This window comes from Thauera butanivorans, from assembly GCF_048398245.1.
GTDB classification, from domain to species: domain Bacteria; phylum Pseudomonadota; class Gammaproteobacteria; order Burkholderiales; family Rhodocyclaceae; genus Thauera; species Thauera butanivorans.
Window position 1 is genome coordinate 2,893,837 of sequence record NZ_CP183038.1, and the last position, 453,563, is coordinate 3,347,399.

Annotated in this window: 427 protein-coding genes, 9 tRNA genes, 1 rRNA gene, 3 pseudogenes and 1 riboswitch (2 of these 441 only partly in view); of the genes and pseudogenes, 185 read left to right on the forward strand and 255 right to left on the reverse strand. The window is 66.4% G+C overall.

Annotated features, from left to right (window positions below):
* Positions 1–356: ribosomal RNA gene (locus ACNQFN_RS14020) — 16S ribosomal RNA — on the reverse strand (it extends 1,180 nt beyond the left edge of the window).
* Positions 357–1,093: 737 nt separating this feature from the next.
* Positions 1,094–1,182: riboswitch (glycine riboswitch) on the forward strand.
* 233 nt (positions 1,183–1,415) lie between these two features.
* On the opposite strand from ACNQFN_RS14020, the gene gcvT reads away from it, so the two are divergent.
* The 5 genes from gcvT to ACNQFN_RS14045 all read left to right on the forward strand — a co-directional run bounded on the left by gcvT (position 1,416) and on the right by ACNQFN_RS14045 (position 10,878).
* Complete coding sequence (gcvT, locus tag ACNQFN_RS14025; protein WP_068639259.1) at positions 1,416–2,507, forward strand: glycine cleavage system aminomethyltransferase GcvT; 1,092 nt, start codon at positions 1,416–1,418, stop codon at positions 2,505–2,507.
* Between the two features lie 75 nt (positions 2,508–2,582).
* A complete protein-coding gene (gene gcvH, locus ACNQFN_RS14030) occupies positions 2,583–2,969 on the forward strand; it encodes a glycine cleavage system protein GcvH (RefSeq protein ID WP_068639260.1) in 387 nt (128 codons plus the stop codon).
* 29 nt (positions 2,970–2,998) lie between these two features.
* Positions 2,999–5,893 carry an aminomethyl-transferring glycine dehydrogenase gene (gene gcvP / locus ACNQFN_RS14035; RefSeq protein WP_068639261.1) on the forward strand — a complete coding sequence of 965 codons (2,895 nt, stop codon included), beginning with the start codon at positions 2,999–3,001 and terminating at the stop codon, positions 5,891–5,893.
* Positions 5,894–6,008: 115 nt separating this feature from the next.
* Positions 6,009–7,661 carry a beta-1,6-glucan synthase gene (locus ACNQFN_RS14040; RefSeq protein ID WP_418646804.1) on the forward strand — a complete coding sequence of 551 codons (1,653 nt, stop codon included), beginning with the start codon at positions 6,009–6,011 and terminating at the stop codon, positions 7,659–7,661.
* 601 nt (positions 7,662–8,262) lie between these two features.
* Positions 8,263–10,878 (forward strand): glycosyltransferase, encoded by a 2,616-nt coding sequence (locus ACNQFN_RS14045; protein ID WP_068639263.1) that lies wholly within the window; start codon positions 8,263–8,265, stop codon positions 10,876–10,878.
* A gap of 69 nt (positions 10,879–10,947) precedes the next feature.
* Here ACNQFN_RS14045 and ACNQFN_RS14050 read toward each other — a convergent pair whose 3' ends face one another.
* The 7 genes from ACNQFN_RS14050 to ACNQFN_RS14080 all read right to left on the reverse strand — a co-directional run bounded on the left by ACNQFN_RS14050 (position 10,948) and on the right by ACNQFN_RS14080 (position 16,093).
* The gene (locus ACNQFN_RS14050) at positions 10,948–12,210 is read right to left on the reverse strand and encodes a 6-phosphofructokinase (RefSeq protein ID WP_418646805.1); all 1,263 of its coding nucleotides are present in this window, start codon (positions 12,208–12,210) and stop codon (positions 10,948–10,950) included.
* A gap of 85 nt (positions 12,211–12,295) precedes the next feature.
* Positions 12,296–12,949: an adenylate kinase gene (gene adk / locus ACNQFN_RS14055; protein WP_068639265.1), complete on the reverse strand. Its 654-nt coding sequence runs from the start codon at positions 12,947–12,949 to the stop codon at positions 12,296–12,298.
* Positions 12,950–13,048: 99 nt separating this feature from the next.
* Positions 13,049–13,852: a 3-deoxy-manno-octulosonate cytidylyltransferase gene (gene kdsB / locus ACNQFN_RS14060; RefSeq protein ID WP_418646806.1), complete on the reverse strand. Its 804-nt coding sequence runs from the start codon at positions 13,850–13,852 to the stop codon at positions 13,049–13,051.
* A gap of 11 nt (positions 13,853–13,863) precedes the next feature.
* Positions 13,864–14,055: a Trm112 family protein gene (locus ACNQFN_RS14065; protein WP_068639267.1), complete on the reverse strand. Its 192-nt coding sequence runs from the start codon at positions 14,053–14,055 to the stop codon at positions 13,864–13,866.
* Positions 14,036–15,034, reverse strand: coding sequence for a tetraacyldisaccharide 4'-kinase (gene lpxK / locus ACNQFN_RS14070; RefSeq protein ID WP_068639268.1), 999 nt, complete (start codon positions 15,032–15,034; stop codon positions 14,036–14,038). The genes ACNQFN_RS14065 and lpxK overlap by 20 nt, the downstream gene beginning before the upstream one ends.
* A gap of 21 nt (positions 15,035–15,055) precedes the next feature.
* A complete protein-coding gene (locus ACNQFN_RS14075; RefSeq protein ID WP_068639269.1) occupies positions 15,056–15,475 on the reverse strand; it encodes an ExbD/TolR family protein in 420 nt (139 codons plus the stop codon).
* Between the two features lie 9 nt (positions 15,476–15,484).
* Positions 15,485–16,093: a MotA/TolQ/ExbB proton channel family protein gene (locus ACNQFN_RS14080; RefSeq protein WP_068639270.1), complete on the reverse strand. Its 609-nt coding sequence runs from the start codon at positions 16,091–16,093 to the stop codon at positions 15,485–15,487.
* A gap of 443 nt (positions 16,094–16,536) precedes the next feature.
* Between ACNQFN_RS14080 and xseA the strand changes: the two genes are divergently transcribed.
* The 4 genes from xseA to tal all read left to right on the forward strand — a co-directional run bounded on the left by xseA (position 16,537) and on the right by tal (position 20,846).
* Positions 16,537–17,889 (forward strand): exodeoxyribonuclease VII large subunit, encoded by a 1,353-nt coding sequence (gene xseA, locus ACNQFN_RS14085; protein ID WP_418648923.1) that lies wholly within the window; start codon positions 16,537–16,539, stop codon positions 17,887–17,889.
* 253 nt (positions 17,890–18,142) lie between these two features.
* Positions 18,143–18,727, forward strand: a complete 585-nt coding sequence (locus tag ACNQFN_RS14090) for a superoxide dismutase (protein ID WP_068639271.1) — start codon at positions 18,143–18,145, stop codon at positions 18,725–18,727.
* Between the two features lie 118 nt (positions 18,728–18,845).
* Positions 18,846–19,643, forward strand: coding sequence for a pseudouridine synthase (locus ACNQFN_RS14095; RefSeq protein ID WP_068639272.1), 798 nt, complete (start codon positions 18,846–18,848; stop codon positions 19,641–19,643).
* Positions 19,644–19,766: 123 nt separating this feature from the next.
* Positions 19,767–20,846, forward strand: a complete 1,080-nt coding sequence (gene tal, locus ACNQFN_RS14100; RefSeq protein WP_068639273.1) for a transaldolase — start codon at positions 19,767–19,769, stop codon at positions 20,844–20,846.
* A gap of 72 nt (positions 20,847–20,918) precedes the next feature.
* Here the strand turns inward: tal and ACNQFN_RS14105 are convergent, their stop codons facing one another.
* The 11 genes and pseudogenes from ACNQFN_RS14105 to ACNQFN_RS14155 form a co-directional block, all read right to left on the reverse strand.
* Complete coding sequence (locus ACNQFN_RS14105; protein ID WP_174524554.1) at positions 20,919–22,814, reverse strand: chemotaxis protein CheA; 1,896 nt, start codon at positions 22,812–22,814, stop codon at positions 20,919–20,921.
* A gap of 90 nt (positions 22,815–22,904) precedes the next feature.
* Positions 22,905–23,765 (reverse strand): protein phosphatase CheZ, encoded by an 861-nt coding sequence (gene cheZ, locus ACNQFN_RS14110; RefSeq protein ID WP_068639275.1) that lies wholly within the window; start codon positions 23,763–23,765, stop codon positions 22,905–22,907.
* Between the two features lie 67 nt (positions 23,766–23,832).
* Positions 23,833–24,228 (reverse strand): annotated as a pseudogene (cheY, locus tag ACNQFN_RS14115) (chemotaxis response regulator CheY).
* 29 nt (positions 24,229–24,257) lie between these two features.
* Positions 24,258–25,217, reverse strand: a complete 960-nt coding sequence (locus ACNQFN_RS14120; protein WP_068639277.1) for a chemotaxis protein — start codon at positions 25,215–25,217, stop codon at positions 24,258–24,260.
* Positions 25,218–25,226: 9 nt separating this feature from the next.
* Positions 25,227–26,198: a chemotaxis protein gene (locus tag ACNQFN_RS14125; protein WP_068639278.1), complete on the reverse strand. Its 972-nt coding sequence runs from the start codon at positions 26,196–26,198 to the stop codon at positions 25,227–25,229.
* A 93-nt stretch (positions 26,199–26,291) separates the two neighbouring features.
* Positions 26,292–27,326, reverse strand: a complete 1,035-nt coding sequence (motB, locus tag ACNQFN_RS14130; protein ID WP_068639279.1) for a flagellar motor protein MotB — start codon at positions 27,324–27,326, stop codon at positions 26,292–26,294.
* Positions 27,327–27,370: 44 nt separating this feature from the next.
* Positions 27,371–28,225: a flagellar motor stator protein MotA gene (motA, locus tag ACNQFN_RS14135; RefSeq protein ID WP_068639280.1), complete on the reverse strand. Its 855-nt coding sequence runs from the start codon at positions 28,223–28,225 to the stop codon at positions 27,371–27,373.
* A gap of 361 nt (positions 28,226–28,586) precedes the next feature.
* Positions 28,587–29,957, reverse strand: a complete 1,371-nt coding sequence (ltrA, locus tag ACNQFN_RS14140; RefSeq protein WP_418646661.1) for a group II intron reverse transcriptase/maturase — start codon at positions 29,955–29,957, stop codon at positions 28,587–28,589.
* Between the two features lie 453 nt (positions 29,958–30,410).
* Complete coding sequence (gene flhC / locus ACNQFN_RS14145; RefSeq protein WP_068639693.1) at positions 30,411–31,001, reverse strand: flagellar transcriptional regulator FlhC; 591 nt, start codon at positions 30,999–31,001, stop codon at positions 30,411–30,413.
* A 9-nt stretch (positions 31,002–31,010) separates the two neighbouring features.
* Complete coding sequence (gene flhD / locus ACNQFN_RS14150; protein ID WP_418646807.1) at positions 31,011–31,328, reverse strand: flagellar transcriptional regulator FlhD; 318 nt, start codon at positions 31,326–31,328, stop codon at positions 31,011–31,013.
* A 144-nt stretch (positions 31,329–31,472) separates the two neighbouring features.
* Complete coding sequence (locus ACNQFN_RS14155; protein WP_068639691.1) at positions 31,473–33,440, reverse strand: diguanylate cyclase; 1,968 nt, start codon at positions 33,438–33,440, stop codon at positions 31,473–31,475.
* A gap of 211 nt (positions 33,441–33,651) precedes the next feature.
* Here ACNQFN_RS14155 and ACNQFN_RS14160 point away from each other — a divergent pair, with 211 nt between their 5' ends.
* From ACNQFN_RS14160 to ACNQFN_RS14255, 20 genes are all read left to right on the forward strand, one after another.
* A complete protein-coding gene (locus tag ACNQFN_RS14160) occupies positions 33,652–34,194 on the forward strand; it encodes an NUDIX hydrolase (protein WP_068639690.1) in 543 nt (180 codons plus the stop codon).
* 78 nt (positions 34,195–34,272) lie between these two features.
* Positions 34,273–34,857, forward strand: a complete 585-nt coding sequence (rsxA, locus tag ACNQFN_RS14165) for an electron transport complex subunit RsxA (RefSeq protein ID WP_068639689.1) — start codon at positions 34,273–34,275, stop codon at positions 34,855–34,857.
* A gap of 16 nt (positions 34,858–34,873) precedes the next feature.
* The gene (gene rsxB, locus ACNQFN_RS14170; RefSeq protein WP_418646808.1) at positions 34,874–35,425 is read left to right on the forward strand and encodes an electron transport complex subunit RsxB; all 552 of its coding nucleotides are present in this window, start codon (positions 34,874–34,876) and stop codon (positions 35,423–35,425) included.
* Positions 35,422–37,023 (forward strand): electron transport complex subunit RsxC, encoded by a 1,602-nt coding sequence (gene rsxC / locus ACNQFN_RS14175; RefSeq protein WP_083953531.1) that lies wholly within the window; start codon positions 35,422–35,424, stop codon positions 37,021–37,023. Before rsxB ends, rsxC begins: the two co-directional genes overlap by 4 nt.
* The gene (locus ACNQFN_RS14180; RefSeq protein WP_418646809.1) at positions 37,020–38,024 is read left to right on the forward strand and encodes an RnfABCDGE type electron transport complex subunit D; all 1,005 of its coding nucleotides are present in this window, start codon (positions 37,020–37,022) and stop codon (positions 38,022–38,024) included. The genes rsxC and ACNQFN_RS14180 overlap by 4 nt, the downstream gene beginning before the upstream one ends.
* Positions 38,021–38,695, forward strand: coding sequence for an electron transport complex subunit RsxG (gene rsxG / locus ACNQFN_RS14185; protein ID WP_068636332.1), 675 nt, complete (start codon positions 38,021–38,023; stop codon positions 38,693–38,695). Before ACNQFN_RS14180 ends, rsxG begins: the two co-directional genes overlap by 4 nt.
* The gene (locus ACNQFN_RS14190; protein ID WP_068636333.1) at positions 38,692–39,402 is read left to right on the forward strand and encodes an electron transport complex subunit E; all 711 of its coding nucleotides are present in this window, start codon (positions 38,692–38,694) and stop codon (positions 39,400–39,402) included. The genes rsxG and ACNQFN_RS14190 overlap by 4 nt, the downstream gene beginning before the upstream one ends.
* 13 nt (positions 39,403–39,415) lie before the next feature.
* Positions 39,416–40,048 (forward strand): endonuclease III, encoded by a 633-nt coding sequence (nth, locus tag ACNQFN_RS14195; RefSeq protein WP_068636424.1) that lies wholly within the window; start codon positions 39,416–39,418, stop codon positions 40,046–40,048.
* A 105-nt stretch (positions 40,049–40,153) separates the two neighbouring features.
* Positions 40,154–40,585 (forward strand): DUF1841 family protein, encoded by a 432-nt coding sequence (locus tag ACNQFN_RS14200; RefSeq protein ID WP_418646810.1) that lies wholly within the window; start codon positions 40,154–40,156, stop codon positions 40,583–40,585.
* Between the two features lie 108 nt (positions 40,586–40,693).
* Positions 40,694–41,047, forward strand: a complete 354-nt coding sequence (locus ACNQFN_RS14205; RefSeq protein WP_068636335.1) for a PepSY domain-containing protein — start codon at positions 40,694–40,696, stop codon at positions 41,045–41,047.
* A 3-nt stretch (positions 41,048–41,050) separates the two neighbouring features.
* Positions 41,051–41,710 carry a response regulator transcription factor gene (locus ACNQFN_RS14210; RefSeq protein WP_418646811.1) on the forward strand — a complete coding sequence of 220 codons (660 nt, stop codon included), beginning with the start codon at positions 41,051–41,053 and terminating at the stop codon, positions 41,708–41,710.
* Complete coding sequence (locus ACNQFN_RS14215) at positions 41,707–43,038, forward strand: ATP-binding protein (RefSeq protein WP_418646812.1); 1,332 nt, start codon at positions 41,707–41,709, stop codon at positions 43,036–43,038. The genes ACNQFN_RS14210 and ACNQFN_RS14215 overlap by 4 nt, the downstream gene beginning before the upstream one ends.
* A 244-nt stretch (positions 43,039–43,282) precedes the next feature.
* The gene (locus tag ACNQFN_RS14220; protein WP_068636338.1) at positions 43,283–44,875 is read left to right on the forward strand and encodes an ABC transporter substrate-binding protein; all 1,593 of its coding nucleotides are present in this window, start codon (positions 43,283–43,285) and stop codon (positions 44,873–44,875) included.
* Between the two features lie 240 nt (positions 44,876–45,115).
* Positions 45,116–46,096 (forward strand): ABC transporter permease, encoded by a 981-nt coding sequence (locus ACNQFN_RS14225; RefSeq protein ID WP_068636339.1) that lies wholly within the window; start codon positions 45,116–45,118, stop codon positions 46,094–46,096.
* Positions 46,097–46,106: 10 nt separating this feature from the next.
* A complete protein-coding gene (locus ACNQFN_RS14230) occupies positions 46,107–47,015 on the forward strand; it encodes an ABC transporter permease (RefSeq protein ID WP_068636340.1) in 909 nt (302 codons plus the stop codon).
* Positions 47,012–48,070: an ABC transporter ATP-binding protein gene (locus ACNQFN_RS14235; RefSeq protein WP_068636341.1), complete on the forward strand. Its 1,059-nt coding sequence runs from the start codon at positions 47,012–47,014 to the stop codon at positions 48,068–48,070. Before ACNQFN_RS14230 ends, ACNQFN_RS14235 begins: the two co-directional genes overlap by 4 nt.
* Positions 48,067–49,056 carry an ABC transporter ATP-binding protein gene (locus ACNQFN_RS14240; protein ID WP_418646813.1) on the forward strand — a complete coding sequence of 330 codons (990 nt, stop codon included), beginning with the start codon at positions 48,067–48,069 and terminating at the stop codon, positions 49,054–49,056. Before ACNQFN_RS14235 ends, ACNQFN_RS14240 begins: the two co-directional genes overlap by 4 nt.
* Positions 49,057–49,161: 105 nt before the next feature.
* On the forward strand, positions 49,162–50,289 hold the full coding sequence (locus tag ACNQFN_RS14245) for an aminotransferase class V-fold PLP-dependent enzyme (RefSeq protein WP_068636343.1): 1,128 nt from the start codon (positions 49,162–49,164) through the stop codon (positions 50,287–50,289).
* A 388-nt stretch (positions 50,290–50,677) separates the two neighbouring features.
* Positions 50,678–50,950 carry a type II toxin-antitoxin system ParD family antitoxin gene (locus tag ACNQFN_RS14250; protein WP_040828871.1) on the forward strand — a complete coding sequence of 91 codons (273 nt, stop codon included), beginning with the start codon at positions 50,678–50,680 and terminating at the stop codon, positions 50,948–50,950.
* Positions 50,951–50,957: 7 nt separating this feature from the next.
* Positions 50,958–51,263 carry a type II toxin-antitoxin system RelE/ParE family toxin gene (locus tag ACNQFN_RS14255; protein WP_068636344.1) on the forward strand — a complete coding sequence of 102 codons (306 nt, stop codon included), beginning with the start codon at positions 50,958–50,960 and terminating at the stop codon, positions 51,261–51,263.
* Between the two features lie 304 nt (positions 51,264–51,567).
* Here the strand turns inward: ACNQFN_RS14255 and ACNQFN_RS14260 are convergent, their stop codons facing one another.
* The 4 genes from ACNQFN_RS14260 to ACNQFN_RS14275 all read right to left on the reverse strand — a co-directional run bounded on the left by ACNQFN_RS14260 (position 51,568) and on the right by ACNQFN_RS14275 (position 58,166).
* Entirely contained in the window at positions 51,568–54,795 is a 3,228-nt protein-coding gene (locus ACNQFN_RS14260; protein ID WP_418646814.1) for an efflux RND transporter permease subunit, read from the reverse strand.
* Positions 54,788–56,344: an efflux RND transporter periplasmic adaptor subunit gene (locus ACNQFN_RS14265; RefSeq protein WP_418646815.1), complete on the reverse strand. Its 1,557-nt coding sequence runs from the start codon at positions 56,342–56,344 to the stop codon at positions 54,788–54,790. Before ACNQFN_RS14265 ends, ACNQFN_RS14260 begins: the two co-directional genes overlap by 8 nt.
* On the reverse strand, positions 56,341–57,663 hold the full coding sequence (locus ACNQFN_RS14270) for a TolC family protein (RefSeq protein ID WP_083953533.1): 1,323 nt from the start codon (positions 57,661–57,663) through the stop codon (positions 56,341–56,343). Before ACNQFN_RS14270 ends, ACNQFN_RS14265 begins: the two co-directional genes overlap by 4 nt.
* A gap of 119 nt (positions 57,664–57,782) precedes the next feature.
* Positions 57,783–58,166 (reverse strand): copper-binding protein, encoded by a 384-nt coding sequence (locus tag ACNQFN_RS14275; RefSeq protein WP_068636346.1) that lies wholly within the window; start codon positions 58,164–58,166, stop codon positions 57,783–57,785.
* Between the two features lie 179 nt (positions 58,167–58,345).
* Here ACNQFN_RS14275 and ACNQFN_RS14280 point away from each other — a divergent pair, with 179 nt between their 5' ends.
* From ACNQFN_RS14280 to ACNQFN_RS14290, 3 genes are read left to right on the forward strand one after another with little or no spacing between them, the layout of a single operon-like run.
* Entirely contained in the window at positions 58,346–59,041 is a 696-nt protein-coding gene (locus ACNQFN_RS14280) for a heavy metal response regulator transcription factor (RefSeq protein ID WP_068636347.1), read from the forward strand.
* A 3-nt stretch (positions 59,042–59,044) separates the two neighbouring features.
* Complete coding sequence (locus ACNQFN_RS14285) at positions 59,045–60,460, forward strand: heavy metal sensor histidine kinase (protein ID WP_418646816.1); 1,416 nt, start codon at positions 59,045–59,047, stop codon at positions 60,458–60,460.
* The gene (locus ACNQFN_RS14290; RefSeq protein ID WP_418646817.1) at positions 60,457–60,912 is read left to right on the forward strand and encodes a DUF411 domain-containing protein; all 456 of its coding nucleotides are present in this window, start codon (positions 60,457–60,459) and stop codon (positions 60,910–60,912) included. The genes ACNQFN_RS14285 and ACNQFN_RS14290 overlap by 4 nt, the downstream gene beginning before the upstream one ends.
* 29 nt (positions 60,913–60,941) lie before the next feature.
* On the opposite strand, the gene ACNQFN_RS14295 is transcribed toward ACNQFN_RS14290, so the two are convergent.
* From ACNQFN_RS14295 to ACNQFN_RS14310, 4 genes are read right to left on the reverse strand one after another with little or no spacing between them, the layout of a single operon-like run.
* A complete protein-coding gene (locus tag ACNQFN_RS14295) occupies positions 60,942–61,412 on the reverse strand; it encodes an aspartate/glutamate racemase family protein (RefSeq protein ID WP_418646818.1) in 471 nt (156 codons plus the stop codon).
* 21 nt (positions 61,413–61,433) lie between these two features.
* The gene (locus ACNQFN_RS14300; protein WP_068636350.1) at positions 61,434–62,408 is read right to left on the reverse strand and encodes a DNA-3-methyladenine glycosylase 2; all 975 of its coding nucleotides are present in this window, start codon (positions 62,406–62,408) and stop codon (positions 61,434–61,436) included.
* Positions 62,405–63,445 (reverse strand): RNA methyltransferase, encoded by a 1,041-nt coding sequence (locus ACNQFN_RS14305; protein WP_068636351.1) that lies wholly within the window; start codon positions 63,443–63,445, stop codon positions 62,405–62,407. The genes ACNQFN_RS14300 and ACNQFN_RS14305 overlap by 4 nt, the downstream gene beginning before the upstream one ends.
* A 34-nt stretch (positions 63,446–63,479) precedes the next feature.
* On the reverse strand, positions 63,480–64,088 hold the full coding sequence (locus tag ACNQFN_RS14310) for a c-type cytochrome (protein WP_418646819.1): 609 nt from the start codon (positions 64,086–64,088) through the stop codon (positions 63,480–63,482).
* Between the two features lie 182 nt (positions 64,089–64,270).
* Between ACNQFN_RS14310 and ACNQFN_RS14315 the strand changes: the two genes are divergently transcribed.
* From ACNQFN_RS14315 to ACNQFN_RS14325, 3 genes are read left to right on the forward strand one after another with little or no spacing between them, the layout of a single operon-like run.
* On the forward strand, positions 64,271–65,122 hold the full coding sequence (locus tag ACNQFN_RS14315; RefSeq protein WP_418646820.1) for an AAA family ATPase: 852 nt from the start codon (positions 64,271–64,273) through the stop codon (positions 65,120–65,122).
* 15 nt (positions 65,123–65,137) lie between these two features.
* Positions 65,138–66,532: an EAL and HDOD domain-containing protein gene (locus ACNQFN_RS14320; RefSeq protein WP_418646821.1), complete on the forward strand. Its 1,395-nt coding sequence runs from the start codon at positions 65,138–65,140 to the stop codon at positions 66,530–66,532.
* A 25-nt stretch (positions 66,533–66,557) separates the two neighbouring features.
* Positions 66,558–67,736, forward strand: coding sequence for a vWA domain-containing protein (locus ACNQFN_RS14325; RefSeq protein WP_418646822.1), 1,179 nt, complete (start codon positions 66,558–66,560; stop codon positions 67,734–67,736).
* Positions 67,737–67,767: 31 nt separating this feature from the next.
* Here ACNQFN_RS14325 and ACNQFN_RS14330 read toward each other — a convergent pair whose 3' ends face one another.
* Complete coding sequence (locus tag ACNQFN_RS14330) at positions 67,768–68,529, reverse strand: hypothetical protein (protein ID WP_418646823.1); 762 nt, start codon at positions 68,527–68,529, stop codon at positions 67,768–67,770.
* A 404-nt stretch (positions 68,530–68,933) separates the two neighbouring features.
* Here ACNQFN_RS14330 and ACNQFN_RS14335 point away from each other — a divergent pair, with 404 nt between their 5' ends.
* From ACNQFN_RS14335 to ACNQFN_RS14360, 6 genes are all read left to right on the forward strand, one after another.
* Positions 68,934–70,967: a TonB-dependent receptor plug domain-containing protein gene (locus ACNQFN_RS14335; protein WP_418646824.1), complete on the forward strand. Its 2,034-nt coding sequence runs from the start codon at positions 68,934–68,936 to the stop codon at positions 70,965–70,967.
* Positions 70,968–71,048: 81 nt separating this feature from the next.
* Complete coding sequence (locus tag ACNQFN_RS14340) at positions 71,049–71,603, forward strand: DUF2478 domain-containing protein (RefSeq protein WP_068636428.1); 555 nt, start codon at positions 71,049–71,051, stop codon at positions 71,601–71,603.
* A 19-nt stretch (positions 71,604–71,622) separates the two neighbouring features.
* On the forward strand, positions 71,623–72,654 hold the full coding sequence (locus ACNQFN_RS14345) for an ABC transporter substrate-binding protein (RefSeq protein WP_068636356.1): 1,032 nt from the start codon (positions 71,623–71,625) through the stop codon (positions 72,652–72,654).
* Complete coding sequence (locus ACNQFN_RS14350; RefSeq protein ID WP_418646825.1) at positions 72,651–73,643, forward strand: FecCD family ABC transporter permease; 993 nt, start codon at positions 72,651–72,653, stop codon at positions 73,641–73,643. The genes ACNQFN_RS14345 and ACNQFN_RS14350 overlap by 4 nt, the downstream gene beginning before the upstream one ends.
* Positions 73,640–74,437: an ABC transporter ATP-binding protein gene (locus ACNQFN_RS14355; RefSeq protein ID WP_245650883.1), complete on the forward strand. Its 798-nt coding sequence runs from the start codon at positions 73,640–73,642 to the stop codon at positions 74,435–74,437. The genes ACNQFN_RS14350 and ACNQFN_RS14355 overlap by 4 nt, the downstream gene beginning before the upstream one ends.
* Before the next feature lie 62 nt (positions 74,438–74,499).
* On the forward strand, positions 74,500–75,312 hold the full coding sequence (locus tag ACNQFN_RS14360) for a TOBE domain-containing protein (RefSeq protein ID WP_068636358.1): 813 nt from the start codon (positions 74,500–74,502) through the stop codon (positions 75,310–75,312).
* A 13-nt stretch (positions 75,313–75,325) separates the two neighbouring features.
* Here the strand turns inward: ACNQFN_RS14360 and ACNQFN_RS14365 are convergent, their stop codons facing one another.
* A complete protein-coding gene (locus ACNQFN_RS14365) occupies positions 75,326–76,519 on the reverse strand; it encodes a multidrug effflux MFS transporter (protein ID WP_418646826.1) in 1,194 nt (397 codons plus the stop codon).
* 92 nt (positions 76,520–76,611) lie between these two features.
* Complete coding sequence (locus ACNQFN_RS14370) at positions 76,612–78,795, reverse strand: malate synthase G (RefSeq protein WP_068636360.1); 2,184 nt, start codon at positions 78,793–78,795, stop codon at positions 76,612–76,614.
* Between the two features lie 237 nt (positions 78,796–79,032).
* Between ACNQFN_RS14370 and ACNQFN_RS14375 the strand changes: the two genes are divergently transcribed.
* The 3 genes from ACNQFN_RS14375 (at position 79,033) to ACNQFN_RS14385 (ending at position 81,241) form a co-directional block, all read left to right on the forward strand.
* Positions 79,033–79,428, forward strand: a complete 396-nt coding sequence (locus tag ACNQFN_RS14375) for a Fur family transcriptional regulator (RefSeq protein ID WP_068636361.1) — start codon at positions 79,033–79,035, stop codon at positions 79,426–79,428.
* Between the two features lie 119 nt (positions 79,429–79,547).
* Positions 79,548–80,474 carry a GTP-binding protein gene (locus ACNQFN_RS14380; protein ID WP_418646827.1) on the forward strand — a complete coding sequence of 309 codons (927 nt, stop codon included), beginning with the start codon at positions 79,548–79,550 and terminating at the stop codon, positions 80,472–80,474.
* On the forward strand, positions 80,471–81,241 hold the full coding sequence (locus ACNQFN_RS14385) for a hypothetical protein (RefSeq protein WP_418646828.1): 771 nt from the start codon (positions 80,471–80,473) through the stop codon (positions 81,239–81,241). The genes ACNQFN_RS14380 and ACNQFN_RS14385 overlap by 4 nt, the downstream gene beginning before the upstream one ends.
* A gap of 51 nt (positions 81,242–81,292) precedes the next feature.
* Here ACNQFN_RS14385 and fliE read toward each other — a convergent pair whose 3' ends face one another.
* The 3 genes from fliE to ACNQFN_RS14400 all read right to left on the reverse strand — a co-directional run bounded on the left by fliE (position 81,293) and on the right by ACNQFN_RS14400 (position 84,415).
* Entirely contained in the window at positions 81,293–81,616 is a 324-nt protein-coding gene (fliE, locus tag ACNQFN_RS14390) for a flagellar hook-basal body complex protein FliE (RefSeq protein ID WP_068636379.1), read from the reverse strand.
* Between the two features lie 142 nt (positions 81,617–81,758).
* A complete protein-coding gene (locus tag ACNQFN_RS14395; protein WP_418646829.1) occupies positions 81,759–83,198 on the reverse strand; it encodes a sigma-54-dependent transcriptional regulator in 1,440 nt (479 codons plus the stop codon).
* Positions 83,195–84,415, reverse strand: a complete 1,221-nt coding sequence (locus ACNQFN_RS14400) for a sensor histidine kinase (protein ID WP_418646830.1) — start codon at positions 84,413–84,415, stop codon at positions 83,195–83,197. Before ACNQFN_RS14400 ends, ACNQFN_RS14395 begins: the two co-directional genes overlap by 4 nt.
* A 112-nt stretch (positions 84,416–84,527) precedes the next feature.
* On the opposite strand from ACNQFN_RS14400, the gene fliF reads away from it, so the two are divergent.
* From fliF to fliR, 13 genes are all read left to right on the forward strand, one after another.
* Positions 84,528–86,273 carry a flagellar basal-body MS-ring/collar protein FliF gene (gene fliF / locus ACNQFN_RS14405; protein WP_068636382.1) on the forward strand — a complete coding sequence of 582 codons (1,746 nt, stop codon included), beginning with the start codon at positions 84,528–84,530 and terminating at the stop codon, positions 86,271–86,273.
* On the forward strand, positions 86,270–87,271 hold the full coding sequence (gene fliG / locus ACNQFN_RS14410; RefSeq protein ID WP_068636383.1) for a flagellar motor switch protein FliG: 1,002 nt from the start codon (positions 86,270–86,272) through the stop codon (positions 87,269–87,271). Before fliF ends, fliG begins: the two co-directional genes overlap by 4 nt.
* Positions 87,272–87,307: 36 nt before the next feature.
* A complete protein-coding gene (locus ACNQFN_RS14415) occupies positions 87,308–88,096 on the forward strand; it encodes a flagellar assembly protein FliH (RefSeq protein ID WP_418646831.1) in 789 nt (262 codons plus the stop codon).
* The gene (fliI, locus tag ACNQFN_RS14420; protein WP_418646832.1) at positions 88,093–89,490 is read left to right on the forward strand and encodes a flagellar protein export ATPase FliI; all 1,398 of its coding nucleotides are present in this window, start codon (positions 88,093–88,095) and stop codon (positions 89,488–89,490) included. Before ACNQFN_RS14415 ends, fliI begins: the two co-directional genes overlap by 4 nt.
* 117 nt (positions 89,491–89,607) lie before the next feature.
* Positions 89,608–90,072 carry a flagellar export protein FliJ gene (fliJ, locus tag ACNQFN_RS14425; protein WP_068636386.1) on the forward strand — a complete coding sequence of 155 codons (465 nt, stop codon included), beginning with the start codon at positions 89,608–89,610 and terminating at the stop codon, positions 90,070–90,072.
* A 76-nt stretch (positions 90,073–90,148) separates the two neighbouring features.
* Complete coding sequence (locus tag ACNQFN_RS14430; protein ID WP_418646833.1) at positions 90,149–91,420, forward strand: flagellar hook-length control protein FliK; 1,272 nt, start codon at positions 90,149–90,151, stop codon at positions 91,418–91,420.
* A 93-nt stretch (positions 91,421–91,513) separates the two neighbouring features.
* Positions 91,514–92,086, forward strand: coding sequence for a flagellar basal body-associated FliL family protein (locus ACNQFN_RS14435; RefSeq protein WP_068636388.1), 573 nt, complete (start codon positions 91,514–91,516; stop codon positions 92,084–92,086).
* Between the two features lie 14 nt (positions 92,087–92,100).
* The gene (fliM, locus tag ACNQFN_RS14440; protein WP_068636389.1) at positions 92,101–93,111 is read left to right on the forward strand and encodes a flagellar motor switch protein FliM; all 1,011 of its coding nucleotides are present in this window, start codon (positions 92,101–92,103) and stop codon (positions 93,109–93,111) included.
* Positions 93,104–93,577: a flagellar motor switch protein FliN gene (gene fliN / locus ACNQFN_RS14445; RefSeq protein ID WP_068636390.1), complete on the forward strand. Its 474-nt coding sequence runs from the start codon at positions 93,104–93,106 to the stop codon at positions 93,575–93,577. The genes fliM and fliN overlap by 8 nt, the downstream gene beginning before the upstream one ends.
* 13 nt (positions 93,578–93,590) lie before the next feature.
* Complete coding sequence (gene fliO, locus ACNQFN_RS14450) at positions 93,591–94,079, forward strand: flagellar biosynthetic protein FliO (RefSeq protein WP_418646834.1); 489 nt, start codon at positions 93,591–93,593, stop codon at positions 94,077–94,079.
* Positions 94,069–94,866, forward strand: a complete 798-nt coding sequence (fliP, locus tag ACNQFN_RS14455; protein ID WP_088178859.1) for a flagellar type III secretion system pore protein FliP — start codon at positions 94,069–94,071, stop codon at positions 94,864–94,866. Before fliO ends, fliP begins: the two co-directional genes overlap by 11 nt.
* A gap of 25 nt (positions 94,867–94,891) precedes the next feature.
* Positions 94,892–95,161, forward strand: coding sequence for a flagellar biosynthesis protein FliQ (gene fliQ / locus ACNQFN_RS14460; protein ID WP_068636391.1), 270 nt, complete (start codon positions 94,892–94,894; stop codon positions 95,159–95,161).
* 22 nt (positions 95,162–95,183) lie between these two features.
* Entirely contained in the window at positions 95,184–95,993 is an 810-nt protein-coding gene (gene fliR, locus ACNQFN_RS14465; protein WP_418646835.1) for a flagellar biosynthetic protein FliR, read from the forward strand.
* Between the two features lie 14 nt (positions 95,994–96,007).
* Here fliR and ACNQFN_RS14470 read toward each other — a convergent pair whose 3' ends face one another.
* The 12 genes from ACNQFN_RS14470 to flgB all read right to left on the reverse strand — a co-directional run bounded on the left by ACNQFN_RS14470 (position 96,008) and on the right by flgB (position 107,425).
* Positions 96,008–96,550, reverse strand: coding sequence for a hypothetical protein (locus ACNQFN_RS14470; protein WP_418646836.1), 543 nt, complete (start codon positions 96,548–96,550; stop codon positions 96,008–96,010).
* An 8-nt stretch (positions 96,551–96,558) separates the two neighbouring features.
* Complete coding sequence (gene flgL / locus ACNQFN_RS14475; protein WP_418646837.1) at positions 96,559–97,761, reverse strand: flagellar hook-associated protein FlgL; 1,203 nt, start codon at positions 97,759–97,761, stop codon at positions 96,559–96,561.
* A 23-nt stretch (positions 97,762–97,784) separates the two neighbouring features.
* Entirely contained in the window at positions 97,785–99,824 is a 2,040-nt protein-coding gene (gene flgK, locus ACNQFN_RS14480; RefSeq protein ID WP_068636395.1) for a flagellar hook-associated protein FlgK, read from the reverse strand.
* Between the two features lie 96 nt (positions 99,825–99,920).
* Positions 99,921–100,967 (reverse strand): flagellar assembly peptidoglycan hydrolase FlgJ, encoded by a 1,047-nt coding sequence (flgJ, locus tag ACNQFN_RS14485; RefSeq protein WP_068636396.1) that lies wholly within the window; start codon positions 100,965–100,967, stop codon positions 99,921–99,923.
* 9 nt (positions 100,968–100,976) lie between these two features.
* A complete protein-coding gene (locus ACNQFN_RS14490) occupies positions 100,977–102,104 on the reverse strand; it encodes a flagellar basal body P-ring protein FlgI (RefSeq protein ID WP_068636397.1) in 1,128 nt (375 codons plus the stop codon).
* A 12-nt stretch (positions 102,105–102,116) separates the two neighbouring features.
* Complete coding sequence (locus ACNQFN_RS14495; RefSeq protein ID WP_068636398.1) at positions 102,117–102,794, reverse strand: flagellar basal body L-ring protein FlgH; 678 nt, start codon at positions 102,792–102,794, stop codon at positions 102,117–102,119.
* A 10-nt stretch (positions 102,795–102,804) separates the two neighbouring features.
* Entirely contained in the window at positions 102,805–103,587 is a 783-nt protein-coding gene (gene flgG, locus ACNQFN_RS14500) for a flagellar basal-body rod protein FlgG (RefSeq protein WP_263460145.1), read from the reverse strand.
* A 181-nt stretch (positions 103,588–103,768) separates the two neighbouring features.
* Positions 103,769–104,503 carry a flagellar basal-body rod protein FlgF gene (gene flgF / locus ACNQFN_RS14505; RefSeq protein WP_418646838.1) on the reverse strand — a complete coding sequence of 245 codons (735 nt, stop codon included), beginning with the start codon at positions 104,501–104,503 and terminating at the stop codon, positions 103,769–103,771.
* 47 nt (positions 104,504–104,550) lie between these two features.
* The gene (flgE, locus tag ACNQFN_RS14510) at positions 104,551–105,870 is read right to left on the reverse strand and encodes a flagellar hook protein FlgE (protein WP_418646839.1); all 1,320 of its coding nucleotides are present in this window, start codon (positions 105,868–105,870) and stop codon (positions 104,551–104,553) included.
* A gap of 15 nt (positions 105,871–105,885) precedes the next feature.
* The gene (locus ACNQFN_RS14515) at positions 105,886–106,554 is read right to left on the reverse strand and encodes a flagellar hook assembly protein FlgD (RefSeq protein ID WP_418646840.1); all 669 of its coding nucleotides are present in this window, start codon (positions 106,552–106,554) and stop codon (positions 105,886–105,888) included.
* Between the two features lie 38 nt (positions 106,555–106,592).
* Entirely contained in the window at positions 106,593–106,997 is a 405-nt protein-coding gene (gene flgC, locus ACNQFN_RS14520; protein ID WP_263460141.1) for a flagellar basal body rod protein FlgC, read from the reverse strand.
* 11 nt (positions 106,998–107,008) lie between these two features.
* Entirely contained in the window at positions 107,009–107,425 is a 417-nt protein-coding gene (gene flgB / locus ACNQFN_RS14525) for a flagellar basal body rod protein FlgB (protein WP_418646841.1), read from the reverse strand.
* Between the two features lie 265 nt (positions 107,426–107,690).
* Between flgB and flgA the strand changes: the two genes are divergently transcribed.
* From flgA to vapC, 6 genes are all read left to right on the forward strand, one after another.
* Positions 107,691–108,434 (forward strand): flagellar basal body P-ring formation chaperone FlgA, encoded by a 744-nt coding sequence (flgA, locus tag ACNQFN_RS14530; RefSeq protein WP_418646842.1) that lies wholly within the window; start codon positions 107,691–107,693, stop codon positions 108,432–108,434.
* Positions 108,435–108,531: 97 nt separating this feature from the next.
* A complete protein-coding gene (gene flgM / locus ACNQFN_RS14535; RefSeq protein WP_418646843.1) occupies positions 108,532–108,828 on the forward strand; it encodes a flagellar biosynthesis anti-sigma factor FlgM in 297 nt (98 codons plus the stop codon).
* Between the two features lie 61 nt (positions 108,829–108,889).
* Positions 108,890–109,375, forward strand: a complete 486-nt coding sequence (locus ACNQFN_RS14540; RefSeq protein WP_418646844.1) for a flagella synthesis protein FlgN — start codon at positions 108,890–108,892, stop codon at positions 109,373–109,375.
* Positions 109,376–109,479: 104 nt separating this feature from the next.
* Entirely contained in the window at positions 109,480–111,468 is a 1,989-nt protein-coding gene (locus ACNQFN_RS14545) for a DNA topoisomerase IV subunit B (RefSeq protein ID WP_068636403.1), read from the forward strand.
* 96 nt (positions 111,469–111,564) lie between these two features.
* Complete coding sequence (locus ACNQFN_RS14550) at positions 111,565–111,795, forward strand: antitoxin (protein WP_068636404.1); 231 nt, start codon at positions 111,565–111,567, stop codon at positions 111,793–111,795.
* Positions 111,792–112,232 (forward strand): type II toxin-antitoxin system tRNA(fMet)-specific endonuclease VapC, encoded by a 441-nt coding sequence (gene vapC, locus ACNQFN_RS14555; RefSeq protein WP_068636405.1) that lies wholly within the window; start codon positions 111,792–111,794, stop codon positions 112,230–112,232. The genes ACNQFN_RS14550 and vapC overlap by 4 nt, the downstream gene beginning before the upstream one ends.
* Before the next feature lie 16 nt (positions 112,233–112,248).
* On the opposite strand, the gene dmeF is transcribed toward vapC, so the two are convergent.
* The 4 genes from dmeF to ACNQFN_RS14575 all read right to left on the reverse strand — a co-directional run bounded on the left by dmeF (position 112,249) and on the right by ACNQFN_RS14575 (position 114,428).
* On the reverse strand, positions 112,249–113,250 hold the full coding sequence (gene dmeF, locus ACNQFN_RS14560; RefSeq protein WP_418646845.1) for a CDF family Co(II)/Ni(II) efflux transporter DmeF: 1,002 nt from the start codon (positions 113,248–113,250) through the stop codon (positions 112,249–112,251).
* Positions 113,247–113,519: a metal/formaldehyde-sensitive transcriptional repressor gene (locus ACNQFN_RS14565; RefSeq protein WP_418646846.1), complete on the reverse strand. Its 273-nt coding sequence runs from the start codon at positions 113,517–113,519 to the stop codon at positions 113,247–113,249. The genes dmeF and ACNQFN_RS14565 overlap by 4 nt, the downstream gene beginning before the upstream one ends.
* A gap of 208 nt (positions 113,520–113,727) precedes the next feature.
* On the reverse strand, positions 113,728–114,120 hold the full coding sequence (locus ACNQFN_RS14570) for a type II toxin-antitoxin system VapC family toxin (RefSeq protein WP_068636408.1): 393 nt from the start codon (positions 114,118–114,120) through the stop codon (positions 113,728–113,730).
* Entirely contained in the window at positions 114,117–114,428 is a 312-nt protein-coding gene (locus tag ACNQFN_RS14575) for a FitA-like ribbon-helix-helix domain-containing protein (protein ID WP_245650885.1), read from the reverse strand. Before ACNQFN_RS14575 ends, ACNQFN_RS14570 begins: the two co-directional genes overlap by 4 nt.
* A gap of 148 nt (positions 114,429–114,576) precedes the next feature.
* Here ACNQFN_RS14575 and parC point away from each other — a divergent pair, with 148 nt between their 5' ends.
* On the forward strand, positions 114,577–116,940 hold the full coding sequence (parC, locus tag ACNQFN_RS14580) for a DNA topoisomerase IV subunit A (RefSeq protein WP_418646847.1): 2,364 nt from the start codon (positions 114,577–114,579) through the stop codon (positions 116,938–116,940).
* Positions 116,941–116,946: 6 nt separating this feature from the next.
* Here the strand turns inward: parC and motD are convergent, their stop codons facing one another.
* The 9 genes from motD to ACNQFN_RS14625 all read right to left on the reverse strand — a co-directional run bounded on the left by motD (position 116,947) and on the right by ACNQFN_RS14625 (position 126,569).
* Entirely contained in the window at positions 116,947–117,831 is an 885-nt protein-coding gene (gene motD, locus ACNQFN_RS14585; RefSeq protein ID WP_418646848.1) for a flagellar motor protein MotD, read from the reverse strand.
* A gap of 9 nt (positions 117,832–117,840) precedes the next feature.
* Positions 117,841–118,581, reverse strand: a complete 741-nt coding sequence (locus ACNQFN_RS14590; protein WP_068636411.1) for a flagellar motor protein — start codon at positions 118,579–118,581, stop codon at positions 117,841–117,843.
* A 32-nt stretch (positions 118,582–118,613) separates the two neighbouring features.
* On the reverse strand, positions 118,614–119,375 hold the full coding sequence (locus tag ACNQFN_RS14595) for an RNA polymerase sigma factor FliA (RefSeq protein WP_068636412.1): 762 nt from the start codon (positions 119,373–119,375) through the stop codon (positions 118,614–118,616).
* Positions 119,376–119,500: 125 nt separating this feature from the next.
* Positions 119,501–120,292, reverse strand: a complete 792-nt coding sequence (locus tag ACNQFN_RS14600) for a MinD/ParA family ATP-binding protein (protein ID WP_068636413.1) — start codon at positions 120,290–120,292, stop codon at positions 119,501–119,503.
* Between the two features lies 1 nt (position 120,293).
* Positions 120,294–121,724 carry a flagellar biosynthesis protein FlhF gene (gene flhF / locus ACNQFN_RS14605; protein ID WP_418646849.1) on the reverse strand — a complete coding sequence of 477 codons (1,431 nt, stop codon included), beginning with the start codon at positions 121,722–121,724 and terminating at the stop codon, positions 120,294–120,296.
* Between the two features lie 232 nt (positions 121,725–121,956).
* Complete coding sequence (gene flhA, locus ACNQFN_RS14610) at positions 121,957–124,059, reverse strand: flagellar biosynthesis protein FlhA (RefSeq protein ID WP_068636415.1); 2,103 nt, start codon at positions 124,057–124,059, stop codon at positions 121,957–121,959.
* 23 nt (positions 124,060–124,082) lie between these two features.
* Positions 124,083–125,225 (reverse strand): flagellar biosynthesis protein FlhB, encoded by a 1,143-nt coding sequence (gene flhB / locus ACNQFN_RS14615; protein WP_068636433.1) that lies wholly within the window; start codon positions 125,223–125,225, stop codon positions 124,083–124,085.
* A gap of 154 nt (positions 125,226–125,379) precedes the next feature.
* Complete coding sequence (locus tag ACNQFN_RS14620) at positions 125,380–125,829, reverse strand: DUF192 domain-containing protein (RefSeq protein ID WP_068636434.1); 450 nt, start codon at positions 125,827–125,829, stop codon at positions 125,380–125,382.
* Positions 125,830–125,834: 5 nt separating this feature from the next.
* Positions 125,835–126,569: a pseudouridine synthase gene (locus ACNQFN_RS14625; protein ID WP_083953544.1), complete on the reverse strand. Its 735-nt coding sequence runs from the start codon at positions 126,567–126,569 to the stop codon at positions 125,835–125,837.
* Here ACNQFN_RS14625 and ACNQFN_RS14630 point away from each other — a divergent pair.
* The 7 genes from ACNQFN_RS14630 (at position 126,568) to ACNQFN_RS14660 (ending at position 133,372) form a co-directional block, all read left to right on the forward strand.
* Complete coding sequence (locus tag ACNQFN_RS14630) at positions 126,568–126,828, forward strand: hypothetical protein (protein ID WP_418646850.1); 261 nt, start codon at positions 126,568–126,570, stop codon at positions 126,826–126,828. The two genes, ACNQFN_RS14625 and ACNQFN_RS14630, sit on opposite strands and share 2 nt — an antisense overlap.
* A gap of 24 nt (positions 126,829–126,852) precedes the next feature.
* Complete coding sequence (locus ACNQFN_RS14635) at positions 126,853–127,431, forward strand: hypothetical protein (RefSeq protein WP_418646851.1); 579 nt, start codon at positions 126,853–126,855, stop codon at positions 127,429–127,431.
* 210 nt (positions 127,432–127,641) lie between these two features.
* Positions 127,642–128,196 (forward strand): sigma-70 family RNA polymerase sigma factor, encoded by a 555-nt coding sequence (locus tag ACNQFN_RS14640; protein WP_418646852.1) that lies wholly within the window; start codon positions 127,642–127,644, stop codon positions 128,194–128,196.
* Positions 128,193–129,176, forward strand: a complete 984-nt coding sequence (locus ACNQFN_RS14645; RefSeq protein WP_418646853.1) for a FecR domain-containing protein — start codon at positions 128,193–128,195, stop codon at positions 129,174–129,176. The genes ACNQFN_RS14640 and ACNQFN_RS14645 overlap by 4 nt, the downstream gene beginning before the upstream one ends.
* Positions 129,177–129,272: 96 nt before the next feature.
* Complete coding sequence (locus tag ACNQFN_RS14650) at positions 129,273–131,720, forward strand: TonB-dependent siderophore receptor (RefSeq protein WP_418646854.1); 2,448 nt, start codon at positions 129,273–129,275, stop codon at positions 131,718–131,720.
* 4 nt (positions 131,721–131,724) lie between these two features.
* Positions 131,725–132,924 carry a hypothetical protein gene (locus ACNQFN_RS14655; protein ID WP_418646855.1) on the forward strand — a complete coding sequence of 400 codons (1,200 nt, stop codon included), beginning with the start codon at positions 131,725–131,727 and terminating at the stop codon, positions 132,922–132,924.
* Positions 132,925–132,946: 22 nt separating this feature from the next.
* Positions 132,947–133,372, forward strand: coding sequence for a hypothetical protein (locus ACNQFN_RS14660; RefSeq protein ID WP_068636421.1), 426 nt, complete (start codon positions 132,947–132,949; stop codon positions 133,370–133,372).
* Positions 133,373–133,836: 464 nt separating this feature from the next.
* Here the strand turns inward: ACNQFN_RS14660 and ACNQFN_RS14665 are convergent, their stop codons facing one another.
* The 8 genes from ACNQFN_RS14665 to ACNQFN_RS14700 form a co-directional block, all read right to left on the reverse strand.
* Positions 133,837–134,553: an RES family NAD+ phosphorylase gene (locus tag ACNQFN_RS14665; RefSeq protein ID WP_245650886.1), complete on the reverse strand. Its 717-nt coding sequence runs from the start codon at positions 134,551–134,553 to the stop codon at positions 133,837–133,839.
* Positions 134,546–134,941, reverse strand: coding sequence for an MbcA/ParS/Xre antitoxin family protein (locus ACNQFN_RS14670; RefSeq protein ID WP_068636423.1), 396 nt, complete (start codon positions 134,939–134,941; stop codon positions 134,546–134,548). Before ACNQFN_RS14670 ends, ACNQFN_RS14665 begins: the two co-directional genes overlap by 8 nt.
* Positions 134,942–135,026: 85 nt before the next feature.
* The gene (locus tag ACNQFN_RS14675) at positions 135,027–135,188 is read right to left on the reverse strand and encodes a hypothetical protein (RefSeq protein ID WP_174524558.1); all 162 of its coding nucleotides are present in this window, start codon (positions 135,186–135,188) and stop codon (positions 135,027–135,029) included.
* Positions 135,189–135,218: 30 nt separating this feature from the next.
* Complete coding sequence (locus ACNQFN_RS14680) at positions 135,219–136,472, reverse strand: Zn-dependent hydrolase (protein ID WP_418646856.1); 1,254 nt, start codon at positions 136,470–136,472, stop codon at positions 135,219–135,221.
* Positions 136,473–136,563: 91 nt separating this feature from the next.
* Positions 136,564–137,853 carry a hypothetical protein gene (locus ACNQFN_RS14685; RefSeq protein ID WP_068639354.1) on the reverse strand — a complete coding sequence of 430 codons (1,290 nt, stop codon included), beginning with the start codon at positions 137,851–137,853 and terminating at the stop codon, positions 136,564–136,566.
* A 129-nt stretch (positions 137,854–137,982) separates the two neighbouring features.
* Positions 137,983–138,372, reverse strand: coding sequence for a RidA family protein (locus tag ACNQFN_RS14690; protein ID WP_068639353.1), 390 nt, complete (start codon positions 138,370–138,372; stop codon positions 137,983–137,985).
* A 94-nt stretch (positions 138,373–138,466) separates the two neighbouring features.
* Positions 138,467–139,633 (reverse strand): M20 aminoacylase family protein, encoded by a 1,167-nt coding sequence (locus ACNQFN_RS14695; RefSeq protein WP_418646857.1) that lies wholly within the window; start codon positions 139,631–139,633, stop codon positions 138,467–138,469.
* Between the two features lie 52 nt (positions 139,634–139,685).
* A complete protein-coding gene (locus ACNQFN_RS14700) occupies positions 139,686–140,906 on the reverse strand; it encodes a diaminopropionate ammonia-lyase (protein WP_418646858.1) in 1,221 nt (406 codons plus the stop codon).
* Between the two features lie 149 nt (positions 140,907–141,055).
* On the opposite strand from ACNQFN_RS14700, the gene ACNQFN_RS14705 reads away from it, so the two are divergent.
* The gene (locus ACNQFN_RS14705) at positions 141,056–141,532 is read left to right on the forward strand and encodes an Lrp/AsnC family transcriptional regulator (protein ID WP_068639351.1); all 477 of its coding nucleotides are present in this window, start codon (positions 141,056–141,058) and stop codon (positions 141,530–141,532) included.
* On the opposite strand, the gene ACNQFN_RS14710 is transcribed toward ACNQFN_RS14705, so the two are convergent.
* The 6 genes and pseudogenes from ACNQFN_RS14710 to ACNQFN_RS14735 all read right to left on the reverse strand — a co-directional run bounded on the left by ACNQFN_RS14710 (position 141,479) and on the right by ACNQFN_RS14735 (position 144,221).
* Complete coding sequence (locus ACNQFN_RS14710) at positions 141,479–141,805, reverse strand: hypothetical protein (protein WP_418646859.1); 327 nt, start codon at positions 141,803–141,805, stop codon at positions 141,479–141,481. The genes ACNQFN_RS14705 and ACNQFN_RS14710 overlap by 54 nt on opposite strands.
* Positions 141,802–142,038 carry a PIN domain-containing protein gene (locus tag ACNQFN_RS14715; RefSeq protein ID WP_418646860.1) on the reverse strand — a complete coding sequence of 79 codons (237 nt, stop codon included), beginning with the start codon at positions 142,036–142,038 and terminating at the stop codon, positions 141,802–141,804. Before ACNQFN_RS14715 ends, ACNQFN_RS14710 begins: the two co-directional genes overlap by 4 nt.
* A 327-nt stretch (positions 142,039–142,365) precedes the next feature.
* Positions 142,366–142,557, reverse strand: a pseudogene (locus ACNQFN_RS14720) (hypothetical protein); the annotation flags it as partial.
* A gap of 61 nt (positions 142,558–142,618) precedes the next feature.
* On the reverse strand, positions 142,619–142,909 hold the full coding sequence (locus ACNQFN_RS14725) for a type II toxin-antitoxin system RelE/ParE family toxin (RefSeq protein WP_068639349.1): 291 nt from the start codon (positions 142,907–142,909) through the stop codon (positions 142,619–142,621).
* Positions 142,906–143,214, reverse strand: coding sequence for a CopG family ribbon-helix-helix protein (locus tag ACNQFN_RS14730; protein WP_157659228.1), 309 nt, complete (start codon positions 143,212–143,214; stop codon positions 142,906–142,908). Before ACNQFN_RS14730 ends, ACNQFN_RS14725 begins: the two co-directional genes overlap by 4 nt.
* Positions 143,215–143,288: 74 nt before the next feature.
* Complete coding sequence (locus ACNQFN_RS14735) at positions 143,289–144,221, reverse strand: DMT family transporter (RefSeq protein WP_068639355.1); 933 nt, start codon at positions 144,219–144,221, stop codon at positions 143,289–143,291.
* Positions 144,222–144,416: 195 nt separating this feature from the next.
* On the opposite strand from ACNQFN_RS14735, the gene ACNQFN_RS14740 reads away from it, so the two are divergent.
* Positions 144,417–145,544, forward strand: coding sequence for a VIT1/CCC1 transporter family protein (locus ACNQFN_RS14740; protein WP_068639347.1), 1,128 nt, complete (start codon positions 144,417–144,419; stop codon positions 145,542–145,544).
* A 63-nt stretch (positions 145,545–145,607) separates the two neighbouring features.
* Here the strand turns inward: ACNQFN_RS14740 and ACNQFN_RS14745 are convergent, their stop codons facing one another.
* From ACNQFN_RS14745 to ACNQFN_RS14760, 4 genes are all read right to left on the reverse strand, one after another.
* Positions 145,608–148,118 (reverse strand): penicillin acylase family protein, encoded by a 2,511-nt coding sequence (locus ACNQFN_RS14745; RefSeq protein ID WP_418646861.1) that lies wholly within the window; start codon positions 148,116–148,118, stop codon positions 145,608–145,610.
* 226 nt (positions 148,119–148,344) lie between these two features.
* A complete protein-coding gene (locus ACNQFN_RS14750) occupies positions 148,345–148,755 on the reverse strand; it encodes a hypothetical protein (RefSeq protein ID WP_418646862.1) in 411 nt (136 codons plus the stop codon).
* Positions 148,756–149,005: 250 nt separating this feature from the next.
* On the reverse strand, positions 149,006–149,926 hold the full coding sequence (gene yddG / locus ACNQFN_RS14755) for an aromatic amino acid DMT transporter YddG (RefSeq protein ID WP_418646863.1): 921 nt from the start codon (positions 149,924–149,926) through the stop codon (positions 149,006–149,008).
* A 175-nt stretch (positions 149,927–150,101) separates the two neighbouring features.
* Positions 150,102–150,701, reverse strand: coding sequence for an aldehyde dehydrogenase family protein (locus tag ACNQFN_RS14760; RefSeq protein ID WP_418646864.1), 600 nt, complete (start codon positions 150,699–150,701; stop codon positions 150,102–150,104).
* 3 nt (positions 150,702–150,704) lie between these two features.
* Between ACNQFN_RS14760 and ACNQFN_RS14765 the strand changes: the two genes are divergently transcribed.
* On the forward strand, positions 150,705–150,869 hold the full coding sequence (locus ACNQFN_RS14765) for a hypothetical protein (RefSeq protein ID WP_418646865.1): 165 nt from the start codon (positions 150,705–150,707) through the stop codon (positions 150,867–150,869).
* 126 nt (positions 150,870–150,995) lie between these two features.
* Here the strand turns inward: ACNQFN_RS14765 and ACNQFN_RS14770 are convergent, their stop codons facing one another.
* A complete protein-coding gene (locus ACNQFN_RS14770; protein ID WP_418646866.1) occupies positions 150,996–151,280 on the reverse strand; it encodes a hypothetical protein in 285 nt (94 codons plus the stop codon).
* Between the two features lie 5 nt (positions 151,281–151,285).
* Positions 151,286–151,561: a DUF1778 domain-containing protein gene (locus tag ACNQFN_RS14775; RefSeq protein WP_418646867.1), complete on the reverse strand. Its 276-nt coding sequence runs from the start codon at positions 151,559–151,561 to the stop codon at positions 151,286–151,288.
* A gap of 307 nt (positions 151,562–151,868) precedes the next feature.
* Between ACNQFN_RS14775 and ACNQFN_RS14780 the strand changes: the two genes are divergently transcribed.
* The 9 genes from ACNQFN_RS14780 to ACNQFN_RS14820 all read left to right on the forward strand — a co-directional run bounded on the left by ACNQFN_RS14780 (position 151,869) and on the right by ACNQFN_RS14820 (position 156,845).
* Complete coding sequence (locus ACNQFN_RS14780; protein ID WP_418646868.1) at positions 151,869–153,116, forward strand: tyrosine-type recombinase/integrase; 1,248 nt, start codon at positions 151,869–151,871, stop codon at positions 153,114–153,116.
* Between the two features lie 79 nt (positions 153,117–153,195).
* On the forward strand, positions 153,196–153,432 hold the full coding sequence (locus tag ACNQFN_RS14785; RefSeq protein WP_418646869.1) for a hypothetical protein: 237 nt from the start codon (positions 153,196–153,198) through the stop codon (positions 153,430–153,432).
* On the forward strand, positions 153,429–153,803 hold the full coding sequence (locus tag ACNQFN_RS14790; RefSeq protein ID WP_418646870.1) for a hypothetical protein: 375 nt from the start codon (positions 153,429–153,431) through the stop codon (positions 153,801–153,803). Before ACNQFN_RS14785 ends, ACNQFN_RS14790 begins: the two co-directional genes overlap by 4 nt.
* 372 nt (positions 153,804–154,175) lie before the next feature.
* Entirely contained in the window at positions 154,176–154,370 is a 195-nt protein-coding gene (locus ACNQFN_RS14795; protein WP_418646871.1) for a helix-turn-helix transcriptional regulator, read from the forward strand.
* Positions 154,371–154,381: 11 nt separating this feature from the next.
* Positions 154,382–154,825 (forward strand): hypothetical protein, encoded by a 444-nt coding sequence (locus ACNQFN_RS14800; RefSeq protein ID WP_418646872.1) that lies wholly within the window; start codon positions 154,382–154,384, stop codon positions 154,823–154,825.
* Positions 154,826–154,828: 3 nt separating this feature from the next.
* Positions 154,829–155,263: a hypothetical protein gene (locus ACNQFN_RS14805; protein ID WP_418646873.1), complete on the forward strand. Its 435-nt coding sequence runs from the start codon at positions 154,829–154,831 to the stop codon at positions 155,261–155,263.
* 277 nt (positions 155,264–155,540) lie between these two features.
* Positions 155,541–156,284 (forward strand): hypothetical protein, encoded by a 744-nt coding sequence (locus ACNQFN_RS14810; RefSeq protein ID WP_418646874.1) that lies wholly within the window; start codon positions 155,541–155,543, stop codon positions 156,282–156,284.
* Between the two features lie 115 nt (positions 156,285–156,399).
* Positions 156,400–156,573: a hypothetical protein gene (locus ACNQFN_RS14815; RefSeq protein ID WP_418646875.1), complete on the forward strand. Its 174-nt coding sequence runs from the start codon at positions 156,400–156,402 to the stop codon at positions 156,571–156,573.
* Positions 156,574–156,632: 59 nt separating this feature from the next.
* On the forward strand, positions 156,633–156,845 hold the full coding sequence (locus ACNQFN_RS14820; protein ID WP_418646876.1) for a hypothetical protein: 213 nt from the start codon (positions 156,633–156,635) through the stop codon (positions 156,843–156,845).
* Positions 156,846–157,462: 617 nt separating this feature from the next.
* Here the strand turns inward: ACNQFN_RS14820 and ACNQFN_RS14825 are convergent.
* From ACNQFN_RS14825 to rlmD, 9 genes are all read right to left on the reverse strand, one after another.
* Positions 157,463–157,552: transfer RNA gene (locus ACNQFN_RS14825), tRNA-Ser, on the reverse strand.
* A gap of 51 nt (positions 157,553–157,603) precedes the next feature.
* On the reverse strand, positions 157,604–158,995 hold the full coding sequence (locus ACNQFN_RS14830; protein WP_418646877.1) for a cytochrome P450: 1,392 nt from the start codon (positions 158,993–158,995) through the stop codon (positions 157,604–157,606).
* Between the two features lie 103 nt (positions 158,996–159,098).
* Positions 159,099–160,115, reverse strand: coding sequence for a biotin synthase BioB (bioB, locus tag ACNQFN_RS14835; RefSeq protein WP_418646878.1), 1,017 nt, complete (start codon positions 160,113–160,115; stop codon positions 159,099–159,101).
* The gene (bioD, locus tag ACNQFN_RS14840) at positions 160,112–160,837 is read right to left on the reverse strand and encodes a dethiobiotin synthase (RefSeq protein WP_418646879.1); all 726 of its coding nucleotides are present in this window, start codon (positions 160,835–160,837) and stop codon (positions 160,112–160,114) included. The genes bioB and bioD overlap by 4 nt, the downstream gene beginning before the upstream one ends.
* Positions 160,838–160,931: 94 nt before the next feature.
* A complete protein-coding gene (gene bioC / locus ACNQFN_RS14845) occupies positions 160,932–161,720 on the reverse strand; it encodes a malonyl-ACP O-methyltransferase BioC (RefSeq protein ID WP_068638198.1) in 789 nt (262 codons plus the stop codon).
* Complete coding sequence (locus tag ACNQFN_RS14850) at positions 161,713–162,444, reverse strand: alpha/beta fold hydrolase (RefSeq protein ID WP_068638200.1); 732 nt, start codon at positions 162,442–162,444, stop codon at positions 161,713–161,715. The genes bioC and ACNQFN_RS14850 overlap by 8 nt, the downstream gene beginning before the upstream one ends.
* Entirely contained in the window at positions 162,437–163,663 is a 1,227-nt protein-coding gene (gene bioF / locus ACNQFN_RS14855) for an 8-amino-7-oxononanoate synthase (RefSeq protein WP_418646880.1), read from the reverse strand. The genes ACNQFN_RS14850 and bioF overlap by 8 nt, the downstream gene beginning before the upstream one ends.
* Complete coding sequence (gene bioA / locus ACNQFN_RS14860) at positions 163,629–165,110, reverse strand: adenosylmethionine--8-amino-7-oxononanoate transaminase (RefSeq protein WP_418646881.1); 1,482 nt, start codon at positions 165,108–165,110, stop codon at positions 163,629–163,631. The genes bioF and bioA overlap by 35 nt, the downstream gene beginning before the upstream one ends.
* A gap of 69 nt (positions 165,111–165,179) precedes the next feature.
* Complete coding sequence (rlmD, locus tag ACNQFN_RS14865) at positions 165,180–166,481, reverse strand: 23S rRNA (uracil(1939)-C(5))-methyltransferase RlmD (RefSeq protein WP_418646882.1); 1,302 nt, start codon at positions 166,479–166,481, stop codon at positions 165,180–165,182.
* Positions 166,482–166,617: 136 nt separating this feature from the next.
* On the opposite strand from rlmD, the gene ACNQFN_RS14870 reads away from it, so the two are divergent.
* Together ACNQFN_RS14870 and ACNQFN_RS14875 are read left to right on the forward strand one after the other, a co-directional pair.
* A complete protein-coding gene (locus ACNQFN_RS14870; RefSeq protein ID WP_418646883.1) occupies positions 166,618–167,793 on the forward strand; it encodes a JmjC domain-containing protein in 1,176 nt (391 codons plus the stop codon).
* 155 nt (positions 167,794–167,948) lie between these two features.
* Entirely contained in the window at positions 167,949–168,356 is a 408-nt protein-coding gene (locus tag ACNQFN_RS14875; protein ID WP_068638212.1) for a hypothetical protein, read from the forward strand.
* 104 nt (positions 168,357–168,460) lie between these two features.
* Here ACNQFN_RS14875 and ltrA (ACNQFN_RS14880) read toward each other — a convergent pair whose 3' ends face one another.
* The 4 genes from ltrA (ACNQFN_RS14880) to ACNQFN_RS14895 all read right to left on the reverse strand — a co-directional run bounded on the left by ltrA (ACNQFN_RS14880) (position 168,461) and on the right by ACNQFN_RS14895 (position 173,379).
* Positions 168,461–169,831, reverse strand: coding sequence for a group II intron reverse transcriptase/maturase (gene ltrA, locus ACNQFN_RS14880; RefSeq protein ID WP_418646661.1), 1,371 nt, complete (start codon positions 169,829–169,831; stop codon positions 168,461–168,463).
* A gap of 459 nt (positions 169,832–170,290) precedes the next feature.
* Positions 170,291–171,430, reverse strand: a complete 1,140-nt coding sequence (gene bamC / locus ACNQFN_RS14885; RefSeq protein WP_418646884.1) for an outer membrane protein assembly factor BamC — start codon at positions 171,428–171,430, stop codon at positions 170,291–170,293.
* A gap of 27 nt (positions 171,431–171,457) precedes the next feature.
* Positions 171,458–172,336 (reverse strand): 4-hydroxy-tetrahydrodipicolinate synthase, encoded by an 879-nt coding sequence (gene dapA, locus ACNQFN_RS14890; RefSeq protein ID WP_068638215.1) that lies wholly within the window; start codon positions 172,334–172,336, stop codon positions 171,458–171,460.
* A 116-nt stretch (positions 172,337–172,452) separates the two neighbouring features.
* Positions 172,453–173,379: a histone deacetylase family protein gene (locus tag ACNQFN_RS14895; protein WP_068638218.1), complete on the reverse strand. Its 927-nt coding sequence runs from the start codon at positions 173,377–173,379 to the stop codon at positions 172,453–172,455.
* A 179-nt stretch (positions 173,380–173,558) separates the two neighbouring features.
* Here ACNQFN_RS14895 and ACNQFN_RS14900 point away from each other — a divergent pair, with 179 nt between their 5' ends.
* The 5 genes from ACNQFN_RS14900 (at position 173,559) to ACNQFN_RS14920 (ending at position 179,378) form a co-directional block, all read left to right on the forward strand.
* Positions 173,559–174,476: an AAA family ATPase gene (locus tag ACNQFN_RS14900; protein ID WP_068638222.1), complete on the forward strand. Its 918-nt coding sequence runs from the start codon at positions 173,559–173,561 to the stop codon at positions 174,474–174,476.
* Positions 174,477–174,481: 5 nt separating this feature from the next.
* Positions 174,482–175,471: a DUF58 domain-containing protein gene (locus ACNQFN_RS14905; protein WP_068638224.1), complete on the forward strand. Its 990-nt coding sequence runs from the start codon at positions 174,482–174,484 to the stop codon at positions 175,469–175,471.
* Entirely contained in the window at positions 175,468–177,459 is a 1,992-nt protein-coding gene (locus ACNQFN_RS14910) for a transglutaminase TgpA family protein (RefSeq protein WP_418646885.1), read from the forward strand. The genes ACNQFN_RS14905 and ACNQFN_RS14910 overlap by 4 nt, the downstream gene beginning before the upstream one ends.
* Positions 177,456–178,550, forward strand: coding sequence for a lytic murein transglycosylase B (gene mltB, locus ACNQFN_RS14915; protein ID WP_083953680.1), 1,095 nt, complete (start codon positions 177,456–177,458; stop codon positions 178,548–178,550). Before ACNQFN_RS14910 ends, mltB begins: the two co-directional genes overlap by 4 nt.
* A 156-nt stretch (positions 178,551–178,706) precedes the next feature.
* Complete coding sequence (locus ACNQFN_RS14920) at positions 178,707–179,378, forward strand: DUF2189 domain-containing protein (RefSeq protein ID WP_245650955.1); 672 nt, start codon at positions 178,707–178,709, stop codon at positions 179,376–179,378.
* A 33-nt stretch (positions 179,379–179,411) separates the two neighbouring features.
* Here ACNQFN_RS14920 and rpoS read toward each other — a convergent pair whose 3' ends face one another.
* From rpoS to ACNQFN_RS14975, 11 genes are all read right to left on the reverse strand, one after another.
* On the reverse strand, positions 179,412–180,344 hold the full coding sequence (gene rpoS / locus ACNQFN_RS14925) for an RNA polymerase sigma factor RpoS (protein ID WP_068638230.1): 933 nt from the start codon (positions 180,342–180,344) through the stop codon (positions 179,412–179,414).
* Positions 180,345–180,358: 14 nt separating this feature from the next.
* The gene (locus ACNQFN_RS14930) at positions 180,359–181,237 is read right to left on the reverse strand and encodes a peptidoglycan DD-metalloendopeptidase family protein (protein ID WP_245650956.1); all 879 of its coding nucleotides are present in this window, start codon (positions 181,235–181,237) and stop codon (positions 180,359–180,361) included.
* A gap of 14 nt (positions 181,238–181,251) precedes the next feature.
* Entirely contained in the window at positions 181,252–181,905 is a 654-nt protein-coding gene (locus tag ACNQFN_RS14935; protein WP_245650957.1) for a protein-L-isoaspartate(D-aspartate) O-methyltransferase, read from the reverse strand.
* Positions 181,902–182,645: a 5'/3'-nucleotidase SurE gene (surE, locus tag ACNQFN_RS14940; RefSeq protein WP_068638232.1), complete on the reverse strand. Its 744-nt coding sequence runs from the start codon at positions 182,643–182,645 to the stop codon at positions 181,902–181,904. Before surE ends, ACNQFN_RS14935 begins: the two co-directional genes overlap by 4 nt.
* Positions 182,646–182,813: 168 nt before the next feature.
* Positions 182,814–184,121, reverse strand: coding sequence for a haloacid dehalogenase-like hydrolase (locus ACNQFN_RS14945; RefSeq protein ID WP_418646886.1), 1,308 nt, complete (start codon positions 184,119–184,121; stop codon positions 182,814–182,816).
* A gap of 52 nt (positions 184,122–184,173) precedes the next feature.
* Entirely contained in the window at positions 184,174–184,722 is a 549-nt protein-coding gene (locus ACNQFN_RS14950; RefSeq protein WP_068638236.1) for a BMC domain-containing protein, read from the reverse strand.
* 1 nt (position 184,723) lies between these two features.
* Positions 184,724–186,052: a 4Fe-4S dicluster domain-containing protein gene (locus tag ACNQFN_RS14955; RefSeq protein WP_068638239.1), complete on the reverse strand. Its 1,329-nt coding sequence runs from the start codon at positions 186,050–186,052 to the stop codon at positions 184,724–184,726.
* Between the two features lie 43 nt (positions 186,053–186,095).
* Positions 186,096–186,743: a BMC domain-containing protein gene (locus ACNQFN_RS14960; RefSeq protein ID WP_418646887.1), complete on the reverse strand. Its 648-nt coding sequence runs from the start codon at positions 186,741–186,743 to the stop codon at positions 186,096–186,098.
* A gap of 50 nt (positions 186,744–186,793) precedes the next feature.
* A complete protein-coding gene (gene eutL / locus ACNQFN_RS14965; protein WP_068638244.1) occupies positions 186,794–187,450 on the reverse strand; it encodes an ethanolamine utilization microcompartment protein EutL in 657 nt (218 codons plus the stop codon).
* Between the two features lie 29 nt (positions 187,451–187,479).
* Positions 187,480–188,355: an ethanolamine ammonia-lyase subunit EutC gene (gene eutC, locus ACNQFN_RS14970; RefSeq protein ID WP_068638246.1), complete on the reverse strand. Its 876-nt coding sequence runs from the start codon at positions 188,353–188,355 to the stop codon at positions 187,480–187,482.
* A gap of 19 nt (positions 188,356–188,374) precedes the next feature.
* A complete protein-coding gene (locus tag ACNQFN_RS14975; RefSeq protein WP_068638248.1) occupies positions 188,375–189,736 on the reverse strand; it encodes an ethanolamine ammonia-lyase subunit EutB in 1,362 nt (453 codons plus the stop codon).
* Positions 189,737–190,082: 346 nt separating this feature from the next.
* Between ACNQFN_RS14975 and ACNQFN_RS14980 the strand changes: the two genes are divergently transcribed.
* The 13 genes from ACNQFN_RS14980 (at position 190,083) to ACNQFN_RS15040 (ending at position 202,276) form a co-directional block, all read left to right on the forward strand.
* The gene (locus tag ACNQFN_RS14980; RefSeq protein ID WP_068638249.1) at positions 190,083–191,168 is read left to right on the forward strand and encodes a helix-turn-helix domain-containing protein; all 1,086 of its coding nucleotides are present in this window, start codon (positions 190,083–190,085) and stop codon (positions 191,166–191,168) included.
* A 307-nt stretch (positions 191,169–191,475) separates the two neighbouring features.
* Positions 191,476–191,820: an ethanolamine utilization microcompartment protein EutS gene (gene eutS, locus ACNQFN_RS14985; RefSeq protein WP_068638251.1), complete on the forward strand. Its 345-nt coding sequence runs from the start codon at positions 191,476–191,478 to the stop codon at positions 191,818–191,820.
* 10 nt (positions 191,821–191,830) lie between these two features.
* Complete coding sequence (locus ACNQFN_RS14990; protein ID WP_068638252.1) at positions 191,831–192,325, forward strand: EutP/PduV family microcompartment system protein; 495 nt, start codon at positions 191,831–191,833, stop codon at positions 192,323–192,325.
* Positions 192,309–193,112: an ethanolamine utilization acetate kinase EutQ gene (gene eutQ / locus ACNQFN_RS14995; protein ID WP_068638298.1), complete on the forward strand. Its 804-nt coding sequence runs from the start codon at positions 192,309–192,311 to the stop codon at positions 193,110–193,112. The genes ACNQFN_RS14990 and eutQ overlap by 17 nt, the downstream gene beginning before the upstream one ends.
* A gap of 24 nt (positions 193,113–193,136) precedes the next feature.
* A complete protein-coding gene (gene eutT / locus ACNQFN_RS15000) occupies positions 193,137–193,970 on the forward strand; it encodes an ethanolamine utilization cob(I)yrinic acid a,c-diamide adenosyltransferase EutT (RefSeq protein WP_418646888.1) in 834 nt (277 codons plus the stop codon).
* On the forward strand, positions 193,961–195,007 hold the full coding sequence (locus ACNQFN_RS15005; protein WP_068638257.1) for a phosphotransacetylase: 1,047 nt from the start codon (positions 193,961–193,963) through the stop codon (positions 195,005–195,007). Before eutT ends, ACNQFN_RS15005 begins: the two co-directional genes overlap by 10 nt.
* 35 nt (positions 195,008–195,042) lie before the next feature.
* On the forward strand, positions 195,043–195,330 hold the full coding sequence (eutM, locus tag ACNQFN_RS15010; RefSeq protein WP_004333389.1) for an ethanolamine utilization microcompartment protein EutM: 288 nt from the start codon (positions 195,043–195,045) through the stop codon (positions 195,328–195,330).
* Positions 195,331–195,515: 185 nt separating this feature from the next.
* Entirely contained in the window at positions 195,516–195,800 is a 285-nt protein-coding gene (locus tag ACNQFN_RS15015) for a EutN/CcmL family microcompartment protein (RefSeq protein WP_068638259.1), read from the forward strand.
* Between the two features lie 71 nt (positions 195,801–195,871).
* Positions 195,872–197,290 (forward strand): aldehyde dehydrogenase family protein, encoded by a 1,419-nt coding sequence (locus ACNQFN_RS15020; protein WP_418646889.1) that lies wholly within the window; start codon positions 195,872–195,874, stop codon positions 197,288–197,290.
* Between the two features lie 8 nt (positions 197,291–197,298).
* A complete protein-coding gene (gene eutJ / locus ACNQFN_RS15025; protein ID WP_418646890.1) occupies positions 197,299–198,165 on the forward strand; it encodes an ethanolamine utilization protein EutJ in 867 nt (288 codons plus the stop codon).
* Positions 198,162–199,409 (forward strand): iron-containing alcohol dehydrogenase family protein, encoded by a 1,248-nt coding sequence (locus tag ACNQFN_RS15030; RefSeq protein WP_068638263.1) that lies wholly within the window; start codon positions 198,162–198,164, stop codon positions 199,407–199,409. The genes eutJ and ACNQFN_RS15030 overlap by 4 nt, the downstream gene beginning before the upstream one ends.
* Positions 199,410–199,492: 83 nt before the next feature.
* Entirely contained in the window at positions 199,493–200,734 is a 1,242-nt protein-coding gene (gene eutH / locus ACNQFN_RS15035; RefSeq protein WP_068638302.1) for an ethanolamine utilization protein EutH, read from the forward strand.
* Between the two features lie 102 nt (positions 200,735–200,836).
* Positions 200,837–202,276 (forward strand): ethanolamine ammonia-lyase reactivating factor EutA, encoded by a 1,440-nt coding sequence (locus ACNQFN_RS15040; protein ID WP_068638265.1) that lies wholly within the window; start codon positions 200,837–200,839, stop codon positions 202,274–202,276.
* A gap of 38 nt (positions 202,277–202,314) precedes the next feature.
* Here ACNQFN_RS15040 and ACNQFN_RS15045 read toward each other — a convergent pair whose 3' ends face one another.
* Genes ACNQFN_RS15045 through ACNQFN_RS15070 form a run of 6 tightly spaced genes read right to left on the reverse strand, consistent with a single transcriptional unit; the run spans position 202,315 to position 207,155 of the window.
* Positions 202,315–202,959, reverse strand: a complete 645-nt coding sequence (locus ACNQFN_RS15045) for a PulJ/GspJ family protein (protein ID WP_068638268.1) — start codon at positions 202,957–202,959, stop codon at positions 202,315–202,317.
* The gene (locus ACNQFN_RS15050; protein ID WP_068638270.1) at positions 202,956–203,336 is read right to left on the reverse strand and encodes a type II secretion system protein; all 381 of its coding nucleotides are present in this window, start codon (positions 203,334–203,336) and stop codon (positions 202,956–202,958) included. Before ACNQFN_RS15050 ends, ACNQFN_RS15045 begins: the two co-directional genes overlap by 4 nt.
* A gap of 4 nt (positions 203,337–203,340) precedes the next feature.
* On the reverse strand, positions 203,341–203,733 hold the full coding sequence (locus tag ACNQFN_RS15055; protein ID WP_068638272.1) for a prepilin-type N-terminal cleavage/methylation domain-containing protein: 393 nt from the start codon (positions 203,731–203,733) through the stop codon (positions 203,341–203,343).
* Between the two features lie 7 nt (positions 203,734–203,740).
* The gene (gene gspG, locus ACNQFN_RS15060) at positions 203,741–204,196 is read right to left on the reverse strand and encodes a type II secretion system major pseudopilin GspG (protein ID WP_068638273.1); all 456 of its coding nucleotides are present in this window, start codon (positions 204,194–204,196) and stop codon (positions 203,741–203,743) included.
* Positions 204,193–205,398: a type II secretion system F family protein gene (locus tag ACNQFN_RS15065; protein WP_157659184.1), complete on the reverse strand. Its 1,206-nt coding sequence runs from the start codon at positions 205,396–205,398 to the stop codon at positions 204,193–204,195. Before ACNQFN_RS15065 ends, gspG begins: the two co-directional genes overlap by 4 nt.
* A gap of 11 nt (positions 205,399–205,409) precedes the next feature.
* On the reverse strand, positions 205,410–207,155 hold the full coding sequence (locus ACNQFN_RS15070) for a GspE/PulE family protein (protein ID WP_418646891.1): 1,746 nt from the start codon (positions 207,153–207,155) through the stop codon (positions 205,410–205,412).
* 172 nt (positions 207,156–207,327) lie between these two features.
* On the opposite strand from ACNQFN_RS15070, the gene ACNQFN_RS15075 reads away from it, so the two are divergent.
* Both ACNQFN_RS15075 and ACNQFN_RS15080 read left to right on the forward strand, forming a co-directional pair.
* Positions 207,328–207,582 carry a type II toxin-antitoxin system CcdA family antitoxin gene (locus tag ACNQFN_RS15075; protein WP_068638280.1) on the forward strand — a complete coding sequence of 85 codons (255 nt, stop codon included), beginning with the start codon at positions 207,328–207,330 and terminating at the stop codon, positions 207,580–207,582.
* The gene (locus ACNQFN_RS15080; protein WP_418646892.1) at positions 207,579–207,908 is read left to right on the forward strand and encodes a CcdB family protein; all 330 of its coding nucleotides are present in this window, start codon (positions 207,579–207,581) and stop codon (positions 207,906–207,908) included. Before ACNQFN_RS15075 ends, ACNQFN_RS15080 begins: the two co-directional genes overlap by 4 nt.
* Before the next feature lie 285 nt (positions 207,909–208,193).
* On the opposite strand, the gene nadS is transcribed toward ACNQFN_RS15080, so the two are convergent.
* The 4 genes from nadS to ACNQFN_RS15100 form a co-directional block, all read right to left on the reverse strand.
* Entirely contained in the window at positions 208,194–208,481 is a 288-nt protein-coding gene (gene nadS, locus ACNQFN_RS15085; protein ID WP_068638304.1) for a NadS family protein, read from the reverse strand.
* Between the two features lie 5 nt (positions 208,482–208,486).
* Entirely contained in the window at positions 208,487–208,870 is a 384-nt protein-coding gene (locus ACNQFN_RS15090; protein WP_418646893.1) for a type II toxin-antitoxin system RelE/ParE family toxin, read from the reverse strand.
* 58 nt (positions 208,871–208,928) lie between these two features.
* Positions 208,929–209,804, reverse strand: coding sequence for a DUF2569 domain-containing protein (locus ACNQFN_RS15095; RefSeq protein ID WP_418646894.1), 876 nt, complete (start codon positions 209,802–209,804; stop codon positions 208,929–208,931).
* Positions 209,805–210,055: 251 nt separating this feature from the next.
* Positions 210,056–210,619 (reverse strand): hypothetical protein, encoded by a 564-nt coding sequence (locus ACNQFN_RS15100; RefSeq protein WP_418646895.1) that lies wholly within the window; start codon positions 210,617–210,619, stop codon positions 210,056–210,058.
* A 169-nt stretch (positions 210,620–210,788) separates the two neighbouring features.
* Here ACNQFN_RS15100 and ACNQFN_RS15105 point away from each other — a divergent pair, with 169 nt between their 5' ends.
* On the forward strand, positions 210,789–211,799 hold the full coding sequence (locus ACNQFN_RS15105) for an IS30 family transposase (RefSeq protein ID WP_418646786.1): 1,011 nt from the start codon (positions 210,789–210,791) through the stop codon (positions 211,797–211,799).
* Here the strand turns inward: ACNQFN_RS15105 and ACNQFN_RS15110 are convergent.
* The 6 genes from ACNQFN_RS15110 to ACNQFN_RS15135 all read right to left on the reverse strand — a co-directional run bounded on the left by ACNQFN_RS15110 (position 211,776) and on the right by ACNQFN_RS15135 (position 223,712).
* Positions 211,776–213,497 (reverse strand): RHS repeat-associated core domain-containing protein, encoded by a 1,722-nt coding sequence (locus ACNQFN_RS15110; protein ID WP_418646896.1) that lies wholly within the window; start codon positions 213,495–213,497, stop codon positions 211,776–211,778. The two genes, ACNQFN_RS15105 and ACNQFN_RS15110, sit on opposite strands and share 24 nt — an antisense overlap.
* A gap of 90 nt (positions 213,498–213,587) precedes the next feature.
* Complete coding sequence (locus tag ACNQFN_RS15115) at positions 213,588–213,944, reverse strand: hypothetical protein (protein ID WP_418646897.1); 357 nt, start codon at positions 213,942–213,944, stop codon at positions 213,588–213,590.
* A gap of 15 nt (positions 213,945–213,959) precedes the next feature.
* Positions 213,960–216,767, reverse strand: a complete 2,808-nt coding sequence (locus tag ACNQFN_RS15120) for an RHS repeat-associated core domain-containing protein (protein WP_418646898.1) — start codon at positions 216,765–216,767, stop codon at positions 213,960–213,962.
* A 140-nt stretch (positions 216,768–216,907) separates the two neighbouring features.
* Positions 216,908–217,213 (reverse strand): hypothetical protein, encoded by a 306-nt coding sequence (locus ACNQFN_RS15125; protein WP_418646899.1) that lies wholly within the window; start codon positions 217,211–217,213, stop codon positions 216,908–216,910.
* Between the two features lie 2 nt (positions 217,214–217,215).
* Complete coding sequence (locus ACNQFN_RS15130; RefSeq protein WP_418646900.1) at positions 217,216–223,323, reverse strand: RHS repeat-associated core domain-containing protein; 6,108 nt, start codon at positions 223,321–223,323, stop codon at positions 217,216–217,218.
* Between the two features lie 161 nt (positions 223,324–223,484).
* Entirely contained in the window at positions 223,485–223,712 is a 228-nt protein-coding gene (locus ACNQFN_RS15135; RefSeq protein WP_217999680.1) for an RHS repeat domain-containing protein, read from the reverse strand.
* Between the two features lie 162 nt (positions 223,713–223,874).
* Between ACNQFN_RS15135 and ACNQFN_RS15140 the strand changes: the two genes are divergently transcribed.
* Genes ACNQFN_RS15140 through ACNQFN_RS15160 form a run of 5 tightly spaced genes read left to right on the forward strand, consistent with a single transcriptional unit; the run spans position 223,875 to position 228,883 of the window.
* Entirely contained in the window at positions 223,875–224,957 is a 1,083-nt protein-coding gene (locus ACNQFN_RS15140; RefSeq protein ID WP_418646901.1) for a PilN domain-containing protein, read from the forward strand.
* On the forward strand, positions 224,954–225,538 hold the full coding sequence (gene gspM / locus ACNQFN_RS15145) for a type II secretion system protein GspM (RefSeq protein ID WP_418646902.1): 585 nt from the start codon (positions 224,954–224,956) through the stop codon (positions 225,536–225,538). The genes ACNQFN_RS15140 and gspM overlap by 4 nt, the downstream gene beginning before the upstream one ends.
* Before the next feature lie 7 nt (positions 225,539–225,545).
* Positions 225,546–226,043, forward strand: coding sequence for a hypothetical protein (locus ACNQFN_RS15150; protein WP_418646903.1), 498 nt, complete (start codon positions 225,546–225,548; stop codon positions 226,041–226,043).
* Positions 226,036–228,120 (forward strand): type II secretion system secretin GspD, encoded by a 2,085-nt coding sequence (gene gspD / locus ACNQFN_RS15155; protein WP_418646904.1) that lies wholly within the window; start codon positions 226,036–226,038, stop codon positions 228,118–228,120. Before ACNQFN_RS15150 ends, gspD begins: the two co-directional genes overlap by 8 nt.
* Entirely contained in the window at positions 228,086–228,883 is a 798-nt protein-coding gene (locus ACNQFN_RS15160) for a hypothetical protein (protein WP_418646905.1), read from the forward strand. The genes gspD and ACNQFN_RS15160 overlap by 35 nt, the downstream gene beginning before the upstream one ends.
* A 124-nt stretch (positions 228,884–229,007) precedes the next feature.
* On the opposite strand, the gene ACNQFN_RS15165 is transcribed toward ACNQFN_RS15160, so the two are convergent.
* From ACNQFN_RS15165 to azu, 28 genes are all read right to left on the reverse strand, one after another.
* Positions 229,008–230,531, reverse strand: a complete 1,524-nt coding sequence (locus ACNQFN_RS15165; RefSeq protein ID WP_418646906.1) for a Fic family protein — start codon at positions 230,529–230,531, stop codon at positions 229,008–229,010.
* Between the two features lie 261 nt (positions 230,532–230,792).
* Positions 230,793–230,869: transfer RNA gene (locus ACNQFN_RS15170), tRNA-Pro, on the reverse strand.
* A gap of 70 nt (positions 230,870–230,939) precedes the next feature.
* Positions 230,940–231,320: a MerR family transcriptional regulator gene (locus ACNQFN_RS15175; protein ID WP_418646907.1), complete on the reverse strand. Its 381-nt coding sequence runs from the start codon at positions 231,318–231,320 to the stop codon at positions 230,940–230,942.
* Positions 231,301–231,609 carry an integration host factor subunit alpha gene (locus tag ACNQFN_RS15180; RefSeq protein ID WP_068637068.1) on the reverse strand — a complete coding sequence of 103 codons (309 nt, stop codon included), beginning with the start codon at positions 231,607–231,609 and terminating at the stop codon, positions 231,301–231,303. Before ACNQFN_RS15180 ends, ACNQFN_RS15175 begins: the two co-directional genes overlap by 20 nt.
* A 1-nt stretch (position 231,610) precedes the next feature.
* Positions 231,611–234,001 carry a phenylalanine--tRNA ligase subunit beta gene (gene pheT, locus ACNQFN_RS15185; protein WP_068637067.1) on the reverse strand — a complete coding sequence of 797 codons (2,391 nt, stop codon included), beginning with the start codon at positions 233,999–234,001 and terminating at the stop codon, positions 231,611–231,613.
* Between the two features lie 64 nt (positions 234,002–234,065).
* On the reverse strand, positions 234,066–235,097 hold the full coding sequence (locus ACNQFN_RS15190) for a phenylalanine--tRNA ligase subunit alpha (RefSeq protein ID WP_418646908.1): 1,032 nt from the start codon (positions 235,095–235,097) through the stop codon (positions 234,066–234,068).
* A 111-nt stretch (positions 235,098–235,208) separates the two neighbouring features.
* Positions 235,209–235,568, reverse strand: a complete 360-nt coding sequence (gene rplT / locus ACNQFN_RS15195) for a 50S ribosomal protein L20 (RefSeq protein WP_004333413.1) — start codon at positions 235,566–235,568, stop codon at positions 235,209–235,211.
* A gap of 12 nt (positions 235,569–235,580) precedes the next feature.
* A complete protein-coding gene (rpmI, locus tag ACNQFN_RS15200; RefSeq protein WP_002923845.1) occupies positions 235,581–235,778 on the reverse strand; it encodes a 50S ribosomal protein L35 in 198 nt (65 codons plus the stop codon).
* Positions 235,779–235,919: 141 nt separating this feature from the next.
* Positions 235,920–236,441: a translation initiation factor IF-3 gene (gene infC / locus ACNQFN_RS15205; protein ID WP_083953600.1), complete on the reverse strand. Its 522-nt coding sequence runs from the start codon at positions 236,439–236,441 to the stop codon at positions 235,920–235,922.
* 27 nt (positions 236,442–236,468) lie between these two features.
* A complete protein-coding gene (gene thrS / locus ACNQFN_RS15210) occupies positions 236,469–238,385 on the reverse strand; it encodes a threonine--tRNA ligase (RefSeq protein ID WP_418646909.1) in 1,917 nt (638 codons plus the stop codon).
* Positions 238,386–238,573: 188 nt separating this feature from the next.
* A tRNA-Val gene (locus tag ACNQFN_RS15215) sits at positions 238,574–238,650 on the reverse strand.
* 68 nt (positions 238,651–238,718) lie between these two features.
* Entirely contained in the window at positions 238,719–238,961 is a 243-nt protein-coding gene (locus tag ACNQFN_RS15220; RefSeq protein WP_068637063.1) for a GlsB/YeaQ/YmgE family stress response membrane protein, read from the reverse strand.
* Positions 238,962–239,064: 103 nt separating this feature from the next.
* Positions 239,065–239,853 (reverse strand): 3'-5' exonuclease, encoded by a 789-nt coding sequence (locus tag ACNQFN_RS15225; protein ID WP_418646910.1) that lies wholly within the window; start codon positions 239,851–239,853, stop codon positions 239,065–239,067.
* Positions 239,853–240,260 (reverse strand): YdbL family protein, encoded by a 408-nt coding sequence (locus ACNQFN_RS15230; RefSeq protein ID WP_068637061.1) that lies wholly within the window; start codon positions 240,258–240,260, stop codon positions 239,853–239,855. Before ACNQFN_RS15230 ends, ACNQFN_RS15225 begins: the two co-directional genes overlap by 1 nt.
* 26 nt (positions 240,261–240,286) lie before the next feature.
* Entirely contained in the window at positions 240,287–240,484 is a 198-nt protein-coding gene (locus ACNQFN_RS15235; RefSeq protein ID WP_068637060.1) for a hypothetical protein, read from the reverse strand.
* Positions 240,485–240,522: 38 nt separating this feature from the next.
* Positions 240,523–242,595 (reverse strand): hypothetical protein, encoded by a 2,073-nt coding sequence (locus ACNQFN_RS15240; protein ID WP_418646911.1) that lies wholly within the window; start codon positions 242,593–242,595, stop codon positions 240,523–240,525.
* A 16-nt stretch (positions 242,596–242,611) separates the two neighbouring features.
* Positions 242,612–243,502 (reverse strand): cysteine synthase CysM, encoded by an 891-nt coding sequence (gene cysM, locus ACNQFN_RS15245; RefSeq protein ID WP_068637058.1) that lies wholly within the window; start codon positions 243,500–243,502, stop codon positions 242,612–242,614.
* Between the two features lie 68 nt (positions 243,503–243,570).
* On the reverse strand, positions 243,571–244,746 hold the full coding sequence (lapB, locus tag ACNQFN_RS15250) for a lipopolysaccharide assembly protein LapB (protein WP_068637057.1): 1,176 nt from the start codon (positions 244,744–244,746) through the stop codon (positions 243,571–243,573).
* A gap of 15 nt (positions 244,747–244,761) precedes the next feature.
* Positions 244,762–245,076: a LapA family protein gene (locus ACNQFN_RS15255; protein WP_068637081.1), complete on the reverse strand. Its 315-nt coding sequence runs from the start codon at positions 245,074–245,076 to the stop codon at positions 244,762–244,764.
* Between the two features lie 165 nt (positions 245,077–245,241).
* The gene (locus ACNQFN_RS15260; protein ID WP_068637056.1) at positions 245,242–245,526 is read right to left on the reverse strand and encodes an integration host factor subunit beta; all 285 of its coding nucleotides are present in this window, start codon (positions 245,524–245,526) and stop codon (positions 245,242–245,244) included.
* A gap of 10 nt (positions 245,527–245,536) precedes the next feature.
* Positions 245,537–247,240, reverse strand: a complete 1,704-nt coding sequence (rpsA, locus tag ACNQFN_RS15265; RefSeq protein ID WP_068637055.1) for a 30S ribosomal protein S1 — start codon at positions 247,238–247,240, stop codon at positions 245,537–245,539.
* Between the two features lie 88 nt (positions 247,241–247,328).
* Positions 247,329–249,281, reverse strand: coding sequence for a bifunctional 3-phosphoshikimate 1-carboxyvinyltransferase/cytidylate kinase (locus tag ACNQFN_RS15270; protein WP_068637080.1), 1,953 nt, complete (start codon positions 249,279–249,281; stop codon positions 247,329–247,331).
* 171 nt (positions 249,282–249,452) lie between these two features.
* Entirely contained in the window at positions 249,453–250,358 is a 906-nt protein-coding gene (locus ACNQFN_RS15275; protein WP_418646912.1) for a prephenate dehydrogenase, read from the reverse strand.
* Positions 250,358–251,455: a histidinol-phosphate transaminase gene (gene hisC, locus ACNQFN_RS15280; protein ID WP_418646913.1), complete on the reverse strand. Its 1,098-nt coding sequence runs from the start codon at positions 251,453–251,455 to the stop codon at positions 250,358–250,360. The genes ACNQFN_RS15275 and hisC overlap by 1 nt, the downstream gene beginning before the upstream one ends.
* A gap of 59 nt (positions 251,456–251,514) precedes the next feature.
* Entirely contained in the window at positions 251,515–252,585 is a 1,071-nt protein-coding gene (pheA, locus tag ACNQFN_RS15285) for a prephenate dehydratase (RefSeq protein WP_068637052.1), read from the reverse strand.
* A gap of 15 nt (positions 252,586–252,600) precedes the next feature.
* On the reverse strand, positions 252,601–253,698 hold the full coding sequence (gene serC, locus ACNQFN_RS15290) for a 3-phosphoserine/phosphohydroxythreonine transaminase (protein ID WP_418646914.1): 1,098 nt from the start codon (positions 253,696–253,698) through the stop codon (positions 252,601–252,603).
* Entirely contained in the window at positions 253,698–256,361 is a 2,664-nt protein-coding gene (gyrA, locus tag ACNQFN_RS15295) for a DNA gyrase subunit A (RefSeq protein ID WP_068637050.1), read from the reverse strand. Before gyrA ends, serC begins: the two co-directional genes overlap by 1 nt.
* 301 nt (positions 256,362–256,662) lie before the next feature.
* Positions 256,663–257,109, reverse strand: coding sequence for an azurin (azu, locus tag ACNQFN_RS15300; protein ID WP_068637049.1), 447 nt, complete (start codon positions 257,107–257,109; stop codon positions 256,663–256,665).
* A gap of 275 nt (positions 257,110–257,384) precedes the next feature.
* On the opposite strand from azu, the gene grpE reads away from it, so the two are divergent.
* The 3 genes from grpE (at position 257,385) to dnaJ (ending at position 261,217) form a co-directional block, all read left to right on the forward strand.
* Entirely contained in the window at positions 257,385–257,951 is a 567-nt protein-coding gene (grpE, locus tag ACNQFN_RS15305) for a nucleotide exchange factor GrpE (RefSeq protein WP_418646915.1), read from the forward strand.
* 125 nt (positions 257,952–258,076) lie between these two features.
* A complete protein-coding gene (gene dnaK, locus ACNQFN_RS15310) occupies positions 258,077–260,005 on the forward strand; it encodes a molecular chaperone DnaK (RefSeq protein ID WP_068637047.1) in 1,929 nt (642 codons plus the stop codon).
* Between the two features lie 96 nt (positions 260,006–260,101).
* Entirely contained in the window at positions 260,102–261,217 is a 1,116-nt protein-coding gene (gene dnaJ, locus ACNQFN_RS15315; RefSeq protein ID WP_068637046.1) for a molecular chaperone DnaJ, read from the forward strand.
* Positions 261,218–261,329: 112 nt separating this feature from the next.
* On the opposite strand, the gene cysS is transcribed toward dnaJ, so the two are convergent.
* Positions 261,330–262,715: a cysteine--tRNA ligase gene (gene cysS / locus ACNQFN_RS15320; RefSeq protein ID WP_068637045.1), complete on the reverse strand. Its 1,386-nt coding sequence runs from the start codon at positions 262,713–262,715 to the stop codon at positions 261,330–261,332.
* A gap of 218 nt (positions 262,716–262,933) precedes the next feature.
* Here cysS and ACNQFN_RS15325 point away from each other — a divergent pair, with 218 nt between their 5' ends.
* From ACNQFN_RS15325 to ACNQFN_RS15345, 5 genes are all read left to right on the forward strand, one after another.
* Positions 262,934–263,527, forward strand: coding sequence for a peptidylprolyl isomerase (locus ACNQFN_RS15325; protein WP_068637044.1), 594 nt, complete (start codon positions 262,934–262,936; stop codon positions 263,525–263,527).
* Positions 263,528–263,569: 42 nt separating this feature from the next.
* Entirely contained in the window at positions 263,570–264,064 is a 495-nt protein-coding gene (locus ACNQFN_RS15330) for a peptidylprolyl isomerase (protein WP_068637043.1), read from the forward strand.
* Positions 264,065–264,133: 69 nt separating this feature from the next.
* Positions 264,134–264,862, forward strand: a complete 729-nt coding sequence (locus tag ACNQFN_RS15335; protein WP_418646916.1) for a UDP-2,3-diacylglucosamine diphosphatase — start codon at positions 264,134–264,136, stop codon at positions 264,860–264,862.
* 14 nt (positions 264,863–264,876) lie between these two features.
* Complete coding sequence (gene xrtH, locus ACNQFN_RS15340) at positions 264,877–265,383, forward strand: exosortase H (protein WP_068637041.1); 507 nt, start codon at positions 264,877–264,879, stop codon at positions 265,381–265,383.
* Positions 265,376–265,999: an exosortase H-associated membrane protein gene (locus ACNQFN_RS15345; RefSeq protein WP_068637040.1), complete on the forward strand. Its 624-nt coding sequence runs from the start codon at positions 265,376–265,378 to the stop codon at positions 265,997–265,999. The genes xrtH and ACNQFN_RS15345 overlap by 8 nt, the downstream gene beginning before the upstream one ends.
* Positions 266,000–266,225: 226 nt before the next feature.
* Here ACNQFN_RS15345 and ltrA (ACNQFN_RS15350) read toward each other — a convergent pair whose 3' ends face one another.
* From ltrA (ACNQFN_RS15350) to fdxA, 26 genes are all read right to left on the reverse strand, one after another.
* The gene (ltrA, locus tag ACNQFN_RS15350; protein WP_418646661.1) at positions 266,226–267,596 is read right to left on the reverse strand and encodes a group II intron reverse transcriptase/maturase; all 1,371 of its coding nucleotides are present in this window, start codon (positions 267,594–267,596) and stop codon (positions 266,226–266,228) included.
* Positions 267,597–268,036: 440 nt separating this feature from the next.
* Positions 268,037–269,221 carry an O-succinylhomoserine sulfhydrylase gene (locus tag ACNQFN_RS15355; protein ID WP_068637039.1) on the reverse strand — a complete coding sequence of 395 codons (1,185 nt, stop codon included), beginning with the start codon at positions 269,219–269,221 and terminating at the stop codon, positions 268,037–268,039.
* 23 nt (positions 269,222–269,244) lie between these two features.
* A complete protein-coding gene (gene purF, locus ACNQFN_RS15360; protein ID WP_418646917.1) occupies positions 269,245–270,780 on the reverse strand; it encodes an amidophosphoribosyltransferase in 1,536 nt (511 codons plus the stop codon).
* Positions 270,781–270,791: 11 nt separating this feature from the next.
* Positions 270,792–271,283, reverse strand: a complete 492-nt coding sequence (locus ACNQFN_RS15365; RefSeq protein ID WP_068637037.1) for a CvpA family protein — start codon at positions 271,281–271,283, stop codon at positions 270,792–270,794.
* Positions 271,284–271,293: 10 nt separating this feature from the next.
* The gene (locus ACNQFN_RS15370; RefSeq protein ID WP_068637036.1) at positions 271,294–271,977 is read right to left on the reverse strand and encodes an SPOR domain-containing protein; all 684 of its coding nucleotides are present in this window, start codon (positions 271,975–271,977) and stop codon (positions 271,294–271,296) included.
* A gap of 12 nt (positions 271,978–271,989) precedes the next feature.
* On the reverse strand, positions 271,990–273,306 hold the full coding sequence (gene folC, locus ACNQFN_RS15375; RefSeq protein ID WP_068637035.1) for a bifunctional tetrahydrofolate synthase/dihydrofolate synthase: 1,317 nt from the start codon (positions 273,304–273,306) through the stop codon (positions 271,990–271,992).
* Positions 273,306–274,184, reverse strand: a complete 879-nt coding sequence (gene accD / locus ACNQFN_RS15380; protein ID WP_068637034.1) for an acetyl-CoA carboxylase, carboxyltransferase subunit beta — start codon at positions 274,182–274,184, stop codon at positions 273,306–273,308. Before accD ends, folC begins: the two co-directional genes overlap by 1 nt.
* Entirely contained in the window at positions 274,181–275,005 is an 825-nt protein-coding gene (trpA, locus tag ACNQFN_RS15385; protein ID WP_068637033.1) for a tryptophan synthase subunit alpha, read from the reverse strand. The genes accD and trpA overlap by 4 nt, the downstream gene beginning before the upstream one ends.
* Before the next feature lie 46 nt (positions 275,006–275,051).
* Positions 275,052–276,260, reverse strand: a complete 1,209-nt coding sequence (gene trpB / locus ACNQFN_RS15390; RefSeq protein ID WP_174524537.1) for a tryptophan synthase subunit beta — start codon at positions 276,258–276,260, stop codon at positions 275,052–275,054.
* Positions 276,253–276,876, reverse strand: coding sequence for a phosphoribosylanthranilate isomerase (locus ACNQFN_RS15395; RefSeq protein WP_068637031.1), 624 nt, complete (start codon positions 276,874–276,876; stop codon positions 276,253–276,255). Before ACNQFN_RS15395 ends, trpB begins: the two co-directional genes overlap by 8 nt.
* Positions 276,877–277,674: a tRNA pseudouridine(38-40) synthase TruA gene (truA, locus tag ACNQFN_RS15400; protein WP_068637030.1), complete on the reverse strand. Its 798-nt coding sequence runs from the start codon at positions 277,672–277,674 to the stop codon at positions 276,877–276,879. It lies immediately after the preceding gene.
* Entirely contained in the window at positions 277,662–278,294 is a 633-nt protein-coding gene (locus ACNQFN_RS15405; RefSeq protein WP_068637029.1) for a CbiQ family ECF transporter T component, read from the reverse strand. Before ACNQFN_RS15405 ends, truA begins: the two co-directional genes overlap by 13 nt.
* 141 nt (positions 278,295–278,435) lie before the next feature.
* Complete coding sequence (locus ACNQFN_RS15410; protein ID WP_369404208.1) at positions 278,436–281,489, reverse strand: FimV/HubP family polar landmark protein; 3,054 nt, start codon at positions 281,487–281,489, stop codon at positions 278,436–278,438.
* A 219-nt stretch (positions 281,490–281,708) separates the two neighbouring features.
* Positions 281,709–282,842, reverse strand: coding sequence for an aspartate-semialdehyde dehydrogenase (gene asd, locus ACNQFN_RS15415; RefSeq protein WP_068637078.1), 1,134 nt, complete (start codon positions 282,840–282,842; stop codon positions 281,709–281,711).
* A gap of 54 nt (positions 282,843–282,896) precedes the next feature.
* On the reverse strand, positions 282,897–283,961 hold the full coding sequence (gene leuB, locus ACNQFN_RS15420; RefSeq protein ID WP_068637028.1) for a 3-isopropylmalate dehydrogenase: 1,065 nt from the start codon (positions 283,959–283,961) through the stop codon (positions 282,897–282,899).
* Between the two features lie 36 nt (positions 283,962–283,997).
* A complete protein-coding gene (leuD, locus tag ACNQFN_RS15425; protein ID WP_068637027.1) occupies positions 283,998–284,636 on the reverse strand; it encodes a 3-isopropylmalate dehydratase small subunit in 639 nt (212 codons plus the stop codon).
* Positions 284,636–284,749, reverse strand: coding sequence for an entericidin A/B family lipoprotein (locus ACNQFN_RS15430; protein ID WP_263461381.1), 114 nt, complete (start codon positions 284,747–284,749; stop codon positions 284,636–284,638). The genes leuD and ACNQFN_RS15430 overlap by 1 nt, the downstream gene beginning before the upstream one ends.
* Before the next feature lie 41 nt (positions 284,750–284,790).
* A complete protein-coding gene (gene leuC, locus ACNQFN_RS15435) occupies positions 284,791–286,200 on the reverse strand; it encodes a 3-isopropylmalate dehydratase large subunit (protein WP_418646918.1) in 1,410 nt (469 codons plus the stop codon).
* 80 nt (positions 286,201–286,280) lie between these two features.
* Entirely contained in the window at positions 286,281–287,096 is an 816-nt protein-coding gene (locus tag ACNQFN_RS15440) for a M48 family metallopeptidase (RefSeq protein WP_068637024.1), read from the reverse strand.
* Positions 287,097–287,111: 15 nt separating this feature from the next.
* Positions 287,112–288,269, reverse strand: a complete 1,158-nt coding sequence (locus ACNQFN_RS15445) for an MFS transporter (protein WP_068637023.1) — start codon at positions 288,267–288,269, stop codon at positions 287,112–287,114.
* Between the two features lie 181 nt (positions 288,270–288,450).
* The gene (gene aroC / locus ACNQFN_RS15450; RefSeq protein WP_068637022.1) at positions 288,451–289,581 is read right to left on the reverse strand and encodes a chorismate synthase; all 1,131 of its coding nucleotides are present in this window, start codon (positions 289,579–289,581) and stop codon (positions 288,451–288,453) included.
* Positions 289,582–289,684: 103 nt separating this feature from the next.
* Positions 289,685–290,005 (reverse strand): acetolactate synthase small subunit, encoded by a 321-nt coding sequence (gene ilvN / locus ACNQFN_RS15455; protein WP_068637021.1) that lies wholly within the window; start codon positions 290,003–290,005, stop codon positions 289,685–289,687.
* Complete coding sequence (ilvB, locus tag ACNQFN_RS15460) at positions 290,005–291,672, reverse strand: acetolactate synthase large subunit (RefSeq protein WP_068637020.1); 1,668 nt, start codon at positions 291,670–291,672, stop codon at positions 290,005–290,007. The genes ilvN and ilvB overlap by 1 nt, the downstream gene beginning before the upstream one ends.
* Positions 291,673–291,981: 309 nt before the next feature.
* Entirely contained in the window at positions 291,982–293,652 is a 1,671-nt protein-coding gene (locus ACNQFN_RS15465) for a long-chain-fatty-acid--CoA ligase (RefSeq protein WP_068637019.1), read from the reverse strand.
* Between the two features lie 224 nt (positions 293,653–293,876).
* The gene (locus tag ACNQFN_RS15470; protein ID WP_068637018.1) at positions 293,877–294,326 is read right to left on the reverse strand and encodes a CBS domain-containing protein; all 450 of its coding nucleotides are present in this window, start codon (positions 294,324–294,326) and stop codon (positions 293,877–293,879) included.
* A 107-nt stretch (positions 294,327–294,433) separates the two neighbouring features.
* Positions 294,434–294,757, reverse strand: a complete 324-nt coding sequence (gene fdxA / locus ACNQFN_RS15475) for a ferredoxin FdxA (RefSeq protein WP_068637017.1) — start codon at positions 294,755–294,757, stop codon at positions 294,434–294,436.
* A gap of 282 nt (positions 294,758–295,039) precedes the next feature.
* Between fdxA and trxA the strand changes: the two genes are divergently transcribed.
* Complete coding sequence (gene trxA / locus ACNQFN_RS15480; protein WP_068637016.1) at positions 295,040–295,366, forward strand: thioredoxin TrxA; 327 nt, start codon at positions 295,040–295,042, stop codon at positions 295,364–295,366.
* A 175-nt stretch (positions 295,367–295,541) separates the two neighbouring features.
* Positions 295,542–296,801, forward strand: a complete 1,260-nt coding sequence (rho, locus tag ACNQFN_RS15485) for a transcription termination factor Rho (RefSeq protein WP_281178443.1) — start codon at positions 295,542–295,544, stop codon at positions 296,799–296,801.
* 94 nt (positions 296,802–296,895) lie between these two features.
* Here the strand turns inward: rho and ACNQFN_RS15490 are convergent, their stop codons facing one another.
* Positions 296,896–297,750, reverse strand: a complete 855-nt coding sequence (locus ACNQFN_RS15490) for a 3-hydroxybutyryl-CoA dehydrogenase (RefSeq protein ID WP_068637076.1) — start codon at positions 297,748–297,750, stop codon at positions 296,896–296,898.
* Positions 297,751–298,005: 255 nt separating this feature from the next.
* On the opposite strand from ACNQFN_RS15490, the gene ACNQFN_RS15495 reads away from it, so the two are divergent.
* Positions 298,006–300,945 carry an EAL domain-containing protein gene (locus tag ACNQFN_RS15495; RefSeq protein ID WP_418646919.1) on the forward strand — a complete coding sequence of 980 codons (2,940 nt, stop codon included), beginning with the start codon at positions 298,006–298,008 and terminating at the stop codon, positions 300,943–300,945.
* Between the two features lie 170 nt (positions 300,946–301,115).
* On the opposite strand, the gene ACNQFN_RS15500 is transcribed toward ACNQFN_RS15495, so the two are convergent.
* From ACNQFN_RS15500 to ACNQFN_RS15560, 13 genes are all read right to left on the reverse strand, one after another.
* Positions 301,116–301,192: transfer RNA gene (locus ACNQFN_RS15500), tRNA-Asp, on the reverse strand.
* A 67-nt stretch (positions 301,193–301,259) separates the two neighbouring features.
* A tRNA-Glu gene (locus ACNQFN_RS15505) sits at positions 301,260–301,335 on the reverse strand.
* 30 nt (positions 301,336–301,365) lie between these two features.
* Positions 301,366–301,441, reverse strand: a tRNA-Ala gene (locus tag ACNQFN_RS15510).
* A gap of 90 nt (positions 301,442–301,531) precedes the next feature.
* A tRNA-Asp gene (locus tag ACNQFN_RS15515) sits at positions 301,532–301,608 on the reverse strand.
* Between the two features lie 67 nt (positions 301,609–301,675).
* Positions 301,676–301,751: transfer RNA gene (locus ACNQFN_RS15520), tRNA-Glu, on the reverse strand.
* A gap of 30 nt (positions 301,752–301,781) precedes the next feature.
* Positions 301,782–301,857 (reverse strand) — tRNA-Ala (locus ACNQFN_RS15525).
* 60 nt (positions 301,858–301,917) lie between these two features.
* Positions 301,918–303,342, reverse strand: a complete 1,425-nt coding sequence (locus ACNQFN_RS15530; protein WP_418646920.1) for an FAD-binding oxidoreductase — start codon at positions 303,340–303,342, stop codon at positions 301,918–301,920.
* Between the two features lie 56 nt (positions 303,343–303,398).
* The gene (gene rssA / locus ACNQFN_RS15535; protein WP_068637013.1) at positions 303,399–304,361 is read right to left on the reverse strand and encodes a patatin-like phospholipase RssA; all 963 of its coding nucleotides are present in this window, start codon (positions 304,359–304,361) and stop codon (positions 303,399–303,401) included.
* A 29-nt stretch (positions 304,362–304,390) separates the two neighbouring features.
* On the reverse strand, positions 304,391–305,722 hold the full coding sequence (gene rimO, locus ACNQFN_RS15540) for a 30S ribosomal protein S12 methylthiotransferase RimO (protein ID WP_068637012.1): 1,332 nt from the start codon (positions 305,720–305,722) through the stop codon (positions 304,391–304,393).
* A 63-nt stretch (positions 305,723–305,785) separates the two neighbouring features.
* Positions 305,786–306,385, reverse strand: coding sequence for a polyhydroxyalkanoate synthesis repressor PhaR (gene phaR / locus ACNQFN_RS15545; protein WP_068637011.1), 600 nt, complete (start codon positions 306,383–306,385; stop codon positions 305,786–305,788).
* Positions 306,386–306,516: 131 nt separating this feature from the next.
* The gene (locus tag ACNQFN_RS15550) at positions 306,517–307,257 is read right to left on the reverse strand and encodes a beta-ketoacyl-ACP reductase (RefSeq protein WP_068637010.1); all 741 of its coding nucleotides are present in this window, start codon (positions 307,255–307,257) and stop codon (positions 306,517–306,519) included.
* Positions 307,258–307,492: 235 nt separating this feature from the next.
* On the reverse strand, positions 307,493–308,233 hold the full coding sequence (phbB, locus tag ACNQFN_RS15555) for an acetoacetyl-CoA reductase (RefSeq protein WP_068637009.1): 741 nt from the start codon (positions 308,231–308,233) through the stop codon (positions 307,493–307,495).
* A 110-nt stretch (positions 308,234–308,343) separates the two neighbouring features.
* A complete protein-coding gene (locus ACNQFN_RS15560) occupies positions 308,344–310,089 on the reverse strand; it encodes a PHA/PHB synthase family protein (RefSeq protein WP_418646921.1) in 1,746 nt (581 codons plus the stop codon).
* Positions 310,090–310,190: 101 nt separating this feature from the next.
* Between ACNQFN_RS15560 and ACNQFN_RS15565 the strand changes: the two genes are divergently transcribed.
* On the forward strand, positions 310,191–310,406 hold the full coding sequence (locus ACNQFN_RS15565) for a hypothetical protein (RefSeq protein ID WP_068637007.1): 216 nt from the start codon (positions 310,191–310,193) through the stop codon (positions 310,404–310,406).
* Here ACNQFN_RS15565 and pgeF read toward each other — a convergent pair.
* A complete protein-coding gene (gene pgeF, locus ACNQFN_RS15570) occupies positions 310,400–311,221 on the reverse strand; it encodes a peptidoglycan editing factor PgeF (RefSeq protein WP_418646922.1) in 822 nt (273 codons plus the stop codon). The genes ACNQFN_RS15565 and pgeF overlap by 7 nt on opposite strands.
* The gene (gene rluD, locus ACNQFN_RS15575) at positions 311,218–312,174 is read right to left on the reverse strand and encodes a 23S rRNA pseudouridine(1911/1915/1917) synthase RluD (RefSeq protein ID WP_418646923.1); all 957 of its coding nucleotides are present in this window, start codon (positions 312,172–312,174) and stop codon (positions 311,218–311,220) included. Before rluD ends, pgeF begins: the two co-directional genes overlap by 4 nt.
* Before the next feature lie 13 nt (positions 312,175–312,187).
* Between rluD and ACNQFN_RS15580 the strand changes: the two genes are divergently transcribed.
* A complete protein-coding gene (locus tag ACNQFN_RS15580) occupies positions 312,188–312,997 on the forward strand; it encodes an outer membrane protein assembly factor BamD (RefSeq protein ID WP_068637005.1) in 810 nt (269 codons plus the stop codon).
* Positions 312,998–313,056: 59 nt separating this feature from the next.
* Here the strand turns inward: ACNQFN_RS15580 and nadE are convergent, their stop codons facing one another.
* The 8 genes from nadE to ppk2 form a co-directional block, all read right to left on the reverse strand.
* The gene (nadE, locus tag ACNQFN_RS15585) at positions 313,057–313,848 is read right to left on the reverse strand and encodes an NAD(+) synthase (RefSeq protein WP_068637004.1); all 792 of its coding nucleotides are present in this window, start codon (positions 313,846–313,848) and stop codon (positions 313,057–313,059) included.
* Between the two features lie 273 nt (positions 313,849–314,121).
* Positions 314,122–314,619 (reverse strand): MarR family winged helix-turn-helix transcriptional regulator, encoded by a 498-nt coding sequence (locus ACNQFN_RS15590; protein ID WP_068639594.1) that lies wholly within the window; start codon positions 314,617–314,619, stop codon positions 314,122–314,124.
* Positions 314,620–314,886: 267 nt separating this feature from the next.
* Complete coding sequence (locus tag ACNQFN_RS15595; RefSeq protein WP_068639595.1) at positions 314,887–315,840, reverse strand: branched-chain amino acid ABC transporter permease; 954 nt, start codon at positions 315,838–315,840, stop codon at positions 314,887–314,889.
* Positions 315,841–315,874: 34 nt separating this feature from the next.
* On the reverse strand, positions 315,875–316,756 hold the full coding sequence (locus ACNQFN_RS15600) for a branched-chain amino acid ABC transporter permease (protein ID WP_068639596.1): 882 nt from the start codon (positions 316,754–316,756) through the stop codon (positions 315,875–315,877).
* A 71-nt stretch (positions 316,757–316,827) separates the two neighbouring features.
* A complete protein-coding gene (locus ACNQFN_RS15605; protein WP_068639601.1) occupies positions 316,828–318,042 on the reverse strand; it encodes an ABC transporter substrate-binding protein in 1,215 nt (404 codons plus the stop codon).
* Between the two features lie 58 nt (positions 318,043–318,100).
* Positions 318,101–318,823, reverse strand: coding sequence for an ABC transporter ATP-binding protein (locus ACNQFN_RS15610; protein WP_068639597.1), 723 nt, complete (start codon positions 318,821–318,823; stop codon positions 318,101–318,103).
* An 18-nt stretch (positions 318,824–318,841) separates the two neighbouring features.
* Positions 318,842–319,609, reverse strand: coding sequence for an ABC transporter ATP-binding protein (locus ACNQFN_RS15615; protein ID WP_068639598.1), 768 nt, complete (start codon positions 319,607–319,609; stop codon positions 318,842–318,844).
* A 324-nt stretch (positions 319,610–319,933) separates the two neighbouring features.
* A complete protein-coding gene (gene ppk2 / locus ACNQFN_RS15620) occupies positions 319,934–320,875 on the reverse strand; it encodes a polyphosphate kinase 2 (RefSeq protein WP_418646924.1) in 942 nt (313 codons plus the stop codon).
* A gap of 181 nt (positions 320,876–321,056) precedes the next feature.
* Between ppk2 and ACNQFN_RS15625 the strand changes: the two genes are divergently transcribed.
* The 9 genes from ACNQFN_RS15625 (at position 321,057) to ACNQFN_RS15665 (ending at position 330,505) form a co-directional block, all read left to right on the forward strand.
* On the forward strand, positions 321,057–321,539 hold the full coding sequence (locus ACNQFN_RS15625; protein ID WP_217999678.1) for a type I restriction-modification system subunit M N-terminal domain-containing protein: 483 nt from the start codon (positions 321,057–321,059) through the stop codon (positions 321,537–321,539).
* Entirely contained in the window at positions 321,497–322,900 is a 1,404-nt protein-coding gene (locus ACNQFN_RS15630) for an HsdM family class I SAM-dependent methyltransferase (RefSeq protein WP_418646925.1), read from the forward strand. Before ACNQFN_RS15625 ends, ACNQFN_RS15630 begins: the two co-directional genes overlap by 43 nt.
* 181 nt (positions 322,901–323,081) lie before the next feature.
* Positions 323,082–324,062 carry an Abi family protein gene (locus ACNQFN_RS15635; protein ID WP_418646926.1) on the forward strand — a complete coding sequence of 327 codons (981 nt, stop codon included), beginning with the start codon at positions 323,082–323,084 and terminating at the stop codon, positions 324,060–324,062.
* On the forward strand, positions 324,059–324,433 hold the full coding sequence (locus tag ACNQFN_RS15640) for a DUF1016 N-terminal domain-containing protein (protein ID WP_418646927.1): 375 nt from the start codon (positions 324,059–324,061) through the stop codon (positions 324,431–324,433). Before ACNQFN_RS15635 ends, ACNQFN_RS15640 begins: the two co-directional genes overlap by 4 nt.
* Before the next feature lie 12 nt (positions 324,434–324,445).
* Positions 324,446–325,747: a restriction endonuclease subunit S gene (locus tag ACNQFN_RS15645; RefSeq protein WP_418646928.1), complete on the forward strand. Its 1,302-nt coding sequence runs from the start codon at positions 324,446–324,448 to the stop codon at positions 325,745–325,747.
* Between the two features lie 14 nt (positions 325,748–325,761).
* Positions 325,762–326,034 (forward strand): hypothetical protein, encoded by a 273-nt coding sequence (locus ACNQFN_RS15650; RefSeq protein ID WP_418646929.1) that lies wholly within the window; start codon positions 325,762–325,764, stop codon positions 326,032–326,034.
* A 111-nt stretch (positions 326,035–326,145) separates the two neighbouring features.
* Positions 326,146–327,087 carry a DUF5655 domain-containing protein gene (locus tag ACNQFN_RS15655; protein ID WP_418646930.1) on the forward strand — a complete coding sequence of 314 codons (942 nt, stop codon included), beginning with the start codon at positions 326,146–326,148 and terminating at the stop codon, positions 327,085–327,087.
* 52 nt (positions 327,088–327,139) lie between these two features.
* Entirely contained in the window at positions 327,140–327,532 is a 393-nt protein-coding gene (locus ACNQFN_RS15660; protein ID WP_418646931.1) for a 50S ribosome-binding protein YggL, read from the forward strand.
* Positions 327,533–327,616: 84 nt separating this feature from the next.
* Positions 327,617–330,505, forward strand: coding sequence for a hypothetical protein (locus ACNQFN_RS15665; protein ID WP_418646932.1), 2,889 nt, complete (start codon positions 327,617–327,619; stop codon positions 330,503–330,505).
* A gap of 14 nt (positions 330,506–330,519) precedes the next feature.
* On the opposite strand, the gene ACNQFN_RS15670 is transcribed toward ACNQFN_RS15665, so the two are convergent.
* The 4 genes from ACNQFN_RS15670 to greB all read right to left on the reverse strand — a co-directional run bounded on the left by ACNQFN_RS15670 (position 330,520) and on the right by greB (position 335,387).
* Positions 330,520–330,732 carry a DUF1778 domain-containing protein gene (locus ACNQFN_RS15670; RefSeq protein ID WP_418646933.1) on the reverse strand — a complete coding sequence of 71 codons (213 nt, stop codon included), beginning with the start codon at positions 330,730–330,732 and terminating at the stop codon, positions 330,520–330,522.
* Between the two features lie 169 nt (positions 330,733–330,901).
* Positions 330,902–332,836: a molecular chaperone HtpG gene (gene htpG, locus ACNQFN_RS15675; RefSeq protein WP_418646934.1), complete on the reverse strand. Its 1,935-nt coding sequence runs from the start codon at positions 332,834–332,836 to the stop codon at positions 330,902–330,904.
* A gap of 92 nt (positions 332,837–332,928) precedes the next feature.
* The gene (locus ACNQFN_RS15680; RefSeq protein ID WP_068639630.1) at positions 332,929–334,560 is read right to left on the reverse strand and encodes a methyl-accepting chemotaxis protein; all 1,632 of its coding nucleotides are present in this window, start codon (positions 334,558–334,560) and stop codon (positions 332,929–332,931) included.
* Positions 334,561–334,832: 272 nt separating this feature from the next.
* Complete coding sequence (gene greB / locus ACNQFN_RS15685; protein WP_068639629.1) at positions 334,833–335,387, reverse strand: transcription elongation factor GreB; 555 nt, start codon at positions 335,385–335,387, stop codon at positions 334,833–334,835.
* A 169-nt stretch (positions 335,388–335,556) separates the two neighbouring features.
* Here greB and ACNQFN_RS15690 point away from each other — a divergent pair, with 169 nt between their 5' ends.
* The 3 genes from ACNQFN_RS15690 (at position 335,557) to ACNQFN_RS15700 (ending at position 337,488) form a co-directional block, all read left to right on the forward strand.
* Positions 335,557–335,772 (forward strand): YdcH family protein, encoded by a 216-nt coding sequence (locus tag ACNQFN_RS15690; RefSeq protein ID WP_068639628.1) that lies wholly within the window; start codon positions 335,557–335,559, stop codon positions 335,770–335,772.
* 46 nt (positions 335,773–335,818) lie between these two features.
* Entirely contained in the window at positions 335,819–336,613 is a 795-nt protein-coding gene (locus ACNQFN_RS15695; RefSeq protein WP_418646935.1) for an alpha/beta fold hydrolase, read from the forward strand.
* 68 nt (positions 336,614–336,681) lie between these two features.
* The gene (locus ACNQFN_RS15700) at positions 336,682–337,488 is read left to right on the forward strand and encodes a DUF2189 domain-containing protein (protein ID WP_068639626.1); all 807 of its coding nucleotides are present in this window, start codon (positions 336,682–336,684) and stop codon (positions 337,486–337,488) included.
* 30 nt (positions 337,489–337,518) lie between these two features.
* On the opposite strand, the gene ACNQFN_RS15705 is transcribed toward ACNQFN_RS15700, so the two are convergent.
* On the reverse strand, positions 337,519–338,373 hold the full coding sequence (locus tag ACNQFN_RS15705) for an endonuclease/exonuclease/phosphatase family protein (protein WP_068639625.1): 855 nt from the start codon (positions 338,371–338,373) through the stop codon (positions 337,519–337,521).
* 141 nt (positions 338,374–338,514) lie between these two features.
* On the opposite strand from ACNQFN_RS15705, the gene ACNQFN_RS15710 reads away from it, so the two are divergent.
* Complete coding sequence (locus ACNQFN_RS15710; protein ID WP_418646936.1) at positions 338,515–339,369, forward strand: HDOD domain-containing protein; 855 nt, start codon at positions 338,515–338,517, stop codon at positions 339,367–339,369.
* A 53-nt stretch (positions 339,370–339,422) separates the two neighbouring features.
* Here ACNQFN_RS15710 and ACNQFN_RS15715 read toward each other — a convergent pair whose 3' ends face one another.
* The 3 genes from ACNQFN_RS15715 to ACNQFN_RS15725 form a co-directional block, all read right to left on the reverse strand.
* Positions 339,423–340,934 carry an aldehyde dehydrogenase family protein gene (locus ACNQFN_RS15715; protein ID WP_418646937.1) on the reverse strand — a complete coding sequence of 504 codons (1,512 nt, stop codon included), beginning with the start codon at positions 340,932–340,934 and terminating at the stop codon, positions 339,423–339,425.
* A 61-nt stretch (positions 340,935–340,995) separates the two neighbouring features.
* The gene (locus ACNQFN_RS15720) at positions 340,996–343,077 is read right to left on the reverse strand and encodes a PQQ-dependent dehydrogenase, methanol/ethanol family (protein ID WP_418646938.1); all 2,082 of its coding nucleotides are present in this window, start codon (positions 343,075–343,077) and stop codon (positions 340,996–340,998) included.
* Between the two features lie 70 nt (positions 343,078–343,147).
* A complete protein-coding gene (locus tag ACNQFN_RS15725; RefSeq protein ID WP_418646939.1) occupies positions 343,148–344,059 on the reverse strand; it encodes a transporter in 912 nt (303 codons plus the stop codon).
* 287 nt (positions 344,060–344,346) lie between these two features.
* On the opposite strand from ACNQFN_RS15725, the gene ACNQFN_RS15730 reads away from it, so the two are divergent.
* The 3 genes from ACNQFN_RS15730 (at position 344,347) to ACNQFN_RS15740 (ending at position 350,249) form a co-directional block, all read left to right on the forward strand.
* Complete coding sequence (locus tag ACNQFN_RS15730) at positions 344,347–346,311, forward strand: sigma-54-dependent Fis family transcriptional regulator (protein ID WP_418646940.1); 1,965 nt, start codon at positions 344,347–344,349, stop codon at positions 346,309–346,311.
* Positions 346,312–346,529: 218 nt separating this feature from the next.
* A complete protein-coding gene (locus ACNQFN_RS15735; RefSeq protein WP_418646941.1) occupies positions 346,530–349,403 on the forward strand; it encodes an adenosylcobalamin-dependent ribonucleoside-diphosphate reductase in 2,874 nt (957 codons plus the stop codon).
* 87 nt (positions 349,404–349,490) lie between these two features.
* A complete protein-coding gene (locus tag ACNQFN_RS15740) occupies positions 349,491–350,249 on the forward strand; it encodes a LysE/ArgO family amino acid transporter (protein WP_418646942.1) in 759 nt (252 codons plus the stop codon).
* Between the two features lie 110 nt (positions 350,250–350,359).
* On the opposite strand, the gene ACNQFN_RS15745 is transcribed toward ACNQFN_RS15740, so the two are convergent.
* Positions 350,360–350,959 (reverse strand): helix-turn-helix domain-containing protein, encoded by a 600-nt coding sequence (locus ACNQFN_RS15745; protein WP_418646943.1) that lies wholly within the window; start codon positions 350,957–350,959, stop codon positions 350,360–350,362.
* A 143-nt stretch (positions 350,960–351,102) separates the two neighbouring features.
* On the opposite strand from ACNQFN_RS15745, the gene ACNQFN_RS15750 reads away from it, so the two are divergent.
* From ACNQFN_RS15750 to ACNQFN_RS15775, 6 genes are all read left to right on the forward strand, one after another.
* Positions 351,103–352,056 carry an ornithine cyclodeaminase family protein gene (locus tag ACNQFN_RS15750; RefSeq protein ID WP_418646944.1) on the forward strand — a complete coding sequence of 318 codons (954 nt, stop codon included), beginning with the start codon at positions 351,103–351,105 and terminating at the stop codon, positions 352,054–352,056.
* A 220-nt stretch (positions 352,057–352,276) separates the two neighbouring features.
* Complete coding sequence (putP, locus tag ACNQFN_RS15755) at positions 352,277–353,779, forward strand: sodium/proline symporter PutP (protein ID WP_418646945.1); 1,503 nt, start codon at positions 352,277–352,279, stop codon at positions 353,777–353,779.
* A gap of 135 nt (positions 353,780–353,914) precedes the next feature.
* Positions 353,915–357,646: a trifunctional transcriptional regulator/proline dehydrogenase/L-glutamate gamma-semialdehyde dehydrogenase gene (gene putA, locus ACNQFN_RS15760; RefSeq protein ID WP_418646946.1), complete on the forward strand. Its 3,732-nt coding sequence runs from the start codon at positions 353,915–353,917 to the stop codon at positions 357,644–357,646.
* Between the two features lie 55 nt (positions 357,647–357,701).
* On the forward strand, positions 357,702–359,042 hold the full coding sequence (locus ACNQFN_RS15765) for a Glu/Leu/Phe/Val family dehydrogenase (protein ID WP_418646947.1): 1,341 nt from the start codon (positions 357,702–357,704) through the stop codon (positions 359,040–359,042).
* Between the two features lie 435 nt (positions 359,043–359,477).
* On the forward strand, positions 359,478–360,281 hold the full coding sequence (locus ACNQFN_RS15770) for a tetratricopeptide repeat protein (RefSeq protein WP_418648924.1): 804 nt from the start codon (positions 359,478–359,480) through the stop codon (positions 360,279–360,281).
* A gap of 676 nt (positions 360,282–360,957) precedes the next feature.
* On the forward strand, positions 360,958–362,214 hold the full coding sequence (locus ACNQFN_RS15775) for a putative Na+/H+ antiporter (protein ID WP_418646948.1): 1,257 nt from the start codon (positions 360,958–360,960) through the stop codon (positions 362,212–362,214).
* 57 nt (positions 362,215–362,271) lie between these two features.
* On the opposite strand, the gene ACNQFN_RS15780 is transcribed toward ACNQFN_RS15775, so the two are convergent.
* Positions 362,272–363,135 carry a transporter gene (locus ACNQFN_RS15780; protein WP_418646949.1) on the reverse strand — a complete coding sequence of 288 codons (864 nt, stop codon included), beginning with the start codon at positions 363,133–363,135 and terminating at the stop codon, positions 362,272–362,274.
* A gap of 492 nt (positions 363,136–363,627) precedes the next feature.
* Between ACNQFN_RS15780 and ACNQFN_RS15785 the strand changes: the two genes are divergently transcribed.
* The 3 genes from ACNQFN_RS15785 to ACNQFN_RS15795 all read left to right on the forward strand — a co-directional run bounded on the left by ACNQFN_RS15785 (position 363,628) and on the right by ACNQFN_RS15795 (position 367,338).
* Positions 363,628–365,277: a flavin-containing monooxygenase gene (locus tag ACNQFN_RS15785; protein ID WP_418646950.1), complete on the forward strand. Its 1,650-nt coding sequence runs from the start codon at positions 363,628–363,630 to the stop codon at positions 365,275–365,277.
* A gap of 20 nt (positions 365,278–365,297) precedes the next feature.
* The gene (locus tag ACNQFN_RS15790; RefSeq protein ID WP_068638650.1) at positions 365,298–366,065 is read left to right on the forward strand and encodes an SDR family NAD(P)-dependent oxidoreductase; all 768 of its coding nucleotides are present in this window, start codon (positions 365,298–365,300) and stop codon (positions 366,063–366,065) included.
* 220 nt (positions 366,066–366,285) lie between these two features.
* Positions 366,286–367,338, forward strand: coding sequence for an alpha/beta fold hydrolase (locus tag ACNQFN_RS15795; RefSeq protein ID WP_068638652.1), 1,053 nt, complete (start codon positions 366,286–366,288; stop codon positions 367,336–367,338).
* A gap of 68 nt (positions 367,339–367,406) precedes the next feature.
* On the opposite strand, the gene ACNQFN_RS15800 is transcribed toward ACNQFN_RS15795, so the two are convergent.
* The 5 genes from ACNQFN_RS15800 to ACNQFN_RS15820 all read right to left on the reverse strand — a co-directional run bounded on the left by ACNQFN_RS15800 (position 367,407) and on the right by ACNQFN_RS15820 (position 373,242).
* On the reverse strand, positions 367,407–368,309 hold the full coding sequence (locus ACNQFN_RS15800; RefSeq protein ID WP_418646951.1) for a helix-turn-helix transcriptional regulator: 903 nt from the start codon (positions 368,307–368,309) through the stop codon (positions 367,407–367,409).
* A 374-nt stretch (positions 368,310–368,683) separates the two neighbouring features.
* A complete protein-coding gene (gene glyA / locus ACNQFN_RS15805) occupies positions 368,684–369,955 on the reverse strand; it encodes a serine hydroxymethyltransferase (protein ID WP_418646952.1) in 1,272 nt (423 codons plus the stop codon).
* 10 nt (positions 369,956–369,965) lie between these two features.
* On the reverse strand, positions 369,966–371,150 hold the full coding sequence (locus tag ACNQFN_RS15810) for an aspartate aminotransferase family protein (protein ID WP_418646953.1): 1,185 nt from the start codon (positions 371,148–371,150) through the stop codon (positions 369,966–369,968).
* Positions 371,147–372,004: a YggS family pyridoxal phosphate-dependent enzyme gene (locus ACNQFN_RS15815; RefSeq protein WP_418646954.1), complete on the reverse strand. Its 858-nt coding sequence runs from the start codon at positions 372,002–372,004 to the stop codon at positions 371,147–371,149. The genes ACNQFN_RS15810 and ACNQFN_RS15815 overlap by 4 nt, the downstream gene beginning before the upstream one ends.
* Positions 372,004–373,242, reverse strand: coding sequence for a benzoate/H(+) symporter BenE family transporter (locus ACNQFN_RS15820; RefSeq protein WP_068638660.1), 1,239 nt, complete (start codon positions 373,240–373,242; stop codon positions 372,004–372,006). The genes ACNQFN_RS15815 and ACNQFN_RS15820 overlap by 1 nt, the downstream gene beginning before the upstream one ends.
* A 112-nt stretch (positions 373,243–373,354) precedes the next feature.
* Here ACNQFN_RS15820 and ACNQFN_RS15825 point away from each other — a divergent pair, with 112 nt between their 5' ends.
* The 4 genes and pseudogenes from ACNQFN_RS15825 to ACNQFN_RS15840 all read left to right on the forward strand — a co-directional run bounded on the left by ACNQFN_RS15825 (position 373,355) and on the right by ACNQFN_RS15840 (position 376,572).
* Positions 373,355–374,893: a PLP-dependent aminotransferase family protein gene (locus tag ACNQFN_RS15825; protein WP_418646955.1), complete on the forward strand. Its 1,539-nt coding sequence runs from the start codon at positions 373,355–373,357 to the stop codon at positions 374,891–374,893.
* A 35-nt stretch (positions 374,894–374,928) separates the two neighbouring features.
* A pseudogene (locus ACNQFN_RS15830) lies at positions 374,929–375,606 on the forward strand (HupE/UreJ family protein); the annotation flags it as partial.
* 34 nt (positions 375,607–375,640) lie between these two features.
* Entirely contained in the window at positions 375,641–376,273 is a 633-nt protein-coding gene (locus ACNQFN_RS15835) for a transmembrane anchor protein (RefSeq protein ID WP_418646956.1), read from the forward strand.
* Positions 376,274–376,308: 35 nt separating this feature from the next.
* Complete coding sequence (locus ACNQFN_RS15840; protein ID WP_418646957.1) at positions 376,309–376,572, forward strand: hypothetical protein; 264 nt, start codon at positions 376,309–376,311, stop codon at positions 376,570–376,572.
* A 236-nt stretch (positions 376,573–376,808) separates the two neighbouring features.
* On the opposite strand, the gene ACNQFN_RS15845 is transcribed toward ACNQFN_RS15840, so the two are convergent.
* Both ACNQFN_RS15845 and ACNQFN_RS15850 read right to left on the reverse strand, forming a co-directional pair.
* Positions 376,809–377,390 carry a hypothetical protein gene (locus ACNQFN_RS15845; protein ID WP_418646958.1) on the reverse strand — a complete coding sequence of 194 codons (582 nt, stop codon included), beginning with the start codon at positions 377,388–377,390 and terminating at the stop codon, positions 376,809–376,811.
* Positions 377,391–377,484: 94 nt separating this feature from the next.
* Positions 377,485–379,047, reverse strand: coding sequence for an MFS transporter (locus ACNQFN_RS15850; protein WP_418646959.1), 1,563 nt, complete (start codon positions 379,045–379,047; stop codon positions 377,485–377,487).
* A 201-nt stretch (positions 379,048–379,248) separates the two neighbouring features.
* Here ACNQFN_RS15850 and ACNQFN_RS15855 point away from each other — a divergent pair, with 201 nt between their 5' ends.
* Positions 379,249–379,923 carry a ceramidase domain-containing protein gene (locus tag ACNQFN_RS15855; RefSeq protein ID WP_068638664.1) on the forward strand — a complete coding sequence of 225 codons (675 nt, stop codon included), beginning with the start codon at positions 379,249–379,251 and terminating at the stop codon, positions 379,921–379,923.
* On the opposite strand, the gene ACNQFN_RS15860 is transcribed toward ACNQFN_RS15855, so the two are convergent.
* Both ACNQFN_RS15860 and ACNQFN_RS15865 read right to left on the reverse strand, forming a co-directional pair.
* Positions 379,878–380,162 carry a VF530 family DNA-binding protein gene (locus ACNQFN_RS15860; RefSeq protein ID WP_068638666.1) on the reverse strand — a complete coding sequence of 95 codons (285 nt, stop codon included), beginning with the start codon at positions 380,160–380,162 and terminating at the stop codon, positions 379,878–379,880. The two genes, ACNQFN_RS15855 and ACNQFN_RS15860, sit on opposite strands and share 46 nt — an antisense overlap.
* Before the next feature lie 11 nt (positions 380,163–380,173).
* Complete coding sequence (locus ACNQFN_RS15865) at positions 380,174–381,994, reverse strand: ABC transporter transmembrane domain-containing protein (protein ID WP_418646960.1); 1,821 nt, start codon at positions 381,992–381,994, stop codon at positions 380,174–380,176.
* 268 nt (positions 381,995–382,262) lie between these two features.
* Here ACNQFN_RS15865 and ACNQFN_RS15870 point away from each other — a divergent pair, with 268 nt between their 5' ends.
* Positions 382,263–382,736, forward strand: a complete 474-nt coding sequence (locus ACNQFN_RS15870; RefSeq protein ID WP_068638670.1) for a universal stress protein — start codon at positions 382,263–382,265, stop codon at positions 382,734–382,736.
* 63 nt (positions 382,737–382,799) lie between these two features.
* Here the strand turns inward: ACNQFN_RS15870 and ACNQFN_RS15875 are convergent, their stop codons facing one another.
* Entirely contained in the window at positions 382,800–383,738 is a 939-nt protein-coding gene (locus tag ACNQFN_RS15875) for a LysR family transcriptional regulator (protein ID WP_418646961.1), read from the reverse strand.
* Between the two features lie 170 nt (positions 383,739–383,908).
* Between ACNQFN_RS15875 and uraH the strand changes: the two genes are divergently transcribed.
* The 9 genes from uraH to ACNQFN_RS15920 all read left to right on the forward strand — a co-directional run bounded on the left by uraH (position 383,909) and on the right by ACNQFN_RS15920 (position 391,739).
* On the forward strand, positions 383,909–384,259 hold the full coding sequence (gene uraH / locus ACNQFN_RS15880; protein ID WP_068638674.1) for a hydroxyisourate hydrolase: 351 nt from the start codon (positions 383,909–383,911) through the stop codon (positions 384,257–384,259).
* 63 nt (positions 384,260–384,322) lie between these two features.
* The gene (locus tag ACNQFN_RS15885) at positions 384,323–385,516 is read left to right on the forward strand and encodes a urate hydroxylase PuuD (RefSeq protein WP_418646962.1); all 1,194 of its coding nucleotides are present in this window, start codon (positions 384,323–384,325) and stop codon (positions 385,514–385,516) included.
* Positions 385,517–385,599: 83 nt separating this feature from the next.
* On the forward strand, positions 385,600–386,154 hold the full coding sequence (gene uraD / locus ACNQFN_RS15890; RefSeq protein WP_418646963.1) for a 2-oxo-4-hydroxy-4-carboxy-5-ureidoimidazoline decarboxylase: 555 nt from the start codon (positions 385,600–385,602) through the stop codon (positions 386,152–386,154).
* Between the two features lie 24 nt (positions 386,155–386,178).
* Positions 386,179–387,117 (forward strand): allantoinase PuuE, encoded by a 939-nt coding sequence (puuE, locus tag ACNQFN_RS15895; protein ID WP_418646964.1) that lies wholly within the window; start codon positions 386,179–386,181, stop codon positions 387,115–387,117.
* A 91-nt stretch (positions 387,118–387,208) separates the two neighbouring features.
* A complete protein-coding gene (gene alc, locus ACNQFN_RS15900; protein WP_418646965.1) occupies positions 387,209–388,255 on the forward strand; it encodes an allantoicase in 1,047 nt (348 codons plus the stop codon).
* A 215-nt stretch (positions 388,256–388,470) separates the two neighbouring features.
* Complete coding sequence (locus tag ACNQFN_RS15905; protein ID WP_418646966.1) at positions 388,471–388,986, forward strand: ureidoglycolate lyase; 516 nt, start codon at positions 388,471–388,473, stop codon at positions 388,984–388,986.
* 44 nt (positions 388,987–389,030) lie between these two features.
* A complete protein-coding gene (locus tag ACNQFN_RS15910; RefSeq protein ID WP_068639508.1) occupies positions 389,031–389,810 on the forward strand; it encodes a class II aldolase/adducin family protein in 780 nt (259 codons plus the stop codon).
* A gap of 98 nt (positions 389,811–389,908) precedes the next feature.
* Positions 389,909–390,097 carry a 4-oxalocrotonate tautomerase gene (locus ACNQFN_RS15915; RefSeq protein WP_068639507.1) on the forward strand — a complete coding sequence of 63 codons (189 nt, stop codon included), beginning with the start codon at positions 389,909–389,911 and terminating at the stop codon, positions 390,095–390,097.
* A 229-nt stretch (positions 390,098–390,326) separates the two neighbouring features.
* Positions 390,327–391,739, forward strand: a complete 1,413-nt coding sequence (locus tag ACNQFN_RS15920; RefSeq protein WP_418646967.1) for a nucleobase:cation symporter-2 family protein — start codon at positions 390,327–390,329, stop codon at positions 391,737–391,739.
* Between the two features lie 211 nt (positions 391,740–391,950).
* On the opposite strand, the gene ACNQFN_RS15925 is transcribed toward ACNQFN_RS15920, so the two are convergent.
* Both ACNQFN_RS15925 and ACNQFN_RS15930 read right to left on the reverse strand, forming a co-directional pair.
* Positions 391,951–393,303: an NCS2 family permease gene (locus tag ACNQFN_RS15925; RefSeq protein ID WP_418646968.1), complete on the reverse strand. Its 1,353-nt coding sequence runs from the start codon at positions 393,301–393,303 to the stop codon at positions 391,951–391,953.
* Between the two features lie 246 nt (positions 393,304–393,549).
* Complete coding sequence (locus ACNQFN_RS15930) at positions 393,550–394,302, reverse strand: GntR family transcriptional regulator (RefSeq protein WP_418646969.1); 753 nt, start codon at positions 394,300–394,302, stop codon at positions 393,550–393,552.
* Between the two features lie 360 nt (positions 394,303–394,662).
* On the opposite strand from ACNQFN_RS15930, the gene xdhA reads away from it, so the two are divergent.
* Genes xdhA through guaD form a run of 4 tightly spaced genes read left to right on the forward strand, consistent with a single transcriptional unit; the run spans position 394,663 to position 400,976 of the window.
* The gene (xdhA, locus tag ACNQFN_RS15935; RefSeq protein WP_418646970.1) at positions 394,663–396,216 is read left to right on the forward strand and encodes a xanthine dehydrogenase small subunit; all 1,554 of its coding nucleotides are present in this window, start codon (positions 394,663–394,665) and stop codon (positions 396,214–396,216) included.
* Entirely contained in the window at positions 396,213–398,564 is a 2,352-nt protein-coding gene (gene xdhB / locus ACNQFN_RS15940; RefSeq protein ID WP_418646971.1) for a xanthine dehydrogenase molybdopterin binding subunit, read from the forward strand. Before xdhA ends, xdhB begins: the two co-directional genes overlap by 4 nt.
* The gene (xdhC, locus tag ACNQFN_RS15945) at positions 398,561–399,607 is read left to right on the forward strand and encodes a xanthine dehydrogenase accessory protein XdhC (protein WP_418646972.1); all 1,047 of its coding nucleotides are present in this window, start codon (positions 398,561–398,563) and stop codon (positions 399,605–399,607) included. Before xdhB ends, xdhC begins: the two co-directional genes overlap by 4 nt.
* A 58-nt stretch (positions 399,608–399,665) precedes the next feature.
* Positions 399,666–400,976 carry a guanine deaminase gene (gene guaD / locus ACNQFN_RS15950; protein ID WP_418646973.1) on the forward strand — a complete coding sequence of 437 codons (1,311 nt, stop codon included), beginning with the start codon at positions 399,666–399,668 and terminating at the stop codon, positions 400,974–400,976.
* A gap of 148 nt (positions 400,977–401,124) precedes the next feature.
* On the opposite strand, the gene ACNQFN_RS15955 is transcribed toward guaD, so the two are convergent.
* The 15 genes from ACNQFN_RS15955 to ACNQFN_RS16025 all read right to left on the reverse strand — a co-directional run bounded on the left by ACNQFN_RS15955 (position 401,125) and on the right by ACNQFN_RS16025 (position 414,750).
* Positions 401,125–401,841: an aspartate/glutamate racemase family protein gene (locus ACNQFN_RS15955; RefSeq protein ID WP_418646974.1), complete on the reverse strand. Its 717-nt coding sequence runs from the start codon at positions 401,839–401,841 to the stop codon at positions 401,125–401,127.
* A gap of 12 nt (positions 401,842–401,853) precedes the next feature.
* On the reverse strand, positions 401,854–403,353 hold the full coding sequence (locus ACNQFN_RS15960) for an NCS1 family nucleobase:cation symporter-1 (RefSeq protein WP_068639499.1): 1,500 nt from the start codon (positions 403,351–403,353) through the stop codon (positions 401,854–401,856).
* 229 nt (positions 403,354–403,582) lie between these two features.
* Entirely contained in the window at positions 403,583–404,533 is a 951-nt protein-coding gene (gene puuE / locus ACNQFN_RS15965; RefSeq protein ID WP_418646975.1) for an allantoinase PuuE, read from the reverse strand.
* A gap of 117 nt (positions 404,534–404,650) precedes the next feature.
* On the reverse strand, positions 404,651–405,406 hold the full coding sequence (locus ACNQFN_RS15970; protein WP_418646976.1) for a GntR family transcriptional regulator: 756 nt from the start codon (positions 405,404–405,406) through the stop codon (positions 404,651–404,653).
* Between the two features lie 63 nt (positions 405,407–405,469).
* A complete protein-coding gene (locus ACNQFN_RS15975) occupies positions 405,470–405,742 on the reverse strand; it encodes a hypothetical protein (RefSeq protein WP_418646977.1) in 273 nt (90 codons plus the stop codon).
* A gap of 297 nt (positions 405,743–406,039) precedes the next feature.
* On the reverse strand, positions 406,040–406,801 hold the full coding sequence (locus tag ACNQFN_RS15980) for an ABC transporter permease (RefSeq protein ID WP_068639563.1): 762 nt from the start codon (positions 406,799–406,801) through the stop codon (positions 406,040–406,042).
* Positions 406,798–407,754, reverse strand: a complete 957-nt coding sequence (locus tag ACNQFN_RS15985; protein WP_068639562.1) for an ABC transporter ATP-binding protein — start codon at positions 407,752–407,754, stop codon at positions 406,798–406,800. The genes ACNQFN_RS15980 and ACNQFN_RS15985 overlap by 4 nt, the downstream gene beginning before the upstream one ends.
* A gap of 14 nt (positions 407,755–407,768) precedes the next feature.
* Positions 407,769–408,287 carry an OmpA family protein gene (locus ACNQFN_RS15990; RefSeq protein WP_418646978.1) on the reverse strand — a complete coding sequence of 173 codons (519 nt, stop codon included), beginning with the start codon at positions 408,285–408,287 and terminating at the stop codon, positions 407,769–407,771.
* A complete protein-coding gene (locus tag ACNQFN_RS15995; protein ID WP_068639560.1) occupies positions 408,284–409,567 on the reverse strand; it encodes a sensor domain-containing diguanylate cyclase in 1,284 nt (427 codons plus the stop codon). Before ACNQFN_RS15995 ends, ACNQFN_RS15990 begins: the two co-directional genes overlap by 4 nt.
* Positions 409,564–410,109, reverse strand: a complete 546-nt coding sequence (locus ACNQFN_RS16000) for a YfiR family protein (RefSeq protein WP_418646979.1) — start codon at positions 410,107–410,109, stop codon at positions 409,564–409,566. The genes ACNQFN_RS15995 and ACNQFN_RS16000 overlap by 4 nt, the downstream gene beginning before the upstream one ends.
* Before the next feature lie 216 nt (positions 410,110–410,325).
* Positions 410,326–410,988, reverse strand: a complete 663-nt coding sequence (leuE, locus tag ACNQFN_RS16005; protein WP_068639558.1) for a leucine efflux protein LeuE — start codon at positions 410,986–410,988, stop codon at positions 410,326–410,328.
* Positions 410,989–411,066: 78 nt separating this feature from the next.
* Positions 411,067–411,963: a toll/interleukin-1 receptor domain-containing protein gene (locus ACNQFN_RS16010; RefSeq protein WP_418646980.1), complete on the reverse strand. Its 897-nt coding sequence runs from the start codon at positions 411,961–411,963 to the stop codon at positions 411,067–411,069.
* A 73-nt stretch (positions 411,964–412,036) separates the two neighbouring features.
* Positions 412,037–412,924, reverse strand: coding sequence for a DMT family transporter (locus ACNQFN_RS16015; RefSeq protein WP_174524564.1), 888 nt, complete (start codon positions 412,922–412,924; stop codon positions 412,037–412,039).
* 130 nt (positions 412,925–413,054) lie between these two features.
* Positions 413,055–413,810, reverse strand: coding sequence for a GntR family transcriptional regulator (locus tag ACNQFN_RS16020; RefSeq protein ID WP_068639555.1), 756 nt, complete (start codon positions 413,808–413,810; stop codon positions 413,055–413,057).
* Between the two features lie 283 nt (positions 413,811–414,093).
* Entirely contained in the window at positions 414,094–414,750 is a 657-nt protein-coding gene (locus tag ACNQFN_RS16025) for a GntR family transcriptional regulator (protein WP_068639564.1), read from the reverse strand.
* A gap of 315 nt (positions 414,751–415,065) precedes the next feature.
* Between ACNQFN_RS16025 and ACNQFN_RS16030 the strand changes: the two genes are divergently transcribed.
* The 5 genes from ACNQFN_RS16030 (at position 415,066) to ACNQFN_RS16050 (ending at position 420,852) form a co-directional block, all read left to right on the forward strand.
* Positions 415,066–416,442, forward strand: coding sequence for a C4-dicarboxylate transporter DctA (locus ACNQFN_RS16030; RefSeq protein ID WP_068639554.1), 1,377 nt, complete (start codon positions 415,066–415,068; stop codon positions 416,440–416,442).
* Positions 416,443–416,545: 103 nt separating this feature from the next.
* Positions 416,546–417,592, forward strand: a complete 1,047-nt coding sequence (gene alc, locus ACNQFN_RS16035; protein WP_418646981.1) for an allantoicase — start codon at positions 416,546–416,548, stop codon at positions 417,590–417,592.
* A gap of 215 nt (positions 417,593–417,807) precedes the next feature.
* Positions 417,808–418,338 carry an ureidoglycolate lyase gene (locus ACNQFN_RS16040; protein WP_418646982.1) on the forward strand — a complete coding sequence of 177 codons (531 nt, stop codon included), beginning with the start codon at positions 417,808–417,810 and terminating at the stop codon, positions 418,336–418,338.
* Between the two features lie 73 nt (positions 418,339–418,411).
* Complete coding sequence (locus ACNQFN_RS16045) at positions 418,412–418,927, forward strand: AmiS/UreI family transporter (protein ID WP_068639146.1); 516 nt, start codon at positions 418,412–418,414, stop codon at positions 418,925–418,927.
* A gap of 425 nt (positions 418,928–419,352) precedes the next feature.
* Complete coding sequence (locus tag ACNQFN_RS16050) at positions 419,353–420,852, forward strand: nucleobase:cation symporter-2 family protein (RefSeq protein WP_068639145.1); 1,500 nt, start codon at positions 419,353–419,355, stop codon at positions 420,850–420,852.
* 168 nt (positions 420,853–421,020) lie between these two features.
* On the opposite strand, the gene ACNQFN_RS16055 is transcribed toward ACNQFN_RS16050, so the two are convergent.
* Positions 421,021–421,941, reverse strand: coding sequence for a LysR family transcriptional regulator (locus ACNQFN_RS16055; protein WP_418646983.1), 921 nt, complete (start codon positions 421,939–421,941; stop codon positions 421,021–421,023).
* A 116-nt stretch (positions 421,942–422,057) separates the two neighbouring features.
* Here ACNQFN_RS16055 and gcl point away from each other — a divergent pair, with 116 nt between their 5' ends.
* The 6 genes from gcl to pyk all read left to right on the forward strand — a co-directional run bounded on the left by gcl (position 422,058) and on the right by pyk (position 428,050).
* Positions 422,058–423,833: a glyoxylate carboligase gene (gene gcl, locus ACNQFN_RS16060; protein WP_418646984.1), complete on the forward strand. Its 1,776-nt coding sequence runs from the start codon at positions 422,058–422,060 to the stop codon at positions 423,831–423,833.
* Positions 423,834–423,942: 109 nt separating this feature from the next.
* Positions 423,943–424,722 (forward strand): hydroxypyruvate isomerase, encoded by a 780-nt coding sequence (gene hyi, locus ACNQFN_RS16065; RefSeq protein ID WP_418646985.1) that lies wholly within the window; start codon positions 423,943–423,945, stop codon positions 424,720–424,722.
* 43 nt (positions 424,723–424,765) lie between these two features.
* Complete coding sequence (locus tag ACNQFN_RS16070) at positions 424,766–425,650, forward strand: 2-hydroxy-3-oxopropionate reductase (RefSeq protein WP_418646986.1); 885 nt, start codon at positions 424,766–424,768, stop codon at positions 425,648–425,650.
* A 143-nt stretch (positions 425,651–425,793) separates the two neighbouring features.
* The gene (locus tag ACNQFN_RS16075) at positions 425,794–426,216 is read left to right on the forward strand and encodes a DUF3830 family protein (RefSeq protein WP_068639140.1); all 423 of its coding nucleotides are present in this window, start codon (positions 425,794–425,796) and stop codon (positions 426,214–426,216) included.
* 2 nt (positions 426,217–426,218) lie between these two features.
* A complete protein-coding gene (locus ACNQFN_RS16080) occupies positions 426,219–426,635 on the forward strand; it encodes a GlcG/HbpS family heme-binding protein (protein WP_418646987.1) in 417 nt (138 codons plus the stop codon).
* Positions 426,632–428,050 carry a pyruvate kinase gene (gene pyk, locus ACNQFN_RS16085; protein ID WP_418646988.1) on the forward strand — a complete coding sequence of 473 codons (1,419 nt, stop codon included), beginning with the start codon at positions 426,632–426,634 and terminating at the stop codon, positions 428,048–428,050. The genes ACNQFN_RS16080 and pyk overlap by 4 nt, the downstream gene beginning before the upstream one ends.
* A 106-nt stretch (positions 428,051–428,156) precedes the next feature.
* Here pyk and ACNQFN_RS16090 read toward each other — a convergent pair whose 3' ends face one another.
* The 14 genes from ACNQFN_RS16090 to ACNQFN_RS16155 all read right to left on the reverse strand — a co-directional run bounded on the left by ACNQFN_RS16090 (position 428,157) and on the right by ACNQFN_RS16155 (position 443,379).
* On the reverse strand, positions 428,157–429,263 hold the full coding sequence (locus tag ACNQFN_RS16090) for an NAD(P)H-dependent flavin oxidoreductase (RefSeq protein ID WP_418646989.1): 1,107 nt from the start codon (positions 429,261–429,263) through the stop codon (positions 428,157–428,159).
* A gap of 125 nt (positions 429,264–429,388) precedes the next feature.
* Positions 429,389–429,838, reverse strand: a complete 450-nt coding sequence (locus ACNQFN_RS16095) for a bacteriohemerythrin (RefSeq protein ID WP_418646990.1) — start codon at positions 429,836–429,838, stop codon at positions 429,389–429,391.
* A gap of 41 nt (positions 429,839–429,879) precedes the next feature.
* A complete protein-coding gene (locus ACNQFN_RS16100) occupies positions 429,880–430,452 on the reverse strand; it encodes a hemerythrin domain-containing protein (protein WP_068639136.1) in 573 nt (190 codons plus the stop codon).
* Positions 430,453–430,483: 31 nt separating this feature from the next.
* Complete coding sequence (locus ACNQFN_RS16105) at positions 430,484–431,197, reverse strand: ABC transporter ATP-binding protein (protein WP_418646991.1); 714 nt, start codon at positions 431,195–431,197, stop codon at positions 430,484–430,486.
* Complete coding sequence (locus ACNQFN_RS16110; RefSeq protein ID WP_418646992.1) at positions 431,190–431,966, reverse strand: ABC transporter ATP-binding protein; 777 nt, start codon at positions 431,964–431,966, stop codon at positions 431,190–431,192. Before ACNQFN_RS16110 ends, ACNQFN_RS16105 begins: the two co-directional genes overlap by 8 nt.
* Entirely contained in the window at positions 431,963–432,928 is a 966-nt protein-coding gene (locus tag ACNQFN_RS16115; protein WP_418646993.1) for a branched-chain amino acid ABC transporter permease, read from the reverse strand. Before ACNQFN_RS16115 ends, ACNQFN_RS16110 begins: the two co-directional genes overlap by 4 nt.
* Positions 432,929–432,932: 4 nt before the next feature.
* The gene (locus ACNQFN_RS16120) at positions 432,933–433,799 is read right to left on the reverse strand and encodes a branched-chain amino acid ABC transporter permease (RefSeq protein ID WP_418646994.1); all 867 of its coding nucleotides are present in this window, start codon (positions 433,797–433,799) and stop codon (positions 432,933–432,935) included.
* A gap of 76 nt (positions 433,800–433,875) precedes the next feature.
* Positions 433,876–435,048: an ABC transporter substrate-binding protein gene (locus ACNQFN_RS16125; RefSeq protein ID WP_418646995.1), complete on the reverse strand. Its 1,173-nt coding sequence runs from the start codon at positions 435,046–435,048 to the stop codon at positions 433,876–433,878.
* A 110-nt stretch (positions 435,049–435,158) separates the two neighbouring features.
* Positions 435,159–435,947 (reverse strand): 2-oxo-3-hexenedioate decarboxylase, encoded by a 789-nt coding sequence (gene dmpH / locus ACNQFN_RS16130; RefSeq protein WP_418646996.1) that lies wholly within the window; start codon positions 435,945–435,947, stop codon positions 435,159–435,161.
* A gap of 28 nt (positions 435,948–435,975) precedes the next feature.
* Entirely contained in the window at positions 435,976–436,758 is a 783-nt protein-coding gene (dmpE, locus tag ACNQFN_RS16135; RefSeq protein ID WP_418646997.1) for a 2-oxopent-4-enoate hydratase, read from the reverse strand.
* Positions 436,759–436,769: 11 nt separating this feature from the next.
* Complete coding sequence (locus ACNQFN_RS16140) at positions 436,770–438,230, reverse strand: 2-hydroxymuconic semialdehyde dehydrogenase (protein ID WP_068639128.1); 1,461 nt, start codon at positions 438,228–438,230, stop codon at positions 436,770–436,772.
* Between the two features lie 141 nt (positions 438,231–438,371).
* Entirely contained in the window at positions 438,372–439,301 is a 930-nt protein-coding gene (locus tag ACNQFN_RS16145; RefSeq protein ID WP_418646998.1) for a catechol 2,3-dioxygenase, read from the reverse strand.
* Between the two features lie 129 nt (positions 439,302–439,430).
* A complete protein-coding gene (locus ACNQFN_RS16150) occupies positions 439,431–439,721 on the reverse strand; it encodes a 2Fe-2S iron-sulfur cluster-binding protein (RefSeq protein WP_418646999.1) in 291 nt (96 codons plus the stop codon).
* A 115-nt stretch (positions 439,722–439,836) separates the two neighbouring features.
* Positions 439,837–443,379: an indolepyruvate ferredoxin oxidoreductase family protein gene (locus ACNQFN_RS16155; protein WP_418647000.1), complete on the reverse strand. Its 3,543-nt coding sequence runs from the start codon at positions 443,377–443,379 to the stop codon at positions 439,837–439,839.
* A gap of 282 nt (positions 443,380–443,661) precedes the next feature.
* On the opposite strand from ACNQFN_RS16155, the gene benA reads away from it, so the two are divergent.
* The 6 genes from benA (at position 443,662) to ACNQFN_RS16185 (ending at position 449,124) form a co-directional block, all read left to right on the forward strand.
* On the forward strand, positions 443,662–444,990 hold the full coding sequence (gene benA / locus ACNQFN_RS16160; RefSeq protein WP_418648925.1) for a benzoate 1,2-dioxygenase large subunit: 1,329 nt from the start codon (positions 443,662–443,664) through the stop codon (positions 444,988–444,990).
* A 26-nt stretch (positions 444,991–445,016) separates the two neighbouring features.
* A complete protein-coding gene (benB, locus tag ACNQFN_RS16165) occupies positions 445,017–445,505 on the forward strand; it encodes a benzoate 1,2-dioxygenase small subunit (RefSeq protein ID WP_068639149.1) in 489 nt (162 codons plus the stop codon).
* A 121-nt stretch (positions 445,506–445,626) separates the two neighbouring features.
* Positions 445,627–446,637, forward strand: coding sequence for a benzoate 1,2-dioxygenase electron transfer component BenC (benC, locus tag ACNQFN_RS16170; RefSeq protein ID WP_068639124.1), 1,011 nt, complete (start codon positions 445,627–445,629; stop codon positions 446,635–446,637).
* Positions 446,638–446,659: 22 nt separating this feature from the next.
* Positions 446,660–447,439 carry a 1,6-dihydroxycyclohexa-2,4-diene-1-carboxylate dehydrogenase gene (locus ACNQFN_RS16175; protein WP_068639123.1) on the forward strand — a complete coding sequence of 260 codons (780 nt, stop codon included), beginning with the start codon at positions 446,660–446,662 and terminating at the stop codon, positions 447,437–447,439.
* Positions 447,440–447,742: 303 nt separating this feature from the next.
* Positions 447,743–448,723, forward strand: coding sequence for an AraC family transcriptional regulator (locus ACNQFN_RS16180; protein ID WP_068639122.1), 981 nt, complete (start codon positions 447,743–447,745; stop codon positions 448,721–448,723).
* Positions 448,720–449,124 (forward strand): RidA family protein, encoded by a 405-nt coding sequence (locus ACNQFN_RS16185; protein ID WP_245650984.1) that lies wholly within the window; start codon positions 448,720–448,722, stop codon positions 449,122–449,124. Before ACNQFN_RS16180 ends, ACNQFN_RS16185 begins: the two co-directional genes overlap by 4 nt.
* Before the next feature lie 24 nt (positions 449,125–449,148).
* Here ACNQFN_RS16185 and ACNQFN_RS16190 read toward each other — a convergent pair whose 3' ends face one another.
* The 6 genes from ACNQFN_RS16190 to ACNQFN_RS16215 all read right to left on the reverse strand — a co-directional run.
* The gene (locus ACNQFN_RS16190) at positions 449,149–449,721 is read right to left on the reverse strand and encodes an antibiotic biosynthesis monooxygenase (RefSeq protein ID WP_418647001.1); all 573 of its coding nucleotides are present in this window, start codon (positions 449,719–449,721) and stop codon (positions 449,149–449,151) included.
* Positions 449,722–449,796: 75 nt separating this feature from the next.
* Positions 449,797–449,988: a 2-hydroxymuconate tautomerase gene (locus ACNQFN_RS16195; RefSeq protein WP_068639119.1), complete on the reverse strand. Its 192-nt coding sequence runs from the start codon at positions 449,986–449,988 to the stop codon at positions 449,797–449,799.
* Positions 449,989–450,048: 60 nt separating this feature from the next.
* Positions 450,049–450,837: a 2-oxo-3-hexenedioate decarboxylase gene (dmpH, locus tag ACNQFN_RS16200; RefSeq protein WP_418647002.1), complete on the reverse strand. Its 789-nt coding sequence runs from the start codon at positions 450,835–450,837 to the stop codon at positions 450,049–450,051.
* The gene (dmpG, locus tag ACNQFN_RS16205; protein ID WP_418647003.1) at positions 450,834–451,865 is read right to left on the reverse strand and encodes a 4-hydroxy-2-oxovalerate aldolase; all 1,032 of its coding nucleotides are present in this window, start codon (positions 451,863–451,865) and stop codon (positions 450,834–450,836) included. The genes dmpH (ACNQFN_RS16200) and dmpG overlap by 4 nt, the downstream gene beginning before the upstream one ends.
* A gap of 26 nt (positions 451,866–451,891) precedes the next feature.
* Complete coding sequence (locus ACNQFN_RS16210; RefSeq protein WP_418647004.1) at positions 451,892–452,815, reverse strand: acetaldehyde dehydrogenase (acetylating); 924 nt, start codon at positions 452,813–452,815, stop codon at positions 451,892–451,894.
* Between the two features lie 63 nt (positions 452,816–452,878).
* Positions 452,879–453,563, reverse strand: partial view of an SDR family NAD(P)-dependent oxidoreductase gene (locus ACNQFN_RS16215; protein WP_068636207.1) — the 3' portion only. The gene runs 110 nt beyond the window's last position; 685 of the gene's 795 nt are visible here — the last part of the coding sequence; its start codon lies beyond the right edge, outside the window; its stop codon occupies positions 452,879–452,881.

A 453,563-nucleotide genomic window follows, 5' to 3' on the forward strand; every position in this document is an offset into this window, starting at 1 on the left:
CCCCACTGCTGCCTCCCGTAGGAGTCTGGGCCGTGTCTCAGTCCCAGTGTGGCGGATCATCCTCTCAGACCCGCTACAGATCGTCGCCTAGGTGGGCCTTTACCCCACCTACTAGCTAATCTGACATCGGCCGCTCCAATCGCGCGAGGCCCGAAGGTCCCCCGCTTTCTCCCTCAGGACGTATGCGGTATTAGCACATCTTTCGATGTGTTATCCCCCACGACTGGGTACGTTCCGATGCATTACTCACCCGTTCGCCACTCGCCGCCAGGCCGAAGCCCGCGCTGCCGTTCGACTTGCATGTGTAAAGCATGCCGCCAGCGTTCAATCTGAGCCAGGATCAAACTCTTAAGTTCAATCCTACAAAGTACTCAAAATACTGACTTGCAGTATGAGCACCCAATCATTGTGAAACCGTGGCACAACGCCACTGGACCACAACCACCAAGCACCCACACTTATCGGTTGTTCAAGTTGTTAAAGATTCGTGCCGTCAGCACAGAAGCGAAATTATGATCAACAAACAAAACCTTGTCAACCTCCCGAACCGCTTCCCAAAAAACACAATCACGGAAAACGCCGGAAAAACCTCACCCCCAATACCGCCGCAAACCCCGCCGCACCCGCCAAACAACCACCGGCGCCGCGAGAAAGATCGGCATTATAGACAACAAAAATAAACCGTCAAGGCAAAACTTCAACAGAAATACTGATCAGCCCATGAAACAGAAAACACACCAATCCATGAACAAGCAATCCGCTCGCCCGCCCCCCAGGCACGCAGGCCCGTCACGCCGCCACTACGCCGCAGACACCACCGCCAGCCTGAACCACAGCGCGTAAAGCGACGGCACGAACAACAGCACAAGTAGGATGGGTAGAGCCTAGCGAAACCCATCATTTGCGGGGCGCAGAGGTGATGGGCTTCGCCTGCGGCTCCACCCATCCTACGGCTGCCGTCAGAAACCCTGGCCGCCCGCGTAGTTCTCGAAGTACTGAAGGCCTCGGCTGTCGAGAGATGTCTTCGGAAACCCCGTCCAGGCGTCGCGGCTCATCGAGGTGCTCACGATTCACCAACGATGTGTTATCGTCCGCGCGACACGCGGGAGAGAACTCCCGACTTGGAGTCGCCGAAGGCGCAACCCCCCGGAACCGCTCAGGCAAAAGGACCGCGTGCGAAGTGCAAGTCTGGAGAGCGGTGCGGACGCCCGACGGCGTGACGCACCCACCGAAGGGGCACCGTCCGGGTCTTTGCCGCGCTCAGCGTCCAGGAACATCTATCTACTATCTATATATAGATGCGTTCGGCGCAGCGGCTCAGGGCGAAATCTCTCAGGTACAAGGGACAGATGGGGCGAATCCGGCAAATTGGCCGCGTTCGCCCTTTTTCGTTCACGACTACCGGAGCCGCAACGATGAGCACCTCTTCCAGGCACACCCCGCTCCACGCAACCCATGTCGCCGCCGGCGCACGCATGGTCGACTTCGCCGGCTGGGACATGCCGGTCAACTATGGCTCGCAGATCGAAGAGCACCACGCGGTACGCCGCGATGCGGGCATGTTCGACGTATCGCACATGCTGGCGCTCGATCTGAGCGGTCCTGATGCAACACCTTTCCTGCGCGGCTTGCTTGCAAACGACGTCGCCAAGCTGAGCAACCCGGGCAAGGCGTTGTACTCCTGCATGCTCAACGAACAGGGCGGCGTCATCGACGACCTGATCGTCTACCGCTTCGGCACCGACGACTATCGCATCGTCGTCAACGCCGGCACCGCCGACAAGGACGTCGCCTGGATGCGCACACGCATCGCCGGCACCGGCGCCAACGTGACGCTAGCCAGCAGGCGCGACCTGGCGATGATCGCAATCCAGGGCCCGCAGGCGATCGAACGCGCCCGCAGCGCGATTCCCGAACTTTCCGCGGGACAGGAGATTCCCTCGCCGTTCAGTGCGATTCGCGCTGGCGAACTGCTGATCGCACGCACCGGCTACACCGGCGAAGACGGTCTCGAAATCACCCTGCCGGCAAGCCGCGCGGAAAGCATGTGGCAAGCTCTCGCCGCCGCTGGCGTGAAGCCCTGCGGCCTGGGCGCGCGGGACACACTGCGCCTGGAAGCCGGCATGAATCTGTATGGGCAGGACATGGACGAAAGCGTTTCGCCGCTGGATTCCGGCCTGTCCTGGACCGTCGACCTGAAGGACGAAAACCGCGACTTCGTCGGCCGCGCCGCGCTGGAAGCCGCGCCTGCCAGCCGCCGCCTGATCGGCCTGATCCTCGAGGACAAGGGTGTGCTGCGCGCCCACATGAAGGTCTTCACCGCCGCAGGCGAAGGCGAAACCACCAGCGGCAGCTTTTCGCCGACGCTCGAACGCTCCATCGGCTTCGTCCGCGTCCCGCTTGCGACGCAGGCAGGCGAAGACGCCGAAGTCGAGATCCGCGGCAAACGGCTGAAGGCCCGCACCGTCAAGCTTCCCTTCGTGCGCAACGGCAAGCCGCTCGTCTGAGCATACACGCATCATTCCACAGGGCCGGCCGCCAGACCGCCGGCCCTTCATTCGATCCAGTCCGGAGAGTCCATCATGAGCAACATCCCCAACGAACTGAAGTACACCAAGTCCCACGAATGGATCCGCGTCGAAGACGACGGCAGCCTGACCATCGGCGTCACCGACCACGCCCAGGAGGCGCTGGGTGACGTCGTCTTCCTCGAGTTGCCTGAAGCCGGCCGCAGCGTGAACGCGGGCGAAGCATGTGCCGTGATCGAATCCGTCAAGGCTGCTTCCGACATCTACGCACCCGTCGCCGGCGAAATCATCGCCGCCAACCAGGACGTGGCCGATGCACCCGAAAGCGTCAATGCCGACGCCTACGCCAACTGGCTGTTCAAGCTCCAGCCGGCCAATGCCGCCGATATCGATGCCCTGATGGACGCTGCCGGCTACGCCGCCGAAATCGCCCAGGCCTGAACGCCCACGCCCGAGTTTTCCAACCGACCATGACCGATTCCCTGCTTTCTGCTCCGCTTGCCCGGCTGGAGCAGCACGATGCCTTCATCCATCGCCATCTCGGACCGAACGCCGACGAGGTCGCACGCATGTGCGCGACACTCGGCGTCGGCAATCTCGACACCCTGATCGAGCAGACCGTCCCTGCGGATATCCGCCTCGAATCGCCGCTGCCACTCGCCGCGGCGACGCCGGAGCACGAGGCGCTCGCCAGGCTGAAGGCTATCGCCGGCCGCAACGTCGTTAACAAGTCCATGATCGGCATGGGCTATTACGGCACGCACACGCCGGCGGTGATCCTGCGCAACGTCATGGAAAACCCGGGCTGGTACACCGCCTACACCCCCTACCAGGCCGAAATCTCGCAAGGCCGCCTCGAAGCCCTGCTGACCTACCAGCAGATGGTGATCGACCTCACCGGACTGGAACTGGCCAACGCCTCGCTGCTGGACGAGGCCACCGCTGCCGCCGAAGCGATGACGATGGCACGCCGGGTGTCGAAGTCCAAATCGAACGCCTTCTTCATCGACAAAGCCTGCTTCCCGCAGACGATCGACGTGGTCCGCACCCGCGCCCACTATTTCGGCTATGAACTGGTGTTCGGCAAGGCGGAAGATGCCGCCATGCACGAGGTATTCGGCGCGCTGCTGCAGTACCCGAACGCCCACGGCGAAGTCACGGATCTGAGCGAAACCATCGCTGCAGCCAAGGCCAAAGGTACCGTCGTTGCCGTCGCCTCGGACCTGATGGCACTGGTGCTGCTCAGAAGCCCGGGCGCCATGGGCGCGGACATCGCGCTCGGCTCGGCGCAGCGCTTCGGCGTACCGATGGGCTTCGGCGGCCCGCACGCCGCATTCTTCGCCACCCGCGAAGCCCATGTGCGCTCGATGCCGGGCCGCATCATCGGCGTCTCGAAGGACGCCCGCGGCAAGACCGCACTGCGCATGGCGCTGCAGACACGCGAACAGCACATCCGCCGCGAGAAGGCGAACTCCAACATCTGCACCTCCCAGGTACTGCTCGCCAACATGGCCGGCTTCTACGCCGTCTATCACGGCCCGCAGGGGCTGCGCACCATCGCCGCGCGCATCCACCGCTTCGCCGCGATGCTCGCCACCGGCCTGCGCGATGCCGGTTTCGATGCCGGCAGCGATGCCTTCTTCGACACTCTCGAAGTCGACACCGGCCCGCGCACTGCGGCCATTGCCGACGCCGCGCTTGCCGCCGGCTACAACCTGCGCCAGGTATCCGCTACCCGCCTCGGCCTGTCGGTCGACGAAACCACCACCCGCGAGGACATCGCCGCAGTGTTGAGCTGCTTCGGCGCCATCGCCGACATCGATGCGCTCGATGCGCGCGTGGCCCGGGCCGGCGGCAAGCTGCCGCCGGCGCTGCTGCGCGACGATGCGGTCCTGTCGCATCCGGTGTTCAACACCCACCACACCGAGCACGAGATGCTGCGCCATCTGAAGAAGCTGCAGAATCGCGACCTCGCGCTCGACCATTCGATGATCTCGCTCGGCTCGTGCACGATGAAGCTCAACGCCACCAGCGAGATGATCCCGGTGACCTGGCCCGAGTTCGCCAACCTGCACCCCTTTGCGCCGCGCGAGCAGGCTGCGGGCTATCTCGAGATGATCGAAGGCCTGGCCGACCACCTGCGTGCCATCACCGGCCTCCCGGCGGTCTGCATGCAGCCCAACTCCGGCGCCCAGGGCGAATACGCCGGCCTGGTGGCGATCGCGCGCTACCACGCCAGCCGCGGCGATGCGCAGCGCACGGTCTGCCTGATCCCGCGCTCGGCCCACGGCACCAACCCCGCCACCGCGCAGATGTGCGGCATGCAGGTGGTCGTCGTCGATTGCGACGACAACGGCAACGTCGATGTCGCCGACCTGAAGGCGAAGGCGGAGCAGCACGCCGCCAGGCTCGCCGCGCTGATGATCACCTACCCCTCGACCCACGGCGTGTTCGAGGAGTCGATCCGCGAGATCTGCGCAGTCGTCCATGCCCACGGCGGCCAGGTCTACATGGACGGCGCCAACCTCAATGCCCAGGTCGGCTTGACCTCGCCCGCCACGATCGGCGCCGACGTCACCCACATGAACCTGCACAAGACCTTCTGCATCCCGCACGGCGGCGGCGGGCCGGGCATGGGGCCGATCGCGCTGGCGGCACACCTTGCGCCCTTCATGGCCGACCACGTCGTGCAGCCGACCGGCGACGCCGGACGGGCCAATCTCGGCCAGGGCGCCGTTTCCGCCGCCCCCTTCGGCTCGGCCAGCATCCTGCCGATCTCGTGGATGTACATCACGATGATGGGCGGCGAAGGGCTGAAGCGTGCCACCGAGGTGGCGATCCTCAACGCCAACTATCTCGCCGCGCGGCTGCAGCAGCACTACCCGGTGCTCTACACCGGCAGCCAGGGCCGCGTCGCCCACGAGTGCATCCTCGACATCCGCCCGATCAAGGCGGCGACCGGCATCAGCGAGGTCGACATCGCCAAGCGCCTGATGGACTACGGCTTCCACGCGCCGACGATGTCCTTCCCGGTGGCCGGCACCATCATGGTCGAGCCGACCGAGTCGGAAGACCTGCACGAACTGGAGCGCTTCGCCGACGCGATGATCGCGATCCGCGAGGAAATCCGCCAGCTCGAGAACGGTACCTGGCCGGCGGACGACAATCCGCTGAAGAACGCGCCGCACACCCAGGCCGATTTCGTCGGCGAATGGTCGCGCCCGTACTCGCGCGAACAGGCGGTGTTCCCGCTGCCCTGGGTGGCGGAAAACAAGTTCTGGCCCAGCGTCAATCGCATCGACGACGTCTATGGCGACCGCAACCTGTTCTGCGCCTGCGTGCCGATGAGCGACTACGAAAGCTGAGTCCGGTAGAATCCGCTGCTGTCGCACCGAAGCCACGCCTCGCCTGGGGCGTGGCTTCTTTTTTCCCGGCAAGCCGTTTCACTCTCCTCCGCCCGCCTCTGCAGACCGATCCGCCATGCCGACGCTCCACGATGACCGCAAGCCCCTCTGGCTCGCCCTGCTGCTTTGCCACCTGGCCCTGCTCGCCGGCCTGCTCGCATGGGCCGGCTGGCAGACCCGCCCGGTGGACATGCACGATCTTCGCCTGGCCGATGGCGAAAAGCTGAAGTGCGTCTCCTACGCCCCCTACCACCGTCCCAGGCAGACCCCCTTCGATCCGGACCTGCGCATTTCCCGCGAGCAGATCCATGCCGACCTCGGCGCCCTGGCCAAGATCACCGACTGCGTGCGCCTGTATTCGGTCAATCAGGGGTTGGAACAGGTACCCGAGGTCGCGCGTGAAGTCGGCATCCAGGTGCTGCTCGGCGCCTGGATCGGCTACGACCGGGACATGAACGCTGCCGAACTCGACCGCGCAATCGGGCTTGCCAATGCCAACACCGACGTCGTCCGCGCCCTGATCGTCGGCAACGAAGTGCTGCTGCGCCGCGAGCGCAGCGAAGACGAAATGCGCGCGCTGATCCGCGAAGCCAGGGCGCGCGCCAAGGTACCGGTCACCTACGCCGACGTCTGGGAGTTCTGGACGCGGCATGACAGCCTGGCGCAGGAAGTCGATTTCGTCACCGTCCACATCCTGCCCTTCTGGGAGGACGAGCCGGTCGACATCGCAGATGCGCTCGAACACGTCGCCGCAACCCGCAGGCACGTCGGCGAACACTTCGCCGGCAAGCACGTCCTGATCGGCGAGACCGGCTGGCCGAGCCAGGGGCGCCAGCGCGAGGAATCGCGTCCGTCACAGGTGAACCAGGCGCGATATGTAAGGGAATTCGTCCACCAGGCGCATGCGCAGGGCTGGGACTACAACCTGATCGAAGCCATCGACCAGCCCTGGAAACGCCGGCTCGAAGGCACGGTGGGCGGCTTCTGGGGCATGCTCGACGCCTCGACGCTGGAGCCGAAATTTCCGTTCGCCGGCCCGGTGGCCGAGCGTTCGGGGCTGGCCAGCGTCATCGCCGGCCTCGCCGCCGGCGCGGCGGCAGGCCTGCTGCTCGGCCTCGGCACTGCCTGGGGCGGCCCCCTGCGGCGGGCCGCGCTGATCGTCCTCGGCGCCACCACCGGCCTCATCGCCGTGCTCCATGCCGAGCACGCACGCCTCGCCTACCGGGATGCGCTCGAATGGATGGTACTCGGCGCTGTCGCGCTGCTCGGTGTCCTGCTCGCCACAAGCTTCGCCGCATGGCGCGGCTCCGCCATCCCCAGCGCCGAACAGGCATGGCGGACGCTGCGCCGGACTCCCGCCGGCTACTGGCCGGACGGCGCGCTCGGCCTGCTGCGCGGCCTGCTGCTGTTCGCCGCCGCCATCGCCGCGCTGCTGCTGTTCGTCGATCCCCGCTATCGCGACTTCCCGACCCTGCTCTATCTCGCTCCCGCAGCCTTGCTCGGTGTGCTCGGCTGGACGCAGGCTGCGCACGGCCGCGCCGAGCGCATCTGCGCGGCAATCATCGCAATCTCGGTGATCGGGCGCTGGTCAAGCGAGCCGGCCAATCCCCAAGCCGTCGCCTGGCTGGCCACCGGCCTCGTCCTTGCCACCCCTCTCCTTGCCACCCCTCTCCTTGCCCTGCCCCTTCTCGCCCGCTCGCTGTCCGGGGCGGGCAAGCACCAGCAGTGACAGCAGGCTGCCGACCGCGGCCGGATCATGGCTGTACAGCACCAGCCCGGCCAGCCCGCTCAGCCAGCCGGCCCAAGCCAGCCAGCGCCGGCCCAGCACGAAGGCCAGGCCACCGCAGGCAAGGCTGAACCAGCCCATGCGCTGATGCAGGAAACTCTCCACCAGAACCGTCTTGAACAGGCACAAGCCGCCGTGCGCATCGGGCAGGGTGCAGTCGCGCGGCAGCAGCCCGTTTTCCAGCAGGCCATGGCGCACCCCCCAGGCCGAAGCCAGCACCAGCAGGGCCGAAAGCAGGATTGCTGCAACACCATATTTGCCCGAATTATTCCATTCCATCCCGCCTTTTCCTTGTAAATCAGACCTTCGGCAACGATATCGCACGATGTTGCAAATTGGCACTGGATGTGGCTCGTAAGCAGCTGAAAGCGTGCATAGAATGCCGGCACCGAGCATCTGCAACAGAATCTTCGGTTGTCTGCCGAAATCGTTTGCGCAGTGCAGCAATTCTTTCAGCAGGCCCACGCAACCGCGCAGGCCTTTCCGTTTTGTCAGCGTTTTACCCGTTTTCCGGCGTCATCTCCACGCCGCTCAGGATTCGAACATGAAACAGGCCGCCTCGCTCCTCTATCGCATCGCGATCGCACTTGCCATCGCCGCGGGCGTCGCCTTCCTCCAGCACTGGATCTGGCAGCAGTTCAACCGCGGCGCCGAGTTCATCAGCACCAACCAGAGCATCAAGGGCTTCGCCTACAACGGCTTCCAGCGCGACCAGAGTCCGCTGAAGGGCACTTACCCGACGACGGAAGAGCTCGCCGCCGACCTCGACCTGCTCGCCCGCACATCCGACGGCCTGCGCACCTACGGCGTCACCGACATGCCGGTCCTGCTGACGCTCGCCGGCGAGCGCGACATGAACGTCACCGCCGGCGCCTGGCTGGACCCCGACCTGGAAAAGAACGAACGCGAGATCACGGCGCTGATCGAAGCCGCGCGCAAGATGCGCCACGTCGAGCGCCTGATGGTCGGCAACGAATCCATCCTGCGCGGCGACCTCAAGCCCGAAGACGTCATCGGCTACCTCGACCGCGTGCGCAAGGCCGTGCGCAAGCCGGTGTCGACCGCCGAACCCTGGCACGTCTGGCTGCGCTATCCGGAACTGGTCGAACACGTCGACTACATCACCGTCCACCTGCTGCCCTACCACGAGGGCGTACCGGTGGAGGCCGCTGTCGACTACGCTTTCGAACGCTACGACGAACTGGCCAGGACCTTCCCGCGCAAGAAAATCGTGGTCGGCGAAATCGGCTGGCCGAGCAAGGGGCCGACGCTGGGCGCCGCCATTCCTTCGCTCGACAACGAGGCGCGCTTCATCCGCGAGTTCCTCGCCCATCCGCGCACCGCGCGCATCGACTACTTCCTGATGGAAGCGATCGACCAGCCCTGGAAAGTCGATGTCGAAGGCTGGGCCGGCCCCTACTGGGGCATGTACAACGCCGACCGCGAACAGAAGTTCGCCCTCGAGGGTATCGTCGAACGCGATCCGCACTGGTCGAAGAAGGCCATGAATGCCGCGGCACTCGCCTTCCTGCCGATGTTCCTGGTGGCCTTCTTCCTGTCCGACTGGAACGTCTTCGGCCGCGTCTTCCTTGCCGGCCTGATCCAGGCCTGCGTATCGACGCTGATCGTCGGCCTCAACGTGCCGGTCGACTACTATCTCACCCAGCGTGACCTCATCGGCCTCGGCCTGCTGATCGGCGCCACCATCCTCACCGCCGCGGTGCTGCTGTCGCACGGCTTCGAGTTCGGCGAGATGCTGTTCAAGAAGCAGTGGCAGCGCCGCTTCATGCCGCTGCCGCCGCACGCCCCGGACCAGCAGCCCTTCGTCTCGGTGCACCTGGCCTGTTACAACGAGCCGCCCGAGATGGTGATCGCCACCATCGACAGCCTGGCCAAACTGAACTACCAAAACTTCGAGGTGCTGATCCTCGACAACAACACCCGCGACGAGGCGCTGTGGAAGCCACTGGAAAAGCGCTGCGCCGAACTCGGCCCGCGCTTCCGCTTCTTCCATCTCGCCAACTGGCCCGGCTTCAAGGCCGGCGCGCTGAACTACGGCCTCAAGGTCACCGACCCGCGCGCCGAAGTGGTCGGCGTCGTCGATGCCGACTACGTCGTCGATCCGGACTGGCTGGCCAGCCTGATCCCGCACTTCGACAAGCCCGACGTCGCCGTCGTGCAGGCGCCCCAGGCCCACCGCGACTGGGAAGGCCAGCCTTTCAAGCGCATGTGCAACTGGGAGTTCGACGGCTTCTTCCGCATCGGCATGCACCACCGCAACGAGCGCAACGCGCTGATCCAGCACGGCACCATGACGCTGGTGCGCCGCCTCGCGCTCGAGGAAGTCGGCGGCTGGTCCGAATGGTGCATCTGCGAAGACACCGAGCTCGGCCTGCGCCTGATCGAAAAGGGCTACGACACCCGCTACGTGGACCACGTCCTCGGCCGCGGCCTGACACCGTCGGGCTTTGCCGCGATCAAGAGCCAGCGCTTCCGCTGGGCCTTCGGCGCGATGCAGATCCTCAAGGCCCACCTGCCGCACATGATCGGCCGCAGCAAGCTCAACCTGGCACAGCGCTATCACTTCCTGACCGGCTGGTTCGCCTGGCTGGGCGATGCGCTGCAACTGGTGTTCGCCTTCGGCAGCCTGCTGTGGACGCTCGGCATCCTGCTGTTCCCGAAGGCCTTCGGCCTGCCGGTGACGGCGCTGGCGCTGCCCATCCTCGGTTTCATGGCCTTCAAGGCCGCGCTCGGCCCGATCCTGTACCGCCGCACCATGGACTGTCCGTGGAAGGACATTCTCGGCGCCTCGATCCTGTCGGTGGGCCTCGCGCACGCGATCGCCCGCGGCGTGTTCGCCGGCCTGGTCAAGAAGAAGGGCGTGTTCGTCGTCACCCCCAAGGGCTGGCGCGGCGGCGGCGCACTCGCCTTCTTCAACCCGATCCGCGAGGAAATCGGCATGCTGGTGGCGCTGCTGCTCGGTGCCGTCACGCTGGTCGCCCAGCGCGGCGCCGACAACCTCGAGACGCAGCTGTGGGTCGGTATCCTGTGCCTGCAGTGCATCCCCTACCTCGCTGCGATCCTGTGCCAGATCGCGGCCTACATGCCGGAGCGCCCGGTCGCGGCCAGCAAGCCCGACGCGCTGCCCGCCGGCGCCTGAACCCCCGCCTCCGGACGGCTCAGCAGGCGCCGGAAGCCGGCGCGGACCTGCGTCGGCAAAGCGTGATGGCTACGCCTGCCACGGCGGCAGCCGCCGCGCGACAGGCTGCAAGGCGAGCGCGCCGTAATCGGGCAGGCCACCCGCGGTGGGCTGCGGCACCTCGCCCTCGATCAGCGGCCGGATGTAGTCGCGGGCCGCCGCGGTGACGTGCAGGCCGTCGGTACGCATGAAGGCCACCGGCAGCGTGCGCTCCAGGTTGGCGATGGCGGCAGCGTCCTCGGTGCCGACTTCCCAGCGATAAGGCGCTTCGCCGAGCCGCCGGATCGCCGGAAAGCAGCCATTGCGCCCGTCGAGCGCCATCTCGACCGCTGCCCGCCCGACCGCCAGCGCCTGCTCGCGGTCCACCGCCGACAGCCAGTGTCCGCCGGCGCGCTGCAGATAGTCGGGTATCGCCCAATGGAACTTGTAGCCCAGGCGCTCGTGGATCATGCGCGCGATGGCCGAGCCCGCACCCCCCAGTTGCACATAGCCGCCTTCACGCGATTTCTCGACGATGGGGCTGCCATCGGCACGACGGATGCCCTCGGCGACCGTGATCGTGCAGTAGCCCAGGCGCTCGGTGACGCGCCGGACTTCGGCCAGGAAAACCTCCTCGTCGAAGCCCGCTTCCGGCACCAGCACGATGTGCGGCGGCGCATCGGCGTCGCCGCCGGCGGCCAGCGCGGTCGCCGCTGCGAGCCAGCCGGTGTTGCGCCCCATCACTTCCATCACGAACACGCTGCCCCGGCTGCCGGCCATGGAGCGGATGTCCAGCCCGGCCTCCAGCATCGAGGTCGCCAGATACTTCGCTGCCGAGCCGAAGCCCGGGCAGCAGTCGGTGCCGACGATGTCGTTGTCCACCGTCTTCGGCGCGCCGATGCAGACCAGCGGATAGCCGCGTTGCTGCGCCGCATCGCGCAGACGCCCGACCACGTCCATCGAGCCGTTGCCGCCGTTGTAGATGAAATGGCCGATGTCGTGCGCGGCGAAGACTTCGAACAATCTGTCCATCACCCGCCTGCCGTCCGCCGTAGCGGTTTGCGGCAAATCGAAACGGCAGGAGCCGAATACCCCGCCCGGACGCAGCGACAGGCGCTGCAGCGCCGCTTCGTCGAGCGCGGCGGTCTCGATCAGGTCTTCCGCCAGCACGCCGAGAATGCCGCGATGGGCGGCCAGGACCTTGCCGATGCGTTCCGGATGAGCCCGTGCGGCACCGATCACCGCACTGGCCGTGGCGTTGATGACGGCGGTGACGCCGCCGGAATGAGCGTAGAGAAGATTCGATCGCGCCATGATGGAAGCCGCCAGGCCTGAATCAGCAAAACGAAACGGCCGGCCCCACCACGGGAGCCGGCCGTCAGGAATGTGGATTGCGCGCTTACTTCAGCGCTTCGAACGCACGCGCGGTGATGTCCTCGACCGCACCCAGGCCTTCGATCTTGCGCACCTTGGGCGCCTTGGCGTCGCCCGAAGCCGCCCACTTGCCGTAGTACTCGACCAGCGGCTTGGTCTGGGCGTGGTAGACGTCGAGGCGCTTCTTGACCGTCTCTTCCTTGTCATCGTCGCGCTGCACCAGGTCTTCGCCGGTGACGTCATCCTTGCCTTCGACTTTGGGCGGGTTGTACTTGACGTGGTAGGTGCGGCCCGACGCCAGGTGGGCGCGGCGCCCGCTCATGCGCTCGACGATCTCGCTGTCGGGCACGTCGATTTCGAGCACGAAGTCGATCGGCACGCCGGCGTCCTTCATCGCATCGGCCTGCGGAATGGTGCGCGGGAAACCGTCGAACATGTAGCCGGCCTGACAGTCGGGTTGCTGCAGGCGATCCTTGACCAGGCCGATGATGATGTCGTCCGACACCAAGCCGCCCGCGTCCATCACCTTCTTGGCCTCGATGCCGAGCGGCGTGCCGGCCTTGACCGCGGCGCGCAGCATGTCACCGGTCGAAATCTGCGGAATGCCGAACTTCTCCTTGATGAAGTTGGCCTGCGTACCCTTGCCCGCTCCCGGCGGCCCCAACAGAATCAGTCGCATACACCCTCCCGACGAAAAGAATATCGGCCGTGCGGCACGGCCACTTGTTTGTACTGTTTATGCGAAACCCTGCGAAATTAACCGACACATGGCCGGCGGTCAAACCCCTTCGATGCGAAACGACTGCCTGACGCGCGCCAGATCCTCCGGCGTATCGACGCCGGCAGCCGGCGCCACCGCCAGCTCGAGCACGCGGATACGGTAGCCGTGCCACAGCGCGCGCAGCTGTTCCAGCGCCTCCCAGTGCTCGATCGGCGAAGGCGCCAGACCGGCATAGCGGCGCAGGAAGCCCACGCGGTAGGCATACAGGCCGACGTGGCGCAGCATCGGCAGGCCTTCGGGCAAGAGACCATCGGGCAAGGCATCGCGGCCGGCGGCGAAGGCATCGCGCGCCCAGGGAATCGGCGCGCGCGAAAAATACAGCGCACGGCCGGCGGCATCGCACACCACCTTGACCACATTGGGGTTGAAAGCCTCCTCCGCGCCGGCCAGCGCATGCGCCGCGGTGGCGATCGCGGCGTCGGCATCACCGGCCAGCGCAACAGCCACCGCCGAAACGATGGCGGGATCGATCAGCGGCTCGTCGCCCTGCACATTGACGACGATGTCCTCGTCGCCCCAGCCGCGCTGCATCGCCACTTCGGCCAGGCGGTCGGTGCCGCTGGGATGGTCGGCACGCGTCATCACCACCTCGCCGCCGGCGGCCAGCACCGCGTCGCGGACGCCTTCGTGGTCGGTCGCCACCCACACTTCCTGCGCGCCGGCGGCACGCACGCGTTCGAGCACGCGCACGATCATCGGCTTGCCGCAGATGTCCGCCAGCGGCTTGCCCGGCAGGCGGGTCGACGCATGGCGCGCCGGAATCACGATGCGGAAAGGCGTTGTCAGCCCGGGCGTTGCCATCTCGGCCCCCGTCACGCGCGCAGGGCGTCGACTTCCTCTGCGCTCATCGCGCGCGCTTCCTCGTCGAGCATCACCGGGATGCCGTCGCGGATCGGGAAGGCGAGCCGGTCGCCCTTGCACACCAGTTCCTGCTTGTCCTTCAGGTGGTCCAGCGGACCCTTGCACAGCGGGCAGACGAGGATTTCAAGCAGACGTGCGTCCATGCTCCAGTTTCTCCAGAATGCGTTCGGCGGCGCCCGAACCGATTTGCGCCTCGACCGGGAACTCCCAGCAGTCGTCGGGCGCGAAAGCCCGGCATTTTACCGCATCCTTGGCCGTCATCAGGATCGGCGCGGCTTCGGCAAAAGCCAGATCCGGCGGGGTGAAGACATGATGATCGGGGAAGGGATGCCTCAGCACCACCAGGCCCGCGGCTTCGAGCTGCTCGAAGAAACGCTGCGGCCGGCCGATTCCCGCCACCGCATGCACGCGGCGGCCACGCAGCGCCTCCAGTTCGAGGGTTCGCTGCGGCTCCCCGAGCGCACGCAGGGCGCCGCCCCGCAGTTGCATCGGGAAGACCGGCACGCCGCCGAGGGCCGCGGCCAGCGCCGGCGGCAGCGTGCCGTGGGCGATCACGGCGTCGACTTCCGCCAAGCGCCCGAGCGGCTCGCGCAGCGGCCCGGCCGGCAGCAGCAGGCCATTGCCCAGCGTGGCGGGATCGACCACCGCGATCTCGACGTCGCGCCCGAGACGATAGTGCTGCATGCCGTCGTCGGCCACGATCACGTCGCACCCGGGATGCAGGCGCAGCAGTTCGCGCGCCGCCGCCGGCCGGTCGCGGCCGACCACCAGCGGGCAGGCGCAGGTGGCGGCCAGCAGCACCGGTTCGTCGCCATGGACTGCGGGATCGCCATCGGCCGGCACTTCGGCGACGCCCTCGATCCGGCCGCCATGTCCGCGGCTGACGATGCCGGGCCGACGGCCCGCCGCGCTCAATTGCGCCACCAGCCACTGCACCACCGGCGTCTTGCCGCTGCCGCCGACGGCGATGTTGCCGACGACGATCACCGGCACCGGCAGCCTCTCCGGCCGTGCCCGCCGCCGACGGCGCCGCGCCAGCGCACCGAACAGCCAGGACAGCGGCTGCAGCAGCCGGGCCGGCAGGCCGCGCCTGTGCCAGAAGGCCGGAGCCTGGGCCGCCATCGTCCGCGCCCCTTCAGCGGCTCACTGCGCCGGCGCCTGGGTGGCGAAGGTCACATGGCCGAAACCGGCGCGCTGGGCCGCCTGCATCACGTCGATGACGCTCTGGTGCGCCGCCTTGGCGTCGGCATTGATGACGATCACCGGCTCGCCGCCGCCCGGTGCGGCCTTGCCCAGCGCCGCGGCCAGCGATTCGACGCTGGGTTCCGCAACCGGCTGGCGGTTGACCAGCACTTCGCCGGCCGCGGTCACGGCGACGAGGATCTCGTTGGGCACCGCATCCACGCCGTCCGCTTCGGCCGACGGCAGATTGATCTCGAGCCCCGACACCTTGGAGAAGGTCGTCGTCAGCATCAGGAAGATGATGATGACGAGCACCACGTCGATCAGCGGGATCAGGTTGATCTCGGGCTCTTCGTTGCGGCTACCGCGACGGAAGTTCATGCCGGACCCTCAGCCGCGCCGCTCGCCATGCGCCACTTCGACCAGCTTCACCGCCTGCTGCTCCATGTCGATGACGAAGCTGTCGACGAGGGCGCGGAAATGGCGCCAGAAGATCATCGCCGGAATGGCGATGATCAGGCCGAGTCCGGTGGTGTACAGCGCGATCGAGATGCCCTGGGCGAGCTGGGCCGGATTGGCCCCGCTGACGCCCTGCGAGGCAAAGATGTCGATCATGCCGATGATGGTGCCGAACAGCCCTAGCAGCGGGCTGATCGCGGCGATGGTGCCGAGCGTGGTCAGGTAGCGTTCGAGTTCGTGCGCGACCGCACGGCCGGTTTCCTCGATCGATTCCTTCATGACCTCGCGCGAACTGCTGACGTTGCGCAGGCCCGCCGCCAGCACCCGGCCGAGCGGGGAGTGCGCGTTGACGCGCTCGACCATCGCATCGGACACGCCCTGCCTGCGCAGATCGTCGAGCACGTTCTGCAGCAGGCCCGGCGGCACCACGCGCGAGCGCCGCAGGGAGGCCGAACGCTCGATGATCAGCGCCAGCGCCACGACCGAAGCCAGAATCAACGGCCAGATCGGCCAGCCCACTTCCTGGATGATCGCGAACACGCTGGCAGCTCCCCTATTCCGCAAAAGCGGAACTTTAGCGCCCGCAAGCCAGCGGCGACAAGCAAGATGCGTGTCGAAACGTGGAATATGCCCACCTCGTGCCCCACCCCGACTTCCAGACGGGATATGCCGAACCGGCCCCCGCCCTCCTCCCCCAGGACTCCGGCCAACCCGGCAAGCAATCCACAGAAGCTGTGGATAAGTTTGTGGGTTGTTTCTGGATGTGGGCCTCAAAGCCCGTCGCCACAAGCATTCAGACACTCCGATGAAAATTTGTGCAACATATATTTTTCAATTAAAACAGGCACTTATTTTTTCACCCCTTGTAGATCAAGGACTTGCCGCACGGCCCTTGACAGCCTGGCGGAGCTGTGGATTCCGCTACAATCCGCGCTTCTCCAAATTTCCCCAGCGCCCCTGGCGATGTCATCCGCATGACTGGAATGCTGTCCGCTCCGATACTTACCGTGTCCGCGCTCAACCGCCTCGCCCGCCAGGCGCTGGAGGCGGCCCTGCCGCTGATGTGGGTGGGCGGCGAAATCTCCAATCTCACCCGGGCGGCCTCCGGCCATCTCTACTTCACGCTGAAGGACAGCGACGCGCAGGTGCGCTGTGCGATGTGGCGCAACCGGGCCCAGCTCCTCCCCTTCCGCCCCGAAAACGGCATGCGGGTCGAAGTGCGCGCGCTGGCGACGCTGTACGAGGCGCGCGGCGACTACCAGCTCAATATAGAAAGCGTCCGCCGGGCCGGCATCGGCAACCTGTTCGAGGCTTTCAACCAGCTCAAGGACAGGCTTGCCGCCGAAGGCCTGTTCGATGCCGACAACAAGCGTGCCCTGCCACGCTTTCCGCGCGGCATCGGCCTCGTCACCTCGCCTGCCGCTGCGGCGCTGCGCGACGTGCTGGTGACGCTGGCCAGGCGTGCACCGCATCTGCCGCTGGTGCTTTATCCGGCGCCCGTGCAGGGCGCCGACGCCGCGCCGCGCCTTGCGCAGGCGGTCGCCACGGCAGGCAGGCGCGCCGCCCTGGACGGTATCGACGTGCTGCTGCTGGTGCGCGGCGGCGGCAGCCTGGAGGATCTGTGGGCCTTCAACGACGAAGCGCTCGCCCGCGCGCTGCGCGCCTGCCCGCTGCCTGTCGTCAGCGGCGTCGGCCACGAGACCGATTTCACCATCGCCGACTTCGCTGCCGATCTCCGCGCACCGACGCCGACCGGCGCGGCCGAACTGGTCAGCGCAGGCTGGCATGCAGCGCACCAGGAGATCGCCGTCCTCGGCCCGCGGCTCGAGCGCGGCATCGAGCGCCGGCTCGAAACCCTGGCCCAGCGGCTGGACAGGGCCTCGCTGCGCCTGGTCCATCCCAGCGAGCGCCTGCGCCAGACCAGGGCCGACATCGATGCCCGTGCCGGCAGGCTGGCGCGGGCCATGAAGCACCGGCTCGAACAGGCGCGCTTCCGCCAGACCGCGCTCGGCCTGCGCCTGGCCCGCCTGCAGCCGGAGCTGTCCGGCACCCGGCAGCTCGTCGCGCAGTTCGGCCACGAGCTGCAGCGCGCCGCACAGACGAGCCTGCGGCAGCGCCGGGAACGGCTCGAAACCCTGGCATCCCATCTGCAGCACCTCTGTCCGGAATCCGTGCTCGCGCGCGGCTACGCCATCGCCCGCGACAGCCGGGGCCGTGTGCTGCGCTCGGTCGGCGAGGCCAGTGCCGGCATGGCAGTCGACGTGCAGTTGGCCGACGGCACGCTGCATACGCGCGTGACCGGGGCCGGGCCGGACGAAGTCGGACAGAAGGACTGAGCCAGGCCTTTGCCGCGTCGATCCCGACGGGAAGGATGGACCGCCCCGGAGCTTCGCCAGGAGCCCCCCAGGGAACCCGCCCAGCGCTGCCCGCGGGGGCTTCACTCTCGACAAGACCGCCGCCGGAAGCTGACAGGCGCCCGCTCGTGCGCCTATGATGTCGGCCGCGAGCGTTTTCGCCGGACGCGAATCCCGCCCGGACTCGTCGGGCTTCGCACGAGTTTGCAGAACACCTTAACAAGGAGAGATACGCATGGAACACACCCTGCCCGCCCTGCCCTATGCCAAGGACGCCCTGGCCCCGCACATCTCGGCCGAGACCCTGGAATTCCACTACGGCAAGCACCACCAGGCCTACGTCACCAACCTGAACAACCTGATCAAGGGCACCGAGTACGAAAACCTCGAACTCGAAGCCATCATCAAGAAGGCACCGGCCGGCGGCATCTACAACAACTCCGCCCAGGTCTGGAACCACACCTTCTTCTGGAACAGCATGAAGCCCAACGGCGGCGGTGAGCCGACCGGCGCGCTGGCCGACGCGATCAAGGCCAAATGGGGTTCCTTCGACGACTTCAAGAAGGCCTTCCAGGCTTCCGCGGTCGGCAACTTCGGCTCGGGCTGGACCTGGCTGGTCAAGAAAGCCGACGGTTCGGTCGACATCGTCAACATGGGCGCCGCCGGCACCCCGCTGACCACCGGCGACAAGGCCATCCTCTGTATCGACGTGTGGGAGCACGCCTACTACATCGACTACCGCAACCGCCGTCCGGACTTCGTCGCCACCTTCCTCGACAAGCTGGCCAACTGGGACTTCGCGGCGCAGAACTTCGCCTGATGCATCCCGGCCTTGCCCCGGCCTCGGCCGGGCAAGGCAAACCTGCGGAAGCGGCCCTTCGCGGCCGCTTTCTTTTTCGCAGCGCCCCGCAGACGGGGCACCGCGAATCCGACAGCCCATGCTCGACATCCTGTATCGCGACGAATGGCTCGTCGCCATCGACAAGCCCTCCAGCCTGCTCGTGCACCGCAGCCCGATCGCCGCACACGAGGAACGCTTCGCCGTGCAACTGCTGCGCGACCAGATCGGCCAGCGCGTCCACCCAGCCCACCGGCTCGACCGCGGCACCTCGGGCGTGCTGCTGTTCGCGCTCGACCGCGACGTCGCCGCCGCGCTCGGCAGGCAGTTCGAGGCCCATGCGGTCGACAAGCGCTACGTCGCCATCGTGCGCGGCCATCCGCCCGAAGAAGGCATCATCGACCATCCGCTGGTACGCCGCCTGGACCCGATCGAACGCAGGCAGGGCTACGGCGCCGGCCTGCGGGACGGCCTGCCGGAAGACGAGGAAACGGACCCGGACAGCCGCGCCGGACCGGCAGGCAGCGAAATCGCCCTGCCCGCGCTGACGCGCTTTCGCCGCCTGGCGACGGCCGAACTGCCGCATGCGGTCGACCGCTATCCGAGCAGCCGCTACGCCCTGGTCGAGCTGTGGCCGGAAACCGGCCGACGGCACCAGTTGCGCCGCCACCTGAAGCACATCTCGCATCCGATCATCGGCGACGCCACCTACGGCAAGGGCCGGCACAACCGCCTGTTCCAGACCCTGTTCGGCAGCCGTCGCCTGCTGCTGGCCTGCACCCGGCTGGGCCTGCAGCACCCCGTCAGCGATGCAAGGCTGAACCTGCAGTGCCGCCCCGGCGATGACTTCAAGGCCGTCAGCCGGGCGCTGGGCTGGGACGACACGCTGCTGGGCTGAGCCGCTGCCGCGCCCTCCTCCCCCGCGCGGCGATTTCAGGGCACAATCGGTTCCTTCCCGGCAATGCTCTCCTGCACAGGATGCAGGCATGTCCGATCACTCATGCACACTCCAGGTACATCGATGAACCCGCTGCTCCAGGTACGCCAGCACGGCCAGCAGATCTGGCTCGACAACCTTTCCCGCACCCTGCTCAACGACGGCCATCTCGCGCGCTTCATCGCCGACGACGGCATCGCCGGGGTCACCACCAACCCGGCGATCTTCCACAAGGCGATCGCGGATGGGCGCTATTACGAGGACGACCTGGCCGCCCTGAAAGCACAGCCGCTCAGTGCCGAGGCACGTTACGAAGCGCTGGTGATTCCCGACGTGCAGCGGGCCTGCGACCTGCTGGCGGCGCTGCACCGCGACAGCGGCGGCGATGCCGGCTACGTCAGCCTGGAAGTCTCGCCCGCGCTGGCCCACGACGCCGCCGGCACGCTCGCCGCCGGCCTGCGCCTGAAAGCCGCGGTGAACCGCCCCAACCTGCTGATCAAGGTGCCGGCCACGCCGGCCGGGATCGACGCCATCGAGCAGTTGATCGGCGCCGGTGTCAGCGTCAACGTCACGCTGATGTTCTCGCTCGCCCACGTCGAAGCCGTCGCCCAGGCCTATCTGCGCGGCCTCGAACGCCTGCTTGCGGCTGGCGGCGACGTGGCGCCCGTCATGTCGGTGGCGAGCCTGTTCCTGTCACGGGTCGACACCCTGATCGACAAGCAGCTCGAGGAACTGGGCGGCACGGCGCTGGCCCTGCGCGGCAAGAGCGCGGTGGCCACTGCCAGGCTCGCCTACCTGCGCTACCGCGAACGCTTCAACGGCCCCGATTTCGCTGCGCTGCGCGCAGCCGGCGCACGGCCGCAGCGGATGCTGTGGGCGAGCACCGGCACCAAGAATCCGGCCTACAGCGATCTGCTCTACGTCGAACCGCTGATCGGCGCCGAAACCATCAATACCCTGCCCGACACGACGCTGGACGCACTGCGCGACCACGGCAAGGTGGCGGCCGACACCGTGGGCCAGGACATCGAGGATGCGGCGGCGCAGTACGCCGCGCTGGAGCAGCACGGCATCGACCTGAACCAGGCCGGCGAGCGCCTGCAGCAGGAAGGCCTGCGGCAGTTCGAACAGGCGTTTGCCGCGCTGCTCGAACTCACCGCCTGAACGCTGCCGGCAGAACGAAACCGGACCTTTCGCGTTCAGCACGCGAAAGGTCCGGCTCCGGCTTGCGGCCGCTCAGGAAGCCAGCGCCAATGCTTCCTTGCTGCCGCGCATCAGCGTGGCGCGCGGCACGCCGCGGTGGTCGCCGGCGGTACCGAGCAGTTCCTTCATGTCGAGGATCAGCACGATCTGGCCGTTCGACAAGGTGGTCACGCCGGCGACGCCCTTCGGCCGGAAATCGTCGAGCGACTTGATCACCGCGTCTTCGCGGCCGGCAAAGCTGTCGATCGCCAGGATGAAGGACAGTTCGGCGGCCTGCATCAGCACGCCGTACTGCGGCGCCCGCTCCTGCGGCCAGCCGAGCAGCGAGGACAGCGGCAGGATCTGTAGCACTTCGCCGCGCACCACCATGGTCGCCTTGCCGCCGACGTCCTGGATCATCGACGGATCGATCGGCAGGATCTCGCGCACCATCGCCAGCGGCACGGCGAAGGGCTGCTCGCCCAGGCGCACCAGCAGCACCGGCAGGATCGCGAGCGTCAGCGGCAGGCTGATGATCAGGGTCGTGCCCTTGCCCTGCTGCGAACGGATCTCGATGCTGCCGTTGAGCTTCTGGATGTTGGTGCGCACCACGTCCATGCCGACGCCGCGGCCCGACACGTCCGACACCTGCTCCGCCATCGAGAAGCCGGGCTGGAAGATCAGGTTGTAGCTCTGGCGCTCGTCCATGGTGCTGGCCTCCTCATCGGTGATGAGGCCCTTGGCCAGCGCCTTGCTGCGCAGGCGCTCGGCATCCATGCCGCGGCCATCGTCGGCGACGAGAATGACGATGTGATCGCCCTCCTGGCGCGCCTCGAGGCGGACGATCGATTTTTCCGGCTTGCCGGCGGCGATGCGGCCGGCGCGGTCTTCGACCCCGTGGTCCACCGCATTGCGAACCAGGTGGATGATGGGGTCGGACAGATCCTCGATCATCGTCTTGTCGATCTCGGTCTCCTCGCCGACCAGCACCAGCTCCACATCCTTGCCGAGGTTGCGGGCAAGGTCGCGCGCGATGCGCGGATACTTCTGGAACAGCCGGCCGATCGGCTGCATGCGGGTCTTCATCACCGCGTTCTGCAGGTCGGAGACCAGCAGGTCGAGCTGGCTGACGGCGAGATCGAGCGCATGCAGCGTTTCGGAATCGTTGCGGCCGCTGAGGATGTCGCTGCGCAGCGCGTTGAGCCGGTTCTTGGTCAGGCCGATCTCGCCGGAGAGGTTCAGCACCTGATCGAGGCGTGCGGTATCGACGCGGATCGAGTTGTCCCGCTGGCGCTCGCTGTCGCGCCGGCCGACCGGTCCGGAAACACCCGGCTTGTCGGTGGCGCGCCGCCCGATCGCCGCCTTGATGATCTCTTCGGCAGGCGCGGGCCTGGCCGGCGCAGCGGCCGGGACGACCGACGATGGCGCCGCGGCAGCGGCCTCGGCCGCAGGCCTGCCGGCCACGGCCGCGTACAGCAGATCCCATGCCGGCTCGCCCGGCAGCGGCAGGCCGACCCCCTCCGCCGCTTTCGCCGCAGGCTGCGCGGCCGCGATCGACTCGCCTGCCAGCGTGGCCTTCAGACGCGCCATCAGATCGGGATCGGCCGGCGGCGGCTGGGTCCCGCTTTCGAGAAAGCCGAACATTTCGCGCACCGCGGAGGTGGCGGCCAGGATCACGTCCATCGCTTCGGGCGTGATCGACAGCTCGCCGTTGCGCAGCTTGTCGAACAGGTTCTCGGTCAGATGGCACAGGCTCACGAGCTCGGCCGCATTTAGGAAGCCGGCGCCGCCCTTGATCGTGTGAAAACCGCGGAAGATGTCGTTGAGCAGGCCACGATCCTCGGGCGAGCGCTCCAGATCGACCAGCTTGTTGTCGACCCCGGACAGCAGGTCCCCGGCCTCGATGAGGAAGTCCTGCAGCAGGTCTTCCATTCCCGCAAAATCACTCATGCTCTTCTCGCTCCACTTTTTCCACTGCGGACGTGCGGTCTTCCCGGTCCGTCCCCATGCAAGGCCCACTCGCCGGCAGACATGCCCGGTTCAGAAACCCAGGCTTTCGAGCAGATCGTCGACCTGTTCCTGGCTCGTCACGATGCCATCAGCCGTCTTGCCGTCGATGACCGGCCCGTTCATCAGGCTGCCCGCGCACTCGACCTTCATCGCCGGCGGCGCGGTCTCGATCAGCACCTCCAGCAACTGGGACTCGAGCGCCTGGGCGGTCTGCAGCACGCGCTTGATGACCTGGCCGGTCAGGTCCTGGAAGTCCTGCGCCATCATGATGTCCATCAGTTGCGCGCCGGTCGCCGCGCTGTCGGCTTCGGCCTGGCCGAGGAAATCGCGCGTCTCGATGCTCAGCAAGCGAAAGTCCGCCGGCGGCATCCTGCCGGCGAACACCTCGTCCCAGCGCGTGCGCAAGGCCGCCGACTGCTGCTGGAGCCTGTCCTGCAGTGGACGGGCGATGTCGGTGGCATTGAGAACGCGGCTCGCCGCCTGCTCGGTCATCTGCGCGATGTAGTCCAGCCGCTGGCGGGTATCGGGAATCGCCTGCGCCGCCTCCTGCAGACTGGCATCCAGCCCGAGTTCGCGCAGTGCATCGTGCAGTTGGCGGGTCATGTGCCCCAGGCGGTTGAAGACGGCGCGATCGCCGTCGCCATCCTGCTGCTCCCCGCCCGCATTCGCGGCCGGCGGCACCTCGGCGATGCCGGTCTCTGCCGACACTGCGTCGAACAAGGCCTGCAATTCGTCACTGTCCCCAGCTTCGTCGCCAGCGGCCGCCAATGACACCGTCTGTGGCGCCGCAGCGGCCGGGGAAACCTCGGCAGGTTGCGCGGCAATGCTGTCGAACAGTGCCTGAAGATCGTCCGAGTCGCCCGACTCGTCGAATTTAGGCCGTTTACTCATGTCCAGACTCCATGCTCGGGATACGCAAGCGTTCAGGTGGTGTGCCCTTCGGCCGGGCCGGACGCCTTCATGCCGGGCGTCCCATCTTCTCGAAAATCTTCTGCAGCTTTTCCGCCAGCGTCGCCGCGGTGAACGGCTTCACGACGTAGCCGCTGGCGCCGGCCTAGGCCGCGGCGATGATGTTCTCCTTCTTCGCCTCGGCGGTGATCATCAGCACCGGCAGGTGCTTGAGCTGCGGCGTGCGGCGGATCGTCTGCAGCAGCGTCAGTCCGTCCATGTTCGGCATGTTCCAGTCGGTGACGACGAAGTCGAACTGCCCCGCAGTCAGCTTCTGCAGCGCGATCGCACCATCCTCGGCTTCATCGACGTTGGTGTAGCCCAGCTCCTTGAGCAGATTGCGGACGATCCGCCGCATGGTCGAGAAATCATCGACGACGAGAAATTTAAGTTTGGGGTCGGACATTCCAGGTTCTCCATTCATTCCTGCTCGGCTCAGGCTGCCCGGCGCGCGCGCGCGAGCAACGGCCTCAGGGTTTCGGCAAGTACGTCAGCGTCGAATTTTGCCACGTACGCATCCACCCCCACCCGCTTGCCCATCGCCCGGTTGGCCTCGGACGACAGCGAGGAATGCATCACCACCGGAATTCCGCCGAAGCGCGTGTCGGCCTTGATGTTGCGCGTCAGCACGTAGCCGTCCATCTCGGGCATTTCGGCATCGACCATGATGAGGTCGATCTCCTCGGCGACCGGGCGGCCCGTATGCTCGGCGTGATCGGCGATGCCGAGCAGGCGCGTCCATGCCTCGAGGCCGTTCTGCGCGTACTTGTGGCGCACGCCGAGCTTGTCGAGCACTTCGGTGATCTTGCGCCGCGCCACGCCCGAATCATCGACGAAGAAGACGTTGACCTCGTGGCCGTTGCCGATCGGCTCGATGTTGCCGACCACCGCATCGCCGAAGGTGTTGGCCAGAATGCTCTCGACGTCGAGGATCGACACCAGGCGCCCGTCCGGCAGTTCGGTGATGGCGGTGATGTAGGCATGGCTGCCGCCCGACACGTTCTCGGGCGTGCGCACCTTCTCCCAGTCGACGCGGATGATGCGATCGACTTCCTCGACCAGGAAACCGAGCGTGCGCTTGCTGTACTCGGTGACCATCATCGAGCCTTCGTTCAGCGTGCCGGGCTGGGCGATGCCGAGGATGCCGGCCAGCGACAGCACCGGAATGACGTTGCCGCGCAGGGAAATCAAGCCTTCCACGCCGGTCGGCATGTTGGGCGTGCGGGTGATGAAAGGCGTCTTCGAGACTTCGCGCACCTTGAACACGTTGATGCCGAAATGCTCGGTGGTGCCGAGCGAGAACAACAGGATCTCCATGCAGTTGGAGCCTGCGAGCTGGGTGCGGCTGACGACCGAGTCGAGCAGCGCGGATTCTTCCTGGGCAAGGTTCAGCATGGCGGCTCCTCAATCCTGCGCCTGCGGCGCGACACCTTCGAGCAGCAGGCGGCTCAGGGTCTGCGCCAGACGCTGCGGCTCGAACTTGGGCACATATTCATCCACCCCCACCGACATCCCCAGTTGCTGGTTGGAGTTGCCCGACAGCGAGGAATGCATGATCACCGGAATGCCCGCGAAGCGGCGGTCGGACTTGATCTGCTTGGTCAGGATGTAGCCATCCATCTCGGGCATCTCGACGTCGGTCAGCACCAGGCTGACGAGATCGCCGATCTTGCGTCCGCTGGCCTCCGCATGGGCCGCGGCGCGCTTCAGCTCTTCCCACAACTGCCGGCCATTGACCGCCGAAACATAGCGCACGCCCATGGCGTCGAGCGTCTGCTGGATCTGGCGCCGCGCCACCGAGGAGTCGTCGGCGAAATACACCACGCGGCCATCACCATCCGGCAGCTGGACGATGTCCTTGAAGATGTATTCGTTGTCGTAGCGGGTCGTCTCGGACAGCACTTTCTCGACGTCGAGCATCATCACCAGCTTGTCGCCCGGCAATTCGGTGACGGCGGTGACGAGGCCGCCCATGTTGGCCGTCAGCATCTCGGGCGGCACCCGCATCTGCGACCAGTCGAGGCGCAGGATGGTATCGACGGCCTCGACCAGGAAACCCTGGGTGTGGCCGTTGTACTCGGTGACGATCATGATCTCGCGCGGTGTCTCGACGCTCATGCCGATGTAGCGCGCCAGATCGACCACCGGCACCAGCATGCCGCGCAGGCTCACCATGCCTTCGACCGATGCCGGCATCTCGGGCGCGGCGGTGATGCTCGGCGTGCGCATCACTTCGCGCACCTTGAACACGTTGATGCCGAAGGTCTCGCGCCGCCCGGTGCGGCCATCGGTACCGAGGGTAAACAGCAGGATTTCGAGCTTGTTGGTCCCGGCCAGCCGGGTACGCGCGTCGATGTTCTTCAGAAGGTCGGACATGTTCCCCCCTGTCTGGGGCAAGAATCGGTTATCGCATTTGCGACGGTATGGATTCGATATCGGCCGGATTCGCCAGGACTTGAGCCCATCGGCTCAACTCGGCGGCGGTGGAAGCCCCTGGATCAGGCTGCCTCGCGGCCCGCCCGGCGGCGGCACCGGGACGTTGCTGCCGATCTGCTCGCCGATCGATTCTCGGCTGTCGGCAGCGTCGACATCGACGCCGGCCGTGCTGGTCTGGCTGCGGATCGCATCTTCGGTCGATTTGTTCAGCACGATGATGCTGATGCGCCGGTTGGTCGGGTCGTAGGGGTCGGCGCGATTGAGCGGGATGGTGTCGGCCAGGCCGACGACGCGGACCATCTTCCCGGCTTCGAGCCCGCCCGCGACCAGTTCGCGGCGCGATGCGTTGGCCCGATTCGACGACAGCTCCCAGTTCGAGAAACCCCGTTCCCCTCCGGCGTACTGGGTCGAATCGGTGTGTCCCGACAGGCTGATGCGGTGATCGACGTCGTTCAGCGCACCTGCGATCGTGCGCAGCAGTTCGCGCGTATAAGGCCTCAGCTCGGCGCTCGAAGACGTGAACATCGGCCGGTTCTGCTCATCGACCAGCTGGATTCGCAGGCCTTCGGTGGTGATGTCCATCAGGATCTGGTTCTTGAACTGGCGCAGCGAGGCGTTGGCCTCGATGATCGCGTCGAGGCGGCCCTTGAGGTCGATCAGGCGTGCGCGCTCCCGGCGCTCGGCCAGCCTCTCGGCGCTGACTTCGGCCTCGCTCTTGCGCTTGCCGCCCGCCGCATCCATGTTGATCGAGCGGGAGCTCTCGACATCGCCGCGCCTGACCTGGCCCACCGAGCGCGTCAGGTCCTCGCCGCCGCCCGAAATCACGCTCGAACTGTCGCCCGTGCCATCCCCACCCACCATCGACATCTTGAGCGGGTTCTGGAAGTAGTCGGCGATGCCTTCCAGATCGCCCTGGGCGGTGGAGCCCAGCAGCCACATCAGCAGGAAGAAGGCCATCATCGCCGTCACGAAGTCGGCATAGGCGATCTTCCACGCGCCGCCGTGCGCGCCGCCACCGCCCTTCTTGATGCGTTTGACGACGATGGGTTGCTGGGTGTCGTCGCTCACGCCGCGCTCCCTTCACGTCCCTGGCCGATCTGCGTTCGCATCGCTCAGCCCTTGCGGTTCTTGAGTTCCTGCTCGAGCTCGACGAAGCCGGGCCGGTCGGTGGAGTACAGCACCTTGCGGCCGAACTCGACCGCGATCTGCGGTGCGTAGCCATTCATGCTGGCGAGCAGCACGACCTTGATGACCTGGTAGATCTTGCCGCCTTCCTCGACCTTCTGTTCGAGCTGGCCGGCGATCGGCGCGACGAAGCCGTAGGACAGCAGAATACCGAGGAAGGTACCGACCAGCGCGCCGCCGATCATCTTGCCCAGCACCGCGGGCGGCTGGCCCACCGAGCCCATGACGTTCACCACCCCCATCACCGCGACGACGATGCCGAAGGCCGGCAGCGCATCGGCCACCTTGGACACGATGTGGGGCGCCTGGTGCGCCTCGGTATGGTGCGTTTCGATCTCCATGTCCATCAGGTTCTCGATCTCGAACGCATTCAGGTTGCCGCCCACCATCATGCGCAGGTAGTCGGTCAGGAACTCGATCGCGTGATGATCGGCGGTGACGCTCGGGTACTTGGAAAAGATCGGGCTGGACTCCGGATTCTCGATGTCCCCTTCGATCGACATCAGGCCTTCCTTGCGGACCTTGGCCAGCAGTTCGTAGAGCAGCGCCAGCAGGTCCACGTACATGGCCTTGTTGTACACCGAGCCCTTGAATACCGACGGCAGCGCACCCATCGTGGCCTTGATCGCCTTGCCGCCGTTGCTCGCGACGAAGCCGCCGATCATCAGGCCGACGATGGCGAGATACTCCATCGGCACCCACAGCGCGGCAAGGCTTCCATGCACCGCGTAGGTGCCGAGCGAGGCGGCCAGGATGATGACGTAGCCGATGATCAGGAACACAACTCACTCCAAGATGAGAACACCGCGGCACAGCCTAACCGCAACGGAATCCAGAACCCGTGACTTTTATCGTCAGGCACCGGAAAAACTTGAATCCAGCGACATGGGCCGTGCCGAACGGCACGAAAATGGCCCCCACGCTCCCCCACTTCGTGTGGTCGCAAGAGGGCCAGCTTTGCACAGCCGGCCCGTTCCGCAGGCGCGGAGCAGTGCTCCGCGAAACCCCTGCTCCCCCCCCCCCCCCCGAGGGGGCGCTTTTCATCTGGGCGCACATCGGGATAGGGGCGGCCAGCTTACCCGGCCGACCCCTCCCACACCACCCGGCATGCGGGTCCGCACCGGGCGGTTCGAGTCGTTGAGGTTATGAGAGCCGAGGGACGCCGAGTCGGTCGAAGTAAGCGACAGGCATCGCGCGGTTCAATCGCATGCGGCTGTTACGCCACCAGCACCGACTGTTCGCCGCCACCTTGCGGGCATCCTCTTCCGAGGCGCCCATCGCTTTCAACTCCCGGTACATCGTCGTACCCCGACGCCAGTGCTTGAGCTGCACCGCACGCAGCCGGTGTCTTATCCACTTGTCGAGTTTGCGGAACACCTTGGGTGTCTGCGCAAGCTGGAAGTACGTCTTCCAGCCCGGCATGTAGGCCCGCAGCCGTTCGGCAATCTCGGTCAGGTTGCGCCCACCCGAGCGACGCGTGAATTGCCGGATGCGTTGCTTGAAGGTCTTGAGCGCCTTGTCGGCCACCCTGCACTTGACCTGTCCGCCCGGGCCGTACCAGAAGGCGTAGCCCAGAAACTTGCGGCCCGAGGCCGGCGCAACGGCCGTCTTGGCGTCATTGACCTTCAGGTGAAGTCGTTCGTAGAGCTTGGTCAGGCCCGCCAGCACCCGTTCGCCTGCGCGACCACTGCGTACATATACATTGCAGTCGTCGGCATAGCGAACGAAACGGTGGCCCCGTCGCTCCAGTTCCCGATCCACCTCGTCAAGCAGCACATTGGCCAGCAGCGGCGACAGTGGGCCGCCTTGCGGCGTCCCCTCGTAGCGCGCCATGGCCACGCCGCCATCCATGATCCCGGCCACGAGGTAACGACGGATCAGCCGCAGCACGGCCTTGTCCTCGATTCGCCTCGACAACCGTTCCATCAGGATGTCGTGATTGACTCGATCGAAGAATTTCTCCAGATCCACATCGACCACCACCCGGTAACCGTCCTGCACGTAGCGCTGTGCATCGAGCACCGCGTCGTGGGCACGGCGTCCCGGCCGGAAGCCGTAGCTGTGTTCAGAGAACGTTGGATCAATCCTGGGCTGCAAGACTTGCAGCAGGGCTTGCTGGATCAGCCGATCCGTCACCGTCGGAATCCCCAATTCGCGCACCCCACCATCGGGCTTCGGGATCTGGACACGGCGCACCGGCAGGGGCCGGTAGCTGCCATCCAGCAAGGATTCCCGAATCCGGGGCCAGTGCGCTCTCAGTTGCTCCGCCGTCTCGGTGATCGACAACCCATCCACCCCAGCACTGCCGCGATTGGATTTGACGCGTTTCCACGCCGCCTCCATGTTCGCGCTCGCGAGCACCTGCGCAAGCAGGTCATCTCGCCCCGGGCTTCCAGTTCCATGCCGCGCCGTCCGTGCTTCATCACGCACTGCTTCGGACGCGGCTTCACCGAGCCCTCCCGCATTGCGCCCCGGCTCCCCGAGCTTCTGATGCACTTCACGTCCGAGCAACACGGCCTTCGGCCCTCCTACTCGTTCGGCCCTTCGCCCCAAACCAGCGGCTACTACGGCCTCTGCTGACTTCTCGCTCCGGTTAAGCGCCGTCGCCCTTTCAGGCACAAGGCGAGACCTCCCCAGGTAAGAACGCACTCCTTCGCTGCACAACCGCCGGATCTACGCCACTTCGCCTTGATCACGAGAGCTTCGCGATTACGTGCTCGCTCGCCCTGCTCCGCAGCGCCTTCTATCCGATTCTTGTCCATCGGCTCGCAGCTTATGCTCCACGCTTCCTCCCCACGCTCGGTCACCCTCACGCAGTTGCGCTTCACTTCGTTCGCTGTGATCAACTTACGGCGGGACTTGCACCCGCAGGAGGGCGCCCATGCTGGGCGCACACGAAAAAGGGCTGCCCCGGCCTGCGGGCAGCCCTTTTTCCATGCCGCCCCTGCGGGCGGTGAATCCTCTGCTTCAGGCCGTCTCGGCAACGGCCCGGTTCGCCGGCTTGCGCTTGGCCACCGCCTTCGGCTTGGCCGCGCGGGTCCTGGTCGAGCCGGACTTGCCTGCGCGCGACGGCATGTTGCACAAGCCGCATACGTAGTCATGCACCGGGTCGTGCGCATGCGCGACGAAACCGCCGCCGCACGAGCGGCATGCCGCCATCTGCAGCAGATCGGCATCGAAGAAACGGACCAGGGTCCAGGCGCGCGTCAGGCTCAGTGCCGGTTCCAGCGCGCTGGCTTCGAGATGGTCCAGATAAAGGTGGTAGGCCTTGATGATCGCATCGAGGCCGCTCAGCGCGGCGCGCTCGACGTAGAAGCGGTACAGCGCCATGAACAGCGACGAATGCACGTTCGGCTGCCAGGTCATGAACCAGTCGGTCGAGAACGGCAGCATCCCTTTCGGCGGCGAAACACCGCGCACTTCCTTGTAGATGCGCAACAGTTTCTCGCGGCTCAGCCTGGTCTCGACTTCGAGCATCTGCATGCGCGCGCCGAGTTGCACCATTTCCACCGCACGGCGGATGTCGTCCGCCTCGTCGAGCACGCTCTTGTTCTTCATGTCCGTTCCTCAGGCCGCACCTTCGGCCGTCTTGCCTGCGGCGATGATCGCGGCGTGCAGGCCGGCGCTCACCGCATCACGCCCCTCGCCCGCCATCAACCGGGCAAGCCGGGCATCATCGAAGCGGAAGCACGGCACCAGCATCTGGCTTCCCGCCATTCTCACCAGCTTGGCCGCACTCATCGTCGCGATCAGCTCGGCCAGTTCGTCGCCGATGCCGAGCCGGAACATCGCCGTCGCCCGATCGCTGCGCAGCATCTGCTGGGCGAGCATCAGATAAGCGAGGTTCAGTTCACGAATTTCGGCCTGGAAGTCGGGTCGGTCCATAAAATTTCCAATCCCTTTCAGGGACGAACGGCGCCGAAGTTAAAGTAAATTATCGGTTGCAGCAAGTTACAAAGTCACACTGGCGCGCAATCGGATAGCATCGGCGTTGCCCCGAAACAACAGCAGGGGGTCACGGCCGGCAGCTCAGGGAGCCCGGCCGGCCAGCTGCGGCGCCACGACGCAGTTGCGCCCGCGCGCCTTGGCAAGGAAAGCCCCACGGTCGGCGAGCTTGATCAGCGCCTTCATCGCCGGCATCGATTCGTCGCGCACTGCCAGGCCGATGCTGACCGAAAGGCGCAGCTGCGGGCCGCCCGTTTCGATCTCCAGATTGGCCGCCGCCGCCCGCAGGCGCTCCGCGCAGGCGAGCGCCGCATTCAGATCGGCATCCGGGCAGATGACGAGAAACTCGTCTCCGCCCATGCGGCAGAGGACATCCTGCGCGCGCAGTTCGCCGCGCAGCACCTCCGATACCTGGCGCAGGGCCATGTCGCCGACGTCGTGCCCGTGCGCGTCGTTGATCTCCTTGAAACCATCCAGGTCCGCGACCATCACCGTCAGGGGGCGGCGGTGGCGGGCGCATGCGGCCCACTCCATGTACAGGCGATCGATGGCATAGCGCCGGTTCGGCACGCCGGTCAGCACATCGGTCATCGCCACTTCCTGCAGGCGCCGGTTCGAAATCGCCAGCTCGGCAGCGAAATGCCGAAGCTCCTCGCGCTCGTGTTCGAGCCGAAGCTGCAGCAGGATCGTGCGGCGCCCCGCCTGCATCCGCAGCGCCAGCGCGCTCGGGCATACCGGCCTCACGAGAAAATCGTCGGCCCCCGCTTCGGTGGCCTTCCTGAGGGTTTCTTCGTCCAGGTGGTCGAGCAGCACCAGCAGATACAGCGAGCAGCCGAAACGGGTGTCGCGCAGCGCCCGGATCCAGTCGGCCCAGCACCCCGCATGCCCCCAATCGACGACCATCAGCTGCGGCTGTATGTCGATCGCCCGCTCGATGCCCTGGTCGTAATCGTCCTCTTCGGTGATCAGGAAGGTGTCCGGGTCCAGCGTCGAACGCATGCACGCGCGTTCGTCCTCGTTCGCGCCGATCACGAGCACGCGAACCGCTTCGTCGTCCCTGAGCTCGTCGCCTGCATCCGGGCCCTGGCCGGCACCGTCCGGCGGACGCCGGGCAGCTTCGGCGACGGGCGCTTCCTTCGTGGACGACAGCCGGGAAAACGCGGGTGCCTGCCTGGTCTCGAGCAGCAGCAATTTGCCCCATTCTCCCCATTCGCGCCCGACGTTCTCGCACAATGCGATGAAATCGCCGTGCGATATCCCGAGCCGGTTCGCCAGCCGCAGCATCGGCGGCATCAGGTTCGCATGCTCGGACTCGGGCGAGAGGCATAGCCGGGCGATCGCCCGCGAGAGCACCAAGCATTGCAGCACGCCGGCTTCCCGGCTGGCCTCGGCGAAGCCGGCCTGCTCCGGCGTTTCGTAGCACTGCACCGGAGCGACCATGACTTCGGGCAAGCCCCAGTCCAGCAGCATCGCGGCACCGAGTTCGCAATGCGTCATGGCGAAGGCCTTCTCCTCGAGCTCGAGCTGGTGCAAGTCCGGCGTCGCCGCGATTTCGCGCAGCACGCCGCCGAACTCGGCCGGATACAGCGTCGCCAGGGCCAGTTCGCCGACGCGTGCGAGCAGGCCGACACTGAAGGCCTCGTCCGCGGCGAACACGCGCACGCGCAGCGCCAGCGCCTGCATCGACAGCGCCATCACCAGCGAAAAGGACCAGAAATGCTCGTAATCGAAAGCTCCGCAGGCGCCCTTGCGATAGTTGGACAGCAGCGAAAAGCCCAGCGCCATCGTGCGCACGGAGGGCAGGCCGAGCACCATCAGCGCATCCTTCACCGATACCACCGCGCGCTTGCCTGCACCCAGCGAGGAGTTGGCCGCCTTGACCAGGCGCCCGACGAAAGCCGGGTCGCCCCTGATCGCCCGCGCCAACTCGGCCGCCGACACGTTCGGAGACTGGGTGAGCCGAATGATCGCGATCGCCACGCCACGCGGCGATGGAAGATCTCCCGCCGCCTTGAGCTGTTCGAAACGCTTCATGTCAATCGGCTGCCGCATGAAATGATTCTCCTGACATATCTTGTCGTCACTGCGAGGGCGCGGTTCAGGGACGCGAAAGCGCCATTCTTCCCTTTCTGCAAGGTCACCGCCACGGTCACGGAAAAAATCTTGACCGATCTTATAAGCATACGCGGTATTTCCGTTCCGATCAGTGCAGAAAAGCACGCTAGAATCAAACCTGAAAAACGCCTCCCCCCTTGCCCATTCAATGAACTTCTGCTCGAACTGCGGCGCCCCGGTCGAAATCCGCATCCCCGCGGGCAACAGCCATCCACGCCACGTCTGTCCGCAGTGCGGCACGATCCACTACCAGAACCCCAAGCTGGTGGTCGGTGCGCTGGCCGAATGGGAAGACCGGATCCTGCTCTGCCGCCGCGCGATCGAGCCGCGCCATGGCTACTGGACGCTGCCCGCCGGCTTCATGGAAAACGAAGAGACGACCGCCGAGGCGGCCGCGCGCGAAACCGCCGAAGAAGCCTGCGCGCGCATCGCGGTGGGCGAACTGTATACGCTGATCGACGTGCCGCATATCAGCCAGGTCCATCTGATCTACCGCGCCCGCCTGCTCGACCTGGATTTCCGCGCCGGCGAGGAGTCGCTCGACGTGGCCCTGTTCCGCGAAGAAGACATCCCGTGGGAGCAGATCGCCTTTCGCAGCATCGGCCTGACGCTGCGCCACTTCTTCGACGACCGCCGCCGCGGCCACTGGTCCTTCCACAGCGCCAGCCTGGCGCCCCCGCCGGCCGCCTGAGCGCCCGGCCGGGCTCCGAGGCTTGAAGTGCCTTCGCCCCGCGGGCGATAATCCGCCGTTTATTTTCCCCGGCGGATCATGGCCAGCTACATCTTCGTCGTCATCGGCGCCGTCCTGGTGAACAACGTCGTCTTCGTCCGCATCCTGGGCCTGTGCCCCTTCATGGGCGTATCGAAGAAGCTCGACACCGCGATCGGCATGGGCGCGGCGACCACGTTCGTGCTCACGCTCGGCTCGGGTTCGAGCTACCTGATCGACCACTACCTGCTGCAGCCCTTCGACCTCGGCTATCTGCGCACGCTGTCCTTCATCGTCGTCATCGCCGCCATCGTCCAGCTCACCGAACTGGTGATCCAGAAGACCAGCCCGCTGCTGCACCAGGTGCTCGGCATCTACCTGCCGCTGATCACCACCAACTGCGCGGTGCTCGGCGTGCCGCTGCTCAACGTCGGCATGAACCACGACCTGCTCGAATCGCTGCTGTTCGGCTTCGGCTCCTCGGTCGGCTTCACGCTGGCGCTGGTGCTGTTCGCCGGCATCCGCGAACGCCTCGACGGCGCCGACGTGCCGGTGCCGTTCAAGGGCACGGCGATCGCGATGATCACCGCCGGCCTGATGAGCCTGGCCTTCATGGGCTTCGCCGGCCTGGATCGCTTCCAGTGACGAAAAGGCACCGCCGATGCTGACCGCCATCCTCGCCATGACAGCCCTCGCCCTGGTGCTCGGCGCCGCGCTCGGTTACGCCGCGGTGCGCTTCAAGGTCGAAGGCGACCCGCTGGTCGACAAGATCGACGCCATCCTGCCGCAGACGCAGTGCGGCCAGTGCGGCTACCCCGGCTGCAAGCCCTACGCCCAGGCGATTGCCGGCGGCGAGGCCGACATCAACCAGTGCCCGCCGGGCGGCGAGGAAGGCGTCCGCAAGCTGGCCGACCTGCTCGGCCGCGAGTTCAAGCCGCTGTCCGAGGAACACGGCACCGAGAAGCCCAGGGCCGTCGCCGTCATCGACGAGCAGACCTGCATCGGCTGTACGCTGTGCATCCAGGCCTGCCCGGTCGATGCCATCGTCGGCGCCGCCAAGCAGATGCACACCGTGGTCGCGCCGCTGTGCACCGGCTGCGAACTCTGCCTGCCGCCCTGCCCGGTCGATTGCATCGCCATGGAGCCGGTCGCCGAGACCGTCCAGAGCTGGAAATGGAAATACCCGGTGATCGACATCAGGAAAGCCGCATGATCGCGCGCCTGTTCAAGTTCCACGGCGGCGTCGCACCCGAAGGCCACAAGGACGAATCCGCCGGCACGCCGATCCGCCGCGCGCCGCTGCCCTCGCGCCTGGTCGTGCCGCTGCGCCAGAGCCCGCGCACCACCGCGCGCTGCTGCGTCGAGGTCGGCCAGAAAGTGCTCAAGGGCCAGCGCATCGGCGAAGCGGAAGGCGGTTTCGGCACCGCGGTGCACGCGCCGACTTCAGGCACCGTGGTCGATTTCGCTCCCTACCCGATGGCCCACCCTTCGGGCCTGCCGACGCGCTGCGTCGTCATCGAACCCGACGGCGAGGAGCGCTGGATCGAGCGCACGCCCTTCGACATCGACGCTGCCGGCCGCGACGCCGCGCTGGCCTGGCTGCGCGACTGCGGCGTCGTCGGCCTGGGCGGCGCCGCCTTTCCCAGCCACGTCAAGCTCGGCAGCAGCGGCGGCGTCGATACGCTGATCCTCAACGGCGCCGAATGCGAGCCCTGGATCACCTGCGACGACCGCCTGATGCGCGAACGCGCCGCCGAGGTGCTGGCCGGCGCGCGCATCCTGTTCCGCCTCATCGGCGCGCGCGAATTGCTGATCGGCATCGAGGACAACAAGCCCGAAGCCATCGCAGCGATGCGCGCCGCCGCCCGCGATGCCGGCGACGAGGCAAGCATCCTGCCGGTGCCCGCGCTCTACCCGATGGGCGGCGAAAAGCAGCTCATCCGCGCGCTGACCGGCATCGAGATTCCCTACGGCAGGTTTGGCGCCGAATACGGCGTGCAATGCTTCAACGTCGGCACCGCCCACGCCGCATGGCGCGCCATCGTCCACGGCGAACCGCTGGTGGATCGCATCGTCACCCTCACCGGCAACGTCGCCCATGCCGGCAACTGGGAAGTATTGATCGGCACCCCGATCGACGAACTGCTGGCACTCGCCGGGCCCGCAGCGGACACCGACCGCTGGCTGATGGGCGGCCCGATGATGGGTTTCGCGCTGCCGCGGCTCGACGTGCCGGTGATCAAGGCCTGCAACTGCATCATCGCCGCCTCGCCGACGCTGATGCCGCCGCCGCCGCCCGAACAGCCCTGCATCCGCTGCGGCGAATGCGCACGCGCCTGTCCGGCCGAACTGCAGCCTTTCGAGCTGTACTGGTTCAGCCGCGCGCGCAACTTCGACAAGGCGCGCGACTACCACCTGTTCGACTGCATCGAATGCGGCTGCTGCGCCTACGTCTGCCCCTCGCACATTCCGCTGGTCGATTACTACCGTTTCGCCAAGAGCGAGATCGTCGCGCGCGAGCGCGACAGGAACGCCGCCGACCAGGCGCGCGAACGCTTCGAATTCCGCAACTTCCGCCAGGACCGGGAAAAGGAAGAAAAAGCCGCCCGCTTCGCCGCCAAGGCCGCGGAAACCCGTGCCCGTGCCGCCGGAGAAGCCACGGCAGAAACGCCCGCCGCCGGAGCGCCGGCCGCGGCAAGTCCCGGCGATGCGGCGGACAAGAAGAAGGCCCTGATCGCCGCCGCACTCGCCCGCGCCCAGGCGCAAAAGGCCGCGGCGGCGGCGCACGATACCGAAGACCCGGCCCCATGATCCACTCCCCCTACATCCGCAAACCGGCCAGCGTCCAGCGCGTGATGGGCCTGGTGCTGCTGGCGCTGCTGCCCGGCATCGCCGCCTACGCCCACACCGTGGGCGCCGGCATCCTGGTCAACCTGGGCATCGCCACCTGCACCGCGCTCGCCGCCGAAGCGCTGGTGCTGGCCTTGCGCAAGCGGCCGGTGGCGATCGCGCTGAGCGACCTGTCGGCGGTGCTGAGCGCCTGGCTGGTGGTGCTGTGCTTCCCGCCGATCGCGCCGTGGTGGTTGACGATGCTCGGCGTAACCGTCGCCATCGTGATCGCCAAGCAACTGTACGGCGGCCTCGGCCAGAACCCCTTCAACCCGGCGATGGTGGCCTACTGCGCGATGATCGTCGCCTATCCGGCGCTGATGTCGCAGTGGCCGCCGGCCGGCGGGATGGACTTCGGCACCCAGCTCGGCCTGATCCTCGGCGGCGCGCGCGACATCGACGGCCTCACCGGCGCCACCGCGCTCGACGCCCTGCGCACCGGCCTGCACGCCGGCGCCGGCCCGGTCGACGTGCTCAGGCAGGGGCCGGCCTTCGGCTTCCTCGGCGGCAGCGGCTGGGAATGGATCGCGCTCGGCTACCTCGCCGGCGGCCTCTTCCTGCTCGCCGCCCGCGTCATCACCTGGCACATGCCGGCCGCCTTCATCGCCACCCTGAGCCTGGTGTCCGGCCTGTTCTGGCTGGTCGATCCCGCCCGCTTCGCCTCGCCGCTGTTCCATCTGGCCAGCGGCGGCGCGATGCTCGCGGCCTTCTTCATCGTCACCGACCCGGTGTCCGGCGCCACCACGCCGCGCGGCAAGCTGATCTTCGCCGCCGGCGTCGCCCTCGTCGCCTGGACCATCCGCAACTTCGGCGCCTATCCCGAAGGCATCGCCTTCGGCGTGCTGCTGATGAATCTGTGCGTGCCGCTGATCGACATGAAGACCCAGCCGCGCGTCTTCGGCCACCGCGGAGGCCTGCGATGAGCGCGCCCGGCGACGCCCTGCGCACTTCGCTGCGCACGTCCGCGATCATGCTGGCCTTCACCGTGGCCTTCACCGCGCTGATGGCCTTCACCTACGACCGCACCCGGCCGATGATCGAAGCCTCGGCGCAGCAAGCGCAGATGCGCCTGATCGACGAAATCCTGCCGCCGGACGGCTACGACAACGCCCTGCTCGACGACCTCGTGCTGCTCGGCCCCACCCCCGCGCTCGGCCTCGACAAGGGCGGCAGGGTCTGGCGCGCACGCAAGGCCGGCGAGCCGGTCGCGCTGATCGTCGAGGCCACCGCCCCGGACGGCTACGCCGGCCGCATCGCGCTGGTGGTCGCGATCAACACCAACGGCCTGCTGTCGGGCGTGCGCGTCACCACGCACAAGGAAACGCCCGGCCTCGGCGACTACATCGATCCGAAGAAGGACCGCCGCAAGGACATGCCCTGGATCGGCCAGTTCGCCGTCGCCGGTTGGCGGGACGCCGACCCCGCGAGCTGGGCGGTGCGCAAGGACGGCGGCACCTTCGGCTACCGCACCGGCGCCACGATCAGCGCGCGCGCGGTGGTCGGCGCCGTCGGCCGCGCCACCGCCTGGGCCGTCGCGCATCAGCAGGATCTCTTCTCCGCCCCCGCCGGCAGCACTTTCGGAGCGCAACCATGAACACCCGACGATTCCGCGAGCTCGCCCACAACGGCCTGTGGAAGCAGAACACCGGCCTCGCCCAGTTGCTCGGCCTGTGCCCCATCCTCGCCGTCAGCACCAGCATGGTGAATGCGGTCAGCCTCGGGCTGGCCACCATCCTGGTGATGGCGCTGGCCAACCTCGCAGTCTCGGCGCTGCGCAGCTACATCCCCTACGAGATCCGCATCCCGGTCTTCATCCTGATCATCGCCGCGCTGACGACGGTGGTCGATCTGAGCTTCAACGCCTTCTTCCACGACCTCTATCTGGTGCTCGGCATCTTCATCCCGCTGATCGTCACCAACTGCATCGTGCTCGCGCGCGTCGAAGCCTACGCGGCCAAGAACGATCCGCTCGGCTCCACCCTGGACGGCGTCATGATGGGCCTCGGCCTGGTCTGGGTGCTCGGCCTGCTCGGCGGCATCCGCGAACTGCTCGGCGCCGGCACGCTGTTCTCCGGCATCGAGATGATCGTCCCCTCGCTGTCGGCCTGGAACGTGTTCGGCGACGGCTATCCCGGCTTCCTGGTCGCCATGCTGCCGCCCGGCGCCTTCATCACGCTGGGCTGCCTGATCGCCGCCTTCAACGCGATCAATGCGAAGCTGGCGGAACGCGCGCGCCGGCGCCCGCCTGCGGCACCCATCGCCCAGGACGCCACGGACGCCGAACCGGCGGCAGCGGGCTGAAGCCATGGCCCTGATGAAACGCGAGGCGATCCGCGAATTCTTCCGCCGCCTGCACGACGCCAACCCGGACCCGCGGACCGAGCTCGAATACGCCTCGCCCTACCAGTTGCTGGTGGCGGTGGTGCTGTCCGCCCAGGCCACCGACCGCAGCGTCAATCTCGCCACCCGCAAGCTGTTCGCCGACGCGCCGACGCCCGAGGCGATGGTGACGCTGGGCGAAGCCGCCATCGCCGAACACATCAAGACCATCGGCCTGTTCCGCAACAAGGCCAGGAACACGCTGGCGCTGTCGCGCCTGCTGCTCGAACGCCACGGCGGCGAGGTGCCGGCCGACCGCGCCGCGCTCGAAGCCCTGCCCGGCGTCGGCCGCAAGACCGCCAACGTCGTGCTCAACACCGTGTTCCGCCAGCCGGTGATGGCGGTCGACACCCACATCTTCCGCCTTTCCAACCGCAGCGGGCTGGCGCCCGGCAAGGACGTGGTGGAAGTGGAAAAAGCCTTGATGCGCCGCGTGCCGAAGGAATACCTGCTCGACGCCCACCACTGGCTGATCCTGCACGGCCGCTACACATGCACCGCGCGCAGTCCAAAATGCGGGCAGTGCATCGTGCGCGACCTGTGCCTGTTCCGTGACAAGACCGCCTGAGCGGCGGCGGCATCGCCGCCCCGGACGAACCGACGCCGGCGATCCGGATCGAAGCCGACGAGCCGATACGCCCCATTCCATCCCGAACACTTGCCGGAGCCTCCAATGTTCAACCCCAGCCGCGACCAGGTTCGCCGCTTCTTCATCGACAGCTGGCGCAAGCATCATGCACGCGAAGTGCTGACGCCGATGGAGACCATCGCCGCCGACATCGTCGGCCATCACCCGGAATACCATGCCATCGTCGAAGACCCGGACGCCATCGATCGCGACTTCACCCCCGAGGACGGCGGCATCAACCCCTTCCTGCACCTGTCGCTGCACCTGGCGATCGAGGAACAGTTGTCCATCGACCAGCCGCCCGGCATCCGCGCCGCCTTCGAGGCCGCCTGTGCGCGCCACGGCGACCGCCACGACGCCATGCACGATGCGCTCGAATGCCTCGGCGAAATGCTGTTCAGCGCCCAGCGCAACGGCACCCCGCCCGACGGCGCGGCCTACGTCGCCTGCCTGAAGAAAAAGGCCGGCATCGGCTGAAGGCCCGCAGGCCATCAACAGGCATGGCAGCTTTCAGCCTGGCTTCAGCCAGGCCCTGCGACACTGTGCCCGTCCCATCCCGGACAGCCAAACCGCAAGGAGCCCATCATGAACATCCGCCAGACCCACACCGCCCGCCGCAGCGTCGCCGCGGCCATCGCCGGCCTCGCCGTCGCCACGCTCGCCGCCACCGGCCTGCAGCCTGCCACCGCCCACGCCTCGGACGACCGCGCCCGCGCCAGCGAAGTCCGCCAGTTGCGCGAAAGCGGCAAGATCCTGCCGATGGAAGACATCCTCGCCCGCGGCCGCGCCGCCCAGCCCGGCCAGGTCGTGGAAGTCGAACTCGACCGCGAACGCGGCAGCTACGTCTACGAGGTGAAGATCATCGACGACGCCGACCGCGTGCATAAGCTCGAAATCGACGCCGCCAGCGGCGAAATCCTGCGCCGCAAGACGAAGTAAGCCATGCGCCTGCTCGTCGTCGAAGACGATCCCGATCTGGCCGGGCAGCTGCGCAGCCGCTTCGAGCACGAGGGCTACGCCGTCGATGTCGCCGGCAACGGCATCGACGGCGCCCACCTCGGCGCCACCGAAGCCTACGACGCCGCGGTGCTCGACCTCGGCCTGCCCGGCAAGCCGGGGCTGGACGTGCTGCGCGAATGGCGCGCGGCCGGCAGCCGCCTGCCCGTGCTGATCCTCACCGCCCGCAACGGCTGGACCGAGCGCGTCGAAGGCCTGCAGGCCGGCGCCGACGACTACCTGGGCAAGCCTTTCCACGTCGAGGAACTGCTGGCCCGGCTGCAGGCGCTGCTGCGCCGCAGCGCCCCGGCGCCCACGCTGGAACTGCGCACCGGCCGATGGCGGCTCGACGAAGCGCGCCAGTGCCTGTGCGGCGACGACGGCGGCGAGCAGACCCTGACCGCCACCGAATTCCGCCTGTTGCGCTACTTCATGCGGCATCCGGACGAAGTGCTGTCCAAGACCCGGCTCTACGAGCATGTGTACGACCACGGTGCCGAGCACGACAGCAACGTCATCGAGGTCTACGTGCGCCGGCTGCGCAGCCTGCTCGGCAACGAGCGCATCGAGACCCGGCGCGGCCAGGGCTACCGCTTCCTGCCATGACATCGCTGCTCAACCGCCTGTCGCTGGCAATGGCCCTGGTGCTGGTCGCCGCCGGCCTGCTGCTCGCCTTCGCGCTGCAGGATTTTCCCCGCCGCCTGGTCGAAGACTACGTGGTCTCGCGCCTGAAGAACGACGCCGACCTGCTCTACGTCCACGTGCTCGATGCCAACGACCCCGGAACCGCCGCGGAGGGCTCGGCCGGCACCGCCTACCAGATCCCCCTGTCCGGCCACTACTTCATGATCCGCAAAGGCGACGGCCCCTGGCTGCGCTCGCGCTCGCTGTGGGACGAAGAGCTCGCCCTGCCGCCGCCCGACGCCAGCGGCGAGGCCGTGTTCCGCCTCGACGGCCCCGCGCGGCAGAAACTGCTGGTCTATGCCAAGCACTTCCCGTCCGCCGACGGCGGCATCATGGTCGTCGTCACCCAGCACATCTCCTTGCTCGACGACGCCATCGCCAGCTTCGGCCAGCGCATGCTCGCCGGCCTGGGCATCGCCCTGCTGCTGTTGCTGATCCTGCAGCGCCGCCTGCTGCTGCACGGCCTCGCCCCGCTGCAGGACGCAGCCGCCGCCTGCCGCCGGATCGAGCGCGGCGAAGCCGCCGGCCTCGACCGCCAGGCCCCGCGCGAAGTCCAGCCGATGCTCGACGCCCTCAACCGCCTCGCCCAGCATCACGCCCAGCGCCTCGGCCGCATCCGCCACACCGTAGGCAACCTGTCGCACGCCCTCAAGACCCCGCTGGCCGTGCTGCAGCACCACGCCGACGAACTGCAGCGGCAAGGGGCCGAAACCTCGGCCCGGGCCATCCAGGCCCAGGTCGACACCATGCGCGACACCATCGAGCGCGAACTGCGCCGCGCCCGGCTCGCCGGCGGCGGCCCCACCCGCGAAGGATTCGACGCCCGCTCCCAGCTCCAGGCCCTGACCCTGGCCCTGCGCCAGCTCCATGCCGAGCGCGCACTCGACATCGTCCTCGACATACCCGAGCGCCACTACCCGCTCGACCGCGAAGACATGCTGGAGCTGTTCGGCAACCTGCTCGACAATGCCTGCAAATGGGCAGGCTCACGCGTCGTGCTGCGCCTCGCCGGCGAGGCCGAGGCCCCCGACGCCCTGGCATGCACCATCGAGGACGACGGTCCCGGCGTACCGCCGGACATGATCCACAGCCTCGGCACCGCCGGCCTGCGCAGCGACGAACGGCGCCCGGGCCACGGCATCGGCCTGGTCATCGTCGGCGACATCGTCGCGCAGTACGGCGGCACGATCGGCTACGCACCCTCTCCGTCGCTGGGCGGCCTGCGCGTATCCCTGCACCTGCCGCTGTAGCAGCCCGCTCCACGACATGGACCGGTCAGCCTGCGCAAGACACCTGGCCAGACACCTCATCGGACAGCTCATCGGACACCATTCCACTCGCCCGGCGATGCATGCGCCAGCCTGAGCAAACCAGCATTTCATCGTTCCGCTCATGGCATCGGCGACGGATAATGGCGGCACCTTCGGCCTTTCGTCCGACTGCGGCGGCACCTCGTCCGCGCGCCCTTCCCGCACTCGCCAGGAGAACCCATCCATGCCCCAGCACGCTTCGCCTTCCCGCCGCCCATCCCTGCTCGCGCGCCTGCTGTTCGGCGCCGCCATGGCCGGCGCGCTGCTGCCCGCCTGGGCCGCCGACCTGCGCATCGGCCTGTCGTCCGACGTCACCTCGCTCGACCCGCACTTCGTCAACATCGCACCGAACATCGCCTTTTCCGACCACGTCTTCGACACCCTGGTGAAGTCCGACGCCAGCGGCAAGCTGGTGCCGGGGCTGGCGGAAAGCTGGCGCGCGCTGTCGCCGACCACCTGGGAATTCAAGCTGCGCCAGGGCGTCGTCTTCTCCGACGGCACGCCGCTGACCGCCGAGGACGTGGTGTTCTCGCTCGACCGCCCCGCCACCATCAAGAACAGCCCCGGCCCCTTCACCAGCTACACCAAGCAGATCGTCAGGAAGGAAGCCATCGACGCCCACACGGTGCATCTGCACACCGCCTCGGCCTATGGCCCGCTGCCGCTCGACCTGATCTCGATCTACGTGGTATCGAAGAAGGCCGCCGAAAACGCCGGCACCGAAGACTTCAACAGCGGCAAGGCGCTGATCGGCACCGGCCCGTTCAAGTTCGCCGCCTTCCGCAAGGGCGAGAGCATCGAAATCACGCGCAACGAGCGCTACTGGGGCGCCAAACCCGAATGGGACAAGGTGGTCTTCCGCATCCTCGCCTCCGACGCACCGCGCCTGTCGGCGCTGCTGGCCGGCGACGTCGACGTGATCGAGAACGTGCCCGCCGCCGACCTCGCCCGGCTCAAGACCAATCCGCAAGTCACGCTCGCCCAGCACACCACCTGGCGCACGCTGTTCTGGCAGCTCGACCAGTTCCGCGACCAGAGCCCCTTCGTCACCGGCAAGGACGGCAAGCCGCTGGACAAGAACCCGCTGAAGGACCTGCGCGTACGCCAGGCGATTTCCAAGGCGATCAACCGCCAGGCACTGGTCGAGCGCACGCTCGAAGGCCTGGCGGAGCCCGCCTCCAACATCAACGCGCCGGGCATCTTCGGCTACAACGCGCAGATCCCGGTCGAAGCCTACGACCCCGAAGGCGCGAAGAAGCTGCTCGCCGAAGCCGGCTATCCCGACGGCTTCTCGCTGACCATCCACGGCACCAACAACCGCTACATCAACGACGATCAGGTGGTGCAGACGGTGGCGCAGTTCCTCAACCGCATCGGCATCAGGACGCGGGTCGACACCCAGCCGGTCGCCACCTACTTCGGCAAGGCGCGCGCGCACGAATACAGCTTCGCGCTGCTGGGCTGGGGTTCGCTCGCCACCGACTTCACGCTGCGCTCCATCGTCGGCACCATCGACCCCGACACCGGCTGGGGCAGCTGGAACTGGGGCAAGTACAGCAACCCCAAAGTGGATGAACTGGTGGCCGGCGCGCTGGCCGCGGTCGAACCGGCCGAGCGCGAACGCCTCGCCCGCGAAGCCGCCAGCGTCGCGCTGGGCGACCTGGCGGTGATCCCCTCGCACCACCAGCTCGCCACCTGGGGGCTGCGCAAGGGCTTCGCCTACGACGGGCGCATCGACGAGTTCACCTTTGCGCACGAGATCCGCAGTGCGCGTTAGGAAAGGCCTGCACGTAGGATGGGTAGAGCCGAAGGCGAAACCCATCAAATCCGAGGCGAACCATGGCTGCCGCGCACGGTCCGCCCCGTCCTGCGTAAACGTCACGACCAATCGTAGGATGGGTAGAGCGAAGCGAAACCCATCGGCCATGGCGCACCCGAGCGTTGATGGGTTTCGCCTTCGGCTCTACCCATCCTACAGCTCTGAACAAGCGCTGGCCTGCCGTAGCGGAGCCGGCGCATGACGCTGTTCCTGCTGCGCCGCCTGCTGCAGACCGCCCAGGTGCTGTTCGTCATGTCGCTGCTGGTGTTCGTCGGCGTCTACGCCATCGGCAACCCGCTCGACATGCTGGTCGATCCGCAGGCCACGGCAGCCGACACCGCCCGCGTGGCCGCGGCGCTGGGGCTGGACCAGCCGCTGTGGGTGCAGTACTGGCGTTTCCTCGGCAACGCGCTGCAAGGCGACCTCGGCACCTCCTTCCTGCACGGCACGCCGGCGCTGCAACTGATCGTGCAGCGCCTGCCGGCGACGCTGGAACTGGCCGTCAGCGCGCTGCTGATCGCGGTACTGCTCGGCATCCCGCTCGGCCTGTGGGCCGGGCTGCGGCCGGACAGCTTCGGCGGGCGCACGATCATGGCCGGCTCGATCCTGGGCTTCTCGCTGCCGACCTTCTGGGTCGGGCTGATGCTGATCATGGTGTTCTCGGTGCATCTGGGCTGGCTGCCGTCCGGCGGGCGCGGGCCGACGCGCGAATTCCTCGGCCTCGAATGGTCGCTGCTGGCCCCCGATGGCTGGCGCCATCTGCTGCTGCCGGCGCTCAACCTGGCGCTGTTCAAGCTCGCGCTGATGATCCGCCTGACGCAGAGCGGCACCCGCGAGGCGCTGCTGCAGGACTACGTGCGCTTCGCCCGCGCCAAGGGCCTGCCGCCCCGCCGCGTGGTCGGCGTGCATGTGCTGAAGAACATCATGATCCCGGTCGTCACCGTGGCCGGCCTGGAGTTCGGCACGCTGATCGCGTTCTCGGTCGTCACCGAATCCATCTTCGCCTGGCCCGGCATCGGCAAGCTGCTGCTGGATTCCATCGGCCAGCTCGACCGGCCGGTGGTGGTCGCCTACCTGCTGCTGATCGTGTTCATCTACACGCTGATCAGCCTGGTGGCCGATCTCATCTACGCCGCGCTCGATCCGCGCGTGCGCCTCGCCGGCGGGCAGGCGGCATGAGGGCTGCGCGATGACGGCTGCCGCTGCTGCCTTCACCCCGGCCGCCGGCGGCTGGCGCGCGCTGGCCCGCGCCTACGCCGACAGCCCGCTCGCGCTCGCCGGGCTGGCGCTGCTGATGGTGATCGTCGCCGCGGCGCTGGCCGCGCCCTGGATCGCGCCGCAGGACCCCTACGACCTGTCGCAGCTCGACATCATGGACTCGCGCCTGCCGCCGGGCAGCGCCAGCGCCGACGGCAGCCTGCACTACCTGCTCGGCACCGACGGCCAGGGCCGCGACATGCTGTCGGCCATCCTCTACGGCCTGCGCATCAGCGTCGCGGTCGGCTTCAGCGCCACGCTGCTGGCGCTGGCGCTGGGCATGTCGCTCGGGCTGGTGGCGGGCTACGCCGGCGGGCGGCTGGATGCCTTCGTGATGCGCGCGGTGGACATCCAGATGTCCTTCCCGGCGATCCTCACCGCGATGATCCTGCTGGCGCTGTTCGGCCAGGGCACGGACAAGATCGTCATCGCCCTGGTGGCCTCGCAATGGGCCTACTACGCCCGTACCACGCGCGGCGCGGCACTGGTCGAAGGCCGGCGGGAATACATCGAGGCGGCCCGCCTGCTGGGGCTGTCCACGCCGCGCATCCTGTTCCGCCACCTGCTGCCCAACTGCCTGCCGCCGCTCATCGTCGTCGCCGCGCTGCAAGTGGCGGCGGCGATCGCGCTGGAAGCCACGCTGTCCTTCCTCGGCCTCGGCCTGCCGGTCACCGAACCTTCGCTCGGCCTGCTGATCGCCAACGGCTTCCAGTACCTGTATTCCGGCCGCTACTGGATGAGCGTGTTCCCCGGCGTGGCGCTGCTGCTCGCCATCGTCGCGCTCAACCTGGTCGCCGACCGCCTGCGCGAAATCCTCAACCCGCGCCTGCAATCGCAATGACGCCGATCCCGCCCTCCACCGCCGGCGGCACCGAGCCGCTGCTGCGCGTCGAACACCTCAGCACCCGCTTCCGCAGCCGCGGCGGCGAAGTGACCGCGGTCGACGACGTCGGCTTCGAACTGGCGGCGGGCGAGGTGCTCGGGCTGGTCGGCGAATCCGGCTGCGGCAAGTCGATGACCGGCTACTCGCTGATCGACCTGGTCGACCCGCCCGGCTACGTCGCCGGCGGCTCGGTGCGCCTGCACGGCCGCGAGCTGCGCGGCCTGCCGCCGAAAGCCTGGCGCGCGCTGCGCGGCGACCGCATCGCGATGATCTTCCAGGACCCGATGCTGACGCTGAACCCGGTGCTGCGCATCGACACCCAGATGGTCGAGACCGTGCTCGCGCACCGCCGCGTCGGCCGCGCCGAGGCGCTGGCGCGCGCGCTCGACGCCCTTGAACGCGTCGGCATCCCGGCCGCCACCGAGCGCCTGCGCAGCTACCCGCACCAGCTCTCCGGCGGCATGCGCCAGCGCGTGGCGATCGCCATCGCACTGCTCAACCAGCCCGACCTGATCATCGCCGACGAACCCACCACCGCGCTCGACGTCACCATCCAGGCGCAGATCCTGTACGAAATGCAGACCCTGTGCCGCGAAGCCGGCACCGGGCTGATCTGGATCACCCACGACCTGTCGGTCGTGGCCGGGCTGGCCGACCGCGTCTGCGTGATGTACGCCGGCCGCATCGTCGAGCAGGGCAGCACCGCGCAGGTGCTGGAACGCCCTGCCCACCCCTACACCCGCGGCCTGCTCGACGCCACGCCCGCCGCCGCGCTGGCGCGCGGCCACCGGCGCGGCGAGCCGCTACGCCAGATTCCCGGCAGCGCGCCGCCGCTGTCGGCGCTGCCGGTTGGCTGTGCCTTCCATCCGCGCTGCCCGCGCGCCGACGAACGCTGCATGCAGACGCCGCCGCGCGTTGCCACGGCGGCCGGGCAAGAAGTGCTGTGCTGGCATCCGCTGCCGCCCGGCGCATCGCTGACCGCCCCCGCCGCAGACATCGGAGCACGGCCATGAACACCCCGCCGCTGCTCGCCCTGCATGGCATCCACAAGCACTTCGGCCCGCGGCCGGACTGGCTCGAACGGCTCGGCATGCGCCTGGGCTGGCTGCCGCCGCCCGCGCGGGTGCACGCGCTGGACGGCGTCGACGTGGAAATCACTGCCGGCGAAGTGCTCGGCCTGGTCGGCGAATCCGGCAGTGGCAAATCCACCCTCGGCCGCGTCGCCGCCGGCCTGCTGCGGCCGGATCAGGGCCGCCGCCTGTGGCATGGCGAGGAAATCGCGGCCGCGCCGATGGCCGCCCACGGCATCCAGATGGTCTTCCAGGACCCGTCCGCGTCGCTGAACCCGCGCATGAGGGTGGCCGAACTGATCGCCGAAGCGCCGCGCACCCACGGGCTGATCGCCCGCCACGAACAGGCGGACTACGTCGCCGGCCTGCTGCGCCGGGTCGGCCTCGACCCCGGCGCCGCGAGCCGCTTTCCGCACCAGTTCTCGGGCGGCCAGCGCGCCCGCATCGGCATCGCCCGCGCGCTGGCGGTGAAGCCCGAACTGCTGATCTGCGACGAGCCGGTGGCGGCGCTGGACGTGTCGGTGCAGGCCCAGGTGCTGAACCTGTTCGGCGAACTGCGCGACCGCCTCGGCCTGACCTATCTGTTCATCAGCCACGACCTCGGCGTGGTGCGCCACCTGTGCGAACGCGTCGCCATCCTGTACCTCGGCCGCATCGTCGAAAGCGCCCCGGCGGACGAACTGTTCACCGCGCCGGCCCACCCCTACACCCAGGCCCTGATCGCCGATGCGCCGACGCTGAAGGCCGGGAAGAAACGCTTCGTCGCCATCCGCGGCGAACTGCCCTCGCCGCTGTCGCCGCCCTCCGGCTGCCATTTCCACCCGCGCTGCCCGCACGCCTTCGCCCGCTGCCGCGAGGAACGCCCCGTGCTGCGCGAGACCGCCCCCGGCCATCGTGCCGCCTGCCATCTGCACGACGCCTCCCTCTGAGCCCTCACGCGCATTCGGCTACAATCGGTCGTTTCCCGCAGGCGCACCGCCTGCAGCCCGCCCGGTGGAGACACCCGGCGCCCCCGCACACGAATGGAGATGACAATGCCCGGACTGCTGCCCGACGTCGACCCCGATGGCCTGCTCGAATACTCGGTGGTGTTCACCGATCGTTCGCTGAACCACATGTCCAAGGCCTTCCAGGGCGTGATGCGCGACATCTCGGCGACGCTGAAGAAGGTCTACAACGCCAGCTCGGTCGCGCTCGTGCCCGGCGGCGGCTCGTTCGGCATGGAGGCCGTGGCACGCCAGTTCGCCACCGGCAAGAAGACGCTGGTGATCCGCAACGGCTGGTTCAGCTTCCGCTGGACGCAGATCTTCGAAATGGGCGGCATCCCGTCCGAATCGATCGTCCTCAAGGCCCGCCAGATCGGCACCGGCTCGCAGGCCCCCTTCGCCCCCGCGCCGATCGACGAAGTCGTCGCCGCCATCCGCCAGCACCGCCCCGACCTGGTCTTCGCGCCGCACGTCGAAACCGCCGCCGGCATGATCCTGCCCGACGACTACCTGCGCGCAGTGGCCGACGCGGTACATGAACACGGCGGCCTGTTCGTGCTCGACAGCATCGCCTCCGGCGCCGTGTGGGTGGATATGCAGGCCTGCGGCGTCGACATCCTGATCAGCGCACCGCAAAAGGGCTGGAGCAGTTCGCCCTGCGCGGCAATGGTGATGCTCAACGCCACCGCGCGCGAGCGCATCGACGCCACCACCAGCACCAGCTTCGCCGCCGACCTGAAGAAGTGGCTGCAGATCATGGAAGCCTACGAAGCCGGCGGCCACGCCTACCACGCCACGCTGCCGACCGACGCGCTCGCCGCCATGCGCGACAGGATGAAGGAAACCGAAGCCTTCGGCTTCGACAAGGCCAGGGACGCACAATGGGAACTGGGCCGCCGCGTGCGCGCACTGCTGCAATCGCGCGGCATCCGCAGCGTCGCCGCCGAAGGCTTCCAGGCCCCGGGCGTGGTCGTCAGCTACACCGAGGACGACGGCATCAAGAGCGGCGCCAAGTTCATCGCCGCCGGCCTGCAGACCGCCGCCGGCGTGCCGCTGCAATGCGATGAACCGGCGGATTTCAAGACCTTCCGCATCGGCCTGTTCGGCCTCGACAAGCTGGGCGACATCGACCGCGCGGTGGGTAATCTGGAGCGGGCGCTCGATTCGCTGGGGTGAGGGTTCAATAGCCCTCGTCGGAGCCAGCGGCCGACGAGGGCTGCATAAACCGATGACTCAGTCACCCGACGAAAAAGGTGAAATCTGCTGAAGAGAAATAATGAGGCCGAGGCTGGGTAAATGTCATGCGACAGGTTCTCGACCTCAGCTGCCATTCGCCAGCCGCTGCCAGTGCAGCCGCAATGCGGCAGAAATCTGTCGCTCACTTGCCATCCCGCGAACTGGGACTTCTGCGCTGGAAGGGCTTCGGTACATGTTCGTACGCACAGCGCACCGGCTAGCCCAACAAAGCGTGGATCGTCGAGGCGGCGCGAACGCGCTGCCAAGCACACAGGCAGTCGGTTTAGTGGCAAACTATGCCATTACTTGACATTGCCTGGAGTACGCCATGTCCCTCAACGTCTCTTTACCACCAGAGCTGGAAAACCGGGTGCGCCAGCACGTCGAATCTGGCCTCTATAGCTCTGCGAGTGAAGTCATCCGCGAAGCATTGCGATTGTTCGAGGCCTACCAGGGCGTGCAGGCGGCGAACCTGGCCAGCCTGAAAGCCGACATCGCCCAAGGCGTCGCCGACATCGAGGCGGGCCGGGTGCGCGAGCTCGACATCAACGAAATCAAGCAACGCGGCCGGGCAACACTGGCAGCTCGGCGGCCGGCGTAGCGACGGCGTGAGCAAGGTTCGACATTCCGCCAGTGCGGAAAACGATTTGCTTGAGGCTTGGCTGTTCATCGCCGAGGACAGCGTCGAGTCCGCCGACCGGCTACTCGATCAGATCCGAAACGATTCGCGAACACTGCTCTTGCAGCCAAAAATGGGCCGGGCTCGGGACGAACTGGCGGTCGGCCTGCGCAGTTGGCCGACGTCAACGCCCTACATCCTGTTTTATTTCGTTGAGGGCGATGGGATCACCGTTGCGCGCGTCCTCCACCACGCCCGGGATGTTCCCGCGATCTGGAGCTGGCCAAGACACTGAGGACGCGCGGTAAGCGCCATGCGTTGCAATCCGCCGACGTAGAGCCTGGAACAAGGGAAAGCTGGTTGGCCAGAAGGCGCCGCTCAAGCCCAAAGACATCTGGGCCATCCGTATCCATCTGCAAAACGCGCACGCGATGCGTGACCTCGCCATGTTCAACCTCGCGATCGACAGCAAGCTCAGAGGCTGTGAGCAACACATTACTGCCTGACTTCACCGATCAGACCAGTGACAGCTGAGGCCGAACAGCGGCCTCCCCAAGGGATCGTCTGTTTGATGTTCGCCACGGAGGCAACCACCAAGCTCAGACCCGCGCCGCCTGTCCGCCCTCCGCCCGCCGCAACTCCCGCTGCTTCGCCAGCACGAACAGCACCGGAATCACCGCCAGCGTCAGCACCGTCGACGACACCATGCCCCCCACCATCGGCGCGGCGATCCGGCGCATGACCTCGCTGCCCACCCCGGTGCCCCACATCACCGGCAGCAGGCCGACGACGATGGTCAGCACCGTCATCATCTTCGGCCGCACGCGGCCGGCCGCGCCTTCCATCACCGCCGCATGCAGTTCGGCGGCAGTGGGCGATCGCCCCTCCGCGGCGCAGGCGGCAAGCACTCGCTTCCATGCCTGGTCGAGATAGATCAGCATGATCACGCCGGTTTCGGCGGCGACGCCGGCCAGCGCGATGAAGCCGACCGCCACCGCGACGCTCATCTGGTAGTCCAGCCACCACATCAGCCACACGCCGCCGATCAGCGCGAAAGGCACCGACAGCATCACGATCAGCGTCTCGGCCAGGCGGCGGAAGTTCAGGTACAGCAGCACGAAGATCAGCGCCAGCGTCAGCGGGCCGACGATGGCGAGCCGTTCGCCGGCACGCTCCATGTTCTCGAACTGGCCGCTCCAGGTAGCGTAGTAGCCCGGCGGGAACTGCACCTGCCCGGCCACCGCCTGCCGGGCGCGGGCGACGAAGGCGCCGAGGTCGGTCTCGCGCGTGTCCACATACACGTAGGCGGCCAGCATCGCGTTCTCGGTACGCACCGAGGCCGCGCCGCGCACGATGCGCACGTCGGCAAGCTGGCCCAGCGGCACCGCGCCGCTGGCGGTCGGCACCAGCACGCTGGCGGCGACACGCTGCGGGTCGTCGCGCAGCGCGCGCGGGTAGCGCACGCTGACGTCGTAGCGCTCCAGCCCTTCCACCGTCGTCGTCACGCGCTCGCCGCCGAGCGCGGTGGCGAGTGTCTCCTGCAGGCGGTCGATGGTCAGGCCGTGGCGTGCCAGCTGATCGCGGCGCGGCTCGATGTCGACGTAGTAGCCGCCAGCGACGCGCTCGGCGTAGGCGCTGCTGGTGCCGGGCAGCGCGCGCACCGCCGCCTCGACCTCCTTCGCCACCCGCTCCAGGGTTTCCAGGTCGGTGCCGAACACCTTCACACCGACCGGCGTGCGGATGCCGGTGGACAGCATGTCGATGCGGGCCTTGATCGGCATCGTCCATGAATTGGCCAGGCCGGGGAATTTCAGCGCCGCGTCCATCTCGGCGATCAGCGCGTCCACCGTCATGCCCGGGCGCCATTCGGCTTCGGGCTTGAGGTTGATCACGGTCTCGAACATTTCCAGCGGCGCCGGGTCGGTCGCGGTGTTGGCGCGGCCGGCCTTGCCGTACACCGACTCGACTTCGGGAAAGGTCTTGATGATGCGGTTGGTGGTGGCGAGCAGGCGCCCGGCCTCGGTCACCGACATGCCGGGCAGCGCCGCCGGCATGTAGAAGATGGCGCCTTCGTTCAGCGTCGGCATGAACTCGCTGCCGATCTGACGCGCGGGGATCAGCGTCAGCCCCAGCGCAAGCAGCGCAAGCACCAGGGTCGTCAGCCTGAAGCGCATCACCAGCGCGATCAGCGGCCGGTAGGCCGCCCCCAGCGCGCGGTTGATCGGGTTGCGGTGCTCGGGCACGATGCGGCCGCGCACGAAGAGCAGCATCAGCACCGGCACCAGCGTCACCGACAGCACCGCGGCGCCGGCCATCGCCAGCGTCTTGGTCCACGCCAGCGGCGCGAACAGCCGCCCCTCCTGGCCTTCGAGCGTGAACACCGGCAGGAAGGAGACGGTGATGATCAGCAGCGAAAAGAACAGCGCCGGCCCCACTTCGCGGCAGGCGCCGATCAGCGTCGCCCGCCGTTCGGCTCCGCTGGCGTCCGCGCCCAGCGTCTCCAGGCGCTTGTGCGCGTTCTCGATCATGACGACGGAGGCATCGACCATCGCGCCGATGGCGATCGCGATGCCGCCCAGGCTCATGATGTTGGAGCCGATGCCCAGCGCCTGCATGCCGATGAAGGCCACCAGGATGCCCAGCGGCAGCGTCACGATCGCCACCAGCGCGCTGCGCACGTGCAGCAGGAAGACGATGCACACCGCGGCGACGATCAGGCTTTCTTCCAGCAGCGTCCACGTCAGGTTGTCGATCGCGCGCCCGATCAGCGTCGAGCGGTCGTACACCGGCACCACCTCCGCCCCTTCCGGCAGGCCGGGGGCGATCTGGGCCAGCTTGGCCTTGACCGCGCCGATCACGTCCAGCGCGTTCTCGCCGAAGCGCGCCATGACGATGCCGGACGCCACTTCGCCTTCGCCGTTCAGCTCCGCCAGGCCGCGCCGCTCGGCCGGCACCTGCTCAACGCGGCCGACGTCGGCGATGCGCACCGGCGTGCCGTTCTCGATCTTCAGCACGATGCCGCCGATGTCCTCGGCGCCGCGCAGATAGCCGCGCCCGCGCACCATGTATTCCTTCTCGGCCAGCTCGATGACGCGCCCGCCCACGTCCCGGTTCGACTCGCGGATCGCGCGCGTCACGTCGTCGAGGGCGATGCCGTAGCCCGCCAGCCGGAACGGGTCGACCGTGACCTGGTATTCGCGCACGAAGCCGCCGACGCTCGCCACCTCGGCCACGCCCTCGGCCTGGGTCAACTGGTAGCGCAGATACCAGTCCTGCAGGCTGCGCGTGTCGGCCAGCGACATGTCGCGGCCGGTGACGGCGTACTGGTAGACCCAACCCACGCCGGTCGCGTCCGGCCCGATCTGCGGCGCCACGCCCTGCGGCAGTCGCGCCGCCGCGGTACTGAGGTATTCCAGCACCCGCGAGCGCGCCCAGTAGATGTCGGTGCCGTCCTCGAAGATCACATAGACGTAGGACGCGCCGAACATCGAGAAGCCGCGCACCACCCGCGCGCGCGGCACCGCCAGCAGCGAGGTGGTGAGCGGATAGGTGACCTGGTCTTCCACCACCTGCGGCGCCTGTCCGGGGAAGTCGGTATAGACGATGACCTGCACGTCGGACAGGTCGGGCAAGGCGTCGAGCGGCGTGTGCTTGATCGCGTACAGCCCGCCGCCGATCAGGAACAGCGTCGCCAGCAGCACCAGGAAGACGTTGCGCGCCGAAGCCTCGATCAGCCCGCCCAGCAGGCCGCCCTCCGCCCGGCTACCTTCCATGTAGTCGCCGGCTCCCGCACGGCCGGCGGCGGGCTCCCGCGCCGAATCAGTCATGGCGATGCTCCGCCGCGCCCGGCGCCGGCGCGGTGCCAAGCGTCTCGATGCGAGTGACGACATACTCGCCCGGCCCGCGCGCCTCGAAACGGAAGCGGATCGGCGTGCCCGGCGCCAGGCCATGCACGAGATCGGGCGATTCGAGGCCGAACTCCATCGTCATCGACGGCCACTTCAGCGCCGGAATCTCGCCGTGGCTCAGCATGGCGCTGCCGGTTTCGGCGTCGAAGTCCTCGAAGCTGCCTTCGGCATCGTAGGCAGGCGGCGCACCGGCGTCGCCCTCCCCGGCATCGGCGAGATTCGACAGCGCCGCGCGCAACTGGCTCTCGGAATCGATCAGGAAGCTGGCGGAGACCACCACCCGCTCGCCCTCCCGCACGCCGTCGAGCACTTCGGCGAAATCGCCGCCGCGCGTGCCCAGGCGCACCGGCCGCGGCGCGAAGCGCCCTTCGCCGAGCGCGACCAGCACCACCTGGCGGTCGCCGTCGTCGATGACGGCCGATGCCGGCACGGCGACGCGTGGTGCATCGCCGCCAGTCACGACTTCGACACGGGCGAACATGCCGGGCCGCAGCGCGCCGTCGGAGTTGTCCAGTTCCAGCCTCACTTGCGTGCTGCGCGTGGCCGTGTCCAGCGTCGGATACAGATAGGCGACCCGCGCCTCGAAGCTCCGCCCCGGGAAGGCATCGAACACGAGTTGCGCAGGCTGGCCGACCCGCAGTTGCGCCAGATCGCGCTCGAACACGTCGGCGATCACCCACACCCTGGACAGATCGGCGATGCGGAACAGCGCCTCGCCGGCGGCGAAGCGCGCGCCCTCGACCGCCGTCTTTTCCAGCACGACGCCATTGATCGGTGCGTGCAGGGTCTGGCGCGCACCGGTCTGCTCCGCCACCTGCAGGTTGCGCAGGCGTGCCCGCGTCGCCTCGGCCAGGCGCGCGGCGGCCTCGGCAGCCTGCGGGTCGGCGGCGCTTTCGCGCCGCAGGCGCTCGGCGATGCGCAATTCCTCGCCCGCCGACTGCAGTTCCGGGCTGTAGGCGGAGAACAGCGGCTGGCCGCGGCGCACCACGTCGCCGGTGGCCCTGACGTGCAGGCGCTCGATCCAGCCGTCGAAGCGCGGCGCGACGACCGCCTGCGCACGCTCGTCGACCTCGACACGGCCGCTCGCGCGCACCGGCTGGGCCAGCAGCCGCATCTCCACCGCCGCGGTCTTCACCCCCAGCGTCTGCACCCGCGCCGGGCTGACCTTCACCACGCCTTCGCCGCCCGGTTCCTCGCCCGCATAGACCGGGATGTAGTCCATGCCCATCGAATCCTTCTTGGGCACCGGCGAAGTGTCCGGCAGGCCCATCGGGTTGCGGTAGTACAGGATCTGGCGCCCCTGGCCGGCCGCCTGCGTCCCTGCCGCCCCACTGCCGTGGGCTGTCTGCCCAGGGCCTTCCGCCACGGCACCGCCATGCGGCGCCTGGCGGCTCCCCGCCCAGTAGCCGGCACCTGCCGCCAGCGCGCCGAGCAACACCAGCGCGGCAAGCCACCCCGTCCTGTTCACTTGATTTCTCCCGACAATTTCTCGATTTCGCTCAGGGCCAGGCGGGCTTCGATTTCGGCCTGCAGCACTTGCTCGCGCACCGCGATCAGTTGCCGCTCGGCTTCGAGCACGCTGTCGAAATCCACCTGCCCGCCGGCCAGCGCGCTGCGCGCCGCGTCGCGCGTGGCGGCGGCCTGCGGCACCAGGCTGTCGCGCAGCAGGCGCAGGCCATCCCGTCCGCCGGTATAGGCGGCCCACGCCGCGCCCAGCCGGCCGGCGGCTTCGTCGGCGGTGGCTTCGCGCCGCGCCTGGGCGGCGGCGAGCATGCGCTCGGCTTCGTATTCACGGGCACGCCGGCTGCCCTGCTGCAAGGGAATCGTCACCTCGAACATCAGATCCCAGGACGAACGCCCATCGTCGGGCCGGTTGTGGGTGAGGCCGATGCCGAAGTCCGGCAAGCGCTCGCGCCGGGTGCGGTCCCGCTCGGCATGGGCCAGGCCGACGCCTTCCGCCGCGGCCATCACCTCGGGGTTGCGGCTGCGCGCGCGCTCGAAGCGTTCGGCTGCATCGCGCAGGTCCGGCAGCGGGCCGGGTTCGGCCGGCACCGCCAGCGGCGCATCGGGCCGGCGCGACAGCAGGCCGTTCAGCGCCGCCACCGCGCCGCTGCGGGCGCGCTCCCGCGCCAGCAACTGCAGGCGCTGCTCGGTGATCTCGCGCTGCGCGCGCAGCACCGCCTGCTGCGGCAGCAGGCCGAGCCGGTAGCGGGCCAGCGCCAGGGTTTCCAGTTCCTGCATCAGCGCCAGGGCATCGCGCGCCAGCGCAAGCTCGCGGTCGGCCGCGTAGTAGCGCAGCCACGCCGCCTCGATCGCCGCCACGCGCTCGCTCCAGCCGGCATCGCGCAGCGCGCCGGCCTGCCGCGCCCGCGCCTCGGCCGCCTGGCGGTCGAGTTCGCGCTTGCCCCAGCCCGGCAGCGGCTGCACCACGCGGTAGCGCGTCTCGCCGACGCGTTCCGGCAGCAGCGAGGCCGAACGGCCGTTCATGGTGTTGGTGAAATCCATCAGTTCGAGTTCGAAGCGCGGGTCCGGCAAGGCGCCGGCCGACTCGATGCGCGCCTGCGCCGCCTCGGCCTCGGCGCGGTCGGCCGCGTAGGCCGGGCTGTGCTCGCGCGCATGGTCGATCAGCCCGCGCGGCTCCGCACCCAGCACGGCTTCGGCGCCCGCCCCGGCATCCGCGGCGGACGACGGCACCGGCAGCACCGATGCCGCCACGGCCACGCAGGCCACGGCGCCGACCCGCAAGCCGGCGCGGACGATCGAGCGGGACAGTCCCGGCAGGCTCATTGCAGGCTCCGCTCGCACGAGCCACGAGAGTCCGGCGCAAGAAAGGCCAAGCCATTGGCGGCAGGAGTGCATTGCCGCTTCGGCATCGAGGCGGGGATGAAGCTGGACATGGCGGACACTCAGCGCAAGGGCTCCAGCTCGATCACGACGAGCTTGCCGTCGACCTTGTCGGCGATGAAGCGCACACGATCTCCTGCCTTCACGCCTTCGAGCATCGCCGCATCGGTGACACCGAACACCATCGTCATCGGCTGCATATCCAGCCGCGGCAGAGGACCGTGGGCGATCGTGATCCTGCCGGCGGCGGCATCCACCTTGCGCACCGTGCCTTCGGAATGGTCGTCCGCCTGCGTTGCGGTGGCGGCCGCGCCGTGGCCGCCGTGGTGGTCGTGCCCCGCCTGGGCCAGCGCGACGGCGGGCGCGGCGAGTATCAGCACGGACGCCAGCAGGGAAATGCGCAGCGTGGAGGGATGAAGTGCGGAAGGGTGCAGCGCCTTGGCCATGTCGGTCTCTCCGTTGGACGGTGTGGAATGCGGGGGATGAAGCGATGGTGCCCCGCCACCGCCGTCGACAGACTGACGCCAGGATTACATCTCTGTAATCTGCGGCCCGCGCGGCGCCACACAGGGCACAATGCGCCTCAGTTCCAGCGACACCGCAAGCCCAGCGCAACACCGACCCGATGAAGATCCTGATCGTCGAAGACGAACCCAAGACCGGCGACTACCTGCGCCAAGGTTTGGCCGAAGCAGGCTTCGTCGTCGACCTCGCCCGCAACGGACCGGACGGCCTGCACCTTGCGCTCAGCGGCGACTACGACCTGATCGTGCTCGACGTGATGCTGCCGGGGCTGGACGGCTGGGGCGTGCTGCAGACGCTGCGCAGCGGCGGACGCGAGATGCCGGTGCTGTTCCTGACCGCGCGCGACAGCGTGGAAGACCGCGTGCGCGGGCTCGAACTCGGCGCCGACGACTACCTGGTCAAGCCCTTCGCCTTCTCCGAACTGCTCGCCCGCGTGCGCACGCTGCTGCGCCGCGGCCGCAGCAAGGAGCCCGAGATACTGCGCGCCGCCGATCTCGAACTCGACCTGCTGCGCCGCCGCGCGCAGCGCGCCGGCCAGCGCATCGACCTGACCGCCAAGGAATTCGCCCTGCTCGAACTGCTGCTGCGGCGCCGCGGCGAAGTGCTGCCACGCTCGCTGATCGCCTCGCAGGTGTGGGACATGAACTTCGACAGCGACACCAACGTCGTCGAAGTCGCGGTGCGCCGCCTGCGCGCCAAGGTGGACGACGCCTTCGAGCCGAAGCTGATCCGCACCGTGCGCGGCATGGGCTACGTTTGTGACGCGGGCGACGCCGGCGATGCGGCGGAGCGCTGAACGATGCCGCTGTCGCTGACCGCCCGCCTCGCGCTGCTGTTCGCGCTGCTCACCGCCGGCCTGCTGATCGTCGTCGGCATCGTGCTCGGGCGCGCGGTCGAACGCCATTTCGACGAACTCGACGCGCACGAGCTGGCGGCCAAGCTGACCCTGGTCGGCAACCTGGTGCGCGAAGCCGGCGCCGAACCGGAGCAGCACCTCGACGCCGCCTTCGCCGGCCAGCACATGGTCGGCCTGCTGCTGCGGACAACCGACGGCAGCATGCTGCACGCGATCCAGCCCCAGGCATTCACCGCCGCGCAGCGCGCAGGCACGGCGCTGAACGAAGGCGGCGAAACCTGGCACGAAGCCGGACGGGAATTCATCGGCCGCGAGATCGGGCTGGCGCCGGACGCCGCCGGCGGCGAGCCGCTGCGCGTGGCGGTGGCGCTGGACATCTCGCACCATGCGCACTTCCTGGATGAAGTGCGGCGCGGGCTGTGGCTCGGCATCTCGGCCGCGGCGCTGGCGGCCGCGCTGCTCGGCTGGCTGGCCGCGCACCGCGGCCTGGCGCCGCTGCGGCGGGTGACGACGACCGCCCGCCGGCTGTCGGCCGACGGCCTGTCGCAGCGGCTGGACGAAGCCGGCGCGCCGGCCGAGGTGCGCGACTTCGTCGACGCCTTCAACGGCATGCTGGCGCGGCTCGAAACCTCCTTCACCCGGCTGTCGGACTTCTCCGCCGACATCGCGCACGAACTGCGCACGCCGATCTCCAACCTGATGACGCAGACCGAAGTGGCGCTATCACGCGCGCGCAGCAGCGAGGCCTACCGCGAAGTGCTGGCGTCGAACCTCGAAGAATTCGAGCGCATCGCGCGCATGGTCGGCGACATGCTGTTCCTCGCCCAGGCCGAGAACGGCCGCCTGCCGCGCCCGGTCGAGACCGTGCAGCTCGACGACGAGGCGCGCGCGCTGATCGAATTCTATGAAGCCCTGGCCGAGGACCGCGGCGTGAAGATCACGCTGGCCGGCCAGGCGCGCGTCACCGGCGACCGGCTGATGCTGCGGCGCGCGCTGTCCAACCTGCTGTCCAACGCCCTGCGCCACACGCCGGCCGGCAGCACCATCGGCATCGACATCCGCGACGCGGACGAAGCCGCCGATGGAATGGCCACCTTGTCCGTATCCAACCCCGGCGACCCCATTCCGTCCGACCAGCTGGAGCGCATCTTCGACCGCTTCCACCGCGCCAGCGACGAACGCGCCCGCAAGGGCGAAGGCGCCGGCCTGGGGCTGGCGATCACCCGCTCCATCGTGCTCGCCCACGGCGGCGACATCCGCGCCGCCTCGGCCGACGGCCAGACCCGTTTCACCCTCACGCTGCCGCGCGCCGCCGCGGCGGGCAGCGTTCCCCCCTCCCACACAGGAGCTGCAACATGAATCCCGTCCGTTCCTCCCTGCTCGCCCTGCTCGGCGCCGTCCTGCTCGGCCTGGGCGCCATCGGCACCGCTGCCGCGGCCGACGACGAAGTCACGATGTTCAAGGACCCGCACTGCGGCTGTTGCGGCAAATGGGCCGATCACATGCGCGAAAACGGCTTCAAGGTGAAGGAAGTCATCTCCCAGGAAATGGACCAGGTCAAGCGCCAGGCCGGCGTGCCGCGCGCGCTGGGTTCCTGCCACACGGCCCAAGTCGGCGGCTACGTCGTCGAAGGCCACGTGCCGGCCGCCGACGTCAAGCGCATGCTGACCGACAAACCCGCCATCACCGGCATCTCGGCACCCGGCATGCCGCTCGGCTCGCCCGGCATGGAAGGCCCCTACCCGGCCGACCACTATGATGTGGTGAGCTTCGACGCCCAAGGCAAGACTGCGGTGTTCGCCAGCCATTGAGCGAACACCCATCGCAGCGCAGGGGGCAGTCAAGACACCATCCGTGCATCATCCAAGGCTTCCGCCACCGCTGCGCCCGCATGGATCGCCGTGGTGTCGAACAGCGGAACGGCCGCGTCCTGCGCACCCACCAGCATCGAAATCTCGGTGCATCCCAGAATGATGCCTTGTGCACCGCGCTCGACGAGACGTGCCATCACGCCCTGGTATGCCTTCCGTGAGGCATCCTCAACCCGGCCAAGGCAGAGTTCCTCGTAGATCACGCGATGCACGACATCGATGTCGTTCTGCTCGGGGATGAGCACTTCGATGCCATGGCGCTCCTCCAGGCGGCCGCGATAGAAGGCCTGCTCCATCGTGAAGCGCGTGCCGAGCAGGCCGATACGGGACAAGCCGGCCTTGCGGATCGCTGCCGCGATCGGATCGGCAATGTGCAGCAGCGGAATCTTCACCGCAGCCTCGATGGCAGGGGCGAGCTTGTTCATGGTACCAGGACGCATAGCCGTAGATGGTCGACGGCTTCAGCCTTCCGCCTTCACCGTCCACAAATGCGCCGCCACCAGCGCACGCCACGGAGCGAAGGCTTCGAGCCATTGCCGCGTTTCGGCCTCGCCGACCGGCTCCGCCCTGCCGAGCAGCAGCCGCAATCCGCGCCGCACCGCGACGTCGCCGTGCAGCGAAGCGTCGAGCCAGCCGAAGCCGCGCAGCAGGGCGTAGTTGATCGTCCACGGACCGATGCCGCGAATGGCGAGCAGGCCGCTGCGGATATCCTCGACCGGCAGGGTCCGCAGCCAGTCGTCGAGCGGAAGCCCCTCCTCCGCCACGGCGCGGGCAAGCCCCAGCAGCGCGGCGGCCTTGGTCTGCGAGCAGCCGGCGGCGCGCAGCGCGGCGGCGTCGACCTGCAGCAGGCTGGCGGCGTCCGGGTAGCAGATCAGCCCGGACGAATGGCGCCGGTCGGCGGCCTGGATCAGCCTGCGGCGCAGCGCCACCGCGGCAACCAGGCTGATCTGCTGGCCGAGGATGGCCCAACTGATGGCTTCGAAAGGCGTCGCCACCTGCGGAATGCGCAGGCCGGCATTGCGCCGGATCAGCGGCCCCAGTTCCGGATGGGTGGTGTGGGCGTGCTCGAAGGCCTCGATCGGCTGAGCGAGTCCGAGCATGTGCCGCACCAGTCGTTCGAAGGCTTCCTGGCCGAAATCGCCCTGCCCGAGGCCTTCTCCGATGGCTCCGCGTTCGGTGCCGGATACGGTGTCGATGACGCACTCGACCCGCACATGACCGTTCTGGAGAGCCCCGCCTTCCGCGACATCCCCGTCGAAGCGAAATGCCATGCAGGCGGGACGTCCAGCCCAGACGAAGGCTTTGTCGAGCCCTGTCTCCGGACCCTCGTCCAGGATGCGCTCGGCGATCTGCTGCGGATCGCGGCGGTGAAACGCGAGCACATCCACGGTGCGAAAGCCTGCAGGCAGCGGCAGCTCGACGTTCAGCCGGGTCATGCTTCGACTTTCCGCTTCGCACTTCGCTGGGCGAAGCCGATCTTGATCTCGCGCGCCCGCAGTTGTCCGCAGCCGGCATCCACGTCCTGCCCGGCCGAGCGCCGCAGCTTGGTCAGGATGCGGTGCTGGTGCAGCCAGCGGGCGATGGCGGCGGCTTTCTCCCAGCTCGGCCGCTGGTAGGCCAGCCCTTCCACGGCATTGAACGGAATCATGTTCATCACCGCGTACTTGCCGGCGAGCAGGCGGACGATGCCTTCGAGTTCCTCGGCGCCGTCATTGACACCGTCGATCAGCGTCCATTGGTACTGGATCGGATAGCCGGTGGCGCGCGCATAGGCTTCGCCGCGCTCGACCAGTTCTTCCGGCGCCATGCGCGGCGCGCGCGGCAGCAGGCTGGCACGCAGGTCGGCGCGGGTGGTGTGCAGCGACAGCGCGAGCGCGGGCTTCACCCGCATCTGCGGCAGACGCTCGAACACGCGGGGGTCGCCGACCGTGGAGAACACCAGGTTCTTGTGCGGAATCGCGCCGTCGGTGCCCAGGGCCTCGATCGCCTCGACGACGTTGTCGAGGTTGTGGGCCGGCTCGCCCATGCCCATGAACACCACCTTGTGCACCCGGCGCAGGCTGCGCGCCAGCGCCACCTGGGCGACGATCTCGGCGCTGCCGAGCTGGCGCAGCAGGCCGTCCTTGCCGGTCATGCAGAACACGCAGCCCACCGCACAGCCGACCTGGGTGGACACGCACAGGCCGTCGCGCGGCAGCAGCACGCTTTCCACCGTCTGGCCGTCGGCCAGTTCGACCAGCAGGCGCGAGGAACCATCCTCGCCCGGATGCCGGGAACGCAGGCGCGCCAGGTTTTCCAGGCTGGCGGCGATGTCCGGCAGCGCCTGGCGCACGGCCAGCGGCAGGAAATGTTCGGGCGGGCACGGCCCGCCGTCGAGCGGCAGGGCTTGCAGCCAGGTCCGCATCAGGCGGTCTTCGTGGCAGGGTTTGGCGCCCAGTTCCCGCAGGCGGACGCGAAGGTCTTCGATACGCATGGAGCCGGCATGCTAGCACCGGCACGCCGCGCCGTCAGCGCTTCGTATACAGGCCCTGCTGGGCGCCGAACCAGGCGGCGAGATCGGCCATGTCCTGCTTCGACAGGGCTTCGACCTGCACGGCCATGATCGGATCCTTGCGCCGGCCCGCCTTGTAGTCGAGCAGCGCCTGCAGCAGATACTCGGGATGCTGCCCGCCGATGCGCGGGAAGGTCGACAGCGGGCTGTTGCCGTCGGGGCCGTGGCAGGCGGCACAGACTTCCGCCTTCTCCTTGCCGCGCTGCGGGCTGCCGCTTACCCGTGCCGGCGCCGCTGCGGATTGCGCTGGCATCGCACCGTAATAGGCGGCGAGGTCGGCCATGTCCTGCTCCGACAAGCCGCCGGCAATGCTCTGCATCGTGGGATGGCTGCGGTCGCCCGACTTGTACACCTGCAGTGCGGCCATGATGTATTCCGGATGCTGGCCGCCCAGTTTGGGGACCGGATATACCGTGGGGAAAGCGGTGCGGTAGCCGTCGATGCCATGACAGCCGATGCACATGGAGATCTTGCCCTTGGCCGCCTCGGCATCGCCTTCGACCGCCGCCGCAGGCAGGGCGCCGAGCGCGAACGCCAGGCCGCAAACCAGATATCGTCTCCGCATGTCGAGCCCTCCGTCGGGGTGCTGCACAAGCCGTTTCCGGCCGTCCCCATCCAATCCTGCATGGTGCCTGCAGGACTGGAACGCAGCCCGGGGGAGAAACACACCCCGGAGCTGCGGACGCGCCGCCGGTTTTTCGTAACGCTAGTCTTATAATCGCCAGGGAATAATCAGAGGAATCCCGCATGTCCACGTTGCGCTTCGAAGGTACCCGCGATTACGTCGCCACGCCCGACCTGATGCTGGCGGTCAATGCAGCCATCCGCCTGCAACGGCCGCTGCTGATCAAGGGCGAGCCCGGCACCGGCAAGACCATGCTGGCAGAGGAAGTCGCCGCCGCGCTCGGGCTGCCGCTGCTGCAGTGGCACATCAAGTCCACCACCAAGGCCCAGCAGGGCTTGTACGAATACGATGCGGTGTCGCGCCTGCGCGACTCGCAGCTGGGCGACGACCGCGTCAAGGACATCGCCAACTACATCGTCAAGGGCGTGCTGTGGCAGGCCTTCGAGGCCGAGCAGCAGACCGTGGTGCTGATCGACGAGATCGACAAGGCCGACATCGAATTCCCCAACGACCTGCTGCGCGAGCTCGACCGCATGGAATTCCATGTGTACGAGACGCGCCAGACCGTGCGTGCGCGCCACCGCCCCATCGTCTTCATCACCTCGAACAACGAGAAGGAGCTGCCCGACGCCTTCCTGCGCCGCTGCTTCTTCCACTACATCCGCTTCCCCGACCGCGACACCATGCAGCGCATCGTCGATGTGCATTTCCCCGCCCTCCGCAAGCAGCTGCTGAGCGAGGCGCTGGAAGTCTTCTTCGGCCTGCGCGACGTTCCCGGGCTGAAGAAGAAGCCCTCGACCTCCGAGCTGATCGACTGGCTCAAGCTGCTCGTCGCCGAGGACATCCCGCCCGAAGCCCTGCGCAGCCAGGACGGCAAGACCGTGGTGCCGCCGCTGCATGGCGCGCTGCTGAAGAACGAGCAGGACATGCACCTGTTCGAGCGCCTGGTGATGATGGCGCGCAACAACCGCTGACGGCACAGGCACCGCATGTTCAAGGCCCTTCTCGACTGGCTGTTCGGACGCCGCCCTGCCGCCGCGCAGGCAGCCGCACCGGCGGCCACGCGCCAGGATTTCGAGCAGCTCAACCGCAACGCGCCGCTGCGCGAGGCCGCCGTCGGCGACGCCCACGGCGAGGACGGCGCTGCCACCGTCACCTATCTGTGCCGCGAAGCGGTACTGGGGCGCGACCAGCGCATCGCCGGCTACCAGTTCATGCTGCACGAGGGCACGCGCAACCGTATCCGCCACGGCAGCCGGCGGATACACCACCTCTACGCCGAGGTACTGGTACGCAACCTCGTCACTGCCGACATCGGCCGGCTGCTGGGCCACCGCCTGGCTTTCATCGAGATACCCGACTCCTTCCTGTCCCACCCCTGCCTGGCCGAGCTACCGGCACGGAACATCGTCCTCATTCCGATGCCCCACGCCGAAGCCGGCGGCCCCGCCACCGAGACGCTGGGCGGCGCGATGGCGCAACTGCGCCAGGCGGGTTTCCGCTTCGGCCTGCCCGACCCGATGATCTTCAGCGAGTTCGTGCCGCTGCTGCCGCAAGCGGACGTGATCGCGCTGCGCGCGCCCACCCTGGACGCACGCCGCGGCCTGCAGCTCGGCCAGATGCTCGCCGACGCGGCGCCGCAGGCACGCCTGCTGGTCCGCGACCTGCCTTCGCTGGAAGATTTCCGCTTCGCCTTCAAGCTGGGCGCCAACCTGTTCCAGGGGCCGTTCATCACCAGCCGCGAGGACTGGAGCGAGCATGAACTCGGTCCGAACACCGCGCGCATCGCCACGCTGATCGGCCGCCTGCGCCTGGACGGCGACACCCGCGAGATCGCCGCGATGCTCAAGCAGGACGGCGCCCTGTCGCTGCGCCTGCTGCGCTACGTCAATTCGGTGGCCGGCGCCCATGCCGAGCCGATCTCCTCGATCGAGCACACGCTGGTGATGCTGGGCCACGACCGCCTGTACCGCTGGCTGGTGCTGCTCGCCTGCAGCACCGACGGCAGCCAGGGACGCGCCGCCGCCGCGCTCGAAACCGCCCTGGTGCGCGCGCGCATGATGGAGCTGCTGGCCGAAGACCAGCCGGTGGCGCAGCGCGAATCGCTCTTCCTGGTCGGCCTGCTGTCGCTCGCCGACGTGATCATGCAGGTGCCGCTGGAAAAGGCCCTGGCGCCGCTGGCACTGGCGCCCGACGTGCAGGCGGCGCTGCGCGGCGGCGAAGGGCCGCTGCGCCCGCTGCTCGAACTCGCGATCGCCTGCGAACGCGGCAGCGCCGACAGCGAACAGCTCCAGGCTGTCGCCGAACGCTGCGGCGTCACGCCCAGGCAGGCCTCCCGCTGCCATATCCAGGCCCTGCTTTGGGCGATGGACATCCAGCAGTGAAGGCCTCCGAGCCAAGGATGCGACGATGCTGATCGATTTCTTCCTGCACCTGAAGGCCCGCAAGCTGCCTGTCTCCACACGCGAGTTCCTGACCCTGCTCGAAGGCCTGCGCGACCATGTCTGCGGTCCCTCGATCGACGACTTCTACGTCTTCTCGCGCGCCAGCCTGGTCAAGGACGAATCGCTCTACGATCGCTTCGACCAGGCTTTCGGCGCCTACTTCAAGGGCGTCACCGAGATTCCCGGCCTGGAAGCCGAGCTGCCCGAGGAATGGCTGCGCGCGATGGCGAAGAAGCACCTGACGCCCGAAGAACGCGCCCGGCTCGAAAAGCTCGGCTGGGACAAGCTGATGGACGAGTTCCGCAAGCGCCTGGCCGAGCAGAAGGGCCGCCACCAGGGCGGCAGCAAGTGGATCGGCACCGGCGGCAGCTCGCCCTTCGGCAACAGCGGCACCCATCCCGAAGGCATCCGCGTCGGCGGCGAATCGGCCGGCAACCGCACGGCGGTCAAGGTGTGGGACAAGCGCGAATTCCGCAACCTCGACGACTCGGTGGAACTGGGCACGCGCAACATCAAGGTCGCGCTGCGCCGGCTGCGCCGCTTCGCCCGCGAAGGCGCGGCAGAAGAGCTCGACCTCGGCGGCACCATCGCCGCCACCGCGCGCAACGCCGGCTGGCTCGACCTGCTGATGCGCCCCGAACGCCATAACGCGGTCAAGGTGCTGTTGTTCCTCGACGTCGGCGGCTCGATGGACGACCACATCAAGGTCTGCGAGGAACTCTTCTCCGCCTGCCGGCTGGAATTCAAGCACCTCGAATACTTCTACTTCCACAACTGCGTGTATGAAGGCGTGTGGCGCGACAACCGCCGCCGCTTCAGCGAGCGCACCCAACTGCTCGACCTCATCCACAAGTACGGCCCAGACTACAAGCTGATCTTCGTCGGCGACGCCACCATGAGCCCCTACGAAATCCTGCACCCGCACGGCTCGGTCGAGCACATGAACGCCGAGGCCGGCGCCACCTGGCTGCGCCGCCTGCTCGACGCCTACCCCGCCGCCGCCTGGCTCAACCCGGAGCCGGAACGGCTGTGGGAATACCGCCAGTCGATCGGCATCATCCGCCAGATCATCGGCGAACGCATGTACCCGCTGACGCTGGACGGCCTTTCACGCGCAATGCAGGGGCTGTCCAGGCGGCAGTGAAGGAAGCGGCACGCCCCTGCCAGTCACGGAATCAATCATTTCCTTGGCGAAGATCGGATGGGCGATGTCCGGGAAGCTTCGATTCCGTCCGGGCCGTCCGCATCAATTCGCCTGGAGTGGTGGCCACCCACTGTTGCTCATTCACTGAAACGGCGACGAGCAACTGGCTCGCACGATAAGTGCCAGCATGCGCCGACTCGATGAACTCAAGCAGATAGTCGGGCCGCGCATCCCGGTTCCAGTCGGCAATCGCGCGGAGTACGAACTGGACGGTCCAGTCTTCGATGACGACCGAGATTCCGGTACAGCCCGGAAGCACTTCGATGGCGGCAAACTCGATGAGCCGTTTACGCTCTCCCTCCGGCAAGCTCCAGCGCTGATTCATGGCTGTATTGAACCCGCCAATGAACATTCCATCGCCAAGTGCCGCAAGGGCATCGCATGGATCTTCTTGCGATGCGCTCGGCAGCGCCGCCTGGATCAAAAGCTCGATCTGACAAATCCGCAGATCCGATGGAAGCATGCCGTCGACCGGTGGCAGGCCTGCTGCCGCATAGGCACGACAATCGGACATGCCATTTTCCTGAAGACTTGCCGCTTCGATGGGCAGTTCGGACAAAGACTGCCGGACGTTCTGGATGGCCAGCGAGACATCATCGTCGAACACTCTGATCCTGTCCTCGGCGGACATGGGCGCAGGCAGCAAAATGAACAGTGCGGCGAAGCCGTTTCTCAGCCAGTGCATGATCTTCAGTAGGCCTCGGTGGTCTGGAAAAATGTGCTTCATGTACAAGGCAGCGTTCCCTGGCAGCCTCCATATGAATGAATTCTACAGCTCAAGCCCACGCCATCAGAATATTTTTAATCGATATGCGTATACAGTAAAACTTCCTCGGCAAGCTGCCGCAACAAGGCACACGGCATCAAGATCGTCATGCGGCCTGCCCGCAAGCACTATGATCCCTGGACCATGGCAAACCCAAGCGGCTTCCCTTTCGTTATATACGAGCGTATATTTCAATGATTTACAGAATGTTGCGGAATTCGGCCCTTGTGGCCGCCTTATCGCAACCGGCATCGGCCGCGGACCGCACGCTCGCCCGCGGCCGTGGTGCAAAGCGCCGACATGAGAGCGCCATTTTTTTGCCAGTCGTTATATACGGTTCAATATTTCGATTCATCAGGGGAGTCCGGGTCATGAGAAGAAAGATTCTGTGCTGTTCAATCGCGATGTGCTTTCCGCTGGCCGTTCCCAGCATCGCCCAGGCCGAGACGGACGAGCGCGTGTTCACGCTGGGCCAGATCACCGTGACCGGCCGCCCCGACGACGGTGGCCAGGCCGTCGCCACCAGCACCATCGGCCGCGAGCAGATGGACGATTTCAGCCGTGACGGCCTGCTCGGTGCGATCGACCTGCTGCCGGGCGTCAGCACCACGTCGGGCAGCGGCTCGCGCAATGAAGGCAGCTTCCGCATCGGTGGCTACGATGCCTGGCGCGTGCCGCTGATGATGGACGGCATCCGGCTCTACCTGCCCTACGACAACCGCATCGACATCGGCCGCTTCCTGACGCCCGATCTGTCCGAGATCCAGGTCTCGAAGGGCTATGTCTCGGTGCTGAACGGGCCGGGCGGCATGGGCGGCGCGATCAACCTGGTGACCCGCAAGCCGGCCAAGTCCTTCGAGGCCGAAGGCCGGGTGTCGCTGCTGCTGGGCGAAGGCGGCCAGCGTGGCGGCATGACCTGGTACGCCAACGTCGGCGGCAAGCAGCAGGACTGGTACTGGCAGGCCAGCTTCGAGCAGCGCGACATCGACCATTGGCGCATGTCGCGCGACTACACGTCCACCAGCATGGAAAACGGCGGCGACCGCAACCGTTCCGACTCGGATGACAAGCGGCTGAACCTGAAGCTGGGCTACACCCCGAACGCCACCGACGAATATTCGATCAACTTCGTCAAGCAGGAAGGCGAAAAGACCGCGATCCTGAGCACCCGTCCCGGCAACCGCGACCGCGACTGGGACTGGCCGAAGTGGGACGTCTGGAGCCTGTACTGGCTGTCGCACACCCAGTTGTCCGACACCGCCTACCTGAAGACGAAGGCGTATTACAACCAGTTCGACAACGAGCTGATGATGAACAACTTCGATACGCTCAGCACCTATGACGACACCTCGTACGGCCTCTCGCTCGAAGCCGGCACGACCTGGCTCGCCCGCAACACGCTGAAGGCCGCGGTGCATTACCGCAATGACAAGCACACCGGCTGGGACAAGGAATACTCGCCCTTCTTCGTCACGCCCAAGCAGGACGCCGAGGAGGAAACCTGGTCCTTCGGCCTGGAAAACACTTTCCACGCCACCTCCAGGCTCGATCTGGTCGCGGGCATCAGCTACGACGACCGCAACACCAAGAAGGTGGAACAGTTCAGCAAGGGCCAGACGCCGGAATTCTTCGAGTACGAAACCAAGGACGCATCGGCCTGGAACTACCAGGGCGCGGCGGTCTGGCGCTACAGCGACACCGGCAGGCTGAATTTCTCGGCCTCGCGCAGGGTCAGCATGCCGACGATGTTCCACCGCTTCAGCTCGCGCTTCGGCGGCGCCACCTCGAACCCCGGGCTGAAGCCCGAGAAGGCGCTGAACTTCGAACTGGCGCTGTCCGACAGGATCGGCGAAAACTGGTTTGGCGAAATAGCGCTGTTCCACAACAAGATCGACGACCTGATGCAGGGCGTTGACGTCGAATACCCGGCCGGTTCGGGCCGCTTCTACACCCAGAACCAGAACGTCGGCAAAGGCACGTTCAAGGGCGTGGAACTGTCGCTCAACGGCTTCATCAACCCGAGCCTCGAAGTCGGCGGCAACTACACCTACACCCATGCCGACATCGACCTGGACCGGACCGCGGTCAACAGCACGCTGACCCGCAACGAAATCCCGCGCCACGCCGGCATGGTCTATGCCAAGTGGACGCCGACACCCCGTATCAGCGTGATGCCCTACATCGAGTCGGCAAGCAGCCGCTGGTCGCCCAACATCATGAGCGGCGACCCGGATGTCAGAACCGGCTCCTACACGCTGGCGAACTTCAGGGTCGCCTATCAGGTGACGTCCGATCTCGACGTGTCGCTGACCGCGCGCAACCTGTTCGACAAGAACTACGAACTGAAGCACAGCTATCCGGAAGAAGGCCGCAACTTCATGCTGACTGCGCGCGTGCGCTATTGATGATAACGGCACCGGGCGGCGCGGGGCATCATGCCCGGCCGCCCGGCTTCCGGTTCGGCACACCGCTACCGGGGACATCCGATGACGACCTCCACGATCTCCACTTCGGGCGCCCGCCGGCCATCGCCGCTGGTGGCCGCGATCGTCCACAAGCACGGCGACCAGGCCGACGAGCTGCTCGCGCGCTTCGCGCTCGACCTGCGCGACTCGGGCTGGCGGGTGCACGGCATCGTCCAGCGTCGTTGCGGTTCGCGCAAGGCGCATGCCGCGCTGGTCGAACTGGATACCGGCCTGCACATCCCGCTTTACCACCACACCGGCCGCTGGCCGCTGCCGTGCAGCCCCGAACCGGGCGGCATCACTGCCGCCAGCCTCGCGCTGCGCACTGCACGCGAGGCTGAAAGCGACCTGGCGGTGGCCAACCGCTTCGGCACGCTGGAAGCGCTCGGCGGCGGGCTGGCACCCGAGATGCTGGCGCTGATGAACACGGGCCGGCCGTTGCTGACGGTAGTCGGCAAGGCCTACCTGGCCGACTGGCGGGAGTTCACCAGCGGACAGGCGGCCGAGCTGCCGCCCAATCGTGCCGCGCTGGACGAATGGTTCATCGGCGTTGCCTACGCGAAACGCGCAGCCTGAAGCTGCGGATGACCGGCCAATGAAACGAAGATCCTTCCTGGCGCTCGCCGCCTGCGCGCCCTTCCTGCCGGCAGGCGTGCTGCTGCCGGGCATTGCCGCAGCACGCCCGACCGCCGGGGACGGCATTCACGTTTTCGGCGAACTGCCCGCGCCCGAACGCATCCGTCGCGTGTTCGCCGCCGGGCCGCCAGCCTCGGTGCTCGTCCATGCCCTGGCGCCCGACAAATTGATGGGCTGGCCGGGTGCGATGTCCGACGACGCGCTCGCCCTGCTCGCTCCGCAATACCGCGCGCTGCCGGCGCTGGGCCGGCTGACCGGGCGCGGCAGCACGGTGCCGATGGAGCGGCTGGTGGCGCTGGCGCCGGACGCCATCGTCGATACCGGCATGGTGAGCGAGCACTTCCTCTCCATCGCCGAGCGCGTCCATCGGCAGACCGGCATCCCCTACATCCTCGTCGACGGACGCTTGCCCGACAGTGCCCGGCAACTGCGGCAGACAGGCCGCCTGCTGGGCGCCGGCGAGCGCGGCGAAACCCTCGCCCGCCATGCCGAGGCAGTGCTGACCGCCTGCCCGCCCATCGACGCGGAGGACAAGCCCAGAGTCTATCTGGCGCGCGGCAGCGACGGCCTGGAGACGCCGCTGCCCGGCTCGGTCAATGGCGAGTGCATCGAAGCGGCCTGCGCGGCGAATGCTGCCCGCGGCAGCGGCAACCTGGCGCGGGTGTCGCTGGAGCAGTTGCTGGCCTGGAAGCCGGATGTGATCGTCACCCAGCACGCCGAGTTCGCCGCCCTCGCCCGCCGCGACGCCACCTGGAACACGCTGCCGGCGGTGCGCGAGGGCCGCCTGTTCCTGGCACCCCATTTGCCCTTCGGCTGGCTGGACGGCCCACCCAGCGTCAATCGCCTGATCGGCGTGCACTGGCTGCGCGAGGTGCTGCGCAGCGGCGCACCGGCGGCGGACTGGATCGACGAGGCGGAGGAATTCCACCGCCTGTTCTACGGCCACGTGCCCCCGCGCGAACTGCTCGTGCGCGCCATCACCGCCGCATGAGCGCTCGCGGCCTGCATCCGCTGGTGCTGGTGCTGCCGGCCGTGCTGGTCGCGGTGGCCGCGCTGGTGTCCGGCGCCTATCCGCTGGCCCTGGCCGATGCGCTGTCCGCGCTGCTGGCCGGCCCGGCGGGCGGCGGCGAGGCCGGCACCGTGGTGTGGAAGCTGCGCCTGCCCCGCATCCTCGCCGGGCTGCTGGTCGGCATGGCGCTGTCGGTGGCGGGCGCCGCCTACCAGGGCATGTTCCGCAATCCCCTGGTGTCGCCGGACATTCTCGGCGTGTCGGCCGGCGCCGGCGCGGGCGCCTCCATCGCCATCCTGCTCGGCCTGCCTATCGCCGCGGTGCAGGGCGCCGCCTTCACCGGCGGCATGCTGGCCGTCGGCAGCGTGTATGCCGTCGCCAGCCGCATCCGCTACCACGACCCGGTGCTGGTCCTGGTGCTGGCGGGGGTCGCGGTGGGCACGCTGTTCGGTGCCGCCATCTCGCTGACCAAGGTGCTGGCCGATCCGAGCGTGGAGCTACCTTCGATCACCTTCTGGCTGCTGGGCGGGCTGAACGCGGTGAGCATCGACGACCTCGCCATCGCCGTGCCGCTGATCCTGTGCGGCCTGGCGCCGATGTGGCTGCTGCGATGGCGCATCAACCTGCTGACGCTGAGCGACGACGAATCGGCGAGCATGGGCATCAACGTCGTCCGCCTGCGCCTCGCGCTGATCGCCTGCGCCACGTTGATGACCGCGGCGGCGGTGTCCATCGCCGGCATCATCGGCTGGATCGGCCTCGTCGTGCCCCATGCGGCGCGGCTGCTGGTCGGCCCCGAATTCTCCCGCCTGCTGCCGGCCACCGCGCTGCTCGGCGGCGCCTTCCTGGTGGCGGCGGACACGCTGGCGCGCTCGGCCGCCAGCATCGAACTGCCGCTCGGCATCCTCACCGCGCTGGTCGGCGCGCCGGTGTTCCTGTGGCTGCTGGCCCGGAGCGGCAGGCAGGCATGAGCGACACGGCATTCGACGCCATGACGGCCGATCGCCACCAGCAAGACACCGGGCCGGTGCTGGAGGCCCGCGGACTCGCCATCGGCCACCATCGCAAGCGCATCGGCGAAGACATCGACCTGCAGCTTCACCGCGGCGAGGTGCTGTGCCTGCTCGGCCCCAACGGCAGCGGCAAGACGACCTTGTTCCGCACCCTGCTCGGCCTGCTGCCGGCACTGGACGGCAGCGTCCGCATCGGCGGCAAGCCGCTGCCCGGGTGGCCGCGCAAGGCGCTGGCACGTTTGATCGCCTACGTGCCGCAAAGCCAGGCCGTGCCCTTCCCCTTCACCGTGGCGCAGATGGTGCTGATGGGGCGCACGGTGCATATCGGCCCCTTCGCCCAGCCCTCGGCGCACGACCGCCACGTCGCGGCAGAGGCGCTTGAGGCACTCGGCATCGCCCATCTGTCGGCACGCGCCTGCATGGAAGTATCGGGCGGCGAACGCCAGCTTGCGCTGGTGGCGCGCGCGCTGGCGCAGGAAGCCCGGGTGCTGATCCTCGACGAACCGACTTCCAGCCTCGACTTCGGCAACCAGTTGCGCGTGCTGGAGCGCATCGCAACGCTCGGCAAACGCGGCATCGCGGTGCTGATGTCGACCCACCAGCCCGAACACGCGCTGCGCGTCGCCGACCGCGTCGCCTTCCTGAAAGCCGGCCGCATCGTGCGCCGCGGCGGTCGCGAGATCATCGACGCCAGGGCGCTGGCCGAACTTTATGGCGTCGCTGAAAGCCTGATCGCCGCCGGCTCCGCCTAGCCTGCCCGCGTCGCAGCCGGTATGCTTCGGTCGATTCGAATTCGAAGAGGTGGTGCCGACGCATGAAAACCGACAACAAGGGCATCGAGCTGCAGGGCGCGATCTGGATGACGGTCGGCAGCGCCAATCTCGGCGGTCCGGGCCGCATCGAACTGCTGTCGAGGATCGCCGAATGCGGCTCCATCACCGGCGCGGCCAAAGCCATCGGCATGAGCTACAAGGCCGCCTGGGACGCAATCGATGCGATGAACAACCTCGCCGGCGAACCGCTGGTCGAACGCCAGACCGGCGGCAAGGGCGGCGGCGGCACCAGGCTGACGCGCCGCGCCGAGCAACTGGTGGCGAACTTCCGTTTGATCGTGCAGGAGCATCGCCGCTTCATCGAACATCTCAGCCGGCAGGCCGAAGGCATTGCCGACGATTACCTATTGATCAGGAGAATGAGCATGAAGACCAGCGCACGCAACGAATTCCTCGGCACCGTCCGCGAACTGAAGCGGGGAGCGGTGAATGACGAGGTCGAACTCGAAGTCGCCGGCGGGCAGCGCATCGTCGCCATCGTCACCCACGAGAGCAGCGAAAGCCTGGGGCTGCAGCCCGGCGCCGAAGCCTTCGCGCTGATCAAGGCCTCGTCGATCATCGTCGTCACCGACGAAGCCGGCGCCCGCTTCTCGGCCCGCAACCGCCTGGCCGGCACGGTGTCGCGCGTGCAGCCGGGCGCGGTCAACACCGAAGTGGTGCTCGACCTGCCCGGCGGCGGCAGCGTCGCCGCCATCGTCACCAACGAGAGCGCCACCAATCTCGGCCTCGCCACCGGCAAGCCGGCCACCGCCATCTTCAAGGCATCGAGCGTGATCGTCGGCGTGCCTGCGTAAGCCGGGAGCCGAATCAAGCCTTGCTGCCGCGCCTGCGCAGCAGCAAGGCCCACATCGCCAGGCTGAACAGCATGCCGGCCGCCACCGTCAGCGCCAGCGGCGTCGCGCTGGCCTGCACGCTGTGGCCGACGATCATGCCGGCGCCGGCACCCAGCCCCATCTGCGCGAAGCCCATCATCGACGCCGCTGCGCCTGCCATCTTCGGGTAGCCCGCCAGGCCCAGCGCGGTGGCGTTCGGCAACAGCAGGCCGACCGCTGCGGTCACGCCCCACATCGGCCCCATCACCGCCGCCGGGTGATGCACGCCGGCCAGCGCCAGCACGGCCAGCAGCAGGCCGCTGGCCGCGCCCAGATACACGCCGCTGCGGATCAGCCAGTCCGCGCCCAGCCGCCGCGTCAGACGCGCCGACAGCGTGCTGCCGACGATGAAGCCGGTGACGTTGGCGCCGAAGGCGAGGCCCATCTGCTGCGGCGACATGCCGTACAGCTCGATATAGACGAAGGGCGAGCCGGAGATGAAGGCGAACAGCGAAGCAAAGGCACCGCAGCCGGTCAGCAGCGCGCCGCGATAAGTGCGGTCGGCCAGCAGCACGCCGTAGTTCGCCAGCATGCGCGACGGACGGATCGCGTGCGGATCGGGATGGCGGTTGGTCTCCTTCAGCACCTTCCACACCATGAAGCCGAGCGCCAGCCCGTACAGCGTCAGCACGACGAAGGTCGAACGCCAGCCGAGATGGGCACTGAGCCAGCCGCCGAAGATCGGCGCCACCAGCGGCGCCAGCGCCGTGGCGGTCGACACGTGCGACAGCACCCGTGCCGCCTCCTGCGGGCCATAGACGTCGCGCACCACCGCACGCCCCAGCACCGGGCCGACGCAGGCGCCGAAGGCCTGCACCAGCCGCGCCAGGATCAAGGTTCCGATCGTCGGCGCCAGCGCGCAGGCCGCCGACGACAGCACGAACAGCGCCGACCCCCACAGCATCACCGGCCGCCGGCCGAAGCGGTCCGACAGCGGGCCGATCAGCAGCTGGCCCAGGCCGAAACCCAGCAGATAGACCGACAGCGTGAGCTGGGCGCCGGCGGTGTCCGTGCCCAGCGCCCGCGCGATCGCAGGCAGGGCCGGCAGGTAGAAGTCGGTCGACAAGGGGCCGATCGAGGTCAGCGCGACGATCAGGACGGCAAGCAGCAGGCTGTGTTGTACGGGCATGGAAAATCGTGGTCGGAAATGCAAGCGCCGGCCCTGAGGCCGGCGCTCATCGATCGATGCCGGCAGCTTCAGCCGCCGGCCCGATCCACTGCTCAGGCGCCCTGCTTCGCCTTGAACACCTGGCGGTAGTGGTGCAGCAGCGGTTCGGTGTAGCCGCTGGGCTGGGCGCGGCCGTCGAAGATCAGCGCGCGGGCGGCCTGGTAGGCGATCGAGTCGTCGACGTTCGGCGCCATCGGGCGATAGGCCGGATCGCCGGCATTCTGGCCATCCACCACCGCGGCCATGCGGCGCAGCGTGGCATCGACCTGCTCGGCGCTGACGATGCCGTGGCGCAGCCAGTTGGCGATGTGCTGGCTGGAGATGCGCAGCGTGGCGCGGTCTTCCATCAGGCCGACGTTGTTGATGTCGGGCACCTTCGAGCAGCCGACGCCCTGCTCCACCCAGCGCACCACGTAGCCGAGGATGCCCTGGCAGTTGTTGTCCAGTTCCTGCTGGCGTTCTTCCGCGCTCCAGTCGGCCTTGGCGGCGACCGGCACGGTCAGCAGGCCGGCCAGCAGCGCGTCGCGTTCGGCGGCGAGGTCGATCTTCTCCATTTCCTGCTGGATCGCGGCGACGTCGACCTGGTGGTAGTGCAGCGCGTGCAGCGTCGCGCCGGTCGGCGACGGCACCCAGGCGGTGTTGGCGCCGGCCTTCGGATGGGCGATCTTCTGTTCCAGCATCGCCGCCATCAGGTCGGGCATGGCCCACATCCCCTTGCCGATCTGGGCCTTGCCGCGCAGGCCGGCGGTCAGGCCGACCAGCACGTTGTTGCGCTCGTAGGCCTGGATCCAGGTGCTGGTCTTCATGTCGCCCTTGCGGATCATCGGGCCGGCTTCCATCGCGGTATGCATTTCGTCGCCGGTGCGGTCGAGGAAGCCGGTGTTGATGAAGACGACGCGGCTCCTGGCGGCGGCGATGCAGGCCATCAGGTTGACCGAGGTGCGGCGCTCCTCGTCCATGATGCCCATCTTCATCGTGTGGCGCGGCAGGCCGAGCAGATCCTCGATGCGGCTGAACAGTTCGTCGGCGAAGGCGACTTCGGCCGGGCCGTGCATCTTCGGCTTGACGATGTACGTGCTGCCGGTGCGCGAGTTGCCCTTGCGCGCGAGATCGTGCATCGAGATCAGCGTGGTGACGACGCCGTCCAGGATGCCTTCGGGAATCTCGTGGCCTTCGCCGTCGATGATCGCCGGATTGGTCATCAGGTGGCCGACGTTGCGGATGAACAGCAGCGAGCGGCCGTGCAGGCGCAGGCTGCCGCCGTCGGGGGCGGTATATTCGCGGTCGGCGTTCAGGCGGCGGGTGATGGTCTTGTCGCCCTTCTGCACCTCTTCGGTCAGCGTGCCCTTCATCAGGCCCAGCCAGTTGCGATAGACGACGACCTTGTCGTCGGCATCGACCGCGGCGATGGAGTCTTCACAGTCCATGATGGTGGACACCGCGGCTTCCACGATCAGGTCGTTGATGCCCGCGGCGTCGGTCTTGCCGATGGCGCCGTTGCGGTCGATCTGGACGTCGATGTGCAGGCCGTGGTTCTTCAGCAGCACCGCGCTCGGCGCGGCGGCGCCGCCCTGGTAGCCGACGAACTTCTCAGGCTGCTGCAGGCCGACGGTGGAACCGTTTTTCAGCGTGACGGCGAGCTTGCCATCGACCACGGCGTAGGCGGTCGAATCGGCGTGCGAGCCGCCGGCCAGCGGCGCGGCCTGGTCGAGCACCTTGCGGGCGAAGGCGATCACCCTGGCGCCGCGCACCGGGTTGTAGCCCTTGGTGATCTCGGCACCGTCGGTCTGCGGGATGGCATCGGTGCCGTACAGCGCGTCGTACAGCGAGCCCCAGCGGGCATTGGCGGCGTTGAGCGCGTAGCGGGCGTTCATGACCGGCACCACCAACTGCGGGCCGGCCTGCGACGACAGTTCGCTATCGACGTTGGGAGTATCCACCTTCACGCCGGTCGGCTGCGGCAGCAGATAGCCGATCGATTCGAGGAAGGCACGGAAAGCGGCCATGTCGGTGATCGGGCCGGGATTGGCGCGATGCCACTTGTCCAGTTCGGTCTGCAGGCGATCGCGCTCGGCGAGCAGCGCGCGGTTCTTCGGAGCGAGATCGTGTACCAGCGCATCGAAGCCTTTCCAGAAGGCGGCGGCATCCACGCCCGTGCCCGGCAGGGCCTCTTCTTCGATGAAACGCTTCAGATTCGCAGCCACCTGAAGGCGATGGCAGTTCACTCTCTCGGTCATGTTGTACGCACTCTCTGGCATGATTCATGGGAACCCGGGCGCAGCACTCATGCAACGCGGGCGACCGCGAGGATGCGACCGATTTACGCTCCGGTCAAGGCCAACGCGCAAAAGTCCTCTATAAGACCTGAGATATACCTGCCCGGCCCCCATCGGCAGGATGGTGCCGAAGCTCATCGACACGCATGTGCTTCACCTGGCGGACGCCAGGAGACGAACCGATTGGAGAAACAGGGAATGCCCAGTCCGACACTCACCAGGCACCAGACGCTGGTGTTGAATGCGCTGCAGCGTGCCAAGGAGCCGACCAGCGCGTATGCGCTGCTCGAGCAGCTCCGCGACGAGGGGATCAAGGCTCCACCGCAGGTCTATCGGGCGCTGGACAAACTGGTCAGTTGCGGACTCGCCCACAAGCTGGACAGCCTCAACGCCTTCGTCGCCTGTGCGCATCCACACGAGCATGAGCATGACCTGGTCGCCTTTGCAATCTGCAAGCGCTGCGGATCGGTGCAGGAATTCGCCGATCACGCCATCGAGCAGCACCTGACGGATTTGTCGCAGGCCCACGCATTCAGGATGGAAAGCGCCATCGTCGAAATCCGCGGCATCTGCGGGAACTGCCCGACGGCCTGAGGGCCGACTTCCACCCCCTGCCGCTGGCGAAGCCTCCGCCCGGAGGTATGCACGCTCGTTGAAACGCCTTTTGTTATATTATAACATAACCGATCGCGCTTTTACTGAATTGACGAGCAATGAACGCAGACCTTTCCCAGCCGCAACAGAAAAAACTGCCGGTGACCGTGCTCTCGGGCTTCCTCGGCGCCGGCAAGACCACCTTGCTGAACCACATCCTGCACAACCGTGAAGGACGCAGGGTCGCGGTCATCGTCAACGACATGTCCGAGGTCAATATCGACGCCGCGCTGGTTCGCAACGGCGGCGCCGAACTGTCCCGTACCGACGAGAAGCTGGTCGAGATGAGCAATGGCTGCATCTGCTGCACCCTGCGCGAAGACCTGTTGGTCGAAGTCGAACGCCTCGCCCGCGATGGGAGCTTCGACCAGTTGGTGATCGAATCCACCGGCATCTCCGAACCCTTGCCGGTCGCCGAGACCTTTACCTTCGAAGGCGAGGACGGACGCTGCCTCAACGACCTGGCGCAGCTGGACACGATGGTCACGGTGGTCGACGCCCGCAACTTCCTGCACGACTACGGCTCGCGCGACAGCCTGCAGACACGCGGCGAGTCGCTCGGGGCGGAGGACCGCCGTACCGTGGTCGATCTGCTGATCGAGCAGGTCGAATTCTGCGACGTCATCGTGCTCAACAAGATCGATCTGGTCGGCGCCGAGGAACGCGAACGCCTGATGGCCATCCTGCGTGGCCTGAACCCGCGCGCCCGCATCGAAGTCGCCGAGTTCGGCAAGGTGGCGCTGGATCGCGTGCTGGACACCGGCCTGTTCGATTTTGCCCCTGCGCCGCGCCGGAATGGCTCGACAGTGGAAAGGCATGACTATTGCTCCCCGTCTGGAGACACTCGACGGAGAACAGCATGCGTATTCAATCAGGCCACGGCATCCAGGCTTACGGGGCATCCGTTCGATCCGCCCTCCAGCAGCAGAACGGCCATGCCGCTTCGTCCGCGCTCGTCGCGCTATCGCGCAACACCGAAAGCGTGAGCCTTTCCAGCATCGGCCGGGCGCTGGCAGCGCGTGAAATCGACGCGGCAGAATCCCCCATGTCCGCCTCGGCCGTCCCAGGCACTGCTGGCCACGGCCCGACGCTTGATCGCCAGACCATCCAGGCAGGCTACGAGTCCTGGCTGCAGGAGCGTCGCCAGAACCCCGGACTCGGTCGTGAATATCACGCCCAACTGGACGGCAGCAGGGACACTTACCTGAACATCCTCGGCAAGGCCGACGCAGCCAATGGCTTTGCCCAGCCACAGGCGTTCCTGCAAACACTGAGCCAGGATGAACTGCGAGCCCTGCAGCACATGCATTCGTTGGCCTCTCTCCCCGATCCGGCCACGCTCGATGAAGAAGGCGCGCTCAATCTGCTGCTGCCACGCAACATGAGCCGCGACCTGAACCAGGACGGCCTGACCCGCATCGGCCGTGCCGATACCATGCTCTTCCCGCCCAATGACGCCCCACAAAGCGTCAAGGATGCCTGGTCGAAGGCCACCAGCGACCTCGATCCCGGCACGCGCCTGCACCTGGAGCTGCAAATGTGGACGAGCGCCCGCGGCGGCATCCCGATGTCGGGCATGGCCGCAGACATGGGGCAGGCCGACTACCACAAGGCAGGCTTCGACTATGGGACGGCGGCGCGGACCGTGATCGATGGCCTGGTCGCCGCGTTGCAGCGCCAGCTCAGCGGAGAAGAAAGGACGCTGCAGGAAACCCTGCTCCAGGCCGTCCGGAATTTCGCGTCCCACCTGTAAAAAACATGGGGCCGTGATCCGGCCCTATGTCGCGCTGGCTTCGTGGCTGTATCAGACCGGCATGTTCATGATGTCCTGATACGCGGTGACCAAGCGGTTGCGCACCTGCACCATCTGCTGGAAGGACAGGTTGGCCTTCTGCAGGTTGACCATCACGTCCTGAAGATTGACGTTGGGGTCGCCGGCAGAGAACTCCTGCGCCATCTGGCGTGCTTCGGACTGGGCCGCGCTGACGTCCTTGAGGGCGTTGTCGAGCACATCGGCGAAGTTGACGCCGCCCGCCGCGGGCGCAGCCGTTTCCACAGGCTTGTTCTGTGCAGCCTGGGATACCGAGCGCAGTTCGCTCAACATCTGGTCGATTCCACGGGTGTCCATGCTCGCTCTCCGGTCCAGGTCTTCGGCCTTGTGATCTGTCTGCCGATCTTCGGTTCCCCGGCCTGTGTCGCTCTGTTTGTCGCTGTTGACGTCAGTCTAGCAGAGCAAAGCCCGTGCCACCGCCATGCAGTTCGTCCGCCGGCTAGACATCGTAGCCTTCGTCGCGGTACTGCTGCAGCTTGTAGCGCAAGGTTCGTTCCGAGATTCCCAGCTTTTCGACGGTTTTCTTGCGCGATCCGCCCAGTTCGCGCAGCGTGCCGAGGATGTGCTCGCGTTCGAGATCCTTCATGTTCGCCGGGCGAGCGGCCTGGGCAGTTGCAGCGACAGCCCCGGTCTGCGGCGGCAACGGTTGGCTGGCGGCAAACATTGCCGCCGGCGCGGCAGGCGCCTTGCTGGATGCCGCGGCAAAATCTGCCGCCGGAGCGATCTGCGCCGGCGCCGCTGCGGCGCCGTCCCAGTGCGGCAGGCAGAGGCGCAGCGTCTCGGCGCCGACGGTGTCGCCGGGCGTCAGGATCAGCGCGCGCTGCAAGGTGTTCTCAAGTTCGCGCACGTTGCCCGGCCAGCCGTAACTCGGCAGCAGGTTCTCGGCCTCGGGCGCCAGGCGGGCCTGGCGCTTGAGCCGCGCAGCGTGCTGGCCGAGGAAATGACGTGCCAGCGGCACGATGTCGCCCGGCCGCTCGCGCAGCGCGGGAATCGCGATCGGGAAGACGTTGAGCCGGTAGTACAAGTCCTCGCGGAAGCGGCCCGCGGCGATCTCCTTCTGCATGTCGCGGTTACTGGTGGCCAGCACCCGGATGTCGAGCGCCACCGGCTTCTTGCCGCCGACGCGTTCGACTTCGCGCTCCTGCAGCACCCGCAGCAGCTTGGCCTGCAGGCCGAGCGGCATTTCGGAGATTTCGTCGAGCAGGATGGTGCCGCCCTGGGCCTGCTCGAACTTGCCCGGCTGTGCGGCCTGCGCGCCGGTGAAAGCGCCCTTCTCGTAGCCGAACAGCGTGGCCTCCAGCAGGTTCTCGGGGATCGCCGCGCAGTTGATCGCGATGAAGGGGCCGCTGCAGCGTGGCGAATGGCTGTGGATGTAGCGCGCGAAGACTTCCTTGCCGGTGCCGGACTCGCCGGACAGCAGCACCGTGGCGTCGGTCTCGGCCACGCGCGCGGCCAGTGCCAGCAGATTGCAGGTATGCGGGTCTTCGGCGACGGTGTCCTCGGCGGCGGGCGGCAGCGCCGCGTAGCGCCGCACGTTCTCCAGCAGCACTTCGGGTTCGAAGGGCTTCATCAGGAAGTCGCAGGCACCGCCGCGCATCGCTGCCACCGCCTTGTCGACGTCGCCGTAGGCCGTCATCAGCAGCACCGGCAGTTGCGGCTGGCGCAGGCGGATCTCGTGCAGCAGTTCGAGGCCGTCCATCGGCTGCATGCGCAGGTCGGTGACGACGAGGTTGAAGCGCTGGCGCTCGAGTTCGGCCAGCGCCGCCGGTCCGCCATCGACGCCGGTGACGCCGTGGCGGGCCATCTCCAGCGTGAAGCACACGGCATCGCGCAGCGCGGCATCGTCCTCGACGACGAGAATGTTCAGGTGTTCGATCATGGCGGTGACGGCGAAGAAGTCGTGTCTGCCGGCAGTTCGAGCGACATCGGCAGACTGAGGATGAAGGTGGAACCCTGGCCGGGCGCCGAACGCAGCAGGATGTCGCCGCCGTGGCCGCGCGCGACGCCGCGCGCGATGGCGAGGCCGAGTCCGGTGCCTTCGGCGCGCGTGGTGAAGAAAGGCTCGAACAGGCGCTCCTGCAACTCGGCCGGAATGCCCCGGCCTTCGTCGCTGACGGCGAAGCGCACCGCGGCCACGCCCAGGCCGCTGTCGGCGGCCGGCACGCTTGCGACGTCGAAGCGCACGCAGCCGCCCGCCTCGCTGGCCTGGATGGCGTTTTCGAGCAGGTTGGTGAGCGCGCCGCCCAGTGCCTTGCGGTCGCCAAGGAGTTCGGTGTCGCCGCAGCCGCAGTGCGCGTCGAACTCGATCTGCTTCGCCCTCGCCAGCGGCTCCAGCGTATGGGCGAGTTCCGCCGCCAGTTCGCAGACGTGGAAGCGCTGCCGCCCCAGGCTGTCGCCGCGGGCAAACAGCAGCATGTCGCGGATCAGGCGTTCCAGGTAGCGCAGGCGCTCCAGCGCGCGGTCGGCGACGTGGCTGCGCTGCGCGGCGCCGAGCTCGGGCTGGCGCAGATTGCCGGTGTAGAGCAGCGCGGCGGCCAGCGGCGTGCGCAGTTGGTGCGCCAGGCCCGCGACCATCTCGCCCATCGCCGCGAGCCGTTCGTTGCGCTCTGAAGCGAGGCGCATGCGGTGTGTTTCGGTGATGTCGTGCAGCAGCACGATCCGCTCGTCGCCCGATTCGAGCGCGGATTCGGACAGCGACAGCCGCCGCGGCTCGTCCGCACTACCGCCCTCGCCCGGCGCCGCGAAGCTGAACTCGCCCGGCGTCTCGGTGGCCTGCAGGCGCGCCCACGCGGCACGCCAGGCGGTGCCGACCAGCGCGCCGCCGAACAAGGCCTCGGCCGCACGATTGACCTGGACGACGAGGCCCGCGCGATCGACGACGACGACCGCTGCCGGCAGCGCGCCCATCAGCACCGACAGCCGCTCGGTCAGTTGCCCGACCTGCGCCTGCAGCGCGTTGTAGGCGGTCGACAGTTCCTCGGAAGCGCGGTTGAACAGCGCGAACGCCTCGGCCAGCTGCGCCGCGTCGAGCGGAGCGGCCGGCGATCCGGCAGAAGGATGGCTGGGTTCCGTATTCACGCCCTGCACTCTAATCATGGTGGGCACTATCTTAGCCGGCAAACAGGCGGCAAAAAATGCCGCTATTCGCATGACCACCCTTGCCAGGGCCGCGTGACAATGCGCCCATCCGAAAAAGTGGACCGCCATCATGGCCGCTGCCGAGAACACTGCCGAGATGCCCATTGGTGGGGCGCCCGCAGGGAACGCACCGAATACCGGGCCTGCCGAGCCCACCGAACCCTCTCGCCTGCAGCAGGCGCTGGAGAACGTCAAGGCGCTGACGCAGCAGCAGAAGATCGCCGCTGCGGCCGCGCTCGCGCTGACGATCGCGCTGATCGCAGCCCTGCTGATGTGGAACCGTCCGCCCGACTACGCGGTGCTGTACTCCAACCTCGACGAGCGCGACGGCGGCCAGGTCATCGCCACGCTGCAGCAGCAGAACGTGCCCTACCGGATGTCGTCCACCGGCAATGCGATCCTGGTGCCCAGCGCGCAGGTGCACGAAACCCGCCTGCGCCTGGCTGCGGCCGGCCTGCCCAAGGGCGGGCTGGCGGGCTTCGAGCTGATGGATGGGCAGAAACTTGGCATCTCGCAGTTCAACGAACAGGTCAATTACCAGCGCGCGCTCGAAGGCGAGCTGTCGCGCACCGTGCAGTCGATCTCGGCGGTCGACAGCGCCCGCGTGCATCTGGCGATGCCCAAGCAGACCGCCTTCCTGCGCGACGACCAGAAGCCGACCGCGTCGGTGATGGTGAACCTGCGCCCGGGGCGCATCCTGGACGAGAACCAGGTCGCCGGCATCGTGCATCTGGTGTCGTCCAGCGTGCCGCGCATGACCGCCGAAGGCGTCAAGATCATCGACCAGAGCGGCAAGCTGCTGACCGAACGGGCCGACCCGCTGATGCGCGCCGGCCTCAACGCCAACCAGCTGCAGTACGTGCGGATGGTCGAGGAAGGCCTGATCGAGCGCATCGACAACATCCTGGTGCCGCTGTTCGGCAAGGACAACTTCCGCGCCCAGGTCACCGCCGCCGTCGATTTCAACCAGGTCGAGCAGACCGCCGAGACCTACAAGCCCAACCCTTCGCCCGACCAGGCAATCCGCAGCCAGCAGACCACCGAGACCATCAACCCGCTGCAGGGGCCGCAAGGCATTCCCGGCGCGCTCACCAACCAGCCGCCGGTACCGGCCACCGCGCCGCTCAGCGTGCCGCCGGTCGGCGCAGGCCAGCAGGGCTCGCAGGGCGTGATCAGCAGCAACCGCAGCGCGGTGCTCAACTACGAAGTCGACCGCAGCATCCAGCACATCAAGCAGGCGGTCGGCCAGATCAAGCGCCTGTCGGTGGCGGTGGTCGTCAACAACCGCAGCATGCCCGGCCCGGACGGCAAGCCGACCCGGGTGCCGCTGACCGACGAGGAAATCGCCCGCATCACCAACGTCGTGCGCGAAGCCGTCGGCTACAACGCCGACCGGGGCGACTCGATCAACGTCGCCAACAACGCCTTTGCCCGCGACACCGACGACGCCGCGCCGCCGCTGTGGAAGGATCCGGAAATGGTCGAGCTCGGCCGCGAAGGGCTGAACTGGCTGCTGATCCTGATCGCGATCCTGCTCGCCTACTTCGGCGTGCTGCGCCCGCTGCTGCGCACGGTGATACCGCCGAAGGAGAAGCCGGCCAAGGATGCCCAGGCCGAACCGGGCCAGGGCGGCCAGGGTGGCGTGGGCGGCGACGAAGACGAGGACGGCGTGGTCGTGTCGCTGTCGGGCGAGGATGAAGCCGACAGCTACGAAGGCCGCCTCGCCCGCGCCCGCGAGCTGGCCCGCGACGATCCCAAGACCGTCGCCAATCTGGTCAAGGAATGGCTGGGCGTGGCCGAGGAGGGCCGCAAGTGACGACACCCGAAGAAGGCCTGGAAAAAGCTGCCCTGCTGCTGATGACGCTCGGCGCCGACGAAGCGGCCGAGGTGCTGAAGCACCTCGGCCCGCGCGAAGTGCAGCGTCTCGGCATGAAGATGGCGAGCATGCCGCCGCAGTCGCGCAGCAAGGTCGAACCGCTGCTGGAGGAAATGATCGAGCATTTCGCCAAGGGCGCACTGATCGAATCGGACGAGGAGCAATTGCGCCTGATGCTGACCAAGGCGCTGGGCGACGAGCGCGCCAGCCACCTGCTCGCACGCATGATCCAGGGCTCGGACACCGCCGGCATCGAGAGCCTGAAGTGGATGGACGCCGGCACCGCCGCCGACCTGATCAAGAACGAGCATCCGCAGATCATCGCCACCATCCTGGTCCACCTCGAATTCGACCAGGCCGGCGAGATCCTGACGCATTTCAACGAACGCCTGCGCAACGACGTGGTACTGCGCATCGCCACGCTCGACGGCGTGCAGCCTGCCGCGCTGCGCGAACTGAACGATTCGCTGACGCGCATGCTGGCCGGCGCATCGACGGTGAAGAAGGCCTCGATGGGCGGCGTGCACCATGCCGCGGAGATACTCAACTTCGTCGGCTCGACCTACGAGACCAGCATCATCGACAACGTGCGCGAATACGATCCCGAACTGGCGCAGAAGATCCTCGACGAGATGTTCGTGTTCGAGAATCTGCTCGACATCGACGACCGCGGCATCCAGACCGTGCTGCGCGAAGTCCAGTCCGATTCGCTGATCGTCGCCCTCAAGGGCGCGCAGCCGGAGCTGCGCGAGAAGATCTTCAAGAACATGTCGAGCCGCGCGGCCGAGATGCTGCGCGAGGATCTCGAATCCCGCGGCCCGGTCCGCCTGTCCGAAGTCGAGGCCGAGCAGAAGGAAATCCTCAAGATCGTCCGCCGCCTGGCGGAGGAAGGCCAGGTCATGATGGCGGGCAAGGGAGGCGACGATGGCTTCGTCTAAGCTGCCGCCGCTCTCGATACGGCCCGGGAGCATTTCGTGAGCATTTCCCGCCACCAGGCCGTGGGCGCGTACCGGCGCTGGACGCCGGAGGATTTCGACGCGCGGGAAGCGCCCCCTCCCCCGGCAGGCGCCGACGCCACTGCCGCGGCCGAGCCCGAAGCCGTTCCCGACGCACCCGAGCCGGCCTACAGCCTGCCGCCCGATCTGAAGCTGCCCACGGCGGAGGAAATCGAGCGCATGCACGAGGAAATCCGCAATGCCGCGCGCGAGGAAGGCTGGCGCGAAGGCCACGAAGCCGGGCTGGCGGCGGGTACGGCCGAAGGCGAACGCAAGGGCTATGAGGAAGGCAAGGCGAGAACCGAAGCCGAAGCCGCGCGCGTGCTGGCGCTGGCCGAGCGGCTCGAGCAGTCGCTGGCCGAAATCGACCGCGAAGTGGCCGAGGAGCTGATGGCGCTCGCCATCGAGCTGGCCCGGCAGATGGTCCACCACACCCTGCGCCTCCACCCCGAGACCGTGCTCGACACCATCCGCATCGCCCTGCAGCAGTTGCCGCAGGGTAACGCGCAGATCCGGCTGCATCCGGACGACCTGGCGCTGGTGCGTGACAACCTGGGCGAACAGCTCGCGCAAGCCGGCCACCGCCTGCAGGAAGATTTCGACCTGCAGCGCGGCGAGTGCCGCATCGACACCCAGGGCGCGCAGCTCGACGCCACGCTGGAGACCCGCTGGCGGCGCGTGCTCGAATCGCTCGGGCGCGAACACATGCGCTTCTCCCCCGCCGATCCGGATCGGCCGGCAAGCGGCACACCGGACGCTGCCGCATGAAGCACGGCAGCGATCTGTGGCGCGACTTCCTCGCCGACGGCCGCCGCCTGGTCAGGGACACCAGCGCCTTCGAGATCTCGGGCCGGCTCACCCGCATCAACGGCCTCGTCATGGAAGCGGCCGGACTCAAGCTGCCGCTGGGTTCCGGCTGCCGGATCCTGATCCCGGGCGGCGGCTCGGTCGAAGCCGAAGTCGTCGGCTTCAGCGGCGAAAAGCTGTTCATGATGCCGACCGACGACGTCTTCGGCCTGGCACCCGGCGCCCGCGTGCTGCCGATGGAAGTCGGCATGCCGCGGCTGGTGCCGGGCAAGCGCATCGGCCCGCGCCGCCGCGCCGCCGACCGCGCCAAGCACCTGCCGGTGGGCGACGCCCTGCTCGGCCGCGTCGTCGATGGCGCCGGCCGGCCGCTCGACGGCGCCGGGCCGCTCGCCACGCAGGAAACACGCTCGCTGCAGGGACGCGCGATCAACCCGCTGTCGCGCGCACCGATCGAGCAGCCGCTGGACGTCGGCATCCGTGCGATCAACGCCCTGCTGACCGTCGGCCGCGGCCAGCGCCTGGGCCTGTTCGCCGGCTCCGGGGTCGGCAAGTCGGTACTGATCGGCATGATGGCGCGCTACACCTCGGCGGACGTCATCGTCGTCGGCCTGATCGGCGAACGGGGCCGCGAAGTCAAGGAATTCATCGACCAGAGCCTCGGCCCGGAAGGCCTGGCGCGCTCGGTGGTGGTGGCCGCGCCCGCCGACACCAGCCCGCTGATGCGGATGCAGGGCGCGGCCTACGCGACCACGGTGGCGGAATACTTCCGCGACCAGGGCAAGCAGGTGCTGCTGATCATGGATTCGCTGACGCGCTACGCGATGGCGCAGCGCGAGATCGCCCTGGCGATCGGCGAACCCCCGGTCACCCGCGGCTATCCGCCGAGCGTGTTCGCCCGCCTGCCGGCGCTGGTCGAGCGCGCCGGCAACGGCCCCGAAGGAGGCGGCTCGATCACCGCTTTCTATACCGTGCTGGCCGAAGGCGACGACCAGCAGGATCCCATCGCCGACTCCGCGCGCGCCATCCTCGACGGCCACTTCGTGCTGTCGCGCAGCCTCGCCGACCAGGGCCACTACCCCGCGATCGACATCGAGCAGTCGATCTCGCGCGCGATGCACGGCCTGGTCGGCGACGAGCATTTCGCCGTCGTGCGCCAGTTCAAGCAGTTCTTCTCGCGCTATCAGCGCTCGCGCGACCTGATCGCGGTCGGCGCCTACCAGCCGGGCGGCGACCCGGTGCTGGACACCGCGGTGCAGCTCTACCCCAGGCTGGAGGCCTTCCTGCAGCAAGGCATCAACGAGCGCGAATCCTACGACGGCGCCCTGCAGAAGCTGGCACAGGCATTTTCGGCCTGAGTGTGACATTTTGCACGAGCGGCAGCCGAACACACGGCACGCCTGCGGCATACGGCGCTTAGACTGCCGGCGCCCCTCTCTCCGCCGCCGGGGCACGCGAACGACACAGCCATCCCCATGAGTCCCCGCTTCCACCTCCAGCCCCTGCTCGACCTCGCCCAGACCCGCACCGACGAAGCCGCCCGCCAGCTGGGCGAACTGGTCGCGGCCGAGCGCGACGTGGCGCAGAAGCTGCAGATGCTCGAGGACTATCGGCGCGAGTACAACGACCGCTTCGTCGAAGCCGCACGCGAAGGCCTCAGCCCGGACGCCTGGCGCAACTATGGCGCTTTCATCACCCGCCTGGATGAAGCCATCCTCGCGCAGCGCAAGCTGGCGGAACAGTCGCAGCAGTTGACCGCGCAGGGACAGCAGCACTGGCTCGCCCAGCGCAACAAGCTCAAGGCCTTCGACACCTTGTCGCAGCGCCACCAGGCGGGCCTGGCCCGCATCGAGGCCCGCCAGGAGCAGAAGATGGCCGACGAGCACGCGGCACGCCTCGGCCGCGCCCGTCTGGACGGCGACGGCGGCGCCCACGACTGATCGTCCGGCAGTCCGCCTGCATGGCACGGCTCTTGCGTAGAAAGCCCTGCTCATCCTGTTCCAGAGGCGCCAGACCATGTCCGCAACCCTTTCTTCCCCCAGCCTGGCCCAGAGCCTGCAAGGCCATTCCGCTCGCAAGTGGTCCGACCCGGTGACGCTTGCCGGGCTGATCGGCCCCGGCAGCCAGCAATCGCCTGCCCAGACACCTTCCCAACTGCCATCCTTCTCCCGCACGCTGCAGAACCAGTTGCGCGATTCGCGCCCCCCATCGGCCCAGCCCGCGCATGCGAACGACGCTCCGGCACGGCCGCGCGAGGCCGAACGCAATCCCCAGCGCACCACCACGCGCGAACCGGAACACGGCCGGGCACAGCCTGCCGACCCGGCGGCCCGCTCCGCCGAATCCGGCGAGTCCCGTCCCGCCGAAAACGCCGTGCAGCCGGACGAGGCAGCCAAGGGCAGCGAAACCACGGGCGAACATACCGACACCTCACGGAACGACCAGGCGGCAGCGGCCGAGGCGCCGGCAGATACGACCGCCGAGGCGGCCGCGCTTGCCGGCCTGCCGGCAGCGATTGCCGCCCTGCAGGCCGGCACGGCGAACGACGGCGAAGCCGACGCCGAACCGGCCGCGGATGACAGCGCCGGCAAAGCGCTGCAGAATGCCGGCCTGCCATCGAAAGGCAGTCCGAAACCGGCGGATGCCGGCATCGACGCCGGCCAGGCGGCACAGGGGCGATTGCCGCTCGCGGCAGTCATCGCCGACAAGGCGGCAGGCACGACCCCAAGCCTGAAGGCCGGGGACGACGACATCGCGGCCCGGCAGCCCGGCCAGGCCACGGGCGGGCATCACGGCGCCAATCTGCTCGGCGTGCTGCGCCACGCTCCCGCCCAGGCGCCGACGCCGCAGTTGCCCGTGCACACCCCGGCAAACCGGCAAGCCTGGGCCGAGGACGTGGGCAACCAGGTGCGATGGATGATCGGCCGCGCGGAGAGCAAGGCCGAACTGGTGCTGACGCCGCCCAACATCGGCAAGCTCGAAGTGTCGATCTCGCTCAACGGCGACCAGACCACGGCGCAGTTCGTCGCCTCCAGTCAGGCCGCGCGTGACGCACTCGAGCAGGCGCTGCCGCGCTTGCGGGAGATACTTCAGCAATCCGGCATCAGCCTGGGACAGGCCGATGTCAGCACCTCGGAAGACCGTGGCGCTGGACGTGACGGCGGCGGCAATGGCAGCGGACAGGGCCGGCACACGGGCGGCAGCGGAACGATCGCGGATGCGGCCGACGGCGGCCAGCCCGCATCATGGCTGCAGCAACACGACGGAATGGTCGACACCTTCGTCTGAAGCGCTTGAATTGGGGCTGCTCTGCCCCACTTTTCCACGCTTCGCGGCGTGCGATCTTCCGCGATAATTTTGGCAAGATATCAGGAGATTCGCATGGCCAAGGCGCCAACCAAACCGGAGGCGGGCGGAGAAGCCGCCCCCAAGGGCAAGAGCAAGCTGCTCATCATCATCGTCATCGTGCTGCTGGTGCTGCTGATCATCGTCGCGGGCGGCATCGGCGCGCTGCTGCTGCTGAAGAACAAGGGCAGCAGCGATGACGGCGCCTCCGCGCCGGCAGCCGCCGCCGCCCAGCCCCCAGCACCGCCGCCGGTGGATCTGTCCAAGCCCCCCACTTTCGTGCCGCTGGACCCCTTCACCGTCAACCTGCGCCGCGACGAGGGCGACCATTACCTGCAGGCCGTGATCGTGCTGCGCGTCGCCGATGCCAAGACCGGCGACGCGCTCAAGGGCTACATGCCCGAGATCCGGCACCGCATCAACCTGCTGCTGTCGAGCCGGCTGCCGTCCGAGCTGTTCACCACCGAAGGCCGCGAACTGCTGGCGACCAGCATCGTCGACGAGGCCAATGCCGCGCTCGGCTTCCCGGTGCAGACCGACGCCCGCGGCCGCACGACCTCCACCGGCCCGGTCCAGGCCGTGCTGTTCAACTCCTTCATCATCCAGTAGCGGACGCGAACGCCATGTCCTCGGATTTTCTCTCCCAGGAAGAAGTTGACGCCCTGCTGCGGGGCGTGACCGGAGAATCCGACGAGCCCGAAGCCGAGGAACACGCGGCCGAAGGCGTGCGCCCCTACAACCTGGGCACGCAGGAGCGCATCGTGCGTGGGCGCATGCCCACGATGGAGCTGATCAACGAGCGCTTCGCGCGCTACCTGCGCATCGGCTTCTTCAACTACGTGCATCGCAACACCGAGGTTTCCGTCGGCACGATCAAGGTGCAGAAATACGCCGAATTCGTGCGCAACCTGGTCGTGCCCACCAACCTCAACCTGGTCACGGCCAAGCCGATGCGCGGCACCGGGCTGATCGTCTTCGACCCGAACCTGGTCTTTCTCGTCGTCGACAACATGTTCGGCGGCGACGGGCGCTTCCACACCCGGGTCGAAGGCCGCGACTTCACGCCGACCGAGCAGCGCATCATCCAGGGCATGCTCGAGGTGGTGTTCACCGAATACGCCAAGGCCTGGGCACCGGTGTTCAAGCTCGAGTTCGAGTACGTGCGCTCGGAAATGAACTCGCAGTTCGCCAACATCGCCACACCTTCCGAGATCGTCATCTCGACGACCTTCTCGCTGGAGATCGGCGGCGCCCAGGCCGAGATGCACATCTGCTTTCCGTACTCGATGCTGGAGCCGATCCGCGACCTGCTGTATTCGACGATGCAGAGCGACCACATCACCTCGGATCGGCGCTGGATCAAGCTGCTGTCGCACCAGCTGCGCTCGGCCGACATCGAGCTGTACTGCAATCTCGGCAGCGCGCGCGTCACGCTGCGCGACATCGTCGACATGCGGGTCGGCGACGTGATTCCGCTGAACGTGCCCGAACTGCTGCAGGCCGAGATCGACGGCGTGCCGGTGTTCGAATGCAGGCAGGGCACCAAGAACGGGCAATACGCCATCCGGGTGGAGCGCTTCCTCGCGCAGGAAGAAGAGCCTTCGCCCTTGTTAGCTGGAGGCCAGAATGGCTGACGACAACCAGATTACCGACGACGATTGGGCCGCCGCGATGCAGGAACAGGCGGCGACCGAGGCCAGCCAGTCCGGCGACAGCGAGGCCGACCGCGTCGCCGCCGAACTGGCCGCCGCGGCGATGGCCGATTCGCCCTACCAGGCTCGCCCGGCCAGCCAGATCTTCGAGGATTTCGGCGCCGGCAGCCCCGGTAAGGGCTCGCTCAACGACTTCGACATGATCCTCGACATCCCGGTGCAGATCACCGTGGAGCTGGGGCGCACCAAGCTGACGATCCGCAACCTGCTGCAGCTCGCGCACGGCTCGGTGGTCGAGCTGGACGGTCTCGCCGGCGAGCCGATGGACGTGCTGGTCAACGGCACGCTGATCGCGCAAGGCGAAGTCGTCGTCGTCAATGACAAGTTCGGCATCCGCCTGACGGACATCATCAGTCCGGCCGAGCGCATGCGCAAGATCCGCCACTGAACGCCGTAGCACCGTGCATCGCCCCATCCCCCCGCGTCTTCTGCCGATCCTGTTGCCCGCCTTCGCCGCCGATGCGCTGGCCCAGACGACGCCCGCAGCCGGCAGCGCCCCCACCGAGCTTGCCGGCAGCCTGTTCCAGATGCTGGCCGGCCTGGCCGTGGTCATCGCCCTGCTGCTCGGCTGCCTGTGGCTGATCCGCCGCCTGGCCGCGCCGCGCGGCAGTGCCGCCGCCGCGATCGAGGTGCTGGGTGCCGCCGCGGTCGGGCCGCGCGAGCGGGTGGTGCTGGTGCGCCTGGGCGAGCAGTTGCTGGTGCTCGGCGTGGCGCCGGGCAGCGTCACCCGGCTGCATGAGATGAAGGCCGAAGATCTGCCGCTCGCAGCGCGGCATGGCGCGCAGCCGCCCTCATCCGGCCCGACACGGAATTTCTCGGCCTGGCTGGGGCAGGCCATGAAGCGGCAAGCGGCTGAACAGCATGTGACGGAGCGCGGCGATGCCCGCTGAACGCCATCCTCTGCCGCTGCTGCGCGCACGCCTGGCGCCGGCGCTGTGGCTGGCAGCGATACTGGCGCTGCTGCTCACCCTCGCCGGCCTGCCGCTGCCGGCCCAGGCCCAGGCCCTGCCCGCCGTCACCAGCACGGCCACAGCGGACGGCGGCACCACCTACAGCCTGACCATCCAGACGCTGCTGCTGATGACGCTGCTGAGCTTCATCCCGGCAATGGTGCTGATGATGACCAGCTTCACCCGCATCATCATCGTGCTCTCGCTGCTGCGCCAGGCGCTGGGCACGCAGACCGCGCCGCCCAACCAGGTACTGCTGGGCCTGGCGCTGTTCCTGAGCTTCTTCATCATGGCGCCGGTCGCCGAGCGCGTCTACACCGATGCCTACCTGCCGATGGCCGAAGGCCAGATCCAGTTCGACGAAGCCCTGCAGCGAGCCTCGGTGCCGATGCGCACTTTCATGCTGGCCCAGGTGCGCGAGCCCGATCTCGACCTCTTCGCCGGCCTGGCCAAGGTGCCGCCGGTCGACAAGGCCGAAGACCTGCCGATGCGCGTCATCATCCCGGCCTTCGTCACCTCGGAAATCAAGACCGCCTTCCAGATCGGCTTCATCGTCTTCATCCCCTTCATCATCATCGACATGGTGGTCGCCTCGGTGCTGATGTCGATGGGCATGATGATGATGTCGCCGGTGATCGTGTCGCTGCCGTTCAAGATCATGCTGTTCGTGCTGGTCGACGGCTGGACGCTGCTGATCGGCTCGCTGGTGCAGAGCTTCGCGGTCTAGCGCAAACAAGCGGGAGAAACCGGCCATGACCCCCACCACCGTCATCGAACTCGGCCGCCAGGCCGTCGAAATCACCCTGATGGTATCGGCGCCGCTGTTCCTCGCCGCGCTCGTCACCGGCCTGATCATCAGCATCTTCCAGGCCGCGACCCAGATCAACGAGATGACGCTGACCTTCGTGCCCAAGCTCGTCGCCATCTTCGCCGCGCTGGTGCTGGCCGGGCCGTGGATGATCACGGTGCTGACCGACTTCATGCGCCAGCTGTTCGAATCCATCCCGGCGATGATCGGCTGAAACCACGGTCCGCCCCCGCCCGATGCTCAGCGTAACAGCCGCCCAGCTCGACGCCTGGCTCGCCGCAGCGGCCTTCCCGCTGGCACGGCTGCTCGGCCTGTTCGCCGCCGCACCGATCTTCTCCAACCGCGGCATGCCGGTCCGCGTCCGCCTCGCCGCCGGCCTGGCCGTGGGCATCGCGCTGCTGCCGGCGATGCCGCCGATGCCCGAGGTGGCGCCGAACTCGGGCATCGGGCTGGCGATCTTCGGCCAGCAGATCTTCATCGGCGTCGCCGTGGGCTTCATGATGCGGCTGGTATTTGCCGCGGTGGATACCGCGGGCGCACTGATCGGCATGCAGATGGGCCTGTCCTTCGCCATCTTCTTCGACCCCGACGCCGGCGGCCAGACCGCGGTGCTGTCCGACTTCCTCAGCCTGATCGCCACCCTGCTGTTCCTCGCCGTCAACGGCCACCTGCTGATGATCGAAGTGCTGGTGCGCAGCTTCGAATGGCTGCCGGTCGGCGCCGAAGTCGTGCGGGCCCAGGGCTGGGGCTATATCGCCCGCGCCGGCGCCACCGTCTTCGCCACCGGCCTGCTGCTGTCGCTGCCGGTGCTGGGCATCCTGCTGGTGGCCAACATCTCGCTCGGCGTGCTGACGCGCGCGGCACCGCAGCTCAACCTGTTCGCGGTGGGCTTCCCGGTCACGCTCACCGCCGGCTTCATCGGCGTGCTGCTGTTCATGACCAACTTCGCGCCGGTGCTGCAAAGCCTGTTCGAACGCGGCTTCGACGACATCGGCCACATGCTCGAACTGCTCGCTCCGCTGCCGCCGGCCGTGCCGCCACGCTGACCCCCGCACCCGGCTCAGAGCGCGGGAAAGATCTGCGACCTCAGCAGCCGGATCTCGGCATTGGCGTAGCGGTGCGCGAACGGCCGCGTCGATTCGACACCTTCCTCGTAATGCACGATCTCGTAGCCGGCGAAGCCGCCCGCCTCGACCATCTCGCGCGCATTGCGCAGGAAGACCTGGCGCGCCTCGCCGTCGCCGCCGGTGATCAGCGACTTCATGCGCAGCGCCATCCGCACGCGGCTGGCGCCGGATTCGCGCACCTCGATCCGCCAGGTCGGCGCCAGCGGATCGTAGATCGCGAAAGCCACCAGGGCACCGGCCAGGTACTCGACCTTCAGCATCTCCAAGTCGCGCAGCATCAGCAGCCCGCCGGCGATCGCCGCCACCGGGGCGCCCTGGTCTCCGGCCCACGCCCGGGTCCGCTCCAGGCCGGAGGGCTGAGCCGATGCCTGTTCTTCCTGTTCGGGCGCCGAGATTCTGGACGCCGAAGAGCAGCCGGCAAGGACGAGCGCGACCGCAGCGGCGGCAGTGAGGGCCAGGGCGGAACGGGCAGGCATGGCGGGACTCAGTTGAGGTAGTTGAACAGCGACAGGCCGGACACCCGCATGAAGGACATCTGCGCCGCCTGCAGGTAAGTCTGCTGCTGGGTCAGGCGCGAGATCGCATCGACGTAATCGACGTCCATCAGGTCGGACAGCGTGGCGGCGTACTGGATGTTCAGATCGCTGCCGAGATTGGCCAGCGCCTCGGTTTCGGTCAGTTGCGAACCGATCTGGGCGCGCGCTTTCAGGATGCTTTCCTGGCTGGCATCGAAGGTTTCCAGCGCGAACGCAACCGCTCCGGTCATGCCCGACACGCCGTTCTGCTTTTCCAGCGCGACGGCGAACATGGCCATGTTGTTGAGCATGCTGGTCGACGGCACGTAGATTTCGAAGGCGTCGCCATCGGCCACGTCGGCCGTCGGCAGGGACAGCGTCAAGCCGTCGATGGTGGCGCTCGGCGGCGTCAGCGTGGTCGCCGGCGGCACTTCGTTGCCATCCTGGCCGAGGCGCGTGACGCTGTATTCGCCGGTCGCCTCATCGAAGCGGAGCTGATAGCGCGACGCCTGGTTCACCGCCGCCGGGTCGACTGCGCTCAGGGCGGGTGCGGCGCTGCCCTCGTTGTCGATCGCGCCATGGATCTTGATCGTGTCGGTGTCGAGCGTCAGCGTGCGGTCGAACACGTCCGAGCCCGGCAGGCTGATCGGCATGTAGCGCGAGGCCGACACCTGGATGCTGCGCTCGCCCTGGTCCCCGGCATAGCTGACGCCGGACAGGTTGCCGTTGAACGGCTGTGCCTGCGAACGATAGCCGCCGAAGATGTACTCGCCCATGCCGTCCTGGCTGTTGGCCAGCGCCAGCATGGCTTCGAACTGCGCCTTCATGTCGACCGCCAGCGCACGCAGGTCTTCCGGCTTCATCGTGCTGTCGCCGTTGCCGGCCTGCACGGCGCGCGTGCGCACGTAGTGCAGGATTTCGCCGGCCCCATCCAGGCGTGCTTCCAGCAGCTTCATCGCATCGTCGGCGTAGCCGATGTTCACCGAGAACTGCTTGTTGACCGCCTGGGTCTGGCCGATTTCGAGCGCGCGGGCCGAAGCGATCGGGTCGTCGGCCGGCGTCAGCACGCGGCGGCCGGTGGCCACCTGCTGCGAAGTCTGCAGGATGTTCGACCATTGCTGCTGGATCGAGGCCACGCCACGGTCGTAGATCATGTTGGACGAAATGCGCATGATGCTCTCCCGATGTTTCCGGCTCAGCGGCCGATGGCGATGAGTTCGTCGAACAGCCGCTGCGCCACGGTCATGACGCGGGCCGAGGCCTGATAGGCAAGCTGGAAGCGGATCAGGTTGGCCGCTTCCTCGTCCAGATTGACGCCCGAGACGCTGTCGCGCGCCGAGGTGGCCTGTGTCACCAGCGCCTGCTGCGCGGCTTCGTTGACCTGGGCTTCGCGCGTCTTGTTGCCGACGGTGGTCACGGTCTGGGCATAGACCGACTGGAACGTGGCGGTCGGCCGCCCGCCGGCATCGGCCAGCAGGGTCTTGGACGTCTGCAGCGCGCCGAGCGCGACCGCATTGCGGTTGTCGGCGACGCCGGCAGCGTTCGGCGCGAAGGCGAAAGTGTCGCCAGCTTCGGGCGTGCCGCTGAACTCGAAGTCGAACTCATACCCGCCCGGGCCGGTGACGCGGAAGCGCGCTCCGGACGAATCCGTGGCCGGGTCAAAGGTCGTGCCGGTGCCGCCGCTTGGATAGGCGGTATCCGTCAGCCACTGTCCGCTCGTGCTGTCCTGCCGCAGGCGCTCGATGGTGTAGCCGGCCGGCACCGACAGACTGGTGCCGCCGAAGCTGGCCGAGAAGGCGGCGAAATCCGGCTTGCCGTCGCCCGAAGCATCCATGCCGGCGTTGCTGCGGACATCGATGTTGGCCAGCTTGCCCGTGCCTTGGTTGGTCAATGGCGCGGTCACCGACATCGGCCCGCCGGCGGCGATTTCGCGCGGATCGGAAATGGCCACGGAAATGTCGCGCGCGGCGTTGCGCGTCGGCTGGATCAGCAGCCCCTTGGCCGGCACGCTGGCCGCGTCCGGAATCGTGACCGACAGGCCGCCGCCGTTCAACGTCAGCGGCCCGGCGGCCGGCAGGCTCAGGGAAGCCAGCTCCTCGTTGCCGGCAAACAGCCTGAGCGCGCCGCCGTCGCTGTCGATGGCGACGCGGTAATCCCTGGCCCGCACCGCGCTCACGTCGGTGATGCCGGCGCTGACGCCCGCCGTGGCCGGCACGACCGTGGGCGTGATCGGCTTGAAGAAGTCCTTGCCGAAGACCCCTTCCAGGTCGATGCCGAGCTTGTGCTGGGCATTGACGGTTTCGGTGATGCCCAGCGCGATCAGGCCCAGTTCGTTCTGTGCGGCATCGAGCGACACGCGGCGGAACTCCAGCAGCCCGCCGAGCGTTCCGCCGGTCAGCAGCGATTCCGCCAGTTCCATGCGGTTGCCGCCCGGCGCCACCATCGAGATCGCGCCGCGTGTCGGATCGTTGGCGCTGGGCACGACTTCGAAGGTCGATACCGTGCCACGCAGCACCAGCGACTGCCCCGAGCCGATGAACACCGACACCGCGCCGTTCGCCTGCGCGCCATCGGTTTCCTCGACGATGGTGATCTTCACCAGCTTGTTCAGTTCGGCCAGCAACTGGTCGCGCTGGTCCAGCAGGTCGTTGGCCGGCGTGCCGGCTCCGCCCGCCTGGGCGATGACGATGCGCTGGTTCATGTCCGCGATCGCCTGCGCATAGGTGTTGATCGACTCGACCGTCTGCACGATGCTGCCTTCGACGCCGTCACGGATTTCTTCCAGCCGGGCATTCAGCGACTGGAAGCGCGACGCCAGCGACTGGGCATTGGAAATCAGCGCCTGGCGCGCCGCCACGCTGGTCGGGTTGGAAGCGACTTCCTGCACGCCGGCAAAGAAGTTTTCCATCGCCGGCGACAGCCCGGTGGTGCGATCGGCCAGCAGGTTGTTGATCTGGCCGACCTGCGCGCCGTAGGCCGCATATTGCGAGCGGCGGTTGTCGGCCTGCAGGATCTGTCCTTCCAGGAAGCGGTCGTAGCTGCGCGTCACCGAGGACACCTGGGTGCCCTGGCCGAAAAAGCCCGCGCCGGTGAACAAGGGCTGCAGCGCACTCTGCCCCACCGTTTGCCGGTGGTAGCCCTTGGTCCCTGCATTGGTGATGTTGTGACTGGTGGTATTGAGCTGGGCCTGTGCCGCATTGAGGCCCGTCATTCCGATGTTCAGCATGCCAGCCATGATGGTCTTCCTGATCCGCGATTGCCTGGAAAGGGTTCAGCAAGAAGGATGCCACCCCGAAACCGGCAATTCATGCGGCCATCCGGAGCGGCAGGCTCAGCCGATGCCGGCCAGTGCGCTGCGCAGCGTGCTGCCGCCGATGATGCGGGTGAGCTTGTCGGCGTACTGCGGATCGGTGGCATAGCCGGCATCCTGCAGGCTGCGGGCGAAGCCGGCAGCATCGGTCTGGCCCAGCACGCCGGCGTAGCGCGGGCTGCGCGCCATCAGGCTGGCATAGTCGCGGAAGGATTCGGCATAGGACGAATACGAGCGGAAGCGTGCCGCTTCGGCATAGGGGCGGCCGTCGGCATATTCGGTGACCTCGCGGTCGACGGTGCGGCCGCGCCAGGCCGAGCCGGCCTTGATGTTGAACAGGTTGTGGCTGGGGCTGCCGTCGGCATGGCGCAACTGCTTCTCGCCCCAGCCCGTTTCCAGCGCCGCCTGCGCCACCATGAAGGCGGGCGGGATGCCGGTGCGCTTGCTGGCTTCGACGGCATGCGGCCACACCTCGGCGACGAAGCCGCGGACCTTGTCCGACACCGCGCCGCCAAGCTGGCGCACGCGCTGGATCGCCTCCCTGAAGCCGGCTTCGAGCACGCCGCCGCCGGCCGCCCTGGCATCGCCGGAGGCAGCCGGCGCAGCAGCCTCGGCACGGGCCTGAACCGGCACCGCGCGCCGCGCGGCGGCAGATATTGCCGCGCCGCGAAGCACGCCGGCAAGCGGAAAGCCATCCTTGCCGCCCTGCCCGGTCTGCCCGGCCTGTGCGGGCGCCGCCAGGGCATCCGTACCCGCCGCACCTTCATCCTTGCCGCCAAGCTGGCGGAACAGGGTATCGGCGAGGCCGGTGCCGCGCCCCTGCGACAGGTTCAGTGCCATCTGCTGGTCGAGCAGGCTCTGGTACATGCGGGTCTGGTCACTGTCGAGCAGGCTGTTCTGCGGCGTGGCGTCGCGCATCGACTTCAGCATCATCTGCATGAACAAGGCCTCGAACTGCTTCGAGGCCGCGCGCAAGGCCTCATTCGAGCGGCCTTCGCTGCGGGCGAGCCGCTGCAGCTCGCCGAGCGAGTTGGGATCGAGGGCGTTGAGCTGGACGCCGGCGTTCATGGCCCGCCCTCAGATGATTTCCAGCTCGGCGCGCAGCGCGCCGGCCGCCTTCATCGCCTGCAGGATGCTGACCAGGTCCATCGGCTTGGCGCCCAATGCGTTGAGCGCCTTGACCACGTCGGCCAGATTGCCGCCGGCACGCACGTTGTGGATGCTGCCGCCGTCCTGGCGGATGTCGACCTGGCCCTGGTTCTGCGCCGCCACCGTCTCGCCGCGCGAGAACGGCGCCGGCTGGCTGACTTCGGTCTGGCTGTCGACGGTGACGGTGAGGTTGCCGTGCGACACCGCCACGTTCTGCAGCGTCACGCGCTGGTTCATGACCACCGAGCCGGTGCGCGAATTGACGATGACCTTGGCGATCTGCTCGCCCGGTGCCACCCTCAGGTTCTCGATCCGGCCGAGGAAGGCCACGCGGCGCGACACGTCCTGCGGCGCCATGACCTGGATGCTGCGGCCGTCCAGCGCATAGGCCGAGCCCGGCGCAATCGCGTTGATGGCATCGACCACCTTGCCGGCGGTGTGGAAATCGGCTTCATTGAGCTCGACCATGACGAAGTCGCCCTGCCCGACCGACGCGGCCACGCCGCGCTCCACCGTGGCGCCGCCGGGAATCCGCCCTGCCGCCAAATGGTTGATGGTCTGCGCCGCGCCGCCCGCCGCGCCGCCCGCGCCGCCGACGGCGAGGTTGCCCTGGGCCACCGCATACACCTGGCCGTCCGCGCCTTTCAGCGGCGTCATCACCAGCGTGCCGCCGCGCAGACTCTTGGCGTTGCCGATCGAGGACACGGTGACGTCGATCGCCTGGCCGGGCCGGGCGAAGGCCGGCAGGCTGGCCGTCACCATCACCGCGGCGACGTTCTTCAACTGCATGTTGGTGCCCTGCGGCACGGTGACGCCCATGTTGCCCAGCATGTTGACGATGCTCTGCTTGGTGAAGGGCGTCTGCGTGGTCTGGTCGCCGCTGCCGTCGAGGCCGACCACCAGGCCATAGCCGACGAGCTGGTTCTCGCGCACGCCGGCGATGGTGGCCAGGTCCTTGATGCGCTCGGGCGCGGCTTCGGCCGCCGACACGAAGAAGATGCCGGCCGCCACGGCCACCACCAGCGCGCGCGTCAGCAGGGATCGGAAGGCGTTCATGTCTGGCCCCGTTCAGAAAGGCAGGATGGCGAGGAAGAAGCGCTGCAGCCAGCCCATGGTGTTGGACTGGTCGATGACGCCGGTGCCGCGGTATTCGATGCGCGCATCGGCGACCTGGATCGACTGCACCGTATTGGTCGACGTGACGGTGTTGGGGTCGACCACGCCCGAGAAGCGGATGAATTCGTTGCCCTGGTTGATCGCCAGCATCTTCTCGCCCGACACCAGCAGGTTGCCGTTGGCGTAGACGTCGATGACCGTGACCGTGATCGTGCCGTTGAAGGCGTTGTTGGCGCGGGCGCTGCCGGCGCCGTTGAAGCCGGAATCGACCCCGGCCTCGACGTTCAGCCCATTGAGCCCGCCCAGCGGCAGGCGCGAGGAGGCGGTGATGCCGCCCGTCATTTCGGAGCTGCGCGTTGCGCTGGTGTTGGCGCTCTTGGTCGCGGTGTTGCGCTCGACCAGGTTGATCGTGATGATGTCGCCGACATGGCGCGCGCGCCTGTCCTCGAACAGCGGGCGCGCCAGCGCCGCCTGGTAGATGGCGCCGTTCGCGGCGGGTGCCGGAGCCTGGCCGTCCGGGCGCACGCTCATCGGCTGATGCACGGCGGTCGGCGGCACGGTTTCGATGGCGGCGCAGCCCGACAGCAGCGCCAGCGCGGCGGCAAGCCAGAATGCGGACAGCGGTTTCATGGCGATGCGCTCACAGCTGGGTGAGCCGGCCCAGCATCTGGTCGGACGTGGAGATGGCGCGCGAATTCAGCTCGTAGGCGCGCTGCGTGACGATCATGCTGACGAGTTCCTCGGCGACGTTGACGTTCGAGTTCTCGACGTAGCCCTGGTTGATGACGCCCGCGCCATTGGTGCCCGGCTCGGTCGGCGTGGCCTCGCCGCTCGACGCCGTCTCGTAGAACAGGTTCTCGCCCATGCTCTGCAGGCCGCCCGGGTTGATGAAGGTCGCCACCTGGATCTGGCCGACCGGCTGCATCTCGACCTGGTTGGGCAGCTTGACCGTGACCGTGCCGTCCTTGCCGATGGAGATCTGCGTGGCGTCGGCCGGAATCTGGATGGCGTCGAGCAGCGGATAGCCGCTGGCGGTGATGACGTTGCCCTGGTTGTCGAGCTGCAGCGCGCCGTCGCGGGTGTAGGCGGTGGTGCCGTCGGGCATCGCGATCTGCAGGAAGCCGTTGCCCTGGATCGCCAGGTCCAGCGAGCCGCCAGTCTGCTGCGGGCTGCCCTGGGTGAAGATGCGCTCGGTGGCCACCGGACGCACGCCGGTGCCGATCTGCAGGCCGCTGGAGACCTGGGTCTGCTGCGTGGTCTGCGCGCCCGGCTGGCGCATCGTCTGGTACAGCAAGTCCTCGAACACCGCGCGCTGGCGCTTGTAGCCGTTGGTCGACACGTTGGCCAGATTGTTGGAGATCACGTCCAGCGAAGTCTGCTGGGCATCGAGCCCGGTGCGGGCGGTCCACAGGGAGCGGATCATGATGAAGTCCTCTGTTCTGCATTGCCGTGCCGGCAGGCTTTGCCGGCACGCGGCGGCGATTGCCGTTTGTGCATGGGATCAGTCTAGGCCTTTGCCGGCCCCGGCCATCCCGCGATAAACAACGCAAAAACCGTGCTAATTCCGTACGAAGCGCAGCTGCCGCGGAGCAGCGCCCGCCATCTCAACGCGCCCCCAGCACCTGCGCCGCAGCGCGGTCGTTGGCTTCGGCGGTCTGCAGCATGCGCACCTGCATCTCGAACTGGCGGGCGAGCGAGATCATCTGCACCATCTGGTCGGCGACATTGACGTTGCTGCCTTCCAGGTAGCCGCCGGCGACCTGCACGTTCTCGTCCGCCGGCGCGGGCGCGCCGCCGGCGAGCCGGAACAGGCCGTCGTCGCCGCGCACCAGCTCGGCCTCGGGCGGATTCACCAGCTTGAGCTGGGCGACGACATTGACGATGTTGCCGTTCGGATCGATCGACGACACCGAGCCGTCGCGGCCGATGACGATCTCGGTGTCGGGCGGCAGCGCGATCGGCCCGCCGTCGCCGATCACCGGCAGGCCCTCGCGGGTCTGCAGGATGCCGGCCGGGCTCAGCGCCAGGCTGCCGTTGCGGGTGTAGGCCTCGCTGCCGTCGGGCAGCCGCACGGCCAGCCAGCCCTTGCCCTCCACCGCCACGTCGTAGGGCCGCCCGGTGTATTGGATCGGCCCCGGGGTGAAGTCGTTGGCGATGCTGGCATCGACCGCGAACGAGCGGCTGCGGAAGGCCTCGGTCTGGATTTCCACCCCGCGCAGCTTGTGCATCTGCGCACGAAAGCCGGTGGACGAGGCGTTGGCGATGTTGTTCGACACCGCCGCCTGCTGGTTCATCGTGCCGGTGGCGCCGGTCATCGCGGTGTAGATCACCCGATCCATGTTCTGTTCTCCCTATCCTGCAAACCCGGAACGGCGCCCTGCCCTCATCAGCGCAGGTTGACCAGCGTCTGCAGGATCTGGTCCTGCGTGCGGATCGACTGGGCGTTGGCCTGGTAGTTGCGCTGCTGGATGATCATCTGCACCAGTTCCTGGGTGAGGTCGACGTTGGATTCCTCGACCTGGCCGGCGGAGATGACGCCGTTCATGCCGTTGCCCGGCGTGCCGCGCGCGAAACCGCCGGACTCGGGCGTCTCGACCCAGTAGTTGTTGCCGATGGGCGACAAGCCGTTGTTGTTGCGCACGGTGGTCAGGTTGACGATGCCGATGTCCTTGGAAACGCCGTTGGTGTAGCGCGCCTGGATGACGCCGTTGCGGCTGATCGCCAGACCGGCGATCTCGCCCGGCGCAGCGCCGTTCTGCACCAATTCACGCGGCTTGGATTCGCCGCCGAACTGCGTGATCGAGTTCATCGCCAGCGTGGCCTCGCTCGGGTTGACCGCGTCCGTGCCGAGCAGGGCGCTGAACACCGAGCCATTGGTCGGCGGCGTGACGGCCGCCGTCGCATGCGGCGTGACCTCGGCGACCCGGCCCAGGCCGTCGAAGCCGAGCGTGGAGTTGTGGGTAAGCGTGCCCGGATCGTTGTCGACGACGGTGTAGACATCCCACTCGCTGTAGCTGGGCGGCGCCGTCGTGGTATCGACGACGTCGGTGCGCCGGGCGAAATAGAAGGACAAGGTGTGTTCCTTGCCCAGGGTGTCGAAGATCTTTATTCCAGTGGAATAGGTATAGGTCAGGGGGTCGCTCGGATCGAGCGGCATCGCGGCACCGTCGATCGTTTCCGCATCCGCGCTCAGGTTCAGGTTCAGGCTCATTTCCGTCGTCTGCACGGCGCCGATGCCCGACGCAGGCACGATCAGCGGACGGAAGCTATCCACCGAGGAAGTCGCCGGCGCCGCGACGTCGCCCGACACCGGATCGACCGTCTGGTAGCCCATCAGCCTGTCGCCCAGCGCGGTGATGATGTAGCCCTGCTTGTTGATGTCGAACTGGCCGTTGCGGGTCAGCGCGTAGCCGCCGTTCTGCAGTTCGATCTCGAAGAAGCCGTTGCCGTTGATCGCCATGTCCAGCGGGTTGCTGGTGGTGGTGACGTTGCCCTGGGTGAAGGCCTGGCGCACCGCCTGCACCGCGCTGCCGATGCCGATCTGGATTTTCGACACCGCGCCGGTCAGCGACGAGGCATAGGCGTCCGCGAATACCGTGCCGGAATTCTTGAAGCCCACGGTGCTGGCGTTGGCGACGTTGTTGGAAATGACGTCGAGCGCCTTGGAGGAAGAACTCAGGCCGCTGAGGCCTTGCTGGAATGCCATGATCGCTGCTCCGGATCAAAGAATCTGCTTGATGTCGTCGAGCTTGAACAGACCGAGGTCGCCGACCTGCAGGTCGGCGCCCCTGGGACCGCGCACGACGCTGGTCACGGGCCCGAACTGCAGCGTGCGCCCCTGCACCTTCTCGTCGCCGAGAGTCGCGGACAACGACAGGGTGTAGACGCCGTCGGCGGCGCGCGAGCCGTCTTCCGCGGTGCCGTCCCAGATGAAGTTGTGGCTGCCGGCCTCGATGCTGTCGAACACCATCTGCTTGACCGGCAGGCCCGAGCTGTCGGTCACCGTCAGCGTCACGCGGTCGGCCGGCCCGTCGATCTCGAAACCGCCGATGCCGCCCGCTTCGGTCAGCACCATCTGCTGGCCTTCCACCAGCACGCCGCGCCCGATCAGGGCCGCAGCGTTGATGCCCTCGTTCGAGGCCTGCGAATCGAAGAAGGACTGGACCATCTTGTTGAGCCGCTCGATGCCATCGACCGTGCTCATCTGCGCGAGCTGGGAAGTCAGCTCGGCGTTTTCCATCGGGTTCATCGGGTCCTGGTTGCGAAGCTGGGTGGTCAGCAGCTTGAGGAAACGCCCCTGCATGTCCTCTTCCGCCTTCTGCACGGGTTCGCTGCGTGCCAGCTTGGACAGCACGTTTTCCGTTGTCACATCGTTCGAGACGGTGCTCATGAATCTCTCCTGCTACGGCATCATTTGCCGGACAGCGCTCACTGTCCGATCTGCAAGGTACGCTGTAGCAATGTCCGTGCCGTGTTCATGATCTCGGCGTTGTTCTGGTAGGAGCGCGAGGCCGAGATCATGTTCACCATCTCCTCGGCCACGTTCACATTGGGCATTTCGACATAGCCGTCGGCATTGGCCGCCGGGTTGTTCGGCTCGTACACCATCCGCATCGGCGCGGCGCTGTCGACGATCTGCGTCACTTGCACGCCGACCGCCGCCGGCCCGGCCATCTGCCGGGCGGCAAAGACGACCTGCTTGGCGCGGTAAGGCTCGCCGGTCTCGGTGGTGACGCTGTCGGCGTTGGCGAGGTTGGAGGCGGTGGTGTTGAGCCGCAGCGACTGCGCGTTGAGCGCCGAGCCGGCGATCTGGAAGACGTTGAGCATGCTCATGATGGAATTCCTTACTGGCCGGTGAGCGCGGTGTTCATCGAGCGCAGCATGCCGTTGATGAAGGTCAGGCTCGCCTCGTAGCGCAGCGCGTTCTCGGCGAAGGCCGCACGCTCGACGTCCATGTTGACGGTGTTGCCGTCGACCGCGGACTGCAGCTCGGTGCGGTATCTGGAGAAGGCATCGGCCCCGAGCGCCGCGCCGCCGGCGATATGGCCCTGGTGCGTGATGTCGAGCGCGACGCCGCCCAGGCCGCCCCCTGGCGCCTTGCCCAGCGCATTGTCGAGCGCGGCACGGAAATCGATGTCGCGCGCCTTGTAGTGCGGCGTGTCGGCGTTGGCGATGTTCGACGCCAGCAATTCCTGGCGGTGGGCCTGGAGATTGAGCGCCGCCTGATGGAAGCGCATCTGGTTGTCCAGCAGGGTTTTCATCGCCTTACCTCTCGAATGCGGCCGGCACGTTCCCCGGCGGGGACGCGACGGATCACGGGCCAGCATGATTGCCCAAAGAACAGGCAGCTTTCATGCCAGCGATGGTAAGCCCCGCCCCGCAGCCGCCCTCGCCCGATAAGGCGGCGGAAAACCGCCCAAATCTGCCGCTTGCCGGCCCCGCCGGCAAAACCTGCCGCGGGCACTTGCCGCCCGCTGCCCCTTCCGCCAGCTTGCCTCCACGCCGGAGGCATGCTGCAATCCGCCCATGAATCGCCTGCTCCCCGGCCCGGCCGCTCTCCGCACCATCAGCCCGTCCCGTTTCCTTCGCGCAGGCCTGCTGTCACTGGCCCTGCTTGCGTCCTTCAGCCCTTCCCCCGCCGCCGCCCGACAGCCGCCCGAGGCCGTCGAGGCAGCGGTACGCAGCCTGCTGGAACGGGAAACCCTGGGCCAGCCCGGCGAAGTCCGGATCAACGTGCGCGCCTTCGATCCGGCCAACCAGTTGCCGCCCTGCGCGGCGCTCGAAGCTTTTCTCCAGCCCGGCACCCGCGCCTGGGGACAGATCACCGTCGGCGTCCGCTGCGACGCCCCCACGGCATGGACGGCATGGGCACAGGCCACGGTGCAGGTCTTCGGCCCCTATCTCGTCACCACCCGCGCGTTGCGCTCGGCCGAGGTGATCGGCGAAGCCGACGTCGAAGTCCGCGAAGGCGAGCTCAGCGCCCTGCCCGACAACGTGCTGTCCGCGCCCGAGCAGGCCGTCGGCCACGTCACCCGCTTCGCGCAGGCGGCGGGCGCGCCGCTGCGGGCGGGCAGCCTGCGCCAGGCGGATGCCGTGCGCCGCGGGCAGACAGTGCTGGTGACGACGCGCGGCCCCGGCTTCACGGTGTCGGGCGAAGGCCAGGCCCTGAACGGCGCCGCAGCCGGCGAACGTATCCGCATCCGTCTCGGCAACGGCCAGATCGTGCAAGGCCTGGTGCGGCCGGATGGCACGGTCGATGTCGACTTCTAGATCACAAGCGCTTGTGGCAAGGCGTGAAATAAATCACTAAAGTTTCACGAAACGCGGCCGTCTACCCATTCGTGTCGATGCGTTTCCGGAGAACAACATGAAAATCGAGAGCACGGGCAAGGCCTATGTCCCGTCGCAGGTGCAGGATGCCCGCACGCCTGCGCAGCGCAGCAATGCCCCGGCCCAGTCCGGCGGCGACAGCGTGCAGCTTTCCCCGCTGGCCACGCTGATGAAGAAGGCGGAAAGCGCGATTTCCGAATCGCCCGAAATCGATCAGAAGCGCGTGGATGAAATCCGCCAGGCAATCTCGGAAGGCCGCTTCAAGATCGACGCCAACCGCATCGCCGACGGCCTGATCGCCAGCGTCCGGGACATGCTCGAGTCGCGCGGTTGAACCATCGGACGGCAACGGCGGTAAGATTCGGCTCCGCATGCACCGACCCGCGCAGGACACGATGAACCAGCCCGCCCCCCCCACCGCCGACCAGCAGCGCCTCGCCCTGCTGATCGAGGCCGAATCGATGCAGCTCGGCGAATTCCTCGCCATCCTCGACCGCGAGGAAGGCCTGCTCGTGCAGGGCAATACCGACGCACTGATAAACATCGCCAACGAGAAGAACGAGCGCTACCGCCAGCTCCAGCACCTGCACGACGAACGCACGCGGCTGCTGGTGCGCATGGGCCATGGCGTCTCCGACGCCGCCATCCGCAAGGTCTGCGCAAATCTGCCGCGCGTGCTCGCACGCTGGGACGAAGTCATCGCCCGGGCGCGCCAGGCGCGCGATCGCAACGCGCTGAACGGCCAGCTCATCCTCGAACGTATGTCCGGCAACCAGGCCGCGCTGACGGTGCTGCTGTCCGCCGCCAACCATCCGCAACTGTACGATGCCGACGGCCTCGCCAAGCCCACCGGCGGCGGCCGCATCCTCGGCAGCGCCTGATATCTCGCGCCCGCGACCGTGCGCCGGCTCCCGCGCCTGAACATTCATCCAGTATCCGGCTCTGCTATCCTTGCGCCCTTCGTGAAACCGGACGGGCCCGCAGCATGGCTGGCAAGCAAGACACTCCCAAGCAATACGACGAATCCTCCTTCCGCGTCCTGAAGGGACTGGAGCCGGTGCGCGAGCGCCCCGGCATGTACACCCGCACCGACAGCCCGGCGCACATCATCCAGGAAGTCATCGACAACGCCGCCGACGAGGCGCTGGCCGGCTTCGCGAAGAAGATCCACGTCAGCCTGCACCTGGACGGCTCGGTCACCGTTGCCGACGACGGCCGCGGCATCCCGGTCGGCCTGCACCCGGAGGAAGGCGTGCCGGTGGTGGTGCTGGCCTATACCCGGCTGCACGCCGGCGGCAAGTTCGACAAGCGCGAAGGCAACTCGGCCTATGCCTTCTCGGGCGGCCTGCACGGCGTCGGCGTGTCGGTCACCAATGCGCTGTCGACCCGCATCGAAGTCGAGATCAGACGCGACGGCAAGATCCACCGCATCGACTTCGCCAACGGCGGCGAGGACATCGGCGCCGTCCGCATCGAAGGCGACTGCGGCCGCCAGAGCGGCACCCGCGTGCGCGTGTGGCCGGACGCGAAATACTTCGAATCGCCGCGCGTGCCGATGCACGAACTCGAACGCCTGCTGCGCTCCAAGGCCGTGCTGCTGTCCGGCGTGTCGGTGCGGCTCGACGTCGAGCAGGCCGGCGGCGGCATGCAGAGCAAGACCTGGACTTATCCCGAAGGCCTGGCCGGCTACCTGAAGGAACTTGCCGGCGACATCGACGCGGTCGCGCCGATCTTCACCGCCGAGAAATACGCCGGCAAGGACGACAGCAGCTTCGCCCCCGGCGAAGGCGCGGCCTGGGCGCTGGCCTGGTTCGAATCCGCGGTGCCGAGCGAGTCCTACGTCAACCTGATCCCGACCGTCAATGGCGGCACCCACGAGTCCGGCCTGCGCGCCGGCGTGTTCGAGGCGATGAAGTCCTTCATCGACCACCACACCCTGCTGCCGCGCGGCGTCAAGCTACAGCAGGAAGACGTGTGCGGGCGCATGAGCTTCGTGCTGTCGGCCCGCCTGCTCGACCCGCAGTTCCAGGGCCAGGTGAAGGAAAAGCTCAACTCGCGCGAGGCGGTCAAGCTCGTCTCCAGCCAGTTGCGCGACCCCTTCGAGATCTGGCTCAACAACCACGTCGACGCCGGCAAGGCCATCGCCGAACTGTCGATCAAGCAGGCCCTGGCGCGGCAGAAGAGCGCGCAGAAAGTCGAGAAGAAGAAAACTTCGGGCGTCGCCGTGCTGCCGGGCAAGCTGTCGGACTGCGAATCCGAGGACATCGCCGACAACGAGCTCTTCCTGGTCGAAGGCGACTCCGCCGGCGGCTCAGCCAAGATGGCGCGCAACAAGGAGACCCAGGCCATCCTGCCGCTGCGTGGCAAGGTGCAGAACGCGTGGGAAATCGACCCCGACCGCCTGTTCGCCAATGCCGAGATCCACGACATCGCCGTCGCCCTGGGTGTGGACGCGCACAAGGCCGACAGCGAGGTCGACCTTTCGGGCCTGCGCTACGGCAAGGTCGTCATCATGTCCGACGCCGACGTCGACGGCGCCCACATCCAGACCCTGCTGCTGACCCTGTTCTTCCGCCACTTCCCCAAGCTGATCGAAAGCGGCCACGTATACGTGGCGCAGCCGCCGCTGTACCGCGTCGACGTCCCCGCCCAGGGCAAGAAGCGCCCGCCGCGCCGCCTGTACGCGCTGGACGAAGGCGAACTCACCGCCATCCGCGACCGCCTGGAGCAGGAAGGCTTCCGCCCCGACGCCATCGAGATCGGCCGCTTCAAGGGCCTGGGCGAAATGAACCCCGACCAACTGCGCGAAACCACCATGGATCCCGCCACCCGCCGCGTGCTGCCGGTCAAGGTGCGCGGCGGTGCACTGCAGGACACGCTGAAGATGTTCACGCTGCTGATGGGCAAGGGCGAAGCTTCGAGCCGGCGGGCCTGGATGGAGGAAAAGGGCGACAGCGTCGAAGCGGACATCTGAGCCCCGCAGGCGGCGGACGGAGAAACCGTTCTCCCTGCCCCGGAATCTATCGATGATATATACTCCATCCAGCATCGTCCGGCAGGAGAAAACGTCATGGATACCGCCAAGCTCTTCATCAATGGCCGCAGCCAGGCTGTCCGCCTGCCCAAGGAATACCGCTTCGACGGCGACGAGGTGATGGTCAAGCGCGTGGGCGATGCCGTCGTGCTGCTGCCGCGCCATGGCTGGCGAACCCTGTTCGATGCGCTCGACCAGTTCGAGCCCGGCTTCGAGCTGGTGCGCGAGCAGCCGCCGCCGCAGCAACGCGAGGCGATCGCGCCATGAGGTACATGCTCGACACCAACATCTGCATCTACCTGATCAACCACCGCCCGGCCCACGTCCGCCATCGCTTCGAAGCGCACCCCATCGGCGACATCGGCATCTCGGTCATCACCGCCTGCGAACTGGCCTACGGCGTCGCCAAAAGCGATTCGGCGCGCAACCGCGCAGCGCTGGAGGCCTTCCTGCTGCCGCTCGACATCGCCCCCTTCGACGAAGCAGCGGTATGGAAATATGCCATCCTGCGCGCCGAACTGGAACGCAGCGGCGCCCCCATCGGCTCGCTCGACACCCAGATCGCCGCCCATGCGCTCGCGCTGGACTGCACCCTGGTCACCAACAACACGCGCGAATTCGCCCGCATCGGCGGACTCAGGGCCGAAAACTGGGCCGAACCGCTGCTGCATGAGCCGGCAGCGCCGTGGCCTGCAGCATCGTGAGCCCCCGACGAATCCTCTACCGCGCCTCTCCCAGGGCTGGATCGAGCAGCAATTCGGTCTCCAGCGTCACATGCGACAACTCGTGGATATGGGCAAGCATCGCCTTGTAGGTCTGCGAGTCCTTCGGCGCGACCGAGGCCAGCGAGATGATCGCCGCGAAGTGGCCTGGCCCCACCTGCCAGACGTGGATGTCGGTGATTCTGTCGCCGGTGGCGGCGAGCGCTTCCCGTATCTCTTCGCGCACCTCCTCCCCTTCGGGCACCGCATCCAGCAGCACGCTGCCCGCGTCGCGGATCAGACCCCATGACCAGCGGCCGATGACCAGCGCGCCGACCACGCCCATCAACGGATCGGCCCACAGCCAGCCATAGCTGCGGCCAAGCAGCAGCGCGACGATGGCCAGCACCGAAGTCAGCGCATCGGCCAGCACGTGCATGTAGGCCGCGCGCAGATTGTTGTCGGGCGTATGGCCGTGGTGGTGATGGCCATGCCCGTCGTCATGGTGGTGCGCATGGCCATGTCCGTGATGGTGATGATGCGTATGGTCATCCTTCAGTAGCCAGGCCGACACCAGATTGACGATCAGGCCCAGCACCGCGACCAGGATCGCCTGGTTGAAGCTGATCGGCACCGGATCGGCCAGCCGCGACAGGCTCTCCCAGCCAACCAGCAGCGCAACCAGCGCCAGCACCACCGCGCTGGCGAAGCCGGCGAGGTCGCCCAGCTTGCCGGTGCCGAAGGTGAAGCGGGCATTGCGCGCATGGCGTCTGGCGTAGGAATAGGCCAGCGCGGTGATCAGCAAGGCACCGGCATGGGTGGACATGTGCCAGCCATCGGCAACCAAGGCCATCGAGCCATATATCGTCCCGGCCACGATCTCCGCCACCATCATCGCCGCCGTCAGCGCGATCACCAGCCACACCCGCCGCTCGTTGCGATGGTGATCGCGGCCGAGGAAAACGTGCTCATGGGACGGCTGGAAATTCCCCGCCGCCGCTGCATTCGGATGCGTGCTCATTTCAGGTAGGTCCGGATGACGTCGATCATTTCCTGTCCGCCTGCGCGGCGCTCATCCTCGCTTGCGGGTTCGATGACGTGCTCCTGCAGGTGGCCTTCCATCACTTCCGCGGTCAGCCCGGTCAGCGCACCACGCGCCGACGCGAGTTGCCGCAGGACCTCGCCGCACGAGGTCTCCGCCTCCAGCGCCCGCTCGACGCCATCGAGCTGCCCCTTGATCCGCCTGATGCGGGCGATCAGCTTTTCCTTCTGGCGGATGGTGTGCGACATGGCCGGTTCCGTCGTGACTATAGTATAGGGGGCTATACTAAACCAAGCTTCACCCTATCGCCACAGACGGGCCTGTCCGGCTATCTCGAATCCAGGAATGGCAATCGGCCTGCTGCCGGCCACAATCGCCGGCGCCGCCTGGCTGACCTTCCTGTACGCCTGAACATCGAGCCGCTGCATGCGGCCAGATCAGGAACGACTCGAGGTATCAGCCTGCAAGAGCAACAGCGAACTCTGGAAATGCCTTGAGTATTTTCCTGTCCATCGTCACCAGCTTCACATCGAAACGCCTGGCCAATGCAACGAACTCGCAGTCACAGGCCGAGCAAGCGCTGTCACGGACCAGATCCAGCACGTCGTGCGAGAGCACCTCGAATTCGAATCCTGCCATCAAGGCTTCGGCTTCCGCCTGCAAACTGCAGACCTGCTCAAAAGTCAGCATCCCGCGACGGAGGTATCCCGCCAGGATGTTCCGGAACTCGCTTCGCCACAGTGGCGGAGCGGCCCATTCGGGCTCCCGTTCCAGCAAGGCTTCCGCAGCCTCGGTCAAGTCTCCGGGCAGATACAGGTATGCCAGGACATTGCTGTCGACGACGATCATTTGCGCCCCGCGCGCTTGGCCTCGTCGATGTCCTTCGCGCTGAACTGCCCTTGCGGCAAACCGGCGCGAAGCTCGCGAGCGCGGGCCAGCCTGTCGTGAGACACAGCTCGGTTCGGCAACAGCACGGACTCCAGACATACGATGGCTTCGTTGTTCAGACTGCGGCGATGCAGCTCCGCGGCAGCCTTCAGACGCTCGTACACCGCGTCCGGAATGTTCTTCAGCGTAAGGGAAACCGGCATGTCAGCCTCCGTCAATAAAACCAGAATGGTTCCATTCTGGTTTATCGAAGCAGCAAGTTCAAGCATATGCCTCATCCCGGCCTGATCACCTTTCGCCTCGATCGCCAGCCACTCCCGTGTATCCGCGCATCGGCTCGCACCCAGGCGCGTGCTCGGGGTAAGATCGCCCCCTTTCGCAGCAGCAGCGGCCGCACATCCGGGGCCGCTTCGATCGATGAGCAACGACACTTCCGACCTGTTCGGCACGCCCGAACCGTCCGCCGACGCCGGCCTGGCGCCCCCCCCTGCCCCGCCCGCCGCGCCTGAACCGGCAGAAGAGGACGACGGCACCCTGGCGCTCGACCGCTATGCCGAGCGCGCCTATCTCGCCTACGCCATGAGCGTGGTGAAATCACGCGCACTGCCGCAGGTGGAGGACGGGCTGAAGCCGGTGCAACGCCGCATCCTGTACGCGATGAACGAGATGCGGCTGTCGCCCGGCTCCAAGCACGTGAAGTCGGCGCGCGTGGTCGGCGACGTGATCGGCAAATACCATCCGCACGGCGACAGCAGCGTCTACGACGCGATGGTGCGGGTGGCGCAGGACTTCTCGCTGCGTTATCCGCTGGTCGACGGCCAGGGCAACTTCGGTTCGCGCGACGGCGACTCCGCCGCGGCGATGCGCTACACCGAATGCCGCCTGACGCCGATCGCCGAACTGCTGCTGTCCGAGATCGACCGCGGCACGGTGGATTTCGTCCCCAACTACGACGGCGCCTTCGAGGAGCCGAAGCTGCTGCCGGCCCGCCTGCCCTTCGTGCTGCTCAACGGCGCCTCCGGCATCGCGGTGGGCATGGCCACCGAAATCCCGCCGCACAACCTGCGCGAAGTGGCCGAAGCCGCCTGCCACCTGATCCGCAATCCGGAAGCGACGCTCGACGAAGTGCTCGGCATCATCCCCGGGCCGGACTTCCCCGGCGGCGGCCAGCTCATTTCCTCGCCCGAGGCGATCCGCGACGCCTACGCCTCCGGTCGCGGCAGCCTGCGCCTGCGCGCGCGCTGGAAGATCGAGGAACTCGCCCGCAACCAGTGGCGGGTGATCGTCGAGGAGCTGCCGCACGGCGTGTCGGCCGCGCAGGTGCTGTCCGAGATCGAGACCCTGACCAACCCGCAGCCGCGTGCCGGCAAGAAGGACGTCTCGCAGGAGCAGAAGAACCTCAAGCAGCTCGTACTCGGCGTGCTCGACACCGTGCGCGACGAATCCAGCGACAAGGCGCCGGTGCGCATCGTGCTGGAACCCAAGTCCAGCCGCCAGAGCCGCGACGAATTCATGGCGGTGCTGCTGGCCCACACCAGCCTGGAGACCTCGGCCTCGGTCAACATGACGATGATCGGCCGCGATGGCCGGCCGCAGCAGAAGAACCTGGTGCAGGTCCTGCAGGAATGGATCGACTTCCGCTACGTCACCATCGAACGCCGCACCCGCCACCGCCTGGACGAAGTCGACCGCCGCATCCACATCCTCGAAGGCCGCATGATCGCCTTCCTGCACATCGAGGAAGTGATCCGCGTGATCCGCGAGTCGGACGAACCCAAGCCGGCGCTGATCGCCGCCTTCGGCCTGTCCGAGACGCAGGCCGAGGACATCCTGGAAATCCGCCTGCGCCAGCTCGCGCGCCTGGAAGGCTTCAAGATCGAAAAGGAGCTGGCCGAACTGCGCGACGAACGCGACGGCCTGCAGCACATCCTCGACAGCCGCCCGGCGATGACCCGCCTGATCCTGAAGGAAATCCAGGCCGACGCGAAGAAATACGGCGACGACCGCCGCACCCTGGTCGAAGCCGTCGCCGCGGTGGCGCCGGCCGAGATCGCGGTACCGGACGAACCCGTCACCGTGATCGTGTCGAAGAACGGCTGGGTACGCTCGCGCCAGGGCCACGGCATCGACCCCGCCGGCATCGGCTACAAGGCCGGCGACTTCGGCTTCGCCGTGATCGAGACGCGCACCACCTGGCCGCTGATCGTCATCGACGCCAACGGCCGCGCCTACACGATCAAGGTGTCCGAACTGCCCGGCGGACGCGGCGACGGCGTGCCGATCACCACGCTGGTGGAGTTCCAGGACGGCGGCAAGCTGGCGCAGGTCCTCAGCGATGCGCCCGAGACGGTCTGGCTGTTCGCCAACAGCGGTGGCTATGGCTTCCAGTGCAGCGTCGGCGACGCCAGCAGCCGCCAGCGTGCCGGCAAGGCTTTCATGAACCTTGAAAAGGGCGAGAAGGTGTTGCCACCGGCCAAGGCCCACGGCGACTGGATCGCCGCCGCGTCGGAAAACGGCCGCCTGCTGGTCTTCCCCCGCCCCGAGATGAAGACCCAGAGCGGCGGCCGCGGCGTGATCGTGATGGCGCTGGACGAAGGCGAGGCGCTGGCCGCCGTCGCCGTGCCGGCCGACGACGCGGTGCTGACCGTCGAAGGCAGCGGCCGTGGCGGCAGAGCGGTCGCCATCGAACTGAAGCCCGCCCAGCGCGAACCGCTGCGCCACCGCCGTGCGCGCAAGGGGGCGCCGCTGACGCCGAAGGTGAAGCCGGAAAAGATGCGCTGAGAAGCCTTAATCGGCGGGGGCTGCTTCCGCAGCGGCATCTGCCGACGCAGCAGCCCCGGTATCGACCTCTCCCGGCAGGATCGAGCGGATCGGGTCGTCGGGCGACATGCGCGTCGGCCCGACCGGTGTCGGTTCGACGTCGCGCGCTTCCAGCAGGATCGTAACGCGGCGGTTGCGGCCCCTGCCCTCTTCGCTGGCGTTGTCCGCCACCGGGCGCTGGTCGGCATAGCCGGCGACGCTTAGGCGGCCGGGCAGCACGCCGCTGTCGACAAACAGGCGCGCCACACTCGAAGCACGCACTGCCGACAGTTCCCAGTTCGACGGAAAGCGCCAGGAACCGATCGGCGTGCTGTCGGTATGGCCTTCGATGGTGATCGGGAATATCGAGGCCGCCAGCACCTGCGCCACCGCGCGCAGGGCCTCAGCCGCGGGCGCACTCAGCGCGGCGTCGCCGGGGGCGAACAGCAGCGCGGCATTGATCTCGATGCTAATGCCGAACGCACCTTCGGACACATTGACTTCGCCGGTCTGCGCCAGTGCGCCCATCGCGCGGCGGATTTCCTCGGCCATGCCACGCATCTGCGCGGTGGTCTGCCTGCGGCGGGCCTCGGCCGCCTCCTGCAGCTCGGCGTTCGCCGGCGGCGCCGGCCTGACGACCGGCGCCATCGCCACCGGCGGCACGATGAACTGCTCGCCCCTGTCGGTGATGCTGAGACTGCGGAAGGCCTGGACGATCGAGTCCGACACGACGCGGTACTTGCCCTCGTTGATCGAGGACAGCGAATACATCACGACGAAGAAGGCGAACAGCAGCGTGATGAAGTCGGCGTAGGACACGAGCCAGCGCTCGTGGTTGTCGTGTTCTTCCGCCTGTCTGCGTCTGCGCGCCATGGCCTGCGGCTAGACCACGTAGCCCTGCATGCGGCTGGCGATGATGCGCGGGTTCTCGCCGTTGGCGATGCCGACGATGCCGTCGACGAACATCTCGCGCTGCGTCACCAGCACGCCGATCTGCGCCGCCAGCTTTTTGGCGATCGGCAGGAACACCAGGTTGGCGAAGCCCACGCCGTAGATGGTGGCGACGAAGGCGACGGCGATGCCCGCGCCCAGCCGCGAAGGATCGGACAGGTTCTCCATGACGTGGATCAGCCCCATCACCGCGCCGAGGATGCCGATGGTCGGCGCATAGCCGCCGGCCGCTTCCCAGATTCTGGTCGATTGCCGCATCCGGGCCTCCCAGGCGTCGATCTCCACTTCGAGCACTTCCCGCAGGCGCACCGGATCGACGCCATCGACCAGCAGTTGCAGCCCCTTGCGCATGAAGGGGTCCGGCAGGCTGCCGATGTGGTTCTCGAGCACCAGCAGGCCGTCCTTGCGCGCGATCTGGCCCCAATTGACGACCTGGTCGATCATGCGCGACGGATTGGTCACCGGTGGCACGAACACCCAGCGCGCCATGCGCACGCCATCGACGAAGATGCGCAGCGGACTCTGCAGCATCACCGCGCCCAGCGTGCCGCCGATGACGATGAAGAAGGCCGTCGGCTGCAGCAGCGAGGATACGTGCCCGCCTTCGAGCACCTGCCCGCCGACGATCGCGGCAAGCCCCAGCGCGAGGCCGAAGACACTGATCCTATCCATGACGCAGTCCGGGTATCGTCATCGGGCGCTCGTCAGGTCTGCTGCTTCTTGGGCGGCCGGCCGCGCCGCGCGGCCGCCGGCGCGTCGCCGCCGAACACCGACGAGCGCAGCCGCGCCACCGCCTGGCTGTGGAGCTGGCAGACCCGCGACTCGGTCACGCCGAGCACGGCGCCGATCTCGCGCAGGTTCAGTTCCTCGTCGTAGTAGAGCGCCATCACCAGTTGCTCGCGCTCGGGCAGCACCTGGATCGCCGACACCAGCCGCCGGCGCATGTCGGCATCTTCCAGCAGATCGAGCGGGTTGGCATCCTGCTGCGCGAGATGGCGTTCGAGGAAATCGTCGTTCCGATCCTGGCCGAAATCCTCGAAATACACCAATTGGTACCCACGCGCTTCCTGCAGCATGTGCTGGTACTCGGCCAGCGGCACGCCGAGCGACTCCGCCAGTTCGCCTTCGGTCGGCGCCCGTCCGTATTCCTGCTCGAGCATGTGGATGGCGGATTCGATGCGCCGCATGTCGCGCCGCAGGCTGCGCGGCAGCCAGTCCGCTTCGCGCAGGCCGTCAAGCATGGCGCCGCGGATGCGCTGCACGGCATAGGTTTCGAACTGTGCGCCGAGGCCGTCCTCGTAGCGGCCGATGGCATCGAGCAGACCCATCATGCCGTTCTGGATCAGGTCGTCGACTTCGACGCTGGCCGGCAGCCTGGCCATGAGCTGGTAGGCGATGCGCTTGACCAGCGGCGCATAAGCTTCGACCAGATGGGCCTTGTCGAGATTACCTTGGGCGTCGTACATCCATTGGGCCTGTATTTTCCTGCGGCGCGATCCGGCCGGCATACCTGGACGGGAAGTGGATTGCCGGCATTCTCCCGCACTGTCACAGGCATTACCAGCGGGATACATCACACCGCCCGCCATGTTCAGGCTCTCCGCACGGACTTCGCCCGGCCCGCCGCCTCGATGTCGCGCATGAAGGCGGCGCTGGCCGCCCGCGTCGCCGCGGCAGCATCGAAACGCGACAGCGTGGCAGTCAGGTCGTCGTGCTCGACTTCGCCCAGCCATTCCAGCGGCAGGCCGACGTGGCGCCGGACCAGTGCATTCAGACCGGCGAAGAACCGCGCGGCATCGTCACGGTCGCGCGCACGGCAGACTGCGACATGGGCGGAACCCGCGCCGGCGGCGGCCAATGCCTTGAGCGTGCGATAGGCCTCGGTGGCCCCGCTCGCGCTCGCCTCCACCACCAGCAGGCGGCGCGGCGCGGCAGCGACGAAGGGGGAGGGTTCGGCCGCCGTTTCACCAGCGGCATGCACCAGCACGAAGCTGGCATGGCGGTGCAGGATGCGCAGCGCCTCGACCAGGCAGGCGCGGCGCGCATCGTCCAGCAGGGGCAGCGCCAGTGCGGCAGCCACCGCCGGCACGCGGCCGAGCAGGCCAGGCGAGGGTTGCAGCACGTCGGCCAGCGTGCTGCGGCCGTCGAGCAGTTGCAGCAGGTCCGGCCCGGGCGCCTGGCGCAGTACCTCGCCCAGCCCGGCTTCGCCTTCGGCCTCGTCCAGGATCAGCACCCGCTCGGCGTGGCCGGCGATGCGATGCGCAGCCAGCACCGCGTTGTGCGCACGGCGGCGGCCGCAGGCATAAAGTGCCAGCACCTGCGGCGGCACGCGGCGGAACAGGCGCCTCAACCCTGCCGCCTGGTCTTCTCGTCGGTCGATCATCTCAGGCACCTCCGGCCGCGGCCAGCATCATTCCCGTCTCGTCACCGTTCAGATGCCAGGGCGATTCGGCCCCCTGCCCGCGCAGCGCGCGATGCAGCAGATAGGCCCGGTTGGGCAGGTGCAGGTCTTCCGGCACCCGCTGGCCGTTGGTCAGGTAGCGGATCCCGAGCCGGTGGCGCACGGCGACGTCGAGCGCCGGCGCCAGGGAGGCGGCCTCGTCCACCTTGGTGAAGATGCAGCCCGCCAGGTCGTCCCCGGCATAGGCGCGCACCACGTCGTCCAGCGTGTCGCCGCGCGCGGTGGCATTCAGCAGCAGCAGGCGGCGGACGTCGCCGGCGCCGCTCAGCATCGCCGCCTGCTCGGCCACCATGCGGTCGCGCTGGCTCATGCCCATGGTGTCGATCAGCACCATATGCTTGTTGCGCAGGCCGGCCAGGGTCTGGCGCAGATCGGCGGCGTCGCGCACCGAGAATACCGGCACGCCCAGGATGCGGCCATAGATGCGCAGTTGCTCCTGCGCACCGATGCGGTAGCCATCGGTGGTGATCATCGCCAGCCGGCTGGCGCCGTGGCGCACCACGCAGCGCGCGGCGAGCTTGGCCGTGGTGGTGGTCTTGCCGACACCGGTCGGCCCGACCAGCGCGAACACGCCGCCCTGGTCGATCACGTCGTCGTCCGAGGCGTGGGCGCGCATCATGCGGTCGAGCAATGCGCCCGCCGCCTCGCGCGCCTCGATCCGGCCCGCCTCCTCGGGCACCGCCGCGGACAGCTTGCGCGCGGTGGCGGCGGAAAAGCCGGCTTCGAGCAGTTCGCCCATCAAGGCCGCGCGGCCCGGCGCCTGGCGCTGGGTTTCGCCCCAGGCGAAGCCGGCAAGCTGGCGCTCGATCATGCCGCGAATGCCGGACAGCTCTTCCATCAGCCGGGCATTGGTTTCCTGCAGCTCACGCACGCGGGCACTGCCGGAATCCTCGGCCGGCGCGGACACAGGAGCCGAAGCCGGCGCAGGCCGGCTGCGCATGGCGAAGTCGGCCGTCTCGATACGCGGCGGCGAGAAAGGCCGGATGACGGGCTGCTGGGGGGCGGCCGGAGCCGGACGCGCCGCATTCCGGGCCGCATTGGCTGCCAGTGCGGACAGGCTGACGCGGAAATCGTCCTCGGCCGCTTCGGGGGCGAGCGCTCGCGGGCCGGGCTGGACGAAAGGCTCAGGCGCCGCCGCCTTCGCGGCAGGCCTTGCCGCAGCCGCCGTTTTCTCCGCAGCAGCCGTGCGCCGGGCCGCCTGCAGCGCACCGACGGCCTCGCCCGGCAGCGCCAGAATCTCCACGCCACCATCGACGGCACGGTTCGACAGCACGATCGCATCGGGGCCGAGCTCTTCCTTCAGCTCGCGGAGCGCTTCGCGGGCAGTGGGAGCAAAGTAGCGTTTGACGTTCATGGCGTTTCTCCAGGCAGCCGGACTTTGGCCGCAGCTTGAGGAGGATTATCCCGAGCGGGGCGCGCATCCCTTGGGCCGAATAAACCGCGTTTCACCCGCTTATTCGATGCTCTGGGCAGAACGTGGTTGCTGGGTTTCGCCTCCGGCTCACCCCTTGCGCGGCCCCACTCATCCTACGTCGATGCCCTGGGTAGGATGGGTAGAGTGCAGCGAAACCCATCAATCGTGCCGATCATCCGTTCTGCCCGATCATCGCCGTGACACGGATGGTGCGGGACTCGGGCACTTCGCTGTTGGAGATCACCTTCAGCGAAGGCACGGCGCGGCGCAAAAAGCGCGACAGCAGCATGCGCAGCTGCGAGGGCACCAGCAGCACCGGCGGGAGGCCGATTTCTTCCTGGCGCTGGGCGATCTGCGCGGTCTGGCGCAGCAGCGTGTCGGCCAGCCCCGGCTCGATCGCGCCGCCCTCGCCGCCCGCGCTCATGGCCTGCATCAGGATGCGTTCCAGGCCGGGCTCCAGCGCCATGACGTTGACTTCGGCGTTGCCGGGGAACAGGCCCTGGATGATCGCGCGGCCCAGCGCCTCGCGCACCTTGAGCGTGAGCTGCACCGGGTCCTGCGTGCGCGCCGCCTGCTCGGCCAGCACTTCGATGATGCTGCGCATGTCGCGGATGTTGACGCCTTCTTCGAGCAGGTTCTGCAGCACGCGCTGCACGGTGCCGACCGGCAGCAGCTTGGGCACCAGGTCTTCGATGAGCTTGGGCGAATCCTTGCCGACGTGGTCGAGCAGCGCCTGCGTTTCCTGGCGGCCGAGCAGTTCGGCGGCGTGGTTGAGGATGACGTGGTTGAGGTGGGTGGCGACCACCGTGCTGGCATCGACCACGGTGTAGCCCAGTGCATGCGCCTGCTCGCGCATGCCGTTCTCGATCCAGAACGCCGGCAGGCCGAAGGCCGGGTCGGTGGTTTCGCGCCCCTGCAGCGGGCCGGACACGTGGCCGGGGTCGATCGCCAGCAACTGCCCCGGATAGGCCTCGCCGGCGCCGACTTCGACGCCCTTCAGCGCGATGCGGTAGGCGTTGGGCTTCAGTTCCAGATTGTCGCGGATATGCACCGGCGAGGACAGGAAGCCGACTTCCTGCGCGAATTTCTTGCGCAGGCCGCGGATGCGCTTGAGCAGTTCGCCGTCCTGGCCCTTGTCGACCATCGGGATCAGCCGGTAGCCCACTTCCAGGCCGAGCACGTCGACCTGCGACACGTCGTTCCAGCTCGCCTCCTGGGCATCCGGCTGCGGCATCGCGGCCTGCGCCGCGGCCTCGGGCGCCGCAGCCGCGGCCACGTCCTCGATCATGCGCTTGCGCCGCATCCAGGCCAGGCCGCCGAGCGTGCCGGCCAGCAGCAGGAAGACGAGGTTGGGCATGCCGGGGATCAGGCCCAGCACGCCGATGATGCCGGCCGCCAGCGTCATCACCTGCGGATTGGAGAACAGCTGGCCGATCACCAGGCCGCCGATGTCGCCGTCGTCGCCGACGCGCGACACCACCAGGCCGGCCGCCACCGAGATGATCAGCGCCGGGATCTGCGCCACCAGGCCGTCGCCGATGGTCAGCAGCGTGTAGGTGTGGGCTGCCTCGCCCGCCGCCATGTCGTGCTGCATGACGCCGACGAACAGGCCGCCGACGATGTTGATGACGAGGATGATGATGGCGGCGATGGCGTCGCCGCGCACGAACTTGGACGCACCGTCCATCGCGCCGTAGAAATCCGCTTCCTGCGCGATCTCCTTGCGCCTGGCCTTGGCCGTCTTCTCATCGATGAGGCCGGCGTTGAGGTCGGCGTCGATCGCCATCTGCTTGCCGGGCATCGCGTCCAGCGTGAAGCGCGCCGACACTTCGGCGATGCGGCCCGCCCCCTTGGTGATGACGACGAAGTTGATGATGGTGAGGATCACGAAGACGACGATGCCGACCGCGGTGTTGCCGCCGACCAGGAAGCTGCTGAAGGCCTCGATGACCTTGCCCGCCGCATCCGGCCCGCCATGGCCTTCCAGCAGCACGATCCGCGTCGACGCCACGTTCAGCGACAGCCGCAGCAGCGTCGTCACCAGCAGCACGGTAGGGAAGACCGAGAAGTCCAGCGGCTTGCGCGAGTACATCGCCACCAGCATCACCATGATCGAGATGGCGATGTTGAAGGTGAAGAAGACGTCGAGCAGGAAGACCGGCAGCGGCAGCACCATCATGGCCAGCACCATGATGATCAGGATGGGCGCCGCCAACGGGCGCAGGTTGGCCGGGGTCAGCAGCGCGCGCAGGTTCAGGGTGGTGTTCAGGGCCATCGCTCAGTGACTCGTTTCGATGTTCATTCTTCGGCCGCACCGGGGTCCATGCCCTCGGGCACCTGCAGGTCGGCAGGCGCCTCGGGCTGCAGGCCACCCTGCTTCATCCAGGCGTCGAGCTGGTAGACATAGGCCATGACCTCGGCCACGGCGGTGTACAGCGCGGCGGGAATCGCCTGCTCCAGCTCGCAGTGCCTGTACAGCGCACGCGCCAGCGGCGGCGCTTCCAGCAGCGGCACCTCGTTGTCGCGGGCGATCTCGCGGATCTTCAGCGCCAGTTCGCCGCGCCCCTTGGCCACCACCACCGGCGCGCCCATGCGCTCGGCGTCGTACTTCAGCGCCACCGAGAAATGCGTCGGGTTGGTCACCACGACGTCGGCCTTGGGCACTTCGGACATCATGCGGCGGCGTGCCATCTCGCGCTGCATGGCGCGGATGCGGCCCTTGACCTGCGGATCGCCTTCCTGTTCCTTGCTCTCGCGCTTGACCTCTTCCTTGCTCATGCGCAATTTCTTGTGGTACTGCCAGAGCTGGAAAGGCACGTCCATCAGCGCCAGCAGCCCGAGGCTGGCGGCGATCAGCACCGCGGCGAAGATCACCGTGCCGGCGAAGTCGGCCATGCCGGCCTCGATCGGCGTCACCATCAGGTCGAGCAGGTGGTCCTTGTTCGACCACAGCACCATCGACGCCACGCCGCCGATGATCAGCGACTTCAGGATCGCCTTCACCATCTCCATCAGGCCGTGCGCCGAGAACATCCGCCCCAGGCCCTTGATCGGGTTCATGCGGCCGAAGTTGGGCCCCAGCGCCTTGGGCGCCAAGTTCAGCCCGCCCAGCACGATCGGCGCCGCCACCGCGGCGACCAGCAGCGTCAGGAACAGCGGCATCAGCATCAGCAGCGCGCCGCTCAACTGGCCGCGCAGCACGTCGAGCATCAGCGCGACGTCGAACACCGTCTCGCGCTCGAAGGAAAAGCCTGTACGCACCACCGCCAGCATGCGCTCGGCCATCCAGCCGCCGAGCAGCCACAGCGCCAGCACGCCGGTGATGGTGACGAAGAAAGTCGACAGTTCCCGCGACTGCGGGACCTGGCCTTCCTCGCGCGCCTGTTCCAGCCGTCGCGGTGAGGGGGCTTCTGTTTTTTCGAGATCGCTTTCTTCGGCCACGGCCGGCTCCATGTGCGCCCCGCCGCGCGGCAAAGGGCGCGGGCGCGGGGCGACGTGTGCGGATTATCGGCCGTGGCCGGCAATATCTGCCGGCCGAAAAAAGGCGCTAAAGGGCCGCTATTCGTCCCTTTCCATCAGGGGCATCAAGGCCCGATCAGCTTCCCGAGGGCAGGCGGTCGAAGCCGCGCAGGGTGTCGCCGGCCTCGATGCCGCGCTCGCGGAACCAGCCCTGGTTCATCTCCAGTGCGAAGCGCGCGGGGGCGGCAGCGCAGTGGTTGTCCTCGGAGTGCGGCTGCATGTCCTCGATGTTGATGATCCTTCCCTGCGTGTCGATGAAGGCCACCGACAGCGGCAGAAAAGTGTTCTTCATCCACATGCAGTGGGTCGCGTCCTGGGTGAACACGAACACCATGCCCCGTTGCGCCGGCATGGACTTGCGATTCATCAGGCCGAGTTGGCGCGTCTGCGGCGTATGAGCGATTTCGGCCTCGATCCGGTACATGCCTGCCCCCAGTTCCGCCACCGGCATCGCCACGTCCGCCAGCCCGGCGCCCGACGACAAGGCCATACCGGTTGCCAGCGCCGCCTTCCAGAAAACCGCCATCCGCGTCATCCTTTCGCTCCTTTGCCTGGACCCTTGTCAGCGCGACGCATCTTACCCGCGCCAACGCCAGACCGGGAACGCGAATCCGCCGTGCGCATCGTTCCGCCACCCCGCCCGGCCGGCCTGGCACGCCCGCTGGCAACAGGTTTCCCAGCAATTCGACCCGCCCTGCCCGTTTTATCCGCGGCAGGCAGATCCGGCACCGCCACCTCCCGCCACTCCCCCGGCTGCAGGCCGTCCAGCCGCCACGGCCCGATCGCCACACGGATCAGCCGCAGGGTCGGAAAGCCGATCTTCGCCGTCATCCGCCGCACCTGCCGGTTCTTGCCTTCGCGCAGCACGATCTCCAGCCAGGCAGTCGGCACCGTCTTGCGAAAGCGCACCGGCGGGTTGCGCGGCCACAGCCACTCCGGCTCGACCACCCGGCGCGCATCGCAGGGCCGGGTATGGAAATCGCCCAGATCCAGCCCGGCGCGCAGTTGCGCCAGCGCCGCCTCGTCCGGCCCGCCCTCGACCTGCACGAGATAGGTCTTGGGCTGCTTGTGGCGCGGGTCGGCAATGCGGTGCTGCAAGGCGCCGTCGTCGGTCAGCAGCAGCAGACCTTCGCTGTCGGCATCGAGCCGGCCGGCGGCATAGACGCCGGGCACCGGAACGTGGTCTTTCAGCGTGGCCTGCCCGGCCTCGCCGGAGAACTGGCACAGCACGCCATAGGGCTTGTTGAGGAGGATCAGGCGGGACATGGACGGGATGATACCTGCCGATTCGGGCATCACATCCGGAACGCAGGACAATCGCACGAATACCGCTGTCGCCTTTTTGGGCACGAAAACTCCCCTCCCCGACCCTTTCCACGGCAATGTCGGTCGATGGATGGCGCTGCGCCTGCTGACCTATGTCTGCCTGCTGTACCAAGATTTGATTCGCGGAGGACAGGTCAAATCGGGCGGCAAGCTGCCGCCGGTTTTCCCGCTGGTGCTCTACAACGGACAGCCGAAGTAGGCTGCGACGCAGGAAGTCGCTGATTTGATCGCCGCGCCCGGCGGGCTGGCGCGCTGGAGCCCGCGCTTTCGCCATCACCTGCTCGACCAAGGGAGGGTATCGGAGAAGGAACTGCGGCGCCTGCCGGACAACCTGATGGCGCGACTGATCGAGCTGGAAACCCATCTGCCCGATGATCCGTTCATCCGCGAAGTGACCCAGGCGCTGGCGGAACACCTCAAAGACCCTGCCTTCGACAGCCTGCGCCGGGCCTTCGTGGTGTTCTACAATCGGACCATTCTCTCGAAACTCGATGCGAGCCAGAGCATCGAACCCCCGAATGACCTGCAGGAGATCGACACCATGCTTGCCGAACGTATCGACCAGTGGCTGGAGGGCATCCGCCAAGAGGGGGTGCTCAAGGGAGAGCAGGAAGGCTTGCTCAAAGGCAAGCGGGTCGAGGCTGTACGGATGTTGAGTCAGCTGCTTCGCCTGCGTTTCGGCGAACTGCCCACCTGGGCGGAGGAACGACTGGCGCGGGCGCCGCTGGGACAGCTCGAAGGCTGGATCGATGCGGTGCTGGCGGCGGAAACACTGGAAGGAGTGATCGGACCGGAAGGCTGAGATCGCGGCCTGGCGGAGATGGGTGAAAAAACGCGGGAAGCCGCGCAATTGGCCGGGGAAACCGGCGCGATTGCGCGGTTTTTTGTGTAAACAGAGAGAGAAAAGCGTACAGGCTTCATGCGACTGCCCTGATCCGGAACGGCAGATCGGCTTGTTGATAAGAACAATTCTTAATATCATCACCCGATATCGCCCGCCTCCGCGCTCTTCATGCACACCCCGCCGCCCTCGCTGCGACAAACCGCCGACCTGCTCTACCGGGATCACCACCAATGGCTGCGGGGCTGGCTTTCCCACAAGGTCGGCTGCACCCACCAGGGCGCCGACTTGGCGCAGGACACCTTCGTGCGCGTGCTCGGCTCGCACGAACTCGGCAGGCTCGACGAACCGCGCGCCTTCCTGATGACCCTGGCGCAGCGCGTGCTGTACAGCTTCTGGCGCCGCCGCAATCTGGAAAACGCCTGGCTGGAAGCCCTGGCCCAACAGCCGGAAAACTACGCCCCCTCGGCCGAGGACTACGCCCTGGTGCGCGACGCCATCGAAACCCTCGACCGCCTGCTCGGCGACCTGCCGCTGCGCGCCCGCAAGGCCTTCCTGATGAACCGCCTGGAAGACATGACCCATGTGGAAATCGCCCGCAGCCTGGGCGTTTCCCTGGCCACCATCGAACGCGACATCAAGCTGGCCTTCACCCACTGCTACCTCGCCAGCCTCGACGCCATACCGAACGGCATCACCGAAGCGCCCTCCTCCACGCGCCCATGAACACTCCGGCCAGACAGCTCGACCCCATCGCCGAACGCGCCATCGACTGGCTGCTGCGGCTCGACTCCGGCAGCGCCACCGCCGAAGACCGCAGCGCCTTCGAAGCCTGGCTGGATGCGGATCTGCGCCACCGCAACGCCTGGCAGACGATCTCCGGCCTGCTCCACCAGCCCATCGCCACCCTCCGCGAAGCGGAAAGCCATCTCCCCGGCCAGCGCCGCGCCGCCCGTCTGGCACTGACCACTCCCCAGCGCCGCAAGGCCCTGCGCAACAGCGCCGCCGCCCTGCTCCTGCTGAGCCTCGGCGGCTACGCGTTGAACCGCCAGCATCCGCTCGGCACCCTGGTCGCGGACCTGCACACCGCCACCGGGGAACGCCGGCAAGTGCAGCTCGCCGACGGCAGCACCTTGGTGCTCAACGCCCGCAGCGCGGTCGACGTGGAATACAGCGCATCCATGCGCCTGCTGCGCCTGCGCAAGGGCGAAATCCTCATCCACACCGCCCCCGACCCGGCCCGCCCGCTCGTCGTGCAGACCCTGCACGGCCAAGCCCGCGCCCTCGGCACTCGCTTCAGCGTGCGGCAACTCGACACCCACAGCGAACTCGCCGTGCTCGAACATCGCGTGCAGCTCACCGCCACCAGCGGCGCGCAGCAAGTGTTCGACGCCGGCAGCACGGCGTGCTTCGATGGCACCCGCATCCAGCCCCTGGCCGCCTCCGCGGCCACCCACGCCGCCTGGGCCGGCGGCCAGCTCGACGTACGCGACCAGCCGCTGGGCGAAGTCGTCAACGCGCTGCGCCCCTACAAGCGCGGCTACCTGCGCGTCTCTCCGCAGGCCGCCGCGCTGCGCGTGTATGGCGTCTTCCCGCTGGACGACCCTGACGCCGCACTGCTGTCGCTGGCGGAAACCCAGCCCATCGCCATCCGGCGCTACGGCGCGCTGGTTACGCTGGTCGAGCATCGCGGCGAAATCGAATAATTTCGAATTTCCATGAGGGGTTTTGCCGGCCTCGTTGGACATGACTACTGAACCCGTGCGTTCAGCCCCATGTTCAACACCCGCCGAGAAGACTCCATGACCCGCAAGCACCGCCCCAGCGCCCGCCGGCCCCGTCTGCTGCACTGCGCCATCGCCGTATCGCTCGCCCTCGCCAGCCTGACGGCCGCCGCCCAAAACGCCGCACCGGCCCCCACCGCCGCCGAAGCCGCCGCCCTGCGCGCCTGGGATCTTCCCGTCGCCCCGCTGGCTGACACCCTGGCCCGCATCGCCCGCGACAGCGGCCAGCGCCTGTCCGCCGATCCGGCGCTGATCGCCGGCAAGACCGCCGCCCCGGTGCGTGGCCGCTACAGCCCCACCGACGCCGCCCGCCAGGCTCTGGCCGGCACCGGGCTGGAGCTGATCGTCACCGAAAGCGGCACGCTGAGCGTGCGGCCGGCGCCGGTGAGAAAAGGGGATGCAACACTGGCCGCCGTGACAGTGACGGCGCAGGCCATGCAGGAGCAGGCCACCGGCCCAGTGCTGGGCTATGTCGCCAAGCGAAGCATGACGGCGATGAAAACGGACACGCCGATCATCGAGACGCCCATGTCGATCAACATCGTCACGCGCGAGCAGATGGACAGCCAGGGCGCACAGCAGGTGGTGCAGGCGCTGCGCTACACGCCGGGCGTGGCGGCGGACATTCGCGGCAATATTTCGCGCTTCGATCAGATTGCCTTTCGTGGCATCGGCTTTGCGCTCGACTCCTTCCATTACCTCGATGGCCTGCGCCTGCCGCGCGGCGCGTCATACCTGATTCCGCAGATCGATACGCACAACGTCGAGCGTGTGGAGGTGTTCAAAGGTCCGGCCTCGCTACTGTATGGTCAGGCGCCGCTGGGCGGTATCGTCAACTTGGTGAGCAAGCGCCCGGCGGAAGAGCCTTTGCACGAGGTGAGCGTGTCGCTGGGCAGCCATCAACGCAGGCAGATCACCTGGGACAGCGGCGGCGCGCTCGATGAGGATGGCACCTTGAGCTATCGCCTGACCGCTCTGGCGCGCAAGGCGAACACATCGGTGCAGATGACCGAAGAGGAGCGTTTCTACATCGCGCCATCGATCGCCTACAAACCCGATGCCGACACCTCGCTGACCGTGTTCGGCCTGTACCAGCACGATCCCACCGGTGGCTTCTACGGCACGTTGCCGTCAAGCGGCACCATCCTGCCCAATCCGTACGGCAAGCTGCCGCCCGACTTCTTCGACGGCTCGCCCGATTTCAATGCGTTCGACCGCACGCAGGCGAGCATCGGCTATGAGCTGAAGCATCGCTTCAACGAACGCTGGTCACTGACGCAGAACATGCGCTACTGGCGCATGGACTTGGACCAGAGCCAGGTTGGCCAATCGGGCCTGCAGGCGGACTACCGCACTTTGTCGCGTTACGCGCTGTGGTCGCGGGAGAAGATGAACGCGGTCAACATCGACTCCCATTTGCAGGGTGATCTGCAAACAGGCCCGCTGGCGCACAAGCTGCTGATCGGTCTGGACTTGCAGCGCGACCGCTGGACGCAGACCCAGGGCTTTGGCGCTGCGCCGACGCTGGACATCCTGACGCCCGACTACGGCCAGGCCATCATGCGGCCCGCGGCATCGACCAGCCCGGATCGCACGCAACGCCTGATCGGTCTGTACGTGCAAGACCAGATCAAGTGGGGCGGCTGGGGGCTGACGCTGGGCAGCCGGTTCGACCGGGTGAACATCGAGAACAACAACCGGCTGGCCAGCACTCGCACCGACCAGGACATCAGCAAGCTCACCTGGCGCGCCGCGCTGATGCACAACTTCGACAACGGCTTTGCACCATATGCAAGCTACGCCACTTCGTTCGACCCGTCGGTCACGGTCAATCCGTATGGCGATCCGTTCAAGCCGACGACGGGCCGGCAGTATGAAGTGGGCCTCAAGTACCAGCCGCAGGGCACGGATGCGCTCTTCACACTTTCGGCGTTCGACCTGGTGCAGCAGAACGTGCTCACCAGCGACCCTCAATCCCCGCTGCCCAATGCGCGCGTGCAGACGGGTGAAGTCACCTCGCGCGGGCTGGAGTTCGAGGCGCGCTTCAGCCCCGTCAAAGGGCTGAATGTCGTCGGCGGGCTGGCAGCCATCAACCCCAAAGTCACGCGCAGCAACGGCACGGATCTGGGCAAGCGCACGGTGTCGGTGGCACACGGCACCGCATCGCTGTGGGCAGACTACCGATTGGGCGGCGCGCTGGCGGGGCTGACCGTGGGCGGCGGCGTGCGCGTCTCCGGCTCCGCATATGCGGATGCGGCCAACACGCAGAAGATTCCCGGCTACGGCGTGGCCGACGCGATGCTGCGCTACGAGTTGGGTCGCATCAGCCCGAGTCTGCGCAGCGCAACGCTGGCACTGAATCTGAACAACATCTTCGACAAGGCCTACTTCACCTGCAATGCAGCGAACTTCTGCAACTATGGCCAGGGTCGCACCTTCCTCGCGACGCTGAAATATGGCTGGTGAAGCGGTGGATGATCGCCGGCGCGCACTGCTGATGATGCTTGCGATGGGCGCGCTGTATGCCGGCTTCGGCGTGATGATGGGCTTGCTGCAGGGCGGGCTGCCACCCGTGCTGCGCGCCCGCGGCATGCCGCTGGACCAGCTCGCGTTGACCTACGTTCTGTTCCTGCCGCTGGGGCTGTCCTTCGCGTGGGCGCCGCTGGTCGATCGCATTCGGCTGCCCTGGCTGTCGCCCCGCATCGGCTGGATCGTCGCGGCGCAGGCCGTGGCCGTGGCGGGCGTGGTGGCCGTTGCCTTGCTGGAGGACGCACCGCTGACGCTGCTGTTCGGCCTGGGGCTGGGCGTTGCCGTGGCGATGGCGACGATGGACCTGGCGCTGGATGCGCTGGCGGTGGAGATGACGGGCGAATCGCTGAAGCCGGTTGCTGCGGCACTGAAACTCGCTGCGCTGGCGCTTGGCTCGATGCTCGGTGGCGGCGTGTTCGTCGGTCTGCTGGGCAGCCTGGGCTGGCTGGCGACGTTTCTGTCGGTAGCCGCCTTCCTGTCGCTGTCACTCGCGCCAGTGCTCGGCTTGACGCACGCGGATAGCGCGGCCCACGCGGCCCATCAGAGGAAGGCCGCCGGCGTTGGCCGCATGTTCGGCATCCTGTGCCAGCCGCAGCTGCGCTGGCGCGTGGCGATGCTGGCCGTGGCTGGCAGCGTGATCTTTCCATTGAGCGCCCACAACCGCGTGATGCTGGTGGACCTGGGCGTGCCGCTGGAGCGCATCGCGTGGCTGGTCGGCACCCTGCAACCACTGGCCTTGCTGGTGGCATCGCTGGTCGTTGCACCGATGGTGCGCACGGTCGGCCATCGCAGCGCATTGACGTTGCTGGCGGCTGCCGCGCTGCTTTGCGTCGGTCTGCTGCTGGCAGCCTGGCATTACGGGATTCCCGCACTGGCGATTGCCTGCACCGTCGGCATGGCCGGCATTGTCGGCGCGCTGATGGTGGTCTATGCCACGCTGATGCTGTGCTGGGCCGAGGGCGACCAGGCCGCAACCAGCTACGCGGTCATGTTCTGCGGCACGAGGCTGGCGGGCATGGTGGCGACGGTGGGTACGGGCAAGCTGGTTGCCGTGGTGGGCTGGCAGGCTTTTTACGGGCTGGGCGCTGCGGCGCTGCTGCTTTCGTCGGCGTGGCTGCTGCGCGGCCTGCGCAATACATGAGATGAAACATGAGGGTCTTTTGATGAATGTTCCCGACTTTTCCACTCTCCGCCCCGATGCCGCGCTGGCCGATGTCAGCGAATGGCCCGTGGCGCATATCCGCTTCCCCGAGCTGGACGAGCCCGACCGCGTGGGCCGCGTGCTGGGCGCGCTCGACGCGCTGCTGGCGCAGCGCCAGCCGTTCGCGGTGATCTGGAGCATGGCCAGCCACGACCATGACGACGAACCACACGAGGACGAAAAACGCGCCACCATCTGGATCAAGCAACGCAAGGGCGATCTGCGCGCCTTTTGCAAAGGCTATGTCTACGTCGCGCCGACGCAAGAGCTGCATGATCTGCTTGCCGGGCGCTTTCGCACGGTGCAGAAGCTCTACGGCTTTCCGCTGCTACTGGCGGATGACCGGGAAGATGCGCGCCGGCAGGCGCAGGCCCTGCTGGCGGCTTGAATGACGCAGGCACAGCAGCCAGGCGAGCATGCACTGAACATGCACCCATTGCTGTTGCGGTGGCGACTGCGCATGGCTGGGGCATGATCGTCGGGCCGCTGCTGGGCAGTCTGCTGTATGGCATGCATGGCGGCGTGCCTTATGAGGTCATGGCGTTGACGCTGCTGGTGATGGCGATTTCCATCTGTCTGAATCCGTGACCACCCCACGAATCTTTCGCCTCCCGACCCGAATTGCTCCCCATTCCGGCCTCAGCCATGACAACCCCCAAATCCGCGAAGCCGTATACATCCTCCGGGACGGTGGCCGCAGTGGCGCTGTTGCCGGCCTGGCGGCCAGGCCGGCTGCAGGTCTGGGCGGCGGATTGATCGATGCGGCGGATGCGCCCGGTTCACGCTGCGGACAGGTGTGCCGAAGGACACGCCTGCTCCGGCCTGGATCAAACCGCTTTGCCGCCGGGCTTCTCATCGCCTGGCATTGGCACAGCCCATGTTCAAAGTGATCCACGTTACGCCAGGCTGCCTCTCGACCACGATCCGCTCGCCTTCCAGCCGATAGGTCAACAGGCAGTTGTGCCTGGGATTGGAAAGCACGCCTGGATTGAAGATGGCCACGTTCTCTCCGGCAGGCCGGCGAACCGATCGGGTGAGAAGGCCGGGGTGACCCTCCCGGTGGATCCTGGCTCCCACCGACTGGCAGAACCCATAATCCGACGGATGCAGGAGATCCGGGTGTTCGTCGGCTGCCTTGCGGAAATCCAGCAAGGCTGCGCCGCATGCCACCGAATACACCTTGCGCTCGGCAATGACCGCCATCCGCTCAAACCCTGCATCGCCGAGCAAGCCCCGGTACCAGTGGTAAGAGGACTCGTGGACCGTGGTCTCGACCGACTCCGATCCGTACCAGACGCCGTGGCTGCCATCGGAAAACCGGCTGGACTGCCAATGCTTGAACGGCCAAATGATGGCGTTGAACCATTCGGCGTCCTCGAACGGGCGATCGATGACCGGCGTGCCGGATCGGTATGGCGGCGGCTTGACCTCGTCTTCCACCTTCTGCGCCAGCAGCCACTCGGCGGGATCATCCGTCAGGTCATCGAACAGATCCTGCGACTGGCGCAGGGACACGATGTTTCGGGCGACATCCTGATGAACGTCGGCCAGCGTGAGTCGATCAAACACCACGGGCCCGGTCCAGGTAGCCGCGCACCATCAGCAGGCCCGCAAAACCCCACTCCTTGATCACCTCGACGGGCGTCAGGTTGTCGAAGGCCTTGTTGCGGGTGCCCATCCAGCGGTAGGCCAAGTCCCGGTTCTGCGGGAACAGCAGGCGCAGGTTCTTGTGGATACCCAGCAAGTGGCCCACGCGCTCATACTGGTCACGGCTGGTGCCGATCGGTTTGCCGCTGCGATAGTTCGACAGGGCAGCACGATTGCTGGCGGCGATACCCAGCAGTGCAGCCTGATCCTCGGTGCTCAGCTTCCAGTGGTCGAACAAGGCCATGACCATCTTGGCCAGGGCACCACGGTCTTGTGACGCGCTCACTTCGCGCTTGGCTACGGCACCCATGCCTGACTCCTTGTGCGTGATTGGTCAGCGACTTGAGTATAGGATGACGTTTCGAATAGCACAAATATTGTTTTAAATAAAACAATCAGTGCGCCCGCAGCCAACGCGTCGGCAGCGTGGCGAGCAGCACACCCAGCACGGCCACGCCCAGCGCAAGCACCTGGGTGCCGTTGAGCGCTTCACCCAGCACCAGCGCTCCGACCACGCCGGCGGTCGGCGCATTGGTGGGGCTGATGCCGGCGATCATGCAAGCTGATGAGACTCCGCGGTCGACTGGTCAGCCAGTGCTCAGACGCCGCTGCACCACATCGAGCAGTACCTGCGCGCCTTTGACGAGTTGCGCATCGTCGGTGTGTTCGCGCGGATTGTGGCTGATACCACCCCGACTGGGAACGAAGATCATGGCTGACGGCGCAATGCGCGCAATCATCTGCGCATCGTGGCCAGCGCCCGAGGTCATGCGCCGGTACGTGAAGCCGAAGCTCTTTGCCGAAGCTTCAATTTCATCGGCCAGACCGGCATCGAAGACCACTGGCTCAAATCGTGCCAAACGCTCGGTCTCGATCCCGACCCCCTCGCGCTCAGCGATCTCCAGCAGGAAATCGGCCAGCTGCTTTTCGGCAGCCTGCAGGCGGGCCTCGTCCGGATCACGCAGATCCACGGTGAAACTCGCCTTGCGCGGGATGACGTTGATCAGATCAGGCTCCAGGCGCAGCGAGCCGGTCGTGGCCAACGTCGTGTCCGGAGCGGCGGCCACAACCTGCTCGCGCAGGAATGCCACGATGGCCGATGCGACATACCCTGCATCATGGCGTAGCCGCGTCGGCGTGGTGCCGGCATGGTTGGCGGTGCCATGCACGGTGATCTTCTGCCAGGAAATGCCTTGCAGGTTTTCGACCACGCCGATCTCGAGCCCCTCGGCTTCCAGGATGGGCCCCTGCTCGATGTGCAGTTCCAGGTACTCCCGCGGCATGATCGCCCCCGGCTCCATGTCACCCGCGTAACCGATGCGCGCGAGTTCGTTACCCAGACGCGTGCCGTCGGAGCCGATGGTATCGAGCATGGCTGGCAGCGAAGCTCCCCCCGCATAGGTCAGCGAGCCCATCATGTCGGGCTGGTACCGCACCCCTTCCTCGTTGGTGAAAGCAGCCACGACGATCGCACGCGCAGGCGTCACGCCTGCAGCCCGGTAGGCACGAACGACCGCCAGGCCGGCAAGAACGCCGTAGCAGCCGTCCAGCGCCCCTGCATTGCACACCGTGTCGATGTGCGAACCGATCATCAAGGGCTGCAGGCCCGCTCCTTGGTCGGCACCATGCAAGATGCCAAGGATGTTGCCGATGCGGTCGATACGCACCTCGAGCTGAAGCTCCCGCATCCATTGCACGACCAAATCGCGGCCCGCTTTTTCGTCATCGGTCAGCGCAAGCCGGGTACGTCCCCCGTTCACCGGGTCCGCACCGATGGCAGCGAGGGCCTGAATGTGCGCGAGCAGTTGCTCGGCGTTCAAGAAAATATTCGAAGTTTCCATGGTGACTCCCATGCTTTGTTCAGCCGGTAATTTTTTCCAGGCGACGCCCAGCGTTGGACGTCGCCACGGCACACTGCAAAAGCGGCAGCGCTTACCGCAAGATGCTGTAGAAAATGGCGGAGACGGTGATCATGCCAACCGTGGTGACGAATACATTGCTGATGCGCCCACGATATGGCGCCAAAGCAGGCACTTTATGGATTGCATACATCGGCAGCAGCAGCAGGATGATCGCCCCGGCCGGTCCGGCAAAGCTCTCGATGATGCTGAGCACGTTGATGTTCAACCAGGCGGCTATCCAGCAGCATGAAATCGTGAAGGCCAGGATCAAGGCATTTCGCGTACGTTTGGACAATCCCCAGCCATGGCTGCCCGAGACTTTTGCAAGCGCATCCTCCATGACCTCGTAGGCGCCGACATAGTGGCCCAGGAAGGATTTGTTGATCCCCACGAAGGCGATGAACGAAGCCAGATAAGCAATTGTCGGCGTGTTGTAGCGATTGGCGAGGTAGGACAGCACCGAGATATTCTGGTCCTTGGCTGCCTGCAGATCTGCCGGCGACAGGCTCAGGATGCAGCTATAGACGAAGAACAGCACCACTCCCACCATCAGCAGGCAACTGCGGAGCTGAATGCTGGCGCATTTCCGATCGCACTCGCTGCCGTAGGTCTGCTTCTGCACCACGACAAACGGCGAAATGATCGGGAAATGGTTGAACGACATGACCAGCACTGGAAACGTCAGCCACAGCGTCATCAGGGCGGAAGTGTCGAGGGCGAAGCTCTCCGCGGAAAAGGAGGTGAAAACCGAAAGATTCCACTTGGGGATCAGATAAAGCGCAATCACCACCAGCGAGCCGATGAAGGGGTAAACAAGCGCACTCATCACCCGCATCGTCTTCTCCTGCCCGAGGCTGACGATTCCCAGCAATACCAGGATCAGCACGATGGATACCAGCGCGCGGGACGGAGCTTCGATCCCCATCTGATGCTCCATGAAGCTCAGCGTCGTATTCGTCACCGCAATCGAATACATCAGCAGGATGCTGAAGATGGTCGCGAAGTAGATGGACGCAATCACCCGTTTCGCCGTGATGCCGAAATGCTCCTCGACCGCAGCGATGAGGCCTTTATCTGCCGCGGTCGAAGCCTGGGCAAAATGCGCCAGCGCCCGGTGAGAATAGTAGGCGATGGGAAGGGCCAGCGCGGTGATGATCATCAGCGGCACGATGCCGCCGAGGCCGGCATTGATGGGTAGGAACAGGACGCCTGCGCCAATGGCAGTGCCGAACATCCCCAGCATCCAGACCGTGTCCTGGGAATGCCATTTCTGGGAGGATAGAGGGATTTGGCGGCCTACCGCCGCGGAATCGATTTGCATGCTTGTCTCCTGCCGATGCATACGCCGATGCACCGGCGTTTTCTCCGAATGCGCCCGAAATTCGCTGACGGCAAATTCATGGGGCGCGTGTTTTTTACATGTAGTTCTTCAGCACCCGCCTCCCCGGCGTCAGGAGGCTTGCCGATAGGCAATGGCCTCTATTTCGATGCGCGCATCCGCGGGAAGCCGCGAAGTCTCCACGCACGAGCGGGCAGGCGCACCGCTGGTGCCGAAGTAGCTGGCATAGACCTCGTTGAATGCCGCGAAGTCTTTCAGGTCGGCGAGGAAGCAGGTGGTCTTGATCACTGTCCTCAGCGATGCGCCGCCGCTCTCCAATACCGCCTTCACGTTTTCGAGCGATTGCCGGGCCTGCTCCCTGATATCCTCGCTTTCGATCCGGGCGGTGCGAGGATCGATGGGCAACTGGCCGGAAGTGAAAACCAGGTTTCCGTATGCAACGCCCTGGGAATACGGTCCGATGGCGGCAGGCGCCGTAGTGGTCTTGATGTCGTCTTTCATGTGCTGTCGATCTCCATGACAGGCAAAAGGAGGCTCCTCCCGGCGCTCCGGAGTGGAGCGCGGGCTGGAAAAAAACGCAGGAAGGGGAGTTGTCTTACGCCGGGAGGCGGGTGCGGATGATCTCGGCGAAGTAGCGGGCACCGATGGGCAGGATCTCGTCGTTGAAGTCGTACTTCGAGTTGTGCAGGGGTACGCCGCCGGTGGCGTCACCCGTGCCGTTGCCGATGAACGCGAAAGCGCCAGGCACGACCTTGAGGAAGGCGCCGAAGTCCTCGGAAATCATCATCGGTGCAATGTTGCCGTCGACGTTGTCTGCGCCGACCACGGCCTGCGCAGCGCGAACCGCCACCGGCGTGCACTCCGGCCAATTCACCGTCGGCACGAACTCGTGCGTGTATTCCACTTCGCAGCTCGCGCCATGGGCGCTGGCAATGCCCGTGCAAAGCTCGCGCATGCGCCGCTCCAGCAGTGTCTGTACCTTGGGCGAGTAGCTGCGCGTATCGCCCTTGATCTCGACATTGGTCGGGATCGCATTGCGGATGCCATCGCTGTGGATCTCGGTGCAGGAAACCACTGCGGAATCCGCCGGATCGACCGAGCGGCCAACGATGGTCTGCAGCGCCAGGATGATTTCCGCCGCCACCACCAGGGGATCGATGGCCATCTGCGGCCGCGCGGCGTGACCGCCGACGCCACGGATGCGAATGACGAAATTGTCCTCGCTGGCCATGATGCCGCCCACACGGGTGGCGATGTGGCCCACCGGCATGCCGGGGATGTTGTGGGCCCCATAGATTTCGTCCACCGGGAAGTGCTCGAACAGGCCGTCCTTGATCATCGCGTTGGCGCCGCGGCCATGCTCTTCGGCAGGCTGGAAGATGAAGCGCACCGTGCCATTGAAGTCGCGGCTGCGGGTCAGGATGCTCGCCGCCCCCAGCACCATCGCCATGTGCCCATCATGCCCGCAGCCATGCATGCAGCCGGCGTTGCGAGAAACATGGGCCCGGCCCTCTGCTGTCTCGGTCATCGCCAGGGCATCCATGTCGGCGCGCAGGCCGATCACACCCTTGCCGTCGCCCACCGCGAGGCTGGCCACCAAGCCCGTACCGCCGATACCGCGATGCACTTCCAGACCCATCTGCTCGAGCGCATTGGCCACGTAAGCAGCCGTGTCGTACTCGTTGAAGCCGGTTTCCGGATGCTGATGCAGGTGATGCCGCCACTTCACCATTTCGGTGCTCAGTTCGTTATCGACATGCATGGTGCGTCTCCTTCTCGAATAATCTGATGGCGTGTGATTTCGGGGATATGGCCTACCGGGCAGCAGACCAGGCAGCCTGGCGCTCGAGCACCGCGCGGTCGCTCTCGCCGACGAGCTCCTCGTACACCTTCGGCGCAGTCGCCCCTTCGGTATTGATGACGAGTACCCGCGAAGCGGCATCCAGCCCGATCTCGGCAGACGAGGCCGAATCGGCCCGCAACTGCTGAAGCGCCGCCAGACCTGCGGTACCGGACTCGCCGGCCACGATGGGGATATCGCGCAGGCTGCCCTTGGCCAGCACCCGCATGGCCTCGACTGCCTGACCGTCCTCGATGGTCATGAAGTGATCGATGCAGGGCTGCAGGAACTTCCAGGCCAGCGGCGAGGTATCTCCGCAGGCCAGGCCCGCCATCACCGAATCCACCGAACCCGTCGCCTTGGCCGCGCCCCCCTGGATCGCACTCTGTATCAGGCAGTCCGCCTGGGCCGGCTCCACGATGATGAAACGGGGGCGCTGGACACCGTGGAACTCCCAGAAATAGCTCGCCACCCCGGCAGCCATGCCGCCCACGCCGCCTTGCAGAAAGACATGCGTGAAGGGGCCAGCCTCGTCCGGGCGAGCACCCGACTGCTCGACGATTTCTTCCGCGATCGTGCCGTAGCCCTGCATCACGTCACGCGGAATCTCTTCGTAGCCTTCGTACGAGGTGTCGGACACGACCTGCCAGCCGTTGGCAGCCGCCAGGCGTGCAGCCTCCTCCACCGACTCGTCGTAATTGCCCGTGATGCGCACGATCTGCGCACCATGGGCGGCAATGGCCTGTTCGCGCTCCATGCTCACGTTGGCGTGCAGCACGATCACGCAGCGGCAGCCCGCATCACGGGCAGCGGCAGCCAGACCGCGGCCATGGTTGCCGTCGGTCGCGCTGATCACCGTGTAGTCCTTCAACTGCTCGGCGTAGCGGCCGCTCAACACCGCTGTCGGCTCGAAACCGGGATGCAGACGCAGAATCTGGCGCACCAATGCGATGGGTGCGCCCAGGGCCTTGAAGCTGCCCAGCGGCGAGCGCGCGGACTCGTCCTTGACGCTGACGCGCGCAAGCTTGAGTTGCGCCGCCAGCTCAGGCAGGTCATGGAGCGGCGTCGCAGCAGGTGCGATCTCGCTCCAGTGCGACAACCACTGACGACTTTCGTGGGCACGCTCGATGTTCATGATCGAGCGAAGGTCAGAGGGATATGGTGCGCGGATGGCGCGTTCATTAGCAATCAGCATAGCTTGTCTCCTAAGGCGATTCGGATAGACACCGAAGCATCGGCGCCCATAAAAATAATATTCATATATAAAAAATATTTATATGAAAAACAGGCATAAAATCCGTTCGTACGATCAAACTTTCCCCGTTTAGCGGAAAAAAATTCAACATGCCTCATGAACTGGACGCTTACGACCGGATATTGCTGTCCGCACTGCAGGAGAACGCCCGCATCACCCAGGGCGAGCTCGGAGAACGAGCGAACCTGTCGACGGCCGCCGTGAACCGGCGGCTCAGATTGCTGGCACAAGCCGGCGTCATCGAACGCTACACCGCCTACGTCAATCCCAAGGCGGTCGGCTATCCGCTGACCATCATCGTGGAGGTCAAGGTCGAGAGCGAACGCACCGACCTGCTGGATGAAATCCAGCACAGTTTCCGGAACTGCCCCCAGGTCCAGCAGTGCTACTACGTGGCCGGTGAATGCGATTTCGTGCTGATCTTTCTGGTACGCGACATGGCGCAGTACGTGGAGCTGAGCCGCCGCCTGTTCCTGGACAACAAGAATGTGAAGAGCTTCAAGACCCTGGTCTCAATGAACCAGGTGAAGACAGGGGGGAGCGTGCCAATCGACGAGCCGGGATGATGTGTGCGACTGAATATCGCCCCTGCTCGCCAGACAAAGCAGCAGCCACACGCCGGGCATGCCCGCGCTGAAATCGAAGCTCCATGCCAGATAAAGGCCGAACGGCGTCGACAGCACGAAACCCCATAGGCTGATCAGCGCGGTGATGCGCTTGGCGCTGAGCTTGCCGGTCAGCTTCTTGCCAATCACCGCATAAGAGGCTTCGCAGACCACCGCCGCCAGCAGCAAGACCTTGCCCAGCAGGGTACGGCCAGTGTGCTCCTGCACCGTCAAGGGGAGGATTGTTCTTCCCAGGGGTTCAGCAGAAGCACGCCAGTGCTTTTGAAGTCGGCTACGTTGCGAGTCATCAAGCGGAGGCCATGAGCCAGCGCCGAAGCAGCAATGATGGCATCCGGCAGTTTGATTCGATGTGTTTCGCGCAACCTGATGGTTTCAAGGATAACGGCTTCATCCAGCGCAACTTCCTGCATCTGGTTCAACAGGGCTTGTGCGGTCAGCCCATTCATCACGCATTGCTGACACATCACGGTCAATGGACTCGATGGACCGTGCTGGCGTGATGCAATTCCAGGCAGATAGCAGGGCCTGCCTGCGGGCACTGTCGGATGCAGTCCGGGGCGCTGCTTCGTCATCCAAGGGCAGGATGATGACCTCGCCGCGCTGCTGACGAAGATGCTCGGGAACTTGCACGACATCCGGAAGGCGGTCGTAGATTTCGCGCAGGATGATGCTCACGCTCGCCGCTCCTTTCTTCAGAGCTTGAGAAGCATTCGACCGCCGAGGGCCGAAGCCCCGTGGCTTGGCGAACAGGGCCGGCAGACGAGGCCGGGGCGATCCTCGCCCAGCAACGATTCCAGGTCGCTCGCCCGCAGCTCGACCTGCTGGCGATTGGACTGCAGCAGTCGCGCCTGCCCTTGCCGCCTGGCCGCTTCTCGGGCCTGCTGCGCCACTGCCGCCTGCCGCTCATCAACCGCTGGCAGATCCTCGAACAGACTCTTCGCTGCTTCGCCGGGGGGTCGGATCAGTCATGTCTCATGGTAAGCCAGTGGCAGGTCCAAATCACCGCGGCGAAAAACTCTCAGACTCTCAGTGGTAATCCTGTTCGCGTTGATGGCGAATGGCCAGCACTATGGCGCTATCGGCCTGGTCATCGTAGCTGTACAACGCCAAATAACCGGTATGGCCGCGAGAGATCACGAGTTCGCGGAGTCCCTGGGGTAAAGGGCGGCCGATGCGCGGATGCTGCGACAAGATGGAAAGCGCATCGAGAATCAGATCGGCCGTCTCAACCGCATGCAAAGGTTCGGCTTCCAGCAGGAAATCGACGAGGCGTTCCAGATCGTCGGCTGCTTCCGGCGCAAGCAGCCAGCAGGTCATGCGCCGGAGTCCTCGGTCTTCAAAAACTGCACTTCCGGCCTGGGTAGCACCACGCCTCGCACCCGGGCGCGCAGATAATCGGCAAAGGCGGCGCCGTCCACGACCCGGCCGCTGTTGATCACTTCTTCACGCACGCGCAGCGCACGAGCCACGAAGCGATTCTGCGCCTCCGTTCTTTCCAGCTCCGCGTCAATGGCCTTGACCATGAAAGCATGCGGCGTCATGTCCTGGCTCGCAGCGGCATCGTGCAAGCGCAGGCGGGTGGCTTCATCGAGCTTGACTGACAGGTTGGGCATGGCGAGCACTCTGCATTGAGGTATTGAAATACTACTACCGCAATCAGGCGGCAACAAGGCCACGGCGTGTTTTCAATCAGCCATTACCGCGCCCGCAGCCAGCGCGTCGGCAGCGTGGCGAGCAGCACGCCGAGCACGGCTACGCCCAGCGCAAGCACCTGGGTGCCGTTGAGCGCTTCACCCAGCACCAGCGCCCCGACCATGGCGGCGGAAATCGGCAGCATCACGGTGAACACCCCGCTCTGCGCGGCGGGGATGGTCTTCAGGCCGGTCATCCACAGCCACACCGTCCACATGCAGGCGGCCAGCGCGTAGAACAGCAGCAGCAGCCACACGCCGGGCGTGACCGCGCCGAAATCGAAGCTCCATGCCAGATAAAGGCCGAACGGCGTCGACAGCACGAAACCCCACAGGTTGATCAGCGCGGTGATGCGCTTGGCGCTCAGCTTGCCGGTCAGCTTCTTGCCGATCACCGCATAGGAGGCTTCACAGACCACCGCCGCCAGCAGCAAGGCCTTGCCCAGCAGGGCACGGCCGCTGCCCTCGTCGCTTCCCGCTGCGCCAGCCTCGCCGCCATGCCCGGCGATCGCCAGCAGCGCGATGCCGAGCACCGCGCAGCCGATGGCCAGCCAGATACGCGGGCTGATGCGCTCGCGCAGGAAGCCCCAGCTCATCAGCGCGATGACGGCGGGAATCGAGGCCATCACCACGCCGGCGGTCAGCGCGTTGGTCAGGCTGACACCGGTGATCATGCAGATGGTGAACAGGAAGTTGCCGAGGAAGGATTCCAGGAACAGCAGCCGGCGGGTCTGTCCGCTCATCGGTTCCTCGTCCGCCGGGCGCTTCAGCCAGCCCAGCATCGCGGCCCCGCCGATGCCGAAACGCAGCCAGGCCAGCAGCATGACCGGAAAAGTCGCCGCCAGCGGCTTGCTCAGCGCGACGTAGCTGCCGACGAGCGCCATGCTCGATGCCAGGCAGAGCATGGCGACGGGACGGGATGAGGTGATCGATGACATGAAAAAGGCGGTGAACGGAGCGTGTGCGGCGGGCGAAGCCAGCATTCTGCCATCACGGCCCTACCCGCGGCAGCGCCGGTGCTGTCGGCCCTGCCCTGCCGTCCTCTGCGCACGCGGCCACCGACACGAGATTCGCGGAGCCGCCGCAGTGATGCATCATGTCGGGCAGGATTCTTGAAGGGAGCGGCCTCTTCGATGGCAGGCAGACAGGATGTGGCGCGATTCATCGCCAACTACCGCGACGAAACCGACAGCGCGGCCCTGTACCGGGCGATGGCGGATGCCGAACCCCAGCCGGAGATCGCCGAAGTCTATCGACGGCTGGCGCGGGTCGAGGAAACCCACGCGGAGTTCTGGCGGCGGCGGATCGAGCAGGCGGACGGCCAGTTGCCCAAGGGCCTCGGCTGGCGCACCCGGGTACTGATCTGGGCCAGCCGCCGTTTCGGCGCGCAGAGCGTGCTGCCGCTGGTGGCCGACGACGAGGCACGCAACCGCACGATGTACGACAGGCAGCAGGAAGCCGCAGGCACTTCGCTGCCGGCGCAGGAGCGCTCGCACGCGCGCATGCTGTCGCTGCTGGCCAGCCGTTCCAGCCGCGGCTGGAACGGTGCGGTCTATTCCCGCCTGGAAGGCCGCCACGGCGCGGGCGCCGCCAACAACCTGCGGGCGATGGTGCTCGGTGCCAACGACGGGCTGGTGTCGACCTTCTGCCTGCTGATGGGCGTGGCCGGCTCGGCCGCCAGCGTGCAGACCCTGCTCGCCACCGCGCTGGCCGGCATGCTGGCCGGTGCCTGTTCGATGGCGATGGGCGAATGGATCTCGGTGCAGAGCGCACGCGAACTGCAGGAAAGGCAGATCGCCAGCGAAGCCGAGGAACTCGCCGAAGTCCCCGCCGAGGAGCAGGAAGAGCTGACCCTGATCTACCAGGCCAAGGGCTTCAGCGCCGAGGAAGCACGCCAGATCGCCGAACGGGTGATCAAGGACAAGGACTCGGCGCTGGAAACCCTGGTGCGCGAGGAACTGGGCATCAACCCGGACGATCTCGGCGGCTCGCCGATGGCCGCCGCGATGTCGTCCTTCCTGGTGTTCATCGTCGGCGCGCTGATCCCGGCACTGCCGATGTTCCTGGTCGGCGACGACAAGCTCGTGCTCGCCAGCCTGATCGCCTCGGCCACCGGCCTGTTCGCACTGGGCGCGGCCATCGCGGTCTTCACCGGCAAGCATCCGCTGCTTTCCGGCCTGCGCCAACTGGCCATCGGCCTTGGCGCGGCCGGCATCACCTACGGCATCGGCCACCTGTTCGGCGTTGCGGTGGGCGGCTGAGGCGGTTCAGGCGCCCCCTCTCCAGAAGCAATAGCCGATACCTTCCCTCCGTTGCCGGCGGAATCAGTCGAGCGTCCTGACGCTTCTGGCGTCGGCGCGTACCGCTTCCCGGCTCAGATGCTCTTCCTTGCAGCCGAAGGACTTGTACAGCTCCAGTTGATCGGCGTAGTGGGGAGACTTGACGCCATTCGGGTCGACAAAGCCACTCTGACCCGGAGGCGCCACGGTGCACAGGCTCACCGCCTTGCCGCCCTTGAACACCACCAGGTTGTTCTCGGTGCCGCGATTCATGAACGGTGCGAGCTCGATGCCCTCGTCCGCGCCGGCCTGCGGGATGCCGAGGAAGTTCTGCGGCCTGAAAAGATGGGTCGCAACCGGCGTCTTCCAGTCCGCGAGATTGCTGCCGAACTGATCCTCGAGCGCAGCGACCGCAGCAAGGAAGGTTTCCTTCAGCACCGCAGCCGGGGCCTCGCCGTTGAAGAAGTCGACGGTCTGCGGCACGCCGGCTCCGGCGCCAAGCATCGCGTTGTAGACCAGCTTCAGGCCAGCTGCAGGGCGCGGGCTCCCGGGGTTGCCCGCAGCCGGATAGCCCGCCGGCGCATAGCGTGCGAAGACTTCGGCCGGCAGATCGTCCTTGAGCACACGCTCGAGCAGCGCGGGCACCCACTTGCGCATCAAGGTAGCCGCTGCATCATCGTAGTAGCCATCGTCGTCCGCATCGGCGCTCTCCCAGTTCCAGGCGGCGAGATGGTCGCGCACGATGCGCGCCATCGAACCGGCGGGCAGATCGGTCGTGGCGTCGATCAGCGTGGGAAGCAGATAGCGGGCATTGAGATCGGCGAACGAGCCCGCCCTGTTCAGGTCCAGCACGTCCTGGCGGCTCAGCCTCGGCTTCGCCTCGATACGGCTGGACAATTCGTTGACCCGGTCGACGATTGAATAATTGCCGAAATCGGTCAGCGTGCCGGGGCCGGCCTGGTTGTTCCAGTTGACGACATATTTCTGCGCCGTATTGAAGACCTGCGGGTTGCTGCTGAACGGGTGGAAGCCTTCCCACTCCATGTCGCCGGCACCGCTTGCCGGCAGGCGCACGTCCTGATTGGCCGGTCGCCTGGGCAGGTAGCCTGGCGAAACGTAGCCGATGTTGCCCTTCGCATCGGCGTAGTACCAGTTGATGGTATGGGCCATCCTGCTCGCCTGATCGAGAAACTCCTCCCAGTTGCCGGCCTGGGTGGAGCGGATCCAGGCGATCAGCGACTGCACCTCGAAGCCCGCCCAGCTCGATTTCTTGGTGTAGGCGGTATTGTTGCCGGGATCGAAACTGGTCACGAAGCCGTGCACGGTGGAATACACCTCCGTCGTCGTGTCCGGCTTGCCCTTTACCTTGATGAGCTCGGTCCTCACTTTCATCCGCTGCACGGTGCCATTGTGCAAGTAGGCGGTCTTGTCGCCGGGGACCAGGGTTTCCTGATACATGTCGTTGACGTCGAGCGGGCCCGCGGTCGCCCCCCAGCTGATCTTGCCGTTGGTGCCGAACAGGATGACCGGCAGCGCGAAAGGCGTGTTGCCGACGATGTCGAAGCCGGCGCCGTGCAGGCCGACGGCAAACACGTAGCCCGGATTGAACCAGCCGAACTGCGGCCCGTTGAGCAGCATGGTGGAGCCGTCGTCGGTCTTGTCGGGGCCGATGATCCACATGTTGCTGGTCGTCGGGCGAGCATCCGGCCAGGTACCGCCGACGATCGAGCCGGCGAGCTCCATGCCCTTCCAGTCGGCGGACAGCGGGCGCAGACGGGCGAGATGGCCGGACAAGGACGACGCCTTCTCGTCCGTCGCGGATGCGTTGTCGGCAACGGCGATCTGCTGCGCGGCCGTCCCGGCTTCATCGCGTTTCATGGCGACCGTCTCGTTGCGCGGCACGGTGGTGGGCGCGTGCTCGTCCTCGAGCCAGTAGATCTGGTCGAAAAGCGCGCGCCCTGCACTGTCTCCGTAGCTGCCTGTCAGCGAGCTCAATGCCTGGTAGTTCGACACTTCCGACGACGAGCCCGAATAGCGATTGACCATGGTGCCGACGTAGAGCATCGCCACGTCGTAGGGCGTCCATCTGGTCGGCTCGAAGCCGGCATCGATGAACTGCCTGGGCAGCAGCCGAGCCTTGTCGGCAAGCACCTCATCGATGCGCCGGTTGAAGCCGCTGGCATAGCCGTCGAGGATGGCGAAGTCATCGGCGCCAAGCGCATCGATCTGCCGCTGGATGTCCTGCGGATCGAACAGCGCGCGAGTGGAGACGTCATGGTTGACGTAGGCTTCGCCGAGCACCTCCGCGACCGTGCCGATGACCGAGCGGCGCGCCATTTCCATCTGGTACAGGCGATCCTCGGCGATGACGTAACCGTAGCCGGTGAACAGATCGCGCGTCGTATCGGCGTACACATGCGGCACGCCGTAGCCGTCGCGGATGATCGTGATGCGGTCCTCCGCCGGGTGGCCGCCGGCATTGCCCATGCAGCCGGCCACGAGGGCGCCTGTGAGTGCCAGTGAGATGGCGGCGGCGATATTCTTTATCCTTCTCATGCTTGTCTGTCTCCTGTGGTGGTTACTGCTCTTCGTTATTTTTTGCACACCAACCCGCCGTGCCCAGCGGTCCGGGGCTCAGCGGCGCTGCGTGACGCTCGACTTGAGGTCGGGCGCCACGCAGCCTTTCAGGTTTGCACTCGAAGTTCTGGCAAGGCTCTAGCTGGCCCTGGTTAAACCTGAATTTCCTATAAAGGAATGAATTCCTTTTATTAGAAATGATACTTTAATTCTGGTCAAGCTGAATTTCTGTATCACATCCTGAGAGGAGCGCGCCTGGGTCCGCGGCGCTCCGCTCCAGGCGGTCCCGCGAGGTGCCGCTCCAGTTGCCGCCGTCGGTGGGGTAGAAGCCCAGCTGCACATCCAGGGGGCCGGCGGTGTGCTGCAGCCTGATGCCGAGGTTATGCACGTCCTCCAGGCCGATGGCGTTGACCATGGTCTGGTAGAAGGTGCTACTGACGTAGGGCAGCACGCCGAAGGGGATCTGGTTGATGCCGGCGACGACGCGGGTGTCGTCGCCGAGCTTGTAGCCGACCCAGGCCCACTCGGGGAAGTTGATGCGCCCGATCCTACTGGTGTAGCCGTAGGGGTAGGCACTGCCGTAGAAGCGGTACTGCGCCGAGCACGCTGCCCGCAAGCATTGCAGCACCGATGGCCGACAGGCGGTACGGCATGCAGGCCGTCTTGACTGTGTATTGCTCGTTCATGGTTTCTCCTCCTCGTTTCAGGTTGATGCAGCAATTGTCCAGGCATGCGAAAGCCCCCGCCCGACCCCGCTGTCGGGGCAGGCGTTGCGGAACGGGCGGCTTAAATGCTTATGGAATAGGCATGCCGGTCGAGCCGGCGCACCCCTGGCACCGCAAAGCTGCGAATCGAAGGGCTGGGCGCTAGGCGCTCTGTCCCGCCTTCTCTGCAACCGGCGCCGATGCCTTGCTGCGCGTTGCCAGCCAGCACAGGATCGAACCGATGCAGACCATCGCCGCGCCTTGCCAGAAGGCGAACGAAAGCGGCGCGCTCAGCAGCAAGGCGGCGAGCGCGGCGGAAAGCACCGGGATGAAATAGGACGCGCCGGCAAGAATCGTGACGTTGCCGTGCAGGATGCCGACGTTCCAGGCCGCGTAGCCGAAACCCATCGCCGACGCGGCCAGCACCAGATAGATGACCGAACGCAGGTTGAAATCCATCTCACCGCCGCCCATCAGCAGGTATTTGACCCACAGCACCACCGCGACGAGGATGAAGAACAGCGTCACGCAGTTGTGCCCTTGTGCGATGCGTGCGGTCACGGTGCAGTAGGCGGCCCAGATCACCGCCCCCGCAAAGGCCAGCCCGTAGCTCAGCGGGTTGTCCTGGACGTTGGCGATCATGCTGGCGATGTCCAGCCCCTGGTCGCCGCCCAGCACCCAGCAGATGCCCGCCATCGACAGCAGGAAACCCGGCACCACCAGGAAATTGGCCTTCTGCTTGTTGAACAGGATCGCCGACATCAGCGTGAAGGTCGGCCACAGGTAGTTGACCATGCCGACTTCGATCGCCTGCCGGCCGGTGTTGGCATAGCCGATGGACAACGCGAGGCAGAGCTCGTAGGACACGAACAGCAGGCTGCCCCACAGCAGATACTTGGGCGGCACCTTGCTCAGCCGGTTGAAACCGACGCTGAAGATCAGGAACACCGATGCGACGGTATAGATCAGCGCCGCGCCGCCGGTGGCGCCGAAGCTCTCGCTGACGCCGCGGATCAGGCCCACGATCGACGCCCACAACAGGATCGCGATGAAGCCGATGAGCGTTGCCTTGTTCTTGTTCATGCTGCCTTGTCCATGGTCGGGAGTGTGACGAATTCGGCCCGGTGAAAACCACGGCCTCGGGCCCTCAGGCCGCCGGAGCGCCGGACCGCAAAAAAGCTGGGGATTATGGAGCAGACTGCCCCGCCCGGACGCGGCCGGCCGACGCCTACCATCGCCGGGCGGGGCACGACCGGCGTCAGCCGGCGCCTGGCACGTCGATCCAGATGGTCTTCAGCTCGGTGTATTGATCATGCGCCCACACCGACTTGTCGCGACCGCCGAAACCCGACTCCTTGTAACCGCCGAACGGCGTGGTGATGTCACCTTCGCCGAAGCAGTTCACGGTCACCACGCCCGCGCGGATCGCACGCGAGATACGGATCGCGTTGTTCAGGCTGCTGGTGTAGACCGAGGCCGCCAGACCATAGACCGAGTCGTTGGCCAGCGCGATCGCTTCATCGACATCCTTGAAGGTCGTGACCGACAGGATCGGCCCGAAGATTTCCTCGACGAACAGCAGGCTGTCCGGCCCGACGCCGTCCACCACCGTCGGCTCGACGAAGTTGCCTTCGCTGACGTTGCCGCCGAAGACCACACGCAGCTTTTCCGCCGCCGCCTGGTCGAGGTAGGAACGGACCTTGTCGAAGTGCGACTTGCTGACGAGCGAACCCAGCCGGTGCTCCGGATCGAGCGGGTTGCCCATCTTCCACTCCTTGACCGCCACGGCCATGCGTTCGAGCAGCGCGTCCTTGATGTCGGCATGGACGATCAGGGTATCTCCCTGGGCTGGGACCACCTGGTGACACCCATGATCCAGCAGGGCCGGCTGGTCCGGCCGGTCGAACACGAAGTGGAACTGGAAGAGACACGCCACTACCTCGCCTACCGCGAAGACAAGGCCGACGACGAGGCATTGGGCCGCTTCCGCGACTGGTTCCTGGCCGAGTGCGGCTTGGCGGGATGATTCCTGGCGGCTGAGTCTGGAAAGAAGAGGCGGCTTCGGGGCTGTCGCCCCCGACGAACGCGGGGGCAGATTTGATATGGAAGGCAAGCAGGATGGAACCCAAGCCCTTCCCCTGCGCCGCTTCACTCACCGCAAGCCGAGACCGAGCAGGGCCGCAGGAACGGGATAACGCGGCAGCTTTTTTCGCAGGTAATCGGGCAACTGTTCGGCAGCGACACTGGCAGCGCTGAGGGTGTAGAACCCTGCGACCTCACTGGCCTGGTCGGCAGGCGTTGCCACAAACACCCGCCCCACCCCGCGCTTGGCGTCCTGCCTGGCATGGCGATGGAGATATTCATCCAGCGCCGCCTCCCCACACCGGAAACTGGCGGTGTCGGCCTCGTTGTCCAGCGGACGAATGCGGTACTCCACTCAGCTCAGCGCACCTGGTTCGCGTGGCGGGCAAACGCCCGCTGCAAGGCCGGAGCGGGCTGAGCCGGGGCATCCAGGGCGGCCAGGAAGGCCGCAAAATCCTGCTGCGACAGGGTGATGGCTTCGTGCCGCTGCACCGCAGAGCGGGCCTGGTCAACGGCGTGCCGGAGCACGAACTCCGACACGCTCATGTTCTCGTAGGCCGCCGCCTTGTCGAGCAGGTGACGGACCTCCTGATCGCAGCGGATGTGCAGACGTGCGTCCTTGGTAAGGGAGTTCATGGGACTCTCCTCAGAAATAACGCACTCATGTGCGCCATTTGTAACCGCTCAAACTTGGGCAGATATCGTGGAGCAAGGGCCTGGACGACAGCCGGGCGTCTGCCGCATTCGGCCCCGTCGAACGCGGGGCCAGATCGGATTCTGGCGGAGGCGGTGTCCGCTGCAATAGAACTCCGCATGCAATCACGTTGTATCAGAATCAGCACAAACCCTTTGTAGTCACTGCGCCATATTGTTTCACCTAAGATCAGATGCTATCGTTCAGTCGCACACTCTTTGATGGGTGTAACGATGGATGGGTGGAACGATGCCGAAGAAAGCGCAGGAACTGTCCGCGCTCGCCGTACAGCGATTGACCAAGACCGGAATGCACGCAGTTGGAGGCGTGGCCGGTTTGTACCTGCAAGTCCTGCCGTCTGGTGCCCGTAGCTGGGTGCTGCGATCCATGATTGCCGGCAAACGTCGTGACATGGGACTAGGCGGATTCCCGGATGTCACGCTCGCCCAGGCCCGCGAGAAGGCCCGCAAGGCTCGGGACGACATCGCGATGGGTATTGACCCTATCGAGCAGCGCGCCGCCGCCCGCAGCGCCCTTCTGGCGGCTCGTGGCAGTGCAATCACGTTCGAAGAGTGCGCGCGCAAGTACATCGACGCGAAGTCGCCGGAGTGGAAGAACGCGAAGCATGCGGCGCAGTGGTCGGCAACGCTGGAAACGTATGCGTTCCCCACCATCGGCAAACTCCAAGTGCGCGACGTGGCCCTGTCGCACGTCATGACGATTTTGGAGAAGGACAGCTTATGGACGGTCAAGACCGAGACAGCCACTCGACTGCGCGGTCGGATTGAATCAATCCTCGATTGGGCAACCGTTCGAGGCTATCGGCACGGTGAGAACCCGGCCCGCTGGCGCGGACACCTTGATAAGTTGCTGCCGGCTCCACGCAAGACCGCCAAGGTCAAACACCATCGCGCCCTACCGATAGATGACATGCCGGCCTTCGTTCGTGATCTGCGTCAGCGTGACGGGATGGCGGCGCGCGCCCTTGAATTTCTGATCTTGACCGCTGCCCGTTCGGGTGAGGTGCGCGGCATGACGTGGGACGAAGTGGATTTGCAGGCCGGCGTCTGGACGGTGCCGCCCGAGCGCATGAAAGCCGGCCGGCTGCATCGCGTGCCGCTCTCGCAACGCGCTATCGAGATTCTGCGCAGCCTGCCGCAGATTGATGGATGCTCGCTCGTTTTCCCAGCTCCGCGCGGTGGACAGTTGTCCGACATGACCTTGACCGCCGTCATGCGCCGCATGAACGTTGATGCCGTCCCCCACGGCTTCCGCTCGACGTTCCGCGACTGGGTTGGCGAGCGCACCGCATACCCGCGCGAGGTGGCCGAGCAAGCCCTTGCGCACACCATCTCGAATGAGGTTGAGGCGGCCTACCGTCGCGGCGACCTCTTTGAGAAGCGCCGCAGGATGATGGCCGAGTGGGCCAGGCACTGCGACACCATCCAGAAGGCGGGAGACGTGATCCCGCTGCAACAGGGCACCACCGCCGCCTGACGGTTTCAGGCAAGCGGGCCGGCACGGTCTCTCACCACCGCGCCGCCCCTGACCGCAACGTGAAAAGGAGATTCACATCATGGCTATTGACGATTTTAGCGATGAACGAGTGTTTGTTGTCCGCCCGGGCGATTCGCGCCTTGGCATCCTGTGGACAGACGAACAGGCCGGATGCGAGCAGTGGTTTGATAGCCCGACATACGCCGTTGTTGGCGCAAATGCACCAGACGAAAAACTCGTGCGACTCTCTCAGAGGGTTGGCATTAGCCTCGGCGAGTTGCGCCAATTCAGAGACCAGCCGGAGATGGCTGCATGACGAACCAATCCAGCGCCTGGCCGGTGGTCGGTAATGAAGCAGGGCATGCGCGGTTGGGGGTCCCTGCTGAAGCCTCCACACCGACCATTCAGTTGGGCGGCATCACGCTGTGCGAGTTGCAGCGCGCCCTTCTGAATGTCGGGCGGACCCATCCCGACACCGGAGATGTCATGCGAGCCGCCTGCGCCATTCTGGACGAGATCAACGAGACCCGTTCGGAGATGAAGGTTAGGGCCGTTGTAGGCAGGGGGCATCTGAGCGGCGGGAACATTCCCGAGGCGATGCGCATGTTCGATTCGGTGGTGCGACTCGCCGGCACCCCTGGCCGCAAGTATCTCGACTCGGCTCAGTTCATTGAAGGTGCAGCATGATGACCACAACCGACAGGCTGGCCGGCGTCGCTCTCGACGTGGCGAACCGCTGACGACCACTAGCCCGGCCTAGGCCGGGCAAGAGTAATGCCGCCCCTACCTTTAGCGGGAGAAAACCGGGACACCATCGCCCGGCGGTGCGGATCATTCTTGACACGAATAGAACCCTATTGCGTCTCACGGCGCATTGATATAGATTCGTGGCATTGCTGGAACCGAGGTACTGCAGCTAGGCGCAACAGCGCGGCCGGACGGCCTTTGCAGAAGCAGGTTTCTGAGTCCCAGGAAAGGGAAGCGATGAGCTAACGCTCGCGCTTCCCTTTTTCTTTTCTGGGCGGCGCGAGACTTGAAACCAATTCAAGGACTCACGCCATGACCGCAAAGTCACTCCGCCCCCATCAGGCCGCCGACCTTCTAGGCATCTCGGTTCCGACGCTCTGGCGCTGGCTTAAGAATCGTGCCGATTTTCCCCGTTCACGAAAGCTCAGCGAACGCTGTACCGTTTTCGATCGCGATGAGCTAGTCGCTTGGCGTGATGCCCAGGCTTCCGGCCGCAAGGCCGCGTGAGGGGTGCGGCGATGACGACACCGAACCCCGAACAGCACAACGCCCGGCGGCAACCGGGCGAAGTGGGCAAATCAAGCGCGACGACAATCCAATTCTACACCGGCAACGCGCGCGAGCTACGCCTCTTCCTGGCGCTCGCTGCCGGTCCGGTGACACGCGAAGAGCTTGATCGCCGGATCGGAGCAAGCAATACACCCGACCTAGTTTTTCGCCTGCGCCAACGAGGGTTTGACCTGCCGTGCGAGCTGCGCGCGGCGACGGATCGCGACGGAAACCCTGTCCGCTACGGCATCTATCGGATGACTGCCGCCGACCGCCGCCGCGTCTGCCACTTGCTGGCAAGGCGCAATAATGCCGGCTTCATTCGTCCCGAGCTTGCCGGATTGCTTACCGTCCTGGCTGCACCCGTCGCAACGGTTCTTGCAGTCCTGGCGCGTTTCTTCGGGTGGGCGTGATGAATGGGCCGCGAACGCACAAAGAACGGCATCAAAGGCCGATTCCTTGCCCTGCCGCATGGAGTGATGGATGCGCCGAGCTTCATCTCCCTGAGCGCGCCGGCAACGCGCTTGCTGCTGGACATTGCACGGCAATATTCCGGCACGAACAACGGGCAATTGCTTTGCACCTTGTCTGCGATGAAAAGGCGCGGATGGTCGAGCAACGACACTCTGATACGCGCTCGGAGAGACTTGGAGGCCGCAGGCTTCATCCAGCAAACCCGACTGCCCATGATGCCCCGCCGCGCAGCGTGGTACGGCATCACCTGGCGACCACTGGACTACACGGCAGAGATGGATATCAAGCCGTTCGAGTTCGTCGCAAATGCCTACCTGCTGACGCCCGAGGAAAACAAAACGCGGCACCGTCTCCCGGTGGCATCAAGCGCCGGATAGCACCGTCTCCCGGTGGCATGGATGCACCGATGCCACCGTCTCCCGGTGCTGTAGAGCGTGATAAGCCCGTTTTGATGCCACCGTCTCCCGGTAGCTATTTAGATGTTGCCATCTGCTGGGTAGTTGCGACCCGGAGTTCAGCGGTCTGGGAAAGCGCGCGCGGCCCGCCCGAATCACGCTCGGCGGAGACGGCATCCGCCACGCACCCGATAGACCGGCCGACTCAGGCCCGCACGACAAGAAACCCCGCATTTGACCCATCAAAAGGAAACTGACCATGCAACTCCAAATCGCAGCGCACACCATCGAGGCGCCCGACCTCCACGAAGCACACGCCGCCGAACTGCCGGTTGTGTTCGCAAACGCGGCCGTCACCGCACTGACCGACTTTCATGCCGCAAAGGTCTCCATCGAGGCCGATGCGCACCTGTCGCCAGTCGGAAAGGCGGCCAAGCTTGAACCCCTGGCCGCAGCTGCACTGGCGCAGGTGTTCCATAGCCTTGAGGCTGTCGAAGCCGAGCGCGAGCGCATCAATCGCAACGAAGCCGAGTTGTTGAGCACGGGCGCGCCGGAGACCGCAAACCAAGTTCAGCGCGACGCGGAGATTCGCGCATGGTGGGCGATGCTCAGCGCAAAGGAGCGCAACCGCCTGCTGACCGAGGCTGAGGCAAGCCCGGAACTCGGCGAGTTCGTCCGCGCCGTCCTGCGGTCGCCGATCCCGACGCCGCTCGATCCGGCGAAGCAGCACCTCCAGGAGTTGCACAACCGGATTCGCCGCCTTGAGAACCCCGAAGCGGCGCACGCCATCGCCATTGGCCGGGATTTGATCGGCTGGGCTGATCACGTCCTGACGCACGCAACGGCCATCGCCCGCAGTGCGACCGGCAAGGCGCCCGAGCAGATGGCCCGCGCAGCGATCCAGGCCGGCCGAGAGCGGATGGCCAAAAAGCTGTTTGGCGTGCCGCTGGTCGAAAAGGTCAAGGCTGTACTGGCCGCCGAGCAGCGCCGTAAGGCCGGATAAGGGGCTGCACGTGGCGACACCTGGCACCCGTGACGAGGCCACATGCAGCGCGCCGGCTGAAGGTGCCGCCACACCCCCCACGGGGGGCAAGCGGCTCCGCCTCCCGCTGCGCTCCATGGTCGACCTGCAAAACGAGCTGGCCCGGCTCTATCGCGCCGCCAAAGCGGGCGACATGGCTGTGGCTGATGCAAGCCGCCTGGCGAACATCCTGCAAATCCTGGCCCGCCTCATTGAAGGCGCGGACCTTGAGAAGCGCATCGCAGCTCTTGAGCAACACGCCGACCGATGACAACGCCCGCCAAGGCCCCGATTAGGGCGTCTGGCGGGTTTTCTACGAGGATATGACCCATGACCCTATCAAAGCGAATTGAAGCCCTTGAGCGCGCGTTTGGCGTTCATCAGCCGCTGGTCTATTTCGCCGACACCGAGCATGACGACATGGCCGAGCACGCCGACGACATCGACCGCGCGCGCAAGACCGGGCGCGTCGTCCTGCTGGTCACGCAAGCGAACGGCGTGTTCCGGCTTCTGCCGGATGGCACCCCGGCAAGGATGGTGTGAGATGTCGACCTTGCGAACCCGTCTGGATCGGCTGGAGCGTCGCGCCGACGACGCTACTCCGCCCCCGGCTGCACTGGTGCTCTTGCCCCACTGCGACGAGGCTGCCGAGCGTGCGAAGTTCGAGCAGTTGCACGGAAGGCCGCCCGCGCTCTTGATTCGCTGCACCGCCACAGACGCACGCATCAGGCCCGATGCGGAGGATGTGTCATGCTGACCCGCAGCTGACCGACGACATACCCGGCCGCGAGCCGGGTTTTTTGTGCCTGCGCCCCGAACATTCGGCGAACATTCGGCGAACATTCGGCGAACATTCGGCGAACATTCGGCGAACATTCGGCGAATGGCTGCTATCCGCACTGCGCCGGCATGCTACTAGCACGGTGCTAGCACGGTGCAGGACTCGAGAAGCATCGGAGATAGTCCCGAATCAGGACTAGTCCCGAATCAGGACTACCAAGGCATCAACTGTTTTGGTTGCCTGACGCGTCCCCACGCGTGCCTGACGCGTCAAGGCTCGCAGGGTTAAGCGCGGATCTCGCCAAGCGTTTTTTCTTTGTGGGGCGGGATGATGGGTGCAACAAAAAAGCGCCCCGAAAGGCGCTTGTTTGCTTGGTGTCTGGCGGAGGCGGTGAGATTCGAACTCACGAGGGGCGTAAACCCCTGACGGTTTTCAAGACCGTTGCATTCAACCGCTCTGCCACGCCTCCGCAAGAGGGCGCGATTATAGCACCGGGCAGACGGCACGCCGCTTCAAGCCATCATGCGGACGACGGGGTCAGTTCGGGTGCCGGCTGCTGCTTCTCCCGCGCCCCGGACTCCGGCACCCCGCCCTCCGGCCCCGCGCCGCCGCAGCGCACCGGCAAGCGCAGCAGCCCGCGCAGTGCGGCATTGCCGTTCCACTGCGGTTCGGCATCGATCATGCGCAAACCGGGCCAGCGCCGCATCAGTGCGCGCAGCGTGATGTCGGCTTCGAGCATCGACAGGCCGGCGCCGATGCAGACGTGGGGGCCGCTGCCGAAGGCGAGATGGCTGCCTTCGCCGCGTGTGATGTCGAAGCGCTCGGGCTCGGTATAGCGAGCGGGGTCGCGGTTGGCCGAGCCGATCAGGGCGATGACCAATTCGCCGCGGCGCAGGGTGTGGCCGTGCAGTTCGATTTCCCGGCTGACGCGGCGGCCGGTGTATTGCACCGGGCTGTCGTAGCGCAGCACTTCGCGCACGGCGGCGCCGATGCCGTCCGGCTGCGCGCACAGCGCGGCCCATTGGCGGGGGTGCGACAGCAGCGTGAACAGGCCGTTGCCGAGCAGGTTGCGAGTCGTTTCGTGGCCGGCGAAAAGCAGCATCGCGCATTGCGCGAGCAGTTCGCCGTCGGTGCGCACAAGGCCGTGTTCCTCGGCCTGCACCAGCCGGCTGAGCAGATCGGTGCCGGGCGCGCGGCGGCGCGTCTCGATCAGGGCATCGAAGTAGCGCACCAGCTGCATCAGGCTGCGCTGGGCGCGCTGCAGTTGCTCCGCCTCGGGCCGGACGGCGCCGATGAAGACGGCGAGTTCTTCCGACCAGGCGATGAATTGCGCTTCGTCGGCGCGGTCGATGCCGAGCAGCAGGCCGATGACGCGCGAAGGCAGCGGCCGGGCGACCGTTTCGATGAAGTCGAAGCCCTGCCTGCCGTCCAGCCCGTCGAGTATCTCGTCGGCCAGGCGCTCGATCTCGGGCGCGAGGGCGCGGATCGTCGCCGGATGGAAGCCGCCCAGCATCGCCCGGCGCAGCCGGGTGTGGTCGGGCGCATCGAGGAACACCATCGCCCGCGAGAACAGGCGCTGGAAGCGGTCCAGGCCACCCTGCGCGCGCGCCATCGCGTAAGCCCCGCCGTGCCCTGCGTCCAGCCCTTCCGCGCGCTTCACCCAGCCTCCGGTGCGCTGCGACGAGAAGCGCGGGTCGCGCAGTACGCGCTCGACGTCCTCGTGCCGCGTCAGCAGCCACGCGCCCTGGAAGAAATCCTCGCACCAGTGCAGCGGCCCGGCTTCGCGCAAGGCGCGGTAGGCCGGATAGGGGTCGCGCAGGAAGCCGGCATCGAAAGCCGGCAGGCCGGCGCTGGCCGCCCGGATCACCGCGCGCCGCTCCCGTCGCTGCGCGACGTAGGGCCGGCTTTGCACAGCCGGCCCGCTCCGCAGGCGCGCAGCATTGCCGCGCGAAACCCCTGCTTCGCCCTCCCCGCGGGAGGAAGAGCACCTTCTGCGGGCGGCCGGGCGGAGGCGCTCATGCGGCGTCCTGCCCCTCGATGCGCATGTCGAGCCGCTCGAGCAGGCTGCGGTCGCGGCCGGTGCCGGGGTTGGGGGTGGTCAGCAGGTGGTCGCCGTAGAAGATGGAGTTGGCGCCCGCCATCAGGCACAGTGCCTGCAGGGCTTCGTCCATTTCCTGGCGTCCGGCCGACAGGCGGACGTAGCTGTGCGGCATGGTGATGCGGGCCACCGCGATGGTGCGCACGAATTCGAAGGGGTCGATCGGGTCGACGTCGGCCAGCGGCGTGCCGGGGATGGGCACGAGGTTGTTGATCGGCACCGACTCCGGCGGCGGTTCGAGATTGGCGAGCTGGGCGATCAGGCCGGCGCGGTGGGCGCGCGTCTCGCCCATGCCGACGATGCCGCCGCTGCAGACGTTGATGCCGGCCGCGCGCACGTTGCCGAGGGTGTCGAGGCGGTCCTGGTAGGTACGGGTGCCGATGACCTTGCCGTAGTACTCCGGCGCGGTGTCGAGGTTGTGGTTGTAGTAGTCGAGGCCGGCGTCCTTCAGCGATCTGGCCTGGCCTTCGTCCAGCATGCCGAGCGTCATGCAGGTCTCCAGCCCCAGCGCCTTCACTTCGCGCACCATCGTCGTCACCCGCTCCATGTCACGCGGCTTGGGCGAGCGCCAGGCCGCCCCCATGCAGAAGCGGCTGGCGCCCTGGGCCTTGGCGGCACGGGCGGCTTCCAGCACCTCGTCGACCGGCATCAGCTTCTCGGCTTTCAGGCCGGTGTCGAAATGGGCGGACTGCGAGCAGTAGCCGCAGTCCTCGGCGCAGCCGCCGGTCTTGATCGACAGCAGCGTCGAAAGCTGGATCTCGCTCGGATCGAAATGCTGGCGATGGACCTGCTGGGCGCGGAACACCAGTTCCATGAAAGGCAGCGCGAACAGGGCTTCGATCTCTTCGACGCGCCAGGCGCCGGTGGCCGCCGGGGCGGGCTGGGGCGCGGTACGGCGCAGGGTGTCGGGCGACACGGTGGCGACAGTGGTCATGGGGTCTCCTTTAGGATGGAATCGGAATCGAACAATCGGTGCAACGCAGGCACGTTCAGGTAGGGGGCGACGGCTTCGGGCGACGGTGCCGGCAGGCGCGGCACCAGGCCCAGGCAGGGTGCGTTGCCCAGGCCGGCGGCCAGCGCATCGAGCGTGGCGGAAGCCTGGGCCATCGCCGGGTCGATGGTGTTGGCCACCCAGCCGCACAAGCGCAGCCCGCGCACACGGACGGCTTCGGCGGTCAGCAGCGCATGGTTGATCGCGCCCAGGCGCAGGCCGACCACCATCAGCACCGGCAGATCCAGGTCGCGCGCCAGGTCGGCGCTGTCCCAGCCTCCGGCGGCGTCGAAGGGCACGCGAAAACCGCCCACGCCTTCGACCACCACCCTGTCGCAGCGCGCCGCCGCAGCCCGGATGGACGCCAGTATACGGCCACGGTCGATGCTGCGGCCTTCGAGCGCGGCGGCGACGTGCGGCGCGCAGGCGGTCTCGAACTGGAACGGCGCGATCTCGTCGGCGCTCAGCGCCACGTTGCTCGCGGCACGCAGCGCATGGACGTCTTCGTTGATGCGTTCGCCGTCGATCACGCCGATGCCGGCGGCGACCGGCTTCAGCCCGGCGACGCGCAGCCCGGTCTTGCCCAGCAGGCCGACGATGGCGGCGGCGATGGTGGTCTTGCCGATCTCGGTGTCGGTGCCGGTGATGAAACAGGCATGGGCCATTACGGCTCCTCCGGTAATTCGGTGAAGGCGCTGCAGGCCGGACGATGGCGCCGGGCCTGGCGCATGGCCTTGTCCATCCAGCCTTTCAGCGCGCTCATCGGCTCTTGCACAGCACTGCGTAGACCACCTGATAGGTGGCCGGCAAGCCCTCGGCCGTGCGCAAGCCCTCGTAGGCGGCGGCCAGGGCACGGATCCGCGCCGGGCCGGTGAGCCCGCCCGGACGGCCGGGGTTGAGGTTGTGCGCGCCCAGCTCCTTGAGCGAACGGGTCAGCGCGCGCAGGTCGGGAAAGTGCAGCGTCCGCGCCTGGCGTTCGAGCGCCAGCACCTGCAGGCCGCTGTCCGCGCACAAGGCCTCGTAGTCGCCGAAGGCGCGGAAGCGATTGACGTGGGTGAAGCCGTCCACCGCCTGCCAGCTGTCGCGCAACTCTCCCAGGGTGCCGGCGCACAGGCTGCTGAAGGCCAGCACCCCGCCCGGCCGCAGCACCCGCTGCGCCTCGCCCAGCACGGCGGCGAAGTCGCCGCACCATTGCACCGCCAGGTTGGAATAGATCAGGTCGAGACTGCCGTCGCGCAGCGGCAGGGCTTCGGCATCGCCGGCTATGAAATGCCGCGCGCCGCCCCGGAGCCGGGCATGGCGCAGCATGCCTTCGGCCAGGTCCAGGGCCATGCCGGCGCCGAAGCGCTCCGCCAGCAGCCGGGTGAAGTGCCCGGTGCCGCAGCCCAGATCGAGCCAGCGGGAGAACGCCAGGGACGGCAGGCGCGCCAGCAGCTGCGCACCGACTTCACGCTGCAGCGAAGCGACGGCGTCGTAGCTGCCTGCCGCACGGGAGAAGGAAGCGGCCACCTGGCGCTTGTCCGGCACAACGAGCAAGTATTCAGGCATTGCCGGCCTCGCCGATGAAAGCCAGCATCGCCGCCGCCACCTCGCGGGGCCGCTCCAGCGGGAAGGCGTGGCTTGCGTCCTCGATCAGCCCGACCTCGATGTCCGGCCGCAATGCCAGCAGCTCGCCGGCCACCTCGGCCGGCACCAGGGCATCGGCACCGCCAAGCAGATGCAGTTGCGGCCCGCTGAAGTCTCGCAGTGCGCTGCGCCCGTCGCCACTGCCGAGCACTTCCAGCCCGGCCAACCGCACCTGCGGCACGGTGCAAGGCAGCGCGGCCTGCAGTTGCCGCGCCAGGCCGCGGGCTTCGGCCGCACCCTGGGTGCAGAGCAGGCTGAAACGCCTGAGGGTGGCGTCAGGATCGGCGCGGCAGCCATCGACGAAGGCGTCGAAGGTCGCCTCGTCCATGCCGTGCGGCCAGTCGCCGCCCGCCACGAAGCGGGGATTGCTGGCCAGGGTCAGCAGGCCGCGGCAGCGCTCGCCGCGCAGCGCCGCCAGTTCGCTGGCGAGCAGGCCGCCGAGCGACCAGCCGCCCAGCCAAGCATGCGGCGGCAGGCGCTCGTCCAGCGCCAGCAGCCAGCCGCGCGCTTCGCCGCTGGCCAGTTCGGGCAGCGGCTCGATGTCCACCCGCAGCATCGGATCGAGCCCGCGCAGCGCTTCGGCCAGTCCTTCCAGCGGCAGGCTGCCCAGGCCCCAGCCCGGCAGCAGGATCAGATGCTCACGCATGGCGGTCCGCCTCGGGCCGGCATGCGGCCAGTGCGCCGCACAAGCGCTCGACGTCGTCCAGCGTATGTGCCGCGCTCAGCGTGATGCGCAGCCGCGCGGTATTGGCCGGCACCGTGGGCGGGCGGATGGCCGGCACCCACAGCCCTGCGGCATCGAGCGCCGCAGCCAGCGCCAACGCGGCGGCGTTGTCGCCGACGATCAGCGGCTGGATCGGCGTGACGGAATCCGCCAGTTGCCAGCCGCGGCCGGGATGGCGGGCGATCAGGGCGGACAGGCGCTCGCGCAGCGCGGCGGTCAGCGTGGCGAGCCTTTGCCGCCGCGCCACGCCCTCCTCGCCGGTGATCAGCTTCAGGCTGGCGCTCAGGGCGTGGGCCAGCGCAGGCGGCATCGCGGTAGTGTAGATGTAGCTGCGGCCGCCCTGCACCAGCGCGTCGACGACCGCCGGATGGGCGGCGACGAAAGCGCCCGCCACGCCGGCGGCCTTGCCGAGCGTGCCCATGTAGATCAGGCGCTCGCTGCGCAGGCCGAAATGCGCCAGCGCGCCCTCGCCGTTCGCACCGAGCACGCCGAAGCCGTGGGCGTCGTCGATGATCAGCCAGGCGTCGTGGCGTTCGGCCAGTGCCAGCAGTTCGGGCAGCGGCGCGACGTCGCCGTCCATGCTGAACACCGCGTCGGTGACGATCAGCCGGATCGGCTGCTCGCAGTCACGCAGCATGGCGTCGAGCAGATCGAGGCGGCCATGCGGATAACGCCGCATCCTTGCCGCCGCGAGCAGGCCGCCATCGACCAGCGATGCGTGGTTGAGCTTGTCGGCGAAGATCGCCGCCTGCTCGGCGCCGAGCGTGGTCAGCAGCGCCAGGTTGGCCATGAAGCCGCTGCAGAACAGCAGCGCCGCCGCATCCGGCACCCAGGGCGACAGCAGTTGCGCCAGTTCGCCTTCGAGCCGGGCATGGGCCTGACTGTGGCCGGTGACCAGGTGCGAGGCGCCGCTGCCCGCCCCCCAGCGCTGCGCGCCTTCGGCCAGCGCGGCGGCGATGTCCGGATGGCTGGCGAGGCCGAGGTAGTCGTTGCTGCCGAAGTTCAGCAACCGGCGCGTGCCGCTCTCGCCACTTTCGACGGTCTGCAAGGGCGCGCAGGGCGAAGCGGCGATTCGGCGGCGGCGCAGCAGCGCTGCGGCCTCGCGCTCAAGCCGTCGCCGGGTCAGATGCGCCAGCAGCATCGCTACTCCGGGTGGAGGTGCCCTCAGCCAATACATCTGCCAGCACGCCGTCGAGCGTCGCCCGCACCCGTGCCGCCAGCCAGACAGACAGCTCGTCGTCGAGCACGTAGGGTGGCATCAGGTACACCGTGCGGCCGATCGGGCGGATCAGCAGTTCATTGCGGCGCCCGGCGAGATGGAAACGTTCGGCGAAGCGCTCGCCGGCCCATTCTTCACACACGTCGAAAGCCCAGATCATGCCGCGCCGGCGCAGGTGCTCGATGCGCGGATCCCCGACCAGCGGTGCCAGCGCAGCCGTCAGCGCCTCGGCACTGGCCCGGTTGCGGACCAGCACGTCTTCCTGTTCGAAGCGGTCGAGCACCGCCAGCGCCGCGCGGCAGGCGAGCGCGTTGCCGGTATAGGAATGCGAGTGCAGGAAGCCGCGCGCGACCTCGTCGTCGAGAAAGGCCGCGTAGGTCTCGTCGCGGCTCAGCACCAGCGACAGCGGCAGGTAGCCGCCGCTGATGCCTTTCGACAGGCAGATGAAATCCGGCCACAACGGCGCCTGGCCCTCGCCCGCCGCCTGCTCGAAAGCGAAGAAGCTGCCGCTGCGGCCGCAGCCGACGGCGATCTCGTCGGCGATCAGGTGGACGTCGTAGCGGTCGCACAGCGCGCGCAGGCCACGCAGGTAGGCCGGGTCGTGCATCGCCATGCCGGCGGCGCACTGCACCAGCGGCTCGACGATGAAGGCGGCGATGTGTTCGTGGCGGGCTTCGAACAAGGCGCGCACCTCTTCCAGCGCGCGCTCGGCGACGCCAGCCGCGGTCTCGCCGGGACCGGCCTGGCGGGCGTCGGGCGAGGCGACGATGTGGGCCTGCAGCAGCAGCGGTGCGTATGCGTCGCGGAACACCGTGACGTCGGTCACCGCCAGCGCGCCCAGGGTTTCGCCATGGTAGCCGTGGCGCACGCAGACGAATTCGCGCTTGCTGCCACGGCCCCGGTTGCGCCAGCAATGAAAGCTCATCTTCAGCGCGATCTCGACCGCCGAGGCGCCGTCGCTGGCGAAGAAAGCATGGCCGAGCACGCCGCCGGTCAGCGCCGACAGGCGCTCGGCCAGTTCCACCGCCGGCGCATGGGTGCAGCCGGCCAGCATCACATGCGGCAAGGTATCGAGCTGTTCGCGCAGCGCGGCGTTGATGCGCGCATCGGCGTGGCCGAAGAGGTTCACCCACCACGAGCTGTTGGCGTCGAAATAGCGCCCGCCGGCGTAGTCGTACAGCCACGGCCCCTCACCGCGCGCGATCGGCAGTGGCGGCACCGCCTGCATGCGCTGCATCTGGGTGCAGGGATGCCACACCTGGGCAATGCTGCGCCGCTGCCAAGCGGCCTGCTCGTCACGCACGGGGCCGCTACCGGCAGCGGTGCTGCCACGGGCCGGGAAATCGGGGTCGGGGGAACGGGACGCCATGCCCTCTTCGTCCATAATTATGAATCACGGCTCATGATTGTTTCAGTTGCAGGCCAAAATGAAAAGCCTTCAACCCTGTTCGAACAGCGCGATCGACTCGACATGCGAGGTCTGCGGGAACATGTTGGCGATGCCGGCGCCGCGCAGCACGTAGCCCTTTTCATGCACCAGCACCGCCGCGTCGCGTGCCAGCGTCGCCGGGTTGCATGATACGTAAACGATGCGCGGCGGGCGCTGCAACGGGCTGATCGCCTTGACCACCGCGATCGCGCCCTCGCGCGGCGGGTCGATCAGCAGCTTGCCGAGCGGCCCGAGCGCAGCCAGGCTGTCCTCGGTGGCTTCGAACAGGTTGGCGGCGTGGAATTCGCAGCGTTCCGCCATGCCGTTGGCCGCGGCATTGGCCCGGGCGCGCTCGACCAGCGCCTCGCTGCCCTCCACGCCGACCATCGCCGCGCCGCGCCGCGCGATCGGCAGGCTGAAGTTGCCCAGGCCGCAGAACAGGTCGGCGATGCGCTCGCCCGGCTGCGGATCGAGCAGTTGCATCGCACGCCGGATCAGCAGGCGGTTGATGTGAACATTGACCTGGGTGAAATCGGTGGGACGGAAGTCCATCCGCACGTCGAACTCGGGCAAGGTGTAGGCCAGACCGGGGCCGCCCTGCGGATGCAGCGGCGCAGCAGTGTCCGGGCCGCCCGGCTGCGCCCAGGCCTGGATGCCGTGGGCGTCGGCGAAAGCCGCCAACGCACGCCGGTCGCCCTCGCTGAAGGGCAGCAGGTGGCGGAACACGAAGGCGGTCGCGGTATCGCTGACGGCGATCTCGATCTGCGGCACGCGGTCGGCGATCGACAGCCTGGCGATCAGGCGGTGCAGCTCCGGCACCAGCGCGGAAATCGCCGGCGGCAGCACCGGACAGGACTGCATGTCGGCAATGTGGCTCGAACGCTTCTGATGAAAGCCGATCAGCACGCCGCCCTTGCTCGGCACCACGCGCACGCTCAGCCGCGCACGGTAGCGGTAGCCCCAGGCCGGGCCGTGGATCGCCGGGTAGATCACCTGCGGCCCGACCTTGCCGATGTGCCACAGCGCGTCCTCGAGGATGCGCTGCTTGGCCGCGGCCTGCGCCAGCGGGTCGAGATGCTGCATCGAACAGCCACCGCAGGTGCCGAAATGCACGCAGCGCGGCGCGACCCGCTGCGCACTCGCCTTCAGCACCCGTGCCGTTTCCGCCTGGGCATAGCGCGGCCGCTCGCGCAGCATGGTGTATTCCACCCGCTCGCCCGGCAGCGCGCCTTCGATGAAGACGGCCTTGCCGTCGACATGGGCGATGCCGCGGCCTTCGTGGTCCAGCGATTCGATGACTGCTGCCGACATGGGGATTCCGCCGAGAAAAGTGGCGCGATTCTACCGCGTCCGTCCACCTGCTTCTTGCGTCTGCTTCCACCATCCGTCGCGGCCGCCCCCGCACCGGCGCCAGCGTCCGGCCCCACCCGGGCCTATAATCCGCGCCATGAATTCACCCGCTCATCTGCCCACTCGCCTGCCTTCCCTCGAAACCCTGCTCGGCGGCCTGTCGGCGCGCGCGTTCCTCGCCGAATACTGGCAAAAGAAACCCCTGCTGATCCGCCAGGCCGTGCCCGGCTTCAGGGGCGTGCTGGAGCGCGACGAACTGTTCGAGCTCGCCTGCGACGCCGACGTCGAATCGCGCTACATCCGCCTGCCCGCCGACGGCCTCGAAGGCGAATGGACGCTGGAGCACGGCCCGCAGAGCCGCGGCCGCCTGCGCGGCAGGAAGCAACCCTGGACCGTGCTGGTGCAGGGCCTGAACCTGTGGGTGCCCGAAGGCGACCGCCTGCTGCACTGCTTCGACTTCATCCCGCAGGCGCGGCTGGACGACCTGATGGTGAGCTACGCCGTCGATGGCGGCGGCGTCGGCCCGCACTTCGACAACTACGACGTGTTCCTGCTGCAGGGCACGGGCAAGCGCCGCTGGCAGATTTCCGATCAGGCCGACCGCACGCTGATCGAAGGCGCGCCGCTGCGCATCCTGAAGAATTTCCAGCCGACCGAAGACTGGGTGCTGGAGCCCGGCGACATGCTCTACCTGCCGCCGCACTGGGCGCACAACGGCATCGCCATCGGCGAATGCACCACCTACTCCATCGGTTTCCGCTCGCCCACCGCGCAGGAACTCGGCAGCGAATTCCTCGGCTGGCTGCAGGAGCGCATCCAGCTCGACGGCATCTACACCGACCCGGATCTGGAGCTGCAGCAGAACTCGGCCGAGATCGGCAGCCGCATGGTCGACCAGATCGAAGGCATGCTGTCGGGCATCCGCTGGAGCCGCGCGGACATCGAGGAGTTCGTCGGCGCCTATCTCACCGAGCCCAAGGCCCACGTCTTCTTCGAGCCGCCCGAACAGACGCTGAGCCGCAAGGCCTTCGAGCGGGCGGTGCGGGCGCGCGGCTTCGCGCTGGATGCCCGCAGCCTGCTGCTGTTCTCGGCCGCGGGCTTCCATCTGAACGGCGAGCCGCTGGAATTCGCCCCTGTCCTGCACGACGCCATGGCGAAGCTCGCCCACCAGCGCAGCTTGCCGGCCGAGGATTTGGCGGCTTGCCCGACCGAGTTGCTGGACATGCTGCATGACTGGTACGAAAGCGGTTTCGGCGCCCCGGCGGCAAGCTGAAACGGAAAAATACGCTCACATTTTGCAGCGCAGCATCCACGCCGGTTTTTCTTCGCCTGCATGCTAGACTTGCGCCGCTTCAAGCCGTGATTGCCGTACTCGTGCCACTGGTTGCCTCCAACCGGCGGCACTCAACTCGAAAAAGGAAAAAAGCAATGAAACAATCCCTTCTCGCCGCCGCCCTCGTTGCCATCGCCGTGACCGCTTGCAGCAAGCAGGAAGAAGCGCCGCCTCCGGTGTCGACGCCCGCCCCCAGCATTCAGGAACAGACTAAGGAAGCTGCCGAGCAGGCCGTGGAAGCGGCGAAGGAAAGCGCCGAGGCGGCCAAGGAAAGCGCTGCCGAGGCCCTCGAAGCGACCAAGGAAACCGCTGCGGATGCCGTCGACGCTGCCAAGGAAGGCGCGGCTGCGGCAGTCGAGGCAGCCAAGGAGCACACCGCTGCCACTGTCGAAGCAGCCAAGGAAGGCGCGGAAGCGACCAAGGAAGCCGCTGGCGAGGCCGTCGATGCCGCCAAGGCAGCCGCCGAAGCCGCTGTCGAAAAGGCCAAGGAAGCCTCCAACTGATTCTGCAGTGGCATGATCGGGATAGGGGCGGCCAGCTTACCCGGCCGACCCCTCCCACACCACCCGGCATGCGGGTCCGCACCGGGCGGTTCGAGTCGTTGAGGTTATGAGAGCCGAGGGACGCCGAGTCGGTCGAAGTAAGCGACAGGCATCGCGCGGTTCAATCGCATGCGGCTGTTACGCCACCAGCACCGACTGTTCGCCGCCACCTTGCGGGCATCCTCTTCCGAGGCGCCCATCGCTTTCAACTCCCGGTACATCGTCGTACCCCGACGCCAGTGCTTGAGCTGCACCGCACGCAGCCGGTGTCTTATCCACTTGTCGAGTTTGCGGAACACCTTGGGTGTCTGCGCAAGCTGGAAGTACGTCTTCCAGCCCGGCATGTAGGCCCGCAGCCGTTCGGCAATCTCGGTCAGGTTGCGCCCACCCGAGCGACGCGTGAATTGCCGGATGCGTTGCTTGAAGGTCTTGAGCGCCTTGTCGGCCACCCTGCACTTGACCTGTCCGCCCGGGCCGTACCAGAAGGCGTAGCCCAGAAACTTGCGGCCCGAGGCCGGCGCAACGGCCGTCTTGGCGTCATTGACCTTCAGGTGAAGTCGTTCGTAGAGCTTGGTCAGGCCCGCCAGCACCCGTTCGCCTGCGCGACCACTGCGTACATATACATTGCAGTCGTCGGCATAGCGAACGAAACGGTGGCCCCGTCGCTCCAGTTCCCGATCCACCTCGTCAAGCAGCACATTGGCCAGCAGCGGCGACAGTGGGCCGCCTTGCGGCGTCCCCTCGTAGCGCGCCATGGCCACGCCGCCATCCATGATCCCGGCCACGAGGTAACGACGGATCAGCCGCAGCACGGCCTTGTCCTCGATTCGCCTCGACAACCGTTCCATCAGGATGTCGTGATTGACTCGATCGAAGAATTTCTCCAGATCCACATCGACCACCACCCGGTAACCGTCCTGCACGTAGCGCTGTGCATCGAGCACCGCGTCGTGGGCACGGCGTCCCGGCCGGAAGCCGTAGCTGTGTTCAGAGAACGTTGGATCAATCCTGGGCTGCAAGACTTGCAGCAGGGCTTGCTGGATCAGCCGATCCGTCACCGTCGGAATCCCCAATTCGCGCACCCCACCATCGGGCTTCGGGATCTGGACACGGCGCACCGGCAGGGGCCGGTAGCTGCCATCCAGCAAGGATTCCCGAATCCGGGGCCAGTGCGCTCTCAGTTGCTCCGCCGTCTCGGTGATCGACAACCCATCCACCCCAGCACTGCCGCGATTGGATTTGACGCGTTTCCACGCCGCCTCCATGTTCGCGCTCGCGAGCACCTGCGCAAGCAGGTCATCTCGCCCCGGGCTTCCAGTTCCATGCCGCGCCGTCCGTGCTTCATCACGCACTGCTTCGGACGCGGCTTCACCGAGCCCTCCCGCATTGCGCCCCGGCTCCCCGAGCTTCTGATGCACTTCACGTCCGAGCAACACGGCCTTCGGCCCTCCTACTCGTTCGGCCCTTCGCCCCAAACCAGCGGCTACTACGGCCTCTGCTGACTTCTCGCTCCGGTTAAGCGCCGTCGCCCTTTCAGGCACAAGGCGAGACCTCCCCAGGTAAGAACGCACTCCTTCGCTGCACAACCGCCGGATCTACGCCACTTCGCCTTGATCACGAGAGCTTCGCGATTACGTGCTCGCTCGCCCTGCTCCGCAGCGCCTTCTATCCGATTCTTGTCCATCGGCTCGCAGCTTATGCTCCACGCTTCCTCCCCACGCTCGGTCACCCTCACGCAGTTGCGCTTCACTTCGTTCGCTGTGATCAACTTACGGCGGGACTTGCACCCGCAGGAGGGCGCCCATGCTGGGCGCACACGCGAAAAAGCCGGCTGATGCCGGCTTTTTTCATGTTCGGTGCGCACCATGGCAGGCTGCCGCGATGCGCACGACCGCTCAACGCAGTTCGTTGTGCAGCAGGCCGAGGATGCGCCTGGCGGTGTCGGAGGTGTCGGCGCCGCCCTCGCGGGTCAGCACCGTGACCTGCGAATCGCCGCCCTGCCCCTGCACGTGCAGCCGGTATTCGCTGCCGCCCTGCGCCGGCTTGTCGCTGCTGCGCCAGAAGGCCAGCCTGGACAGGAAGCCCTTGTCCTCGCTCTTGTTGTCGGCATCGGGATCGACATAGCGCACGAAGTACAGGCCCTGGGCGCGGTCGCGGTCTTCGACGGTGAAGCCGATGCGATCCAGCGCCAGGCCGACGCGGCGCCAGGCACGGTCGAAGGACTCTTCCATGATCAGGCTCGCCTGGCCGCCGCTGCCGGCGGCGATGCGTGCGCGTTCTTCGGTCGGCGCGGTGGTCAGCGCAGCTTCGGCACGCGCTTCCTCGGCGCCGAGGTGCACCATCAGGCGGCGCAGCATTTCGGCTTCCAGCTCGGGGTCGGCCGGGCGCGGCTGCCAGATCGTCGAGTCCTTGGCTTCGTTCGGGTAGATCTCCATCATGCCGCGGTGGCTGATGTAGACCTCGACCGTGCCGTTGTCCTTGCCCTGCTCCAGGCGGGTGCGGAACTTGTCGCGCTCGGGCGTGGAGAACAGGCCGTCGAACACCTTGCCGATCGTCGAGCGCAGGAAATCCTGCGGGATCTTGGCGCGGTCCTCGGCCCAGTCGGTTTCCATGACACCGATGTCCGGGCTGTCGATGTTCAGGATGAAGCCGAGTTCGAGCCAGAAATCCTTGATCTGCGGCCACAGTTCGTCAGGCGTGCCGGCAACGACCAGCCAGCGCTGGCTGCCGGCGCGCTCGATGCGCATCGTTTCCGGCGCGGCGAGCACTTCCGGGCCGGTGGATGCAGCCGGTTGGTCGGCACGGTCCGCGCTGTAGGCGGAATAGGTCGCCACGCCGCGCGGCGTGACGTCGGGTACGGCGAAGCGGTCGTCGCGGGTGGGCGCGGTGAGATCCGGCGGGATCTCGAGCGGGCGCTCCATTCGCTTCGCACCCTTGTAGTCGATGCGTTTGGATTCGAGCAGGGAAGTCGAGCAACCGGCGAGCGCCACGGACAGCGCGATCAGGGAAACGGGGGTGCGCATGGAGCGATTCATGGAGTTCCTGCGGAAGAGAAATTCGGATCAGACCTGGATGCCGGCCTTGCGCATCGCCTTCAGCACGCGCTCGTGGCAGGGCTCGGTCAGTTGCGTCAGCGGCAGGCGGATGCCGTCGCCGATCAGCCCCATGCGGGCAACCGCCCACTTGACCGGAATCGGATTGGCTTCGCAGAACAGGTCGCGGTGCAGACCCGTCAGCGCGGCATTGGTTTCGCGCAGCTTGCGCATGTCGCCCGCGGCGGCGGCGGCGCACAGTTCGTGCATCGCGCGCGGCGCGACGTTGGCCGTCACCGAAATGACGCCGTGGCCGCCGAGCATCAGGAAGGCGGCCGAGGACATGTCGTCGCCGCTGTACAGGGCGAAGCCCTCGGGGGCGCGCTCGGCCAGGTCGCAGGCGCGGTCCAGGCTGCCGGTCGCATCCTTGATGCCGACGATGTTCGGCACTTCGGCCAGGCGCAGCGTGGTGTCGTTGGCGAGATCGGCGACGGTGCGGCCCGGCACGTTGTAGAGGATCAGCGGCAGATCGACCGATTCCGCGATGGTGCGGAAATGGCGGTAGAGGCCTTCCTGGGTCGGGCGGTTGTAGTACGGCACGACCGACAGATGGGCCGCTGCCCCCGCCTGCTTGGCGAACTGCGCCAGTTCGACCGCTTCGACGGTGGAGTTGGCGCCGGTGCCGGCAACGACGGGGATGCGGCCGTCGGCATGCTCGACCGTGACGCGAATGAGTTCGCAGTGTTCCTCGACGTCGACGGTGGGCGACTCGCCGGTAGTGCCGACGATGACGATGCCGTCGGTGCCCTCGTTGATGTGCCAGTCGATGAGGTTGCGCAGACGGGGATAATCGAGGCTCCCGTCGTCGAGCATGGGCGTGACGATTGCGACAAGCGATCCGGTAATCATGGCGTTGGCCAGAGCGTTAAAAAGCCGATTCTAACCGATCGCCGCGCCACGGCCAGCGCGGCACGCATTTTTGCGTGCACGCGCCGGGGACGGGAATGTCTGCGGATATTACCGGCTCACAGATCGGCCAGCGCCTTGACGTGCGCCACCACCGAACGTGCCAGCGAGGACAGCGAATAGCCGCCTTCGAGCAGGGACACGATGCGGGTGTGGCCGCAGGCCCTGGCGACGTCCTTGATCTGCTCGGTGGCCCAGATGTAATCCGCTTCGAGCAGCCCCATCGAGCCCATGTCGTCCTCGTAGTGGGCGTCGAAACCGGCGGAGATGAAGATCATCTGCGGGTCGTGGGCGCGCAGCGCGGGCAGCACCCGCTCGCCGAAAGCCTCGCGGAAGGCATCGCCGCGGGTGCCGGCCGGCAGCGGCACATTGCACATGTGGGCGGGCGGGTTGTCGGCACCCGAGTAGGGATAGAACGGATGCTGGAAGATGCCGCCCATCATCACGCGCGGATCGTCGCGGAAGATGTCCTCCGTGCCGTTGCCGTGGTGCACGTCGAAGTCTACGATGGCGACCCGCTCCAGGCCGTGCGCCTCGAGCGCATGGCGGGCGGCGATGGCGACGTTGTTCATGAAGCAGAAGCCCATCGCCTTGGCACGTTCGGCGTGATGGCCGGGCGGGCGCACGGCACAGAAGGCGTTTTCGATCTCGCCCGCGATCACCATGTCGGTCGCCATCACCCCGGCGCCAGCCGAGCGCAGCGCAGCCTTCATGGTGCCGGGGCTCATCGCGGTGTCGGGGTCGAGGTGGCGGATGCCGTGCTCGGGAACGCTGCCGAGCAGTTCGTCCAGGTAGCTCCCGGGATGGACCCGGATGATCTGCTCACGCGTGGCGACGGGCGCATCGTAGAAGGAGACGTACATGTCCAGCCCCGACGCGATCAGGCGATCATTGATCGCACCGAGTCGATCAGGGCATTCGGGGTGCATCGTCCCCATGTCGTGCAGCCAGCAGTCGCGATGCGTGATGAACGCCGTTGTCGTCATACTCTCCCCTTCTCCAGCATTGAACGTCGTGTCCGCCACTCGGTCGGAGGCGGCTCTGCTTGTCACCCGTTTTTTCCGCTCGGCCCGACTCGGCGTGAACCGTGAAATGGCTCCGCCGGCCGATGTGCTTTTGTCACCTATTATCACCGCTTCGCAGCCAATTTCACAGTGCCTCCGAGATGCCCAATTTCCATGTCGAACGCTTGCTGGAAGCCGCCAGCCAGATCATTCTCGGCAAGGGGCACGAGCTTCGCCTCGCCTTTGCCTGCCTGATCGCACGCGGCCACCTGCTGATCGAGGACGTTCCCGGCGTGGGCAAGACCACGCTGGCCCACACCCTCGCCCAACTGACGGGCCTGCAGCTCCAGCGCGTCCAGTTCACCAGCGACCTGCTGCCGGCCGACATCCTCGGCGCCTCGATCTTCGACCGCGACACCAATGCTTTCCGCTTCCATCCCGGCCCCGTGTTCGCACAGGTGGTGCTGGCCGACGAGATCAACCGCGCCACGCCGAAGACCCAGAGCGCCCTGCTCGAAGCGATGGAAGAGCGCCAGATCACCGCGGACGGCCACAGTTTCGAGCTGCCGGAGCCCTTCTTCGTCATCGCCACGCAGAACCCGGCGCACCAGATCGGCACCTTTCCACTGCCCGAAAGCCAGCTCGACCGCTTCCTGCTTCGCATCCGGCTCGGCTATCCCGACCCGATGGCCGAACGCGCCCTGCTGATGGGAGAGGACCGGCGCAGCGTGCTCGAACGGCGCACGCCGGTGATCGGGCCGGCGGAGCTGATGGGGCTGCAGCGCGCCGCCCAGGCCCTGCACGTCGCCGATCGCCTGATCGACTACGTGCAGGCACTGCTCAGCGCCACCCGGCACGATGCGGAACTGGCCACCGGGCTCAGCCCGCGCGCCGGACTCGGCCTGCTGTCGGCAGCCCGCGCCTGGGCCTTGATCGACGGCCGCGACCATGTGCTGCCGGAAGACGTGCAGACACTGTTCCCGCATGTCGCCGCCCACCGTCTGCACCTGGCCGGCGATGCCCGCCCCGTTCCCGCCACCACGCTCGCGCGCCTGATCCAGTCGGTGGCGCTGCCCTGAGCGACATGCCCGCAGCCGGTACGCCCTCTCCACCCGCCCTGTTCCGCCGCTGGCTGCTGCGCCGGCCGGGCAGGCCCGAAACGGCGCCGATCGAACTTCGCAGCCGCCGCATCTACGTGCTGCCGACCGCCAGCGGCCTGAGCTTTGCCGTTGCCATGCTGGCGATGCTGGTGGCGTCGATCAACTACGGCCTGAGCCTCGGCTATGGCCTGGTCTTCGCGCTGGCCGGCGCGGGGCTGGCCAGCATCGTGCACGCTTGGCGCAACCTCGCCGGACTGCGCATCCGGCCCGGACGCAGCGAAGCGGTGTTCGCCGGCGAAACGGCCACGCTCCATTTCATCATCGACAACCCGCGCAAAGCCCGCCGTCCTGCCCTGCGGCTGAAACTGCGCGGCGCGGAAACCACCTTCGAGCTCGGCCCGCTGCAGACGCTCGCGATCGGAGTCGCCTGCGCCGCCGAACATCGCGGCCGGCTGCAGGCCGGGCGCACGGTCATCGAAACCCGCTGGCCGCTGGGGCTGATCCGGGCCTGGAGCGTGTTCGTGGCCGACGTCGGCTGCGTCGTCCATCCGGCGCCGGAGAAGAACGCGCCTCCCCCGCCCGAAAACCCGGCGGAACAGGGCGACAGCACGCCTTCGCCACAGGCCGGCGACGACGATTTCGCCGGCCTGCGCCCGCACCAGCGCGCCGACTCTCCACGCCACATCGCCTGGAAAGTGCTCGCGCGCGGCGGCCCGCTGATGACCAAGCAGTTCGCCGGGCAGCAGGGGCAGGAACTGTCGCTGGCCTGGACCGACCTGCCGCCCGGGCTCGACGCCGAGCGGCGCCTGTCGCGCCTGAGCGCCTGGCTGCTGGAAGCCGAACGCAGCGGCCGCCCCTGGTCGCTGGCACTGCCCGGCACGAGCGTGCCGCGCGGCAGCGGCCGCAGCCACCTGCTCCGCTGCCTGGACGAGCTGGCGTATCACGAGGAGCCCGGCAGGGCGGACGGCACATGATCGGCGGCTGGCTGAAGCAGCGCGCAGCGAGACGCCGACCGGCAAGCGCCGGCAGCGCGCTCGACCGCCGCCAGGGCGCCTGGCTGCTCGGCGCCGCAGCGCTGACCATGGCACCCCACGCGAGCTGGCTGCCGCCCTGGATCAGCGGACTGTGCGCCGCACTGCTGGCCTGGCGGGGCCTGTTGCTGTGGCATGGGCGCCAGGCGCCGTCGCCGTGGCTGCTGCTGGCGCTGACCGCGGCCGCAGCAGCCGGCGTGCGCGCCGAGTTCGGCCACTTCTTCGGCAAGGACCCCGGCGTGGCGCTGCTGGCCCTGCTGCTCGGCCTCAAGCTGCTCGAAATCCGCGCCGCCCGCGACGCCCGGGCAGCGGTGATGCTGTGCTTCTTCCTGCAACTGGCGATCTTCTTCGAAGACCAGAGCTTTCCGGTCGCCGCGCTCGCACTGAGCGCCAGCCTGCTCGGCCTCGCGGCGCTGGTCGCCCAGGCCGACCCGAACGGCCGCAGCGGCGAGCACCTGCGCGTGGCCGGCACCCTGATGGCGCAGGGCCTGCCGTTCATGCTGATCCTGTTCGTTCTGTTCCCGCGTATCGACGGCCCCTTGTGGGGCTTGCCGGCCGATGCCTTCAGCGCCCGTACCGGCTTGTCGGAGTCGATGAGCCCCGGTTCGATCAGCGCGCTGAGCCAGTCGGGCGAAATCGCCTTCAGAGCCAGTTTCGCCGGCGAAGTCCCCGCCCGCCGGCAGCGCTACTGGCGCGGCCCGGTGCTGACCCGTTTCGATGGCCGCACCTGGCAGGCCGAGCATGCGCAGGAGGCAGCGGCGCCCTTCCATGCAGCCGACGGCAAGCGCATCGACTACACGCTGACCCTGGAAGCCCATGGCAAGCGCTGGCTGCTGGCACTCGACTTTCCCGGTGCCACCGGCGCAGCGCTGCGGCACACGAGCGATTTCCAGTTGCTCGCGCCCCGGCCGGTCCGGTCGCGGGTGCGGCACGAACTGAGCGCCCATCCGGCAGCCGTCGCCGGGCTGGCGGAGACGGCGGCGACGCTGGCTGCGGCGCGCCGGCTCCCGCCCGGCTTCAATCCGCGCACGCAGGCCCTGGCGGCACGGCTCGCCGCCGATGCGGAGTCGCACGAGCAGATCCTGCAAAGAGCCGTTTCGCATCTCCGGGATGCCGGGCTGCTCTACACGCTGCGGCCGCCGCTGCTCGGCCGCGACAGCGTCGACGAATTCCTCTTTGGCAGCCGGCGCGGCTTCTGCGAGCACTTCGCCTCCGCCTTCACCGTGCTGATGCGGGCCGCAGGCGTGCCGGCGCGCGTCGTCACCGGCTACCAGGGCGGCGAGATCAATCCGGTGGATGGCAACCTCGTCGTCCGCCAGCTCGACGCCCATGCCTGGAGCGAGGTCTGGCTCGCCGGCCGCGGCTGGGTACGCGTCGATCCGACCTATCTCGCCGCGCCCCGCCGCATCGACGACGGCCTCGCTGCCGCCCTGCCCGCCGGCGAAGCCCTGCCTTTCACCCTGCGCGCCCAGCACGACTGGCTGCGAAACATGCGCTTGCGCTGGGAAGCGCTGTCGAACGCGTGGAACCAGCGCGTTCTTGGCTACAATCCGGAACGCCAGCGCGCACTGCTGTCCCGCCTGGGCCTGGCCCCCGGCGATGCGTGGCGCCTCGCCGGCATGCTGGCCGCCGCCATCGGCGTGCCGTTCCTGTGCCTGCTCCTGTGGACTGGCCGCAGGCGACGCAGCACCGATCCGCTCGACCGGGCCTGGCAGGCGCTGAGCACGAAGCTGGCTGCCCGCGGGCTGGCGCGCCAGCCCTGGGAAGGGCCGCATGACTACACGCAGCGGGTTGCGTCGGCCATTCCCGAACTCGCAGCCGCAGTGCGGGCGATAGGCGTGGATTACGCCAGCCTGCGCTACGGCCCCCATTCCGACGGCGCGCGCCTTGCCGCGCTCAGAAAGAAGATCGACGCTCTCCGATTGCCATGAAACTGCCCCGATTCCGCCTGCCCCCGTCCATCCGCCGCAAACCCGCCGCCGACAAGACGAGGCACAGGATCCTGCCCGCCCTGGTCGGCGCCGGCCTGTCGCTGCTGGCGGCGCTGCCGGCCACCCCGGCACTGGCTTCCTATGCCGAGCGCGACGACGTCCGCGCCTTCGCCGACGAGCTTGCGGCACGCCACGGCTTCGACCGGGACACCGTGACGGCGACGCTGGCGCTGGCCCGGCACGAAGCCGGCGTGATCCGCTTGATCACGCCACCGGCACGCAAGGGCACGCGCTCGTGGCAGAACTACCGTGCCCGCTTCTTGGACCGCAGCCGCATCGAAGGCGGCGTCGCGTTCTGGAAGGAACATGAAATCGACCTCGAACGCGCCTCGAAGCAATTCGGCGTGCCGCCGGAGATCATCGTCGCGATCATCGGCGTCGAGACCCTGTACGGGCGCCATACCGGCAATTTCGAAACCCTGTCCGCGCTCACCACGCTCGCCTTCGACTACCCGCCGCGCGCGGACCTGTTCCGCCGCGAACTCGAAGCCCTGTTCCTGCTCGCCCGCGAACAAGGCCGCATACCGACGGATTACTACGGCTCCTTCGCCGGCGCCATCGGCTATCCCCAGTTCCTGCCCAGCAGCGTGCGCGCCTATGCGGTCGACTTCGACGGCAATGGCCGGATCGACTTCGATTCCGACCCGGTCGATGCGATCGGCAGCGTCGCCAACTACCTGCACATGCACGGCTGGCAGCCTGGTGCCCCGATCGCCGAACCCGCGCTGCTGGCCGCCGGCACCGACGCCGCGGCGCTGGTCGCGGCAGGCATCGAGCCGGCGCTGGAACCCGAGGCCCTGACCCAGGCCGGCGTGAAGCCGCTGCATGGCGATGCCGCCGCCGGCCCCGCCACCCTGGTCGACCTCGAAACCCCCGGTGCGGCGACGGAATACTGGCTCGGCTACCGCAACTTCTACGTGATCACGCGCTACAACCGCAGCAGCTTCTATGCGATGTCGGTGTTCGAGCTGGCCGAGGCGCTGAGCCAGCGCCGCCTCGTCGAGCGCATCAGGGCCGAAAACCGAAACTGATCCAGATCAAGGCATGACAAGGCGATTCCCCGTGAACTAGGCGGCCCACAGCATCCCGCCCGCAGACACGTGACCTCGACGCCACTGAAACCCGCCGCAGTCCGCCTTTCCGACATCTCCGCGGCAATGTCCACCGGCTGGCGGCAATTCTGCGCCATGCCCGCCCTCAGCTCCGGCTATGCGGCGGTCTTCGTCGTCCTCGGCGCAATCCTGTTCTGGGCGCTGGAATCGATGTCGATCGCGCCGATCAGCCTGTCCTTCGCCGGCGGCTTCATGCTGATCGGCCCGGCGCTGCTGGCGGGCTTCTTCGCGCTGTCCGACAGCCTGCGCGCCGGCCGGCGGCCCGTCGCCGCCGACATCGGCCGGGGATTCGCCCGCATGCCGCGCGGCGGCTGGGTCGTCTCCTTCGTCTGCGCACTGCTGTTCCTGATCTGGATCACCGACGCCGGCACGCTCTACGGCTTCATGGTCGGCCGCGAACCCGCCCAGCTGGCCCACCTGCTGCAGGGCGACGCGGCCATCCACCGTTTCGTGTTCTTCAGCTCGATCATGGGCGCGGTGCTGGCCTTCATCCTGTTCACAGTCTCGGCCTTCTCGATCCCGCTGATCTACGATCACCGCGCCAACCTCGTCTCCGGCGTCGTCGCCAGCGTCAGGGCGGTGTTCGGGCGCTTCGGCGTCGTCATGGCCTGGGCCTGCCTGCTGGCCGCGGTGATCATCGTCAGCGCCGTGCTGCTGCCGCTGCTGCTGGTCACGCTGCCGGTGATGGCCTACGCCAGCCGCGAACTGTATTTCAGGGTCTATCCGGTGGACGGCGCGCCGGACTGATCACCGCTGCAGCAGCCTGGCCGGCGCCCGCGCTCACAGCAGCGCATCGCGCGAAATACCGTAGCGCTTGAGGATGCGGCGCAGCTGGCTGAGCGCTTCGAGCTGGATCTGGCGCACGCGCTCGCGGGTCAGGTCCAGGCGCAGCGCCAGTTCTTCCAGCGTCAGCAGTTCGCATTCGTCGATGCCGTAGCGGTGGCGGATGACGAGCCGCTGCTTGTCCGACAGCATCTTGATCCATTCGCGCACCAGACGCTCGAGCTCGGCGAAATGGATCTGCAGGTCCGGCGCCAGCACCTGCTCGTCGGCCAGCGACTCGCCGATCGACAGGTTCGGATCGATGTCGAGCGGCGCATCCAGCGAAGCCGTGTGCTCGCTGAGCTGCAGGATTTCCCGCACCTCGTCGACGGTCTTGCCGAGCCTGCGCGCGACCGACTCCAGCGAAGGCTCGCCGAGAGTGCCGTCGTTGCAGCGCTGGGCGCGCAGCACCTGGTTCAGCTCCTTCACCACATGCACCGGCAGACGGATCGTGCGCGACTGGTTCATGATCGCGCGTTCGATGTTCTGGCGTATCCACCAGGTCGCATAGGTGGAAAAACGGAAACCGCGTTCGGGGTCGAACTTCTCGAGCGCATGCATCAGCCCGAGATTCCCCTCCTCGACCAGATCGAGCAGGGGAATGCCACGGTTGAGATAGTGCTTGGCGATATTGACGACGAGCCTGAGATTGCGCTCGATCATCGTCTGCCGGGCGTCGAAGTCGCCCGTGCGCACCAGGCGTGCCAGCCTGAGCTCTTCTTCGGCGGTCAGCAGCGGGTTGGCGCCGATCTCGTTGAGATAAAGCTGGGTGACGTCGCTGAAGAAGTCGCTTTCCTTCGTCTGCGCGACCGCAGTGGCGAAGACCTCGACCTCGGGGGGAAGATCCGGTTCCTGGCTTTCGAGATCATCGAGGCTTACCGCTTCTTCCATGTCTCCCCCTGTCGTCAGCGTGCGGGCAGGTACTTCGTCGGGTCGATTGCCTTGCCCTGCTTGCGGATCTCGAAATGCAGCTTGGGGCGATCGGTTTCGGAACTGCCCAGTTCGGCGATCTTCTGCCCGCGGGCGACCTGGTCGTCTTCCTTCACGAGCAGCTTGTCATTGTGCGCATAGACCGAGTTGTACTCCTGGTTATGCTTGATGACAACAAGCTTGCCGTAGCCGCGCAGCCCGCTCCCGGCATAGACGACCTTGCCCGCCGCAGCCGCATAGACCGGGTCGCCGACGTTGCCACCGATGTCGACCCCCTTGTTCGACGCCTCGTTGTAAGCCGCGATCACCCTCCCGGCAGCGGGCCACTGCCAGTCGCCGGCCACGGCCGCTCCCGGCGTCTCCGGCGCAGGCGCCGGCTGCTCGGGCGCGGGCACCGCCGGCGGCGTCGCAGCGCCCGCTCCGTGATCCTGGGAATACGGTACCGGTCCGCCCAGCGGCCCCTGCTTCAGCGGCGGCGCAGCGGGCCCGGTGCCACCGGGCATCGGCACCGGCATCGCCACCGCGCCGTCGCCGATCGGAATGGCGGTGGCGCCGCCGTCCTGCGCCATGTCGGGCGACCCGACGCGCAGGGTCTGGCCGACCTGGATCTGGTTGGGATCGGTCAGACCGTTCCAGCGCACGAGATCCGGCAGCGTCACGCCGTACTGGCGCGCGATGCCGAGCAGGGTTTCCCCCTGCCTGACCACATGCGTGCCTGCCGGCACTGCCGGAACAGAACCAGTGACAGGCGGCGCACCGTTGCCGTCGCGCACCGGCGCCTCACCCGACGAGGCGCACCCCGCCAGTACCACGCTTACCAGCAAAGCCGGCATCAAACCAAAACGAGTCTGCATGTGAATAGCGAATTTCATTCCGTACCTGCGAGCAGCGGTACGAAGCGTACGGCCTCATACCAGCTTTCCCGGAAAACATTACCTTGCCGCTCGACCAGCAGCAATCGCTGGTCGGCCCCTCCCACCGGCACGATCAGGCGCCCGCCAGGGGCGAGCTGTGCCTTGAGCGCCGGCGGTACACCGATGGCCGCGGCCGCAACGATGATGCTGTCGAACGGAGCCGCCTCGGGAAGACCCAAACTACCGTCAGCAAGTTTCAATCTGACATTGGGCAGACGAAGCGGACGCAGGTTCGCCCGCGCCCGATCGAGCAGCGGACGGATGCGCTCGACCGCATAGACCTCGGTCGCCAGCTGGCTCAGCACCGCAGCCTGATAGCCACAGCCCGCTCCGACCTCGAGCGTCCGCCCCAGCTCGCGGCCGGCACGCAGCAACTCGATCATGCGCGCGACGACGAAGGGCTGCGAGATCGTCTGCTGGAAGCCGATCGGCAGCGGCGTGTCGTCGTAGGCACTGTAGCCCAGCCCTTCCTCGACGAACATGTGCCGCGGCACGCTCTGCATTGCCGCCAGCACCCGCTCGTCGCGAATGCCCTGGGTACGAAGGCGCTCGACCATGCGCACGCGTGCGCGCATCGCCTGCCCGGCATCGGCGCTGCGCACGCTCACCGCTTCAGCCAGTCGAAGACCGGCGCGATCTGGCCGGTGTGGGTGAGATCGATCTGCAGCGGCGTGACCGACACGTAGCCGTTGGCCACGGCATGGAAATCCGTGCCTTCGCCCGCATCGGCCGCCCCGCCCGCGGCACCGACCCAATACACGGTCTCGTTGCGCGGCGTCACGCTGCGCACCACCGGCTCGGCCTTGTGGCGCCGGCCCAGGCGCGTCACCTTGACGCCCTGCAGGCGCTCGTAGGCGACGTCCGGCACGTTGACGTTGAGCAGCACCGGCTGCGGGAAAGGATCGCGCATGAAGCGCTCGGCGAGGTCGCGGGCGACGCGCGCGGCGGCGCTGAAATCGGCCGCCGACTTGCTGACCAGCGACACCGCGATCGACGGCACGCCGAGCAGGAAGCCTTCGGTCGCGGCCGCGACGGTACCGGAATACACCGTGTCGTCGCCCATGTTGGCGCCGTGGTTGACGCCGGACACCACCATGTCGGGCAGATGGTCGAGCATGCCGGTCACCGCGAGGTGCACGCAGTCGGTCGGTGTGCCATTGACATGATAGAAGCCGTTCGCGGTGCGGCGCAGCGACAGCGGGCGATCCAGCGTCAGCGAGTTGCTGGCGCCGCTGCGGTCGCGCTCGGGCGCGACCACCGTGACTTCGCCGATGGTGCCGAGCGCCTCGGCGAGCGCCGCGATTCCGGGAGCGAAGTAGCCGTCGTCGTTACTGACCAGAATGCGCATCTGAAACCCATGGAAAGCGCCGCGGGCGCGGCCTGAAGACGCGGAATTCTAGCACAGCGCCAAGTCACGGGCGGCCCGCCCGCCACCTGCGCCGGACGGCGAAAGGCCGTGCGCGGCGGAGGAGCGCCACGCACGGCCTTTCGCTGCAGCCGGAAGCTGCGCCCCCTTTTACTTCAGGGTCCTGGGCGTGTCGCTGCCCAGCTTGTAAGCCTGTTGCGAGGGCACGAAGACGCCCTTGTTGTCGTCACGCCCCTGCAGCAGGTAGCGCGCATCCGGCTTGCCGTAGCTTTCGGCCGCGAGCCTGGACATCTTGCCGATGTCGTTGCCGCGCAGGCGGTTGATGATGAGGCCGACCTTCATGTCGTCGAAGTCCTGCATCATGTTCTGGTCGCCTTCGCTGTCGCCGGCGACGAACACCGGGCCGTAGCCGTACTTGGGCACCAGGAACTGCTTGATCGTCTCGGTCTTGCCCGGCCCCTGCGTTTGCGCGTAGCCCTGGCGGAACTGCGTCCGGATCACGCCATTGGCATCGCGATCGAGCTCCATCGCGTAGACGTTGTCCACCGCGTTGGCGTAGCCGAACTCGGGGTTCGACGACACTTCGCGGATCACGTCGCGGAACGAGGCCGAGCACACATACACGTCGAAGCCGTTGGCGCGCAGCTTCTTGTACAGATCCTGCATTTCCGGCACCGGGCGCAGGCCGTTCTTCCAGGTGATGCTGACCACCCCGGCCTTGCCCGGCAGCGCGGCCGGACTGGTCCACTTGACCGCCTCGACCGGCTGGGTCTGCTGCCAGCGGAAGGTTTCGGCAGCCAGCGCGCGCACGTCCTTCTCGGTCATGCCGGTGAAGTGGTAGGTGACCCACGGATAGGACACGGAATGGTCGAAGGTGTTGCCGATGGCCTCGTACAGGAAGCGCATCTTGACGATGAAGTCCTGGTACTGCGGCGCCTGCTTGACCTGGGCCAGCGTCTGCTTGCCCCTGAGGCCCTGGTAGTTGTTGTACAGCCAGGCATAGCTGGAGACGATGTCCTGCGCGATCTTGTCGATGTTGATCGCCTGGCCGGCTTCGTTGCGGCTGTCGTCGTCGAAATCCGTGGTCGGGATGTCCTTGCGGATCGCATTGTCGAGCTGCGCCGGCGTCATCGCGAAGCGCAGGTTCTCCAGCTGGTAGACCAGCAGCGCTTCCTGGATGTCGAGGAAGATCGAGGTGTTGTCCCAGTCGAACACCACGTAGGGCGGCTTGGCCGGATCATAGTTCGGGCTGGCCTTGCCGTAGGTGGCGAGCATCTTGTCGAGCTGCGCGCGGTTGAAGTCGTCCCAGTTGCCCTTCTCCAGCTTCTGCACCTGCAGGGCCTGCGATACCTGCGAGGTCGCCTGCGACACCACCTCGGACGAGGTCTGGCACGCCGTCAGCACCACCGCCGACAGCAGCGCCGCGGCAACAGCAGTCATCCTGAACTTCATCTTCATGACCTTCCTCCCTTCAATGTGAACACAAAATTGCCCTGCTGCCGCTGCCGCCCTACAGCAAGGCATCGACCAGTTGCGGATGCGGCCGCGGCAGGATGGCGTATTGCACCAGCAGCCCTTTCGCGCCCGCCAGGTCGGCACCGGTCCTGACGGCTGCGGTGACGTCGGCGACATCGCCGTTCAGCACGTAGTAGCACTTGCCGCCGATGCCGAAGGCCAGGTGGGTGCGGATCGGCACCACGCTGGCGGCCTTGACCGCGGCGTCGGCCGATTCGATGCAGGCGCCCACGCTGTAGGTCTCGACCACGCCGATCGCCTGCACCTGGTCGATCGGCGTCACGCCGCTGATCGACGGCAGGATGGAGGCGTGGATGTTGGGGATGGTGAATTGGTCCACCAGCGTGTGCGCGGCGACCTCGGTGCCGGCATCCACCGCCCGCGCCGTCGCCGCGACGTCGCCGCCGACCATGACGATGTACTTGCCTGGACAGATGGTCTTGGCCACCAGCAGCGACACTTCCGCGGCCTTCAGCATCGCATCGCCGGCTTCGATGCCCTTGGCGATGCTGTTCAATTCGATCAAACCGATGGCGTGCAGCACCTTACGCCCTCCTGATGACAATGGCGTCGCCGCCGATCGCTTCCACCACACCGTCGATGCTGGCGTGGATCGGTACGCCCATCGCCTTGGCCGGAATGTCGGCGATACGCTGCCCGCAGCGGACGGCATCGCCGACGCGGATACAGGGTTCCGCGGCGACGCCGATGTGCTGGCGCAGGCGAATCCACACCCGCTCCGGCGCATGCACGGCGTCCGACCACGGCGCCTTGCGGTTGTAGCGCGTCAGGCCGATGCGGGCCACCAGCCGGCTCGTCGGCAGCAGGCGCCCTTCGATCATCGGATCGGCCTTGCGCAGCTCGCCTTCGTAGCGCGCGCCTTCCTGGCGGAACTTCGCCTTCAGCGCCTGGTTCAGGCGCATCGGCGAGATCTCCACCGGACAGGCGTAGGCTTCGCAGATCGCGCATTCCGAACAGGTCAACGCCGACAGCAGCACCGAGGGTTCGGCGACGTGGTTGTAGTTCACCGAACGCACGATCAGGTGCGGCGGCAGTTCGTGGCCGATCAGATGGCGCGGGCACAGTTCGGTGCACAGCAGGCACTGTTCGCATACCGTGCGCGCCATGCTGATGACGCTGCGCATGTCGGCGCGCCGGCGCTGGATCAGCAGATGGTCGGCAGGCAGCGCGATCAGGCCGCCGGTGGTCCGGGTGACCGGGACGTCGAGCGATTCGAGCAGGCCGCCCATCATCGGCCCGCCGTCGATGAAGGCCGCGCCGGCGGCGGGAATGCTGAGTCCGCCGGCCAGCGCCAGCGTCTCGCGCAGCGGCGTGCCGATCGGCACCGTCACGGTGACCGGTTCATTGACCGCGCCGGTCACCGTCAGGCAGCGGTGGGTCACGGGCAGTCCTTCGTCCACCGCGCGGGCGACGTTGATCAGCGTGTTCACATTGTTGACCACCACGCCGATGCTCAGCGGAATGTCGCCCGGCGGCACGCGCCGGCCGGTCGCCATCCAGATCGTGATCACCTCGTCGCCGGCCGGATACACGTCCTGCAGGATGTGGATGCGCATGTTCTCATGCAGCAGCGGCGTGATCGCGTCGATCGCCTCGGCGTACTTGGCCTTCAGCGCGACGATGCCTTCGCGTGCGCCCACCGCCTGCATCGCCAGCGCCAGGCCGCGCACCATTTCCTTCGCATGGCGCGCCGCCAGTTGCTGGTCGACCTTCAGCAGGGGCTCGCATTCGGCGCCATTGACCAGCACGATCTCGGCCTTCGCGCCCAGCTTGACGTGGGTCGGAAAGCCCGCGCCACCGGCGCCGACGACGCCGGCCTCGTACACCTTGCGGACGATGTCCTGGGTTTCCATGTGCCTCTATCTCCCGCTCGCAATCCACGCCGCCATGGCGCCCTCACTGCACCACTACCCGGTAGCGGGCCCCGGCTTTGCGCAGCCGGCCCGCGGCCACCAGCGCATCCAGCCGCACACGGTCCACCGCCGGGCCGAAGTGCGCCGCCAGCTCGGCCAGCGAGCGGCCGCGCGCAGAGGCGGCGATGAAGGCCAGCAGCGCCGCCTCGTCCGGCACAGCGGCGGCCGGCGTATCGACGCCCGATGCGGCGGTGCCCGGGGTATCGACGCCCTCATCTGCTGCCGGCGCCGCAGGCGCTGGCGTCGCGGGCGTTGGAACACCGCCAGCCTTGCCGGCCCCGGCGGCGGCCGGCAAGGCCGCAGCAGTTTCTCCCGCAGCCGGCCTGGCTTTCGGCGCTTCGCCCTTCGAGCGATCCACCAGATCCAGCACCATGGCTTCGGTATCGCCGTCGGGCCGGCCGATCTCCAGCCGGCTGACGACTTCGCCCAGCCGCGACGCTGCGGCCTTGCCGGCATCGACGGCGGCGCGGCAGGCGGCCAGGTCGCCCTCGACCACCAGCGTGAAGAAGCGCGGATCGACCTGGTGCGAGCGGATCAGCTTGACGTCCGCCGCCTTCAGCATGGCGTCGGCCGCCTCGATCGCCGCGACCAGGCCGCGGACTTCCAGAAAACCCAGCGCGTCGATCTTCATGCCGAAACCTCTATGGAAAGAGCCTGAGCGCTCATCTGCCGGTCACCCGCTCAGAAGCGGATGTTGTCGCGCCCGACTTCGAGCACCGCTTCGGTGAAGGCGCCGCAGGCCGCCTTGCACGCCGCCTGGCTGCCGGTCAGGAAGGCGCCGCCGTAGTTGGTCTCGGACGGCGGCCCGATGTAGGTCGCCAGCCTGACGTCGGCGGCCTTGATCGCGGCATCGATGCCGTACATCGCCTCCAGCGGCGGCGCGATCAGGTAGGCCATCGCATCGCCGAGCGGAATCTTCGCCAGCCCCGACAGATAGCTGCCGGTGCGCGACACCAGGTGGGCGAGGAAGGCGGCGGTATGCGCATCGTCGGCCCACTGGAAGGCCGGTCCGCTCTCGATCGTCGCCACCATCGCATCCAGCCCGGCCTTGACTTCGGCCGGCGTCGGACCGCCGAGCATGATGATCACTTCGCCCGCGGTGGGCGAGGAACTGTGTGCCGCGCCGGCATACAGCGAGCGGCCATAGACGACCTCGACCTGCGCCTGCTTCGTCGCCTCGTCGGCGGCGATGTAGGTGACGTCGTCCGAATCCGCCGTCAGCAGGCCGATGCTGTTCATGTGCGCCGGCAGGCCGAGTTCTTCCTTGTAGTCCTTCGCCACCGAGGCGATCAGGCGGACGGCCTTGACGCTGGGCTTGATGGGTTCGAGTGCGGACATGACTTATCTCTCCACGGAATCCGGATGGCTCACTTGTTCAGCGCGATGCCCGAAGCCTTCTGCTCCAGCATCCGCTTGGCCAGATCGACGATGACGGCCGCTGCCTCGACCGGCGGCGTGCCGGCGCGGTGGATGTTGGAAATGCAGGTGCGGTCGGCTTCCACCGTCTGCGAAGTGGGGCTGTAGACCATGTAGCAGGACAGGCTTTCGGACTGCCCCAGGCCGGGCCGCTCGCCGATCAGCAGGATCACGACCTTGGCGCCGAGCAGTTCGCCGATCTGGTCCTCGACCTTGACGCGGCCATAACGCACGAAGAACGGCGTGCCGACGTCCAGCCCGGCGCTCTCCAGCCCCTTGAGCAGCGGCGGCAGGATCTCGTCGTAGTTGGACGTGATCGCATCGGTCGACAGGCCGTCGGACACCACCACCTGCACCTGCGGCGACTGCTTGCATTCCGATTTCAGAATCTGCACCGCTTCGGCCGACAGCCGCCGGCCGAGGTCCGGCCGGGTCAGGTACTGGTCCTTGTCCTTGATCTCGCTGTGCACTTCGATGAGGCCGGTCTTCTCCAGCCAGGCGGCGGGCACGTCCTGCAGCACCGTGTCCTTGGAGCGCGAATGGTCGGCGAGGAAGCGCAGCAGCGAGGTGGTGCGCGGGCGGGTGCCGACGCGGCCCGAGCACACCCGCGAGCCGCTGTTGCGCTTGAGTTCCTGCAGCACTTCGAGGCTCTTCGGATTGCGCACGCCGATCCAGTTCTTGACGCTGGCGTCGCCGAGGTCCGGCAGGCAGCCGCCATCGGCCGCCGCCACTGCAGCCGGCGCCGTGCCCGCAGACGCGGGTGCCGCCGTGCCGCCGATCTGCCCCAGCACCGCGCGGACGATGCTCTCGATCTCTTTCTGGTCCATGATCAACACGCCCCCAAAGTCAGAAGAACCACGACGCGTCGCCCGCGTTGCGGGTCAGGCGGCCGTTTTCCATCAGCCCCATCTTTTCCAGCCACTGCTCGAACTCGGGCGCCGGCCTGCGGTTCAGCACCTTGCGCAGCGTGGCGGTGTCGTGGAAGGCACTGGTCTGGTAATTGAGCATGATGTCGTCACCCAGCGGCATGCCCATGATGAAGTTCACCCCGGCCGAGCCCAGCAGCACCATCAGGTTCTCGTTGGAGTTCTGGTCCGCTTCGGCGTGGTTGGTGTAGCAGGTGTCGCAGCCCATCGACACGCCGGACAGCTTGCCCATGAAGTGGTCCTCGAGGCCGGCGCGGATGATCTGGCGGTCGTTGTAGAGGTATTCCGGGCCGATGAAGCCGACCACGGTATTGACCAGCATCGGGTCGTAGTGGCGCGCCAGGCCGTAGTTGCGCGCCTCCATCGTCACCTGGTCGGCGCCGTAGTGCGCGCCGGCAGACAGCGCCGAGCCCTGGCCGGTTTCGAAATACAGGCAGTTCGGCCCGGCCAGGCGGTTGTGGGTGCGGCCGACCTCGGCCGCCTCGTCGAGCATCGCGATCTCGACGCCGAACTCCTTCAGCCCCTTCTCGCTGCCGCAGATGCTCTGGAAGATCAGGCCGCCCGGCGCGCCGCGGCGGATCGCCGCGATCTGGGTGGTGATGTGCGCCAGCACGCAGCCCTGGGTGGGAATCTGGTACTTGTCGACGATCTCGTAGATGGTGTCGAGGATGCGGTGGATGTTCTCGACGTTGTCGGTCACCGGATTGACCCCGATCACCGCGTCGCCCGCGCCGTAGGACAGGCCTTCGAAGATCTGCGCGCGGATGCTTTCCAGGTTGTCGCGCGTGTCGTTGGGCTGCAGCCGCGCCGAGATCCGCCCCGGCAGGCCGATGGTGGTATTGGCCTTCTTCACCACCGGCATCTTCGATGCGCCGTAGATCAGGTCCGAGTTGGAACAGATCTTCGCCACGCCGGCGATCATCTCGGACGTCAGCCCCTTGCGGATGAAGGCGATGTCGTCGATGCCGGTGTCGTCGTCGAGGATCCATTCGCGCAGTTCGCCGACCGTCCAGTTCTTGAGCTTCTCGTAGGCTGCGGAATTGATGTCGTCCTGGATGATGCGGGTGACGCAGTCCTCTTCGTAGGGCACCACCGGGTTGTTGCGCAGGTCCGCCAGCGTCAGCTCGGACAGCACGTATTTCGCCGCCACCCGCTCGCGTGTGCTCTGCGCCGCCACGCCCGCCAGAACGTCGCCCGAGCGGAGATCGTTCGCCTTGGCCAGCACGTCCTTGACGTCCTTGAACTGGTAGGTCTGGCCGAACAACTGAGCCTTGAGTTTCATGTGCGCTCCATCCACAAAGCCAAAGAGGAAACGATCCGCCACGCTCCACGCACCAGCCGCTGGCGGCACCTGCATCCCGAACGGCCGAAGCCGACGGCCGGCGGCCGGCGGCCGAAGATCGGGCCGCCTCATTCCACGCAGCGATGCTACGCCCGGCGTTTTTTGGGCCGCTAACAAAAATCGGCAAGTTTCGCGCGGCGCAATTGACGCCCTGAACCGGAACGGGCTAAGGTCCGCCCATCCCCTTCCGCTGTGTGGTCATTCGGCGGCAGGCGGTGCGGGATCGAACCGGAGCGCCGGGCCCCTCCCCCCCCCGGAATTCAGTTTTTCCATGCAGCGGAGAGCCATGAAAGCCGAGACCATGACGACCACGGAGCAGGGAATCATCCTGCCCCTGGGCGACACCAAGGGGTGCATCCGGGTATCGGACGTGCACGATGCCGACGACCAGGCGACCAACATCACCGCCTGGTATCAGGAATACGATCAGCTCGGCGCCGGTCGATTCTTCGGCTCGATCACCGAGGTCTGGCTCGGGCAGATGCAGTTCTTCCTCGAGACCACCAGCCACGCGCTGCGCCAGACCTGCATCGTCTGGCCCGGCGCCTTCTGGTTCGGCCTGCCGCGCTGCGACAGCGCCGACGGCCTGATCAACGCTTCGCCGCTCGGCCGCAACACCATCGCCGTGCGCCCCGGCGGCAAGGATTTCGAACTGCTCACGCCGGATGCCTACCAGATCCTCGGCATCGTCATCGACGAAGCGCTGCTCGAACGCCACGCCCGTGCCGCCGAGCGCCCCCAGCTGGTCGAACTGCTGCGCAGGGGCGAATCGTTTCCGCTGCCGGCGCGGCAGAAGGCGATCTTCTGGGAGCGCGTGTCGCGCACGCTGCTGCAGGCCGCCGGCCTGGGCCTGAAGCGCCTGCCCCGCACGGTGTGCGACACCCTGACCGAGGAACTGATGACCGGCCTGTTCGAGCTGTTCGGCGAACACATCGCGCCGGTCAGGCTGCGCCACAGCAATCTCAGCTACCGCCGGCTGGTCTCCGGCGCGCGCGAATACGTGCTGTCCCAGCCCGACCGCGTCATCTCGGTGACCGATCTGTGCGAAGCGCTCCACGTCAGCCGCCGCACGCTGCAGAACGCTTTCCGCGCGGTACTCGGCATCTGCCCGGTGAACTACCTCAAGGCCCTGCGCCTGAACGCGGTGCGCCGCACGCTGCGCGACCACGACTCCGGCTTCAGGACGGTGCAGGACGTCGCCGCCCGCTGGGGCTTCTGGCACATGAGCCAGTTCGCCGCCGACTATTTCGCGATGTTCGCCGAACACCCGTCCGACACCCTGAAGGCCGGCGGCGGCGAGCACGTCTGCTTCCGCTACCCTTCCAGCATCCGCTCCAGAGCGGAAAGAGTCCCGCTCGTCATGCTTGCCTGAAGCCCGGCACGCTCGCCTCGGGCACCTTCCGCTCCATGCCCCTGCCCTCCCGTCTTGCGGCAACTGCCTGAGCGCGCACAGCCGTGTCCCGCACACGGGCGCCCCACCGTCAAACTTGCCGATTTTTGTTAGCGGCCCCAAAAACGCCGGGGCTACCATCAGACCGAACTCCTCGCCATCACGGCAGCGGCCGGCAGGACCGGACCGCGCCAGCCGTGCAGCGCAAGGTGTTCAGCCGACGTTCCTGGAGCGGCTCCCTTCACCGGGGCGCCACCCGCTGCGATAACGGAGCAGGCCGACGGAAGCCATGAAATTCGACGACAAAGAACGCATCATCCAGGAGTTCGTGCCCGGCAAGCAGGTCACGCTGGCACACCTGATCGCGCATCCCACCGAAGAACTGGCGCACAAGGTCGGCGTCTCCGGCGCCGAGGCGATCGGCATCCTGACCCTGACTCCGGGCGAGACCGCGATCATCGCCGGCGACATCGCCACCAAGGCGGCAGCGGTCCATATCGGCTTTCTCGACCGCTTCAGCGGTGCGCTGGTGATCTGCGGCTCGGTCGGCGCCGTCGGCGAGGCGCTGCAGGAAACCCTCGGCGTGCTGCAGCGCGTGCTCGACTACGCCGTCTGCAGCATCACCCGGACCTGAGAGGCGCACCATGGCTCAGCCGGTCCCCTCCCCCTACGATCCCAGCCGCTTCGTGCTGGTCGGCCCGGTCGCGGCGGGCAAGACCACGCTGTTCAATGCACTGATCGGCCGCGAAGCCGCGGCGATGAAGACACAGGCACTCGACTACGAGAACGGCATCGTCGACACGCCGGGCGAGTTCTTCAGCCACCCGCGCCTGCACCACGCGCTGATCAACACCGTCGCCGACGCGCGCAGCGTCGTCTATGTGCATGGCGCAACCGACTTCGACTACCGGCTGCCGCCCGGCTTGCTCGAAGTCAATGCCGACAAGCGCCTGATGGCGGCGATCACCAAGATCGACCTGCCCGATGCCGATCCGCAGCGCGTCGAGGCCCTGCTGCGCGCCGGCGGCTTCAGCGCGCCGATCTTCCGGGTCTCGGTGTTCAGGCCCGAAACCCTCGTGCCCTTCAAACGCCATCTGTTCGAACAGGAAAGGCAGGATGATCATGAAGCAACTCATTAGTGCCGAAGTGGTGCGCAGTGAGCACGCCGCCGGAAAGCGCGAGATCGCAGTGACGCGCAAGGGACATATCGTCACGCCCGAAGCACGGACCGTGGCGGAGGCGCTGGGCGTGCTGATCCGCGAGGGCGAAGCGAAAGCCGACGCCGCGCCGCACTGCGGCGCCCCACCGACGCCGGCCATGCCTGCACCAGCCGCAGCCAAGCCGGCCGCAGCCGCCGCCTTGCCGGCGGAAGCGCTCGCCGAGATCCGCAAGGCGGTGCAGGCCCGCCTGCCGGCAGGCCTGGTGCCCGACGGCGTGGTCGACCAGCTGGTCAGCAAGGTCGCGCAGGAGCAGCAGGCGCGCCAGGCCGCCACGCTCGCGGTCAATGCGCCGCCCAAGCCCGCCCCTGCCTCCTCCGTGCAGGACGCAGCGCTGCCCTACGAGTCCCGCACCATTGCCGGCGGCATCAAGGCGGTGAAGGGCGATTCGGTGCGCATGGGCCTGTTCGACGGCGCCGGCGAGGACAGCCACGTCGGCATCGCCGACGTCGTCACCAGCGCCGACGGCAGCTCGATGGCCGCCGGCTTCATGAGCTGGAACCGCTGCTTCTTCCCATGGACGCTGAACTACGACGAAGTCGACCTGGTGCTCGAAGGCGAACTGCACATCCGCTGCAACGGCCAGACCGTGGTCGGCAAGCCCGGCGACGTGATCTTCATTCCCAAGGGCTCGGCGATCGAGTTCGGCACGCCCACCGAGGTGCGCTTCCTGTACGTCGCCCATCCGGCCAACTGGGCCGACTGCTGAAGCGGAGCACGACGGGTAGTCATCATGGCAACCTACATCACCGAAACCTGGCTGCGCGAGCGCAACACCCTGGCCGACGGCACCGAGCTGCATCTGCCGGCCGGCGCCTGCCTGACGCCGGCGGCGCAATCGCTCGTCAGCGAGCGCCATCTGCGGGTGAAGTACGTCGATGCTTCCGGCCAGGTCTTCGTCAATGATCCCGCGGCGGCCCGCGGCAAAGGCAGCACCGACGAGCGCAGGCGGGTGCATCCGCTGACCGGCAGCGACCATGCCCACGCCATGCACTGCGTGCTGTGCCGGCAGGCAGTCGACAAGAAGCCCGATACGCTGACCCACCTGAACGCCGACACCCTGGTGTCGAAGAACGACCCGCGCATCCACCTGCGCGGCCAGATCGACGATGCGATCGCCTGCGCGGTCTGGATCCAGGCCGAGCTGGCCGACAGCGACAAGCCCTCGCGCCGCATCGCGCCCTGGCTGGCCGACGTCCGCTCCGGCCTCGGCAACGTGCTGCGCGCCGAAGCCACCGGCGACGCCCTGCACCCGGTGCACATGGGCGGCTTCGACGCCGAAGCCATCCACCGCATGTCGCACGCGCCGCTCAAGCACCTCGGCTACGACCACATCGTGCCCGACGTCGAGCACGGCCTCACCGCCGCGAGACTGAACATGCTGCGCACCGCGATCCGCAAGGTCGAACTGGTCGCCGCGCGCCTGTACATCGGCGGCGACTTCAGCATCGCCCGCCCGGACATCCTCGAAGGGCTGAACCGCCTCAGCAGCGCGGTGTACGTGCTGATGATCGTCGCCCTGATGCTCGATCGCGGCCTCGCGGTGAAGGAGGCGGCATGGAGCTGATGCGCCGCTGCGCGGAAACCGCCCGGCAACGGCCGCCGCGCGTCGTCTTCCCGGATGCGCTCGATGCACGTGCCATCGAAGCCGCCCGCCACCTGCAGGCGCGCGGCTGGGCCAGGCCGACGCTGCTCGCCAACCCCTTCGAGCTGCGCGCGCTGTGCCTGGAAAAAGGCCTCGGCCAGGGTTCGCTGGCGCTGCTCGATCCGGCGCGCGCCGGCATGCGCCACGCCTATGCCGAACTGCTGCAGGCGCGCATGCCCAAGGCTTCGCAGGAAGAAGTCGCCGCGCGCCTGTCGGAGCCGCTGTGGTTCGCCGCCGCGATGCTGGCGAGCGGCGATGCCGATCTGTGCATCGGCGGCAACCTGTCCTCCACCGCCAGCGTGCTGCGCGCCGCGATCCGCGTGCTCGGCCTGGCGCCGGGCAACGCCACGGTGTCGTCGATCTTCTTCATGATCCCGCCGGCCGAGGCCTGCGGCAGCGACAGCCGCATCCTCGGCTTTGCCGACTGCGGCGTGGTGCCGCAACCCGACCCCACACAACTGGCCGACATCGCCATCGCCTCGGCGGCGAGCTACGAGAACGTCACCGGCGAACGCGCCGCAGTCGCCATGCTGTCCTTCTCCAGCCACGGCAGCGCCCGCCATCCGGCGGTCGACGCGGTGCGCGAAGCCACCGCGCTGGTGCGCCGGCGCCAGCCCGGCCTGCTGATCGACGGCGACCTGCAGTTCGACGCCGCGATCGTGCCCGCGGTCGCGGCGCTGAAAGTGCCGGACAGCCCGCTGCGGGGCCGCGCCAACGTGCTGGTGTTCCCGTCGCTGGAGGCCGGCAACATCGGCTACAAGATCGCCCAGCGCCTGGGCGGCTACAGCGCGCTCGGGCCGATGCTGCAGGGCCTCGCCTGCCCCATGCACGACCTCTCGCGCGGCTGCAGCAGCGAGGACATCGTCGAAACCTGCCTGCTGGCCGCGATGATGGCCGGCGGCAATGCCGTACCGGCCGCGGCGCCATCGGCGCCGCGCGCCGTCACCGTCTCACCATGATTCCCCAGGAGGGGACTTTTTAAGGAGTAGTCAAAATGGAAGCCCTGGGACTGATCGAAACGAAAGGCCTGGTTGCCCTGATCGAAGCCTCCGACGCGATGGTCAAGGCCGCGCGCGTCAAGCTGGTCGGCGTCAAGCAGATCGGCGGCGGTTTCGTCACCGCGATGGTGCGCGGCGACGTCGCCGCCTGCAAGGCGGCGACCGATGCCGGCGCGGCCGCTGCGCAGCGCATCGGCGAGCTCGTCTCGGTGCACGTCATTCCGCGTCCGCACGGCGATCTGGAAGAAGTCTTCCCGATCAAGATGGAAAGCGGACTGGACTGAGCGGCCGGACGGTTCGGCTCGACTCGACCGGACGGCCCGGCCGCTCCGCCCCACGGGGCTAGCGGCCGGCAGCCGATCCATTGCGGTACATGCGACGGCTGCGGCGCCACGGCACCCGCACGCCCGCGCAATGACGAAAACGGCCCCACAGGCCGGCGACGCTGAACAGACACGGCGGTGAACACATGGAACTGGCAATCGTACTCGGACAAGTGGTTTCGACGGTGAAGCACGCCGGCTTCGAACAGCAGCGCCTGCTGCTGGTGGACTTCATCGACCCCGAAGGCCAGCGCAAGGGCAGCCCCTGCGTCGCCACCGACAGCATCGGCGCCGGCGATGGCGAATGGGTGCTGGTGGTCCAGGGCAGTTCGGCGCGCAAGACGATTTCCAACGACGCGCCGACCGACCTGAGCGTGGTCGGCATCGTCGACGAAGTGGTGTTGGGCGGCAAGCTCACCTTCCACAAATAGGCAGGCCGGAACACGAACGAAGCCGCGCCGCCGGCATGGCGGCGCGGCATGGATGAAAACGGGAGCGCACGGTGGATATCAACCTGAAAGACGTGGAACAGATCGTTCGCACGGTACTGGCATCCATGCAGACACAGACCCAGGCGGCGCCGGCCGCCGCGCGCCGCGCCGCGCCGGGCGTGTTCGCCGAACTGGACGACGCGGTGGCCGAAGCCAGCCTGGCGCAGAAAGGCATCCGCACGCTGGCGGTGCGCACCCGGGTCATCGAGGCGATCCGCAAGGTCTGCGAGGAGCATGCGCGCGAGCTGGCCGAACTGGCGGTGGCCGAGACCGGCATGGGCCGGGTCGAGGACAAGACCGCCAAGAACATCTCCCAGGCGCGCCACACGCCGGGCGTCGAATGCCTGTCGCCGATGGTGCTGACCGGCGACCGCGGCCTGACCCTGATCGAGAATGCCGCCTGGGGCGTGATCGCCTCGGTGACGCCTTCGACCAACCCCGCGGCGACCGTCATCAACAACGCCATCAGCATGATCGCCGCCGGCAACGCGGTGGTGTTCGCCCCCCACCCGGCGGCGAAGAAAGTCTCGCAGCGCGCGGTGTCGCTGATCAACGAAGCCTCGGTCGCCGCCGGCGGCCCGGACAACATCGTCACCACCGTGCTCGAGCCCGACATCGCCACCGCGCAGCGGCTGTTCAGCTACCCCGGCATCAACCTGCTGACCGTGACCGGCGGCGAGGCGGTGGTCGAGGCCGCACGCAAGCACACCGACAAGCGCCTGATCGCCGCCGGCGCCGGCAACCCGCCGGTGGTGGTGGACGAAACCGCCGACATCGCCCGCGCCGCGCGCGACATCGTCTGGGGAGCGTCCTTCGACAACAACATCATCTGCGCCGACGAGAAGGAAATCATCGTCGTCGACCGCGTCTGCGACGCGCTGAAGACCGAGATGGCGCGCCACAAGGCGGTGGAGCTGACGCCCGACCAGGCCAGGCGCCTGGTGGACATCCTGCTCACCCAGGTCGGCGCGGACGGACGCGGCAGCGTCAGCCGCGACTGGGTGGGCCGCGACGCGGCGAAGATCGCCGCCGCCATCGGCCTGGAGGTGCCGGCCGACACCCGCCTGCTGTTCGTCGAGACCGAGGCCGACCACCCCTTCGCCGTCACCGAGCTGATGATGCCGGTGATTCCGGTCATCCGCGCGCCGGACGTGGATGCCGCGATCGAGCTCGCGGTGAAGCTCGAAGGCAACTGCCGCCACACCGCGGCGATGCACTCGCGCAACATCGACGCGCTCGACCACATGGCCAACGCCATCAACACCAGCATCTTCGTCAAGAACGGCCCCTGCCTGGCCGGCCTCGGCTTCGGCGGCGAAGGCTGGACGACGATGACGATCTCCACCCCGACCGGCGAAGGCGTGACCAGCGCCCGCACCTTCGTGCGCCTGCGCCGCTGCGTGATGGTGGACCACTTCCGCATCATCTGAGGCCCGCCATGCGCAGCATCGCCGACTGGCTCGAACCCCGCCTCGCCCGCGCCGCCGCACTGGCGGCCAGCGGCGCCGCGGCCGACGGCCTGGCGCCGGATGCGCCGCTGCAGCTCGGCATCGACCTCGGCACCAGTTGCGTGGTGACGATGGTGCTCGACGGCGAGGGCCGGCCGGCAGCGGTGCGGCTGGACTGGGCCGACGTGGTGCGCGACGGCGTGGTGTGGGACTTCTTCGGCGCGGTGCAGATCGTGCGCCGGCAGCTCGAATCGCTCGCCGCGCTGTTCGGCGACCGGCTGCCGAAGCAGGCCACCACCTCCTACCCCCCCGGCACCGACCCGCGGATTTCGGTCAACGTCATCGAAGCCGCCGGACTGGAAGTCTCGGGCGTCATCGACGAGCCTTCGGCGGTCGCCGCGCTGCTGCGGCTCGACAAGGCCGCGGTGGTCGACATCGGCGGCGGCACCACCGGCGTCGCGGTGGTGCGGGACGGCCGCATCATCCATTCCGGCGATGAGCCCACTGGCGGCCATCACGTCAGCCTGACCCTGGCCGGCGCGCGTGGCCTGCCGCTGGCCGAGGCCGAAATGCTCAAGCGCGGCAAGGACAACGCCGCGCTGTGGCCCATCGTGCGCCCGGTGTTCGACAAGATGGCCCACATCGTCGAAAACCATCTGCGCAAATGGCAGGTGGATACTCAGTTGACCACACTCTACCTGTCGGGCGGCTCGTGCAGCATGCCCGGCGTGCGCGAGCTGTTCGCCCAGCGCTTCCCGCAGCTGGAGGTGATCCTGCCGCAGCCGCCGCTGTTCCTCACTCCGCTCGCCATCGCCGCCCACGGCCTGGCCGGCGCATGCGCCGAGGTCCAGGCATGAACCACGAAGACGTCAGCACCGTCGTCTACCAGGCCATCGACCTGATCAACGCCCGTTCGGTACGCGAATTCTCGGTGCCGCCGAGCACCTTCATCGGCCCCGGCAGCATCGCCCGCATCGGCCAGGCGATTGCCGCGCGCGGCATGGGCCGGGTCTTCATCGCCATCGACGAGAGCCTGGAAAGGCTCGGCCTCGCCGACGGCATGTACCGCTCGCTGCAGTCCTGCGGACTGGAACACATCGTCTATCGTCAGGCACCGCGCGAACCGGACACCGCGCTGGTCGAGGCCATGGCCGCGGCGATGCGCGAGGCCCGCTTCGACGGCGTCATCGCCTTCGGCGGCGGCTCCATCCTCGACGCCGCCAAGGCCGCGGTGGTGCTGGCCGCCAACCCCGGCCTCAGCGTGCGCGCGATGGCCGACGAGCCGGCACGCATCGCCGTCCGCCGCGCGCCGCTGATCGCGGTGCCGACCACCGCCGGCACCGGCTCCGAGGCCACCAATGCCACCGTCGTCACCGATACGGACGGCGGCGAACACGTCAAGCACCTCATCATCCACCCGGACATGATTCCGGACCTGGCGGTGATCGACGCCTGCCTGACGCTGGGCACGCCGCCGCACTTCACCGCCGCCGTCGGCGTCGACGCCCTCACCCACGCCATCGAGGCCTATGTCGCCATCCACGCCACGCCGCTGACCAAGGCGCTCGCCTACCGCGCGATGACGCTGATCGGCGAGGCGCTGCCGATCGCCGTCGGCCAGGGCCGGAACGTCGAGGCACGCGAATCGATGATGCTGGCGTCCTACATGGCCGGCGTTTCCTTCTCCAATGCAGGCCTGGGGCTGTGCCATGCGATGGCGCACCAGATCGGCCCCGCCTACGGCATCCCGCACGGCATCGCCAACGCCATCCTGCTGCCGTCGGTGATGGGCTTCAACCAGTTGGTGTGCAAGCGCGACCTCGCCGAGATCGGCCACGCCCTGAGCGGCCGCCTGCTGGATGCGGCGCAGACCATCGAGCACGTGCAGCAACTGATCGTGGAACTGGGGCTGCCGCTCAACCTGCACGAGGCCGGCGGCCGGGACGGGGACTACGAGCGTTTCGCCGACGCCGCGCTGCTCGACCCCAGCCTGGTCACCAATCCGCGCAGCGTGTCGCGCGCGCAGGTGGTGGAGGTCTATCGCCACGCCCACGGCCGCCAGTGCGCCACCGACTGGCGCACGAGCCAGCCGGCCGGCTGACGGAAAACGACAAACAGCGGAGCACCGGGCACGCGCTGGCGCGGTGGTTCGACGAGCATCTGGCGCAAGAGGAAACGAGCATCATGGACAAGATCAACGTCATCATCATGTGGATCATGATGAGCTTCATGGCGATCGCGGCACTGGACCGGATGATGGACCAGTTCGACGGCGCCGAGAAAGTGCTGGGCAAGATCGGCCTCGGCGGCCTGGGCCGTTCCATCAGCGGGTCGGGCAAGCAGTTCGAGGAAGGCTTCATGGCGATGGGCGCGCTCGGCCTGGCGATGGTCGGGGTGATGGCGCTGGCGCCGGTGCTGGCGCGCCTGCTCGGCCCGATCGTGATCCCGCTGTACGAGGCGCTCGGCGCCAATCCGGCGATGTTCGCCACCACGCTGCTGGCGCTGGACATGGGCGGCTTTCCGCTGGCGCGCGAACTGTCGGGCGGCGACACCGCGGCGTGGATGTATGCCGGCGTGATTCTCGGCTCGATGATGGGGCCGACCATCGTGTTCTCGATCCCGGTCGGGCTGGGGATCATCGACAAGGAGGACCGCCGCTTCCTCGCCATGGGCGTGCTCGCCGGCATGGTCGCCATTCCGGTCGGCTGCATCGCCGGCGGCCTGGTGGCGATGGCATCCAACGTGGTCATCGACGGCCAGCCGGTGGTCTTCACCTTCGGCACGATCCTGTCCAACCTGACGCCGGTGATCCTGTTCGCGGTGGCGGTGGCGCTGGGCCTGAAGTTCATCCCCGAGAAGATGATCGCCGGCTTCCAGGTCTTCGCCAAGATCCTGGTCGCGGTGATCACGCTGGGGCTGGCCGCCGCGGTGCTGCAGGACCAGATCGGCCTGCGCCTGATTCCGGGCATGGACCCGATCTTCATGGTGCCGGGCGACGTGCCGGGCGAGGAACTGCGCGGCATCGAGACCATCGGCAAGATCGCCGCGGTGCTGCTCGGCGCCTACCCGATGGTGTTCCTGCTGACGCGCTGGTTCGGCAGCTCGCTGGCCAAGGTGGGCGGCCTGCTGAAGATGAACGACACCGCCGCCGCCGGCATGGTCGCCACGCTGGCCAACAACATCCCGATGTTCGTGATGCTCAACAAGATGGACGACCGCGGCAAGGTGCTGAACATCGCCTTCGCGGTGTCGGCGGCCTTCGCCCTCGGCGACCACCTCGGCTTCGTCGCCGCCGTGGCCTCGCCGATGATCTTCCCGATGATCGTCGGCAAGCTGGTCGGCGGCGTCGCCGCGGTGTTCGTGGCGATGATGATCGCGCCCAAGCCGAGCGTCGCACCCGCCACCGCCGCCAAGGCGACTGCATGAAGCTTCCGTCTGCTTCTGTGCCCGCGACGCGCCCCCGCTCCCCAGCCCCCGGCCGGCCCTCCCTCCCGGGGAGCGGGGGCGCAAGCACAGGAGATCCGCGTCATGGCTGAATCCTGGCAGATCCACAGCGTCGGCATCGACATCGGCACGACCACGTCGCAGGTGATCTTCTCGCGCCTCGAAGTGGTCAACCGCGCCGCCGCCTCGCAGGTGCCGAACTACGAGTTCTCGCGCCGCGACATCCTCTACGTCAGCCCGGCGATCCCGACGCCGATCGACTTCGAAGGCCACGTGCATGAGGACGCGCTGCGCCGCTTCATCATGTCGCAGTACGCCGCCGCCGGGCTGGACACCGAGCTGGTCAAGTCCGGCGCCATCATCATCACCGGCGAAACCTCCAAGGCGCGCAACGCCCGCCAGGCGGTGATGGGACTGGCCGAACAGCTCGGCGACTTCATCGTCGCCACCGCCGGCCCGCACCTGGAATCGGTGATCGCCGGCCAGGGCTCGGGCGCGGCCGAACATTCGCGCACCAACACCTGCCGCGTGCTCAACATCGACATCGGCGGCGGCACCTCCAACTACGCGGTGTTCGAGGCCGGCCGCGTCGTCGACACCGCCTGCCTCAACGTCGGCGGCCACCTGCTCGAACTCGAAAGCGACGGCCGCCTGCGCCACCTGCACGCACCGGCCCGGCCGATCTGCACGGAACTGGGACTGTCGCCGCTTCCGGAACCCGGCCAACCGGTTGGCGACGGCACCGTCGCCCGCATCGCCGGCCGCATGGCCGGCCTGATCCATGAAATCTGCGTCGGCCAGCCCTCGCCGCTGGCGCAGCAACTGCTGATGACCGACTGCCTGCGCCCCGGCCATCGCTACGATGCGGTATACCTGTCCGGCGGCGTCGGCGCCTGCTACTACGACCCGCAGGGCATCGCTTCCGCCCGCGCCTTCGGCGACATCGGCCCAGCCCTCGCCGAGGCGCTGCACCGCCATGCCGGCATGCAGGCGCTGCCGCTGCGCGAACCGCGCCACACCCTGCGCGCCACCGTGATCGGCGCCGGCGCCTACAGCCTGTCGCTGTCGGGCAGCACCATCTGGGTGGACGAACAGCACCTGCCGGTGCGCAACCTGCCGGTGGTCCATGCCGCCCGCCCCTGGCCTGGCTGCACCGCGGTGCAACTGGCCGAGGACTGGGATACCGCGATGAAGCGCATGGACATCGACCCCGCCAAGGACGGCTATGCGCTGGGCCTGCCCGACGACCTGCCGGTGGCCTACGCCGACGTCGAGCGCGTCGTCGACGCCCTGGCACACTTCGCCGACGCCCATCCCGACCCCGCACGGGCGCTGTTCGTCGTCGCCCGCCAGGATCTCGGCAAGGTGCTCGGCATGCTGCTGCAACCCCGCCTGCACGGCCGCAAGCTCGCCGTCATCGACGAGATCCAGACCCGCCCCGGCGACTACATCGACGTCGGCAAGCCCTTCATGGGCGGCGACATCGTGCCGATCACGGTGAAATCGCTGGCGTTCCCGGGCTGAATCAGGAGGCAATTCGAGGCGCCCCGCCAACTTCCCCCTCAGCGGCAGCTCAAGGGCAGGAAATCGAGCCTGCAGTTCGCGCCGACATCGAGTCGTGGTCGAACGGACAAGGAGCCGCTCTTCCCCCCATTGCCCGCCTTGGTCCAATGCAGCGTCACCAGCTCCGGGGCCTGCGCGGGCCGCGTGGCGTGCGTTCGAAGACCGAGCGGGGTGCGATACAGGTATTGCAGCGAAGCACTGCTGAGATCCTGCAAAAGGACAAGCCGTGGTGGATTCGGCATCGAGCTGGTGGGCCCCTGACCCCGCTGCTCGAATGCCACCACGAACCCGCCTGCACTTGCCGGCTCGATCAGAACGCTTGCTCTCACCGTCCCCGCGTGGACCTGGCTGTCGGCCGGAATCGCGGCAAACTCGAAGGCCGACCCGGTGGCGACGATCCGATGTCGCTCATCGGTGTCGGAGGCAGGCGGAACGAGGTTCGATATTGCCGCTTTCACCACCGCAATCGCGCGCTGCTCCGCCATCATCTGCCCCGCCAGCTCCCTGGATTGCTCCACACCGCGCTGGACCAGCGACAACACTTCGGTGCTCATGTAGACAAGCACGCTGCCGATGAGCATGGCGATGAGCAGCTCCAGCAGCGTGAAGCCTCCAGCTGCGCCGCGCGTGCGCCGCGCGCTCAACGAATCACTCCGACACGGTAAGTTTCAAGCGATACCAAGGGCACATGCCCTTGAGCGAAGACGTCGACCTGCACCCGACGAAGCGCATGGGGCTTCACGGTATCGCCCGCACGGGCTGCCGTTCCAGCCTGTTCGACCGTCGCCCTCCATGACAGGGCGCCTTCACTGCCCTCGAAGCGTCCCTCCGTATCGGCGGCGATGACGACATGGGCCTCGATCTGATTGGCCGCGACCAGCAAGGCCTCAACCCTCAGGGCATCCGCTTCGATGCGTTCCAGGTTCGTCACGATCGGCGGCAGCAGCACGCCGAAGAAGAGCGCCACCACGGCAAGGGCGATCAGGGTTTCGAGCAGGCTGAATCCGTCTTGTTGCTGCACGGTGTCACTCGAAGGTCAAAGTGCCTGTCAGCGCATCGACACGGATCCGGGCACGCGACTTTCCGGTCATGAATCCGATCGTCTCCCCGCTGGAAGACCCATCGGGAAAGAAGGTGATGCCCCGCTCCCGTCCCGCCGCGCTCGTGCAGGACACCGTGAAGCCGGTATCACGGTCAGCCTTGGCGGCCTCCCCTCGCCTCGAACTTGCCATGGATTCGCATGGAACGAACACGGCGGCGCCGCTTCTCATCGCGCTCAACCTGGCCTTCCTGAGACGGTGCTCGACCCGTTCCGAGGCACTTTGCAGGCGCCGCTCATCGCCCGGGATGACCTGGGCGCCGATGGCGGACAGCAAGCCGAGCAGCACGATCACCACCAGCAGCTCGAGCAGCGTCACACCACGCTCATTGCCTGTCCCAATTGCCGATGTCGGTGTCTTCGCCACTGCCGCCTTCCTTGTCGTCCGCACCCAGCGAGAACACATCCACCGCTCCATGCTTGCCCGGCATCCGGTAGCGGTACGGGCGCCCCCACGGATCGGTCAGGTGCTGCTGCTTGCGCACATAGGGCCCACGCCACTTGGCCGCGCCCGGCGGGGCTTCCCACAGGGCGCGCAGCCCATGTTCCATCTCCGGATAAGTCCCCATGTCGACCCGGTAGTAGTTGAGTGCGGTGGTCAGCGTCTCCACCTGGAGCGCCGCCGTATCCGACTTTGCGCCGGAGAACATGTTCATCACCTGCGGCGTGACCACGGCGGTCAGCAAACCCATGATGACGAGCACGACCAGAAGTTCGAGCAGCGTGAAGCCCCTGCTTGTCCCGGTGTGCCGGCGTGCCGATCGACGAAAGTGTCCGGTCATGATCTCAATGCAAGTTGGTTGATGCTGAGTATTCCCAGCATGACGCCGCCGACCACGAGGCCGACGACGATACCCAGGAACGCGATCGCGAGCGGATTGACCAGCGCGAGCGTCCGCTCGAGTTGCTCGGACGCATCTCGCTCCAGCAACTGGGCGGCGCGCAGCGTTGCAGCACCGAGTGCGCCGGTATGTTCGCCCACTTCGATCAATGCGCAGGTCTCGTCGGGAATCGCGCCGATGGATTCGAGTGCCTCACCGATCGTGCTGCCCTCGCGAAGCTGTCGCGACGCACCTTCCAGCGCGATACGAAGACGCCGCGAGCCGGCAGCCTGTGCAGTCAGCAGCACGGCCTCCGAAGCTTCCACGCCACTCTGAAAGAGCATCCCGAGCACGCCGAGCATGCGCGAAACATTCAGTCTTTCCATGAGACGAACAGGCGGAAGCCGTCGTGCCGCTGCGCCGAACCAAGTGTCGAACCATGGAGAACGGCGATACAGCACGAACCCTGCCGCGACGAGCCCGAGGCTCCACAGCAGCGCTGCCAGTGCATGGTTCAGTACCACGTCCGACAGCCACAGCACGAAACGCGTCATGCCCGGCAAGCGATGCTCTTCGCCGGCGAAGATCGGTTCGAATCCCGGGATCACCACGGTCAGCACCACCACCAGCGCAAGCAGAACGGTCGCGAGCACGATGGCAGGATAGGTGAGCGCATTGCCGATCTCCGCCCGCGTGCCGGCCTGGCGCTGCAGGTGGCGTCCTGCAGCCTCCAGCCCATCGGCCAGGTCCCCGCCGCTCTCCGCCGCCCGGATCATCGGCGGCAGATACTGCGGCATGCCGGGTTCGGCGCCCAAGGCGTCCGACAGGGGTGCCCCGGCCTGGATGCGAGGCAGCAGGCTGCGCGCAAAGCGCGCCGACGGACGCTTGCCCGCCTGGCGCGAGACCACGCGCAGCGCCTGTTCGACGGTCAGCCCGGAGGCGAGCATCGCACCGATCTGTTCGCAAAATAGCGCAACGTCGCGAAGCGGCATGCGCCGGTTCAGCGTCACCGGTCGGCTGAGCAGATCGCCAAGGCTGCCGTCCTGCTCCGTGATCCGGAGCGGCGTCAGGTTTTCGCCGATCAGCACAAGGGCAAGGCCCTCCGCATCCTTCGCCTCACGTATCAGGATGCGGGTTTCGCCATCGGCAGTCAGCGCACGCACGGTGAACCGCCTCACAACCGCCCGTCCTCGATGACGCCCAGCACTTCGTCGAGCGTCGTCTCTCCCGCCAGCACCCTGCGCAATCCGATGGACAGCAAGCTCGGGATGAGCTTTTCCCGGGCCAATCGCTGCAGCGCCTCTTCCGCATGCGCCTGCCGGATCGCCCCTCGCTCTTCCGTTCCGATGGCCAGCGCCTCGAAGAGCGGAATCCGCCCGCTGTAGCCGCGCCCCCGGCAGGCCGGGCAACCTGTTGCCATGGGCAGCCGGTAGGCGCCGGCATCGTCTCCCGCAACCACGGCCATCGCCGCGTGCTCCTCCGGCGTCGGTGAACGCGTCGTGACGCACGCCGGGCACAGTCGGCGAACCAGGCGCTGTGCGCCGGCAAACACCAGCGTCGATGCCAGCAGATAGTCCGCCACCCCCAGATCCAGCAGGCGCGTCACGGCACCTGCGGCGGTATTGGTGTGCAGCGTCGCAAGCACCAGGTGTCCGGTAAGTGCCGAGCGAATGGCGATATCGGCAGTCTCGCCGTCCCGGATCTCGCCAATCATGATCACGTCCGGATCGTTGCGGAGCACCGAGCGCAGCGCTGCGCCGTAAGTCAGGCCGATCTCGGGTTTCACCTGCAGCTGCGCCACGCCGGGCAAGGTGTACTCGATGGGATCCTCCACCGTGACGATCTTGAGTTCGGGGCTGCGGATCGCATTCAGCGCAGCGTAGAGCGTCGTCGTCTTGCCGCTGCCGGTCGGGCCGGTGATCAGCACGATGCCATGGGGCCGCCCGAGCGCTGTCCGAATTTCACTCAGGCTGAAGGGGTCGAGCTCGAGCCGCTCCAGTTCAGGCGAAACCGAGTGCTGCCCGAGCAGACGCAGCACCATCGACTCGCCATGCAACGTGGGAAAGGTCGCGACGCGCAGATCGAGGCTCACACCCCGCGTCGTGAAGCGGATGCGCCCATCCTGCGGCAGGCGTTTTTCGGCAATGTCGAGCCGCGCCATCAGCTTGAGCCGCGAAATCAGGGCTTGCGACCAGCGGCCGGACAATGTTTCGGCCTCCTGCAGGATCCCATCGATCCGGTAGCGCACCACCAACGCATCGGCCGAGGGTTCGAGATGGATGTCCGACGCATGCATGTCCATCGCCTGCGTCAGCAGACGGTGCGCCAGTCGTATGGCAGGCGCATCCGAATCATGGTCGGACAGCCGGTCGATATCGTCCCCGCTGCCCGCTGCTTCGCCCTGCCCCGCATGAGCATCCGAATGCGGACTTTCCTCGCGGGCGTTGGCCTGCAACTGTTCCTCGATGTCCGACTCCAGCGCCGCCAGCCGCTCCACCGGCTTGCCCAGCGCAAAACGCACGCCCTCGACCGCCACCTCGTCCAGCGGATTGGCCATCGCCAGCCGCAGCCCCGCCTTGGACTCGCCGATCGGGCACACACCGTGCCGACGCAGGAAGACGGGATTCAGTCCGGCCGGAATCGCCAGCGGACGCGGATAGTCGGATCGAGCAAGGACATCGATGCCGAGGAGTTCGCCGAACAGCCCCGCCATGTCCCGCTCGGACACGACCCCCAGACGCGTGGCCGCCCGGGAGAACGCCAGGCCGCGAGCGAGCGCCGCCGCACGCACCCGCTCGACACCCTCGACCGTAATGAGCTGATGATGCTGAAGCGCCTCAACGAGTCGGGCCTCGTCCGACATGCCCTCGGATTGGCTGGACAAACCCAGGATGGATGGCCTGCTCATCTTGGTCCACATCGCTCTGCCTGCATCTGAAACGCGTATTGCCATGTCGTTGCTCGAACCGTGAGCATAGCCGTTTACGGCTCGGCATGCATGCCATTCGTCTATGACGAGAAAAACCGCAGAACTTCAAATCCAATTGCACACCCAAGGTATCATGCGCACACTATGCGCACTGGAGGTAGCCATGAAACCCACAGGAGCCGCTGCACAGGCGACGAAACGCCCGGTCAACTTGACCTTGAGCGAAAGCACCGTCGAGCAAGCCCGCCGCTACACGAACAACCTGTCGGCCACGGTCGATGGCTTGCTGGCTGAATTCATTGCCAGGGAAGCTCAGGCTCGCGAAGAAAAGCGCCAACTCTACGCAAAAGTCTCTGAAGCCTGGAACCGGTTCGATGACCGCTATGGCACGTTCGGTTCGGAGCACTCCCCTTTATGAGCCAGTTCGACGTTCATCGGAACCCCGGCAAGAATGCCGCTGCAATCCCGTTCGTCGTCGTGGTACAGTCCGCGGCATTCGATGAGCGGAAAAACCGAATCGTCATTCCCCTGGCCAGAACCGAGAAAGCCTCTGCCAACGTGGGCATGGTGGCATCGCGAGTAAACCCGGTTTTCGAAATCGATGACGTCCAGGTGACATTACATACACTGCAAGTGGTGTCGGTACCAATCGATTCGCTGGGTAAGAAGGTGGGGTCGTTGGCACACGAAGCAGACGCCATCATCGATGCCATGGACGAAGCTTTCTCCAGGGCCTATGGCTGACGCCTACTTTTTATACCCCGGCGAGTAGAACCGCGCCTCGTTCTTGCGCGAGGCCGCCACACCGATGAACACTGAGACGCTCTCGCCGCCGCAATGGAGCGGATTGTGGATCGTGCCCGGTACTACGAGAGCAGGTCGAGCGCGCCACAGTTCGATATCAAGCACTCGTGAGGCCGGCCGCAGTCCCAAACAGCAACGCCCCGCGAGGGGCGTTTTCAGGTGCGCCCAGCATGGGCGCCCTCCTGCGGGTGCAAGTCCCGCCGTAATTTGATCACAGCGAACTGGTCATCCTGCCAGCGCCCGCAGCACGTGTTCAGGATCGTTGTGGATAGCGCGCAGCAACGCCTTGGCCGGGCCGGTGGGTTCGCGGCGCCCCTGCTCCCAGTTGCGCAGGGTGCCTACCTGCACATCGATCACCTTGGCAAACCGAGCCTGCGAAAGCCCGGTTGCCATGCGGATTTCCTTGACCTGCAGTGCGTCGACCGCGAACTCACGGGACGGCTGACGCTCGCCGCGGCGGATTTCGTCCATCTGCTGCACGCTCTCCATCAGGTCATCGAAAAAGTTGCCCATGATGCTCACCCCCACGTTTCAATGATGCGCCGCAGCGCCTTGCGTTCATCGCTGGTCAGGTCGTCCTTTTCGTTCTTGGGGTAGATCAGCAGAAGCGCGATCTGCGCCGCCGAAACGAAATGGTAGTAGATGACCCGAGAGCCGCCACGCTTGCCGCGTCCGCTGCTGGCGACCCGTACTTTGCGGATTCCGCCCGTTCCTTCGATCACATCCCCGATATCCGGCCGTTCGGCCAGCAGGCGCTGAAAATCTGCGTAGCTGTCATCATCCAGCAGTTCGCACAGACGCCTCGTGAAGACCGGGGTTTCGATAAAGATCATGTTGGGCAATGTACGCCATTGGCGCATATCCTGCAACCGCTCTTGTTGCCCCTGTAGGTCTAACTCCACGTCCCGCTCCCCCCGGAGTCAGAATAGTTGTCGCCCCGATAGAATCCGAACCCCAGCCCTACCGGACAAAAGTCGCTTTCACCCGCTTCGACATCAGCAGGTAGGGCGTCCAGATCAACGCCCCCACAAGAGGTCGAACAATTTCTCGAATCACGTTGGCACCCAACATCGGCGCGTCGGGGAGCATATGGCGAATAACCACGGCATCGATCATGACGACACAAGCGGTAAGGACATGGATTGCGATGAACCAGGGAGGGAAAGCCCGGCGCTTCGAGAAGAACAGAAATGCTATGTAGACCCAAACCAGAGTCATGGCACCACTCAATACAAGCTCCCCGATCAGAATCGGCGCCCAAGACGGGTCATAAGCCATGCTGTCCGGCGAAGTAAGCGCCTCCCATCCGCCGCTGGAAAGCATTTCAGCGTAGCCCGTATAGGTTTTCACGACGCTCAGAAGCGGCGTCAGAACAACGCTCAACCCGACGACGATCAGCCAGCCTCTCAAGCCTTCAAGATTTTTCCTGCCGGCCGGATCGGAAGAGCCTAGCGGAGGCATCAACCTGGGATCGGCTCTCCGCATGCCTGCCAGTGCCAATAAATTGAAGCCAAGCGGAACAAGCAGTACGAGAAGCACCAACAGCAGGTTCTTCATCGCCGAGGGGCCGTCCATCAGGATGATGACAACCATTGCCACAGCCAGCACAAAGAACAATCCGTTCAGCACTGCAGCGGCAAGATAGCTACCACGGCGCACCCGGACCACCGATATGCAGTAGGCGACCAGGGGCAATAGGCATATATATGTGCCCACAACTCCATGGCGCACATTGTCTTCCTGCACCTCGCTGAACAAAGCAATCACACCCATGACCGCGACCAGCAGGATAGTAATTACAGACAATACGAATGCGGCTTTCTTTATAAAATTCAATGCAGGAGAACTTCGTCGTCTTCATGGCTCCATCTTCTCAAGAGCTGGAACCTCCGCAAAAAACGGGGCGGTTCAGGACTATCGTCACACTTTCTTGGAAAGCGCATGCCTGCATGGAACTCATTGCGGCAATGCCGGATTATGTGCAGACGTATTTCAGCCATGAATACGTTTGCCACGCTCGGCAAATCATCCATTTGATTACCATATTCCCTTCTTTTATCGCGTTTTGCCACTTGCCTCATGCCTCATCAAGTCCGTTGTTGCATACTCTCGAAACAAACTTGTTTAAGCTCATATTTCGGTTTAACTGACATCCACCTGACAAGTCCTAATATTCCTGCCCCACACCCTGCCACTACAACACCAAAACCGATTATAGAACCAGCAATTAACACCTTTTCAAAATTCGCCCCTCCTGAAAAAAATAAATCCTTAAAAGTAAAAAGCATAGTCGAAAAAATAGCCGCCAATAACCATATTGACATTAGCAAAATCCATACCAATATGATTAATTTAGCCGCAAATATCATTCTAATCCTTCCACCCACTACATTCACCCCATCCTTTTTCCTCAATTTTCCTCGAAAATAATACAGCGACTTGAACCCAAGAAAAATTGCTCCATTAGCGCGCTTTAGAGAAAAATTTCCATTCTCTACATTCAAACGATAGCTCTCACCTGATTCAGATATAAATAAATTTGAATGAAAATCGGGGAAATCTGGCTGAATTTCGATGCTCAAGTCTTCTTCCCCAAGCATAGAGCCCAAGATGTGCCCAAATATCAGTTCTCTCAAGCCATCAGCCAGCATTTCAATCTCTCCCCCTACCGTTGCTTCATCTACTTCCGAGCCTCAAGTTCCTTTGCAGAGAATAGGTCCCTCAGCCCCACGCTTCCGCCAATAGTTCCTGCAATTCCAATATTATACCCGGCGGGCTCTAGACTGAAGTGCAACACCCTTATTTTGATAGGGTGTGCGCATGGTAAGAATCTACAAGCATCTGAGCATGGAAGAGCGTAACGTAATCCATCGGTGTCGTAATGAAGGGTTGAGCAGTCGGGCAATTGCCCGACTGCTCAATCGCCCTGCTTCGACGGTGACGCGCGAACTGGCTCGCAACACGGTTGGCAAGAGCTACGATGCGCTTCGAGCGCGGCATCAATCGCAGGCTCGCCGGCGCCGCGGCTCGATCAAGCTCCAGACTGATTCGAAGTTGTTTGCTCGGGTACGAGCACTGATGGCGCAAGGTTGGTCGCCTGAGCAAATTGCAGGCAGACTGCGGCGTATGCATCCAGACGACCCTGGCTTTCATGTTTCCCACGAGACGATTTACTGCGCGATCTACGCCTTGCCCCGAGGCGAACTGCGCAAAGAGCTCATTGCCCAATTGCGCTTTGCTCACAAGACGCGCATGCCCCGTGCTCGTGGTCAGGATCGGCGCGGTCAGTTGCCGAACATGACTTCGATCCACCTGAGGCCGATTGAAGTGGCGGCTCGACTCATTCCTGGGCACTGGGAAGGCGATCTGATCAAGGGCGCGGGTAATCGCAGCGCGGTTGGCACATTGGTCGAACGCAAGAGCCGTTACCTGATCATGACTAGATTGCCTGATTGTTCTGCTCAATCCGTGCTGGAAGCCTTCACTGCCAGGTTTCGCCACGTTCCAGCATGCGTGCGCAAAACGCTGACCTACGATCAAGGCAAGGAGATGGCCAAGCACGAAGAGTTGGCTCGCCGTTTGAAGATCGACGTCTATTTCGCCGATCCGCACAGTCCGTGGCAGAGGCCCACCAACGAAAACACCAACGGACTGATTCGTGAATACCTGCCCAAGGGGCTGGATTTGGCTCCGATCTCGCAAGGCTATCTCAATGCAATTGCAAGGCAGATCAACGACAGGCCGCGCAAGTGTCTCCAGTTCGAAACCCCAGCTGAAGTATTTGCGCGGGAAGTCATCAGCATGAAATCAAGTGTTGCACCTCAAACTTGAAACCGCCAAGTTAAGAGCGCTTCCGCTCGGATCTGTAGCATTAGCAGGATCATTTCCCATATAGGCATACAGATTCAGATCGTCCGCCGTCCCGATCGGGTCGGTCTGCAGGAACCGGCCCAGGCTCGGCGAGTAGAACCGCGCCTTGTAGTAGTACAGGTTCAACCCGCCCAGGTACTGCTGCCCCGTGTAGCGGAAACGCACGCCGGTGGTGACGTTCGGTTCTCCATACGGGCCGTAGCTATAGACCGCCGTGCTGGTGCCCGCGCTGTTGGCCGCGCCCATGATGCTGCCCAGGTGGTCCGCGTACAGCCACGTCTTGTTCGTCGTGGTCGTGCCCTCATACCACACCAGCGCTTCATCGACTCCAGGTCCGTGCACGTAGCGGCGCAGCAGCGTGCCCGTGCTGTCGTACTCGGCCACCAGGTCGACACCGTCGTACATCAGGTCGGTGATCGTGCCCGCCAGCGTCGTGCGGCGCAACCGGCCTTCCGCATCATAAGCCAGCGTCGCGGCGTAGCCGCTCTTGTTCGCCGTCTTGAGCTTGTTGTCGACATCGTAGGTGTAGGTCCACACTCCGTCGCCCGTCAGGTTGCCCCGGTTGTCGTGGGTGATGCTGGCCCCTGCCGCCGCGGTGTACTGATTCCGGCCGTTGACCGTGTAGCTCTGGGTACCGTTGGCGTAGCCCATCCATTGGTACAGGTCGTTCGTCCAGCTCTGGCCCACGATCTCCTGTACCTGGTTGCGGGTGTAGCTGGTGGTCTGGTCCTGCGCCGTGCCAGCCAGGTTGTGCGCCAGGCTGGAGAGCGTGCCCTGCGCGCCGTAGCCGTAGCTCGTCGTGGTGCCGTTGCCCAGCGTCACCGTGGTGCGGCGCGACAGGTCGTCGTAGGCATAGGTGGCCAGATTGGTGCTGCCCAGCTCCTTGATCGCCGTCGGACGGCTCAGGGCGTCGAAGGTCGCGGTGACGTAGAAGCTAGTGTCCGGCCACGTGGTGCGCGTGCGGTTACCGGCCGGGTCGTACTGGTAGGCCAGCGTCTTGGCACCGGCCGTGGTGCTGGTGAGCCGACCGGCCGCGTCCCACACGTAATCGACGGTGTGGCTGTTGTTGGCGTACTTGGCCTGCGTGCGCCGGCCCAGCAGGTCGTAGCTGAAGGCGACGTTGTCCGCGGCAGTCGGGTACGTGCGGCTGATCAGGCGGTGCAGGTTGTCATAGGCGAGCGTGACGTTCTGGCCGCTGCGCTTGCGGTGTTTGGTGACGTTGCCGACCGCATCGTAGGTGAATTGCTCGTAGTCGGTGGTCGATGAGGTGCCGACCGTGGTGGGGTGCGGGTAGCGCAGTTTCACGCGCCGGTCGTGGCCGTCGTATTCGTAGGTCGTGCGATTGCCCTTGGCATCGGTCAGCGTCAGCGGCAGGCCGTTGTTGCTGTAGGTGTAGGCGGCATAGGTCTGTGCGAGGGTACTGCCCACCGCGCGCTTGACGTTCGCCACGCTGTCGTCGGCGTTGTACACCGTCTCGGTGACCCGGTTGCCGCCCTGGGCCGAGGTCAGGTTCTCGGTGACACGGATCAGCCGATCGAGGTCGTCGTAGGCGTAGTCGGTGACCGCCACCGGGGCAGCGGCCGTCGGGCACGTGGTGGCCGCACTGGTCAGCGCCGGCCCCCAGCTCTTGAGCGGCTTGCCCGTACCGGCGTCGGCCACCACCGTCTGCGGTACGTAGGCGTTCGCGGAATAGGCGGGTGCACCACGGTCAGGTTATTCCAAACCGTGGTGCACTCTCTATTTGCCCAGCTATTTAAGACGCCCAGTATTGAGCAAATGACTTACAAAGTCATCGTGAAGTCCTTCACCCAAGCTATTACCATCCCCATCGACTACATACACCCGACCTTTCTCAGCTAGAGCAGTTCCACCGTCTATCGCAGTCAAAACAGAGATCGCGAACCCTCGCAGGCACTCCGCAAGAACCTCTTTGAGATCATCACCATTCACTCCAGAATTAGCGAATAACTTCTGGAGTCTGTGATATAGCTCTTGCTCATCAACCCAAATAAGGTCAGCATCAGGTTTAGTTAACGCATCAGAAGTGGCCTCGCTCCAATAATCAATTGACATTGCGATATCTTCAAAAAAATCCAATTTTGTCACACGCATTTCAACCCCTCAGAATCCTGTCCAAATAAAGCTACCATCGTATTTCCTATCTAACTGTTTGGCAAAATCGGCGATTTGTGCTGCGGAAGGATTGCCACCAGCAGCCTTATCAAATCTTGCCCACTCAGTGGTGATTTTTGAATGAATCTGGGGAGAAACTCCCCGCAGGAATTGGACGTCATGAACATTCACTCCTGAAGCCATCATTACCTCTTGATATTTCTGCGGCATGCTGTGGTGCACCTGCCAACCAGTCGGAAGATCGGGGCGGGCCTGCCTAAAAAGGGCTCGATAATTGGAGGCATCTGCAACTTCACCTATCCTTGTGGCTACCTTTGCGGTATTTCCGCCGAGTATCGGAACATCGCCCAATGCAATTTCATTCGCTATTAAACCTAAGCCAAGGAGAGGAAGCAATGGACCACCGGCAACTTGAATACGCTCTCCGGTGAAGCTCGACCCTAGCCCCAAGCCACCACCACCATTGAGTCCTCCTACTCCCCCTGAAAGCGCCCCTGCCTCCCAAGAACTCAGCCCCATCGGATCGAACCTGTTGACCGGGTTATTCCCCACGTAGGCATACAGGTTCAAATCGTCCCGGGTACCAATCGGGTCGGTCTGCAGGAAGCGGCCCAGGCTCGGCGAGTAGAACCGCGCCTTGTAGTAATACAGGTTCAACCCACCCAGGTACTGCTGCCCCGTGTAGCGGAAACGCACCCCGGTGGTGATGCTGGGCTCGCCATATGGGCCGTAGCTATAGACCGCCGTGCTGGTGCCCGCGCTGTTGGCCGCAGCCATGATGCTGCCCAGATGATCGGCATACAGCCACGTCTTGTCGGTCGTGGCCGTGCCCTCGTACCACACCAGCGCTTCATCGACTCCAGGTCCGTGCACGTAGCGGCGCAGCAGCGTGCCCGTGCTGTCGTACTCGGCCACCAGGTCGACACCGTCGTACATCAGGTCGGTGATCGTGCCCGCCAGCGTCGTGCGGCGCAACCGGCCTTCCGCATCATAAGCCAGCGTCGCGGCGTAGCCGCTCTTGTTCGCCGTCTTGAGCTTGTTGTCGACATCGTAGGTGTAGGTCCACACTCCGTCGCCCGTCAGGTTGCCCCGGTTGTCGTGGGTGATGCTGGCCCCTGCCGCCGCGGTGTACTGATTCCGGCCGTTGACCGTGTAGCTCTGGGTGCCGTTGGCGTAGCCTGTCCATTGGTACAGGTCGTTCGTCCAGCTCTGGCCCACGATCTCCTGCACCGGGTTGCGGGTGTAGGTGGTGGTCTGGTCCTGCGCCGTGCCAGCCAGGTTGTGCGCCAGGCTGGAGAGCGTGCCCTGCGCACCGTAGCCGTAGCTGGTCGTGGTGCCGTTGCCCAGCGTCACCGTGGTGCGGCGCGACAGGTCGTCGTAGGCGTAGGTGGCCAGGTTGGTGCTGCCCAGCTCCTTGATCGCCGTCGGACGGCTCAGGGCGTCGAAGGTCGCGGTGACGTAGAAGCTGGTGTCCGGCCACGTGGTGCGCGTGCGGTTGCCCGCTGGGTCGTACTGGTAGGCCAGCGTCTTGGCTCCGGCCGTGGTGCTGGTCAAGCGGCCGGCGGCATCCCACACGTAGCTGACCGTGTGGCTGTTGTCGGCATACTTGGCCTGGGTGCGGCGGCCCAGCAGGTCGTAGCTAAAGGCGACGTTGTCCGCGGTGGTCGGGTAAGTGCGGCTGATCAGGCGGTGAAGGTTGTCGTAGGCGAGCGTGACGTTCTGCGCGCTGCGCTTCCTGTGGGTGGTGACGTTGCCCACCGCGTTGTAGGTGAATTGCTCGTAGTCGGTCGTCGACGAGGTGTTGACGGTGCTCGGGTGCGGGTAGCGCAGTTTTACGCGCCGGTCGTGGCCTTCGTATTCGTAGGTCGTCCGGTTGTTCTTGGCATCGGTCAGTGTGATCGGCAGGCCGTTGTTGCTGTAGGTGGTGGCGGCGTAGGTCTGCGCCAGCGCCGTGCCCACCGCGCGCTTGACGCTTTGCACGCTGTCGTCGGCGTTGTACGCCGTCTCGGTCACCCGGTTGCCGCCCTGGGCTGCAGGCAGGTTCTCGGTGACGCGGATCAGCCGGTCGAGGTCGTCGTAGGCGTAGTCGGTGACCGCCACCGGTGCAGCCGCCGTCGGGCACGTGGTGGCCGCGGTGGTGAGCGCCGGGCCCCAGGCCTTGAGCCGCTTGCCGGTGGCGGTGTAGGTGCTGCAACTGACCAGCCATTGCGTGCCGAGCTGCGCCGCGCTGCGGATCAGGCGGCCGTCGTTGTCATACGCAAGCAGGGTCTGCTTGCCCAGCGCGTCGGTCGTCTGCGTGACCCGGCGCTGCGCATCGTAGGCGTGCGTGGTGATGTCGGTGACGTCCGTGAGCGGGCCGTTGACCTGGGTGAGGTTGCCCACCGCGTCGAAGGTGAAGGCCGTGCTGAGGTTGAGCTTGCCGGTGCCCGAATCGGCCACCACCGTCTGCGGCACGTACTTGTTGGCCGCGTTGTAGGCGGTGGTGGTAACCACCGTGGCGCTGGCGGTGATCTTGCTGGTCTGCGAGGTCTGCAGGTAGAAGCTCGGGTAGCCGCTGGCCGTGTAGGCGGTGTAGCCGTAGGTGGTCTGCGGCTGCACGCCGGCCGCGTCGGCCGGAGCCGTGACCGTGAGCGGGTTGCCCTGCGCGGTGTAGGTGTAGGCGGTGAGCTTGCCCAACGCGTCGGTGGCGCTGGCCACCTTGTTGAAGGCGCTCTCGTAGGTGAAGCTGCTGGTGAGCGTCGGCAGACCCGAGGCTGCAGGTAGCAGGCCAAGTTGAGACCAAAGCTCGGCCTTCACTACTTTCTATTTCCAGACCGATGGGGCTGCAAACCAAACCCCATCAACATCTGGATCAACTTTTGAACTTTTCCAACAGCAATCAGCGCCTTCACAAGTACAGGAATTTTCAATTGAACCCCCGTTCCACTCAACTCATATCATGACGCGCGCTCCTTTCTCTGATATACCCAAAAACCATCATCTGAAATAGGCAAAGGATAATCAAGCCTTATGACCTCAGCACAAATCGAAAAATCAGGCTCAAAATCAGCAAGAATTTCAGTCTCTATGCAGGACACAGACTCCTCATCCTCCTCTGAAACATCTCCGTCAAAATAGAAATGCACATCTATTTTCTTGCAGTCAACAGAAAGCACAACTGCTCGGAGATGAGGAGAAACCTCTCCCAATAAGGCTCGTTGAATGGATAAACGAGCCTCAACAACTCTCTGACCAGATACCATCTCTAGGGCCTCGCAGGAACGATATGAATACCGTTCTTTCCATAGTGAATTATCCCGTTTGATGTCGCAGAAGCACTTCCATTCAAATCGACATATTTTCCTATATTCTCACCAAAGTCCACCCTTTCTTTAGAACCTGGAGAACCAACTGGAACGTTTCCGATCTGTTGTCCAGTTCCAGCTTTATCAGCGAGCTTTGATGGATTAGCTGTCAAGGTGCTTTTTCCCGGCATGTAATTGTTATGACCTGGAAAGTGCTTTGCCTGCTGCCCCCAGTTAACTTCTGGCCTCACTCCCTTACCTGCCCCGCTGGACTTCAAAGTTCCTAGCAAAATTAACGTTTCAACATTCTTAGCCCGGGTAGCCGACAATCCCTCGACTGCCGCATTGTAAAGTGCATCATCGCCCGTCATCCAACCCACTGCTGCAGCACCGAGGCCACCAAAGGCATTTCCAACAGTGACAATCGGAGCATCTTTGGGGAAGAAACTAGCCACATCGCAGCTTACTCCGCAGAGGAGCATTTTTACTTCTGCGGCAACCAACCCCGTCGGGTCATTGAAGTTGACCGGGTTGTTCCCCACGTAGGCATACAGGTTCAGATCATCTCGGGTACCAATCGGATCGGTCTGCAGGAACCGGCCCAGCGTCGGCGAGTAGAACCGTGCCTTGTAGTAGTACAAGTTCAACCCACCCAAGTACTGCTGCCCCGTGTAGCGGAAGCGCACCCCGGTCGTCGTGTCTGGCTCACCATACGGGCCATAACGGTAGATCGCCGTGTTCGTGCCCCCGCTGTTGGCCGCAGCCACGATGCTGCCCAGATGATCGGCATACAGCCACGTCTTGTCGGTCGTGGCCGTGCCCTCGTACCACACCAGCGCTTCATCCACCCCGGGGCCATGCACGTAGCGGCGCAGCACCGTGCCCGCGCTGTCGTACTCGGCCACCAAGTCCACACCGTCGTACATCAGGTCGGTCACCGTGCCCGCCAGCGTCGTGCGGCGCAGCCGGCCTTCCGCATCGTAGGCCAGCGTCGCCGCATAGCCGCTCTTGTTGGCACTCTTGAGCTTGTTGTCGACATCGTAGACGTAGGTCCACACCCCGTCGCCCGTCAGGTTGCCCCGGTTGTCGTGGGTGATGCTGGCCCCTGCCGCCGCGGTGTACTGATTCCGGCCGTTGACCGTGTAGCTCTGGGTACCGTTGGCGTAGCCCATCCATTGGTACAGGTCGTTCGTCCAGCTCTGGCTCACGACCTCCTGCACTTGGTTGCGGGTGTAGCTGTAGGTGACGTCCTGCGCCGTGCCGGCCAGGTTGTGCGCCAGGCTCGATAGCGTGCCCTGCGCGCCGTAGCCGTAAGTGGTCGTGGTGCCGTTGCCCAGCGTCACCGTGGTGCGCCGGCTCAGGTCGTCGTAGGCGTAGCTGGCCAGGTTGACCGTGCCGGTTTCCTTGATCGCCGTCGGGCGGTTCAGCGCATCGTAGGTGGTGGTGACGTAGAACGCGGTCTCCGGCCACGTGGTGCGCGTGCGGTTGCCCGCCGGGTCATACTGGTAGGCCAGCGTCTTCGTCCCGGCCGTGGTGCTGGTGAGCCGACCGGCCGCGTCCCACACGTAATCGACGGTGTGGCTGTTGTTGGCGTACTTGGCCTGTGTGCGGCGGCCCAGCAGGTCGTAGCTGAAGGCGACGTTGTCCGCCGCAGTCGGGTACGTGCGGCTGATCAGGCGGTGCAGGTTGTCATAGGCGAGCGTGACGTTCTGGCCGCTGCGCTTGCGGTGTTTGGTGACGTTGCCCACCGCATCGTAGGTGAATTGTTCGTAGTCGCTCGTCGACGAGGTGCCGACCGTGGTGGGATGCGGGTAGCGCAGTTTCACCCGGCGATCGTGACCGTCGTATTCGTAGGTCGTCCGGTTGTTCTTGGCATCGGTCAGCGTCAGCGGCAGGCCGTTGTTGCTGTAGGTGTAGGCGGCATAGGTCTGCGCCAGCGCCGTGCCCACCGCGCGATTGACGCTTTGCACGCTGTCGTCGGCGTTGTACACCGTCTCGGTGACGCGGTTGCCGCCCTCGCCCGCCGGCAGGTTCTCGGTGACGCGGATCAGCCGGTCGAGGTCGTCGTAGGCGTAGTCGGTGACCGCCACCGGGGCAGCGGCCGTCGGGCACGTGGTGGCCGCACTGGTCAGCGCCGGCCCCCAGCTCTTGAGCAGCTTGCCGGTCGTCGTGTAGCTGGTGCAGCTTACCAGCCACTGGCTGCCGAGCTGGGCCGCGCTGCGGATCAGCCGGCCGTCGTTGTCATAGGCGAAGCGCGTCTGCTTGCCCAGCGCGTCGGTCGTCTGCGTGACCCGGCGCTGGCCGTCGTAGGCGTGTGTGGTGGTGTCGGTGACGTCCGTGCGCGGACCGTTGACCTGGGTGAGGTTGCCCACCGCGTCGAAGCTGAAGGTGGTCGTCAGGTTCAGCTTGCCGGTGCCCGAATCGGCCACCACCGTCTGTGGCACATACTTGTTGGCCGCGTTGTAGGCGGTGGTGCTGACCACCGTGGCGCTGGCGTTGATCTTGCTCGTCTGCGAGGTCTGCAGGTAGAAGCTCGGGTAGCCGCTGGCCGTGTAGGCGGTGTAGCCGTAGGTGGTCTGCGGCTGCACGCCGGCCGCATCGACCGGGGCCGTGACCGTGAGCGGATTGCCCTGCGCGGTGTAGGTATAGGTGGTGACCTTGCCCAGCGCGTCGGTGGCGCTGGCCACCTTGTTGAAGGCGCTCTCGTAGGTGAAGCTGCTGGTCAGCGTCGCCAGGCCCGAGCCGGGCTTGGGCAACTGCTTGACCTCGGTGACGTTGTGCGTGCAGCGCTTGTCGGCGGCGGCGCACGGCGCGTCGTCGTAGCTGTATTCCAGCGCGTTGCCTTCGGGGAAGGTCTTGCGCGTCAGCCGACCCTGGCCGTCGTAGGTGTTGGTGGTGACGCGGCCGAGCTTGTCGATCGCCTTCAGCACCTTGCCTTGCGCATTGAAGTACGACACGTGACCAACGCCATCGGGGTCCACTTCTTCCGAGCGCGAGCCGGCGAAGTGGTAGGTGTAGAGCTTGCCGGCAGCGTTGGTCTGGGTCTGCACCCGGCCCAGGCTGTCGTAGACGTTGGTGGCGAAGGCGACCGACGGGTTGCTCGGCTTGAAGAACTTGGTCATCCGCCCCGGCTGGTCGTACTGGAAGGTGGTGGCCTTGGCGGTGGCGTCGGTGGAACTGACGAGGTTGCCGCTGCTGTCATAGGCGTAGCCGATGCTGCGCGTGCCGTCGCTGACCGCGCTGATGCGCGCGCCGCTGTAGCTGAAGTTGAGCACCCGGCCCAGGCTGTTGGCGACCTTGGTGAGGTTGGCACCGCTGTAGGTGAACTTGGCCTGCACGCCGCTCGGGTGGGTGTAGGTCGCCAGCTTGCCCGCGCTGTTGAAGGCGAGCTTGGCGCGGTTGAGCGTTTCGTACTGGTAGGTGCCGTCGCCCTGCTTGGTCAGCCGCGCCGCGTTGCCCGGCGGCGGGTTGTAGCTGCCGTCGGGCAGCTTGACGAACACTTCGCCGTTCAGGCCCTGGGCCACGACCACGGTGTTGTCGATCAACTGGTCGGCGAACCAGCGCTGGCCCACCGTGGCGACGACCATCTTGTCCAGCGGTTTGGCCGCGTCGCCGAGCAGGTCGAGCGCGACGAGCTTCTCGACCAGCGTGGGTACGGCGTCGAGCGCAGAATCCTCGCCCATGCTTTGGAAACCGTCCGAGCCCACCCGCACGCTGGCGGCTAGGCTGTGCGTCCAGCCCTTGCCCAGCGGGCCGTCCTGCGTGCGCGCACTCGAGCTATAGAGCTTGTTCACGCCCAGGCTGTGCGGAAACTCACCCACCCCGGTCTGGATGTCTTCATCGGCATAGACAAAGTTCCCCTTGGCCATATCGATGGGGTCACCAAAGAACTTGCCGACCGTTGTCATCCAGTCATCGCTGCTCTTGGCTGAATTGGCGGAATTATTTACCGTTCCCGCCGGTATGTTGTTTATGCCGAACCCACCTGCGAGCCCGCCGCCGATGATGGCGCCGATGCTCGTGCCGGTGCTGTTGATGGTGAAGTAGCCGGTCCCCGTCCAGCTACCCTCGGTCAGGTTGCAGCTGTCGGGCAGGATCAGCCGGTTGCCGGCCGTGACCTGGCCCTGGAAGGTCGTCAGCCACGACGCGCATCCCACCAGGTTCGGCTGCACCGCCGAAGCGTAGTTCGCCGAGGTGGCGTTGTAGATCTTCTTGTTGCCGGCCACGGCCATGTCGATGAGCTTGACTGTCGACACCGCGCTCACACCCGCGGTCTGCTGCACCGCGGCCGATTCGAAGATGCTCGAATGCATGGCCGAGCTGTAGAAGGCTGCACGCTCCTTGGCAGCATCCGCGCTTTGGCTGACCACGCCGACCATGTTGCCCGGCAGATCGACGTAAGGCGCGCCGCTGTAGCCGGCGATGCCGACCTGGTGGTGGAACAGGGTGTTGGTGGCGGCGAGCCGGTCGGTGATGTAGTCCGAGTGGTTCACCTGCGCGATCCAGCTTGCCGACAGCACCGCCAGCGACGAGCCGAGCACGACCTCGGAAGCATCGGCGCTGCCGGCCGCCTTGGCGGTGTCGAGCTGGCTGCGGTAGCGTTCGACGAGCCCGCGCCCGGCCGGCCCCCAGCCGTTGCCGATCAGGTAGGTGCCGCCCGCCTTGATCTGCTGGGTGAAGTTCTGGTTCGCCCCGGTGCTGCCGTAGGCGCCGTGCGCGACGTTGAAAGTGACGGTGCCGACCGTGCCCGGCGTGACGGTGGTGCCGGTGGCCTGCGCCACGCCGTCGAGCATCAGTACCGGCTTGTTCGCGCTGTTGTAGGTGATCGTGAGCCGCTTGCCGTAGATCGCGTCGGAGCTGTAGGTCTTGTCGATGCCCTGGTAGACGATCCGCAGCGTCGGGCTGTAGCTGGCCGGGATGTTCGCCCACTCGGTCAGCGCGACCGAGGTGTCCCGGTAGGGCAGCGCGGTCTGGCGCAGCGGGGCACCGGTGTACGGTGCCACTGTCTTGCCGCCGATGACGTCGTCGAGCGTGCCCGCCGGCAGATTGGTGCGCAGATAGGTGGCCAGCGTGTTCGAATAGCTGGCGAGGTTGTTGCGGATGTTGTTGCGGTTGATGCCCTGCACGTAGTTGGCATTGACCGTGGCACCGCTCTTGGCCGAGCTCAGGTAGCTGCTGGCGTTGTAGCCGCTGGCGGTGGCGAGGTTGATGCCGGTCTTGTGGACATGGGACTTGAAGCTCGGATCGAAGTAGTAGTTGGTGCCGTCGATGTTGACCTTCACCCACACGTGGTCGAACTTCATGCTGTGCAGCGCGGCGGTCGAGCCCGGGCAACTGCCCGCGGCCGTCGCCGTGACCGAGGACACCGGGATCTGCGCCTGGCCGAACAGGTTCAGCACCCCGCACACCTTGCTGGTGTCGATCCCCAGCCAATCCTGCACCTGCGCTGCGGTGAGGTTGATGCGCCCCTTGACGTGGCTGGCGGTGAAGCCCGCCTCCTTCAGCAGCTGCACCATCAGCGTGGCCTGGTCGAAGGCCGTGCCCTGGTTGTCGAGCAGAGCTCCGATCGCGCCTTTCTGGATGCCCCAGGTGGGGTAGTAGGCGATGTTGTTGCGGACGTACTCGTAGATCAGGTCCGGGTCGTTCTTGAGCGCACGCGCCAGTTCCGCGATCGAGGCCGGCCCGGTCGGCGCGGTGTCGCCCGCAATCCGCATCGCCGACATCGCCGGTTCGCGGCCAGGGGCGGCGCTGCGCCCGGCTTCATGCGGTACGCCCTGGTTCAGCCCCTGGGGCAGTTCACGGGCGTGGATGGCTTGCTCCGACTCCTCGGGCGTGACCGGGGCCAGGATGGCACGGTTGACGCCGGGGCCGTGCTCGATGCGCTCGCGTTGCACGCCGCCCTTGGCCGTGCGGGCCGTGGCCGCCAGGGGCTGGGGCAGTTCCACCACCGCCGGCACGCCCTGGCCGAACTGGATGTTGCCCTCGGCCAGCGCCGAACCCGAGAACAGGCCGGCGACCAACACCGCCAGCATGCTCGCACGCAGCGAACCTTTGTTGCGTTCTGACATGATCGAACTCTCCCGAACAAATACGAAATACGCAGCGAGGCCCGCCCACGGCATGCGAACCGCATGCCCGAAAAGCGCACGACGCCCCACGGCCCACCCACGCGGGCCGATACAGAACTCAAGGGAAAACAATGGAAAAGCGGCCATTGGCCGCCAGGGGATCAGGGCACGCCGGTGGTGACCTGGCTGACGCGGTTGCCGGCCGCGTCGTAGGTGTAGGTGATGACCACGCCGTTGCTGTAGGTGGCCGTCTTGACGCGGCCCAACTGGTCGTAGGTGTAGCTGACCGAGCCGGCCAGCACGGGCATGGACAAGCCCAGCAAGGTGGCCAGCACCAGGGTGCGCATGCTCGCACCCGACGCCGGCTTCAGGGTCCGACTCTCACTCATCACCACTCTCCCCTATTGAAATGGACTGCAGCCCTTCGCCTTCGCCCACAGTTTCGACTACACTCTGACGACATACCCCGACCGCATGCTCAAGCTGACTGACATTGTTCGAAACAAACATACCATTGTCAACAGTAGACCCCAAATAAATATCCACACCCGATGATCAAAGGAAAAGCCCGACGCAATGGAATCCGCGCCACCCTGCCCTTGCCCGCCGGAATGGCCGATGCGCTCCGGCATGCGTGGCACTGGTGGCGCGAAGAAATGCACGGGCTCATCGCGCCGGCCACAGAGCGCTTCACAGGCACCGGCACAACCGTCACCCTCGTCTCGGATGCACATGGCACGCCGCACCTGCACGAGCAGCACCGAGCGTCGGGCGGACTGCCCGACGACTGGCAAGCCGCATGCAGGGACAGGCCCGTCATCATGCTGATGGACTCCGCGCAGGTGATGCGGCTGCCACTGACCTTGCCCCGCGCGGCCCGCAGCAGCCTCAAGGACGCCGTCCGCTACCGCCTGGCAGCAGAAGCGCCGATCGACCCTGCGGCGCTGTATTTCGACATCGGCGAGGTATCGGCCGGAAGCAATCGAGATGAGATCAGAGTGGATGTCGCCCTGTGCACACGGGAGCAGGCCGCGAGGCTGGAGGCTGCCGCCGAACGGGCTGGCACAACGGGATGCGTGGTCGGTTTCTCGCCGGAGGGTCATCCATCCCCCACGTTCATCTTTTCGGTGTCGCGGGGCGCGCAGCATGCGCTCGCGACGACGCGCCTGAACCGATGGCTGTTCGCATCCGCTTGCGGCATCGTGCTTGCAATCGGGCCGGCGCTCCATGCAGGCGCATCGTGGCTCACTACACGTACCCAGGCCGCCATCGACGAAAGCCGGGCGGTTCAAGGCAAGGCCATTCGCCTGGCCGAGGAACAGGCTCGGCTGCGCGCCGTGCAGGATGCGATATCCGCCGTGCGCGCCGCACCGGGCCTGCTACCCGTACTCGAGGATGTTGCCGCCCATCTGCCGAAGCAGGCATGGGTCAGCCAGCTTCATTACGAACAGGGCGGCCTCCGGATCACCGGCCATGCTGCCGACCCGACAACGGCCGCCCGCGCACTGGAGCAGGCCGGCAGCTTGAGTGCCGTCCGGCTGGAATCGGTGTCGCGGCTGGATCCTGGCTCGGGCACGGCGGATGTGCCGCAGTTCGTGATGCAGGCAAGGCTCGCCCGGACAGGTGCCCGATGACACATCTTCCGCTGGCCATACGGCGGGCACTTGCGATCGTGCTGGGCTGCGTCCCGCTGATCATGATGTGGTCATTGGTGATCCGTCCCCTGCACACCCTGACCACGGCTGCCATCGAGCGCCTGGACGACTCCCGTTTCGAACTGCAGCGCCTGCGGCTACTGGCAGCCACAAACGATGTACTGGCACCCGATGAACTGGCACGCCAGTCGCACGAGGTTGCTGCGTGGGTTTTTCGGTCGCGCACGGACGGCGCAGCAGTCCTCAGTGCCGTGGATGAGCTGGTCCGTGGCGCCGGCGTCGAGCTGAATGAACTACGGGCCGCCGAGCCTCGCGCGCAAGGGCCTCTGACCCGATTCTCGGTAGACCTGAAGGTGACCGCACCGGAAACCGAGCTGGTTCAGCTGCTGGCGGCCTTCGCCCATCACCGGCCGCTGCTGACGGTCGACCGCGCAGTGATCCTGTCTTCTGCTTCAGGGCCGGATTCGGCACTGCTGCCGCTCTCCATCGAGTTGCGTGTTTCGGGCTTCGGCGCGGAAGTGCCGACGCCTTCATCCACGGAAGAAGTCGATGCCGAGTAAGCAGACCGTGGCGCTCATCGCCTGCAACATCTGCGCACTCGCCGCCTTCGTCCTGCTGCATTGGGTCGCGCTCGGCACCCCCGATCTGCCAGCCTCGACCACGCAGCATGACATGGCGGATGCCGTCGAAGGCGGCAGCCACTGGCCTGAGGTGCTACCGGACATGCTGGTGCGGGCACCGCTGTTTTCACCTTCCCGTAGCCGTCCCGAAATTTCGCTCTCCGCTGATACCGCAGCCAGCTCTCCGCCGCAGCCGCCGCGCCTCGTCGGCATCGTCGGTGCAGGCGGCCGGGCTCGCCTGGTGCTGCTGGAAAACGACGCAGCCGAGCGCAGGCTGGTGCCACGCGGCGAGGTGTTCGGTGAGTGGCGTGTCATCTCGATCGCGCCGAATGCCGTGCGGCTCCGCCAGCAAACGAACTCCAGCGCCGAGTCCCCGCCTCCCGCAGACATCACCATCCAGCTCCGGCCGCCCATCACCCATTCAGGGCTTCCACCCAATGAATAAGCTCACCCCGTTCATCATCGGCATTGCGCTTCTGGCAGGACTCAGCGCCTGCTCGACCACAGCCGCACCCGAACCTGCCCGCATTTCACCATGGAAGCGGATTCCGGCTGCTGCCATGGAGACGAACGGCAACGCGGTTCAGTCCGCCGTAAACGATCCAGAACCACCCCGGGGGCTCGTCACGGAATATTTCGAATCCGGCCGTGAAGAACCGGCTCCCGCCCGGGCAGGCAGCACCGCACGCCCCGGCGGTGGCGGCGAGCGCTTCGAGCTCAATTTCAACGAGGCCGACATTCGCGGCGTGATCGATGCGGTGCTCGGTGACATGCTCAGACTCGACTACGTCGTCTCGCCCGAAGTACAGGGCCGCATCACGCTGCGGACCAGCCGCCCGGCTTCGCAGGCATCGCTGCTGTCGGCACTGGAGGCCGCGCTGGGGACAGTCTCGGCCGTGCTGCTGAAGGATGGCAACAGCGTCAGCGTGGTGCCGTGGAGCGAGGCACCGCAGCGCGTGCGCCCGGCCCAGCGCCTGGCGGCATCCATGCCGCCCGTTCCGGGCTACGCGGTGGAGATCATTCCGTTGCGCTACGTCAATGCGAAGGACATGCAGACCGTCCTGGACACCTTCGTACCGAAAGGCACGGTACTGCAGGCCGATACCCAGCACGGCCATCTCGTGATCGCCGGCAGCAGCCAGGATCGTGGCGCCGTGCTGCGTACCATCGAGAACTTCGACGTCGATTGGCTCAAGGGCATGACCTTCGCCATGTACAGGCTTGCACAGAGCCGGCCCGAAACGATCGTCAACGAACTCCAGCAGATCTTCCAAGGCAAGCTGGACCTGTTCACGACGCGGGTGCGGCTCGTGCCGCTCGAACGCATGCAGGCCGTTCTCGGCGTGGCACGGAACAGGTCCGACCTCGATCTGCTGGGTGAATGGATCGGGCGGCTCGACATTTCGAAGACGGGCAGCCAGCGGATCTTCGTCTACAACGTGCAGAACGGCAGTGCGAAGGACCTGGTCGCATCCCTGCGCCAGGTACTGACCGGCGAGATGGCGGCAACCGCCGCCGTGACCATCGCCGGCACGGAAACGGAACGTTTCCCGCCTTCGACCGTGCCTGCCGACCTGCAGGCGAGCGGAACGGCCAGTGCTCAGTCGAACATCGGCCGGCTCGTTGCGCTCGAAGAAAACAATTCGCTGATGTTCTACGGTACCGAAGATGAATACCGCGTCATCCAGGAAGCGCTGGCCCAGATCGACGTACTGCCCAGGCAGGTGATGATCGAGGCCTTTCTGGCGGAAGTCACGCTGAACAACAACCTGCGCTACGGCGTGCAGTGGTTCTTCGACTCGAGCGAGAACACGGTGACCTTGAGCGCCGCCGAATCCGGCGCCGTGGCCTCACAATTTCCGGGGTTTTCCTACGTCTATACCGGCAAGGCGAACGCCCGCATCGTGCTGAACGCGCTGCAGTCCAAGACCGAGGTCAAGATTCTCTCCGCGCCGAAGATTTCCGTCCTGAACAACCAGAAGGCGAGCCTGCAGGTCGGCGACCAGGTGCCGATCGTCACCCAGACCTCGCAGGGCACGGATGTTTCGGGCGCACCGGTCATCAGCACGATCCAGATGCGCGATACGGGCGTCATCCTGGAAGTGACGCCACGCGTCAATGACAATGGAAACGTGATCCTGGATGTCATGCAGGAGGTGAGCGAAGTGGCGCAGACGACATCGTCCGGCATCGACTCGCCCACCATCCAGCGGCGGAGAATCCACAGCGTCATCGCCACCCGCGACGGCTTCACCGTGGCGCTGGGCGGCCTGATCCGCGAAAGCGGCGGGATGGGCAACAGCGGCGTGCCGCTGCTGAAGGACATCCCGGTCGTCGGCAACTTCTTCCGGAACAACACGTCCGACACCCGCCGCACCGAACTGGTGGTGCTTCTGGTGCCGCATGTGATGCGCAACCAGATGGAGACACAATCGGTCGTCGATGCGCTGGTCGATGGCCTCGAAACCGCTTCCAGGCTGGCCGAGCATGCCCTCCCCCTTGCCCCGTCGCGCCCGCAGTGAGGGCTTCGTCCTGCTGCATGCATTGTGGCTGCTGCTTGTCGCCGCCACCCTCGCCGCTGGCTCGATGACCGCCGTTTTCTACTCATCGGAGGAGTTGTCCATCTCGGAACAGCGGCTCCGGACCCGTCTGGTGCATGAGTCGGCAGTCGAGTTTGTCATCCATGACCTCCTGGTCAACGGAGCCAGAAGCGCCTGGATAGGTGACGGCATCGTCACCCGACGCGTGCAGATCGATCAGCAGTTCGTCAGCGTGTCGGTTCAGCAGGTGGATGGGCTCGTCGACCCCGTGACGTCCGACCCAGCGATATTCGGCCGGCTGCTGGCGGGGCTCGCCATACCGCAGGAACGACAGAAGCCGGGCGGCACGGCGACCCAATCCGCAGACGTCCTTCGTCCCACGACCTATGCGGACCTGCAGGCCATGCTCGGCCTCGACGACAGCTCATTCGCCTGCCTGTACCCCTACGTCACGCTCCACTCCGGACGGACGGAGCCCGACCTGCGGCATGCGTCGAAGCGTCTTGCCGAACTTGCCGGATCAAGGTCCGGCACGTCGTCCGGCGCACGATCCGTCATGAGCGAGGACTCCGCCCATGGCGTGCTCGGCTCCACGTTCAGGGTGAACGTGTTTTCCGAGAGCGCCCCCGGCGGTGCAGACGGATTTTCCGTCGAAGTGACGATCACCGGCCAGATCGAACCCAGCCATCTCGTGAGAAGCCGGCAGCGCATCGTCGGGGCCTTCGACAAGCCCTGCCCATTTTGAGCGAAGCTCCTTCATACAGTCCCACCAGCCGGGTCCGAGCCAGGAACATCGCCCACCTGTCGAAGCCCGTCACAGCAGGCGTGGCTCGGTTTCAGCTTCCTTGGCGGCCAATGCTGGAGAACACCTAGCTCGATGGCGTCTGGTGGTCGATGTACGCGGAAAAGTGCTTGGCCACGGTCGCCTCGATGCGGGCCACATCCTCATCCGGCAGCCCCTCTACCAGTTTGTGCTTACGCTTGGAGAGCACCCCCTTGCCTTGCACGATGACGTCGATGAGGGTGTGGAGCGCCGCCTGGCGCAGGTCGAGCCAGGATTCCAGATCACGTACCGTCGCGTCGTGCGCGCGCAGGTAAACGATTTCGGCCTGCAAATCCTCTTCCACGCATGCCTGGCAGCACTCGTAGATGAATTCGCAGATCTCCGTGAAATCGTGGTAGGCATAAAGCCACAAGGGCTGCGGCGAGCGCACGTGGATCGTGGCGCTGTCCCCGTCGAGGGCATAGTCGAGCAACTCGGTGCGGGGGCGTGAGTAGCGTTTGAGAAGCGCCGAGTAGCGGTCCAGTTGCTTCAGCATCCGGGCCGACAAGGGCAGCACCACGCCGGCCGGGGTGAAGCCTGTCTGGCGCAGTATGTGATGCAGCAAGAATCGATGAAGCCTGCCGTTGCCATCCCAGAAGGGGTGTACGAACACAAAGCCGAATGCTGCACACGCTGCGGCCAATACCGGGTCCAGTTTGCCCGCCGCGGCGATCTGCGCCAGCCGGGCCACGGCCTCCATCATCGGCCTCACCAGCTCCGGCGGCGCCGGAATGAAATCGGCGATGTTCCTGAGCCGCCCGGCCCGCGAAAGCCAGTTCTGGCCGTCGCGGTATCGGTATTCTGCCGTCCGGGCATTCACGATCCGGGATTGCCACTCGCCGAGTTGGTCCTCGGTAAGCGGCCCGGGTTCGCCAGCCTGTTCAAGCAAGTGCCTGAATCTGGCCGCCCGATTGTTGTCCGGAATCTCGTCCTCGATGCCGTAGGTCGAGCGCGTCTCGGAGAGATAGAGGTAATCCACGGCCCGCGCGAGCATCTCCGGCTCGATGGCCCGGAAGGTTTCTCCCACCTTGCTCGCAAGTCCTGCGGCAAGCCACTTCTCCAATTTTTCGGTACGCCGAATGAGCGGGCTGAACCATTTGTCACCCAAGAGATTGCTCACGATGCCGAACTTGGGATCGGGAACAGCCGGCCCGACGACGTAAGCGGCCGGATCCAGCAGGGGTACTCGCGGGCTGCCCGCCGGCAAGCTGTACTCGAACTCATGGCCCGTAAGCCATGCCGCCAGGTGACCGGCCATCCGTGAGTACTTGGAACTGGGCTTGTCGCGCAGCCAAGCCTGGATGGCTTCGCGTACCTCGGGCACCTCGAAGAGCGCCCCAAGCACAGTCAGATCGAGGTGCTCCCGCTTGAACGCAAAAGTGAGCTGTCCTGCCAGTGTTTCAGTGTCGCTGATACGCTGAAGGGGTAGCTCGATACGCTCCTCTCCATCCGCACTGACGGTCCGGGAGCCGATGGCCCGCTCCGTGGCCGCATAGACGCAGCGCAATGGAGGCACCCGCAATTGATACTTGCGAATGAGTGCTTCGTAACCAAGATGGAGATGAGTCATATACAGAAGACCAGAAGTTGCAGCGCATCGTCTACTTCTTTACAAAATCATCTATTTATTTTTCTATCCCCCCAAAAACATCTACATTCTACCAACACGATTTTCGTTTCCGGCCCATGATCAGTGAAACTGGGGCGACATATTGGCTTGAGCATGCGGCCCGCCGGGGGCATAAGCGGTGGGAAATGTGGGGGAATTTTGGGAAAGCGCGCAAAAAGCACTTGGGCCAATCCGAAGATTGGCCCAAGTGCTTGATTCTTTTGGTCGGGGCGGCGGGATTCGAACTCGCGACCCCTTGCACCCCATGCAAGTGCGCTACCAGGCTGCGCTACGCCCCGACACAAGCCGCCATTATAGCAGCGACTTCAGAATTTGCCAGTTTTTTGATACTGGCAACCTTGCCGATGCTCAGGCGCGCAGGTCTGCGAGCAAGGCCTGCACGTCGGCACGGACCTCGGCCACCAGCGCGCGATACTGGTCCGCCTCGATCCTGCTTTCCTGCTCCTGGATCGCGCTTTCGCCCAGGCGGTTGCGCGCGCCGGAAATGGTGAAGCCTTCCTGGTACAGCAGCTCGCGGATGCGCCGGACCAGCAGCACTTCGTGGTGCTGGTAGTAGCGCCGGTTGCCGCGGCGCTTGACCGGCTTGAGCTGGGTGAACTCCTGCTCCCAGTAGCGCAGCACGTGCGGCTTGACGCCACACAGTTCGCTCACTTCACCGATGGTGAAATAACGCTTGGCCGGAATCGGCGGCAGCGGTTCCGCGCCGATTTCAGGGTTGCTTGCTTGCATCGCTGAGTTGCTCCACGGCTGCCTTCAGTTTCTGGCTGGCATGGAAAGTGACCACCCGCCGCGCGGTGATCGGGATTTCTTCGCCAGTCTTGGGATTGCGTCCGGGGCGCTGGGGCTTGTCGCGCAACTGGAAGTTGCCGAAGCCCGACAGCTTGACGCTGTCGCCACGCTCCAGCGCCATCCGGATCTCCTCGAAGAAGCCCTCCACCATGTCCTTGGCTTCGCGCTTGTTGAGACCGACCTGCTCGAACAGCAGCTCGGCCAGTTCCGCCTTGGTCAGCGTTGTCATGTCAGCCTCCTGCACCACGCAGGCGGGCACCGAGCACGGTTTCGGCCTGCTTCACCAAACCTGCCATGACGGCATCCACTTCAGCGTCTTCGAGCGTGCGCTGAGTATCTTGCATCGACACCCTGAAGGCAAGGCTCTTCCGGTCGGGCTCGATGCCCTTGCCCTGATAGACGTCGAACAGGGTGATTTCCCGCACCACCGCCGGCGCGGCCTGGCGCAGCGCGTCGATGACGCGTTCGGCAGTGACGTCGGTGCCCAGCACCAGCGCCAGGTCGCGCACCACCGCCGGCATGCGCGAGATCTCGCTGTAGGCCGGCATGCGCGCGCCCAGCACGGCGTCGAGCTCGAGTTCGAACACCACCGGCGCGGTGCCGAGATCGTAGCGCTGCACCCACACCGGATGCAGTTCGCCGATGATGCCGATCACGCGGCCATCCAGCGATACGCTGGCGGCGCGGCCGGGGTGCAGGGCCGGATGGGACAGGCGCACGAAGTTCAGGCTGCGCGGTGCGATCAGGGCTTCGACGTCGGCCTTGACGTCGTAGAAATCGACCGTCCGGCTGCGCTCGCCCCACTGCTCGGGCAGCACCGAGCCCGCGGCGAGGCCGGCGATGCGCATCGGCTGGTGGAAGCCGGCCACCGGCTCGCCGTCGGCCTTGCGCTCGAACACGCGGGCGACTTCGAACACGCGCACGCGCTCGGTCTGGCGCTTGCGGTTGGTGGCCATGGTATCGACCAGGCCGGCGATCAGGCTGGAGCGCATCACGCTGAGCTGGCTGGCGATCGGGTTGGCGAGGCGGATCGGGTCTTCGTTGGCGCAGAAATCGCGCTCCCAGGCTTCCTCGACGAAAGCGAAGTTGACCACTTCCTGATAGCCGCGCGCGGCCAGCAGGTGGCGCGCTGCCCACACCGGGCGGGCATGCTCGGTGCTCGGCAGCATCATCAGGCCGCCTTGCGGCGCCACTGCGGGAATGTTGTCGTAGCCGTGCAGGCGGGCGAGTTCCTCGACCAGATCGACTTCGATCTCGATGTCGAAGCGCCACGACGGCGGCGTGACGACGAAGTCCTCGCCGTCGCGCCGGACGTCCAGATGCACGCGTTCGAGCAACGACTGGATCGCGGCATCGTCGAGGTCGATGCCGAGCACGCGGCGCGCGCGCGCAGTGCGCAGGCGTACCGGCTGGCGTGCCGGCAGCTTGTCGGCGGCGAGCGCTTCCTCGACCGGGCCGGCCTCGCCGCCGCAGATGTCGATGATGAGCTGCGTGGCACGCTCCAGCGCGCGGCGCGGGAGTTCGAAATCGACGCCGCGCTCGAAGCGGTGCGAAGCGTCCGAACCGAAACCGTAGGCACGTGCGCGGCCGGCGATCGCATCCGGCGCGAAGAAGGCGCTTTCGAGGAAGACTTCGCTGGTGTCGAGCGTGATGCCGCTGTCTTCGCCGCCCATGATGCCGGCCAGCGCCAGCGCGCGGGCCTCGTCGGCGATCAGCAGCGTGTCGGCGGCCGGCATCACCGTCTGTTCGTTGAGCAGCAGCACCTGTTCGCCTTCACGCGGGTAACGCACGTGGATCGCGCCCTGCAGTTTGGTATTGTCGAAGGCGTGCAGCGGCTGGCCGAGTTCGAGCATGACGTAGTTGGTGACGTCCACCAGCGCGCTGATCGCACGGATGCCGCTGCGCGCCAGGCGCGTGACCATCCAGTCCGGCGTCGGCGCCTTGGCATCGACGCCGCGCAGGATGCGGCCGCAGTAGCGCGGGCAGGCTTCGGGGGCGTCGAGCACGATCGCACGACGGCCATCGTGGCTGGGGGCGACCGGCGCGACTTCGGTCTTGCGCAGCGCGCTACCGGTGATCGCCGCGACTTCGCGCGCCACGCCTTCGAGGCTGAGGCAGTCGGCACGGTTCGGCGTCAGCTTGATCGTGAACAAGGTGTCGTCGAGGCCGAGGTAGTCGCGGATGTCGCAGCCGACCGGCGCATCCTCGGGCAGCGCATACAGGCCACCGTGGTCTTCCGACAGGCCCAGCTCGCGCGCCGAGCACAGCATGCCGAAGGACTCGACGCCGCGCAGCTTGGCCGCCTTGATGGCGAAGCCGCCCGGCAACACGGCGCCGACCCTGGCGCACGGCACTTTCATGCCGGCGGCGGCGTTCGGCGCACCGCAGACGATCTGCAGCAGCTCGCCACCGCCCGCGTCGACCTTGCACAGCTTGAGCTTGTCGGCGTTCGGATGCTTTTCCGCCTCGACGATGCTGGCCACGACCACGCCCGAGAAGGCGGGCGCAGCCGGCTCGGCCTCTTCCACTTCGAGGCCGGCCATCGTCAGCAGGTGGCCGAGCGCGTCACTGTCGAGTTGCGGATCGACGAAGGTCCGCAGCCACTGTTCGGAGAATTGCATGATTCGATTACCCGGAAGAATTCGATGAGGCAGGCGCCGCCGATGGACGCGCTGCCGGCACTGGTCAGCGGAACTGGCTCAGGAAGCGCAGATCGCCTTCGAAGAACAGGCGCAGGTCGTTGACGCCGTAGCGCAGCATCGTCAGGCGATCCGGCCCCATGCCGAAGGCGAAGCCGGTGTAGCGCTCGGGGTCGATGCCGCCGAAGCGCAGCACGTTCGGGTGGACCATGCCGCAGCCGGCGATCTCGAGCCAGCGCCCCTCCAGCGCGCCGCTCATGAAGGCGACGTCGATCTCGGCGCTGGGTTCGGTGAAGGGGAAGAAGGACGGCCGGAAGCGGACCTGCAGGTCGTCGGTCTCGAAGAACTTGCGCAGGAAGTCGGCGATCACGCCCTTCAGGTCGGCGAAGCTGACGTTCTCGCCCACCCACAGGCCTTCGGCCTGGTGGAACATCGGCGAGTGGGTCGCATCGGAGTCGACGCGGAACACCCGGCCCGGCGCGATCACGCGCAGCTCGGGCAGGGTGCCGCAATCCTTGTAGCGCTCGACGTGCGCCTGCATGGCGCGGATCTGCACCGGACTCGTGTGGGTGCGCAGCAGCACCTCGTCCTGGCCTTCCAGGTAGAAGGTGTCGTGCATCGAACGCGCGGGGTGCTTTTCCGGCGTGTTCAGCGCGGTGAAGTTGTGCCAGTCGGTCTCGATTTCCGGGCCGTCGGCGACGATGAAGCCGATCGAGCCGAACAGCTGCTCGATGCGTTCGAGCGTGCGGCTCACCGGGTGCAGACCGCCCAACACCGCGCCACGTCCGGGCAGCGTCACGTCCAGCGCCTCGGCGGCCAGTTGGGCCAGCAGCGCGGCTTCGCGCAGCGCGTTGCGGCGCGCTTCGAGTGCGGCCTCGATCGCGGTCTTGGCGGCATTGATGGCTGCGCCGGCTTCACGCCGCGCATCGGGGTCCAGCTTGCCGAGCGACTTCAGCCGCTCGGTCAGCGAACCGCTCTTGCCGAGATAGCGTGCCTTGGCCTGTTCGAGTTGGGCGCTGTCGGCCGCCGCGGCGAAATCGGCGGCTGCCTGTTGAACCAGTTGATCCAGGTGTTCCATATCCGTGCCCTGCCGGGTTGCGATGTGCTGCAAGTGCTGTGGATGGCCGTGCAAGCGAGATTCAGAAGAAAAAAAAGGAGGCCAGGCCTCCTTTTTTCGGGCTGCGTCGAATCACGCAGCGAGTTTGGCCCGGGCCTGTTCGGCGATCGCCGCAAAAGCGGGCTTGTCGAACACGGCCAGGTCGGCCAGCACCTTGCGGTCCACTTCGATCGCAGCCTTCTTCAGGCCGTTCATGAAGGTGCTGTAGGTCAGGCCCAGCTCACGCGCGGCGGCGTTGATACGGGCGATCCACAGGGTACGGAACTGGCGCTTGCGCTGACGACGGTCGCGGTAGGCGTACTGGCCGGCCTTCATCACCGCCTGCTTGGCGATGCGATAGACGTTCTTGCGACGGCCGCGATAACCCTTGGCCTGGGAAAGGACTTTCTTGTGACGAGCGCGGGCGGTTACACCACGTTTAACGCGAGGCATTGCGGTCTCCTATCAAGCGTACGGAAGCATGGCGCGGATCAGCTTTTCATCGGCCGCATGAACTTCGGTCATGCCGCGCAGCTGACGCTTCGCCTTGGTCGTTTTCTTGGTCAGGATGTGGCGCTTGAACGCCTGGGACCGCTTGATCCCGCCACTCGAGCGGACCTTGAAGCGCTTCTTGGCGCCGCTCTTCGTCTTCATCTTGGGCATTGCTGAGACTCCATGTTTTTGGATGACACCAGGTAGCGCCGATGAGCCCCGACGCATTTCCATACCCGGCACCACTTGTTTTCCGGCGGGCGGCCTTCGCTGCCCGTCGGTCTTGCCCTTGCGGGGCAAATTCCGTGCTGCTTAGTGTTTCTTCTTCGGCGCGATGACCATGATCATCTGGCGCCCTTCCATCTTCGGCATCTGCTCGACCTGGCCCAGGTCTTCCAGGTCGGCCTTGACGCGTTCGAGCTGACGCAGACCGAACTCCTGGTGAGCCATCTCACGGCCGCGGAAGCGCAAGGTCACCTTGCACTTGTCGCCTTCTTCCAGGAAGCGCTTCAGGTTGCGAAGCTTGATCTGGTAGTCGTTCTCGTCGGTGCCGGGGCGGAGCTTGACTTCCTTGACCTGCACCTGCTTCTGCTTGAGTCGGGCTTCGTGGGCCTTCTTCTGTTCCTGATACTTGAACTTGCCGAAATCCATCAGCTTGCAGACCGGCGGTGCGGCCATCGGCGCGATTTCGACCAGATCCAGCCCGGCCTCTTCGGCCATGTTCAGGGCTGCGTTCAGGGACACGATTCCAAGCTGTTCACCTTCTTCACCGACCAGCCGGACTTCGGGCGCGTTGATCTCCCTATTGACGCGCTGCTTCTTCTCTTGAGCGATGGTTCAACTCTCCACGAAAACCAAAAATCAGACCGTGCCGGCCTTCGCTTCAACTTCGCGAAGCCAGCGTTCGATCAGCGAATCGAGGGACATTTGGCCAAGATCCTGGCCACCCCGGGCACGCACGGCTACCAAGCCAGCCGCCTTTTCCTTGTCGCCGATGACGATCTGATAGGGCAGCTTCTGCACGCTATGTTCGCGGATTTTATAGTTAATCTTCTCGTTGCGCAAATCGGCTTCGACGCGGAAACCCGCTTTCCTGAGCTTGGCCGCCGCTTCGGCGGCATAGTCCGCCTGCCCTTCCGAGATATTCATCACCACCGCCTGCACCGGCGCCAGCCACAAGGGCATCGCGCCGGCGTGGTTCTCGATCAGGATGCCGATGAAGCGCTCCAGCGAGCCGAGCACCGCGCGATGCAGCATCACCGGCACCTTCTTGGTGTTGTCCTCGTCGACGTATTCCGCGCCGAGGCGCACCGGCAGGTTGAAGTCGAGCTGCAGCGTGCCGCACTGCCATACCCGACCCAGGCTGTCCTTCAGCGAGAACTCGATCTTCGGTCCGTAGAAGGCGCCCTCGCCCGGCTGCAGGTCGTACTTCAGGCCCTGCGCATCGAGCGCCGCCGCCAGCGCGGCTTCGGCGGCATCCCACTGCTCGTCGGTGCCGACGCGCTTGTCCGGCCGCGTCGACAGCTTGACCAGCACGTCGTTGAAGCCGAAATCGGCATAGACCTTCTGCAGCAGGCGGATGAACTCGGCCGACTCGGCCTGGACCTGGCTCTCGGCGCAGAAGATGTGCGCATCGTCCTGCACGAAGTTGCGCACGCGCATGATGCCGTGCAGCGAACCGGACGGCTCGTTGCGGTGGCAGGAGCCGAACTCGGCCATGCGCAGCGGCAGGTCGCGGTAGCTCTTGAGGCCCTGGTTGAATATCTGGATGTGGCACGGACAGTTCATCGGCTTGACCGCGTAGTCGTGCTTCTCGGACTGCGTGGTGAACATCAGGTCGGCGTACATGCCCCAGTGGCCGGACTTCTCCCACAGCGAGCGATCGACGATCTGCGGCGTCTTCACTTCCTGGTAGCCGTGCTCGCCGAGCGTGCGGCGCATGTACTGCTCGATCTGCTGCCACAGCGTCCAGCCCTTGGCGTGCCAGAACACCATGCCCGGCGCCTCGTCCTGCAGGTGGAAGAGATCGAGCTGGCGGCCGAGCTTGCGGTGGTCGCGCTTTTCGGCCTCCTCGATCATGTGCAGGTAGGCGTCGAGCTCGTCCTTCTTCGTCCATGCCGTGCCGTAGATGCGCTGCAGCATCTCGTTCTTCGAATCGCCGCGCCAGTAGGCGCCGGCCAGCTTCATCAGCTTGAAGACCTTGAGCTTGCCGGTCGAGGGCACGTGCGGGCCGCGGCACAGGTCGATGAAGTCGCCCTGGCGGTACAGCGAGACGTCCTCGCCTTGCGGAATCGAGGCGATGATCTCGGCCTTGTAGTGCTCGCCGATGCTCTTGAAGAACTCCACCGCCTTGTCGCGCGGCCACACTTCGCGCTCGACCGGGATGCTGCGTTTGGCGATCTCGGCCATGCGGACTTCGATCGCGGCAAGGTCTTCCGGCGTGAAGGGGCGCTTGTACGAGAAGTCGTAGTAGAAGCCGTTGTCGATCACCGGCCCGATCGTCACCTGGGCATCGGGGAACAGCTCCTTCACCGCGTGCGCCAGCAGGTGGGCGGAGGAGTGGCGGATGATGTCCAGGCCGTCCTCGTTCTTGTCGGTGATGATCGCCAGTTCGGCGTCGGTGTCGAGGCGGTGCGACAGATCCACCAGCCGCCCGCCGACGCGCCCGGCCAGCGCGGCCTTGGCGAGCCCGGCACCGATGGACGCCGCGACCTCGGCAACGGTCACCGGATGGTCGAAGCTGCGGACGGAACCATCGGGAAGCGTGATGTTGGGCATGGCAGTAGTCTCTGGCAGTGTCTGCCCGGCGAAATCGCGGGGCGGGATAGCAACGGAACGAGAATTGTGGACGAAAAAAAAGCGCGGTCTAGGCGCGCTTTTTTCTCTAGCAGACTAACAAGCGGAGCCGACCTGTTCAGTTTCCGGCCTGAGTGGTAGTTCGGAACATGGCATCGACTCCAGAATCTTGGTAGGCGCGATTGGATTCGAACCAACGACCCCCACCATGTCAAGGTGGTGCTCTAACCAACTGAGCTACGCGCCTGCTGAAGACCCGCATTATAGGCACTCAAAAAAACTTGTCAAAGTTTTTTTGCAGCGCACACGAAGAACCTATTTCTTGAGCCGGCTGACCACGAACAGGATCAGGATCGCGCCGACCACCGCGCCGATGAAGCCTGCACCCTGGCCGGCCTGGTAGATGCCGAGCGCCTGGCCGCCATAGGTCGCCACCAGCGAACCCGCGATGCCGAGCAAGGCGGTCATGATCAGGCCGAGGCCGTCCTTGCCTGGATGCAGCAGGCGAGCGACGAGGCCGACGATCAGGCCGATGAAGATGGTAGCGATGATGCCCATGTGACTCTCCTGTTGTGGGGTGAATGTGTCGGGCTGCGTCAGGCCGGACCACGATCAGGCCGCGCCGCGTCAGGCCAAGCCGCGACCGGGGGCCGTAGTGCGCTCAGGCCTGCGGCCAGGCTTCGAGAAACTGCTTCCAGTGCGGCGCCTCGAGCCGGCCGAGCGATTCTCGCACGACTTCGACTTCGTCCGCCCAGGCCTTGGCATCGAGATGCCCGCGCATGCGCTCGAAGCGCAGATAGACGAGGTAGGTGTTGACCACGTCGGTCTCGCAATAGTCGCGGATCTCGGCGGCGCGCCCTTCCTGCCAGGCCTGCCACACCGCCGAGCCATCCATGCCGAGCTTGCCCGGGTAGCCCATCAGCTTGGCCAGGTCGTCCAGCGGCGCGTTGGCGCGCGGCTGGTACAGCGCCAGCAGGTCCATCAGGTCGAGATGGCGGTTGTGGTAGCGGCTGATGTAGTTGTTCCACTTGAAGTCGCGCGAGTCGTGGTAGTCGCCCTCGCCCTGGTCCCAGTAGCGCGGCGCCGTGACGCCGTGCAGCATGCCGCGGTAATGCAGCACCGGCAGGTCGAAGCTGCCGCCGTTCCACGAAATGATCTGCGGCGTGTAGCGCTCGATGCCGTCGAAGAAGCGCTGGATGATCTCGCCTTCGCCCGAATCCGGTTCGGACAGCGAAAACACGCGGAAATGCTGGGCATCGCGCAGCACGCACGAGATCGTCACCACCCGCTGCAGGTGGTGCGGCAGGAAATCGTTGCCATGACTGGCGCGCCGCTGCTGGAAAGCCCATTCCGCCGCTTCGGTGTCGGACAGTTCGGGCGGCAGTTCGTACAGGTTCCGGATGCCGGCGACGTCCGGAATGGTTTCGATGTCGAAGACGAGAACGGGCATTACTTCTTCACCCAGGTCCCGCCTCGCTGCACCCACCAGCCTGCCGGCGCACGGTCGATCCAGCGCTGGGCGAAGGTGCTGCGCACGTCCGCCTCCCATTCCGGATGCTGGTTGGCGCGCGCGACTTCGCGGTACAGCGCACTGCGATCGGCATTCTCCGCCGCGACCAGGGCGTTGACGCTGCCGCGCTGCGCCAGCGGCACCGCCGACGCATCCCTCAGGGCGACGCTGCCATCGGCGGCAAGGCCGATCGCACCCGAGACATACAAGGGCCGGAGCTGGGCATGGCGCTGCTTCATCGACGCCTTCAAGGCGGAAATCGCCGGCGTGTCGATCTCGAGATTGCCCTGGGCCTGCACGGCGAAGGCCATCATCCAGCTCAGCAGACCCGCCGTCAGCCAGCGCATCCACCCGGGGACTCCATGACGTGCACTCATTGCTCTGCCCCCTGCTCTGCCGGCGCCGCCTGCGGCGACTGGTTTTCACGTGCCTGCCAGACCTCGTCGATGATGCGGTCGGCGGCTTTTTCCGCGGCCGCAGCCGGAAAATAGATGTTGATCGTCACGCAGGCCGAGGCGGCAAGCGCCAGGCTGCCCGCAAGCAGCAAGGATCGGATTCGAAAGAATGGCATTCGGTTCTCCTGCAGGACCCGGCGCCTGCCGGCCTGAATCAGTGCAACTCGGGCGCGACGTTGTTCTCGATCACGCGCTGGATCCGGTCGACCAGCTCCTGCCAATCGACGCGCCGATTGTAGCCGATGACATCCAGCGCCGGGATGCCGCCGCCACGCACGATGGGAAAGCCGCCGTCCGGCCTCTCGCGGCCGGCGATGCCGCTCATTTCGCAGATGCCGTTCGCCAGTACGCAATGGAAACCGAGCTCGCGATAGCCGAAAGTGTCGAACACGCTCAGCACGCCACGCTGCAGCGCCGCGATCGCACCGCCCCCGCCCAGCGCGCCGATGTTCTGCACCGCCCGCTGGCTGATGCGACGGCGATAGCTGCCCGGGCTGCTGGCGAGCCGCAGATCGAACGCGACCGGCCGCCAGCCGGCCAGCTCCAGCCCTTTCACGTCGGCATCCACATAGCCGCTGATGCTGCCGAAGCTGAAGGTGTCGGTGAGCTGGGCCAGATCCAGATGGCGCGCCTCGATGTCGGCGCGCAGGTTGGAGGCGACGCCGAACGGCTCGCTGACGCGCAGGCCGGTCGCCTGCAGATAGCCGTCGAACACCGAAACCACCAGCGCGCCATCCAGCGAGATCTCGCCGGTGCTGACGCGCATGCCCGGCATGGACGCCGACAGGATGCCGGACATCGACGGCCAGCCGAGCGCCTGGGTCAGCAAGGCCATCGACAGCGGCTCGACGACCACGCCGCCCTGCCCGCGCCAGCCCTCCGCGCCGTGTTCGAGCGCAAGGCCGTCCAGCACCAGGGCACCATCCAGCAAGGGAATGCGGATCTGCCCGAAAGCGACCTGCCCGCCGTCGAGCAGTGCATCGACGTCGAAGGCGCCGAGCGACAGGGCTTCCCAATGCCCGCCCTCAAGCTGCAGGCTGGCGCGTGTCGGCGCAGTCGCCGACCAGGGCAGATGGCCGGACAGCGGCCCGAAGGCCAGCCCGCGTCCGCGCACCTCGCCGCCTTCATCCACGCCGGCGAGACTGAGGCCGGCGCCGTCGAAGACCAGGTCCAGGGAGAAGAGTTGCCCGTTCCTGATCTCGGCGCCAGCGCCGGCATGGCCGGCAAAACGCAGGCGGTCCGCCAGCGCGGGCGCCAGCGCCGGCGTGATCCAGTGCGGACCGAGAATCGCCAGATCGCCGCCGGCCAGCGACAGCGTGAGATCCTGCAGGCTCGGCGGTTCGCGCGCGATGCGGGCGGTCAGGGCGAACTGATCGACGCCTTCGAGTTCCAGTGTCGCCATGCGCAGCACGAGCTCGTCGTCGTTCAGCCGGCCTTCGGCCTGCAGCACTGGCCCCGACTGCAGGTAGAGCGGATGCAGGTAGGCTTCGCCGCCCTCCCATGCCAGCCGGCCCTGCCAGTCCCAGCCTGCAGCCAGCGCCCGGGCCGTGAGATCGAGCGACAGCGCCAGGCCTTCGGCCGCCTGCAGGCCATCCGGGCTGGAGAAGCTGCCGCCGCTCAGTCGCGCCTGAAGTTGCAGCTTTTCATGCGGATCGGCATCGCCGGCCTGCTGCCACGCCAGTCTGGCATCGACCGTCCCTTTGGCTGCGTGCTGCGCCAACTCCGCTGCAAGTGCCGGCGAAACCTGCGCAGCGAAGCCGGCCAGGTCTCCACTCAGTTCTCCTATCTCGAAGCGCGTCAGCGCCGCCTCGACGAGGTTGCCGCCGTCATGGCGGATATCCACGGTCGAACCCGACGACAGCCGCAGCACGGCGTCGAAAGCGGATGTCAGCGGATCGAAGCGGAAATCGATGTTCAGCGGCAGGCGTTTGGCACCGACGCGGATCTCGCCTCCCCTGCAGCGAATCTCCGGAAATGCGGCATCGGCTTCGGGACAGGAGAGATGCAGTCCACGCCACGCCCGCTCGCCCAGCGCCAGATGGGCGATACGCAGCTCGGGCCCCTTGCTGCCGGCAGCGAACTGCAGTTCCACCCCCTGCACGGACAGGCCGGGGGCGCGAATGTCGCCGATCGACAGCTGGATGCGTTCGATGCCCTGTACCGGCAGTATCGCCGCCAGCGCCAGCAGGGCCAGGCAGCAGCAACGGGCGGCGACCCTGGCCGCCATGGCCCGCAAGCTTCCCTCAGGCCGGGAACACACCCGTCGACAGATAGCGGTCACCGCGGTCGCAGACGATGGACACGATCACCGCATTCTCGAGTTCGGCGGCCAGCCGCAGCGCGACGTGCATCGAACCACCGGAAGAGATGCCGGCGAAGATGCCTTCCTCGCGCGCCAGCCGGCGGGTCATTTCCTCCGCCTCGGCCTGGCTGACGCGTTCGACGCGATCGACCCGCGGGCGCTCGAAGATCTTCGGCAGATAGGCTTCCGGCCACTTGCGGATGCCCGGAATCTGCGACCCCTCTTCCGGTTCGCAGCCGACGATCTGAACCTCGGGGTTCTTTTCCTTGAGGAAGCGCGAAGTCCCCATGATGGTGCCGGTGGTGCCCATCGAGCTGACGAAATGGGTCACGCGGCCGCCCGTCTGCTCCCAGATCTCGGGGCCGGTACCTTCGTAGTGAGCGAGCGGATTGTCCGGATTGGCGAACTGGTCGAGGATGATGCCCTTGCCTTCGTCGCGCATCTTGTCGGCGATGTCGCGCGCCATCTCCATGCCGCCGGAAGTCGGCGTCAGCACCAGTTCGGCACCGAAGGCGCGCATCGTCTGGCGCCGCTCCACGCTCTGGTTCTCCGGCATCACCAGGATCATGCGGTAGCCGCGCATCGCCGCTGCCATCGCCAGCGCGATGCCGGTGTTGCCGCTGGTCGCTTCGATCAGGGTGTCGCCGGGCTTGATCTCGCCGCGCGCCTCGGCATGCATCACCATCGACAATGCCGGCCGGTCCTTGACCGAGCCGGCCGGGTTGTTGCCTTCGAGCTTGGCCAGGATGACGTTGTTGCGGCCGGCATTGATGCGTTTCAGCCTCACCAGCGGGGTGTGGCCGACATAATCTTCCAGCGTCTTGAATTCCATGGATCGGGTTCTCTGAATGGGGGGGCGGCCGCTCAAGAGGCGTCAGGGCGCTCAGGTCATCGAGCTGTTCAGGGTGTCAAGTCGAATTCTTCGGTTCGCCGCGGCGGGTAAGTCTCCCAGCCGCCGCAGGCCGGACAACGCCAATGGAACTGGCGGGCCTTGAAGCCACAGGCGTCGCAGCGATAGCGGGCGACCTTGCGCGTGTGGCCGTGGATCAGTTGCTTGATCAGCTCGACGTCGCCGCGCTGCTCGCTCGGCACCGTCAGCAACGCGGCTTCGAGCAGCTTGTCCAGGCCCAGCAGCGTGGGGTTGCGCCGCAGTTCCTCGCGCACCAGGTCGTAGGCCGCCTGCGGGCCCTGTTTGTCCATTTCCCAATGGAAAAGCTCGTCGAGCAGATCGAGCGAGGCATGGCTGTCGAGCCAGGCACGCAACAACTGATGGCCCTCTTCCAGCCGCCCGAGGCGGCCATAGGCGTCCATGATGCGCTCGGCGGCCAGGGCGAGATAGACCGGATCCTGGTTCTCGATCCGTTTCCACGCGGCGAGCGCGTCCTCGTCTCTGCCTTGTGCGGCACAGATGTCGCCGCGGATCAGGCTCGCGCGCACGCAGCGGGGATTGACCGACAGCGCCGCCTCGACGTGGCGTTCGGCCTCGTCCGGCTTCGAGTTGGCCAACGCAGCCGACGCCAGCTCGCAGTGGAAATTCGCCACCTCGGTCCGCCACATCAGACTTTCGTGGCCCGGCAGCGCATCGGCCACTTCGATCGCCTTCGCCCAGTCCTTCTCCTGCTGATAGATCTCCAGCAGGTAGCGCAGCGCCAGCGCGTCGGCGCGTGTGCCGCGCAGGCGGACGAACACCTCTTCGGCACGATCGAGCAGGCCTGCCTTGAGGAAGTCCTGGCCGAGTTCGCCGAGCGCCTGCAGGCGCTGCTCTTCGGTGATGTCCTCGCGATCGACCAGCAGTTGATGGATGCGGATCGCCCGGTCGGTCTCGCCGCGGCGCCGGAACAGGCTGCCGAGGGCGAAATGCAGTTCGATCGTCTGCGGGTCGATGCGCACGGCTTCGACGAAGGAGTCGATCGCCTTGTCGGGCTGCTCGTTGAGCAGGAAATTCAGGCCGGACAGATAGGAGCGCGGCAATGCCCGCGACTCCTGCACCACCTGGCGAATGTCGATGCGGGCAGCGAGCCAGCCCAGCGCGAAGAACAGCGGAAGGGCCAGCAGCCACCAGAGTTCGATTTCCATGGGACGGCGAAACGCTCAGGAAAGGCTGGGCATCTGGATCTCGGCCGCCGGCTCGGTGGCGTTGGCCGTCCGTTCACGCTCGGCACGCTCCCGCTCCAGCTGGCGGCGCAATTGAGAGATTTCGCGGCGCTGGCGCAGCAGCGAAGCGAAGGTCGCCGTGACCCCGAGCAAGGCACCGGCGGCGAAGCTGACGAGGATGACGAACACCAGCGGAAGCTGCCATTGCCCGCCAAAGAAGAAGTTCAGGGTCGCCAGATGATCGTTCTTGATCGCGAACCCGAACAGCAGGATGAACAGCAGGAGACGGATGAACCACATGATTGCGCGCATGGCGCCATTATCACCGAGCACGCCGCAAAAAAGAAGAAAGGCGGCCATCGGGCCGCCTTCCGGTACTGCATCTGTTGCCACTCGCAAGCCTGGCTTGCATCCGATCGCCGCGCGGTCGATCGTCCATCGGTGGCCGAACTCGCCAGCCGAACCCGGTCCGGCTGCTCAGCCAGCGAGATCCACGCGTTCGCGCAACTCCTTGCCGGCCTTGAAGTGCGGCACGTACTTTTCCGGCACGTGCACCTTCTCGCCCGACTTGGGATTGCGTCCGACGCGCGGCGGACGATAGTTCAGCGCGAAACTGCCAAACCCGCGGATCTCGATGCGATCGCCGCGCGCAAGCGCATCGGTCATCGCATCGAGGATCATCTTGACCGCGTAATCGGCATCCTTTGCGACCAGTTGCGGGAAACGCTCCGCAAGCTGGGCGATCAGCTCCGATTTGGTCATGTCGGCTTGCTTACTGCTTCTGCTCGTTCAGCTTGGCCTTCAGCAGCGCACCCAGGTTGGTCGTGCCGGACGCGGCGGAGCTGTCGGAAGCCAGCTTGTTCATGGCTTCGTTCTGCTCGGCCTGATCCTTGGCGCGGATCGACAGGTTGATCGAACGGGTCTTGCGATCGACGTTGATCACCATCGCCTCGACCTCGTCGCCTTCCTTCAGCATCGTCGTCAGGTCGTCGACGCGGTGGGCAGCGGCTTCGGAAGCACGCAGGTAGGCTTCGACGTCGTCACCCAGCGAGATCACGGCGCCACGCGCATCGACCGACTTCACGGTGCCGCGCACGAGGGTGTTCTTCTCGTGGGTGGCGATGAAGTTGGTGTAGGGATCGCCTTCGAGCTGCTTGATGCCCAGCGAGATGCGCTCGCGCTCGACGTCGATCGCTAGCACCACGGCTTCGACCTCGTCGCCCTTCTTGAAGCGGCGCACGGCTTCGTCGCCCTGCTCGCTCCACGACAGGTCGGACAGGTGCACCAAGCCGTCGATGCCGCCTTCCAGACCGATGAAGACGCCGAAGTCGGTGATCGACTTGATCTGGCCGCGGACCTTGTCGCCCTTCTTGTGGTTGATGGCGAAATCGTCCCACGGGTTGGACATGCACTGCTTCATGCCCAGCGAGATGCGGCGGCGGTCTTCGTCGATCTCGAGGATCATCACTTCGACTTCGTCGCCCAGCTGCACGACCTTGGTCGGGTGGATGTTCTTGTTGGTCCAGTCCATTTCGGACACGTGCACCAGACCCTCGATGCCCTGCTCGACTTCGACGAAGGCGCCGTAGTCGGTGATGTTGGTGACCTTGCCGAACAGGCGGGTGCCCTGCGGGTAGCGGCGCGAGATGCCGACCCACGGATCTTCGCCGAGCTGCTTCAGGCCCAGCGAGACGCGGTTCTTTTCCTGGTCGAACTTGAGCACCTTGGCTTCGATCTCGTCACCGACGTTGAGCACTTCGCTCGGGTGACGGACGCGGCGCCAGGCCAGGTCGGTGATGTGCAGCAGGCCATCGATGCCGCCCAGGTCGACGAACGCACCGTAGTCGGTGATGTTCTTGACGATACCCTTGATGACGGTGCCTTCCTTGAGGTTGGCGAGCAGCTTCTCGCGCTCTTCGCCCATCGACTCTTCGAGCACGGCACGGCGCGAGACGACGACGTTGTTGCGCTTGCGGTCGAGCTTGATGACCTTGAATTCGTATTCCTTGCCTTCGTACGGCGTGGTGTCCTTGACCGGACGCATGTCGACCAGCGAACCCGGCAGGAAGGCGCGGATGCTGTTGGTCATGACGGTCAGGCCACCCTTGACGCGGCCGGTGATGACGCCCTTGACCAGCGAGCCTTCGTTGAGGGCCTTCTCGAGGTCGTTCCAGGCGGCGATGCGCTTGGCCTTCTCGCGCGACAGGCGGGTCTCGCCGAAGCCGTCTTCGAGCGCGTCGATGGCGACGTGGACGAAGTCGCCGACGTTGACTTCGAGTTCGCCGCGGTCGTTGCGGAACTCGTCGACGGGGACGTAGCTTTCGGACTTCAGGCCGGCGTTGACGACGACGAAGTTCTGATCGATGCGCACGACTTCGGCGGTGATGACTTCACCGGTGCGCATTTCCTGCAGGGCAAGGCTTTCCTCGAAGAGGGCGGCAAAACTTTCTTCGAAGGCGGGGGTGGCGTTGGACATGAGGGATAAATCCGGGACCGCCGTGCGACGGCAAAAAAGTGAGATTGAGAAAAAACGCGCCTGGGCTCCCGCCCCTGCGCGCGGCACTTCAACCGGCGGCGAGTCCCCGATCCCGCACGAGATCGAGCACGAAAGCCACGGCGCCCTCGACGTCCAGTTCGGTCGTGTCGAGCAGCACCGCATCCGGCAACTTCACGAGCGGCGCGACGGGCCGTGCCGCATCGCGCGCGTCACGTTCCCGAAGGTCGTCCAGAAGACTTTGCATGTTAGCAGGCAAACCCTTTTCCATCAACTGCTTATAACGGCGCCCGGCACGCGCCTCGGCCGTCGCGGTCAGGAAGATCTTGATCTGTGCATCCGGGAATATCACCGAGCCCATGTCGCGGCCGTCGCCGACCAGCCCGGGCGCCACGCGATAGTCGCGCTGGCGGCCGAGCAAGGCTTCGCGCACCGCCGGCAGCACCGCGACCTTCGATGCGCCCACCGAGCAGGCTTCGCTGCGGATGTCGGTGCTGATGTCGTCGCCGCCGAGCAGCACCTTGCCGTCCTCGAAGCGCGCCGGCAGGCTGGCGGCGATCGCGGCGACGCCCGCTTCGTCGTCGAGCGCGACGCCGGCGCGCGTCGCCGCCAGCGCGACGATGCGGTACAGCGAACCGCTGTCGAGCACCTTCCAGCCGAGCGCGGCGGCGACGCGCTCGGCCACCGTGCCCTTGCCCGATGCCGACGGACCGTCGATCGCGATCACCGGCACCGGCCGCGTCACGCTGGCGAAAGCGTCGAAATAGCCGGGGAAAGTCTTGTTGACGCACTTCGGATCGTTGATCCGCACGCGGCAGCCGCCCAGGCTGACGAGCGAGAAGCACATCGCCATGCGATGGTCGTCGTAGGTGTCGATCGCCGCCGGCAGCAGGCGCGCGGGCGGCGTCACGCACAGGTAGTCCGCGCCCTCCTCGATCTCGGCACCGACCTTGCGCAGTTCGATCGCCATCGCCGCGATGCGGTCGGTTTCCTTGACCCGCCAGCTGGCGATGTTGCGCAGCCGGCACGGGCCGTCGGCGAACAGCGCGGCGACCGCCAGCGTCATCGCCGCATCCGGGATGTGGTTCAGATCGAGATCGAAAGCCTTCAGCACGCCGGATTCGGGCGCCGAAGCCTCGATCCAGTTGTCGCCCATCGTGATCCGCGCGCCGAGCTGCGCCAGTGCCTCGGCGAAGCGGACGTCGCCCTGGATGCTGCTGCGGCCGACGCCTTCGACCCGTACCGGCCCGCCGCCGATCGCACCGGCAGCGAGGAAATACGAAGCCGACGAGGCATCGCCTTCGACGAACAGCGTACCCGGGCTGCGATAGCGCGCGCCGTCCGGCACGACGAAGCGCTCCCAGCCCTGCTGCTCGACCTCGACACCGAAGCGCGCCATCAGCTCCAGCGTGATCGCGATGTAGGGCTTGGAGATCAGTTCGCCGACGACCTCGACCGTGGTCTGCACGCCGGTCAGCGGCAAGGCCATCAGCAGCGCGGTCAGGAACTGGCTCGAGACGTCGCCCCGCACCCTGACCACGCCGCCTGGACTGATCGTCGCCGGCTTGATGTGCAGCGGCGGATAGCCTTCGTTCGCCGTGCAGCTGATGTCGGCACCGAGCTGGCGCAGCGCCTCGACCAGGTCGCCGATCGGGCGCTCGTGCATCCGTGGCACGCCCGACAAGCGGTATTCGCCACCGGACAGGGCCAGCGCCGCGGTCAGCGGCCGGAAGGCGGTACCCGCGTTGCCGAGGAAAAGTTCTGCCGCCTTGACCGGAAACGGTCCGCCAACGCCATCGACGACGTAATCGAGCGTATCGCCCTTGCGCTGCCAGCGCACGCCGAGCGCCTGCAGCGCCTCCAGCATGCGTTCGACGTCGTCGGACGACAGCAGGTCGCGGATCTCGGTGCGGCCTTCGGCCAGCGCGGCGAGCAGCAGCACGCGATTGGAGATGCTCTTGGAGCCGGGCAGGCGCACGCTGCCGCTCGCGCCCAGCATCGGGGACAGGTCGAGGAATTCCATGTTTCGTCTCTTATTGACGCAGCCCTTGAACAGGCTGCTTTCGAAAAGCCGGGCAGGATGGGTAGAGCCGTCGGCGAAACCCATCGCCTCGATGACGGCTCCGTTCTGGCCATTGATGGGTTTCGCTGCGCTCTACCCATCCAGGCCGGGAGTGGGGACACAGCCGCCCGATCATTCCGCCGTCTGCACCGGCAGGCCTTCGGCCCAGGCGTTGCGGGCGCGCCGGGCACGATTAAAGACGGCTTCGAGCGCGTCACCGTCGCCCGCCGCGAGCATCCGCCGCAGGCTGGCCAGTTCGCCGAGATAGGCATCCAGTTCGGCGAGCAGCGCCACCCGGTTGGCGACGCAGATGTCGCGCCACATTTCCGGATGGCTGCCGGCGATGCGGGTGAAGTCGCGGAAACCGCTGGCCGCATGCGAAAACAGCAGTTCCGCGTTGTCGCGCCGCGCCAGGTCGTCCACCAGGCCGAAGGCGAGCAGATGCGGCAGGTGGCTGACGGCGGCGAACACGCTGTCGTGGTCCCGCGGCGTCATGTCGACCACGCTGGCGCCGCAGGCCTGCCAGGCCGCCCGCACCAGTTCGACCGCATCGGCCCGGCTGTCGGGAAGCGGCGTCAGCACGACCTTGCGCTTGACGTAGAGATCGGCGAAGGCGGCATCGACGCCGCTCTTCTCCGCGCCTGCGATCGGGTGTGCCGGCACGATCTGCGGCAGCTGCGCGCCGAGGTGGCGATGGATGGCTTCGATCACGTCGCGCTTGGTGCTGCCGGCGTCGGTGACCACCGTCCCGGCGCCCAGGTGCGGCGCCATCGCCGCCATGATCGCATCCATCTGCCCCACCGGCGCGGCAAGCAGCACCAGATCGGCACCGGCCAGCGCCGTGGCCCAGTCACCTGCAATCTCGTCGATGACGCCCAGTCCCAGCGCACGCTCCAGTGGTTCGCGCCGCCGGCCGATGCCGACGATGCGGCCGACCGCCCCCGCGCGCCGCAGGCCGAGCGCGAACGAACCGCCGATCAGGCCGACGCCGCAGATGACGAGCTTGCCGATCAGCGGCGAGGTCTCGCGGCCTTCCATCAGGCCAGCGCCTGCTTCAGCGCGGCGATGAAGCGGGCGTTCTCTTCCGGCAGGCCGATCGACACCCGCAGCCAGTGCGGCATGCCGTAGCCAGCGATCGGGCGCACGATCACGCCCTGCCGCAGCAGCGCGCGATCGACTCCGGCGGCGTCGCCGACCTTGAAGGTGACGAAGTTGCCGGCCGACGGAATCCACTCCAGCCCCAGCGCGACGAAGGCGTCGGTGAGTTGCTGCATGCCACGCCGGTTCAGTTCGGCCGACTGCTCGATGAACTCCTCGTCGTCCAGCGCCGCCCCGGCTGCCGCCAGCGCGACGCTGGAGACGTTGAAGGGCTGGCGCACCCGGTTCATCAGGTCCGCCACTTCGGCATGCGCGACGCCATAGCCCACCCGCAGGCCGGCGAGGCCGTAGGCCTTGGAGAAGGTGCGCGACACCAGCAGGTTGGGAAAGCGTTCGATCCAGGCGATGGCGTCATAGCGCTGCGCCGGCGCCAGGTATTCGGTATAGGCCTCGTCGAGCACCACCAGCACGTCCTGCGGCACTTGGTGCAGGAACGCCTCGATGTCCCCACCCGGCAGGAAAGTGCCGGTCGGATTGTTCGGATTGGCGATGAAGACGATGCGGGTATCGGGCGAGATCGCCGCCGCCATCGCATCCAGGTCGTGGCCGAAGTTCCTCGCCGGCACTTCGACGCCGCGCGCGCCGCGCGCCTGCGTCGCCAGCGGATAGACGGCAAAGGCATGCTGGGCATACACCGCCGAACAGCCGGGGCGGAGGAAAGCCTGGGTGGCGATCTCGAGGACATCGTTGGAACCGTTGCCGATCACCAGTTGCTCGGGCTTCACGCCGAGCTTGCGGCACAGCGCCGCCTTCAATGCGAAGGCACCGCCGTCCGGGTAGCGCGCCAGATCGGCCAGCGCCATGCGTGCGGCATCGCGGGCGCGCGTGCTCATCCCCAGCGGATTCTCGTTCGATGCGAGCTTGACGATGCTCGATTCGGCAAGCCCCATCTCCCGCGCCAGTTCGGAGATCGGCTTGCCCGGCTGGTAGGGCATGATGGCACGGATGTGGTCCGGGGCACGGCTTGCTACGCTCATGGCTGTCTCCTTGATGGCACGTGGCCTCGTTCGTCGAATGCTCGGGCGGATTCAGAGTGTCAGATGGCGGCGATCGGATAGGAGCCGAGCACCTTCAGGAATGCGGCGCGATCGGCCAGTTCGGCGAGCGCGGCGGCGACCTCGGCATCTTCGCGGTGGCCGTTGATGTCGGCGTAGAACACATATTCCCACAGGCCTGACTGCGCCGGGCGCGACTGCAGTTTGGTCATGTCCACACCGTGGCGCGCGAGCGGTTCCAGCAAGGCATGGATCGCCCCCGGACGGTTCGGCGCCGAGAACACCAGCGAGGTGCGGTCGCTGCCCGACGGCCCGGCGTCGTGGCTGGCGATGACGAGGAAGCGCGTGGTGTTGTTGGGATCGTCTTCGATGTTGGGCGCGAGGATGTTCAGGCCGTACAGCTTGGCCGCCGCCTCGCCCGCGATCGCGCAGGACTCGGCATCCTCCGCCGCCAGCCGCGCCGCCTCGGCGTTGCTCGCCACCGGGATGCGCGGCAGGTGAGGCAGGTTGCGGTTGAGCCATTCGTGGCACTGCGCCAGCGACTGCGCATGCGAATACAGGCGCTTGGCGGCGCCGATGCCGTCGGCACGCGACATCAGTTGCTGATGGATGCGCAGCCTGACTTCGCCGCAGACCTTGACCGGGCTCGCCAGCAGCAGGTCGAGCGTGATATTGACCGCACCCTCGGTCGAATTCTCGACCGGCACGACGCCGTAATCGACGTTGCCGGCCTCGACCGCGCGGAACACGTCCTCGATCGTCGCCATCGGCATGAAACCGGGCGCGGAACCGAACTGCTTGCGGCTGGCGCTTTCGGAAAAAGTACCGGCCGGGCCGAGGTAGGCGACGCGCTGCGGATGCTCCAGCCCCAGGCAGGCCGACATGATCTCGCGGAACACGGTCTTCACCGCATCCGCCGGCAGCGGCCCCGGATTCAGCTCCGCCAGGCGGCGCAGCACCTGGGCTTCGCGCTCGGGCCGGTAGAAAGGGGGCTTGCCCTGCTTCACTTCACCCACGCGTTGCGCGCAGCGCGCACGCTCGGACAGGCGGGCGAGGATTTCCTCGTCGAGGCGGTCGATTTCGTTGCGCAGCTTCAGCAGTTCGTCGCTCATGCTCGGTCCTTCGGTTCAAGCCTTGCGCGCGGCAAAGTCGCGCATGAAGTCCACCAGCGCCTGCACGCCCGCCAGCGGCATCGCGTTGTAGATCGACGCGCGCATGCCGCCGACCGACTTGTGGCCCTTCAACTGCGTCAGGCCCGCAGCCTTCGATTCGGCCAGGAAAGCGTCGTTGAGCGATTCGTCCTTCAGGAAGAAAGGCACGTTCATGCGCGAACGGCAGGCCGGATCGACGCGATTCTCATAGAAACCGCTGCCGTCGAGGAAGCCGTACAGCAGCTTCGCCTTGGCGACGTTGCGCGCCTCCAGCGCGGCCACGCCGCCCTGGCGCTTGATCCACTGGAACACCAGGCCGGCGATGTAGATGCCGTAGGTCGGCGGCGTGTTGTACATCGACGCGTTCTCGGCCACGATCCTGAAGTCGAACGCGGCCGGGCAATGCGGCATCGCGCGGCCGAGCAGGTCCTCGCGCACGATGACGATGGTCAGGCCGGCCGGGCCGATGTTCTTCTGCGCACCACCGAAGATCAGGCCGTATTTCGACACGTCGATGACGCGCGACAGGATGTGCGAAGACATGTCGGCGACGACCGGCACTTCGCCGCGGCCGATCCGGGCCAGATCCGGCTCGAAGGGATATTCGACGCCGCTGATGGTCTCGTTGGTGCAGGTGAAGAGGTAGGCCGGATCCGCCGACAGCTTCCAGTCCGCCATCGGCGGCACGGTGGTGAAGTCGCTCGCCTCGGAAGTGGCGGCGATATTCACCTCGGCGTACTTGCGCGCCTCCTTCTGCGACTTCTGCGACCAGGCGCCGGTGACGACGTAGTCGGCGACGCGCTTGCCGCCGATCAGGTTCATCGGGATGATCGCATTCGCCGCGATCGCCCCGCCCTGCATGAACAGGATGCGGTAATCGGCCGGCACCGCCAGCAGTTCGCGCAGATCGGCCTCGGCCTGCACGGCGATCGAGGTGAACTCCTTGCCGCGATGGCTCATCTCCATCACGCCCATGCCCGAACCCTGCCAGTCGAGCATCTCGTCGGCGGCCTGGCGCAGCACTTCCTCGGGCAGCGCGGCCGGGCCGGCGCTGAAGTTCCACACCCGGCTCATCAGGCATCTCCCTGTTGGTCGGCCGCGGGCGCTTCGCCCTGGCCGTCGTTGCCGTCCTGCGCAGTGTCGTCGGCAGGCTCCCCGGCTGCGGCAGCCCCGCCTTCGTCTTCCGCGCGCATGCTTTCGTCGGACTCGGACTCCGCCACTTTCTCGATGCTGGCGAGGAAAGTGCCGTCGTCGAGGTTGATCAGGGTCACGCCCTGGGTGGAACGGCCCATCTCGCGGATGCTCTCGACGCCGGTGCGGATCAGCACGCCGCCGGTCGAGATCAGCATCACCTCGTCGCCCGGCTCGACCAGCACCGCGCCGACCAGCTTGCCGTTGCGGTCGGAGGTCTGGATCGCGATCATGCCCTTGGTGCCGCGGCCGTGGCGGGTGTATTCGGCCACCGGCGTGCGCTTGCCGTAGCCGTTCTCGGTCGCGGTCAGCACCGACTGCGACTCGTCCTTGGCCACCAGCATCGCGATCACCGCCTGGCCGTCCTCCAGCATCATGCCGCGCACGCCGCGGGCCTCGCGGCCCATCGGCCGCACGTCGGTCTCGGCGAAACGCACCGCCTTGCCGGCATCGGAGAACAGCATCACGTCGCATTCGCCGTCGGTGATGGCGACGCCGATCAGGTGGTCGCCGTCATCCAGATTCACCGCGATGATGCCGGCCTTGCGCGGGTTGGAGAAGGCGGTCAGCGCGGTCTTCTTGACCGTGCCCTCGGAAGTCGCCATGAACACGAAGTGCTCCTCGTCGAACTCCTTGATCGGCAGCACGGCGGTGATCTTCTCGCCTTCGACCAGCGGGAACAGATTGACGATCGGCTTGCCGCGCGAGTTGCGCGTGCCTTCGGGCACTTCGTACACCTTCAGCCAGTAGCAGCGGCCGCGGCTGGAGAAGCACAGCACGGTGTCGTGGGTGTTGGCGACGAAGAGATGGTCGATGAAGTCCTCGTCCTTCATCGAGGTCGCCTGCTTGCCGCGGCCGCCGCGGCGCTGGGCGCGGTAGTCGGCCAGCGGCTGGCGCTTGAAGTAGCCGGTGTGCGACAGGGTGACGACCATGTCTTCCGGCGTGATCAGGTCCTCGATGTTGATCTCGGCGGTGTTCATCACCAGTTCCGAGCGGCGCGGATCGCCGAACTGGTTGCGGATCGCGCTCAGCTCCTCGACGATGATCGCGGTGATGCGCTCGGGACGGGCGAGGATGTCGAGCAGGTCGGTGATGATGTCCATCACTTCGCGGTACTCGCCGACGATCTTGTCCTGCTCCAGCCCGGTCAGGCGTTGCAGGCGCAGCTCCAGGATGGCCTGGGCCTGGGCTTCGGACAGCCGGTAGCCCTGTGCCGACAGGCCGAACTGCGGGTCCAGCCCTTCCGGCCGGTAGCTGTCGGCCATCGCGCGCGACAGCATCTCCTCGACCAGCGGCGAGCGCCAGGTGCGTTCCATCAGGCCGCGCTTGGCATCGGCCGGCGTCGGCGCGGCCTTGATCAGGGCGATGATCTCGTCGACGTTGGACAGCGCCACCGCCAGGCCTTCGAGGATGTGGCCGCGGTCGCGCGCCTTGCGCAGTTCGAAGATGGTGCGGCGGGTGACGACCTCGCGGCGGTGCTCGAGGAAGCACACCAGCATCTGCTTCAGGTTCAGCAGGCGCGGCTTGCCGTCGACCAGCGCCACCATGTTCATGCCGAAGCTGTCCTGCAGCTGGGTGTGCTTGAACAGCTTGTTCAGCACCACTTCGGGCATCTCGCCGCGCTTGAGCTCGACCACCAGGCGCATGCCGGACTTGTCGGACTCGTCGCGGATCTCGCTGATGCCCTCGATCTTCTTTTCGTTGACCAGTTCGGCCATGCGCTCCTGCAGCGTGCGCTTGTTGACCTGGTAGGGCAGCTCGTCGACGACGATGGCCTGGCGGTCGGTCTTGCCGATCGGTTCGAAGTGGGTGCGCGCGCGCATGATCACGCGGCCGCGGCCGGTGCGGTAGCCCTCATGCACGCCGTGCAGGCCGTAGATCAGGCCGGCAGTCGGGAAGTCGGGCGCCTTGACGATGTCGATCAGCGCCTCGATGTCGGTGTCCGGCTCTTCCAGCAGCTTCAGGCAGGCATCGACGATCTCGCCCAGATTGTGCGGCGGGATGTTGGTCGCCATGCCGACCGCGATGCCGCTCGAACCGTTGATCAGCAGGTTGGGGATGCGCGCCGGCATGACCAGCGGCTCCTTCTCCGAGCCGTCGTAGTTGGGGCCGAAGTCGACCGTTTCCTTGTCGATGTCGGCCAGCAGTTCGTGGCCGATGCGCGCCATGCGGATTTCGGTGTAACGCATCGCCGCGGCGTTGTCGCCGTCGACCGAACCGAAGTTGCCCTGGCCGTCGACCAGCATGTAGCGCAGCGAGAAATCCTGCGCCATGCGCACGATGGTGTCGTACACCGCGGTGTCGCCGTGCGGATGGTATTTACCGATGACGTCACCGACGATGCGCGCGGACTTCTTGTAGGCACGGTTCCAGTCGTTGGACAGTTCGTGCATCGCGAACAGCACACGGCGATGCACAGGCTTGAGGCCGTCACGCGCATCGGGGAGTGCGCGGCCCACGATCACGCTCATCGCGTAGTCGAGGTAGGAGTGCCGCATCTCCTCTTCGAGGCTGATCGGCAGGGTTTCCTTGGCGAACTGGGTCATGCTCGAAGGCGGCGAAAGCCGCGTGAATCAAAACGGTCAATGCTACCACGAGAGCCCTGCCCTACAGCCGCAGACGACTCCAAAGGAAGCACGCTTCCGTCAGGGAGACAACGAGCAAAGGCGCGAAGAAGGCGCGCCTGAAGGGCACGCAGCAGAGATCGTCCGCGCAGCCGGATCATGACAGGACGATGCCTGCCACATGCATTTCATCAGCAGCGAGAGGAGGGCCACGCACTCTTCCCCATGCTGCGATGCCACCGGAACCCGGTCAGGCTCCAGTGGCCGATGGGCGATCAGAGCTTCAGTTGAGCTTCAGCTCACCCTTCATCACTGCCCAGTGGCCCGGGAAGGAGCAGAAATAGGTGTACTTCTCACCGGCCGCGAGCTTGGATACGTCGAAGGTGACCGAGTCGGTTTCGCCGCCACCGATCAGCTTGGTGTGGGCGATGATGCGGGCATCGCCATCGACGAGGTAGTCCTTGGCCGGGCCGGCCTTGGCGCTGTCGGCAGCCAGGTCCTTGACGTCGGCATCCTTCGCCAGCACCCAGTTGTGGCCCATGGCAGCCTTGGCCAGCTTGCCGGTGTGCTTCAGCGTGAGGGTGAACTCCTTGCAGCTCTTGTCGACCACGATCTCCTTGATATTGAACTGCATCATGTCGTTGCCTTCGATGGTGGCCTCGCAGGCAGCCCAGGCCGGCGCGACGGCAGCGGACAGCAGAACGCAGGCGGCAACTTTCTTCAGTTTCATCGATATCTCCCATGGTTTCCTGACGAGCAGGAAAAAACTCAACTGCAACGATGACACAGGCAAACGCCGGGCATCACGTGGAATTCCGGAATGGTGAAGACCCGTTGAACCGGCCATCTCCAACTCGGAACGCGAACCAGTTCCGGACAGGCTATTGTGCGCCAGCGCGCAGCCTGCCGCAATGGCTGCTTCTTCACCAAAGGTTTCCTCTTGAAATCGAATCGCCCGCCCCAACATGCCGGCCAGGAACAGCCATCAACAGGGAGCAAGAACCCATGCAGGACCTGAGCCAGAATCCAAACGCCATTCCGGAAACCGGACAGCAGCCCGCTCCCGCAGCGGCCGCGCAGGACACCGAAGAGAACAAGCCGGACACCCTGCCCAGCCTGGAAGAGAGCCTGCGCCAGGCCGAACTGAAGGCCGCCGAGCATCATGACGCCTGGCTGCGCGCCAAGGCCGAGACCGAGAACGTCCGCCGCCGCGCGCAGGAGGACATCGTCAAGGCCGGCAAGTTCGCCGCCGAGAAGTTCGCCAGCGCGATGCTGCCGGTCAAGGACAGCCTCGAAGCCGCACTCGCGGTGGAAAACCAGACCCTCGAGAATCTGCGCGAAGGCGTCGAACTGACGCTGAAGCAACTCGTCGCCGCCTTCGAAGGCGCCAACCTGGCGGAAGAGAATCCGCTCGGCCAGAAGTTCGACCCGAACAAGCACCAGGCGATCAGCACCGTCGAGGCGGATGCCGAACCCAACACCGTCGTCACCGTGCTGCAGAAGGGCTACCTGCTCAACGAACGCGTCATCCGCCCGGCGCTGGTGATGGTCGCCAAGGCGAAGGAACAGTAAGGGCGGCCGAACCAGCGAGCAATCTGCACGCGGCGGCTTGAAACGCTGCCGCACCACCCCATATTCGAACCAGACCGGACGGCGGCGCCGCTCCGCCACCACATTCAGAAAACAAAGGAACTTTCATGGGCAAGATCATCGGCATCGACCTCGGCACCACCAACAGCTGCGTTTCCGTGATGGAAGGCGGCAAGCCGAAGGTCATCGAGAACTCCGAAGGCGCGCGCACCACCCCGTCGGTGGTCGCCTACGCCGAAGACGGCGAAATCCTGTGTGGTGCGCCGGCCAAGCGCCAGGCCGTCACCAACGCCAAGAACACCCTGTTCGCGATCAAGCGCCTGATCGGCCGCCGCTTCGAAGAGAAGGAAGTGCAGAAGGACATCGACCTGATGCCCTTCACCATCACCAAGGCCGACAACGGCGACGCCTGGGTCGAGGTGCGCGGCAAGAAGATCGCGCCGCCGCAGGTGTCGGCCGAAGTGCTGCGCAAGATGAAGAAGACCGCCGAGGACTATCTCGGCGAGGAAGTGACCGAAGCCGTCATCACCGTGCCGGCCTACTTCAACGACAGCCAGCGCCAGGCCACCAAGGACGCCGGCCGCATCGCCGGCCTGGAAGTCAAGCGCATCATCAACGAGCCGACCGCGGCCGCGCTCGCCTTCGGCATGGACAAGAAGCCGGGCGACTCCAAGATCGCGGTGTATGACCTCGGCGGCGGCACCTTCGACATCTCGATCATCGAGATCGCCGACCTCGACGGCGAGCACCAGTTCGAAGTGCTGGCGACCAACGGCGACACCTTCCTCGGCGGCGAGGACTTCGACCAGCGCCTGATCGACTACATCGTCACCGAGTTCAAGAAGGATCAGGGCGTCGACCTCAAGAACGACGTGCTCGCGCTGCAGCGCCTGAAGGAAGCGGCCGAGAAGGCCAAGATCGAGCTGTCCTCCGGCCAGCAGACCGAAGTCAACCTGCCCTACATCACTGCCGACGCCTCCGGGCCGAAGCACCTGGCGGTCAAGATCACCCGCGCCAAGTTCGAGGCGCTGGTCGAAGACCTGGTCGAGCGCTCGATCGAGCCCTGCCGCGTGGCGCTGAAGGATGCCGGCCTGAAGGTCTCCGACATCGACGACGTGATCCTGGTCGGCGGCCAGACCCGCATGCCGATGGTGCAGGAGAAGGTCAAGGCATTCTTCGGCAAGGAGCCGCGCAAGGACGTGAACCCGGACGAAGCCGTGGCCGTGGGCGCCTCCATCCAGGGCGGCGTGCTGCAGGGCGAGGTCAAGGACGTGCTGCTGCTCGACGTGACCCCGCTGTCGCTCGGCATCGAAACCCTGGGCGGCGTGATGACCAAGCTGATCCAGAAGAACACCACGATCCCGACCAAGGCCTCGCAGGTGTTCTCCACCGCCGACGACAACCAGAGCGCGGTGACCATCCACGTGCTGCAGGGTGAGCGCGAGATGGCTTCCGGCAACAAGAGCCTGGGCCAGTTCAACCTGTCCGACATCCCGCCGGCGCCGCGCGGCATGCCGCAGATCGAGGTCACCTTCGACATCGACGCCAACGGTATCCTGCACGTGTCGGCCAAGGACAAGGCCACCGGCAAGGAGAACAAGATCAAGATCCAGGCCAACTCCGGCCTGTCGGACGAGGAAGTCGAACGCATGGTGCGCGACGCCGAGGCCCATGCCGAGGAAGACAAGAAGGCGCACGAACTGGTCGATGCCCGCAATCAGTGCGACGCGCTGGTGCATTCGACGCGCAAGGCCCTGGGCGAGTACGGCGACAAGCTGCCCGACGACGAGAAGGCCAGGATCGAAGCCGCGATCAAGGATGCCGAAGAGGCGATCAAGGGCTCCGACAAGGACAGCATCGAAGCCAAGAGCCAGGCCCTGGCGATGGCCGCACAGAAGCTGGGCGAGCAGATGTATGCCCAGGCCCAGGCCGAGGGCGGTGATCAGGCTGGCGCCGGCACCCAGTCGTCCGGCAGCAAGGCCGACGACGCCGACGTGGTGGATGCCGAATTCACCGAAGTGAAGGACAAGAAGTAATCGTCACTCTGGCGAATCCTTCTCGGCCGAGCCCCGCCGGAGCCCTGCTCCGGCGCCGGCTCGGCCTTTGCGTGATACCAGACTGAGCGAAGCAACATGTCCAAAAGGGATTACTACGACGTTCTCGGCGTCAATCGCGATGCCGGCGACGACGAGATCAAGAAGGCCTACCGCAAGCTGGCCATGAAGTACCATCCGGACCGCAATCCGGACAACAAGGAAGCCGAGGAGAAGTTCAAGGAGGCCAAGGAGGCCTACGAGATGCTCTCCGACCCGCAGAAGAAGGCCGCCTACGACCGCTACGGCCATGCCGGCGTCGACCAATCGATGGGAGGCGGCCAGGGCTTCGAAGGCGGCTTCGCCGATGCCTTCGGCGACATCTTCGGCGACCTGTTCGGCGGCGGCCGCGGCGGGCGCTCGAACGTCTATCGCGGCGCCGATCTGCGCTACAACCTCGAGATCACGCTCGAGGAAGCCGCGCGCGGTGCCGAGAAGACGATCCGCATCCCCACCGTCGAGGAATGCGGCACCTGCCACGGCAGCGGCGCCAAGCCCGGCACCCAGCCCAAGACCTGTCCCACCTGCAACGGCCACGGCCAGGTACGGGTGCAGCAGGGCTTCTTCTCGATCCAGCAGACCTGCCCGAAGTGCCACGGCAGCGGCAAGATCATCCCCGACCCCTGCCGCGACTGCGGCGGCGCCGGCCGGGTCAAGAAGCACAAGACACTGGAAGTGAAGATTCCCGCCGGCATCGACGAAGGCATGCGCCTGCGCCACGGCGGCCACGGCGAACCGGGCGTCAATGGCGGCCCGCCGGGCGATCTCTACGTCGAGATCCACATCCGCAAGCACGCGGTGTTCGAGCGCGACCACGACGACCTGCACTGCGAGATGCCGCTGAGCTTCACCACCGCGGCGCTGGGCGGCGAAATCGAGATCCCGACGCTGGAAGGCATGGCCCGCCTGAAGATCCCGGCCGAGACGCAGAGCGGCAAGGTCTTCCGCCTGCGCGGCAAGGGCATCAAGAACGTGCGCAGCCACGTGCATGGCGACCTGCTCTGCCACGTCGTGGTCGAGACGCCGGTCAGGCTCACCGAACGCCAGAAGGAACTGCTGCGCGAATTCGAGGAGATTTCCAGCGGCAACGCCGACCGCCACAACCCGAAGGCCAAGTCCTGGATGGACAAGGTGAAGGACTTCTTTGGTACTTGAACCCTGGCGGCGCGCAGCGCCGCCTGTCCAGGCATGAAAATGACCCGCCATCACTCCGATGGCGGGCCATTTTTTTCATCATCGGGGCCCTTCCGCCCCGACGAGGCACCGCTCAGGCGCGGCGCCAGGTCGTGCCGCCCGCGCCGTCCTCCAGCACGACGCCGGCTTCGGCCAGTTCGGCACGGATGCGGTCGGCTTCGGCGTAGTCCCTGTTCTTCTTCGCCGCGGCACGCGCAGCAATCCGTGCTTCGATCGCCGCAGCGTCGAGCCCGCCGGCATCCGGCGTACCCGCCTGCAGGAAAGCCACCGGATCGCGCTGCAGCAGGCCGAGCACGGCGCCCAGCGCCTTCAGTTGCCGCGCCAGCCCCGGCGAGGCGCTGCGATTGACCTCGTTGGCCAGCTCGAACAGCACCGCCATCGCTTCGGCCGTGTTGAAGTCGTCGTCCATCGCCGCGCGGAAGCGCCTCGCATGAGCTTCGTTCCAATCGACTTCGCCCTCGCCTTCGGCCGGCACGTTCTTCAATGCGGTGTAGAGCCGCGTCAGCGCACTGCGCGCATCCTCGAGATGCGCATCCGAGTAGTTCAGCGCGCTGCGATAGTGGGCGCGCAGGATGAAGAAGCGCACCACTTCGGCGTCGTACTGCTGCAGCACTTCGCGGATGGTGAAGAAATTGCCGAGCGACTTCGACATCTTCTCGTCGTCGACACGCACGAAGCCGTTGTGCATCCAGTAATTGACGAAGGCGTGGCCGTGCGCGCCTTCGGACTGGGCGATCTCGTTCTCGTGGTGCGGGAACTGCAGGTCCATGCCGCCACCGTGGATGTCGAAATGGTCGCCGAGCAGTTCGGAACTCATCGCCGAGCATTCGATGTGCCAGCCCGGACGGCCGGCACCCCAGGGCGAATCCCACTTCACCTCGCCCGGCTCCTCGGCCTTGGCATGCTTCCACAGCACGAAATCGAGCGGATCGTTCTTGTCCTGGGCGACATCCACCCGCTCGCCGGCACGCAGCTCGTCGAGCGACTTGCCCGACAGCTTGCCGTAGCCGTCGAACTTGCGCACCGCGTAGCAGACGTCGCGGTTGGCGGCGACGTAGGCCAGGCCTTTCTGCTCGAGGCGCGAGATCAGGCTCTGCATCTGGACGACGTAGTCGGTGGCGCGCGGCTCGTGGTCCGGGCGCAGCACGCCGAGGGCGTCGGCGTCCTCGTGCATCGCGGCGATGAAGCGGTCGGTCAACTGGCGGATCGACTCGCCGTTCTCCTGCGCCCGGCGGATGATCTTGTCGTCGATGTCGGTGATGTTGCGCACGTAGTTCACATCCAGCCCGCTGGCCCGCAGCCAGCGCGCCACCATGTCGAACACCACCATCACGCGCGCATGGCCGAGGTGACAGAAGTCATACACCGTCATGCCGCACACGTACATGCGGACCTTGCCGGGCTCGATCGGGGTGAAGACTTCCTTGCTGCGCGTCAGGGTGTTGTAGATGGAAAGCATCGGCGAATGGAAAAACGGTGGGGAAGATCGGTTGAAAACCGGTTCGTCGGCGGCGCAATTGTGAGGGGGGGTGCTTGTTGCTAGAATCCCGCGTCACCCAGGCGCCGGGCCGGCAGTCGAAGGCCGCAAATATACCACGGCCGCAATGCCTGCCATTTTCCCGGCCGCCACGACGTCCGCCGCCCATCCGGCCACCACGGCCGCGCACCGGAGATTCCATGAAAAAGCACCTGATCGCCTTTGCCGCGCTGGCATCGACCGCCCTGACCAGCCTCGGCGCCCTTGCCGCCAACCCCATGGTCGAGCTCAAGACCAACCAGGGCGAGATCGTCGTCGAAGTCTTCGCCGACAAGGCACCCAAGTCCGCCGAGAACTTCGTCCAGTACGTCAAGGACGGCTTCTACGACGGCACCGTGTTCCACCGCGTCATCGACGGCTTCATGGTCCAGGGCGGCGGCTTCGATGCCGACCTGAAACAGAAGAGCACCCGCGCGCCGATCGAGAACGAAGCCAAGAACGGCCTCAAGAACGAGCGCGGCACGCTGGCGATGGCCCGCACCGCCGATCCGCATTCGGCCAGCGCGCAGTTCTTCATCAACCTGGTGCCCAACACCTTCCTCGACTATCCCTCGCGCGACGGCTGGGGCTACGCGGTGTTCGGCAAGGTCGTCAAGGGCATGGACGTGGTCGACAAGATCGCCAAGGTGCAGACCGCCAACCGCGGCTTCCACCAGAACGTGCCCGTCGAGGCGGTCGTCATCGAGAGCGCGAGCGTGCTCGAGAACGCAGCGCCGAAGAAAGCGGGCAAGTAAGCACGCCTGCATCCCCAACAGCTTTCCCCAGGAGAACAGCACATGGCAGTCAAGCTGCATACCAACCACGGCGTCATCACCCTCGAACTCGACGCCGACAAGGCGCCGCAGACGGTGGCCAACTTCATCGCCTACGTCGAGGCCGGCCACTACGACAACACCATCTTCCACCGCGTCATCGACGGCTTCATGATCCAGGGCGGCGGCTTCACCCCGGGCATGGACCAGAAGCCGACCGGCGAGCAGATCAAGAACGAAGCCGACAACGGCCTCAAGAACGAGCGCGGCACCATCGCCATGGCCCGCACCCAGGCGCCGCACTCGGCCACCGCCCAGTTCTTCATCAACGTCGCCGACAACGACTTCCTGAACTTCCGCTCGCCCGACCCGCAAGGCTGGGGCTACTGCGTGTTCGGCAAGGTCAGCGAAGGCATGGACGTGGTCGACGCGATCCGCAAGGTCAAGACCGGCTCCAGCGGCTTCCACCAGGACGTGCCGAAGGAAGACGTGATCATCGAACGCGCCGAAGTGGTCTGAAACCCGCGTCCGATCCCTACTGTCGTTTGACACCCCTGGCCGGACGTCCGGCCAGGACGAGACCGGCCCGTGCGACTACTCTTCATCTCCGATCTTCATCTATCGGAAGATCATCCGGAAACCGTGGCAGCCTTTCTCGCGTTTCTGGCCGGGCCGGCGCGCGAAGCCCGGGCACTCTACATTCTCGGCGACCTGTTCGAATACTGGGCCGGCGACGATGACGGCGACGCACCGCTCAACCGCGACATCGCCAGCGCATTGGCCGCCACTGCCCGTGCCGGCACCGCGATCCATTTCATGCCAGGCAACCGCGACTTCCTGCTCGGCGCCGACTACGCCGCCCGCGCCGGCATGGACATCCTGCCCGACCCATGGCTGCTCCAGACCGGCGACAGCCGGCTGCTACTCAGCCACGGCGACATCCTCTGCACCGACGATGCCGCCTATCAGGCCTACCGTGCCCAGGTGCGCGATCCGGCTTGGCAGGCCGCCTTCCTCGCCCGGCCACTGAGCGAGCGCAAGGCGCTGATCGACAACCTGCGCCGGCTCAGCACCGCCGAAAACGCCCGGAAGTCGATGGAGATCATGGACGTCAATGCCGATGCAGTCGCCGCGCTGCTGCGCGCGCACCACTACCCGACCTTGATCCACGGCCACACCCATCGTCCAGCGCACCACCGCATCCAGATCGACGGCCATGCCTGCTCGCGCCATGTGCTCGCCGACTGGCACGGCTCGGCGCCTCATCTGGCCTTCGACGGCCAGCAGCTCAGCACCAGCGAATACCGCCCGAGTTGAAGGAAACGTCACCCATGTTCCGTTTCATCGCCATCTTCGTCGCGCTGCTCGTCGGGCTGTTTGCACTGGAGCTGACCAAGCCGGTGCAGGAGGCTCTGGTCACGCCCTGGACTTTCCTGCTCGCCAGAATCAGCGCCACACTGGTGTCCTTCTTCGATCCCGGCGTGATCGCGTACGACAAGGTGCTGATGCACGCCACTTCCGGCATCGGCGTGTCGATCGAAGCGGGCTGCAACGGCATCGAAGCCTGCATCATCCTGAGCGCTGCCATCCTCGCCTACCCGGCCGGCTGGAGAATTCGGCTCATCGGCATCGTCGCCGGCTTTGCCGCCATCCAGGCAGTCAACATCCTCCGGGTCATCACCCTGTTCTACCTCGCCGCCTGGAACCACGAAGCTTTCGAATTCGCCCACCTCTATCTGTGGCAGGCACTCATCATGCTCGACGTGCTGATCGTCTGGCTGATCTGGGTACGCCAGGTCGCCCGTAGCGAAGCCTCCCGGGAGCTTGCCCTTGCCTAGTCCGTTCAGCATCATCGGCGGGCTCTTCGTCCGCGCCCTGTTGTGGCTCGGCGTGCTGCTGAGCATCTGGTACTGGCAACGTGAGGTTTTCGCCCTGCCCGCAAGCTGGCTGGCCGGCCATGCAATGGAGTTCTTCTTTCCGTCCTGGGTGGCAGGCGTCGAGCAGGAAGGCAACATGGTGGTGCTGCTCACCCGCATCACGATCTTCGCCGAGGATGGCCGCATGGGCACGCTGACGCCGGAAGTCCGCGCCCTGACCTATTGCTACGGCCCACCCCTGTTCCTGGCCCTGCTGCTGGCGTCCCGCGCCAAAGGCATCTGGTGGAAATTCCCCGTCGGCCTGCTCGCCATGCTGCCCTTCCAGGCCTGGGGAATCAGCTTCGACTGGCTCGTCGACGTCGCCGTGCACATGGCGAACCTGACCTCCTCCGTCACCCGCTTCACCCCGCTCCACGCCAACCTGTTCGGCCTGGCATACCAGCTCGGCTTCCTGCTCTTCCCCACGCTGATCCCCTTCCTGCTCTGGGTCTATCTGGAACGTGGATTCGTCGCCACGGTGGCGGTGGATGGCGCAATGGCCGGAATGCTGGAAAAGAATGCTCCGGCGAATCCTTAGGCGAGGCGCAAGCAGCAAGAACGAGCATGGAAGCCGGACGCCAGCCGTTTGATGCCGCCGTGTGGTGCGGATGCAGGACTTGCCATGCCCCCCGAGTGCCGCACACGGCTCGAGCGCCGGCGACTGGCGGCCTGTAAATCGGGATAGGGGCGGCCAGCTTACCCGGCCGACCCCTCCCACACCACCCGGCATGCGGGTCCGCACCGGGCGGTTCGAGTCGTTGAGGTTATGAGAGCCGAGGGACGCCGAGTCGGTCGAAGTAAGCGACAGGCATCGCGCGGTTCAATCGCATGCGGCTGTTACGCCACCAGCACCGACTGTTCGCCGCCACCTTGCGGGCATCCTCTTCCGAGGCGCCCATCGCTTTCAACTCCCGGTACATCGTCGTACCCCGACGCCAGTGCTTGAGCTGCACCGCACGCAGCCGGTGTCTTATCCACTTGTCGAGTTTGCGGAACACCTTGGGTGTCTGCGCAAGCTGGAAGTACGTCTTCCAGCCCGGCATGTAGGCCCGCAGCCGTTCGGCAATCTCGGTCAGGTTGCGCCCACCCGAGCGACGCGTGAATTGCCGGATGCGTTGCTTGAAGGTCTTGAGCGCCTTGTCGGCCACCCTGCACTTGACCTGTCCGCCCGGGCCGTACCAGAAGGCGTAGCCCAGAAACTTGCGGCCCGAGGCCGGCGCAACGGCCGTCTTGGCGTCATTGACCTTCAGGTGAAGTCGTTCGTAGAGCTTGGTCAGGCCCGCCAGCACCCGTTCGCCTGCGCGACCACTGCGTACATATACATTGCAGTCGTCGGCATAGCGAACGAAACGGTGGCCCCGTCGCTCCAGTTCCCGATCCACCTCGTCAAGCAGCACATTGGCCAGCAGCGGCGACAGTGGGCCGCCTTGCGGCGTCCCCTCGTAGCGCGCCATGGCCACGCCGCCATCCATGATCCCGGCCACGAGGTAACGACGGATCAGCCGCAGCACGGCCTTGTCCTCGATTCGCCTCGACAACCGTTCCATCAGGATGTCGTGATTGACTCGATCGAAGAATTTCTCCAGATCCACATCGACCACCACCCGGTAACCGTCCTGCACGTAGCGCTGTGCATCGAGCACCGCGTCGTGGGCACGGCGTCCCGGCCGGAAGCCGTAGCTGTGTTCAGAGAACGTTGGATCAATCCTGGGCTGCAAGACTTGCAGCAGGGCTTGCTGGATCAGCCGATCCGTCACCGTCGGAATCCCCAATTCGCGCACCCCACCATCGGGCTTCGGGATCTGGACACGGCGCACCGGCAGGGGCCGGTAGCTGCCATCCAGCAAGGATTCCCGAATCCGGGGCCAGTGCGCTCTCAGTTGCTCCGCCGTCTCGGTGATCGACAACCCATCCACCCCAGCACTGCCGCGATTGGATTTGACGCGTTTCCACGCCGCCTCCATGTTCGCGCTCGCGAGCACCTGCGCAAGCAGGTCATCTCGCCCCGGGCTTCCAGTTCCATGCCGCGCCGTCCGTGCTTCATCACGCACTGCTTCGGACGCGGCTTCACCGAGCCCTCCCGCATTGCGCCCCGGCTCCCCGAGCTTCTGATGCACTTCACGTCCGAGCAACACGGCCTTCGGCCCTCCTACTCGTTCGGCCCTTCGCCCCAAACCAGCGGCTACTACGGCCTCTGCTGACTTCTCGCTCCGGTTAAGCGCCGTCGCCCTTTCAGGCACAAGGCGAGACCTCCCCAGGTAAGAACGCACTCCTTCGCTGCACAACCGCCGGATCTACGCCACTTCGCCTTGATCACGAGAGCTTCGCGATTACGTGCTCGCTCGCCCTGCTCCGCAGCGCCTTCTATCCGATTCTTGTCCATCGGCTCGCAGCTTATGCTCCACGCTTCCTCCCCACGCTCGGTCACCCTCACGCAGTTGCGCTTCACTTCGTTCGCTGTGATCAACTTACGGCGGGACTTGCACCCGCAGGAGGGCGCCCATGCTGGGCGCACACGAGCCAACGGCTCCGCAACACGGAGCCGTTGGCAGGCATTGGTGCAGAAGGCTGGCGTTCAGCCGCCCAGCCCCCGCGCCAGATCCGCCTTGAGATCCTCCACGGCTTCCAGTCCCACCGCAACGCGCAGCAGGCCGTCGCCGATGCCGGCCGCGGCGCGTGCTTCCGCCGTGATGCGGCCGTGCGTGGTCGTCGCCGGGTGAGTGATCGTCGTCTTGGTGTCGCCGAGGTTGGCGGTGATCGAGATCAGCCGGGTCGAATCGACCACTTTCCATGCCGCCTCGCGCCCGCCCTTGACGTCGAAGCTGACGATGGCGCCGCCGGACTTCTGCTGGCGCATCGCCAGTTCGTGCTGCGGATGCGAAGGCAGGCCGGGGTAATACACGCGGGCCACGCCGGGCTGGGTCTCGAGCCAGCGGGCCAGTTCCAGCGCCGCGGCCGACTGCGCTTCCATGCGGATGCGCAGGGTTTCCAGGCCCTTGAAGATCACCCAGGCGTTGAAGGGCGACAGGGTCGGCCCTGCCGTGCGCAGGAAGCGGAACACTTCTTCGGTGATCGCCTTCCGGCCCGCCACTGCGCCGCCCAGCACGCGGCCCTGGCCGTCCAGGTACTTGGTCGCCGAATGCACGACCACGTCCGCGCCGAGCTCCAGCGGACGCTGCAAGGCCGGCGTACAGAAGCAGTTGTCCACCGCCAGCAGTGCGCCGGCCTGGTGGGCGATCTCCGCCACCGCAGCGATGTCGACCACTTCGGTCAGCGGATTGGACGGCGTCTCGATGAAGAACAGGCGGGTGCGCGGCCTCACTGCCTTGCGGTAGGCATCGAGATCGGTCGCCGCCACGAAGCTGGTTTCGATGCCGAACTTCGACAGGATGCCGCCGAACAACTGCTGGGTGGCGCCGAACAGGCCGTTGGAGGCAACGATGTGATCGCCGGCCTGCAAGGTCGCCATCGCCAGCGACAGGATCGCCGACATGCCGGACGCCGTCGCCACGCAGGCTTCGGCGCCTTCGAGCGCGGCGAGCCGCGTCTGCATCGCGGTCACGGTCGGGTTCGAGAAACGGGCATAGACGTTGCCCTCCTCCTCGCCGGAAAAACGCGCCGCCGCCTGCGCCGCATTCTCGAACACGAAGCTCGAGGTCAGGTACATCGCTTCGCCGTGTTCGCCGAACTGGCTGCGTTCGATACCGGAGCGGATTGCCAGCGTGTCCGGATGAAGGGGAAGATCGTCAGGGAGCGTCATCGCAGTTCGCAGAGGATATCGGTTCAGTTGTCGGAGCCGGAAGCGAGGTTGAGGTCGAGCTGGCCGCCCTCGTCGTCGTGGAGGTCGACCTTGGCGGGCTTGTCCTCGCCGCGCTGGTTCTCGACGCCGTTCAGGTATTCGGCGGTGATGTCGCCGGTCACGTAGCAGCCGTCGAAGCAGGACGTCTCGAAGAAGCTGAGCGCGGGATTCAGCGCACGCACCGAAGCCTTCAGATCGTCGAGATCCTGGTAGATCAGGCCGTCGGCGCCGATCTCGCGGCAGATTTCCTCCTCGGTGCGATCCGATGCGATCAGTTCGCCGCGCGTCGGCATGTCGATGCCGTAGACGTTGGCATGGCGCACCGGCGGCGCCGCCGAGGCGAGATAAACCTTCCGCGCGCCGGCTTCCCGTGCCATGTTGACGATCTCCTTGCTGGTCGTGCCGCGCACGATGGAGTCGTCGACCAGCAGCACGCTCTTGCCCCTGAATTCCTGATGGATGGTGTTCAGCTTCTGGCGCACCGACTTCTTGCGCGTCGCCTGTCCCGGCATGATGAAGGTCCGGCCGATGTAGCGGTTCTTGACGAAGCCTTCGCGGTAGGGCAGCCCCAGGCGCTCGGCCATCTGCATCGCCGACGGCCGGCTGGAGTCCGGAATCGGGATCACGACGTCGATATCGACGTGCGGCATCGTGCGCTTCATCTTGTCGGCGAGGAACTCGCCCATCTTCATGCGCGACTCGTACACCGACACGCCGTCGATGATCGAATCCGGCCGCGCCAGATAGACGAACTCGAACATGCACGGCGCCTGCACGGTCTGCTCGGCGCACTGGCGACTGTGGAAGTTGCCTTCGGTGTCGATCAGCACCGCCTCGCCCGGCGCGACGTCGCGCAGCAGCTTGAAGCCGAGCACGTCGAGCGCCACCGACTCGGACGCCACCAGCCATTCGGTGCCGGCCTCGGCCTCGTTGCGGCCGATCACCATCGGGCGGATGCCGTAGGGGTCGCGGAAGGCGAGCAGGCCGTAGCCGGAGATCATCACCACCACGCCATAGGCGCCGCGACAGCGGCGATGGACGCCGGCCACGGCACGGAACACAGCCTCCTCGTCGAGCTTCAACCCATTACAGGCCGCCTGCAGCTCATGCGCCAGCACGTTCAGCAGCACTTCGGAATCGCTGCTGGTGTTGATGTGGCGGAGATCGGACAGGAAGATCTCGCGCTTGAGCGCATCGGAATTCGTCAGGTTGCCGTTGTGCGCCAGCAGCAGGCCGAAGGGCGAATTGACGTAGAAGGGCTGTGCTTCCGAGGCGTTGTAGGCTGAGCCGGCCGTCGGATAGCGGACGTGGCCGATGCCCCAGTTGCCTTCGAGGTTGCGCATGTTGCGCGTGCGGAACACGTCGCGCACCAGGCCCGAGCCCTTGTGCATGTGGAATCGCCCGCCTTCGGCGGTGGCGATGCCTGCCGCATCCTGCCCGCGGTGCTGCAGCACCTGAAGACCGTCGTACAGAAGCTGGTTGACTGGGGAGGTCGCGACGACTCCGAGAATTCCGCACATGAGGATTTCGCCTATCTGAATCGAATCTTGTCGGCCACCACTTCGGGCAGCCAGGGTTTGGCGGCAAGAACCGCCGTTTCCAACGGTGGCGAGAACAAGGCCTGCGTCCACCAGGGTTCACGGGACAGACCGGCGAGGCCGCCGATCAGCACGACCACCAGCGCCACCAGCAGGCCACGCGCGATGCCGAACAGCGCGCCGAAGAAGCGGTCGGTCGCCCCCAGCCCCGCGGCATGCAGCAGCTGGCGCAGCAGGTAGCGGACGAGCGCAGTCAGGATCAGCACCCCGAGGACGACCAGCGCACCGCCGGCCACCTGCCGCCACAAGGGTTCGGCGATGAGCCCGGCAAAGACCCGGGCCGCCTGTTCGTTATAGCGCCAGGCGGCAAAAAGCGCGAGCACCCAGGCCATCACGGCCATGACCTCGCTGACCAGGCCGCGCCACATGCCCACTGCCGCGGACAAGGCCAGGATGCCGAGGAACACGTAGTCGAATACCGTCATGCGGAAACCGTCAGCGCGGCGTGATCACGGTACTGAAACCCAGCGCCCGCAGTTGCTCGGCCGTCTTGTCGGCGGCGCTCCTGCCGGTGATGGGGCCGACGCGCACGCGCGTGACGTTGCCAGCCTTCTCGGTATAGGCGGCAAATCCCTGCTTCTTGAGATCGGCAGCAATGCGCGAGGCCCTGGCGGCGTCGCCGAAGGCACCGATCTGCAGGATGAAGCTTTCGCCCTTCGGCGTCTGGGCCTTCGGCACTTCGCGGCCTTCGATCGCGGCGCGCGCGCGCGCGGCTTCGGCCGCCTCATCGGCAGCGGAGCGTGCGGGTGCGGGCTTGGGCGTTTCGGGTTTCGTCGCAGCGGGCTTCGCGGGAGGAGTCGGTGCTCCGGCGGCCGGCGCCTCGGGCTTCGCCGGCACAGGCGGCGGCGCGTCGACGGTGGGAGGCGGGGATGGCGGCGCCTGCTCCTCGGGCGAGGGCGTGGTTGCGGGCACCGGATCTTCCGCAGCCGCATTCGGGCGGACCTGGCCGGCAGGTGCGTCGCGGTCCGGAATCGTGATCTGGATGTCGCCGCTGACCGGATGCGGCTCCTGCTCCATCATCATCGGCAGGATGATCGCCGCCAGCAGCGCAAGTGCGATCGCGCCCACCAGCCGGCGCCGGGCGCGTTTCTTGATGTCGAGGTTTTCTGCGTCGCTCACGAAACGATCTCGTCAGTGTCTGCCCGCTTTCACCACGTCGAGCACTTCGGCTACGGTCAGGAAGGAGCCGAAGACCACGATTCTATCACCCTCCCCTGCACCCTGCTGCGCCGCAGCATAAGCATCCTTCGGCGAGGGAAAACACCGGATGCCGGCTTCGATGCCCGCCATATGCAGGCGCAGCGCCAGCTCTTCCGCCTTGAGGCCGCGCGGGCCGGGCAGATCGGCAAGCAGCCAGTGGTCGATCCGGCCCTTCAGCAGCGACACGACGCCTTCGACATCCTTGTCGCCGAGCATGCCGAGCACCGCCCAGGTTTCCGGATGGAAACCCATGCTCCCCAGGTTCTCGGCCAGCACGCCGGCCGCCTGCGGGTTGTGGGCAACGTCCAGCACCACCGCCGGACGGCCGGGCAGGACCTGGAAGCGGCCCGGCACCTCGACCAGCATCAGGCCCTGGCGGATGGCCTGCATCGATACCGGGATGCGGTCACGCACGGTGTCGAGCACCGTCATCACCGCAGCGGCGTTGAGCAACTGGTTGGCCCCCCGCAGCGCCGGATAGGCCAGGCCGCCGCGCTTGACCAGCGCACCCTGCGCAGGCGGCGCCTGGTAGCGCCAGTAGCCCCACTGCTGGCGGTCGCCGCCGAAGCCGAAATCGCGGCCGCTGATCCACAACTGCGCGCCGATCGCCTCGGCATGGTCGCGCAAGCTGGCCGGCGGTTGCGGGTCGCCGCACACGGCGGGCCGGCCGGAACGGAAGATGCCGGCCTTCTCGAAGCCGATCGCTTCCCGGGTGTCGCCGAGATAATCCATGTGGTCGAGCGCGATACTGGTCACCAGCGCGCAATCGGCGTCGAACACGTTCACCGCGTCCAGCCGGCCGCCCAGGCCGACTTCGAGGATGACGACGTCCGGCGCCTCCTTGCGGAACACTTCCCAGGCGGCCAGCGTGCCATGCTCGAAATACGTCAGCAGCGTGTCGCCGCGGGCGGCTTCGACCGCATCTAAAGCCGCGACCAGCGCCTCGTCGGCCACTTCCTTGCCATCGACGCGGACACGTTCGTTGTAGCGCAGCAGATGCGGCGAGGTATAGCAGCCGACGCGATAGCCTTCGGCCAGCAGGATCGCCTCCAGCATCGCGCAGCACGATCCCTTGCCGTTGGTGCCGCCCACCGTGATCACCAGCGCATCGGGATCGGCTCCGAGCACGGCCCGCACCCGCGCGACACGCTCCAGGCCGAGCTGGATGGTCTGCACATGGCGCTGTTCGAGCAGTTGCAGCCAGCCGGCCAGCGTGCGCGGCGAAACGGCAGTGGACGAAGAAACCATCAGGCAGCCGAGGCGGCGGGCTGGCGCAGCAGCAGGCAGAGCAGACGGGCCAGCTCCTGCCGCATCTCGCGGCGATCGACGATCAGGTCGATGGCGCCCTTCTCCAGCAGGAACTCAGCGCGCTGGAAGCCTTCCGGCAGCTTCTCGCGCACCGTCTGCTCGATCACGCGCGGGCCGGCAAAGCCGATCAGCGCGCCCGGCTCGGCGATGACGACGTCGCCCATGAAGGCGAAGCTCGCCGACACGCCGCCCATGGTCGGGTCGGTCAGCACGGTGACGAAAGGCAGCCGGCGCTCGGCCAGGCCCGTGATCGCCGCCGTGGTCTTGGCCATCTGCATCAGCGAGAACAGGCCTTCCTGCATGCGCGCGCCGCCCGAGGCGGTGATGCAGATGAAGGGCAGGCGCTGCTCATAGGCGGCCTTGGCGCCGCGCACGAAGCGCTCGCCGACCACCGACCCCATCGAACCGCCGAGGAACTCGAACTCGAAACAGGCCACCACCACCGGCACGCCGCCGATCAGCCCCTGCATCACGACCATCGCGTCGACCTCGCCGGTCTCGGCTCCCGCAGCCGACAGGCGCTCGGGATACTTGCGCGAGTCCTTGAACTTCAGCGCATCGATCGGCCTCACTTCGGCGCCGATCTCGACGCGCCCTCCGATGTCGAACAGCATGTCGAGACGCTGGCGCGCGCGCAGCCGGTTATGGTGTCCGCACTTCGGGCACACGCCCTGGTTGCTGTCGAGGTCGGAGCGATAGAGCACGGCTTCGCATGCGCTGCACTTGCTCCACAGCCCTTCCGGAATCGTCGACTTGCCGCGCCCTGCGTTGTCGCTGCGCTTGATCTTCGGCGGCAGCAGCTTCTGCAACCAACTCATGATTTCACTCCTGTTGCCGGTTCGATGGCGTCGAGCGCTGCGCGGATGCTGCGCATGAAGGCATGCACGCGTGCGACGGCTTCGCCTGCCGGGGCCTGCTCGATTTCCTCGATGATCCGGCTGCCGATGACGACCGCGTCGGCAACGGCACCGATGCGCCGGGCACTCTCGGCATCGCGGATGCCGAAACCGACGCCGACCGGCAGGCCGACCGCGGCGCGGATCTGCGGAATGCGGCGCGCGACCTCGTCGATGTCGAGCCTGCCGCTGCCGGTCACGCCTTTCAGCGAGACGTAGTAGATGTAGCCGCTGCCCGCCGCGGCGACGTCGGCGAAACGCTGCTCGGTCGACGTCGGCGCCAGCAGGAAGATCGGATCCAGGCCGGCGGCCTTGGCCGCGCGGGTGAAGCCGGTGCATTCCTCGGGCGGATAATCGACCACCAGCACGCCATCCACGCCCGCTTCGCTGGCGGCGGCGACGAAGTTTCCAACGCCCATGGCTTCGATCGGGTTAGCGTAGCCCATCAGCACCACCGGCGTCTCGGCGTTCCCGGCGCGGAAGGCGCGGACGGTGTCGAGCACCTTGCGCAGGCTCATGCCCTGCTCCAGCGCACGCTCGGAGGCGCGCTGGATGGTGGGGCCGTCGGCCATCGGGTCGGAGAAGGGCACGCCCAGCTCGATGACGTCGGCGCCGCCGTCGACCAGGGCGCGCATCAGCGGCAGGGTCAGCGCGGGCTCGGGAAAACCAGCGGTGACGAAGGGAATCAGCGCCTTGCGGCCATCGGCCTGCAAGCGCTGGAAAACGGTCTGGATTCTTGACATGTCACGTCTCGATCACGCAGCGGGCCGCAAGGCGGCCCGGGGAGGTTCAGAACTGGATGCCGGAACGTTCGGCGACGGTGTGCATGTCCTTGTCGCCGCGGCCCGACAGATTCACCAGCAGGATCTGGTCGCGCGGCAGCGTCGGCGCCAGCTTGGCTGCGTAAGCCAGCGCGTGCGAGGACTCCAGCGCCGGGATGATGCCTTCGTAGCGGCACAGGTCGTGGAAAGCCTGCAGCGCTTCGGCATCGGTCGCGGCGACGTACTCGGCGCGCTTCGAATCCTTCAGCCAGGCATGCTCGGGGCCGACGCCCGGATAGTCCAGGCCGGCTGAAATCGAATGCGTCTCGATGATCTGGCCGTCCTCGTCCTGCATCAGGTAGGTACGGTTGCCGTGCAGCACGCCGACGGGCGCATCGGTGGTCAGCGGCGCCGCATGGCGGCCGGTTTCGAGGCCGTCGCCCGCCGCCTCGACGCCGACCAGGCGGACGCCTTCGGCACCGATGTAGGGATGGAAGATGCCGATCGCGTTGGAGCCGCCGCCGACGCAGGCAATCACGTAGTCCGGCTGGCGCCCGGCCATCTCCGGCATCTGCACCAGGCATTCCTTGCCGATCACGGTCTGGAAGTCGCGCACCAGCAGCGGATAGGGATGGGGCCCGGCCACGGTGCCGATGATGTAGAAAGTGTCGGCGACATTGGTGACCCAGTCGCGCATCGCTTCGTTCAGCGCATCCTTCAGCGTCTTCGAGCCGGACTCGACCGGCACCACGGTGGCGCCGAGCAGCTTCATGCGATAGACGTTGGCGGCCTGGCGCTTGACGTCTTCCGAGCCCATGTAGACCACGCATTCCATGCCGTAGCGCGCGGCGATGGTCGCGGTGGCGACACCGTGCTGCCCCGCGCCGGTCTCGGCGATCACCCGCTGCTTGCCCATGCGACGGGCCAGCAGCGCCTGGCCGATGCAGTTATTGACCTTGTGCGCGCCGGTGTGGTTGAGGTCTTCGCGCTTCAGGTAGATCTGCGCGCCGCCGAGCGTCTCCGACCAGCGCTTGGCGTGGTAGATCGGGCTCGGACGGCCGACGTAGTGCTTGAGCTCGTATTCGAACTCGGCCATGAAGGTGGGGTCGGCCTGGCACGCGGCATAGGCCTCGCGCAGCTCGGCCAGCGCCGGCATCAGGGTCTCGGCGACGAAAACGCCGCCGTGAGGGCCGAAATGCCCGCTTGCGTCGGGAAACTGGTAAGGCATGTCAGCCATCTGCTTGTCGAACTCCATCGATGAACGCGGCGATCCGGGCCGCATCCTTGATTCCCTTGCCGCTTTCGACTCCGCTCGAGACGTCGACCGCCCACGGCCGGAGGCGCCGCACCGCCTCGGCGACGTTGTCCGCGTCGAGCCCGCCGGAAAGCACGAGCGGCCGCCCGAAGCCCTCAGGAATCAGCGACCAGTCGAAAGTTTTCCCTCCGCCGCCATAACCCTCGACGAAGGCGTCGACGAGGATCCCGCTGGCGTGCGGATGCGAAGCCGAGAATTCTACCAGATCGACCCCCGGCCGCATCCTCGCGGCCTTGATCCATGGCCTGCCGTGGCCGGCGCAATCGGCCTCGCTCTCGTCGCCGTGGAACTGCAGCAGTTGCAGCGGCACACGCTCGAGCACGGCCTGGATCTCTTCCCGCACGGGATTCACGAACAGGCCAACGGCGGTGACGAAAGGCGGCAGCAAGGCCGCGAGTTCGGCCGCCCGATCGATGCTGAGCGCACGCGGGCTGGGCGGATAGAAGACGAAACCGATCGCATCGGCACCGAGTTCGACGGCGGCACGCACGTCCTGCGGGCGCGTCAGGCCGCAGATCTTGATTCGGGTACGGGGCATTCAGGTGAGGGGGAGCTGAGGCAGCGCGATGATACGCCCATCGCCGGGCAGCGGCCAGCGCGGCGGATAGGCAACACCGCACAGGTACAGGCCGTCCGGTGCAAAGGTCGGCGCAGCATGGATGCGATCCTGCGCTGCGAGCTGCGCCTGCATCCACTCCACCGGGTAACGCCCCTTGCCGACATAGACCAGCGCCCCGACCAGGTTGCGGACCATGTGATGCAGAAAGCCATTGGCGCGGAAGTCGAACAGCAGGTATTCGCCCTGGCGGGCGACGCGCGCTTCGCGCATGACGCGAACCGGTGTCTTCGACTGGCAGCCGGCGGCACGGAAGGACGAAAAATCATGCGTGCCGACCAGGCATTCGGCCGCCTCGGCCATCCGCAGTTCGTCCAGCGGCGCATGGAACCAGCCGACCCGCCCGGCCAGCATCGCCGGCCGCGTCGGACTGTTGTGCAGGATGTAGCGATACTGGCGCTCATAGGCGAGAAAGCGCGAGTGGAAATCCTCATCCACCGCCACCGCCCAGCGCACGACCACCGCCGCCGGCAGCAAGGCATTCACGCCGCGCACCCAGGCCGTCATCGGCCGTGACGCCTCGGTATCGAAATGCGCCACTTGGGCGCTCGCGTGGACACCGGCATCGGTGCGCCCCGCGCAGTGCAGGCGCACCGGCGCGGCGGCGATCTCCGTCAGCGCCCGTTCGAGCACGTCCTGCACCGTGCGGCCATGCGCCTGGCTCTGCCAGCCGCAGAAGGCATCGCCGGCATATTCGATGCCGAGCGCTATGCGGCCCATGGCAGGCTCCACAGCGACACCCCCAGGCCCAGCAGCCCCAATGCTGCGGCAACGGCGACATCCAGCGGCCCCAGTCGCTCGCGGACGAGCCTGACCGGCTCCAGCTCGCCACCGGCGCCATCGTCACCAGTGTCGCGCAGCCAGTCCTTCCAGTGCGTCGCACTGCCACGCGGCGAAGCCTCGACGAAGCGCAGCACCAGTATCAGACGCAAGGCCAGGTCACCGGCACGCAGGCCGATCACGGAAAAAGGACGGCTCAGGCTGTAGAGCCCGCCAACCAGACGCTCGACCGGCAGGCGTTCGAGCAACAGCGCCACCGCACACACCACCGCGATCAGGCGCCCGCCATGGACCAGGGCGAGCATCGCCCCCTCACGGCTGGGTGAAAGCTGTGGCCAGGACGGGAACACCGCTTCGCCCGGCGTGAACCAGCCGAACAGCAGCACGATGGCAAACATCAGCACCCGTACCCGGCGCAGCAGGCGCAACGCCCTGTCACGGGCGAAACCGAGTGCGAGCGCCAGGCTGGCGGCGGCGACCCACGCCAGCGCCACCGGGCCGAGGAATTGTACCGACGCCACGCCGGCGAACCACAACGACAGCAGAAGTCCTGAATGCATGCCTGTAATGAAGAAGCCCTCGGCGGGGGCGAAGAGGGAATATTTTGCCTGGGGCGCATTCTGCCTGCCGACGCTTGCCGCGGCAAAAAAAGACAGCCCCCGCAGAGCTACGGCCCTGCGGGGGCAAATCCGGATTCGAACTCAGGACAGGCGCTCGATCATCTCGCGGGCGGTTGCCTGCTGCGCTGCGGAGCCTTCGCGCAGCACTTCATCCAGCAGTTCGAGCGCGCCTTCCTTGTCGCCCATGTCGTCGTAGGCGCGCGCCAGCTCGAGCTTGGTCTCCACTTCGTCACCGGACGCCGCCAAATCGGCATCGAGAGTGTCGGCCGCAGCGAAATCCACCTGGGACTGGCCGAGCTGGGTCGCTTCGATCGAGATCGGAACGGTCGTTCCATCCTCCGCCGGCGAGGTACCGAAGTTGTCCAGATCCAGATCGATCGAGGTCAGGTCGAGGCTCGCGGCACCGGCCGCCGGAGGCGGCACCGGTGCATCGATGTCGAAATCGAAATCCAGCAAGCTGCTGTCGAAGCTGGTCTGCTCGATGTCAACGACCGGCATCGGCACATCGTCCGATCCGCCCCCGGGTTGGGGTCCGGCGGGCGTCAGATCGAGATCGGGCAGCTCGAAATCGAGCGCGGACGCCAGGCCCACATCCGCAGTCGCCGCCGCTTGCGAACTCTCTTCGGCCGCACGCGCTGCGGACTCGGTCGCGGCGTCTGCCGCCCCGCCGGCGCTGCCCGCTTCGTCGATCTCGAGATCGAAAGTCAGGCCTGCATCCTCAGCCGCCTGCGTTGCGACCGGCGCTGCCGGCGTTTCGCCCCCCAGGTCGAGTTCGAAGTCGATCACCCCGGCGTCGAGCGTTCCGGCGACTTCGGCTTCCGGGGCAGTTGCTTCCGCAGCGGCATCGACTGCAGCCGGGGCCTGCACGGAATCGGGCAAGGCATCGGCTCCTTCCTCGCCGCTTTCCTTCTCGCCACCGAGCTGGCTCAGTTCGCCCGGCACCATCCAGGTGTCGCGCATCTGCGACTGGCTCGGCCCCATGGGCAAGGAGCTGGTGAAATCGAGATCGGCCAGCGAGGCCGGCTCGGACACCGGAATGGAAGTCCGCGCCGGCGCTGCGGGCTCGGCTTCGACGCTGAAACTGTCCGCCGGCGCCTCGGCTGCAGCCGATCCGACTGCGCCCGCAACCGCGGCCGCCGCACCTGCCGCGACGCCCAGCGGCATCTCGGTCGGGACTTCGTTCTCGCTCGGCTTTTCGGCATACAGGGGATTGTCGGCATCCAGCTTGCGGCCCATCGCCGCGGCCTTCTCCCAGTCGCTGCCCTGGCCGCCGGACTGTGCGAACAGTTCGGAGGCGACGGTCTCGAACTGGCGCGGATCCTTGCGCTGGGCGTAGATTTCCAGCAGCTTCAGGTGGATCGCCGTACGCGCGGGATCGGCCTTCAGCGCGTCCTGCAGAATCTCCTCCGCCTGCACGTCGCGGCCATACGCCATGTAGACATCGGCTTCCGCAACCGGATCGACCCCTTCGTCGGCATCGATCGCCGACAGCCCGGTCTGGCTGAAGTCGGTCTGCATGATGCTGCTGGCACCGGTATCGACGCTCTGCCCGCCGGTCGAGTCGAACACGCTCTGTCCACCCGGGGCCAGCTCGCTCAAGGCTGCCGGCGCAGGAGCGGCAGCCGCCTTGCGCCGATTCCGCAGCTTGAGGCCGGCATAACCGAGCAACAAGGCCAGGATGCCGCCACCTCCCGCGATGACGGAAGGGTCTTCCATCATCGACTCCATGAAGCTCGGCTCGGGTGGCGGCGGTGGCGGCGGCGCCCTGCGCACCGGGCGCTTCGGCGGCGCCTCCTTTGCCGCAGCCTCGGCCACTTTGGCGGCTTCCGGCGCGGCAGCCTCCGCGCTGGCGGTTGCGGCCGGAGCTTCTGCACGCTGGGCAGGCTCGGCCTGGCCCGCCTCGGCCGGCTGGGTGGCATCCGATGCAGCCGCCGGCTCCTCGGCCGCGGCGGGCGTGTCCACCGCAGCCGCCGACAGCAGCGGCTCGGCTGCAGATTCGCTGGCAACGGGCGACAACGGCAGTTCGGCTACCGGCGGCATGCCTTCCGCTTCCTGCTGCAGCTGGGCGAGCGGTGCGCTGCGCAGCTCGAGCAGCTTCTTCATGTCGTTGATGCTCGCTTCGAGCTGCGCCAGCCTGGCATTGGCCTCCTCCAGCGCCCGCTCGCGTGCGGCCAGTTCTTCCTCGAGCGCCTGCAGGCGGCTGTCTGCATCGGCGGAGCCTTGCGCCGGCTGGCTGCGGGAAACCCTCAACTGGTCGCCATTGTCCGCGGGCGCCTGCGGTTCCTCGACGCGCGGCACGATCCTGCCCGCGCTTTCCTGCCCGGCCTCGGCCTGCTGTGCCGGTGCGCGGCGGGCCGCGGCGGCAGCCAGGCCGCGGCGGTAGGCATCGAAATCGGCGGAATGGACCCGGATCTCGCGCCGAGCCTCGGCAGGCGCAATGCCGCGGGCTGCATCGGCATCGGGAATGGCGAGCACTTCACCGGCACGCAGGCGGTTGATGTTGCCGCCATCGAAGGCATTGCGGTTGGCGCGATACAAGGCGACCAGCATCTGGTCGAGCGTCACGCCCGGCTGTGCATTGGCAGTCGCGATCCGGTTCAGGGTATCGCCGCGGCGGACCGTGTAGGAGTCGACGGGCGTTCGCGCGACAGGCGGCGGTGCCGACCGTGTCGGCGCCTGGCTGCGTGCGGCGGGCGTGGCCGGCATATCGACGGCCGCCGCCAGCGGCTGGGGCGCGGTGAGATCGACCGGATCGAGCAGGAAAGTGTATTCCCGGGCGACGCGGCCGTTGGCCCAATCGAGCTCGACCAGCAGATCGACGAAAGGATCGTTGATCGGCCGGTCGCTGGACAGGCGGACGACGGGGCGGGATGCGCGCGTATCGACGCTGACCCGAATCGCCGCGGCCGCAGCCGAATACGCGATGCTTGCCCGCTGGAAAGCTTCGGGCGACGCGATTTTCGCCGTCAGCGACTGCAGTTCCTGCGCCGTCGCACTGATCTGGATTTCTGCGCGCAGTGGCTGACCCAGGCCGCTGAAGACGTTGATCTGCCCGAGGCCCGCGGCCTGTGAGCCGAGCGGAATCGAAGCGATGGCCAGCGCAATCAGGGATGCCTTGAGCGAGGTTTTCATCATGGTCTTCAAACTGCGTTTCCCCCGAAAGCCGAGCTTTCCTGTCGAAAAGCGTCGTGGTTTGGGCTAGAAATCTAGCATCTTCCCCAGTGAGCCGCAGCAATCCACGTCAATTCACGGATGCACGGCGTGAATTAATACCGCGATCGCAGCCCCCGGAAAAGCAAAGGGGGCCGCAGCCCCCTCTGATTACGGCACGGAATGCCGATTCTTGACGCTCGATCAGCGCTCGACCAGGATGCGCAGCATGCGGCGCAGCGGCTCGGCGGCCCCCCACAGCAACTGGTCGCCGACCGTGAAGGCGCCGAGATAGTCCGGCCCCATCGCCATCTTGTGCAGGCGGCCGACCGGCACCGACAGCGTGCCGGTGACGGCGGTCGGCGTCAGTTCGCGCTCGGTGAGTTCGCGCTCGTTGGGCACGACCTTCACCCACTGGTTGGCGCCGGCGATGATGTCGCTGATCTCGTCGAGCGGCACGTCCTTCTTCAGCTTGATGGTCAGCGCCTGCGAATGGCAGCGCATCGCGCCGATGCGCACGCACAAGCCGTCGATCGGGATCGAGCCCGGGGTGCGGAACGCCGGGTTGCCGAGGATCTTGTTGCATTCGGCACCACCCTTCCACTCTTCCTTGCTCTGGCCGTGCTCGACCGGCACGTCGATCCACGGGATCAGGCTTCCGGCCAGCGGCGTGTTGCGGAAGTTCTTCTTCGGGAAGCCGTCCGAGCGCATGGTCTCGGCGACCTTGCGGTCGATCTCGAGGATGGCCGAGGCCGGATCGGCGAGCAAGTCCTTGACCGAGTCGTGGATCGTGCCCATCTGGCTGATCAGCTCGCGCATGTTCTGCGCGCCGGCGCCCGAGGCCGCCTGGTAGGTCATCGCCGAGATCCACTCGACGAGGCCGTGCCGAAACAAGCCGCCGAGGCCCATCAGCATCAGCGACACGGTGCAGTTGCCGCCGATCCAGTTGCGCCCGCCCTTGTCCAGCGCGGCGTCGATGACGTCGCGGTTGACCGGGTCGAGGATGATCACGGCGTCGTCGTTCATGCGCAGCGCCGAGGCGGCGTCGATCCAGTGGCCGTTCCAGCCGGTGGCACGCAACTTCGGGAAGACTTCCTTGGTGTAGTCGCCGCCCTGGCAGGTCACGACGATGTCGCAACTCTTCAGCGCGTCGATGTCCGTCGCGTCCAGCAAGGGCGCAGCCGCTTCCTTGCCGCCGAAGGACGGCGCCTTGCCGCCGGCGTTCGAGGTGGAGAAATACACCGGCTCGATGAAGGCGAAGTCGCCTTCTTCGACCATGCGCTGCATCAGCACGGAACCGACCATGCCACGCCAGCCAACCAGACCGACTCGATTCATGTTCATCACTCTCAGCAAAAACGTTTTTCGAAGAATCCGTTCGGACCCGACAGCTTACAGGGCGGCGAGCACCGCGTCGCCCATCTCGCGGGTACCGACCTTCTTCGTACCCGGCTCGTAGATGTCGCCGGTGCGCAGACCTTGCGCGAGCACCGTCTTGACCGCGTTCTCGATGCGCTGCGCGGCCTCTTCCTGATTGAAGGTATAGCGCAGCATCATCGCCGCCGACAGGATGGTGGCAAGCGGGTTGGCGACGCCCTTGCCGGCGATGTCCGGCGCCGAACCGTGCGAAGGCTCGTACAGGCCCTTGTTGTTGGCGTCGAGCGAGGCCGACGGCAGCATGCCGATGGAACCGGTCAGCATCGAGGCTTCGTCCGACAGGATGTCGCCGAACATGTTGCCGGTGACCATGACGTCGAACTGCTTGGGCGCACGCACCAGCTGCATCGCGGCGTTATCGACCAGCATGTGGCTCAGTTCGACATCCGGATAGTCCTTGGCCACTTCCTCGGCGATGTCGCGCCACAGCTGGGTGCATTCGAGCACGTTCATCTTGTCGACCGAGCACAGCTTCTTGCCGCGCTTCTGCGCCGCCTCGAAGGCCACCTTGAGGATGCGGCGGATCTCGTACTCGGCGTAGATCATCGTGTTCCAGCCCACGCGCTGCTGCGTGCCGTCCACTTCGCGGGTCTCGATGCCGCGCGGCTGGCCGAAGTAGATGTCGCCGGTCAGCTCACGCACGATCAGGATGTCGAGGCCGGCGACGACCTCGGGCTTCAGCGAGGAGGCGTTGGCCAGTTCGGGGTACAGGATCGCCGGGCGCAGGTTGGCGAACAGGTTCAGATCCTTGCGGATGCCGAGCAGGCCGCGTTCCGGGCGCTGCTCGCGCGGCAGGTTGTCCCACTGCGGGCCGCCGACGGCGCCGAGCAGCACTGCATCGGCTTCGCGTGCGAGCTTCTGCGTCGCCTCGGGATAAGGCGTGCCGGTCGCATCCACGGCGCAGCCGCCGAGCAATGCCTCTTCCATCTCCAGCCCGAGGTCGAGCGCCTGCAGCACGCGCACGGCCTCCGCCATGATTTCCGGACCGATGCCGTCGCCCGGCAGCACGCAAATCTTCATTCCGTCTTTTCTCCTGTTGGCCCGCGCCGCAGCGGCTCAGGCAAAGTAATAGGGGTGCTCGGCGCGCCGGCGCTCTTCGTAGGCTTTGATCTTGTCGGCATGGCGCAGGGTCAGGCCGATGTCGTCCCAGCCGTTGAGCAGGCATTCCTTGCGGAAGGGATCGATGTCGAAGCCGATCGTCCTGCCGTCCGGACGGGTGATGGTCTGCGCCGCCAGGTCGACGACCAGGCGGTAGCCTTCGTTCGCTTCGCACTGGCGGAAGAGTTCGTCGACTTCGGCTGCATCCAGCTTGATCGGCAGCAGGCCGTTCTTGAAGCTGTTGTTGAAGAAGATGTCGGCGAAGCTCGGCCCGATCAGCACGCGGAAGCCGTAGTCTTCCAGCGCCCACGGCGCGTGCTCGCGCGAGCTGCCGCAGCCGAAGTTGTCACGCGTCAGCAGGATCTGCGCGCCTTGGTAGCGCGGCTGGTTGAGCACGAAATCCGGGTTCAGCGGACGCTTGCTGTTGTCCTGGCCCGGCTGGCCGACGTCGAGATAACGCCATTCGTCGAAGGCGTTGGGGCCGAAGCCGCTGCGCTTGATCGACTTCAGGAACTGCTTCGGGATGATGGCGTCGGTGTCGACGTTGGCGCGGTCGAGCGGCGCGACCAGGCCGTCGAGCTTGGTAAACGGATTCATTATTTCACTGCCCTCTGGATGGCTTCGCCACCCTTTTCGATATCCTTGCCAATGCCATGCACGGTGTTGCAGGCGCCGAGCGACAGCCCGGCGAGCACGGCGGCGAGGACCATTGCTGCTCCCCTCATCGGGACACTCCTGGCGAACGCGCGGCTCAGCCGAGCTGGCGCACGTCGGTGAAGTGGCCGGTCACCGCGGCGGCCGCGGCCATCGCCGGGCTGACGAGATGCGTGCGACCGCCGGCGCCCTGCCTGCCTTCGAAGTTGCGGTTCGAAGTCGAGGCGCAGCGTTCGCCCGGCTCCAGCCGGTCGGCGTTCATCGCCAGGCACATCGAACAGCCCGGCTCGCGCCATTCGAAGCCGGCGGCGACGAAGATCTCGTGCAGCCCTTCATCTTCGGCCTGGCGCTTGACCAACCCGGAACCCGGCACCACCAGCACGCGCTTGACGCTGTCCGCCTTGCGCCGGCCCTTGGCCACCGCAGCCGCTTCGCGCAGATCCTCGATGCGCGAGTTGGTGCATGAGCCGATGAAGACCTGGTCGACGGCGATCTCGGTGATCGGCGTGTTCGGCTCCAGCCCCATGTATTTCAGCGCCCGCTCGATGCCCTCGCGGCGCACCGGATCGGCCACCGCGGCCGGATCGGGCACGCGGCCATCGACCGTGGTGACCATTTCGGGCGAGGTGCCCCAGGTGACCTGCGGCAGGATGTCCTCGGCCTTCAGTTCGACGACCTTGTCGAACTGCGCGCCTTCGTCGCTCTTCAGCGTGCGCCAGTAGGCCACCGCCTGCTCCCAGGCCTCGCCCTTGGGCGAGAACGGGCGATCCTTGAGGTATTCGATGGTGGTTTCATCGACGCCGACCATGCCGGCTCGCGCGCCTGCTTCGATCGCCATGTTGCAGATCGTCATGCGGCCTTCCATCGACAGCGAACGGATCGCGCTGCCGCCGAACTCCATCGCATAGCCGGTACCGCCGGCCGTGCCGATCTTGCCGATGATCGCGAGCACGACGTCCTTGGCGGTGACGCCCTGGCCGAGCTGCCCATCGACCCTGATCAGCATGGTCCTGGACTTCTTCTGCAGCAGGCACTGCGTCGCCATCACGTGCTCGACTTCGGAGGTGCCGATGCCGTGCGCCAGACAGGCGAAAGCGCCGTGCGTCGAGGTGTGCGAGTCGCCGCAGACGACGGTCATGCCCGGCAGCGTGGCGCCGTTTTCGGGGCCGATGACGTGCACGATGCCCTGGCGTTCGTCCTTGAACGGGAAGTAGGCCAGCGAGCCGACTTCGCGGATGTTGGCGTCCAGGGTCTCGACCTGCTGGCGCGACACCGGGTCGAGGATGCCCTGCTCCCAGTGGTCGGTCGGCGTGTTGTGGTCGGCGGTGGCGACGATCGAGCTGATCCGCCACGGCTTGCGCCCGGCCAGCTTCAGTCCTTCGAAAGCCTGCGGACTGGTGACTTCGTGCACCAGGTGGCGATCGATGTAGATCAGGGCCGTGCCGTCGGCCTCTTCATGGACGACGTGGCTGGACCAGAGCTTTTCGTACAGGGTTTGCGCTGCCATCCCGTGTATTCCGTACAAAAGAGATTGATTATTTCACAAAGCGGCCGGCGCAGGCCATAGCCACTCTCGCCCACGAACCCTCAGCGCCGCGCCGCCTGGTACAGCGGCATGACCCGCGCCGCGTATTCGGTGAGGTCGCGCTGGCGCGTGCCGTGCGACGGGTGGGTGGACAGCCACTGCGGCGGCGAACCGGCCGACTGCGAAGCCATCTTGTCCCACAGCGTGACTGCGGCACGCGGATCGTAGCCTGCACGCGCAGCCAGTTCCACGCCCATGCGATCGGCCTCGGTTTCGTGCTCGCGCGAATTCGGCAGTTCGAAGGTGACCTGCGCGACCTTGCCCATCAGGTCCTGCCCCACCTGCCCCACGCCGAGCACCGCGCCCGCCACCGACAGGCCGATGCCGGTCGCCATCGATTTCGAGATGCGCTCGCGGGCATGTTCGCGCAGGGCATGGGCGATCTCGTGGCCCATCACCGCGGCGATCTCGTCGTCGCTGAGCTTCAGCCGATCGATCAGTCCAGTGTAGATCGCCATCTTGCCGCCCGCCATGCACCAGGCGTTGAGCTCGTCGGAGGACAGCACATTGACCTCCCAGTTCCAGGCCGGCGCATCCTTGCGGAACACCCCGGTATGCGGTGTCAGCCGGCCGACGATGCGCCGTACGCGCTGCACCGTGGCGGCATCGCGGTTCAGCGCATTCTTGCTGCGCGCCTCGTTCATCATCTCCTGGTACTGCTTGTTCGAGGCCTGCTCGACCTCCTGCGCCGACACCATCATCATCTGCGAACGCTGCACCCCGACCGCGCCACCCTGCGTGGTCTGCACCGTCTGGCAGGCGACCGTGATCGTCGCCGCCAGCGCGGCGGGCAACAGGCTTCCGTAAATGAGCTTCATGTCTTTCCCTCCGATTCAAGGATTCCGCGCCTCGTCCTGCGCGGACGCGGGCCAACCGCGCACCAACCAGGCGAGTCCCAGCAGCGCGAACACGGAGCCGAAGGTGAAAGTCCATTCCGGCCCCGGGGCGTCCCAAGTGTAACCACTGAGCAAGGCGCCCAGCATGCCGCCGGCGCCGAAGGAAATGCTGCCGTACAAGGCCTGTCCACGCGATTGGAGTCGGCCGGTGAACCATCGGTTCACCACCGCGATCGCGGCGGCATGATAGGCGCCGAAAGTCACGCCATGCAGCACCTGGGCAAACAGCAGCACCGGCAGGCTGCCCGCGCCCCAGCCGATCAGCACGAAGCGGAGCACCGCGCAGGCGAAGGAAAACACCAGGATGCTGCGCAGGCCGAAGCGCCGCATGATGCGCGGCATCAGCATGAAGACGATGATCTCCGCAACCACGCCGAGTGTCCACATCCAGCCGACCAGCGCCTTGTCGTAGCCCGCACCGACCAGGTAGATCGAATAGAAGACGTAGAACGCGCCATGAGCCGCCGACATCAGGAAGCAGGCGCCCAGCAGCGCCCTCACCTCGCGCCGTTGCAGCACCTCGCGCAGGTTCATCGCCACATGCCCCGCCTGCGTCGATGCGGCGTCGGGGACGAAAAAGGAGCACAGCAGCACGCCGCCGAGGATGGCGGCCGTGACCCACAGCACCGATTCGATGGCCACATGGTCGAGCGCCTGACCCAGCACCAGCACTGCGACGATGAAGCTGACCGAGCCCCATACCCGCACGCTGCCGTAGCGGTGCCCCTCCGCCCCCAGGTGCGAAAAGGTCAGCCCTTCGATCAGCGGCAGCGCCGCACTCCAGAAGAAGGCCATCAGCGCCATCGCCGCGAGCAGGCCGCCGAACTCGGTGGTCATGAAGAAACCTGTGAAACCGGCCAGGCTCATCAGCGCGGACAGCCGCAGAATCGCCACCCGCTTGCCGAAGTGCTCGGCAAGCCAGCTCCACATGTAAGGCGCGACGATGCGCATCAGTTGCATCATCGACATCAGCAGCGCGATCTCCGCCGCGCTCAGCGAAATGGACTGCAGGTACAGCGCAAAATACGGCGAAAAAGCGCCGACGAAGCCGAAATAGAAGAAGTAGTAGGCCGACAGGCGCCAATAGGGAAGCATGGAAGCGATAGAAGAATGGGGCGAGCCACGGAGATAGGGCCAAAGGCGAAACCCACCAACACAGAAATGAGCCCCATGCCATGAACGATGGGTTTCACCTGGCGGCTCTACCCATCCTACATGGTTCCCATCTTATTCGACTGCCCCGGCAGGCAGGCCTCGCATCCAGCCATGCCAGCGCTCAGCGCGGCGACGGCAGGCGCTGCTGCCCTTCGGGCGCCAGCGCGGCGATCTTCGGCGTCGCCGTCGTCACGTCCGCGCACTGGGCGCGATGGCGCAGCGCATGGTCGATCAGAACCAGCGCCAGCATGGATTCGGCGATCGGCGTCGCGCGGATGCCGACGCAGGGGTCGTGCCGGCCATGGGTATTGACGGTGACCGGTTCGCCCTGGCGATCGATCGAACAGCGATCGAGGCGGATGCTGGAAGTCGGCTTGATCGCGATGCTGGCAATGACGTCCTGGCCGGTGGAAATGCCGCCCACCACGCCACCGGCATTGTTCGACAGGAAGCCGCGCGGCGTCATCTCGTCGCCGTGCTCGGTGCCGCGCTGGGCGACGGACGCGAAACCGGCGCCGATCTCGACGCCCTTGACCGCGTTGATGCTCATCATTGCATAGGCGATGTCGGCATCCAGCCGGTCATAGACCGGTTCGCCCCAGCCCACCGGCACGCCGCTGGCAACCACGTCGATGCGCGCGCCGATCGAGTCGCCCGCCTTGCGCAACTCGTCCATGTAGGCTTCGAGCTGCGGCACGATGCCGGCATTGGGCGCGAAGAAGGGATTGCGTTCGACCTCGTCCCAGCTCACGAAGGGAATCTCGATCGGGCCGAGCGCGGTCATGCAGGCACGGATGACGACGCCGTAGCGCTCCTTCAGCCACTTCTTCGCGATCGCACCGGCAGCGACGCGCACCGCGGTCTCGCGCGCCGACGAGCGGCCGCCGCCGCGGTAGTCGCGGATGCCGTATTTCTGCCAGTAGGGGTAGTCGGCATGGCCCGGGCGGAAGGTGTCGACGATGTTGCCGTAGTCGCGCGAGCGCTGGTCCTGGTTGCGGATCAGCAGGCCGATCGGCGTGCCGGTGGTATGGCCTTCGAACACGCCCGACAGGATCTCGACTTCGTCCGGTTCGCGGCGCTGGGTCACGTGCCGCGACGTTCCGGGCTTGCGGCGATCGAGCTCGGCCTGGATGTCGGCCGCGCTCAGCGCCAGCCCCGGCGGGCAGCCATCGACGACGCAACCGATCGCCGGGCCGTGGGATTCGCCGAAGGAGGTGACGGTGAAGAGGGTACCGAGCGTGTTTCCGGACATGAACTTCCTGCCTGATCAGCACAAAAAACGAAAAAGGATGGGACGCGAGTCTAGCACGCGCCCCATCCCCACCGGCCGCCGTGCCCCTGCGGGCACGCGGAAATCAGTGGAAGAAGCCTTCCAGCCGCTCGAACACCTCGTGCTCGGCACCATGGCGGCGGACGTTGAGCACGTCCTCCAGCTTTTCGACCTGGCGCACCATCTGCTCCAGCCGGTGATCGTCGAACACCAGCAGCCAGATGCGCGAACGCTTGCCGTCGGACACCGGCATGCACAGGATGCCTTCGACGTTGAAAGCGCGGCGCGCGAAGAGATTGCAGATGTGGCTCATCACGCCGGGATGGTTGTTCACATCCAGCTCGAGGACGACCTTGGCAACAGCGGTGGCTTGCGGCAGCGGGTCGGCAACTTGTTCGATCATCATCAGCCTCCGATCATTTCGGTGTTGGCGGCACCCGGCGGCACCATGGGATAGACGAATTGTTCGCGATCGATCGTCGCGTGGATCAGGCACGGTCCCGGTTCGCTGAGCGCCTTGGCCAGTGCCGCGCGCGGATCGTCCGCCTGGTCGAGATCGAGGGCCGGCACGCCGAAGCCTTCGGCGATCTTGACGAAATCCGGCTCGACCCGGTAACGGGAGGCGAACTGGCGCTTGCCGTAGAACAGCGCCTGCTGCTGGTACACCAGACCGAGCGCGTTGTTGTTCATCAGCACGATCTTGAGGTTGAGGCCCTCCTCGGCCAGCGTGGCGAGCTCCTGGATGTTCATCTTGAAGCTGCCGTCACCGGTGAAGCACACCACCGTGCGTTCGGGTTCGGCCAGCGCCGCACCCATCGCCGTCGGCAGGCCGAAGCCCATCGTCCCCAGCCCGCCCGAGGTCAGCCACTGGCGCGGACGACGGAAGGGGTAGGCCTGGGCGACCCACATCTGGTGCTGGCCGACATCGGTGGCGACCACCGCCTCGTCGTCGAGGGCATCGGCCACCGCCTTGATCAGGCCGTAGTGGCTGCGCGGATCGCCGATGTCGGGGAACTGCATCGGAAAGCGTTGCTTCAAGTCCGCGACCTGGGCCAGCCAGTCCGTGCGCAGCGCTGCCTTGACGCGCGGCAGCAGGGCTTCGAGCGCTTCGGTGACGTCGGCATGGATGGCGACGTGGGCGTTCTTGATCTTGTGCAGTTCCGAGCGGTCGACGTCGATGTGCACGATCTTCGCATTCGGGCAGAACTGCGCCGCACGGCCGATCGCGCGGTCGTCGAAGCGGGCGCCGACACAGATCAACAGGTCCGCTTCCTCGAGCACGAAGTTGGTGTAGCGGGCGCCGTGCATGCCGAGCATGCCGACCGACAGCGGGTGATCGACCGGCATCGCGCCGAGCGCCATCAGCGTCATCGTCGTCGGCAGCCCGCCCTGCTCCGCCAGTTGCACGGCCAGCGGCGACGCGCCGGAATGGATCACGCCGCCACCCAGGTAGAGCACCGGACGCACAGCCTCGTTGATCATCCGCGCGGCCTCCTCGACCGCGGCCAGGTCGAGTTGCGGCGGCAGGTCGGCAACGGCCGGCGGCGGCAGCTCCTGCACTTCGATGAGCTGGTTCTGCACGTCCTTCGGCACATCGATCAGCACCGGGCCGGGACGGCCGGACATGGCGATGCGGAAGGCGTCGGGCACGACTTCGAGCAGTTCCTCGGCAGAGCGCACGAGGAAATTGTGCTTGGTGATCGGCACCGTGATGCCGTAGATATCGACCTCCTGGAAGGCATCCGTACCGATCATCGCCTGCGGCACCTGGCCGGTGATGATCACCATCGGGATCGAGTCCAGACAGGCATCGGCGATCGCGGTGACGAGATTGGTCGCGCCGGGTCCGCTGGAGGCGACGCACACCTGCGGCACGCCCGACACGCGCGCCATGCCCTGGGCCATGAAGCCCGCGCCCTGTTCGTGGCGTGCCAGCACGTGGCGAATCTGGCTGCTGGCCGAGAGGGCGTCGTAGAACGGCAGGATGGCACCGCCGGGCAGGCCGGCGATGGTCTGCACGCCCTGGCGTTCGAGCAGGCGCACGATCAGTTGCGCGCCGGTGAGTTGAGTCATGATGTTCTCCTTCTTGGTTTCAGCGACATCACCGGCGAGGCTCCAGAATGCAAAAACCCCCGCCGGGCTTGCGCGCCGACGGGGGTTTGGAATCCTGCAGTTCGAGTGTTCTGTCCCGTTACGACGCGCGCATGCCTACGCCTACTACGCGTACGGCTACGACCACGACGGAGAAGAAACGGGAAACGGAACGCATGATGGCTCGAAATGAATTGCGCTTCGAATGAAACCACGAACGCGCCGGCAACACAAGCGCTTCGTGATCAAAAAAACTTGCCGGCGCTCCGGGCGCGCCCAGCCCTGCGCCCTTCACGTCGCGCTGCCGTCGCGCAACTCCCGGCGCAGGATCTTGCCGACATTGCTCTTGGGCAGATCGTCGCGGAACTCGATCCGGTGAGGCACCTTGTAGCCGGTCAGGTTCTGCTGGCAGTAGGCGATCAGTTCCGCCTCGGTCAGGTTCGGATCCTTGCGCACCACGAAGACCTTGACCGCCTCGCCACTGCGCTCGTCCGGCACCCCGACCGCAGCCACCTCGATCACGCCCGGATGGCTGGCGACGACGTCCTCGACTTCGTTCGGATAGACGTTGAAGCCCGATACCAGGATCATGTCCTTCTTGCGATCGACGATCGAGATGAAGCCCTTGTCGTCGATCACCGCGATGTCGCCGGTACGCAGGAAGCCGTCCGGCGTGAAGGCACGCGCCGTCTCCTCGGGAAGCTGCCAATAGCCCCGCATCACCTGCGGCCCGCGCACGCAGAGTTCGCCGCGCTGGCCGATCGGCTGCTCGACGTCGGCATCGTCGCGGATGCTGATCTCGGTCGAAGGCACGGGCAGGCCGATGGAGTGGTTGAATTCGGGCAGATCGAGGGGGTTGATCGTGACCGCGGGCGATGTCTCGGTCAAGCCATAGGCCTCGACCAGCGGAACCCCGGTCACCTTGCGCCACTTCTCGGCGACGACCTGCTGCACGGCCATGCCGCCCCCCAGGGAAACGCGCAGGTTCGAGAAGTCGAGCCTGGCGAAATCGGGGTTGTTCAGCAGGGCGTTGAACAAGGTATTGACGCCGGTGATGGTGGTGAACTTGTGCTTGCCCAGTTCCTTGACGAAACCCGGGATGTCGCGCGGATTGGTGATCAGCACGTTGACCGCGCCGATCTTGAAGAAGGTCAGGCAGTTCGCCGTCAGCGAGAAGATGTGGTACAGCGGCAGCGCGGTGATGATCACCTCCTCGCCCTCGTGCATGAAAGGGGCGATCCAGGCGTGGGCCTGCTGAAGGTTGGCGATGATGTTGCCGTGGGTCAGGACCGCGCCTTTCGCCTTTCCGGTCGTCCCCCCGGTGTATTGGAGGAAGGCGATGTCATCGTGCCCCAGTTCCACCGCCTGCAGGCGATGACGCCCGCCGCGGGCCAGAGCGTCGCTGAAGCGCACCGCGCCGTCGAGACGCCAGGGCGGGACCATTTTCTTCACCCGGCGGACGACGAAATCGACCAGCATCGACTTCGGGAAACCCAGCATCTCTCCCAGGCTGGTGACCACCACGTGCCTCACCGGCACCCGCGCACGCACCTGTTCGAGCGTATGGGCGAAATTCTCGACGATGACGATGGCGTCCGCCCCGGCATCCTGCAACTGGTGCTCGAGTTCCCGCGCGGTATACAGCGGATTGACGTTGACGACGGTATAGCCCGCGCGCAGGGCGCCGAACAGGGCGACGGGATACTGCAGCAGATTGGGCATCATCAGCGCCACGCGCGCACCGGCGGGCAGCTTCAGTTCCCCCTGCAGGTAGCCGGCGAACTGCGCCGACAGACGATCGAGCTCACCGTAGGTGATGCCCTTGCCCATGCAGATGTAGGCCGTACGCGACGCGAAGCGGTGCACACTCTGCTCGAAAAGGTCACCCAGCGAGCGGAACTCATCGGGATCGATTTCGGCAGGCACGCCGGCGGGGTAGCTTTTCAGCCAGATCTTGTCCACGGTATCTCCTCCTTTTGTTGGAAAAAAGCGGGTCGAACCAGGTTCGACCGGCCGCCCTCCCGAGGCGTCGGGCGGGCCCCGTGGCCCGCCTTCCATTCCAACGATCATCCCACCCCTGTTATGTGTCGCGGAGCGTGGATGCTGCGTGCCTCACGCGGCACGCATTGGAGGGGCAGCGGCACGAAGCCGCCACCACTCTGGAGCTTCGCAGCCCCTCGCCTGTTTCAGGCCTCCTCTTCCTGTGAAGGCCAATTGCGGATGTAGTTCTTCAACATCCGGTTCTCGAAGCTCTGTTCCTCGAGCACCGCCTTGGCGACGTCGTGGAAGCTGACGACGCCGAGCAAGGTATGCCCATCCATCACCGGCAGATAACGCTGGTGATGCTCGACCATCATGCGCCGCAGCTCGTCCATCTCCATGTTCGGCGACGCGGTCTGCGGATCGGCGATCATGACATCCTCGACGGCAAGCGACTGCCAGTCCGCCGCGCCGCGCCGGACGCCCTGCAGGACTTCGCGGAAGGTCAGCAGGCCGACCATCTGGCCACGCGAGAAGACCACGAGCGAGCCGACGTCCTGCTCGTCCATGATGTCCACCGCTTCAGCGATGCTCTTGTTCGGCGCAATGGTGAACAGCACCTTGCCCTTGATCGCGAGAATTTCGCTAACCAGCATCTCGTCTCCCTGCCTCGATCCCCAGGATCGTTCGCGTCATCGATGCGCCATCTTAGAGCATCGGCCGGTGACCGGGAAGGCATCCGGCCGCCTGTCGCTGCGGCGGGTCAGCGCTTCAGTTCGCCCAGCTTGCCCTTGACCTGCGCCCACTCCTCTGCGTCCGGCAAGGCATCCTTGCGCTCGACGATCGGCTTCCACTGCTTCGACAGTTCGGCGTTCAGCGCGATGAACTGCTGCTGATCCGCCGGCACGTCGTCCTCGGCGTAGATCGCCTCCACCGGGCATTCGGCCACGCACAGCGTGCAGTCGATGCACTCCTCGGGATCGATGACGAGGAAGTTGGGGCCTTCACGGAAGCAGTCCACCGGGCAGACGTCGACACAGTCGGTATATTTGCAACGGATACAGGATTCGGTCACTACGTAAGCCATCGTTCTCTCCAGCCAGATCAGGGCTCGGGCCCCTGCAGACGACAATATAGTGCAGTCGTTTGCATTTTCACCACGCTTCGCGAGCGAAACATCGTTTTCGGCGCATCGACTCTCTTGACGCGCGCCGCGTCATGGCATAAGTTTCGCCGAAATTCTTCGAGAGAAGGCTCCCTGCTTCTCTCCAGGCCGGGCGACTCTGCCTGCCCTGCCCCCTCCATACCCGCAGTACCCCGACGAGGCACCTCCGCCTCGTCCATACCCGCCACCCTGATGTGAGGAATCATGAGCGAGCATATCCACTATGTGACCGACGGCAACTTCGACTCCGAAGTGCTTCAGTCCCAGACCCCCGTTCTGGTCGATTACTGGGCCGAGTGGTGCGGTCCGTGCAAGATGATCGCGCCGATCCTCGATGACGTCGCCAAGGACTATGCCGGCAAGCTCAAGGTCGCCAAGCTCAACATCGACGAAAACCAGGACACGCCCGCCAAGTACGGCATCCGCGGCATCCCGACGCTGATGCTGTTCAAGAACGGCAACATCGAGGCGACCAAAGTGGGCGCCCTTTCCAAATCTCAACTGACCGCCTTCATTGACAGCAACATCTAAGCCGGACCAGTCTCCGGCCCGTTCTCGCGGGGCTTCGCGCGCTCGTCGCCGCGGCGCGCGCAACCGCGACGGTAATTCCCCCCAGAATCCGCAGATCGAAGACGACCTGTTCGACGTCGAGAACGCCGGCGAGGAAAACTCCACGCCGCGCGACGCCAGCGTCCCCGCGCTTCACCTGTCCGAACTCAAGGCCCTGCACGTCAGCGAACTGCTGCAGATGGCCATGGAGAGCGGCGTCGAAGGCGCGAACAGGCTGCGCAAGCAGGAACTCGTCTTCGCCCTGCTGAAGAACCGTGCACGCAAGGGCGAACCGATCTGTGGCGATGGCGCACTCGAAGTGCTGCCTGACGGCTTCGGCTTCCTGCGCTCCCCCGACACCTCGTATCTCGCCGGCACCGACGACATCTACGTCTCGCCATCGCAGATCCGGCGCTTCAACCTGCGCACCGGCGACACGATCGAAGGCGAGATCCGCACGCCGAAGGACGGCGAGCGCTACTTCGCGCTGACCAAGCTCGACCGCATCAACGGCCGCCCGCCGGAAGAATGCAAGAGCAAGATCCTGTTCGAGAACCTCACGCCCCTGCACCCGCAGGAATGCCTGAAGCTCGAACGCGAGATCCGCGGCGAGGAGAACATCACCAGCCGCGTGATCGACATGATCGCGCCGATCGGCAAGGGCCAGCGCGGCCTGCTCGTCGCCCCGCCCAAGAGCGGCAAGACGGTGATGCTGCAGCACATCGCCCATGCGATCACGTCCAACCACCCGGACGTCAAGCTGATCGTGCTGCTGATCGACGAGCGCCCGGAAGAAGTGACGGAGATGCAGCGTTCGGTGAAGGGCGAGGTCGTGGCCTCGACTTTCGACGAGCCCGCCACCCGCCACGTCCAGGTCGCCGAGATGGTGATCGAGAAGGCCAAGCGCCTGACCGAGCACAAGTACGACGTGGTGATCCTGCTCGACTCGCTGACGCGGCTGGCGCGCGCCTACAACACCGTGGTGCCGGCTTCCGGCAAGGTGCTGACCGGCGGCGTCGATGCCAACGCGCTGCAGAAGCCCAAGCGTTTCTTCGGCGCCGCGCGCAACATCGAAGAGGGCGGCTCGCTGACCATCATCGCCAGCGCGCTGATCGACACCGGCAGCCGCATGGACGACGTGATCTACGAGGAATTCAAGGGCACCGGCAACATGGAGCTCCACCTCGACCGGCGCATGGCGGAAAAGCGCGTCTATCCGGCGATCAACGTCAACCGTTCGGGCACCCGCCGCGAAGAGCTGCTGCTCAAGCCGGACGTGCTGCAGAAGGTCTGGATCCTGCGCAAGCTGCTGTACGGCATGGACGACATCGATGCGATGGAATTCCTGCTCGACAAAATCAAGGCCACCAAGGGCAACGCCGAGTTCTTCGACGCCATGCGCTCCGGCCGCGGCTGAACGAAGCGCACACATGCGGCAGAAACGACGAACGCCACCCTCGGGTGGCGTTCGCTTTCTTGCGGCCGGTCCGCTGCGGGGCCGGCCGGACGCATCATTTACCGTAATCGAAGAAACCCTTGCCACTCTTGCGGCCCAGGTAGCCGGCTTCCACCATCTCCACCAGCAGCGGCGCCGGACGGTACTTCGGATCCTTGAAGCCTTCGAACAGTACTTGCATGACGGCAAGCTCGACGTCCAGGCCGATCAGGTCGCACAGCGCCAGCGGGCCGATCGGATGGTTGCAGCCCAGCTTCATCGCTTCGTCGATCTCGGCCGCCGTCGCCAAGCCTTCGCCGAGCGCGAAGATTGCCTCGTTGATCATCGGGCACAGCATGCGATTGACGACGAAACCCGGGCTGTTCTTGATCTGTACCGGCGTTTTGCCGATGGCTTTCGACACCGCCTCGACCGCCGCATAGGTCTCGTCCGTGGTCTGCAGGCCGCGGATCAGTTCGACCAGCGCCATCATCGGCACCGGATTGAAGAAATGCATGCCGACCACCTGGCCGGGGCGCGCGGTCGCCGCGGCGAGCTTGGTGATCGAGATCGACGAGGTATTGCTCGCCAGGATGGCATCGGGCCGCATCGCCGCATCGAGCTTGGCAAAGATATCGAGCTTCAACTGCAGGTTCTCGGTCGCCGCCTCGATGACCAGATCGCAGTCTCCGAGCGCCGGCATCGACGTCGCCGCCACGATCCGCGCCATCGCTGCATCCTTCTGCCCGGCGCTCAGCTTGTCCTTCTTGATCAGGCGGTCGAGGCTCGAGGCGATCGTCGCCAGGCCACGCTGCACCTGCGCTTCGCCGATGTCCATCATCACCACATCCAGGCCCGCGACTGCGCAGGCCTGGGCAATGCCGTTGCCCATCGTCCCTGCACCCACCACACCGATCTTGCCGATACTCATCGTCTTCATTCTCCAGTCAGGATTTCGATTCATGCAGCCGCCGCCAGGGGACGAATCCATACCGCTGCGTATGGACCACGACTCTAGCGGATAAATCGCATCGGCACCAGCCTGCTCTGCTGCAATGCATTTCTTTCCAGCATACGCTCATGCACACCGTATTTCCGCCACGTCCATTACACTGCGCGTGCAGCCGCCTCCCACCCGTACCACGGATTTTCATTCCACAAGGCACATGCGCGCCCCAGCCTCGTGATGGCCAGACAAACCCGATCCTTCGCAAGAGCACTGCTGCTCGACATCGTCGGCGTGGTCCTGGCACTCGGCTGCGCCCTGTTTGCCATCCTGGTCTGGCAAGGCGCCGCCAGCACCGAAGAATCGGCGCAGCAGAAGATCGACGAATCGCTCGACCGGGCGATCGAGCGCCTGCGGATCCTTGCCGCCGCGGCGGAAATGACGGTGGATTCGGCCGCGCGCGCCTTGTACATGTCCGGAACGACTGGCGCCGGCCTGCGCCCGGCCCTGGAAAGCTCCTTGTCCGCATTCGAGCAGCGGCCCGAATTGAGCTACCTCGGCATCGTCCTCCCCGCGGACGGCGAATATGGCACCCTCGAGCGCACCAGCACCGGCGAAATCCTGCTCTGGCTCTTTCCGGGCACGCGCCCCGACGACAGGTTCACGCGCAATTTCATGCTGACCGAGAACGGATTCTCCCTGCACGAGGAACGTTCCAGCGACGGTTACGACCCACGAACCCGCCCGTTCTATCGCGCAGGGGTGACGGCCCCGGCCGAGGGCAGATGGATTGCGTCGTACAGATGGATCCTCCATTTCGAGGAAGCAGGCACCACCCCCCTCTGGGGTTTCAGCTATGTGAAAGCGCTTCGGGACCACGACGGCAGGCTGCTCGGCGTGCTGGACGCGGACTTCGACATCCCCGCGCTGAATCGCTTCCTGGCGGGTATCGCCAAGGATTACGATGTCCGCCTCCAGATCGTCGAACTGGGGGATGCGCCGCGTCTGCTGGGCGGCCCGCAGGTCGGCCGCGTACCGTTGCCGGTACCGGAAGAACTGGCGCCGCTGATTGCATCCGCCGCCCATTCCTTCACGGGGAAAATCCAGTCGGGCGAGGAGCGCCGCTGGGCCGCCGCGCGCCGCTTCGAACTCAAGGGCGGCTCATCCTGGATGGTGATTGCGTCGCGCGAAGCCTCTCTGATCGAAGCCCCGCTGCGCCGCCAGTTGTATCAGGTGGGCGGCATGGGGCTGGCGATGGGGCTGGGCCTCGTGCTGATCTCGGTTCGCCTGGCACGCCGCTTCGGGCAACCATTGACCGCATTGGAACGCAGCGTGGCGGCCATCGGCCGCACCGATGCGGAAACCGTACCGATCATCACCCCGGCCGCCGGGGGGTTCCGGGAAACGCAGTTGCTGGAAGAAGCGCTCAGCCGCATGGCCGCGGCCATCAGGGATCGGGAAGGCAAGCTCGCAGCAAACACCGCCAAGCTACTGCAGGCTCAGGAGCAGCAGATGGCCTCGCTGGCGTTGAAAGGCGCGATATTCGATTCCACGGACACGGCGATCTTCAGTCTCGATGACAGCCTCACCATCATCGAATGGAACGCTGCAGCCGAAACCCTGTTTGGTGCGGCACGGAGGCAGGTACTCGGGCGCTCCATCCAGGAAGTGGTGTCCTTTCCTGGCGGCCCCGCCGATTGGGCGGCGATTCTGGCCACCACGGATACCGGCATGTTCCGCTTTCTCGGCGCCCGGGGCGCATTCGATGCGGAGTTGCGCATCATCGCGCTGCATCAGGATGGGCAGGCCATACGTACGCTGATCATCAACGATATCTCGGCACGCAAGATGGCCGAGCAGCACCTGCGCCATCTGGCCACGCATGATGAACTCACCGGCCTGCCTAACCGCAACCTGCTTCAGGAGCGCCTGGAGCAGGCCATCGCGCACGCCGGCCGCACGGGCCGTCTGCTCGCGCTGCTGTTCCTGGATCTCGACCGCTTCAAGGTCGTCAACGACGCCTACGGCCATCCCTTCGGCGACGCCGTGCTCAAGGCGGCCGGACAGCAACTCGTGGCGCTGGTGCGCGACGGCGATACCGTCGCCCGCCACGGCGGCGACGAATTCCTGATCCTGCTGACCGGCCTGCACACGCCTGCCGACGCCGACGCCGTGGCGCGAGCCATCACCGAGACGCTGCGGCAACCGCTCGTCGTGCAGGGCCGCGAGATCCACCTTTCCGGCAGCGTCGGCATGAGCATGTTTCCGCACGACGGCACGACGGCCGAAGCGCTGATCAGCAGTTCCGACATCGCCATGTACCGCGCGAAAAGCCTGGGGCGCAACATGTACCAGGAATTCACGCACGAGATGAAGGAGGAGACGCAGCAGCGCGTCAAGCTCGAAACCTGCCTGCACGGCGCCGTGGCCGCCGGCCAGCTGCAGCTCGTGTATCAGCCGAAGGTGAGCCTGGCAAGCGGCACGATCATCGGCTGCGAGGCGCTGCTGCGCTGGCAGCATCCCGAGCTCGGCATGGTGCCGCCCAGCCGCTTCATTCCGGTCGCCGAGGATTCGGGCCTGATCATGCCGATCAGCGACTGGGTACTGCGAACGGCCTGTCTGCAGGCAAAGGCATGGTCCGCCGCAGGCCTGCCGGCCGCCACGATGGCAGTGAACATCTCCGCGCGCCAGATTCTGCGGCATGACGTGGCCGAATGGGCGCTCGGGATTCTCGACGAGACCGGACTTGCACCGGACTTGCTCGAACTGGAGTTGACCGAAAGCCTGATCGCCCAGGACGTCGACAAGGTGACCGCAACCTTCGGTCGATTGAAGAATGCCGGCGTGAAGCTGTCCATCGACGACTTCGGCACCGGCTATTCCAGCCTCAGCTATCTGAAGCACTTTCCGGTGGATACGCTGAAGATCGATCAGTCCTTCGTACGCAACATGCTCACCGAGCCGGGCGACGCCGCCATCGTGCGAGCCGTGATAGTGCTTGCCCACAATCTCCGGTTCAAGGTGATCGCGGAGGGTGTCGAGACTGCGGAACACTGCCGGCTGCTGTGCGAGCAGCGGTGCGACGAGATTCAGGGCTATTACATCAGCAAGCCGGTGCCGGCGGGCGAATTCGAAACCATGCTGCGCAACGGGGTTCAGCTTCCCGTCTGCCGGGCATGACGGCCAGGCGTGCGAGGCGAAGACGTCACCAGGACACCAGGTCCGGCCGATCGCGAAAGCACTGCGGAGCTGCGCCTTCTTCTTTACGGGCTTCGTTGCGCCGGAACGGCGTGCAATGGGCACAAAAAAGGGCTGCACAGCGTGTGCAGCCCTTTTTTGACGACATGAGATGGCGGAGTGGACGGGACTCGAACCCGCGACCCCCGGCGTGACAGGCCGGTATTCTAACCGACTGAACTACCACTCCGCACTGACCTGCAACCGGCATTCCTGCCGGCCCTGCCTTCCAGCCACTCGGGCTGGAACGCCTTGTATGGCGTCCCCACGGGGATTCGAACCCCGGTTATCGCCGTGAAAGGGCGGTGTCCTAGGCCTCTAGACGATGGGGACTGCGGTGCTGCAAAACTACTCTACTTCGTTTGGTGGAGGTAAGCGGGATCGAACCGCTGACCTCTTGCATGCCATGCAAGCGCTCTCCCAGCTGAGCTATACCCCCACAACGAGCCGGCGATTATAGCAACCACTGGCGCTCTTCGCAAGATTTTCGGCCTTTGAAAACCTTGCTCGAGCATGGCCCGAATGAAACTGGCGGAGTGGACGGGACTCGAACCCGCGACCCCCGGCGTGACAGGCCGGTATTCTAACCGACTGAACTACCACTCCGCACTGACCTGCAACCGGCATTCCTGCCGGCCCTGCCTTCCAGCCACTCGGGCTGGAACGCCTTGTATGGCGTCCCCACGGGGATTCGAACCCCGGTTATCGCCGTGAAAGGGCGGTGTCCTAGGCCTCTAGACGATGGGGACTGCGGTGCTGCAAAACCACTCTACTTCGTTTGGTGGAGGTAAGCGGGATCGAACCGCTGACCTCTTGCATGCCATGCAAGCGCTCTCCCAGCTGAGCTATACCCCCGTCACCGAAGAGCGCGAATTATAGGATGCAGATTTCGGTCTGTAAACACCAATTTCAGCTTCAAGCCTTCTTTTCTTCAGGTGGCAGCACCTTTCCCGGATTCATCAAGCCACCCGGGTCGAAAGCCTGCTTGACCGCCCTCATCATGTCGATCTCCAGCGGCGCCTTGTAGCGCGGCAGCAGCTCGCGCTTGAGCTGCCCCAGTCCGTGTTCCGCCGAAATGGAGCCGCCGAGTTCGGCGACGAGATCGTGCACGATCCGGTTCGCTTCGGACGTCCGGGACATGAACTCCTGATTGTCGACCGCCTGGGGTTGCGACAGATTGTAGTGCAGGTTGCCGTCGCCGATATGGCCGAAAGCGACGATGCGCACATCGGGCCAGACGGCCTGCAGGGCGATGCGGGCGCGTTCGAGGAACGCCGGGATGCGGCTCACCGGCACGGAGACATCGTGCTTGATGCTGAAGCCTTCGATCCGCTGGGCCTCAGAGATGTTCTCGCGCAAGGCCCACAAGGCATGTGCCTGCGCGAGGCTGCCCGCGATCACGCCATCGATCGCCAACCCCCGTTCGACGGCCAGCGCAAGCGCCCGGGCGAGCAGCTCATCGAGGGGCACATCGGCACTGTCCGACAGTTCGAGCAGCACGCTCCACTCCACTTCGGACGGCAGCGGCGCCCGCGTGCCCGGGATATGCGCCAGCACCAGTTCGAGCGCGCTGCGGCCGACCAGTTCGAAAGCCGTCACCCGGTCGCCGCAGACATCACGCATCAAGCCGAGCAGGCCGACCGCCGCCTGCGGGTCCGGCGCCGCGATCCAGGCCGTCGAGCGGCTGCGTATCGCCGGAAAGAGCTTCAACACCGCGGCAGTGATCAGGCCCAGCGTCCCTTCCGCACCGACGAAGAGCTGCTTCAGATCGTAGCCGGTGTTGTCCTTGCGCAAGCCACGCAGACCATCCCAGATGCGACCATCGGGCAGCACGACCTCGAGCCCGAGCACGAGTTCACGCATGTTGCCGTAGCGCAGGACCTGCACGCCGCCGGCGTTGGTCGACAGATTGCCTCCGATCGTGCAGCTTCCCTCGGACGCGAGCGACAGCGGGAACAGCCGATCCGCTGCGGCGGCAGCCTGCTGCACGCTCATCAGGGTGCAGCCCGCCTCCACAGTGACGGTATCGTTGTCGGCATCGATGGCGCGGATGCGATCGAGCCGCCTCAGGCTCAGCACCACCGCACGCCCGTCGTTCAATGGCGTCGCGCCGCCGCACAAGCCGGTATTGCCGCCCTGCGGAACCATCGGCACGCACGCCGCGGCGCACAGGCGTACCACCGCGGCAAGCTCCTGCGTCGTCGCCGGCAGCACCACGGCACGTGCCGCACCCTTGTAGCGGCCACGCCAGTCGACGAGGCAGGCAGCGGTGTCTTCGGCATCGGTGAGCACATGGCGGTCGCCGACGATCCGCTGCAGTTCCTGAATGAACTCATCCATGCCCAAACTCCTGCTCAGCGTTCCGCGCGGACGAGGCTGCCGTCATCCGGCGGTGTTCAATCGGCGTCGCGGCCCAATACGTAGCGCAGCAGGGGCCGCATGCGCATCACTGCCGCTTCGCCTTCGGCCAGCGCTTCCGCTGCACGGTGGTAGTCCATCAGCCCGAGCTGGCCGACGCGCGGCGAGATCATGACGTCCGCCGGTTCCCCCGCCAGGCGGCTGCGCGCAATCCGCACCTGCATGATGTTGATGCTCGAACTGATGACCGATATCAGCGACGGCGCCGCTTCCTCGCCGCTGCCGTTACCATTGCCATTGCCGAAGCCGAATCGCGACAGCAGGCGTTCGCTCCAGCCCGCTTCGGTTTCTTCCGACGGTGCCGGCTCGATCGCGGCACGCTGGAAAGCACGGCCCACCATGTCCGAGCCGAGATCGACGGCGATCACGATGTCTGCCCCCATCGCCCGGCACAGCGACACCGGCACGGGATTGACCAGGCCGCCATCGACCAGCATGCGCCCTTCGTGCATCACCGGTGTCATCAATCCCGGCAAGGCGATCGAGGCGCGTACTGCCGCGGAAACGCTGCCTTCCTGCAGCCAGATTTCGCGCCCGCTCGTCAGCTCGGTGGCAACGCAGGCGAAGCGGGTTTCCAGATCGGAAAAATCACGGTCGACGAAGTTGCGCTCGAAGAAACCGATGAGCTTGTCGCCCTTGATCAGCCCGCCGCGCAGCGACACGTCGAGCAGGGAGACCACGTCCTGCCACTTGAGCGTTTCCGCCCATTGGGTGAGCTTGTCGAGATCGCCCGACGCTGCGGCAGCGCCGACGAAGGCGCCGATCGAGCAACCGCAGATGATCCGGGGCTGGACGCCCTCCTCCGCCAGCGCCCGCAGCACGCCGAGATGCGCCCATCCGCGCGCCGCGCCGCTGCCCAGCGCAAGGCCGATGACCGGCTCGTGCCGGTGGAGCGGCTTGACGCGCGGCTTGGCCGGCGCCCGCGGATCAGGCTCATCCATGGCGGATCATCCTGACGCCGGCCGCAACATCAGTCGAGCCGCTCAGCGTAGAGATCGTGGACATCGCAATCGGTGATCCGCACGCGGACGAAGTCGCCCGTCGCGAGGCCTTCGGCATCCGGGATGATCACCAGGCCGTCGATCTCGGGCGCATCCCCGGGCGACCTGGCCAGCGCACCTTCCTCGTCAATGTCGTCGACCAGCACCGTCATCTCGCGGCCGATCCGCGCTTCGAGGCGCTGGGTGGAGATGTCCTCCTGGAAGTCCATCAGGCGCGCCCGACGCTCCTCGCGCACCTCGTCCGGCACCGCGCCTTCCAGTTCATTGGCTGCCGCCCCTTCCACCGGGGAATAGGCGAAGGCACCGACGCGATCGAGCTGTGCTTCCTCGAGGAAGTTCAGCAGCATCTCGAAGTCTTCCTCGGTCTCGCCCGGGAAGCCGGTGATGAAGGTCGAGCGGATCGTCAGCTCCGGGCAGATGCTGCGCCATTTGCGCACGCGCTCGAGCACGTTCTCGGCATTGGCCGGGCGCTTCATCGCCTTCAGGATGCGCGGGCTGGCGTGCTGGAAGGGCACGTCGAGGTAAGGCAGGATCCTGCCTTCGGCCATCAGCGGAATCAGCTCGTCGACGCTCGGGTAGGGGTACACGTAGTGCATGCGGATCCAGATGCCGAGCTCGCCCAGTGCCCTGGCGAGATCGTAGAGCCTGGTCTTGAGCGGCTTGCCGCCCCAGAAGCCGGTGCGATACTTGACGTCGACGCCGTAGGCCGAGGTGTCCTGCGAGATCACCAGGATCTCCTTGACGCCGGCAGCGGCGAGCGCTTCGGCCTCGCGCATCACTTCATGGATCGGGCGGCTGACGAGATCGCCGCGCATCGACGGGATGATGCAGAAGGTGCAGCGGTGGTTGCAGCCTTCGGAAATCTTCAGGTAGGCGTAGTGCTGCGGCGTCAGGCGGATGCCTTGCGGCGGCACCAGATCGGTGAAGGGGTCGTGCGGCTTGGGCAGGTGCTTGTGTACCGCGTGCATGACCTCTTCGGTTGCATGCGGGCCGGTCACCGCCAGCACCTGGGGATGGGCGGCCAGCACCACATCGTCCTTCGCCCCCAGACAGCCGGTGACGATGACCTTGCCGTTCTCGTTCAGGGCTTCGCCGATGGCGTCGAGCGATTCCTCGACCGCAGCGTCGATGAAGCCACAGGTATTGACGACGACGAGATCGGCGTCGTCATAAGTGCCGGTGATCGCGTAGCCTTCGGCCCGCAGCCGGGTCAGGATGTGCTCGGAATCGACGGTCGCCTTCGGGCAGCCGAGGGATACGAAGCCGACACGCGGCAGGTCCGGGGTCTTGAAAATGGTCATGCTTGATTGGCCTGTCGGGGTCGGCGCGGCTGCCCGGGACGGCAAGCCTGCGCAGGCTTGTCTTTATCTGTTCGAGCCGCTCTTGTCGGAGGACGGCCGGGTGGCGGATGGGGTTTCGTCGCTCTGCACGCCGTAGTTCGGAAACTTGAAACCGGTGAACATGTTGCGCGTCTGGCTTTCGAGCTGTTCCTGCATCTGCTCGAACATCTTCTTGGACTGGTCGACGTAGGCACCCATCATGCTCTGCAGCGCCGGCCCCTGGAAGCTGAGGAACTGGGCCCAGAGATCCTGGCCGACGGGGCTGTTCTCGCCGTAGATGGAGCGTGCCTGCTCCTGCAGCTTGCCCTGCATGTCGGTGAAGGCCTTGATGTTGTTCTCGAGGTACTTCCCCATCATGCCCTGCATGGCGTTGCCATAGAAGCGGATCATGTGCGCCAGCAGGTCGCTGGTGAACATCGGCGCCCCGCCCGCCTCCTCTTCCAGAATGATCTGCAGCAGGATGCTGCGTGTCAGATCCTCGTTGGTCTTGGCGTCCACGACCAGGAACTCCTCGTGATTGAGGACGAGCTCCTTGACGTCGGCAAGCGTGATGTACGAACTGGTGCGGGTATCGTACAGACGGCGGTTCGGGTACTTCTTGATCAGGCGCGACTGCTCGGGCATTTCCCCATCTCCTCGGCGGTGGCCACTCCGCTCTTTGGTCTTGAATGTCTAATCTGATTATATCGCGCTGCGAAAACGGAACCCCGCCTTCCGACGGGGTTCCGTGATTTCGCGCATGGCACGGTGCAGCATCAGCACATGTGCAGGCCACCGTTGATGTTGATGGTGGCGCCGGTGATGTAGCCGGCCTTGTCGGACGCCAGGTAGGCGCACAGGTCGCCGATTTCGTCCGGACGGCCCAGGCGCTTCATCGGCACGGTGTCGATGATGCCCTGGCGGATGTCCTCGCGGATGGCCATCACCATGTCGGTACCGATGTAGCCCGGCGCGATCGCATTGACCGTCACGCCCTTGGTGGCCAGCTCGGCCGCCAGCGCCTTGGTGAAGCCCAGCACGCCGGCCTTGGCGGTGGAATAGTTGGTCTGGCCGGCCTGGCCCTTGACGCCATTGACCGACGAGATGTTGACGATGCGGCCCCAGCCGCGCTCGGCCATCTTGGCGGACACGTGGTGGGTGACGTTGAACAGGCTGTTGAGGTTGGTGTTGATCACCGCATCCCACTGGCTCTTCTCCATCTTCGGGAAGAACTTGTCGCGGGTGATGCCGGCGTTGTTGACCAGCACGTCGATCGGGCCGACTTCGGCTTCGATCTTGGCGACCATTCCGGCGCAGGATTCATAGTTGGAAACGTCGCCTTCCGCAGCGACGAAATCGAAGCCCAGGTCGCGCTGAGCAGCGAGCCAGGCTTCCTTCTGGTCGAAATTGGGCAGGCAGTTCGCGACGACCTTCATGCCTTCCTTGGCCAGCGATTGACAAATCGCGGTGCCGAGACCACCCATGGCGCCGGTGACGAGAGCGATTTTCTGCGACATCTTGAAATCCTTCTGGATCTGTTTGCGTGACCGAGAAACCATCACGAAACACGATCCGGACGGCCCCCCTCGGCGTTCTTGCGGCAGCGCATCAGCTGCTTTGCTCCTGCATTATATCTACTGCCGGCCATTTTTGCTGCAACGCAATACGCGGAGCAATGGGACACGCACCAAAAAAAGCGGCATGCCCCTTTCGGGGGCATGCCGCCTGTACGCACAGGGCCGCAGATGCGGATCAGAACATGTGCTGGCCGCCGTTGATGGAGATGTTGGCACCGGTCACGAACGCAGCCTCTTCCGAAGACAGGTAGGCGACCAGGCCGGCGATCTCTTCCGGTTTGCCCAGACGGGACACGGGAATCTGCGGCAGGATCTTCGAGTCGAGAATCTCCTGCGGAATCGCCATCACCATCTTGGTGCCGATGTAACCCGGCGAGATCGTGTTGACCGTCACGCCGTTGCGCGCCACTTCGAGTGCCAGCGCCTTGGTGAAGCCGTGCATGCCAGCCTTGGCAGCCGCATAGTTGGTCTGGCCGAAAGCGCCTTTCTGGCCATTGACCGACGACACGTTGATGACGCGGCCCCACTTGCGCTCGACCATGCCGTCCATGACCTGCTTGGTCATGTTGAACACCGAATCGAGGTTCGTGCTGATGACCGCATCCCAGTCGGCCTTGCTCATCTTCTTGAAGGTCATGTCGCGGGTGATGCCGGCATTGTTGACCAGCACATCCACCGGACCGACTTCCGCCGTCACCTGCTCGACGCAGGCCCTTGCGGAATCGAAATCCGCGACGTCACAAGGATAGGCCTTGAAGCCATAGCCCATGTTGTTCATCGTCTGCAGCCAATCGGCCGCCTTGCTGTTGCCAGGCGAATGCGTAGTAACGACCTTGTAGCCCAAAGCTGCGAGCTTGATGCAGATCGCCTCGCCCAGACCGCCCATGCCACCAGTGACCAGTGCAACTCTCGACATGAATTTCTCCTCTCCCTTGATGGGGTTTCTTATCGGGGCGGGTGGAACATGGACCGGGCAGCGCCCTCCCCACTCACTGCGGTCCCGTTGATCGATCAGCCTTCCGCCGCTCAGGCGCGCTCCTTCACGTAGCGTCCCGGCGCGGGTTCGATCGGCTCGTACTTGGTGCTGCCCAGGCGGCCACGCGCGGCGACCTGCTTGCCGCCATGCTGCCTCAGCCATTCGATCCAGTGCAACCACCAGCTGCCCTTCTGCTCGCCGGCCTGCTCCAGCCACTCGTCCGGATCGGTCGGGCGGGCATCGGAAGTCCAGTAGCTGCGGCGGTTCTTGGAGGCCGGATTGATCGCGCCGGCGATGTGGCCGCTGGCCCCGAGCACGTAGGTGGTATCGCCGCCGAGCAGGTTGCGCGCCAGATAGGCGCTCTTCCACGGCACGATGTGATCCTCGCGCGCGGCCATCAGATAGGCCGGCATGTCCACCTTCGCGAGATCGATCTTCTCGCCCAGCATCTTGAGCTTGCCGGGCACGCGCAGGTTGTTCTCGAGATACATGTTGCGCAGGTACCAGGCCAGGAAGGGGCCGGGCAGATTGGTCGAATCGGAATTCCAGTACAGCAGGTCGAAAGCCTGAGGCGTCTTGCCCTTCAGGTAGTTGCCGACGACATACTGCCAGATCAGGTCGTTCGCGCGCAGCGACGAGAACACGTTGGCCAGTTCCTGGCCGCGCAGCACTCCGCCCTTGCCGATCGTCGCTTCGCGAGCCGTGACGCTCGCTTCATCGACCAGGCAGCCGATCTCGCCGGCATCGGCGAAATCGAGCAGGGTCGTCATCAAGGTCAGGCTGGCGACCGGCTCTTCCCCCCTGGCACGCGCAACCGCCAGCGCCGAGGTGAGCAAGGTGCCACCGACGCAGAACCCGAGCACGTTCGGCTTCTTGACCCGCGTCACCGCACGCACCACCTCGAGCGCCGTCAGCGGCCCCTTGTCGAGGTAGTCGTCCCAGGTATGATGGCCGCCGGACTCCGGACGCGGATTCTTCCACGACACCAGGAACACCGTGAAACCCTGCTCGATGATGAAGCGCACCAGCGAGTTCTCCGGCTGGAGATCCATGATGTAGAACTTGTTGATACACGGCGGGATGATCAGCAGCGGCACCTGCGCGACCTTCTCGGTCAGCGGAGCGTACTGGATCAGCTGCATCAACTCGTTTTCGAAGATCACCGCTCCGGGCGTCAGCGCAAGATTGCGCCCGACCTCGAAGGCGGCATCGTCGGTCATCGAGATGCGGCCTTTCTCGAGATCGCCGAGCATGTTGCGAACGCCTTGCGCGATGCTCTCGCCCTTGGTCTCGATCGCGGTCTTGATGAACTCGGGGTTGGTCGCGGCGAAATTGGTCGGCGCCAGCGCCTCGATGTACTGGCGGGTCAGGAACTGGATGCGCGACTTCGCGCGCCCGTCCGCGATCGGCAGCGCCTCGGCCATCTCCTTGAGGAAACCGGCGTTCAGCAGATAGGCCTGGCGGACGTAATCGAAAACCGGGCTCTCGGACCATTCCGGCGCGGTGAAGCGGCGATCGCCCGGTTCGGGCTGCACCACCGGCGTGGCTTCTCCGCCAGGCTTGCGCGCAAGCATCGACGACCACAGCGCCACATGCTTCTCGGCGAACGCCTGCTGCATGCGCGCCATTTCAGCGGACTCCGGCATCGGCAGCTTGGGTACTGCGACACCCGAAGAATCCTGCATCGCAACCTGCTGGCGCGCCAGCGCATCGAAGAAGTTCTGCGCCATGGCCTGGCCAGCGGCCAGCATCGCCTGCATGCCTGCCGTCGACTGACTGCCTGCGGAATCCGACATTCTCATCTCCTCTATCCACGGGCAACAGCATGCCTGCGCCCGGGTTTGCCTTGTTGTCAGCGCCCGACTACCCCGGCCGGACCGGGCTGTAGAATGGCGCCATGTACCTTATCGCAATCGCCTGGCTTTATGTCGCGCTGCTGGCAAGCATTACCGAAAACACGGTCGTGGGGGGCGTGTTGACCTTCATTTTTTTCGGTCTTGCTCCAATGGCGTTGTTCTTCTGGCTGTTCGGAACGCCGACGCGGCGGCGCCGCCAGCGCGAGCGGGAATCGAGAGGGCTCAACGATAGAGCCGAATCGGACGCCGATCAATAGCCTGCACGCTTTTCGCACTCGCACCGTTCTTCCCTTCCCCGCGAGGCAACCTGCGCCGCCGGCTCCAGCCAGACGATGGAGGCAAAACGCCCGGTGCGCCGGTCCCGGCGGTATGAGTAGAAACGTTCGGCGTCCTTCACCGTGCACACGCCGCCGCCTTCGATGCGCCCGACGCCCGCCGCCTGCAGGCGTCTGCGCGCCAGCATGAACAGGTCCGCCAGCCACTTCCCCGGCGCCGGCGTCGGCACGAAGGCCCGCCCAGCACCCGGATCCGCGGCGACGAAGACCTCACGCACTTCGTCGCCGACCTCGAAGCTGCCGGGCCCGATCGCCGGTCCCAGCCACGCCCGCAGGCGAGCGGGCGGAACCGCCATCTTCGCGATCGTGGCCTCGAGCACGCCGCCCGCCAGGCCTCGCCAGCCTGCGTGGGCTGCCGCCACCACCGAACCGTCGTCGTCGCAGAACAGCACCGGCAGGCAGTCGGCCGTCATGACGACGCAAACCCGCCCCGGCTCGCGCGCCACCGCCGCATCGGCGGCCGGCACACCCGCCACCGGCATGTCCGCGTCGGCCACCGCGCAACCATGCACCTGCGACAGCCATAAGGGCTCGGCCGGCAGCAATTCCCTCAGCATCGCCCGATTGCGCGCAACCGCCTGCGGCTCGTCGCCGACATGCTCGCCGAGGTTGAAGCCGTCATATGGCGGCCGACTGCAGCCACCGAGGCGTGTGGTCAGCAAGGCCCGCACGTTCGCCGGCGTGGTCCAGTCGGGCCGGATCACGCCGGCGACGGTTCCGTCCGATGCGCTGCTCATGTCCCTGCCCTCACGCGCTGCAGCAGCGCGGCGAAATCGGCTGCCATCGGCACTTCCCACTGCATGAACTCGCCGCTGGCCGGATGCAACAGGCCGAGCCGGAAGGCATGCAGGGCCTGGCGGGCAAAACCTTCACATGCCGGGTCGGGCAAGCGCCGCCCCCCATAGACCGGATCGCCCACCAGCGCGTGGCCGATGTGTGCCATATGAACCCGGATCTGGTGCGTGCGCCCCGTTTCGAGCCGGCACTCCACCAAGGTCGTTTTCGCGAAACGCTCGGCCACCACGTAATGGGTCAGCGCCGGGCGTCCGTTGCCGACCACCGCCATGCGCGTCCGCTGAGCGGGATGTCGCCCGATCGGCGCGTCGACGCTCCCTCCGGAACGCAACACCCCCTGCACCAAGGCCCAGTAATGCCGCTTCACCGTACGTGCCTGCAACTGGCGGACCAGATCGGTCTGGGCCTGCAGCGTCTTCGCCACCACCAGCAAGCCACTGGTGTCCTTGTCCAGCCGATGCACGATGCCGGCGCGCGGCACCTCCGCCACCGCCGGGGCATGATGCAGCAAGGCGTTGAGCAGGGTTCCGCTCCAGTTGCCGCTGCCCGGATGCACCACCAGCCCGGCAGGCTTGTCGATCACCAGCAGGTGCGCGTCTTCGAACACCACCTGCAGCGGAATGTCCTCGGGCTGTTCGCTCCCCGGTGCCGGAGCGGGCGCGGGGTCGAGTTCGACGCACTCGCCGCCATGCACCTTGCTGCGTGCATCGGGCGACGCACCATCGACACGGATGCGCCCCTCCTTCAGCCAGGCCTGCAGGCGGCTGCGGGAATGCTCGGGGAAAAGCCGGGCGAGCGCCTGGTCCAGCCGCAGCCCCGCCAGGTCGACAGGAATCGTCTGCACCGCGAACGGGCTCGACTCGTCCGCTGCTATATAATCGACGCGTTCATTCACGCGAGTTTTTTCGATGGCCAGGTTCACCCTTGGAAGTGTAGCGGGAAAAGCGGCGCTGATCGGCGCGCTGATGCTCGGCGGCTGCGGTCTGCTGCCCGAGCAGATCGACGAGACGACCGGCTGGAACGCACAGCGGCTCTATTCCGAAGCCAAGACCTCGATGTCCGAGGGCGCCTACGATCGCGCCATCCAGATGTTCGAAAAACTCGAAGCGCGCTATCCCTATGGCCGTTACGCACAGCAGGCCCAGATCGAAGTCGCCTACGCGTATTACAAGCAGGGCGAGCAGGCACTGGCACTGGCCGCGGCGGACCGCTTCATCAAGCTTCACCCCAACCACCCCAACGTGGACTATGTCTACTACCTGAAGGGCCTGGTTAATTTCAACGAAGACCTCGGCCTGCTCGCCGGCCTGTCGCGCCAGGATCTGTCCGAACGCGATCCCAAGGGCGCGCACGAAGCCTTCGAGAGCTTCCGCGACCTCGTCACCCGCTTCCCGGAAAGCCGCTATGCGGACGACTCCCGGGCGCGCATGCAGTACCTGATCAATTCGCTCGCGGCACACGAAGTCCACGTCGCGCGCTACTACTACAACCGTGGCGCCTACGTCGCCGCGATCAACCGCGCCCAGACGGCGGTGGCCAATTTCCCGCAGGCGCCCGTCAACGAAGAAGCGCTGTTCCTGCTGGTCAAGAGCTACGATGCGCTCGGCATGACCCAGCTGCGTGACGACGCCGACCGGGTGATGCGCACCAACTTCCCCGACAGCGTCTATTTCTCCGGCGGCCCCGAGAGCGACAAGCCGTGGTGGCAGCTCTGGTGAGCCCTGCGGCCGGCTGAAGGCCAGCAGCGCTGCTGCGGCTGGCCGCCGTTTCTTTCAGCTCAGCGCAGCAGCTCCGGCGGAATGGCGCACACCGGAATCGGATTGATCTTGTGCTGCATGGCACGGTGCAGGCGGTGGTAAATCTCGAACACTTCCCGTTCGCGGCCGTCGAAATCCTCGGCGCGGTGCTTGTCGTACACCGACATCGCCCATTCCAGCTCGGGGTAGCTGGCGCCCATCTGCTCTTCGTCGGTCCTGTCGGTATCCCACAAGCCGTCGGTCGGCGGCGCCTCCTGGATGCTCTGCGGTACGTCCAGCGCCCTGGCCAGTTCATAGACCTGGGTCTTGAGCAAATCGGCGATCGGGCTGATATCCACGCCGCCATCACCATACTTGGTGAAGAAGCCGACGCCGAAATCCTCCACCTTGTTGCCGGTGCCGGCCACCAGCAAACCATGCTGCTGGGCGTGGTAATACAGCGCGATCATGCGCAGCCGGCTGCGGGCGTTGGCCAGCGCCAGATGCGTATGCGGCTGGCTCTCATCGTCGATGCCGACGGCGCGGACGAAGGCATCGAACGTGGCACTCAGGTCGACCCACTGCTCTTCCACATTGCTGAAACGCTCTCTCAGTTGGCCGATGTGTTCCTGGGCACGACTGACCTGGTCCGGCTTCTGGCGAATCGGCATTTCCAGCACCAGTGTCTGCAGCCCGGTCCTCGCGGCCAGCGTGGAAACCACAGCGGAATCGATGCCGCCGGACACGCCCACCACGAAGCCGTTCACACCGGCCTTTACAGCGTAGTCCCTCAGCCACCGGACGATATGGTCGATGACAGCCGTCGTCTGCATGATTCATCCCCGTCGATAGGATTGTGCACGGCAGCAATATACTGCCACTCCCGGCCGCCTGGAAAGCACGAATCCGCTTCCGGCACCCGCCAGGCAGGACGGAGGGCCGGATGGGCAGCAGAAGAGCGCCACGCTCCACCGCTGCGAAGACCGCAGCCCCTGCGGGGGCGCTTTTTGCCTTGGGACGGCGGCGCACAAAAAAGAGCGGCCCGAAGGCCGCTCAAGCTGCTGTCTGCATCCGTGGCGCCAGACGGCACCTCGACACAGTGAAACTCATTCGGTAAACGGCAGGGGCTGCATACCGAAACCTTCGTCCAGATCGCGAATCTGCAACAGGAGCCCGTCCAGCTCGTTCTGCAGGCGCTGCAGTTCTTCTTCATCGAGCAGGCGAAGCCCTTCGACCAGCACCCCTCTCGCCGGTGACGGCGCCCGCCCGAGCATGGCCTCGCCCTCGTCGGTCAGGTACAGCCTCACCACGCGCTGGTCGGCGCTGGTGCGCTCCTTGCGGATCAGGCCGCTGGTTTCGAGGCGATCCACCATGTTGGACGCGGTCGACTGATGCAGCGCCATCCGCTTGGCCAGTTCCCCAACGCGCAAACCCGGCGATTCGATCAGTTCCTGCAAGACCCACAATTGCGCCCCGGTCACTCCGCTCTGGCGCTCGATCCACTGGGAATGCCGCTGGGCGGTGCGGATGAGAACCCTGAAACGCTGAAGAACCGACAGCGGGGTCGCGGGCTTCCTTGTCTTGTGTTGCTGCGTTTCCGCCATTTGAATCTTGCTCCAACTATATTTGCCTGAATCAGTATTGTCAAAACTACTTCGCGACCACTCGCGCCTCGCATGGTAGCGATATCGTCCGCCTTCCGCAGGCGAGGATGTCGCATCTCCACACACATGCCCATTTCGGCTCGCCTGAAGCTCGCCGTCGCGCCGACGCGCATGGCCCGGGGTAAACGATGAGCGGGGCGGCTGCATGACGCAGCCGCCCCGCTCATCGTCGATATCAGCGTGGCTTGTTCCAGCCGGGAAAACCGATCAGCGGATACCCGCGCGCTGGATCAGCGCCTGCAGCTCGCCGACGATGCCGCGGCGGAACAGCAGCACGCAGACGACGAAGATCACACCCATGATGACGGTCACCCACGAGCCCACCGAATCGGCCAGCTCGGTCTGCAGCGAGACGATGGTGGCCGCGCCGACCAAGGGGCCCAGGATGGTGCCCAGGCCGCCGAGCAGGGTCATCAGCACCACCTCACCCGACATGTGCCAATGCACGTCGGTCAGCGACGCGAGCTGGAACACCAGGGTCTTGGTCGCGCCGGCCAGGCCGGCGAGCGAGGCCGACAGCACGAAGGCCAGCAGCTTGAACTTGGCCACGTCGTAGCCGAGCGACACCGCGCGCGGCTCGTTCTCGCGGATCGCCTTCAGGATCTGGCCGAAGGGCGAATGGATGGCGCGGTAGATGATCGCGAAGCCGATGCAGAACACCGCAAACACGAAGTAATACATGGCGATGTTGTTCGACAGGTCGATGATGCCGAACAGGTGGCCGCGCGGCACGCCCTGCAGGCCGTCCTCGCCGCCGGTCGCCTTCCACTGCAGCACGAAGAAATACACCATCTGCGACAGCGCCAGCGTGATCATGGCGAAATAGATGCCGGTGCGCCGGATCGCCAGCACGCCGAACACCCAGCCCAGTGCTCCTGCCGCCAGCGTGCCGCCGATGACGCCGACTTCCGGCGTCACACCGAGGTCGCGCACCAGCATGCCGCAGATGTAGCCCGCGCTGCCAAGAAAGGCCGCGTGGCCGAAGGACAGCAGGCCGACGAAGCCCAGCAGCAGGTTGAACGCGCAGGCGAACAGGCCGAAGCAGAGGATCTTCATCAGGAAGGTCGGATACATCGCGAACGGCGCAACCAGCCCGATCACGAACAGCACGCCGAACAGCAACGGCGTGGCGCGGGCGAACATCGAGTTCGTGTTGTTCATCTGTCTCTTTTCCCCTGTCTCTTTCCCTGTTCGCTCAAGCCTTGCCGAACAGGCCGGCCGGCCGCACCAGCAGCACGATCACCATGATCACGAACACCACCACCGCCGAGGCCTCGGGGTAGAACACCCGCGTCAGGCCTTCGATCAGGCCGAGGCCGAGGCCGGTCAGGATCGACCCCATGATCGAGCCCATGCCGCCGATCACCACCACGGCGAAGACGACGATGATCAGGTTCGCGCCCATCAGCGGATTCACCTGATAGACCGGCGCCGCCAGCACGCCGGCAAATGCCGCCAGCGCGACGCCGAAGCCGTAGGTGAAGGTGATCAGCAGCGGCACGTTGATGCCGAGCGCCTGCACGATCTGCGGGTTCTCGGTACCGGCGCGCAGGTAGGCGCCGAGCTTGGTCTTCTCGATGACGAACCAGGTGCCGAAGCACACCGTCAGCGCCGCCACCACGACCCAGCCGCGATAGATCGGCAGGAACATGAAGCCGAGGTTGATGCCCCCTTGCAGCAGTTCAGGCACCGGATAGGACTGGCCGGAGATGCCGTACTGGTCGCGGAACAGGCCTTCGAAGATCAGCGCCAGGCCGAAGGTCAGCAACAGGCCGTAGAGATGGTCCAGCTTGTACAGCTTGCGCAGCATCGTGCGCTCGATCACCACGCCCAGGGCGCCGATGATGATCGGCGACAGCAACAGCGCCACCCAGTAATTGACGCCGAACTTGGTCAGCGCGATCCAGGCGACGAACGCCCCCATCATGTACTGCGCGCCGTGGGCGAAGTTGATGATGTTGAGCAGGCCGAAGATGATCGCCAGGCCGAGGCTGAGGATGGCGTAGAACGAGCCGTTGATCAGCCCGACGAGCAACTGGCTGCCGAGCAGCGCGCTGGGGACACCGAATATTTCCATACGAGACTCCCGCACCGGAACGGCCAAGCCGTTCCGGTGCGCAGCGAAGTGCGGTTCTTTCCGCGATCAGATCACTTCTTAACCAGCGGGCAGACCGATTCGGACAAGGGCAGGAAGGCTTCCTCGGCCGGAATCGTCGCGCGGATGTGGTAGTAGTCCCACGGCCCCTTCGACTCGTCCGGCGTCTTGACCTGCGCCAGATACATGTCATGCACCATGCGGCCATCCTCGCGGATGCGGCCGTTCTTGGCGAAGAAATCGTTGATCGGCGTCTTCTTCATCTGCTCCATCACCTTGCCCGCGTCGTCCGAGCCGACGGCATTGACCGCGCGCAGGTAGTGCAGCACCGACGAGTACTGGCCCGCCTGCACCATCGTCGGCATCTTCTTGTGCTTGTCGAAGAAGCGCTTCGACCAGGCCCGGGTGTCATCGTCGAAATCCCAGTAGAAGCCGGTGGTCAGGTACATGGTCTGGGCGTTCTGCAAACCCAGCGAATGCACGTCGGAGATGAACATCAGCAGCCCGGCCAGTTGCTGCTTCGGCGTGATGCCGAATTCGGCGGCCTGCTTGATCGCATTGGTGGTGTCGGCACCGGCGTTGGCGAGGCCGATGATCTGCGCGCCCGAAGCCTGCGCCTGCAGCAGGAAAGACGAGAAATCCGACGCCGGGAAGGGATGGCGCACCGAACCCAGCACCTTGCCGCCGTTGGCGACGACGACTGCCGACGAATCCTTTTCCAGCGACTGGCCGAAGGCGTAGTCGGCGGTCAGGAAGAACCAGTTCTTGCCGCCCTGCTGCGTCACCGCCTTGGCCGTACCGTTGGCCAGCGAATAGGTGTCGTAGGTGTAATGCACGGTGCGGTCGTTGCACTGCTCGTTGGTGATCGGCGTGGACGCCGGGCCGCTCATCAGCGCGATGCGGTCCATTTCCTTGGCGATCTTCATCACAGCCAGCGCAGTGGAAGTCGTCACCAGCTCGGTCACGGTGTCGACGCCGTCGCGCTCGAACCACTGGCGCGCCCTGTTCGATGCGATGTCGGCCTTGTTCTGGTGGTCGGCGGACACCATCTCGACCTTGAACGCCGGCTTGGCCTCGGCGATGAAGTCGTCGATCGCCATCTGGGTGGCGAGCACCGCGCCCGGCCCGGCCACGTCGGAGTAAGTGCCCGACATGTCGGTCAGCACGGCGATCTTCACCGTGTTGCCGGAAATCTGCGCACTCGCGGCACCGGACAGCGTTGCAAAGGCGGCCGCGCAGGCCAGGGTCGTCAGCTTCTTCATCTGCATCATGATCTCCCGTCTCTTCCTTCTCGGTTGTGATACGCAGGGCTGTGCGGCATCCCGCTCAGACCCCAAGCGTCTGGTGCAGCCAGTCCATGCGGCCAGGCAGTTCCTCGGCGCTGATGGTGGCGATGATTTCCCCGTGCTCGAGCACGTAGTGGCGGTCGGCCAGCGGCGCGGCGAAGCGGAAGTTCTGCTCGACCAGCACGATGGTGAAGCCACGGGACTTCAGCTCGACGATGACTTCGCCCAGCTTCTTGACGATGACCGGCGCCAACCCTTCGGTGATCTCGTCGAGCAGCAGCAACTTGGCCCCGGTGCGCAGCACCCGCGCCATCGCCAGCATCTGCTGCTCGCCGCCCGACAGCTTGGTGCCCGGGCTGTTGCGGCGCTCGAGCAGGTTGGGGAACATGCTGTAGATCTCGTCCACCGACATGCCGCCGCTGGCCACCTGCGGCGGCAGCATCAGGTTTTCCTCGCACGACAGCGAAGAAAAGATCGCCCGCTCCTCGGGCACGTAGCCGACGCCGTAGCGCGCCATGCGATGCGTCGGCTCGGCAATGACTTCCTTGCCATTGACCATGATCGAGCCGCTGCGGCGTCCGACCAGGCCGAGGATGGACTTCAGCGTTGTCGACCGGCCCGAGCCGTTGCGCCCGAGCAGGGTCACGCATTCGCCGCGCGCCACCTGCAGGTCGATGCCGTGCAGGATGTGCGATTCGCCGTAGAAGGCATGCAGATCGTGAATCCGCAGCATTTCGGGGTGGGGATGGAAAGCGCTGGTCATGTCTGCGTTCGCAACGGATCAGTGGTGGGCGTCGTTGATGTCGTCGGAGCCGACGTAGGCTTCGAGCACCTTCGGGTTCTTCGACACCTCGGCATAAGGCCCTTCGGCCAGGATGCTGCCGCGGGTGAGCACGGTGATGCGGTCACACAGGTTGGCGACCACCGACAGGTTGTGCTCCACCATCAGGATGGTCCGGTTGGCCGACACCTTGCGGATCAGCTCCACCACGCGCGCGATGTCCTCGCTGCCCATGCCCTGGGTGGGTTCGTCGAGCAGCATCATCTTGGGCTCGAGCGCCAGCGTGGTGGCGATCTCCAGCGCACGCTTGCGGCCGTAGGGCATCTCGGCCGTGACCGTGTCGGCGAAGCCGGCGAGGTCGACCGATTCGAGCAGTTCCATCGCCCGATCGTCGAGCACGCTGAGCGACTTCTTCGAACGCCAGAAGTGGAACTCGGTGCCCAGCGAGCGCTGCAGGCCGATGCGCACGTTCTCGAGCACCGTCAGGTTGGGGAAGGTCGCCGAGATCTGGAACGAGCGCACCATGCCGCGCCGGGCGGTGGCGACCGGCGCCTCGCGGGTGATGTCCTGGCCCTCGAAGCGGATGGTGCCCGAAGTCGGCGGCAGGAACTTGGTCAGCAGATTGAAGACCGTGGTCTTGCCCGCGCCATTGGGGCCGATCAAGGCGTGGATATGTCCCTTCTGCACTTTCAGGTCGACATTCGACACGGCGACGAAGCCCTTGAACTCCTTCGTCAGACCGCTCGTTTCGAGGATGAACTCGCTCATGTTCCGTTCCGGAAGGCTGCCGCCGCGGGTGTCGCGGAGGCGTGATGGTTCTTGCGCATCAGCTTATATCTTTTTTTTATAGTCCGGCAATTTTCCGTCAGCCATCGTTCCGGACAAGCATCGTTTACCCCGATTGCGCACCTCCCGCACCGGACTGCAGCGCCTCCCTGGACGGTCTGAACAGATCAGTCCCTGTTTATCGTTTCCCGATTTTTGTCCGTCGGCCGCCACCGTCGAAACAGGGCTCCACAAAAGCAACGCGCCTTGCTGACGATGAACATCAGCAAGGCGCCATGGTTTCGAGCATCGCAGCCCGAACGCGCGTCAGTAGCGCTCCGGCACATACATGTCGTCGGGCACGGGATTGCGGATGTAGTCGGGGTTATAGACGCGCGGCGGCAGCCTGACCTCGGGATACGGGATGGCCTCGTAGGGAATCTGCCCCAGCAGATGGCTGATGCAGTTCAGCCGCGCCTTCTTCTTGTCCACCGCCTGCACCACCCACCACGGCGCCTCGGGGATGTGGGTGCGTTCCAGCATGACCTCCTTGGCCTTGGTGTAGGCCTCCCAGCGGCGGCGCGACTCCACGTCCATCGGGCTCAGCTTCCACTGCTTCAGCGGGTCGTGGATGCGGGCGAGGAAGCGCGCTTCCTGCTCGTCGTCGGTGATCGAGAACCAGTACTTGATCAGGCGGATGCCCGAGCGTACCAGCATGCGCTCGAACTCCGGCACCGAACGGAAGAACTCCTCGTACTGATCCTCGTCGCAGAAACCCATCACCCTCTCGACGCCGGCACGGTTGTACCAGCTGCGGTCGAACAGCACGATCTCGCCGCCCGCAGGCAAGTGCGTCACGTAGCGCTGGAAATACCATTGCGTGCGCTCGCGGTCGTTGGGCGCGGGCAGCGCGGCAACCCGGCACACGCGCGGATTCAGGCGCTGGGTGATGCGCTTGATGACGCCGCCCTTGCCGGCCGAATCGCGGCCTTCGAAGATCACGACCACCTTTTCCCCGCTGCGCTGCACCCAGTCCTGCAGCTTGACCAATTCGCCCTGCAGACGCAGCAACTCACGAAAATAGGTCCGCCGGCCCAACTCGCCCTCGGGCGCATCGTCGTCGATGCCCAGGGCTTCGAGCACGCTGGCGTCACCCAGGCGCATGTCGTCGATTTCCTGCTCGAGTTCCTCGTCGTAGCTGTCGATGACGTCGAGCCCGATGCTGCGAAGGACTTGTTCGTTGCGGTTGAAATCGCTGCGGTCTTCCATGGCTGGCCAAAGTGTCCGTTTACGGGAAGACATCAGGCTACAAGCCGATTGTGTCGGTTGTGTGACGTAGCCCCGTCTGCCCTACCGCCAGAACCCCCGTAAAATCAGCAGCAAGAAAACCCTTACTCCGGCCCATGCCCATCAAATACGTAGCCGGAATGCTCAAGACACCCGAAACCGCATGAACCACCAAACCCTGTCATCCTTCATCTGGTCCGTCGCCGACCTGCTGCGCGGCGACTACAAGCAAAGCGAATACGGCCGCGTCATCCTACCCTTCACCGTGCTGCGGCGGCTGGACTGCGTGCTCGAAGCCACCAAACCCGCGGTACTGGCCGAGTTCGCGGCCAAGATCCGTGCCGGCCTGAACCCCGACCCCTTCCTGCTACGCAAGGCGGGCCAGAGCTTTTACAACACCTCGCCGCTGGATCTGGGCAAACTGCTCGGCGACCAAGACCACATCCGCCAGAATCTCTACGCCTCTATATCCAGACCTTCTCGCCGGCGGCACGCGACATCTCCGAGCGCTTCGACTTCCACACCCAGGTCGAGCGCCTGGCCAAGGCCAACCTGCTCTACCTCGTCACCGAGAAGTTCGCCAACATCGACCTCCACCCCGAAGTGGTCGACAACGCCAGCATGGGCCTGGTGTTCGAGGAACTGATCCGCAAGTTCGCCGAAATCTCCAACGAAACCGCCTGCGAGCATTTAACCCCCCGCGAAGTCATCCGCTTGATGGTGAACCTGCTGTTCATCGAGGACGACGACGTGCTCACCCCCGGCAACGCCGTGGTGCGCACCATCTACGACCCCACCGCGGGCACCGGCGGCATGCTGTCGGTAGCCAGCGAACATTTGCAGCAGCACAACCCGCAGGCGCGGCTGACGATGTACGGGCAGGAACTCAACGATGAGTCCTACGCCATCTGCAAGGCCGACATGCTGATCAAGGGCCAGGACGTGGCCAACATCGTCGCCGGCAATACCCTCAGCGACGACGGCCACGCCCGGCGCAAATTCGACTACATGCTGTCCAACCCGCCCTTCGGCGTGGAATGGAAGAAAGTCGAGAAAGCCGTGCGCCAGGAACACGAGCAGAAAGGCTTCGACGGCCGCTTCGGCCCTGGCCTGCCGCGTGTGTCCGACGGCTCGATGCTGTTCCTGATGCACCTGCTGTCCAAGATGCGTCCGGCGCAGGACGGCGGCAGCCGCTTCGGCATCGTGCTCAACGGTTCGCCGCTATTCACCGGCGGCGCCGGCAGCGGCGAAAGCGAAATCCGCCGCTACGTGCTGGAAAACGACCTGGTGGAAGCCATCATCGGCCTGCCCACCGACATGTTCTACAACACCGGCATCGCCACCTACGTCTGGATTCTGTCCAACAGGAAACCCGCAGCCCGCAGGGGCTACGTCCAGCTCATCGACGCCAGCGGCTTCTGGCAGAAGATGCGCAAGAGCCTCGGCTCCAAGCGCAAGGAAATGAGCGACGCGCATATTGCCACCGTGACGCGGCTGTTCGGCGACTTCACCGAAGCCGAATGGATCACCGTATTCGACGCCGCCGGCCAGCCTGTGGGCGAACCCCGGCTCGTCACCGAGTCCGACACCCCACCAACCGCCCCCGAAGGCGGCCGGCTCAAGCGCGTGCCGGTCGCACGCATCTTCCGCAACGAGGAATTCGGCTACACCACCCTCACCGTCGAACGCCCGCTGCGTGACGAAGCCGGCAACGCGGTGCTGGGCCTCAAGGGCAAGCAGAAAGGCAAACCCCAGCCCGACAGCGCCCTGCGCGACACCGAGAACGTGCCGCTGACCGAAGACATCGGCGAATACTTCCGCCGCGAAGTGCTGCCGCACGCGCCCGACGCCTGGATCGACGAAGACAAGAGCAAGGTCGGCTACGAGATCCCGTTCAACCGCCACTTCTACGTCTTCGAGCCGCCGCGCAGCCTGCATGCGATCGACGAGGACCTGAAGGCTGTGTCGGCCAACATCATGCGGATGCTGGGGGAGTTGGCGGAATGAGCAAGACCATCATCCCCACCGGCCATCGAAATACGGATGAATTCGTCTCGCGGAACGGTACGGCCGTTCGAGCAAGGAGATTGCCTTCAGGTAACTTCTCGGGTATACTTCGCGGCAACACACCCGCCATGCCTCTCAACGATGCACACTCTGGCGGGTTTTTTACGTCCAGGGGTTGCCGATGAGTCTCTACGACAAACCCGCCGTCAGCCTCGACGAACATCTAAGCATTCTGCTCCAGCGCGGGCTCGCCATTCCCGACGAACAGCAGGCCAGACATTATCTGGCCAACATCAGCTACTACCGTTTGTCGGCCTATACCCGGCCGTTCTACCTGCCGAACCAGCAGAAGCACTCCTTCTTGCCGGGGACGAGCTTTGCCGACGTGCTCCACCTGTACATCTTCGACCGAGAGCTTCGTCTACACCTGCTCGATGCCATCGAACGGCTCGAAATTGCCTTGCGTACCCAACTCGCGAACACCTTGGGCGAACATCACGGCCCCCATGGTTATCTGGCCGCTACGGTGTTCGACTCCCGCTACCGGCATGACTGGTTGATCGAGAAACTGGAGTCGGAAGCACGCGCGCGAGATGTGGAAGCCTTTCTCGCGCACTACCGGAACAAATACCGCTCGGCACCACCGCAGCCACCCATCTGGATGGCTGTCGAATTGCTCACCTTCAAGGAGGTCTCGACGCTTTTTGCCAACCTGCGGCTGCCTCAGGATACGCAGCGCATTCAGGCGCATTTCGGCTGGCCTTACACCTTGCTCAAATCCTGGTTCCGCAGCCTCTCCGATCTGCGCAACCTCTGCGCCCACCACTCACGTGTATGGAACCGCGAGTTCGGCAGCCGTCCTGAGATTCCGAAGCGGCCGCCCGAATATTGGCCGGTAGTGCCGGAGCACATCGCGACGGGCGCTCACCTGCATCCGAAGCAAACACTCAGCCCACGCCGCCGCCTCTACCTGCAACTTGTCGTCATCGAATCGCTGATGAGACGGGTCTCCCCGGAAAGCCAGTGGGCCGAACGCCTCGTACAACTGCTCGACCGCTACCCTCAGGTTTCCCGTCCCCACATGGGCTTCCCTGCCGATTGGGAAAACGAGTCATTCTGGAGCACGACCGTAAAGGCTGCGCGCAAGGAGAAACTATCGTGAGTCTGCCGCGCTATCTGAAGGATTTGGCGGCCGACGCCGACGGCTTCGGCGAAATCCTCGGACTCATCGCCGGCACACGCCAGCAGGCCATGCAGGCGGTCAACACCGTGCTGATCGAATTGTACTGGCAGGTGGACTCGATCATCAGCCGCAAGATCGCAGCGGCGGCATGGGGAGATGGCGTGGTCAAGCGCCTCGCCGGGCGTATCGCACTGGAGCACCCGGGCCTGCGCGGCTTCACCCGGCCCAATCTGTTCCGCATGCGGAAATTCTACGAAACCTACCGAGGAGACGAAAAAGTCTCAGCACTGCTGAGACAATTGCCGTGGACCCACAACATCACCATCCTGGCCAGGCGGCGGGGGGGATGACGAGGAGACATCGTGAGTTTGCCGAGGTATTCGAAGTACAAGGACAGCGGAGTGGAATGGCTGGGTCCGGTGCCGACGCATTGGGTAATTCATCGATTGGGCTATTTTTTTGAAGAGCGCCGAGAAAAGGTCAGTGATAAGGACTTCGTGCCGCTGTCGGTCACAAAGCTCGGCATAGTTCCGCAGTTGGAAACGGCAGCAAAGACTGACGATGGAGATAACCGCAAAAAAGTTATTGCTGGTGATTTTGTTATCAATAGTCGGTCAGATCGCAAAGATTCCTCTGGTACAGCACCCCAAGATGGTTCGGTTTCTCTTATCAATACTGTTCTCCGTCCATTAGCTGAATTTGATGCTGGGTTTGCTCACCACCTCTTGCGTAGCGTGCCATTCCAAGAGGAGTTTTATAGATATGGGAAAGGCATAGTCGCTGATCTTTGGAGTACGCACTATTCAGAGATGAAAAATATTATGCTGGCTATTCCGGAAGTGGTTGAACAACGAGCCATCGCCACTTTCCTCGACCGCGAAACCGCCACGATCGACGCGCTGATTGCCGAGCAGGAAAAGCTCATTGCCCTGCTGGCCGAAAAGCGCAAGGCCATCATCTCCCACGCCGTCACCAAGGGGCTCAATCCCAAGGCCCCGATGAAGGATTCCGGCGTGGCATGGCTGGGGGAAGTGCCGGCGCATTGGGGGGTACGCCCACTGAAGTTTTTTGCAAAAATCGGGAACGGTTCTACTCCCAATCGTGATAACCCTGATTACTGGGCAGATGAAGGGTTTCCTTGGCTCAACAGTTCAGTGGTTAACCAAGAAGAAGTCACTGAAGCAGAACGGTTCGTGACAGAGAAGGCGCTCAGTGAATGCCATCTACCAATAATTAGCCCACCTGCCATCTTGATCGGAATAACAGGCCAAGGAAAAACTCGGGGAATGGCGACGCAGCTTCAATTTACAGCAACCGTCAATCAACATTTGGCCTACATCAAACCGAACATGGAGCAATTAGCCCCTATTTTCTTGCTTCGCTGCCTTGAATCTGCTTACGATCATCTCCGGATTGAGAGCGAAGGGGCTGGAAGTACAAAAGGCGCAATAACTTGTGACCAATTAGGTCGCCTTCGGATTCCAGCGCCTGATTTGAATGAGCAGAAGCAAATAGTATCGTTCTTGGAAATGAAAATAACTAAGCTTAATGAATTAGAGGCTGGTGCTATTCGTGCCGTTGCCCTGCTCAAAGAACGCCGCTCAGCCCTCATCACCGCCGCTGTCATCGGCCAGATAGATGTGCGCAGAGCCACCGAAAAATAAAGGAAAACGCAACAATGAAGTACTTCGGGAATATGCTCACCTTCGCGGCCATCGCCACCGGCATGTTGGCCGCGTGGTACTGGTTCAAGGCGAGCCGCGTCAAGATTGACCCTGGTTGGGACCGTAATGGGCTAGTTGAACCTGGTATCCACTCGGCGGCACAGGATGCATGGATGGCTGCGCTGATTCGAGCCACTGCGGACTCTGCACGTTTGAATAAGGTAGCCGCAATATGGACAGCGGTAGCCGTTGCTTTGAATGCACTGGCAGGGCTTGTATGGCTATAGGCCTGACGAGACTGTGACTCTGGGTGCAACCATGGAGCATCACTCCGCCCTCATCACCGCCGCCGTCACCGACCAGATCAACGTCCGCAATCTGGTTCAAGAGGTTTCCGCATGAGCGATATTCAGCTTTTCCGGCTCCAGAACAACGCCGCCACCGAACTGACCGCCACGGCGGCGGCGCTGGAGCGCAATTTGCAACGACTGCTTGAAGGCCAGATGGAAACCTTCTTGGGCGTGCGCTTTCTAGCGTCAGAATACGCCACCGGCAAGACGCATCGCGGCCGCATCGATTCACTGGGGCTGGACGAGAACAACTGCCCCGTCATCATCGAATACAAGCGGCACAGTAACGAGAACGTCATCAACCAGGGCCTGTTCTATCTGGACTGGCTGCTCGATCACCAGGCCGAGTTCCGCTGGTTGGTGATGGAAAATCTAGGCAAGGACGTGGCCGATAGCGTGGAGTGGGCAGGCACCCGGCTGCTGTGCATAGCAGCGGATTTCACGCGCTACGACCAGCACGCGGTACAGCAGATTCCGCGCAATATCGAGTTGATCCGCTACAAGCTGTTCGGCGAGGACTTGCTGCTGCTGGAGCTGGTGAATACGCAGACAGTGGCTGAATCCGCACCGGAAACGGCCAGACCTTTGCCCCCCTCTTCCACCGACACCGGCTCTGCCACCCCGAAGCCGCAAAGCAAGGACAAGACCTTTGCCGAACAGCTAGAAGGTGCGGCAGTGGAGATTCAGGGTATCTACGCCGATCTGCGCTCTTTCGTGTTCGCGCTGGGTGACGACGTCACCGACAAGCAGCTCAAGCAATACGTGGCCTTCCGCAAGCTCAAGAACTTCGCCAGCGTGGTGATGTACCCGAACAAGATGCTGGTGATACTAAAGCTCAACCCCAACACCGTGACGCAGGAAGAAGGCTTCAGCCGCGACGTGCGGCAGATCGGCCATTGGGGCACAGGCGACTTGGAACTGTGCCTGCGCAGCGCTGCCGATCTCGAACGCGCCAAGCCGCTACTGGAGCGGGCATACCAAGAGGGATGAGCTTTCGTCCGCCCACCACGTTATCGAGAAATCCACTGAATCCGGAGGAAGGATGTCCACTTCACCATCCCAAAGAAAACTGTCGCGTTGGAACCGTCGCCAGCGCAAGAAACACCATGCAGGCGAGTTTCAGGAACTCGGCTTTTCCTTCTGGGTGTGCTTTGAACCGGCATTGACGGAAAACCAACTGCATGCCTTCCTGGACTCAGCCATCGGCATGTTCGAGGCCAACGACCTCTATGTCGGCGGGCTGGGCGGCAGCGCACCGACCTTGTCGACCAGTGGGATTGTCGTCGCCGGCAAAGGCTCCGTCACAGAAGCGCAACGTCAGACCGTGCTGGCCTGGATGCAGACATGGCCGGGAGCAGCACAGGTCAAAGCCACCGAGTTGCGGGATGCCTGGTACGGGGATTTCGACGATTTCGATGCTGAAGACGCCACTTGAGCGTTGCCAAACGACAGGACATGTTTATTTTTCTACGGAAAATCGACATGTTCAGCCGATGTGTCGACGGGATCGACGCATGGCATGTCACCCGAAAGACTGAAGCCAAACAAGTCATCGCATGAACGCCTGCTCGGAATCGCGCTCACACTGCTAGACGCCGACACGTTGGAAAGCCTGGAAGCCCTCAGCGTAACGTGGCTGCTTTTCGAACACCTTCGGATGCTAGACCGCGAACGGTCCGACGGCCACTCGGCTGTGGAATTCGCCGACATGCTTCAGGCTCACGCGAGAGACATCCTCGCGCGCGTTCGCTCGGAAGTTACCGATGACCTCACCGTCTTTGACAAGCTCGAACCAGCGGCGGAAGGGCGCTTCTTCCAGTGGGTAAAAGGCGAGCCACATCGGTACACATTGCGCGAGCAAGGCCTCACGTACGCCCTTGGCCTTGCTGTCATAGAAGAACTGCGTACGGCAATACGCAATGGCAGAGATGCCCAAGAAGCGTTGCAGACCGTCCTGGAGCCAATTGCAGCGTTGCACCAGACTGCTGATGCCACCATCGCGGCGCTTACCATTGCATGCTTGGATCAGAAAATGCCAGAGCAAATCAGCGTGGCTCTCTTGGTCGGTTTCGCGCAATTGCAGAACCCCGATGATGCGCTGACCGCCTCGGTGAAAGGGCTCGCGCTCCGCAGAGCACGCGTTTTCTGCAAAGCATGCGAAGTGCTGTGGATAGCACCAACACCGGCACCCAATGCCGACTGGCTGGAGAACTCGTTACACGCCATCAAGCGCCACCCGGAAGTTTGGATGGAAATGCAGCCCTTCCTAGACAAATGGTTGCGCTATTGGTGGCCCGACGTCCGTGTCGACTACAAGGTCCAGCACGCCCAAAGCTCGCTTGACGACGAACGGCGTGATGCCGAAGCGGAACGTGACCGGCGAATCAACAGCCTGAACGAGGTCGAGCGTGAGTATCTGTCCCGATTGATACGCCAACAAGCAAGCCCGCATCGATTGATCCAGCTCGCCCTGCAATTTTGCTCCGGCATGCCTCTAGAGAGCTTCGCAAGCAGTCTTGCCTGTGCAAGCTTCTCGATGGCACTGACACCCACGCCCTTTTCGCCGCACGATGAGCTGTCCAGTCTGATCCTTTTCAACCGCCGCGATTGGCTCGCCACTCGTGACCAGTTGTTGGCTCACGCGACACGACTCGCGTCACCTGGCACGTCCGTAGCCGGACGATGGGCAGCGGTGACACTGCTGCGCGCCACAGGGACCCTCGTCGACTCTGCAAAGGCCCACAAGCTTGTCCTCGAATTGACCAAAGACCGCGATCGGTTTACTTCCTGGCGGCGCGTGGAGTCGTATTGTGCGACGGACCCATGCGACCCGGACAGCGATCGCCCTGACAATATCGACGATACGGCATGCAAGTACACGCAACTGGACGTCGGCCAGCTCAAGCTCTTTATGGGCATGAACGAGCACGATCACTTCGTAGAGTCAGCACTGCCCGGCTTGGTCCGCTTCTCGCCGGAGGTCGCTGTACGAAAGCATCGCGAGTTTCTCACTGCTCTCCCGAACCGGCGGGGCCTTCCGTTGCGCCAAGCGACTTGGGCTGCTCTGAATGATGCAGCCCTAATCGATAGCGCGTTGGCCACTCGTCTGCTGGCACTGAGCATCTCCCTGAGCCGTGATCATGCTGGCGTTGATAACGAATCTGTCGGCCACGTGCAGCAAGCGCTTTTGCTAGCTGCATTACCACATCTGTCGCCGCAAGAGCAGTTTGCCGGCGTAGAGGCAATCTCTGATCCGAACCGGATCTGGCTGGAGCTGCTGCGGCTCGTCAAGGATGGTTCGCCGTCGCAGTTGATGGATGTCGTGCGCCTGCACGACCCGTCTGACCTGCGTGTGGCGGTACCTCTTGTCCTGGCCGGCCGTATGGACAATGAACCTTTTCCTGGCTTCGCAAGCATACTGCCAGCACTGCTTGCCAGCCCTCACACGCTTGTGCGATCCGCTGCCCTCCACCTGGCCGGAATCACGGGCGACCCCGAGGCCCTTGAGGCCGTCGTCGCATCAGGATGGACGTCCTGGGCGGTTTCGCCACCTACTTATGAGCACATCAGGGGATCCGTCGCGCTCATTGAGGCCGCCAGGATTGGTATGGTCGCTGCACATGAAATCCTTCCGCGTATCGATCTCCTGAGTGGAGCTACCGCACTTCGTCGGCGGGCGCTGCGCAATTTCGGCATCTACATAGCGTGCGCTCTGACGCACAGCGAGATGTCATCGAAGGGGATCGAACTACTGACCTTACTTCAGGAAGACACGTCCTTTGTGCGAGTGCAATACACGCTGGCCGGCCTACCGCTGGAAGCCGTAGCGCTTTGGTGGTCGGCCGACGGCGTGAGTGTCAACCGACTGCGGTTTGCGCGGTTGGATGCCTGCAGCAATGACCAAGAACTCGCTCTTGAGGCCGCGACTGCAATTTACACCGGCAAGGCAGCAATCCTGAAGGCTTATGTCGATGATAGGCTGAGTTCCCTACTTCCCGTTGACCTCGCGCGTGCAATCACGGTGGCGGGCTTCTCTAACGATGAGCGTCTCGCAAGCGAAGTCGCTGCAAACTTCGCGGGAGACGAGGGTCTTCTCGTCACAGCGGCACGGTCCAGTCAGTATGCAATGGAACGGTATAGATGGAGCAAACACTGGTTCAACAAGATGTTGACCTCCAGCACTGCAGAGGACTTCTGGACAGCGTCCGTCCTCTTTCTCAAGGTGGTAGACGCCCGCTTCCCAGCAGAGCATCAGGATGAGCCTGTAGGGACCGAGGTGTTTAACACTTGGTGGTGGTCAGTGGAACGGCGTCTTAAACAGCGTTTCGACAGATGGGCCAACAAAAGAAAGAAGACGCTTTTCGGCTCGAAGGTGCCCGACCCGATCTACTTGCCGCAGGCGCAATAGCATCATGCCTGCCGTCAATAGGTAGAACCAGCATCGTTCTTCAAGCTCTGATAACGGGCTTGTGCTTGCAGAAACTTCTCATTGCGCGGCGGCGGGTTCTCGATCATCTCCAGCAACCTCAACGATTCCCGACGCGTCAGAGCAATCGTTGATTCGCTTTCAATGACCTTCTCGGCCTTTTCCAGAGCCGCCTGAACGACAAACTGGTTTTCTGTCTGAGCGTGCATGGCAGCCTTCTTCGGGGGTGGTGGTTGATGACCTCCAACATAAGCGCATAACATCCTTTTGTCACCACCACCTACGAATCAAGCTTAGACGCGTCCATACGTGTCCGAAAAAAAGCGGCGAGGCCCAAACCCCGCCGCTTCTGCATTCAGCCTTGACTCGTAGCCGAGATCAGTTGCCGCTCATCGCCATCATCAACTGGTTGATGCGCTTGACAAAGGTCGCCGGGTCGTCGAGCGTGCCGCCTTCGGCCAGCAGCGCCTGGTCGAACAGCACCGCGGCCCAGTCGTCGAAGTTCTTGTCTTCGTACTGCAGCCGCAGCACCGCCGGATGGCTGGGGTTGATTTCCAGGATCGGCTTCGACACCGGTGCCTCCTGGCCGGCCGCCTTCAGGATGCGGGCCAGGTTCATGCCCAGGTCGTGCTCGTCGGCCACCAGGCAGGCGGGCGAATCGGTCAGGCGCAGCGTCACCTTGACGTCCTTGACGCGCTCGCCCAGGCTCGCCTTCATCCGGTCGAGCAGGTCCTTGAACTCGTCGGCGGCCTTCTCGGCTTCCTTCTTCTCGGCCTCGTCTTCCAGCGCGCCCAGGTCCAGGCCGCCCTTGGCCACCGACACCAGTGGCTTGCCGTCGAACTCGCTCAGGTTGCCCGTCACCCATTCATCGACGCGGTCGGACAGCAGCAGCACTTCGATGCCCTTCTTGCGGAAGACTTCCAGGTGCGGGCTGTTCTTGGCGGCGTTGAAGGTCTCCGCGGTGACGTAGTAGATCTTGTCCTGGCCTTCCTTCATGCGGCCGATGTAGTCGGCCAGCGACGCCACTTCGTCGGCGCTATCGAGCTGGGTCGAGGCGAAGCGCAGCAGGCCGGCGATCTTCTCCTTGTTGGCGAAGTCCTCGCCCACGCCTTCCTTCAGCACCTTGCCGAAGGCCTTCCAGAAGATGGCGTACTTCTCCTTGTCCGCTTCGTCCTCGCTGTTGGCGAGGCTTTCGAGCATGGTCAGCACCTTCTTGGTGCAGCCGGCGCGGATGGTGTCGATGTCCTTGGATTCCTGCAGGATCTCGCGCGACACGTTGAGCGGCAGGTCGGCCGAATCGACCACGCCGCGGATGAAGCGCAGGTAGGTCGGCATCAGCTTCTCGGCGTCGTCCATGATGAAGACGCGCTTCACGTACAGCTTGATGCCGTGGCGGGCGTTGCGGTCCCACAGGTCGAAGGGCGCGTTCTTCGGCACGTAGAGCAGGTTGGTGTATTCGTGGCGGCCTTCGACGCGCGAATGGGTCCACGCCAGCGGCTCGTCGAAATCGTGCGCGACGTGCTTGTAGAAGGCTTTGTACTCGTCGTCGGTGATGTCGTTCTTCGACCGGCTCCACAGTGCGCTGGCCTGGTTGACCGTCTCGTCCTCGTCGGTCGGCACCTGCTTGCTCTGCTCTTCGTTCCATTCCTCCTTCTTCATCACGATCGGTTGCACGATGTGGTCGGAGTACTTGCGGATCAGGCTCTTGAGCTTCCACGACGACAGCAGGTCGTCCTGGCCTTCGCGCAGGTGCAGGGTGATCTCGGTGCCGCGGCCGGGCTTGTCGATCTGCTCGACGGTGTAGGCGCCGGCTTCGTCGCCGGCCATCGAGCATTCCCACTTGACGCCTTCGCCGGCGGGCAGGCCGGCGCGGCGGGTCAGCACGGTGACGCGGTCGGCGACGAGGAAGGCGGAATAGAAGCCGACGCCGAACTGGCCGATCAGGTTGGCGTCCTTTTGCTGGTCGCCGGTGAGCTTGCCGAAGAATTCGCGCGTGCCCGACTTGGCGATGGTGCCGAGGTGGGCGATGGCTTCGTCGCGGCTCATGCCGATGCCGTTGTCGGCGATGGTGATGGTCTTGGCTTCGGCGTCGAAACCGATGCGGATCTTCAGTTCGGAGTCGTTCTCATACAGCGCGCCATTGTCGAGCGCCTCGAAACGCAGCTTGTCGCAGGCGTCCGATGCGTTCGAGACCAGCTCGCGCAGGAAGATCTCGCGGTTGGAATACAGCGAATGGATCATCAGGTGAAGCAGTTGCTTCACCTCGGCCTGAAAGTTGAGGGTCTGGGAGGTGGCAGTTTGCGCTTCGGACATCTTGCTGAGGCTCCGTCTGGGTTGTTCGGACGCAGCCTCAAATGGGGATGGGCAGACCGGATTTCAAGTCTGCCCGGGATTCGCGCGGCGGATCACACCTTGAATCGCCCCACCAGTTCGCTCAGGCCGGCAGACAGCTTCTCCAGTTGCTCGACGGCCGCCACTGCCGAACGCATCGACACGTTGGTACCCTCGACCATCTGCGCGATCTGTTCGACCTCCTGCGCGATCGCCGTCGCCGCCGCGCGCTGCTCGGCCGTGGCCCCGGCCACGCTGCGGATCTGCTCCAGGGCTTCGACCGCCCCGGCGGCGATCTCGCGCAAGGAGCCCGTCACATCGAGTACCAGCGCCATGCCGCTCCCCACCTGCGCCGAGACACGCGACATCGCGTCCACCGTGCCATGCGTCTCGGTCTGGATGCCGGCGATGTCCTGCTCGATCTGCACCGTCGCGGTGCTGGTGCGCTCGGCCAGCTTGCGCACCTCGTCGGCCACCACCGCAAAGCCGCGGCCCTGCTCGCCGGCGCGCGCGGCCTCGATCGCCGCGTTCAGCGCCAGCAGGTTGGTCTGCGCCGCGATCTCCTTGATCACGCCGGCGATGGCCCCCACTTCGTCGGCACGCTTGACCAGTTGCTGGATTCTTCCCGTGGCTTCCTCCACGGTCCCGGCAATCACCTCCATCTCGCCTGCGGCACGCTCCGCCTTCGCCGCCCCCTGGTTCGCCAGTTCGGCGGAATGGGCCGAATTGCGCTCGGCGCCCATTGCGTTCTCGGTGATTTGCCCGATGCTGACAGTCATCTCCTCGATCGCCGCGGCAATCGACGCCGTCGCATCGGTCTGGCTTTCGGACGCCTTCGACACTGCGCGCGACACTTCCGAAATCTCGTGCGAACGGTCCGCCACCTGCCGCGCACTCTGGGTGATCTCGCCCATCATGTGGCGCAGCCTGCCCAGCATCGAGGACAGGGAACCTAGCAGGCTGTCGCCTCCGCCCTTCACCGCGACATCCACGCACAGGTCGCCGCCGGAGGCCTTGCGCATGATCTCGCTCGCATACGCCGGCTCGCCGCCGAGCTGGTCCGTCACGCTGTGGACGACGCGCCACGAGACGACGACCAGCAGCGCCAGCACGGCCGCCGCGATGCTGCCGATGCGCAGCATCGCGGCATTGAACGCGTCGTCGATGTCATCGACGTAAACGCCCGTCCCCACGATCCAGTCCCAGGGCTTGAACATCTTCACGTAGGAGACCTTGGGCTGGGGCACATCCGAACCCGGGCGCGGCCATAGATAGTCGACGGCGCCTTCGCCGGACTCGGTCGCCACGCGCACAAACTCGCGGAACATGTATTTGCCGGCGGCATCGCGCTGCTCACTCATGCTCTTCCCTTCCATCTCGGGACGAATCGGGTGGATGACGACCACCGTCGCGCTGTCGTTGACCCAGAAATACTCGTTGCCCTCGTAGCGCAGTTCCTTGAGTGCCGCCTTCGCCGCACGCTGCGCCTGGTCGCGGCTCATGGCCTGCGACTGCTCCAGCCCATGGAAGTGGACCACGATACCGTGCGCCAGCTCGACCGCCCCCTTGACCGAGCGCTGGTAGCCCGCCTCCAGCGCGGCGCGCTCCTCGTACAAGGCATCCAGCACCAACACGACCAGACCCACAAGCGCAATCGCCAGCACCAACATCAGCCGGCGTGCTACCGGTATCGACTTGAACGACATATTCCTTTCCCTCCGAATATCCGGCACCGACGGTACACCGCGGCACCACCATGACCTCGATCAGATTGCGGGCTTTCGCCCGCCTCCGTAAGCGGAAAAATCAAACTTCCACTGAAAACCGTCATCGAGGCATGGGTGACAGGCTGCGCAATACGCATCGGACATGGAAACAGGGCGCAGCGCAGCAGGCCAACGACCGCATTTTCGGCACTGCGCTGGAATCCTTGAGCCGGACTCGGGAAAAAAGCCGCATCGCCGCGGCGAACGCTCATTCAGACATAGCGAATCTCCACCACTTCGATCTCGCGCATGCCGGCCGGGCTCTGGAAACGCACCACGTCTCCCACCCGGGCCTTCAGCACCGCGCGCGCCAGCGGCGCGATCCAACTGATGCGGCCCCGCGCCGCGTCGGCTTCATCCACGCCGACGATCTGCCAGGTCTGTTCCTCGTCGGTATCGAGATCGCAGAACGTCACCGTCGCACCGAAGAACACCTGTTCGAGGTCCTGCTGCCGCTCCGGATCGACCACCTCGGCGTTTTCGATGCGCTTGATCAGGAAACGGATGCGGCGATCGATTTCGCGCAGCCGCTTCTTGCCGTAGATGTAGTCGCCGTTCTCCGAGCGATCGCCGTTGCCCGCCGCCCAGGCGACGGTCTCGACCAGCTTGGGCCGCTCGATGCGCACGAGCTGGTCGAGTTCGGCCCGCAGCGCGTCGTAGCCGCGCCGCGTCATGTAGTTCTTGCTGCCCGCCGGCAGGCGCAGCGCGGGCGCGAGTTGCTCCTCGTCGTCCTCGCCGTCGCTTTCCTTCACGAACGCCTTGTTCACCTCGTCCTTCTCCCATGAAGCCGGCAAGCCGGGAATGATAATGAATTGTGCCGGCAGAGGCAGTCCGGCGGGGCGCACGGTTGTCAGCACACAGCCCTGCGCATACCATCGGCACAGCCTCTGCCCGGCCTTTCCCATCCTCCACCCATGCCCTTCCCGCGGATCGACCATGAGCGACGAAACTTTCGAAGATGTCACCAGCCTGCACCGCCGGCTTGACGAACTGCGCATCGAGCACCAGGATCTGGACGATGCGATCAATCGCCTGGCGCAGTTGCCGCTGGGCGACGAACTGATGCTGCGCCGGCTGAAGAAGCGCAAGCTGATCCTCAAGGATCGCATGAGTGCCATCGAACGCCTGCTGGAACCGGACGAGCGCGCCTGAAGCGTCGCCACATCCCGACTACCCCCTCCTGCCACACACATCGCCGATGAAAGAACTCGAACTCCAGGGCCAGCCCGTCGCGCTCCACGAAAACACGCCCGCCGCAGATTCGGATGCGCCGCCCTGGCTGCTCATCCACGGCGCAGGCCACGACCACGCGGTATGGAACGAAGTCGCCGCCGGACTCGCTGCGAACGGCGAACACGTGCTCATCCCCGATCTGCCCGGGCATGGCGGCTCCGGCGGCAGCCCGCTGCCCGACATCGACGCCATGGCCCGCTGGGTGCTCGCCCTCGCCGATGCGCTCGGACACGAGCGCATCCGGCTGTGCGGCCACAGCATGGGCTCGCTGGTCGCACTCGCCGCCGCCGGCCAGGCGCCGGCACGCGTCGACCGGCTCGCGCTGGTCGGCTGCAGCGTGCCGATGCCGGTTTCCCCCTTCCTGCTCGACGCCGCGCAGAACGAGCCCGAAAACGCCTTCGCGCTGATCAACAAGTTCTCGTTCGCGCCGGCCGAAGTCCTTGGCGAAAGCCGCCGCGCCGGACTCGAAGCGGCCAACCTGCAGCGCATGCACCAGCAAGGCGCACGCGTGCTCGCCAGCGACCTGAACGCCTGCAACGCCTGGCAGGACGGGCTGGCCGCCGCCGCCCGGGTGAGCTGCCCCACTTTGCTGGTCAGCGGCGAATTCGACCGCATGACGCCTGCCGATGCGGTAAAACCCTTATCCGATTCGCTTGAAAAGATGGGCTGCAGCACGCGTATGATTGTGCTTGCCGGTGCCGGCCATTCCATGATGAACGAAGCACCCGACGGCCTGGTCGATGCTTTACGGGGAGCGTAGCCCACGCACGACAACACATATATATCGCGCCCCCGTCTCATCGCTGACGCCCCCGACAGGAGAGACACATGGCACGACAGAACGACCCCCTGCCCGCAGGTACGCAGGACGACCCCGCCCTTCCCTTTCCGGCCGTACGCGAGGTTTCGCTCGGCGCGCCGCTGCGCTGGATCGCCCGAGGTATCGACGACCTGAAGGCGTGCGCGATTCCGAGCCTGTTCTACGGTTTCTGCTTCGCCGGCATGGGCCTGCTGCTCACCATCACCCTTCGCCATGCCTACGAATACGTCGCGGCGCTGACGTCGGGCTTCCTGATCCTCGGCCCCTTCCTCGCCATGGGCCTGTACGAGATCAGCCGCCGCCGGGAACGCGGCGAAGCCTGCGAACTGCGGCCGACGCTCACCGTCTGGCGACGCAACGCGGGCAACATCGGCTTGTTCGCAGTGGTGCTGGGCGTCCTCTTCCTGCTGTGGGCCCGGGCCTCGATGGTCGTTTTCGCACTGTTCTACACCAACGAAATGCCCGACCTGTCGAGCTTCGTCAGCCAGCTGCTCCGCCTGGAGAACCTCGAATTCCTCGCAGCGTACTTCGGCGTCGGCATGCTCTTCGCCTTCCTTGCCTTTGCCGCCAGCGTCGTCGCCGTTCCGCTGATGCTGGACCGCAACCAGGACGCCATCAGTTCGATGCTGGCCAGCTTCTCGGCGCTGCTGCGCAATCCCGGCACGATGCTGGTATGGGCTTTCCTGATCGTGCTGCTGACGCTGTTCGGTTTCCTGCTCTTCCACGTCGGCCTGATCGTCATGATGCCCATCCTCGGCCATGCCACCTGGCATGCCTACCGCGATCTGATCGACCCTCGGCAGACGCCCGACTGAGCATGCCCTGCCGGCACGGCCGCGCGGAACTCAGTCCGCCAGCTCCAGCACCACCGGCTGGTGGTCCGAGGCCGCGGTTCCCGCCAGGACCTCGACCGCGCGCACGCGCGCAGCCAGATCGGCACTGACGAAGAAGAAGTCGCAGCAGAAGGCATGATCGGGCCAGTCCGCGCCGTGCAGGCCCACGCTCGGCGGGTGCGGCAGGCCGGGCCGGCAGAGCGGCCAGGCGTCGCACCATGCGGGCACGCCCTTGGCGATCGCCGCTTGCAGCGAGGCATGTTCCTCCGACCCCGGCTCGCAGTTGAAGTCGCCGCACAGGATCGCCGAAGCCGGACGCGGCCAGGCGGCAAAGCAGGCGCTGCCGCCATTCTTGGCCGGCGCCGGTGCGGCCGCATGCCCGGCGGCCTCGGCCTGCAGCGCACGCAGTGCGGCGATCTGCGCCCGGCGCTGCCGCTGCGAGTAGTACTCCAGATGCGTCGTCATGAAACGCAGCGGCCCGCGCTCGGTACCCACCACCGCTTCCACGCAGGCCCGCTGCATCGACGGCACGCTGTCATCCGCCGGCGCCGGCAGCATGTGGCGGAACACCTGCCCCACCGGCAGCCGCGACAGCAGCAGATTGCCGAACAGCGCCCGTCCGCCCCTGCGGCCCGGAACATCCACCGCCGCGCCGAACACCGGCGCATACCCTTCGAACGCGGCCGCAAGGAAGGCCACCTCATCCTCGCCCGCGCCGCCCGGCAGGCCATCGAAGTTGCGTGCGACCTCCTGCAGGCAGATCACGTCGAGCGGGCCCGCATCGCGGATCGCCGCCACGGTCCGCTCCAGATCGACCACGCCATCGGCGCCGCGGCCCCACTGTATGTTCCAGCTCAACGCTCTCATATCGCTACCTCATCGACATCGTCCGCGCCTCCTGGGCGCAAAGGGCGATTTTGCCCGCATACTTCCCCCGTGCAAGCCGTTCTTTGGCGCCTCATCGCCGGCAATCGCCGATAATGGCCGCTCGCATCACGGAGCCCCCCCATGCATTCAGCACAGGAACTCGCCAGCCAGATCGAAGCCCTCACCTCGCTGCCGACCGTCTATGAGCGTGTCCGCGAACAATTGGAGTCGCCCACCGGGTCGGTGTTCGAAGTCTCGCGCCTGGTGTCGGCCGACCCGGCGCTCACCGCGCGCCTGTTGCGACTGGTCAACAGCGCGATGTACGGCTACCGCGGCAAGGTCGACAACGTGGCGCAGGCCGTTCAGATCCTCGGCCTGCAACAGGTACACGACCTGGTGCTGGCGATGTCGCTGCATGCGGTCTTCGCCGGCATCCGCCCGGCCCGGCTGGACATGAAGCGCTTCTGGCGCGACAGCGTGCTGTGCGCCCTGGCATCGCGCACGATCACGCGACGCAGCGGGCGCCCCGGCCTGGAAAGGATGCTCGTCACCGGCCTGCTGGCCGACATCGGCCATCTGGTCATGTTCCAGACCACCCCGCTGCTCGCCGACACCGCCCGGCAGAGCGCGGTGCAGACGGGCGAGGCCCTGCATCTGGCCGAGCGCCGCATCGTCGGCTGCGACTTCGCCGAAGTGGGCGCGGCGCTGATGGACCAATGGCGGGTTCCGGGCGCCTTTGCCGGCGCCATCGGCACCCAGACCCTGCCGAAGCTGGGCGGCGAACACGCGGGCGACGCCGCCACGCTGAACCTGGCGCGCGCCATCGTCGAAGCCGACACGCTGGGCGAATCGAGCGCGCAGACGGCAGGGCGCGTCGATCCCGCGGTATGGAAACTGCTCGACATCGCCCCCGACGCAATCGCCCCGATCCGCGAGGAAGCCGAGCTCGATCTCGCCGCCTGGCTGGCGCTGTTCTTCCCGCCCCGGCCACACTGACAAGCGGCCCCGCCCGCGCCCCGACCGGGCAGCGCGGGCGGCTTCCAGCTACATCACAGCGCCATCAGCACCGACTTGATCTCGGTGTACTGGTCGAATACCGCGCGCCCCATCTCGCGGCCGATGCCCGACTGCTTGAAGCCGCCGAACGGCATCGAGTTGTCCAGCACCGTGTGGCAGTTCACCCACACCGTGCCGGCCTTGATCCGCGGAATCAGCCGATGCACCCGCGTCAGGTCGTTCGACCAGATGCTCGCCGCCAGCCCGTAGGGCGTGTCGTTGGCGCGGCGGGCGACTTCGTCCAGGTCGTCGTACGGCATCGCCACCACCACCGGGCCGAAGATCTCCTCGCGCACCACCCGCATGTCGTCGCGCGCATCGACCAGCACCGTCGGCTTGACGAAGTAGCCGCCGCCCGCACCCGCCTCGCCGCCCACCGCGGCACGCGCCCCTTCATCGAAGCCGCTGCGGATGTAGCCCATCACCCGCTCCTGCTGCACCGCCGAGACCAGCGGGCCGAGCTGGGTGTCCGGATCGAGCCCGGCGCCGACCTTCATGCCGGCGGCGATGTTCGACAGGCCCTCGACCACCTGGTCGAACTTCTTCTTGTGCACGAACAGGCGCGAACCGGCGGTGCAGACCTGGCCGGAGTTGAAGAAGATACCGTGCGCAGCGCCGGCCGCCACCGCGTCGACGTCGGCGTCGTCGAGCACGATCATCGGGCTCTTGCCGCCCAGCTCGAGCGAGATGCGCGTCATGTTGTCGAGCGCGGCCTTGCCCACCAGCTTGCCGATCTCGGTCGAGCCGGTGAAGGCGAGCTTGTCGATGTGCGGGTGCGAGGACAGTGCCGCGCCGGCGACATGGCCCAGGCCGGTGACGACGTTGAACACCCCGGCCGGGTAGCCCGCTTCCTGCACCAGTTCGGCCAGGCGCAGCGCGCTCAGCGGGGTTTCCTCCGCCGGCTTCAGCACCATCGTGCAGCCGCTGGCCAGCGCCGGCCCCATCTTCCACGCCGCCATCAGCAGCGGGAAGTTCCACGGGATGATGGCGCCGACCACGCCCACCGGTTCACGCCGGGTGAAGCCCCAGAACTCGCGCTCGCGGATGATCGGCACCGAGGGCTGCATGGTCTCGCCGCCGATCTTGGTCGCCCAGCCGGCCATGTAGCGCAGCGAGTCGACCACCAGCGCGACGTCGGCGAAGCGCGCCACCGCCACCGGCTTGCCGTTGTCCAGCGCTTCGAGCTCGGCCAGTTCCTGGGCGTTGGCTTCGACCAGGTCGGCCAGCTTCATCAGCAGGCGCTCGCGGTCGACCGGGCGCATGGCCGCCCAGTCGCCGCCGTCGAAGGCCTGGCGCGCGGCGGCCACCGCGCGGTCGATGTCGGCCTTGCCGCCGGCAGGCACCTTGGCGAAGGCCTGGCCCGTGGCCGGGTCGAACACGTCCAGCGTGCCGCCCTCGCTCGCCTCCAGCCAAGCGCCGCCGATCAGCATCCGTTGCGGCTTGGACAGAAACCGCCGGGTGGCCTCGCTCACCGGCGCGCTCAGGGTGCTTGCGTAATCCTGCATGTCTTATCTCCTGTCACGAATTCATGCAGGCGGCGGCAGACGCCTGCCGCCGCCTGCACAGTCACTGCTTGGGCCGTACGGCGTCGGCGGTACCGAGGATGAAGGCCCTGATCTTGCGCACTTCCTCGGACGTGAGCTTGCCGGTGAAGTCCGGCATGCCGCGCGAGACGAGCGGCCCGTTGAAGACGTAGCGCTCCAGATTGTCGATCACCGTCGCCGGACGGTAGCCCAGGTTCGGCAGATTGCCGCCCTTGTCCACGCCGGGCACGCCGTGGCAGAACACGCAGTTGCTCACGTACAGCAAGGTGCCCTCGGCCACGTCGGCCGGGTCGTAGGGCACGCCCTGGACGAGATTGCCGAGCTGGTAGGCCACCTGCTCGGGCATCGGCGCGGTGCCGCCGAGCTTGAAGGTGTACACCGTGCCGGGCGATTTGAAGTCCGAGCCGCGCGTGTATTGACCATACACGCCGCCCCAGCCGACGGCGACGGAGACGTACTGCTCGCCATCCACCTCGTAGGTGATCGGCGCCGCCACCACGCCGCTGCCGGTGGCGGTGTCCCACAGCTTCTTGCCGTCGCGCGCATCGTAGGCGATGAAGCGGGCATCGGCCGTGCCCTGGAACACCACGTTGCCGGCGGTGGCCAGGGTGCCGCCGTTCCACGGCGAAACGTACTCCTGGCGCCAGACCTCCTTCTGCGCGACCGGATCCCAGGCCAGCAGGCGGCCGTAGGCGGGCGCCTTGGGCGCTTCGGCGTTGACCAGCTTGGCGGTGTTCCAGCCCACCCCGCTCATCGGCTGGCCGGGCTTGTTGTCGCGCGGGCCGCTCCAGTTCTTGTCGTCCTGCAAGGTCACCGGCACGTACTGGGCGGGGAAGTAGGCCAGCCCCGTCTGCGGGCTGTAGGACATCGAATGCCAGTTGTGCGCGCCGAACACGCTGGGGATCACCTCGACCGGCTTGTCGGTGCGGCGCGCCTCGGGGTTCTCGATCGGCCGGCCGGCCTTGTCGTAGCCGGTGGCCCAATTCACGTCCACGAAGTTCTTCGCCGAAATGAACTCGCCGTTGGTGCGATCCACGACGAAGAAGAAGCCGTTCTTGGGCGCGTGCAGCAACACCTTGCGCTTCTTCCCGTCCAGTTCCAGGTCGGTCAGGATGATGTCCTGCGTGGCGGTGTAGTCCCAGTTCTCGCCCGGCGTCTCCTGGTAATGCCAGACGTACTCGCCGGTCTCCGGGCGCAGCGCGACGATGGAGCTGAGGAACAGATTGTCGCCGCCGCCGGGGCTGCGGGCCAGATGCGCCCAGGGCGCGCCGTTGCCCACGCCGATGTACATCAGGTCCAGCTCCGGGTCGTACACCATCGAGTTCCAAACCGTGCCGCCGCCGCCCGCCTCCCAGTACTTGCCGGACGGGTCCCAGGTCTTGGCGGCCATTTCCATCGCCGCGTTCTCGTACGGCTTGGACGGGTCGCCGGGCACGGTGTAGAAGCGCCAGGCCTGCTTGCCCGTCTTCGCGTCATAGGCGGTGATGTAGCCGCGCAGGCCCAGCTCCGAGCCGCCGTTGCCGATGATGACCTTGCCCTTGAACACGCGCGGCGCGCCGGTGATCGTGGCCGCATCCTTGGCGGCCGCCTCCAGCGTGTCCTGCTCCCAGCGCTTCTCGCCGGTCGCGGCGTCGAGGGCGATCAGGCGGCCGTCGAGCGAGGCCACGTAGACCATGCCCTCGTGGTAGGCCACGCCGCGGTTGACCGCGTCGCAACACGCCTTGCGGCCGGTTTCCGGCGGCACCTTCGGATCGTATTCCCACCGCTTCTTGCCGGTGCGCACGTCGATGGCGTGCACGATGCTCCAGGCCGCGGTCACGTACATCACCCCGTCCACGACCAAGGGCGTGGCTTCCACGCCACGGCTGGAGTGCAGGTCGTAGGACCACGCCAGACCAAGCTCCTTGGCGTTGTCCGGCGTGATCTGGGCCAGCGGGCTGAAGCGGGTGCCGGCATCGTCATAGCCGTGGCTGCGCCACTCGCCGCCGGCCGCGAAAGCGGCGGAACCCAACACCAGGCAGCCCAGGCCGAACACTGCCTGCTGAATGCGCTTGCGCGCGGGAAGGGCGCCGTCCCGCGGGCGCACGGATACCATCGTCAACATATCGTCTCCTTCTTTTTCTCGTGGGGCGGCGCCACGCTCGGGCGCCCCCTTCTCGTTGGCCTGCGGCGGCTCAGAAAACCTTCAGCACGCGCAGGTTCAGGCGGTCGTCCTCGCGCAGGCCGCTGCGTACCGACACGTCGCGGCCGTAGCTGGCCAGCAGTTGCAGGTCCGGCGCGATGAACCAACCGGTGCCGACGCTGACCTTGGTCAAGCGCTGGCGGTCGCCCTGATCCACGCCGGCGACCTCGGTCTCGCCGCCGATCGTGTGCGACACGCCGAGGCGCAGGTCCCAGGCGTCCGACAGGTGGTAGCGCAGATAACCCTGGAACTGCATCGACGCCTTCTGCTTCATCGTCTCCCGGGCCGGGCCGTACTTGTCGTTCTTGCCGTACACCATGACGTCGCCCGCCAGGTCGAGCGTCACCTTGTCGGTCAGCTTGGTGATGAAGCCGGCCTGCAGCGCGAACTTCCACCGGTTCTCGCCGATGTTCAGCGCATCGTCGTTGTCGTACTTGCCGGTCGGAACGTACAGGAAGGGCGTGATGCCGAAATAGGTGCCGGTTTCCGGCCGGTTCACCAGCCACACCGTTGCCGCCAAGATCAGGTCACCGACGCCGCTGGCGCTGCCGGCCGCCGACAGGTCGTCCTTGCCCTTGAGCTGGCCGAACGGCAGCAGGAACTGCGGATCGACGATGAAGCCGCCGATCTCGGTGAAATGCACCCCGCGCAGGATGCCGATGTGCGAATCCAGCCGCGGATCGCCGGCCTGCTTGTGTCCCCGCACATAGGCCGCATCACGGGTCGCGTACTGGTAGTACCCCATCAGCAGATTGGTGCCGGCCGGCAGCGCCGTGTAGTCGCCCGCATCCACATCGACTGCGTGTGCCTGCGGTGCCGCCAGCATCGCGCACAACGCCGCCACGCTGCCAAGACCACACCTGCGGTTTCGACGCGCTTGCGCCGCCTCCTTGAGTCGCTTCATTCCCTTGTCTCCGATAGTAGTAATATTCGGCGGCCGCCTCTCAGCATTGCGGAACCGGCCCCGCCCACTGCTCCGGGCTGGCGGATCAAGCAATGCAGAAGCCATGCCAGAAAAACAAAAAACATTCAAAACAACCAGTTGAACCAATTTCTGAGCAAACCCCGACAATAAAGAGGGCACACGCTGTATCGTTTCAAGCCAGGCTGTCTCCGGTCACTGTATCGTTTCGAATCAGACTGCCTCCGGCCACTGGACCGATACATGCCAGCCCTGGCACAGGAGGAGACATGGGACCTGTCCATACGGACTTCGATACCAAGGTGCTGCACGCGCGCCGTCTGCTGCGCGAAGGCCGCGACATTCCCCCCAGCCTGGTCGCGGACGAAGTGCAGCGCTCCTGGTCCCGCTCGCTCGGGCACGGCCTCAGGGAGAGCGACCAGATACTGTTCAACCCGGTTTCGGCGGCACAACTGCGCCGCCTGGACGAAACCCACCGCGTGCTGCTCACCCATGTCGAACCCGAAATGCAGCGCCTGTTCACCGCGCTGGGCAACGCCCGCTGGATGCTTGCCTGCCTGGAAGCCCGCGGCACCGTGATCAAGACCCTGGGCGGACAGGATCAGGAGTTGCGCGACATCGCCACCGTGCTGCACCCCGGCCGCAACCTGAGCGAAAACGTGGCCGGCACCAGCGCCCCCGGCTGCGCGCTGGAAGAACGGCGGCCCGTGATCGTGCGCGGCAGCGAGCACTTTCTCGAAGAAATACACATGTGCGCCTGCGCCGCGGTGCCGATCTTCAACCCCTCCGGCGATCTGGCCGGCGTCCTGAACGCCTCGCGCCACCACCACGCCCCTTCCATCGGCATTCTCGAGCCGCTCGCCCTCACCGCGCGCGCGATCGAGAACCGCATGGTCGATGCCTTGCCGGATGCGCTTCACCTGCGCCTGCACTACAGCGCGGAACTGGTCGGCACGCCGATGTGCGGCCTGCTCGCCATCTCCCGCGACGGCCGCCTGCTCGGCGCCAATCCCCTGGCGCGCCAGTTGCTGGAACTGGACTTGCTGCCGGGAATCGAGCAGTGCGCACAGACGGTGTTCCAGTGCGGCCTGGGCCCGCTGCTCGACATGCTGCGCAAGCATGGCCGCACGCCATCCCCGCTGCACTGCCACAACGGCGTACGCCTCCACGTGTGCCTGGCCGGCGATGCACCCCCGCGCACCTTCACCACCCCATCGCCGCGCCCGGCAGCGGCGGGCATGGCAGCCGGCGCAGCGCCTGCGGCCCGCGCCTCCACGCCATCGATGCTGGCCGACCCGAAGCTGAGCCTGCGCATCCACCAGGCCGAACGCGCCTTCGCCCGCGGCATCCCGGTACTGATCGGCGGCGAAACCGGTACCGGCAAGGAAGTACTGGCGCACCACCTGCACGACGGCGGCCCGCGTGCCTCCGGCCCCTTCGTCGCCATCAACTGCTCGGCGATTCCATCCGGCCTGATCGAATCCGAACTGTTCGGCTACGACGACGGCGCCTTCACCGGCGCGCGGCGCGGCGGCATGGCCGGGCGCTTCGAGCAGGCCAACGGCGGCACCCTGTTCCTCGACGAAATCGGCGACATGCCGCTCGAACTCCAGGCCCGCCTGCTGCGCGTGCTGCAGGAACGCACGCTGACCCGGCTGGGCAGCACCCGCAGCATCGCGCTGGACTGCTCGGTGATCTGCGCCACCCACCGCGACCTCGCCCGACGCGTCGCCAGCGGCGAATTCCGCGAAGACCTGTACTACCGCGTCAACGGCCTGCGCGTCACCCTGCCCGCGCTGCGGGAGCGCAGCGACCTGGACGCGCTCATCGACCACCTCCTGGCGCGCGAAGCCGCACCCGCGACGCTGACGCTGAGCCCCGCCGCGCGCGACTGCCTGCGCCGCCACGACTGGCCGGGCAACATCCGCGAGCTGCAGCAGGTGCTCCGTCTCGGCGCCGCGCTGGCCGAAGCCGGCTGCATCGACCTCGTCCACCTTCCGTCCGAGCTGACCGGCACCTGCGCCATCCCGCAGGCCGCAGCCCTGCACGAACCGGCCCGTCACGCCGACGGCAGTTCAACGCTGCAGCAGACCGAAGCCGACGCCGTGCTCGCGGCCTTCCTGCACCACAACGGCAACGTATCGGCCACCGCACGAGCCTTGGGGATCGCCCGCGCAACGCTGTATCGCAAACTGCGCAGCTACGGCCTGTTCACCGGCCCAACGGACGCCTGACTCTCCCGAAAGCCACTGTTCACGCGGCATTCAGGGCAAAACCAGTCCAAAAATCACTACTATATGTAGTGTTTCATTTTTCAATTCAACACAAACAAAAACTTTAAATTATTGATTTAATTGAATAAAATTTTTTTGATCTTACCCCGTTTCCGCGCTATTCTTCAGTCCGAATCCAGATCCACCGTCAGACCCACCCACGGATGAAGAAAAACACCATGAGCGAGACCACCAGCGCAGCCATCCACAGCGCCGCCAAGCCCAGTGCCGCCAATCTGCCGATGCAGGAAATCTCCGGCGAAGTGCTCGTCGAGAAGTACGCCAAGGGCGACGAACGATCCATTGCCGAAGTGCGCCAGCGCGTCGCCCGCGCACTGGCCGCGGTCGAAACCGAGGACAAGCGCGCCCATTGGGAAGCCAAGTTCCTCGAAGCGCAGGAGAAAGGCTTCGTCCCCGCCGGCCGCATCAACAGCGCCGCCGGCACCACGCTGGCCGCCACGCTGATCAACTGCTTCGTCCAGCCGGTGGGCGACTCGGTCACCGAAGCGGTCGACGGCCGCCCCGGCATCTACACCGCGCTGGCCCAGGCCGCCGAAACCATGCGCCGCGGCGGCGGCGTCGGCTACGACTTCTCGTCGATCCGGCCGAAGGGCGCGCTGGTCAAGGGCACGGCCTCCAACGCCTCCGGCCCGGTGTCCTACATGCGGGTGTTCGACCGCTCGTGCGAAACCGTCGAATCGGCCGGCGCGCGCCGCGGCGCGCAGATGGGCGTGCTGCGCTGCGACCATCCGGACATCGAGGAATTCATCCACGCCAAGGACCACGGCGACCTCACCAACTTCAACATCTCGGTCGGCGTCACCGATCCCTTCATGCAGGCGGTCGAAGCCGACGACGACGTCGAGCTGGCGCACAAGGCCGAACCCACCGCCGACCTCAAGGAAGCCGGCGCCTACCAGCGCGACGACGGCCTGTGGGTCTATCGCAAGGTGCGCGCCCGCGCGCTGTGGGACCAGATCATGCGGTCCACCTATGACCACGCCGAGCCGGGCATCCTGTTCCTGGACCGCATGAACCAGGACAACAACCTGTACTACTGCGAGACCATCGAGGCCACCAACCCCTGCGCCGAACAGCCGCTGCCGCCCTACGGCTGCTGCTGCCTGGGCTCGATCAACCTGACGCCCTTCGTCAGGAACCCGTTCGGCGACAAGGCCGAGTTCGACTACGCCGGCTTCGGCAAGGTGGTCGACGTCTCCATCCGCATGCTCGACAACGTGCTCGACAGCACCCACTGGCCGCTGGAGCAGCAGCGCGCCGAAGCCGCCTCCAAGCGCCGCGTCGGCCTCGGCTTCACCGGCCTGGGCGACGCCCTGATCATGCTCGGCAAGCGCTACGACACCCCCGAGGCGCGCGAGGAAGCACGCAAGATCTCGGAATTCATGCGCAACCGCGCCTACCTGGCCTCGGCCGAGCTGGCCCGCGAGCGCGGCGCCTTCCCGCTGTTCAACGCCGACCTCTACCTGTCGGGCGGCAACTTCGCCTCGCGCCTGCCGGCCGAGGTCAAGGACAAGATCCGCAAGCACGGCATCCGCAACTCGCACCTGCTGTCGATCGCCCCCACCGGCACGATCAGCCTGGCTTTCGCCGACAACGCCTCCAACGGCATCGAACCGCCCTTCTCCTACACCTACACCCGGCGCAAGCGCATGGCCGACGGCACCTTCAAGGAGTACGCGGTCGAGGACTACGCCTGGCGCCTGTACCGCCACCTCGGCGGCAACGTCGAGGCCCTGCCGCCGTCCTTCGTCACCGCGCTGGAAATCTCCGCGCAGGCGCACAAGGACATGGTCGCGGTGGTCGCCCCCTACATCGACACGTCCATCTCCAAGACGGTGAACGTGCCCGAGGACTACCCCTACACCGAGTTCGAGGATCTCTACCTCACCGCCTGGAAAGCCGGCCTGAAGGGGCTCGCCACCTACCGCCCCAACAGCGTGCTGGGTTCGGTGCTGTCGGTGACGCCGACCAGCGAGCAGAAGCAGCCGCACGACGTCGAACTGTCCGACGCCAACCGCCGGCTGTCGATCAAGAGCCTGCCGGCGCCGGTGCTGTCCAGCCTGCGCTGGCCCGGCCGCCCCGACATGCCGGACGGCAACATGGCCTGGACCTACATGCTGAACACCCCGACCGGCGACTTCGCGCTGTTCGTCGGCCAGGTCGGCAACAACGGCGGCAGTTTCCCGTTCGAAGTGTGGGTCAACGGCGCCGACCAGCCGCGCGGCCTGGGCGCGGTGGCCAAGACCCTGTCGATGGACATGCGCGCCAACGACCGCGGCTGGCTCAAGCTCAAGCTCGAAACCCTGGCCCGCACCGTCGGCGAAAAATCCTTCGAGATGCCCTTCCCGCCGCACGGCGAGAAGAAGCTCTTCCCCGGCACGGTGTCGGCCTTCGCCCAGGTCGTGCGCTACCGCTGCGAAGCGCTGCACGTCTTCGACAAGGAAGACGAAGCCAACCCGGTGCTCGACACCCTGTTCAGCCTCGAAGAGCCCAAGACCGGCACCGACGGCACGCTGTCGTGGACGGTGGACCTCTACAACCCGGCCACCGGCGAAGACTTCGTGCTCGGCCTGAAGGAAATCACCCTGCCGGACGGCGTCACCCGCCCCTACTCGGTGTGGCTGTCGGGCAACTACCCGCGTGCGCTGGACGGCCTGACCCGCATCCTGTCGCTCGACATGCGCGTCATGGACCCGGCCTGGATCGGCATGAAGCTGCGCAAGCTGCTCGACTACCCCGAGCCACTGGGCGACTTCATGGCCTTCATCCCCGGCACCAAGCGCCAGACCAACTACCCCAGCACGGTGGCCTACCTCGCCCAGCTCATCATCCACCGCTACGCCATGCTCGGCGTGCTCGACGAGCGCGGTTACCCGACGCGCGAGATGGGCATCCTCGAGTCGCCGCGCGACGACAGCGAACCGAAGCTGATGCAGGGCGCGCTGTGCACCGAGTGCGGCAACCACACGGTGATTCGCAAGGATGGCTGCGATTTCTGCACCGCCTGCGGCGCGGTCGGGACTTGCGGTTGAGCCAAGGCCTCGCCCGGTACAGGCTGTGCTGATTCACGCATAGGCTGCGACCGGGCAGTACGAAGGCTCAAAGGCCCGACTCCGGAGATGGAGTCGGGCCTTTCCACTCATGCCGTCAGTGTCGAACAGGCGCTCCTCGGGCAGCACGGCCCCCTCCGGTCCGAGGAGGCGCGGCGATCCGAGGCCTGCCCCTTGCCATCCCCGGCCATGGATCATCGAATGCTTCTTGCCGCATCCGCTGCCGGATTCCTGACCGGCGCGGGCCTCCTGATCGTCATCGGCGCACAGAACGCCTTCGTTCTGCGTCAAGGGCTGCAGCGCAGGCACGTTGGCCTGGTCGTCGCCGTTTGTGCGCTCAGCGACATCGCCCTGATCCTGTGCGGCGTCGCCGGCATTGGCGCTCTGGTGCACACATGGCCGGAACTCCTGCAAACGCTGCGCTTCGGTGCCGCGGCCTTCATCGGCTGGTATGGCCTGATGGCAGCGCGGCGGGCGTGGCTCGGCACCAGCGCCCTCGTGCCGAGCGCGGAAGATGGCAACAGCAGGCGTCGTGTGCTGCTGGCCGCGCTGGCGTTCACCTTCCTCAATCCGCACGTGTATCTCGACACGATGGTGCTGGTCGGCAGCGTATCCACGGGCTATCCGGGCATTGCGCAGTGGGCCTTCGGCCTGGGTGCCTGCGCCGCCAGCGTGACGTGGTTTGCGACCCTGGGTTTCGGTGCCCGCCTGCTGCAATCCATCTTCCGCAATCCGCAGGCCTGGCGCGTGCTCGACGGCGGTATTGCCATCATCATGCTGGCGCTGTGCGTGTTGCTGCTGTCCGGCGTGGAGCAAATCTCGTCCTGATCCGACGGAGGAAAGGCCGAGATGCCCGAGGGCCACGCCATCCACGGCATTGCCACGGCCCCCGGCGGTCTTTTCCAGGACCAGCTCATTCACACCTCGTCACTGCAGGGTCAGAGCTCGATATGCGAGCACACCCACAGCACCTTGGCGTCGTCCGGGCCGCCGGACACGCAGACATGGCCCATGGTGCTGTCGAAGTAGCAGGAATCCCCTGCCGACAACTGCAGCGGCGCGTAGCAGTCGGTATGCACCACGACCGTGCCGCTCAGCACGTAGATGAACTCCTCGCCGTCATGGCGCAGAAGCTCCGAAAAATCGGAGGTTTCGTGGGCCTTGATGGTGGTGAGCAGCGGGATGAAGCGCTTGTCCACGAGATCGCTGTGCAGTACCTCGTAAATGTACTGCCGGGTTCGGTGAAACACCCCCTGGTCACGATAGGTGACGCTGCGCCGCGCATGCACGGCGGGCCGTTCCGGGCCCCGGAACAGCTCGCCGACTTCCACATCCAGGCCCGAGGCCAGCGCGGCAATCTTCTCGTAGGTGGGCGACAGCTGGCCGTTCTCGATCTTCGACAGGGTCGAAACCGAAATCCCGGTGCGCTTGCTGAGCTGTTGCAGCGTCAGCCTCGCCGCCCCCCGCAGAACACGCAATTTGTTCCCCAGCACGCTGACTTCGGTGGCGGGAGGGAGAGCCCTTGTCTTCTCGTTCATTGATCTGCCTGCATGGTGCCCTGACACACCTAGGGTTATCCCTAATATAAAGCCCTCGAGAACACGAATAAATTCTCGTATAAGAAAATTATTTTAGAAAACGAAGCTTTTTGATGATGCGCCAAAGCGCCCCTGAAGGGTACATGGATATCCTGAATCAAGCCCAGACCAATGAGCACCTTCCCTTCGATCGGCTCATTCCCGCCCTGGAACAGATGTTCGTGGAAGGCTGCAGGGTTCCGCTGCGTCACAACCATGCGATCGAAAACGCCGCGGGCGAGCAGGCCGGCACGTTGCTGCTGATGCCTGCCTGGCAGCCCGGCAAGCGGTTGGGCGTCAAGACGGTGTCGATTTTCCCCGGCAACCAGGAACTGGGCCTGCCCGGCCTGCATTCGGTCTTCATCCTTTACGACGCCGGCACCGGCAAGCCGCTGGCCTTGCTGGACGGCGACGTCATCACCTCGCGCCGCACCGCCGCGGCATCGGCGCTGGCCGCGCGCTGGCTCAGCCGGCCCGAGTCCAGCAGCCTGCTGGTCGTCGGCGCCGGCCGCGTCGCCAGCCTGCTGGCGCAGGCCTACCGCGCGGTACGGCCGATCGGGACGGTGCATGTCTGGGACATCCACCGCGCAAACAGCACAAGACTGGTGCAGTCCCTGCGCGAAGCAGGCTTCGACGCCCATCGCGCCGACGATCTGGAACAGGCCGCGCGCCGGGCCGACATCATCAGTTGCGCGACGCTGGCAACCGAACCGCTGATCCGGGGCCAGTGGCTGCGGCCCGGTACGCACCTCGACCTGATCGGCAGCTTCACCCCGGCAATGCGCGAGAGCGATGGCGAGTGCTTCCGCATCGGCACGGTCTTCGTCGATACCGAGGAAGCGCCGATGAAGTCCGGCGACATCCTCGAAGCCGTGAAGGAAGGCGGCTTCACCACCGACCGCATCGCCGCCACGCTGCAGGATCTGTGCCGCGGCCGGCATCCGGGCAGGACCGGCGCCGGCGAGATCACCGTCTACAAGGCGGTCGGCACGGCGCTGGAAGACATCGCTGCCGCCTCGCTGGCCTTCGACAGCCACCTCATTGCGGCATCCGCATGATTCCGCCCGTATCCGAGGCCCTGCATGCCGACTGCTTTACGAGTCCCGCGCGGAGGCGCAGACTTGGATCGACGGGCGTATGCGGCCAAGAACCATGTTCATGATGCATCACGGTGCGCAGGCTGCATGGCGTGACTCCTGCCCTCACTCCTCTTCTGTCTGAACCGCACCGCTTTCTGCGCAAGCACTCCAGCCCCGACACTCCAGGAGGACGACAACGATGTCCGGCAATCTCTATACATACATCGCACTGGCGGTGTACTTCGGCGCAATGCTGCTGATCGGCTATCTGGCCTATCTCAAGACCAGCGATCACGAGAGCTACATGCTGGCCGGGCGCGGCCTGCCGCCCTGGGTGGCGGCGCTCAGCGCAGGCGCTTCGGACATGTCGGGCTGGCTCATCATGGGTCTGCCCGGCGCAATCTACACGACCGGCCTGATCGAAGGCTGGATCGCCGTGGGCCTGCTCATCGGCGCCTACCTGAACTGGCGCCTGGTCGCCCCCCGCTTGCGCGCCTACACCGAAATCTCGCGGAACTCGATCACCCTGCCGAGCTTCTTCGAGAACCGCCTGCGCGACAATTCTCGCCTGCTGCGCAGCATCTCCAGCATCGTCATCCTGGTATTCTTCACGCTGTACGCCTCGTCGGGGATGGTCGCCGGCGGCAAGTTCTTCGAGAGCGCCTTCGGTGGCGACTACGTGACCGGCATGATGCTGGTGACGGCGGTGACGCTCACCTACACGCTGTTCGGCGGTTTCCTCGGCGCCTCGCTGACCGACGTGGTGCAGGGCCTGATGATGGTGGTGGCGCTGATCGTGGTACCGGCGGTGGCCATCATGGCCGTCGGCGGCATGGGCGAGACCGCCAGCCTGGTGACGACCGTCGGTGCCGGCAATCTTTCGTTCATCGGCGCAGGCCAGATGACCGCCGGTGCCGCCGCGCTGGTGATCGCTTCAGGCCTGGCCTGGGGGCTTGGCTATTTCGGCCAGCCGCACATCGTCGTGCGCTTCATGGCGCTGCGCACGCCGCAGGAAGCCCGCAGCGCGCGGATCATCGGCACCAGCTGGCAATTCCTCTCGCTCTGCGGCGCGGTTTGCAGCGGCCTGATCGGCATCGCCTATTTCAGCAAGTTCGGCAATGCGCCGGCCGATGCCGAAACCGTGGTGCTGCTGCTGTCGCAGGTGCTGCTGCATCCGCTGGTCGCAGGCTTCGTGCTGGCCGCGGTGCTGGCCGCGATCATGAGCACGCTGTCGAGCCAGCTCATCGTCTGCTCTTCGGCGCTGGTCGAGGACATCTACCGCGCCATCAAGAAACCCGCCCCCAGCCAGCAGACGCTGATCGTGCTCGGCCGCAGCGGCGTGCTGGCAGTGGCCATCATCGCCGCGGTGCTGGCGGTCGATCCCAGCGACACCATCCTGGGGCTGGTGGCTTTCGCCTGGGCCGGCTTCGGCGCCGCCTTCGGCCCGCTGGTGCTGCTGAGCCTGTACTGGCGCAAGCTCACCAACGTGGGCGCGATCGCCGGCATGGTGTCCGGCTCGATCATGGTGTTCGTGTGGAAGTCGCTGGACACCGGCCTCTACGAACTGCTGCCGGCCTTCATCACCAGCATGGTGGTGACGGCGCTCGTCAGCCGCGCCACCTACCGGCGCAACGAGGAGATCGAGCGGGAATTCACCCGAACCTGCCAGGCGGTGGGTGCGACCGCCGGCCACCAGGCCTGACAGCACACCTGCGCCCCCGGCATGCCGGGGGCGCCACATCGTGGCGACGGAAACGGCCGATCCGGAGCACGCTTCCTGAACCAGCCGATTGCCCGAGCCCATTGAACATTACTTCGCCTTGAATCGAGGTTTCGCATGCAGCCCAATCCCTCCATCGCCAGCGCAGCGCCATTCACCGCCATCACGCCGCATCCCGAACGCTCGCCGCTGCGCGCTGCCATCACCGCGGCTTGGCGCACGCCTGAAACGCGCGCCGTGCCGTGGCTGCTGGAACAGGCCCGGCTGCCGCCGGCGCTGGCCACGCGCAGCCAGCAGCTGGCGCTGCGCATCGCCGGCGCGCTGCGCAGCCGCAAGGCCAGCGGCGGCAAGTCCGGCCTAGTGCAGGGGCTGCTGCAGGAATTCTCGCTGTCCTCGCAGGAAGGCATCGCGCTGATGTGCCTGGCCGAAGCGCTGCTGCGCATCCCCGACGTCGGCACCCGCGATGCGCTGATCCGCGACAAGATCAGCCACGGCAACTGGAAAGGCCACGTCGGCCAGAGCCCGTCGATGTTCGTCAATGCCGCCGCCTGGGGGCTGATGCTGACCGGCAAGCTCGTCGCCACGCACAGCGAAAGCGGCATGTCCAATGCGCTCGGCCGGCTGATCGCGCGCGGCGGCGAACCGCTGATCCGCAAGGGCGTGGACATGGCGATGCGGATGATGGGCGAACAGTTCGTCACCGGCGAAACCATGGCCGAAGCGCTGGCCCATGCCCAGGCGCTCGAAGCCAAGGGCTTCCGCTACTCCTACGACATGCTGGGCGAAGCCGCGCTGACGGCCGAAGACGCCAGGCGCTACCTGAACGACTACGAGCAGGCCATCCACGCCATCGGCAAGGCCTCGAACGGCCGCGGCGTCTACGAAGGCCCCGGCATCTCGATCAAGCTGTCGGCGCTGCACCCCCGCTACGCCCGCGCGCAGATGGAACGCGTGATGGACGAGCTCTATCCGGTGGTGCTGAAGCTGGCACTGCTGGCCAGGCAGTACGACATCGGCCTGAACATCGACGCCGAGGAGACCGACCGCCTGGAACTGTCGCTCGACCTGCTCGAAAAGCTCTGCGCCGAACCCGGGCTGCAAGGCTGGAAGGGTATCGGCTTCGTCATCCAGTCCTACCAGAAGCGCTGTCCCTACGTCATCGACTGGCTGATCGATCTCGCCCACCGCAGCGGCCACCGGCTGATGATCCGCCTGGTCAAGGGCGCCTACTGGGACAGCGAGATCAAGCGCGCCCAGGAAGCGGGCATGGAGGACTACCCGGTCTATACCCGCAAGCCCTACACCGACGTGTCCTACATCGCCTGCGCGCGCAAGTTGCTGGCCGCGCCCGATGCGATCTACCCGCAGTTCGCCACCCACAACGCCCAGACGCTGGCCGCCGTCTATGAGCTGGCCGAGCCGAGCGCCTGGCAGCCGGGCCAGTACGAATTCCAGTGCCTGCACGGCATGGGCGAGCCCCTGTATGAACAGGTCGTCGGCCCGGTGTCCGAAGGCAAGCTCGGCCGCCCCTGCCGCATCTATGCGCCGGTCGGCACGCACGAGACGCTGCTCGCCTACCTGGTGCGCCGCCTGCTGGAGAACGGAGCCAACACCTCCTTCGTCAACCAGATTTCCGACGACAGCATCCCGCTCGAGAACCTGGTGACGAACCCGATCGAGCAGGTCGAAACGATGGCCAAGCTGGAAGGCACGGCGGGCCTGCCGCATCCGGGCATCGCCGCACCGCGCAAGCTCTACGGCTCCGCACGTGCCAACTCCGCCGGCCTGGACCTCGCCAACGACCAGGTGCTGCTGAAACTGGCCCGGACCCTGCAGGCCACGGCTGCCGGCAGCCTGCGCGCCGAAGCGCTGATTGCCGCCGACGCTGCCGCATCCGGGGACGGCCCGGTCGAGCCCGTGATCAACCCCTCCTGCCATGCCGACCAGGTCGGCACGGTGCGCGAAGCCAGTTCCGCGGAAGTCGAAACCGCCTTGCAGAGCGCACTCGAAGAGGCACCGCGCTGGGCCGCAGTGCCCACGGTCGAACGCGCCGCCGCACTGCAGCGCGCCGCCGACCTGATGGAAGCGCAGTTGCAGCCACTGATGGGCGTGCTGGTGCGTGAGGCGGGCAAGACCTACGCCAACGCGATTGCCGAAGTCCGCGAGGCGGTGGATTTCCTGCGCTACTACGCCGCCCAGGTGCAGGCCCAGTTCGACAACGCCACGCATCGCCCGCTCGGCCCGGTGGTGTGCATCAGCCCGTGGAACTTCCCGCTGGCGATCTTCACCGGCCAGGTCGCCGCCGCACTCGCAGCAGGCAACACCGTGCTGGCCAAGCCGGCCGAGCAGACGCCGCTGGTGGCGGCGCGCGCGGTGCGGCTGCTGCACGAGGCGGGCATTCCACGCGCCGCGCTGCAGTTGCTGCCCGGACGCGGCGAAACGGTGGGCGCGCGGCTGACCGGCGACGCCCGCGTGCAAGGCGTGATGTTCACCGGCTCGACCGAAGTCGCGCGGCTGCTGCAGCGCACGCTGTCCCAGCGCCTGTCGCCCGACGGCCAGCCGATTCCGCTGATCGCCGAAACCGGCGGCCAGAACGCGATGATCGTGGACTCCTCGGCGCTGACCGAGCAGGTCGTCGTCGATGTGCTCTCCTCCGCCTTCGACAGCGCCGGCCAGCGCTGCTCGGCGCTGCGCGTGCTGTGCGTGCAGGAAGAAGCCGCCGAGCGGCTGCTGACCATGCTCAAGGGCGCAATGGCCGAACTGCGCCTGGGCAACCCCGAACAACTGTTCAACGACATCGGCCCGGTCATCGATACCGAGGCTCAGCAAGGCATCCAGCGCCACATCGATGGCCTGCGGAGCAAGGGGCGTGCGGTGCACCAGCTGTGCCAGCGCGATGCCAGCGCCGGCAAAGGCACTTTCATCCCGCCGACGCTGATCGAACTGCCCGACCTCGCCGATCTGACCCGCGAGGTGTTCGGGCCGGTGCTGCACGTGGTGCGCTACCGCCGCGAGGAGCTGCCGAAGCTGCTGGCCAGGCTCAACGGCCTGGGCTACGGCCTGACCATGGGCCTGCACACCCGCATCGACGAGACCATCGCCCAGGTCACGGCGACGGCCCACGTCGGCAACCTCTACGTCAATCGGAACATCGTTGGCGCCGTGGTCGGCGTCCAGCCTTTCGGCGGCGAAGGCCTGTCGGGCACCGGCCCCAAGGCGGGCGGCCCGCTCTACCTCTACCGGCTGCTGTCGGCGCGGCCCGATGCGGCCCTGGCCGCGCCTTTCGGCACGGCCTCGACCCTCCAGGCCGCCACGGCCACGCCGGCACTTCAGGAGCTCTCGGCATGGTGCCGCAGCCAGAACCTGCCCTTCGCCGCCCCCATGCCCTTCTTCAGCGGCGCGCAGTACGAACTGCCCGGCCCCACCGGCGAGCGCAACGTCTACCGCGTGCTGCCGCGCGAAGCCGTGCTGTGCCTGGCCGAGGACGAGGCCGAGCTGCTGGCGCAGCTGGCCGCGGTGCTGGCCGTCGGCAGCCGTGCAGTCTGGCTCGAGGACAAAGCCTCCGCCACCGCCCTGCATCGCCGCCTGCCGCCCGCCGTGCAGCAGCACGTCGTGCTGGCGGAGACGTTCGCCGCTGCCCAGTTCGATGCCGTACTGCACCACGGCGGCGAGGCGGAGCTGCGCCGCGTGCTGGCCGACCTGGCGGTGCGCCCGGGGCAGATCGTCGGCGTCACCGCGCGCCAGCCCGGCGACAACACGATCCCGCTGGAACGGCTCGTCATCGAACGTGTGACCAGCGTCAACACCGCCGCAGCCGGTGGTAACGCATCATTGATGACGATGCAGTGATTTCGCTGCATCCGACCTGTCCGAGGTCCCCCACCCAAAGGAGGAGGTTCAAGACATGACCGAGTCAGCCACACCCGACCATTCGCCCCACGCCGGCAAGCGCATCGCGCCCAAGCACGCGACGCATGCCCTGCCGTCCTACCTGGACCCCGAGCACCTCGGCCCGTGGGGGATCTACCTGCAGCAGGTCGATCGCGTCACGCCCTATCTCGGCCATCTGGCCAAGTGGGTGGAGACGCTGAAGCGGCCCAAGCGCTCGCTGATCGTCGACGTTCCGATCGAGCTCGACAACGGCACCATCGCCCACTTCGAGGGCTACCGCGTCCAGCACAACCTCTCGCGCGGCCCCGGCAAGGGCGGCGTGCGCTTCCACCAGGACGTGACCCTGTCCGAAGTGATGGCGCTGGCGGCGTGGATGTCGATCAAGAACGCGGCGGTCAACGTCCCCTACGGCGGCGCCAAGGGCGGCATCCGCATCGACCCGCGCCAGTACTCGCAGAACGAACTGGAGAAGGTGGCACGCCGCTACACCAGCGAGATCGGCCTGATCATCGGGCCGACCAAGGACATCCCGGCGCCGGACGTGAACACCAACGAGAAGGTCATGGCCTGGATGATGGACACCTACTCGATGAACACCGGCGCCACCGCCACCGGCGTGGTCACCGGCAAGCCGATCGACCTGGGCGGCTCGCTGGGCCGGCGCGAGGCAACCGGGCGCGGCGTATTCACGGTGGGCGTGGAAGCGGCCAAGCTGACCGGCCTCGCCATCGAAGGCGCACGCGTCGCGGTGCAGGGCTTCGGCAACGTCGGCGGCACCGCCGGCAAGCTGTTCGCCGAGGCAGGCGCCAAGGTCGTCGCGGTGCAGGATCACACCGGCACGGTCTACCGCGACACCGGCCTGGACGTGGATGCGCTGCTGGCGCACGTGCAGCAGACCGGCGGCGTGAAGGACTTCGGCGAGGCCGATGCGATGGGCGACGACGAGTTCTGGGCGGTCGATTGCGACATCCTCATCCCCGCCGCGCTCGAAGGCCAGATCAACAAGGACACCGCACCCCGCATCCGCGCCAGCATGGTGATCGAAGGCGCCAACGGCCCGACCACGCCGACCGCCGACGACATCCTGCGCGACCGCGGCGTGCTGGTGCTGCCCGACGTGATCGCCAACGCCGGCGGCGTGACGGTGAGCTACTTCGAGTGGGTGCAGGATTTCTCGAGCTTCTTCTGGACCGAGGAAGAGATCAACCAGCGCCTGGTCAAGATCATGCAGGACGCCTTCCACGGCGTCTGGGAAGTGGCCCAGCACCACAAGGTCACGCTGCGCACCGCCACCTTCATCGTCGCCTGCTCGCGCATCCTGCAGGCGCGCGAACTGCGCGGGCTGTATCCGTGACCGCTTCCCTGCGCGTGTAGCGAAAAGACTGCACCTCGCGCACGCCCCACTGCCCCGTGCAATCGAGGCAGTGGGGCGCAACCCGGAATGGCCCCGCCCGGCAGGACCACCGCCAGCGGCCGGCATCCCCGGCCCGGTCGCCCATGAGCGCCTGGGCGCCGCCTTTCTCCCCCGCCGGGACAGCACCTCCGCAGCGCAGCAGACCCGGGGCCTTTCCGCCTGCCCCCGATGCATCCGGCAAACATATCCTCGTGATCTTGTTGTCATTCGCGATTCTGGCGATGTTGAAATCTGCTCCACATTGCCCGAGAATCGCCGCCGCAGTTCGCGTTTCATGCACCCGGTTCATGCCTGTGCCCATGTTGTACCGCGTCCCTGCGTCCGGGCGCCCGGTCCGACCGCACTGCACAACCTGCCATTCCGAAAGGCCTCTTGATGGACGTAAGCGCCAGCATCTCCTGCCCCAAATGTGCATCGACACGCTGCCGCGTGTCGCGCTGGCGCTCGCATGCGGAAAAAATCGAGAACCCGGACAAGCGCCCCTATCGCTGCGAAACCTGCTCGCACCGCTTCATCGCCTCCGCGGATACTGCAAGGCAAAGCCGGACGGGCGCGCCTTCCCTGACCATCGGCGCCGCAGCCGTCGTCGCCGGCGTGGTGGCCAGCATCGTTCTGTTGTGGCCCGACGCGGCGGAGCACGGCGAAGCCGCAGTCAATTCCCCTCAGGCAGCGATCGCCGTCAAGTCCGCGCTCGAAGAAGCCGCGCGCAACGGCGATGCGGAGGCACAGTTCCGCCTGGGCCGCGCGGCCCTGCTCGACACCACGCGCGGCAAGGAAGGTGCCGCCGAAGCGGTCGCCTGGCTGCGTCAGGCGGCCACCGGCGGCCACACCGGCGCCATGCTGCAGTTGGGCAAGCTCTACCGCAGCGGCGTGGGCATGCCGCAGAACTACGAATATGCCGGAAAGTGGATTCGCAGTGCCGCCGAAGCGGGCGACAGCGACGCCATGGTCGAACTCGGCCGCCTCTACCGCGGCGGACTCGGCGTCGGCGCCGACCCGGTTCAGGCCTACGTATGGTTCAACCGCGCTGCCGCCGCGATGAACATAGACGGCGCACGCGAGCGCGACGGCATCGCACTGAAGCTGAGCCCGGAAGAACTGAAATCCGCCCAGGCAGCCTCATTGGCCGCAGAAGAAGAGCATGCCATCGTGCTGCCGAAGAAGGTCGCACAGGACTGAAGGCGCCGCCGGGCAGCCCGCTTTCCCGCACGCAGGATGCGCCGTTGAGATGATGAAAATCGACGTCGCCGCGATCGAAGCAGCCCGGCGCGGCTGACGCTGCGCATTCATCCGCCGGCGAACTCCGGCGCCGTTTCGCCAGCCACTCTCGAGAAGCCGCCAGCCCCAGCCCTGCCAGCTTCTCGTAGCGTTTCACGCCGCACTCCGATTGCAGGCCATGCCCGGGCCTGCGATGGATGATAGGGCGGCGGCAACGGAAATGCCCATTGCTTGGTGGGCATTTTTCCGCAAGCCCTGATCCGTGGCTTGCAAGCCGTCGGCCGAGCTTGATCAAGCTATTTGATTTGTTGATTCACCCCCGATGTGTGTAAGCTTGCCGCCGGGTGTCCGTGCTGCAGATCCGCTGTCGGGCAGGTTTTCGTGATGGTCGGGCCGCCTCACGGTGTACCCGTGCGCCCATGAACCGACACCTTGCCCTCCAGGCCCCGTTGCCTGCGCAATCGCAGGCCGCCCGTCCCGGCTCCCGCCCGCGTTCCCCCGCGCCAGCCCTTCTCCGCTGCGCCTTGCGCATCCGTGTCTGCCACTGCCCGCCGCGCGCGCCGCCGGCACCGATGACGGCCCTCTGCCCATCCCGGCCCTGCCACGCCCCTTCCCCATACTTTTCCTGTAAAGCCGCATGACTCCAACGACAATCCAGCTGATCGGCGCGATCCTGTTCGCCATCGCCATCATCCACACCTTTTCCACCAAGTTCTTCGAGCACCTGGCGCATACCCGGCCGACCCATGCGGGGCTATGGCACCTGCTGGGCGAGGTCGAAGCGGTGTTCGGCTTCTGGGCCATCGTGCTGATCGTGTTCATGGGCTTCACCGTGAGCCTGGACGACGCGGTCGAGTACCTGGACACGCGCAACTACACCGAACCGATGTTCGTGTTCGCCATCATGGTGGTGGCGGCGAGCAAGCCGGTGATGCAGTTCGCCTCGGCCACCGTGCGCATGATCGCCCGCACCGTGCCGCTGCCGGAATCGGTCGCGACCTACTTCACCATCCTCGCCGCCGTGCCGCTGCTCGGCTCCTTCATCACCGAACCGGCGGCGATGACGCTGGCGGCGATGATGCTGCGCGAACGCTATTACAGCCGGGGCATCTCCCGCCACCTGATGTACGTGACCATCGGCACACTGTTCGTCAACATATCGATCGGCGGTACGCTGACCAATTTCGCCGCGCCGCCGGTGCTGATGGTGGCCTCGACCTGGGGCTGGGACTCGCTCTACATGCTGTCGCACTTCGGCTGGAAGTCGGCCCTGGCGGTGAGCATCAACGCCGCCGCGGCGACAGCGATCTTCTACCGGGAACTGAATGCACTGCCGGTGGAGACCGAGGAGCGCAAGGACGAAGTGCCGATGACGATGGTCGGCATCCACCTCTTCCTGCTGTTCCTGATCGTCGCCTTCGCCCACCATCCGCCGATCTTCCTCGGCGTATTCCTGCTGTTCATGGGCCTGGCGACCGCCTACCCGAGCTTCCAGGAACGCCTGATCCTGCGCGAAGGCCTGATGGTGGCCTTCTTCCTCGCCGGCCTGGTGGTGCTCGGCGGCCAGCAGGCGTGGTGGCTGCAGCCGCTGCTGACGAAGATGGACGCAACCACGGTCTATTTCGGCGCCACCGCGCTGACCGCCGTCACCGACAACGCCGCGCTGGCCTATCTGGCGTCGCTGGTCGATGGTCTGACCGACGAATTCAAGCACGCCATCGTCGCCGGCGCAGTCACCGGCGGCGGCCTCACGGTGATCGCCAACGCCCCCAACCCCGCCGGCATGTCCATCCTGCGCCGCGACTTCAACCAGGGCGTGGTCAACCCGCTCGGCCTGCTGGTCTCCGCCCTGCCGCCGACCCTGGTCGCGATCCTCGCCTTCCGGGTGCTGTAAGCACCGGCCTGTGGCGCGCTGCCGGAATCGGGCAGCGCGCCACAGGCCAGCCGAGGCTCAGAAAATCGTCATCAGCCGCAGATTGACGCGCAGGTTTTCGCGGACACCCTGACCCACCGACAGGTCCCGCCCTATGTGGCCCATCAGCTGCCAGTTCGGCGCCAGGAAGCGGGATGCTCCGATCATCATCCGCGTGCGGCGCTGGCGATCGTCCTGATCCACACGATCGATTTCCGTTTCGCCGCCCTCGGCCCGGAACAGGCTGGCGCTGAGCGTGGTGGCCGGAGACAGGTGGTAGCGCAGATGGGTCTGCAGTTCCCAAACCTGCTTCTGGCTCATGGTCTGCCTGCTTTCGCCGAAACGCTTGTTGTCGCCGTGGAACTGCACGTCGCCGACCACGTCCAGCGTGAACTTGTCGTTCAGCGGCAGCACCCCTGCCGCCTGCAGCGTGAACTTCCAGCGGTTTTCGCCGAAGGGGTTCAGCGTGCGGTCGCGGTCGTACTGCCCGGTGGGTAGGGTCAGGTAGGGCATGATGCCGAACACGCGGCGCTGATCGTCCCTGTACAGGAAGATGCCGCTGCCCAGGATCACGTCGCCCACACCGTTGCGCACGGTCGCACCGCCGAGGTCGCCGCCGGTATCGACCGAGCCGAACGGCAGGATGATCTGCGGCGTCATCGTGATGCCGCCGACCTCGATGAACCTGACCAGCCTGAGCATGCCCACCTGGGCGCGCAGGCTGGCGTCGCTCGAGACCTTGTCGCCGCCGGCATACAGCTTGTCTCCCTTGCTGTACTGGTAATACATCAGCCCCAGGGTGGTGCCCGGTGGCGCGTGGTCGTAATCGCCCGGATCGACGCTTATCGCCACCGCCTGTTGCGCAGTCGCCGCGAGCAGCGTGGCGCCGAGCCAGGCCGTCACGCGGCCGCGGTGCCTGCTGCGCTTCCGCTCGGCAGAACCTTGCCCGACACAGTTCTCCGTCCCGGTTGAAATACCGGGCATGGACCCGGATGCGTCTCTTTCGGTCATCTGTTTGTCTCCTTCAGTGGAGCCGCGCATTCGATTCGATACGCTGTCGCCCCCGATGGCGGATTCTCCGGAAATGGCCGCAGGCAAGCGCTCCATTTCCAGGAGGTGCTCTTTCTCGAAGCGGGTTTCTTTTTGCTTTCGACAGCCACGGAACGTGGCGGGAAAAACTTTAACTTGCATCAAAGACACCCCGCCGCAAGTTCAGGTCGGTTTCACCGGTTTGTTCAAAACATTGCCAAGAACAAACAAGATGCCCGGCGCAATACACCTATAGATTCTCCTCCGGCATGAAACGAAATGCGTTCAGCGAAGCGCGACAGCATGCCGCCGCATGATCTCCGATCATCGGGAAAACCCTTATAAACAGCAGTGAAGGAGACTAAAATGAGTGTTGTACAGGTACAGGGCAGCGGCGCCGGAAAGCAGGCGACAGCCAGGCATTTCGACGCAATCGTCATCGGCGCGGGTGTAGCCGGGCTATATCAGCTGCATCGCCTGCGGGAAATGGGCATGAATGTGCGCGCCTATGAAACTGGCAGCAATGTCGGCGGAACCTGGTACTGGAACCGCTATCCAGGCGCCCGCTTCGATTCCCAGGCAGAGATTTACCAATATTGGTTCTCCGAAGAATTGTACAAATCGTGGCAGCCCTCCGAGCGCTTCCCCGCCCAGGAAGAAACCGAGCGCTGGCTCAATTACGTCGCCGACAAGCTCGATCTGAAGAAGGACATCCGGTTCAATACCCGGATCGCATCGGCCCATTACGAGGAAGCGCAGGACATCTGGCGGCTCACCACCGCGAACGGCGAACAGGTGACGACCCAATACCTGATCGCCTGCTGCGGCATGCTGTCCGCACCGATCACCGAGCGCTTCCCCGGGCAATCCACTTTCAAGGGCGAGCTCTACATCACCGGCCTGTGGCCCAAGGAGCCGGTGGACCTGAAAGGCAAGCGAGTGGCAGTGGTCGGCACCGGCGCCACCGGCATCCAGGTGATCCAGACGATCGCACCCGAGGTCGGCTCGATGAAGATCTTTGTGCGCACGCCGCAATACGTCGTGCCGATGAAGAACCCCAGATATACGGCATCAGACTGGGAAAAATGGGGCACCCGCTTCCACGAGCTCAAGCAACGGGTGCGAACCACTTTTGCCGGCTTCGACTATGACTTCGACAAGGGCGCATGGGCGGACAACACGCCGGAACAGCGCGCTGCGGTCATGGAGGCGCTATATGAGGATGGTTCGCTGGCGCCATGGCTGGCCGGCTTCCCGGAAATGTTCGTCGACGAGGAAGTCAGCGAAGTGGTGTCGGAGTTCGTCCGCAACAAGATGCGCGAGCGCCTGAAGAGCCGCCCCGACCTTTGGGACCTGCTGATCCCGCAGGATTACGGCTTCGGCACCCACCGCGTGCCGCTGGAAAACAAATACCTCGAGGTCTATCTCCAGCCCAATGTCGAAGCAGTGGATTGCCGCAAGGCACCGATCGAGCGAGTCGTGCCGGAGGGCCTCCAGACTTCCGATGGCAAGGTGCACGAAGTGGATGTGATCATCCTGGCGGTCGGCTTCGATGCTGGTTCGGGCGCACTGACCCGCATCGACATCCGCGGCCGCGGCAAGCGCTCGCTGCAGGAAGAATGGAGCAAGGAGATCCGCACCTCGATGGGCCTGCAGGTCCACGGCTATCCCAACCTGTTCACCACCGGCGCGCCACTCGCGCCGTCCGCCGCGCTGTGCAACATGACCACCTGCCTGCAGCAGCAGGTCGACTGGATCACCGACTGCATCGCTTATGCGCGCAAGAACGGCAAGAAGGTGGTGGAGGCCACACAGGAATTCGAGGACGAATGGGTCAGACACCACGATGAAGTGGCCAACGCCACACTGCTGACCAAGACCGACTCGTGGTACATGGGCTCCAACGTCGAAGGCAAGCCGCGCCGGCTGCTGTCCTATGTGGGTGGCGCAGGCGCTTACCACAGCAAGTGCGACGAACTGGCCAGCCAGGGTTATCCCGGCTTCGCCATGAACTGATCAGGATAGGAGAGAACGACATGAATCGACTTGCTGGAAAGGTGGCGGTCGTCACCGGCGGTAGCAGCGGCCTCGGCCTGGCCATCGTCCGGCGCATGGCCGAGGAAGGTGCTGCTGTCGCCATCCTCGACCTCGATGCGCAGGGCGAGGCGGTGGCGGAAGCCATCCGCAGCACAGGCGGCAAGGCGCTGTTCGCGCAGCTGGACGTAACCGACGAAGACCGCGTCCGCGCAGCCATGCAGGCTACCGCCACGCAGCTCGGTGGCATCGACGTGCTGGTGAACAACGCCGGCATCGAAGGCGAGAACACGCCGACGGACAAGCTGACGCTGTCCGAATGGAACCGGGTGATGGCTGTGAATGTGACGGCGGTATTCCTATGCACCAAGCACGCCGTCCCGTATCTGCGCCAATCGGGCGGGGGCTCGATCATCAACATTTCGTCGATCTACGGCATCGTCGGCGGCGGCGACATTCCGCCCTACCACGCCGCCAAGGGCGCGGTGCGGACGATGAGCAAGAACGATGCCCTGCTCTACGCGCCCGAGCGCATCCGGGTCAATTCCATTCATCCGGGCTTCGTGTTCACGCCGTTGGTCGACCGCTACGTCCAGGACAACGGCCTGACGCACGATGCGGCCAAGACCCATCTGGACGCTCTGCATCCGCTGGGTGGAACCGGCACGCCGGACGACATCGCATGGGGCGCGGTCTACCTCGCCTCGGACGAGTCGCGCTGGGTCACCGGCGCCGAACTCGTCATCGACGGCGGCTACACCGCACGCTGATCCCGGGGCCGGCCGCCTTCGCGCGGCCGGCCATGAGCGGAGGAGACATTCATGAAAGCCATGCCCCCGGCCGGGCGCCACTGCAGGGATGGCGGCATGCCGGCGGGCTGGGCCCGCTGATATCCCCTTCCTGCCAACACGGCCAGAACACCGGCCTCATCCGTATGCCCTGCGGCGCTCGGGCCGTCCGCGGCCCAGCCCCCCCCACGAGGACACCCACATGAACACCTATTACACCCAGGAAAACCACGGCCCCTACAAGCTCATCAACATCGGCCGACTCGAACTCGAAGAAGGCGGCGTGCTCGAAGAATGCACACTGGCCGTCGCCACCCATGGCCAGCTCAACGCCGCACGCGACAACGCGATCCTCGTCCCGACCTGGTATTCGGGCACGAGCAAGATCATGGAACAAATCTATATCGGTCCCGAGCATGCGCTGAACCCGGACCGCTACTTCATCATCGTCGTCAATCAGATCGGCAGCGGCCTGTCACTGTCGCCAAGCAACGCACCGGCCGAGATCGCCGGGCCGAAATTCCCCCGCGTACGCATCGGCGACGACGTCCAGGCCCAGCACCGCCTGATTACCCAGCACTTCGGCATCGAACGCCTGGCGCTGGTGCTAGGCGGCTCGATGGGCGCCCAGCAAACCTACGAATGGGCGGTACGTTATCCGGACATGGTCGAACGCGCCGCGCCCATCGCCGGCACGGCCCGCAACACCGAGCATGACTTCATGTTCGCGGAAACCCTGATCGACGCCATCGTCACCGATCCGGCTTTCCGCGACGGCAACTACACCGATTCCGCCGAAGTGGCAGCCGGTCTGCGCCGCCACGCCAAGCTATGGACGGTGATGGGCTGGAGCACCGACTTCTTTCGCGTCGGGCGCCACAAGGTGCTGGGCTTCGACAACATGGAAAGCTTCGTCGATCAGTTCATGACCGGCTACTTTGCGCCGATGGATCCGAACAACCTGCTGTGCATGATCTGGAAATGGCAGCGCGGCGACGTCAGCCGCCACACCGGCGGCAACCTGGCCCAGGCGCTCGGCCGCATCAAGGCGAAGACTTTCGTGATGCCGATCAGCCACGACATGTTCTTTCCGCCCAACGACTGCCTGGCCGAGCAGACGCGGATCGCCAACAGCGAATTCCGTCCGCTGAACAGCATCGACGGCCACCTCGCGCTGTTCGGCACCGATGCCAACTGCATCGCAGAACTGGACACCAACCTCCGGCAACTGCTGGACGCCCAAGCCGGCGCATAAGGAGCACGAGTCTGCCGCAGCCGCGGCGGGAAATGCAGGCCGCAGCCTCCGACGAGGCTGCGGTTTTTCTATTCCTGCTCCAGCCTGATGCCGCCCATCTTTCTGAGGCAGGCCGGCGTGACGCCCATTCTGCTCCGCATCACGCGCGTCAGATGGGCCTGGTCCGAAAATCCGCACATCGCCGCGACCTGCTTGATCGCCAGCCCGTCGCGGGACAATAGACGAACGGCCCGCTCCAGCCGACGGCGGATGACATGTTCATGCGGCGAAACGCCGGCGCTGGCGCGAAAGTGCTTCGAGAAGGTCCATACGCCGAGCCCGATCGCCTCGGCCATCTGCTCGATAGTGAGCCCCTTGTGCAGATTGGCTTCCACATATTCATCCAGGCGACGCAACTGCCTGGGTGCCAGCGGCCCCACCGGCGTGTCGTCGCGGATGTCGATACAGGCATACTTGCGGAACAGATGGACCGCCAGTTGCAGAGCGAGGCCCTCGACATAGATACTGCTGCCAGGCGCGCACTGCTCCGCTTCCGCGGTGATGGCATCGACGATGCCGGTGACGACCGGATCCTGCGCCTGCAACACGTCCTGCAGGCGGACATCCACCATGCTGCGCCCGGTGATGTCCACCGCCACCCGCTGCATCAGCGCTTCCGAAAGATAAGTGTGGGACACGTTGATGCATTCGGTCCAGTGCCAATGGGACATTTCCGAGAGCGTCAGTAGCGAGAAATCGCCCGGCGTGCATTTCTTGCGGCTCCACTGCCCTTCCACCTGCCGATCCATCAGCGTCTGGCCGCGACGATAGTGGACGATCATGTAATGATCCAGCGGCGGAATATACACATCCAGGCCAGTGTAGAGATATGCGCGGTGCGCCACACCCTTCCAGCCCAATCCGTCACTGGCGGACAGAACCCGCCCTGGCACCCAGGTAGGCAGGTCCCTTGGAGTAATCAAGGTGCTCATATGACGACCAACCCGAAACTGAACGCGTTTGGAGGAACAAACGTGTGGAAGCCGTCATGATACAAGAAATATTGAATTACACGATCAAATCGCCTAATACACAACCCGGTCTTTGTCCGCCATGCGTCGAGCCCATCCGTCCCGCTGCGCGAGGCCGGATTTCGAGCTACCTGATCGACACCAATGCTCTGTCGGAGCCGCTGGGGGCAGGTACAGGCCAGCGCAGGCCGTGCCCTTCCCGCAATCGACGGCCCGTCGGCAGCCACGGCACTTCACCACGGCCTGACGCTGCTTACGCGCAGCACCAGGGATTTCGCAGTTCTGAACCTGCGTCCGATCGATCCTTGGGAAGCGCGACCTCCATCCGTGAAGCGCTATCGGTATACGGGATGACGGCGGCACAGTTCCGCCACCTGTCCCCGCACCCGGTCGCGCACCACCGCCAGCGCACCGTCGCCCGCTTCCAGTGCATCCAGTACGTCGCACAGCCAGCCGGCCAGCTGCTCGCACTCGGCCACGCCGAAGCCCCGCGTGGTCACTGCCGGCGTGCCGATGCGCAGCCCCGAGGTGACGAAGGGCGAGCGCGGGTCGTTCGGCACCGAGTTCTTGTTCGCGGTGATGTGGGCATCGCCCAGCGCGGCGTCCGCGTCCTTGCCGGTGTAGGGCTTGGTGGACAGGTCGATCAGCATCAGGTGGTTGTCGGTGCCGCCGGACACGATCTTGTAGCCACGTCGTTGAAGCACCGCAGCCATCGCACGGGCATTGGCCACCACCTGACGCTGGTAGGTCTTGAACTCGGGCCGCAGTGCTTCCTTGAAGGCCACCGCCTTGGCGGCGATGACGTGCATCAGCGGGCCGCCCTGGATGCCGGGGAACACGGCGGAATCGAGCTTCCGGCAGAAATCCGCCCCCTGCCCCTGCGCCAGGATGATGCCGCCGCGCGGGCCGCGCAGGGTCTTGTGGGTGGTGCTGGTCACCACATGGGCATGAGGCAGCGGGTTCGGGTACTCGCCCGCCGCCACCAGGCCGGCGACGTGGGCCATGTCCACCCAGAAGATGGCGCCCGCCTTGTCGGCGATGGCGCGCATGCGCGCCCAGTCCTTGTGCCGCGAATAAGCCGAGAAGCCGCCAATCAGCAGTTTCGGCCGGGTTTCCAGCGCGATGCGCTCCATCTCGTCGTAGTCGATCAGCCCCGTCTCCGGATCGAGCCCGTAGGGCACGATCCTGTAGTGCCGGCCGGAGAAGTTGGACGGGTTGCCGTGCGTCAGGTGGCCGCCCTGGGCCAGGTTCATTCCCATCACGGTGTCGCCGGGCTCGGCCAGCGCCAGGAACACCGCGGCGTTGGCCTGGGCGCCGGCATGCGGCTGCACGTTGGCGTAGTCGCAGCCGAACAGCGCCTTGGCGCGCTCGATCGCCAGCCGCTCGGCCACGTCCACATGCTCGCAGCCGCTGTAGTAGCGCTTGCCGGGATAGCCTTCGGCGTACTTGTTGGTGAACACCGAGTTCTGCACCGCCATCACCAGCGGGCTGGCGTAGTTCTCGGAGGCGATCAGCTCGGCATGGTCTTCCTGGCGGCTTTCCTCGCCGCGCAGCGCGGCGGCCAGCGCCGGATCGAAGCCGGCAAGCGTCGTGGAGGCGTCGTACATGGCGCGATTCCTATGTTTGGTCGGTGTCGAGCAGGCGCGCGACGCGCGCCGCGATGTCGTCGATCTGCGCCTCGCTGCAGATCAGCGGCGGCAGCAGGCGGATAGTGCTGCCCCGGGTCACGGTGATCAGCAGGCGCTGTTGTTCCAGCGCGCGGCCCACCAGTCCGGCGCAGGGGCGGTCCAGCTCGATGCCGATCATCAGCCCCTGGCCGCGGATGGCGAGCACATCGGGATGGCCGTGCAGCGCCGCGCGCAGCGCGGCCAGCAGGCGCCGGCCCAGCACGGCGGCGCGCCGCGGAAGCTGCTCGCGCGCCATCACATCGATCACGGCGCAGCCCACCCGGCAGGCCAGCGGATTGCCGCCGAAGGTCGAACCATGCCCGCCGGGCGAAAACAGCGCCGCCGCCGGCCCGCGCGCCAGGCAGGCGCCGATGGGAAAGCCGTTGCCCAGCCCCTTCGCCAGCGTCACCACGTCGGGCACGACGCCCGCATGGCGGTAGCCGAACCAGGCGCCGGTGCGCCCCATGCCGGTCTGCACTTCGTCGGCCATCAGCAGCCAGCCGTGGCGGTCGCACAGCGCGCGCAGTTCGCGCAGCCAGGCGGTGCCGGCCGCGTGCACGCCGCCTTCGCCCTGCACCGTCTCGACCAGCACGGCGACGATGCCCGGCACTTCCGCCGCCGCCCGCCGCACCGCCCCGACGTCGTCGTACGGCACGCGCACGAAACCGGGCATCAAGGGCTCGAAACCGCGCTGCGCCGCCGGGTTGCCGGTGGCCGCCAGGGTGGCGAGCGTGCGGCCGTGGAAGCCGTTGTCCATCACCAGCACCTGCGGCTGCGCCACCCGGGCGTGATGGGCATGCAGGCGGGCGAGCTTGAGCGCGGCCTCGTTGGCCTCCGCCCCCGAGTTGCAGAAAAAGGCCCGCTCCATGCCCGCCAGCGCGCACAGCCGCTCGCCGAGGCGCTCCTGCCAGTCGATGCGGAACAGGTTGGAAGTGTGCAGCAGCAGCCCGGCCTGCTCGGCGATCGCGGCGGCGATGTCCGGGTGGGCATGGCCGAGGCTGGTGACGGCCACGCCGGCCATCGCGTCCAGGTATTCGACGCCATCCGCGTCCCACAGCCGCGCGCCGCTGCCGCGCACGAAGGCGACCGGCTGGCGGGCGTAGGCCTGCATCAGATGGGATGAGGTATCCGTCATGCGTCCTGTCCTCCGCCGTCCTGCGCGCCGGGTGCGTCGGAGCCGGGCCAGTAGTGGCTGTCCGGCAGCGCACGCGCGCCGAAGATGGCCTGCCCCACGCGGACCACGGTGGCGCCTTCCTCGACGGCGATCTCGAAATCGCCCGACATGCCCATCGACAGTTCGTCCAGGCCGATGCCGTCGGGCACGATCTGGCGCAGCCGGTCGCGCAGCGTGCGCAGCAGCACGAAGCACTGCCGCACCCGCTCGGCCTCGCTGGAGAACAGCGCCAGCGTCATCAGCCCGCGCACGCGCAGCGCCGGAAAGGCCGGCAGCGCCCACAGGAAGGCCGCGACCTCGGACGGCGGCAGGCCGTACTTGCTGGGTTCGCCCGAAGTGTTGACCTGCACGAACACGTCCAGCGCGCGCCCCTCGGCCTGCAGCCGGCGCTCCAGCGCCTCGGCCACGCGCAGGCTGTCCAGCGCCTGGAACTCGCTCGCGAAGCGCGCCACCAGCCTGGCCTTGTTGGTCTGCAGGTGGCCAATCACCGACCAGCGCAGATCCGGCAGGTCGGCCATCGCCTCCCACTTGCGCTGCGCCTCCTGCACCTTGTTCTCGCCCAGCATGCGGCAACCCGCCGCATGGGCCAGGCGGATGTCGGCCTCGGGCCGGGTCTTGCTGACCGGCAGCAGGCGTACGCCGGCCGGGTCGCGTCCCGCGCGGCGGCAGGCGGCAGCGATGCGCGCCTGCACGGCGGCGACGTTGTGGCGCAGGTCTTCGACCGTCGCGGCCTGCGGGTAGCGGCCGTGCCGGTCGTGGCGGGTGGGGGTGGCGGGGGCCGGGGACGCCCCGCCCGTGGCGGATGGATCGTGCATCAATTCGACTCTCCTTTGCCGGCCGCGGCATGCACGGTCCGCCACGGCGCCCACGGCAGCCGGCCGTTGAGCACCGCATGCGCCAGCAGGCCGACCACCAGCCCCCAGAACGCGCCGCCGATGCCCAGCAGGGTGATGTTGGCGGCGGCGGCCAGAAAGGTGATCAGCGAGGCTTCGCGCGTCCCGGCATCGGCCAGGGCATTGGCCAGGCTGCCGCCGATGGTGCCCAGCAGCGCCAGGCCCGCCAGCGTGGTGATGAAGGTTGCCGGGAAGGCCATGAAGACGGCCGCCAGCGTCACCCCGAAGACGCCGACCAGGATGTAGCACACGCCTGCGGCGATGCCGGCGATCCAGCGCCTGGACGGGTCTTCGTGCGCCTCCCGGCCGGTAGCGATGGCGGCGGTGATGGCGGCGATGTTGAAGGCGTGCGAACCGAATGGCGCCATCAGCAGCGAACCCAGCCCGGTGATCGTCACGATGGGATTGGCGCTGGTCCTGAAGCCGTCGTTGCGCAGCACCAGCATGCCGGGCATGTACTGCCCGGTCAGCGTGATCAGGAACAGCGGCAGCGCCACGCCGAGCAAGGCATTCAGCGAGAACGCCGGCATCGTGAACACCGGTGCGGCCAGCTTCAGCTCCAGCCCCGACAGATCGACGCGGTGCTGCAGCAACAGCAAGGCCAGCCCCAGCACCAGGATGCCGACGACCGCATAGCGCGCGCTGAAGCGCTTGAGCACCACATAGGCGACGATCAGCAGGCCTGCCAGCAAAGGGTCGATGCTCATGCCGCCGAAGGCCTTGATGCCGAACTGCAGCAGGATGCCCGCCAGCAGCCCGGCGGCCACGCCAGACGGAATCAGCCGGATGACGCGCTCGAACCAGCCCGACAGCCCGAGCACCACGAAAGCGGCGGCCGAAATCATGTAGGCGCCGACCGCCTCCGCATACGGCGTGGTGCCCAGGGCCACGACCAGGAAGGCGGCGGCCGGCGTCGACCAGGCGGTGATGATCGGCACGCGCATCATCCAGCTCAGCATCACGCCCGTCACCCCCACGCCGATCGAAACCGACCACACCCACGAGGCCGTCAGTTCCGGGCTGAGTCCGGCCACCCTGGCGGCCTGGAACACCAGGATGAAGGTGCCGCCATAATTGACGATGACCGAGATCAGACCGGCCACCACCGGGTGGGCGAAATCGCCGAAACGGAGGGCGGAAAAAGATCTGGATGAAGACATGGCCTGTCTGCGGCTCCCTGGTCGATGAAGTTTTGACGCGGATGGAAAGCTGCTTTATATCTTGGCAATGGCTTGCCATACCCTGCCACTTTATCGATATCGAGCAGACCACTTGTTCAAGCACGCCCAACTCGAATCCGTCAAAGCCTGGATCGGCGACCCGACGCATGGCGCCCTGCCGCTGCATGCACGCATCCAGCGCGCCATTCGCCAGTTGATCCTCGATGGCGCACTCGATGCGGGCAGGCCATTGCCCGCGTCGCGCGCGCTGGCGAAGTCGCTGGGGGTTTCCCGCGATACGGTGGAGTCGGCCTACGGCCAGCTACATGCGGAAGGCTTCATCGAACGGCGCGTCGGCAGCGGCAGCTTCGTGTCCGGCAAGCTGCAGCGCACACCCGGCCGCAGCAGCGCGCCGCGCACCGGAGCGCGGCCCGGCCCGGCGCCCGCCCCCCAGCCCGGCCCGCACCTCAGCCAGCGCGGCGCCGCCCTGTTCCGTGACGGCGGCGTGCGCGACTTTCCCGCACCGCGCCCCTTCGCCCCCGGCGTGCCGGAAACGCGCGGCTTTCCGCTGCACACCTGGGAACGCCTGCAGCGCCAGGTACTGAAGGAACACGGCACCCAGGCCCTGCGCCACGGCCCGCCGCAGGGCGTCGAGGCGCTGCGGCGGGCGATCGCGGACCACGTCAACCTGGAACGCGGCGGCCACGCCACGGCGGAACGCGTACTGGTGCTGACCAGCTCGCAGCAGGCCATGACGCTGTGCGCGCACGTCCTGCTCGACCCCGGCGAGCGCATCTTCATCGAAGACCCGGTTTATCACGGCGCGCGCAAGGCCTTCGACGCCGCCGGCCTGCGGTGCGTGCCGGTGCCGCTGGACGGCCAGGGCATGCAGGTGGCGCGGCTGGGCGCCGATGCCGAGCCGGCGCGGGCGGTGTTCGTCACCCCTTCGCACCAGTTCCCCACCGGCACCACGCTGGCACTGGAACGGCGGCTGGCGCTGATCGAATGGGCGCGACAGCGGCAGGCCTGGATCATCGAGGACGACTACGACAGCGAATTCCACTACGCCGGCCGCCCCACCGCCTGCGTGCAGGGGCTGGACGCCCACGAACGCACGATCTACATCGGCACCTTCACCAAGTCGCTGTTTCCCGGCCTGCGCATCGGCTACATGGTGCTGCCACCGCAGCTCGTCGCGCCGATGACGGTGGCGCGCACCCTGCTGGACGGCCACAGCGCCCCCATCCCGCAACTGACGCTGGCACGCTTCATGGAAGATGGGCATTTCGGCGCCCACGTCCGCGCCATGCGCGGCGTGTATGCGAAACGGCGCGACGTGCTGGCGGAACTGATCCACCGCCACCTGGGCGATTTCCTCGCCCCCACAGTGCCGGCAGGCGGCATGCAGATGCCGTGCACGCTGAGCTGCGACATCCCCGAACGCACGCTGATCGACCACGCCCGCCGGGCCGGCATCGAACTGCTGGGCCTGAGCGGCCTGCACGCCTCGGACGGCGGCCAGCCCGGCTTCCTGATGGGCTTCGCCGCCTACACGCCGGCGGAGATGGAAAGCGCGGTCGAGGCGCTGGCGGAGGTGTTGCGGAAATCGTCGTCATCGACGCATGGACAAGGGCCGCGGGATCGTGGATAAAGGCGGGCACCAGACTTATGAAGCCCGATCGAGGCATGCCATTCATGCGTGAAAAATTCTCAGTTGCGTTACTTCTTTTATTTGCAGTTGTAAGCCAGGCACTGGCGCATGCCGTTGCCGAGGGCGACAAGGGCTACATCCAGGAGATATCCGGCGTCAATCCGATCCCCTTCATGTATCTGGGGGCGAAGCACATGGTGACAGGGTATGACCACATCCTGTTCCTGCTGGGCGTGGTCTTCTTCCTGTACCGGATGAAGCACGTCGCGCTGTACGTGACCCTGTTCGCCATCGGCCACTCGACCACGATGCTGCTCGGCGTTTACTTCGACGTGGGGATAAACAGCTATCTCATCGACGCGATCATCGGTTTTTCGGTGGTCTATAAGGCACTCGACAACATTGGCGCATTTCAGCGCTGGCTCGGTTTTCAGCCGGACACGAAAGTCGCGACGCTCGTTTTCGGGTTCTTTCACGGCTTCGGCCTGTCGACGAAGATCATCGAATACGATATCTCGCCCGACGGCCTGATCCCGAATCTTCTGGCATTCAATGTCGGCGTCGAGATCGGCCAGCTGATCGCACTCGGCATGATCCTGATTGCCATGGGCTACTGGCGCAGAACAGCCAGTTTCTGGCGCCATGCATATTCCGCAAACGTCGTGATGATGTGCGCCGGATTCGTTCTGATCGGCTACCAGCTCACCGGCTACTTCGTTTCCTGGACCGCACACGGAGAAACTCCCCATGTTCAACGTATCCAGGCCGACGCTCGACGACCTGCCCACATCGAAGCAATTGCTGCGTTCGACCTTCGTCGCGCTCGTTGCCGCCATCGCAATCCTGCTCGCCATCGTCCTTCCTTCCGAGTATGCGATCGACCCCACCGGAATCGGCCGTGCGCTCGGGCTGACCGAAATGGGAGAAATCAAGGCCCAACTGGCCAGGGAAGCTGCTGCCGATGCCGCGATGGATGCGGCCCGGGCCGCTCCCGCGAAGACGGAGAACGCAAGCAGCGCGGCGCCTGCGCAGCCCCAAGGCAGTTCGCAGGTGCCGGACGATGCTGCCTGGCGCGACGAAATGCGCGTCGTGCTCAAGCCCGGCCAGGGGGCCGAAGTGAAACTGAGCATGAAGACTGGCGAACAGGCGCAGTTCAGCTGGATTGCCGAAGGCGGCGTGGTGAATTACGACACCCACGGCGATGACGGCGGACAGTCCATCAGTTATGAGAAGGGGCGCGATGCATCCGCAAACGACGGCATGATCGAAGCCGCTTTCGACGGCAATCACGGCTGGTTCTGGCGGAACCGCGGAAATGCCGATGTGACGGTGATCGTGCGTGCTCGCGGCCAATATGCAGACATGAAACGAGTCCTGTGATTCGTCATCCCCACTCACCACCAGGAGATAGTGAAATGAAGATCCGTCCGTTCTTGATTGCTGCCGTGGTCAGCGCATCGCTCGCCTCGCCGCTCGTCATGGCTCACCCCGGTGCGCATGACGACGATGACAAGGATATACCGAAGACATGCGAGCAATTGGCGAATACGGAACACTACACCAACGATGTGGCGTACCCGGAAGTCAGGAAGCTGAAAGAACAGTGCGACGCCGCGAAGCAGAAGCCGGCCGCAACGCAGTCTCCGGCGGCCCAGCGTTCATCCAAGGGCGGCGACTGACCACGGGCCGGGCGCAAGCCCCGCCATTCATGGCGGGCTCAGCGAGACAAGCGTCCCTGGAGCCGAAGGTTCCACAAGCTCGTGGCGAGAAAGCCCCAGCCTTCAGGCTGGGGTGACTCACTGCTCAAGGCTGTGGCCGTGATTCATGGGTGGCGACCACAGCCTGTGAGCCTGCTTGCGGCCAAGGCAGCCACGCCACGCCGCCGCGCGGCGCAGGAACCGCGCGGCGATGAGCGCTACTCCAGCGTCCGCGTATCGATCCAGTCCACCTGGCCCGCGCACCGCTTCACCTCCTGATACATGTGCGCCGTGCCGCCCGGACCATCACCGCCGCCGCCATTCCACAGGCAGATGAAGCGCACCTTGTCCGCGCCGAAGGCCAGCGCCGAATGCAGCAGCCACAAGTTGCAGCGTCCGAACGGGTCGACGCCCTCGGGCAGGGGGCCGAGTTCGGCCGGCATGATGCGCGGGGCAACGGCCAGCTCCGCCTTGAGTGCAAGGTAGCGCTGTGCCCATGCAGCGCCATCGGCCGACGGCAGGATGGACCGCTGGATGAACTGAGGCTCGTCGAACGGCAGCAGAATCTGGCAACGCACGCCGCGCCGGCGGCAGGCTTCGAGGAACAGCAGGTCGCCCCCGGCGGCGGCCTGGGCCAGGGCCAGATCGCCGGGGCCGGCGTGGTGCCGGTCGAGCGCCGCGGCGATCTCCCGCGCGGCAGCGCCTTCCTTGTCCGGAGGGAAGCGCGGACTGGGGCGGTCGGGCGCATCGATCATGTGGCCGCTGAACAGGAATACCCGGTCCGGCTGGCTCTCCGGCATCAGGGCGGCTGCCTCGGCGCCCGAACGGTCGTGCCCGGGATCGCCGCCGTCGGTGCATCGATGTCGGTCTCTTGCAGTTCGCATCGAATCATCCTCACATGCCATCTCGTGGCGCGGGTCCGGCAGCGCCCGCCGCTCGGCGCAGGAACAGCGCGGCGATGAGCGCCGTCGCCAGCATGATCGCGGCGCCGATCACCGAGTTGACGTGCAGCGCCGCCGAGAAGGCTTCGCGCGCGGCATGCAGCAGCGCCGCGCCGGCCTCGCCCGGCAGCAGTTCCGCCGCGCCGAGCGCGCCGCCCAGGGTATCGACCGCCGATGCGGCGAGTTCGGGCGGCAGCCCTTCGGGCAGCTCGGCCAACATGTGGCCGCGGTAGACCGCCGCGCCCACGCTGCCGATGATCGCGATGCCCAGCGCCATGCCGAGTTCGGTAGCGGTCTCCGAGGTGGCCGCGGCGGCGCCGGTCTTGGTCGGCGGCGCGGCGCCGACCACCAGGTCGGTGCCCAGGATCATCATCGGCATCACGCCGATGCCCAGCAGCGAGGTGCCGCCGACCAGCAGCCACACCGAGGCCGGGCCGCCCACCAGCATCATCGCGACGAAGCCCGGCAGCGCCAGCAGCAAGCCGGCACTGACCAGCCGTTCCGGCGGGTAGCCGCGCGCCAGCCGCGGCACCCACATCGACGCTGCCACCTGCAGCAGCGCGGGCGGCAGCATGACGATGCCGGCATCGAGCGGTGACAGGCCGAGCACGCCCTGCAGGTACTGGAACACCATCAGCCAGGTGCCGGACAGCGCCAGGATGGTCAGCAGCATCGCCACCACCGACACCGAAAAACCCCGGTTGGCGAACAGGCCGAGGTCGAACATCGGCTGCGCCAGGCGGCGCTGGCGGCGCACGAACAGCACGCCGACCGCCAGTCCGAGGACGATGGCCGCCAGCGCCTGCAGCGTGACGCCGTCGCGCGCGACCGACTTGATGCCGAAGATCACCGCCAGCAGCATGCCGACGCACAGCAGCGCGCTCGGCAGATCGAGCGGGCCGGCCGCGTCGTCGCGGAACTCCGGCAGCAGCAGCGGACCGGCGACCAGCAGCACCAGCATCACCGGCACGCCGAGCAGGAACACCGAGCCCCAGGGGAAATATTCGAGCAGCGCGCCGCCGACCAGCGGGCCGATCGCGCTGCCGACAATGAAGCCGGTCATCCACACCGTGATCGCCACCGTGCGCTCGCGCTCGACATGGAACATGTTGCGGATCAGCGACAGCGTGGACGGCATCAGCGTGGCGCCGGCGATGCCGAGCAGCGCGCGGGTGGCGATCAGCATCGCCGCGCTGGTCGACAGCGCCGCCAGCACCGAGGCCACGCCGAAGGCGAAGGCGCCGGCCAGCAGCAGGCGGCGCCGGCCGATGCGGTCACCCAGCGTGCCCATCGTGACCAGGAAGCCGGCGATCATGAAGCCGTAGATGTCCAGGATCCACAGCAGCTCGCTGCTGCTCGGGCGCAGGTCGGCGCTCAGGTGCGGCGCGGCCAGGTGCAGCACCGTCATGTCCAGCGCCAGCAGCAGCGTGGGCAGCACCAGCACCGCGAGCCCCCACCATTCGCGGCGGGTGGCGGGACGGGGCGGGACGGCGGCAACGGACGGCGGCGAAGACATGGGGACGGGCATCGAAAAGCGGACCGTGGATTATGGCGCCCGCAGGCCTGCAGTGCCACCGGCCTGCCGCTGCAAGGCGGGTGCGATGCCCATCCTTCCACAGCCACGGCGGCATCCGGGTCCGCCGGCGGCCCGGCGAATCACGCATTCCACGCCGTTCCGCGGCATCATGCGCAGCATCACCGTTCCATCCGCGCATCCATGCCCCCCGACCTCGGCACTCCACTGGACCTCTACTGCGAACGCGCCTCGGCGGCCTTCTGGGCCGAGCCGGTCAATGCGCTGACCAACCTGTCCTTCATCGCCGCCGCCTTCGGCCTGCTGCATCTGGTCCGGCGCGAAAGGCTGCGGCTCGATCCGGCGGGCGGCTTCCTGGTGGCCAACGTGGCCCTGATCGGCATCGGCAGCTTTCTGTTCCACACCCTGGCCAATCGCTGGACGCTGGTCGCCGACGTATTGCCGATCTTCATCTACCAGCTCGCCTTCGTCGGCCTCTACGCCCGCCGGGTGAGCCGCCAGCCGGTGGCCGTGGTGGCCGGGCTGGTGCTGCTCCATCTCGCCCTGTCCTTCGCCTTCGCCAGCCTGCCGCGGGCCTGGCTGAACGGTTCGCTGGCCTACGGCAGCGCGCTGGTGTTCGTCGCCGGCATCGGCCTCCACCACCTGCGCGCCGGCCGCCGCGACGCCTGGGGCGTGCTGGCGGCATTCGCCGTGCTCGTGCTATCGCTCGCTTTCCGTTCGATCGACCAGCAGGTCTGCCCGCACGCTGCGCTCGGCACCCATTTCCTGTGGCACCTGCTGAACGGGCTGGTGCTCTACCTCACCACCCGGGCCTATCTGCTGAACGCGCCGCCGGCCCTCCCCCCGCGGCCGCGCTGAGCACTATGCGGGCCGGCGGCTCCGTCGTCGAGCATGTCGACGTACAGGGCTTCGACCTGCGCACGCGCCCACGGCGTGCGGCGCAGGAACTTGAGGCTGGAGGCGATGCTGGGCTCGTGGGTGAAGCAGCGGATCGCCACCCGGCGGCCGAGTCCGTCCCAGCCGTAGTGTTCGACCAGGGCATGGAGCAGGTTTTCGAGGGTGATGCCGTGCAGGGGGTTGTTGGGCTGGGTGCTCATGCGGATGTCCGTCAGTGATCGAGTTGCAGCGCGGCGAGCCGGGCATAGAGGCCGCCCTGGCGGCGCAGGTCGGCCGGGGTGCCGACTTCGACGATGCGCCCGCCGTCGAGCACCACGATGCGGTCCACCCGCTGCACCGTGGCCAGGCGGTGGGCGATGACCAGCGTGGTGCGCCCGTGCATCGCCGCATCCAGGCCCTGCTGCACGAGGATCTCGGATTCGGCATCGAGCGCGCTGGTGGCCTCGTCGAGCAGCAGCAGCCGGGCATCCTTGAGCATTGCACGGGCGATCGCGATGCGCTGGCGCTGGCCGCCCGACAGGCGGGTGCCGCGTTCGCCGAGGAAGGTGTCGTAGCCTTCGGGCAGGCGGGCGATGAAGTCGTCGGCGCCGGCCGCGCGCGCCGCCGCGCGCACCGCGTCGTCGTCGGCGCCGGGGCGGCCGTAGCGGATGTTGTCCAGCGCGCTGGCGGAGAAAATCACCGGGTCCTGCGGCACGATCGCGATGTCCCGCCGCAGCTCGCGCAGCGCCAGGCTGCGGATGTCCTGGCCGTCGATCAGGATGGCGCCGGCCGAAATCTCGTAGTAGCGCAGCAGCAGCTGGAACAGGCTGGTCTTGCCGGCGCCGGACGGGCCGACCAGGGCGACCCGCTCGCCGGCGGCGATCTCCAGGCAGATGTCGTCGAGCGCACGCAGCTGCGGCCGCGCCGGATAGGCGAAGCCGACGTGGTCGAAACGGATCGTCATTTGCGCCAGGCGCCGCGGCGCCACCGGCGCGGCCGCTTCGCGGATCGCCGGTTCGGCCTGCAGCAGTTCGAGCAGGCGCCCGGCGGCGCCGGCCGCGCGCATGACGTCGCCCCACACCTCGGCCAGCGTGCCCGCGCCGCCGGCCACCAGCGCCGCATACAGCACGAAGGCGGCAAGCTCGCCGGTGCTCAGTTCGCCGCCCCGCACCTGCTGGGCGCCGACCCACAGCACGAAGATGATGCTGCCCATCACCGCGGCGATGATCAGCGCGGTCAGGCCCGCCCGCACCCGGGTCCGGCGGATCGCCGCGACGAAGCCGGTCTCGCTGCGGGCGGCGAAGCGGCGGGCCTCTTCGGCCTCCTGGGTGAAAGCCTGCACCGTGGGCATGGCGTTGAGGATCTCGCCGGCCAGCGCCGAGGCATCGGCGATGCGGTCCTGCGATTCGCGCGACAGCCGCCTGAGCCTGCGCCCGACCAGCATGATCGGCACCGCCAGCCCCAGCATCAGCCCGAGATTGAGCGCGAACAGGCCGAAGCTGGTCACCGCCAGCATCACCATGCCGCCGAGAAACTGGAACAGGCTGCGCAGGCCCATCGACACCGAACTGCCGACCACGGTCTGGATCAGCGTGGCGTCGCCGGTCAGCCGCGACAGCACTTCGCCGGTCTGCAGGGTCTCGAAGAACTCCGGCGACTGCCCGAGCACGCGCGCATATACCGCGCTGCGCAGGTCCGCGGTCACGCGCTCGCCGATCCAGGACACGATGTAGTAGCGCGCCGCCACCACCACGCCCCAGAACGCCGCCAGCGCGAACAACTGCAGGAAATGGCCGTCCAGCGCCGTGGCCGTGCCCGCCACCCCGGCCACGCCGCCGAAACCGAAATCCACCAGGTCGCGAAAGGCCAGCGGCACCAGCAGCAGCGTGGCCGAGCCGAGGCACAGCAGCACGAAGGCCAGCGCGATGCGCGCGCGGTACGGGCGCAGGAAAGGCAGCAGGCCGCGCAGCGCCGACAGGCGGCGCGGCGGCGTGTCGGCGGCGATGGAAGCGGCGCTGGGCTGCGGGGATGGTGGCACGGCGGATTCGGGCATGCCCGATTATCGTCGATCGCGCCGCTGCCGTGCCTGGCCGGCCCTGGCCGGGACGGTAGGCACGCACCTTCGAGCGCACGCGACATCAGCCTTCCCGTATAAGCGCTATCAAGCACGGTGCGATGGGCGCGGCGGCATGGCGACTAAACTTCGGCACGGCACGATGATCGGCCACATGAAAACGGGCCACGTCATCTGCGGAATCCGTCGTCTGCGAACCGCAGCGTGAAGTACCAAGGGCACACACCACATTCATCGGGAGACTCGCATGAGCTACGAAATCCGTTCGATCCTTTACGCCTCCGACCTCACCCCGCGTTCGCCTGCGGTTTTCCGCCATGCCGTCGGCCTAGCGATGAAGTTCAACGCCAAGCTGCATGCCGTCACCGTGACGCTGCCCTCGTCCAGCCTGCCCTACGAGGAATTCCTCAGCGAAGAGAAGATGGACGAAATCAAGCTGGCCGGGCACAAGAAGGCCGAGGCGCTGCTGCGCCACCGCATCGACGTGTTCGCCGAAGCCAACCCGGATCTCGACGTCAAGAGCGTGCTGGCCAGCGTGCGCGCGCTCGAAGGCGACGCCTCGCGCCGCATCCTCGACGTCGCCAAGCACGTGCTGGCGGACATGATCGTCATGGGCTCGCGCGGCCACAGCACGATCGGCGAGCTGCTGCTGGGCTCGGTCGCCCACAAGGTGACGATGAAGGCGGACGTGCCGGTGATCCTGGTACCGATCGACCGCTGAGCGCAGCGTCCTGCGCCCGTTTCCACGGGGAGCGCGCCGCACGGCCCGCTCCCCGCGTGCCGTCTACGCCGGCGGCAGCACGATGCGCCGGCCGCAGTCGGACAGCAGCCGGCGCAGCCAGCGATGGCCGGTCGAATGGTGGTTGCGCTCGTGCCACAGCTGGTAGAAGCGCATCGGCGGAAAGGAAATCGGCGACGGCACGATCGCGAGCTTCAGCAGATCGGCGTAGAACTGGGCGAAATGCCGGGTGGTGGTGAATACCAGGTCGGTGTTCTGCAGCAGATAGGGCGCGGCGGTGAAGGACTGCACCACCACGCGCTCGTCGCGGTTGATGCGCATCGACGCCAGCACGCTGTCGATGACGCCGCGCTGGCTGATCGAGTACGGCATCGGCACCACGTGGGCGGCGCGCATGTAGTCCTCGGTCGTCATGCCCTTGCGCACCAGCGGATGGCTGGCCGCCACCAGGCAGACGATCTCGTCCTCGAGCAGCATCGACAGGTGCATGCGGTGCGGCGGCTCGGGCCAGTTGCCGATCACGACGTCCAGATCGCCCTCGGCCAGCGAGCGCTCGAAGTCGAAGTTCGGCCCCAGCGCATGCAGCGTCAGCCGCGCCTGCGGCGCCTCGCGGCGGAAGCGCTCGGCCACGCTGGCGACGAACACCGGCGCCAGGTAGTCGGGCGAGCCGATGCGGAACTCGTGGCGCGTGCTGTGCGGCTCGAAGGATTCCGGCGCATCGACCATGCGGTCGATCTCCGCCAGCGCCCCCTTGGCATGCGACATCAGCGCCAGCGCGCGCTCGGTCGGCACCATGCCGCCTTTCTCGCGCACCAGCAGCGGGTCGCCCAGGATGTCGCGCAGGCGCTTCAGCGCCGCACTGACGGCGGGCTGCGACTGGTTCATGCGCAAGGCGGTACGCGACACGCTGCGCTCGGTGATCAGCAGCACGAAGATGCGCAACAGGTAGGTATCGAGCGGGTCGTCGCCGCGTCTCAGGCTCATGGTGTGGTCTCCTCGTATGTTTATAAGCGAGAGGGTATATCACTTATAAAGGCATATGTGTTTTGTTAAGAAGGGCCGGGCTTACACTGCGCCTCACACGATCCCCCGAAAGCGGCAGCCAGACATACCGATTTCATCCTTCTCCACCGGACACTACCAGGAGCAACAGCATGGGACGCCTCACCACTCACGTACTCGACACCGCCAACGGCAAACCCGGCCAGGGCATTTCCGTCATCGTCTATCGCCTCGACGGCGAGCGCCGCGAAGTGGCGCGCACGGTCACCAACCACGACGGCCGCTGCGACCAGCCGCTGCTCGAAGGCGCGGCACTCGAAGCCGGCAAATACGAAATCGTCTTCGGCGCCGGCGACTATTTCCGCGCCCAGGGCCAGAACCTGCCCGAACCGCTGTTCGTCGACGAAGTCGCGCTGCGCTTCGGCATCGCCGACACCGGCGCGCACTACCACGTGCCGTTGCTGGTGTCGCCGTGGAGCTACTCCACCTATCGCGGCAGCTGAGCCTTCCCTGATCCATCGCCGCCCTTCCTGAAGACCATAACCACTACATAGAGACACGAGATCATGGAAGCCTACCTGCTCGACTGGGCCAATTTGCTGGTCCGCTGGGTACACCTGATCGCAGGCATCGCCTGGATCGGCGCATCCTTCTACTTCGTCATGCTGGATAACGCGCTGAAGCCGCCGAAGGACCCGGAAGCCACCAAGCGCGGCGTGTTCGGCGAACTCTGGGCGGTGCACGGCGGTGGTTTCTACCACAGCCAGAAATACCTCACCGGCCCCAAGCACGAACCGCTCAGCAACGACCTGCACTGGTCGAAGTGGGAGGCCTACTCCACCTGGCTGTCCGGCATGGGCATGCTGGCCATCGTGTACTGGATCGGCGCATCCAGCTACCTGATCGACAGCAACGTGATGGCGCTTTCCCCCGCCGCCGCCATCGGCATCTCGATCGCCTTCCTCGTCGCCGGCTGGGTCTTCTATGACGTCCTGTGCCGCAACATGGTCGGCAAGGACGGCCTGCTGGTGACGATCGTGTTCGTCTTCGTGATGGTCGCCAACTACGTGCTGCACCAGGTGTTCTCGGCCCGCGGCGCCTACATCCACGTCGGCGCGATGATCGGCACGATGATGGCGGCCAACGTCTTCTTCCACATCATTCCGGGACAGAAGAAGATGGTCGAGCAGATCCGCAACGGCGAGCCGGTCGATCCGAAGCCCGGCATCGTCGGCAAGCAGCGCTCGGTGCATAACACCTACTTCACGCTGCCGGTGCTGTTCATCATGATCAGCAACCACTACCCGATGACCTATGCCAACCCGAACGGCTGGCTGATCCTCGGCGTGCTGATGATGGCCGGCGTGCTGATCCGCCAGTTCTTCGTGCTGCGCCACCGCGGCCAGGTCAAGTGGTGGCTGCCGGCCGCCGGCACCGCGCTGATCCTGCTGCTGATCGTGCTGATGGCACCGAAGCCGGTCGATGCGAGCGGCGAGAAGGTGAGCTTTTCCACCATCCGCGACGTGATGAACCAGCGCTGCGTGAGCTGTCACGCCGAGAAACCCACCTACGACGGTTTCGTGCAGGCGCCCAAGGGCATCGCGCTGGAGACACCGGAGCAGATCCGCCAGCACGCGGCCAAGATCGCCGAGACCATCGCCAGCGGCTACATGCCCCTCGGCAACCTGACCGGGATCACCGACCAGGAGCGCGAAGCCGTCGCCATCTGGCACGCCCAGGGCGCTTCCACCACCGACTGAGAACGCCCGGCGCCGCGGGCCGCCGCCCGCGCGCGCCAGGACCGGCATTCCATACTGAATGAATCCCACGAGGGAAGAGACAAATGACTACCCACACCGCCGCCTCTCCAGCGACCGCCCCGGCCACCGCACTGGCCGAACTGTCCCGCCTGCCGCAGGACGCCTTCGTCGCCCGCCTCGACGGCATCTTCGAGCACTCGCCCTGGATCGCCGAGCGCGCCTGGAGCGCCGGCCCCTTCACCAGCGTCGATGCGCTGCACGCCGCGATGTGCCTGGTGGTGGATAACGCCGCCCAATCCGAACAGCTCGCCCTGATCTGCGCCCACCCGGAACTGGCGGGCAAGGAAGCCGAGGAAGGCACGCTAACCACCGCTTCGACCGGCGAGCAGCGCGGCGCCGGCCTGGACCAGTGCAGCAAGGAAGAACTGCAGCGCCTGCGCGACCTGAACAAGGCCTACCGCGAACGCTTCGGCTTTCCCTTCGTGATCGCGGTCAAGGGCCTGACCCGCTACCAGATCATGGACGGCGTCGAAGCCCGCCTGGCCAACGACCGCGACACCGAATTCCGCACCTGCCTGAAGGAAATCGGCAAGATTGCCCGTTTCCGCCTGGACGCACTTTTCGCAGCCCAGGGCTGACCACCGGCTGAACGAGGCTCTCCGATGACTTCGCAAATCATTACCCCCTACCCCCGCGACCTGATCGGCTACGGCAGGAAGCCGCCGCACGCCAACTGGCCCGGGCGCGCCCGCATCGCCGTCCAGTTCGTGCTCAACTACGAGGAAGGCGGCGAGAACTGCGTGCTGCACGGCGACCCCGGCAGCGAGCAGTTCCTGTCCGAACTGTTCAACGCCGCCAGCTACCCCGAGCGCCACCTGTCCATGGAAGGCATCTACGAGTACGGCTCGCGCGTGGGCGTGTGGCGCTTCCTGCGCGAATTCGAGCGCCGCGGCCTGCCGATGACGATCTTCGGCGTGTCGATGGCGCTCGAACGCCACCCCGAACTCACCGCCGCCTTCAAGGCGCTCGGCCACGAGATCGCCTGCCACGGCTGGCGCTGGATCCACTACCAGAACACCCCCGAGGAGATCGAGCGCGAGCACATGCGCATCGGCATGGAGATCATCGAGCGCCTGACCGGCGAGCGCGCGCTGGGCTGGTACACCGGCCGCGACTCGCCCAACACCCGCCGACTGGTGGCCGACTACGGCGGCTTCCTGTACGACTCGGACTACTACGGCGACGACCTGCCGTTCTGGACCGAAGTCGAAAAGACCGGCGGCGACACCGTGCCGCACCTGGTCGTGCCCTACACGCTCGACACCAACGACATGCGCTTCGCGCTGCCGCAGGGCTTCTCGTACGGCGACGAGTTCTTCGAGTACCTGCGCGACGCCTTCGACGTCATGTATGCCGAGGGCGAGGAGCGCCCGGCGATGATGAGCATCGGCATGCACTGCCGCCTGCTCGGCCGGCCGGGCCGCTTCAAGGCGCTGCAGCGCTTCCTCGACCACATCGAGAAGCACGACCGCGTCTGGGTCTGCCGCCGCGTCGATGTCGCTCGCCACTGGATCGAAAACCACCCGTACCAGCCCAAATAACCCACGCGGAAGCCGCCCCCGCCCCCCGTCCTTTCCTTTTGGCAGCCGGGCGGAACCCGCACAACCCGCTGAATCCAAAGGAGAACACCCCATGGCTAGTCACACTCCCGGCGCCCCCGTCTTCGCCGCCCCCGCCGAACTGCCCGACTGGGCACAGCGCTCGGTCGATCTCGCCAACCCGCGCCTGGGCGCCAAGGCGATCGCCGTCTCCGACGATTTCTTCGCCGAAGTCTCACGCATGCTCAACCCCGAACCCGCCCAGTTCGTCCCCGGCAAGTTCGATACCAACGGCAAGTGGATGGACGGCTGGGAGTCCCGCCGCAAGCGCGTCGCCGGCCATGACTGGGCCATCGTCCGGCTCGGCGTCAAGGGCCTCATCCGCGGCTTCGACATCGATACGTCGCACTTCACCGGCAACTATCCGCCCGCCGTCTCCATCGAGGCTTGCGTGGCCGAGTCCGACGACGCCGAGACCCTCAAGGCCGCCGACTGGACCGAGATCCTGCCCGCCACCCCCTGCGGCCCCAACAGCCACCACATCGTCGAGTGCGCCAGCACCCAGGCCTGGACCCACTTGCGGGTGAACATGTATCCGGACGGCGGTATCGCCCGGCTGCGCGTCTATGGCCGCCCGGTGGGTTCGCTGGCCGCCGCGGCCGGCGAACTGGTCGATCTGGTGGCGATGGAGAATGGCGGACGCGCGGTGTCGTGGAACGATGCGAGTTTCGGTTCCTCGGCCGCCGCGCTGCTGTTGCCCGGCCGTGGCATGAACATGGGCGATGGCTGGGAGACCCGCCGCCGCCGCGAGCCGGGCAACGATTGGTGCGTGCTCGAGCTGGGCGCGCCCGGCACGGTCGAGAAGATCGAGGTCGATACCGCTTTCTTCAAGGGCAACTACCCGGATCGCTGCTCGATCCAGGCCGCCTGCGTGAGCGGCGGCACCGATCGCTCCATCACCACCCAGTCGATGTTCTGGCAGACCTTGCTGCCCGAGCAAAAACTCGAGATGGATGCGATCCATACTTTCACCGAGCAGCTCGCCAAGCTCGGGACCATCACCCATGTGCGCTTGAACATCTTCCCCGATGGCGGCGTGTCCCGACTGCGCCTGTGGGGCAAGCCCGAGGCGAAGAACTGATCGTCCACGCTGCCGCGCTGGCTCCATGAGCGCGGCAGCGTTTTTTTGCGTTCTTCCTTCAATACCGTTCGTTCAAGCAGGAGCATCTTTCACCGTAGGAGCGGCTTCAGCCGCGAAAGGCGCTTGTTCGCGGCTAAAGCCGCTCCTACACCGAGAGGAAAATCTCCTGAGTGAACAGCATCGGCCCTTCCTTTCCTTTTCCGCACGAGACGCCCATGTCCGAACACAACGCCTTCACCCTGCAGGTCCAGCCGCTGACCCGCGAGGCTTTCGCCCCTTTCGGCGAGCTCATCGAGGCCTGTGACGCCGTCCAGCATTTCACCATCAACGCCGGCAATACCGAGCGCTACCACGATCTGGCCAACATCGAACCCGGGCCCGAGGGTCGCGTCATCATTTCCATCTTCCGCGGACAGCCCCGCAGCCTGCCCTTCTGCGTGCAGATGATGGAGCGCCATCCGCTCGCTTCACAGGCCTTCATTCCGATGTCCGGCAGGCCCTACCTCGTCGTCGTCGCGCCGGCCGGCGAGCCCCCTGCCGTCCAGGACCTGAAGGTCTTCCTCGCCCGCGCCGACCAGGGCGTCAATTACGCCACCGGCGTATGGCACCACCCGCTGCTCGCACTCGACGGCGTCTGCGACTTCATCGTCATCGACCGCAAGGGAACCGGACACAACTGCGACGAAATCCAGCTCGAACGACACGGCATCATCACCGACCGGAATCCCTGATTCACAGCGCCTGCTGACTCAGGCCAGCAACCGGAGCCGACGCCATGGATGATCTCGACGCCTTTGCCGGATGCCCGTATGCGGAATGCCCCGAGGGCTTCAGTACAGAAGAATGGCGTGCGCGCGTCGATCTCGCCGCCTGCTATCGTCTCGCCGCGGCAAGAGGCTGGACCGACCTCATCTACACCCACATCTCGCTGCGCCTGCCGGGGCGCGACGATATTTTCCTGATCAACGCCTTCGGCCAGACCTTCGACGAGATCAGCGCTTCCAGCCTGCTGACGATCGATCTCGAAGGCCGCGTCACCGACGGCAGCGGCCGCAAAGCCAACCCGAGCGGCTTCGCCATCCACGGCGCGGTGCATCGCGCCCGCGCCGACGCCCACTGCGTGATCCACCTGCACACCGACGCCGGCATCGCCGTCTCCGCGCTGCGCGGCGGGCTGCTGCCGCTGTCCCAGCACGCGATGCGCTTCTGGGACGACATCGGCTATCACGACTACCAGGGTCTGACTTTCGGCGCCGAAGAGCAGGCGCAGTTCATCGCCGAACTCGGCACGCACCGCGCGATGATGCTGCGCAACCACGGCACCCTGACCTGCGGCCGCACGGTGGCCGAAGCCTTCGTGCTGATGGACACGCTGGACAAGGCCTGCCGCATCCAGCTCGCGGCGATGGCCGCCGGCGCGGTGACGATGCCACCCGACGAGGTGCTCGCACGCACCCACGCACAGCTCACCGCCGACCCCGCGCCCGAAGGCGAACTGGAATGGCCGGCGCTGCTGCGCGGCCTGATGCGTGCGGACCCCGGCTTCACACGCTGAACACCAAGCCATCATTCCTGTTCGAAGGGTGTCCCCAGCCTGGATCTCCTCCGGACAAGATGCCTCTCCCCGACCTACATCCACAGCAGGAGCACATCATGCCCACCATGCACATCGAACTGTTCGAAGGCCGCAGCCCGGAGAAGAAGCGTGAACTGGCCGCGGCGCTGACGAAGGAAACCTGCCGCGTGCTCGAATGCGAGCCCGGCGCGGTCGACATCATCTTCACCGACGTCAAGCGCGAGAACTGGGCCACCGGCGGCGTGATGTGGTCGGAACGCGACTGAGCGCAGCGCGATTTTCCGCGGCCGGCGGGCCAGGGCCCTCTGTGCGGCCCGCGCCGCAGCCGGGCCGCGATGCGCCGACACCGCACTGCAGCAATATCAATTTTCTTATTCAAGCTATAAGGCCATAACGATTTCCATATCGGGCCCCCTCACTACACTGGCCCCATGCACTGGTTGCGCCCTCCCCGGCGCGGCCGCAACGAAAAGCCAGGACGACAAGGAGACTCCGATGACAGCGCCCCCCGACACGACCGCCCGCCCGCAGCAGCCCGATCCCGTCGACGAACGCCTGCCCGGCGGCCGCCTGTTCACGCTGGCGCTGCAGCACGTGCTGGTGATGTACGCCGGCGCGATCGCCGTGCCGCTGATCGTGGGCGGCGCACTCAAGCTGCCGAAGGACCAGATCGCGCTGCTGATCAACGCCGACCTGCTGTGCTGCGGCATCGTCACCATCATCCAGTCGCTGGGCGTGGGCAAGTTCGGCATCCGCCTGCCGATCATGATGGGCGTCACCTTCGCCGCCGTCGGGCCGATGGTGGCGATGGCGGTCAATCCCGAACTGGGCATCAACGCCATCCTCGGCTCGGGCATCGCCGCCGGGCTGTTCGGCATCCTTTTCGCGCCGCTGGTGTCGCGCAGCCTGCCGCTGTTCCCGCCGGTGGTCACCGGCTCGATCATCGCCGTGATCGGCATCTCGCTGATGCCGGTGGCGATCAACTGGGCCGCCGGCGGCCAGCCGCAGATCCGCGACGCCGCCAGCGGCCAGCTGGTCGACAACCCGGCCTACGGCGCACCCGAACACCTGGCGATCGCCGGCATCGTGCTGCTCGTCGTGCTGGCGATCACCCGCTACGGGCGCGGCTTCGTGTCCAACGTGGCGGTGCTGTTCGGCATGGCGGTCGGCTTCCTGATCTCGATGGCGATGGGCAAGGTCAGCTTCGCCGGCATCGACGAGGTGCCGTGGGTGGCCTTCGTGACGCCGCTGCACTTCGGCATGCCGGTGTTCGACTTCGTCTCCATCGCCACCATGTGCCTGGTGATGGTCGTCGTCATGGTCGAATCGCTCGGCATGTTCCTCGCCCTGGGCGAACTCACCGGCCGCCGGCTGTCGCGCGACGACCTCACCCGCGGCCTGCGCACCGACGGCCTGGGCACGCTGATCGGCGGCTTCCTGAACACCTTCCCGCACACCTCGTTCTCGCAGAACGTCGGCCTGGTCGGCGTCACCGGCGTCAAGAGCCGCTGGGTGTGCGTGGCCGGCGGCGCCATCCTGATCGCCTTCGGCATGTTCCCCAAGATGGCGCTGATCATCGCCTCGGTACCGCAGTACGTGCTCGGCGGCGCCGGCCTGGTGATGTTCGGCATGGTCGCGGCCACCGGCATCAAGATCCTGCTCGGCGCCGACCTGCGCAGCAACCGCTTCAACCTCTACGTGGTCGCCATCAGCGTCGGCTTCGGCATGATTCCGATGGTGGCGCCGACCTTCTTCCACGGCATGCCCAAGGCGCTCGAACCGCTGCTGCACAGCGGCATCCTGCTCGCCGCGATCTCCGCGGTGCTGCTGAACCTGTTCCTGAACGGCACCCGCCGCCGGCAGGAGACGCTGGACGACGGCAAGGCGGGCGCCGCGCACACGCACTGAGCGCAGCCGGCTGCCGCACACCCGCGCACGAGACGGTCGGGGCCCCACGGCCCCGACCGTCTCGTGCTGTCTGCCTTCCTCTTCGCCGCGATGAGCCCCCCGCTCCTCATTCGGCCTGCTCCTCCACATTCCGCTTCAGTGCCCGGACATACCGTGCGGCGAGTGCCCGGATCGATGCGGGCAGGGCTGCCCATTCGCCGGGGCCGGGCGCCTACAGGAAGACGAACTTGGCGACGAAGAGCGCGAACAGCACGTACAAGGCCGGCGAGATGCGGTCGAACTGCCCGGTGAAGAACTTGAGCACGACATAGACGACGAAGCCGAGCGCGATGCCGTTGGCGATGGAGAAGGTGAGCGGCATCATCACCGCGGTGACGATCGCCGGAATGGTGTCGGTGTAGTCCTCCCACTCGATGTGGGCCAGCCCGGTACTCATCAGCATCGCCACGTAGATCAGCGCCCCGGCGGTGGCATAGCCCGGAATCATGCCGGCCAGCGGCGCGAAGAACATCGCCACCAGGAACAGCAGGCCGACGACGATCGCGGTCAGGCCGGTGCGTCCGCCCGCTGCCACGCCCGCGCAGCTCTCGACGTAGCTCGTCACCGGCGGGCAGCCGACACAGGCGCCGAGCACGCTCGCGGTGCTGTCGACCCTCACCGCCTCGGACAGCTTCTCGATGCTGCCGTCGGGCCTCTCCAGCCTGGCGCGGTGCGCCACCCCCATCAGCGTGCCGGCGGTGTCGAACAGATTCACGAACAGGAAGGCGAGGACGATGCTGATCATCGCCACGTCGAAGGCGCCGGCCACGTCCATCGCCAGCAGGGTCGGCGCCAGGCTGGGCGGCATCGACACCAGGCCGCCATATTCGACGATGCCAGCGGTCCAGCCGATGAAGGTGACCGTCAGGATGCTGATCAGGATGGCGCCGAACACGCGGAAGTGGCTCAGCACGCCGATCATCAGGAAGCACAGCCCGGCGAGCGCCGCGGGCAGCTCCAGCATCGAACCCATCGCCACCAGCGTCGCTTCGCTGGGCACGACGATGCCGGCGAGCTTGAGCCCGATCAGGCCGAGGAAGAGCCCGACGCCGGCCCCCATCGCAAAGCGCAGGCTGCGCGGAATGCTGTCGAGCAGCCACTGGCGCAGGCCGGTGAAACTGATCAGCATGAACAGCACGCCGGACAGGAACACCGCCCCCAGCGCCACCTCCCAGCTGTAGCCCATCTCGCCGACCACGGTGTAGGTGAAGAAGGCATTGAGCCCCATGCCGGGCGCCAGGCCGACCGGCCAGTTGGCGTAGAAACCCATCAGCAGGCTGCTCAGCGCCGAACCGATGCAGGTGGCGACGAAGGCGGCGCCATGGTCCATGCCGGCGGCGGCCATGATCATCGGATTGACGAAGATGATGTAGGCCATCGTGACGAAGGTGGTCAGCCCGGCGAACACTTCGGTGCGCACGTTCGTGCCGTGCTGGGCCAGGCGGAAGCGGCGCTCCAGCCAGCTGTCGGGGGGAATCTTCGCGGAAGCGGCCTCGGCAGCCGTGCTCGAAGTCTGGGTTTGCATGGATGTCTCCTCGGGCCGGCGGCGGTTGCGCATCGACTCTCGTTTGTTTTCGCTGGACGCCCTCACGGCTGCACTGGCCCTGCAGGACGCACTCTGGCATGACGTCGCCGGCACTTTGTTGACAATTTTGGCAACGACAGAGCTCGCAGTCTAGGCAGTGTGCCCCCACTCCTTCCATACGCGAAACCTGATAATAATTATCAGGCTTGACGTATGAACCGCTCTACATACGGGCAGCAGGCCGTTTCACGGCCCGCCACCCTCCAGGCCCAGCAGGCGGGCGATCCCCGAATCGCCCTCCTGCGCACCGCGGTCGAGCGACACCCGACCTTCCAGGTGGCCGACATGCTCGATCATCAGCGCGCGGGCGCAGCTCGCATCGCCGGCGGCGATGGCATCGAGGATCCGTTCGTGGTCGTCGAGCATGCAGGTGGGTGGCGATTCCCGGCGATGGGCAAGCACGACCAAGGGCATGCGGGTCACGATCTCGTCGAGGAAGGACGCGAGCACGGTATTGCCGACGGCGTCGGCGAGCTGCAGATGGAAATCGACCGACAGGCGCAGCGCCCTGCGCACGTCCTGCGCTTCGTAGGCCTGCCGCTCCTGCCGCGCCAGCGCACGCAGGCGTGCGATGTCGGCTTCCGTCAGGCGCTCGACCGCCAGTTCGACGATGGCCGCCTCGATGTAGCGGCGGGCGGTGAACAGGTCGCGGCCCTCGGCCGCGGACGGATGGGCGACGAACACGCCGCGATTGGGCGCATGCGTGACCAGGCGATAGATTTCCAGGCGGGCAAGGGCCTGACGGACCACTGCACGGTTGACACCGAAGGCATCGGCAAGCGCCTGTTCCTTGAGCTGCAGGCCGGGCGGCAGACGCTGGTCGAGCACCGCATTGCGCAGGGCTTCGAACACGCGCTGGCTCTCTTCGGTCGACGGCGCCTTGCCGGCCCGGCCTGCGGCCCTGTCCCGCGTATCGCCCGCTTGCTCCACCTCGCTCACCGCATCTCCTCCTGTGTCCCCGCCGCTGCCCTTGCTGCAGCAGGGGAAAGGATTATAACGAGATCGTGATTCGGCATATTTCGCTTCTGCCGCCATGAGCCCTGCCCGGCCCCGGCCAGCCGGCGCGCAGGCCGCAGCCAGCCGGGCTTTCCGCCCGCCGGCAGCAATCGGATGCATGCCGGGCTGCCGACGAAGACAGCGCTTTAAATTGTTGACAATCATGTAGTCAATCGCCAAGATCGCCTCGCTGCCGCGCCAGGTCCTGCCGGCTCGAACAACGAATACAGGCATGTACAGTGCAACCGTCTCCGCCTTCGGCGGGTCGACCTGCACGGCACATGCTCCACACTGGAGGAGACAATGGGCGCAGATGCAATCCGCTTTCTGCTCAATGGCGAGCCGGTCGAGGTCTCCGGCATCGCCACCACCACCAGCCTGCTCAGTTGGCTGCGCATCCACCGCGGCCTGACCGGCACCAAGGAAGGCTGCGGCGAAGGCGACTGCGGCGCCTGTACCGTGGTCGTCGGCGAACTCGCCGGCGAGGGTGAGGAACCGAGTGGCGAACCGAGCGACGAACTGCGGCTTTACAGCCTCAATGCCTGTATCCAGTTCGTGCCGGCGCTCGACGGCAAGGCGGTGTTCACCGTCGAATACCTGCGCCGCCAGGCCGGCGGCAGCCTGCATCCGGTGCAGCAGGCGATGGTGGATTGCCACGGTTCGCAATGCGGCTTCTGCACGCCCGGCTTCGTGATGTCGCTGTGGGACCTCTACAACGACTGCGTGCCGGCCGGCACCCGCCCCGATACCGCCCGCATCCGCAGCCAATTGGCCGGCAACCTGTGCCGCTGCACCGGCTACCGGCCGATCATCGAGGCGGGCGAGCGCATGTTCGAGCTGCCTGAACGCGTTCTGGACCGCGAGGCCCTGCGTGCCGGACTGCTCGCCCTGCGCCGCAGCGGCGGATTCGACTACGCCCACGACGGCTGCCATTTCCATGCCCCGCGCACGCTCGCCGGACTCGTCGAACTGCGCAGCCGCAAGCCGCAGGCCACCCTGCTGGCCGGCTGTACCGACATCGGCCTGTGGGTGAACAAGCAGTTCCGCGACGTCGGCGACCTGATCCACGTCGGCCGGGTCGAGGAATTGCGGCAGATCGGCGAGCAGCACGGCTTCCTGCGCATCGGCGCGGCGGTGCCGCTGAGCGACGCCTACGCCGCGCTGTGCCGGCGCTATCCGGAACTGGGCGAGCTGTGGGAGCGCTTCGCCTCGCTGCCGGTGCGCAATGCCGGCACGCTCGGCGGCAACATCGCCAACGGCTCGCCGATCGGCGATTCGGCACCCGCGCTGATCGTCCTCGGCGCCCGCGTCGTGCTGCATGGCATGCATGGCCGCCGCACGCTGCCGCTGGAAGCGTTCTACCTCGACTACATGAAGAAGGACCTCGCCGCCGACGAGATCGTCGAGGCGGTCGAAGTGCCCTTGCGCGCACCGACGCTGCGCCTGCGCAGCTGGAAGCTGTCCAAGCGCTTCGATTCCGACATCTCGGCGGTGTGCGCGGCCTTCGCCCTGCAGCTCGAGGACGGCATCGTGCGCGCCCCGCGCATCGCCTTCGGCGGCATGGCGGCAACGTCCCGGCGCGCCCTGCGCACCGAGGCGGCGCTCGAAGGCCGCCGCTGGGACGAAGCCGCGCTGGCGGCCGCGCTGCAGGCGCTGGACCAGGACTACGCGCCGCTCGGCGACCTGCGCGCCAGCGCCGGCTACCGCCGCCGTGCGGCCGCCAACCTGCTGCGCCGCTTCCATCTCGAGACCCGTGCCGAGGCGCCGCTCGACGCGCAGCAGACGCGCGTGTTCGCCGCCTTCGACAGCTTCGCCGCCCAGTCCCAGCCCCTCCCCAGCCCCGAGGCCGCCCGATGAAAGCCGAAACCCTCCCCCAGGCCTCGCCCGCCGCCCCGGCCGCGCACCACGGCCACCCGCACGAGTCGGCCCACCTGCACGTCAGCGGCGAGGCCACTTACGTGGACGACATCCGCGAACTCGCCGGCACCGTCCACGCCGCGCTGGGGCTGTCCACCCAGGCCCATGCGCGCATCACCGCGCTCGGGCTCGACGCGGTACGGGCGATGCCGGGCGTGATCGCGGTGTTCACCGCCGCCGACATTCCCGGCAGCAACGACTGCGGGCCGATCATCCACGACGATCCCATCCTCGCCGACGGCCTGGTGCAGTACGTCGGCCAGCCGATCTTCGCCGTGGTCGCCGAAAGCCACGAACTCGCACGCTGCGCCGCGCGCCGCGCCGAGGTGGCCTACGAGCCGCTGCCCGCCGTGCTCGATCCGCTGCAGGCGAAGCAGCAGCACAGCTTCGTGCTGCCGCCGATGCAGCTGGTGCGCGGCGATCCCGCCGCCTGCCTCGCCGCCGCGCCGCACCGGCTCGCCGGCCGCTGGCAGGTGGGCGGCCAGGAACAGTTCTATCTCGAAGGCCAGATCTCCTATGCCGTGCCGCGCGAGGACGGCTGCATCCACCTGTGGTGCTCCACCCAGCACCCCACCGAGATGCAGCAGGTCGTCGGCCACGCCCTCGGTCTGGCGGCGAACCAGGTCGTCGTCGAGATGCGGCGCATGGGCGGCGGCTTCGGCGGCAAGGAATCGCAGTCGGCGCTGTTCGCCTGCGTCGCCGCGCTGGCCGCCTCGCGCCTGCGCCGCCCGGTCAAGCTGCGCCCCGACCGCGACGACGACATGATGATCACCGGCAAGCGCCACGACTTCCACTACGACTACGACGTCGGCTTCGACGACGATGGCCGCATCCTCGCCGCGCGCATCGAGATGACCGCGCGGGCCGGCTTCTCGGCCGACCTGTCGGGGCCGGTGGCGACGCGCGCGATCTGCCACTTCGACAACGCCTACTACCTGTCCGACGTCGACATCCGCGCACTGTGCGCCAGGACCAACACCCAGTCGAACACCGCCTTCCGCGGCTTCGGCGGGCCGCAGGGGGCGATCGCGATCGAATACATCATCGACAGCATCGCGCGCGAACTCGGCCGCGACCCGCTCGACGTGCGCAAGCTCAACTTCTACGGCGGCGAAGGGCGCGACCTCACCCCCTACGGCCAGCGCGTGGAGGACAACGTGATCCATGAATTGGTCGCCGAACTCGAGGCCGGCAGTGCCTACCGCGAACGCCGGCGCGGGATCGCCGCCTTCAACGCCGCCAGTCCGGTGCTGAAGAAGGGCCTGGCGCTGACGCCGCTGAAGTTCGGCATCTCCTTCAACGTCGCCCACTACAACCAGGCCGGGGCGCTGGTGCATGTCTACACCGACGGTTCGGTGCTGGTGAACCACGGCGGCACCGAGATGGGCCAGGGTCTCAACACCAAGGTCTGCCAGGTCGTCGCCAACGAGCTCGGCATCCCGCTGGCGCAGGTGCGCGCCACCGCCGCCGACACCAGCAAGGTGGCCAACACCTCGGCCACCGCCGCCTCCACCGGCGCCGACCTCAACGGCAAGGCGGCCGAGGATGCCGCCCGCCGCATCCGCCTGCGCCTGGCCGAATTCGCCGCCGGCACATACGGTGGCGGAAGCATCGGTGCCGACGCCGTCCGCTTCACCAACGGCCAGGTGGAAATTGGCGAAACCGTGCAGCCCTTCGCCGAACTGGTGATCCGTGCTTACGAGGCCCGCGTGCAACTGTGGTCGGAAGGCTTCTACGCCACGCCCAGGCTGAGCTGGGACCTCAGCACGCTGACCGGACGCCCCTTCTACTACTTCGCCTACGGCGCCGCGGTGTCCGAAGTGCTGGTCGACACCCTGACCGGCGAATGGCGGCTGCTGCGCGCCGACCTGCTGCACGATGCCGGCAACTCGATCAACCCGGCGATCGACATCGGCCAGGTCGAGGGCGCCTTCATCCAGGGCATGGGTTGGCTGACGATGGAGGAGCTGTGGTGGAACAAGGACGGCCGGCTGATGACCCACGCGCCGTCGACCTACAAGATCCCCGCCGCCCACGACTGCCCGGCCGAGTTCCACACCCGCCTGTTCCGCAACCACAGCCACGAAGACACCATCCTGCGCTCGAAGGCCGTCGGCGAACCGCCGCTGCTGCTGCCCTTCTCGGTGCTGCTGGCGATCCGCGACGCCATCGCCGCGGCCGGCGACGGCCGGACGAACCCGCCGCTGCGCGCGCCGGCGACGCCCGAGGCGATTCTCGACGCCGTCGAGGCGGTACGGGCGGCCTGCGGCGAGGGGAGCCGGCCATGACGCCCTGGATCGAACAGCTCGCACGATGGGCGGCCGACGGCATCCCGGCGGTGCTGGTGACGGTCGCCGCCACCCGCGGCTCGACGCCGCGCGCGCCCGGCGCGCGCATGATCGTCAGCGCCGATGCCTGCCACGGCACCATCGGCGGCGGCCAGCTCGAACTGCGCGCGATCGCCCTCGCCCGCCAGCGCCTTGCCGACGGCGCGGCGCTTCCGAGCCTGGTGCGCTTCCCGCTCGGCGCCAGCGTCGGCCAGTGCTGCGGCGGCGTGATGCAGCTCGCCTTCGAACCGGTGGGCGCTGCCCAGCGCGGCTGGATCGAGGTGGCACAGGCCCGGGCCGCGGCGGGCCGTCCCTGGGGGCGGCTGGTATCCCTGACGGACGGCACCGTCCGCGTGTTCGACGAGGAGCCGGCCGAGTTGCCTGGCGATGAACGCCTCGCCGAGCACGCCCGCAGCCTGCTGGCCGGCAGCGCCGACAGCGCCACGCTGCTGGCGGGCAAGACCGTCGGCAGCATCGACGCGCTGCTCGACGTCAGCCTGCCGCCGGAACTGCAGGTGGTGCTGTTCGGTGCCGGCCACGTCGGCCGCGCGCTTGCCGAAGTCTTCGGCCGCCTGCCGATGCGGATGCGCTGGGTCGATGCGCGCGACGAGGAATTCCCTGCCGCGGTCGCAGACAACATCGAGGTGCGCTGCACCGACATGCCCGAGGCCGAAGTGCGCGCGGCCCCGGCCGATGCCGTGTTCCTGGTGCTGACCCACAGCCATGCGCTGGATTTCGAGCTGGTGCGCGCCATCCTCGACCGCGGCGACTTCCGCTTCTGCGGCCTGATCGGCTCGCACGCCAAGCGCGCCAGCTTCGAGCAGCGCCTGCGCGCGCGCGGCTACGGCGAGCAGGCGATCGCCCGCCTGCACTGCCCGATCGGCGCACCCGGCCTCGCCGGCAAGGAGCCCGCGGTCATCGCCGTCGCGATCGCCGCCGAAGTGCTGCAGCTGCGCGGCGCCTCGCTCGCCGCGCGTCCCGCACAACGCCACCGCGCGGCATGACGGCGATGCGCGTTCGCCCTGCCGCCCGCTCCCGCCCTTCTTTCCGAGCCTGCCCGACATGAACCCTGCCGACCTGCACGCCGTCCGCGGCGAGATCCTGCACTTCCTCGCCGACCCCGCCAGCCATGGCGAAGCCGCCATCGAGCACTTCGCCGACGGCCTGCTGCTGATACGCGACGGCCATGTCGCCGAAACCGGCCCGGCCGGCGAGCTGCTCGCCCGCCTGCCGGCCGACGTGCCGGTGACCGACTACCGCGGCAAGCTGATCCTGCCCGGCTTCGTCGACACCCACATCCACTACGCCCAGACCGACATCATCGCCAGCCACGGCGAGCAGCTGCTGGCCTGGCTGGAGAAATACACCTTCCCCGCCGAAGCCCGCTTCGCCGATCCGGAACACGCGCGGGCCGTCGCCGAATTCTTCTGCGACGAGCTGCTGCGCAACGGCACCACCACCGCCCTCGCCTTCGCCACCGTGCATGCAACATCCGTCGACGCGCTGTTCGAAGCCGCGCTGAAGCGGCGCATGCGGATGATCACGGGCAAGGTGATGATGGATCGCCACTGCCCGGACTTCCTGCGCGACACCGCCGCCGGCGGCTACGCCGAATCCCAGGCCTTGATCGAACGCTGGCACGGCCGCGAGCGTCTGCAGTACGCCGTCACACCGCGCTTCGCCGCCACCTCCACGCCCGAACAGATGAGGCTTGCCGGCCGTCTGTACGCCGAGCACCCGGGGCTCTACCTGCAGTCCCACGTCGCCGAGAACCGCGGCGAAGTCGCCTGGGTGGCGAAGCTCTACCCCGAGGCGCGCAGCTACCTGGACGTCTACGACCGCTTCGGCCAGCTCGGCATGCGCTCGGTCTACGCCCACTGCATCTGGCTCGACGACACCGACCGCCGGCGCATGGCCGACACCGGCGCAGCCGTCAGCTTCTGCCCGACTTCCAACCTGTTCCTCGGCTCAGGCCTGTTCGACTTCGGGCGCGCGCGCGAGCTGGGCCTGCGCGTCGGCATCGGCACCGACGTCGGCGCCGGCACCAGCTTTTCGATGCTGCAGACGCTGAACGAGGCTTACAAGGTGCTGCAGCTCGGGGGCCAGAAACTGTCCGCAGCCAGCGCCTTCCACCTCGCCACGCTGGGCGGCGCACACAGCCTCTACCTGGACGAGCGCATCGGCAACTTCCTGCCCGGCAAGGAAGCCGATTTCGTCGTCCTCGACCCGGCCGCCACGCCGCTGCTGGCGCGGCGCATGCAAGGCGCGCAGACCCTGGACGAACGCCTGTTCGTATTGATGATGCTGGGCGACGACCGCAGCATTGCGGCGACCCATGTGCTCGGCAGGGTGGCCTGGCAGCGCCCCGGCTGAAACTGGAAATCGGACTGGACGAGGTGTTCGAGGACATCGACGGCCCGGCGCCCGCCACGGCTTGAGCCAATAGCCCGTCCGCCGCCAGACGTGGCAGCGGTCACCGGGGCTTCGTTTCACAACACGAAGCCCCGGCGCCGGCCGCCCTTTACAGCGGGAAGCCGATGATGCTCTTGGGGCGCGGCGGCGCGTAGGTGCGCACCTTGGATGTCCGCAGCCCCAGCCGGACCAGCGATTCCGCGATGGCCACGGCAGCGGCCACGCCATCGACCACCGGCACGCCCGTCCGCTCGCGCACCTTGTCCTCGAGCTCGGCCATGCCGCCGCAGCCGAGGCAGATCACCTCGGCGTGATCGTCGCGCACCGCGGCCTCGGCCTGGGCCACGATGGTTTCCACCGCGCGCTGGGGCTGGGTTTCCAGTTCCAGCACCGCCATGCCGCTGGCCCGGACCGAGGCGCAGCGCGCATCCAGCCCGGCCAGCTTCAGCCGATCCTCGATCAGGGGCACGGCGCGGTCCAGCGTGGTCACGACCGAATATTTGTGGCCAAGGAGCATCGCAGTCGAGGCGGCGGCCTCGGTGATGTCCACCACCGGCACTTCGAGCAGTTCCTGCAGGCCCTCCCGCCCATGTTCGCCGTAACCGGCCTGGATCACCGCGTCGAAGGGCTGGTCGTAGCGCATCACCGCATCCATGACACCGACGGCGCAGAGATAGCTTTCAAAATTGCCCTCGACCGACTCGGCGCCAAAGCGCGGGGTCAGGCCGACGATCTCGGTGCCGGGGGCCGCGAACTTGCGGGCCTGGGCGGCAATGCTCTTGGTCATCGAGGCGGTGGTGTTCACGTTGACGATCAGAATGCGCATCTGTCTCTCCGGTCAATGAGTGGTGGCCACGGCGATCGCCTCGCCGTCGCGGTCGGCATAGACTCCGCCCTTGGGCGCAATCAGGTAATAGAACAGCCCGCCAAGCCCCGCGGCGATGAACCACGAGAATTGCGACAGCACTTGCAGCGCCGGAAGGAAGGCGAACAGCAGCGAGATCAGGGCCGAGGGGACCAGCGCCTTGATCGCGGCAGGGTTGATGCCGTTGACGTAGTGATAAGGGCCCCGGTGGTCCTCGGTGTAGAGCGCGGGAACGTCGACCTTCTGTTTGCGGATCAGCCAGTAGTCGGCCATCACGATCCCGAACAGCGGGCCCAGGAAGGCGCCCAGGCCACCCAGGAAATAGACGATCACGACGGGCGAGTTGTAGAGGTTCCAGGGCAGGATGACGAAACCGATGATCGCGCTGACCACGGCGGCGCGGCGGAAGTCCAGGTACTGGGGCAGCAGGTTCGCCAGCGCGAAGGACGGCGCGACGAAGTTCGCCATCAGATTCACCGCGATGGTCAGGATCAGCAGGGCCAAGCTCGCCACTACCAGCAGGAAGGTGTTGGGGATCTTCTGGACGATGTCGGTCGGACTCTGGATCAGCGTGCCGTCGATGGACAGCTGGCCGCCGGTCAGGATCACGACGACCAGGCCGAAGATCAGCATGTTGATCGGGATGCCCCAGAAGTTGCCCCCCACGATGGCCTTCTTCGAGACCGCGCCGCGGGTGAAGTCGCAGAAGTTCAGCACGAAGGTGCCATAGATCGCCACCCACAGCGAGGCCGCACCCAGGATCTGCGCCCACATCGCGCCGCCGGTCAGCCCGCCGGGCTGCGACCAGACCAGCCTGCCACCCGAGCTGTAGAGCATCCAGCCCGCCAGCGACAGGAAGGTGACCAGGATGACGGGCCCGGCGAAAGCCTCGTACTTGCGGATGCTCTCCATGCCGTAGCAGGCGATGATGACCTGAACCACCCACAGGATCGAGAAGCTGATCCAGCCCAGCACCGACAGGCCGAGGACGATCTGCTGCGACAGCGGCGCAAGGCTGGGTATCATCGCGATCAGCAGCACGTCCAGCACCATCGAGGCCAGGTAGGTCTGGATGCCGAACCAGACGATGGCGACGCCGCCCCGGATCAAGGCCGGGATCTGCGCGCCACGGGTGCCGAAGCTGATCCGGCTCATCACCGGGAAAGGCACGCCGGTCTTCTCGCCCATGAAGCCCGAGAAGTTCAGCAGCACGAACAGGAAGAGCGCGCCGAACATCAGCGCGGCCAGGATCTGCCACGCGCCCAGCCCCAGCGCGAACAGCCCGATGGCAAAGGAATAGTTGCCCAGGCTATGCACGTCGTTGGCCCAGAGCGCGAAGATGTTGTAGGTGCTCCAGGTACGGCCCTCCTTCTTGCTGGGTGCAAGATCCTGGTTGTAAAGACCGGCCGAAACCCCGGCAGGCACTTCAAACTCGTGATTGCCGTCATCGGCAAGAGATGCGCTGTGGCTCATGCTGCACCCCCTTCTCCGAACCCGCCGCGATATTGCGCGCGCGGGCGTGCCGAAGGCTCGAACGGCGTTGCGGGACGTGTCTCATCAGGGCCATGCTGGCCGATATGCAAACTCATGATTCTCCTCCTTGTTTTATCTGAAACCGGTACTTTTCCGGCTGGCGACCCCACTGCCTCCGGGGGCTGCTCGGGTGCCGGGGCCGGACACACGGCCGGCCCCGGCAGTAAATTCATCTGCTCTGGTACGGGTGGTTTTCGATCCAGTGGCGGGCGACATCGACGCGGCGGCAGACCCAGACGCGGTCGTGCTTCTCGATGTGGTCGAGGAAGCGCTGCAGGGCCTTGAAGCGGCCCGGGCGGCCGAGCAGGCGGCAGTGCATGCCGATGCTCATCATCGCCGGGCGTTCCTCGCCCTCGGCGTACATCACGTCGAAGGCGTCGCGCAGGTATTCGAAGAACTCGTCGCCGTGCGAGAAGCCCTGCGGCAGCGCGAAGCGCATGTCGTTGGTGTCGAGCGTGTAGGGCACGACCAGGTGGGGCACGGTGTCGCCGTCGGTCTTTTCGACTTCGGTCCAGAACGGCAGGTCGTCGCCGTAGTAGTCCGAGTCGTACAGGAAGCCGCCGTAGTCGGCCACCAGGCGGCGGGTGTTGGGCGAGTCGCGGCCGGTGTACCAGCCCAGCGCGCGCTCGCCGGTCAGGCGCTCGATGATCTCCATGCCGATGCGCATGTGCTCGCGCTCGATCTCCTCGGGGGTGTTCTGGTAGTGGATCCAGCGCCAGCCGTGGCAGGCGATCTCGTGGCCGAGCGCCTTGAAGGCGGCGGTGAGTTCGGGGTGGCGTTCGAGCGCCATCGACACGCCGAAGATCGTCATCGGCAGGCCGCGGCGCTCGAATTCGCGCAGGAAGCGCCACACGCCCACGCGCGAGCCGTACTCGTAGATGCCTTCCATGGACAGGTGGCGCTCGGGGTAGCTGGCGGCGTTGAACAGTTCGGACAGGAACTGCTCGCTGCCGGGGTCGCCGTGCAGCACGCAGTTCTCGCCGCCTTCCTCGTAGTTGAGCACGAACTGGACGGCGATGCGGGCGCGCCCGGGCCAGTTGGCGTGCGGCGGCTTCCTGCCGTAGCCGATCAGGTCGCGGGGGTAGGGCGCAGATGAGGGGATCGGGATATTGCCTGTCATTGCATTCTCCTCCAGCAATGGATTGGAAATCCGGCTTCGAAGCCGGTTGTTCTCGGGGTTGGCGTAAATCGGGACAGGCAGGCGGCCAATGAAGGCTTCGGCTGCGGGGCCGAAAACTCAGTCTTCGCCGCGGTGGCGGCGCGCCACCTCATCGAGGATCTTGCGCAGGTCCAGTGCGGAGGGTTCCTCTTCGACCAGCACGACGGTGCGCTCGACGTCCTTCAGATGCCGTTCCATCCAGGTCCGCGCGCCTTCCGCGTCGCCGGCGGCGATCAGTTCCAGCACCGCGTCGTGTTCGGAATGGCGGCAGCTGCCGGCCATCGGCGCGCCATAGGTGGAGATCACCAGCGAGGAGCGCGACACCAGGCCGGCCAGTATCTCGGCGACGGCCTCGTTCTCCGACACGCGGCTCAGCGCGACGTGGAACTCGCCCGACAGGTAGATCGCCTCGCGCCGGTCGCCGCGCGCTTCGGCCTCGTGTTCGCGGCGCACGATGTCGCGCAGCGCATCCAGCCCGGCCGGCGTGGCCTTGGCGACGACCAGGGCCATCACGCCGCATTCGACGATGCGCCGCGCCGCGAAAATGTCGCGCGCCTCCTTCACCGTGGGCTGGGCGACGGTGGCGCCGCGGTTCAGGCGGATGTCCACCAGGCGCTCATGGGCCAGGCGCTGCAGCACCTTGCGGATGCTGGTGCGGCTGACGCCGAAAGCCTCGGCCAGCGTGTCCTCGGGCAGCTTGGTGCCGGGCTCGAGATGGTTTTCGACGATGGCGGCGTACAGATTGCGGTAAACCGCCTCGTCACGCCCGTTGCCGGACATCACGTCCTCACCCTGCATCGCACCGAGATCGATCGATGAGCGCTTCTTACCCATTTGCCGTCTCCGTCATCGGCAGCCTGCGAAGGTGGGCTGCCAGTCTTTGATCGCAGTCTATTTTCAATTTGTACATAAAACAATAATTTTTTGTATGCATTCAAAAGATTGATCGCACACAATTAACCACAGTTTTCTTCGCAACGACATGCACGATTCCCATACCGTCTTTCCTGCGAAGCCGTACAAGCTCCAGCCGGCCCCGGGCACCAGGACAGTCCGGGCCGGAGCCGTCCTGGCGAACCGGTTCTCGAAAAAACGTGGATGGAAGGCTTTGTTGCGCTGCTGCGGCACTTCGAGGCTGGACATGGGATGCGGATCGGGGCAGCCGATCACCCGCCACCTCCGCGAGCGCGGCTTCGCCGTCGTCGGCGTCGATGCCCGCCGACGCCCATTTCGCGGTGCCGGAGCCGATTTCCCGGTGCGGAACGGGTCGTGGCGGACGTGCGCGCCCCGCCGCTTCCGCGCAGGCTTGGCGGTACCGGCCGTTCCCCGGATCGCAGGCGTGGTGAAGCACGCAGCCGGAAACCCGGCGCGCGGGCGCCGCACCGTGCGGCTCGCGCAGCGGTGCTGACGGCTAACTGGAAGTAGGCTTGGACGAGGTGTTCGAGGGCGTCGACAGCCCGGCGCCCGTCACGGCTTGAGGCGGTAGCCCGTCCTGAACATCCACATCACGATGGCGATGAACACCGCCAGGAACAGCAGCGCCATGCCGATGCTGATACCGACCGCGACGTCGGCGCTGCCGTAGAAGCTCCAGCGGAAACCGCTGACCAGGTACACCACCGGGTTGAACAGGCTCACCGTCCGCCAGGCCGGCGGCAGCATGTCGATGGAGTAGAAGCTGCCGCCGAGGAAGGTCAGCGGCGTGATGACGAGCAGCGGCACCAGTTGCAGTTTCTCGAAATTGTCCGCCCAGATGCCGAGGATGAAGCCCAGCAGGCTGAAGGTCAGCGCGGTCAGCACCAGGAAGAACAGCATCCACAGCGGATGCTCGATGCGCAGCGGCACGAACAGCGCGGCGGTGGCGAGGATGATGAGGCTCAGCATGATCGCCTTGGTGGCGGCCGCGCCGACGTAGCTGGCGACGATCTCGAAATGCGATATCGGCGCCGACAGCACCTCGTAGATGGTGCGCGAGAATTTCGGGAAGAAGATCGCGAAGGTGGCGTTCGACACGCTCTGCGTCAGCAGGTTGAGCATGATCAGGCCGGGCACGATGAAGGCGCCGTAGCTGACGCCCTCGACTTCGGGAATGTAGCCGCCGATCGCCGAGCCGAACACGACGAAGTACAGCGAGGTGGAGATCACCGGCGCCAGCACGCTCTGCAGCAGCGTGCGGCGGGTGCGCGCCATCTCGAAATGGTAGATGGCGCGTACGGCCTGCCAGTTCATCCTTGCTCTCCTGTCTGGTTCTGTTCGCGCTCGCTGACCAGGCCGACGAAGATTTCCTCCAGCGAACGCTGCTCGGTGTGCAGGTCGGCAAAGCCGATGCCCGCGCGGCCCAGGTCCTGCAGCAGGTCGGCGATGGCTGTGTCCTGTCCGCCGCCCTCGCCTTCGTAGTGGTACACCAGTTCGCTCCCCCCCTTGCCCAGCACCAGCCCGTAGCGCGCCAGCGCGGGCGGGATCTGCGCCAGCGGCGCGGCGAGCTGCAGCGTCAGGCGCTTGCCGCCGAACTTGCGCATCAGCGCCTCCTTGTCCTCGACCAGGATCAGTTCGCCCTTGCTGATCACGCCCACGCGGTCGGCCATTTCCTCGGCTTCCTCGATGTAGTGGGTGGTCAGGATCACGGTGACGCCGGTGTCGCGCAGGCGGCGGACCAGCTGCCACATGTCGTGGCGCAGTTCGACGTCCACACCGGCGGTCGGCTCGTCGAGGAACAGGATCTGCGGTTCGTGCGACAGCGCCTTGGCGATCAGCACCCGCCGCTTCATGCCGCCGGACAGCGACACCAGGCGGGCGTTCTTCTTGCCCCACAGCGACAGCGCCTTCAGCACTTCCTCGATATAGGCCGGGTTCGACGGCTTGCCGAACAGCCCGCGGCTGAAGCTGACGGTGTTCCACACCGACTCGAAGGCATCGGTGGTCAGTTCCTGCGGCACCAGGCCGATCATCGCCCGCGCGGCGCGATAGTCGCGGATGATGTCGTGGCCGCCCACCGTCACCCGCCCGGCGGTCGGGTTGACCAGGCCGCAGACGATGCTGATCAGCGTGGTCTTGCCGGCGCCGTTCGGCCCCAGCAGGGCAAATATCTCGCCACGCCGGATGTCCAGGTCGACCCCTTTCAGCGCGGCGAAGCCGCCGGCGTAGATCTTGGAGAGACCGGCAATGGAAATGATGGGCTGCATGGCCGGCCGGTCGCTCATGCCGCCGGCACGATGATGGCCACGCGGCGGTTCTGCGCGCGCCCGGCGGGCGTGGCGTTGTCGGCGATCGGCCGCATGCTGCCGAAACCGCGGCGAATGATGCTGCCGTAAGTCAGCCCGTGGCGTGCAAGTTCGCGCGCCACCGCCTCGGCGCGCCGCTCCGACAGCGCCATGTTGTAGTCGGGCGCGCCGGTATTGTCGGTATGGCCTTCGACCCGCACGGCATCGACCCTGATGTCCCGCAGCGTATCGACGACACGCTCGATGATGACCGAGGTCTCGCTGGAGATCTGATCGGTATCGATGTCGAACAGGATGCTGCCGCTCAGATTCAGACCCCAGCCGTCTTCGGTCTCGACGAAGCCGATCTTCTCGAGCGCGGCGACCTGTTCGGCGCTGAGACCGTATTTGTTGGGCACCGTCTGGCAGGCGGCGAGCAACAGCACCGCCGCCAGCATCAGCAGGCAACGGGCCAGGAAGCGGCCCGGGCCGGGATGGACGATATGTTCGGTCATTCGCTTGTTTCTCCATGATTGAGGCAAGGACGGGGGGCGGGATCGAAGATCCGGTAGTGGCCGCGCCCGTTCTGTTTTGCGGTATACATGGCCTGGTCGGCCGCGACGAGGAGCTGCTCCGCAGTCTCGGCATGCTCGGGGAACAGGGCGATGCCGATGCTGACGGCGGGCGCGATCCGCACTTCGCCGATCTGCAGCGGTGGCGCCATCGCGGCCAGGATCTTGTCCGCCACCAGCACGGCATCATCGACGTCCCGCACCGAATCCAGCAATACGGTGAATTCGTCGCCGCCCAGGCGGGCGACGAGGTCGGTATCGCGGATGCAGTTGCGGATGCGGTCGGCCACGTCCACCAGCAGCGCATCGCCGACGGCATGGCCGTACTGGTCGTTGACCTGCTTGAAGCGATCGTTGTCCAGGTACAGCACGCCGACCTTGCCACCCGAGCCGCGAACGTCGCCCAGCGCCTTCTCCAGCCGCTCGGTGAAGCCGCGCCGGTTGGCCAGGCCGGTCAGGCCATCGCGCAGCGCGAGCTGGGACAAGGTCTGGTTGGCCACTTCCAGGCTGGACTGGCGCGCGATCAGTTCGACGTTGCGGGCATGGAGCTCGGCGAACAGGGCGTTGAAGTCCTTGCCGAGCTGATCGAATTCGACGATGTCCAGCGGCGGCACGCGGCGGCTGAAATCCTGCTGCAGCCGGGCGCCGTGGGTGGCCGAGGCGAGCGCCTCGAGCTGAGCGCTGATGCGCTGCGACATCCTCCCCGCCAGGCGGCTCGCGGCATAGAAGAACAGCGCGATGCTGCCCAGGCCGATGCCGACGGCCTGCAGCGTGTAGATGATGAATCGCGCGCCGTTGCCATGCACCACCACATTGCCGATGTGCTTGCTGCCGGAGCGGATCTCGGCAGCGATGGGTTCGGGGAAAAGCAGGCGCCCGACGGCTTCGTCGAAATGGCCGAGCATGCCGTTGCCGGGGTATCGATAACTGGCCAGCATACGCCCGTTCAACGTGCTGACGCTGGCCTCCCTGAGCTGTTCGCGCTCGGCGATCTGCAGCAGGATCTCGGAAGCGGTCCGCCGGTCCTCGAAAAGGACGGCTGCCTCGGCGGAGTAGGCGATGGTGCGCGCGACGAGCTGCAGATGCTGCTCGAGCTGCCCCCTCAGCGTGATCAGGGTCAGGGCGAACAGCGCCGTGCCCGCCAGCGTGATGGCCAGCACGGTCGAGTCGGTGTACATCCGGCGCAGGGCCTGGAAAAGAGTGGTGCGTTTGATGCTCGTCATGGGTGGCGCTGCAACTGCTCGGTCAGCCGCAGGACTTGGGGATTGACGCGCAGCCCGCTGCGGGAGATGGCATCGAGATTGGCCGCGAAGTTCTTCCTGTCGGGACGACCATCCAGACAGAACATGCCGCCGAAGGAACAGAAATCGTGTTCTTCGCCGATCGTGAGCACCGGCCTGCCGGTGAGCATCTTGACGAGAGCGGTCAGTTGCTCCGGCGGCAGCTTGCCGGCGTACAGCACGTCGCACTGCCCTGCTGCTTCCTCTTCGGAGGCTAGCTCATGCACGCCGACGTCGTACTCCGGCCTGCGCCCATCGTCCGCCGCGTACAGCGTTCCGCCATGTTCGCTGTCGCCGATGAGGCACAGCCGCAAGGGCCGGGGCGGCTCGGGCCAGCGCGTGTAGCCGATGATCCCCCAGACGATGGCGGCGGCACTCAGTTGCCGGTCTGCCGACGCCTCCGGCTCGTCCTGGGCCCGGGCACACCAGGCACTGCTCGCGAGCGGCACGGCCACCAGGCAGTAGATGATCAGCTTGCGTAACATGTCGGGTTTCCATCGGGAGTTGAGCGCCAAGTGGCCGCGTCGGGCATCAGCGGCGGTTCCGGACCTCGGTGCAAACCAGCATGTGCCGGCCGTGATTCTAGCCCGAAGCGCCCCCACAATCGCGGCAAACGCGATTCCACAGGCATCGCCGGTCGAAGCCAATGCATTTTTTCCTGCAGCTGCAGGCGCGCGGTATCGAGCCTGTGCGCGTGCCCGTCAGCCCAGCGTCGCCGTCGCCAGCTTGGCGCCGAAGCCGATGAACACGCCGCCCACGCCTGCGGTGGCACCGGCCGCCGCGCGGCGATGGCGGCGGAAATGGGCCGCGAGCCGGGCGCCCGAAAAGATCAGCACCGACAGATAGAGCACGCTGCAGATCTGCACGATGACGCCGAGGATCACGAAGGACAGCCCCGGATGGGCATAGGCCGGATCGACGAACTGGATGAAGAAGGAAACGAAGAACAGGATGGCCTTCGGATTCATCAGGCTGATGATCAGCGCGGTGCGGAAAGGATGCGGCGTGCCGCTCACCGCAGGATGGCCGGTCACGGCTTCTGCTCCGGCTTCGTCGCCGCGCCGCCAGGCGGCCAGGCTGGCGCGCAGCAGGCCGATCCCCACCCAGGCCAGGTAGGCCGCGCCGGCATACTTGATCGCCATGAACAGTTCGGGCGTGGCGCGCAGCAGCGAAGCCATGCCCAGCACGGCGAGCAGCATCAGGATGGTGTCGCCGGCGAAGATGCCGAGGGCACCGCGATAGCCTGCCGCCACGCCCCAGCGCGAAGCCGTCGCCATGACGTAGAGCGAGTTCGGGCCGGGCAGCAGCACGATGAAGATGGTGCCGAGGATGAAGGTGCTCAGGTCGGTGATGCCGTAAAACATGGCCGCATTCGCAGGCAGATGGGAAGCCGTCACTTTGCCACGCAACTCGCCGTCGGGCCAGCGAGACGCGCTTGCCCTTCAGCGGCGCACGGCGACGAATTCGAGCGGTGCATCCACGCTGCCGCCGCGCTGGATCTGCAGCCGCACGTGCAGGACATCGCCATCGACCCGGGCCTCGTAGTGCTGCACCATGCCCTGCACCGCGTCGCCGCCGGCAATGGATTCGGCGCGCGTGGCGAAACGCAGCCGGCCGTCGCGCCATTCCACCTGTTCGATCAGGCGCGGAACACCGAGGAAGCTTGCGCTGCCCTCGACCGTGTCGCCGTCCGCGACGAAATCGAAGCGCTCCCGCAGCTCGACGTTCCACGGGTAGCTCACGTCGGCCTCCCACACCCCCTGCAGCGCTTGCGGGCCCGGGGCGGACGATCCGCTCCACAGCCAGGCCGCGGCAAGCATGCCGGCCAGCGCGGCAGCCGCCGCCATCCCCGGCCAGCGCAGCCGCCGGCGCGGCGCCGGGACGGCCAGCCACTGCTCGAGGGCGGCATACAGCCGCTGCAGGTCGGCTGGCCATGACGCATCATCGAGCGACAGCGCATGGCGATTCGCCAGCCCGCGCAGCGACGGCGGCAATGCCTCCACCGCCGGCATCGCCGCGCCCCCCACCAGCACCGGCACCACCGGCTTGCCGGAAGCCAGCGCGCACTCGATCTCGCGCCGCACGTGATCGTCGGCGCGGTCGAGCCTGCGCTCGCCGTCCCGGCTGGCAGCGAGCCAGCCCGGACCGATGACCACCAGCACCGCCTGGACCTGCCGCAGGCTGTGCTCGATGGCGATCTCGAAATCGGCGCCGGGCCGGATGTCGTCGACATCGCGGAACACGCTGCCGGCCCCCAGGCGCTGCTCGAGCGCATCGGTCAGCCGGCCGGCGAAGCCGGCGCTGTCCTCGCGGCGATAGGAAACGAACAGGCTGGGCACGGGCGTTCAGCGGAAGTGGGCCACGCTTGCATTCAAGCACGCGGATGGAAGGCCGGCCACCCCCGGCCACGCCTCAGCCCGCCGCGCGGCGCGACTGCCACAGCGACCACAGGCTGGTCAGCGCCAGCGCGCCGCCGATCAGCAGCATGCCGGCGAACTCGGCGGCCGATGGCCGCTCGCCCAGTTCGATCCAGCCCGCCAGCACACCGACCATCGGGATGCCGAGCGCCGACAGGCCGGCCATGCCTGCCGACAGATGCTGCAGGATGTAGAGCCACAGCAGCCAGGCCAGGCCGGTGGCCAGCACCGCATTGAAGGCCAGCGCACCGTAGAAATAGGGCGTGGGATCGATCGGCCGCGACGGCAGCAGCAGCGCGACGATGCACAGCGCCAGCGCGCCGAACAGCATCTGCCAGGCGGTCAATGCCAGCAGGTCGAAATCGTGGTCGCGCCGCAGGCGTTTGGCGAGGATGGCCGACAGTGCCCAGGTCAAGCCGCCGCCGATCGCGAGCAGGTTGCTGAACAGGCTGCTGTGCATCGCCCAGGGTTCGAGGATCAGCACCAGGCCACCTGCGGCAATGGCCAGCGCCAGCCACTGTATGCCGCGGATGCGCTCGCCCAGCGCCCACCAGGCCATCGGGATCACCCAGAAAGGCATGGTGTAGACCAGCACCGCCGTCTTGCCCGCGCCGCCGGCCACCAGCGCCCACTGGATCAGCGCGGTGAATGCGCCCGTCTGCACGACGCCGAGCATCGCCACCCGCGGCATCGCGGCCAGCTTCAGCGGCTTGCGCAGCCCCGCCAGCACCAGGAACAGCGTCGCCGCGCCCAGCAAGGTGCGGATGGCGGAAAAGTCGAAAGGATCGACGTACTGGATGACCTGCTTCATCACCACCCAGTTGTAGCCCCAGATGCCCGACAGCAGGATCAGGGCGAGGATTGCCAGACGCGAAGGCGACATCGATTGCATTGCATTTCCAGATGAAAAAGAGCGCGGGGACGCCTGCAAGGCGCCCCCGCGCGTTGAGAAAAGTGGTGGCCGGCACCCCGGTGGCTTGCCGCAGCCGCTACGGTCCGCCGCGCCTCCTCGGTCAGCGATCGCGGCGGTGGCGCCTGGCCACTTCGCCGAGAACTTTCTTCAGGTCCGGGGCGGAGGGCTCCTCCTCCTCCAGCACGACACTGCGCTCGACCTCGCGCAGATGGCGCTCCATCCAGCCACGCGCGCCTTCGGCGTCGCCGGAAGCGATCAGATCGAGCACTTCGTCGTGCTCGGAATGGCGACAGCTGCCGGCCATCGACGAGCCGTAGGTGGAGATCACCAGCGAGGAGCGCGACACCAGGCCGGCCAGTATCTCGGCGACGGCCTCGTTCTCCGACACGCGGCTCAGCGCGACGTGGAACTCGCCCGACAGGTAGATCGCCTCGCGCCGGTCGCCGCGCGCTTCGGCCTCGTGTTCGCGGCGCACGATGTCGCGCAGCGCATCCAGCCCGGCCGGCGTGGCCTTGGCGACGGCCTGGGCCATCACGCCGCATTCGACGATGCGCCGCGCCGCGAAAATGTCGCGCGCCTCCTTCACCGTGGGCTGGGCGACGGTGGCGCCGCGGTTCAGGCGGATGTCCACCAGGCGCTCGTAGGCAAGGCGCTGCAGCACCTTGCGGATGCTGGTGCGGCTGACGCCGAAAGCCTCGGCCAGCGTGTCCTCGGGCAGCTTGGTGCCGGGCTCGAGATGGTTTTCGACGATCGCCGCGTAGAGGTTGCGGTAGATCGCCTCGTCCCGGCCGCCGGCGGACCGGTCTTCCTCACCCTGCAGCGAACCGAGATCGATCGATGAACGTTTCTTGCTCATGCCCTGTTCTCCAGCACCAGCGCTTCACAGACGGTGCCGACCGCGCTGGACGCAAATCCATTGGAAAATTGTACACAAAATAGAATAACTCTGTATTTATAACCACTATCAGCCTGGCAACCGGATTCACAATCACCGTTCGGGCCGAGCCCTTCGGCAAACGGCATCCCGGCTTCGGCCCGGCGCCAGCCTCCACGACGACTCGCCGTTCAATACTGACGCCAAGGTGTGGAACGTGCAGAAAGAGCCCGGCCGGCGACAGCTCCGCGGCCCGGGGCGCGCATCAGCCGATGATGCCCCACCAGCGCAGGGTCTGGCGGAAGTGGTCGCGTACCGCGGCGGCGGCGCGCTCCTCGTCGCCTGCGGTGATCGCATCGATGATCGTCAGGTGTTCTTCCATCGCCGGCACGATGCGGTCGGGCAATAAGGGCCGTGAATGCTGGATGATCGAGATGCGGTCGCGGTTGCGGGAGTAGATTTCGTGCGCGCTGTTGTTGCCGAGCGCCCCGGCGAGCGTCACGTGCAACCCCCAGTCGACCGCCATCGCCTCGCGCTGCAGCGACGGCGTGATGCCGTCGCGCGCGACGTCGAGCACCCGCTGGTGCAGCGCGCGCAGCGCGTCGAGCCTGCCCGCGCGCCCGTCGCGCACGAGCTGACGCGCGCCTTCCTGGTCGAAGATCGTGCGCAGGTGGAAGCACTCGCGGATCAGTTCCGGCGTGGCTTCCATGACCGCGACGCCACGCTTGGGCAGCACCCGCACCAGCGCGGCCGACTCGGCGCGCTTGACCGCCTCCCTGATGGGGGCGATCGGCAGGCCGATCGATTTCACCAGGTCCGGCATGGACACGAACTGGCCCGCGCGCAGTCCCCCGCTGGTCAGCAGTTCCCTCAGCGCCAGAAAGGCCTTGTCGGCCAGCAGCAGACCGTCAACATCCGGCATGTTCATCTCATTGCTCCCGTATGGTCGAACATTGTCACACACGGCTGGAGCAGGGGAAATGCCTGCCGCCATCTCGGGTTCTTGCCATAAAAAATTTTTACTATCATATCAGCGACGTTATAACTAACATTTCAGAAAGAATATGAGCACCCCGCAAGCTGGAACGCATTACCCGGCGTTCCGGCAGCGGTGGCCGAAACAGGCGCACTGAACCCCAGCGGCGCCCGGGGCGGCAGAAAACCAGAATGGTTGCCAACATGCTTGTCGACATGCAGGCACGAGGCAACTCCTTCCACACGGTTCGTGAGGCAAACCATGAAGAAACCGTTCTATAAGACATTGTTCGGGCAGGTCGTCATCGCCCTGGTCCTCGGCGTGATCGTCGGCGTCGTCTGGCCCGATTTCGCTGCCAAGCTCAAGCCGCTCGGTGACGGCTTCATCAAGCTGATCAAGATGATCATCGCGCCGCTGGTGTTCTGCGTCGTGGTGCACGGCATCTGCAGCACGGGCGATCTGAAGAAGGTCGGCCGCGTCGGCGCCAAGGCGCTGGTGTATTTCGAGATCGTCACGACCTTCGCCCTGGCGCTGGGCGTGCTGCTCGCCTACACCCTGCAGCCTGGCGTCGGCATGAACGTCGACCCGAGTTCGCTCGATGCCTCGGCGATGTCCGCCTACACCGACCGCGTCGCCCAGGCCACGAGCACGATCGACTTCATCATGAAGATCATCCCGGCCACCTTCGTCGATGCCTTCGCCAAGGGCGACATCCTGCAGGTGCTGCTGATCGCGATCCTGTTCGGTACCGCGGTGGCGGCGATGGGCGAAAAGGGACGTCCGGTGACGGCGGCGATCGACAGCCTTGCACACGTGTTCTTCAAGCTGATCGGCTTCATCGTCAAGCTTGCGCCGCTCGGTGTGCTCGGTGCGATCGCCTTCACCGTGGGCCAGTACGGCGTCGGCTCGCTGAAGCAGCTCGGCATGCTGGTGGCACTGTTCTACGTCACCTGCGTGATCTTCGTCATCGGCGTGCTCGGCCTCATCCTGCGCCTGGCCGGCTTCAACATCTTCAAGTTCCTCAAGTACATCCGCGAGGAACTGCTGGTGGTGCTCGGCACCGCCTCGTCCGACTCGGTGCTGCCGCAGGTGATGCGCAAGCTCGAGCTGATGGGGATCAAGGACTCCACCGTCGGCCTCGTCATCCCGACCGGCTACTCCTTCAACCTCGACGGCTTCTCGATCTACCTGACCCTGGCGGCAGTCTTCATCGCCCAGGCCACCAACACGCCGCTGTCCACCGCCGACCTGCTGACCATCCTCGCCATCTCGCTCGTCACCTCCAAGGGCGCGCACGGCGTGCCCGGCTCGGCGATCGTGATCCTGGCGGCGACGCTGTCCGCGGTGCCGGCGATCCCGGCGATCGGCCTGGTGCTGGTGCTGTCGGTCGACTGGTTCATGGGCATGGCCCGTGCGCTGACCAACATGATCGGCAACTGCGTCGCCACCGTCGTCATCGGCGTGTGGGAAAAGGACATCGACCGCGAACGCGCCCACAAGGTGCTGAACGGCGAGATCACGGTCGACCTGCATGCGCCGATCCAGCCCGAAGCCCTGGCCGCCGCGCGCGCCGAGGCGGAGGCAGCCACGGTGGCCGACATCAAGGACGCCGCGGACATCAGCCCCTCGCGCGCCTGAAACACCGCACCCGGCATCCCTTCCATCCCCCCGCCCGGCGGGCGCACCCCGCCCGCCGGACTCATGCAACTGCTGCACCCACATTTTCACAGGAGAAGTCCCCATGGCTAGTCACACTCCCGGCGCCCCCGTCTTCGCCCCCCCCGCCGAACTGCCCGACTGGGCACAGCGCTCGGTCGATCTCGCCAACCCGCGCCTGGGCGCCAAGGCGATCGCCGTCTCCGACGATTTCTTCGCCGAAGTCTCACGCATGCTCAACCCCGAACCCGCCCAGTTCGTCCCCGGCAAGTTCGATACCAACGGCAAGTGGATGGACGGCTGGGAGTCCCGCCGCAAGCGCGTCGCCGGCCATGACTGGGCCATCGTCCGGCTCGGCGTCAAGGGCCTCATCCGCGGCTTCGACATCGATACGTCGCACTTCACCGGCAACTATCCGCCCGCCGTCTCCATCGAGGCTTGCGTGGCCGAGTCCGACGACGCCGAGACCCTCAAGGCCGCCGACTGGACCGAGATCCTGCCCGCCACCCCCTGCGGCCCCAACAGCCACCACATCGTCGAGTGCGCCAGCACCCAGGCCTGGACCCACTTGCGGGTGAACATGTATCCGGACGGCGGTATCGCCCGGCTGCGCGTCTATGGCCGCCCGGTGGGTTCGCTGGCCGCCGCGGCCGGCGAACTGGTCGATCTGGTGGCGATGGAGAATGGCGGACGCGCGGTGTCGTGGAACGATGCGAGTTTCGGTTCCTCGGCCGCCGCGCTGCTGTTGCCCGGCCGTGGCATGAACATGGGCGATGGCTGGGAGACCCGCCGCCGCCGCGAGCCGGGCAACGATTGGTGCGTGCTCGAGCTGGGCGCGCCCGGCACGGTCGAGAAGATCGAGGTCGATACCGCTTTCTTCAAGGGCAACTACCCGGATCGCTGCTCGATCCAGGCCGCCTGCGTGAGCGGCGGCACCGATCGCTCCATCACCACCCAGTCGATGTTCTGGCAGACCTTGCTGCCCGAGCAAAAACTCGAGATGGATGCGATCCATACTTTCACCGAGCAGCTCGCCAAGCTCGGGACCATCACCCATGTGCGCTTGAACATCTTCCCCGATGGCGGCGTGTCCCGACTGCGCCTGTGGGGCAAGCCCGAGGCGAAGAACTGATCGTCCACGCTGCCGCGCTGGCTCCATGAGCGCGGCAGCGTTTTTTTGCGTTCTTCCTTCAATACCGTTCGTTCAAGCAGGAGCATCTTTCACCGTAGGAGCGGCTTCAGCCGCGAAAGGCGCTTGTTCGCGGCTAAAGCCGCTCCTACACCGAGAGGAAAATCTCCTGAGTGAACAGCATCGGCCCTTCCTTTCCTTTTCCGCACGAGACGCCCATGTCCGAACACAACGCCTTCACCCTGCAGGTCCAGCCGCTGACCCGCGAGGCTTTCGCCCCTTTCGGCGAGCTCATCGAGGCCTGTGACGCCGTCCAGCATTTCACCATCAACGCCGGCAATACCGAGCGCTACCACGATCTGGCCAACATCGAGCCCGGACCCGACGGCCGCGTCATCGTCTCCATCTTCCGCGGCCAGCCCCGCAGCCTGCCCTTCTGCGTGCAGATGATGGAGCGCCATCCGCTCGCTTCCCAGGCCTTCATCCCGATGTCCGGCAGGCCCTACCTCGTCGTCGTCGCGCCGGCTGGAGAACCCCCTGCCGTCCAGGACCTGAAGGTCTTCCTCGCCCGCGCCGACCAGGGCGTCAATTACGCCACCGGCGTATGGCACCACCCCCTGCTCGCGCTCGACGGCGTCTGCGACTTCATCGTCATCGATCGCAAGGGAACCGGACACAACTGCGACGAAATACAGCTCGAACAATACGGCATCATCCCGCCCATATCCCATTCCCGATACGCACCATAAACACCCGCCGCAGTTCCCGGCGCGGCGCCCCCCTACACTCCGCGCCGCCCGGAACCCATTCTAGGAGTGCTCAATGTTGCTCGGCTTGTCGCTGTTCTACGTCGGTGCGGTGCTGATACTGAACGGACTATGGATGCTCGGGCGGATCAGCGACCGCGAGATTTCGATCATCAACCTGTTCGCCGGCGGACTGACCCTGCTGGTATCGCTGAAGCTCGCCTTCGGCGAGGGGGCTGACCGCACGTCGGTCAAGGCGGCGGCCCTGTCGCTGCTGTTCTCCTTCACCTATCTGTGGGTCGCCTTCAACCGCCTGACCGATGCCGACGGGCGCGGCCTGGGATGGTTCAGCCTGTTCGTGGCGATCACTGCGGTGCCGGTCGCGGTCGATACCCTGAGTACCGCGTCCAGCATCGGGGACTGGTGGCTCGGCGCCTCGTGGGCGGCATGGTCGGTATTGTGGCTGCTGTTCTTCCTGATGCTGGCGCTGCACAAACCGATCGTCCGGCTGACTGCCGGCATGGCGATCGGCCAGGGCATCTTCACCGGCTGGCTGCCGGGCTACCTGCTGCTGACCGGCGTGCTCCGCTAGGTTTTCCCCCTCTCCCGCATCGCCCGCGAAGGCCGTGCCGTCCGCCAGGACGCACGGCCTTCACGCATTCGGAGCTGCGCTCGAAGCTTGGGTGCAGTTGGATTGTGCATTGCAAAAATATAAATTTTTATATTCCACTTATTAACGGGACACGCACTACACGCCCCAGCGAATCCCTAGACTGCCCCACATCAATGCAGCACGGCACGGCCACCGACCGGCGAGGCGTGCCACGACAGGCAAGCACGGAGATGGGCGAGTACCCGGCACAACGGAAAGCAGCACTGTCGGACAAGCACAGCCAGTCGATCGATACCGGTGACCGCCCGGATGACAAAAAAGCGGCACGGACATTGCATTGACGCTCCACCGGCAAGGCCCGCTCCGGCGGCGAAGAGACAAACAAACAGAGAAAGGGGTACGACATGTCAGACCAGACATCGAAAATCGACGCGCAGCGGGTCCATCCGGTAGACGAGAAGCTGCCGAGCGGGCGTCTCGCCACCTTGGGCATGCAGCACGTGCTGGTGATGTATGCCGGCGCGGTGGCGGTGCCGCTGATCGTGGGCCGCGCGCTGGGCCTCGATCCACAGCAGGTCGCCATGCTGATTTCGGCGGATCTGTTCTGTTGCGGCCTGGTGACGCTGATCCAGTCGCTCGGCCTCACCAAGTACTTCGGCATCAAGCTGCCGGTGATGATGGGCGTCACATTCGCCGCCGTCGGCCCGATGGTGGCAATGGCCAACGTCCAGGGCGGGCCGGAAGGCGCCCGGGCGATCTTCGGCGCGATCATCGGCGCCGGCATCGTCGCGACCCTGATCGCCCCCTTCATGAGCCGCCTGCTGCGCTTTTTCCCGCCGGTCGTCACCGGCACCATCATCGCCATCATCGGCATCAGCCTGATGCGGGTGGGCGTGGGCTGGGCGCTGGGCGGTCCTGCCCACCTGGCGCAAACCGTCGATGTTCCGCAACTGGTGCAGATGGTCGATGGCGCCAAGGAGACGGCCGCGGCAACCGGCTCCGAGCTGACCCGGCTGCCGGGACCGATCCCGATGGCCGACAACCCCGGCTACGGTGCGCTCGACACCATGGCGGTCGCGGGCTTCGTGCTGGTGGTGATCCTGCTGATGGTGCGCTACGGCCGCGGCTTCATCGCCAACATCGCGGTGCTGCTGGGCATCGTCATCGGCTGCATCGTGGCGGTGATCATGGGCAAGATGCACTTCGACATGGTCGCCAAGGCCGACTGGTTCGCCATCGTCACCCCGTTCGCCTTCGGCATGCCCACCTTCGACCCGGTGATGGTGCTGACCATGACGCTGGTGATGATCGTGGTGATGATCGAATCGGTGGGCATGTTCCTGGCGCTGAGCGACATCACCGACAAGCCCATCTCCCGCACCGAACTGGCGGCCGGCCTGCGCACCGACGGCCTGGGCACGGTGATCGGCGGCGTGTTCAACACCTTCCCCTACACCAGCTTCTCGCAGAACGTGGGCCTGGTGGGCGTGACCGGCGTCAAGAGCCGCTGGGTCTGCGTGGCGGCGGGCTTGATCATGATCGTGCTCGGCATGCTGCCCAAGATGGCCGCGCTGGTGGAGTCGGTACCGACCTTCGTGCTCGGCGGCGCCGGTCTGGTGATGTTCGGCATGGTCGCGGCCACCGGCATCCGCATCCTGACCAGCGTCGATTTCAAGAGCAACCGCAACAACCTGTACATCGTCGCCCTGTCGATCGGTTTCGGCCTGGTGCCGCTGGTGGCCCCGCGCTGGACCCAGCACATGGCCCACAGCCTGCACCCGCTACTGGAATCGGGCATCCTGCTGACCGCGATCTCGGCGGTGCTGCTGAACATGTTCTTCAACGGCGGCCGCGACGACACCGCCGGTGCGATCGAAGCGGCGAAGGCGGCGGAAGCGCACTGATCCACCCGGACCGGCAATGAAACACGGCAGGCCACCGCGCAGCATGCGGTGGCCTGTTCTGTTTGCGGCCGCCGCCAACGGCATCGCCGCCCCCCCTCTCGCCGCCCCTTCTCACCGGACTGCGGATGCGCCGCCTGCCGCCGGCCCGGGTCACGCCCGCCGCTGCGCCTACGCTTTCCCCTCCCCGCCTTCCCAGTATCCCGGCTGGTTGTAGACCGCCTTCAGGTAGTCGATGAAGTGCCTCACCTTGGCCGGCAGGTAGCGCTGCTGCGGATACACCGCCTGGATGTCGTAGCTCGGCGCGGCGAAATCGTCCAGCACCGTCACCAGTTCGCCGCGCCGCAGCTCGGCCTGGATCTCCCAGGTCGAGCGCCAGCCCACGCCCAGGCCCTGCTTCACCCAGTCGAACAGCAGTTCGCCGTCGTTGCAGGCCAGATCGCCTTCGACGCGGACGGCAAACAGCTTGCCGTCGCGCACGAAGCTCCAGCCGCGCTGCTGGCCCCCGGCGAGGTTGAAGGCGAGGCAGTTGTGGCGCACGAGGTCTTCCGGCTGGCGCGGCACGCCGTGGCGCTCGAAGTAGTCCGGCGTGCCGCACACCACGCGCCGGTTCGGAAACAGCCGCAGCGCCACGTAGTTCGGGTCGGTGACTTCGCCGATGCGGATCGCCATGTCGTAGCCCTCGCGCACCAGGTCGACCACGCTGTCGGTGAAGTTGAAGGACATCTTCAACTCCGGATGCAGGGCACGGAAGCCCAGCGCATGCGGTGCCACGTGCCGCCGGCCGAAAGCGGCCGGCGCCGACACCACCAGATGCCCGCGCACCACCTTGCGCCCGGCGCTGATGCCGTGCTCGATCTCGTCGAATTCGCGCAGCAGCTGCCGGCATCGTTCGAGAAACTGCTCGCCCAGGTCGGTCAGCGTCAGGCCGCGGGTGGAGCGGTGCATCAGCTTCACGCCGAGGCGCTTTTCCAGGCCGTCGAGGCGGCGGCCCATGATGACCGGGGTGACGCCCTCGACCAGGGCGGCGGCGGCGAAGCTGCCTTTTTCGGCGACCAGCGCGAAGCTGCGGATTTCGGTATGGCGGTCCATTTCATTCAATACCTGGAGTATCGACAGAAACGATTTATACGCCCATTCAGTATTCCTTGCAGGATCCTTATCCTGCACCCATCGGAATCATCCACCATCCCCCAAAGGAGACAGAAATGGCCCGCATGAGAGCAGTCGATGCCGCAGCCGCGGTGATGCGCAAGGAAGGCGTGAGTACCGTGTTCGGCGTCCCCGGCGCCGCGATCAACCCGCTGTACTCGGCAATGAAGAAGAACGGTGGTTTCAACCACGTCCTCGGCCGCCACGTCGAAGGCGCCTCGCACATGGCCGAAGGCTACACCCGTGCCAACGCCGGCAACATCGGCGTCTGCATCGGCACCTCGGGCCCCGCAGGCACCGACATGATCACCGGCCTGTACTCGGCCTCGGCCGATTCGATCCCCATCCTGTGCATCACCGGCCAGGCGCCGCGCGCCCGGCTGTACAAGGAAGACTTCCAGGCGGTGGACATCGAGTCGATCGCCAAGCCGGTGACCAAGTGGGCGGTGACGGTGCGCGAGCCGGCGCTGGTGCCGCGCGTGTTCCAGCAGGCTTTCCACATCATGCGCTCCGGCCGTCCCGGCCCGGTGCTGATCGACCTGCCCTTCGACGTGCAGATGGCCGAGATCGAGTTCGACATCGACACCTACGAGCCGCTGCCGGCGTACAAGCCCGCCGCCACCCGCGCCCAGGCCGAGAAGGCGATGGAAATGCTCAACGCCGCCGAGCGCCCGCTGATCGTCGCCGGCGGTGGCGTGCATAACGCCGATGCCGCCGCCCGCCTGCAGGAGTTCGCCGAACTCACCGGCGTGCCGGTGATCCCGACGCTGATGGGCTGGGGCAGCGTGCCCGACGACCATCCGCTGATGGCGGGCATGGTCGGCCTGCAGACCGCGCACCGCTACGGCAACGCCACCATGCTGGCCTCCGATTTCGTCATCGGCATCGGCAACCGCTGGGCCAACCGCCACACCGGCTCGGTCGAGGTCTATACCGAAGGCCGCAAGTTCGTGCATATCGACATCGAGCCGACCCAGATCGGCCGCGTCTTCGGCCCCGACTACGGCATCGTCTCCGACGCCGGCGCGGCGCTCGACCGCCTGCTGGAAGTGGCGCGCGAGATGAAGGCCGCCGGCACGCTGCGCGACCGCAGCGCCTGGGTCGCCGACTGCCAGGAACGCAAGCGCACGCTGCAGCGCAAGACGCACTTCGACAACGTGCCGATGAAGCCGCAGCGCGTGTACGAGGAAATGAACCTGGCCTTCGGCAAGGACACCTGCTACGTCAGCACGATCGGCCTGTCGCAGATCGCCGCCGCGCAGTTCCTGCATGTGTACAAGCCGCGCCACTGGATCAACTGCGGCCAGGCCGGCCCGCTGGGCTGGACCATCCCTGCCGCGCTGGGCGTCTGCGCCGCCGATCCGCAGCGCAAGGTGGTGGCGATCTCGGGCGACTACGACTTCCAGTTCATGATCGAGGAACTGGCGGTGGGCGCGCAGTTCAACCTCCCCTACATCCACGTGCTGGTCAACAATGCCTACCTCGGCCTGATCCGCCAGTCGCAGCGCGGCTTCGACATGGACTACTGCGTGCAGCTCGCCTTCGAGAACATCAACGCGCCGGAGACCGAAGGCTATGGCGTCGATCACGTCGCCGTGGTCGAGGGCCTGGGCTGCAAGGCGATCCGCGTGCGCAAGCCGGAGGACGTCGGCCCCGCCTTCGCCCAGGCGCAGCAATGGATCAAGGAGTTCCGCGTGCCGGTGGTGGTCGAGATCATCCTCGAGCGGGTGACCAACATCTCGATGGGCACCGAGATCAACGCCATCAACGAGTTCGAGGAACTGGCCGAGCGCGGCGAGGACGCCCCGACCGCCATTTCGATGCTCGACTGAGCAAGCCCGCCAGGCCGTCCCCGGACGGCCATGCGCCCCCTTCGGAGGGCGCACGCGCAGACGGAAGGGGTAAAGCAAGCCCCACGACCGACAATAGGAGAACACGACGATGCCAAGATTCGCCGCCAACCTGACCATGCTGTTCAACGAGGTCCCGTTCCTCGAGCGCTTCGAGGCCGCCGCCCAGGCCGGCTTCAAGGGCGTGGAATACCTCTTCCCCTACGCTTTCGACAAGGAAGCGCTGGCCGAGCAGTTGCAGAAGCACGGCCTCACGCAGGTGCTGCACAACCTGCCGGCCGGGAACTGGGAAGGCGGCGAGCGCGGCATCGCCTGCCATCCGGACCGCGTCGGCGAGTTCCAGGACGGCGTCGGCCGTGCGATCGAGTACGCCACCACGCTCGGCTGCAGGCAGATCAACTGCCTGGCCGGCATCACGCCGGCCGGTGCCGATGCCGGCAAGGTGCACGAGACCCTGGTCGCCAACCTGCGCTTCGCCGCCGGCAAGCTCGGCGAAGCCGGCATCCGCCTGCTGGTCGAGCCGATCAACACGTTCGACATCCCCGGCTTCCACGTGAATGGCACCGCGCAGGCGATCGCGCTGATCGACGAAGTGGGCTCGGACAACCTCTTCCTGCAGCACGACATCTACCACATGCAGCGCATGGAGGGCGAACTGGCCAACACCATCGCCAAGCACCTGCCGCGCATCGCCCACATGCAGATCGCCGACAACCCCGGCCGCAACGAGCCGGGCACCGGCGAGATCAACTACGCCTGGCTGTTCCGCTTCATCGACGGCCTCGGCTACGGCGGCTGGATCGGCTGCGAATACAAGCCGGCGGCCGGCACCCGCGAGGGCCTGGGCTGGGTGCAGGCACTCGCAGGCTGACCCCGACATCTCACCACCACGACGAATTCAAGGAGACCTCATCATGGCAAACATCGGCTTCATCGGACTCGGCATCATGGGCGCCCCCATGGCGGGCCACCTCATCAACGGCGGCTACACCGTGTACACCTTCACCCACGGCGAGATGCCCAAGGCCTTGGTCGATGCGGGCGCGAAGCAGTGCGCCAGCGGCGCCGAAGTCGCACGCAATGCCGACATCATCATCACGATGGTGCCCGACACGCCGCACGTCGAAGACGCGCTGTTCAATCCCGAAGGCGTCGCCGCCGGCCTGTCCGCAGGCAAGATCGTGGTCGACATGAGCTCGATCTCGCCGGTCGCGACCAAGGAGTTCGCCAAGCGCATCAACGCGCTCGGCTGCGAATACCTCGACGCGCCGGTGTCGGGCGGCGAGGTCGGCGCCAAGGCCGCCAGCCTGACCATCATGGTCGGCGGCAGCGAAACGGCCTTCAACAACGTGAAGCCGATCTTCGAGCTGATGGGCAAGAACATCACCCTGGTCGGCGGCAACGGCGACGGCCAGATCACCAAGGTCGCCAACCAGATCATCGTCGCGCTGAACATCGAAGCCGTCGGCGAAGCCCTGCTGCTGGCCGCCAAGGCCGGCGCCGACCCCGCCAAGGTGCGCCAGGCGCTGATGGGCGGCTTCGCCAACTCGCGCATCCTCGAAGTGCATGGCGAGCGCATGGTCAAGCGCACTTTCGATCCCGGTTTCCGCATCGAACTGCACCAGAAGGACCTGAACCTGGCGCTGACCACCGCCCGCCAGCTCGGCGTGTCGCTGCCCAACACCGCCACGGCGCAGGAGCTGTTCAACGCCTGCGCCGCGCACGGCGGCAAGGCCTGGGACCACTCGGCAATGGTTCGCGCGCTGGAGAAGATGGCCAATTTCGAAATTGGACAATGATGCGGACAATGACGGCCGGCTTGCCGGCCGGCCCGCTTCCCCCCCGACAACAATGAAGTGCCGGCATCGACCGGCACCCGGGCGACGGACCTTCTCCCTCCCCTCGACCGTCCGTCGCCCACCCATCGAAGGAGATCATCACGATGCGCCATCTCGCCATCGAAGTCGGATCATTCCGCTTCGTCGCCCGCATGGAAGAAGCCGCTGCGCCCAAGACCTGCGCCGCCTTCCTCGAACTGCTGCCGTTCTCGAACCAGGTCATCCACTCGCGCTGGAGCGGCGAAGCCGTGTGGGTGCCGCTGGGTGAATTCGACACCGGCGTCGGCTTCGAGAACCACACCAGCCATCCCTCGCGCGGCGACATCCTGCTGTATCCGGGCGGCTTCTCCGAGACGGAGATCCTGTTCACCTATGGCAGCAGCTGCTTCGCCAGCAAGATGGGACAACTCGCCGGCAACCACTTCCTGACCGTCGTCGAAGGCGGCGATCAACTTTACGAAATGGGCCGCACCGTGCTGTGGAAGGGCGCGCAGTGGATCCGTTTCACCGACATCGGAGAGCGCTGATCATGAAGCCCACATACATGCTGAGCCTGGAAGACGCCAGGCGCATCGCCGCCGCAGCGGAAACCGAGGCACGTGACAAGGGCTGGGCGGTCAGCATCGCGATCTGCGATGCCGGCGGCCATGCCCTGTGGCTGCAGCGCATGGACGGCGCGCCGCTGATGAGCGCCGCCGTCGCCCCCGAGAAGGCGCGCACCTGCGTGCTGAGCGGCAAGCCGAGCAAGGTTTACGAAGACATGGTCAACAACGGCCGCTTCGCCGCGCTGGCGATGCCGGTGGTGCCGCTCGAAGGCGGCGAGCCGATCGTCATCGACGGCAACATCATCGGCGCCGTGGGCGTTTCCGGCGTCAAGGCCGGCGAGGATGCGCAGGTCGCCCGCGCGGGCGTCGCTGCGCTCATCACACAGGAGAATCCGGCATGAAACGCGAACGCAGCGCCCGCATCCTCGCCACCCTCGGCCCCGCCAGCTCCAGCCGGGAGCAGATTCGCGCGCTGGCCGAGGCCGGCGCCGACGTCTTCCGCCTCAACTTCAGCCACGGCAGCCATGAGGACCACGCCGAACGGCTGCGGACGATCCGCGAGATCGAACAGGAAATCGGCCGCCCGATCGGCGTGCTGATGGACCTGCAGGGCCCCAAGCTGCGCGTCGGCCGCTTTGCCGAAGGCAAGGTGACGCTCGCCGCCGGGGCGCCCTTCCGCCTCGACCTCGATCCCGCCGCCGGTGACGCCAATCGTGCCAACCTGCCCCATCCGGAAATTTTCGCCGCGCTCGAAGCCGGCACCGAGCTACTGCTCGACGACGGCAAACTGCGCCTGCGCGTCGATGCCTTCGGTGCCGATTTCGCCGAGACCACGGTGCTGGTCGGCGGCGTGCTGTCGGACCGCAAGGGCGTCAACGTGCCCGGCGTGGTGCTGCCGATCTCGCCGCTGACCGCCAAGGACCGCGCCGACCTCGCCTTCGGCCTGTCGCTGGGCGTCGACTGGGTGGCGCTGTCCTTCGTGCAGCGCGCCGAAGACCTGCGCGAAGCGCGCGAGATCATCGGCGACCGCGCCTGGATCATGGCCAAGCTGGAAAAGCCCGCCGCCATCGACCAGCTCGAACCCATCGTCGCGCTGGCCGACGGCATCATGGTGGCGCGCGGCGACCTCGGCGTCGAACTGCCGCCGCAGCAGGTGCCGGTGCTGCAGCGGCGCATCGTGCGCGCCTCGCGCGCCGCCGGCAAGCCGGTGGTGGTCGCCACGCAGATGCTCGAATCGATGATCACGTCGCCGGTGCCGACGCGCGCCGAAGCCTCGGACGTCGCCACCGCGATCTACGACGGCGCCGACGCGGTGATGCTGTCGGCCGAATCGGCCTCCGGCCAGTACCCGGTCGAGGCGGTCGGCATCATGCACCGCATCATCTGTGAAGTGGAACGCGACCCCGCCTGGCGCGCCGGCCTGGAAGCCAGCCACACCGCGGCCGAAGCCAACACGCCGGATGCGATCTGCTGCGCGCTGCGCCGCGTCACCGGCCTGCTCGGCGCCGCCGTCACCGTGGCCTACACCACGTCCGGCTTCAGCGCCCTGCGTGCCAGCCGCGAACGCCCGGTGGCGCCCATCCTCGCGCTGACGCCGCAGCAGACGACCGCGCGCCGGCTGGCGCTGGCCTGGGGCGTACATGCGGTGCCGTTCGAGCAAGTGAACGACGTCACCGAGATGGTCGAGCACGCTGCGAACGCTGCCGTCAGCCACGGCTTCGCCAGCCCGGGCGACGACGTCGTCATCATCGGCGGCATACCCTTCGGCCGCAGCGGCACCACCAACCTGCTGCACGTGGCGCGCATCCCGCGCTGACGAAGCGCTTTCCAGCCCTCGGCACTCTGCCCGCACCGGCAGAGTGCTTTTTTTTGCGGGAGCGCGGCACCCCCGGCTGAAGCCGCTCCCTACGAAAACGTCCTATTCAGCTCATGGACAAGGCGCCGCAGGCCGTGCGCCATTCGCGTGCGAGTTGCGCCATCAATTCCGCCGCCGGCAGCGCCCGCGCCGCGGCTACGCCCTGGCCGGCCCACAGCGAAAGATGGTCCGCCCGCCCCTGCGCCGCAGCCGCCCGGCGCAAGGGACCGGTGAGGGCGTTTTGGACGGGATATGGCGGCACGCTGGCTTCGTCGCCGGCGAGCCGCTCCATCATCGCGTTGACGATGCCGCGCGCCGGGCGGCCGGAATAGATCCGCGTCACGCGCGTATCCATGGCGCCGGCAGCGGCCATCGCGGCACGCTGCGCCGGGACGATGCCCGACTCGGCGCAGGCGAGGAAGGCCGTGCCCAGCTGCGCCGCCTGCGCGCCCAATGCCTGCGCCGCGGCGATGCCGCGCCCGTCCATGATGCCGCCGGCGGCGATCACCGGAATGGACAGCGCATCCACGCACTGCGGCACCAGTGCCATGGTGCCGATCATGCCGGCGGCGAAATCCTCCGCCGATGGCTGCCCGCCCCCTTCCGCCATCCCGCTCCGCGGCAGGAAAGTGCCTCGATGGCCGCCCGCCTCCATGCCGGAAGCGCAGACCGCATCTGCGCCCACCGCCTGCCATGCCAGCGCCTCGGCCGGCGTGGTCGCGGTGCCGATCACGAAGCTGCCGGCCTCGTCCTTCAGGCGCCGCACCTGCGCCGCATCGAGGATGCCGAAAGTGAAGCTCGCCACCGCCGGCCGGGCGGCGATCAGCGCCTCGAACTGCGCGCCGAAGTCCTCGCACCAGCGCGCCGGCGCCTCGGGCGCCAGGCCGAACTCGGCATACAGCGGCGCGAGCCGCGCCATCGCCGCCTGCACGACGGCAGGATCGGGCGAAGGCATGGCCTGCACGAACAGGTTCATGCCGAAGGGCTTGCCGGTGGCCGCGCGCACCGCGGCGGCGGCTTCGGCCATCGCCTCGGGCGAACGCATGCCGCAGCCCAGCATGCCGAGCCCGCCCGCCTGCGAGACTGCGGTGGCCAATCGAGGCGTGTCGGCGCCCGCCATCGGGCCCTGGATGATGGGCAGGTCGATGCCGAGGCGCTGCAGGAGGGGATTCATGGGTCGGGTTCCGGAGCAAATGGATCGGACAGGTCTCGCCGATGCGAGTGTGGCACGCCCGCGGTAATTGATGAATACGGCTTCAGACGCATCCTGCCGAGCTGCGCGTGACCGACCGCCCTGCCTCAAGCACCCGGCTGACGAGAGCCTCGACGGAACACCAAGGGCGAACCGCCATGCGAGCGCTTCACCATCCAGGCTGCCAGGGCCGAATCCATGTAATCGGCATGACCGGGAAACCAATCCATGAGGGCATGAGCCAGCTCGCGAACGATTTCAGTGTTCCCGCCGGCGAGCGCCTGCTGAACTTCACGCACCGACTCCAGCACTTTGGCATGCTCGTCGATATGACAGTCAGCGGCAGGAAAAACGCTGTCCTTCATCCAGCCATCCTCCTCTCCGAAGTGGGCCGTGGCATGATCGGCAAATGCCGCCAGAGCCTGCCCCAGCGTCGCATCGGGCGCCTGAAGCAATGCATCGACCAACTCGACGAATTCACGGTGCGTGGCATCCATCGCCGCATGGCCGAGCAGATACCGATCCTCCCAGCCAAAGCCTGCCTGCTCTTCAAGCATGGTCCATCTCCAAAAAATTCCGAACACGCATGACCCGGTTCTCAGCCTCCCAGCCCGACCGGCGCGGGGGCGATGTTCACGATTCGGGAGAACAGCGCCGCATACTCGCCCGCCGCCCCCTGCCACGGGTTGTCGTTGGCCAGAAAGGCGGCATCGATCTCGGCCCAGTCCTCGGCGCTCAAATGGGCTTTGGCGAGCGGAAAGATCATGCGCTCTTCCATGTTCATGTGTTGCCACTCGTGCGCCGTATACGTCTTGAGTGCCGCCTGGAAGCCCGCCAGGCCGGCAATGCCGTTTTGGCGATAGGTTTCGAGTGCAGTACGCAGGGCGGCGATTCGCTCATCGCCCTGGCGATGCTCTTCTTCCAGATGCTCGATGATCGGCAGCGCCTCTTTGCTGCGCAGGCGCAGCTTGGCAAACAGAAAGGCATCTTCCTTCGGATGATGGACCTTCTCGGGCACTTTTTCGATGTAGTCGATCATGGACGCCATCAGGTTGAAATCGGGCTGCAGCCGCCCGGCCTCGATGCCGGCGACGAGCGTGCCCAGGCCGCTCAGCATCGCCGCCAGCGCGCGGTGCTCATCGTGGATGATGTCGAGTGATTCGTAGCTCATGGTCGGGTTCCTTGCGAATGCAACTCGGGGCTCAGACACCGAGATGCGTCTGGATCAGTTCCGGCTGCGCGCGGATCTCGTCGCTGCTGCCGTCGAACACCACCTGTCCTTTCACCAGGATCATCGCGCGGTCGCAGATGCTGGTGACGGCGCCGTGGTTCTTGTCCACGATCACGGTGGCGATGCCGGTCTTGCGGATTTCCTTGACGATGCGCCAGATCTCCATCGCGATCAGCGGCGCCAGGCCTTCGGTGGCCTCGTCGAGGATCAGCAGATCGGGGTTGGTCATCAGCGCGCGGCCGATGGTGAGCATCTGCTGCTCGCCGCCCGACAGCTGCCAGCCGCCGTTGCCGATGCGCTCGCCCAGGCGCGGGAAAGTCTCCATGACGCGGTCGAAAGTCCATTCGCGGCGGCCGTCGACACCGGCACGGGCCGACATCAGCAGGTTTTCGCGCACGCTCAGGCTCTTGAAGATGCCGCGCCCCTCGGGCACGTAGGCAATGCCTTGCTGGGCGATCTGCCAGGTGCGCGCCCTGCTGCGGTCGTCGCCGCGCACCAGCACGCGGCCGTGGCGCGGGCGCACCAGGCCGAGCATGCTCTTGATCAGCGTCGACTTGCCCATGCCGTTGCGGCCCATCAGGGCAATGCCTTCGCCCTCGCGGATGTTGAAGTCGATGCCGTGCAGGATGTGGCTGGCGCCGTAGTAGGTGTGGATTTCCTTGGCTTCGAGCAGCATGTTAGACATGGAAACTGTCCTCCGTACCCAGATAGGCCTGCTGGACGGCCACGCTGGCCTTGATCTGCGCGGGGGGGCCGCACTCCAGCAACTGGCCGTTGACCATCACCGTGATCATGTCCGCGACCGCGAACACCGCATCCATGTCGTGCTCGACGAGCAGGATGCCGCGCGTGCGGCGCAGGCGCTTGAGCACCTCGACCATGCTCGCCGACTCTTCCGAGCCCATGCCGGCCAGCGGCTCGTCGAGCAGCAGCACCTGCGCGTCGGTGGCGAGCACCATGGCGATCTCGAGCTGGCGCTGTTCGCCGTGGCTCAGCACGCCCGACACCCAATCCACGCGCCTGCCCAGGCCGGCTTCCTCGATGCAGGCGCGCGCCTTCTCCAGCGCCCACTCCGCCTCCATCGCCTTGCTGAAGATGCGCCACGGCTGCTGGCGGCGCGACTGCGCGGCCAGGCGCACGTTCTCGAGCACGGAGAACTGCGGGAAGATGTTGGTGCGCTGGTAGCTGCGGCCGATGCCGACCTGCGAGCGCTGCGCGGCGCTGAGCCGGGTGATGTCCTGGCCCATGAAGTGGATCCTGCCCTCGCTGGGCGGCAGATCGCCCGACAACATGTTGATGCAGGTCGACTTGCCGGCGCCGTTCGGCCCCAGCAGCACATGGATCATGCCGCGCTCCAGCGTCACGCTGATGTCCTGGTTGGCCACCAGGCCGCCGAAACGGCGGGTCAGCCTGTCGGCCTGCAGCAGCACTTCCTGCTTCGTCCTTTCACTCATTTGGCCTCTCCCCCTTGCAGGGCACGCTTGATGCGGCCCGGAACCCCCGCCAGGCCGCCCGGCAGGAACAGCACCACGGCAACGATCACGCCGCCCATCAGAAGCTGCCAGTACTTGGTGATGTCGGCGAATATCTCGCGCATCGCCTCGAAGGCGAAGGCGCCGGCCACCGCACCGGCCAGATTGCCCATGCCACCCAGGATGACCATCAGCAGCACGTTGCCCGACTCGTGCCAGGACAGCAGCTCCGGGGTGACGAAACCGAACAGCACCGTGTACAGGAAGCCCGCCAGCCCGCCGAGCGCACCCGCCAGCGTGAAGGCGCCGAGCTTGTAGCGGAAAGTGAAGTAGCCGAGCGACTGCATGCGGTGCTCGTTGCTCTTGATGCCCACCAGCACGCGGCCGAAAGGCGACTGCAGCAGCCGCGCCAGGAAGAGGTACACCAGCACCATCATCGCCAGGATGAAATAGAACAGGTGCACCTCGTTCGTCAGCTCGAAGGGCTCCCAGCCGAAGATCGCGGCCGACGGCTTGTTGTTGAGGTACATGCCGTCCGAGCCGCCGCCCAACGGCGTGTCGTGGAAGATGAAGTAGGCCATCTGGGCGAAGGCCAGCGTCACCATGATGAAGTAGATGCCCTTGGTGCGCAGCACGAAGAGGCCGATCACGAAGGCCGCCAGCGCCGACAGCGCGACCGCGGCCGGCATCACGACCCACAGGCTGGCGGCGTCGTACTGCGGGCTCAGCAGCGCCACCGCGTAGGCCGCGATGCCGAAGTAGGCCGCGTGGCCGAAGCTGACCAGGCCGGTGAAGCCCACCAGCAGATCCAGGCTCATGGCGAAGATCGCCATCACCAGCACCTTGCCGACGATCTCGATGTAGAAGGATTCGCCCGACAGCGGCACGCAGGCGACGGTCGCGACGGCGATCAGCTTGGGAAGCAGGGAAGCATGTGCGTTCATGGTTTCAGCCTTTCTTCAGGATGCCTTCGGGGCGCCACAGCAGGACCACGGCCATCACCACGTACACCACGATGCCCGACAGCTCGGGGATCAGCACCTTGCCGAAGGTGTCGGCGAAGCCGACGATCAGGGCCGCCACCAGCGCCCCCCACACCGAGCCGATGCCGCCGATGACGACGATCACGAAGGAGATGATCAGCACCTGGCTGCCCATGTTCGGAAACACCGACGAGATCGGCGCCGCCAGCATGCCGGCCAGTGCGGCCAGCGCCACGCCGAGTGCGAACACCACGCGATAGATCATGTCGATGTTGATGCCGAGCGATTCGACCATGCTGCGGTCGTCGTTGCCGGCGCGGATCATCATGCCCAGGCGGGTGCGCTGGATGACGTGATAGAGGGCCACTGCCAGCGCGACGCACACCGCCGAGATCGCCAGCCGATACACCGGGTAGCTCATCACCTCGGTGAGCTGGATCGAGGCGTCGAGAAAGGCCGGGATGGCGACGCCGTGCACGTCGTCGCCCACCAGCAGGCTGCGCAGTTGCTCGAAGATCAGAATGAGGCCGTAGGTCAGCAGTACCTGCTCGAGGTGGTCGCGCTTGTACAGATGCGAGAACAGCGCCCACTCCAGAATGGCACCGAACACCAGGGCCAGCGGAATGCCGAGCACGATCGCCATCACCAGGCTGCCGGTGGCGCTGCTCAGCACGAAGGCCAGATAGGCGCCGACCATGTAGAAACTGCCGTGCGCCAGGTTGATGATTCCCATGATGCCGAACACCAGCGTCAGACCGCTTGCCACCAGGAAGAGGAGCAAACCGTACTGCAGCGAGTTCAGCGTCTGGATCAGGAAGCTTGCGAAATCCATGACTGTCCCCCGCCCGGCAGGCACACGCCCGCCGGGACGACAAAGGCTTAGGAATGAAGGGTGGAAAGCAGGATGCTCAGAGCTTGCAGCCGCGGGCCGGGTCTTCGAGGCCCTTCGAGACGATCTCGACCACGACGTTCTCGCCGCCCTTGACTTCACGCATGTAAATGTCCTGCACCGGGTTGTGCGCCCGGGACAGCGTGAAGGCGCCGCGCGGGCTGTCGATCGTGGCGGACTCCATGCCCTTGATGACTTCTTCCTTCCTGCCCGGATCGCCGCCCGCAGCACGCAGGCCAGCCTCGTACATCTGCGCCGCATCGTAGCCCTGCACCGCATAGACGTCGGGCTGCGCCTTGTAGCGCGCGGCGTACTCCGTGCGGAACGCCGCGTCCCTGGCGTTGCTCAGGCCGTCGGCATAGTGCAGCGTGGTCAGCAGGCCTTCGCCGGCGGCACCCATCGCGTCGAGGTTGCCGTCGGTCAGGAAGCCGGGGCCGTACAGCGGGATGCTGTTCTTGAGGCCCGCCGCAGAGTAGTCGCTGACGAACTTGGCCGCGCCGGCGCCGGCGAAGAACACGAACACCGCATCGGGCTTGAGCGAGGCGATCTCGGTCAGGAAAGGCTGGAACTCGACGTTCGGGAAGGGCAGCGTCATCTCCTTGGCGATCTTGCCGCCACCCTGCTCGAAGGCTTCCTTGAAGCCGGCGACCGACTCCTCGCCGAAGGAATACTTCCAGGTCACCGTCACGATGTTCTTGAACCCCTTCCTCGCCAACGCCTCGCCCATCGCATAGGACGGCTGCCAGGCCGAGAACGACGAACGGAACACCCAGGGCGAACACAGCGGGCCGGTCAGATCGTTGGCACCCGCATTCGGCACGATCATCAGCGTCCTGGTATCGCGCGCCACCTTGGCCATCGCCAGCGCGACCCCCGAATGCACGGTGCCGACCAGCACGTCCACTTTCTCGCGCGAGACCAGCTTCCGCGCGTTTTCGGTCGCTTTCGCCGGGTTGGACTCGTCATCCACCACTGCGTATTCCACTTCGCGGCCGCCGAGCTTGCCGCCGTTTTCTGCCACGTACTGCTTGAAACCGTTGGTGATGGCGTTGCCCAGCGCGGCATAGGTGCCGGTGTAGGGCAGCATCAGGCCGACCTTGATCTTGTCCGCAGCGTGCGCAGCGCCGATGCAGGCGGCGGCGATTGCGAGGCTCAGCGCGGTGCGGCCGGCGATCTTGACTGTCTTTCCCATGATGTCTCCTTCTTTGAATGTGCTTGAATCCGCGGTGTCGTAGCGTGTTGCGTTGATGGACCTGGCGGCGGGGGGCGCGGTGCCACGGCAGCGCCCCCGCCGCCAGCAGCTCACACGAAGCGGGTGCTGACGCTGCCGAGCGACTGGATGCGCAGGCTGACGTCGTCCCCCGCGGCGACCGACACGGCCTCGGTCACGCCGCCGGACAGGATCATCGTGCCGGCAGGGATTTCCTCGCCGCGCGCGCCCAGATGGTTGGCCAGGGCCGCGATCGCCGCCGCCGGATGCCCCAGCACCGCGGCGCCGGCACCGATCGCGACAGGTTCGCCGTTCTTCTCGAGAACCACGCCCAAGGTGCGCAGATCCAGCCCGGCAACCGGTGCAGCCTGGCCGCCGAGCACGAAGCGGCTCGACGAGCAGTTGTCGGCGATCACGCTCTTGAGGTCGAACTTGAAGTCCTTGTAGCGGGAGTCGATGATCTCGATGCCCGGCATGACGAAATCGGTCGCCGCCAGCACGGCGCCGATGTGGCAGCCCGGCCCCTTCAGCGCGCGCTTGGTGACGAACACGATTTCCGGCTCGACCTTGGGGTGGATCAGCCTGGCGGTCTCGATCTCGCCGCCGTCGGGCACGCTGAAATAATCGACCAGCCAGCCGAAGACCGGCGTCTCGACGCCCATCTGCTTCATCTTGCCGCGCGAGGTCAGCCCGGCCTTGAGGCCGACCACGCGCTTGCCGCGCGCCAGCTTGCGGCTCAGGATCGCGGCCTGGATCGCGTAGGCGTCGTCCCAGTCCATGTCCGGATGGGCCTCGGTGATCTTCACCACCTCGTGGGCCTGCAGTTCGGCGTTCTCGAGATGTTCGGCAAGCTGCTCGATGCTTTGTTGACTGAGCGTCATGTATGGACTCCTGTTTGGTTTGTACGGATCAGACGAAACGCACCGAGCAGCCGCCGATGCCGCCGATGCTCATGCGCAGGCTGTCGCCCCTGGCGACCGGAACCATCGCGCCCATCGCGCCCGACAGCACGATGTCCCCGGCCTTGAGCGCGATGCCCAGCCCGCCGAGCGTGTTGGCCAGCCACACCATGGCATTGACCGGATGCGCCATGCTCGCGGCGCCGGCGCCGGTGACGACGATCTCGCCGTTCTTCTCCAGCACCATGCCGGCCAGCGCGAGGTCGATGCCGGCGGCATCGACCAGGCGGTCGCCGAGCACGAACACGCCGCACGAGGCGTTGTCGGCAACCGTGTCCTGGATGCGGATCTGCCAGTCCCGGATGCGCGAATCGACGATCTCGAAGCAGGCCATCACGCCTTCGGTGGCGGCCAGCACGTCGGCGGCGGTGACGCCCGGCCCCTGCAAGTCGTGCTTGAGCACGAAGGCGATCTCGCCTTCGGCCTTGGGCTGGATCAGCGAATCCATGGCGATGGACTCGCCTTCGTTGTAAACCATGCTGTCGAGCAGGTAGCCGAAGTCCGGCTGATGCACACCCAGCATGTTCATCACCGCCTTGCTGGTGACGCCGATCTTCTTGCCGACGACGCGCGCGCCCTTTTCCAGCCGGCGCGCGAGCATGCGCTGCTGGACGTGGTAGGCGTCCTCGATCGTCATGTCCGGATGCGCCGCGCTCGGCGGCGCGATCGGCGTGCGCGAGACGAGCGCCTCGTACAGTGAATCGCCCAGCGACTCGATGGTGTTCTGGTCCATGGTGTCCTTCCTCACAGCTTGATGCAGACGTTCTTGAGATCGGTGTAGAACTCGAGCGAGTGCAGCCCGCCCTCACGGCCGATGCCCGACTGCTTGGAACCGCCGAACGGGGTGCGCAGATCGCGCAGGAACCAGCTGTTAACCCAGGAGATGCCGACTTCCATCTTCTGCGCGACGCGGTTGGCACGCGCTACGTCGCGGGTCCAGATCGCGGTGGCCAGGCCGTACTTGTTGTCGTTGGCCTTCTCCAGCACTTCCGCTTCGGTGTCGAAAGGCGCGATGTGGCAGCAGGGCCCGAAGATCTCTTCCTTGATCACGCGCGCGGTCTCGGGCAGGCCGGTCCAGATCGTCGGCTGCACCCAGCAGCCGTCCTTCAGCTCGCCGGCCATCTCGGGCACGCCGCCGCCGGTCACCACCGTGGCGCCCTCTTCCACCGCCAGGCGGCAGTAGGACAGCACCTTCTCCTGGTGCTCCTTGCTGATCAGCGGCCCCATGTCGGTCGCCGCATCGTCCGGCACACCGATCTTCATCGCCTCGGCACCCGCCTTCATCGCGGCGACGAAGCTGTCGAAGATCGGGCGCTCGACATACACCCGTTCGGTGCCCAGGCAGACCTGGCCGCAGTTGGCGAAGGCCGAGCGCAGCGTGCCTTCGATCGCGGCATCGAAATCGCAGTCGGCAAACACGATCGCCGCGTTCTTGCCGCCCATTTCCAGCGAAACCGGGCGCGAGCCGATGGCGGCGGCACGGTTGATGATCTCGCCGGTGCGGGTCTCGCCGGTAAAGGTGATGGCATCGACGTCGGGGTGCGAAGTGACGAATTCGCCCGCCGAGTTCGGGCCGAAGCCGTGGACGACGTTGTACACCCCCTTGGGGATGCCGACCTTGTTCATCACTTCGCCCAGCAGCGCCGCGGTGCGCGGCGTCTCTTCCGAGGGTTTGACCACTACGGTGTTGCCGCAGGCCAGCGCCGGGCCGACTTTCCAGGTCATCAGCAGCAGCGGCAGGTTCCACGGGCAGATCACACCGATCACGCCGACCGGACGGCGATAGCCGTAGTTGATGCACGAACTGCCGTCGGGCGTGGCCATCTCGAAGAATTCGGTGGAGGCGTTCTTGATCATGTCGGCGAAGACCCTGAAGTTCGCCGCGCCGCGCGGAATGTCGATATGCGATGCGAGGCTCCGCGGCTTGCCGGTGTCGGCGCATTCGGCCTCGAGGAACTCGTCGAAGCGGGCATTGATTTCGGCGACCAGGGCTTCGAGCAGCTCGACGCGGCGCGCCAGCGGCATCGTTCCCCAGGGGCCTTTCAGCGCGGCGCGCGCGGCGGCCACCGCGGCATCGACCTCGGCCTTGCCGGCTTCGGCGACCTGGCCGATGACGGCATTGGAGATCGGCGTCCGGTTGTCGAACCATTTGTCGGTGGCGACGTACTCGCCGCCGATGAAGTTGAGGATCTTGTCTGCAAGCATGTTCGTTCTCCGCCGCCCAACGCAGCGGCTCTCGGTTGTGCGGCTGTCGCACGCGGATGCATTCCGGCGTGCGGCGGCCGCTGGGGATCGGGGGTCGGTGCTTCGCCAGGCGCGCCATCTGCCGCCGGGTCGCAGCCCGGATCAGGTCAGCACGCTCAGGAAGCGGTCGTTGAGCTTGCGGTCGTGGTAGAAAATGCCGGTGCCGACCTCGTCGAAGGTCCAGGTCAGCGGTTGATGGTCGGGGTAGGTTTCGTAGCCGCCGCAGAAGGTCTCGAAGCGGTTGCCCGACGGGTCGAAGGCGTAGATCGTGGTGCCGCGGGTGATGCCGTGGCGGGTCGGGCCGATGTCGACCGACACCTTGTTCATCGACATGATGTCGGCTGCGCGCAGCACCTGCTCCCAGCTCCCCAGCAGGAAGGACAGGTGGTGCAGCTTGCCCGGTTCGGGGTGGCAGATGAAAGCCAGGTCGTGGGCCTTGTGCGAGCAGGAAATGAAGGTTCCCAGCAGCGCCTTGCCGTCTTCCATCAGCACACGCTCGACCAGGTGGAAGCCCAGCACTTCGATAAAGAGCTTCAGGTTCTCTTCGATGTTCGGACCGTACAGCAGGCAGTGGTCGAAGCGATGCGGGGCGATGCCGTGCTCGGCTGCAGGGATCCAGGGGTTGGGGTTGGTGTAGGGCTGGCCATTGCCGACGTCGGCCTTGTCGGCGTACAGCTCCATGACGTGGCCGGTGGGAGTGGTGAAACGCACGCGCTCGCCGGTTTCCAGCAGTTCGCCCGCAGGGATGCGCTCGGTGGCGACGCCGTAGGCCTGCAGGTCCTTGTCGAGCTGCTCGAGCGTGGCCCTGTCCTTGACCTTGAAGCCCATCAGGTCCATGCCGGCACGGTCGGCCTGGCGCAGGATCACGCTGTTGTGGTCACGCTCGTCCCAGGCCTTGAAATAGACCCGGCCCTGGGCATCGCGGCCGGTCTCGACCAGACCGAGCATGTTCTTGTAGAACTCGACGCTTTCGTCGATATCCAGCACGCGCAGCTGGATGTGGCCGGGGCGCATCACTCCGGTGGTTGCCATCTTTCATCTCCTCTTCGGGTCGTTGGCGGGGACTCGCGCCTTGTGGGCGGCACGCTGTCCCCGGGTTGCGTCGTTGGCGTGACGATGTCCGCCCCTGTTGCTGAAGCTTGTTTCACCCGCGCCCGGACCTCAGGCGCAGACCTTCTTCTTCATCTGTCCCAGCACCGCCAGGCGGATGTCCGACAGCGGTTTCACCCGGCAGGCCAGCACGATGCCGGCGCCCTCCTCCTCCGCGCTGACGTGCTCCCTGCTCATCGCCCGCGCGCTGAAGGCGCCGGACTCGATCCGTACCTTGCACACCCCGCAGCCGCCGCCGCGGCAACCCACAGGGATGCCGCGCTTGCCCAGCCGCTCCATGCCGGCCAGCAGGGTTTCGTGCTCGCCGCAGCGGAACGCTTCGCCGGTATCGGCGACCGTCACTGCGAAGTAGGTTCTTGCTGTGGCTGTCGCCTCGGCCTCCCGCCGGGACGCCCCATGGGCGGCCTGTTCCCCCTCTGGAGACGGCGAAGCCGTTGAGCGCGGAGGCCGCTTCACTTCAGGCCACCCGCCGTTCCTGCTGCGGTTCGAGGAAAGCCTTCATCCGCTCGGCCTGCAGCTCGCGGGCGAGCGCGACGCTCTTTTCCTTGACGTGGCCATAGCCACGGATTTCGTCCGGCACGCTGGCCAGGGCCACTGCGGCATCGTGGTTGGCCGGCGTGAGCCGGGCGAGGATCTGCTCCAGCAGCGCGATGTAGTCCTCGATCAACTGGCGTTCCATGCGGCGCTCGGCGGTCTTGCCGAACACGTCCAGCGCGGAGCCGCGCAAGCGCTTCAGGCCTGCCAGGCGCTTGAAAACCTTGAACATCCACGCCCCGTACTGCTTCTTCCGCAGATGGCCGGTGGCGGGGTCCGTCTTGGCCAGCAGCGGCGGCGCCAGGTTGTATTTCACCGAATAGCCGTGCGGGAACTGCGCATCCAGCTCGGCCAGGAAGGCCGGGTCGGTATGAAGGCGGGCGACTTCGTATTCGTCCTTGTAGGCCATCAGCTTGTACAGGTGGCGGGCGGCGGCCTCGGACAGGGCGCTGCCGGAGACGGCGCGCTGCTCGGCGGCGACGACGCGTTGGAGGACTTCGGCATAGCGCCTGGCGTAGGCTTCGTCCTGGAACGCGATCAGCTCGGGCACGCGGACTTCGGCCAGACGCTTCACCTCGCCTTCGGCGCCGATCGAATCGACGATGGCACGCGCCGCCGGCGACAGCTGCGGCTTCCTGTGCAGTGCGATCACCGAAGCGCCGCCGCTCAGCCGCGTCGCTTCGGCTTCGACGAAGGCGCGATCGACCACCGCCAGGCGGCCCCAGCGGAAGGCGGCCAGGCTCATGTCGACCGCCACGCCCGACTGGCGGATGGCCTCTTCGATCGATTCCGCCTGCAGCGGGATGGCGCCCGCCTGGAAAGCGACACCGACCATGAAATTGTTGGTCGCCATGGCGTCGCCGAACAGCCCCTCGGCCAGCGCCTGGCCGTCGAGGAAAACGCTGTCCGCCTTGCGCGTGACGCGCTCGATGCCCGCGCTCAGGCCGCCGACGGCCGGAAACGGCGTCTTGCGGTTGGTCACCATCTGTCCGGTCGGCGTCTCCGTGGTCGATACCACCGCGATCGTGCGGCCGGGGCTGCACTTGTCCAGGTTCTTGGGGTCGGTGGCATTGAGGATGTCGAAACCCAGGTAAAGGTCGGCGCGGCCGTCCGAGATCTTGTTCGAGCCCTTGAACGGCGCATGGGTGATCTTGATGTCGGAGATCACCGCACCGCCCTTCTGCGCCAGGCCGGTCTGGTCGAGGCCGATCACGTGCTTGCCCTCGAGCCGCGCGGCCTTGGCCAGCGTCGCCACCACCGTGACCGAACCCGTGCCGCCGATGCCCATGACGTGGATGCCGACGCCGATCGTGTCATCCACTTTCTTCGGCGGCACCGGCAGTTCGCGCTCGAACACCGGGATGCGCCCTTTCCGGCGCTTCGGCGCATTCTCGACAGCCGGTACGGGATTCGGCGTGATGGTCTGGAAAGACGGACAGAAGCCTTTCACACAGCTGTAGTCCTTGTTGCACGAGGACTGATGGATGCGGGTCTTGCGCCCGAACTCGGTGTGCACCGGCTCGACGCTCATGCAGTTCGAGACCTCGCCGCAGTCGCCGCAGCCTTCGCACACACGCTCGTTGATGACGACGACTTCGGCCGGCTCCTCGGCCCTGCCCCGGCTGCGCGCCCGGCGCAGCTCCGCCGCGCACTCCTGGTCGTGCAGCAGCACGGTGGTGCCCGGCGTCGCTGCCAGCACGCGCTGCGCCTCGTCGAGGCGGTCGCGGTGCCAGACCTCGGTGCCGCCGGGCAGGCTCACCGCATTGAAGCGCGACGGATCGTCGGTGGTGACGATGATCTTCCTGACCCCGTTGGCCAGCAGGTCGGACACCATGCTGGCCAACGGCACCTCGCCCTGGATGGCCTGGCCGCCGGTCATCGAAGTGTGGGCGTTGCGCAGCAGCTTGAAAGTGATGTTGACCCCGGTCGAGGCCGCATAGCGGATCGCCAGGCTGCCCGAGTGCGCATAGGTGCCGTCGCCCATGTTCTGGAAGATGTGCCGGGCCTCGGTGAAAGGCGCCATGCCGATCCACTGCGTGCCCTCTGCGCCCATGTGGGTGCCCATGACCACGTTGCGCCCCATCCACATCGCCATCGTGTGGCAGCCGATGCCGGCCGACACGATGCTGCCGTCGACCGCCTTCGTCGAGCTGTTGTGCGGACAGCCCGAGCAGTACCAGGCGGTGCGCACCGCGGTCGGCAGCTTGCTGCGCGAGTGGATTTCGTCCAGGCGCGCGAGCCAGTTCTCCGCCGACTCGATGCGCGTCTTGCGCGACAGGCGCTTCAACAGCGCACGCACCAGGGTGTCGGACTCGAACTCGCCGTAGTGCGGCAGCAGCTCCTTGTCTTCCTCGTCGAACTTGCCGACGATGCGCGGCGCGTTGGCCGTGCCGTACAGCACCTGCTTGGCGAACATCTCGAGGAAGGGACGCTTTTCCTCGATGACGAAGATCTCTTCCAGCCCCTGCGCGAACTCGCGCACGATGCTCGGCTCCATCGGGAACAGCATGCCCATCTTCAGCACGCGGATGCCGTGGCGGCGCAGCGCCGCATCGTCCAGCCCCATCTCCAGGAAAGCCTGGTTGAGGTCGCTGTAGGTCTTGCCCGCGGTGATGATGCCGATCCAGGCATCGGGGTTGGGGAAGACGATGTCGTTCAGCCGGTTGGCGCGGGCATAGCGCCTGGCGACCTCGAGACGGCGGGTGTACAGCGACTGCTCCATTTCCAGCGCCTCGGCGCGCACGTTCATGCCCAGGTTCATGCTGGGCGTGAACAGCTTGCCGTCGAATTCGAGATCGGGCGTGACGAACTGCAGCCGCTCGGGCGAGATACAGGCGGTTCCGGTGCTGTCGGCGACATTGGTGACGATCTTCATCCCCACCCACAGGCCGGCCAAGCGCGACATCTGGTAGCCATGCAGGCCGTAATCGAGAATCTCCTGCACGTTGCCCGGGTACAGCGACGGGATGCCGACGTGATAGAGCATCGGCTCGGACTGCGAGCACAGCGACGAGCTCTTGCAGCTCGGATCGTCGCCGGCAATCGCCAGCACGCCGCCATTCCTGCCGATGCCGGTGTAGTTGGCGTGCTTGAGCGCATCACCCGAGCGGTCCACGCCCGGCGCCTTGCCGTACCACATGCCGGTGACGCCGTCGAACTTCTGCTTGCCGACGGTATGCAGCATCTGCGTGCCCCACACCGCGGTGGCGGCCAGGTCCTCGTTGATGCCGTCGACGAAATGGATGTGATGTTCGAGCAGCAGCTTCTGCTGGCGGATCAGTGCCGCATCGAGCATGCCCACCGGCGAACCGCGGTAGCCGGACACGAACATGCCGGTCTTCAGCCCGCGGCGCGCATCGGTGCGCACCTGGTCGAGCGTCAGGCGGACGATGGCGTCGATGCCGCCGAGATGGATGTCGCCTTCTTCCTGCGTGAATGCGTTGAGCGTCTTCGTGCCCGATGACATGTCCGCCGTTTCCTTTTCTTGTCTGCCCGGCCCCCGCGGGGGCAGCGGCTGGTCTCCGTTGGGTCCCGGCGCCAAGCGGCCCGCCGGAACGGCATGGAGCGCAGATTAGGGGCAGCGGAGAAGCAGAAATATCCAGTTCCTGCACGAGTTCTATCCGCTTTGTGCATCCTGGCGCGCACTGCACAGACTGGATAGCGATGCTGCAAGAAGTGGATATTTCACGCCTTTTGTCGTCCCTAGGATGCGAACTCCATGCTGCAAACGACACTGGAGACGCTGGCGATGATCACTACGGAATATCTGGACTCACTGGTTCAGAAGGACAAGGAAAAAGGGGTTTTCCGCTGCAAGCGGGAGATGTTCACCAACAAAGCGCTGTTCGATCTCGAGATGAAGCACATCTTCGAGGGCAACTGGATCTATCTCGCCCACGAGAGCCAGGTGCCGAAGATCAACGACTACTACACCACCAAGATCGGCCGCCAGCCGGTGTTCATCACCCGCAACAAGGACAATCAGCTCAACTGTTTCATCAACTCCTGCGCCCACCGCGGCGCCACGCTGGCGCGCTTCAAGCACGGCAACAAGGGCAGCTTCACCTGCCCCTTCCACGGCTGGACCTTCAACAACTCGGGCAAGCTGCTCAAGATCAAGGACCCGGCCGAAACCGGCTACCCGGCCAGCTTCAACTGCGATGGTTCGCACGATCTGAAGAAAATCGCGCGCTTCGAGTCCTACCGCGGCTTCCTGTTCGGCAGCCTGAACCCGGACGTGCAGTCGCTGGAAGATTTCCTCGGCGAATCGAAAGTCATCATCGACATGATCGTCGACCAGTCCCCCGAAGGCCTGGAAGTGCTGCGCGGCGCCTCGACCTATGTCTATGAGGGCAACTGGAAGCTGCAGGCCGAGAACGGCGCCGACGGCTACCACGTCACCGCCACGCACTGGAACTACGCGGCAACCCAGGCGCAGCGCAAGAGCCGCGACTCGGGCGACGACATCAATGCGATGAGCGCGGGCGGCTGGGCCAAGAAGGGTGGCGGCTCCTACTCGTTCGAGAATGGCCACCTGCTGTTGTGGACCCGCTGGGACAACCCCGAGGACCGCCCGCTGATGGAGCAGCGCGAGCGCCTGGTCGAGGAATTCGGCGAAGCGAAGGCCGACTGGATGATCTGCAATTCGCGCAACCTGTGCCTGTACCCGAACGTTTACCTGATGGACCAGTTCAGCTCGCAGATCCGCGTGTTCCGTCCGCTCGACGTCAACCGCACCGAAGTCACCATCTACTGCATCGCGCCCAAGGGCGAATCGGCCGAAGCCCGCGCCCGCCGCATCCGCCAGTACGAGGACTTCTTCAACGCCACCGGCATGGCCACGCCCGACGACCTGGAAGAATTCCGCGCCTGCCAGGAAGGCTTCATGGGCGGTGCGCTGGAATGGAACGACATGTCGCGCGGCGCCGAGCACTGGGTCAAAGGCCCGGACGGCGAAGCCGACAAGATCGGACTCAAGCCCATCCTGTCGGGGATCAAGACCGAGGACGAAGGCCTCTACGTCGCCCAGCACAGCTACTGGCTCGAACAGATGCGCGAAGCCATCGCGGCCAAGTGAGCAAACGCCAACCGGAGACCATCGACATGAACATTTCCTACGAGAACCTGTGCGCCTTCCTCTACCGCGAAGCCCGTTACCTGGACGACCGCGACTGGGACAGCTGGCTGGCGCTGTACGACGAGAACTGCACCTTCTGGATGCCGGCCTGGGACGACGACGGCGAACTGACCGAAGACCCGCAAAGCGAGATCTCGCTGATCTGGTACGGCCGCCGCGCCGGCCTCGAGGACCGCGTGTTCCGCATCCGCACCGAACGCTCGAGCGCGACCATTCCCGACACGCGCACGAACCACCACCTGAGCAACATCGAAGTGCTCGAGCAGGACGGGCAGATGGTCAAGCTGCGCTTCAACTGGCACACGATGAGCGTGCGCTACAACCACACCGACCACTTCTGCGGCACGAGCTTCTACACCCTGGACCTGTCCGGCGGGCAGCCGCTCATCAAGGAGAAGAAGGTCGTGCTCAAGACCGACTACATCCGCCACGTCCTCGACGTGTATCACGTCTGACAACAAAAGCCTGGCGCCGCCGCACGCCGGCCACGACGGCCGCGGCCCCGTCCGCAACGGACGGGGCCGCGGCATCGGGCGGGCGCACGCCGGTCGACCATGCCCCGACACGGAGACAAGCATGACATTCAAGATCGCCCTGAATTTCGAGGACGGCGTCACCCGCTTCATCGACTGCAACGCTTCGGAAACCGTGGCCGATGCCGCCTACCGCCAGGGCGTCAACGTGCCGATCGACTGCCGCGACGGCGCCTGTGGCGCCTGCAAGTGCAAGGCCGAATCCGGCCAGTACGAGCTGGGCTTCTACATCGACGACGCGATGAGCGAGGAAGAGGCGGGCCTGGGCTACGTCCTCACCTGCCAGATGCACCCCAGGAGCGACTGCGTCGTGAACGTGCCCGTCTCGTCCGACGTGTGCAAGATCAGGCAGGCGACGCTGAGCGCATCGGTGGACGAGGTGCGCCAGCTCTCCCCCAGCACCATCAGCCTGGTGCTGCAGGGCCCGGGCATCGACAAGCTCGCCTTCCTGCCCGGCCAGTACGCCAACCTGGAAGTGCCCGGCACCACCCGCACCCGTGCCTACTCGTTCAGCTCGATGCCCGCCGAAGGCAAGGTCGCCTTCCTGATCCGCAACGTACCCGACGGCCTGATGAGCGGCTACCTCACCGAGCGCGCCCGCCCCGGCGACACGATCAGGCTTGCCGGCCCCATCGGCAGCTTCTACCTGCGCGACGTCGCCCGCCCGGTGCTGATGCTCGCCGGCGGCACCGGCCTCGCCCCCTTCCTGGCGATGCTGGACAAGCTCGTGGCCCAGGGCGGCAGCGCCCACCCGGTCCACCTGATCTACGGCGTCAATACCGACGCCGACGTCGTCGCCCTCGACCGCCTGGATGCCTTCAAGGCCGCCCTGCCCAATTTCAGCTACGAAGTCTGCGTGGTCGCCGACGACAGCGCATGGCCGAAGAAGGGCTACGTCACCGCCCACATCGAGCCGGCCCACCTCAACGGCGGCGAGGTCGACATCTACTTGTGCGGCCCGCCGCCGATGGTCGAGGCGGTCGCCCATGACCTGCGCGAACGCCAGATCGAACCCAAAAGCTTCCACTACGAGAAATTCGCCGCCAGCGTCTGAGCCGGCCCAGCCAGGAGCAAACATGCCTAACCGTTTCAACAACAAGGTCGCGGTCATCACCGGCGCCGCGCAGGGCATCGGCAAGCGCGTCGCCGAGCGCATCGCCGAGGAAGAAGGCACGCTGGTGCTGGTCGACCGCTCGGAGATCGTCCATGAGGTCGCCGATGCCCTTGCGCAGAAGAAGACCGACGTCCTCGGCCTGACCGCCGACCTCGAGAAATTCGCCGAATGCCAGCGCGTCATGGACGCGGCCGTCGCCCGGTTCGGCCGCATCGACATCCTCGTGAACAATGTCGGCGGCACGATCTGGACCAAGCCCTACGAGCATTACGCCGAGCACGAGATCGAAGCCGAAGTGCGCCGCTCGCTGTTCCCCACGCTGTGGTGCTGCCGCGCGGTCCTGCCGCACATGCAGGCGCAGGGCAAGGGCGCGATCGTCAATGTGTCGTCGATCGCCACCCGCGGCGTCAACCGCGTGCCCTATGGCGCGGCCAAAGGCGGGGTAAACGCCCTGACGGCCTGCCTGGCGCTGGAGAACGGTGAGCGCGGCATTCGCGTCAATGCCACCGCGCCGGGTGCGACCGAGGCCCCGCCGCGCCGCGTGCCGCGCAACACGCAGGCACAGAGCGAGCAGGAAAAACGCTGGTACGAGCAGATCTACAGCCAGTCGATCGACAGCAGCCTGATGAAGCGCTACGGCACACTCGAGGAACAGGCCGAACCCATCCTGTTCCTCGCCTCCGACGACGCCGCCTACATCACCGGCACGGTGCTGCCGGTGGGCGGTGGCGACATGGGCTGATTGCAGCGTCCTCTCCCTCTCCTCGGACGCATTGGCCGCGCTGTGATCGGGCAGCGCGGCTTTTTTTCATCGCGGACGCCCGCCTCGCCAGGCTCAAAAAATTTTATATCGCCGTATAGACATAATTTTTATAAGGCCATACAATCGAAATTACTGAATATCTCGATAATTTTCCCATAAGAAGCCGGAATCACCCAGCCCAGGACAAGGCGCCAGACCATCCCCTGGCGGAGAGGAGAAGGAAATGACGAACGAAGGTGTGCTGCAGGCACATTCGCCCACATCGCCCCGGAGGGCCGCGTGATGCCCCTCCAGTTCCTGAACGGCAGCAGCAAAGTCTTCGCCGCGGCGAATCCTTTCGAAGTCTCCGAATACGTACGTGCCAATGTCGGCACGCACAGCCTGCGGCTGTCCAACGCCGGCCATGCCAGCGCCTCGCTCAGCCACCGCCGCGCCGGCATGCTGGACCTGTGCCGCCTGCGCTACGGCGCCCAGGCGCGCATCCTCTCCGAGGGCCTGGGGGACATCTACCATGCCCAATTCATCCTGCACGGGCATTGCCGCTACACCTTGGCCAATACCTCGCTCGACCTGTCCGCAGGCCATGTGCTGGTCATCAATCCGGACGAGCCCATCGATCTCACCTATTCGGACGACTGCGAGAAGTTCATCCTGCGGATTCCATCGCCGATGCTGGACGATGCCTGTGCCGAGCACCGCTGGTTCAAGCCCAACGAGAGCATCAAGTTCAGCCAGGTACCGCACAAGTTCGAGGACATCGACAGCCTGCTGATGCTGCTGAAACTGCTGTGCGAAGAGGCCGAATCGGAGCTCGCCACGCCGCAGATGCTGCAGCACTACAACCAGGTGGTGACGACCAAGCTGATGGTCATGCTCAAGCACAACGTCAGCATGATCACCCCGACCCGGCATGCGCCCAGCTTCGAACGCCTGAGCAACTACATCGAGCGCAACATCAAGCTCGAACTCAGCGCCGAACAACTCGCCCAGCATGCCGGACTCAGCCTGCGCTCGCTGTACATGCTGTTCGAGAAGAACGCCAGGACCACACCCAAGAACTACGTCCGCCAGAAGAAGCTGGAACGGGTGCACGCCGTGCTGAGCGATCCGCAGCAGCCCTGTCCGAACGTCACCGCGGTGGCGCTCGAATACGGCTTCACCCATCTCGGCCGGTTCTCCGAACTCTACAAATCGGCATACGGCGTGCTGCCTTCGCAATCGATCCGCTGCCGCCACCCATCATCGAAAGAAGCAGGCAAATGAGCATCGAACGCCTGGCAATCAATCCCCCCGAACTGTTCTCCGGCAAGGCTTTCAGCCAGACTTTCTCGATCCGCGGTCACGAGCGGCTGATCTTCGTATCCGGCCAGGTCGACTGCGACGCGGACGGCAAGGTCCGTCATCCGGACGATCTCGAAGCGCAGCTCGAGGGCACGCTCGACAACCTCGACATCGCCTTGCGCGCCCAGGGCGCCGGCATGCGCGACCTGGTCGCGGTGACGATCTACGTGGTCGGCCTGCAGCCCGAACAGACCGCCCGCATCCGTGAAATCCGCTCTGCCTATTTCGACCCGGAGCATCCGCCCGCAGTCACCTTGCTGGGTATCGAACGCCTGGCCTTTCCCGGCCTGCGGGTCGAGATCGACATCATCGCGGCACAGTAAACAGCAGTGACCGCAGGGCCGAGATCAGGATTTGCCATGCCCCTGATTGAGAAACCCACGGAGCAGTCGGACCAGCCTGGGCATCACCAGCCAGGTCATCATCACCACGATCAACGCCGTCAGAACTGCGGTACGCAGCAGGAAGGGCAAAGCCTGCAGCAGAGGGGCGACCAGCCAGAGCACCAGGGACACGGTCGGAAAGATGCCCAGCCAGGTCACCAGCGCCATGCGCGCGCGGGGCGGGTGCATGCTGGCAGGCACCACTGCCGGCTCGAACCAGGCTTCCAGGCCGCTCAACTTCCGGAACGCCGGCTCGCCATCGGCGACTTCGCGCAAGCGCTCGAGGCACTGCATCCGCGCTTCGCTGCGGTCCCAGACATCCAACGCAGCCTCGGAAGCAAAACGCGTCACGATCTGATAATCGCCCCCCGGCTGCTCGGGCGGAATGATGTCGCCGCCCAGGAAGCCCTTGAAGGTGCGCATCCGGGCCAGCATCGCGCGCACCCGCGATTCGTATTCCGCCTCGTGCCCCGGGAGCGCGCGGCGGCGCGCGATGCGTGTGACGGACGGAGCGGTTTCGTTTGTCGGATCGTTCATCGCAGCGGATCCCCAGGCTGTTTCATCGGCACGACCGAGCGTGCCCCGCGCCGGAGCGTCGGGCAACGGCCATCGTCAGCGCCCCAGATCCTTGGCCGAGGCGCCGGCAATGCCCCAGTTTTCCTTGGGCACGTCGTGGATCCAGACGCGCACGTTCTCCTTCGGCGCGCCGACTGCATCGACGAGCGCCTGGGTGACTTTCTCGATCACCGCGCGTTTCTGCTCTTCGCTGCGGCCTTCGATCATGTAGATCTGGGCAAATGGCATGGTTCCGTTCTCCGGGCTTGTGGGTTTGGAGCGGCAGGCCTTGCTGGCCGCTCCACGGGATCATTTGAAGCGCACGGATACCGAGCCGAGGCCCTGCACCCGCAATGTGACGTCGTCGCCCGGCTGCACGGCCACGGCCTCGGTGATGCCGCCCGACAGGATCAGCGACCCGGCCGGAATCTCCTCGCCGCGCTCGCCCAGCATGTTCGCCAGCATCGCCACCGCGGCGGCGGGGTGGCCGAGCACCGCCGCCCCCGCACCGAAGGCCACCGGCTCGCCATTCTTCTCCAGCACGATGCCGGTGGTGCGCAGGTCGACATCGTCGGCGCCGGCCATGCTGCCGCCGACGACGAAGCGGCTCGACGAGCAGTTGTCGGCGACGACGCTCTTGAGGTCGAACTTGAAGTCGCGGTAGCGGCTGTCGATGACCTCGATGGCCGGGATGACGAAATCGGTGGCGGCGAGCACGGCGCCGATGTGGCAGCCCGGCCCGCGCAGCGGCGCCTTGGTGACGAAGGCGATCTCGGGCTCGACCTTGGGATGGATCAGCTCCGAGGTGTTGATCTCGCTGCCTTCGGGCACGCTGAAGTAATCCACCAGGAAACCGAACACCGGCGTCTCGACGCCCATCTGCTTCATCTTGGCATGCGAGGTCAGCCCGGCCTTGAGGCCGATGACGCGGTTGCCGCGGGCTATCTTGCGGCGCCGGATCTCGTCCTGGATGGCATAGGCGTCGTCCCAGTCCATGTCGGGATGCTCGTCGGTGATCTTGGGCGTGTCCTTCGCCTCCAGTTCGCAGGTCTCGAGATGGATGGCCAATTGCTCGATGGCTTCGCGTGACAGTTTCATGCTGCAATCCCCTTCGCCTTCGCCAGGTTCATCGCCGTATCCTCGATCATGTCCTCCTGCCCGCCGACCATGCCGCGCCGGCCCATCTCGACCAGGATCTCGCGCGCCGGCACGCCGTACTTCTTCTCCGCGCGCTTGGCGAACAGCAGGAAGGAGCCATAGACGCCGGCGTAGCCCAGCGTCAGCGCATCGCGGTCGATGCGGATCGGGAAGTCCATGATCGGTACCACGAGGTCCTCGGCCACGTCCTGGATCCTGAACACATCCACGCCGGTCTCGATCCCCATCAGATCGCACACCGCGACGAACACTTCCATCGGCGTGTTGCCCGCCCCCGCGCCCAGCCCGGCCGCGGCCGCGTCGATGCGGGTGGCGCCCGCTTCGAGCGCCGCCAGGCTGTTGGCCACGCCCATCGCCAGGTTGTGGTGGCCGTGGAAGCCCAGTTCGGTCTCGGGCTTCAGGGCATCCCTGACCGCGGACAGGCGCGACTTCACCGTGTCCGGCAGCAGGTGCCCGGCCGAGTCGGTGATGTAGATGCAGTTGGCGCCGTAGCCTTCCATCAGCTTCGCCTGCTGCACCAGCCCTTCGGGGCTGTTCATGTGCGCCATCATCAGGAAGCCGACGGTGTCCAGGCCGAGCTTGCGGGCCATGCCGATGTGCTGCTCGGAGACGTCGGCCTCGGTGCAGTGGGTGGCGACGCGGATCGTGTTGACCCCGAGTTCGTGGGCCATCTTCAGGTGGTCGACGGTGCCGATGCCCGGCAGCAGCAGCGCCGAGACTTTCGCCCGCTTCATCAGCGGGATCACCGCGCCGAGGTAGTCCTCGTCGCTGTGGGCCGGGAAGCCGTAGTTGACCGAGCTGCCGCCCAGGCCGTCGCCGTGGGTGACTTCGATCAGCGGCACGCCCGCGTCGTCCAGCCCGCAGGCGATGGTCTTCATCTGCTCGAGCGTCATCAGGTGGCGCTTGGGGTGCATGCCGTCGCGCAGGGTCATGTCGTGAACGGTGACTTTCTTGCCGCGAAGTTCCATGTTGATCTCCTTCATCGGGCGGCCGTTCAGGCCACCATCGTTGCGCGGTTCGGTTCGAGTGTCAGGCGCCCGGCGAGGATCTCCTCGGCGAACATCTCGGCGGTGCGCGCACCGGCCGCGGTCATGATGTCCAGGTTGCCGGCGTACCGGGGCAGGTAGTCGCCCAGGCCTTCGACCTCGAGGAAGACCGACACGCGCTTGCCATCGAACACCGGGCCATTGACCAGGCGGTAGCCGGGCACGTACTTCTGCACTTCGGCGATCATGGCGTGGATCGAGGCGGTGATCTTTTCCTGGTCGGGTTCGGTCTCGGTCAGGCAGTGCACCGTGTCGCGCATGATCAGCGGCGGTTCGGCCGGGTTCAGGATGATGATGGCCTTGCCCTGCCTGGCGCCGCCCACTTTCTCGACCGCACCGGCGGTGGTGCGGGTGAATTCGTCGATGTTCTTGCGCGTGCCCGGGCCGGCGGATTTCGATGACACGGTGGCGACGATCTCGCCGTAGGCCACCGGCTGCACGCGCGACACGGCGGCGACCATCGGGATCGTGGCCTGGCCGCCGCAGGTGACCATGTTGACGTTCATTTCGCCTTTGCCGACGTGTTCGGCCAGATTGACCGGCGGCACGCAGAACGGGCCGATCGCCGCGGGCGTGAGGTCGATCATCAGCACGCCCAGCTCGTTGAGCTTGCGGCTGTTCTCGGCATGGACGTAGGCCGAGGTGGCGTCGAAGGCGATCTGCACGCCGTCGGCCCGCACGTGCGGCAGCAGGCCGTCGACGCCGTCCGCGGTGGTCTTGAGACCCAGTTCGCGCGCGCGCGCCAGGCCTTCGGAGGCGGCGTCGATGCCCACCATCCACACCGGTTCCAGCACCGCGCTGCGCTTGAGCTTGTACAGCAGATCGGTGCCGATGTTGCCCGGGCCGATCAAGGCGCATTTGATCTTGTTCATGAGTCGGTTCCTTGTCGGAAAGTTGAATGCGGTCAGTCTGTGTTGCGGCAACCGGTGCTGCGGTCAGCCGATGCTGCGCACGACGCCGCCATCGGCGCGCAACGCGGCGCCATTGGTGGCCGCCGACAGCGGGCTGCAGACATAGGCCACCAGATTGGCCACTTCGGCCGGTTCGATGAAACGCCGCAGCAGGGAACTCGGTCGATCGCGATTGAAGAACTCGCGCTCGACCGTTTCCACCGCCACGCCCTGCTCCGCCGCCAGCCTGCCGAAGAACTCGATGACGCCTTCGGTGCGGGTCGGCCCGGGCAGCACGGCATTCACCGTCACGCCGGTACCGCAGCAGGTCTCGGCCATGCCGCGCGACACCGAAAGCTGGGCAGACTTGCTCATGCCGTAATGCACCATGTCGCCCGGCGGATTCAGGCCGGATTCACTGGAAATGAACACGATCCGGCCCCAGCCGCGAACCTTCATGCGCGGCAGGCAATGGCGTGCGAGACGCACGCCGCTCATCACGTTGGCTTCGAAGAAACGCAGCCAGTCGGCATCGCCGATGTCCTCGAAGGCACGAGGCTCGAAGATGCCGAAGTTGTTCACCAGCACGTCCACTTCACCGCAGTGCTCGAGCAGGCCAGCCACGCCTGCCGCGGTACTCACGTCGGCCGCGACCCCACGCACCCAGGCCTGCGGCACTTCGGTACGCACACGCGTGCAAGCCGCCTCGACACGGCCTGCGTCACGGCCA

Bases quoted from the DNA above. Each gene is read 5' to 3' on its own strand.
- fliI (WP_418646832.1), top strand. From the start codon at position 88,093: ATGAAGCACGGCAGCGATCTGTGGCGCGACTTCCTCGCCGACGGCCGC.
- rimO (WP_068637012.1), bottom strand. From the start codon at position 305,722: ATGACCATTTTCAAGACCCCGGACCTGCCGCGTGTCGGCTTCGTATCC.
- ACNQFN_RS14800 (WP_418646872.1), top strand. From the start codon at position 154,382: ATGACGACACCGAACCCCGAACAGCACAACGCCCGGCGGCAACCGGGC.
- bioF (WP_418646880.1), bottom strand. From the start codon at position 163,663: ATGCTGCTGGCGCATCTGACCCGGCGACGGCTTGAGCGCGAGGCCGCA.
- ACNQFN_RS15625 (WP_217999678.1), top strand. From the start codon at position 321,057: ATGAACCACCAAACCCTGTCATCCTTCATCTGGTCCGTCGCCGACCTG.
- ACNQFN_RS15700 (WP_068639626.1), top strand. From the start codon at position 336,682: ATGGCACGACAGAACGACCCCCTGCCCGCAGGTACGCAGGACGACCCC.
- ACNQFN_RS14735 (WP_068639355.1), bottom strand. From the start codon at position 144,221: ATGTCATCGATCACCTCATCCCGTCCCGTCGCCATGCTCTGCCTGGCA.
- ACNQFN_RS15495 (WP_418646919.1), top strand. From the start codon at position 298,006: ATGGCCAGACAAACCCGATCCTTCGCAAGAGCACTGCTGCTCGACATC.
- ACNQFN_RS14790 (WP_418646870.1), top strand. From the start codon at position 153,429: ATGACGAACCAATCCAGCGCCTGGCCGGTGGTCGGTAATGAAGCAGGG.
- ACNQFN_RS14375 (WP_068636361.1), top strand. From the start codon at position 79,033: ATGCCCAGTCCGACACTCACCAGGCACCAGACGCTGGTGTTGAATGCG.
- flgF (WP_418646838.1), bottom strand. From the start codon at position 104,503: ATGGATCGGGTGATCTACACCGCGATGACCGGCGCCACCGGCACGATG.
- dmpH (WP_418647002.1), bottom strand. From the start codon at position 450,837: ATGAAACTGTCACGCGAAGCCATCGAGCAATTGGCCATCCATCTCGAG.
- ACNQFN_RS15240 (WP_418646911.1), bottom strand. From the start codon at position 242,595: ATGGCGGCCAGGGTCGCCGCCCGTTGCTGCTGCCTGGCCCTGCTGGCG.
- ACNQFN_RS14190 (WP_068636333.1), top strand. From the start codon at position 38,692: ATGAACACCCGACGATTCCGCGAGCTCGCCCACAACGGCCTGTGGAAG.
- ACNQFN_RS15925 (WP_418646968.1), bottom strand. From the start codon at position 393,303: ATGCAAACCCAGACTTCGAGCACGGCTGCCGAGGCCGCTTCCGCGAAG.
- dmeF (WP_418646845.1), bottom strand. From the start codon at position 113,250: ATGAGCACGCATCCGAATGCAGCGGCGGCGGGGAATTTCCAGCCGTCC.
- ACNQFN_RS14400 (WP_418646830.1), bottom strand. From the start codon at position 84,415: ATGATTAGAGTGCAGGGCGTGAATACGGAACCCAGCCATCCTTCTGCC.
- nth (WP_068636424.1), top strand. From the start codon at position 39,416: ATGAAACGCGAGGCGATCCGCGAATTCTTCCGCCGCCTGCACGACGCC.
- ACNQFN_RS15070 (WP_418646891.1), bottom strand. From the start codon at position 207,155: ATGTGGACCAAGATGAGCAGGCCATCCATCCTGGGTTTGTCCAGCCAA.
- ACNQFN_RS16110 (WP_418646992.1), bottom strand. From the start codon at position 431,966: ATGAGTGAAAGGACGAAGCAGGAAGTGCTGCTGCAGGCCGACAGGCTG.
- rpoS (WP_068638230.1), bottom strand. From the start codon at position 180,344: ATGGAAGAAGCGGTAAGCCTCGATGATCTCGAAAGCCAGGAACCGGAT.
- ACNQFN_RS15260 (WP_068637056.1), bottom strand. From the start codon at position 245,526: ATGACCAAATCGGAGCTGATCGCCCAGCTTGCGGAGCGTTTCCCGCAA.
- fliE (WP_068636379.1), bottom strand. From the start codon at position 81,616: ATGGACACCCGTGGAATCGACCAGATGTTGAGCGAACTGCGCTCGGTA.
- hisC (WP_418646913.1), bottom strand. From the start codon at position 251,455: ATGAGCGTAGCAAGCCGTGCCCCGGACCACATCCGTGCCATCATGCCC.
- fliP (WP_088178859.1), top strand. From the start codon at position 94,069: ATGCCCGCTGAACGCCATCCTCTGCCGCTGCTGCGCGCACGCCTGGCG.
- ACNQFN_RS14200 (WP_418646810.1), top strand. From the start codon at position 40,154: ATGTTCAACCCCAGCCGCGACCAGGTTCGCCGCTTCTTCATCGACAGC.
- ACNQFN_RS14780 (WP_418646868.1), top strand. From the start codon at position 151,869: ATGCCGAAGAAAGCGCAGGAACTGTCCGCGCTCGCCGTACAGCGATTG.
- ACNQFN_RS14495 (WP_068636398.1), bottom strand. From the start codon at position 102,794: ATGAAACCGCTGTCCGCATTCTGGCTTGCCGCCGCGCTGGCGCTGCTG.
- azu (WP_068637049.1), bottom strand. From the start codon at position 257,109: ATGAAACTGAAGAAAGTTGCCGCCTGCGTTCTGCTGTCCGCTGCCGTC.
- ACNQFN_RS15230 (WP_068637061.1), bottom strand. From the start codon at position 240,260: ATGCGCTGGCTGACGGCGGGTCTGCTGAGCTGGATGATGGCCTTCGCC.
- ACNQFN_RS14625 (WP_083953544.1), bottom strand. From the start codon at position 126,569: ATGTCCCGCCTGATCCTCCTCAACAAGCCCTATGGCGTGCTGTGCCAG.
- ACNQFN_RS16140 (WP_068639128.1), bottom strand. From the start codon at position 438,230: ATGCTTGCAGACAAGATCCTCAACTTCATCGGCGGCGAGTACGTCGCC.
- ACNQFN_RS14065 (WP_068639267.1), bottom strand. From the start codon at position 14,055: ATGGACGCACGTCTGCTTGAAATCCTCGTCTGCCCGCTGTGCAAGGGT.
- rpsA (WP_068637055.1), bottom strand. From the start codon at position 247,240: ATGTCCAACGCCACCCCCGCCTTCGAAGAAAGTTTTGCCGCCCTCTTC.
- ACNQFN_RS15910 (WP_068639508.1), top strand. From the start codon at position 389,031: ATGGATGATCTCGACGCCTTTGCCGGATGCCCGTATGCGGAATGCCCC.
- ACNQFN_RS16045 (WP_068639146.1), top strand. From the start codon at position 418,412: ATGTTGCTCGGCTTGTCGCTGTTCTACGTCGGTGCGGTGCTGATACTG.
- ACNQFN_RS15040 (WP_068638265.1), top strand. From the start codon at position 200,837: ATGGCTGAATCCTGGCAGATCCACAGCGTCGGCATCGACATCGGCACG.
- ACNQFN_RS15705 (WP_068639625.1), bottom strand. From the start codon at position 338,373: ATGAGAGCGTTGAGCTGGAACATACAGTGGGGCCGCGGCGCCGATGGC.
- ACNQFN_RS15745 (WP_418646943.1), bottom strand. From the start codon at position 350,959: ATGAACGAGAAGACAAGGGCTCTCCCTCCCGCCACCGAAGTCAGCGTG.
- ACNQFN_RS14850 (WP_068638200.1), bottom strand. From the start codon at position 162,444: ATGCGTGAGCATCTGATCCTGCTGCCGGGCTGGGGCCTGGGCAGCCTG.
- bioC (WP_068638198.1), bottom strand. From the start codon at position 161,720: ATGCCTGAATACTTGCTCGTTGTGCCGGACAAGCGCCAGGTGGCCGCT.
- ACNQFN_RS15655 (WP_418646930.1), top strand. From the start codon at position 326,146: ATGAGCGATATTCAGCTTTTCCGGCTCCAGAACAACGCCGCCACCGAA.
- ACNQFN_RS15190 (WP_418646908.1), bottom strand. From the start codon at position 235,097: ATGGAACACCTGGATCAACTGGTTCAACAGGCAGCCGCCGATTTCGCC.
- ACNQFN_RS16090 (WP_418646989.1), bottom strand. From the start codon at position 429,263: ATGAATCCCCTCCTGCAGCGCCTCGGCATCGACCTGCCCATCATCCAG.
- ACNQFN_RS15750 (WP_418646944.1), top strand. From the start codon at position 351,103: ATGGATATCCTGAATCAAGCCCAGACCAATGAGCACCTTCCCTTCGAT.
- vapC (WP_068636405.1), top strand. From the start codon at position 111,792: ATGAGGTACATGCTCGACACCAACATCTGCATCTACCTGATCAACCAC.
- ACNQFN_RS14235 (WP_068636341.1), top strand. From the start codon at position 47,012: ATGACGCCGATCCCGCCCTCCACCGCCGGCGGCACCGAGCCGCTGCTG.
- ACNQFN_RS15430 (WP_263461381.1), bottom strand. From the start codon at position 284,749: ATGGTCCTCGCCGCCGTGCTCGCCGGGCTGTCGCTCGGCGCCTGCAAC.
- ACNQFN_RS16025 (WP_068639564.1), bottom strand. From the start codon at position 414,750: ATGCCGGATGTTGACGGTCTGCTGCTGGCCGACAAGGCCTTTCTGGCG.
- ACNQFN_RS15695 (WP_418646935.1), top strand. From the start codon at position 335,819: ATGAAAGAACTCGAACTCCAGGGCCAGCCCGTCGCGCTCCACGAAAAC.
- ACNQFN_RS16120 (WP_418646994.1), bottom strand. From the start codon at position 433,799: ATGGATTTCGCAAGCTTCCTGATCCAGACGCTGAACTCGCTGCAGTAC.
- ACNQFN_RS14365 (WP_418646826.1), bottom strand. From the start codon at position 76,519: ATGCCCGTACAACACAGCCTGCTGCTTGCCGTCCTGATCGTCGCGCTG.
- ACNQFN_RS14910 (WP_418646885.1), top strand. From the start codon at position 175,468: ATGATCGGCGGCTGGCTGAAGCAGCGCGCAGCGAGACGCCGACCGGCA.
- ACNQFN_RS14810 (WP_418646874.1), top strand. From the start codon at position 155,541: ATGCAACTCCAAATCGCAGCGCACACCATCGAGGCGCCCGACCTCCAC.
- gcvT (WP_068639259.1), top strand. From the start codon at position 1,416: ATGAGCACCTCTTCCAGGCACACCCCGCTCCACGCAACCCATGTCGCC.
- ACNQFN_RS15365 (WP_068637037.1), bottom strand. From the start codon at position 271,283: ATGACGGTATTCGACTACGTGTTCCTCGGCATCCTGGCCTTGTCCGCG.
- phaR (WP_068637011.1), bottom strand. From the start codon at position 306,385: ATGCCCGAGCAGTCGCGCCTGATCAAGAAGTACCCGAACCGCCGTCTG.
- ACNQFN_RS16125 (WP_418646995.1), bottom strand. From the start codon at position 435,048: ATGGGAAAGACAGTCAAGATCGCCGGCCGCACCGCGCTGAGCCTCGCA.
- phbB (WP_068637009.1), bottom strand. From the start codon at position 308,233: ATGTCGAGAGTTGCACTGGTCACTGGTGGCATGGGCGGTCTGGGCGAG.
- alc (WP_418646965.1), top strand. From the start codon at position 387,209: ATGGCTAGTCACACTCCCGGCGCCCCCGTCTTCGCCGCCCCCGCCGAA.
- eutQ (WP_068638298.1), top strand. From the start codon at position 192,309: ATGAAGCAACTCATTAGTGCCGAAGTGGTGCGCAGTGAGCACGCCGCC.
- ACNQFN_RS15960 (WP_068639499.1), bottom strand. From the start codon at position 403,353: ATGAGCCACAGCGCATCTCTTGCCGATGACGGCAATCACGAGTTTGAA.
- motD (WP_418646848.1), bottom strand. From the start codon at position 117,831: ATGGCGCGCAGACGCAGACAGGCGGAAGAACACGACAACCACGAGCGC.
- ACNQFN_RS15105 (WP_418646786.1), top strand. From the start codon at position 210,789: ATGGTAAGAATCTACAAGCATCTGAGCATGGAAGAGCGTAACGTAATC.
- cysS (WP_068637045.1), bottom strand. From the start codon at position 262,715: ATGCTTTCCATCTACAACACCCTGACGCGCAGCAAGGAAGTCTTCACC.
- rlmD (WP_418646882.1), bottom strand. From the start codon at position 166,481: ATGTCGGCAGCAGTCATCGAATCGCTGGACCACGAAGGCCGCGGCATC.
- ACNQFN_RS15030 (WP_068638263.1), top strand. From the start codon at position 198,162: ATGAACCACGAAGACGTCAGCACCGTCGTCTACCAGGCCATCGACCTG.
- ACNQFN_RS15995 (WP_068639560.1), bottom strand. From the start codon at position 409,567: ATGACGAGCATCAAACGCACCACTCTTTTCCAGGCCCTGCGCCGGATG.
- benA (WP_418648925.1), top strand. From the start codon at position 443,662: ATGATCACTACGGAATATCTGGACTCACTGGTTCAGAAGGACAAGGAA.
- dnaK (WP_068637047.1), top strand. From the start codon at position 258,077: ATGGGCAAGATCATCGGCATCGACCTCGGCACCACCAACAGCTGCGTT.
- ACNQFN_RS14900 (WP_068638222.1), top strand. From the start codon at position 173,559: ATGCCCAATTTCCATGTCGAACGCTTGCTGGAAGCCGCCAGCCAGATC.
- ACNQFN_RS14280 (WP_068636347.1), top strand. From the start codon at position 58,346: ATGAAGATCCTGATCGTCGAAGACGAACCCAAGACCGGCGACTACCTG.
- ACNQFN_RS15175 (WP_418646907.1), bottom strand. From the start codon at position 231,320: ATGCAAGCAAGCAACCCTGAAATCGGCGCGGAACCGCTGCCGCCGATT.
- ACNQFN_RS16155 (WP_418647000.1), bottom strand. From the start codon at position 443,379: ATGTCATCGGGCACGAAGACGCTCAACGCATTCACGCAGGAAGAAGGC.
- nadS (WP_068638304.1), bottom strand. From the start codon at position 208,481: ATGGGCAACTTTTTCGATGACCTGATGGAGAGCGTGCAGCAGATGGAC.
- ACNQFN_RS16070 (WP_418646986.1), top strand. From the start codon at position 424,766: ATGGCAAACATCGGCTTCATCGGACTCGGCATCATGGGCGCCCCCATG.
- ACNQFN_RS14565 (WP_418646846.1), bottom strand. From the start codon at position 113,519: ATGTCGCACACCATCCGCCAGAAGGAAAAGCTGATCGCCCGCATCAGG.
- cheZ (WP_068639275.1), bottom strand. From the start codon at position 23,765: ATGAGTAAACGGCCTAAATTCGACGAGTCGGGCGACTCGGACGATCTT.
- ACNQFN_RS14680 (WP_418646856.1), bottom strand. From the start codon at position 136,472: ATGGAAACTTCGAATATTTTCTTGAACGCCGAGCAACTGCTCGCGCAC.
- ACNQFN_RS14250 (WP_040828871.1), top strand. From the start codon at position 50,678: ATGTCCCTCAACGTCTCTTTACCACCAGAGCTGGAAAACCGGGTGCGC.
- gspM (WP_418646902.1), top strand. From the start codon at position 224,954: ATGACACATCTTCCGCTGGCCATACGGCGGGCACTTGCGATCGTGCTG.
- fliM (WP_068636389.1), top strand. From the start codon at position 92,101: ATGTCCTCGGATTTTCTCTCCCAGGAAGAAGTTGACGCCCTGCTGCGG.
- rssA (WP_068637013.1), bottom strand. From the start codon at position 304,361: ATGGATGAGCCTGATCCGCGGGCGCCGGCCAAGCCGCGCGTCAAGCCG.
- ACNQFN_RS15395 (WP_068637031.1), bottom strand. From the start codon at position 276,876: ATGCCCCGTACCCGAATCAAGATCTGCGGCCTGACGCGCCCGCAGGAC.
- ACNQFN_RS15140 (WP_418646901.1), top strand. From the start codon at position 223,875: ATGATCAAAGGAAAAGCCCGACGCAATGGAATCCGCGCCACCCTGCCC.
- uraD (WP_418646963.1), top strand. From the start codon at position 385,600: ATGACTACCCACACCGCCGCCTCTCCAGCGACCGCCCCGGCCACCGCA.
- ACNQFN_RS15610 (WP_068639597.1), bottom strand. From the start codon at position 318,823: ATGACCAGCGCTTTCCATCCCCACCCCGAAATGCTGCGGATTCACGAT.
- ACNQFN_RS15635 (WP_418646926.1), top strand. From the start codon at position 323,082: ATGAGTCTCTACGACAAACCCGCCGTCAGCCTCGACGAACATCTAAGC.
- ACNQFN_RS14360 (WP_068636358.1), top strand. From the start codon at position 74,500: ATGAAAACCGACAACAAGGGCATCGAGCTGCAGGGCGCGATCTGGATG.
- flgA (WP_418646842.1), top strand. From the start codon at position 107,691: ATGAATCGCCTGCTCCCCGGCCCGGCCGCTCTCCGCACCATCAGCCCG.
- ACNQFN_RS14290 (WP_418646817.1), top strand. From the start codon at position 60,457: ATGAATCCCGTCCGTTCCTCCCTGCTCGCCCTGCTCGGCGCCGTCCTG.
- ACNQFN_RS15665 (WP_418646932.1), top strand. From the start codon at position 327,617: ATGTCACCCGAAAGACTGAAGCCAAACAAGTCATCGCATGAACGCCTG.
- accD (WP_068637034.1), bottom strand. From the start codon at position 274,184: ATGAGTTGGTTGCAGAAGCTGCTGCCGCCGAAGATCAAGCGCAGCGAC.
- ACNQFN_RS15690 (WP_068639628.1), top strand. From the start codon at position 335,557: ATGAGCGACGAAACTTTCGAAGATGTCACCAGCCTGCACCGCCGGCTT.
- ACNQFN_RS14230 (WP_068636340.1), top strand. From the start codon at position 46,107: ATGACGGCTGCCGCTGCTGCCTTCACCCCGGCCGCCGGCGGCTGGCGC.
- ACNQFN_RS14595 (WP_068636412.1), bottom strand. From the start codon at position 119,375: ATGTACGACGCCCAAGGTAATCTCGACAAGGCCCATCTGGTCGAAGCT.
- ACNQFN_RS15490 (WP_068637076.1), bottom strand. From the start codon at position 297,750: ATGAGTATCGGCAAGATCGGTGTGGTGGGTGCAGGGACGATGGGCAAC.
- ACNQFN_RS16050 (WP_068639145.1), top strand. From the start codon at position 419,353: ATGTCAGACCAGACATCGAAAATCGACGCGCAGCGGGTCCATCCGGTA.
- rsxG (WP_068636332.1), top strand. From the start codon at position 38,021: ATGAGCGCGCCCGGCGACGCCCTGCGCACTTCGCTGCGCACGTCCGCG.
- eutM (WP_004333389.1), top strand. From the start codon at position 195,043: ATGGAAGCCCTGGGACTGATCGAAACGAAAGGCCTGGTTGCCCTGATC.
- ACNQFN_RS14490 (WP_068636397.1), bottom strand. From the start codon at position 102,104: ATGAACGCCTTCCGATCCCTGCTGACGCGCGCGCTGGTGGTGGCCGTG.
- ACNQFN_RS14795 (WP_418646871.1), top strand. From the start codon at position 154,176: ATGACCGCAAAGTCACTCCGCCCCCATCAGGCCGCCGACCTTCTAGGC.
- ACNQFN_RS14155 (WP_068639691.1), bottom strand. From the start codon at position 33,440: ATGCGGCAGCCGATTGACATGAAGCGTTTCGAACAGCTCAAGGCGGCG.
- ACNQFN_RS14470 (WP_418646836.1), bottom strand. From the start codon at position 96,550: ATGCCTGCCCGTTCCGCCCTGGCCCTCACTGCCGCCGCTGCGGTCGCG.
- ACNQFN_RS14310 (WP_418646819.1), bottom strand. From the start codon at position 64,088: ATGCGGAGACGATATCTGGTTTGCGGCCTGGCGTTCGCGCTCGGCGCC.
- ACNQFN_RS15775 (WP_418646948.1), top strand. From the start codon at position 360,958: ATGACTCCAACGACAATCCAGCTGATCGGCGCGATCCTGTTCGCCATC.
- ACNQFN_RS15550 (WP_068637010.1), bottom strand. From the start codon at position 307,257: ATGTCGCAGAAAATCGCTCTCGTCACCGGCGCCATGGGTGGTCTCGGC.
- ACNQFN_RS14435 (WP_068636388.1), top strand. From the start codon at position 91,514: ATGGCCAAGGCGCCAACCAAACCGGAGGCGGGCGGAGAAGCCGCCCCC.
- fliN (WP_068636390.1), top strand. From the start codon at position 93,104: ATGGCTGACGACAACCAGATTACCGACGACGATTGGGCCGCCGCGATG.
- rsxC (WP_083953531.1), top strand. From the start codon at position 35,422: ATGATCGCGCGCCTGTTCAAGTTCCACGGCGGCGTCGCACCCGAAGGC.
- ACNQFN_RS14325 (WP_418646822.1), top strand. From the start codon at position 66,558: ATGCTGATCGATTTCTTCCTGCACCTGAAGGCCCGCAAGCTGCCTGTC.
- ACNQFN_RS15235 (WP_068637060.1), bottom strand. From the start codon at position 240,484: ATGCCATTCTTTCGAATCCGATCCTTGCTGCTTGCGGGCAGCCTGGCG.
- aroC (WP_068637022.1), bottom strand. From the start codon at position 289,581: ATGTCCGGAAACACGCTCGGTACCCTCTTCACCGTCACCTCCTTCGGC.
- ACNQFN_RS14295 (WP_418646818.1), bottom strand. From the start codon at position 61,412: ATGCGTCCTGGTACCATGAACAAGCTCGCCCCTGCCATCGAGGCTGCG.
- ACNQFN_RS14095 (WP_068639272.1), top strand. From the start codon at position 18,846: ATGCTCGACATCCTGTATCGCGACGAATGGCTCGTCGCCATCGACAAG.
- putP (WP_418646945.1), top strand. From the start codon at position 352,277: ATGTCCGGCAATCTCTATACATACATCGCACTGGCGGTGTACTTCGGC.
- ACNQFN_RS16105 (WP_418646991.1), bottom strand. From the start codon at position 431,197: ATGTCTAACATGCTGCTCGAAGCCAAGGAAATCCACACCTACTACGGC.
- pgeF (WP_418646922.1), bottom strand. From the start codon at position 311,221: ATGAGCAGCGCATCGGACGGAACCGTCGCCGGCGTGATCCGGCCCGAC.
- ACNQFN_RS14575 (WP_245650885.1), bottom strand. From the start codon at position 114,428: ATGCTTGAACTTGCTGCTTCGATAAACCAGAATGGAACCATTCTGGTT.
- trpA (WP_068637033.1), bottom strand. From the start codon at position 275,005: ATGTCAAGAATCCAGACCGTTTTCCAGCGCTTGCAGGCCGATGGCCGC.
- ACNQFN_RS14125 (WP_068639278.1), bottom strand. From the start codon at position 26,198: ATGTCCGACCTTCTGAAGAACATCGACGCGCGTACCCGGCTGGCCGGG.
- ACNQFN_RS15330 (WP_068637043.1), top strand. From the start codon at position 263,570: ATGGCAGTCAAGCTGCATACCAACCACGGCGTCATCACCCTCGAACTC.
- ACNQFN_RS14205 (WP_068636335.1), top strand. From the start codon at position 40,694: ATGAACATCCGCCAGACCCACACCGCCCGCCGCAGCGTCGCCGCGGCC.
- tal (WP_068639273.1), top strand. From the start codon at position 19,767: ATGAACCCGCTGCTCCAGGTACGCCAGCACGGCCAGCAGATCTGGCTC.
- ACNQFN_RS14980 (WP_068638249.1), top strand. From the start codon at position 190,083: ATGAAAGCCGAGACCATGACGACCACGGAGCAGGGAATCATCCTGCCC.
- ACNQFN_RS14210 (WP_418646811.1), top strand. From the start codon at position 41,051: ATGCGCCTGCTCGTCGTCGAAGACGATCCCGATCTGGCCGGGCAGCTG.
- ACNQFN_RS14240 (WP_418646813.1), top strand. From the start codon at position 48,067: ATGAACACCCCGCCGCTGCTCGCCCTGCATGGCATCCACAAGCACTTC.
- ACNQFN_RS15785 (WP_418646950.1), top strand. From the start codon at position 363,628: ATGAGTGTTGTACAGGTACAGGGCAGCGGCGCCGGAAAGCAGGCGACA.
- ACNQFN_RS14270 (WP_083953533.1), bottom strand. From the start codon at position 57,663: ATGAGCCTGCCGGGACTGTCCCGCTCGATCGTCCGCGCCGGCTTGCGG.
- ACNQFN_RS15845 (WP_418646958.1), bottom strand. From the start codon at position 377,390: ATGCCGGAGAGCCAGCCGGACCGGGTATTCCTGTTCAGCGGCCACATG.
- ACNQFN_RS15660 (WP_418646931.1), top strand. From the start codon at position 327,140: ATGTCCACTTCACCATCCCAAAGAAAACTGTCGCGTTGGAACCGTCGC.
- ACNQFN_RS15080 (WP_418646892.1), top strand. From the start codon at position 207,579: ATGAGCCAGTTCGACGTTCATCGGAACCCCGGCAAGAATGCCGCTGCA.
- ACNQFN_RS15835 (WP_418646956.1), top strand. From the start codon at position 375,641: ATGTTCAACGTATCCAGGCCGACGCTCGACGACCTGCCCACATCGAAG.
- ACNQFN_RS16145 (WP_418646998.1), bottom strand. From the start codon at position 439,301: ATGGCAACCACCGGAGTGATGCGCCCCGGCCACATCCAGCTGCGCGTG.
- ACNQFN_RS16080 (WP_418646987.1), top strand. From the start codon at position 426,219: ATGAAGCCCACATACATGCTGAGCCTGGAAGACGCCAGGCGCATCGCC.
- leuE (WP_068639558.1), bottom strand. From the start codon at position 410,988: ATGTTTTACGGCATCACCGACCTGAGCACCTTCATCCTCGGCACCATC.
- ACNQFN_RS14225 (WP_068636339.1), top strand. From the start codon at position 45,116: ATGACGCTGTTCCTGCTGCGCCGCCTGCTGCAGACCGCCCAGGTGCTG.
- ACNQFN_RS14745 (WP_418646861.1), bottom strand. From the start codon at position 148,118: ATGAGAAGGATAAAGAATATCGCCGCCGCCATCTCACTGGCACTCACA.
- bioB (WP_418646878.1), bottom strand. From the start codon at position 160,115: ATGACCACTGTCGCCACCGTGTCGCCCGACACCCTGCGCCGTACCGCG.
- ACNQFN_RS14690 (WP_068639353.1), bottom strand. From the start codon at position 138,372: ATGAAAGACGACATCAAGACCACTACGGCGCCTGCCGCCATCGGACCG.
- ACNQFN_RS15225 (WP_418646910.1), bottom strand. From the start codon at position 239,853: ATGCCCGTTCTCGTCTTCGACATCGAAACCATTCCGGACGTCGCCGGC.
- ACNQFN_RS15720 (WP_418646938.1), bottom strand. From the start codon at position 343,077: ATGTTGACGATGGTATCCGTGCGCCCGCGGGACGGCGCCCTTCCCGCG.
- thrS (WP_418646909.1), bottom strand. From the start codon at position 238,385: ATGCCCAACATCACGCTTCCCGATGGTTCCGTCCGCAGCTTCGACCAT.
- ACNQFN_RS15800 (WP_418646951.1), bottom strand. From the start codon at position 368,309: ATGAGCACCTTGATTACTCCAAGGGACCTGCCTACCTGGGTGCCAGGG.
- ACNQFN_RS14545 (WP_068636403.1), top strand. From the start codon at position 109,480: ATGGCTGGCAAGCAAGACACTCCCAAGCAATACGACGAATCCTCCTTC.
- ACNQFN_RS15955 (WP_418646974.1), bottom strand. From the start codon at position 401,841: ATGCGCATTCTGATCGTCAACGTGAACACCACCGCCTCGATGACCAAG.
- gcvH (WP_068639260.1), top strand. From the start codon at position 2,583: ATGAGCAACATCCCCAACGAACTGAAGTACACCAAGTCCCACGAATGG.
- putA (WP_418646946.1), top strand. From the start codon at position 353,915: ATGCAGCCCAATCCCTCCATCGCCAGCGCAGCGCCATTCACCGCCATC.
- fliQ (WP_068636391.1), top strand. From the start codon at position 94,892: ATGACCCCCACCACCGTCATCGAACTCGGCCGCCAGGCCGTCGAAATC.
- ACNQFN_RS15790 (WP_068638650.1), top strand. From the start codon at position 365,298: ATGAATCGACTTGCTGGAAAGGTGGCGGTCGTCACCGGCGGTAGCAGC.
- ACNQFN_RS14120 (WP_068639277.1), bottom strand. From the start codon at position 25,217: ATGCTGAACCTTGCCCAGGAAGAATCCGCGCTGCTCGACTCGGTCGTC.
- eutH (WP_068638302.1), top strand. From the start codon at position 199,493: ATGGACAAGATCAACGTCATCATCATGTGGATCATGATGAGCTTCATG.
- ACNQFN_RS14590 (WP_068636411.1), bottom strand. From the start codon at position 118,581: ATGGATAGGATCAGTGTCTTCGGCCTCGCGCTGGGGCTTGCCGCGATC.
- ACNQFN_RS14550 (WP_068636404.1), top strand. From the start codon at position 111,565: ATGGATACCGCCAAGCTCTTCATCAATGGCCGCAGCCAGGCTGTCCGC.
- ACNQFN_RS16100 (WP_068639136.1), bottom strand. From the start codon at position 430,452: ATGAGCTACGAATCACTCGACATCATCCACGATGAGCACCGCGCGCTG.
- glyA (WP_418646952.1), bottom strand. From the start codon at position 369,955: ATGTACGACGCCTCCACGACGCTTGCCGGCTTCGATCCGGCGCTGGCC.
- ilvB (WP_068637020.1), bottom strand. From the start codon at position 291,672: ATGACTCAACTCACCGGCGCGCAACTGATCGTGCGCCTGCTCGAACGC.
- ACNQFN_RS15860 (WP_068638666.1), bottom strand. From the start codon at position 380,162: ATGAGCACCCAGCCCAACAACCCCCTGCACGGCATCACCCTCGAAAAC.
- ACNQFN_RS15710 (WP_418646936.1), top strand. From the start codon at position 338,515: ATGCATTCAGCACAGGAACTCGCCAGCCAGATCGAAGCCCTCACCTCG.
- dmpG (WP_418647003.1), bottom strand. From the start codon at position 451,865: ATGGAACTTCGCGGCAAGAAAGTCACCGTTCACGACATGACCCTGCGC.
- ACNQFN_RS14245 (WP_068636343.1), top strand. From the start codon at position 49,162: ATGCCCGGACTGCTGCCCGACGTCGACCCCGATGGCCTGCTCGAATAC.
- ACNQFN_RS14905 (WP_068638224.1), top strand. From the start codon at position 174,482: ATGCCCGCAGCCGGTACGCCCTCTCCACCCGCCCTGTTCCGCCGCTGG.
- gcl (WP_418646984.1), top strand. From the start codon at position 422,058: ATGGCCCGCATGAGAGCAGTCGATGCCGCAGCCGCGGTGATGCGCAAG.
- ACNQFN_RS15180 (WP_068637068.1), bottom strand. From the start codon at position 231,609: ATGACAACGCTGACCAAGGCGGAACTGGCCGAGCTGCTGTTCGAGCAG.
- ACNQFN_RS15410 (WP_369404208.1), bottom strand. From the start codon at position 281,489: ATGATGAAAACCTCGCTCAAGGCATCCCTGATTGCGCTGGCCATCGCT.
- ACNQFN_RS14355 (WP_245650883.1), top strand. From the start codon at position 73,640: ATGAGCGACACGGCATTCGACGCCATGACGGCCGATCGCCACCAGCAA.
- ACNQFN_RS15730 (WP_418646940.1), top strand. From the start codon at position 344,347: ATGGGACCTGTCCATACGGACTTCGATACCAAGGTGCTGCACGCGCGC.
- dmpE (WP_418646997.1), bottom strand. From the start codon at position 436,758: ATGGACCAGAACACCATCGAGTCGCTGGGCGATTCACTGTACGAGGCG.
- eutC (WP_068638246.1), bottom strand. From the start codon at position 188,355: ATGGACCAGAAAGAGATCGAGAGCATCGTCCGCGCGGTGCTGGGGCAG.
- rpmI (WP_002923845.1), bottom strand. From the start codon at position 235,778: ATGCCCAAGATGAAGACGAAGAGCGGCGCCAAGAAGCGCTTCAAGGTC.
- xseA (WP_418648923.1), top strand. From the start codon at position 16,537: ATGCTGTCCGCTCCGATACTTACCGTGTCCGCGCTCAACCGCCTCGCC.
- ACNQFN_RS15440 (WP_068637024.1), bottom strand. From the start codon at position 287,096: ATGAAGCTCATTTACGGAAGCCTGTTGCCCGCCGCGCTGGCGGCGACG.
- ACNQFN_RS15160 (WP_418646905.1), top strand. From the start codon at position 228,086: ATGCCCTCCCCCTTGCCCCGTCGCGCCCGCAGTGAGGGCTTCGTCCTG.
- grpE (WP_418646915.1), top strand. From the start codon at position 257,385: ATGCAGGACCTGAGCCAGAATCCAAACGCCATTCCGGAAACCGGACAG.
- ACNQFN_RS15795 (WP_068638652.1), top strand. From the start codon at position 366,286: ATGAACACCTATTACACCCAGGAAAACCACGGCCCCTACAAGCTCATC.
- ACNQFN_RS15680 (WP_068639630.1), bottom strand. From the start codon at position 334,560: ATGTCGTTCAAGTCGATACCGGTAGCACGCCGGCTGATGTTGGTGCTG.
- ACNQFN_RS14685 (WP_068639354.1), bottom strand. From the start codon at position 137,853: ATGCAAATCGATTCCGCGGCGGTAGGCCGCCAAATCCCTCTATCCTCC.
- fliR (WP_418646835.1), top strand. From the start codon at position 95,184: ATGCTCAGCGTAACAGCCGCCCAGCTCGACGCCTGGCTCGCCGCAGCG.
- surE (WP_068638232.1), bottom strand. From the start codon at position 182,645: ATGCGCATTCTGGTCAGTAACGACGACGGCTACTTCGCTCCCGGAATC.
- ACNQFN_RS14370 (WP_068636360.1), bottom strand. From the start codon at position 78,795: ATGACCGAGAGAGTGAACTGCCATCGCCTTCAGGTGGCTGCGAATCTG.
- ACNQFN_RS14975 (WP_068638248.1), bottom strand. From the start codon at position 189,736: ATGAAACTCAAGGCTCAGTTGTTCGGCCAGACCTACCAGTTCAAGGAC.
- xdhC (WP_418646972.1), top strand. From the start codon at position 398,561: ATGACGCCCTGGATCGAACAGCTCGCACGATGGGCGGCCGACGGCATC.
- hyi (WP_418646985.1), top strand. From the start codon at position 423,943: ATGCCAAGATTCGCCGCCAACCTGACCATGCTGTTCAACGAGGTCCCG.
- lpxK (WP_068639268.1), bottom strand. From the start codon at position 15,034: ATGGCGGCCCAGGCTCCGGCCTTCTGGCACAGGCGCGGCCTGCCGGCC.
- ACNQFN_RS14945 (WP_418646886.1), bottom strand. From the start codon at position 184,121: ATGAAGATGAAGTTCAGGATGACTGCTGTTGCCGCGGCGCTGCTGTCG.
- ACNQFN_RS16185 (WP_245650984.1), top strand. From the start codon at position 448,720: ATGAGCATCGAACGCCTGGCAATCAATCCCCCCGAACTGTTCTCCGGC.
- fliJ (WP_068636386.1), top strand. From the start codon at position 89,608: ATGAGTCCCCGCTTCCACCTCCAGCCCCTGCTCGACCTCGCCCAGACC.
- xdhB (WP_418646971.1), top strand. From the start codon at position 396,213: ATGAAAGCCGAAACCCTCCCCCAGGCCTCGCCCGCCGCCCCGGCCGCG.
- flhD (WP_418646807.1), bottom strand. From the start codon at position 31,328: ATGGACCGACCCGACTTCCAGGCCGAAATTCGTGAACTGAACCTCGCT.
- ACNQFN_RS14350 (WP_418646825.1), top strand. From the start codon at position 72,651: ATGAGCGCTCGCGGCCTGCATCCGCTGGTGCTGGTGCTGCCGGCCGTG.
- ACNQFN_RS16175 (WP_068639123.1), top strand. From the start codon at position 446,660: ATGCCTAACCGTTTCAACAACAAGGTCGCGGTCATCACCGGCGCCGCG.
- ACNQFN_RS14725 (WP_068639349.1), bottom strand. From the start codon at position 142,909: ATGACCTGCTGGCTGCTTGCGCCGGAAGCAGCCGACGATCTGGAACGC.
- gspD (WP_418646904.1), top strand. From the start codon at position 226,036: ATGAATAAGCTCACCCCGTTCATCATCGGCATTGCGCTTCTGGCAGGA.
- rsxB (WP_418646808.1), top strand. From the start codon at position 34,874: ATGCTGACCGCCATCCTCGCCATGACAGCCCTCGCCCTGGTGCTCGGC.
- ACNQFN_RS14215 (WP_418646812.1), top strand. From the start codon at position 41,707: ATGACATCGCTGCTCAACCGCCTGTCGCTGGCAATGGCCCTGGTGCTG.
- pheT (WP_068637067.1), bottom strand. From the start codon at position 234,001: ATGCAATTCTCCGAACAGTGGCTGCGGACCTTCGTCGATCCGCAACTC.
- htpG (WP_418646934.1), bottom strand. From the start codon at position 332,836: ATGTCCGAAGCGCAAACTGCCACCTCCCAGACCCTCAACTTTCAGGCC.
- ACNQFN_RS14675 (WP_174524558.1), bottom strand. From the start codon at position 135,188: ATGATCGCCGGCATCAGCCCCACCAATGCGCCGACCGCCGGCGTGGTC.
- ACNQFN_RS16190 (WP_418647001.1), bottom strand. From the start codon at position 449,721: ATGAACGATCCGACAAACGAAACCGCTCCGTCCGTCACACGCATCGCG.
- eutJ (WP_418646890.1), top strand. From the start codon at position 197,299: ATGCGCAGCATCGCCGACTGGCTCGAACCCCGCCTCGCCCGCGCCGCC.
- bioA (WP_418646881.1), bottom strand. From the start codon at position 165,110: ATGGCGTCCCGTTCCCCCGACCCCGATTTCCCGGCCCGTGGCAGCACC.
- flhA (WP_068636415.1), bottom strand. From the start codon at position 124,059: ATGGCCCTGAACACCACCCTGAACCTGCGCGCGCTGCTGACCCCGGCC.
- ACNQFN_RS14040 (WP_418646804.1), top strand. From the start codon at position 6,009: ATGCCGACGCTCCACGATGACCGCAAGCCCCTCTGGCTCGCCCTGCTG.
- ACNQFN_RS14920 (WP_245650955.1), top strand. From the start codon at position 178,707: ATGCCCGCCCTCAGCTCCGGCTATGCGGCGGTCTTCGTCGTCCTCGGC.
- ACNQFN_RS16030 (WP_068639554.1), top strand. From the start codon at position 415,066: ATGAAGAAACCGTTCTATAAGACATTGTTCGGGCAGGTCGTCATCGCC.
- uraH (WP_068638674.1), top strand. From the start codon at position 383,909: ATGGGACGCCTCACCACTCACGTACTCGACACCGCCAACGGCAAACCC.
- fliF (WP_068636382.1), top strand. From the start codon at position 84,528: ATGGCCGCTGCCGAGAACACTGCCGAGATGCCCATTGGTGGGGCGCCC.
- leuC (WP_418646918.1), bottom strand. From the start codon at position 286,200: ATGGCAGCGCAAACCCTGTACGAAAAGCTCTGGTCCAGCCACGTCGTC.
- purF (WP_418646917.1), bottom strand. From the start codon at position 270,780: ATGTGCGGAATTCTCGGAGTCGTCGCGACCTCCCCAGTCAACCAGCTT.
- flgK (WP_068636395.1), bottom strand. From the start codon at position 99,824: ATGGCTGGCATGCTGAACATCGGAATGACGGGCCTCAATGCGGCACAG.
- ACNQFN_RS15770 (WP_418648924.1), top strand. From the start codon at position 359,478: ATGGACGTAAGCGCCAGCATCTCCTGCCCCAAATGTGCATCGACACGC.
- ACNQFN_RS14050 (WP_418646805.1), bottom strand. From the start codon at position 12,210: ATGGCGCGATCGAATCTTCTCTACGCTCATTCCGGCGGCGTCACCGCC.
- ACNQFN_RS15005 (WP_068638257.1), top strand. From the start codon at position 193,961: ATGGAGCTGATGCGCCGCTGCGCGGAAACCGCCCGGCAACGGCCGCCG.
- ACNQFN_RS15990 (WP_418646978.1), bottom strand. From the start codon at position 408,287: ATGACCGAACATATCGTCCATCCCGGCCCGGGCCGCTTCCTGGCCCGT.
- ACNQFN_RS15810 (WP_418646953.1), bottom strand. From the start codon at position 371,150: ATGACGGATACCTCATCCCATCTGATGCAGGCCTACGCCCGCCAGCCG.
- ACNQFN_RS14805 (WP_418646873.1), top strand. From the start codon at position 154,829: ATGGGCCGCGAACGCACAAAGAACGGCATCAAAGGCCGATTCCTTGCC.
- ACNQFN_RS15735 (WP_418646941.1), top strand. From the start codon at position 346,530: ATGAGCGAGACCACCAGCGCAGCCATCCACAGCGCCGCCAAGCCCAGT.
- flgJ (WP_068636396.1), bottom strand. From the start codon at position 100,967: ATGAACGCCGGCGTCCAGCTCAACGCCCTCGATCCCAACTCGCTCGGC.
- ACNQFN_RS16180 (WP_068639122.1), top strand. From the start codon at position 447,743: ATGCCCCTCCAGTTCCTGAACGGCAGCAGCAAAGTCTTCGCCGCGGCG.
- ACNQFN_RS16210 (WP_418647004.1), bottom strand. From the start codon at position 452,815: ATGAACAAGATCAAATGCGCCTTGATCGGCCCGGGCAACATCGGCACC.
- ACNQFN_RS15135 (WP_217999680.1), bottom strand. From the start codon at position 223,712: ATGAGTGAGAGTCGGACCCTGAAGCCGGCGTCGGGTGCGAGCATGCGC.
- xrtH (WP_068637041.1), top strand. From the start codon at position 264,877: ATGTTCCGTTTCATCGCCATCTTCGTCGCGCTGCTCGTCGGGCTGTTT.
- ACNQFN_RS15715 (WP_418646937.1), bottom strand. From the start codon at position 340,934: ATGCAGGATTACGCAAGCACCCTGAGCGCGCCGGTGAGCGAGGCCACC.
- ACNQFN_RS14305 (WP_068636351.1), bottom strand. From the start codon at position 63,445: ATGCGTATCGAAGACCTTCGCGTCCGCCTGCGGGAACTGGGCGCCAAA.
- folC (WP_068637035.1), bottom strand. From the start codon at position 273,306: ATGGTTTCTTCGTCCACTGCCGTTTCGCCGCGCACGCTGGCCGGCTGG.
- ACNQFN_RS15275 (WP_418646912.1), bottom strand. From the start codon at position 250,358: ATGGAAGGCCGCGAGACCTCGCCGCTGATCGGCAAGCTCGTCATCTGC.
- ACNQFN_RS14335 (WP_418646824.1), top strand. From the start codon at position 68,934: ATGAGAAGAAAGATTCTGTGCTGTTCAATCGCGATGTGCTTTCCGCTG.
- ACNQFN_RS14660 (WP_068636421.1), top strand. From the start codon at position 132,947: ATGAATGTTCCCGACTTTTCCACTCTCCGCCCCGATGCCGCGCTGGCC.
- ACNQFN_RS15855 (WP_068638664.1), top strand. From the start codon at position 379,249: ATGCCCCCCGACCTCGGCACTCCACTGGACCTCTACTGCGAACGCGCC.
- ACNQFN_RS14075 (WP_068639269.1), bottom strand. From the start codon at position 15,475: ATGAACTTCCGTCGCGGTAGCCGCAACGAAGAGCCCGAGATCAACCTG.
- ACNQFN_RS14875 (WP_068638212.1), top strand. From the start codon at position 167,949: ATGAAACAATCCCTTCTCGCCGCCGCCCTCGTTGCCATCGCCGTGACC.
- trpB (WP_174524537.1), bottom strand. From the start codon at position 276,260: ATGGCTGACATGCCTTACCAGTTTCCCGACGCAAGCGGGCATTTCGGC.
- flhF (WP_418646849.1), bottom strand. From the start codon at position 121,724: ATGAACGTCAAACGCTACTTTGCTCCCACTGCCCGCGAAGCGCTCCGC.
- ACNQFN_RS15970 (WP_418646976.1), bottom strand. From the start codon at position 405,406: ATGGGTAAGAAGCGCTCATCGATCGATCTCGGTGCGATGCAGGGTGAG.
- benB (WP_068639149.1), top strand. From the start codon at position 445,017: ATGAACATTTCCTACGAGAACCTGTGCGCCTTCCTCTACCGCGAAGCC.
- ACNQFN_RS14715 (WP_418646860.1), bottom strand. From the start codon at position 142,038: ATGAATGGGCTGACCGCACAAGCCCTGTTGAACCAGATGCAGGAAGTT.
- ACNQFN_RS15325 (WP_068637044.1), top strand. From the start codon at position 262,934: ATGAAAAAGCACCTGATCGCCTTTGCCGCGCTGGCATCGACCGCCCTG.
- flgG (WP_263460145.1), bottom strand. From the start codon at position 103,587: ATGATCCGCTCCCTGTGGACCGCCCGCACCGGGCTCGATGCCCAGCAG.
- nadE (WP_068637004.1), bottom strand. From the start codon at position 313,848: ATGCAGACGACGGCTGTCATCGACCATATCGTCCGGTGGCTGAGGGAC.
- ACNQFN_RS14260 (WP_418646814.1), bottom strand. From the start codon at position 54,795: ATGACTGATTCGGCGCGGGAGCCCGCCGCCGGCCGTGCGGGAGCCGGC.
- puuE (WP_418646975.1), bottom strand. From the start codon at position 404,533: ATGACAGGCAATATCCCGATCCCCTCATCTGCGCCCTACCCCCGCGAC.
- ACNQFN_RS15220 (WP_068637063.1), bottom strand. From the start codon at position 238,961: ATGGGCATCATCGCTACCATCTTCATCGGCCTGATCGTCGGCCTCGTC.
- ACNQFN_RS15875 (WP_418646961.1), bottom strand. From the start codon at position 383,738: ATGAGCCTGAGACGCGGCGACGACCCGCTCGATACCTACCTGTTGCGC.
- ACNQFN_RS14930 (WP_245650956.1), bottom strand. From the start codon at position 181,237: ATGCAGACTCGTTTTGGTTTGATGCCGGCTTTGCTGGTAAGCGTGGTA.
- dmpH (WP_418646996.1), bottom strand. From the start codon at position 435,947: ATGACGCTCAGTCAACAAAGCATCGAGCAGCTTGCCGAACATCTCGAG.
- ACNQFN_RS14275 (WP_068636346.1), bottom strand. From the start codon at position 58,166: ATGGCCAAGGCGCTGCACCCTTCCGCACTTCATCCCTCCACGCTGCGC.
- rplT (WP_004333413.1), bottom strand. From the start codon at position 235,568: ATGCCTCGCGTTAAACGTGGTGTAACCGCCCGCGCTCGTCACAAGAAA.
- ACNQFN_RS14380 (WP_418646827.1), top strand. From the start codon at position 79,548: ATGAACGCAGACCTTTCCCAGCCGCAACAGAAAAAACTGCCGGTGACC.
- ACNQFN_RS14345 (WP_068636356.1), top strand. From the start codon at position 71,623: ATGAAACGAAGATCCTTCCTGGCGCTCGCCGCCTGCGCGCCCTTCCTG.
- ACNQFN_RS14105 (WP_174524554.1), bottom strand. From the start codon at position 22,814: ATGAGTGATTTTGCGGGAATGGAAGACCTGCTGCAGGACTTCCTCATC.
- ACNQFN_RS15560 (WP_418646921.1), bottom strand. From the start codon at position 310,089: ATGTCGGATTCCGCAGGCAGTCAGTCGACGGCAGGCATGCAGGCGATG.
- gcvP (WP_068639261.1), top strand. From the start codon at position 2,999: ATGACCGATTCCCTGCTTTCTGCTCCGCTTGCCCGGCTGGAGCAGCAC.
- ACNQFN_RS14160 (WP_068639690.1), top strand. From the start codon at position 33,652: ATGAACTTCTGCTCGAACTGCGGCGCCCCGGTCGAAATCCGCATCCCC.
- ACNQFN_RS15100 (WP_418646895.1), bottom strand. From the start codon at position 210,619: ATGCTGGCTGATGGCTTGAGAGAACTGATATTTGGGCACATCTTGGGC.
- truA (WP_068637030.1), bottom strand. From the start codon at position 277,674: ATGGGCCGCATAGCGCTCGGCATCGAATATGCCGGCGATGCCTTCTGC.
- ACNQFN_RS14430 (WP_418646833.1), top strand. From the start codon at position 90,149: ATGTCCGCAACCCTTTCTTCCCCCAGCCTGGCCCAGAGCCTGCAAGGC.
- ACNQFN_RS16000 (WP_418646979.1), bottom strand. From the start codon at position 410,109: ATGTTACGCAAGCTGATCATCTACTGCCTGGTGGCCGTGCCGCTCGCG.
- gspG (WP_068638273.1), bottom strand. From the start codon at position 204,196: ATGACCGGACACTTTCGTCGATCGGCACGCCGGCACACCGGGACAAGC.
- ACNQFN_RS14630 (WP_418646850.1), top strand. From the start codon at position 126,568: ATGGACGGGATGATACCTGCCGATTCGGGCATCACATCCGGAACGCAG.
- ilvN (WP_068637021.1), bottom strand. From the start codon at position 290,005: ATGATGATCGAACAAGTTGCCGACCCGCTGCCGCAAGCCACCGCTGTT.
- ACNQFN_RS15445 (WP_068637023.1), bottom strand. From the start codon at position 288,269: ATGCTTCCCTATTGGCGCCTGTCGGCCTACTACTTCTTCTATTTCGGC.
- xdhA (WP_418646970.1), top strand. From the start codon at position 394,663: ATGGGCGCAGATGCAATCCGCTTTCTGCTCAATGGCGAGCCGGTCGAG.
- serC (WP_418646914.1), bottom strand. From the start codon at position 253,698: ATGAGCCGGGTGTGGAACTTCAGCGCCGGCCCGGCCGCGCTGCCCGAG.
- ACNQFN_RS15125 (WP_418646899.1), bottom strand. From the start codon at position 217,213: ATGGTATCTGGTCAGAGAGTTGTTGAGGCTCGTTTATCCATTCAACGA.
- puuE (WP_418646964.1), top strand. From the start codon at position 386,179: ATGACTTCGCAAATCATTACCCCCTACCCCCGCGACCTGATCGGCTAC.
- ACNQFN_RS14670 (WP_068636423.1), bottom strand. From the start codon at position 134,941: ATGGGTGCCGTAGCCAAGCGCGAAGTGAGCGCGTCACAAGACCGTGGT.
- ACNQFN_RS14570 (WP_068636408.1), bottom strand. From the start codon at position 114,120: ATGATCGTCGTCGACAGCAATGTCCTGGCATACCTGTATCTGCCCGGA.
- ACNQFN_RS15270 (WP_068637080.1), bottom strand. From the start codon at position 249,281: ATGGAATTCCTCGACCTGTCCCCGATGCTGGGCGCGAGCGGCAGCGTG.
- yddG (WP_418646863.1), bottom strand. From the start codon at position 149,926: ATGAACAAGAACAAGGCAACGCTCATCGGCTTCATCGCGATCCTGTTG.
- pyk (WP_418646988.1), top strand. From the start codon at position 426,632: ATGAAACGCGAACGCAGCGCCCGCATCCTCGCCACCCTCGGCCCCGCC.
- ACNQFN_RS16015 (WP_174524564.1), bottom strand. From the start codon at position 412,924: ATGTCGCCTTCGCGTCTGGCAATCCTCGCCCTGATCCTGCTGTCGGGC.
- rsxA (WP_068639689.1), top strand. From the start codon at position 34,273: ATGGCCAGCTACATCTTCGTCGTCATCGGCGCCGTCCTGGTGAACAAC.
- asd (WP_068637078.1), bottom strand. From the start codon at position 282,842: ATGAATCGAGTCGGTCTGGTTGGCTGGCGTGGCATGGTCGGTTCCGTG.
- ACNQFN_RS14815 (WP_418646875.1), top strand. From the start codon at position 156,400: ATGGTCGACCTGCAAAACGAGCTGGCCCGGCTCTATCGCGCCGCCAAA.
- flgE (WP_418646839.1), bottom strand. From the start codon at position 105,870: ATGGCATTCCAGCAAGGCCTCAGCGGCCTGAGTTCTTCCTCCAAGGCG.
- ACNQFN_RS14620 (WP_068636434.1), bottom strand. From the start codon at position 125,829: ATGGCGGTTTTCTGGAAGGCGGCGCTGGCAACCGGTATGGCCTTGTCG.
- eutL (WP_068638244.1), bottom strand. From the start codon at position 187,450: ATGTCCGCACTCGAACCCATCAAGCCCAGCGTCAAGGCCGTCCGCCTG.
- ACNQFN_RS15165 (WP_418646906.1), bottom strand. From the start codon at position 230,531: ATGACTCATCTCCATCTTGGTTACGAAGCACTCATTCGCAAGTATCAA.
- ACNQFN_RS14955 (WP_068638239.1), bottom strand. From the start codon at position 186,052: ATGGAAACCCAGGACATCGTCCGCAAGGTGTACGAGGCCGGCGTCGTC.
- eutT (WP_418646888.1), top strand. From the start codon at position 193,137: ATGGCAACCTACATCACCGAAACCTGGCTGCGCGAGCGCAACACCCTG.
- flgM (WP_418646843.1), top strand. From the start codon at position 108,532: ATGAAAATCGAGAGCACGGGCAAGGCCTATGTCCCGTCGCAGGTGCAG.
- ACNQFN_RS14960 (WP_418646887.1), bottom strand. From the start codon at position 186,743: ATGAAGATCGACGCGCTGGGTTTTCTGGAAGTCCGCGGCCTGGTCGCG.
- dapA (WP_068638215.1), bottom strand. From the start codon at position 172,336: ATGATTACCGGATCGCTTGTCGCAATCGTCACGCCCATGCTCGACGAC.
- ACNQFN_RS16055 (WP_418646983.1), bottom strand. From the start codon at position 421,941: ATGGACCGCCATACCGAAATCCGCAGCTTCGCGCTGGTCGCCGAAAAA.
- bamC (WP_418646884.1), bottom strand. From the start codon at position 171,430: ATGAATCGCTCCATGCGCACCCCCGTTTCCCTGATCGCGCTGTCCGTG.
- alc (WP_418646981.1), top strand. From the start codon at position 416,546: ATGGCTAGTCACACTCCCGGCGCCCCCGTCTTCGCCCCCCCCGCCGAA.
- ACNQFN_RS14695 (WP_418646857.1), bottom strand. From the start codon at position 139,633: ATGCATGTCGATAACGAACTGAGCACCGAAATGGTGAAGTGGCGGCAT.
- fdxA (WP_068637017.1), bottom strand. From the start codon at position 294,757: ATGGCTTACGTAGTGACCGAATCCTGTATCCGTTGCAAATATACCGAC.
- ACNQFN_RS15565 (WP_068637007.1), top strand. From the start codon at position 310,191: ATGTACCTTATCGCAATCGCCTGGCTTTATGTCGCGCTGCTGGCAAGC.
- ACNQFN_RS14820 (WP_418646876.1), top strand. From the start codon at position 156,633: ATGACCCTATCAAAGCGAATTGAAGCCCTTGAGCGCGCGTTTGGCGTT.
- trxA (WP_068637016.1), top strand. From the start codon at position 295,040: ATGAGCGAGCATATCCACTATGTGACCGACGGCAACTTCGACTCCGAA.
- ACNQFN_RS15885 (WP_418646962.1), top strand. From the start codon at position 384,323: ATGGAAGCCTACCTGCTCGACTGGGCCAATTTGCTGGTCCGCTGGGTA.
- flgC (WP_263460141.1), bottom strand. From the start codon at position 106,997: ATGAGCATGCTCAACGTCTTCCAGATCGCCGGCTCGGCGCTCAACGCG.
- ACNQFN_RS15355 (WP_068637039.1), bottom strand. From the start codon at position 269,221: ATGACGCTCCCTGACGATCTTCCCCTTCATCCGGACACGCTGGCAATC.
- leuB (WP_068637028.1), bottom strand. From the start codon at position 283,961: ATGAAGATTTGCGTGCTGCCGGGCGACGGCATCGGTCCGGAAATCATG.
- ACNQFN_RS15870 (WP_068638670.1), top strand. From the start codon at position 382,263: ATGAGCTACGAAATCCGTTCGATCCTTTACGCCTCCGACCTCACCCCG.
- eutS (WP_068638251.1), top strand. From the start codon at position 191,476: ATGAAATTCGACGACAAAGAACGCATCATCCAGGAGTTCGTGCCCGGC.
- ppk2 (WP_418646924.1), bottom strand. From the start codon at position 320,875: ATGGAAGACCGCAGCGATTTCAACCGCAACGAACAAGTCCTTCGCAGC.
- mltB (WP_083953680.1), top strand. From the start codon at position 177,456: ATGAAACTGCCCCGATTCCGCCTGCCCCCGTCCATCCGCCGCAAACCC.
- ACNQFN_RS16095 (WP_418646990.1), bottom strand. From the start codon at position 429,838: ATGCTTGAAGAGCAGGCAGGCTTTGGCTGGGAGGATCGGTATCTGCTC.
- ACNQFN_RS15725 (WP_418646939.1), bottom strand. From the start codon at position 344,059: ATGAAGCGACTCAAGGAGGCGGCGCAAGCGCGTCGAAACCGCAGGTGT.
- ACNQFN_RS15530 (WP_418646920.1), bottom strand. From the start codon at position 303,342: ATGGATGAGTTCATTCAGGAACTGCAGCGGATCGTCGGCGACCGCCAT.
- ACNQFN_RS14870 (WP_418646883.1), top strand. From the start codon at position 166,618: ATGAATTCACCCGCTCATCTGCCCACTCGCCTGCCTTCCCTCGAAACC.
- ACNQFN_RS16040 (WP_418646982.1), top strand. From the start codon at position 417,808: ATGTCCGAACACAACGCCTTCACCCTGCAGGTCCAGCCGCTGACCCGC.
- gyrA (WP_068637050.1), bottom strand. From the start codon at position 256,361: ATGACCCAGTTCGCCAAGGAAACCCTGCCGATCAGCCTCGAAGAGGAG.
- ACNQFN_RS14285 (WP_418646816.1), top strand. From the start codon at position 59,045: ATGCCGCTGTCGCTGACCGCCCGCCTCGCGCTGCTGTTCGCGCTGCTC.
- ACNQFN_RS15590 (WP_068639594.1), bottom strand. From the start codon at position 314,619: ATGGCGGAAACGCAGCAACACAAGACAAGGAAGCCCGCGACCCCGCTG.
- ACNQFN_RS15255 (WP_068637081.1), bottom strand. From the start codon at position 245,076: ATGCGCGCAATCATGTGGTTCATCCGTCTCCTGCTGTTCATCCTGCTG.
- parC (WP_418646847.1), top strand. From the start codon at position 114,577: ATGAGCAACGACACTTCCGACCTGTTCGGCACGCCCGAACCGTCCGCC.
- bioD (WP_418646879.1), bottom strand. From the start codon at position 160,837: ATGGCCCATGCCTGTTTCATCACCGGCACCGACACCGAGATCGGCAAG.
- ACNQFN_RS15765 (WP_418646947.1), top strand. From the start codon at position 357,702: ATGACCGAGTCAGCCACACCCGACCATTCGCCCCACGCCGGCAAGCGC.
- kdsB (WP_418646806.1), bottom strand. From the start codon at position 13,852: ATGGCAACGCCCGGGCTGACAACGCCTTTCCGCATCGTGATTCCGGCG.
- ACNQFN_RS15865 (WP_418646960.1), bottom strand. From the start codon at position 381,994: ATGCCCGAATCCGCCGTGCCACCATCCCCGCAGCCCAGCGCCGCTTCC.
- ACNQFN_RS15600 (WP_068639596.1), bottom strand. From the start codon at position 316,756: ATGGAAATATTCGGTGTCCCCAGCGCGCTGCTCGGCAGCCAGTTGCTC.
- flgL (WP_418646837.1), bottom strand. From the start codon at position 97,761: ATGCGCATTTCGTCCAACATGATCTACGACCGTGGCGTGGCCTCGATC.
- ACNQFN_RS14640 (WP_418646852.1), top strand. From the start codon at position 127,642: ATGCACACCCCGCCGCCCTCGCTGCGACAAACCGCCGACCTGCTCTAC.
- ACNQFN_RS15820 (WP_068638660.1), bottom strand. From the start codon at position 373,242: ATGTCTTCATCCAGATCTTTTTCCGCCCTCCGTTTCGGCGATTTCGCC.
- ACNQFN_RS14540 (WP_418646844.1), top strand. From the start codon at position 108,890: ATGAACCAGCCCGCCCCCCCCACCGCCGACCAGCAGCGCCTCGCCCTG.
- ACNQFN_RS14650 (WP_418646854.1), top strand. From the start codon at position 129,273: ATGACCCGCAAGCACCGCCCCAGCGCCCGCCGGCCCCGTCTGCTGCAC.
- ACNQFN_RS16075 (WP_068639140.1), top strand. From the start codon at position 425,794: ATGCGCCATCTCGCCATCGAAGTCGGATCATTCCGCTTCGTCGCCCGC.
- ACNQFN_RS15920 (WP_418646967.1), top strand. From the start codon at position 390,327: ATGACAGCGCCCCCCGACACGACCGCCCGCCCGCAGCAGCCCGATCCC.
- ACNQFN_RS15840 (WP_418646957.1), top strand. From the start codon at position 376,309: ATGAAGATCCGTCCGTTCTTGATTGCTGCCGTGGTCAGCGCATCGCTC.
- ACNQFN_RS14515 (WP_418646840.1), bottom strand. From the start codon at position 106,554: ATGAGCACCGTCTCGAACGATGTGACAACGGAAAACGTGCTGTCCAAG.
- ACNQFN_RS16195 (WP_068639119.1), bottom strand. From the start codon at position 449,988: ATGCCATTTGCCCAGATCTACATGATCGAAGGCCGCAGCGAAGAGCAG.
- ACNQFN_RS14775 (WP_418646867.1), bottom strand. From the start codon at position 151,561: ATGAACTCCCTTACCAAGGACGCACGTCTGCACATCCGCTGCGATCAG.
- ACNQFN_RS14740 (WP_068639347.1), top strand. From the start codon at position 144,417: ATGGCAGGCAGACAGGATGTGGCGCGATTCATCGCCAACTACCGCGAC.
- ACNQFN_RS15985 (WP_068639562.1), bottom strand. From the start codon at position 407,754: ATGCAGCCCATCATTTCCATTGCCGGTCTCTCCAAGATCTACGCCGGC.
- ACNQFN_RS14220 (WP_068636338.1), top strand. From the start codon at position 43,283: ATGCCCCAGCACGCTTCGCCTTCCCGCCGCCCATCCCTGCTCGCGCGC.
- ACNQFN_RS14785 (WP_418646869.1), top strand. From the start codon at position 153,196: ATGGCTATTGACGATTTTAGCGATGAACGAGTGTTTGTTGTCCGCCCG.
- guaD (WP_418646973.1), top strand. From the start codon at position 399,666: ATGAACCCTGCCGACCTGCACGCCGTCCGCGGCGAGATCCTGCACTTC.
- ACNQFN_RS15130 (WP_418646900.1), bottom strand. From the start codon at position 223,323: ATGTCAGAACGCAACAAAGGTTCGCTGCGTGCGAGCATGCTGGCGGTG.
- ACNQFN_RS15980 (WP_068639563.1), bottom strand. From the start codon at position 406,801: ATGAACTGGCAGGCCGTACGCGCCATCTACCATTTCGAGATGGCGCGC.
- flgB (WP_418646841.1), bottom strand. From the start codon at position 107,425: ATGAAAACCCTGCTGGACAACCAGATGCGCTTCCATCAGGCGGCGCTC.
- leuD (WP_068637027.1), bottom strand. From the start codon at position 284,636: ATGAATCCGTTTACCAAGCTCGACGGCCTGGTCGCGCCGCTCGACCGC.
- adk (WP_068639265.1), bottom strand. From the start codon at position 12,949: ATGCGACTGATTCTGTTGGGGCCGCCGGGAGCGGGCAAGGGTACGCAG.
- ACNQFN_RS14600 (WP_068636413.1), bottom strand. From the start codon at position 120,292: ATGATCGACCGACGAGAAGACCAGGCGGCAGGGTTGAGGCGCCTGTTC.
- ACNQFN_RS14340 (WP_068636428.1), top strand. From the start codon at position 71,049: ATGACGACCTCCACGATCTCCACTTCGGGCGCCCGCCGGCCATCGCCG.
- ACNQFN_RS15595 (WP_068639595.1), bottom strand. From the start codon at position 315,840: ATGAACAACACGAACTCGATGTTCGCCCGCGCCACGCCGTTGCTGTTC.
- ACNQFN_RS15405 (WP_068637029.1), bottom strand. From the start codon at position 278,294: ATGCATTCAGGACTTCTGCTGTCGTTGTGGTTCGCCGGCGTGGCGTCG.
- benC (WP_068639124.1), top strand. From the start codon at position 445,627: ATGACATTCAAGATCGCCCTGAATTTCGAGGACGGCGTCACCCGCTTC.
- dnaJ (WP_068637046.1), top strand. From the start codon at position 260,102: ATGTCCAAAAGGGATTACTACGACGTTCTCGGCGTCAATCGCGATGCC.
- ACNQFN_RS15915 (WP_068639507.1), top strand. From the start codon at position 389,909: ATGCCCACCATGCACATCGAACTGTTCGAAGGCCGCAGCCCGGAGAAG.
- ACNQFN_RS14705 (WP_068639351.1), top strand. From the start codon at position 141,056: ATGCCTCATGAACTGGACGCTTACGACCGGATATTGCTGTCCGCACTG.
- ACNQFN_RS15740 (WP_418646942.1), top strand. From the start codon at position 349,491: ATGGAGTCGGGCCTTTCCACTCATGCCGTCAGTGTCGAACAGGCGCTC.
- ACNQFN_RS14045 (WP_068639263.1), top strand. From the start codon at position 8,263: ATGAAACAGGCCGCCTCGCTCCTCTATCGCATCGCGATCGCACTTGCC.
- ACNQFN_RS14180 (WP_418646809.1), top strand. From the start codon at position 37,020: ATGATCCACTCCCCCTACATCCGCAAACCGGCCAGCGTCCAGCGCGTG.
- ACNQFN_RS14395 (WP_418646829.1), bottom strand. From the start codon at position 83,198: ATGATCGAACACCTGAACATTCTCGTCGTCGAGGACGATGCCGCGCTG.
- lapB (WP_068637057.1), bottom strand. From the start codon at position 244,746: ATGGAAATCGAACTCTGGTGGCTGCTGGCCCTTCCGCTGTTCTTCGCG.
- ACNQFN_RS14300 (WP_068636350.1), bottom strand. From the start codon at position 62,408: ATGACCCGGCTGAACGTCGAGCTGCCGCTGCCTGCAGGCTTTCGCACC.
- ACNQFN_RS15905 (WP_418646966.1), top strand. From the start codon at position 388,471: ATGTCCGAACACAACGCCTTCACCCTGCAGGTCCAGCCGCTGACCCGC.
- ACNQFN_RS15470 (WP_068637018.1), bottom strand. From the start codon at position 294,326: ATGCTGGTTAGCGAAATTCTCGCGATCAAGGGCAAGGTGCTGTTCACC.
- ACNQFN_RS15015 (WP_068638259.1), top strand. From the start codon at position 195,516: ATGGAACTGGCAATCGTACTCGGACAAGTGGTTTCGACGGTGAAGCAC.
- ACNQFN_RS16020 (WP_068639555.1), bottom strand. From the start codon at position 413,810: ATGAGCAAGAAACGTTCATCGATCGATCTCGGTTCGCTGCAGGGTGAG.
- ACNQFN_RS14645 (WP_418646853.1), top strand. From the start codon at position 128,193: ATGAACACTCCGGCCAGACAGCTCGACCCCATCGCCGAACGCGCCATC.
- ACNQFN_RS15850 (WP_418646959.1), bottom strand. From the start codon at position 379,047: ATGTCTTCGCCGCCGTCCGTTGCCGCCGTCCCGCCCCGTCCCGCCACC.
- ACNQFN_RS14320 (WP_418646821.1), top strand. From the start codon at position 65,138: ATGTTCAAGGCCCTTCTCGACTGGCTGTTCGGACGCCGCCCTGCCGCC.
- ACNQFN_RS14990 (WP_068638252.1), top strand. From the start codon at position 191,831: ATGGCTCAGCCGGTCCCCTCCCCCTACGATCCCAGCCGCTTCGTGCTG.
- ACNQFN_RS14090 (WP_068639271.1), top strand. From the start codon at position 18,143: ATGGAACACACCCTGCCCGCCCTGCCCTATGCCAAGGACGCCCTGGCC.
- ACNQFN_RS15670 (WP_418646933.1), bottom strand. From the start codon at position 330,732: ATGCACGCTCAGACAGAAAACCAGTTTGTCGTTCAGGCGGCTCTGGAA.
- ACNQFN_RS14700 (WP_418646858.1), bottom strand. From the start codon at position 140,906: ATGCTGATTGCTAATGAACGCGCCATCCGCGCACCATATCCCTCTGAC.
- ACNQFN_RS15815 (WP_418646954.1), bottom strand. From the start codon at position 372,004: ATGCACGATCCATCCGCCACGGGCGGGGCGTCCCCGGCCCCCGCCACC.
- ACNQFN_RS15605 (WP_068639601.1), bottom strand. From the start codon at position 318,042: ATGCAGATGAAGAAGCTGACGACCCTGGCCTGCGCGGCCGCCTTTGCA.
- ACNQFN_RS14315 (WP_418646820.1), top strand. From the start codon at position 64,271: ATGTCCACGTTGCGCTTCGAAGGTACCCGCGATTACGTCGCCACGCCC.
- ACNQFN_RS15650 (WP_418646929.1), top strand. From the start codon at position 325,762: ATGAAGTACTTCGGGAATATGCTCACCTTCGCGGCCATCGCCACCGGC.
- ACNQFN_RS16115 (WP_418646993.1), bottom strand. From the start codon at position 432,928: ATGAACGCACATGCTTCCCTGCTTCCCAAGCTGATCGCCGTCGCGACC.
- pheA (WP_068637052.1), bottom strand. From the start codon at position 252,585: ATGAGCGACGAACTGCTGAAGCTGCGCAACGAAATCGACCGCCTCGAC.
- ACNQFN_RS15580 (WP_068637005.1), top strand. From the start codon at position 312,188: ATGGCCAGGTTCACCCTTGGAAGTGTAGCGGGAAAAGCGGCGCTGATC.
- flhC (WP_068639693.1), bottom strand. From the start codon at position 31,001: ATGAAGAACAAGAGCGTGCTCGACGAGGCGGACGACATCCGCCGTGCG.
- cysM (WP_068637058.1), bottom strand. From the start codon at position 243,502: ATGGAATTCAAGACGCTGGAAGATTATGTCGGCCACACCCCGCTGGTG.
- ACNQFN_RS15615 (WP_068639598.1), bottom strand. From the start codon at position 319,609: ATGAGCGAGTTCATCCTCGAAACGAGCGGTCTGACGAAGGAGTTCAAG.
- ACNQFN_RS15075 (WP_068638280.1), top strand. From the start codon at position 207,328: ATGAAACCCACAGGAGCCGCTGCACAGGCGACGAAACGCCCGGTCAAC.
- ACNQFN_RS14895 (WP_068638218.1), bottom strand. From the start codon at position 173,379: ATGACGACAACGGCGTTCATCACGCATCGCGACTGCTGGCTGCACGAC.